This is a genomic window from Streptomyces sp. CB02261, assembly GCF_001905665.1.
Lineage (GTDB): Bacteria > Actinomycetota > Actinomycetes > Streptomycetales > Streptomycetaceae > Streptomyces.
Genome location: NZ_LIVX01000001.1, coordinates 682329 through 1143701, shown reverse-complemented (window position 1 = coordinate 1143701; position 461373 = coordinate 682329). Strand labels below are relative to the sequence as shown.

Sequence of the window (461373 nt, the reverse complement as noted above, 5' to 3'; positions counted from 1 at the left end):
ACCGTCTACGCGGGCATCAAGGCCGTCCCGTCCGAGGTCCTGGAGGCCGCCGCCCTCGACGGCGCCTCGCAGTGGCGGATCTGGCGCTCCGTCACGGCCCCGATGCTCCGGCCGATCCTGGTCGTCGTCACGATCCAGTCGATCATCTGGGACTTCAAGGTCTTCACCCAGATCTACGTGATGACGAACGGCGGCGGCATCGCCGGCCAGAACCTCGTCCTCAACGTGTACGCCTACCAGAAGGCCTTCGCCTCGTCCGAGTACAGCCTCGGCTCGGCGATCGGCGTCGTCATGCTGCTGATCCTGCTGGCCGTGACGCTGGTCTACCTGCGCCTGCTGCGACGCCAGGGAGAAGAACTGTGACCACCTTCCGCATCAGGCGGCCCGGACGCCTCGCCGCCGAGGCCGTCACCCTGCTCGTCGCCGCCGCCGTCGCCTTCCCGCTGTACTGGATGGTCCTCTCGGCCTTCAAACCGGCCGGCGAGATCCAGTCCACGAACCCGCGGCCGTGGACCCTGTCCCCGTCCCTCGACTCCTTCCGGCGCGTCTTCGAACAGCAGGAGTTCGGCCGCTACTTCCTCAACTCGCTGATCGTCGCCGGCACGGTCGTCCTCGCCTCCGCCCTCATCGCCTTCCTCGCGGCGACGGCGGTCACCCGCTTCCGCTTCCGGTTCCGCACCACGCTGCTCATCATGTTCCTGGTGGCCCAGATGGTGCCGGTCGAGGCCCTCACCATCCCGCTCTTCTTCCTCATGCGGGACTTCGGCCAGCTCAACACCCTCGGCTCGCTGATCCTGCCGCACATCGCCTTCTCGCTGCCGTTCGCCATCTGGATGCTGCGCGGCTTCGTCAAGGCGGTCCCGGAGGCGCTGGAGGAGCAGGCCCAGATCGACGGCGCGAGCCGCACCCGGTTCCTGTGGCAGATCCTCTTCCCGCTGGTCTTCCCCGGCCTGGTCGCGACGAGCGTCTTCTCGTTCATCTCCACCTGGAACGACTTCCTCTTCGCGAAGTCGTTCCTCATCAGCGACACCTCGCAGTCGACCCTCCCCATGGCCCTGCTCGTCTTCTTCAAGCCCGACGAGAACGACTGGGGAGGAATCATGGCCGGTTCGACCGTGATGACGGTCCCGGTGCTCGTCTTCTTCGTACTCGTACAGCGCCGCCTCGTCTCCGGACTGGGCGGGGCGGTGAAGGACTGACGCGATGACCCTCCCCCTGGACCTGATCCCCGCGCCCCTGTCGGCCGAGCACCGGGGGAGCGCCCCCGGGCACGTGTCCCTCGACGGACGGACCACCCTCGACGCCGGACCCGGCACCGGGACCACCGCCCGCTGGCTCCGCACCACCCTCGGCGCCGCCACCGGACTGCCGCTCGCCGACGGCCCGGGGCCGCACGCGATCCGGCTGCGGATCGACGCCGAGGTGGAGCGGGAGCACGGCCCCGAGGGCTACCGCCTCTCCACCGGGACCGACGGCGCGGCCGTCGTCATCGAGGGCGGCGGCCCCGCAGGCGTGTTCTGGGGCGCCCAGACCCTCCGTCAGCTGCTCGGCCCCGAGGCGTACCGCAGGGCGCCCGTGACCGACCGGGGCCCGGGCCTGCCCCTGGTGACCCTCTCCGACCGGCCCCGGTTCGGCTGGCGCGGCCTCCTCCTCGACGTCTCCCGGCACTTCCTGCCCAAGGACGACGTCCTGCGGTACCTGGACCTCCTCGCCGCCCACAAGCTGAACGTCCTCCACCTCCACCTCACCGACGACCAGGGCTGGCGCATCGAGATCGAGCGCCACCCGAAGCTCACCGAGGTCGGCTCCTGGCGCGCCCGCAGCAAGTGGGGCCACCGGGCCTCGCCCCTCTGGGACGACACCCCGCACGGCGGGTTCTACACCCGGGACGACATCCGCGAGATCGTCGCGTACGCGGCCGAGCGGCACATCACCGTCGTCCCCGAGATCGACCTCCCCGGCCACTCGCAGGCCGCGATCGCCGCGTACCCCGAACTCGGCAACACCGACGTCGTCGACACCACCGCCCTCACCGTCTGGGACACCTGGGGCGTCAACCCGAACGTCCTCGCCCCCACCGAGACCGTCCTGCGCTTCTACGAGGGCGTTCTCGAGGAGGTCCTCGACCTCTTCCCGTCCCCCTTCGTCCACATCGGCGGCGACGAGTGCCCCAAGGACCAGTGGAAGGCCTCCCCGGCCGCGCAGGCCCGCATCCGGGAACTCGGGCTCTCCGGCGAGGACGAGCTCCAGTCCTGGTTCATCCGCCACTTCGACCGCTGGCTCACCGCCCGGGGCCGGCGCCTCATCGGCTGGGACGAGATCCTGGAGGGCGGCCTCGCCGAGGGCGCGGCCGTCTCCTCCTGGCGGGGGTACGCGGGCGGGATCGCCGCTGCCGAGGCCGGACACGACGTCGTCATGTGCCCCGAGCAGCAGGTGTACCTGGACCACCGTCAGGCACCCGGCGAGGACGAGCCGATGCCCATCGGATACGTCCGCACCCTGGAGGACGTCTACCGTTTCGAGCCCGTCCCGCCGGGGCTCGCCCCGGAGGCCGCCGCCCACATCCTGGGCACCCAGGCCAACGTCTGGACCGAGGTGATGGAGAACCGCGCCCGGATCGACTACCAGGTCTTCCCGCGCCTCGCCGCCTTCGCCGAGGTCGCCTGGTCCGCGCTGCCCGCGCCCGGAACACGCGACTACCCCGGCTTCGAGCGCCGCATGGACACCCACTACCGGCGCCTCGACGCCCTCGGCGTCGACTACCGGCCGCCCGCCGGACCCCACCCCCGGCAGCGGCGCCCCGGGGTCCTCGGCCGCCCCCTGGAGGGGACGCCCCCGATCGTGTGAGAGACCCGACGGCCCCCTGTCACCCAAGAGCGGCGAAACGGAAGTTACCGTCGCTCCTCGGGGCGTCCCGGACGGAACAGTCCTTCGCGGACCCTCGCGCCGGACCGCTCGGAAGATGTGCCAGAGTTGCCACGTCCGGCCTGTGAGCACGTACGGTACGCCCACACACAGGCGCGACCGCCGGGCACAGTCGGGGACCACCGGGACACCGGGAAGGGGCAGCGGGTTGACCACGCACGCACCACAGACGGCGCAGTCCGTGACGCTGCCCGCCTCGCTCGACGAGGCCGTGGCGGCGCTCACGGCCATGCCGGCAGCCGTCCCCGTCGCCGGCGGCACCGACCTCATGGCCGCCGTCAACAAGGGCCAGCTCCGCCCCGCCGGACTCGTCGGCCTCAGCCGCATCAACGAGATCCGCGGCTGGCAGTACCAGGACGGACACGCCCTCCTCGGCGCCGGCCTCACCCACGCCCGGATGGGCCGCCCCGACTTCGCCGCCCTCATCCCGGCCCTCGCCGCCGCCTCCCGCGCCGCGGGACCACCGCAGATCCGCAACGCCGGCACCCTCGGCGGCAACGTCGTCACCGCCGCGCCCACCGGCGACTCGCTGCCCGTCCTCGCCGCCCTCGAAGCCGACCTGGTCGTCCTCGGGCCGCTCGGCAGCCGCGAGATCCCCGTCTCCCACCTGCTCGCCGGCCGCGACCTGCTGGCCCCCGGCGAGCTCGTCGCCTTCGTCCGCGTCCCGCTGCTCCACGCCCCCCAGGTCTTCCTCAAGGCCACCGGCCGCACCGGGCCCGCCCGCGCCACCGCCTCCGTCGCCGTCGTGCTCGACCCGGCCCGGCGCGGGGTGCGCTGCGCGGTCGGCGCCGTCGCCCCGATGCCGCTGCGCCCGCTGGAGGCGGAGCGCTGGATCGCCTCGCTCGTGGACTGGGACAACGACCGGGGCCTCGCCCCCGAGGCGCTCGCGGCGTTCGGCGAGTACGTCGCCGCCGCCTGCATCCCTGACCCGCAGGGCGACGCCGTGTTGCCCCCTGCCGTACTGCACCTGCGGCGCACCGTCGCCGCGCTCGCCCGACGGGCACTGGGGAGGGCACTGTCATGAGCAGCAACGAACAACACGAGAGCCAGGGCGGGAGCCCGGGCGGCTGGGAGCCGATCCCGCAGAGCGAGGGGTACGACGGGGACGCGACCGCGTTCGTCCAGCTGCCGCCGGACTTCATGCTGGACGGCGTCCCGCTGGAGGCCCCCGGCCACGGCTACGTACCGCCGATGATCACCCCGCTCCAGCCGCTCACCCCGACGGCGGCCACGGACCCGGCGGCGACGGGCACCTGGTCGGTGCACCTGCCGGCGCAGGCGGAGCGGACGCAGTACTTCGACGGGAACGAGTACGCGGAGCAGGACCCGGCGCGCCACTTCCCGCAGCAGGGCGCCGAGTACGGGGAGCAGCCCGAGCATTTCGGACAGGGCGGGCACTTCGGTCAGGGTGGGCAGGCCGGACAGGCCGAGCACTTCGGCCGGGCCGACCGGGCCGAGTACTTCGGCCAGGACCCGCAGGCCGGGCCCGGCGCGCACGCCGAATACGGCGAGCAGGGGCCCCGGGCCGCGCACGCCGAATACGGCGAGCAGGACCCGCACGCGACCGCCGAGTGGCGCTTCACGGAGGCGCCCCCCGTCGGCCCCGGTCCCGGCGGCACGGGCCAGTGGGAGATCCCCCTCGAACCCCTCGCACCCGACACGGCCGAGCCGGGGGAGCCGGGCGACGGGGGCGAGTTCGCCGCCACGGCCGTCAGGCCGTACGCCGAGGCGCCGGCGACCCTGCCGGGCGGCGCGCCCGCGCCGTGGGCGCTTCCGGAGGAGCCGGCGGCGGAGGCCGCCGACGAGAGCGAGGGCGCGAGCCCGGAGACCGCGACGGACGCGCCGGAGGAGCCGGTGGCGGACGTCGCGGCCGAGCCGGCCGGCGACGAGACGGGCACGCCCGACGCGGAGGCCGCCGCCCCCGCGAGCGACCCCGCCCAGATGCCCGACGCCGTCCCCGCGAGCGGACCCGCCCCGGCCGCCGACGCTTCCGACGCCGTGCCCGCCCCCGCGAGCGCCCACGCCTCCACCGACAGCGACGAGCACCCCCACACCTCGTACACGCTCCGGGTCAACGGCGCCGACCGTCCCGTCACCGACTCCTGGATCGGCGAGTCCCTGCTGTACGTCCTGCGGGAGCGCCTCGGTCTCGCCGGGGCCAAGGACGGCTGCTCGCAGGGCGAGTGCGGCGCGTGCAACGTGCAGGTCGACGGCCGGCTCGTCGCCTCCTGCCTCGTCCCCGCGGCGACCGCCGCCGGGAGCGAGGTGCGGACGGTCGAGGGCCTCGCGGTCGACGGCGAGCCGTCCGACGTGCAGCGGGCCATGGCCAAGTGCGGCACCGTCCAGTGCGGCTTCTGCATCCCCGGCATGTGCATGACCGTGCACGACCTGCTCGAGGGCAACCACGCGCCCACGGAACTAGAGACCCGCCAGGCGCTGGCCGGCAACCTGTGCCGGTGCTCCGGCTACCGGGGCGTGCTCGAAGCCGTGCGGGACGTCGTCGCCGAGCGCGAGGCGAGCGCGGCGGCCACCGCGGCCGACGGCGCCGACGAACCCCGTGTCCCGCACCAGATCCCGCACCCGCACGACGGAGGCATGGCGTGAGCAGCGACGCGACCACCGCCGTTCCCACGGCTCCGGACATCCCCGCGCCCCTGGGCCAGGAACCGGCCGCGCACGGCCTCGGCACCTCCCTCCCGCAGGCCGAGTCACGGGCGAAGACCGAGGGCACCTTCCCGTACGCCTCCGACCTCTGGGCCGAGGGGCTGCTCTGGGCCGCCATCCTGCGGTCCCCGCACCCGCACGCCCGCATCGTGTCCGTGGACACCACCGCCGCGGCGGCCATGCCGGGCGTACGGGCCGTGGTCACGGCCGCCGACGTGCCGGGCGCGGCGACGTACGGCCGCCGGGTCGCGGACCGGCCCGTCTTCGCCTCGGACCTGGTCCGGCACCACGGCGAGGCGCTCGCCGCGGTCGCCGCCGACCACCCCGACACGGCGCGGCTCGCCGCCGCGGCGATCACCGTCGAGTACGAGCTGCTCGACCCGGTGACCGACCCGGAGAAGGCGTTCGCGGCCGAGGCGCTGCACCCCGACGGCAATCTGATCCGGCACATCCCGCTGCGCTTCGGCGACCCGGACGTGACGGGCGAGGTCGTGGTCGAGGGCCTGTACCGGATCGGGCGCCAGGACCCGGCGCCGATCGGGGCCGAGGCCGGACTCGCCGTACCGCGCCCGGACGGCGGGGTCGAGCTCTACACCGCGTCCACGGACCCCCACACCGACCGGGACCTGGCGGCCGCCTGCTTCGGCCTCCCGCCCGAGCAGGTCAAGCTGGTCGTCACCGGTGTCCCCGGCGCCACGGGCGACCGCGAGGACCCGGGGTTCCAGATCCCGCTGGGCCTCCTCGCGCTGCGTACCGGCTGCCCGGTCAAGCTCACCGCTACGCGCGAGGAGTCCTTCCTCGGGCACGCCCACCGCCACCCCACCCTGCTGCGCTACCGGCACCACGCGGACGCGGAGGGACGGCTGGTGAAGGTGGAGGCGCAGATCCTGCTCGACGCGGGCGCGTACGCCGACTCCTCGTCCGAGTCCCTCGCGGCGGCCGTGGCCTTCGCCTGCGGCCCGTACGTCGTCCCGCACGCCTTCGTCGAGGGCTGGGCGGTCCGCACGAACAACCCGCCGTCCGGCCACGTGCGGGGCGAGGGCGCGATGCAGGTGTGCGCCGCGTACGAGGCGCAGATGGACAAGCTGGCGGCGAAGCTGGGCGTGGACCCGGCCGAGCTGCGCATGCGGAACGTCATGGCGACCGGCGACATCCTGCCCACCGGCCAGACGGTGACCTGCCCGGCCCCCGTGGCCGAACTGCTCGCGGCCGTACGTGACTTCCCCCTCCCCGCCCTCCCCAAGGACACCCCGGAGGGCGACTGGCTGCTGCCCGGCGGTCCCGAGGGCGCGGGGGAACCCGGCGCGGTACGGCGGGGCGTGGGCTACGCGCTGGGCATGGTGCACATGCTGGGCGCGGAGGGCACCGACGAGGTCTCGACGGCGACGGTACGGGTCCAGGACGGGGTGGCGACCGTCATCTGCTCGGCGGTGGACACCGGTTCGGGCTTCTCGACGCTCGCCCGCCAGATCGTCCAGGACACGCTCGGCATCGACGAGGTGCACGTCGCCCCCGTCGACACCGACCAGCCGCCGGCCGGGCCGGCCGCCCACGGCCGCCACACCTGGGTCTCGGGCGGAGCGGTGGAGCGGGCCGCGAAGATGGTCCGCACGCAGCTTCTCCAGCCGCTGGCCCACCAGTTCGGCATGTCGACGGAGCTCCTCCAGATCACCGACGGAAAGATCACCTCGTACGACGGGGTGCTCTCGACGACGGTCACCGAGGCGATGGACGGCAAGGAACTCTGGGCCACCGCCCAGTGCCGCCCCCACCCCACGGAGCCCCTCGACGACTCCGGGCAGGGCGACGCGTTCGTCGGCCTGGCGTTCTGCGCGATCCGCGCGGTGGTCGACGTGGACATCGAACTCGGCGCCGTACGCGTCGTGGAGATGGCCGTGGCCCAGGACGTCGGCCGCGTCCTCAACCCGGCCCAGCTGGCCACCCGTATCGAGGCGGGCGTCACCCAGGGCGTCGGCGCGGCCCTCACGGAGAACCTCCGCACCGCCCGCGGCCTGGTCCGGCACCCCGACTTCACGGGCTACGCACTCCCGACATCCCTGGATGCCCCGGACATTCGCATCGTGAAACTGGTGGAGGAGCGCGACGTGGTCGCCCCCTTCGGCGCCAAGGCGGCGAGCGCGGTCCCGGTCGTGACGTCACCCGCCGCGGTGGCCTCAGCGGTGCGCGCGGCCACCGGCCGCCCGGTCAACCGCCTCCCGATCCGGCCGCAGGCGGCGGTGGCCGTGCCCAATTCGTGACCATGTGATGTCCGTTGCTTGTGCAACTGAGAGATGCGCACTGTCGTCGTTCCCAACTACAGTGAACTTCTAGACTTGGTAGACGCGGCACGGTTGTTCACACGGGGGAGGATTCGCGGGCATGGAAGCCTATGTGGGTGGGATGGCGTCCGGGATGCGGGCGCAGGCCGTGAAGTACAGCGCCGACTCCATGGAGACGTTCCGCAAGGGCGTCGAAGGGCTCATCGAGCAGCTCCAGGGCTCCGCCGCCGGACCCGGGAAGCTGAAGGCCGACCCGGTGACCCGCACCCAGTTCGGCGGCGGCGGCGCCGCCTGGGGCGAGGCCCAGGGCGCCTACGCGGCGTACGACGGGACCCTCTCGCGCCTGGTGGAACTCTCCGGCCTCCTCAGTGACTGCCTGGAGGGCCTGGGGATCGCGGTCGTCGCCTCGAAGAACGGCTTCGAGGAGATGGACGACGACATCAAGCGCAAGATGATCCAGATCCACCAGCGGACCTTCGAGGCCAAGGAGAAGGCGGAGAAGGAAGCGGGCCACGGAGCGCCGGCGAGCGAGGGCGGCGAGGCCACCGAGGGTGGCGGCGTCTACAAGTAGGCGGGCGCGGACGGAATGTCGGGGACACGGGGAAGAGGCGAGAGATGAGGCCTGCAGAGGGCGGCGGTGGCGGCGGAACCAACTTCCGCGCCATGTCCCATCAGCAGATGTTGGCGTGGCTGGACGAGGCCAGTAGTTACTACGTGGGCGATGCGGCGGCCCGGCTCAACTCGGTCTCGTCGCAGCTGGAGAAGATCGCCGCCGAGCTGAAGTCCAGCATGGAGCGCATGGACTGGGAGGGCGAGGCCGAGAAGGCCTTCGTTGAGTGGGCCACCAACGTGGCCAATTCGACGAAGGGTCTTGCGGACTACAGCAAGGCCGGGGCCAAGTGGATGGCGGAGAACTCCGCCGCCATCGCCTCGGCGCAGAGCGCCATGCCCCGGTACGCCTCCCACGAGTCCGCCAAGGAGAACCTCGAGGCGGCGCTGAAGTACCGCAACGATCCCGACTCCCGGACGATCGCCTCCAACGCCCGGTCCCAGATGGCGGCGAGCGAGGAGCTCGCGGCCATCGAGGCCAAGGAAGCCGCCAACAAGGAGGCGGCGGCGAGGGAGATGGACCGCCTCTCGGACGCGTACAAGTGGTCGTCCCTCCACATGGGCAACAACGTCCCCCCGACGTTCCCGCCGCCGCCGGGGGCCTTCGTGCCGCCGGACACCGGCCGTGGCCGTCAGGGTGAGACCGAGCGCTCCACGTACCCGACGAGCGACAGCCGTACCTCGGGCTCGGACGGCACCACGGGCACGGACACCGCCAGGACCCAGCCGGACACGCGGTCCAGGCCCGACACGACGACCCCGCCGTCGACGGACGACCCGAAGGGACCGACGCACGTCGTACGCCCCGAGGTCCGCCCGGACGTACGGCCCGACGTCCCCGTGGACCTCGGCATCGACAGCGTCGACACCCTGCCGCCGACCACGACCGGCCCGACGACGCAGACCCCCGGCGGTCCGCCGGCCGTCACCAGGCCGGACGGCGGCACGCCGCCGTTCGTGACCACCGGCGTGCCCCCGCTGACCGTGAAGGGCGGCGGCCAGGGACCCCTCGGTCCCACCTCGCCGATCACCGGCGGCACCGGCAACGCGCGGGGCCCGGTCACCGGCGGTCCGCGCGGCCTTCACGGCCCCGGCCCGCTCGGCGGCACTCGCGAGGGCGTCAGCGGCGGCCGTGCCGTACCCAGCACCACGGGCAGGCCCGCGACCGGCATCCCGCGCGGCACCGTCATCGGCACCGAGCAGAGCGGCCGCGGATCGGCCATGGGACGCGGCATGGGCGGCGCCATGGGCGGTCCGATGGGCGGCGGCATGGGCGCCGGCCAGAACGGCATCAGCGGCGGCCGGCGCCTCGCCGGTGAGACAGGCGGAGTCGTCGGCGGCAAGGCGCAGCGCCCCGGTGCCACCGGCGCCGCGGCCGGCGCGCGGCCCTTCACGCCCGGCGGCTCCGGCCTCGTGCGCGGCGGTTCCACGCCGGCCGGTCGCGAGCGCGAGGAGCAGAACGGAGAGCGTCCCGACTACCTGGTCGAGGACGAGGAGACCTGGCAGCAGGGCAGCCGCCGCGCGGCGCCGCCCGTCATCGACTGATCAGCGCGAGGAAGCAGATGTCTACCAGCAGTACGCGACGGAGTCGTGCCCGAGTCACCGCCTCGGCCGCCTTGGGGATGCTGCTGGTGGGCATCGCTTCCGTCCCCGCCCACGCGGCGGGCGTCAGAGACCGGCAGTGGCACCTCGACGCCATGGGCGCCGAGGAGATCTGGCAGCTCAGCACCGGCAAGGGCGTCACGGTCGCGGTGATCGACAGCGGCGTGGAGGACACCCACCCCGACCTCCGGGGACAGGTCCTGGACGGAAAGGACCTGGCGCCCGAGGCGGAAGGCGACGAGCACACCGACGTCGAGGGCCACGGCACGGGCATGGCGGGCGTCATCGCCGGCACGGGCAAGGCCAACGGAGGCGCGGGCGCGTTCGGTCTCGCCCCCGGGGTGAAGATCCTCCCCGTCCGGCTTCCGGCCCCGGACCAGGACCGCAGCATGGCCGACGCGGACAAGCAGTTCAACAAGCTGGCCCCCGAGGCCATCCGCTTCGCGGTCGACGCCGGCGCCAAGGTCATCAACATCTCGCAGGGCGCCAGGTCGGGTTCCCAGGAGCTCACGGACGCCGTGAAGTACGCCCTCGACAAGGGCGCCCTCGTCTTCGCCTCCGTCGGCAACACCGGCGACAAGAGCAACATCGTGGAGTACCCGGGGGCGACTCCCGGCGTCGTCGGTGTCGGTGCCTCCGACGACAAGGGGAAGCGCATCCCGATGTCCCAGCACGGCGACCAGGTCGACATCGTGGCCCCGGGCAAGGACATCGTCGCCGCCTGCGACGACGGCGGAGTCTGCAAGTCCACCGGTACCAGTGACGCCACCGCCCTCGCCTCGGCCGCCGCCGCGCTCCTCTGGTCGAAGCACCCCGACTGGACCAACAACCAGGTCCTGAAGGTCATGCTCAACACCGTCGCCAAGCCCGTCGGCGGCGACAAGCGCAGCGACTTCGTCGGGTACGGCGCCATCCGACCGCTCCGTACGCTGAAGACGCCCGGTGACCCCGGTCCGGCCGACGTCCGGCCCATCGACGACCTCACCGAGCCCGCGACCGCCACACCTTCCGGCCCCGCCAGCGCGCCCCCGACCGACCCGGGGCCGGTGGAGCCCTCCTCCGCCGCGCCCGGGTCCGTCGCGAGCGAGGAGGGCGGGAACACCGGCCTCTGGATCGGGCTCGGCATCGGTGCGGCCGTGCTGATCGCCGCCGGTGTCGCCGTACCCGTACTCCGTTCACGACGGGGCTGAATCCGAGCCCCGCTGCCGGTCGGCGATCAAGGCCGCGATGGACCGGGCGAACAACGCCGCCGACGTGGCATCTCGTGCGCTGCGCGGGCTCGTCGGCACGGACAAGAACAACTTCTCCGCCACGGGCTACGACTCCCTCGCGGCCGCCTCGGTGGGACGGCATGCCGCCCATCGCGTGCCAGGCCCGGTCGGCGGCCCTCGCCAACGCGGCGGCCGGCCATGTCGCCACCGAGTTGGGGTGTACCGACACGCGGCTGGTCGAGGGAGTGCCGACCGCGGTGCGGCCGTGAGCGGGGGCAACGCCCGCTCACTCGCCTGATCACCGGCCGTAGACCGGCATGGCGTAGATCCGGCCGCCGCGGGCGATGAAGACGCGGTTGCCGTCGCTCGCCAGCTGATAGGCGCCCTCGCGTTGCATCTTCGCGACGAAGAGCTTCTCGTGGGTGGTCTTGTGGAGGACCTGGACCACGCTGTTGTCGGGCGAGTGGAACCAGACCGTCGAGCCCGCCACGACTGGGGGGTTGAGGGTGCCGGTGCCCGCGCCCAGGCCGTCCAGGGCGTCGTACCAGTCCGAGACGGGGTGGCGGATGTTCAGCATGGTGCTGTAGCGGTAGACGCTGTAGCCGCGGCTGGCCATGACGTAGTCGCCGTCCGCGGCCGGGGTGCCCCAGCCGTATGTGTCAGTGAGGGGCTCTTCCTCCCAGAGGAAGTCGCCGCGGTCGAGTCGGCGGGCCATGAGCGTGGGGCCGACGAGGTAGGCGATGTTGTCGCCGAGCACCGGGGGCCGGCCGTCGGTGCTCTGGTTCTTGACCTCCCAGTCCGTCTCGCCCGTCTCGGTGTAGAGCGCGGCGACGTAGCCGTCCCTGCCGTGGATCACGAGCCGCTTCCTGCCCACGGCGGCCTTCGCGGGGCCGTTGTGGGAGCGGGGGGACGTCATCGGGCGCGTCCAGGTGGTGGCGAGGGTCCAGGCGTTGATCGCGCGGAGCTCGTTGTCCTTCGACACCAGGTAGACGTGGGTGTCGTCGGCGGCGAGGAGGTCGTCGACGTCGTTCTGGGTCTGCCAGACGGGTTTTCCGGTGGAGGCGACGAAGGCATGCGCGACGCCGTTCCTGTCGACGCCCACGACGAGCCGGTCGGCGACGGAGACGTAACCGGCGTCGGCGTCGATCTCCTTCGCCCGCCACCGCTCCTTGCCGTCCTTGACGGAGAGCGCGAGCAGGCCGCCCGTCCTCGCCTGCACGACCACCACGTCTCTCACCGGCAGGGGGAGTTGTCCGCCTGCCGCCGTGACGTCCTGAGGCCCCCACAGGGGCGTGGGGGTCTCGCCGTACGGGTTGTCGATGATCGAGATGAACGCCGCCTCGGGGGTCGGCACGGCGGGCGGCACGTCGGCGGTCGGTGACTTCGCCTCACCGCGGTTCAGCCACCAGGCGCCCGCCCCGCCTCCGGCGCCCAGGACCGCCACGCCCACGGCCGCGGCGGTGAGGAAGCGGCGCCGGGTCGGCTTTCCGTCGGGTACGGCGGTCTCCTCGGGGGCCGCCAGGCGCTTCGTCGCGGTCTCGCGCCGCTTGATGTCGTCGGCCAGCGGGCCCTTGCGCCAGGCCCGGTCGGCGCCCTTCGGCGGGGCGAACGCCTGCGCCACCTGCGGCGGCGCCGGGCGGTGGCCCGGGTCCTTCGCCAGGCACGGGCCGATCAGTTCCTGGAGCTCAGGCGGCACCAGGCTCAGGTCCGGGGCGCCGTGGACGACCTCGTACTGCACCGCCGCCACATGGGCCGCGTCGAAGGTGCGCCGGCCGCTCGCCGCGTACGCGAGGACCGCGCCGAGGGAGAAGACGTCGGAAGCCGGGCCGACGCGCTGCCCGAGGACCTGCTCGGGTGCCCCGTAACCCGGGGTGACCGGGATCTGGCCCGTCGTCGTCAGGGTGAGCCCGTGCTCGGGCCGGGCGATGCCGAAGTCGATGATCCGCGGGCCGGTGGAGGTGAGCACGATGTTCGCGGGCTTGAGGTCACGGTGGACGAGCCCAGCCGCGTGGATGTCGTGCAGCGTGCGGGCGAGCTGGGCGGCGAGGGCGCGGACGGTCGGCACGTCCATCGGCCCGTACGCGCGGACCGCCTCGTCGAGCGTCGGACCGGCGAGGAACTCGGCGGCGATCCACGGCCGTCCGCCTTCGGTCTGCGCGGCGAGGACGCGGGCCACGCCACGGCTCGTGACGGCGCGAGCCATGTCGGCCTCGCGCACGAAGCGCTGTGCGAGGTGCTGATCGTGGGCGAGCTCGGGACGGAGGACCTTGACGGCGGCAGGGGCTCCCTGGGCGTCCCTGCCGACGTACACCTTGCCCATGCCGCCCTCGCCGAGGACGCCGAGGAGACGGTACGGGCCGAGCCTGAGCGGGTCGCCGGTGGCGAGGGGCTGCGTGGTCACGAGGGGTGCTTTCCGGTTCGGTGGAGGTGAGGGGCGAGAGGGGTGCTCAGACGAAGGGGATGGCCACGACGGACGACTCGCCGGCTCCGATGACGCGGGCGCGCTCCCTGTCGACGACGTACCGCGTCGCGTCCGTCTGGAAGACCCAGGCCGAGCGGCGGGTCGACAGGTCGACCGCGCTCAGACCGCCGCGTACGGGCGCGTACGCGTACTTCGTGCCGATCACCGGCTTGACCAGGGCGAGCGGCGCCAGGGGACGTGTGCCGGCCGTCTCGGCCCAGCGCTCGATGCCGGCGGTGGCGGCGACGGCCACGAGCCCCCGGCCGCTCACGTTCGTGTAGACGAGGTCCCCGGAGACGGCGGGTACTCCGTAGGCGTAGGGGTCCTTACCGCTCCCGTACTCCCAGGCGACCGCTCCGTCCGTCAGGCTGACCGCCCGGAGGCGGTCGCCGCCCGTGTAGACGTGCCGGTCGTCGATGGTGAGGTGCCCGGGGATGAACCCGGCGGACTTCTCCAGCGGCAGCCGCCGCTTCCACAGCTGCCGCCCCGTACGCACGTCCCTGGCCTGGAGCAGGAAGGTGTCCAGGTCGCCGCTGTTCTTGCCCAGGATGAGCCGGTCCCCGACGACCTGGGCGAGCCACGGCCGGACGCCGTCCCACTCGTATGGCTGCCGCCACGCCTCCTTGCCCGTCCGCAGGTCGACGGTCAGCAGGTGCCAGCCGATGTCGTCCAGGTCCGGGTCGAGCTCCCTCTTGCCCAGGCGCGAGGCGGTGAAGAGGAGCCCGCCGGCCGCGGTGAGCATCTCCGTGGTCGTCCCGTCGATGCCCTTCAGCTCGATGGTCCGGGCGGCCTCCTTCCCGGTGCGCGGCGCCAGCGTACGGATCTTGAGGGCGCCCGGACCCTCGAACGGGCCGTCGGACAGGTAGTAGTTCGTGCCGTCGGTGGTGATCTGGTGGGGTTCCATGACCGCGGACTCGGACCAGAGTTCGCCGCCGGTCTTCGTGTCGACGGCGCGGAACGAGACGGTCTCGGCGAAGCCCACGACGTCGGCACCGGCGAGCAGCGGGGTGGTCCGCTGCTCGCGGTCGAGGGTCTCGCCCTGCCACAGCGCTGCGGGCGCGCCGTCGGTGGTGGTCGGGGCCGGGATGGCGGTGGGACCGGCGGACACGGGCGAGCCGCCGCCGCCCTCGGGGGTGGTGCGGGAGGCGAGCCACGCCCACACCCCCGCCCCCGCCCCCGCGACGCCGAGGAGTGACCCTCCGCCCAGGGTGAGGGCCCGGCGGCGGGACAGCGGTGTGTCCGGGGTGGTCTCCGCGAGGGACGCGCCCGCCGGGGCCGGGAGGCGGTGGGGGGAGTGGAGCCAGACGTCCGTCGCGCGGCGGGCGATGTCGGTGAGGAGGAGGGGCGGGAGGTGGTCCGCGAACTCGCCGTGGCCGTCGTGGAGGTGGTCGGTCAGGGTGGCGGTGGTGGGGCGGGCGGCCGGGTCCTTGGCGAGGCAGGCCGTCAGCAGCGGCAGCAGTGCCTCCGGTACGCCGGTGAGGTCCGGCTCCGCGTAGCGGACGCGGTAGAGGAGGTCGGCGGGGGAGCCCGTACCGAAGGGGCCGCGGCCCGTGGCGGCGAAGACGAGGACACCGGCCAGGGCGAACACGTCGCCCGCGGGCGGGTGTTCCTGGCCGCTCGCCTGTTCCGGCGACATGAAGGCGGGCGTGCCCGCCGCCGCTCCCGTACGGGTCAGGTGCTCGTCGCCGGCCGCGCGGGCGATGCCGAAGTCGATGATCTTCGGGCCGTACGCGGTGACGAGGACGTTCGACGGCTTGAGGTCGCGGTGCACCACGTCCGAGGAGTGCAGCTGGGCGAGGGCCCCGGCGAGCGCGGCGCCGAGCGCGCGGACGGTGGGTTCGGGGAGCGGGCCGCCGAGGGCGACGGCGTCGTCGAGCGGCGGGCCGAGGACGTACTCGGTGGCCAGCCACGGCGTCTCGGCCAGTGGGTCGGCGTCGACGACGGCCGCGCCGTGGCGTGCGCCGATGATCCGCGCGGCGTCGGTCTCCAGCCGGAAACGGGCCCGGAACGCCGGGTCGGTGGCGAGCCGCGCGTGCACGGTCTTCAGGGCGACGGTACGGCCGCCGGGGGTGCGCGCCAGATACACCGTGCCCATGCCGCCGGAACCGAGGCGGGCGAGGAGACGGTACGAGGCGACGGTGGCGGGGTCGTCGTGGGTCAGGGGCGACAGCATGAGGTCAGGTCCGTCAGATCAGGGGGGAGGGGGTGCGGGCGCGGGGCTTCTCAGGCCGCCGCAGGTGCCGGGAGTTCGGCGGCGAGGAGTTCCGAGGACTGGCGGGCGAGCGCGGCGACCACCCGGCCCGGCAGCCAGCCGGGGGCGAGCAGGGAGCCGGCCGAGGTCAGCACCGTCTCGTGCCCGGTCGCCGGCGCCAGCGCGGTCATCAGGGCGGCCGCCGTGGGCCGGTCGGCCGGGTCGCGGGCCAGACAGGCGGCGATCGCCGGCCGCAGGGCGGGCGGGATCTCGTCCCGCTCGGGGACGGTGTGACCGGTGGCGGCGTACGCGAGGACGGCACCGAGCCCGAAGACGTCACCCGGCGGTCGGGGGCGGCCCCCGGCGGCCTGCTCGGGGGCGAGCGCCCCCGGGTCGAGGCCGGGCAGGCCGGTGCGCGGCTCGCCGTCGGCCGAGGCGGCCCGTACCGCGCCGTAGCAGGTCAGCCGGGGTCCGTCGGCGGTGAGCAGGACGGCGGCCGGGGAGACGCCGGCGTGCGTGAGGCCCTGGCCGTGCGCGGCGGACAGCGCCTCGGCGAGGGTGACGCCGACGGCCCGGACGGTCGCCTCGGGCAGCGGACCGCTGTGGACGGCGAGGGCCACGGGCAGGGGGAGGGCCGGGAGGTACGGGGTGGCGCACCAGGGCGGCTCGCCCGGGCCGGCCACGCCCGTCACCGGGGCGATCCACGGGCCGAGGAGGTACCGGGCGGCCTCGGCCTCGGCGGCGAACCGGGCGGGGTCGGTGCCCGGCAGCGGGGCGCTGAGCAGCACGGTCTGCGCGCCGTCCTCGGTGCGGGCCACGAACCGGCGGCAGGGCGTGACGGCTTGGGGCGGGTCGAGCCGGGTGATCAACCGGAACGGGCCGATCCGCCGCGCGGACTCCTGCCGGGGACGCGGGGGTTCCTGAGGGGAGCGTCCGGACTCGTGTCGGGGAAGCGGGGGTTCCTGAGGGGGACGACCGGACTCCTGTCGGGGCCGCGGGGCTTCCTGCGCGGGAGGTCCGGACTCCTGTCGTGCGCGCGCCTGTTCCACCGGTCCTGTCCCCCGTCGTCCGTGCGCCCCGTGGTGACGGGGGCGGGCCGAGCCTACCGAGGGACGGCCCGGAGGCCGTCCCCGGGAGGGGCGCGGGGACGGCTGCCGCCGTGCGGGAGTCCGGGAAAGTCCGGGCTGTCCGGGTTGCGAAGGTGAAGTCGGGGTGCGGCGGGCGTGAAGATCCGGAAGGTGATGACGATTCCCCGTAGGCGTGGCTCGCACGCCTGCCCTTGGGGCTACCATCGCCATGTTTCCGTGGGCACGGAACTTGCTGAGGCGAAGCCGGAACCATCACCGTCACGGGGGAGAGCATGTCGTTCGATCAGGAGTGGGCCTCGGCCCGGTCCGCGTCCGGGTCCGGGTCCGCGGACGCCGTGAGCATGAGGCTCAACCAGCTCGCTCCCGAGCCCGGCGGCGGGGGCGGCGGGAACGCCGACCTCAGCGTCGACCAGGACAAGCTCGGAGCCATCGGCAGCGCCGCCTACGCGCTGCACGGCCGGCTGGTCAAGGACGGGAACCACGCGCGGACGAGCACCACGGAAGCGGCGTCGGGCATGTCCAGCCACGGCTTCCTCACCGGTTCCGCGATGTCGACCGTGCAGGAGACGTGGAGCTCGCAGCTGAACACGCTGCTCGACGCCTGCGCCAACATCTCCAACCACCTCGACTACAGCGCGGCCTCGCACGCCAAGGAAGAGGCGGACATCAAGGCGGCCTTCTCGGCCTCCAAGATCAACGAGTACCTCAAGTAGGCGGGGGACCTGCTGTGCTGACCTTTGACAACGTGTACCAGGCGCCGCTCGACCGGATGAAGGCCTCGGCCGACGACTGGTCGGCGATGAAGGGCAAGCTGGAGAAGCTCGCCGACGACGCCCGTACGACGATGGCGGCGAAGGCCAAGGACGACTACTGGCGCGGGGTGAACGCCGAGGTCACCAAGCCGTTCGTGGACAAGACCGCGAAGGAGTTCGACGACGCCGCCAAGGCGGCCGACGGCATCCACAAGGTGCTTGAGGACGGCTACAACGCCTTCAAGAGGGCGAAGGACGACCTCAAGAAGATCGTCGAGACGGAGGCCCCCGCGAAGGGCTTCCGGGTGAAGCCCGACGGCACGGTGGAGGCGGTCGAGCCGCTCTCCCGGACCAAGGACCAGGGGATGCGCCACGACCCCGACTTCCAGGACATGGTCCGCAAGGAGCGCGCCGACATCGAGGCGATGCAGCGGCGGATCGACGCGATCGTCGAGACCTGCGACGACGCCGACGTGTCCTGCTCGAACGCGCTCAAGGCCAACATCACCGGCGACAAGCACAACTTCAGTGCCCCGAAGTACACCAGCCTCGACGCCGAGGAGGCGCAGCGCGCCGTCGACCTGGCGAAGCGGGGCCGGGACATCTCCCACGAGGAGCTGATGCGCCTCAACGAGCTGCTGAAGGACAACAGCGGCTCGAAGGAGTTCTCCCGGACCTTCTACGACGGCATGGGCCCGAAGGGCGCGCTGGAGTTCTTCGGCCAGCTGTCCACGGACACGTACGACTACTCCAAGGTCGACAAGGAGCGCCTCGCCGACGTCCAGGACCTCCAGCGGAACCTGGGCATGAACCTGGCGACGGCCACGCAGGGCGGCGACGCGTGGACCGACAAGTGGTCGACGGAGATGCGCAAGCTGGGCACGGAGCGGATCCCGCTCGTGAAGTACGACAACAACCCGGCGTTCGGCTACCAGTTGCTCGGCGGCATCATGCGCTACGGCGACTACGACAAGAAGTTCCTGGTCCCGATCGCGGAGCACGTCACCCAGCTCCACGCCAAGGACCCGTACATGTTCGCCGACAGCAAGCCGATGGGCGGCGGCTGGCTGAAGAACCAGTACAACCCGTCGGGCGTCAACGGCTCCGGCTTCGACCCGATGGTCTCGATGCTGGAGGCGCTGGGGCACAGCCCGGAGGCGTCGAAGGAGTTCTTCTCGAAGGATCCGACGTCCTACAACAAGGACGGCAGCGTCGGGGGCTCGATCGACCTGGACCCGAAGAAGGACGGGAACCAGAACGACGGCTACCTGAAGTACTTCCAGAACAAGGAGTACGAGTTCTTCCCCGACGTCGAGGGCCACAACCCGGACGACTGGAAGAAGACCGCGGAGTACATGCCGGACGCCCTCGGCCACGCCCTGGAGGCGGCGACCACGGGCCACGGCTGGGACGACCCCAACCCGCAGCTGCACCGCGACGAGAAGTCCGCCGAGATCATGAAGCAGGTCATGGAGTCCTACGGCTCCAACTCCGAACTGCGCGAGCAGCACAAGCCGTTGATGGACAGCCTGGGCAAGATGGGCGCCGCCTACATCGATGACATCAACTACTCGATGATGAACTTCGGCGGCACGGGCGACGCGTACAACCGGGACGAGCTCTTCGGGAACAGCAGCGACGGAAGCAAGCGGACCGACTTCGGGTTCACGTCCACGCTGGACTTCGTGAAGGCCGTCGCCGGGGACGAGGGCGCGTACAAGAGCCTGTCCGCGGCTCAGCAGGTCTTCGAGGCGAGTGGGATCAAGGCGCTGGAGGGGGACCGGGACGACGCGATGGCGTTCGCCAAGAACGGCTCCCTCGTCCACGGCGTTCTCGACGAGTCGCGCATCACCCAGATCGGCGAGGACTTCAAGGACGACGAGGACAAGAAGAACCTCGCGATGGAGCAGCAGGCCGAGTGGCGGAAGTCCGCGGTGAGCGGCGGTGTCGCCGCGGTCGTGGGCGTGGGTTCGGCCGTGGTCCTGGGCCCCGCCGCGGGCGTCGTGGCGGCCACCGTCGTACCGATCATCATGGAGAGCGCCGGCTCGGCCGTCAGCACCTCGTACGCGTCCGACACCCTCGGCTACCTCAAGGACAACGAGTACAAGAACGACAACGAGGCACGGACGTCGATCGAGGAAGTGCGGGAGGCAGGGCGCGGCAGCGCCATGAACCCGCTGGTGAACTACGCGAACTCCGCCGGCCTGACGGAGGCCGAGCGGCGCCAGCTCCTCGACGACGCGCGGGGCGCCTACATGGACGGGGAACAGCTCGTCAGCGGCACCGAACAGAAAGTCAGGTGATCATGCCGGTCATCAGGAGGTGGGCGGGCAGGTCCGCCGTCGCGCTCGCCGTCGCCCTCTCGGCGACGGCCTGCGGCGGCGGTGGCGGGGATGCCCCGGAGCCGAAGGGGACGGACGCCGTGTCGGCGGCCGCGCTCAAGACCTGCCAGGAGCTGTTCGGCGAGAATGCCGTCGCCGCGGTGAAGGCCGACCTCGGTGGCGAGTTCCGTGCGTTCGGCCTCGCGCTCCCCGACATGAAGAGCCGCATGCTCGCGGAGGCGCAGGCCTGGACCGCCGCGAAGGACGACCTCCGGCGCGTCACCTACCGCCCGTGTGAGCTGGAGGGCAAGGCCGACGGGTCCGCCAGGCGGGTGTCCGCCGCCGTCTCCTGGTCCATGTACGACATCGCGTACGTGAGCGCCGGGCAGGGCAGGCTCCGCTGGCGGACGGTCGCCGACGGCGTGTACGTGGCCTCCCGGCCCGACATCGTCGGCACCCCGCTCGTCATGCCGTGCACGGTCGCGGGAACGGCGGCGGGCCAGGGCGAGGAGCTGCCGCTCCAGGTCTCCGTCCTGGACAAGGACCGGGGCGGCGACCGGGCGGTCTCGACGGAGCAGCTGCTCAAGTCTCTCGCGGAGAGCACACGCGAGCTCCTCGGCTGCGAGGAGAAGACAGCCGTTCCCGACGACCTGCTGCAATGAAGGTGCCGGCCCGCATCACGGGCCGGCACTCAGGGAAGCGGGCGGGTTCGACCGCCGCGCCCGTCAGTCCTCGGCCGTCGCGGCGGACGGGGACACGAGCGGGACCGCCATACGGGTGCGCGCGCAGGCGGCGGCACACCCGTCAGGCGGTGGTGCAGGTCCCGTGGACAGGACCGCTTGGAGACCGTGGCGGGATTCGAACCCACGTAACTCGCTTTGCAGGCGAGCCCCTCAACCACTCGGGCACACGGTCGTGTGTGGTGCGACGAGTACGACGTTAGGGCGGGGCCGGGAGGGGCTCAAGGGCTTCGGGGGCCGTGCCATGCGACTGCCATGGTGGCGATACACCCCGTTCACAGTCGTACGTCGAAGGGCTGACCGGGATCGGGACTCCTGACAGGGGTCATACGAAACTTCACCTCTTACTCTGGGGGGATGAGCGCCCTCGAACCCCGCGACGCCGACGTCGCCGACAGCCCCGGACCCCGTGCCGACGACGACACCAAGGGGTCCGTTCTCGACCCGGCCCACCGGGCGCTCAGCATCGGCATCGTCTCCGTCGTCCTGCTCATCGCCTTCGAGGCGACCGCCGTCGGCACGGCCATGCCCGTCGCCGCCCGCGAGCTGAACGGCGTGTCCCTCTACGCCTTCGCCTTCTCCGCGTACTTCACCACCAGCCTCTTCGGCATGGTCCTCGCCGGACAGTGGTCCGACCGGCGCGGGCCGCTCGCCCCCCTGACCGCCGGCATCAGCGCCTTCGCCGCGGGACTGCTGCTCTCCGGGACCGCCGGCGCCATGTGGCTGTTCATCCTCGGCCGGGCCGTCCAGGGCCTCGGCGGCGGCCTCGTCATCGTCGCGCTGTACGTGATCGTCGGCCGCGCCTACGCGGAGCACCTCAGGCCCGCGATCATGGCCGCGTTCGCCGCGAGCTGGGTCGTCCCCTCCGTGGTCGGGCCCCTCGCCTCCGGCACGGTCACCGAGCACCTCGGCTGGCGCTGGGTCTTCCTCGGCATCCCCGTCCTCGTCGTCTTCCCGCTGGCCCTCGCCCTCCCCGCGATACGCCGCACCGCCTCCGGCCCCGCCGACCCGGACGCGCCCGTCGCCGCCTGGGACCGGCGCCGGATCCGGCTGGCGCTCGGCATCTCGGCCGGCGCGGCGCTGCTCCAGTACGGCGGTCAGGAACTGCGCTGGTTCTCCCTGCTCCCGGCCGCCGTGGGCCTCGCGCTCCTCGTGCCCACCGTCCGCGGCCTGCTGCCGCGCGGCACCTGGGTGGCGGCCCGCGGCCTGCCCTCCGTCGTCCTGCTGCGCGGCATCGCCGCCGGCGCCTTCATCGCGGCCGAGTCCTTCGTCCCGCTGATGCTGGTCACCCAGCGGGGCCTGAGCCCCACCCTGGCCGGTCTCTCGCTGGCCCTGGGCGGCCTCACCTGGGCGCTCGGCTCGTACGTCCAGGCGCGGCCGTGGACGGAGCCGTACCGGGAGCGGCTCGTCGTCCTCGGCATGGTCCTGGTGGCGCTCGCGATCGCGGCGGCGCCGAGCGTGCTGATCACGGCGGTGCCGGTCTGGGTGGTCGCGGCGGCCTGGGGCGTCGGCTGCCTCGGCATGGGAGCGGTGATCTCCTCGACGAGCGTGCTCCTCATGAAGCTCTCCGCGCCCGAGGAGGTGGGTGCGAACTCGGCCGCCCTGCAGATCTCCGACGGCCTCTCCAACGTCCTCCTCCTCGCCGCGGGCGGCGCGGCCTTCGCGGCCCTCGGCGGCGGCGCGGTCGGCCACGCGGTCACCTCCCACGCGTCCACGGGCTCCCACCCGGCGGCCTTCGCGGCGGTCTTCCTGCCGATGGCGGGGGTGGCGGCGGTGGGGGCGTGGGTGGCGACCCGGCTGGGGGCGGAGCGGGGCGGTGATGGGGTGATACCAGAATGACCCCACGATGGTACCGTTCTGGTATGGCTATGAACCTGCGTCTCCGCGACGACCAGACCGAGGCCCTCAAGCAGCGCGCCGAGCAGGAGGGCACCAGCATGCACGCCATACTGCTCCGCGCCGTCGACGACTACCTGGCGCGTACGGCTCAGGAGGCCATCGTGCGCAAGACGGCCATGGAGCAGGCGAGCAAGTGGCACGAGCTGATGGAGCGGCTCAAGTGACCTGTGTCTACCTCTCGGCCGAGGACGTCCTGATCATCGCCGAGCACGCGGTCGACGACCAGAAGATCGTCGTCCGCGACGCGGGACTGCTCGACTCGGCCGTGCACCGTCCCTCGGCCGCGATGTTCGGGGAGGAGGCCTACCCCGACGTGGTCGCGAAGGCCGCCGCGCTGTTGCATTCCCTCGCGATCAACCGCCCCTTCGTCGACGGGAACAAGCGCACGGCGTGGCTGTCCTGCGTCACCTTCCTCGCCATGAACGGAGTCCAGCCGCGACCGGACATCGACGCCGCGGAACGCCTGGTCATCGACGTGGCGACGGGGGAGACCGACGAGGTCGAGGTGATCGCGCGGAGGCTCCGCGAGCTGATCCCGGCCGACGCGGGGTGAGTTTCCCGCCGACGTGAGGTGGATCGCAACCGGGCCGACCCCGACCCGTTTCGTACGAGGTTCCGGCCGGGCCGCCGGTAAGGTGGCCCGGTTGTCATATCTGGACGAGCGTCGAACCCGGAGATCGTGACTACTACCACCACCTCCTCCCATCACCTCTCTCCCGCCTTCCCCGGCCGGGCCCCCTGGGGTACCGCGGGCAAGCTGCGCGCCTGGCAGCAGGGCGCCATGGAGAAGTACATCCAGGAGCAGCCCCGTGACTTCCTCGCCGTCGCCACCCCCGGCGCCGGCAAGACCACCTTCGCGCTGACCCTCGCCTCGTGGCTGCTGCACCACCACGTCGTGCAGCAGATCACCGTCATCGCGCCGACCGAGCACCTCAAGAAGCAGTGGGCCGCCGCCGCCGCGCGGATAGGCATCAAGCTGGACCCGGAGTACAGCGCCGGGCCGCTCAGCAAGGAGTACGACGGCGTCGCCCTCACCTACGCGGGTGTCGGCGTCCGGCCCATGCTCCACCGCAACCGCTGCGAGCAGCGCAAGACCCTCGTCATCCTCGACGAGATCCACCACGCCGGAGACTCCAAGTCCTGGGGCGAGGCCTGCCTGGAAGCCTTCGAGCCCGCCACGCGGCGGCTCGCGCTCACCGGCACCCCGTTCCGCTCCGACACCAACCCCATCCCCTTCGTCACGTACGAGGAGGGCAACGACGGGATCCGGCGGTCCTCCGCCGACTACACCTACGGCTACGGGAACGCCCTCGGCGACGGCGTCGTCCGGCCCGTCATCTTCCTCTCCTACAGCGGCAACATGCGCTGGCGCACCAAGGCCGGCGACGAGATCGCCGCCCGTCTCGGCGAGCCGATGACCAAGGACGCGGTCTCGCAGGCCTGGCGCACCGCGCTCGACGCCAAGGGCGACTGGATGCCGAACGTCCTGCGCGCCGCCGACCAGCGGCTGACCGAGGTCCGCAAGTCCATCCCGGACGCCGGCGGCCTCGTCATCGCCTCCGACCAGGACTCGGCCCGCTCGTACGCCAAGCTGATCCGCGAGATCACCGGCACCAGGCCCACCGTCGTCCTCTCCGACGACACGGGCGCCTCGAACCGCATCGACGAGTTCAGCGAAAGCACCGACCGCTGGATGGTCGCCGTCCGCATGGTGTCCGAGGGCGTCGACGTGCCCCGCCTCTCCGTCGGCGTGTACGCGACGACGATCTCGACACCGCTCTTCTTCGCGCAGGCCGTCGGCCGTTTCGTACGTTCGCGCAGGCGCGGCGAGACCGCCTCCGTGTTCCTTCCCACGATTCCCAGCCTCCTCGGTTTCGCCAACGAGATGGAGGTCGAGCGGGACCACGTCCTCGACAAGCCCAAGAAGGCGGGCGAGGAGGATCCGTACGCCGAGTCCGAGAAGGAGATGGCGGAGGCGGAGAAGCAGCAGGACGAGGACACCGGCGAGCAGGACATGCTGCCCTTCGAGGCCCTGGAGTCCGACGCCGTCTTCGACCGCGTGCTGTACAACAGCGCCGAGTTCGGCATGCAGGCCCACCCCGGCAGCGCCGAGGAACAGGACTACCTCGGCATCCCCGGCCTCCTCGAACCCGACCAGGTGCAGCTCCTGCTGCAGAAACGTCAGGCCCGGCAGATCGCGCACAGCCGCAAGAAGCCGGACGACGAGGCGGACCTGTTGGAGCTTCCCGCCGAGCGGCGGCCGGTCGTTTCCCACAAGGAACTGCTCGAACTGCGCAAGCAGCTCAACACGATGGTCGGCGCGTACGTCCACCAGACCGGCAAGCCCCACGGCGTGATCCACACCGAGCTGCGGCGGGTGTGCGGCGGGCCGCCGAGCGCGGAGGCGACCGCCGGCCAGATCCGTGAGCGGATCAAGAAGGTGCAGGAGTGGGCCACCCGGATGCGGTGACCGCCCGAGGCATGGCCGAGGCCCGTACGACGTCGTTCGTACGGGCCTCAGCCGTCCCGCCGCGCGGCAGCACCCGCGGGCCGGGACAGGGCACCGGGGGACCGGCCCCCACGGCCGGCCCCCGGGCACCTCCCACGGTACGGGCACGACAAAGGCGATCTTGTCCGCCGAAGTCCCGCACGTGACCGACGAAGGTCCCGAACCGTCTCTATCCGGTCGCCGACGCCCGGATTCTGGACGAGGTCTTCCGCTGAGCGGAGCGGGTCGCTACTGTCCCGGCTCAAAGCATTCGCCCCGTGGCAGCGCCGCCGCGGAGCGCAGCCGGTGTACCCCTTCCTGCCGGCGGCCTCTGACGTGCGTCGCCGACGGGACCGGCGTCGTAACCCCGTGGGAGCCCGCCACCACTCACTCCGAAGGAGAGGGCGTCGTGACCGCGGAGACCTCCCAGACGCTCGACCGGGGACTCAGAGTCCTCAAGCTGCTCGCCGACACCGACCACGGCCTGACGGTCACCGAGTTGTCCAACAAACTCGGTGTCAACCGGACCGTGGTCTACCGTCTGCTCGCCACCCTGGAACAGCACGCCCTCGTCCGCCGCGACCTCGGCGGACGCGCGCGCGTCGGCCTCGGTGTGCTGCGGCTCGGCCGCCAGGTCCACCCCCTGGTACGCGAGGCCGCGCTGCCCGCGCTGCGCTCGCTCGCCGAGGACATCGGCGCGACGGCCCACCTGACGCTGGTCGACGGGGCGGAGGCGCTCGCGGTCGCGGTCGTCGAACCGACCTGGACCGACTACCACGTCGCCTACCGGGCCGGCTTCCGGCACCCGCTCGACCGGGGCGCGGCCGGCCGCGCGATCCTCGCCGCCCGGCAGGGCGGTCTGATCGAACCGGGCTTCACCCTCACCCACGGCGAACTGGAGGCCGGCGCGAGCGGCGCCGCCGCGCCGCTCGTCGGCGTGACCGGCGTCGAGGGCAGCGTCGGCGTCGTGATGCTGGCGGACGCGGTGCCGGAACGGGTGGGGCCTAGGGTGGTCGACGCGGCGAGGGAGGTCGCCGACGCCCTGCGCTAGAGCACGCGGCGACCAGGTCCACCCGTTGTGGGCAACTGTTCCTCCCCCCGGACTCCGTCCGGGGGGACCCCCAGGGCGGAACGGGTGGGCACAACGGGTGGTGCGGCGCCGTCGCTGGGCCTGCCCGCAACGGTGGGTGCGGGTTGCGCCCGCGGGTTTCGGGAGGCGGGGTGCCCGCGGGGGCGGGCGGCGCTCGCGTCCCAGTAGATTGGGGGCGTGCTCTCCAGTCTCTCCCGGTCCCGCGCGCTCGCTCTCTGCGCCCTGCCCGTCGCCGCGCTCTTCGCCGTCGTCGGGCTCGCGCCGCTGCCGTACGCGATCGCCCAGCCCGGCACCACCGCCGATGTGCTCGGCAAGGTCTCGGGGCGTGAGGTCATCACCATCACCGGCGCCCCCGTCCGCGCCACCGAGGGCCAGCTGCGGATGACGACCATCGTCGCGACCGGTCCGTCCACGGACGTGGACCTCGCGGACGTGGCCGACGCCTGGTTCCGGACCGACCGGGCCGTGCTCCCGCACGACTCCGTCTACCCCTCGGGGAAGTCCGACGCCGAGATCGAGAAGCACAACCTCGGGCAGATGAAGGAGTCGCAGGACGCGGCCTCCCTCGCCGCCCTCGGGTACCTGAAGAAGGACCCCGAGAAGGTCAAGGTGACCCTGCACCTCGCTGACATCGGCGGGCCCAGCGCCGGGCTGCTCTTCTCCCTCGGGATCGTCGACAAGCTCGACGGCAACGGTGACGGCGGGGACCTCACGGGCGGCCGGATCGTCGCCGGTACGGGCACGATCGACCCGGACGGCTCCGTCGGCGCGGTCGGCGGGGTCTCCCTCAAGACGCAGGCCGCCGCCCGGGACGGGGCCTCCGTCTTCCTCGTACCGAAGGCCGAGTGCTCCGAGGCCGAGTCCGAACTGCCGAAGGGCCTGCGACTGGTCCCGGTCTCCGCGCTCAGCGACGCGGTGGCGTCCCTCAGGGCTTTGGGGCAGGGCCAGGAGTCGAAGGTTCCGACCTGCTGACGCCGCCGCTCCCCGGCGCCTCCGTCCCCGTCTCCGCACCCGCCTCCGCGTCCGGTGCCTCGTCCATGCCCCGCCACGCCGGGAACACCAGCGGCGCGAGCGTGGCGAGGAGGTAGAGCCCCCCGGTCCACAGGAGCGTCGCCGTCAGCCCGGCCCGCTCGACCAGCAGCCCCTCCGCCAGACCGCCCAGGGGAGTCGTGAGCAGCACCCCGGCCGTGCTCGCGCCCATGACCCGGCTGCGCAGACCGTCCGGCACCTGCTCGTACAGGACCGTGGTCAGGATCGGGTTGAGGACGCCGACGCCGAACCCGGCCGCCGCCGCCGTCACGAGCAGGGGCGCGGTGGTGTCCGTGAGCGCGGCCACCACGTACAGCGGGGCGCCGCCGACGAGGAAGCCCGCCGCGAACACGGCCCGCCGCCCGAAGCGCTCCCCGACCGACCCGTACAGCAGCGCCCCGACGAGGGCGCAGCCGCCGAAGACCGAGACGACCAGGCCCTGCGCGGCCGGGCCGCCGAGCTTCTCCTGGGCGTGGACGGGGAGCAGGACGGCGCTCCAGCTCTGGTTCAGGCCGTTGGTCACCATCACCATGACGGTGATCCCCAGCAGCAGCCGGGCGCGGAACAGGAAGGCGTACCCCTCGCGCAGATCGGCCCGGTAGCGGGCGGGGGAGAGGCGGGGGCCGCCGCGTACCGGCTCGGCCGCGCGCACCCCCCGCAGGCCCACCCCGACGAGCAGCGCGGAGAGCCCGAAGGTGGCCGCGTCGAGGAGCAGGACCGTGTCGGCGCCCATGAAGGCGACGAGCAGCCCCGCCGTCGCCGCGCCCGCCATCCGTGCGCCGCGCGCCCCGGCGTCGTACAGGCTGGCCGCCCGGGGCAGTGAGGTCCCCGCGCGCTCGGCCAGGTCGGGGACGAGGACGTGCCGGGCCATCTGCCCGGGCGCGTGGCACAGGCCGGTGAGTGCCATCAGGGCGCACAGCATCCAGAACTCCAGGACGCCGGCGCGGTGCAGCAGCGGGACGGCGGCGAGGGCGAGCGCGCAGACCAGGTCGGAGACGATGCTGACCCGGCGCCGGCCGAGCCGGTCGATGACGGGGCCGCCGGCGATCGCGGAGACGAGGACGGGCAGGGTGGCGCAGAAGGCGACGAGTCCGGCCTTGCCGGGGCTTCCGGTGGTGTCGAGCGCGAACCAGGGGACGCCGATGAGGGTGAGCGAATTGCCGGTGATCGAGACGGTGTTGGCGGCGAGGACGGTGGTCAGTGGCCGTTTGTCTCCCCCCGGAGCGGTCATGCGGCCAGGGTGACCGGGCGGCGGTCCGCGGGGGTGGCGAGGCGCAGACCCAACTCGACCAGCCGCCAGCCGATTTGGACCCGCAGCGGCGGCGCGGGGGTGCGGGGGAGGTCCACGGACCGGTCGGCGGCGCGGTGGAGTTCGGCGGCGGTCAGGGCGTGCAGCTGGTGATGGATGTCGGCGTGCATGGTGCGGCTTCCTTCCGGTGGGTGACGAAGGCCGGGCCGGGGTGCGGGGCGCTCAGTCCTCGTGCTGGGGGAACGCGTGCAGGTGCATCCGTACGCGGGCGGCGCCGGGCGCTTCGGGGTCGGCGGTGTCGCGGTACTCGTCGATCAGGGTGTGGATCTTCAGGTTGAGTTCGCGCAGCCGCTCGGGCGGCAGGGTCAGCGTGAAGTCGCTGAAGTCCGACGCGCCGTACCAGGCCTCGTCCCAGGTGTGCCGGGTGGCGACCCAGGTGGACATCTCCTGGGTGTGGATGGTCGCGATCTCGTGCATGAGGAGGTCGAGCGCGCCCCGGACCTCGGGGTCCGGGTTCCGGTGGAGGGTCTCGTCGAAGTTCGTGCCCTGGTGGGCGGCCTTCCACCACCGCTCGCGCCCCTTGCCGCGGGTCGGGTCGTCGGTGACGAACCCGTGGGCCGCGAGCTGGCGGAGGTGGTAGCTGGTGGCGCCGCTGGACTCGCCGAGCCGTTCGGCGAGTCGGGAGGCGGTGGCGGGTCCGTGGCGGCGCAGGGCGCGCAGCAGCTGGATCCGCAGGGGGTGGGCGAGCCCGCGCAGGGAGCGCGGGTCGAGGGTGCGGCTCGGCAGGGGCGCGTCGGGCTGCTCGTCAGGCTCTGGCATGACCTCAGCCTAGAGTTGCAAAGGAGTCCTTGCAAGGGTTTCTTTGCAACCACTCCTTTGGATTCGCTCACCGGAACCCACTCCTCAGCCGGCGTCCTCCGCCGCCTGCTCCACCAGCGGGATGATCCGCAGCGGCACCGGGTTCTCCATCACGATCGCCGTCGACGCCCGCACGATCCCCTCGAAGGCCACCACCTTGTCGATCACCCGCTGGAGGTCGGCGTTCGAGCGGGCCACCAGCCGGCACAGCATGTCGCCGTGGCCCGTCGTCGTGTGCAGCTCAAGGACCTCAGGCACCGTCGCCAGATGCCCCCGCACGTCCGCGCCCTGCCCCTGCTTGATCTCCAGCGTCGCGAACGCCGTCACCGGATAGCCGAGCGCCGCCGGGTCCACCTGCGGCCCGAAGCCCCGGATCACCCCGCTCGCCTGGAGCCGGTCAAGCCGCGCCTGCACGGTCCCGCGCGCCACGCCGAGCCGGCGCGAGGCCTCCAGGACCCCGATGCGCGGTTCGCGTGCCAGCAGGACGATCAGCCGGCCGTCCAAATGATCGATCGCCACGAACGCCTCCCGATGGTCACCATGTACAAGTAGCCCGCTGATGCTGCCGGAACGCTGTACACATTGACCAGTCCCTCAGCGAACTATTGCGCACCTTGCGAGACGGCGCGACGCTGCTCCCATGACTGAGACCATCGATCACACCCCTTCCACGGCGCGGCAGGCCGATCCCTTCCCCGTGAAGGGCATGGACGCGGTCGTCTTCGCCGTCGGCAACGCCAAGCAGGCCGCGCACTACTACTCCACGGCCTTCGGCATGAAGCTCGTCGCCTACTCCGGACCGGAGAACGGCAGCCGCGAGACCGCCAGCTACGTCCTCACCAACGGCTCCGCCCGTTTCGTGTTCACCTCCGTCATCAAGGTCTCCACCGACCGGGGCCGCTTCCTCGCCGACCACGTCGCCGAGCACGGTGACGGCGTCGTCGACCTGGCGATCGAGGTGCCGGACGCGCGCGCCGCGTACGCCTACGCCGTCGAGCACGGCGCCACCGGCCTCGACGAGCCGTACGAGGTCAAGGACGAGCACGGGACCGTCGTCCTCGCCGCCATCGCGACGTACGGCAAGACCCGCCACACCCTCGTCGAGCGCTCCGGCTACACCGGCCCCTACCTGCCGGGCTTCGTCTCCGCGAACCCGATCGTCGAGCCGCCGGCCAAGCGCACCTTCCAGGCCATCGACCACTGCGTCGGCAACGTCGAGCTCGGCCGGATGAACGACTGGGTCGGCTTCTACAACAAGGTCATGGGCTTCACGAACATGAAGGAGTTCGTGGGCGACGACATCGCGACCGAGTACTCGGCGCTCATGTCGAAGGTCGTCGCGGACGGCACCCTCAAGGTGAAGTTCCCGATCAACGAGCCGGCGATCGCGAAGAAGAAGTCGCAGATCGACGAGTACCTGGAGTTCTACGGCGGCGCCGGCGTCCAGCACATCGCCCTCGCCACCAACGACATCGTCGCCACCGTGCGCTCCATGCGTGCGGCGGGCGTCCAGTTCCTCGACACCCCCGACTCGTACTACGACACCCTCGGCGAGTGGGCCGGCGAGACCCGGGTGCCCGTCGAGACCCTGCGCGAGCTGAAGATCCTCGTCGACCGCGACGAGGACGGCTATCTGCTGCAGATCTTCACCAAGCCGGTCCAGGACCGTCCGACCGTCTTCTTCGAGATGATCGAGCGCCACGGCTCGATGGGCTTCGGCAAGGGCAACTTCAAGGCCCTGTTCGAGGCGATCGAGCGCGAGCAGGAGAAGCGCGGCAACCTGTAGTCGACCTGCGGCCGCCGACACCGAGGGGCCCGGAGCACCGCTCCGGGCCCCTTCGCCGTGCCCGCAGCACCCCTCCGGGCCCCTTCGCCGTGCCCGCAGCACCCCTCCGGGCCCCTCGCCCTGCCCGCGACCCGGGCGGGCCCAGCGGGCTCAGGACGGCCGTGTCCCCGCCGGAGGCCGCGGGCTCGGCGCTTCCGGCCGCAGCTCCTCCGGGAGTTCGTCCGGCGGCTCGCCCAGCGTCGTCACCGCGTCCTGCGCCCTCGGGGCGTGGAGCGGCGAGAAGTACGGGTTGATCCGCAGCGCCTCCGCCAGGTGGCGGCGCGCCGGGCCCTGCTCGCCGAGCGCCCGCTCGATCTCACCCCGGTGGTACGTGAACATCGCGCTCCGCAGCCCCTCGTCCGTGGCCCGCTTCGCGAACTCCAGCGCCTCCTTCGGCTTCCCCGACCGGTACAGCGCCCAGCCCAGCGCGTCCGCGACCCGCACCGACCGGTGCCCGCGCGCCCACTCCGCCCGCATCCGGGCCACCGCCGCCGCCGGGGCGCCGTGGTCCGCGTCGAGCAGCGCCAGGGCCACCTCGCCCCGGGCCCAGGTGCCGCCCCGCAGCCGCTCGTACAGGGCCCGCGCGTCGCCGTCCAGGCCCATCGACTCGTACAGCTCACCGGCCTCCAGGAGGTACTCCGGCAGCGGCAGCCTGGCCAGCGCGGCCCGCCAGTCGCGGAGGGCGTCCTCGGGGCGGCCGAGCGCCGCGAGCGCCCGCGCCCGGCCCGCGAGCGAGGGCCCGTGGTCCGATACGAGCGTCAGCGCCGCCCCGTACCGCGCCAGCGCCTCGTCCGGCTCGCCCCGCTCCCACGCCAGGTCCCCGAGGCGTGCGAAGGAGGCCGCCTTGTCCGCGCCCGTCCGCGCGAGCGCCACCGCGTCGAGGGCCGCCGCGTCGGCGTCCTCGCGCCAGCCCCGGTCGCGGTAGGCCCCCGCCGCCCGGCCGCGCACCACCGCGCCCGAGTGGAGCTTCTCCAGCGTCTCCATCGCCTTGCGCGCCGCCTCGTACTCACCGAGGCCGCTGTACGCGTCCATCAGGACCGGGTACACGGTCCAGCGCCGCGGGTCCGCCTTCCGTACCCGCTCGCCCCACTCCTTCGCCGTCTTCCAGTCGCCGCGCGCCCCCGCGAGCGCCCCCAGGCCCAGCTGCGCGGTCAGATTGCCGCGCGCGGCGGGCCGTTCGGCGAGCGAGCGGCGCAGGGCCCGCTCGGCCCGCGGATAGTCCTGTACGTCCCCGAGCCGCGTGCCCCGCTCCGTGTACGCCGCCCCGAGCTCCGCCCAGGACGCGTCGTCGCCCGGATGCCGGCGCAGCCACTTCTCCCGGTCGGTGATCAGCGCGACCAGGTCCGGCAGCGCGGCCTGCGCGCCCGCGTGGGCCGCGATCGTCGCCCGCTCCGCCGGACCGGGCGGGGACGGCGGGCCCTCGCCGACGAGCTGGGGCACGTACAGCAGCGCCGTCGCCGCGAGCACCGCGCCCACTCCGGCCGCCAGGACCGTCCTCGACACGTTCTGCGTCTTCATGGCGCTCACTGTGCGCCCGCGCGCACCTGTACGAAGAGCACACGAAGCACCCGCCCCGGCGGGTTCACACCGATGGCCCCCGGGTGCCAGGCTGGACGCATGGACGATCTTCTGACGCGGCTGCGCGCCGGGCTCCCCGCCGAGGCGCTGCTCACCGACCCGGACGTGACCGCCTCCTACGCGAACGACATGGCGAGCTTCTGCACGGCCGGCGCCCCCGCGGTCGTCGTGCTGCCCCGCACCGTCGAACAGGTCCAGCACGTCATGCGGACCGCCACCGAACTCCGCGTCCCCGTCGTCCCCCAGGGGGCCCGCACCGGCCTCTCCGGCGGCGCCAACGCCTCCGAGGGCTGCATCGTGCTCTCCCTCGTCAAGATGGACCGGATCCTGGAGATCAGCCCGGTCGACCGGATCGCCGTCGTCGAACCGGGCGTCGTCAACGCCGTCCTCTCACGGGCCGTCGCCGAGCACGGCCTGTACTACCCGCCGGACCCGTCCAGCTGGGAGATGTGCACCATCGGCGGGAACATCGGCACGGCCTCCGGCGGCCTGTGCTGTGTGAAGTACGGGGTGACCGCCGAGTACGTCCTCGGTCTCGACGTCGTCCTCGCCGACGGCCGTCTCCTGACCACCGGCCGCCGCACCGCCAAGGGCGTCGCCGGCTATGACCTGACCCGGCTCTTCGTCGGCTCGGAGGGCAGTCTCGGCATCGTCGTGAAGGCGGTGCTCGCGCTCAGGCCGCAGCCCCCGGCGCAGCTCGCGCTCGCCGCCGAGTTCCCCTCGGCCGCGGCCGCCTGCGCGGCCGTCTGCGCGATCATGGAGGCCGGCCACACGCCGTCGCTGCTCGAACTCATGGACCGCACCACCGTCCAGGCGGTCAACCAGCTGGCGCGCATGGGTCTGCCCGACTCCACCGAGGCGCTGCTCCTGTGCGCCTTCGACACCCCGGACCCGGCCGCCGACCTGGCCGCCGTCGGGGAGCTGTGCGCGGCGGCGGGCGCCACCGAGGTGGTCCCGGCCGCGGACGCCGCCGAGTCCGAACTCCTCCTCCAGGCACGCCGGCTCTCCCTCACCGCCCTGGAGACCATCAGGTCCGCGACGATGATCGACGACGTGTGCGTGCCGCGGACGCGGCTCGCCGAGATGCTCGACGGCACGGCGGCCGTGGCGGAGAAGTACGACCTCACCATCGGCGTCTGCGCGCACGCCGGGGACGGCAACACCCACCCCGTCGTCTGCTTCGACCACACCGACGAGGACGAGTCGCGGCGCGCGCGGGAGTCCTTCGACGAGATCATGGCGCTCGGGCTCGCGCTCGGCGGCACGATCACCGGCGAGCACGGCGTCGGCGTCCTCAAGAAGGAGTGGCTGGCACGGGAGCTGGGGCCGGTCGGCCTCGAACTCCAGCGCGGGATCAAGGCCACGTTCGACCCGCTGGGGCTGCTCAACCCCGGAAAGCTCTTCTGACGGAACCGGTTCGGGGATCACAGCTCGCCGTCCCGCGTCTCGTCCGACGGCCAGGGGTCGCGCAGCCACAGCTCGTCGGTGAGCACGGTGGTCGCGAGGAGTTCGGCCAGTCCGTCGTCGATGCCGAGCCGCTCGGACTCGGTGCCCGGCGGCACCGCGTGCAGGGTCCGCTCCAGCCAGGCGGACACCTGCATGGACGGGGCTTCGAGCAGGGCGTCGCCGTCGGGGGAGGAGAGGGCCATCAGGACGACGCCGCGGCCGTCGACCTTGGTGGGCCAGATGCGCACGTCGCCGTGTCCGCAGGCCCGGAAGACGCCCTCGACGAGCAGTTCGCGCGCGAACGTCCAGTTGACGGGGTGGTCCGTGCCGATGTGGAAGGTGATGTGGACGGCGTACGGGTCGTCGGTGCGGTAGGCGAGCCGGGCGGGGACGGGGACCGCGCGCTCGGGCGAGAGCACCAGCTTCAGTTCCAGCTCGCGCTCGACCGTGGTGTCGTCGGTGTTCTGCATGGCGGTACTTCCTCTCGCGGACCGGCCCCGGGCGGGCCTTCACCGGGAGAGAGCGCGGTACCCGCCTCGTATGACGCGACTTCGGGAGGTTTTTTCCGCGGGAAGGTCCCGCCCGCCGGAAGGCACCGGCCCGAACATCACCATGAGTGATCGATTCCGGTATGTGTCGTGCGAAGGCGGTGCTTTCTCGCGGGCTCCTTCTCCCCCCGTGGCCGTTCTTCGTTACTGTCCTCCTTGGGCGCGGCACGCCCGGCACGCGGCCGCGCGGATCAAAGGCGTTGTGACTGAACGGAGTCGGGGCAGTGGCTACTCCTCCTGGAGGCGGCGAAGAGGTACCGCAGGCGGGGTACTACCCGGACCCGTCCATTCCCGGGTACATCCGGTACTGGAACGGGGGCGCCTGGGTTCCCGGCACGAGCCGGCCCGCTCCCTCGGAGGGCGAGGTTCCGCCGCATCCGCCCGCCTCGGCGGCCCCGGCCGGACCGATCCTGGCCTCGGGCGCGGCACCCGCGCCGGTCCGGACCCGGCCCGCCCCCACCCGACCGGAGCCCGAGCCCGTACGGGAGGCCCGGCCCGAGCCCGTACGCGACGCCCGACCCGAGCGGTCGTACTCCGCGCCCGCGCACGTGCCCGCCCAGACGTCCGCGCCCGTCCCGGCCCCGGCGCCCGCCCAGGCCGCCGCACCCGCCCCCGTACCGGCGGTGGAGGAGACCGGGCCCGTCTTCTTCGACGAGGAACCGGCCGCGCAGGAGCCCGCCTCCGCGTGGCAGGCGGACACCTCGCGCCAGACCGGCTTCGGCGGCGACCTGGACCAGAAGGTCTCCTGGGGGGCGCCCCGGACCCCCGATCCGCGGACCCCGGCGGACTGGCCCGTCGCCGGTGCGAGTGAACCCGCCGAGGCGCCGGCGCCCGAGCGGCCGGCCGACTCCCGGACGGCCGGGGGAGCCGCGCGACTCGGCGGGATGCCGGTCACGCCGGTGCCCACCCCCGCCCCGGCGCCGGAGCCCCGCCCCCAGCCGCAGCCGAACCCGCGGCCCCGCCCCCAGCCCCGGCCGGCCCCCGAAGCCGCGGCGACGGCCCCGGCCCCCGCGCCCACCCCCGTACGGCAGCAGCCCACGCCCGCACAGCACGCGCCCACCCCCGCGCAGCACACGAGCGCCCCCGCTCCCGCCACGCCCTCCTGGGCGCAGCAGCCCCAGCAGGCAGGTCCGGTCCAGCAGCCGGTCCAGCCGCAGGAGCAGCAGCCCGTCGTGCCCTGGAAGCCACCCGTCGACGACCTGTTCGTGCAGGCGGCCCGTGCGCAGGCCTCGGCGCGTCCCGCCGGGCTCGGCAGACGGCTCCTCGCCCGGCTGATCGACACGGTGGTCCTGGGCGCGCTCGTCGGCGGCGCGTCCTTCCCCTTCGTGACCGCCGCGCTCGACCACATCGACGGCAAGATCGAGGCGGCGAGGCAGTCCGGCGTCACGGTCCAGGTGTGGCTGCTCGACGGGACGACCTCCGTCCAGTTCGGCATCGCGCTGGCCTCGCTCTTCGTCCTCGGTGTCCTGTACGAGGCGCTGCCCACCGCCCGGTGGGGCCGCACGCTCGGCAAGAAGCTGTGCGGGATCGAGGTGCGGGACATCGAGGCGCACCAGCCGCCGCGGTTCGGGGCGGCCCTGCGCCGCTGGCTCGTCTACAGCGTCCTGGGCCTCCTGGTCATCGGCGTGTTCAACGTCCTGTGGTGCCTGTTCGACCGGCCCTGGCGGCAGTGCTGGCACGACAAGGCGGCCCGCACCTTCGTGGCGCGCTGATCCGGCGGGATCGCCCGGGTCCCCCGAACGGGCGGTGATTCCTTGCGGGGGCGCCGCGCCCGGGATGCACTGCCCCCATGAGCACCGACCAGCCGCCGTCCGGCCAGCCGCCCGAGGAGGACCCGTTCCTCAAGAGGCCCCAGGAGCCCCCGCCGCCCTCCGGCGGCCAGCCGCCACCCCCTCCCGGCGGTGACCGTCCGCCCCCGGGAGGTCCCCCGCCGGGGAGCCCCTACGGCCCCTCGGGCGGTGACCCGTACGGCCCGTCGGGCGGCGACCCGTACGGGTCCTCGGGTGGTTCCCCGTACGGCGGCGGCGGTGGCATGCCCCCGCCCCCATACGGCGGCGGCGGGTACGGCGCCGGCTACGGCGGGACGGATCCGCTCTCCGGGATGCCGCCGCTCGCCGAGTCCGGCCGCCGCATCTTCGCCCGGATCGTCGACTGGCTGATCGTCGCGATCCCGCTGGCGATCATCGGCATCCCGTTCGACATCTACTCGCGGGCGACCGATGACGGCACTGACTGGGGCGACACGGTCAACAGCCTGAACGGCGGCAGCCAGCTGGTCTTCCAGCTCCTCACGATCGTCGCGTACGTCGCCTACGACACGGTGCTGACGGCCAAGAACGGGCAGACCCTCGGCAAGAAGCTGATGAAACTGCGGGTCGCGATGCTCAACGACGGCTCGACGCCCCCGATGAGCCAGTCGCTGCTGCGCGCCGTGGTGCTGTGGCTGCCCACGCTGATCTGCTGCGCCTGTCTGTGGCCACTGCTGATCCTCATCCTGATCCTGGTCGACAAGCCCTACAAGCAGGGTCTGCACGACAAGGCGGCGAAGACGGTGGTGGTCTCCGTGGCCCGCTGAGCGGGAACGGACGAAGGATCAGGTCACGAACCGGTCCGGGTATCGGCCCCCGCGCCCACGCGCGCGGCCGGTATCCGGACCTCGTCGTTCCCCGGAGTCGCGGGAACCCTCTCCGAGGCCTTGACGCGTGTCGTCCGCACCGGCATCGTCACCGTCACGAGCAGCCCGAGCAGCAGGCCGGCGAGGCTGATCACCGTGATGCCCAGCGCGGTCGTGGTACGGGAGAGCAGCAGGAGGGCGACGGTCGCGAGCACGACGGTGGCCGAACCGTAGGCGAGCTGCGCGGCGTTCGGACGCTGCATGACGGATACCGTCCCTCCGGACATCGGGTCGACTCTACGACGCTCGATGCCCGGGGCGGATGCCGGGTAAGCGTGACCTTACCCACGGTGCCGTTGCACGGGGGGCGCACGGAGGCACGAAAGTCCCAACTTTCCATGGCTGTGCGCCGTTCGTCTGTCCGATAATCGGAATTCTGCTCCCACATAGTGCAGTTGGTATGTGCAAGTCAAGATCTGTCTTTTCTCGTCTCCCTCCGGTCGAATGTCGTCACTTGTGACGCGCGACCCCGCCGGACGGACACCCCACCTTCGGTCCGAGAGCGCGGGCGCCGGGGAGGACTACATCAAGTGACCAACAGACGACGGGCGATCAGAACGTCCGCAGTCGTCGTGGCGCTCGCGGCTACCGCCGCCACCGCCTCGACCTTCACCACCGCCTGGGCCGACAATCACGGCAGCGTGACGCCGGCCGACGTCCGTCACGACCCGGCGCCCGGCGCCGGCGACGGCCACGGCCACGGCCATGGCGTCGACAAGGCGGCCGTCGACCACGACCTCGAGGGGCCGTTCAGCAAGCAGCAGGAGCAGCAGCGCAAGGCTGCCCTGGAGCAGGTGCTGAGCGGGGAGGCCAAGGTCGAGAGCCGCGGCGGCTCGCAGGTCGTCAAGCTCGACAGCAAGAAGTACGTCGAGCTGGGCCGCGAGAAGACCGACAAGATCTTCACGATCCTCGTCGAGTTCGGCGACAAGGTGGACACCACCACCCTGGTGAACCGGGCCGACGACGACACGGACGAGCTGAAGCCGAAGTTCGGCGGCACGCCCGGCCCGCTGCACAACCAGATAGCCGAGCCGGACCGCAAGAACGACAACTCCACGGCCTGGCAGGCGGACTACAACCAGCAGCACTTCCAGGACCTGTACTTCGGCACCGGCAAGGACGCCAAGGGACAGCCCAAGGAGTCGCTGAAGACCTACTACGAGAAGACCTCGTCCGGCCGTTACTCGGTCGAGGGCGGCGTCTCCGACTGGGTCAAGGTCGAGTACAACGAGGCCCGTTACGGCTCGAACTACTGCGGCAACAGCAACTGCGCCAACGTCTGGGACGCGGTCCGCGACGGCGTCACCGCCTTCGTCGCCGACCAGAAGGCCAAGGGCCGCACCGACGCCCAGATCAAGGCCGACATGGCCCAGTACGACCTCTGGGACCGGTACGACTTCGACGCCGACGGCAACTTCAACGAGCCCGACGGCTACATCGACCACTTCCAGATCGTCCACGCGGGCGAGGACGAGTCGGCGGGCGGCGGCGCCCAGGGCGGCGACGCCCTGTGGGCCCACCGCTGGTACGCGTACGGCACCAACGCCGGCAAGACCGGCCCGGCCAACAACAAGGCCGGCGGCACGCAGATCGGCGACTCCGGCATCTGGGTCGGCGACTACACGATGCAGCCCGAGAACGGCGGCCTCGGCGTCTTCGCGCACGAGTACGGCCACGACCTCGGCCTGCCCGACCTGTACGACACCTCCGGCCTGCCCGGCGCCGAGAACTCGACCGGCTACTGGTCGCTCATGTCCTCCGGCTCCTGGCTCGGCCGCGGCAAGGACGCCATCGGCGACCTGCCCGGCGACATGAACGCCTGGGACAAGCTGCAGCTCGGCTGGCTGAACTACACCAAGGTGGCGAACGAGGCCCGTGCGTGGAACTCCACGCACAAGCTGGGTGTGGCCGCGTACAACACCAAGAACCCGCAGGCACTCGTCGTCGAGCTGCCGAAGAAGGCCGTCACCACCGACGTCGTCGCCCCCGCCGAGGGTGCGTCGCAGTGGTGGAGCAACATGGGTGACGACCTCAAGAACACCCTGACCCGCTCCGTCGACCTGACGGGCAAGACGTCCGCCTCCCTGGAGCTCCAGGGCTGGTACGACATCGAGCTCGACTACGACTACCTCTACGCCGAGGTGTCGACCGACGGTGGCGCCAACTGGACGGCCCTCGACGGCACCGCCGACGGCAAGGCCATCCCGCGTGACGCGAGCGGCGCCCCGGCGCTGACGGACGTCTCCGGCACGCACAAGAAGCTCGTCTACGGCCTCGACGCCTACGCGGGCAAGAAGTTCGACCTCCGGTTCCGTTACCAGACGGACGGCGGCGCGGGCGGCAAGGGCTTCACGGCCGACGCCATCACCGTGACCGCCGACGGCGCCACCGTCTTCTCCGACGGCGCCGAGAACGGTGACAACGGCTGGGTCGCCAAGGGCTTCTCGCGGGTCGGCAAGGGCTTCACCAAGGAGTACGACCAGTACTACATCGCGGAGAACCGCCAGTACGTCTCGTACGACGCCACCCTCAAGGTCGGCCCGTACAACTTCGGGTTCACCGGTGACAAGTCGAGCTGGGTCGAGCACTACCCGTACCAGAACGGCCTGCTCATCTGGAAGTGGGACCTCTCCCAGAAGGACAACAACACCGCGGTCCACCCGGGCCAGGGTCTGATCCTTCCGGTCGACTCCCACCCGACCCCGCTGAAGTGGAAGGACGGCACCCTGATGCGCAACCGCGTCCAGGCGTACGACTCCACCTTCGGCACCTACCGCACCGACGCCCTCCAGCTCCACAAGGCGGACGTCGCGACGTGGGTGAACTCCCAGAAGGGCAACCCGGTCTTCGACGACCGCAAGGGCACCTACTGGTTCCAGGAGACCGCCCGCGCCGGTGTCAAGGTAACTGACACCAACACCAAGATCGAGGTCGTCAAGGAGCCGCTCAACGGCCAGACGATCACGGTCCGCGTGGGTCCCTCCACCAAGTAATCGGTAAAACCGCAGGTCAAAGCATGATCGGCCGTCGCCCCACTAGCGGGCGGCGGCCGATCGTGTTTAGGTGCGTCTGACGCTTTTCTTATTGACAGTCGATCCACGGGGGAGTGGTTACGCATGCCCAACGGAGGGTTCTGCAAGTTGCCCGGAGGCAGCGTGGTCGTCGCGATAGGGCTGCCCAGCCCGGCCCGCGACGGCGTCACCGTCCGCTTCCTGGTGCACGCCGCGAACCGCGCCCGCGCCCTCACCCGGCTGCGCAACCTGGGGCTGCGGGCGGTCTACCTCCGCGGCAACACCGAGCCCCCCACCCCGGACGAGGTCACGGCCGTCCTGCACCACCCGGACGGCCTGCTGTGGAGATCCACCCCCGGCGCCGCCCAGGAGCTCTGGCACCCCGTACGGTCCCTCCCCAGGGAACCCGTGGCCTAGAGCGCCCGGCGCGGCACGGCCGGGGTCAGACCACCACCGGCTTGCCGGTGAGCTCCACGCCCGCCGTCCGCAGCTCCTCCAGCGCCCGGTCCGTCGTCTTCTTCGCGACGCCCGCCGTCAGGTCGAGCAGCACATGGGTCCGGAAGCCCTCCCGGGCCGCGTCCAGGGCCGTGGCCCGGACGCAGTGGTCGGTGGCGATGCCCACCACGTCGACCTCGGTGACGTCCCGCTCCCGCAGCCACTCCGCGAGCGTCAGCCCGTTCTCGTCGCGCCCCTCGAAGCCGCTGTACGCCGCGTCGTAGGCGCCCTTGTCGAAGACGGCGTCGATCGCCCCGCTGGCGACGGCCGGCGCGAAGTTCGGGTGGAAGCCCACCCCCTCCGTACCGGCCACGCAGTGCACCGGCCAGGACGTGACGTAGTCCGGCGCCTCGCCGGCCGGGGCGAAGTGGGCGCCCGGATCGACGTGGTGGTCGCGGGTGGCGACCACGTGCCGGTAGGAGGTGCCCGCCGTCTGGCCGACCAGGTCGGTGATGGCGGCGGCGACGTCCGCGCCGCCGGTCACCGCGAGGCTGCCGCCCTCACAGAAGTCGTTCTGCACGTCCACAACGATCAATGCGCGGTGCATGGCGGGTTTCCTTAACGCGTCGGGGAGGGGTGGGGTCGAGCCTAGAGACTTCCCCCTCCCACCGGGAGGGGGCGTCCCGATCCTCCGTTCGGGGCTTCTACACGTATTCCGTCGGCAGCACCGGCTCGCCCCGGGAGAGCTGCACCGCCGACATCGGCAGCCCGTCGCGGGCCGCGATGTGCCGGGACCTGGCGGCCTCCAGCGGCTCCCTGGCCACCACGTCGCCGCCCTTCACGAGCTCGACCAGCAGCTGCCGGTCGGCGAGCTCCGGCGGTACGGGCCCGGTGCCCACGACCTCCGCCTCGGCGATCCCGTACGCGTCGGGCCGGCGCGCCGCCCACTTGCGCCCGCCGACCGAGGCCTTCCCGCCCAGGGACTTCTTGGCGACCGGGACGAGGGGCGCCTTGAGGTCGGCCGAGGCCGCCCGCGCCACCAGCTTGTAGACCATGGAGCAGGTCGGGTGGCCGCTGCCGGTGACCAGCTGCGTCCCCACCCCGTACGCGTCGACCGGGGCCGCCGCGAGCGAGGCGATGGCGTACTCGTCGAGGTCCGAGGTGACGACGATCTTCGTGTCCCGCGCGCCCAGCTCGTCGAGCTGCGCCCGCACCCGGTGGGCGACGAGCAGCAGGTCGCCCGAGTCGATCCGGACGGCCCCGAGCTCGGGCCCGGCCACCTCCACGGCGGTACGGACGGCCTCGGCGACGTCGTAGGTGTCGACGAGCAGGGTCGTACCGCGCCCGAGGCTGTCGACCTGCGCCCGGAAGGCGTCCCGCTCGCTGTCGTGGAGCAGGGTGAAGGCGTGGGCGGAGGTGCCGACGGTCGGGATGCCGTAGCGGAAGCCCGCCGCGAGGTCCGAGGTCGAGTCGAAGCCGCCGACGTACGCGGCGCGGGAGGCGGCGACCGCCGCCAGCTCGTGGGTGCGCCGGGCGCCCATCTCGATCAGGCGGCGCCCGCCGGCGGCGGCGGACATGCGGGAGGCGGCGGCGGCGATGGCGGAGTCGTGGTTGAGGATCGAGAGGATCACGGTCTCCAGGAGCACGCACTCGGCGAAGGAGCCCTCGACGCGCAGCAGGGGGGAGCCGGGGAAGTACACCTCGCCCTCGGGGTAGCCCCAGATGTCGCCGGAGAAGCGGTAGCCGGCCAGCCAGGCGAGGGTCGGCTCGTCGACGATGCCGTGCTCCCGCAGGAAGCCCAGGACGGCGGGGTCGAAGCGGAAGTTCTCGACGGCGTCCAGGACCCGGCCGACGCCCGCGAGGACGCCGTAGCGCCGCCCCTCGGGCAGCCGCCGGGTGAAGACCTCGAAGACGGAGCGCCGGTCGGCGGTGCCGCCCCTGAGGGCCGCCTGGAGCATGGTCAGCTCGTACTGGTCGGTGAAGAGCGCGGTCGACGGCACGTCCACCGGGAGCCCAAGGTCCGCAGCGTTCATGTCAGCGATGCTAGCGCAGAAATCGTCAGAGTGACGATTTCTAGGCCATGCGTGTGGGGAAGCCCCGACCCGTTTGTGCGACGGGCCCCCCGGGGTGGCAGCATGGGGTGAGTGAGCGTCGCGCCTATTGAGATCGAACGTACGGAATCGGCCGAGGAGGTCTCCGCCGTCGTCGAGCCGGACGTGCCATGGGTGACCCTCGTGCACAACGACCCGGTCAACCTGATGAGCTACGTGACCTACGTCTTCCAGTCGTACTTCGGTTACTCCAAGGACAAGGCGCACAAGCTGATGCTCGACGTGCACCACAAGGGCCGCGCGGTGGTCTCCAGCGGCACCCGCGAGGAGATGGAGCGCGACGTGCAGGCGATGCACGGCTACGGCCTCTGGGCGACGCTCTCCCAGGACCGCTTCTGATGGCCGGCCACTTCGAGACCCTGCCCGGCGGCGGCGCCGCCGTCGCCCTCGACGACGTCGAGATCTCCATCCTCCGCTCCCTCGCCGTCCAGCTCATGGAGCTGATCGGACCGGGCGACGAGCCCGCCAAGGACGAGGACCCGCTCGCCGCGCTCTTCGCCGAGGGCCCGAGCAAGCCGCCGTCCGACCCCGCGCTCAGGCGCCTCTTCCCCGACGCGTACGGCGACGACAGCGAGGAGCTGCGCGCGGCCGCCTCCGACTTCCGCCGCTACACCGAGAACGACCTGCGGGCCCGCAAGCGCGAGGACGCCCTCGTCGTGGTGCGCGCCCTCGACGCCCTCTCGGCCGACGCCGCCGGCGAGGGCGGCGCGGTCCTGAAGCTGAGCGCGGAGGAGGCGCGCGCCTGGCTCGGCGCGCTCAACGACCTCCGGCTGACCATCGGGACCCGCCTGGAGGTCACCGACGACGAGGAGAGCGAGCAGCTGTACCGGCTGCCGGACTCCGACCCGCGCAAGCCGATGGTGATGGCGTACCTCTGGCTGGGAGCGCTCCAGGAGTCCCTCATCGAGACCCTGATGTCCTGACCCGAGGCCGCCGGCACCTGAGCGACATCCGAGCGGCATCGAATGTTCGCTCAGCGGACGCTCAAATCCGGATAACGAATGCGTTATCAGAGCGTCCGCTTTGCCGTCTTGCGTGCCTTTCGCCCGCCGTTCTCTGTGGCGTGCGCCACACGCAACTCCCTCGATCACGTCCCACGCCGTGATAAATCTTCACGACCGCTCGGGGACGCCACCCCTGTTCCCGAGGGCGCTCCGACCGGCTGACCGCCGGTGGCACTCCATCCACATCCGGGGGGATCAGGATCTGGTCCGCGGCAGACGCACACGCAGTCGCGCGGATCAGCATGGAGAAAGGCGCACCACCATGACCTCTGTGCAGGTCGACAAGCAGCACGACGGCACCGACGGGGCCGTGGACGGCGGCGAGGGCTACCAGCGAGGCCTCGGCGCCCGGCAGATCCAGATGATCGCGATCGGCGGTGCCATCGGCACCGGCCTGTTCCTCGGCGCCGGCAAGGCCATCGCCAAGGCGGGCCCCAGCCTGATCCTCGCGTACGCCATCGCGGGCCTGGTCATCTTCTTCATCATGCGGGCCCTGGGCGAGCTGCTCATGTACCGCCCCGTGTCCGGCTCCTTCGCGGAGTACGCACGCGAGTTCGTCGGCCCGTTCTGGGGCTTCGTGACCGGCTGGACGTACTGGCTCTTCTGGGTCGTCACCGGCATCACCGAGGTCACCGCGGCGGCCACCTACATGACGTACTGGTGGAACATCCCGCAGTGGATCTCCGCACTCGTCTTCACGGTCATCCTCTACGGCGCGAACCTCATCTCCGTGAAGCTCTTCGGTGAGCTGGAGTTCTGGTTCTCCATGGTCAAGGTCACCGCCATCATCGGCATGATCCTGATCTGCGCCGGCATCCTCACCATCGGCTTCTCCGACGCCGGCGACACCGCCACCGTCGCGCACCTGTGGAACCAGGGCGGCTTCTTCCCGAACGGCATCGGCAGCACGCTGATGACCCTGCAGATCGTGATGTTCGCCTTCCTCGCCGTCGAGCTCGTCGGCGTCACCGCGGGCGAGTCCAAGGACCCGAAGACCGTCCTGCCCAAGGCCATCAACACCGTGCCGTGGCGCATCGCCGTCTTCTACGTCGGCGCGCTGATCATGATCCTGTCGGTCGTCCCGTGGACCGAGTTCCAGCCGGGCGTCTCCCCGTTCGTCGCCGCCTTCCAGAAGATGGGCCTCGGCGTCGGCGCCGCCATCGTCAACTTCGTGGTGCTGACCGCGGCCCTGTCCTCCTGCAACTCGGGCATGTACTCCACCGGCCGCATGCTGCGCGACCTCGCGCTCAACGGCCAGGGCCCGAAGGTCTTCACCCGCCTCACCAAGAGCGGCACCCCGCTGCTCGGCCTGACCTTCTCGGCCTCGCTCATGCTCGTCGGCGTCTGGATCAACTACGTCGCCCCCGGCAAGGCCTTCGAGTACGTCGTCTCCTTCGCCACCATCTCCGGCATGTGGGCCTGGATCATGATCCTGGTCAGCCAGATCCGCTACCGCGCCAAGGCGAACCGCGGCGAGCTCCCCGAGTCCACCTTCAAGGCCCCGGGAGCCCCCTACACCAGCTGGTTCGCGCTCCTCTTCATCGGCATGGTCATCGTGATGATGGGCATCGACGAGGGCGCCCGCGTCTCGCTCTACTGCGCGCCGGTCTGGGGCCTCGTCCTGGGCGTCTCCTACCTGGTCCTGAAGTCCCGCAACCCCGAGGGCGCCGCCTTCGTCAAGCGCGGCTGACCTCGCACGTCTCGGCATCCGGGCCGTTCCGTACCACTCCTCGGTACGGGGCGGCCCGTCTGCTTATCCTGTCGGCATGCTGACCATCACCCGGGCCCTGTACGACCAGATCGTGGAACACTCCCGCGCGGACCACCCCGACGAGGCCTGCGGCGTCGTCGCGGGACCGGCCGGCACCGGACGCCCCGAGCGGTTCATCCCCATGCTGAACGCCGCCCGCTCGCCCACGTTCTACGAGTTCGACTCCGCGGACCTCCTCAAGCTCTACCGAGAGATGGACGACCGGGACGAGGAGCCGGTCATCGTCTACCACTCCCACACCGCGACCGAGGCCTACCCGTCCCGCACGGACATCTCGTACGCCAACGAGCCCCACGCCCACTACGTCCTCGTCTCCACCGCCGACAGCGACGGCGCGGGCCCCTTCCAGTTCCGCTCCTTCACCATCGTCGAGGGCGTCGTGACGGAAGAGGACGTCAAGGTCGTCGAGGCGTACGACGCCTGAGACACTGACCGGGACCAACGGGCGGCAGGACCCAGGAAGCCGGTGAGAATCCGGCACGGTCCCGCCACTGTGACCAGCGCCCCCGGGCGCTGGGAGCCAGGAACTGACCTGCCGCCTCTCACCACCGACTGGGGACGTGGAAATCCCCGGAGGAGGCATTCCGTCATGACCTGGCCCCGCCGTACCCTGCTGCCCGCCGCCGCCCTCGTCTCCCTGCTCGCCGGCTGCGCGGCCCCCGCGGAACAGGCACCCGCGGCGAAGGCCGCACCGGGATTCCCGTACACCGTCACCAACTGCGGTGTGAAGACGACGTACCAGGCCCCGCCGAAGCGCGCCGTCACCATGAACCAGCACGTCACCGAGATCATGCTCGCCCTCGGCCTGGAGAAGTCGCTCGTCGGCACCGCCTACCTCGACGACGCGATCCTCCCCGCCTACAAGAAGGCGTACGACACCGTCCCGGTCCTCGCGAAGGAGTACCCCTCCAAGGAGGCCCTGCTCGCCGCGAACCCCGACTTCGTGTACGGCGGTTACACCTCCGCCTTCACCGCGAAGGACGGCCGCGGCCGCGACGACCTCCGGCGCGCCGGCATCGACACCCGCCTCAACACCGAGTACTGCCCGACCGGTTCGCCCTCCGTCGACGACCTCTACCGCGAGGTCACCGAGATCGGCCGGACCTTCGGCGTCCCCGACCGGGCCGCCACCTGGACCGAGGCGGCGCGCGGAACCGTCGCCGCCACCGAGAAGCGCCTGAAGGGCGTCGAGCCCGTCTCCGTCTTCGTCTACGACAGCGGCGACAAGACCGCCTTCACCGCGGGCGGCAAGGGCATCGGCAACGAGCTCATCACCCGCGCCGGCGGCCACAACGTCTTCGCCGACCTCGACAAGCCCTTCGGCGACGCCACCTGGGAACAGGTCGTCGCCCGGAAGCCCGAGGTCGTCGTCATCTACGACTACGGCTCCACCACCGTCGAACAGAAGAAGCGGCGGCTCCTCGACGACCCCGCCCTCAAGGACGTCCCCGCGATCAGGAACCGCAGGTTCGCCGTCCTGCCCCTCTCCGACACCGTCCTCGGCGTCCGCGTCCCCGCGGCCGTCGACAAGCTGGCCGCCCAGCTCCACCCCGCCACCCGCTGACCCGGCCCGATGAAGACCGCACCCCGCCCGGCCCGGACCCCCGTCCGGGCCGCCCCGGCCCCCGCGCGCCGCGTCCGGTACGCCCTCGTCGTCACCGGACTCCTCACCGCCCTGGCCCTCGCCGCCCTCGCCGCGCTCGCCCTCGGCTCCGTCCGCGTCCCGCCCGGCCAGGTGCTCGACGCCCTCACCGGCCGGTCCGGCCCCTCCCCGTACCGGACGATCGTCCTCGACGTCCGGCTGCCCCGGGTCCTGCTCGGCGTGATCGTCGGCGCCGGACTCGCCGTCGTCGGCGCCGTCCTCCAGGCCCTCGTCCGCAACCGGCTCGCCGACCCCTTCCTCCTCGGGATCTCCTCCGGCGCATCCGCCGGAGCCGTCCTCGTCCTCGTCGCCGGCGGCGGCGCCGGACTCCTCGGCGGCGTCACCACCACCATCGCCCTGCCCGCGGGCGCCTTCGCCGGCGCCCTCCTCGCCCTCGTCCTCGTCTACGGGCTCGCGCGCCGCGGCGGCACCATGACCGGCCCCCGGCTCGTCCTCGCCGGGGTCGCCGTCTCCTACATCCTCTCCGCCCTCGCCACCCTCCTCCTGGTCGTCGCCGGACGGCCCGAACAGTTCCAGGAAGCCCTGTTCTGGTCCCTCGGCGGCCTCGGCAGCGCCCGCTGGGACACCCTCGCCCTGCCCGCCGCCGTCCTCGCCCTCGGCACCGGCGCCCTCCTCACCCTCGCCCGCCCCCTCGACCTCCTCCTCGCCGGAGAAGAGGGCGCGGTCGTCCTCGGCCTGGACACCGCACGCTTCCGCGCCGCCGTCTTCGTCCTCGCCTCCCTCGTCACCGCCGTCATGGTCGCGGCCAGCGGAGCCGTCGGCTTCGTCGGCCTCATGGCCCCCCACGCCGCCCGGCTCGCCGTCGGCGCCCCGCACCGCCGGCTCCTCCCGGTCGCCGCGCTCGGCGGAGCGCTCGCCCTGGTCCTCGCCGACCTCGCCGCCCGGACCGTCGCCGCACCCCAGGACATCCCCGTCGGCGTCCTGACCGCCCTCACCGGCGGCCCGTTCTTCCTCTGGCTGCTGCGCCGGCGCCCCGAAGGAGCAGCCCTGTGACCGAACTGCGCCTGCGCGGACTCTCGTACGAGGACCGCCTCCACGACGTCGACCTCACCGTCCGCCCCGGCGAGACCGTCGGCCTCATCGGCCCCAACGGCAGCGGCAAGACCACCCTCCTGCGCTGCGTCTACGGCACCCTCGCCCCCACCGCAGGACACGCCACCCTCGACGGCGACGACCTCCACACCCTCGGCCCCAAGGCCCGCGCCCGCCGAGTCGCGACCGTCCCCCAGGACAGCGCCCTGGAGTTCGACCTCACCGTCCGCGAACTCGTCACCCTCGGCCGGTCCCCGCACAAACGGTTCTGGGAGGGCGACACGGGCGCCGACCGGGAACGCGCCGAGGCCGCCCTCGCCCGCGTCGGCCTCACGGACCTCGCCGACCGCCCGTACCCCACCCTCTCCGGCGGCGAACGCCAACGCGCCCTCGTCGCCCGCGCCCTCGTCCAGGACCCGGCGCTCCTCGTCCTCGACGAACCCACCAACCACCTGGACATCCGCCACCAACTGGACGTCCTCGCCCTCGTCCGCACCCTCGGCACCACCAACCTGCTCGCCCTGCACGACCTCAGCCTCGCGGGGGCGTACTGTGACCGTCTCTACGTCCTGGAACGCGGCCGCGTCGTCACCGGCGGAACCCCCGCCGAGGTCCTCACCCCCGCCCTCCTCGCCGCCGTCTACGGGGTGGACGCCGAGGTCATCCCCCATCCCAGGACCGGCAGCCCGACCGTCGTCTACCTGCACGGTCCGGCAGGCGGGCACGAACCATCCATCATGTGAGATCACATTCCGGAACCCGGACCGGGAATCGATACGATGAGCCCATGGTTTCCCACGACGTGAGCGAAGAGACTCCGAGCACAGTCATGCTCGTAGGCCGCCTGCACGTCGACCTGTGCCGCCTCGCCAGCGCGATCTGTCCGACCCGCGCCGCGCTCTGAGCGACCGGCCGAGCGCACCTTCGTACGACCCCCCTCCGCGCGGGGGCCCCAGCAGCGCGCCCACCACGTCACTTCCGACAGGAGCCCACGCCATGGCCATCGAGGTCCGCATCCCGACCATCCTCCGCACCTACACCGACGGCGAGAAGGCCGTCGAAGGCAGCGGCGCGACCCTCGCCGAGCTCTTCGCCGACCTGGAGTCCCGCCACACCGGGATCGAGGCCCGCATCGTCGACGGCGGCAAGCTCCGCCGCTTCGTCAACGTCTACCTCAACGACGAGGACGTCCGCTTCCTCGACGGCATCGACACCAAGCTCACCGACGGCGACAACGTCACGATCCTGCCGGCCGTCGCCGGTGGCATGGTCTGATCCACATGCGCTACGACTCCTCGCTGGCCGCCGTCGGCAACACGCCGCTGGTCCGCCTCCCCCGGCTCTCGCCCTCGGACGACGTCCGCATCTGGGCGAAGCTGGAGGACCGCAACCCGACCGGCTCGGTCAAGGACCGCCCCGCGCTCCACATGATCGAGCAGGCCGAGAAGGACGGCCGCCTCACCCCCGGCTGCACCATCCTGGAGCCGACCAGCGGCAACACCGGCATCTCCCTCGCCATGGCCGCCAAGCTGAAGGGCTACCGCATCGTCTGCGTCATGCCCGAGAACACCAGCGAGGAGCGCCGTCAGCTGCTCGCCATGTGGGGCGCGGAGATCATCTCGTCCCCCGCGGCGGGCGGATCCAACACGGCCGTGCGCGTCGCCAAGGAACTTGCCGCCGACAACCCGTCCTGGGTGATGCTCTACCAGTACGGGAACCCGCACAACGCCGGCGCCCACTACGCCACCACCGGCCCCGAGATCCTCGCCGACCTCCCCTCCATCACCCACTTCGTCGCCGGCCTCGGCACGACGGGCACGCTGATGGGCGTCGGCCGCTACCTGCGCGAGCAGAAGCCCGACGTCAAGATCGTCGCCGCCGAGCCGCGCTACGACGACCTCGTCTACGGCCTGCGGAACCTGGACGAGGGCTTCGTACCCGAGCTGTACGACGCCTCCGTCCTCACCACCCGCTTCTCCGTCGGCTCCGCCGACGCGGTCACCCGCACCCGCGAACTCCTCCAGCAGGAGGGCATCTTCGCGGGCGTCTCCACGGGCGCCGCGCTGCACGCCGCCATCGGCGTCGGCACCAAGGCGGTCAAGGCCGGCGAGAGCGCCGACATCGCGTTCGTCGTCGCCGACGGCGGCTGGAAGTACCTGTCGACCGGCCTCTACACCGCGAAGACGACAGAGGAAGCGATCGAAGCGGTCCAGGGCCAGCTCTGGGCGTAGCCCCCTGCCCCCGCTCGCGCGGGCGCCGCGGGCGCCGCGCACCCGCTGCGGGCGCCCCCGGGCGCCGCGTACCCGCCGGCCCCCGCCCCCGTGCGGGCGGCCCCGGGCGCCGCGTACCCGCTAGCGCGCCAGATGGCGGACCTGGTCCCACACCACCGGGTCCGCCGTCCCCGCCCTCCGCCGGAAGTCCGCCACCGGCACCTCCCGCAGCTCGTCCGTCTCCAGGAAGCTCGGCCGGCCCTGCGCGTCACCCACCGCCCCCGGCGGCAGCGCGATGACCCCCGGCCGCTCGTCGTGGTACTTACTGGTGATCTTGGCGACGAGCGCGCTGTCCCCGCGGAGCGACAGCACCAGACACGGCCGGTCCTTCGAACCGGGACCGTCCTCGAACGGCACGTCCGCCCACCAGATCTCCGCCGGCCTCGGCACCCGGCCCGGCCGCGCCGGAGCCTTCCGCGGCCCCGTGGGCCGACCGGGCGGCCGGGTCCGCTCCGGAGCCCTACCCCGCCCCGACGGAGGGCGCGGCGAACGCCTCCACCCGTCGGCGAGCGCCACGACCAGCGCGATCACCACGACCGCGACCAGCGCGGGCCACCACGACGTGTCCATACCCCAAGACGGTACCGGCGCACCGCTCACTCCGCCGCAGCGGCCCGCCATCCATCCGAACCGGTGACAGAGCCCGTGAGTTCGCCCACAACGGGCCACCACGAAGGAGCGGCACGCCCGGGCGCGCCTTACGCTCGACAGACCGCACAGCCCCCTCCTCAGCGCGCTTTCCGTATCCGTCCACGGAGGTCCCCGCTCCATGAAGCTCACCGTCGTCGGCTGCTCCGGGTCGTTCCCGTCCGCGGATTCGGCCTGTTCGAGCTACCTCGTCGAGGCCGACGGCTTCCGGCTGCTCCTCGACATGGGCAACGGCGCCCTGGGCGAGCTGCAGCGACACATCGGTCTGTACGACCTCGACGCGATCTTCCTCAGCCATCTGCACGCGGATCACTGCATCGACATGTGCGGGTACTTCGTCGCCCGCTACTACCGGCACGAGGGCGGCCGCTGCGACGCGCTGCCCGTCTACGCCCCGGAGGGCGCCGAGCAGCGCCTGACCACGGCGTACGCGGACACGCCGTCCCCCACCTCGATGAGCGAGGTCTTCGACTTCCGCACCCTAAAGTCGGGCGCCTTCGAGATCGGCCCGTTCTCCGTCCGTACGGAGAAGGTGTGCCATCCCGTCGAGGCGTACGGCATCCGGATCGAGCACGGGGGCCGTTCGCTCACGTACTCCGGTGACACCGGTGTCTGCGAGTCGCTCCACGACCTGGCCCGGGGCACCGACCTCTTCCTCTGCGAGGCCTCCTTCACCCACGGCAAGGAGGACATCCCGGCGCTCCACCTGAACGGCCGGGAGGCGGGGGCGGAGGCGGCCCGGTCGTCGGTGGGCCGGCTGGTCCTCACCCACATCCCGCCGTGGACCGACGGCGAGCGGAACCTGGCGGACGCGCGCGCGGTCTTCGACGGGCCGTCGGAGCTGGCGAGACCGGGCGCGGTGTACGAGGTCTGAACGACGGGAGGGCCCCGGAACCGTACGGTTCCGGGGCCCTCCCGCGCTGGGGGCGGGGCTCACGCCTTGGTGAGGTCCTCGACCTCCTCGTCGGGCTCGCGGCCCGGCGTCATGATGTCGAACTTGGTGATCGCGAAGCGGAACACCGCGTAGTAGACGACCGCGAAGACCAGGCCTATCGGGATGATCAGCCACGGCTTGGTGGCGTACGTCCAGTTCAGGAAGTAGTCCAGTGCACCGGCCGAGAAGGTGAAGCCGTGGTGCACGCCGAGGGCCGAGGTGATGACCATCGAGGCCGCGGTGAGCACCGCGTGGATCACGTACAGGAGCGGCGCCAGGAACATGAAGGCGAACTCGATGGGCTCGGTGATGCCCGTGACGAACGAGGTCAGGGCGAGCGAGAACATCATGCCGCCGACGACCTTGCGGCGCTCGGGACGGGCGGCGTGGGTGATGGCCAGGGCGACGGCCGGGAGGGCGAACATCATGATCGGGAAGAAGCCCGACATGAACTGGCCGGCGGACGGGTCACCGTGGAAGAAGCGCGGCAGGTCGCCGTGCCAGACGGCGCCGGTGGAGTCGGTGAAGCTGCCGATCTCCTGCCAGGCGACGGTGTTCACGAACTGGTGCATGCCGACCGGGAGCAGTCCGCGGTTGATGGCGCCGAAGATGCCGGAGCCGACGGCGCCGAGGCTGGTCATCCAGTTGCCGAAGTCGGTGATGACGTTGCCGACGGGCTCCCAGAGGAGGCCGAAGAGGACGCCCATCACGGTGCCGACGAAGGCCATGAGGATCGGGACGAGACGGCGGCCGTTGAAGAAGCCGAGCCAGTCGACCAGCTTGGTGCGGTGGTACCGCTGCCAGACGACGGCGCCGAGCAGGCCCATGATGATGCCGCCGAAGACCTTGGGGTCGTTGTACGTCGCGGCGACGTCGACACCCTTGTTCGCGGTCGTGTTGACGACGGCCTCGGTGACCGGGAACGCCTTGAGGACGCTCGAGTAGACGAGGAAGCCGACGAGGGCGGCGAGGGCGGTGGAGCCGTCGGCCTTCTTGGCGAAGCCGATGGCGATGCCGACGCAGAACAGCAGCGGCATGTTGGCGAAGACCGCGTCGCCGGCGGAGGCGAAGACGGTGGCGACCTTGTCCCAGCCGAGACCCTCGGCGCCGAAGACGTCGGGCTGGCCGAGACGGAGCAAGATACCCGCGGCCGGCAGCACGGCGATCGGCAGCTGCAGGCTGCGACCGACCTTCTGCAGGCCCTGGAACAGGCCGGATCCGCGCTTCTTCGCGGGAGCGGCGGCCTGGGCGGTGGCCGTACTCATCAACTTCCTCCAGTAAGGCAAGGCGCCGCCTGGGGACAGGTGTCACGGGGGGACGGCGGCGTCTCGTGGAACGCGGTGGTCTGGACCGCGTGGTCTACACCATTGAGTGGTGTAGACCAGTTTTAGCACGTGAGACTTAGATAAGGAACCTACGAATTCTCTGTGCTCGGCCATGGCCGGAAAGTGACGACGAAGGGCCCCCGGACGGTGAGGTCCAGGGGCCCTTGGGGTCCTGCGATCGGGACGAAAGCCCCGAAGCGGTCAGGTCACTTGATGTTGTCCCGCTCCATCTCCTCCTCGACCTCCTCCGGCTCGCGGCCGGGGGTCGGAAGGTCGAACTTGGTGATCGCGAACCGGAAGATCGCGTAGTACACGACCGCGAACCCGAGACCGATCGGAATGATCAGCCACGGCTTCGTCGCCAGGTTCCAGTTGATCACGTAGTCGATCAGACCGGCCGAGAAGCTGAAACCGTCCTTCACCCCGAGCGCCCAGGTCACCGCCATCGAGACACCCGTCAGCACCGCGTGGATCGCGTACAGCGCCGGCGCGATGAAGAGGAACGAGTACTCCAGCGGCTCGGTGATACCGGTGACGAACGAGGTCAGGGCCACGGAGAGCATCAGACCGCCGACCTCCTTGCGCCGGTGCGGCTTCGCGCAGTGGGTGATCGCGAGCGCCGCCGCGGGCAGCGCGAACATCATGATCGGGAAGAAGCCCGTCAGGAACTGCCCGGCCTCCGGGTCGCCCGCCAGGAACATCGGGATGTCGCCGTTGACCACCGCGCCGTCCGGCTTCTCGTACGAACCGAACTGGAACCAGATCGGCACGTTCAGGAACTGGTGCAGGCCGATGACCAGCAGCGCGCGGTTCGCGACGCCGAAGATGCCCGAACCCCAGGCGCCCAGACCGACCAGCCAGTCGCTGAAACTCTCCAGGGCGTCGCCGATCGGCGGCCAGACCCACAGGCAGAGCGCGGCGAACGCGATCGCCACGAACGTCATGATGATCGGGACGAGACGGCGGCCGTTGAAGAACCCCAGCCAGTCCACGAGCTTCGTCCGGTGATACCGCTGCCAGAACCAGGCCGTGAGCAGACCGATGACGATGCCGCCGAAGACACCCGGGTTCTGGTACGTGTACCCGCTGAACGCCTGCTCGGGCGCGAGGCAGCCGCCCATGATGTCCGCCGTTCCGGGCGGACAGTCCTCGGGGAACTGACGCAGCACGTTGTAGTAGACGAGGAAGCCCACCGTGGCGGCCAGGGCCGTCGAGCCGTCCGCCTTCTTCGCCATACCGATCGCGACACCGATGCAGAACAGCAGGGGCAGTCCGAGGTTGCCGTCGAGCAGCGCGCCACCGGCGCCCTTCATCACCTTCGCGACGTTGTCCCAGCCGAGCCCCTCAGGGCCGAAGACGTCGTCCTGCCCCAGCCGGTTGATGATGCCCGCGGCCGGGAGGACGGCGATCGGGAGCTGAAGGCTGCGGCCCATCTTCTGCAGACCCTGGAAGAGGCCGCTGCCCCAGGACTTCTTCCTCGGCGCGGCCGCGGCGTTGTCCGTACTCATCGGCGTCCTCCCTGCCCGGAACAAGCCGGGTCCGCGTCTCGTTGCAGACTGGTGTAGACCAGTTGCGGTAGGCTCCCGGAGCCCACTGAGGACAGGCCGCCGGTGATCGTCATCCTTCGACAGAACGGCGGCACTCGCTCGCGAAGTTGGGCCAACCGTGGGTTACCGTGACAAAGCGGACCGCAGGTGCGCCGAGATTCGCGTCCACCGCGAACGGAACGGACAGGGAGAGACACATGGCCAGCAAGGCTGAGAAGATCGTCGCCGGGCTCGGCGGCATCGACAACATCGAAGAGGTCGAAGGCTGCATCACCCGCCTCCGCACCGAGGTCGTGGACCCCGGACTGGTCGACGAAGCCGCGCTCAAGGCCGCCGGCGCCCACGGCGTCGTGAAGATGGGCACCGCGATCCAGGTCGTCATCGGCACCGACGCCGACCCCATCGCCGCCGACATCGAAGACATGATGTGAGCAGCTGACCCAGGTCGGCACCTCACCTCGACAAGGGCCCGTTCCGGCAGGGGAACGGGCCCTCCGTCATGTCCCGCTACGCTCGACCCATGTCTCGTATCGACGGCCGTACCCCCGAACAGCTCCGCCCCGTCACCATCGACCGCGGATGGAGCAAGCACGCCGAGGGCTCCGTCCTCATCTCCTTCGGCGACACCAAGGTCTTCTGCACCGCCTCCGTCACCGAGGGCGTCCCCCGCTGGCGCAAGGGCAGCGGAGAAGGCTGGGTCACCGGCGAGTACTCCATGCTGCCCCGCGCCACCAACACGCGCGGCGACCGCGAGTCCGTCCGCGGCAAGATCGGCGGCCGCACCCACGAGATCTCCCGCCTCATCGGCCGCTCACTGCGCGCCGTCATCGACTACAAGGCCCTCGGCGAGAACACCATCGTCCTCGACTGCGACGTCCTCCAGGCCGACGGCGGCACCCGCACCGCCGCCATCACCGGCGCGTACGTCGCCCTCGCCGACGCCGTCGCCTGGGCCCAGGGCAAGAAGCTCGTCAAGGCCGGCCGCAAGCCCCTCACCGGCACCGTCGCCGCCGTCTCCGTCGGCATCGTCGACGGCGTCCCCCTCCTCGACCTCTGCTACGAGGAGGACGTCCGCGCCGACACCGACATGAACGTCGTCTGCACCGGCGACGGCCGCTTCGTCGAGGTCCAGGGCACCGCCGAAGCCGAACCCTTCGACCGCAAGGAACTCAACGCCCTCCTCGACCTCGCGTCCGGCGGCTGCGCCGACCTCGCCGAGATCCAGCGCAAGGCCCTCGAAGGAACGCTCTAGAGCACACCCGGGCCACCACGGGGTTGCGCCACCCCGGCGCAACCCCGTACCCCCGGAATGCGTCCTGTCGGACACACGGGCGCACGGATACGATCCGTGCGCCCGCACGATCGTCATGCACAGGGGGAGGACCCGCTTTGAAGCGCCGTCTCGCACTCGCGGTGGCCACGGCCGCCGCACTCACGACCGTCCTGAGCGGCTGTGGGGCGCTCGACACCGCCATGGACTGCGTCAAGACCGCCGACGCGATAGCCACGTCCGTCCAGAAGCTGGAACAGGCCGTCTCCAACGCCTCGAACGACCCGACGCAGATCGAGGAATCCCTCAACTCCATCTCCACGGAGCTCGGCAACCTCAAGAACACCACCGACAACGCCGACCTCGCGAAGGCCGTCGACGACCTCACCAAGGGCGTCGAGACCGTCCGCACCGCGGTCAAGGAAGGCGACGCGACCCCGGACATCCAGCCGATCACGGACGCGGCCGGCGAGGTGGCGAAGGTCTGCACGCCGGGATAATCGGTCCCATGACCCGTCTGATCCTCGCCACCCGCAACGCGGGCAAGATCACCGAACTCCACGCGATCCTCGCCGACGCAGGTCTCGACCTGGAACTCGTCGGCGCGGACGCGTACCCGGAGATCCCCGACGTCAAGGAAACCGGCGTCACCTTCGCCGAGAACGCCCTCCTCAAGGCCCACGCCCTGGCCCAGGCCACCGGCCTGCCGGCCGTCGCCGACGACTCCGGCCTCTGCGTCGACGTCCTGAACGGCGCCCCCGGCATCTTCTCCGCCCGCTGGTCCGGCACCCACGGCGACGACCGCGCCAACCTGGACCTCCTCCTCGCCCAGCTCTCCGACATCGGAGACGAACACCGCGCCGCCCACTTCGCCTGCGCGGCCGCGCTGGCCCTCCCCGACGGCACGGAACGCGTGGTCGAAGGCCAGATGCGGGGCACCCTCCGCCACACCCCCACGGGCACGAACGGCTTCGGCTACGACCCGATCCTCCAGCCCGAGGGCCACGACGTGACCTGCGCGGAACTGACCCCGGCGCAGAAGAACGCGATCAGCCACCGAGGCAAGGCGTTCAGGGCACTGGTGCCGGTGGTGCGGGAGCTGCTGGGCTGAGGGCCCGCATGGCAACGGCCTGCGCATCGATCCTTCGATACGCAGGCCGTTCGTGTGCGGCGGAAGGGATTCGAACCCTCAAGCCCGATCAAGGGCCACAGATCCTAAGTCTGCTGCGTCGCCGTTGCGCCACCGCCGCTTGCCGCCTGCAATGGTACCGGGGCTGGTCGGGCGCCTCGCCCTCCCCTGCACCATGTACGGGTGACGGCATGGCAGTTAGGGCACAGCAACCGCAGGTTCTCGCCGCGATTGTCCCGCCAGTCCCCGTTGATGTGGTCGATCTCCAACGTCAACGGCTTGCCCAGCCACTCGGGTCCCGTTCCACACCGTGTGCACTGCTCGGGTACACCGACCTCGTGCAGCGCGCGGCGCAGTCGCTTGGTGGTGGTCCGGTGTTCGTTGTCATGCCTCACCAGGACCTCATCAGGGCGTTTGGCCGTCGCGCTCGGTTTGCCTCGTTGATGGGCCTGCCCCAAGAAATGCGCGATCGACAGCCCGTCGTCGGTGATCCACTGCCGCAGGTTGGCGCGCTGCGCGCCGTTGTCCGGGCGGTCCAGGCGGCGAAGGGTCTCCCTGAGTGACTGTGACGCGGCGACCGCCTCCCGCAACTCTGACGCCTTCGGACGGCAGCGTCTTCCGGACGGTGGGAAGTGCGAGACATCGATACCGAAGTGAGCGAACCGCCTCATGAGGTATCGGGGAAGTGCGCTGTACGGCTCGGCGCCCAGGTATTTCACGACTTCCTTGATGTCTGAGCAGCGTACGGCGGCTTCGGCCAGCCGCTCACGCGTGTATCCCATGCCGAGGGTCATGCCGACCGCCTCTTGGCGCGGCCTCGGTACGTGTCCGTCGCGGAGTGGCAGTTGGGACAGAGCAACCGCAGGTTTTCGATCCGGTTGTTCCGCCAGTTGCCGTCGATGTGGTCGACCTCCAACGGGAGGGGCGCGTCCAGCCACACGCCCTCGTTCCCGCACTCTGCGCACCGGTTCTCGACGCTGACCTCCAGCATGGCGTGCTTGAGGCGATCACTTCGCCCGCGTCGGGCATGAGGCGACTCATTCTCGACCAGCACTTCCGCAGGTGTTCGCCGCCGCTGGTTGAACCGCATGTTCTCTGTCCGGACCGAGGGTGTGAAGTGTGAGGTGTCGATGCCGTAGGCCTTGACGCGTCGGCTGATGTGGGCATGCTGTCCGCCCACGACCTCCACGCCCAGCCGGCGCAACACGTCGTACATGCTCGTGGACGCCCTCACCGTCTCCTCCAGGACCTCCCGGGTCCACCGCACCCCCTCCCGCTCGAAGTGCGACGTGTCCACCCCCAGCTTCCGCATCCGGTCGCGCACGTACCGGCGGGACCCGCTTCTCGGGTTCACTCCCAGCCGCTCCAGCGCCTCCGTCAGCGTCCGCGCCCCTCGCGCCGCCACTTCGAGCCGTTCCCTCGTGTACACGCTCGTCCCCATGGGACCCCCTCCGACCCGGCCACCCGTTCGTGGCCTCGTACGGGCTAACGAGCCGGATATCGGACGGTCACGTCATATCGCGTACGGATATCGCGACCGGCCGGGAGCGCGGAACGGCCCGCGCCGGTGGTGTCCGGGGCGGGCCGTTCAGGGGGGGCGAGGGGTCAGAACTTCGGTTCCGGGGCCTGGGCCATCACCAGTTCCGCCGCTTCCTCCGGGGTCTCCACCGACGGGGGTGAGCCCTCCAGGGGCTGCTGGGCCGTCTCCTTCATGCAGGCCACGGCGATCACGCCGACGAGCGCCGCGCCCATCGCGTAGTACGCCGGCATCAGGTTGCTGCCGGTCCAGCCGATCAGGGCCGTGATGACCAGCGGAGTCGTACCGCCGAACAGCGACGTCGACACGTTGTAGCCCACCGACAGCGAGCCGTACCGCACGTCCGTCGGGAAGAGCGCCGGGAGCGCCGCCGACATCGTGCCCAGCATGCAGACCAGCGACAGGCCGAGCATCAGCATGCCGGCCGTGATCGCCGGCACGCCGCCCTGGCCGATCAGCAGGAACGCGGGCAGCGACAGGAAGAGGAAGCCCAGCATGCCCGCCATCAGGACCGGCTTGCGTCCGAAGCGGTCGTTCAGACGGCCGACCTGAGTGATGATCAGCATCAGCAGGACCATCACGAGCAGCAGGATCAGCAGTCCGTGGGTCTCGCTGTAGCCGAGCTCGTCGGAGAGGTACGTCGGCATGTACGACAGGACCATGTAGTCGGTGATGTTGTACGCGCCGACCAGCGCGACGCACAGGATCAGTGCCGGCCACTGCTGCCGGAAGATCTTCGCCAGGTCGCCCTTGGTCGTGGCCTCCACCGGGTCCGCCGCGTCGAAGACGTTCGTCACGTCGGACTCCAGCTTCTGGAAGGCCGGTGTCTCGTCTAGCCGCAGCCGCAGGTAGAGGCCGACCAGGCCCAGCGGGCCGGCGACCAGGAACGGCACGCGCCAGCCCCACGCCTCCATCGTGTCGGAGCCGAGCCAGGTGGTGAGCGCCGTCACCAGGCCCGCCGCGCCGACGTAGCCGGCGAGCGTGCCGAACTCCAGGAAGCTGCCGAAGTAGCCGCGGCGGCGGTCGGGCGCGTACTCGGCGATGAAGGTCGAGGCGCCGCCGTACTCGCCTCCGGTGGAGAAGCCCTGGAGCATCCGGAAGAGGATCAGGAGGACCGGTGCCCAGAAGCCGATGGAGGCGTACGACGGGATCAGGCCGATCGCGAAGGTGCCGACCGCCATGAGGATCATGGTGAGCGCGAGGACCTTCTTTCGGCCCAGCCGGTCACCCATCGGGCCGAACACCATGCCGCCGAGCGGGCGGATCAGGAAGGCCACCGCGAACGTCGCGAACGACGACAGGAGCTGGACCGTGTCGTTGCCGGACGGGAAGAAGACGTGGCCGAGGGTGACGGCCAGGTAGGCGTAGATGCCGAAGTCGAACCACTCCATGGCGTTGCCCAGGGAGGCTGCCCGGACGGCACGCTTCACGGCCGCCTCGTCCGTCACCGTGATGTCGGTGCGTCGCAGCTTGGGCTGCCGGCGCCGGGTGACGGCCCTGAACAGGCGCGGATGGCGTCTGCGGGCTTGGGGATCGGCCGCGGGATCGCGGTCTGTGGCCGGCATGACCGTACGTCCTCTCTGGGGGAGACACTCCAAGGAGGGCTTCTGTACGGTCATGCCGTTCACAAACGGAACGCGTCCCTGATTGGGACGTGCGTCACGTCAGGAGGGGTCTCAGGACCCGATGGACAGGTCCTTGATGATCTTGGCGACGTGGCCGGTGGCCTTCACGTTGTAGAAGGCGTGCTCCACCTTGCCCTCCTCGTCGACGACGACGGTCGACCGGATCACGCCCGTCACCGTCTTGCCGTACAGCTTCTTCTCGCCGAAGGCGCCGTACGCCTCCAGGGTCGTCTTCTCCGGGTCGCCGACCAGGGTGACCTTCAGGTTCTCCTTCTCGCGGAACTTCGCCAGCTTCTCCGGCTTGTCGGGGGAGACGCCGATGACGTCGTATCCCGCGGCGGCCAGCACGTCCAGGTTGTCCGTGAAGTCGCACGCCTGCTTGGTGCAGCCGGGGGTGAGGGCGGCCGGGTAGAAGTAGACGATGACCTTGCGGCCCTTGTGGTCCGCGAGGGAGACCTCGTTGCCGTCCGCGTCGGGAAGGGTGAAGGCGGGGGCGGTGTCGCCGGGCTGCAGTCGCTCGCTCATGGCTCTCCTCGGGATGGTTCGCGTACGCGAGGAGAGCCTAATGGGGGGAGACTGAGGGGGGTCGGGGACGGCCCATCGGTGGCGAAGCTGACAGACTGTCCGTCAACGACCGGAATACGACTACGGAGGCAGCGCGGTGTCGGAGTCCAGGACCCCTGCGCAGATCGAGGCGGACATCGTCCGCCGGCGCGAGCAGCTCGCCGTCACTCTCGACGAGATCGGCATTCGGATGCACCCGAAGACGATCATCGGGGACGCTAAGGCCAAGGTCGCCTCGACGGTCGACCAGACCGCCGGGCGGGCCTTCGTCGCCGTCAACCGGACGGTCTCGGATGTGAAGGCACGTTTCACCCATGAGGACGGAGCGCCCCGCCTGGAGCGTGTGGTGCCGGTGGCGCTGGTGGCCGTGGCGGTCATCGGGCTGGTCGCCTTCTCCTCCCGCAAGGGCAGGCGATGAGCGGGGGTGCCCCCTCCGCGCCCCGGGTGTCACGGCGGGGCAGGTAGGTTCACCCCGTGAGCGAGAACACGCACGACAAGCTGCCCATCCGGATGCTTCACGACCGGGTCCTGGTCCGCACCGACTCCCCGGAGGGGGAGCGGCGTTCCGGCGGCGGCATCCTGATTCCGGCGACGGCCGCGGTCGGCCGTCGTCTCGCCTGGGCCGAGGTGGTCGCGGTCGGTCAGAACGTCCGTACCGTCGAGATCGGTGACCGGGTGCTGTACGACCCGGAGGACCGGGCCGAGGTGGAGGTGCGGGGTGTCGCGTACGTCCTGATGCGGGAGCGCGATCTGCACGCGGTGGCCGCGGACCGGTTCCAGGGCGCGACGGACTCGACCGGCCTGTACCTGTAGGGACCAGTGGGACACCCCCTGGGCCCCGGTGAGCAGTGTCACCGGGGCCTTCGTGTGTCCTTTGCTAGCCTGGAGACACCCCGACGAGACGCGCCGTACCGGGTTCTGCGACAAGACGACGCACTCCTGTTGTTCCGTCTCGCGGAGGTGTCGTCGTCATGGCCTGGGTTCTTCTCGTCGTCGCGGGTCTGCTGGAAGTCGGCTGGTCGATCGGGATGAAGTACACCGACGGCTTCACCCGCCTGTGGCCGAGTGTGTTCACGGGCGCCGGGATCGTCGCCTCGATGCTGCTGCTGTCGCATGCCGCCAAGACGCTGCCGATCGGTACGGCGTACGGGGTGTGGGTCGGGATCGGTGCGGCCGGTGCGGCGGTGCTCGGCATGGTGGTGCTGGGTGAGCCGGCGACCGCCGCCCGGATCTTCTTCGTGTGTCTGCTGCTGGTCGCCGTGGTCGGTCTGAAGGCGACCTCGGGTCACTGACGGGTGCCGGGCCGGGGGTCGTCGGCACCGGGGTCGGTACGGAGGTCGTCGATCCGGGGGACGTCGATCCGGGAGTTGGTACGAGGGTCGTCGGTACGAGGGTCGTCCGTACGTGGGTCGTCCGTACGGGCGTCGTCGGTACGAGGGGGCCGGGGGCTGCGGGAGACCGTGGCGTCCGGCCCCGCCTCGCCCGTCAGGGGCGGCTCCGCGAACCCGGCCGACCGCCCCGCGCCCTCCGGGTCTCCACCGTCCCGCGCGCCCTCCGCCCCTTCCCCTTCCTCCAGGCCGTCCGGCATCGGCGGCGGCTCCTCCGTGCCGGGCATCAGCCGGAGGTCGAAGTCCTGCGGCGGGGTGGAGGCCAGTGCCTCCCGGGTGAACTGGCCCCAGATCTCGGCGGGCGCCCCGCCCCCGTTGATCCGGGGCAGGCCCAGCGCCCCGTACAGCGGCATCTGGCGGCCCGATTCGGGGTCCTGGCCCATCAGGGCGACGACGGTCGCGAGTTCCGGGGTGTAGCCGGCGAACCAGGCGGCCTTGTCGTCCTCGGCCGTGCCGGTCTTGCCCGCCGCGGGGCGGCCGGCGGTCTGCGCGGCCGTGCCCGTGCCCGTCTCGACGACGCTCCGCAGGATCGACGTGGTCGTGTCGGCGGCCTCCCGGCTCACCGCCTGCTGGGCGGGCGCGTCCGGCGGGGTCAGCTCGTGGCCGTCCCGGGTGATCCGTTCGACCAGGGTGTAGGCGCCGTGCCGGCCGTGTGCGGCCAGGGTGGCGTATGCCGTCGCCATGTCGAGGACGCTGGCCGTGGCGGGGCCGAGTGCGATGGAGGGGGAGGCGGTGAGGTCGGGGGTGGAGCCGGGCAGGCCGAGGGCGACGGCGGTCCGGCGTACGTGGCCGGGGCCGACGTCGACGGCCATCTGGGCGTACACGGCGTTCACCGACAGGTCGGTGGCGGTGCCGACGGGGATCTCGCCGTAGCTCTCGTCGTCCTCGTTGGCGGGGTCGTACGGGCCGCCGTTCCAGCCTTCGACCGGGCGCCGGTTGGTGCCGTCGTAGAGGGTGTGCGGGGTGATCGGTTCGCCGTACTGGGTCTGCGCCCCGCTCTGTACGGCGGCGGTGAAGACGAAGGGCTTGAAGGTGGAGCCGACCTGGTAGTCGCGGCGGGTGGCGTTGTTGACGTACTGCCGGGTGTAGTCGACGCCGCCGTACATGGCGAGGACCTCGCCGGTCGCGGGGTCGACGGCCGCGGCTCCGACCCGAACGTACCGGTCGGCGGGGGCGCTCGCCGGGTCGAGCCGGGAGGCGACGCGGTCCTCGACGGCCTGGACGAGCGCGTCCTGCTTGGCGGGTTCCAGGGTGGTGGTGATGCGGAAGCCGCCGCCGGCGAGGGTCTTCTCGTCGACGATCCCGCGGTCCGTGAGGTACTGCTCGACGGCCTGCACGAGGTAGCCGCGCTGCCCGGAGAGGCCGGTGGCGGGGCGGGCGGTCTGCGGGACGGGGAAGCGGGCGGCGGCGCGGTCGGCGGGGGTCAGCCAGCCCTCGGTGACCATGCCGTCGAGGACGTAGTCCCAGCGGGCGACGGCCTTGGCGTGGTTCTCGGGGTGGGTGGTGACGTCGTAGGCGCTGGGGGCCTTGAGGAGGGAGGCGAGGTACGCGCCTTCGGCGGTGTCGAGGTCTTCGACGTCCTTGCCGTAGTAGGCGCGGGCGGCGGCCTGGACGCCGTAGGCGTTCCGTCCGAAGTAGCTGGTGTTCAGGTAGCCCTGGAGGATCTCCTCCTTGCTCTTCTCGCGGCCGAGTCTGATCGCGATGAAGAACTCCTTCGCCTTGCGGGTGAGGGTCTGTTCCTGGCCCAGGTAGTAGTTCTTGACGTACTGCTGGGTGATGGTGGAGCCGGACTGGCGGCCCTTGCCGGTGACGGTGTTCCAGGCGGCGCGGAGCATCGCCTTGGGGTCGACGGCGCGGGAGGTGTGGAAGTCGCGGTCCTCGGCGGCGAGGACGGCCTGGCGGACGGGGAGCGGGACGCGGTCGAGCCGTACGTTCTCGCGGTTGACCTCGCCGTCGCGGGCGAGGGGGCTGCCGTCGCGGTAGAGGTAGACGTTGGACTGGGCGACGGCGGCGGCGTTGGCGGGCGGGATCTCCACGAGGAGGTAGCCGGCGACGAGGGCGCCGACGAGCAGCAGGGTGCCGAGCAGGAGGAGCCCCACGAGGGCGCGCAGGACGCGGCGGGGGCGGGAGCGTCTGGGGCGGCGGGGCGGGGGTGTCCGTGCGGGGAGGGTGGGGTCCCTCGGCTCCCAGCCGCCCTCCGGGGCCGGGTGGGATGGCCGGGGGGCGTCGGATTCACTCATGCCGGAGGAAAGGGACATGACACCAGATACTGCACCGAACGAGAGGAAAGTGCCGAAAGCGACCCGGATCTGACGTGAAATCCGGTCGCGGAGGCCTGCCGCCGACCACTAGGGTCGTGCGCTTCGCTGCCATTCGTGCCGGAAAGGGAACCTCATGCTGCGGCTGTACGCGATGGTGGCCGCGAGCGGGTTCCGGCGCCACGCCACCTACCGGGTGGCGACGGCGGCGGGGGTCTTCACCAACAGCGTCTTCGGCTTCATCCTGTCGTACACCTACATCGCCCTCTGGGACGAACGGCCGCAGCTCGGCGGCTACTCGATGGACGACGCCCTCGCCTACGTGTGGATCGGACAGGCGCTCCTCACCGTCTGCGGGCTGATGGGCGGCGGCTTCGAGGAAGAGCTGATGGAGCGGATCAGGACCGGCGACATCGCCGTCGACCTCTACCGCCCGGCCGACCTCCAGGCCTGGTGGTTCTCGGCCAACGCCGGCCGCTGCGCCTTCCAGCTGCTCGGCCGTGGCGCCGTCCCGATGGCGGTCGGCGCGCTCGCCTTCCGGTTCACCCTGCCGTCGGGACCGGGCGCCTGGCTCGCCTTCCTGGTGGCCGTCGCCCTGGGCTCGACCGTGAGCTTCGCGATCTGGTACCTGGCGGCGATGAGCGCGTTCTGGCTGCTCGACGGCCAGGGCGTGGTGCAGGTGGTCTGGCTGGGAGGCCTGTTCTTCTCGGGGATGCTGCTCCCGCTGAACGTGTTCCCCGGCGCGCTGGGCGAGGTCGCGCGGATGCTGCCCTGGGCGTCCCTGCTCCAGGTGCCGGCGGACGTGTACCTCGGGAAGTACGAGGGGGGCGCGGAGCTGGCGGGCGCGTACGCCTTCCAGGGCTGCTGGGCCCTCGTGCTGCTCGGCGCGGGGCGGCTGGTGCAGGCGGCGGCGACACGGAAGGTGGTGGTGCAGGGTGGCTGAGACGGCCGGCGGCGACCTGGCCCAGGAGCCCTCGCGTACGGGCCGGGAGTCCCCGCGTACGGGCCGGGGGTCCCCGCGTACGGGCCGGGGCTCCCCGCGTACGGTCCGGGAGTCCTGGCGTACGTCCCGGGGGAGGTCGGCGGACTCCTGGCGGACGTACCGGCTGGTGGCGGGCATGTGGATCCGGTCCACGATGGCGTACCGCGCGTCCTTCGCGCTGACGCTCGTGACCAGCTTCTGCGTCACCTTCTTCGACTTCGTCGTCATCCTCCTGATGTTCGGCCAGGTGGAGGGCCTCGGCGGCTTCGGCTTCGCGGAGGTCGCCCTCCTGTACGGGACGACGGGCACGTCGTTCGGGATCGCGGACCTGACGATGGGCTCGCTGCAGCGGATGGGGAGGCGGGTCAGGGACGGCTCGCTCGACGTGTTCCTGATGCGCCCGGCGCCGCTCCTCGCCCAGGTGGCGGCGGACAAGTTCGCGTTGCGGCGGTTCGGCCGGATCGCACAGGGCCTGTTCGTCCTGATCTGGGGCCTGGTCCTGCTCGACGTGACCTGGACGCCGGCGAAGGCGGTGCTGCTGCCCGTGTCGGTGGTCTGCGGGGCGGTGATCTTCTCCGCGCTGATGGTCCTCGGCGCGTCGGTGCAGTTCTGGATGCAGGACGCGGCGGAGGTCACGAACTCCTTCACGTACGGCGGGAACACCCTCCTCGGCTACCCGCCGACGATCTTCGCCCAGGAGCTGGTGAGGGGTGTCGTCTACGTGGTCCCGCTGGCGTTCGTGAACTGGCTGCCCGCCCTGTACGTGCTCGGCCGGCCGGCCCCGGCGGGCGTACCGGAGTGGACGGCGTTCGCCTCGCCGCTGGTGGCGGCGGCCTGTTGCGGGGTGGCGGGGATCGCGTGGCGGGCGGGGATCCGCTCCTACCGGTCGACAGGAAGCTGAACAAGGCCGAAGAGGGGCTGTGCAGGCCCAGGCCCAGGCAAGGAAGGGAGTCGAAGCACGGTGCCGTTCATCGAACTGGACTCACTGGAGAAGACCTTCACGGTCCGCCGGAAGGCGGGCCTGCTCCGCCGCGAGAGGAAGGAGGTCCGGGCGGTCGACGGCATCAGCTTCGGCGTCGAGCGGGGCGAGATGGTCGGCTACATCGGCCCGAACGGCGCCGGGAAGTCGACCACGATCAAGATGCTGACGGGCATCCTCACCCCCAGCGGCGGCCGGCTGCGGGTCGCGGGCATCGACCCGGCGCGCGAACGGACCCGGCTGGCCCAGCGGATAGGGGTGGTCTTCGGGCAGCGGACGACGCTCTGGTGGGACCTGCCGCTGAAGGACTCGTACCGGCTGATGCACCGCATGTACCGCATCCCCGACGCCCGCTACCGGGAGAACCTCGACCGCTGCGTCGAGCTCCTGGAGCTCGGCGACCTCCTCGACGTCCCCGTCCGGCAGCTCTCCCTGGGCCAGCGGATGCGCGGCGACGTGGCCGCCGCCCTCCTCCACGACCCGGAGGTGCTGTACCTGGACGAGCCGACGATCGGCCTGGACGTCGTCTCTAAGGGAAGGGTCCGGGAGTTCCTCCGCGACCTCAACACCACCCGAGGCACCACGGTCCTGCTCACCACCCACGACCTCACCGACATCGAGCAGCTCTGCTCGCGGGTCATGGTCATCGACCACGGGCGGCTGATGTACGACGGGGAGCTGGCCGGCCTGCACGCCGTCGGCGAGAGCGAACGGCTCCTGGTCGTGGACCTGGAACGCGAACTGCCCCCGATCGACGTGCCGGGAGCCCGTTTCGTACGGGCGGAAGGCCCTCGCCAGTGGCTCGCCTTCCCGGCCACGGCCTCGGCGGCGCCACTGGTGGCGGCGGTGGCTTCGGGGTACCCGCTCCTCGACCTCTCGGTGCGGGAGCCGGACATCGAGGCGGTGATCGCGAAGATGTACGGGGGAACTCGGGACGAGCGCCGGGAGTCCCTGAGGTAGGAGGTCGACTGATGGTGAGTTTCTCGTACACGGCGGCGGACGAGGAGAAGAGCAGAGGCGTCCGGCGCATGAAGACGCTGGCGACGTCCCTGCTGGCGGCGGTCGCCGTGATCTACGCCCTGGCCACCTGGGCGGAGAACGCGGGGTGGGGCGCCTGGACGGGCTATGTCGCGGCGGCGGCCGAGGCCGGGATGGTCGGCGCGCTCGCGGACTGGTTCGCGGTCACCGCCCTCTTCCGGCACCCGCTGGGCGTACCGATCCCGCACACGGCGATCATCCCGAAGAAGAAGGACCAGCTGGGGGCCTCGCTGGGCCTGTTCGTCGGCGAGAACTTCCTCTCCGCGGACGTCGTACGGGGCAGGCTGCACGCCTTCGGCATCGGCGGCCGCCTCGGCGCCTGGCTCTCGGACCCCGCGCACGCGGACCGGGTCACGGCGGAGGCGTCGACGGCGCTCCGGGGCGCGCTGACGGTCCTGCGCGACGCGGACGTCCAGGCGGTCGTCGGGGAGGCGATCACCCGGCGGGCCGAGGCGGTGGAGATCGGGCCGGGCCTCGGCAAGACCCTGGAGAAGATCGTCACCGACGGCGCCCACCGCCGCGCCGTCGACCTGGTGTGCACCCGGGCCCACGACTGGCTGGTGACGCACGGGGAGTCGGTGATGGACGCGGTGCAGGGCGGGGCGCCCGGCTGGACACCCCGCTTCGTGGACCGGCGCATCGGCGAGCGCGTCTACAAGGAACTCCTCCGCTTCGTGACCGAGATGCGGGACATGCCGGGCCACCCGGCGCGGGGGGCGATCGACCGCTTCCTCGCCGACTTCGCGGCGGACCTACAGGCCGACACGGACACCCGCGCGCGCGTGGAGCGGCTCAAGTCGGAGCTCCTCGCCCGCCCGGAGATCCAGGACATCATCGCCTCGGCGTGGTCCTCGGTCCGCGCGCTGATCATCGCGGCGGCGGAGGACGACCGCAGCCAGCTCCGCCTCCGCGCCCGCGCCTCCCTGCTCTCCCTGGGCAACCGCCTGTCGACGGACACCCGACTCCAGGAGAAGGTCGAGGGCTGGGCGGAGGACGCGGCGGCGTACGTGGTCACGACGTACCGCAACGAGATCACGTCCCTGATCACCGACACGGTGGCAAGCTGGGACGCCACCCAGACCTCGAAGAAGATCGAGGCGAACATCGGCCGCGACCTCCAGTTCATCCGCATCAACGGCACGGTGGTGGGAGCACTGGCGGGCCTGTTGATCTACACGGTGAGCCACGGGGTGGGCGGCTGAGGGTCGGGGGCTGGGTTGGGGCTTCTCGCTACTTCTGGCGGGTGACGGCCCAGGAGGCGGCGGCGACGGTCCCGGCGACGGAGAACACGGCGGGCCAGGCGCCGATCTTCTTGGCGAGGGGATGGGAACCGGCGAACGCGGCGACGTAGGCGGCACCGAGCCCGGCGGCCACCTTGGCCCCACCCGCCTGCTGCCACTCCCGCACGGCGACGGCCCCGGCCCCGGCGAGCACGACGCCACCGAGGGGCCGCTTCTTGGTCCACCGGGCGACGGCGTACCCACCGACGAGCCCGACGGCGGCGACGGCGGGGGAGGGGATGCGGGGCATGGCGGGGGCCTTCCTGTCGAACGGGTCGTCGTCCCCCGAGCCTACGAGGGCGCGGGAACGCGTGAGACACAGGCCGAGCAGAGGGTCTCGTCGGCGAGGGGCCGGAAGAGCATGGGCTGGATGTGATCGCCGGAGCACTCGCGGGTGCCTTGGAGCCGCGCGGAGAGCGTGGGCGGGGGCGAGGGCTCGGCCTTGAGGGGTGCGACGTCACGCAGCAGGTAGCGGACGAGGCCGCCGGGCCGGTGGACGGAGGTCCCGGGACCGGGCAGGCCACGGAGGATGTGTTCGTGGACGTCGGTGGGGGTGTGTCCGGCGTCGAGCCAGCGGGCGGCGAGGCGGGTGAGTTCTTCGCGCATGGCGGGCGGGATGTGCCGGAGGGCGGGAGAGAGCAGGGGGAGGGCGCCGACGAGGGCGCGGGCGTCGTCGAGGTGAGGGCTCTCGGCGGTGTCCGTCCGGGCGGGAAGGTTGGAGGTGTCTTCCTTCGGGTCTTTCTTTGGATGACGGTCGGCCGGCGGGGTGGTCGGCTGACCGGCGGCCGGTTTCCGGGGACTCGGTGCGACCTGCGGGGATACGCGGTTGGTACAGGTGGGGGCGGGTGTCCGAGAGAGAAGCTTGATGGCCTCGTCGGAGGTCAACGGGGTGCTGGAGACGAGCTGTTGGGTCATCCAGTGTCCCCCGGGGCCCTGGACCCGGCGCTCGTGCACGAACCCCTCCTCCATGAGCTGTCGCTTGGCGCGGGTGAAGGCGCATGACCCGATCCGGGCACGTTCGGCAGTTCGGGAGAGGGGTTCGCGGGCGCCCTGGGGGAGGGAGAGCTGCCAGGTCAGAAGCCGGACGGCGTTGGCGCTGAGCCGGGGGTGCCGAATGATCTCGTGCGAGAACTGGCTGTAGGCACGGGAGGGCGCGTTAAAGTGCCGGTAGATCACGGTGGAGTCCTGTTCCATCTGTGGTTCAGGCCCTCGCGATGGTTGGCGCCATCGACGGGGGCCGTTTTGCGCGACCGTACGTCACTAAGTGCGTCCAAATAGGCACATGGGGTGAAGATCGCCCGTGTGGGTGACGAGGGGCGGCCGGGGGCGGGGGCCTACGCGGCCATGTCCAGTGCGGTGCCGGTCGGTTCACGTCCCGTACGGCGGCGGTGTCCTCGCGGGCCTCAGCGCTCGGAGGCGTCGCGCCAGTAGTCCTCGAGCATCTCGCCCGGCCACGTCGGCTGAGTGACGGGCCCCCGGGGGAGCATTTCGCGGAACACCGCGACCAGATCGACGACCTGAGTGCCTTCATCCGCGTCGAGGTCCGTGACGTGCAGGTCGCGTCCGTCGACCTTGATGAGTCGCGGGAAGGAGGTAGCCAGCCGGGCCGGGCGCCGATGGTTGTGGTGCACGAAGGTGCCGGTCGCCGGCCACGCGGGGTTGTCGCGAGGACTGCGCGCGTGCAGCGCGACATCGTCCGGGGAACCGAGGTTGAAGAACCACGTCACCTGGAGGTGCGAGAACTCCTCGATCCCCTGCAGGGTCTCCACGGGAAACTCCGGCCGCAGCCGAATGATCGACTCCACACCACCCTTGAAGTCGTCGAGCCGCCCCACGTGCCCCCCGACCACATCGGCAATAACCGGCACCTCAATGATCTGCGCAGCCATGGACATCTCAGCGCCCTGCAGGGAAAGGCTTGAGCTGGTCGACGGAGATCCCGTGAACAAACTCCTGCCAAGCAGCGGATCTCAGGGCGAGCGTTGGCCCCTCGGGACGCTTGGAGTCCCGCACGAGCGTGCCCGTGTTTGTGTGGGCACACTCCACACACTCGGTCGCATTGGCGCCGCTGTACGACGACTTGAACCAAACCCGAGTCGGTTCTGAAGGCTGCGGAGAGGACACCTAGAGCTCCTTGCGGATGCGATGGATCAGAGAGAACGAAGCTTCCATGTCCAACGCTTGTGCCCGCAGGTACTCGAACGCAAGTCTGTAGCGATCCAGTTCGTCGGCTGTCTCCATGAACAGCGAGCCGGTGTGCAGATCGACGTAGACGACATCGAGGGCAGGCTCGGCAGCTCCGAGGATGACGAAGCTTCCCAGTGCCGCAGCATGCGCGCCCTTGGAGAAGGGCAGTACTTGCAGTGTGATCTGCGTGGCTTCGTTCGCTTCGAGCAAGCGGTCGAGCTGTGCCCGCATCACCTCTGGAGAGCCGACGACCCTACGCAGGACGGACTCGTCCAGGATGGCCCAGAGGTGGGGCGGCTTGGGCCGGCTCAGGATCTCCTGCCGCTTCATGCGGATGTCGACCAGCCGATCGATTTCCCGTTGGTCTAGGCGGAGCTCGTTCGCCTGTTGCAGGGCGGTGCTGTAGTCCCGTGTCTGGAGCAGGCCGGGGATGTAGACGCAACAGAAGTGATCTTCGCGGACAGCCTCGTCTTCCAGGGTGAGAAGCAAGTTCATGCTCTCCGGGATCGAGTCGGCGATGGTGCTCCACCAGCCCTGCTGCTTGGCATCCTTGGCCAAGGCAACCACTGCTGCCCGCTCTGCGTCGCCCGCACCGTACTCGCGGCACAAGGCATCGACGATGGGCCATTTCACGGGGCCGGACTGGGTTTCGTAACGGCTCACCGTCGCCTTGGAGACGCCGACGCGGCGTCCGGCTTCCTCCAAGGTCATGCCGGACCGCGCCCGCAGTTTGCGCATGGTCGATCCGAGTTGGCGACGGCGAGTCGTCGTCCTTGATGGCAAGGCGGCTGCCCTTCGTAGCTGTTCATTGCCCATCTCCGAGCCCAAACAGGCTATGTGGCGGGGGTGTTGGTATCGCTCGATTCACCCGATCGAGTCTCATGAGAAGTTACACAGCGAGAAGTCTCACTGACATACTCACTCCGGTGGGGGTCACACAGCGTCGCCGCATGAGCGCGGTGGGTTCGTTGCGGGGTGGCCAGAGAGGGGAGTCTCGCTATGGCATTCAGGGGAGATGACGCCAGCGCGCTGCGCTGTGTCCTGCCGTTCGAAGCGGTGCCCGGTGAATTCAGACTGCTGCGCAGCGCTGTCCGCTCGACGCTGGGACAGTGGGGCGTGCCGGGCGCGGCGGATGAGGTCGAACTGGTGGTGACGGAGCTCGCGACGAACGTCATGAAGCACGTCGGCGAAGGCGCTGCGGCGACCCTGGTACTCGAACCGCGTGGAAGTCGCCTGCGGGTCGAGCTGCATGACAAGAGCCCGGTGATGCCGAAGCAGGTCGGCGTAGCCGACTGCCGGCAGGAGTGCGGCCGAGGGTTGCATCTCGTGGCGTCGATGTCAGTCGACTGGGGCACGTTGCTCACGGGGACGGGTAAGACTGTCTGGTGTGAGGTGACGGTGGTCGCTGACGCCGTGTACGCCCGAGCTCAGCGCGCGTACACGCTTCTCGGCAGCTACCGAGAGCTTCTCGGAGTGAGGGTGCCGCGTCAGGTCTCGCGCTCCAGAGTGAACCAGGAGGCGGCTGTCACGCTGATCGCCGACCTGCTCGTCTGGCTCACCCTGCAGGGCAGTGATCCCGACGAGGCGCTCTACCGAGCGCAGCAGCTCTACGAGGCCGGCGAAGCTGCGTGACGGGCGACAGCGCGGATTTTCTCCCGGAGGTCGTCGGGTGTGCGCCAGGCTTCCCCCATGTAGTTCCTGTGGCACATGCGATGACAGTTCGCACACAGCAGCGCGAGGTCTTCCAGTCGGGTCTCGCTGGGGCCGGCGACGTGAAGGGGTGTGATGTGGTGCACCTCGATGTAGTCGGCGCCGAGCGGTCCGTAGGTGGCGCCGAAGTCGAACGCGCACGCCTCGCACCGAATGGGCTCGTTCAACCTCCGGACCTGCTGGATCTTCCGGTTGCGGAGTCCACGGTCGCGCTCACGGTGAAGGGCCAGGCGAACGAGCAGACGTCCCTCGCGGGCGCTCGACTCCCCGTCCTCATCCACCTCATCTGGCTGGACGGGGGCGTCGTACAGCTCGCCGCTGGCGATTCCTGCGCGCAGAGCGTATGCGGCAGCCAGCATCCCCTTCGGGTCTGCCAGGAAGTCGGCGACGACGTTCTGCGTGGGGCGTCCCCCCTTGGTCGCGCCTCCCGCGTGGTCGGGGTGGGCGGTGGCTATGTCGGTGGTTTTCCGGCTGACGCTGTTCCGCGACCGGAACCGGGAGTCGACAGCGGCGTTCCCGTGCAAGGGGAGGGATCGGAGGAGGTCAGAGAGCTCCTGGACGCGCACGTCGTTCTGTCGCAACTCGCGCCAGTCGTTCTCCATGACGAGCGCGCATGCAAGCAGCAGTTCGTCCCTAGCCCACGAGATTTGCGCCATGCCGCTGATCGTACAAGTGTTCCCTGTTGGTGTGGAGTGGCTGAGGAGGCTTCGGGATGACGCACACTGGGTGGGCGCTGTCAGTGCGGCCTGTCACTCTCTGTGATGACTGGCGAACGAAGCGCCAGCGAGGTACGCGGTCCAAGGAGGGTGCATGACCAGCACTGAGGCGGAGTTCACTTCAATCGAGATCTGTGCTGGAGCCGGCGGGCAAGCCATTGGGCTGCATGCCGCCGGGTTCAGGCACCTTGCGCTCGTGGAGATCGACAAGCACGCGGCGGCGACGTTGCGGCGGAATATCGAAACGCGAGCGGACTGGGCCTGGGAGAAGCAGCACTGTGACCTCGAGCACGGGGATGTGAAGGACTTCAAGCCGTTGGTGGAGGTGAAGAGGGACGGCAGGCTCATCGAGCCTGAGGAACTGGACCTTCTGGCCGGCGGTGTGCCGTGCCCGCCCTTCTCTCATGCGGGAAAGCAGCTCGGCCGGTCGGACGAGCGCGATCTCTTTCCGGAGATGCTCCGTCTCGTCACGGACCTGAGGCCCCGTGCGGTCATGATCGAGAACGTGCGCGGGATCCTGGATCCGAAGTTCACCGACTACCGGGACTTCATCGAGGCCAGGCTGCAAGGCGGCTCGTATCGCGCGGAGGACGGCTCCACCGTTCACGACGATGGACTCGGCTACGTCGTGTGTCACTGGGGGCTTCTGGAGGCCAGCAACTTCGGCGTTCCGCAGCTTCGGCCGCGGGCGATTCTCGTCGCCATTCGCGAGGACGTCCTCGAGAGTGTCAAGGGGGACGTGAAGTACGAGTGGCCGGCGCCGACGCACGAGGATGCGGTGAGTGTCGTGGCAGCGCTTGATGAGACGATGCGCGCGCGGTACGAGGCGTACTACGACGGACCGCGTGACGGAGAGGCGAGGGCTGCCTACGAGCGGTGGTACATGAAGGCCACAAAGCGCCACGAGGAGCTGCTGGCCAAGAACAGCGCCGGCATCGCACCCACCCTCGTGGGCGGCTCGAAGAAGCACGGCGGGGCTGACCTGGGCCCGAGCCGGGCCAAGGCTGCCTGGAGGCAGCTAGGTGTCTCGGGTCTTGGCGTGGCCAACGACATCGAGATGTGCGAGAAGAAGGGGTCTGAGGATCGCGACCTCTTCGGCCCCGAGGGGCCGATGCTGACCGTCGAACAGGCGGCCATCATCCAGGGCTTCCCGAAGGACTGGATCTTCGACGGCGGCAAGACTGCGCAGTACCGGCAGGTGGGCAATGCCTTCCCGCCGCCGGTGGCCGAGGCTGTGGGAAGGTCGATCATGGATGTCCTGAAGGCCGCCCGTGAGCGGGACGCTCAGGAATCCTGACCGCCAGCTCCTGTGTCACTCACCGTGCCCTTGCCCCGTGCAAGGGCACGGTGCTTTTCGACCTCAGCTGCAATGCGTACAACGCATCCCTCCGGGGCTTCGTGTTCCCAGAACCTGAGGACAGTCCAGCCTGCTTCTTCCAAGCGCTGATCTGTATCCCGGTCGCGAGCCATGTTCCGAGCAACTTTGTCTGACCAGTAACCGGGGTTGGTTTTGGGTGCCACATAGTGGTCGGGGCAGCCGTGCCAGTAGCAGCCATCGATGAAGACGGCGATCTTCGCGGGTCGGAAGACAATGTCGGCGGTCCTCCGCAGCTCAGGAAGAGGCTTGGCCGCCACGCGGTAGCGCAGCCCCTGAGCATGGAGCAGCCGGCGCACCAGCTGTTCCGGCTTGGTGTCACGGCTGCGGATCGCCTGCATATTGCGGCGCCGCGCCTCGGAGGAGGCCCACGAGCCTTCTGGCGGCAGCCATTCTGTGCCCTGAATGTCTTCGGTCATGCACTCAAACCCTCCGGCTACCAGCCTGCCAGAGTTCCCGCTAGCTGCTCGTACGGTAGAACCCTGCCTTGCTCGACACACTCCTGCCAGTCATCCTTCTGCTGGCTGTTTCCCACCGCATCTACTGCTTTCGCCAGGGATTCGAAGGCGATGTGGTAAACCGCGTCTACCTCTCCAGTTCCCCGAGCGATTGCCGCGATGCGGCTGGGCATGGGCTCTGCCGTCACTGCCACGAGGTGGGGGAGGCGTCCGCGCCTGTGGCGGATCATCTGCAGAAATTCATGCCGGATGTTTTGGACGCGGTCAGATCGGATGGTCCACTTGCAAGAGACCGCCGCGTGAAGGAATGGCTGAGTGGCTCCCAGCTGAGGCGAGTCGTCCATGCCGACGGTCACATCCGGCCGGATGATGTAGTCGCGTCCCAACTCGGTCCGCAGCTCGGGGTATTTCGTAAGCAGCCGAGAAATCTTGGCGAGATGCGTGTACTGACTGAACGCGCTGACAACCTTTTTGTGGTCGACTTGCCATTTGCGTTCGTCGTTCAGCTGGATAAGTGTCTCTGCGAGATCGAGGTGCACGGCTACTTCGAGGGCCGGACCGGGGTCTGCCTGCTTCGGTGCGGGAAATGTGCGAGGGATCTGCAGGTCCTCAAGTATGGCCGCGGCTAGACCTTTCGAGGTCTCGCTACTTGTATCGGCACTGTTGGGGACAAGGACCTTGGAGTTCTTTGGCAGCTTCCAGTTGAGCAGTTGGGCGGCGAAGGGTGCACTCATCAGTGGGCCTACTTGCTGTGAGAGGGAAGGGACGGCCCAGGTGCCGGAAGGTCCTCGGGCGAGGCGCATGCCCACAGTCGACCGTCAAGCATGACGCTGTGGCGGTCAGTCGGTGCCGTCACCTCGACGACACGTGAGCTCACGAACTCGCCCTCTTGGGGGACGGGTATCCCGAGTGCCGAGGCGATGCTGCGATGGCTTTCGTAGTCCCCCATGATGAGGATGCCCTCGTGGCGCAACGCCGAGCGCGAGCCGCCGTTCCCGCGGACTCGCTTCATGTAGTCCTTCTGCTGTGCGACAGTACGGACCACGTTCCGGCCGATGCGCCGGTGCTGGACGCGCCGAAACAGTTCGTTGAGCCGTGCCTGCCCTGACTTGTGAGCAAAGACAGCATTGCGATCCAGGTCAGACATGTGCAGCAGCACATTCTCCGGCAGTTCGGCATCCCGCCACAGCCAGGCAATCTTGTTGCGATGCTCAGCCTTGACGGTCAACTTCAGGTCGCGGTTGTTTCCGCGGTTGAGCCATTCGTCCTTGACTCGGAAGAGGCCAGCGCTCCACTGACTCTTCTTGTCGTCTGCCCACACCAGAAGACAGAGATGCCCCCGCGCTTCCGGAGGGATCATCCAACCGCCGAACTGCTGGGAGTACTTGCAGTCCACGTCGATGTCAGCTATCCGGTAGTCCATGTGGATGCCGTCATCGAACTTGAACTCGCGCTGGAGCTTGATCTCCACCAGCGTGCCGGCGTGAGTCTTCTCCGTCTTGTAGAGCGACTGCCAGTCGTAGCGCCCTGTGTCTTCGCCGTTGAGGAGCTGGTCGATCGTGTCCCGGAGGGTACGGGCGAAGCGCTGCTCGGCAAGGGGAATCTCCCGCAAGTGCATCCATACGGCACCGAGCTCAGGATCTTCCTGAAGTAGTGCCTGGGTTTGGATATTGAGAGCGGCAGAAACGTCCAGGGGTAGCAAGCGACGAGTCCTGTCTGTGAACGCGGTGTGACGAACGGCAGAGTGGCTGGGCGCGCTGCTGAGTGTCATGGCGGCGAACCGCACTATGTCAGCTCTGCCCGGGACCGCACTCGGACTACGGAAGATCTGAGCCGTGGCACTCCCCATACGTCCGCCCCGACCCGCACCAGCAGGAAGACGAGCGCGCCGGCGGCCACCCCGTCGCCCTGCCCCGGGCCGCCAGGGTCGTCGCGTACTGGGGGAGGAGGTCCGCGTTCGACGGGTGGGTGGACTCCGAGGCGGCGAAGGCTTCGTAGGAGGGGACCGTGGCGCGGACGATGCCCAGGTTGGGGGTGCCGGCCTGGGAGAGTTCGCGGAGGGAGGCCTCGATGTCCGTCAGGTGCGCCCGGTACGTGGGGTACTCCGCTTCCAGCTCCGGGTACGCGGCCAGCAGCTCGTCCAGTTCCGGTTCCGGCCAGTGGAGGACCGCCACCGGGAACGGGCGGGAGAGCGCCGTGCGGTACGTGCCCAGTTCCGAGCGGAGCCGGTCGATCTCCGCCTGGAGCTCCACCGGGTCCTCCGAGCCGAGGGACCACAGGCGCTTCGGGTCGTGCAGCTCGTCCAGCGGGACCACACCGGTGTGCAGGCGGTCCGCCCGTACGTCCCAGTCGTCGTGCGGCAGCGCCAGCATCCTGCGGACCCGGTGCCGGGTGATCAGCAGCGACTGGGTCGCGTGCGGCAGCTCCGGCGCGGCGCCAAGCAGGGTCGCCGCCTCCGTCAGCGTCGACTCCGCCGCCTCCAGCTCGTCGTGGGCCTCCAGCGTCTCCGCCGCGATCTCCCACGGCGCCGCCTCCGACGGCCGTGCGCTCCTGAGCCCGTCGATGATCGCCCGCGCCTCGGCCTCGTGGCCGTACTCCCACAGGTTCGCCGCCTTCAGCGCCCTGATCAGGTGCGGGTTCGCCGGCTCGGGGGACAGCAGGGAGTCGTAGAGGGCCGCCGCGGCGGGGCGGTCGCCCGCCAGTTCCAGGTGGGCCGCGGCCTGGAGGAGCAGGGGCTCCCGGTCCTCCGGGTACTGCGCGGCGGTGCGCAGCAGGCGCTCGGCTTCGGCGGTGTGGGCGGCAGGCGTGTCGGGGCGCATGCGCTCCACCGTACTGCTGTACATGCCTGGAGAGTTGGCGCCCCAGCCCTTATCGTGCCCCGCGTGCGGGCCAGGGTGGGGCAGCGGATACCGGTCGTCGTCCAGTCGCGAAGGCGGCGCCGTCCGGGCGTCCGGCTGCTCTGGGTGGGCGCCGAGACCGTCGTCACCTGTGGCGTCGTCCTGCTGCTCCTCGTCGTCCACCAGTTCTGGTGGACCAACCAGCAGGCCCGCGCCGAGGCCCGTCAACAGGTCCACGCGCTCGAACGGGAGTGGGGGATCTCTCCCTCCGTTCCCGCGCCTCTTCCTGTGCCTGTGGCCGAGACGACCTCTGTTCCCCCGGCCCCTGTTCCTTCCGGGGAACCCGCCTCCGGCGTCGACCGTCCCCTTCCCACCCGGACCGCCCCCCGCCCGACGGCCCCCGCCCCCTCCGCCGCCTTCGCCGTCCTCCGTATCCCCCGGATCGGCCTCACCGCGCCCGTCGCCCGCGGTGTCTCCAGGCGTTCCGTCCTCGACAAGGGGTACGTCGGGCACTACCCCGGCACCGCCGCCCCCGGCCGGACCGGGAACTTCGCCCTCGCCGGGCACCGGAACACCCACGGCGAGCCCTTCCGGTACCTCGACCGGCTTGCCGAGGGCGACGAGATCTCCGTGCGGACCCGGGACGCCACGTACACCTATCGCGTCGACCGGATCCTCTCCCGTACCGCTCCCCGGGACGTCGGGGTCATCCGGCCCGTGCCCCGCTCGCTCGTCAAGCCCTCGTACGGGTACGACGCTCCCGGCGCCTACCTCACCCTCACCACCTGCACCCCCGAGTTCAGCAGCGCCTACCGGCTCGTCGTCTGGGCGAAGCTCGTCCCGGGCCGGTGACCTCGCCCCAGTACGAGGGTGAGCGCGGCGCCGAGCAGCGCCAGGCCCGCCGAGGCGAGGACCGCCGTGTCGGGGCCCGCCGTCACCAGGGCCAGCGTCAGGGCCACGCCCGCCGAGGAGCCGATGTAGCGCGCGGTGTTGTTGGCGCCGGAGCCCATCGCCGCCCGCTCCGGGGGTACGGAGTCGACCGCGAGCCGGGGCAGCGCCGCGTTCAGGAGGCCGCTGCCCGCGCCCGCCACCAGCAGGCCCGGGACCAGGCGCGGCCAGGTGCCCGCCGGGCCCTGGAGCGTGCCGAGCAGGGCGAGGACCCCCGCCGCCGAGAGCAGGAACCCCAGGGCCAGTTGGTACGGGGCCGAGAGCCGGGCCGGCAGGCGGCGCGCCTGGAGGGCCACCACGAACGACGTGCCCGACCAGAGCACGAACAGCCACGCCGCCCCCAGCGGTGACATCCCCGACCCGCCCTGGACCAGCGCGGGCACCACGCTGAACAGGCCGATCACCGCCAGGCCCGTGAACAGCGCCCCCAGCGTCGACGCCAGGAACGCGGGCCGCCGCAGCAGCGCCAGATCCACCATGGGCGCCCGGCTCCGGCGCTCCACCGCCACGAAGAGCGCCGTCAGGGCGACGGACGCCAGCAGCGGGAGGCCCACCTGGGGGCGCAGCCAGCCGTCCCGGCCGAGGGTCAGGGCCGTGAGCAGCGCCGCCAGTGCCAGACCGAGGGACAGCGCTCCCGCGATGTCGGGCCGCGGCCTCGATCCCCCTGCCCGGGGCGGGGTGCGGCCGGCGCCCGGTTCCCGCGCCGTTGCCTTTCGCGCCGTGTCGCGGGCTTCCGGTGCCGGTCCCCGCGCCGCTTCCTCCCGCGCCTTGTCGCGGGCTTCCGGTGCCGGTCCCCGCGCCAGGTCGCCGGTGCCTGATTCCGGCCCTCGCGCCGGGGTGCCGGCCCCCGCCTCCGGCCCCCGCGCCGCTGTCTCCCGCCTGGGGTCGCCGACGCCTGATTCCGGTCCCCGCGCCGTGGCGACCGCCCCCGCCTCCGGCCCCCGCGCCCCCGTCTCACCCGGCAGGGTCCGCGCGCCCACCGCCGCCGTCACCAGTGCCGCCGCCCCGAGGACCCCGTACGCGAGCCGCCAGTCCGTCAGGCTCAGGGCGCCCGCGAGCAGGGGGCCGAGGGCGATGCCGCCGCTGACGGAGGCGCCCCAGATCCCGGTGGCCCGGATCCGGTCCCTGCCCGCCGGGTACGCGTGGGCCAGCAGGCCCAGGCTGCCCGCGAGGACCGCCGCGCTCGCCGCGCCCTGGGCGACCCGGGCCAGGGTGAAGACGAGTGTGGAGCCCGCGAGGGCGCCGAGGGCGGTGGTGACCCCGAGGGCGAGGGTGCCGAGCAGGAAGACGCGGCGGCGCCCGTGCGCGTCGGCGAGGCTGCCGGCCACCAGGAGGAGGACGGCGAGGCCGAGCGGGGTGCCGTTGAGGATCCAGGCCTGGGCGGAGGCCGGGGTCGCGAAGGCGGTGGCGATGTCGGGGAGGGTGACCATCGGCGCCGTGTAGTTCATCAGCGCCACGGCCGTGGCCGAGGCGGTGACGGCGAGGGCGGCCCCGGGACGGGAGGAGAGGGCGGAGGTCGAGGGAGGAGCGGTGGACGTGGACGAGGACACGGCGGGCAGCCTCCACCTGTCGGTTCGGTCAATGAACTCAAAAACGGTGGGGTCACGGTAGCAGGTTGGTTCAGTAAATGAACCTTGGCCGTTACGATGGTTCCCATGGCTCTCGGCAAGGACTACGCCCACCAGCAGTGCACCATCGCCCGTGCCCTCGAAGTCATCGGTGAGCGCTGGACCCTCCTGCTCGTCCGCGACGCCTTCTACGGCGTCCGCCGCTACAACGACTTCCTCGCGCACCTCGGCGCCCCCCGGGCCGTCCTCGCCACCCGCCTCCAGGCCCTCGTCGAGGCGGACGTCCTCGAACGGCGGCGCTACCAGGAGTCGCCCCCGCGCGACGAGTACGTGCTCACCGCCCGCGGCCTCGCGCTCTGGCCCGTCCTGCTCTCGCTCGGTGCCTGGGGCCGGACCGAGGACCCGGCGGCCGCACCGGTACGCCACTTCCACCACGCCGACTGCGGCACCGAGATCGGCGCGTACGGCACCTGCCCGGCCTGCCGCGTCCCCGTCCCGCCCGCCGACGTCGAGATGCGCCCCGGCGCCGGACTCGACCCGGACCCCGGCGATCCGGTCGGCCGCGCGCTGCTCGAACCCCGCCGCCTCCTCGAACCCCTCCGACTTCCCTCGCGCGACGGGAACTCCTGAGGGCCGCCGCGCGTCCTCCCGGTGAGACATCGAAGGACGGGATGTCGAAAGACGAGATGTCCACAGACACAGGGGCGGCCGTGAGGCCGCCCGGCGCACGCGGTGAGGAGGTGGCGGCATGACGGTCAGGGCCCTGGTCCTGCGGCTCGTCGCCCCGCTGTTCTTCCTGCTCGCCCTCGCCGACCTGCTCCTCTCCGACAGCGGTGGCGTCTCCGCCGCCGTCGCCCTCGCGGCGACCACCGTCGTCTGCGCCCTCTTCGGAGCCCGTACGGCCCCGGCGGTGCCGCCCACCGCCGTCCGCACGGCCATCCGTGACCGGGAGCGGCGCACCGCCTTCCTGCCCCAGCGCGATCCCGACGCCGCAGGCCGGCGCAGACCCCGCGCTCCCGGCCGTCTCCTCCCGACGGCCGCGTAGGAGCCCCCGCACACCACACCGGACAAGCCTTCACGCGGATCCGTCATGCCGAGAACCGACATCTCCCCGGCACGACGAGACCCCACGGAGGGCTCCCCATGTCCGTCTTCGCTTCCCTGGTCGAGCGGCTCGCCGACCTGCTCCAGCCGCTCTTCGCCACCACCGCCACGGCCGCCGCCATCGTCCTCTTCACCCTGCTCGTCCGGCTCGCGATCCACCCGCTGTCCCGGGCCTCGGCCCGCGGCCAGAAGGCCCGCACCCGGCTCGCGCCGCAGCTCGCCGAGCTCCGCAAGAAGCACGCCAAGAACCCCGAGCGGCTCGCGAAGGCGATCACCGAACTGCACGCGCGGGAGAAGGTCTCGCCCTTCGCCGGCATCCTGCCCGCACTGCTCCAGGCACCCGCGTTCCTGCTGATGTACCACCTGTTCGCCGGGGACCGGATGGCCGGGCACACCCTCTTCGCCGCCCCGCTCGGCGACCGCTGGGCCGACGCCCTCGGCGACGGCGGCGTCCTCGGCGCGGCCGGGGCGGTCTACCTCGTCCTCTTCGCGCTCGTCGCCGCCGTGGCCACCTTCACCTACCGGCGTACGAAGCGGCAGCTCGCCGCCCAGCCCCTCGACCTGGGACAGCCCACTCCCGGCGCCGGCACCATCGCCAAGATCATGCCGCTGCTCTCCTTCGGCACCCTGATCACGGTCGCCGTCGTCCCGCTCGCCGCCGCCCTCTACGTGGTCACCAGCACCACCTGGGCCGCCGCCGAGCGCGCCTTCCTCTTCCGCGAGGAAGCGGCCCCCCAGGCCCTTGCTACTCGTGCGTAAGGGTCCACTGCGTGAACGGGGTCTTGCAGAGTGACCCGTTGTCTTGGAGGATCGACCAATCCTCCGATGGCCGCACTCCATCGGCCGGGGTACCTCAGGGCCCTCCCCGGGCCCGCCTCGACCACAGGGAGAAGTCCATGAAGCTGCTGCGTGTCGGCCCGCCCGGAGCCGAGCGTCCCGCCCTGCTCGACCAGGACGGGACGCTCCGCGACCTGTCCGCCCTCGTCGACGACATCGACGGCAGTCTGCTCGCCGACGCCTCCGCCCTCGACCGGATCCGGGCCGCCGCCGGTGCCGGTGTGCTGCCCGCGCTCGACGCGACCGGGCTGCGCGTCGGCCCGCCCGTCGCCCGGATCGGCAAGGTCGTGTGCATCGGGCTCAACTACCACGGCCACGCCGCCGAGACCGGTCAGACCGCCCCGGCCGAGCCCGTCGTCTTCCTCAAGGCCGCCGACACCGTCGTCGGCCCGGACGACACCGTCCTCGTACCGCGCGGCTCGGTGAAGACCGACTGGGAGGTGGAGCTCGCCATCGTGATCGGGCGCACCGCCCGCTACCTGGAGACCGACGAGCAGGCCCTCGCGCACGTCGCCGGGTACGCCGTCGCCCACGACGTCTCCGAGCGCGAGTTCCAGATCGAGCGCGGCGGCACCTGGGACAAGGGCAAGAACTGCGAGACCTTCAACCCGCTCGGCCCCTGGCTGGTCACCGCCGACGAGGTGCCCGACCCGCAGGCCCTCGGCCTCAGGCTCTGGGTCAACGGCGAGCTCAAGCAGGACGGCCACACCTCCGACCAGATCTTCCCGGTCGCGGAGGTCGTCCGGTACGTCAGCCGGTTCATGACCCTCTACCCAGGCGACGTCATCAACACCGGCACCCCGGCCGGCGTCGCCATGGGACAGCCGGACCCCAAGCCGTACCTGCGGCCCGGTGACGTCGTCGAGCTGGAGGTCGACGGTCTCGGCCGGCAGCGGCAGGAGCTGAAGAGCGCCTAGCCGGACTGCCTGGTCGTACCGCCTGGTCGTACCGCTCGGGCGTAACGTCAGGGGCGACCTGGTCGTCACGCTCGGGCGTGAGCGTCAGGGGCGCCACCGCCGCCGGTCTCCTCCGGCGGCGGCGCGCCCGTGGCCTCAGCCCGAGGCGGCGGTGTGGGAGCCGAGCAGTCGTTCCAGCGCCTCGACGACCAGCGCGTGGTCCTCGGCCTGCGGCAGGCCCGAGACCGTGACCGAGCCGATCACGCCCACGCCCTCGACGGCCACCGGGAACGACCCGCCATGGGCGGCGTACCGGTCGGGGTCGAGCCGCGAGGAGGCCTCGAACGTCGTCCCCTTGGCGCGGAACCGGGCACCCACCAGGAACGAGCTCGACCCGTACCGCTCGACGACCCGTCGCTTGCGGTCGATCCAGGCGTCGTTGTCGGCGCTGGAGCCGGGCAGCGCGCAGTGGAACAGCTGCTGCGGACCGCGCCGGATGTCGATCGCCACCGGCGCCTCGCGCTCGCGGGCCATGCCGACGAGCAGGGTGCCGAGCGTCCAGGCGTCCTCGTACGTGAACCGGGGGAGGACCAACCGGGCCTCCTGGGCCTCCAGGACCTCGACCTCGTCCCCGTTCGTACGCCGGTCCTCGTCCGGACGCTGATCCTCGTTCGTACGCCGGTCCTCGCTCATGCGCCGATCCTCACCGTGACGCCCTCGCGGGCGGACCGCTTCGCCGCCTCCAGGACGTCGAGCGCGTCGGCCGCCTCGTACGCCGTGACCGGGTTCTCACCCGTGCCGCGCAGGGCGGCGGCCACGGCCGCGTAGTACGCCGGGTAGTCGCCCGGAAGCGACTCGATCGGGGTGCCGCCGCCGGTCAGCGGTGACTCGCCGGAGCCGAGCCGGCCCCACAGGGCCTCCGGCTCCGTGCCCCACACCGTGCCGCCCGGCACGGGCCGCAGCCCCTCGCGCAGGGCCGCCTCCTGCGGGTCGAGACCGTACTTCACGAAGCCCGCGCGCTGCCCGAGCACCCGGAAGCGGGGGCCGAGCTGGGCGGTGGTGGCGCTCACGTACAGATGGGAGCGGACGCCGTTCGCGTGGGTGAGCGCGAGGAACGTGTCGTCGTCGGCCTCGGCGCCCGGCCTACGGACGTCCGACTCGGCGTACACCGAGACCACAGGCCCGAAGAGGACGAGGGCCTGGTCGACGACGTGGCTGCCGAGGTCGTACAGCAGCCCGCCGATCTCCGCGGCCGCGCCGGACTCGCGCCAGCCGCCCTTCGGACGCGGGCGCCACCGCTCGAAGCGGGACTCGAAGCGCTGGACCTCGCCGAGCGCGTCCTCGGCGAGCAGATGGCGCAGGGTGAGGAAGTCGTTGTCCCAGCGGCGGTTCTGGAAGACCGAGAGCAGCAGGCCCCGTTCCTCGGCGAGGGCGCCGAGCTCGCGGGCCTCGGCGGCGGTCCCGGCCAGCGGCTTGTCGACGACGACCGGGAGGCCGGCCCGCAGGGCGGCGGTGGCCAGCGCGACGTGCGTCTTGTTGGGGGACGCGACGACGATCAGGTCCAGCTCGCCGGCGCCTCCCTCCCACAGCTCCTCGGGGGTGGCGGCGACCCGGACGCCGGGATGGGCGGCGCGGGCCTCGGCGGCCCGCTCGGGGTTGCCGGTGGTGACGGCGGCGAGGACCAGGTCCTCGGAGGCGGCGATCAGCGGGGCGTGGAAGACGGAGCCCGCGAGGCCGTAGCCGACGAGTCCGACGCGGAGGGGGGTGCGGGGGGCGGTGCCAGTCGAGTCCGTGCCAGTCATACGGCCACTTAAGCAACGGTGTTGCCAAAGTGCAAGCGACCGCGACAATGGGCAGGTGAAGACGGACCTGGGTGGAGTGAACGTACCGGTGCTGCGCCACCACAACGCGGCCCTCGTGCTCGACCTGCTGCGCGCGGCGGGGGAGCCGGGGATCAGCCGTCTCGAGCTGGCCGAGCGGACCGGGCTGACCCCGCAGGCCGTCAGCAAGATCACCGCCAGGCTCCGGGCCGAGGGCCTCGCGGTGGAGGCCGGCCACCGCGCGTCGACCGGCGGCAAGCCCCGGACGGTCCTGCGGCTCGTCGCCTCCGCGGGGTACGCCGTCGGCGTCCACCTCGACCGCGACGAGCTCACCACCGTCCTCACCGACCTCGCGGGCACGGTCGTGACCCGGCGCCGCCGGCCCCTGGACCTGGGGGCGGGGGCGGGGCCGGTCCTGGACGCGGTGACGGGGGAGGTGGAGGCGCTGACGGCGGACGGCCCCGACGTGATCGGCGTCGGGGTCGCCATGCCCGGGCCGCTGGACCACCGCGCGGGGGTGCCGGGCCGGGTGACGGGGTTCCCCGAGTGGGACGGTCATCCCGTACGCGAGGAGCTGTCCCGGCGGCTCGGGCTGCCCGTCGTGCTCGACAAGGACACCAACGCCGCCGCCCTCGGCCTCGCCCTCCGGCCCGGCGCTCCCGGCTCCTTCGCCTACGTCCACCTCGGTACGGGACTGGGCGCCGGCCTGGTCCTCGGCGGGGCGCCGCTGCGCGGGGACAGGACGGGAGCGGGCGAACTCGGCCACCAGACCGTGCAGCTCGACGGGCCCCCGTGCGGTTGCGGCGGGCGCGGCTGCCTGGAGGTCCTGTGCCTGGCGGCGGTCGAGCGGGGCGAACGGGCCGAGGCGGCGCGCATCCTCGGTGCCGGCGCCGCCAATCTCGTACGGCTCCTCGACATCGACCAGGTCCTCCTGGGCGGGCGGGTGGTGCTCGCGGCGCCGGGGGTGTTCGTGGACGGGGTGCGGGAGGTCCTGGCGGGGCTTGGCCTGACGACCCCGGTGAGCGTCGAGACGGAGGCGGGGGCGGAGTCAGAGGAGGAAGCGGAGGGCGGGGATGCGGTGGCCGAGGGGGCCGCCTGGCTCATCCTCGCTCCGATCTTCGGAAAATAGGCTGATCGGGCGGATCCGGCGGGCCGTCCGGGGGCGCGGGCGGTGTCGCTGCCCCGGCCCGCCCGTTCCGGCGTGGCAGGGTCGCGGCCGACCCGTACGCCCGCGAGCAGCAAAGGCCCCGTCCCATGGCATCCGCCCCTCTGCGGCCGCGTAGCGCCCGCGCCCTGACGACGGCGGCCGCGATGGCCGCCACCGCCACGGCCCAGCTGACCCTGTCCCCTCCGGTCCTGGCGGCGGAGGCGTCCCCGCCCCGCCCCCCGGCGGCCGAAGCCCCGGGAGCCCCGGCGGCGGCCCCCGCCGCGCCCCCACCCGCAGAGGCCGCACCGCCGCCGCACCGGGCTCACGCAGCCGTGGCACCCCCGGCCTCGGCCTCCGCCCGGCCGTCGGTCCAGCCGGCGGCCGAAGGACCATCGGCCCCGGCCCCCGCCTCCACCCGCCCTCCGGTCCTGGCCCCGGCGGCCGGCGACCCGTTCGCCCCGCCGCCCGTCTTCGGCGCCGCGCCGCCCCGGCCCTCGCGCCCCGCGGCCCCGACCCCCGCCCTCGCGCCCCGCGCCCCCGCGCCCGATCCCCCCGCCCCCGTCTGCGGGGCGGACTCCGGTGGGGGGTTCCCGCTCGACACCGAGCTGCGCGGCGGCCCCGCCGACTATCCCGCCGGCGGGCCCCCGCAGGAGTGGCGGCTCGACCTCACCAACACCACCGCCGCGCCCTGCTCAGGCGTCCACCCCGTGCTCGTCCTCACCGACCGGGAGCGGGCGCTGCGGCCCGAGCAGATCCGGTTCGAGTTCTACGACGCCGGGGCCGAGCGCTGGCGGCCCGTGGCCTTCGAGGCGACCGAGGAGGCGGAGAACGTGGGCGCGTTCACCGGATTCGGCGGCTTCGCGGTCCCCCCGGGCAAGACCCTCACCGTGCCCGTGCGGCTGGCGTTCGACGCCGGGACCGCCCCCGACGAGGTCGTGGTCAACGCCGCCGTCGTGCAGCGCCGTGGCACCGACGGCGACTGGGTCGGCGAGTCCGGCGACTACCGCCTCACCGTCGGTCCGGCCGCCCCCGACGAGCCCGCCGCCGAACCCACCGCGCCCGGCACCCCCGACCCCTCGCGGCCGCCCGGGACCGCGACGCGCCCGCCGGACCCCACCGCCGCCCCGACGGCCCCGGGCGTCAGTCCGCCGGACCTGGAACTCGCCCAGACCGGACGGGAGGAAGCGGAGGCGTACGCGCGATCCATCGCCCCGCTGGCCGCCGGACTCGTCCTGCTCGGCGCGTTCCTCGTCCGGTTCCGCCGCCACCGCCAACGGCACCGCTGAGGTGGTCGCCGCCCTGGGCCGGTGCGCCGCCACGGCCACCGGCACCGCTGAGGTGGGCCGCCCTGGGCCGGTCCCGCCAACGCCACCGCTGAAGCGATCGCCGCTTCTGGACCGGCCCGCCACCACCCGTGAAGCGACCCCCCTCGGGCAGCTCCGCCGCCCCCGCCGGCGCCCCGTCGCCCGCCCCCGCCCCCCGCACCGCCGAGCCACCCCCCGTACACCCTCTCGTTCATCCCCGTCTGCGACCATCCCCCGGTGAACTACCAGAGCACACCCGGCGCCCCCGTCCGTTCCGGCATCCCGGAGCACGGCCGCGTGCCCAAGTACTACGCCGTCAAGGCGAAACTCTCCCTTCTCGTCGACGAGTTGGGAGAGGGCGGGCTGCTGCCCACCGAGCGGGACCTCGCCGTCCGGTACGAGGTGTCCCGCGAGACCGTCCGGCAGGCCCTGCGCGAGCTGCTCCTGGAGGGGCGGCTGCGCCGGCAGGGCCGGGGCACGGTCGTCGCGGGCCCCAAGCTCGAACAGCCGCTCTCGCTCGCGAGCTACACGGAGGGCGTGCGCCGCCAGGGCCGCCGCCCCGGCCGCAGCCTCATCTCGCTCGACCGTTTCCCCTGCCCGGCGGCGCTCGCCCCCGAGGTCGGCGCCGAACAGGGCGAGCCCGTCTGGCACATGGAGCGGGTGCTGCTCGCCGACGACGAGCGGGTCGGCCTGGAGAGCACGTACGTCTCCGAGGCCCGCGTCCCGCACCTGGACACCGAGTTCGACCCGGACTCGTCCTTCTACGGCTACCTCCACGACCGACTCGGCATCACGTTCGGCGCCGCCGACGAGCGCATCGAGACGGTGCTCGCGACCCCGCGCGAGGCCCTGCTGATCGGCACCCCGCCCGCGCTCCCGATGCTGCTGCTGCACCGTGTCTCCCGGGACACCGGGGGCCGGCCGCTGGAGCGGGTCCGCACCCTCTACCGGGGTGACCGCTTCAGCTTCACCGCCCACCTGGGGGAGCAGAGTTGACGAACGACGGGCCACCCCCGGGCTCCTAAGATTACGTAACGGTAACGGGTCTGGTCCAAGCTTGTCGGTTTGTTTACCGTCCCGTCGCCCACCCGCCCCCTCCGGGTCACCGCCCGCCGCGAACGTCGACGGCATGAAGGTGATCGTCGTAGGAGCCGGCGTGGTGGGAACCATGCACGCCTGGCACGCAGTGGAACGCGGCCATGAGGTCGTACACATCGAGCGGGAGGCCGAGGCGCGAGGAGCCTCCCTCCGGAACTTCGGCCAGATCTGGGTCAGCGGACGGGCGGGCGGGGAAGAGCTCGACACCGCCCTGCGCGCCCGGGAACTCTGGGAGGGCATCGGGGCCCGCGTCCCCGGCCTCGGCTTCCGGGCCAACGGCTCCCTCACCCCCGTGCGGAACGAGCTGGAGCTGGCCGTCGCCGAGGCCGCCCTGGCCCGGCCCGACGCCGCCGCCCGCGGCTACAAGCTGCTGACGGCCGGCGAGGCCCTCGCCGTCAACCCCGCCCTGCGCGGCGCGTTCGAGAACGGCGTGGCGCAGGCCGCGCTCTGGTGCGAGCGGGACGCGGCCGTCGAGCCGCGCCTGGCGCAGCTCGCCCTCCGCGAGGCCCTCCTCGCCACCGGGAAGTACACCTTCCTGCCGAACCGCGAGGTGCGGGACGTCGTCGGCGAGAACGCCGTCCGCGACGACCGGGGCGACGTCCACACCGGCGACGCCGTCGTCCTGTGCACCGGCGCCTGGCTCTCCGGCCTCGTCCGCGAGGTCGCCGGCGAGATACCCGTCCGCCGCGTCCGCCTCCAGATGATGCAGACCGAGCCCCTCGGCGAGCCGCTCACCACCTCCGTCGCCGACGCGGACTCCTTCCGCTACTACCCGGCCTACGCCTCCGAGGCCCTCGACGCGCTCCAGGCCGCGCAGCCGCAGGACCCCACCGCCGCCGCCCACAAGATGCAGCTGCTCATGGTGCAGCGCCTCGACGGCGGACTGACCATCGGCGACACCCACGAGTACGAGCACCCCTTCGCCTTCGACACCCTCGAAGACCCCTACGAGCACCTCACCCGGGTCGTCGAGTCCTTCCTCGGCCGCCCGCTGCCGAAGATCCGTCGCCGCTGGGCCGGGGTGTACGCGCAGTGCGTCGACACCAGCCGGGTCGTGCACCGCCAGCGGGTCCGTGACGGCGTGTGGCTGGTGACCGGGCCCGGCGGCCGGGGCATGACCTGCTCGCCCGCCATCGCCGAGACGACCGCGAACGAACTGGGCTGGTGAACCACATGACCTCCGCGAACTCCCCGCAGAAGCACACGCACGACCTCGTCGTCCTCGACATGGCCGGCACCACCGTCGCCGACGACGGTCTCGTCGAGCAGGCCTTCACCGTCGCCGCCGAGCGCCTCGGCGAAGACCCCGCCGCGATGATCGGCCACGTCCGCGCCACCATGGGCGAGTCCAAGATCTCCGTCTTCCGCCACCTCCTCGGCGGCGACGAGGCCCGGGCCCAGAAGGCCAACCTCCTCTTCGAGGACGCCTACGGCGAACTCGTCTCCGACGGCCGCATCGCCCCCATCCCGGGCGCCGCCGAGACCGTCGCCACGCTCAAGGAGCAGGGCAGGACCGTCGTCCTCACCACCGGCTTCGCCCGGGTCACCCAGGACGCCATCCTCGAAGCCCTCGGCTGGCGCGACCTGGTCGGCCTCACCCTCTGCCCGGCCGACGCCGGCGGCCGGGGCCGCCCGTACCCGGACATGGTCCTCGCGGCCTTCCTGCGCACCGGGGCCGTCGACGACGTCCGCCGGATCGCGGTCGCCGGTGACACCTCGTACGACATGCTCAGCGGTGTCCGCTCCGGCGCCGGGATCGTGGCGGGCGTCCTCACCGGCGCCCACGGCGAGACCGCGCTCAGGGAGCACGGCGCCCACCACGTCCTCGCCTCCATCGCCGAACTCCCCGCGATCCTCCAGGAGTGCGAGGCATGACCAGCGGCATCCGCTTCGACGCCGTGTCCGTCGCGTACGGCGGCACCACCGTCCTCGACCGGCTCGACCTGACCGTCGAGCCCGGAGAGGTCATGGCCCTCCTCGGGCCCTCGGGCTCCGGCAAGACGACCGCGCTGCGGGCCGTCGCCGGATTCGTGCGGCCGGCCTCAGGGCGGGTGCTCATCGGTGACCGCGACGTCACCGGCCTCCCCCCGCACCAGCGGGGGATCGGCATGGTCGTCCAGCAGTACGCCCTCTTCCCGCACCTGCGGGTCGAGGCCAACGTCGCCTTCGGCCTGAAGGCGCAGAAGGCGCCGAAGAGCGAGATACCCGGCCGGGTCGCCGAGGCCCTGGAGATGACCGGCATGGCGGCCTACGCCCACCGGTACCCCCGGGAGCTCTCCGGCGGCCAGCAGCAGCGCGTCGCCATCGCGCGGGCGCTCGCCATCCGGCCCAAGGTGCTCCTCCTCGACGAGCCGCTCTCCGCGCTCGACGCCCAGCTGCGCTCCGGCATGCTGGCCGAACTGGCCCGCCTCCACCGCGAGCTGCCGGACGTGTCGATCCTGTACGTCACCCACGACCAGGTCGAGGCGCTGACCCTGGCGGACCGGATCGCCGTCATGGACAAGGCCCGGCTCCAGGACTGCGGCACCCCGCAGGACCTGTACCGCAGGCCGCGTACGGAGTTCACGGCGTCGTTCGTCGGCAACGCCAACCTGCTGCCGGTGACCGTCGGCACGGGCGGCGTCGCCTTCGAGGGGACCGAGCTGAAGGTCGCCACCGAGGACGTCGTCCCCGGAGCGGCCGCGACCCTCTGCGTCCGGCCGCACCTGGTCGGGCTCGGCGACGGGCCGAACGCGCTGCGGGGCCGTATCAGCGAGGTCCAGTGGCGGGGCTCCACCCACCGGCTGTACGTCGAGGTCGGCGGCCACCGGGTGAAGGCCGACGTCCGCGAGCTGCGGGAGACGCCGCTGCTCGGGACCGAGGTGACGCTGCACTTCGCGCCGGACGACGCCGTACTGCTCGCCGCGGGGGTGACCGATGGCTAGTCGAGCTCCGGGCCTCGTCGAGAAGCACCCCGCACCGGACGTCCTGCCCGCCGGCACCACCCCGGAGGAACGGACGCCCACCACGGACGCGCGGCGCGCGGTCCCCACCTGGGTCTGGGCGCTGCCGCCCGTCGCCGTCCTCGCCGCGGTCTTCCTCTACCCCCTCGCCCTCGTCGTCCAGGAGTCCCTGGCACCCGGCGCGTACGCCGACGTCCTCGCCTCCACGTCCTTCCGCGAGGCCCTCGTCACCACCGTGTGGCTCGCCGTCGGCTCCACGGTCGGCTGTCTCGTCCTCGGCTTCGTGCTCGCGGTCGTGATCGCGTTCGTACCGTTCCCCGGCGGGAAGGCGGTGTCGAAGTTCATCGACGTCTTCCTCTCCTTCCCGTCCTTCCTGATCACGCTCGCCCTGCTCTTCCTCTACGGCACGGTCGGCATGGCCAACGGCGTCTGGACGGACGTCACCGGAGACCCCTCGGGCCCCTTCCAGTTCCTCACCACGCCCTGGGGCGTCCTCCTCGCCGAGATCACGTACTTCACGCCGTTCGTGATGCGGCCCCTGCTCGCCGCGTTCTCGCAGATGGAGACGGCGCAGCTGGAGGTGGCCTCCTCGCTCGGTGCCCGGCCGCTGCGGATCGTGCGGCAGGTGATCCTGCCCGAGGCGCTGCCCGCGCTCGCCGCCGGCGGCAGCCTCGTCCTCGTGATGTGCCTCAACGAGTTCGGGATCGTCCTCTTCACCGGCGCCAAGGGCGTCACGACCCTCCCGATGCTCGTCTACGGCAAGGCGATCCTCGAATCCGACTACGCCGCCGCCTGTGTCGTCGCCGTCGTCAACGTCGCCCTCTCCGTGGGTCTGTACGTCCTCTACCGGGGGGTGAGCCGCCGTGCTGGTGCATAGCCGTACGGGCAGGTGGACGGTGTGGGCCGGGTTCGCGGTCCTGTTCGTGCCGCTCTTCGCCCTGCCGCTCCTCGTCATCGTCGCGGCCTCGTTCTCCACCCACTGGTCCGGCGCCTTCCCGTCCGGGCCGACCACCGCGCACTACACGGCGGCCGTGCGCGGTGAGTCCCTGCAGGCGCTGACGACCAGCCTGGTCACCGCCGTCACCGCGAGCCTCATCGCGCTGACCGTCGGCACCTGGGCGGCGCTCGCCGCGTCGGCCCTGGGGAAGCGGGGCAAGCGGGTCCTGGACGCCCTGTTCATGCTGCCGGTCGCCGTGCCGTCCGTGGTCGTCGGCCTCGCCGTCCTCGTCGCGTTCTCGCAGCCGCCGGTGCTCCTCAACGGCACCCGCTGGATCGTGATCCTCGCGCACACCGTCCTCGTCACGGCCTTCGCCCACCAGTCGGTCTCGGCCGCCATCGTGCGGCTCGACCCGATGTACGAGCAGGCGGCGGCCAGCCTCGGCGCCCGCCCCTCGTACGTCCTGCTCCGGGTGAAGCTGCCGCTCCTGCTGCCGTCCCTGAACGCGGCCGCCGGACTCTGCTTCGCCCTCTCCATGGGCGAGCTGAGCGCCACGATGATGCTCTATCCGCCGGACTGGCTTCCGCTGCCGGTCCTCATCTTCACCGCCACCGACCGCGGATCCCTCTTCACCGGCTCGGCGCTCGCCGTGATCCTCATGGCCGCGACCCTGCTGGCCCTGCTCGCCGTCTCCCGGATCCGCACCCGCGCCTCCTTCCGCTAGCCCTTCCCGTCACAGCCCTCACGCGTCACCCGTCCTAGGAGAGAACGACGTTATGCGCACGTACGCCCAGCCGATCGCCGCCGTCACCGGCGCGCTCGCCCTCGCCGCCACCCTCACCGCCTGCGGCGGTTCCGCCGCCTCGGCCGACGAGAAGATCGTCACCGTCTACAGCGCCGACGGCCTCAAGGGCGAAGCCGGAGACGGCTGGTACGACAAGGTCTTCGCCGACTTCGAGAAGAAGACCGGCATCAAGGTCAAGTACGTCGAGGGCGGCTCCGGGGAGATGGTGCAGCGCGCCCTCCGCGAGAAGAGCAACACCCAGGCCGACGTGATCGTGACCCTGCCGCCCTTCATCCAGCAGGCGGACTCCAAGGGCCTGCTCCAGGCGTACGAGCCCCAGGGCGCCGACCAGGTCGACGGCGGCGACAAGTCCGGCGACGGCAAGTGGACCTCCGTCGTCAACAACTACTTCGGCTTCATCCACAACAAGAAGGAGCTTCCCCAGGCCCCGAAGAGCTGGGAGGAGCTGCTCGACGGGAAGTTCAAGAACAAGCTCCAGTACTCCACCCCGGGCGTCGCGGGCGACGGCACCGCCGTCCTCATCAAGGCGATGCACGACTTCGGCGGCAAGGAGCCGGCGATGGAGTACCTGAAGAAGCTCCAGGCCAACAACGTCGGCCCGTCGTCCTCCACCTCCAAGCTCGCCCCCAAGGTCGACAAGGGCGAACTCCTCGTCGCCAACGGCGACGTGCAGATGAACTTCGCCCAGTCCAAGTCCATGCCGAACCTCGGCATCTGGTTCCCGGCCAAGGGCGCCGGCAAGCCGACCACCTTCGCCCTGCCGTACGCGGCCGGTCTGGTGAACAAGGCGCCGCACACCGAGAACGGCAAGAAGCTCCTCGACTTCATGCTGAGCGTGGAGGCGCAGCGCGAGGTCAGCGCGATCGGCGGCGGCTTCCCGGCCCGCAAGGACGTCAAGACGACCGACGCCAACGCCATCGCGCTCGCCAAGCTGATCGAGGGCGTCGAGGTCTTCGAGCCGGACTGGGCCGACATCGACAAGAACCTCACGACGTACGTGGACGCCTGGAAGGCCGCCACCGGCAGCTGACCGCAGCCGACAGGTAGCCGCGCGTCGGCCAAGAGTTCACCGCACGGCCCTGGAATGCCTCCGCGTATCGCGGAAGGATAACGGGTACGGACCAACGCCCCTGAGAGATCAGGGGCGTTGGCATGCCCCGCCCCCCTTCCACGGAGGACTCCGACATGCCGATCACCGGTATCTCCCGCCGCACCGTGCTCGCCGCCGCCGGCGCCGGCGCGGCCGTCGCCGCCACCGGACTCGCCACCGCCCCCGCCGCCCACGCGGCTCGCCGACGCTCCCCGGCGGCACCAGCAAGGACAAGGTGCTCGTCGTCGGCATGGACGGCCTCCGGTACGACCGGATCGACGCGGCCCAGGCCCCGCACCTCAAGTCCCTGATGGCGAACGGAACCTTCGGCCGCTCCCTGCTCTACGCCAACCCGATGGCCGCGACCTCCAGCGGCCCCGGCTGGTCCACGATCTCCACCGGCGTCTGGCCCGACAAGCACGGCGTCAAGGACAACAGCTTCACCGGCAAGAACTACGGCCGGTACCCCGGCTTCCTCGCCCGGCTGCACCAGATCCGGCCCGAGCTGTCCCTCTTCGCCGCCGTCGACTGGCCCGAGCTCGACACCCACGGCACCGTCACCTCCGGCGCCGACGCCAAGATCGTCTACAACAACGACTACGCCGTCAACGACCTCGTGATCACGAACATCACCGAGGACATCCTGCGCAACCAGAACCCCGACGTCCTCTTCGTCTACTTCGGCGAGACCGACGCGGTCGGCCACAGCTACGGCGCCGCGAGCCAGCGCTACCTCGACGCCATCGACGTCCAGGACGGCTACCTCGGACGCCTGCTCACCGCGATCAAGGCCCGCCCCGCCTACGCCACCGAGCGCTGGACGGTCATCGTCACCACCGACCACGGCCACACCGACGGCGGCGGCCACGGCGGCTCCGCCATCGAGGAGCGGCGCACCTTCGTCCTCGCCCAGGGCCCCGGCATCGCCGCCGGCCTGCGCCCCATCGACACCCGGCTCGTGGACGTCGCCGCCACCGTCTTCCACCAGCTCGGCATCACCCCCGACCCGGCCTGGGGCCTCGACGGAAAGCCGATCCAGCAGCGCTCCACCGACCCCTTCGACAGCCTCTACGGGTCGCTGACCGGCCGCGTCGACGAGACCGGCATCCCCGTCGGCGTCCTGGGCTTCACCCACACGGCGCCCAGCGGCTGGTCCGTCATCAACAACGCCATGGGCACCGGCGGCATGACCGAGTGGCGCGGCTGGTCCTTCGCCACCGACGAGTTCTGGTCCCGGTCGCAGCGCGACCAGTCCCGCGAACTCAACGTGCGGGCCCGGGGCGTCTTCGCCGTCGCCGACTCCGACGAGTGGGCCGACAAGACCTTCTCCGGCACGTACGACTCGACGCTGGTCACCCCCGCGTACGGCGTGTCCGGCGCGAGCCGGGTCACCCTGGACTTCACGACCTTCTACCGCCAGGAGGGAGCCCAGGTCGCCCAGGTCCTGGCGAGCTTCAACGGCGGCACGCCGACCCTGGTCAAGAGCTACACGGCCGACGTGATCTCCCAGCCGCAGTCCCTGTCGGTCGCCGTCCCCGCCGGCGCCTCCAGCGTGAGCTTCCGTTTCCGCTACACCGGTGCCAACAACTGGTACTGGACCGTCGACGGGGTCAAGGTCACCGCATCCTGAACGACAGGGTCAGGATCCGGACATCCTGACTAGGCTTGGGGGCGTCGCCACAGCGCTGTCGCGGCGCCCCCAGCACACCGCACGTTTGTACGGCAGGAGTCCCGCACCCATGGCAGAGCGCAAGCCGATCGAATCCTGGCTGACCGACATGGACGGCGTCCTCATCCACGAGGGCGTCCCGATCCCCGGTGCCGACGCGTTCATCAAGAAGCTGCGGGAGACCGGGAAGCCGTTCCTGGTCCTCACGAACAACTCGATCTACACGGCCCGCGACCTGCACGCCCGCCTCGCCCGGATGGGCCTCGAAGTCCCCGTCGAGAACATCTGGACCTCGGCCCTCGCCACCGCCAAGTTCCTCGACGACCAGCGCCCCGGCGGCACCGCGTACGTCATCGGCGAGGCCGGCCTCACCACGGCGCTGCACGACATCGGCTACGTCCTCACCGACCACGACCCGGACTACGTGGTCCTCGGCGAGACCCGCACGTACTCCTTCGAGGCGATGACCAAGGCCGTGCGCCTCATCAACGCCGGGGCCCGCTTCATCTGCACCAACCCGGACGAGACCGGCCCCTCCCTCGAAGGCCCGCTGCCGGCCACCGGTTCCGTCGCCGCGCTCATCACGAAGGCCACCGGCAAGGAGCCGTACTTCGCGGGCAAGCCGAACCCGCTGATGATGCGCACCGGCCTCAACGCGATCGGCGCCCACTCCGAGTCCAGCGCCATGATCGGGGACCGGATGGACACCGACATCCTGGCGGGTCTGGAGGCGGGCATGCAGACCTTCCTGGTGCTGACCGGCCTGACGACACAGGCGGAGATCGACCGCTTCCCGTTCCGCCCGTCGAAGATCGTCCCGTCGATCGCGGACATCGTCGACCGCGTGTAGGACCCCGCGGGCCGTCCTCTGCGGATGCGGACCGAGCCGATCCGGGTGACCCTTCCAGTACCAGGAGGTCACGATGCGTTCAGGTTCCACTGCTCTCCGTGCCGCAGGGGCGGCTCTGGTGCTCGTACTGGCACCCTCGGCCGGCGGCGCGTACGCCCACGACGGGGTGAAGGTCACCGTCACCCCGTCCACCGCCTCGCCCGGCGCCGACATCGACGTCCGCGTCCAGGGCTGCAAGGGCACGACCGGTGCCGCGAAGTCCCAGGCGTTCGTCGCCGACGCGGAACTCACCGGCCGTGACGGCGGCGGCGCCCCGCTCTTCGGCGACACCACCATCAGGTCCGGTCTGGAGAACGGCACGTACAAGGTCAGCGTGACCTGCGACGGCCACGACCACCCGGACGTCGGCACCGTCAAGGTCACGCACCAGAAGCCGACCCACAAGCCCACCCACCGGCCCACCCACGAGCCCACTCACCGGCCCACCCACAGGCCGACCCACGAGCCGACGTACCGGCCCACCCACGAGCCGACGTACCGGCCGACCCACCACGCGAGCCCGGTCGCCCCGGTCCGCGCGGGCGGCGGCGGCGCCGTCGCGTTCGCCGCGCCGGCCGCCCCCGGTGTCGCCCAGACCACCAGCGAGAGCGGTCTCGGCACCCCGTACACCCTGCTCGGCCTCGGCATGGCCGCCGTCGCCGCCGTGGCGGTCGCCTTCCGCAGCTCCCGCCGCCGCACGACCGGCTCCGGTACGGACACGGGCGCGGAGTGACCGTGTCGTCCGGATCCCGCCCGGCGGGCACCGGGCGACTCGTCACCGGCGTGGCCTGGGCCATGCTGCTGCTCGGCCTCTGGCTCTGGGGGCGTGAGGCCACCGAGGCACCCGGGGCCGGCTCGGGGCCGACCACCGGCGACATCGCCGCCGTCGGCCGCCCGCTCGGCACGAGACTTCCGCCGGCCCACGACCCGCTCGCACCCGTCGCGCCACGCCGGGTCGAGGTCCCCTCCCTCGGCATCGACGCGCCGGTCGTCGCGCGCGGCCTGGACGCCGACGGCGCGATCGACCCCCCGCCCTACGAGCTGCCGCACACGGTCGGCTGGTTCGGCGCGGGCACCCGGCCGGGCGCGGCCGGCCCGGCCCTCCTCGTCGGCCACGTCGACACCGACACCCGCCCGGCCGTCTTCTACGGCCTGAGCGCGGCCCGCCCCGGCGCCGAGGTCCGCGTCACCCGAACGGACGGATCCGTCGCCCGTTTCACCGTCGACGACGTACAGGTCCACCCCCGGGACCACTTCGACGCCCGCGAGGTCTACGGCGCCCGCGTCCCCCACCGCGCCGAACTCCGCCTGATCACCTGCGGCGGAACCTTCGACCGCGCGACGGGCACGTACTCGGCGAACGTGGTCGTGTCGGCGTACCTGACGGGCACGGACCCGGGCCCGAGGGGCGCCTGAGGGGTACCTGGCGGGGCACAGACCCGGGCCCGAGGGGGTGTGGGGCGCCGGTGCCCCCGGGTCCCTGCGGCGTCCATGGACCTGGCCGCGGTCGGCGGGGCGCGTCCCGGGCCGCCGCCGACCGGGCCGGTCCTCGACCGCGGGGCTCACGGACGCGGGAGGGGTCCGGTGCCGCCACGGGAGGTCGGGGGTCGGCCGACACTGTAGGGGCCGCGCCTCGCCAGGCCCAGAGGGTCGCCGTGTCACGATGGTCACCCATCGCTCCGCACGTGCCCGAGGGGCCCGCATGTCCACGCGTACACCCGCGTGCCGAGCCGGGTTCGCCCTCCCGGCCGTCGCGTTCCTTCTCCTCCTCACCGGCTGCACGGGCCCCGCCGCGCGGGACGCTTCCGGCGGCCGCGACCCGAGCGCCGCCGCCCAGCGGCAGGGCGCCGCCCCCTCGGCCGCCGCCGCCCCGGCCGCGCCGCGCCCCGCCGCCCTCGGCCCGGAGGCCGTCCCCTACTGGGTGAACCCCGACGGCAAGGCCGCCCTCGCGGTGGCCGGGCACCTCGCCGCGGGCCGGACCGCCGAGGCCGCGCTGCTGCGGAGGATCTCCACCCGGCCGCAGGCCGAGTGGATCGGTCCCGACCGCTCCGAGGACGCGATCCGGACGCTCACCGGGGCCGCCACCCGCGCCGGCCGCGAGGCGCTGCTCGTGCTGTACGCCATCCCTGACCGCGACTGCGGCCAGCACTCGGCTGGCGGCGCCACGGACGCCGCCGCCTACCGCGACTGGGTGGACGGCGTGGCCCGTGGCATCGGCCCCCGCCGCGCCACCGTCGTCCTGGAGCCGGACGCCGTGATGCACGTCGTCGACGGCTGTACGGACAGCGGGGGAAGGCTCCGCGGCGAGCGGTTCGAGCTGCTCCGCGATGCCGTCCGGCGCCTGAAGCTCCAGCCCGCCACCACCGTCTACCTGGACGCGGGCAACGCGGGCTGGGGCGCACCGGCGGACCTGCGGCTCCCGCTCCAGGAGGCGGGCATCGCGGAGGCCGACGGCTTCGCGGTCAACGTCTCGAACTTCCGGACGACCGAGGAGAGCACCGCGTACGGCAGACAGCTCTCGGCTCTGGTGGGCGGCAAGCCCTTCGTGATCGACACCAGCCGGAACGGAAACGGGCCCGACACCCAGGGCGACCCGGCGGAGAGCTGGTGCAACCCGCCGGGCCGCGCGCTCGGCGCGCCGCCGACCCGGAGCACCGGGGACCCGCTGGTGGCGGCGCACCTGTGGATCAAGCGGCCGGGCGAGTCGGACGGCCCGTGCCGGGGCGGCCCGAAGGCGGGGGAGTGGTTCGACGCGTACGCCCAGGAACTCGCCCAGAACGCACGATAGTTCGAGCGGAACGGCCGGATAACGACCAAGCCCCCCTCACCATCGGTGAGGGGGGCTTGACTCTGCGTGCGCCGCCAGGGACTCGAACCCCGGACCCGCTGATTAAGAGTCAGCTGCTCTAACCAACTGAGCTAGCGGCGCCTGCTGACAGAGAGAACTCTACCTGACGTGCGGGCGTGCTCCTGACCAATTTCGATCGCCACCGGCCTGTCGGATGGTCGTATAGGACCTTCGATCCGTCAAAATGCGATATGTCCAGACAGTTGAGACACTGACGCCCCAAACCAGGGTGAAAAGATCTTGACGAGTGTGGAGGGGAATCGCATGAGCGTGCCGGTCTTCGAGGAGTTCGAACCCGCGGCCGACTGCGGCTGCCCGGGGTGCGCCCGGCAGCGGCGTGACCTCGCGCTTCGCCTGCCCGTCCGGGCGGGCGGACATCCCGCGGCCCACGGAGCACGGCGCGCCCTGGTCCTGGCCACGGCGGCGGGCGTGGTCCTCGGCGGCGGCGGGACCACCGCGGCGACGGCCCTCCCGCCACCTCCGGGCCCGTTCACCCCGGCGGACCCGGCGGACGAGTCCGAGTGGGCCGCGACCCACCCCGGGCCCGACACGCCGCAGGGCGGACGGGAGCCCCTGCACGGCGCGCCGGGCCCCGGCTCCCATCCCTCCCCGGACGCGACGCCGACGACCGGTCAGATCGTGACCGGCACCCTGCGGAAGACGACCCGGACCGAGATCATCAACCGCGCCAAGCTGTGGGTCACCGCCCAGGTCCCGTACTCCATGGAGAAGTACTGGTCGGACGGCTACCGGCAGGACTGCTCCGGCTACATCTCCATGGCCTGGAACCTACGCACCAACGAGTGGACCGGCAGCCTCGACCGCTTCGCCGACCGGATCGACCGCACCGAGCTGAAGCCCGGCGACATCCTGCTCTTCCACAACCCGGCCGACCCGACGCGCGGCTCGCACGTCACGATCTTCGGCGGCTGGACCGACTACACCCACACCGCCTACACGGCGTACGAGCAGACCAAGCCGCGCACGCGGAAACGGGCCACGCCGATGGCGTACTGGGAGAACGCCGACCGGTACGTGGCCTACCGCTACAAGGGCGTGGTCACCGGCTCCGCCACGGTCGGGACCGGCGGGGGAGCGACGCCCACGCCGGCGCCGTACCCCGGCGCGGCGATGTTCGGCACCGGCGCCGACAACGCGTACGTCACCCAGCTCGGACGGCTCCTCGTGGACCGCGGCGGCAAGCGGTACTACAGCAAGGGCCCCGGTCCGAAGTGGGGCGAGGCGGACCGGCGCGCGACCCGGGCGTTCCAGCAGGCGCAGGGCTGGAAGGGCAGCGGGGCGGACGGCCTGCCGGGGCCGGCGACGTGGAAGCTGCTCGTGACCGGCGGGGGCAGGAGCATCGGCGGTTCGAGTGGTTCGGGTGGCTCAGGCGCACATGCGACGGACTTTCCCGGGCGTGGCTCCTTCCGTCCGGGCCAATCCAACGCATATGTGGAGAAGCTGGGCAAACAACTGGTGAAGCGGGGCTTCGGCAAGCACTACCTGTCGGGACCCGGTCCGCGCTGGACGGAGGCGGACCGCCGCAACGTCGAGGCGTTCCAGCGGGCACAGGGCTGGCGCGGCGCAGCGGCCGACGGCTACCCGGGCCCGGAGACCTGGCGGCGCTTGTTCCGATGACCCCGAGAGCATGAGGTGGACCCCGAATGACGGCATCGACCCCGAACCCCGCGGACTCCGGCGCGGCGGCCTCCCGAGACGCGGCCCGCACGGCGAGACGCCTGACGGACGGCAAACTCCCCCGTACGACCCCATCCCACGCCTCACCCCCGGGCACCCCGCCGCCCCACCAGAACGAACCGGCGGCTGCGACGGTGCCCCCGGGCGGGGCCGGTGCGGTGGCTCCTGCCGTGGGGGCGGAGGCGGGGGGCGCGGTGGCCGTGGCGGTGAGCGCGCCGGCGACCCCGGCCGCGGGTCCCGCCGGGGGCGGGCTGACGTCGCCGGTCGGTGTCGGTGCTGTCGAGGACGTGGCGGGCGTCGGCGTGTCGGCTCCCGCTCCGGGCGGCACGGGCGGAACCGGGGTGTCCACGCCGGGCGAGAACCCCGGGACCTCGCCGAACGCGGAGTCCACGCCCGCATGGCCGGGGGAGCCCGTGCCACCGGTGACGGGCCCGAGCGCTGAGGGAGGCCCCACCGTCTCCGCCGCTCCGGGGGAGTCCGTGCTGCCGGTGACGGCTGCGAGCGGTGCCGGAGTGGCGCCCACCGTCTCCGCCGGGCCGGGGGAGTCGGTGCTGCCGGTGACGGGCCCGGCCGCTGGCGGGGGCGCGCCCGCCGTCGCACCCAGGTTGGGAACGTTCGTGCCGCTGGTGACGGGCCCGGGCGTCGAGGGAGGCGCGGCCGTCTCCGCCGCTCCGGGGGAGTCCGTGCTGCCGGTGACGGCTGCGAGCGGTGCCGGAGTGGCGCCCACCGTCTCCGCCGGGCCGGGAGAGTCGGTGTCGCCGGTGACGGGCCCGGGCGCTGGCAGGAGCGTGCCCGCCGTCGCCCCCAGGTTGGGGAAGTCCGTGCCGCCGGTGACGAGTCCGAGCGGTGACGGAGGCGCGGCCGTCCTCCCCCCCTCCGGCGGTACGCCGTCGGCCCACTCGGCAAGGTCTGAGGGGGTGGTGTCGTCCGGCCCGGCAGGTCGTTCCGGTACACCGCCGACCCACCAGGCCGGGGCCACATCCCCTTCCCCTTCCGCGTCCGCCGGCACCGCCACGCGGACTCACGCGGCTGACTCCGCCCCCGGCGCGTCGTCGGCCCGTCCCGCCGGGGCGACCGGCGTGTCGGCCGCCGACCCGGAGGGCACTTCGGACAACTCAGCGGCCCGCCCGGCCCCCGGCGCGTCGTCGGCTCGCCTGGCCGCCGTGTCCGGTGTGTCGGCGATCATCCCGGCGGGGACCGCAGGGGGTACGGAGGCCGGCCCGGCAGGGGCCTCCGGAATGTCGGCCGTTCCGCCTCCCGTGGTCTCGGGCGGCAGGCACGCCCGCCCGGCCGACCACGCGTCCGGGGCCCCACACGCGGACCCGGACAAGACGGGCTCCGCGGCGCCCGGCGGCGGCGCACGACCCGCCCCCTCCACGAAGACGCCCCGCGCCACCGTGAACACGGGCGGTCCGGCGCCGGTCACCGCGGCGGCGGTCGCCGACCCGCAGGCGCCCCCGGCCCCCGGAGCCGAGCAGGGCGCCCCCGAGCCCGTCGCCGACGTGGCGCGGATGGTGCGCCGGAAGAACGTGATCGGGGCCGAGACCACGGGCTCCATCCCCGTACATCTGCTGTTCCGGGACGAGCCGGGCGACGCCCGGCCGTCGGCGGGGCGGGACGACGACGGGGGCCCCGACACCGTCGCCATGGCCGCGCCGGTCCTGGCGGTGAAGGGGCGCGGATCCGCCGTCCCCGTCCTGTCGAAGGCCGGGGCGACCGAGACCAGGTCCCGCCGTCCCAAGACCGCTCCCGAGGAGCAGTCCCCATCGCGGACCGACGGCGGGCCGAAGGCGCGGTCCACGTCACAGCCCGAGGCGCGGCAGGCGTCACGGTCGAAGGCGCAGCCCGGTGCGCAGTCGCCCGCGCACGCCAAGCCCCGCACCTCCGCCTCCCGGCCCGCTCCCACCGCCGACCCCGCTCTCAGCGAACGGGCGGCGCAGGTGCTCCCCGGGTGGGTCGGGGTGGTCGGCGGGGCCCTGGCGCTCGCGTGGTGCGCGGTGGTCGTGTGGTGGGTCGGTGCGGTGCCCGCAGAGGCGGCGCGGATGCTGCGGCTGCCGGAACGCCCGTACCACGGCATCCATCTCGGCCAGTGGGCGCTCCTCGCGCTCGGTGTCGTGCTGGTCCTGTTCACGCTCGGCGGGCTCGGCCGGGGCCGGGTCGGCTACGCCTGGGTGCTGACCCTGTTCGGCGACTACCGCGGCACGGTCCGCCGTACCGGTCTGGTCTGGGTCAGCCCGCTCCTGCTGCGCCGCCGGGTCGACGTACGGCTCCGGCACTGGCGCAGCGAGCCGCTGTCGGCCGTGGACGCGAAGGGTACGGCGCTCGACGTCACCGTCCTCGTGGTGTGGCGGGTCCGGGACACGGTCCAGGCGGCGCTCGGCGTGGACGGGCACGAGGAGTACCTGCGCGAGCAGGTGGAGGCGGCGATGGCGCGGGTGCTGTCGCAGCTTCCGGCGGACGCCTTCCACGAGGACGCCCCGACGCTCCGGGACGCGGAGGCGGTCGGCGAGGCGCTGACGGGGATGCTGTCGGCGGAGTGCGCCCCGGTCGGGTTGGACGTGTTCTCGGCGCAGCCGACGCGGATCGAGTACGCGCCGGAGGTGGCGGCGGCGATGCGGCGGCGCCGGATCGCGGCGATCGACGCGAAGCACCGGGACAGCGTGCTGACCTCGGTGGTGGACGCGGTGGACGACGTGGTCCACCGGCTGACCAGTCGTGGTCTGGTGGAACTGGACGACTACGAGCGCAAGTCGCTGGTCAAGGACCTGACGGTGGCGTTCTACACGGGTCGGACGGGTCCGGTAGAGGGGGCGTGAAGGGATGGACATGTTCAACTTCCGTCCATACCTTGGTACTTGGTCCAGACCAAAATGACAGACCCGCAAGACCCGCACGCGTGCGCGCACGGCCCACCGGAACTCCCCCACGTTCTCCTGGAGCGACAGCATGCGCAAAAAGTCAGTCGGGGCGGCGGTGGTGGCGCTCGGCGTCGCCGGCGCCACCCTCTTCGCCACCGGTAGCGCCGGAAGCCACGGCTACACCGACTCGCCGATCAGCCGCCAGAAGCTCTGCGCCAACGGCACCGTGACCAACTGCGGCTCCATACAGTGGGAGCCGCAGTCGGTCGAGGGCCTCAAGGGCTTCCCCGCCGCCGGCCCCGCCGACGGCCAGATCTGTTCCGCCGGGCTCACGCAGTTCGCCCAGCTCGACGACCCCCGGGGCGGCACGTGGCCCGCCACGAAGCTCACCGCGGGGCAGAGCTACAGCTTCCGCTGGCAGTTCACGGCCCGGCACCGCACCACCGACTTCAAGTACTACATCACCAAGAACGGCTGGAACCCGAGTCAGAAGCTGACCCGGGCCGCGCTCGACCCCCAGCCGTTCCTCACCGTCCCCTACAACAGTCAGCAGCCGCCGGCGACCCTCTCGCACTCCGGGACCGTCCCGGCGGGCAAGACGGGCCGTCACCTGATCCTGGCGGTGTGGACGGTCGCGGACACCGCGAACGCCTTCTACGCCTGCTCGGACGTCACCTTCTGACCCGGACCCGCTCCGGCTCGGCGCGGCGGCCCTCGCGGGGGCCGCCGTCGCCGGGACCCACCCCGCCCGGCCTACCGTGCTCCCATGGACCCCCGTACCCCCTGGCCCGCGCTCGCCCGGCCCCGGTTCCTCCGTAGTTCCTGGCCCTGGCGCGTCGTCGGGTACCTCGGGACCGGGGCGGTCCTCGGGGGCGTCGTCTGTCTCGTGTTCCTCGTGCTCGGCGCCTTCTCGCTGGTGCTCATCGGGCTGCCGCTGCTCCTGCTCTCCGGCCCCGCCGTCGGTGGCGTCGAGCGGTGGCGGCTCCGGCTCGTCGACCGGGACCCCGCCCCCGACCCGCACCGCGTCCCCGCCGCGCCCGGCCTCGTCGCCTGGCTGCGGCTGCGGGCGGGGGAGCAGGCGACCTGGCGGGAGCTCGGGTACGCCCTGCTGTTCGCCACCGTCCTGTGGCCGCTCGACCTCCTCGCGCTCGCCGTCGGCGTCGGCCTGCCCCTGACGCTGCTCGGCACCCCGCTCCAGCTCGCGGTGGACGGCCAGGAGACGAAGGTCGTCAAGGCGTACCTGGTCACCTCCTACCCCGAGGCCTTCGCCGCCGCGCTCCTCGGCGCCCTCCTCCTCGTCGCGCTCGCCTACCCCGTCGCCGCCGTCGCCGGTGCCCGCGCCGCGCTCGCCCGGGCCCTGCTCGCCCCGCGCGACGCGGAGGCGCGGGCGATCGGGGAGGTCATCGCCTCCCGGGCCCGCCTGGTCGACGCCTTCGAGGCCGAGCGGCGCCGCATCGAGCGCGATCTGCACGACGGCGCCCAGCAGCGCCTGGTCGCCCTCACCATGACCCTCGGCCTGGCCCGGCTCGACGTGCCGCCGGGCCCGCTCGCCGACCAGCTGGCGAAGGCCCACGCGGAGGCCGGTCAGGTCCTGACCGAGCTGCGGGAGCTGATCCACGGCATCCACCCCCAGGTCCTCGCGGAGCGCGGGGTACTTCGCCGTCTGCGAGGCGCTCGCCAACATCGGCAGGCACAGCGGCGCGACCCGGGCCCGGCTCACCGCCCGGTACGCCGACGGCGTCCTGCGCCTGGACGTCGAGGACGACGGGCGGGGCGGCGCGGACCCGGCCGGCGGCAGCGGACTGACGGGACTGGCCGACCGCATCGCCGTCCTCGATGGCACACTGACGATCATGAGCCCGAAGGGCGGGCCGACCCTCCTGCGAGTGGAGATCCCGTGTCCCGCACCGACCGAAGGCTCCGTGTCGTCCTCGCCGAGGACAGCGTCCTCCTCCGGGAGGGGCTGATCGGACTCCTGGCCCGTTTCGGGCACGAGGTCGTCGCCGCCGTCGGTGACGCCGACGCCCTGCGCGAGGCGGTCGCCGCCCACGACCCGGACGTCGTCGTGACCGACGTACGGATGCCGCCCGGCTTCCAGGACGAGGGGCTGCGCGCCGCGGTCGCGCTCCGCGCCGAGCGGCCCGCGCTGCCGGTCCTCGTCCTCAGCCAGTACGTGCAGCGCAGCTACGCCGCCGACCTCCTCGACGCGGGCGACGGCACCGGCGTCGGCTATCTGCTGAAGGACCGGGTCGGGCAGGTGGAGGAGTTCCTGGACGCGCTCACCCGGGTCGCGGACGGCGGCACGGTCGTCGACCCGGAGGTCGTACGGCAGCTGCTGCGGCGGCACCGCGATCCGCTGGAGGCGCTCACGCCCCGCGAGCGTGAGGTCCTCGGCCTCGTCGCGGAGGGGCGTTCGAACGGGGCGATCGCCCGCCGCCTGGTCGTGACCGAGGCGGCCGTGGGCAAGCACATCGGCAACATCCTGGCGAAGCTGGACCTGCCCCCGGCCGAGGACACCCACCGCCGGGTCCTCGCCGTCCTCACGTACCTCAGGGCGTGAGCGGCCCGGAGCACGAAGAAGCCCCCCGCTCGCGCGAGGGGCTTCTTCCGTCTGTGCGCCGCCAGGGACTCGAACCCCGGACCCGCTGATTAAGAGTCAGCTGCTCTAACCAACTGAGCTAGCGGCGCCTGCTGACAGAGAAAATACTACCTGGTCCCGCGGGGTGCTTCTGACCACCCCGTGGGACCAGGCGCGTCCTCGGCCTCAGATCGCCAGCGACAGCACCACGGGTGCGGCCCTGCGGTTCAGCGTGTCGGCCGCCGAGCGCAGCCGGTGGGCGTGCTCGATGGGCAGGGAGAGCGCCAGGCAGCCCACGGCGGAGCCCGCCGTGAGCGGGACGGCGGCGCAGACCGTGCCCACCGCGTACTCCTGGAGGTCGAGCACGGGGACGGTCGGCGGCTGGCTGTCGAGCTTCGAGAAGAGGATCCGCTCGCTGGTGATCGTCCGGGAGGTCAGCCGGGCGATCTTGTGCCGCGAGAGGTGGTCCCGCCGCCCGTTCTGGTCGAGCTGGGTGAGCAGGCACTTGCCGACCGCGCTGGCGTGCGCGGCCGAGCGGAAGTCCACCCACTCGTTGACCGCGGGTGTGTGCGGGCTGTCAGCGAACTGGGTGATCTTCACCTCGCCGTCGATGTACCGGCTGATGTAGACCGCGGCGCCGACGGAGTCGCGCAGCTCGGTCAGGGTCTCCTGGAGCTTGGCTTCCAGGGCTTCGCGGCGGGTCAAGCCGGAGCCGAGGAGGACGAGGGAGTCCCCGATCACGTACGCGCCGTCGGCGACCTGCTCGACGTACCCCTCACGGCGGAGCATGAGGAGCAGCGAGGAGAGGTGGGCGACGGGCAGGCCGGTCTCGCGCGCGATCTGGACGTCTGTCACTCCGCCACCGTGCCGCGAGACCGTCTCGAGGACGCGCAGGGCGTATTGCACCGAGTGGAACGGCGCGGTGGGCTCGGGCTTCAGCGCCACGGTTTCCCCCTACCAGGTTGTGACCGCAAGCTTTCGTACCACGATAACCGCCAAGCCCCGTTTGCGGGGCGGCTGTTGGCGAGAATGATGCGGAGCATCCGGGCCCTGTGCTGGGGCGCACCACCCTGGCATATGCCTAGGTCATGAGTGTGCCGGAGAGCCTGAGGTCAGGGCCGTGCGCGAGGGTGTTCGCGCAGGCGTTCGGCTTATGGAGAACGGAAGATTTTCTGGGCGGAAGCGGAGCCGGTGGCGGTCCTTCCGGTGGCCGAGAACCGCCGGTGAGCGCCGAGAGCCGCGCAGATGAGCGCCGAGAGCCGCCGACGGGCCGTCGAGAGCCGCCGGGAGCCCCGGGCGGAATAAGCGGAGACACCCTCCTGTTATCGCCCTGACGAAGTGCCCGCACGTGTGCCGAGGAGGGTCCCCAAGGTGACCGACGCTATTCGAGGAGAGGCGCGAGGGTCCGCGCCCGTACCGCTGTCCGTACTGGACCTGGTGACCGTCGGCAGCGGCAGGACCGCGACCCAGGCGCTGGCCACCAGCGTCGAGATCAGCCGGCTCGCCGAGCGGCGCGGCTTCCACCGGCACTGGGTGGCCGAGCACCACTCCATGCCCGGCGTCGCCTCCTCCTCCCCGGCGGTCATCCTCGCCCACCTCGCCGCCCACACCCGGCGCATCCGCCTCGGCTCGGGTGGCGTCATGCTGCCCAACCACGCCCCGCTCGTCGTCGCCGAGCAGTTCGGCACCCTGGAGGCCCTCGCGCCGGGCCGGATCGACCTCGGCCTCGGGCGCGCCCCCGGCACGGACGGGGCCACGGCCGCCGCCCTGCGCCGCACGAACACGCTGAACGAGGGCGCCGACGATTTCCCCGAGCAGCTCTCCGAGCTGACCCGGTTCCTGGACGACGACTTCCCGGACGGGCACCCGTACGCCCGGATCCACGCCGTGCCCGGACCGGTGCAGGGCCCGAAGGGGCGCCCGCCGGTCTGGCTGCTCGGCTCCTCCGGCTTCAGCGCCCGCCTGGCCGGCCTGCTCGGACTGCCGTTCGCCTTCGCCCATCACTTCTCGGCCAGGAACACGATCCCGGCGCTCGACCTCTACCGGGACTCCTTCCGGCCGTCGGCCGCCCTGGACGCCCCGTACGCGATGATCGGCGTCTCGGCGCTGGCCGCGGACGACCCGGGGGAGGCCCGCCGGCAGGTGCTGACGGGCGCGCTGTCGATGCTGCGGCTGCGCACCGGCCGGCCCGGCCTCATCCCGACGCCCGAGGAGGCGGAGGCGTACGGATTCAGCGCCGCCGAGCGGGAGTTCGTGGACGGCTGGCTCGCGAACGTCGTGTACGGCTCCGCCGACGAGGTCCGCACGGGTCTGGACGACCTGCGGAAGCGGACGGGCGCGGACGAGCTGATGATCACGGCGAACGCGCACGGCGGGGAGGCGCGGCTGCGGAGCTACGAACTGATCGCCGACGCGTACGACCTCCCGGAGCTGCCGGAGGCGTGACACGTTCCGGGCCGGGGGCGGCCGGGTAAAAACCCTGGTTCCGGCGGCCGGTTGGTTCCTTCCCGAACGGGCCCCGCGGCACCCCTAAGTGAACCTTAAACCGCTCGTCACCGATGGTGGCGGGCGGTTCCGTTTTGTGCTGCGCGCCTCTGACGAGGCCTTTTTCCCGTCAATTGGTCTAGTCCTCAATCTGGTTCAGACCATTGACGCACTGTTCACGTGCCGGTTATCACTGCTCCAGCTCCTGTACGGCACCACCCCCGCACTCCCCCCGATGGAGGCCGCACGTGCACCCCCGTAAGCCCTTGACCGCCGCGCTCCTGAGCTCGGCCCTCGTCGCCGGCGCCCTCGCGGCGACCGTCGGCCTCGGCTCCGCCCAGGCGGCCGACACGTCCTCCGCCGCCTCCGCGGGCAACGTGCGCATCGCGTACTACGACCAGTGGAGCGTCTACGGCAACGCGTTCTACCCCAAGCACCTCGACACCCGGGGCATCGCGAGCCAGCTGGACGTCATCAACTACTCGTTCGGCAACATCCACCCCACCAACCTCACCTGTTTCATGGCCAACAAGGCCGCGGGTGACGACAACAACCCCAACGCGGGTGACGGTGCGGGCGACTCGTACGCCGACTACCAGAAGTCCTTCAGCGCGGCGGACAGCGTCGACGGCGTCGCCGACACGTGGAACCAGCCGATCGTGGGCGTCTTCAACCAGTTCAAGGAGCTGAAGGCGAAGTACCCCCACCTGAAGATCAACATCTCGCTCGGCGGCTGGACCTACTCCAAGTACTTCCACGACGCGGCCAAGACGGACGCGAGCCGCAAGAAGCTCGTCTCCTCCTGCATCGACCAGTACCTCAAGGGCAACCTGCCCGTCGAGGGCGGCTTCGGCGGCGCGGGCACCGCGGCCGGCATCTTCGACGGCATCGACATCGACTGGGAGTACCCCGGCTCCTCCGGCGGCCACCTGGGCAACCACTACGGCCCCGAGGACAAGCAGAACTTCACCCTGCTCCTCGCCGAGTTCCGCAAGCAGCTCGACGCCTACGGCGCGGCCAACGGCGGCAAGAAGTACCTGCTGACCTCCGCCCTCCCGGCCGGCCAGGACAAGATCAAGTACATCGAGACCGACAAGATCGGCCAGTACTTGGACTACGCCAACATCATGACGTACGACATGCACGGCGCCTGGGACGGCGACGGGCCGACGTACCACCAGTCCCCGCTCTACTCCGGCGCGAACGACCCGACCGACGTCATCGCGCCGGGCACCGAGAAGTACAGCATCGACGCCGCCATCGACTCCTGGATCGACGGCAACCCTGCCTACGGCATCGCGGGCGGCTTCCCGGCGAACAAGCTGACGCTGGGCTACGAGTTCTACTACCGCGGCTGGAAGGGCGTGCCCGCCGGCACCACCAACGGCCTCGCGCAGACCGCCACCGGTGGATCGAACGCCCGCCCGCTCTCCCAGCAGGCCGGCATCGCCCACTACAAGGAGCTCGGCGGCATCGTCGACAACGCGGCGACGACCTTCTGGGACGACCAGGCCAAGTCCTCGTACTTCTACAAGGACGGCGAGTTCTTCACCGGCCTGAACCAGAAGTCCATCCAGGAGCGCGTGAACTACGGCAAGCAGCGCGGCCTGGCCGGCGCGATGATGTACTCGCTCCTCGGCCTGGACAACAACGCCACCCTGCTGAAGCAGATCAACACCGCGCTCGGCGGCACCACCGCCCCGCCGACCACGACCCCGCCGACCACGCCCCCGACCACCCCGCCCACCACGCCTCCGACGACGCCGCCCACCACGGGCTGCGGCTCGGTCCCGGCGTACGTGGCCGGCACGGTCTACAACGCGGGCAACGAGGTCTCCCACAACGGCCGCAAGTACAGGGCCCAGTGGTGGACCCAGAACGAGACCCCCGGCACCACCGGTGAGTGGGGCGTCTGGAAGGACCTCGGCGCCTGCTGAGTGCCTGACCCGCGGAACCGCCCATGAACCGCCGCCCCCGCCCGGGATGTCCCTCCGGCCGGGGGCGGCTCCATGTCCGTCACCCCCCGGGGGCCACCGCCCGGAGGGTCACACCCGCAGGGGCTCCGCGCCGATCAGCTCGGCGATACGGTCCGGGGCCACCGCCCGCGAGTACAGCCAGCCCTGCCCCGTGTCGCAGCCGATCCGACGCAGCCGGCTCGCCTGCCCCGAGGTCTCGACGCACTCGGCGGTGACCGTGAGCCCCAGCCGGTGCGCGAGGTGGACCAGCGCCTCCACGATCAGTTCGTCCGCCGGGTTGGCGTGCTCCTCGTCCTGGAAGCCGCGCACGAAGGAGCCGTCCAGCTTGAGCACCGAGACCGGCAGCCGGCTCAGATAGGCGAGGTTCGAGTAACCGGTGCCGAAGTCGTCGATCGCGATCCGCACGCCCATGTCGCTCAGCGCCTGGAGCGCCTGGAGCGGCCGGCCCGCCGAGCCCATCACGGCGGACTCCGTCAGTTCCAGCTGGAGCAGATGCGGCGCGAGGCCGGTCTCCGCGAGGATGCCGGCCACGTCCGCGACCAGGTCGGAGTCCCAGACCTGACGGACCGCCACGTTGACGCTCACGAAGATCGGGCGCTCGCGCGGATGGTCCTTCTGCCACTGCCGGGCCTGCAGACAGGCCGTCCGCAGCACCCACCGGCCCAGCTCCACGATGGAGCCGTCCTCCTCGGCGATCCCGATGAACCGATTCGGCGCCAGGGGACCGAACTGCGGGTGGTTCCAGCGCACCAGCGCCTCCACCCCGCGCACCGCCCCGTCCGCCAGGTCCACGAGCGGCTGGTACTCCAGACCGAACTCCCCGCGCTCCACGGCGGGCCGCAGCGTGGAGGAGAGCGCCTGCCGGGTCATCCGGTGCGCGTTGCGCTCGGGGTCGAAGAGGGTCCAGCGGGCCTTGCCGTCCGCCTTCGCCCAGTACAGCGTGGTGTCCGCGGCCTGCATCAGGGAGGTCGCGGTCGTCCCGTGCCCCGAGCGCTCGACGACGCCGATCGAGGCGGAGACCGCGAGCCGCTGACCGGCCAGGTCGAAGGGGTGCTGGAGCGCGTCGAGCACCGAGCTCGCCAGGTCCGCGAGCTGCTCCGTGCCGGTGGAGTCCTCGACCAGGATCGCGAACTCGTCCCCGCCGAGCCGCGCCACCAGATGGCCGCCGCTGCGGGTGTAGCCGTCGCTGTCCGCGCACTCCGTCAGCCGGCCGGCGACGGCGGCGAGGAGCCGGTCGCCGACGCGGTGGCCCAAGGTGTCGTTGACGGCCTTGAACCCGTCGAGGTCGAGGTAGCAGAGGCCGATCCGCCCTGTTCTGCCATACCCGTAGGACTCGTACGAAGAGCTGATCGCGTCCCTCGCGGCCGCCTCCCCGGCGGCCCGGGTCTCCCCGGCATGCTGTCCTGCGGCCTCGGTCTCCCCCGCGTCCTCGGCGTCCTGGGCCGAGGACTCCAGGGCGGCGGCGAGACGCTCGAAGAACAGCGCGCGGTTGGGCAGACGGGTGACGGGGTCGTGCATCTGGAGGTGGCGGAGGCGCGCCTGGAGCTCGCGGCGGTCGCTGATGTCCGCGATCGACAGCAGCACCCGCCGGCTGTCGGGCACGGGTGCGACGGTGACCTCCGCCCACAGCGAGCGCCCGTCCGGGTGCTTGAGGCGGCGCGTGCAGCGGAAGCGGGAGCGGCGGCCGCGCAGCACCTCGCGGTACGCGTGCCAGGTGCGCCCGTCGGACGCGAGGTCGACGAGATCGGAGGCGGCCTGCTCCCGGAGCGCCTCGGCCTCGGTGCCGAGGAGGGTGCAGAAGGAGTCGTTGGCCGCGACGACGACGCCGTCCTGGTCGACGACGGCCATGGCGAGCTGCGCGACACGGAAGGCGGCGCGGTAGTCGCGGAGTTCGGCGGCCCGGCGCTCGGCCGAACGCTCGGGGTGACGCTCCGTGAGTGCGGTGTCCGCCGCGTGCTTCTCCGGCGGCTCTGGGTGCACCGGTCCTTCGGGGATTCCGCTCACCGCTCGCTCCCGTAGTGCAGTCGGGCCGGTCACATGGGACGGGACGGTCGGCCGAGGAAGAGTGAGCCGATCATAGAGCCAGCGCGGGGGAACGTTCCAGCTCCAGAGCCCCTCCAGGGGGCGTGCGACGCTGTGAGGCTGACCACCGCGACCCCCTGCACGATCGTTTCTTTTCGGGTCTGACATGGGTCGATGGCGACGTGACCGAATGTGACTTTCCGTGAGCTGAACCACGTTCGTGTCGCGTCGACACCATGGCACACCCTCACCCGACCGGGGCAGTGGAAACGTGCGAAACACCGCAAATCATCACAAGGTGGGTGGGGTGTCCCGCATTCGCGATCCGGAGGTCCACGTGAGGGGTCAGCAGCCACCCGGGGGAGTGGAACGCTCACGGCTGCGTGCCGGAGCGGCGGCGTTCACCTCGCTCGTCGCCCTGGCCGCCACCGGGCTCGTCGCGGGCCCCGCCGTCGGAGCGTCCTCGGCGGGCCCCTGCGCGCTGCCCCGCACCTCGGCCCATCACTCGCTCGGCCTCGACACCTGGAACAGGTCGTACCCGCGCCCCGACCAGGCCCTCGACGCGGTCATGATCTTCCTGTCCTTCCCGGACTCCGAGCCGCTCACGACGCCGGCGGACCTCGCCGCCGACCACTTCCCCGCCACCAGCGAGTACTTCTCGCGCGCCTCCTACGGGCGCTTCACCCTGCGGCCGCACCCCCAGCCCGGCTGGACCCCCATGCCGAAGGAGTCGGGGGAGTACGACATACGACGCGACTGGGACGCCGGGCAGCGCGCCGCCTACCTCCGCGACGCGATCGCCGCCGCCGACGCGAGCGTCGACTTCTCCCGGTACGACATCGTCTACCTGGTCGCCGACCCGGACGCGCCCGGCGTGGACTCCGACGCGACCAAGGTGGTCAACCTCGAACGGCCGCTGGAGGTCGACGGCACCGAGATCCAGCGGGTCGTGACCGTCTTCGAACGGCACCCGCCCGACCGCAACGTGCTCGCCCACGAGACCGGCCACGTCTTCGACCTGCCCGACCTCTACCACCGCCCGGTGGACGGCAAGGGCGACTGGGACACCCACGTGGGTGACTGGGACGTCATGGGCAGCCAGTTCGGGCTCTCCCCGGACCTCTTCGGCTGGCACAAGTGGAAGCTGGGCTGGCTCTCCGCCGCCCAGGTGGCCTGCGTCCAGGGCGCCGACCCCCGGATGATCACCCTGGAGCCGACCGACGCCCCGCGGCCGCCCGGCGGCACCCTCGGCACCCGGCTCGCGGTGGTCCGCACCGGACCCGACAGCGTCCTCGCGGTCGAGGCCCGGACCCACGCCGGGAACAACGCCGACACCTGCACCGAGGGCGTGCTCGTCTACCGGGTGCGGGGCACCGCCGCCTCCGGCGACGGCCCGGTCGAGGTCGTCGACGCGCACCCGCGCACCGAGGCCTGCTGGGAGCGCTCGGTCTACCCGCCGCTCGCGGACGCCCCGCTGGCGGAGGGCGAGACCCTGACCGTGCCGGGGACCGGGGTCCGGGTCGAGGTCATGGACCGGACGGAGGCGGACGGCTGGACGGTCAGGGTCACCCCGCCCGCCGCCGACTGACCGGAGAGGCGCACCGGCGTCGGAACACTCGGAACACTGGAAACACGAAGAAGCCCCCCGCTTCCGCGAGGGGCTTCTTCCGTCTGTGCGCCGCCAGGGACTCGAACCCCGGACCCGCTGATTAAGAGTCAGCTGCTCTAACCAACTGAGCTAGCGGCGCCTGCTGACGTCGTAGACATTAGCACCCGGATCGGCGGGAGGAAAAATCGATACCCGCACGTCGGCGGCGGAGGCCGCCCGGACGGCCCGTACGCAGGCCCAGAGCACGACCTCGGGCCCCGGAAGCCAGGGGTGCCGGGTGTCGGGGGCCACCAGCCAGCGGGGGCCGGCCGTCCCGGAGGGCGCGAGCGGCGGCACGGTCACCGCGTCCCCGACCCCGTGACAGAGCGGCCGGGGGACCGCCTCGCCCCACTCCTCCCAGTCGAGGAGGGCCGGCAGCCGCTGGGCCGTGCCCGGCGCGGCGAAGAGCATCATCCGGCCCCGGTGCACGGCGACGGGTCCCGACCCCGGGCCCTCCGTCCACAGGCGGTCGAGCATCCGCCGTCCGAAGACCGGGTCCACGTTGACGACGTCGAAGACCGTGCCGCACGGCAGCACCGCGGGCGAGGCCGGCCGGGCCTCCCAGCGGGTGAGCGCGGTCCCGCGGCCACCGGCGGCCGAGGCGAGCCACGCGGCTCCGTCGGCGGTCACCCGGGCGGTCTGGTGCCGTCCCTCGTCGCCCTCCCGGAGGAACCGGAAGATGTCGTGCGGGGTCTCGTCGCGCAGCCACGTCGTCATGACTCCAGATGTACCGGGCGTGACGTGACGGTCGCCGAGAGTTCACGGAATCCCGGACAGGAGGGGCGGGCGAGGAGTATCGTGCGGCCCGCATATGCCAGACGGCTCATCGAGCGGGCACGAAACCCCCACGGGCCCTCAGGCCGACGGGCCTCCCGGGCCCGACCGGCGCCACGGACCTCCCGGCGCGACCGGACCCCGGGCCGACCGGCGCGACCGGACCCCCGACCGACGCCTCGGGCCCCCCGGCGCGACCGGCCTCCCGTCGCGACCGGACCCCGGGCCGACCGGCGCGACCGGACCCCCGACCGACGCCTCGGGCCCCCCGGCGCGACCGGCCTCTCGGGCCGACCGACGGGCCTCCCGGCGCGACCGGCCTCCCGGGCCGACCGACGGGCCTACCAGCGCGACCGGCCTCCCGACCCCACCGGCCCCCGGCCCCCCCCTGCCTACTCCTCCGTCGTGCGGCCGTTCGTGCGGATCAGGTCGCGGCCGAACTCGATCATCTTCCGGGCGTAGTCCTCGGTCCACTGCGCCCGCTCGGCGACGTCCGCGGCCGTCAGCCGGTCGAAGCGGCGCGGATCCGCGAGCTGCGCCGCCGCGATGGCCTGGAACTCGGTCGCCCGGTCCGTCGCCGCGCGGAACGCGAGCGTCAGCTCCGTCGCGCGGGACAGCAGCTCCCGGGGGTCCTCCATCGACTCCAGGTCGAAGAAGTGCTCCGGGTCGGCGGTCGCCTCGGCAGGCTCGAAGATCAGCGGAGCCGGCCTGAGCCGCCGCTGTCCGCCTCGTTCCGCGGGTTCCGCCATCGTCCGTCTCCTCCTCGCACAGGCACGGCCCGGAGACCCGGGCCGACTGCCTCCATTGTCCCGCGCCCCGCAAGAGCGCGTACGGTCCCCCGCGCGCCCCGGCCCGCCGGCCGCGGTCACGGGGTCCAGGACACCCGGTGTTCCTCCAGGTGGGAGAGGACCGCGTGGTTGGCCTCCCAGCCGTCCGGGAACGACACCGCGACACCCAGCTGGACCGGCTCCGTTGACGGATGCTCGTCGAGGAGCTCCGCCACCCCCGCGCGGCAGACGACCACGCACGCGTGCCGGTGCCGGGACGCGAGGACGCACAGCCGGCCCGTCTCCAGATGGAACGCCGTCGCGTCCGGCCGCCCCGACAGCGGGTGGAGGACGACCGTCACGTCGTACTCACGCCCCTGCAGCCGGTTCGCGGTGTCCACCGTCACGCCCGCCACGCCGAGCTCCGCGAGCGCCGCCCGGACCGCGGCCGCCTGGTCCCGGTGCGCGGTGCCCACCGCCACCCGGTCCGGGGTGAGGGGCACGGGCGCCTCCGAGCGCTCGGAGACCGCCGCCCCGCCCCGGTCCAGGAGCCGGCGCACCACCAGGGCCACCGCCCGCACGGCCTCGGGGTCGGTGCGCGGGGTGTGCCGGGCCGGCAGTTCGAGCAGGCCCCAGCCCGACTCCGCCGCCTCGTCGAGGACCCGGTCCGGACCCGAGCCGTCCGACGGCACCCCGAAGGACAGCTTCCGGTCCCCGTGCCCGGTGCCGCTGCGGAACGGCGTGAACGGGTAGAAGGCGTCCGACACCAGCGGCGCCGCCGACGCGGGCAGCCGCCAGGACACCGGCAGCCGGTGCTGCGGCAGCTCCGGGTTGTGCGCGAGCAGGGTGGAGACCGCGCTCGCCGACGGGTCGTAGGTGAGCCCGGCCCACTGCTCCGCGCCCACCACCGAGAAGGGGTCCAGCTGCCCGGGGTCGCCCACGAACAGCGCCCGCTCGAAGAGCCCCGCCACGGCGAGCAGCGCGTCCGAGCGCATCTGGTACGCCTCGTCGACGATCGCGTGCGCCCAGGGCTCGACGTTCTTCACGTGCCCCCACTTGGCGGCCGTGGAGATCACCACCGGCAGCCCGGCCAGCTCACCCGCCTTCGCCGACTTCCGTACGTGATCCAGGTCGTCGAGCGCCTTGTCGTACGGATCGGAGTCGTTCGAGTGCAGCCGGCCCACCGCGAGCTCCGGCTCCTTCTCGGCGAGCCGCAGCACCAGGTCGTCCACCTGCGCGTTCGTCTGGGCCACCACCATCAGGGGGCGGCCGGCGGCGGCCAGTTCGAGAGCGGCCCGCACCACGAGCGTCGACTTCCCCGCACCCGGCGGGGAGTCCACGACGACACCGCGCGCGGTGCCGTGCAGGGTGTCCGCCAGGATGGCGGCCGTCGCCCGCCCGGCCTCGGCGGAAGGATCGAACACGGTCACAGCACGTCCTCGGGGGTCACGGCGTCGGGCAGTTCCACGGCGTCCGTCCGGGGAGGACCGCCGTGGGTCCAGGGCGTCTCCTCCGGGTCCGGCAGCTGCGGCCCGACCCGCTGGTCGTGCTCGAACAGCGTCCAGGCGATCCGCTCGCCCTTCTCCGGCACCGAACCCTCCGCGGGCTCCTTCGACCGGCCCATACGGTCCAGGACCCGCAGGAGCAGCGAGCCGTCCTCCTCGTACCGCACGAACTCCGCCGTCTGCGGCTTCCCGTCGAGCGAGCGGTACACCCGCGTCCGCTCGCCCAGGTGCGGCCGGTCGTCCGTGCGGACCGTGAGCAGCGGGCGCGGCGCGGGCCGCTTCGACTCCGTCCACGCCATCGTCACCTCGGCCACCTCGGCGGTGAACGCCTCACCCGCCAGCCTCCGTCCGGCGAGCACCAGCGGATCGTCGAGGGCCTCCTGCGCCTCCAGCTGGCCCTGCGCCTGCTCGCGGGCAGCGAGCTTCCGGGCCGCCGTCACCGCGTCGTCGCGGCGCGGCTGCGGCGGCTCGCCGGCCGTGACCCGGTCCCGGTGACCGGTGAAGGACCAGCGGTCCCGGGTCCAGCGGTCCTCGACCCTGGCTCCCTCGGGCAGCTCCCGCAGCAGGTCGACCGCGCGCCAGACCGCGTCCCAGGTCGGCTTCAGCTGGGAGCCGACCAGCAGGCGCAGCTCCCGCTCGGCCGCGTGCAGCTCACCGAGGCCCGAGTCGGCGCTCTCGCCGTCCTCGGCCGCGCCGAGCGCCTGCCGGGCCCGGTCGTACCGCTCGATCGCCGGCGCGAGCAGCCGGTTGTCGAAGGCCGGGTCGGTGGCGGGACCGGCCGGCGGACAGAGCAGCTGCCCCCGCTCGTCCCGGCCCGTCTCGGCCCGCAGCGCCCCCTCCGCGCCCGTCTCCCCGTCGCGGGGGTCGATCCAGGCGAGCAGCGCGCCCAGGTGCTGGTCCTCCAGGGAGGACTGGCCGGTCGCCCAGTGCCGGTTGAGCAGATCGGTCGCCGCGAGCAGCAGCGAGGAGCCGGGCACCCGGGCCCGGTCGCCGAAGTGCGTCAGCCAGCGCCCCAGCAGCGGCACGCGCGGCGGCGCGGGGAACGGCGTCTCGGGGTCCTGCTCGGCCGTCCGCCGGAACCGCGTCGACCGCCCGAGGAGCCGTACGTACTCGACGCCGGCCCGGCTCGGCACGATCAGCTGCGGGGCGTCCGCGCAGAGCTCGACCTCGACCTTCACCTTCTTGCCGGTCTCCGGGTCGACCTCGCTCTTCTCCGCCGCCTCGACGGTCTCCGCGAACGAGTCGACGTACGGCAGGACCTCCTCCGCCAGGTCGGCGAGGAACGCGAACCGCAGGTCCCGGTCCCGGGGCTGGGTCACCACCAGGAGCCGGGGCTCCTCGCGGTCGGTGCCGACCAGGGCGCCCAGCGGGGCGCCCGCCTCACCGGCCGTCGTCAGCGGCACCAGGACGAGCGGCCGCTCGGAGAGCCGCCGGTGCCGGACGGTCGCCAGCGGCTGCGCCCGGCCCGACTCGACCGCCTCCATCCGGGCCAGCGTGGAGATCAGCGACATTCCGCGGTCCCCCGCCCCGAGGACGCGCCGCAGGCCGCGAGGGCCTCCTCGCGCAGCGCCCGCGCCCGGCGCAGCGCCGCCACCGCCGGGTCCCGCGGGTCGCCCTCCTCGCCGCGCGAGGCCGCGAGGACCGCGCCGATCGTCGGCAGGCCGCCCAGCTCGCCCCGTACGGAACGGCCCAGGGTCTCCACCGCCCCCGCGTCACGGGACCGGGACCGGCAGTGGAAGGCCAGCTCGCAGGCGGCCAGGCACTCCGGCGCGTACTGATGGGGGACGGACTCGACGGCCACCGCGAGCTCCGCCGCCGAGCGCTCCGCCACGTCGAAGCTCGTGCCCTCCGGCAGGGCGTCCGCGATCTCGTCGATCCGGGTCAGCCGGGCGAGCTGGCGCCGGGTCACCGACCGCTGCTTGCGCACGTCGACGACCGACGCCGTCGGCACGTTCGAGAAGTCCTTCGGGCAGACCAGCAGCACCGACTGCGCGACCCGCGCGCCCTCCGTCAGCGCCGCGACCCGTTCGAGCGCCAGCACGTACACCGCGGCCTGGCGGGCCGCCGCGCCCACCTTCGACGCGTCGGCCGCGCCGTCCACCATCGGGAACGACTTGATCTCGACGACCGTCCAGCCGCCGTCGGGACGGACCACCACCGCGTCCGGCTCCAGATACACGGGCGAGCCCGCCACGTCGAGGGCGAGCAGCGGATGGTCGAGCAGCGTCCACGTCCCGGCCCCGGTCGCCTCCCGCAGCGCGAGCGCCGTGCGCGCCACCCGGCCCTGCGGCCCGGCCGCCGCGAGATCCGGCACGGACACCGTGCCCGGCTCCTCGACCCCGATCAGGCGCAGCAGCTCACGGCCGCCGTCCGCCTTGACCTTCGCCTCGAAGGAGTTGCCCCGCACGATCGCGAACTGGGACTGGCCGAACGGGGCCGGTGAGCCGAGCTTCGCGGCCAGCGCCGACTTGTCGACCCCGGCGCCGTCGAGGAGGGCCCGCCGCCGGCAGCCGGGGTTGGCGGCGAGCGCAGCGAGCGCCCGCGCGTCCAGCGGACGCGGCACGGTGGCCGGTCCGCGCAGCTCAGCGAGCCGCTGTCGACGTGTCGTCGGCGGTGTGGGAGACAGACCGCTGTCCAGGGATGCGCTCACCCGTGGAAGTCTCGCATCCGCCACTGACAACCGGAGGCGCTTCCGCCGTTCCGCGCAGCCGGCCGGCGAGCCGCAGGGCGTGCGGGGTCAGCAGCAGACCGGCGCCCATCACCGCCGCACCGGCGACCGCGTCGAGCAGATAGTGGTTGGCGGTCCCCATCACGACGACCGTGGTGAGCAGCGGATAGGCCACCCCGAGGGCCTTCGCCGCGGGCGTCCCCCCGTACCGCCACAGCAGCACCCCGCACCACAGCGCCCAGCCGACGTGGAGGCTGGGCATGGCCGCGTACTGGTTGGTCAGACCGCCGAGGCCGCGGGGCGCGCTGGCCTCGCCGCCCCACCAGCCGTACGCGCTGAAGTACGCCATCGTGTCGGTGAAGCCGTGCCCGGGGTCGAGCAGCCGGGGCGGGCAGGTGGGCAGCAGGGTGAAGCCGGCGAGGCCGAGGAGGGTGGACAGCATCAGCCAGGTGCGGGCCGCCCGGTACCGCGCGGGCCTGCGACGGAAGAGCCACACCAGGATCGCGGGGGTGACCAGGTAGTGCAGGGAGGCGTACGCGAAGTCCGCCGGGATCCCGAGCGCGGGCACGTCCGTGAACAGCCGGTTCAGCGGACGCTCGGCGTCGATCCCGAAGGTCTCCTCCAGACGCAGGATCGCGAGCCCGTGGCCGACGGCCGAGGCCTCGTCGCCCCGCACGAGCAACCGCCCGCCCGTGTACGCGGCGTACACGACGCCGATCAGCGACAGCTCTGCCCACCAGCGTGGTCTGCGCATCGAAAGGTCCCCCCGACGGTGATCGCCCCGGGGAGGGGGACGCCGCGCGTCGCGAGGGGGTTGCCCGGACGTCACCCCGAATCCATGTGGGCGATGATGGGAGAGGCACGTCCGCACCGTGAAACCCCTGGAGCGTCCTTCCCATGGCACCGCGCATCCTGCTCGCCCGGCACGGCCAGACCGAGTGGTCTCTTCTCGGCCGGCACACCGGCAGGACCGACATCCCGTTGCTCGACGAGGGACGCCGCGGCGCGAAGCTGCTCGGTGAGCGCCTGCACCGCGGCCCCTGGCAGGGACTGCCCGGCGTGGAGGTGCGCACCAGCCCCCTGGTCCGCGCGAGCGAGACCTGCGAGCTCGCCGGCTTCGGCGACCGGGCCGAGCCCTGGGACGCGCTGATGGAGTGGGACTACGGGGCGTACGAGGGGATGACCCCGCCCGAGATCCAGGCCGTCCAGCCCGGCTGGTTCATCTGGCGCGACGGCGTGCCGGACGGGGAGACCCTGGCACAGCTGTCGGACCGCGCCGACGAGATCGTGCGCTGGGCCCGCTCGGCCGACCGTGACGTGCTGGTCTTCGCCCACGGGCACATCCTGCGCTCGATCGCCGCCCGCTGGCTCGGCGAGGACGTCTCCTTCGCCGCCCGCATCCGCCTCGACCCGACGAGCCTCTCCGTCCTCGGCTGGGCGTACGGCGACCCGGCGCTCGAACGCTGGAACGACACCGGCCACCTGGAGCAGTAGCCGCCCCACCGGGCCACGCGCGCGGGGCTCTCGCCGGAGGACGTACGCGCGCGGGGGAGCGGGTGCGCCCGGGTGTCAGTACGCCGCCAGGACCCTGCGGGTCTCGGTGAGCATCCCGCGGATCCGCGCCGAGGCGATGCCGTCGTCCAGGGACTCCACCACCCGCTTCGCCTCGGCCGCCGCCTCGTCCGGGCGGCCGGCGTGCGCCAGGTCCCTGGCGAGGTGGGCGCGGTAGAGCGCCAGGTTCCGGGCGAAGTGCGGGTTCTGCAGGACCGCGGCCCGGTGGGCGTGCCGGGCGGCCCGGCCCCAGTCCCCGAGCGCCGACCAGCACTGGGCTTCGAGGGCCTCCCGCTCCGGCTCCCCGAAGAACGACATCCACTCGGGGTCGCCGTCCGCCGGGCCCCGGTCGAAGAAGCCGTGGGCGCGGCCGAGTGCCTGCTCGCAGGCGGACCGGTCGCCGAGCCCCGCCCAGGCGCCCGCCTCCCGCAGCGACAGCAGCGAGAGCAGCCGGGCCGAGTCGAGCGGCTGCGCGGCCCGCAGCCCGGCCTGCGCCGCCCGCACCGCCTCGCGGTACCGGCCGGTGTCCCGGGCCAGGAACGAGGTGTTGCAGAAGGCGTGCGCCTCCAGAGCCGCGTCCCCCGACACACGCGCGGTGGCGAGGGCCTCTGCGTAGTGCGAGCGCGCGTCCTCGTGCCGCCCGGAGTCGTGGGCCAGCCAGCCGACGGAGAGGGACAGTTCACCCGCGCCCGCGTGCAACCGGTCCTCGGTGGAACGGCGGGTCATGGTGCCGGTGTCGAGCAGCGCGTACGCGGCCCGGAGCGGCTGGGCGGCGACCTTGTACAGCCCGTCGGCGCCGTGCCGGTCGTCGAGCAGACGGATCTGCCGCACCGCGTCCTCGACGGCCCGCACCTCGGCCTCTCCGACGCGGTGGCCGCCGCGGGGGGTGGGGATCACGACGGCGGGGCCGCCGAGTCCCAGCGAGGCGGCCGCCAGGGTGGCGGAGCCGCTCGTCATGAATGCGCGACGCAGCACGTCGCTCTCCTCATCGTTCCGGGTGGTGAAGGCGGCGGGAGCCGCTGCCCCGGCCGGTACGGCCTGCCGCCGGCCGCGCACCGTCTCCCGCGCGGAGAACCCCAGGTCGGCGAGGCCGAGTCCGGGGAACATGTGCAGGAAGACCCGCTCGTACGCGTAGTTGGGGCAGCGGATCTCGCCCGCCTCCACGCGCCCGATGTAGCGGGCGTCGCACGCGACCTGTTCGCCGATCTCCCGCGCCGCCCGGCGGACCGCCGCGGCGAACTCCGCCGGCGACTGCTGTCCGCGGAGCCGGCGGAAGGTGAGATTGGGAACTGCCCGTGACGTCGCCATGGCCGAGCCCTCTCCTGTGCTGCCGGGTGTTCCGGCGGCAAGAACGTACCTGCTGTGACCGGATGCCTACACAGAGTTTGGCTACAAATCGGATATCTCGCCTGCGATCTGCCATGAACTGCCATCCTTTGCGGCGGCATGCCGCCGTAGCCGTTGACGCGCACGGGCGTTGAACCGTAAGGGAGAGACGGAACGTGTCTCCTCTGGAGCGAGGAGGGGTCCCCATGTCGGAGATCGGTTCGCAGTCGGCCACGTGGCACGCACCCGCCCCGGACGCCGACGGGCCCAGGGCCGACGCCGGAGCCTGGGACCTGGTGACGGTCCCCGCCCGGCAGGGCCTGGAGGCCGTGGACATCCTGCGGCGCGGCGCCGTCCCCGCCGTCGGCCCCGTCGTCCACGACGGCGCCTGCGACACCCTGGGGTTCCTGGTACCGCCGGGCACGGCCGCCGCCTGGGACATGCCGGGCAGCGCCTGTACGCGGACCTCGGGTCGAGGCCTCCGTCTCCCCGAACTGCCGGAGCTGCCCGAGCCGACGGGCGACGCGCCCCGCCCGGCCGGCTGGCTGCTGCCGCCGGGGGACACCGACCCCGTCACCGACCCCGTCGTGCTCCGGGAGGCGCTCGGCGAGGCTGCCCGCCTCATCGAAGCGGCCGACGGCTGCCACTGAGCCGACAGGCCCCGCCACCGGCCCGTCGCGCCGGGCCCTCACGGCTGCCCGGATAATGGAGACCGTGGCAAGGAACAAGCAGCGCGACCGGGCGGCCGCCGCCTCCGTCGTCGAGACCGTCGACGGCGGGCTCGCCGAACTCATACCCGACCGGGAACGCCCCCGCGCCTGGACGCTGCTCATCGACGGCGCCCCGCAGTCCCACGTGGACCTCGACGACCCCGCCCACCTCTCCTTCGAGTACCAGCGGCGCCTCGGCCACATCGCGGACCTCGCCGCCCCGCCGAACCGGCCGCTCCAGGTCGTCCACCTCGGCGGCGGCGCCTTCACCCTCGCCCGGTACGTCGCCGCGACCCGCCCCCGCTCCACCCAGCAGATCGTCGAGCTCGACGCACCCCTCGTCCAGCTCGTCCGCAGGGAACTGCCGCTCGACGGCGCGGCCCGCGTCCGGGTCCGCTCCACCGACGCCCGCGCCGGTCTCGCCAAGGTCCAGGACGGCTGGGCCGACCTGGTCATCGCGGACGTGTTCAGCGGAGCCCGTACCCCGGCCCATCTGACCAGCACCGAGTTCCTCGCCGAGGTGCGGCGGGTGCTGCGGCCCGGCGGCTTCTACGCGGCGAACCTGGCCGACGGCCCGCCGCTGACCCACCTGCGCGGCCAGATCGCCACGGCCGCCACCGTCTTCCCGGAGCTGGCGCTGGCCGCCGACCCGACGGTGCTGCGCGGCCGCCGCTTCGGCAACGCGGTGCTGCTCGCCTCGGACCGCGAGCTGCCGGTTGCCGAGCTGACCCGCCGGGTCGCCACCGACCCCCACCCGGGCCGGGTCGAACACGGGCGCGCCCTGGCCGACTTCGCCGGGGGAGCGGCGCCGGTCACCGACGCGAGCGCCAAGCCCTCACCCGTACCGCCCGCGTCCGCCTTCCGCTGAGCGCCGCCCGGCGGACCGGGGCGCGCCTCAGGTGGCGCGGTCGTCGATCTCCACGCGGGGCGCCGTGTCGTGCCAGAGGCAGAAGACGGACAGCTCGCGGCCGTCCTCGGTGAAGGTGACCCGGATCCAGGTCGGCTGCTTCCACACCTGCATCTGCCAGCCCGGCGCCGGGGTCGCCGAGACCAGTTCGGCCGAGGTCGCCCCCAGGTCGAAGGCAACCCGGCCGCCGTCCACCGTGTAGCTCTTCACGTTCGAAGCGGTGTCGGGCGGGCTGGTGGCCGGGGGCGCCTGTGTCGTGGGCCGCGCCGTCCGGGAGGGGGTGGCCGTGGGCGTGGCCGGGGTCGTGCGGCCGCCGCTCGGCGTGGGCTTCGTCGTCGCGGGCGCGGCGGGCCCGGTGGTGGCGGGCCGCCGGGTCGAGGAGGTCAGCGGCTCGCTGCCGGCCGGGGCCGGATCGTCGGCGCTGCCGGCCGGGAGGGGCAGCGCGCGCGGGGGGTCGTACACCGTGCCGGACAGCACCGTGTGCACTCCCCACCAGGACAGCGTGACCGCCGCGCCGGTGGCGAGCGACCAGGCCAGGGCGTGAACGAGTCCTCTTCGCATCGGGGCCATACTGCACCACACCGCGCGGACCCCCGCCGGAGGGTGGCCCTCCCCCTCGGCCTCACCCGAATGGCGTACGGTGCGGCCCATGGCAAGTGTGCTCGTGGTCGAGGACGACCAGTTCGTGCGCTCCGCCCTCATCCGGCAGCTGACCGAGGCCTCCCACACCGTACGGAGCGTCGGCACGGCCCTGGAGGCGCTGCGCGAGGTCGCCCATTTCCGTTTCGACGTGGTCGTCCTGGACCTCGGACTGCCCGATCTGGACGGGTCCGAGGCGCTCAAGATGCTGCGCGGGATCACCGACGTACCGGTGATCATCGCGACCGCCCGGGACGACGAGGCGGAGATCGTACGGCTCCTCCACGCCGGGGCCGACGACTACCTCGTGAAGCCCTTCTCGGTCGACCACCTCTCCGCCCGCATGGCCGCCGTCCTGCGCCGGGCGCGGGCCGGGGCGGGCGAGGCGCCGCCGTCCCGGGCGGTCCGCGTCGGCGGGCTCACCGTCGACCCGCTGCGCCGTCAGGCCGAACTCGACGGCACACCGCTCGACCTGACCCGGCGCGAGTTCGACCTGCTCGCCTTCCTCGCCGGGCGGCCCGGCGTCGTCGTCCCGCGCAAGGAACTGCTCGCCGAGGTGTGGCAGCAGTCGTACGGGGACGACCAGACCATCGACGTCCATCTGTCCTGGCTGCGGCGGAAACTGGGCGAGACGGCCGCCCGGCCCCGCTACCTCCACACCCTGCGCGGGGTCGGCGTGAAGCTGGAGCCGCCCCGGGAGCCGGACCAGGCGCCGGGCGCGCCCTCGGAGCCGCGGCCGTGAGATGGGCGCTCGTCAAGGTGTCGCTGGCCGTCACCGCCATGGTCGTCGTCGCCTTCGCCGTACCCCTCGGGCTCGTCGTCAAGGAGATGGCCCGCGACCGGGCCTTCTCCAACGCGGAACGGCGGGCCGCGGGGCTCGCGCCCGTCCTCGCCATCACCACCGACCGCGGCGAACTCGACAAGGCCGTCGCCACCACCGAGGACGGCGCCGCCGGCCGGCTCGCCGTCCACGTACCCGCCGGCGAACCCGGTTCCACCGCCCTGGAGATCGGCACCCGCAGGGCCGGCGAGGAGGACCTCGCGACCACCCGCAGGCTGGGCCGGGCCTCCATCGCCGAGGTCCCGGGCGGTTTTGCGCTGCTCCAGCCCACCGCCCTCAGCAGCGGCAAGGTCGCCGTCGTCGAACTCTTCGTCCCCGAGGGCGAGGTGTCCAACGGGGTCGCCACCGCCTGGCTGGTCCTCGCCGGCGTCGGCATCGCCCTGATCGTCGGCTCCGTCGCCGTCGCCGACCGGCTCGGCGTCCGGATGGTCCAGCCCGCCCAGCGCCTCGCGGGCGCCGCCCACGACCTCGGCGAGGGCAGGCTCGGCGCCCGGGTCCCCGAGGAGGGGCCGCCCGAACTCAAGTCGGCCGCCGTCGCGTTCAACTCCATGGCCGACCAGGTCGTGCAACTCCTCGCCAACGAGCGGGAGCTGGCCGCCGACCTCTCGCACCGGCTCCGCACCCCGCTCACCGTGCTCCGGCTCAACGCGGCCTCGCTGGGCTCGGGCCCGGCCGCCGACCAGACCCGGGCGGCCGTCGAACAGCTGGAACGCGAGGTCGACATCATCATCCGCACGGCCCGCGACGCGAAGCCGCAGACCCAGGCGACCGGGCCCGGCGCGGGCTGTGACGCCGCCGAAGTGGTGCGCGAGCGGATGGAGTTCTGGTCGGCGCTGGCCGAGGACGAGGACCGCCGGGTACGGGTCGCGGGCGTCGAGCGCCCCGTCCGCATCCCGGTCGCCCGCCCCGAACTCGTCGCCGCGCTCGACGCCCTGCTCGGCAACGTCTTCCGGCACACCCCCGAGGGCACCGCCTTCTCGATCGACCTCCACAACGGCGACGACGCCGTCATCGTCCTGGTCTCCGACGCGGGCCCCGGCATCGCCGACCCCGCCGCCGCGCTGGCCCGGGGCAACAGCGGCGCCAGGGACGGCTCCACGGGCCTCGGCCTCGACATCGTGCGCCGGATGGCGGAGGCCACCGGCGGCGACGTCCGCATCGGACACTCGGTCCTCGGCGGTACGGAGGTCCGCGTCTGGATCGGGCTCGACGGGCGCCGCTCGGGCGGCACGGCCGGACGCCCCGGCCGCCGCTCCACCCGCCGCCGCCGCGGCGGCACGGGCAGCCGCAGGGCCGCCGACGCGTGAGCCGTGCGGGGAGCCGTGCGGGGAGCCGCAGAGCCTCCGACGCCTGAGCCGTGCGGGCAGCCGGAGGCGGCCCAGGGGGCCGTCTTCCGGGCCCAACCTTTCCTGGTTCCGATGCCTTCCTTAAGCGGGTCCTAAGAATCCCCGTCCCCGCCCCCGGACGCCCTTTTGTCCCGTTCCCGGTCGCTAGCGTGCTGCCGCACCCCCTCCCCACCCCCCAGGACAGAGGCAGGCACGCGATGGGCACCAGTTCGCACCGGCGCAGGACGAGCACCAGGACCAAGGCCGTCGGAGCCGTCGTCGCCGCGGCGGTCGTCGGCGGCACGGTCCTCGCGCTCACCGGTACGGCCCAGGCCGCCGCCGTCGGCGCCGCGTACACCCGTACCAGCGGCTGGACCGGTGGCTACACCGGCCAGTACGTCGTCACCAACGAGACCTCGACCGTCCAGTCCGACTGGACCCTGGAGTTCGACCTCCCGGCCGGGACGACCATCGGGTCCCTCTGGAACGGCGAGCACACCGTCTCCGGACGGCACGTCACCGTGAAGCCCGCCGACTGGAACCGGCAGCTGGCCCCGGGCGGGTCCGTCACCGTCGGCTTCGTCACCTCGGTCGCCGGAGAGGCCGGCGACCCGGCCGCCTGCCTCATCAACAAGGCGCCCTGCTCCGCCGGCGGGACCGCCCCCACCCCCAGCGGCCGTCCCACCGACCCGCCCACCGCGACCGCCTCCCCCACGACGACCGCCCGCCCGAGCGCGACCGTCACGCCCGCCCCCACCGCCACGGCCACCACCAGCCCCAGGCCGACCGCCACCGCGACGACCGCGCCCACCCCCACCCCCACGCCCACCGCCACCGCGACCGGCGCCCCCGCCACGGCCGCGAAGTACGCCCCCTACGTCGACACCTCGCTCTACCCGGCGTACGACCTGCTCGCGACCGCCGACGCCACCGGCGTGAAGGAGTTCAACCTCGCCTTCATCACCTCCGGCGGCTCCTGCGCCCCGCTGTGGGGCGGGGTCACCGACCTCGCGAACGACATGGTCGCCGCCCAGATCGGCGCCCTCCGCGCCAAGGGCGGTGACGTCCGTGTCTCCTTCGGCGGCGCCGCCGGCCACGAACTGGCCCTGAACTGCCCGTCGTCCTCGGCGCTGGCCGCCGCGTACGGCAAGGTCATCGACCACTACCGGCTGACCAAGGTCGACTTCGACGTCGAGGGCGCGGCCCTGCCGGACACGGCCGCCAACACCCGCCGCTCGCAGGCGATCGCCCAGCTCCAGAAGTCCCACCCGGGCCTGAACGTCTCCTTCACCCTGCCCGTCATGCCCGAGGGCCTCACCCAGCCCGGCGTCGACCTGCTCGCCGACGCGAAGAGGAACGGCGTCCGCGTCGACGCCGTCAACATCATGGCGATGGACTACGGGCCGGCGTACAGCGCCGACATGGGCACGTACGCCGTCCAGGCCGCGACCGCGACCCAGGCGCAGATCAAGGGCGTCCTCGGGCTCTCCGACGCGGCCGCCTGGAAGGCCGTCGCCGTCACCCCGATGATCGGCGTCAACGACGTCGTGAGCGAGATCTTCACCGTCGAGGACGCCACCCAGCTCGTCGACTTCGCGCGGTCCAAGGGCATCGGCTGGCTGTCGATGTGGTCCTCGACCCGTGACAAGCAGTGCGCGGCCGGCGCCGTGCATTACGCCGACGCCACCTGCTCCTCGATCCTCCAGCAGCCGCTGGCCTTCACCAAGGCCTTCGCCGCCTACAAGTAGACCTTCCCGCCCCCCCACACCGCGCGCCCCGGCCGGATCCACCCCACCTCCGGCCGGGGCGCGCACCCCTGCGCCGAAGAGCCCCGCGGGGCTCAGCCCTTCACCGCCCCCCGCATCACCCCGCCCACGATGTGCCGCCCGAACAGCGCCAGCACCACGAGCAGCGGCAGCGTCCCCAGCAGCGCCCCCGCCATCACCACCGACGTGTCGGGCACATGACCCCGCCCCAGCCCGGTCAGCGCCACCTGCACCGTCGGGTTCCCGGTCTGCGTCAGCACGAGCACCGGCCAGAAGAAGTCGTTCCAGGCCGCCACGAACGACAGCATCCCCAGCACCGCCATCGCCGGGCGCGCCGCGGGGAACACCAGGTGCCACACCACCCGCAGCGTCCCCGCCCCGTCGACCCGCGCCGCCTCCAGCAGCTCCGACGGCAGCGCCCGCAGGAGGTGCTGGCGCATGAAGAAGACCCCGAAGGCCGAGACGAGCGAGGGCAGGACCACCGCCTGCAGCTCGTCCGTCCAGCGCAGCCGCGCGATCAGCAGGTAGAGCGGGACTACCCCCAGCTGAGGCGGGATCAGCAGGGTCGCGCCCACGAGCAGCAGCAGCGCGCCCCGGAACCGGAACCGCAGCCGGGCGAACGCGAAACCGGCGAGCGTCGAGAACAGGACCGTGCCCGCCGCGACCGCGCCCGCGACGAGCGTGGTGTTGGCCAGCGCCTCGCCGAGCCCGCCCTCGGTCCAGGCGATCCCCAGGTTCCGCGGCAGGTTCCGCCCGAACCGGAACGGCGGCGGCGCCGACGCGAGGCGCGTACTGGTCCGCGAGGCCGCCACCGCCGTCCACACCAGCGGGAAGAGGGAGACCACCGTGAAGAGACCGAGGAGCGTGTACGTGCCCCAGCCCGCCCGAACCGTCCGCATCAGGCGCCCCTCCCGCGCAGCACCGGCCGCAGCAGCCGGGCCGCTCCGAACAGCACCACCAGGATCAGCAGCATCGCCCAGGCGATGGCCGCCGCCCGCCCGAGGTGCAGGTTCACCCACCCCTGCTCGTACAGGTAGAGCCCCAGCGTCTGGTACTGGTGGTCCGCACCGCCCGAGGCGCCCGCCCCGGTGTTGAACAGCAGCGGCTCGCCGAACAGCTGGGTCGCGCCGATCGTCGACACGAGCACCGTGAACAGCAGCGCGGGCCGCAGCCCCGGCAGCGTCACGTGCAGGAACTGCCGCCACCGCGAGGCCCCGTCGAGCGCCGCCGCCTCGTACAGCTCGCGCGGCACGGTCTGCATCGCCGCAAGGTAGATGAGCGCGTTGTAGCCGGTCCAGCGCCAGATCACGATCGACGAGACGGCCGCCTTCGAGGCCCACGGGCCGTTCTGCCAGTCCACCGGGGCGATCCCGACGAGCCCGAGCGCCCAGTTGACCATCCCCTGGTCCCGGCCGAAGAGCAGCGCGAACACGAGCGTCGCCGCCGCCACCGAGGTCGCGTACGGGGCGAGCGCCACCACCCGGAAGGCAAGGCGTCCGCGCAGCCGTACGTCCAGCAGGTGTGCCACGCCGAGGGCGAGCAGCAGCTGCGGAACGGTCGCGAGGACACCGATGACGACGGTGTTGGACAGGGCGTTCCAGAAGTACTCGTCGTGCAGCAGCCGGGCGTAGTTGTGGAGCCCGACCCACTCACGGGCCTCCGGCGCGGTCAGCTCCACCCGGAACAGCGAGGTCCAGGCGGTGGCGGCCAGCGGGAACAGCCCGAACGCCCCGAAGAGCAGGAAGAACGGGGCGACGAGCAGGTACGGCGCGGAGCGCGACCGCAGTCGCCCCGCCCGCTCCCGACCCCCGGGCTCCGGCGCCCGCCCCGGCGTACTCGACGGCGCGGCCGGCGGGGGGACGGGCGAACCGGCGGGCGGCAGGAACGGATCCACGGGGTCCCTCGTCTCGGTCACGCGTCCTCATCGGTCCAGCGCGTTGTCGATCGCCTTCATCGCCGCCCGCCAGGCCGAGTCGGGCGACCGCCCGGTCTGGTCGACCTGGAGCATCCCGGTGTCCGACAGGATCTGGTTGACGAGCCCGTCCTTCGGGCCGACCGGGGCCAGCGGCACTCCCCGCGCGGCCGCCGCGTAGAGCGCGCCGATCGGCGCGTCCCCGAAGGAGGGGTGCCGCGCGTCCGCGACCTCCGGCAGCCGGTACGCGGCGGAGGCGCTCGGGAAGGTGCCGCGCCGGGCGAACAGCCGGGCCTGCTGCTCGGGCGCGGTCAGCCAGGCCGCGAGCCGGGCGGCCTCGGCCCGCTGCCGTCCGGCGGAGGGCACGACGAGGAAGGAGCCGCCCCAGTTGCCGGGCCGGGGCGCCACCGTCACGTCCCACCGCCCGCGCGCGGCCGGTCCCGACTTGTCCTCGATGTAGGCGAGCATCCAGGCGGGGCAGGCGATCGTGGCGAAGTCCCCGCGCGCGAACGCCTGGTCCCAGTCGGGCGTGAACTGCTGGAGCCGGGCGGTCAGTCCCTGCCGGGCGAAGTCCGCGGCCAGGTCCCAGGCGGCCCGTACGTAGGGATTGGTCGCCACCACCAGGTCGCCGCGCGCGTCGTAGTAGCGCAGCGGTGCGCCGGAGACGGCCGCGGCGAGCACCCCGGAGGCGGAGTCGGTGAACGCCACGCCCTCGGGCGCCCGTGCGGCGAAGCGCCGCCCGACCTCCTCGTACCGCCGCCAGTCCCCGGCCCACAGCCGCCCGACGGTCCCGCGGTCGGTGGGCAGTCCGGCCGCCGCGAAGTGGTCCTTGCGGTAGCAGAGGGCCAGCGGGCCGATGTCCGTGCCGAGCCCGAGGGTGCGGCCGTCGGCGGTGGTGGCCTGCGCCCACTTCCACGGCAGGAAGGCCTTCTCGTCGACGCCGGGCGCGGAGCCGAGGTCGACGAGCCGCCCGGCCTGGGTGTCGACGACCTCGGCGATGTTGCCGACCTCGACCGCCTGGACGTCGGCGAGGCCGGAGCCTGCGGTGAGATGGGTGAGCAGCTGCGGGTAGTAGACGTCGTTGCGGGAGAGCGAGGTCTGCCGGATCGAGACGTCCGGACGGAGCCGCATGTACGTGTCGTAGAGCCCCGCCTCCTGGTAGCCGAACTCCCCGAAGACGCCGACGGTGAGGGTGATGGGCCGTCCGGCGCCGTCGACCCGGTCGCGGGCGGGCACGGGGGACGGTTCCGGAGGGTCGGTGGCGCACCCGGCGGACAGCGCGGCACCCAGGAGGAGGACGAGGGCGAGGGCGGCGGCGGGGGCGGGTACGAGGGGGCCGCGTCCGGCGGCGCCTGGCCGCGTCCTCCTCCACCACATGATCCCGACCGTAGTGCGCGGGGCCTCAGGGGGCGGGGAGCCCACGGCGGCGCCACCCGTACGGCGGAGCGCCGTCGAACGTCTTCGACGGTTCCCGCACCTTGACCGTGTTCTGACAGCCCACCAATAGTGGGAGCGCTCCCATCCCCTTCGTCGACAGGACCCCCATGCGCAGAACCCGACACCTCCTGGCGGGGCTCGCCCTGACCGCCGGACTCCTCGCAGGAGCGGCGCCGGCCACCGCCGCCGACCCCGCGCCCACGGCGGCGGCCCCCGCGTACACCTGGAAGAACGTCCGGATCGACGGCGGCGGCTTCGTCCCCGGCATCGTCTTCAACCGGAGCGAGAAGGACCTCGTCTACGCCCGCACCGACATCGGCGGCGCCTACCGCTGGAACCAGGCCACCACCTCCTGGACCCCGCTCCTCGACCACATCGGCTGGGACGACTGGGGCCACACCGGAGTCGTCGGTCTCGCCACCGACTCTGTCGACCCCGACCGCGTGTACGCCGCCGTCGGCACCTACACCAACGACTGGGACCCCGGCAACGGCGCCGTCCTGCGCTCCGCCGACCGGGGCGCCACCTGGCAGCGCGCCGACCTCCCCTTCAAGCTCGGCGGCAACATGCCGGGCCGCGGCATGGGCGAACGCCTCGCGATCGACCCGCACCGCAACAACGTCCTCTACCTCGGCACCCCCAGCGGCAACGGCCTCTGGCGCTCCACGGACTCCGGCGCCACCTGGGCGAAGGTCACCTCCTTCACCAACCCCGGCAACTACCAGCAGGACCCCACCGACACCAGCGGCTACAACTCCGACGAGCAGGGCATCGTCTGGGTCACCTTCGACGAGTCCACCGGCACCCCGGGCAGCGCCACGCGCACGATCTACGTCGGCGTCGGGGACAAGGAGAACGCCGTCTACCGCTCCACCGACGCGGGCGCCACCTGGACCCGGCTGGCCGGCCAGCCCACGGGACACCTCGCCCACAAGGGCGTCCTCGACGCGGAGAACGGCTACCTCTACCTCGCGTACAGCGACACGGCCGGCCCGTACGACGGCGGCAAGGGCAAGGTCTGGCGGTACGCCACCGCCACCGGCGCCTGGACGGACATCAGCCCCGTCGCCGAGGCCGACACCTACCACGGCTTCAGCGGTCTCACCGTCGACCGGCAGAACCCCGGCACGGTCATGGTCTCCGGCTACAGCTCCTGGTACCCCGACACGCAGATCTTCCGCTCCACCGACAGCGGCGCCCACTGGACCAGGGCCTGGGACTACACCTCGTACCCGAACCGGTCCGACCGCTACACCATGGACGTCTCCTCCGCGCCCTGGCTGACCTGGGGCGCCAGCCCCGCCCCGCCCGAGCAGACCCCCAAGCTCGGCTGGATGACCGAGGCCCTGGAGATCGACCCCTTCGACTCGGACCGCATGATGTACGGCACCGGCGCCACGATCTACGGCACCACCGAACTCACCCGCTGGGACACCGGGACGAAGTTCACCATCCGGCCGATGGTCCAGGGCCTTGAGGAGACCGCCGTCCTCGACCTGGCCTCGCCGCCCTCCGGGGCCCCGCTGATCAGCGCCCTCGGCGACATCGGCGGCTTCCGGCACACGGACCTCACCAAGGTCCCCTCGATGATGTTCACCGGCCCCAACTTCACCTCCACCACCAGCGTCGACTTCGCCGAGACCAAGCCCGACACCGTCGTCCGGGCCGGGCACCTCGACGGCGGGCCCCGCGTCGCCTTCTCCACCGACAACGGCGCCACCTGGCGCCCCGGCCAGGAACCCCAGGGCGTCACCGGCGGCGGCACGGTCGCCGCGTCGGCGGACGGCACCCGCTTCGTCTGGAGCCCCGACGGCACCGGCGTCCACACCGGCACCGGCGGCGCGTGGACCGCGTCCACCGGCATCCCGGCCGGCGCGCCCGTCGAGTCCGACCGCGTCGACCCGCTCACCTTCTACGGCTTCTCCGCCGGCACCTTCCACGCCAGCACGGACGGCGGCCTGACCTTCACCGCCAAGGCCACCGGCCTCCCCGCCAAGGGCAACGTCCGCTTCAAGGCCGTCCCCGGCCGCAAGGGCGACATCTGGCTCGCGGGCGGCGCCCCCGACGCCGCCTACGGCCTCTGGCACTCCACCGACGGCGGCGCCACCTTCACCCGGACGGCCGGGGTCGAGCAGGCCGACACGATCGGCTTCGGCAAGGCCGCGCCCGGAGCCACGTACCCCACCCTCTACACGAGCGCGAAGATCGGCGGCGTACGCGGCATCTTCCGCTCCACCGACGCGGGCGCGAGCTGGGTCCGGATCAACGACGACGCCCACCGGTGGGGCTGGACCGGCGGCGCGATCACCGGCGACCCCCGGGTCTACGGCCGGGTGTACGTCTCCACCAACGGCCGGGGCATCATCTACGGCGACACGGCCGGCACCGGCGGCGGCGACGGGGGCGGCACCGACCCGGGAACCCCGGCCGGCGCCTGCAAGGTCGTCTACAAGGTGACCAACCAGTGGCAGGGCGGCTTCCAGGCCGACGTCACCCTGAGCAACACCTCCACCACCGCCTGGACCGGCTGGAAGCTAGGCTGGGACTACCCCGCCGGGCAGCGGATCGGCCAGATGTGGAACGCCACGCCGGCGCAGACCGGTACCGCCGTCACCGCCGGGAACGCGGGCTGGAACGGCGCCGTCGCCCCGGGAGGCTCCACCACCTTCGGCTTCACCGGCAGCTGGACCGGCACCAACCCCGTACCGGCCGCCTTCACCCTGGGAGGTACGCCGTGCTCCGTCGGCTGATCGCCGCGGCGGCGCTCCTGGCCGCCGCCCTGACCGCCGCCCCCGCGGCCGCCGCCGGCGGCCCGCTGCGGGACCTCGCCGAGGCCCGGGGCATCTACCTCGGCACCGCCGTCACCGGCGACAGGCTCACCGGAGGGTACGCGGACGTCGCCGCGGACCAGTTCGGCTCCCTCACCCCCGGCAACGAGATGAAGTGGGACGCTGTCGAGCCCACCCGCGGCAGCCACGACTGGAGCCGCGCGGACCGCGTCGTCGCCTTCGCCGAGGCCCACGGCCAGCGGGTCCGCGGCCACACCCTCGTCTGGCACAACCAGCTCCCCGGCTGGCTCACCGGCGGGACCTGGACAGCCGACCAGCTCCGCACCCTCATGACCGACCACGTCACCGCCGAGGCCGGCCGTTACAAGGGCCGCGTCGACCACTGGGACGTCGTCAACGAACCCCTCGCCGAGGACGGCACCCTGCGCCGATCGGTCTTCGGCGCCACCCTGGGCGAGTCGTACATCGCCGACGCCTTCCGCGCCGCCCGCGCCGCCGACCCGACCGCGAAGCTCTATCTGAACGACTACTCCATCGAGGCCGTCGGCGCGAAGAGCGACGGCATGTACGACCTGGTGAAGCGGCTCCTCGCGCAGGGCGTCCCGGTCGACGGCGTCGGCTTCCAGGCGCACCTGATCCTCGGCCAGGTCCCCGCCTCCCTGGAGGCCAACCTGCGCCGCTTCGCCGACCTCGGCGTGGACGTGGCGATCACCGAACTCGACGTCCGGATGACCCTGCCCGCGACGGCCGAGAAGCTCGACCGGCAGAAGGCCGACTACGCCTCCGTCGTCCGCGCCTGCCTGGCCGTCACCCGCTGCGCGGGCGTCACCGTCTGGGGCTTCACGGACTCCGACTCCTGGATCCCGGACTTCTTCCCCGGCCAGGGCGCGGCGACCCTCTACGACGAGGACCTCTACCCGAAGCCGGCCTACGACGGGATCGCCGGGGCGCTCGCCCCGGTGACCCCGCCCGCCCCCGGTGTGTGCTCCGTCACGTACGCCGTCACCCAGCAGTGGGCGGGCGGCTACACGGCCCAGGCCACCCTCCGGAACACCGGGACGGCTCCGCTGGACGGCTGGACCGTCCGCTGGACCCAACCCGCCGGGCAGCGCGTCACCCAGGCCTGGAACACGGCGTTGACCCAGTCGGGAACGGAGGTGACGGCCTCCCACCTCCCGTACAACGCGACGCTGCCACCGGGCGGCTCGGCCGCCTTCGGCCTCAACGGCACCTGGTCGGGCACCAACCCGCCGCCGACGTCCCTCATCTGCACGTCGGGAACGTAGAAACGACTCAGGCCCCGGTTCCTCGGAACCGGGGCCTGAGTCTTCAGGGTGAGTAACGGGACTTGAACCCGCGACATCCTGGACCACAACCAGGTGCTCTGCCAGCTGAGCTATACCCACCATGTCCGGCGGTGTTCCCGAAGGTTTCCCTGACCGGCCGAGAAGAAGTCTACAGGGTCCTGGAGGGTGCTCGCGCCCGGGTTTTCCCGAGGGGGTCTTCGAGGGCGCGAGCGGGCCCTAGGCGGAGGGGATCACTCCGCCGGTACGACGTGGCGGGCCGCGATCTCCTTCGCGGTCTCCGAGTCCGGTCCGGGCTGCGGCACGAAGACCGCCTCCCGGTAGTAGCGCAGTTCCGCGATGGACTCACGGATGTCGGCGAGCGCCCGGTGGTTGCCGTTCTTCTCCGGACTGTTGAAGTACGCCCTCGGGTACCAGCGGCGGGCCAGCTCCTTGACCGAGGAGACATCGACGATCCGGTAGTGCAGGTGGCTCTCCAGGGCAGGCATGTCCCGGGCGAGGAAGCCGCGGTCCGTGGAGACCGAGTTCCCGCACAGGGGCGCCTTGCCGGGTTCCTTGACGTGCTCGCGGATGTACGCGAGGACCTGGGCCTCGGCGTCGGCCAGCGTGGTGCCGCCGGGCAACGCGTCGAGCAGTCCCGAGGCCGTGTGCATCTGGCGCACGATCTCCGGCATGGTCTCCAGGGCCGCGTCCGGCGGGCGGATCACGATGTCCACCCCGTCGCCGAGCACGTTCAGTTCCGAGTCGGTGACCAGTGCGGCCACCTCGATGAGTGCGTCGTCCGTCAGCGAGAGCCCGGTCATCTCGCAGTCGATCCACACCATGCGATCGTTCATGCGCCCTACCTTAGGGGGTGTCCCGACGATCGGGCCGGGCCCGCGACGCCCGGCACCGCGCCACCGCGCCGAAACGCGCCGACGGGCGCCCGGGAGAGGTTCTCCCCGGACGCCCGTCGGTCCTGCGGTGCGCCGCTCGTGGCCGCGCGGGTCGGTGCTACGGCGCGCTGCGCTGGCCCGGCAGCGACGCCCGTCCGGGCGCGAAGACGTCGGACTGCGGCTTGCCCGGCTCCAGCGGCGACCCGGGGCGCCGGACGCCCACCGCGACCTGGGCGGGCACGACGGCGTCGAGCACCGCCGTACCGGCCTCGCCCTGCGGCCGCCGCGCGCGGTACGCCGCCCGGTAGGCCGCCGGCGAGGAGCCGAGCTGCCGCCGGAAGTGGCCGCGCAGCGCCACCGGCGAGCGGAAGCCGCACCGGCCCGCGACCTCGTCGACCGAGTAGTCGGAGGTCTCGAGCAGCCGCTGCGCCTGGAGCACCCGCTGGGTGATCAGCCACTGGAGGGGGGCCGAACCGGTCAGAGAGCGGAACCGGCGGTCGAAGGTCCGCCGTGACATGTACGCACGGGCCGCCAGGGTCTCCACGTCGAACTGCTCGTGGAGGTGCTCCAGCGCCCAGGCGACGACCTCGGCCAGCGGGTCGGCGCCGATCTCCTCAGGTAAAGACCTGTCGAGGTAGCGCTCCTGACCGCCGCTGCGCCGCGGCGGGACGACCAGCCGGCGCGCCAGGGCGCCCGCGGCCTCCGTGCCGTGGTCGGTCCGCACGATGTGCAGACACAGATCGATTCCGGCCGCGGTGCCGGCGGAGGTCAGCACGTCCCCGTCGTCGACGAAGAGCTCCCGGGGGTCCACATGGACCGACGGGTAGCGCTTGGCGAGCGTCGGCGCGTACATCCAGTGCGTCGTCGCCGGCCGCCCGTCGAGCAGACCGGCCGCGGCGAGGACGAAGGCGCCGGTGCACAGACCGACGATCCTCGCGCCCTCCTCGTGAGCGCGGCGCAGCGCCTCCAGCGCCTCCGGCGGCGGCGGCGAGGTGATCGACCGCCAGGCCGGGACGACGACGGTGCCCGCGCGGCTGATGGCCTCCAGGCCGTACGGTGCCGTCAGTTCGAGACCACCGGTGGTCCGCAGCGGGCCGTCCTCGCCCGCGCAGACGAGCAGCCGGTAGCGGGGCACACCGGCGTCCTGCCGGTCGATGCCGAACACGGAGAGCGGGATGGAGCTCTCGAAGATGGGGCCGCCACTGAACAGCAGCACCGCGACGACTTCGCGACGGCGGCGCCCGGTCAGTTTCCGTGCGGCCTCCGGCGCGGTGGAGTCCTGGCTCATGACGCTAAGCCCCCCTCGGTGTTCGCGTCTCCCTGGTCGTGTCGCTCCTGCACGTTTCCCCTCGGTTTTGCACGAGACCCCAGTCTTCGGTACCCATGATCGAATCTACTGCGTCCCATGGCGCCGGCGTGACAAGTTCTCCATCCGGTGGATTGTCGACAAGGCCACTTGGCGTGAAGCGATCGATCGCGAAGCCTGCCGTCCGGCGGCGGCCCGGGACGGGGGCGGGGTGGCGAACGCCCCCGTACGCGGGGGGTGCGGGCCCGTGGAGCGGGGCATTCTCGGGTGTCGGCGCCGGGGTTGGGCAATCGTTACGCCAAGGACTCGCCGAGGGATGGAAGTTGGCTGAAAACATATGGGTTCGGCTGTACGAACCTGTCAACTCGAAGGGGGGCGGGCACGTCCGGGGCCCCGATTCAGGCCGGTTTTGTCCTAGGTGGTCCGGCGTGATCGGCGGGGGGCGCCCCCCTCAGCCGCGTCGCCTGCCGCGGCCGCTCTCGCCGCGCAGTCCGCGCTCCGAGCGGCGCAGCAGCACCCGGCAGGCGGCCGTCACCGAGACGAGGCCGAGCGCGGTGCCGGCGGCCCCGCCGAGGGACGTGCCGTAGGCGACGAGCACCACCGGGACCAGGACGCAGCAGAAGACCGCCCAGCGGACGACGTCACCCGCCTGGTCCGCCGCCCCCGCCCCCGGCGTCGCCCCCGCCGCCCTTCCCGGGTCCTGGTGCGCCGCGGCGGGCGGGGAGAGGACGGGGGCCCTGCGGCGGCCGCGCGGGGCGGCGAGCACGGACGCGGGCGGGGTGGAGGTCTGGCCGGCGGCGGTCGATGGTGCGGGCACGGGCGGTCTCCCTGCGACGGTGGGCTGGACCTGTGGGCAACGAGGAACGGAACGCTCCGGTCACTCTCGGCGACGTCCGTTTGGCCCCCGTACGGACGCCTGTAGGGCACAACCGGCATTGCCAGATCCCGAGCCGCTCGTGCATGCTCCCTGGAACGCCGTGCGCGAGCGGCGGGCACGCCGGGAGCGGTACGGCGGGCCCTGGGCAGGAGAGGAGTGTCGCCGTACCCTTGGGGGTATGGGCTTGGGAAGATGATTCCCGGACACACAGCTCCTCCGCCACCCTTGTTCCGTCTGCCTCCTTTCCCCGTCCCTTCCCACGAGGACCCTCTTCGCCGAGACACCGATGGCCGGTCACGAATTCTCCGAACCCGCGGACCGCAAGCGCGTCGCCGACTCCACGGTCGACCCCCTGGCGGTAGAACAGCCACGTCATGCCTGCGACCCGGCCTTCCGGCACGGGGTGGTCGTCGGCTTCGACGGCTCCACGTCCAGTGAGCGCGCCCTCGCGTACGCCATCGGCATGGCCCGGCGCTCGGGCTCGGGCCTGATCATCGTGCACGTGGCCAACCGGCTGCCCACCACGGTGTGGGCCGGCTGCGAGCCCCCCGTCTTCGTCGACGTGCCCGACCACCGCACCGAGGTCCTCGGCCTCGAGCTGGCCTGCGCCGAACACCTCTCCGAGGTGCCCTGGATCCTCGTCGAGCGCGGCGGGGACATCTGCCACGAGCTGGAGGAGGTCGGCCGCGAGTACTCGGCCGACGCGATCGTGGTCGGCTCCACGCACGGGATCGTCGGACGGATCTTCGGCTCGGTGGCCGGGCGGCTCGCGCGGCGCGCGCAGCGGCCCGTGATCGTCATCCCGTAGGGAGTCCCGCGCTGCGGGTCCGATCCCCAACTGCCTTCATCCGGACATAAATTCAGCCTTCCTCAGGTGAATTGTGCGCTTGTGAAGGGTAGATAAGGGTCACCGGATCACAGCAGCTCACGCAGCTCGACTGCACTCCTGAAGGGAGCCCGCCGTGGACAACGACGTCGCCGCGGGAAACAGCACCTCCACTCTCGGCCACCTCGCGCTCGGACTGACCCTGTTGGCCTTCGGCCTGGGCGGTACGGGTGTCATCGACAACGTCGCGGCAGCGGATGCCGCGGGCCTCGCCACCTGGGTCGGCGGGGTGGCGCTCTTCCTCGTCGGCATGCTCGCCCTGCGCGCGGGCGACAAGGGCGAGGGCACGGCGTTCGCGGCGCTGGGCGCCTTCTGGTTCACCTGGGGGACCGCGGCGGGCGGCGGCGCCTCGGCCGACGCCGTCGGTGTCTTCATGCTCCTGTGGGCGCTCCTCGCCCTCACCCTGACGGTGGCGGCCTCGGGCAGCGGGGTCTTCGGGCAGGGCGTGTACGGGCTGCTGTTCGTCGCGCTCCTGCTGCTCGGCATAGGCGCGCTCGTCGACAACGGGGGCCTCGGCAAGGCGGGCGGCTGGGTCGCGGCCGTCGCGGGCCTCGTCGCCTGGTACGGGGCCACGGCCGCGGTGGCGGGCTGGCCGACCGCCTTCCGCCGCACGGCGGGCACGAGCGCCCCGGCCGCGGGGTAGGCACGGAGAAGTGAAATCGGTCCCTGTCGCACCTGGGTGTGCGACAGGGACCGATTTCGTGTCCGGTCGTCCGCCGGGGGACAGGCCCGGCGGCGCGGCTCGGGGGGACAGGCCCCGAGGCGCTGCTACTCGACCGTGACGGACTTGGCCAGGTTGCGCGGCTTGTCGATGTCGCGGCCCATGGCAAGCGCCGTGTGGTAGGCGAGGAGCTGGAGCGGGATGCCCATCAGGATCGGGTCCAGCTCGTCCTCGTTCTTCGGCACGATGATGGTGTGGTCGGCCTTGGCCTGCGGCTGGTGCGCGACCGCGAGGATGCGGCCGCTGCGGGCCTTGATCTCCTCCAGGGCGGCGCGGTTCTTCTCCAGCAGGTCGTCGTCGGGGACGATCGCGACCGTCGGCAGGGCCGGCTCGATGAGGGCGAGCGGGCCGTGCTTCAGCTCGGAGGCCGGGTACGCCTCGGCGTGGATGTAGGAGATCTCCTTGAGCTTCAGGGAGGCCTCAAGGGCGACGGGGTAGCCCCGGACACGGCCGATGAACATCATCGACTGGGCACCCGCGTACGCCTCGGCGATCTTCTTGATCTCGTCCTCGGTGCGGAGGATCTCGCTGATCTGCTCGGGCAGCTTGCGCAGGCCCTCGATGATCCGCTTGCCGTCGGTGACGGACAGGTCGCGGATGCGGCCGAGGTGCAGGGCGAGCAGCGCGAACGCGGTGACCGTGTTGGTGAAGCACTTGGTGGAGACGACGCAGACCTCGGGGCCGGCGTGGACGTAGATGCCGCCGTCGGCCTCGCGGGCGATGGCGGAGCCGACCACGTTGACCACGCCGAGGACGCGGGCGCCCTTGCGCTTGAGCTCCTGGACGGCGGCGAGCACGTCGTAGGTCTCACCGGACTGGGAGACGGCGATGTACAGGGTGTCGGGGTCCACGACCGGGTTGCGGTAGCGGAACTCCGAGGCCGGCTCGGCGTCGGCGGGGATGCGGGCCATCGACTCGATGAGCCCGGCGCCGATGAGGCCGGCGTGGTACGAGGTGCCGCAGCCGAGGATCTTGATGCGGCGGATGGTGCGGGCCTCGCGCGGGTCCAGGTTCAGGCCGCCGAGGTGCACGGTGGAGAAGCGGTCGTCGATCCGGCCGCGCAGCACGCGGTCGACCGCGTCGGGCTGCTCGCAGATCTCCTTGTGCATGAAGGTGTCGTGGCCGCCCATGTCGAAGGAGGCGGCCTCCCACTCGACGGTCTCCGGGGTGGGCGTGGTGGTGGCGCCGGAGATCGTGTACGTGCGGAAGTCGTCGGCCTTGAGGGTGGCCATCTCGCCGTCGTCGAGGGTGACGACCTGGCGGGTGTGGGCGATCAGGGCGGCGACGTCGGAGGCGACGAGCATCTCCTTCTCGCCGATGCCGAGGATGACCGGGGAGCCGTTGCGGGCCACGACGATGCGGTCGTTGAAGTCCGCGTGCATCACGGCGATGCCGTAGGTGCCCTCGATGACCTTGAGCGCCTCGCGGACCTTCTCCTCCAGCGTCACGGCCTGGGAGCGGGCGATGAGGTGGGTGATGACCTCGGTGTCCGTCTCGGAGGCGAAGACGACGCCGTCGGCCTCCAGCTTGGCGCGGAGCTCCTGGGCGTTGTCGACGATGCCGTTGTGGACGACGGCGACCTTGTTCTCGGGGTCCAGGTGCGGGTGCGAGTTGACGTCGCTCGGCGCGCCGTGGGTGGCCCAGCGGGTGTGGGCGATGCCGGTGGTGCCGGTGAAGCGCTTGGGGACGCGGGCCTCCAGGTCACGGACCCGGCCCTTGGCCTTGACCATCTTCAGGCCGGAGGCCTTCGGGCTGGTGACGACCATGCCGGCGGAGTCGTAACCCCGGTACTCCAGGCGCGCCAGGCCTTCGAGCAGCAGGGGGGCGACGTCGCGCTTTCCGATGTAACCGACAATTCCGCACATAAAGGTGAAACCCCTCCAGGTCTGTGATGGTGCTTCTCAGCCGTAGACGATGCGGCGCAGTTGCCGGAGCGACAGCTCCGGCGGCGCCACCGCCCGGTGCGGCAGCTCCGCCGCGATCCGTTCGAAGATCTCGGTGTTCACCGCTCCGCCGGACTGCAGTTCGCGATGGCGGCGGCGGACGAACTCCTCGGTCGTCTCGTCGAAGTACGCCAGCACGTCGAGCACCACCCGGGCGGCCTCACCGCGCTGGAGCGCGGTGCTGCGGACCAGATGGTCGACGAGGTCGTCATGCGACGGGCGGCGTTCGAGCACCCGTGAATATTGGGGGGTGCGGACCGTCTTTCGCAAGAATCCTGCCCGATATCGGGCAGGGGGTCCATGATCACCGCAGAAAGCGGGGTCTTGGTCCAGACCTTGACGCGCGGGGGAGTCGATGACGCGCACGGACGGTGTTCAGCGGATATACGTATCGACAGGACGACGGACGTGTTGATCAACCGAAGGGGACCATGCCTGTGAGACAGAACCTACGGATTCATCGCCTCATCGGATCCCTGCTCCTGGTCGCTGCCGCCGGAGTCGCCTGCGGCGAGTCCGCCGCCGACACCGGCCGCGGCGACGGAAAGCGCGCCGCCGCCGAACCCGAGGTCCGCCCCCTCGGCCGCATCGTGCCCGTACCCGCCTCCGTCACCCCCGGCGGCGAGCCCTACGCCCTCACCGCCACCACCCGCATCGGCGTGGACGGCACCTCGGGCGACACCAAGGCCATCGGCCGCTACCTCGCGGGCCTCCTCCGCCCCGCCACCGGCTTCCCGCTGCCCGTCGTCGACGACGCCGCGGCCGTCGGCGGCATCCGCCTCCGGCTCAGCCCCGGCGACACCGCGCTCGGCGAGGAGGGCTACCGGCTCCGCTCCGCGCCCGACGGCCTCACCCTCACCGCCCGCGAGCCCGCCGGCCTCTTCCGCGGCGTCCAGACGCTGCGCCAGCAGCTGCCCTCCGCCGTCGAGCGGGACTCCGTCCAGCCGGGCCCCTGGAAGATCGCGGGCGGCACGATCACCGACACCCCGCGCTACGCCTACCGGGGCGCCATGCTCGACGTCGCCCGCCACTTCTTCACCGTCGACGAGGTGAAGCGGTACATCGACCAGCTCGCCCTCTACAAGATCAACACCCTGCACCTCCACCTCACCGACGACCAGGGCTGGCGCATCGCCGTCGACTCCTGGCCCCGGCTCACCGGCCACGGCGGCTCCACCGAGGTCGGCGGGGGCCCCGGCGGCTACTACACGAAGGAGGAGTACCAGGAGATCGTCCGGTACGCCGCCTCCCGCTACCAGGAGGTGATCCCCGAGATCGACATGCCCGGCCACACCTTCGCGGCCCTCGCCTCCTACGCCGAACTCAACTGCGACGGCATCGCGCCGCCCCTCTACACCGGCATCAAGGTCGGCCTCAGCTCCCTGTGCGTGCCCAAGGAGATCACGTACGACTTCGTCGACGACGTCATCCGGGAGATCGCCGCCCTCACCCCCGGCCGCTACCTCCACATCGGCGGCGACGAGGCCCACTCCACCCCCCACGCCGACTACGTCGCCTTCATGGACCGGGTGCAGCCGGTCGTCGCGAAGTACGGCAAGAAGGTCGTCGGCTGGCACCAGCTGACGAGCACCACCCCCGCCGAGGGCGCCCTCGTCCAGTACTGGGGCCTCGACCGCACCCCCGCCGCCGAGAAGGAACGGGTCGCCGCGGCCGCGCGCAACGGCACCGGCCTGATCCTCTCGCCCGCCGACCGCACGTACCTCGACATGAAGTACACCAAGGACACCCCGCTCGGCCTCGCCTGGGCCGGGCACGTCGAGGTCCGCGAGTCCTACGACTGGAATCCGGCCACCTACCTGCCCGGAGTCCCGGAGGGCGCCGTCCTGGGCGTCGAGGCGCCGCTGTGGACGGAGACCCTGGCCACCACGGCCGACCTCGACGTCATGGCCTTCCCGCGCCTCCCGGGCGTGGCCGAACTGGGCTGGTCCCCGGCGGAGACCCACGACTGGGACACGTACAGGACCCGCCTCGCGGAACAGGCCCCGCGCTTCGACGCGATGGGCATCACCTACTACCGGTCACCGCAGGTGCCCTGGCCGGGGGAGTAGGACCCCGGGCGCAGATGTGAGCCCCGCCGGAGGACCGTACTCCGGCGGGGCTCACATCGGTTCGGGGGAAGGTCAGGCGAAGCGGGCGATCGGGTTCACCAGGTCGCCGACCAGCTGCAGGGCCGCCGACGGGTCGGACAGGTCGACCATCTGCCTGTTGTTGCGGAGCTGGAGGCGGTTGAGGGCCGACAGGGCGAAGGTCTCCGCGAACATGTCGTACCGGGCGAAGCGGTCCGCCAGCTCAGGCTTCGACGCCTCGTAGCCCCGGACGCACTCCGCCACCGTCCGCCAGAAGTCGTCCTCGTCGAGGACGCCCTCCGCCGCGAGCGTCGCCGCCAGGAAGCGGAAGAAGCAGTCGAAGACGTCCGTGAAGACCGAGAGGAGCTTCATCTCCTCCGGGATCTCCGCACGGACCCGCTCCACCGCCGGCGGCAGGACCGCCGTCGGGTCCATGACGACGATCTCCTCGGCGATGTCCTTGAAGATCGCCCGCGCCACCGCGCCCCGCTCGTCGAGGACCAGGATCACGTTCTCGCCGTGCGGCATGAACGCCAGGTCGTACGCGTAGAAGCTGTGCAGGACCGGCAGGAGGTAGGCGTCCAGGTAGCGGCGCAGCCACGCCGTCGGCTCAAGGCCCGACTCCTTGATCAGCGCGCCCGCGAACGACGCGCCCGCGTGGTCCACGTGGAGGAGCGAGGCCATCGTCGCCAGGCGCTCGCCCTCGGCGAGGGTCGGCACCGGCGACTCGCGCCAGAGCGCGGCCAGCATCTTGCGGTAGGGCGAGTAGCGGTCGGTCGCGGCCTCGTACTCCAGGTGCCGGTAGCCGACGGCCGCCCGCTCACGGATGATCGAGAACCGGGCCGACCGGAAGGTCGCGTCCGACTCGATCAGGGTGTGCAGCCAGTCGTTGATGGCCGGCGTGGCCTCCATGTACGCGGCCGACAGACCCCGCATGAAGCCCATGTTCAGGACCGAGAGGGCCGTCTTCACATAGTGCTTGGCCGGGTCCGAGGTGTTGAAGAACGTACGGATCGACTGCTGCGCCAGATACGTGTCGTCGCCCTCGCCCAGGTACACCAGGCGCTGCTGCGCGACCTCGGCGGCGAAGGTGACCGACAGCTTGTTCCACCACTGCCAGGGGTGCACCGGCATCAGCAGGTAGTCGGCGAGGTCCAGGCCCCGCGCGGCGAGGACCGCGGCGAAGCCGTCCACCGTCGCGTCGCCCAGCTCGGCACGGACGAACGTGTCGTACTCGATGTCGGCGCCCGCCGTGAACGTGGTGCGGTCGCGGTGGGCCGCCAGCCAGATCAGGTGGATGTCGCTCGCGGCCTCGGGGGCGTACGCGCGGAACTCGTCGACGCCGAAGCCGAGCCGCCCGTTGTTGGCGACGAAGCAGGGGTGGCCCTCGGTCATCCCGGTCTCGATCGCCTGGAAGCCGGCGTGGGCCAGCTCGGCGGAGGTCACCCGCGGTTTGGTCGACTTGTAGGCCGTGCCGGCGAGGGTGGAGGAGATCTCCTCCAGGTACACCGGCAGGACCTCGTCACTGAGACCGAGGGAGCCGCGCAGCTCCGTGATGAACTGGAGCGCGTCGAGCGGGAGCTGCTCGTCCCCGCGGTGGCGGCTGATCGACTCGGCGTAGACCTGCCAGTGGTCCAGGGCGAACCGGTCCGCGGTGAAGCGGTACTCGGTCGTGCCGTCGTCGGCGAGGACCGCGTAGCGGCTCTCGCCCAGCTCGCGGGGGTCGAGGAGCCGCTCGTGGGCGAACTCGGCGAGACCCTTGCGGATCAGGGCGCGGTTGGCTTCGGCCCAGCGCTCGGGGGTGAGGTGGGCGACGGGGTCGGTGGCGCTCATACGGCGGCTCCCACGGCGGCCTCGAACTGGGCACGGGTGCAGAAGCTCAGCAGGGCCTTCTTCTCCGGCTTCTGGATCTCGCGCTCGGGCACGAAGCCGACGGCCTCGTTGAGCGCGTGGACGGCCTTGTTGGACACGTCGGGCTCGACGACCACCCGCACGGTGGCAGGGTCGGCGAACAGCTCGGCCATCACGGCGGTGATCACGGTCCGGGTGAAACCGTGCACGGGGGTGTCGGTGGGCGCGACGAGGAAGTGCATGCCGACGTCACCGGGCTGCGGCTCGTACAGGCCGACCAGCTCCAGCTCCGCGGGGTCGTACCGCTCCATCAGGAAGGACGGCACGCCGTCCACCAGGCCGATGAAGGCGTCGTGGTGCGGGTGGGCGGTGATGGCCGTGTACTCGCGCTCGACGTCCTGGAGCGTCGCGCCCTGCATCATCCAGAAAGCGGCTTTGGGGTGGGTGACCCAGGGATGGATCAGCCGGGCGTCCTTCGAGGGGTCGAAGGGACGTATCGATACGGTCATGCCGCGAACTCCTGGAAAGCGATGGTCTTCTCGACGGGGTAGTAGTCGTATCCCAGCATCGCCCCGATGATGTACGCGTTGCGGTACGCCCCCATGCCGAGGTCGGGCGAGGTGATCGAGTGGGTGTGCACGCCGGCGTTCTGCAGGAACACCCCGCGGCCGGTGGTGTCGATCGCGTAGTTGCGGGCCACGTCGAAGCGGCCCTGGCCGTCCCAGTTGAGGCGGTCGCGGACCGGCTCCAGGAACGCGGGGACGGCGTACTTGTACCCGGTGGCGAGGATCAGGCCCTCGGTGTCCAGGGTGAAGTCCTTCTCCTGCTCCTCCTGGCGGAAGCCGAGGGTGTACGTGCCGCTGGTGTCGTCGTACGCGGCGGTGTGGAGCGCGGAGTTGGTGAGGAGCCGGGTGGGCACGGGGCCGTTCAGGTTCTTCTGGTAGAGCAGGTCGAAGATGGCGTCGATCAGCTCGCCGTCGATGCCCTTGAAGAGGCCCTTCTGCTGGGTCTCCAGGCGGTAGCGGGTCTGCTCGGGCAGCGCGTGGAAGTAGTCCACGTACTCCGGGGAGGTCATCTCCAGGGTGAGCTTGGTGTACTCCAGCGGGAAGAAGCGCGGGGAGCGGGTCACCCAGTTGAGCCGGTAGCCGTGGACGTCGATCTCGCTGAGGAGGTCGTAGTAGATCTCGGCGGCGCTCTGGCCGCTGCCGATCAGGGTGATGGACCGCTTCTTCTGCAGTTCGGCCTTGTTCGGGAGGTAGCGCGAGTTGTGGATCAGGTCGCCGCCGAGGCCCTGGCAGCTCTCGGGGACGTACGCCGGGGTGCCGGTGCCGAGGACGAGCCGACGCGAGCGGAACGTTTCTCCGGCCTCGGTGGACACCTCGTACACCTCGGCGGCCTCGTCGAAGGTCACGGACGCGACGGTGGTGGAGAAGCGGACCGAGGAGAGCTTCCCGGCGGCCCAGCGGCAGTAGTCGTTGTACTCCGTCCGCAGCGGGTAGAAGTTCTCCCGGATGTAGAACGAGTACAGCCGGCCCTTCTCCTTCAGGTAGTTCAGGAAGGAGTACGGGGAGGTCGGGTCGGCCATGGTGACCAGGTCCGACATGAACGGCGTCTGGAGGTGGGCGCCTTCGAGGAACATCCCCGAGTGCCACTCGAAGTCCGGCTTCGACTCGAGGAAGAGGCCGTTCAGCTCGTCGATCGGCTCGGTCAGGCAGGCGAGCCCGAGGTTGAACGGACCGAGCCCGATGCCGATGAAGTCGTGGATCCCAGAGGTCTCGGGGGTCTCAGGCGTGGACAAGGTTCTCTCCCAGGTACTGCTCGGCGTGGCCGGCGATCAGATCGAGGACGGCGGCGATGTCGGCCGTGGTCGTCTCGGGGTTGAGCAAGGTGAACTTGAGGTACTGGCGGCCGTCGACCTTGGTGCCGGCGACGACCGCCTCGCCCGAGGCGAACAGGGCCTTGCGGGCGTGCAGGTTGGCCCGGTCGATGTCCTCGGGGGAGGTGACGGCCTCGGGGATGTAGCGGTAGACGAGGGTGGAGAGCTGCGGCTCGACCACGACGTCGTAGCGCGGGTCGGCGGCGAGCAGCGCGAAGCCCTCGGCGGCCAGGTCGCAGACCTCGTCGAAGAGCTGCCCGACACCGTCGGCGCCCATCACGCGCAGGGTCATCCAGAGCTTCAGCGCGTCGAAGCGGCGGGTGGTCTGGAGCGACTTGTCGACCTGGTTGGGTATCTGCTCGGCGACCGTGCGGAGCGGGTTCAGGTAGTCGGCGTGGTAGGTCGCGTGGCGCAGGGTGGCGCCGTCGCGGACCAGGATCGCCGAGGAGCTGACCGGCTGGAAGAAGGACTTGTGGAAGTCGACGGTGACCGAGTCGGCCCGCTCGATGCCGTCCAGGAGGTGGCGGCGGGTCGGTGAGGCGAGCAGTCCGCAGCCGTAGGCGGCGTCGACGTGCATCCAGGCGCCGTACTCGTCGGCCAGGGCGGCGATCTCGGGCAGCGGGTCGATGGAGCCGAAGTCGGTGGTGCCGGCGGTGGCGACGATCGCCATCGGGACGAGGCCCTCGGCGCGGCAGGCCGCGAGCTCGGCGGCGAGGACGACGGACTGCATCCGCTTGTTCCGGTCGACCGGGATCGAGACGACGGCGTCGTTCCCGAGGCCGAGCAGCGTGGCCGACTTCTGGACGCTGAAGTGGCTGCACTCGGAGGAGAAGATCCGGAGCCTGGACAGGTCGTCCGTCTTGGCCTCCTCGCGGGCGAGGAGCAGGGCCTGGAGGTTGGACTGCGTACCGCCGCTGGTGAACACGCCGTCGGCGGCCGGGCCGAGGCCGATGCGGCCGGTGGTCCAGTCGATGAGCTTGCGCTCGATCAGGGTGCCGCCCGCGCTCTGGTCCCAGGTGTCGAGCGAGGAGTTGACCGCCGAGAGGACGGCCTCGCCGAGGACGGCGGGGATGACCACCGGGCAGTTGAGGTGGCCCAGGTAGCGGGGGTGGTGGAAGTAGACGGCGTCGCGGAGGTAGACGCTCTCCAGCTCGTCCAGGGCGGCGGTGGAGTCGCCGAGCGGCCGGTCGAGGTCGACGGCGTCGATGACGGGGCCGAGCTCGGCGGGCGTCACACCGGTGAACGGGGTACGCGTCGAGGCGAGTTTGGCCGCCACGCGCTCGACTCCTTCGGTGACGGAGCGGCGGTAGCTCTCCGCCGTGGCGTCATTGAGCAGGTGCGAGCGCATGTGGGGGGCCTCCGGACAGCAGAGAGGGGCGAGGGGGCGATGCGTTGTTAGGTTAGCCTAACCTAACAACGCATCGCAACGTCCCCTCGCCCCCTCAGGTCGCAGTGGGTGAACGGAAGTTGAACGCGAGGGCGGAGGTGACGGAGCGCGGGAGCGCCTACGCGTCTTCCTGCGTCTCGTCCGGGACCTCGCGCAGCGCGTCCTCGGACAGCCCCTTGCGCCAGTAGCCGACGAACGTCACCCGGCGGCGGTCGAGCCCGAGGTCACGGACGAAGTGCCGGCGCAGCGCCTTCACCGACCCGGACTCGCCCGCGATCCAGACGTACGGCGCCTCGCCGGGCAGTTCGGTGCCGCGCACCGCGTCCACGGCGGACGGCGCCCCCTCCTCCTGTACGAGCCAGGTGACGGTCGCGTCGGCCTGGGTCGACAGCTCCATGCGGTCGCCGGAGTACGGGACTTCGAGGAACACCTGGGCGCGGGTCTCCGCCGGCAGCCACTCCAGGATCGCGGAGGCGGCCGGCAGGGCCGTCTCGTCCGCCCAGATCAGGACGGAGTCGGCGTCCTCGGGCAGCTGGAAACGGACGCCGGTGTTCTCGGCGATCGCGGGGCCGAGCACGACCACCCGGTCACCCGGCTGGGCCTGGGCGGCCCAACGGCAGGCGGGGCCGCCGTCCTCGTGGAGCGCGAAGTCGATGTCGACCTCGTTCACCGGCTCCGTGCGCTGCTCGCGGACGGTGTACGAGCGCATGACGGCCCGCTCGTCGTCGGGCATCGCGCGCCAGGCGCCCAGGATCGCGTACATGTCCGGGTCGTCCAGCGGGGGCAGGACGGGCGCGTCCTGGCCGGGGTGCGGCAGGAAGAGGGAGAGCGACTGGTCGCGGCCGCCGGCGGCGAAGCCCTTCAGGTCGTCCCCGGTGAAGGTGACCCGGACCAGGGACGGGCCGAGCCGCCGGGTCCGGTCGACCTGGAGGCGGAAGAACTGGAAGGGGGCGGTCTCGGCGTGCGTCATGGGGCAGGACACCTTTGCGGTACGGGCGAGGGTCGCTCCGAGGGGAGTCGAAGGTAGGTTAGCCTAACCTCATGACGGAGGGTAAGGGCAGGGGCCGGACAGGACCGGGCCCGCCGCCCCCGGAGGGGACGACGGGCTCCGTGTACGGCGGACGTCCTCAGGCCTGGAGGCCCAACTCCCTCGCGATCAGCATCCGCTGGACCTCGCTCGTGCCCTCGCCGATCTCCAGGATCTTCGAGTCGCGCCACATCCGGGCCACCGGGTACTCGTTCATGAAGCCGTAGCCGCCGTGGATCTGGGTCGCCTCACGGGCGTTGTCCACGGCCACCGTGGAGGAGTACAGCTTCGCGATCGCCGCCTCCTTCTTGAACGGCTCGCCGAGGACGAGCCGCGAGGCCGCGTCCCGCCAGCCGATCCGCGCCATGTGGGCCCGCGTCTCCATGTCGGCGATCTTGAACTGGATGGCCTGGTTGTCACCGATCGGCCGTCCGAAGGCGTGACGTTCCTTCGCGTACTTCACCGACTCGTCGACACAACCCTGCGCGAGGCCCGTGGCGAGCGCCGCGATGGCGACCCGGCCCTCGTCCAGGATCCGCAGGAACTGCGCGTAACCACGACCCTCCTGGCCCAGCAGGTTCCCCACCGGGACCCGGACGTCGTCGAAGGACAGCTCACGGGTGTCCGAGGCGTTCCAGCCGACCTTCGAGTACGGGGCGGCGACCGTGAACCCGGGGGTGCCGGACGGCACGATGATGGAGGAGATCAGCGGACGCCCGTCGAGCTTGCGGCCGGTGACCGCCGTGACCGTCACCAGACCCGTGATGTCCGTACCGGAGTTGGTGATGAAGCACTTCGAACCGTTGATGACCCAGTGGTCGCCGTCGCGGACGGCGGTCGTACGGGTGCCGCCCGCGTCCGAGCCGGCGCCCGGCTCCGTCAGGCCGAACGCGCCGAGCATCTCGCCGGCGGTCAGCTTCGGCAGCCACTCCCGCTTCTGCTCCTCGGTACCGAAGAGGAACACCGGCATCGCGCCGAGCGAGACACCCGCCTCCAGGGTGATGGCGACGGAGGAGTCGACCCGGGCCAGCTCCTCCAGCGCGATGCCCAGCGCCAGGTAGTCGCCGCCCATGCCGCCGTACTCCTCGGGGAACGGCAGCCCGAACAGGCCCATGCGGCCCATCTCGCGGACGATCTCGTACGGGAACTCGTGCCGCTCGTAGAAGTCGCCGATCTTCGGCGCCACGACGTCGTGCGCGAACGCCTCGACGGTACGGCGGAGTTCCTGGTGCTCTGCGGAGAGCCGGTGGTCGAGGGACATGGGTTTCGTCACTCCTTGTGGGAGAGGGCGCGGACGGTACGGGAAGGGCTGGGCCGGCCCAGCTGTTCGGCCATCCACACGCTTGTGGCGGTGAGGGCGGCCAGATCGACGCCGGTCTCGATGCCGAGACCGTCGAGCATCCACACGAGGTCCTCGGTGGCGAGATTTCCGGTCGCGCTCTTCGCGTACGGGCAGCCGCCGAGGCCGCCCGCGGAGGCGTCGACGGTGGTCACCCCGTGGCGCAGGGCGGCCAGGGTGTTGGAGAGGGCCTGGCCGTAGGTGTCGTGGAAGTGCACGGCGATACGGGAGGTGGGGACACCGGCCTCATCGAGCGCGGTGAGCAGCCGGGTGACGTGCCCCGGGGTCGCGACCCCGATGGTGTCCCCGAGGCTCAGCTCGTCGCACCCCATGTCGGCCAGCGCCCTGGTGACCCGGACGACCTGCTCGACCGGGACGGGACCCTCCCAGGGGTCGCCGAAGCACATCGACAGATAGCCGCGGACCCGGAGGCCCGCCTCTATGGCGCGGGTGACCGTCGGCGCGAACAGCGCGAGGGCCTCGTCGACGGTCCGGTTGAGGTTGGCCTTCGCGAAGGACTCGGTGGCGGAGGCGAACACGGCGACCTCACGGACGCCGAGGGCCAGCGCCCGGTCCAGACCGCGCTCGTTCGGCACGAGGGCCGGGAGGCGCACGGGCAGGTCGCGGACGAGCGGGAACAGCTCCTCCGCGTCCGCCAGCTGGGGCACCCACTTCGGGTGCACGAAGCTGGTCGCCTCGACGGTGGAGAGCCCGGCGGCGGCGAGCCGCCGGATGAACTCCGCCTTGACGACGGTCGGGACGGCCACCTTCTCGTTCTGCAGCCCGTCCCGGGCGCCGACCTCATGGATCCGGACCCGGGCGGGCAGCCCGGGATCGGTCACGGTCATGGGCAGGCCGGTGCTCATGCGCCCTCCTCTGCGGCCTCACGGGGGGCCACCACGGCCAGGATCTGGTCCATGGCGACGGTCGTGCCGGGCGTGACGTCCAGCTCGGTGACGGTGCCGGCGTGCGGGGCGGAGATGACGTGCTCCATCTTCATCGCCTCGACGACCAGCAGACTCTGCCCGGCCTCCACCTCGTCCCCGACCGCCACCTTCACGACGGTCACGGTCCCGGGCATCGGCGCGGCGAGCGTGTCGGCCCCACCGTGCCGTGCGCCGGAGAGCGCGGCCTCCACCGGGTCGTGGTCGAGGACGTGCCAGGAGTCGCCGTCACGGCCCAGCCAGGCGCCGCTGCGGTGGAACTGATGGGTGATCCCCTCCACGGTGACCGTCACCGTCGCGTCCGTGACCCGGGCGCCGTCCGGCGCCTCGACCAGGACCGGCTCGTGTCCCGGGATCCGGAGGGGGAACGGCAGCGGAGCCGGACGGCCGCCCAGACGCCAGCCGGTCGGCGCCGAGAACGGGTCGGCCCAGCCGTCCCGCGTCACCGGGGCCAGCCCCGCGAGCCGTACGGCGGCGGCCGCCGCGTACACCTCCTCCGGGACGTCCTGCGGGACCAGGCCCTCCACGTCCCGCTCCACCAGGCCCGTGTCCAGGGCGCCGGAGACGACGTCCGGGTGGGCCAGCAGCCGGCGCAGGAAGCCCGCGTTCGTCGGGACGCCCAGGGTGACCGTGTCGGCGAGGGCGGCGCGCAGCTTGCGAAGGGCCGTGGGGCGGTCCTTCGCGTGGACGATCACCTTCGCGAGCATCGGGTCGTAGAGGCTGCCGACCTCCGTGCCCTCGCTCAGGCCCGAGTCCGTACGGACCCCGTCCCCCTCCGGCTCCCGCAGCGCCAGGACCGTACCGCCCGACGGCAGGAAGCCCCGGGAGGGGTCCTCCGCGCACAGCCGGGCCTCGATCGCCCAGCCGTCCAGACGGATGTCGTCCTGCGCGAAGGGCAGCGGCTCGCCCGCCGCCACCCGCAGCTGCCACTCCACCAGGTCGACACCGGTGATCAGCTCCGTCACCGGGTGCTCGACCTGGAGACGGGTGTTCATCTCCATGAAGTAGTACGAGGCGGGGTCGCCGCCCGGCACGATGAACTCGACCGTGCCCGCGCCCACATAGCCGCAGGACCGCGCCGCCTCGACCGCAGCCGCGCCCATCGCCGCCCGGATCTCCGGGGTGAGCAGGACGCTGGGTGCCTCCTCGATGATCTTCTGGTGGCGTCGCTGGAGCGAGCACTCCCGCTCACCCAGGTGGATCACGTTCCCGTGGGAGTCCGCCAGGACCTGGATCTCGATGTGCCGGGGGCGGTCGATCCACCGCTCCACGAGCAGCGTGTCGTCACCGAAGGAGGAGCGGGCCTCACGGCGGGCCGCCGCGATCTCCTCGTCCAGGACCGCCAGGTCCCGGACGAGCCGCATGCCCTTGCCGCCGCCACCGGCGCTCGGCTTCAGCAGCACGGGCGCGCCCAGCTCGCGGGCCGCCTCGGCCAGTTCGGGATCGGCCGCGCCCGGCACGACCGGCACGCCCGCCGCCTTGACCGTCTCCTTCGCCCTGATCTTGTCGCCCATGAGGGAGATCGCGGAGGCCGGAGGGCCGATGAAGACCAGGCCGGCATCCGCGCAGGCCTGGGCGAAGCCGGCGTTCTCCGCGAGGAACCCGTACCCGGGGTGGACGGCCTGCGCGCCGGTGCGCCGGGCGGCGTCGAGCAGCGCCGGGACGGACAGGTACGACTCGGCGGCCGGCGGCGGGCCGATCCGTACCGCCGTGTCCGCCTCCCGCACGTGCCGGGCGTCGGCGTCCGCGTCGCTGTACACGGCCACCGAGCGCACGCCCATCGCCCGCAGCGTGCGGATGACACGGACGGCGATCTCACCCCGGTTGGCCACGAGGACGGTGTCGAACATGCTCTGCATCTCCTGGGGGCCCCTCACATCCGGAAGACGCCGAACTGGGGGTCACCCAGGGGCGCGTTGGCACAGGCGGTCAGGGCGAGGCCGAGGACCTGCCGGGTCTCCAGCGGGTCGATGACGCCGTCGTCCCAGAGCCGGGCGGTCGCGTAGTAGGCGTTGCCCTGGCTCTCGTACTGCTCGCGGATCGGGGCCTTGAAGGCCTCCTCCTCGTCCGCGCTCCACCCGTCGCCGAGCTGGTCGCGCTTGACGGTCGCGAGGACCGAAGCGGCCTGCTCGCCGCCCATGACCGAGATCTTGGCGTTGGGCCACATCCACAGGAAGCGCGGCGAGTACGCCCGGCCGCACATCGAGTAGTTGCCCGCGCCGTACGAGCCGCCGACGACGACCGTCAGCTTCGGCACCCGGGTGGTGGCCACGGCCGTCACCATCTTGGCGCCGTGCTTGGCGATACCGCCGTGCTCGTACGCCTTGCCGACCATGAAGCCGGTGATGTTCTGCAGGAAGACCAGCGGGATCCCGCGCTGGTCGCACAGCTCGATGAAGTGCGCGCCCTTCTGGGCCGACTCCGCGAACAGGATGCCGTTGTTGGCGACGATCCCCACCGGGTGCCCGTGGATCCGGGCGAAACCGGTGATCAGCGTCTGCCCGTACTCGGACTTGAACTCCTGGAAACGGGAGCCGTCCACGACCCGGGCGATCACCTCGCGCACGTCGTACGGGGTGCGGGAGTCCACCGGCACCGCCCCGTACAGCCCGTACGGGTCGACCTTCGGCTCCTCGACCGGCTCCACCGACCACGGCAGCGGGCCGCGCTCCGGGAGCGTGGCGACGATGTTCCGCACGATCCGCAGGGCGTGGGCGTCGTCCTCGGCCAGATGGTCGGTGACGCCCGAGATCCGGGAGTGGACCTCGCCGCCGCCCAGCTCCTCGGCCGTGACGACCTCGCCGGTCGCCGCCTTCACCAGCGGCGGACCGCCCAGGAAGATCGTGCCCTGGTTCCGTACGATCACGGCCTCGTCGCTCATCGCCGGGACGTACGCGCCGCCGGCCGTGCACGAGCCGAGGACCGCCGCGATCTGCGGGATGCCCGCGCCGGACATCCGGGCCTGGTTGTAGAAGATCCGGCCGAAGTGCTCGCGGTCCGGGAAGACCTCGTCCTGCATCGGAAGGAAGGCACCGCCCGAGTCGACCAGGTAGAGGCAGGGGAGACGATTCTCCAGCGCCACCTCCTGGGCCCGCAGGTGCTTCTTCACCGTCATCGGGTAGTACGTGCCGCCCTTGACGGTCGCGTCGTTCGCCACGATCACGCACTCGCGTCCGCTGACCCGGCCGATACCGGCGATGACCCCGGCCGCCGGGGCCTGGTCCCCGTACATGCCGTGCGCCGCGAGCGGGGCCAGCTCCAGGAAGGGCGAACCCGGGTCGAGAAGGGTGTCCACCCGGTCCCGGGGCAGCAGCTTGCCACGCGCGGTGTGCCGGGCCCGGGACTTCTCACCCCCGCCCAGCGCGGCCGCCGCGAGCTTGGCGCGCAGGGTCGCGGCCAGCTCGTGGTGCGCCGCCTCGTTCGCCTGCCAGGCCGCCGAGGCGGGATCCGCCGCACTCGTCAGCACAGGTGCCTGCTGCATCCCTCGAGCTCCCTTGCTCGGTTAATGAGCGTTAACGTATGACGCTCAGGTTAACGACCGCTAACCGGGTTGTCTAGAATCGAATCCATGACCACGAGCCCGACCCCGACCGCCACCGGCAGGACCGCTGCCACCACCCGGCGCGAGCAGATCCTCAAGGAGGCCGCGCGCCTCTTCGCCGAGCGCGGTTTCCACGGCGTGGGAGTCGACGAGATAGGGGCCGCCGTCGGCATCAGCGGCCCCGGCCTCTACCGCCACTTCCCCGGCAAGGACGCGATGCTCGCCGAGCTCCTCGTCGGCATCAGCGAGCGGCTCCTCGACGGCGGCCGGCTGCGGGCCGGCGCGACCACCGGCGACCCGGAGGCCCTGCTCGGCTCCCTCATCGACGGGCACATCGACTTCGCCCTCGACGACCGGCCGCTCATCACCCTTCACGACCGCGAGCTCGACCGGCTCAAGGACGAGGACCGCAAGCGGGTACGGCAGCTCCAGCGCCAGTACGTCGAACTGTGGGTCTCGGTGGTGCGCGAGCTCTACCCGGACGCCGACGAGTCGGAATCGCGGACCGCCGTCCACGCCGTCTTCGGGCTCCTCAACTCGACCCCGCACCTCGCCGCCCTCGGCCGGGGCCCCATGGAGGAACTCCTGAGGCGCCTGGCCCACGGGGCGTTCGGGGCGCTCGCGGCCTAGGAGGCGGGCCTAGGGGGCGGGCCTCTCGTGGGTGCGGGCCGCGGCGCGCGGGGCCTCACAGCCCGACATCGGCCGCCACGCCGGCTTCGTCGTCGCTCTCCGCTTCCCCGATCGTCGTCTCGATGAAGTGCCGGATCTGGTTCTCCACGGCGTTCTGCAGATAGGTGAACTCGGACTCCGTGATCGTCCCGCGAGACGCGTCCATGATCTGCCGGTGCAGGGGTTGCAACCCGTGCGGGCTCCTGATGCCGATCTCGTAGCTGATCCAGTCCGCCATCAGCGGCGCGCCGCCCAGGATGTCGAGCGCGTCGGGGTCCCCCTGCTCCGGCGCGTCCCGCATGATCGCCCGGGTGCGCAGTTCGATGCCGAAGCCCTCGAGGCTCAACTGGCGGACGTAGCGGCGCAGTCCGATCTCCATCGCCAGCTGCTCCGTGTTCACGGCATTGGTGCCGATGACGAGGTTCTCCGGGATGTTCGGCCCGCTGTCGCCGTCGCCGATCAGATGGCACCACTCGTACTTGGCCAGCACGCCGGGCCGTCCCCCCATGGAGCCCGCGGCGTCGACCCAGTCGTGCGCCTGCGTCCCGGCCATGGCCTGGGCGGTGCTCCGCCTTCCCGTGCGCCGGTCGTCGAGGGGCGGCCTCGATATGCCGACCTGCTCGCGTGCGGACCCGACCAGGCCGGCCATGGCGTAGTTCTGATCGAACGCGGACGGGGCCAGGAACCGGCGCTCGTCGTCCAGGAAGCGGTCGTCGGCCCGCTCCTCCTCGACGTGGAAGACGAAGGGCTCCGTGTCGCTCGTGGGAAGCGGGACGAAGCCCGTGGCGTGCGGTTCGAGCTGGTCTCTCCGGTCCAGTCCGTAGATCTCCGCGGCGTCGCGGGCCGCCTGAGCGGAAGGCCAGGGGAAGGCGGGATTGAGGGACCAGCGGTGGTCGAACATGTACGTCCGCCCCTGTGACCCCCTTCCGTTCGACCTCGGGGTCTGCGAGACGACGCGGAAGAGCAGCTGTGGATTGACGTACGTGGGGGACTGCGCGTCGTTGATCAGCTGGATCTTGTAGTTGAAGTACACCGAGTGGAACTGGGCGATGTGGCTGGTCTGCAGAGGGCCGTTGCGGGTGCCCGTGCGGGGCGGGACCCAGCCCGCCTCGCGGTACACGGTGATCGTTCCGGTGGTGTCGACGGCCCCGGGATGAGCGGCGGCCTCAGGCATGGACCGCTGGGCACCCTCGCACTCGGCGGGGACGACGAGTTCTCTTAGCTCCTCCAAGGCCGCCGCCTGCGCCTGGCGTGCCTGTTCCTCGGCCCGTGGCCGGCTCGTCTGGGTGGGGGTCCAGTTCAGGTCGAACGAGCCGAGGGAGGCGAAGGAGGACCCCTGGGAGGCCTGGCTGCTGAAGCTGTCCGTCTGACTCGGCGCGCCGCCGACGGTGGACTGGCTCCCCATGGAGACGTCCCCGTCGTCGTCGACACGGTTGCCGAAGCCGCCGTTCCACAGGCGCTGGACGGCACCGTCGGCGGCCGTGGCGGGGCCGGTCGTGGCGGCGGGGCCGGGTGCGGCGCGGTCGGACGCGGTCCGGTCCGGTGCGGCGCGGTCCGGTGCCGGTGCGGGGGACCGCATGACCCGCACCGCGTTGGCCTCCGCCTCGCGCTCGAACCGGTCGGAGGGATCGCTCACCCTCAGGCCCGAGCCGTCATCGGTCCCCGCGACGGGCCCCTGCCGCTGCTGGATGACGTGCGTCAACTCATGGGCGAGGGTGTGCGCGTCGCCACCGCCGTCCCCGATGACGACATGGGCGCCCGACGTGTAGGCGCGCGCTCCCACCTCCGCCGCGGAGGCCCGAGCGGCACCGTCGTCATGGACGCGGACGTCGGAGAAGTCCGCACCGAGGCGCGCCTCCATGTCCGCGCGCGTGGCGTCGTCGAGGGGGCGACCCGGGGTGCGCAGCACGTCGTGGACCGTGGAGCGCTGCACCGAGGGCTGTCCCGGCCCATGGCCGCACCCCGCCCCGTGGCGGTGCTCGTCCGTCCCTTCGTCCGGTCGCGGTCCCCCCGCCCAGGGATGCCCGGCCCGGCGGAGCATCTGGACGACCGCGGCGTTTCCGGCGAGGCCCTGGAGCGCGCGGAGGTCCGCGAGCCCCGTCCGCGCCGCGGCCTCCGGCGTACGCTCCGGCGTGCGGCCGCCGCCGCTCCTGGTCGGCTCGGGGTTCTCGTTGCTGCGCAAGGAAGCCTCTTTCGGCGCGGAGTTACGGGCTTCCTCTGGATACGCGGAGGGGGCGTGCGAAGCCAGGCGCCGAGGGGCAGACCCTTCTGTCCGTACGGGCAGACCGGATTTCCCGACCGTGTCGGAGGACGCGCGGGTCCACGGTGCGGAACCGGTTGCCCTCCGCACCCGGGGCTCGGACAGAATGAGACCCATGCCGATACTCAGCCGCGCCGCCCTTGTCGAGCACCTCGTCCGCACCCGGATCGCGGGAGACGTCGCCACCCCGCGCGACAACAACCTCTCCCACTACCGCAAGCTCGCCAACGGCGACCGGCACTACTGGCTCGGCCTCGAGCTCGGCGACCGCTGGACCGACGAGCAGGACGTGCTCGCCGTGATGGCCGAGCGCTGCGGCGTCATCGACGACCCGGCCCACCGCGCCGGCCAGGACACCATCGACCCCGAGCTCACCGTCGACGGCCTCGACCGGATGGCCGCCCGCCTCCGCAAGGCCGCCGCCGCCAAGGAGCGGGTCCTCTTCGCCACCGGCCACCCCGGCGCGCTGATCGACGTCCACAGCCGGGTCGCGGCGGCGCTGCGCGCCCAGGGCTGCGACATCGTCCGCATCCCCGGTGGGCTCGTCGCCGACGAGGGGTACGTCGTGCAGTTCGCCGACGTCGCCGTCTTCGAGCGCGGCGCCAGCCTCTGGCACACCCACTCCCCGGAACCGATGAACGCGATCCTCGACGGGCTCGGGGAGGACGGGCGGCCGGACCTGGTGATCGCGGACCACGGGTGGGCCGGGCGGGCGGGGCAGCGGGGGATCGACTCCGTCGGCTACGCGGACTGCAACGACCCGGCGCTCTTCATCGGAGAGGCGGAGGGCACGATGCAGGTGACGATCCCCCTGGACGACCACGTCCTGGACCCCCGCTTCTACGAACCCCTGACGGCCTACACCTTGAACGCGGCGGGCTTGTAGCGAAGCCGGAGGCGGGCCGGGGCCCGCACCCCCGGGGCCTGCGGCCGCCCGCCCCGGGCCCGTGTGGGCATTCGTCCCTCCCCCAGACTCCGTCCGGGGGGACCCCCAGGGCGGGACGGGTGGGCACCTCATCGGCCCGGGGTCGGGTCCAGGTAGACGCGGTGGATCGACGGGAAGCGGTCGTGGAGGCGCGTCTCCGCCAGGTCGCACGCCCGCTCCACCTCCCCCGCCGACGAGACGTCCCGGAAGTCGACCTTCGCCGCGACCAGCACCTCCCCCGGCCCCTGGATCAGCGTCGTCAGGTCGAGCACGTCGACGACGTGCGGGACGGACAGCAGCTCCGCGCGGACCGCGTCCCGCATCTCCCGCGGCAGCGGTCGGCCGATGAGGAGTTCGGCGTTGGACCGGCCGAGCACCCAGGCCACGTACACGAGCAGCACGCCGATGAGGATCGACGCGACACCGTCCCAGACGCTCGATCCGGTGATCTGGCCGCCGAGGAGCCCGCCCGCCGCGAGCATGAGTCCGGCGAGGGCGGCGGAGTCCTCCATGACGACCGCCTTGACGGTGGTGTCGGCGGTGAGCCGCATGTAGCGGGCGAAGGGCGCCCGGGTCCGCTCCGCCTCGGCCTTGACCTGCCGCACCCCGGTCCGCAGCGAGAAGCCCTCCAGGACGAAGGCGACGGCGAGGACCACGTACGAGATCAGCGGGTCCCCGAGCTCCTCGCCGTGGGCGAGGGTGTGGATGCCGTCGTAGACGGAGAAGACCGCGCCGCCGACGAAGGTGGCGACGGCCGCCAGCATCGCCCAGACGTACAGTTCGGCGGCGTGCCCGACCGGATGGTCCTCGTCGGCCGGCTTCTCGCTCCGCTTGAGCGCGGTGAGCAGCATGACCTCGGTGACCGTGTCGGCGAGCGAGTGCGCCGCCTCCGACAGCATCGCGCTCGATCCGCTGACGACGCCCGCGACGGCCTTGGCGGCGGCGATCCCGAGGTTCGCCACCGCCGCCACGATCACGGTGACGGTGCTCTCCCCGTTCCCCGCATCCTTCGCGTCCTCTGCGTCCTCTGCGTCCATGACATCGGACGGTATGTCCGGTCAGGAACGGGGGACGCGAACGACACCCTCCTGGATGACGGAGATCGCGAGCTTCCCGTCCCGCGTCCAGATCCTGGCCTGGCCCAGGCCGCGCCCGGCGGACGCGGACGGCGACTCCTGGTCGTACAGGAGCCATTCGTCGGCCCGGAACGGCCGGTGGAACCACATCGCGTGGTCCAGCGAGGCCCCGACCACGTCCCCGAGGGCCCAGCCGCCCCGTCCGTGGGCGAGCAGGACGGAGTCGAGCAGCGTCATGTCGGAGACGTACGTCGCCAGGCAGACGTGCAGCAGGTGGTCGTCGGCCAGCTTGCCGTTCGTACGGAACCACACCTGCGAGCGCGGCTCGCGCCGCTCACCGACGGAGCCCCAGGGCGGGGTGTCGGCGTACCGCAGGTCCACCGCGGCGCGCGCCTCGACGAGCCGGCTCGCGATCTCCTCCGGCAGGTGCCGGGGGAGCATCTCGGCAGCCGTCGGCAGCGATTCCGGGTCGGGCGCGTCCGGCATGCCGGCCTGGTGGTCGAGCCCCTCCTCGTACGCCTGGAAGGAGGCGGAGAGGTGGAAGATCGGCTGCCCGTGCTGGACGGCGACGACCCGGCGGGTGGTGAAGGAGCGCCCGTCGCGGATCCGGTCGACCGTGTAGACGATCGGCGCGCCGGGGTCGCCGGGGCGCAGGAAGTACGCGTGGAGCGAGTGCGCGAGACGGTCCTCGGGCACGGTCCGGCCCGCCGCCACCAGCGCCTGGGCGGCCACCTGGCCGCCGAAGACGCGGGGGACGAGCGCGGAGCGGGACTCTCCCCGGAAGATGTCCCGCTCGATCCGCTCCAGGTCGAGCAGATCGAGCAGGGCGTCAAGGGGGTCGTGCGGTTCGGGCACCTGGACTACAGGCCCATCGACTTGGCGATGATCGACTTCATGATCTCGCTGGTGCCGCCGTAGATGCGGTTGACGCGGTTGTCGGCGTACAGGCGGGCGATCGGGTACTCGTTCATGTAGCCGTAGCCGCCGTGCAGCTGGAGGCAGCGGTCGATGACGCGGTGCGCGACCTCGGTGCAGAACAGCTTGGCGCTGGCGGCCTCGGCGGGGCTGAGCTCACCCGCGTCCAGGGCCTCCAGGGCGCGGTCGGCGACGGCCTCGGCGGCGTCGACCTCGGCCTGGCACGCGGCCAGCTCGAACTTGGTGTTCTGGAAGTGGGCGACCGGCTTGCCGAAGACGGTGCGGTCGGTCACGTACTGCTGGGCGAACCGGACGGCGGCCTTGGCCTGCGCGTAGGCGCCGAAGGCGATGCCCCAGCGCTCGGAGGCCAGGTTGTGGCCGAGGTAGTAGAAGCCCTTGCCCTCCTCGCCGAGGAGGTCCTCGACGGGCACCTTGACGTCGACGAAGGCCAGCTCGGCCGTGTCGGAGGTGCGCAGGCCCAGCTTGTCCAGCTTGCGGCCGATGGAGTAGCCCTCGGACTTGGTGTCGACGGCGAAGAGGGAGATGCCGAAGCGGCGGTCGTCCTCCGACGGGGCGGAGGTGCGGGCGCAGACGATCACGCGGTCGGCGTGGACGCCACCGGTGATGAAGGTCTTGGAGCCGTTGAGGACGTAGTGGGTGCCGTCCTCGGAGAGCTTGGCGGTGGTCTTCATGCCCGCGACGTCGGAGCCGGTGCCCGGCTCGGTCATCGCGAGGGCCCACATCTCCTCACCGGTGACGAACTTCGGCAGGTAGCGCTTCTTCTGGTCGCCGGTGGCGAGCATCTTGATGTACGGCAGGGCGAGCAGGACGTGGACGCCGGAGCCGCCGAACTGGACGCCCGCGCGGGAGGTCTCCTCGTAGAGGACGGCCTCGAACTTGTGGGTGTCCAGGCCCGCGCCGCCGAACTCCTCGGGCACGTTGATGCCGAAGACGCCCAGCTCGCCGAGCTTGCCGTAGAACTCGCGCGGCGCCTGGCCGGCGGCGAACCAGTCGTCGTAGACGGGGACGACCTCGGCCTGGATGAAGGCCCGGATGGTCTCCCGGAACGCCTCGTGGTCCTCGTCGAATACGGTACGGCGCACGGTGCGACTCCTCCGGTGTGCTTGCCCAGTTGTCTAAGCGCTTGCTCAGTCTGTCGTCAACGAAGTTACCCATCGGTCACCCGCCCTGTCCAGACTTCTCGCCTGTGATCCAGGCCCGCCCCACGGAGTCGTACCCGTACACGGGCCGTCCCTTCGCCCCGCTCGTCCGGAAGGGCAGGCCGTCCTCGTCCCCGATCCGGACCGTGCCCCGGCGCCCCTCCGAGCTCCACTCCAGCTCCAGGTACCAGCGGCAGTCGCACCCCGCCGCCCCCGCGAAGACCAGCAGCTCCTCCGGCTCGGCGGCGCTGACCGCGTACGGGAAGGAGACCGCCGGGAGCGTCCGGCCCTCCTGCCCGGAGGCGTCGTACCCGTCCAGCGCCCGCGCCACCGGCCGCGGCCGGTCCAGGTCCACCTCGAAACGGCGCGGGGTCACCGCCCCGCCGCACCCGTCGTCCATCCGGTACGCCGCCCACGGCAGCGGCGCGCCCCGCTCCACCACCCGCACGTGCAGCGCCTGGAGCACCACCGCCGCCGCGCTCTTCCCCTGCACCGACACCCGCACCAGCGTCTCCCCGCCGTCCACGGCCCCCTGCGCCGCCGCCCAGCTCCGCGCGTCGGCCGACTCCGGCGGGGGAGGGGGCGTCCGCTCCACGAGGTAGGTGTGCCCGCACCCGTTCTTCCAGAGGTGCGAGGCGACCGTCCACGTCAGCGGCGCCGGTGGCTCGGCGGCCGGCTCCCGGGTCTTCCCGGGCAGGAGTACGGCTCCGAGCGTTACCGTCCCCACGACCGCCAGCGCCCCGGCGACCACGCCCAGCCACCCCCACCGGCGCCTCCGCCGCCGGGGCGGGAGGCCCGGCACGCCCGCGCGCACGGGTTCCAGCTCGGGCTCGGACACGGGCTCCGGAGCCGGCTCGGGCTCAGGCGCCGGCTCGGGCTGCGGGGCCGGCTCCGGCGCCGGTTCCGGGCCTGACCCGGGCTCCGTGCCGGGCTCCTTGTCCTGCTTCGGCACCGGAGGGCGACGGGTGCGATCCGCGCGGCTCCAGGCCACCTCCAGGGCGCGCCGCTCCTCCTCGTCCGCCCCGCACAGCAGGGCGAGGCGGTCGACCACGGCGAACTCCTCCGGGACGGTCGCGCCGGAGCAGTAGCGGTGGAGGGTGGACGCGCTGACGCTCAGGCGCCGGCCCAGCGCCTCGTAACTGCGCCCGTCCCGCGCCTTCAGCCCGCGCACGAGCCGCGCGAACTCCTCGACGGCGGCGTCCTTCGGCATTCCATCCCCCTCGACCCTGCGTCCCACCCTTCACGTCCTTGCACGTCAGCGGGGGTGGAATGGTTCCGGGACGGATGGTGGGCGCGTCACCGTTGCGGGCGGCGGGCGCCGGACCGACGCTGGTGGAGCACTGACCGAACGACCCGACGGGGGATCCACCACCATGAACAAGCTCCGTACCGCACTCGCCACCGCCGCCGCTGCCGCCCTGGGCCTCGCGGCCCTCGCCACGGCCCCGGCGCAGGCCGCCGCCCAGCCCGCCTTCCTCGCCGCCTCCCAGATGCCGCCGTCCTCGACGCCGTGGACCGCCACCCAGGTCTTCAGCGGCGTCCCGGAGAACGGCGGCGTCCTCTGCGCCCCGTACAAGATCCCGGCGCAGAACACCCGCTACCGCGAGTTCAGCACCGAGCTCGACACCAACGGCGTCCAGGTCACCACCGTCGCCCGCACCGAGGCCGACGCCGTGAAGCTGGTCGACACCCTCCGCAAGGCCCTCGCCGGCTGCGGCCCCCTGCTTGAGCGGCAGAACCCCGGCCTCGACGCCGTCAGCGCGTACCACGGCAAGCTCGCCGTCGAGGAGGGCGCCTGGGTCTACAGCCTGGACACCGCCGACCCGCAGATCGGCATCACCGACATCCACCTCTTCTCCGTCGGCCGCGACGGCCGCACCGTCACCCTCGTCCGCTGGGGTCAGATGGGCGACTTCGAGGACGCCCCGCTGACCGCCTTCCGCACCACGACGAAGACCGCCGTCAACAAGCTCTACTGACCCAGCTGACCCACTGACCCACCCGCTGATCCACGGCCTCACCCGAGCGCGAACCACAGCTCCATCCGGACGTCCGGATCGTCCAGGTCCCGGTCCAGGAGCGCCGCGCAGCGGGCGATGCGCTGGCGGACGGTGTTGCGGTGGATGTCCAGCGCGACGGCCGTACGGTCCCAGCTGCCGTGCAGGGAGAGCCAGGTGCGCAGGGTCTCCCTGAGCGGTTCCGGCAGCGGGCCGAGGAGGGTCCGGGTGTAGGCCGCGGCCTCGGCGGGGTCCACCAGGGCCGCGAAACCGCCGGGGCGGTGCCGTACGAGAGGGGCGCGGGTCGCCTGCGCCCGGCGCAGGGCCCGCGCCGCCTGGGCGTCGGCGGCCGCGAGACCGTCCGGCTCGGCGACCGCGCTCACCCCGAGCGTCCAGCCCTCCTGCACGGCGACGGATGCGGAGGCGGGAAGCAGGAGCCGTACGACCCCGGCGCCGCCGCTTCCCGTCCCCGCGTCCACCAGCGCCGTCCCCAGCGCCGCCGCCAGGGACGCCGACGCGAACGGGGTGCCGTCGCCGCCCGAGGCGTGCACCACCGTCCACGGGCCCGGGCCCAGCGCGCCCGCGACCTCCGCCGGGCGCGCGCCGAGGAGCAGCCGGACCAGGGCCCCGTCCCGTACCGTCACGTCCGCGCCCCGGTGCGGGGCCGTCAGCAGGGACAGCAGCACCACGGCGACGCCCGCGATCGTGTGGTCGCCCGGTTCGCGCCGCTCCGTCGCCACCCCGAGCGTCAGCCCCTCCCCGCCCCCGAGGGCGTACGCGGCGAGCCGCAGCCCGCCGCCGTCCCCGCTCGCCGACGCGGGCCCGCCCGGGCGCGGCCCGAGCACCCCCGCCAGCTCCCGCAGCGCCCCCGCCGCCTCCGCGGGCACCTCCCGCCCCGCCGCCACCGACTCCGTGCCGTCCGGGCCGAAGAGCACCGCCCGCCCCCCGAGCCGCGAGGCGAGCGCTCCGAGCACCGCCGGCACCGGGGCCGGCCGGGCCGCCGCCGTCGCCAGGGACTGCTGCGCCTCCGTCACCCGGCGCAGTTCGTGCAGCCTGGCCTCCGCCATCAGCCGCCACAGCGCCCGCGCGACCGCCGTGAACGGCGTCCTCGGCGGCACCTCGACCAGCGGCAGACCCTGACGGGCGCAGGCCTCGACGAGCCCCTCCGGGACCGTGTCGTACACCGGCGTCACCCCGAAGGCGAGTGCCGCCGCCCCCGCCTCCACCACCCGCCCCACGTACCGCGCCGGGTCGGTGAGCTGCACCCCCGCCGTCATGAGCAGCTCACCGCCGAGGAGGTACGGATAGGGGTCGGCCATCTCCGAGGTGTGCACCCAGTGCAGCGGAACGTCCTCCGGGCCCGAGAGCAGCCGGAGGCCGAGGTCCCGGCGGGCGAGCAGCGCGGCCAGCGGCACGGGCGGAGCCGGGGGAGTGGAGAGGGCCTCGGAGCGGGACGGCGATGTCATGGATCCTTCGTACAGCATCGGCTCGTACAGTGGAGGAAACCTACACTTCTGTGCCGCTTCCCGGCCGCTTACCGTCGAGGCATCCCGCGGGCCGGAGCCCCACCCCCGCCACACCCCAGGAGGACCCCGACCATGAGCAGCAGCGACCAGAACACCCCGCGCGGCCCGATCGACTCGTCCCGCATCCCGCGGTACGCCGGTCCCGCGACGTTCGCCCGGCTGCCGCGGCTCGACGAGGTCGGCACCGCCGACGTCGCCGTGGTCGGCGTCCCCTTCGACAGCGGCGTCTCCTACCGCCCCGGCGCCCGCTTCGGCGGCAACGCCATCCGCGAGGCGTCCCGCCTCCTGCGCCCCTACAACCCGGCCCAGGACGCCTCCCCGTTCGCCCTCGCCCAGGTCGCGGACGCCGGTGACATCGCCGCCAACCCGTTCAACATCAACGAGGCCGTCGAGACGATCGAGGCCGCCGCGGACGACCTCCTCGGCACCGGCGCCCGCATGATGACCCTCGGCGGCGACCACACCATCGCGCTGCCGCTGCTCCGCTCCGTCGCCAAGAAGCACGGCCCCGTCGCCCTGCTCCACTTCGACGCGCACCTCGACACCTGGGACACGTACTTCGGCGCCGAGTACACCCACGGCACCCCGTTCCGCCGGGCCGTCGAGGAGGGCATCCTCGACACCGAGGCGCTCTCCCACGTCGGCACCCGCGGCCCGCTCTACGGCAAGCAGGACCTCACCGACGACGAGAAGATGGGCTTCGGCATCGTCACCTCGGCCGACATCTACCGCCGCGGCGCCGACGAGGTCGCCGACCAGCTCCGCCAGCGCATCGGGAACCGGCCGCTGTACATCTCCATCGACATCGACTGCCTCGACCCGGCCCACGCCCCCGGCACCGGCACCCCCGAGGCGGGCGGCATGACCTCCCGCGAGCTCCTGGAGATCCTCCGCGGCCTGTCCTCCTGCAACCTGGTGTCGGCGGACGTCGTCGAGGTCGCCCCCGCCTACGACCACGCGGAGATCACCGCCGTCGCCGCCTCGCACACGGCGTACGAACTGACGACGATCATGTCCCGGCAGATCGCGGCGAGCCGCGCCGACGGCGCGAAGTAGCCTCGGGGCGGCAGCGCGCCGAGGCGCGTGGTGGGGTGCGGCCCGGTGGTCGAGTCGCCCCCACCGGGCCGCCTGCCCGCGACGTGACCGCCGTACCTCGAAGGGACGCCCTCTCATGACCCACGACCACGACCTGGTCCTGCGCCCGACCGCGGCGCAGACCGCCGCCGCCCTGAACCCGCCCGCCGGGCGCAACGGCGGCGACCTGGTCATCGAGACCCTCGCCGGACTCGGCGCCACCACCGTCTTCGGCCTCCCCGGCCAGCACGCCCTCGGCATGTTCGACGCGCTGCGGCGGTCCTCCCTCCGGTACGTCGGCCTCCGCGTCGAGAACAACGCGGGCTTCGCCGCCGACGCGTACGGCCGGATCACCGGCGAGGCCGCCCCGCTGCTGCTCTCCACGGGACCCGGCGCCCTCATGTCGCTCGCCGCGCTCCAGGAGGCAGCCGCCGCCTCCGCGCCCGTCGTCGCCATCGGCAGCCAGATCCCGGCGGCAGGCCTCGGCGGCGGGCGGCACGGCTACCTCCACGAGCTGCGCGACCAGCAGGCGTCCTTCCGCGACATCGTGAAGTCCGTCCACACGGCCCGTACGCAGTCGCAGATCCCCTCCGCCGTCGCGGCGGCCTGGGAGTCGGCGCTCACCGCCCCCCACGGGCCGGTCTGGGTCGAGGTCCCGCAGGACGTGCTCCTCGCGGAGACGACCCTGCCCGTGGTCACCGCGATGGACGCGACGCCCGAGGAGGCCGTGCCCAGGCCCGAGCTGACGGCGCTCGCGGCCCACCTCCTCGCGACCGCCGAACGCCCCGCGATCATCGCGGGCGGCGGAGTCGTACGGTCCGACGCCTCCCGCAAGCTCCTCGCGCTCGCCGAACTGATCGACGCGCCCGTCGTCACCACCTTCGGCGGCAAGGGCGCCTTCCCCTGGCAGCACCCGCTGTCGCTCCAGTCCTGGCTGGAGGACCGGCACACCACCGACTTCCTGGAGGACGCCGACGTCCTCCTCGTCGTCGGCTCCGGGCTCGGCGAGCTGTCCTCGAACTACCACACGTTCGCCCCGCGCGGCCGGGTGATCCAGATCGAGGCCGACGCCGGGAAGCTGGAGTCCAACCATCCGGCGCTCGGCATCCACGCCGACGCCCGCCTCGCCCTCCAGGCGCTCCTGGAGACGGCCTCCGAGCGGCGGGACCCGACCGCCCCCGCGCGGGTCGCGGCCGTCCTCGCCAAGGTCCGGGACCGCATCGCCGCCCAGGACCTGGACCTGGAGCAGCGGATCGTCGCGGCCGTACGGGAGGCCCTCCCGGACCGGGCCCCGAGCTTCTGGGACATGACGATCCTGGCGTACTGGGCGTGGTCGGCCTTCGACGCCCGGCACCCGAACACCATGCACTCCGCCCAGGGCGCCGGCGGCCTCGGCTACGCCTTCCCCGCCGCCCTCGGCGCGGCCGTCGCGGACCCCGGCCAGCCGGTCCTGGCGGTCTCCGGCGACGGCGGCGCGATGTACTCGATCGCGGAGCTGGCGACGGCGAAGCAGTACGGCCTCGACGTGACCTGGCTGATCGTCGACGACGGCGGCTACGGCATCCTGCGCGAGTACATGACGGACGCCTTCGGCGAGGCCACCGGCACCGAACTCACCCGCCCGGACTTCGTCGCCCTGGCGGAGTCCTTCGGCGTGCCCGCCACCCTGACCAGCCCCGAATCCCTGACGGCGGACCTCGCGAAGGCCCTCGCCACCCCGGGCCCCGCGGTCGTGGTCCTCCCGGCCCTCCTGCGCATGTTCGAACCGACGCACCTCTGAGCCGAAGCGCCCGCACCCGCCGCCCCCGCACACGCCGGGGGCGGCGGACTACGGCGCCGTCAGTCGACGAGCCCCTCCCACTGCTTCCGGTACTCGGCGAGCTGCGCCTCGTATCCCTGCCGGAACGCCGCCGTCCCGACATCCCCGAGCCCGTCCCTGCGCATGCGTTCCGGCAGGATCAGCTTCGCGATGTCGGCGAAGAGCACCGCGGCGGCCTCGGCACGGAGCCCGCCCTTCTCGCGGGCCAGGAACACCTGGTGCCCCGCCCCCCGCAGCAGAGCCCATGCGATGTTCCGCGGATTGTCGGCCTTCCGCCCCACCTCCCCCTCCGACAGCGGCACGATCCTCCCGGTCTCCGCGAGCGTCTTCAGCGCCCACAACGCCGCGTGCAGCCGCCCCCACGCGTACGGCCTCCCGTCCTCGACCCGCGCCACGGACCACCCCTTCCCCTCCGGTTCCGCTCCCACGACCGCCCCTGGACGGTCACCGACTCCCTACCCACGGCGGCCTCACCCCTACGAGTGGACCGAGGTTCGGCGGCCCTCCCGGGCCGCTCCGGCTCAACCCCTCCCGGCCCGGCGCGGTCCTCTTCCCCGGGGGCCCGCACGGGCCGTGGTGAGGGGGAGTGCGATGAGCCGGGTCCGCAGGGTCGCGAAGGGCATCGGGGAGTTCCTGACCGAGACGGTGGGGGAGGCGGCGAGTGAGCTGGTCCTGACCGTGCTCGCCTGCGCACTGCTCGGGGGTCTCGTCCTCCTCGCGTATCTGAGCTGGTCCTCCAGCCCCCGCCTCACCCTCGCGGGCGCCGGACTGCTGAGCGCGGTCCTCGCCCACGGGGCGTGGGTGAGGTTCCGGGGCCCGGACCGGTCCCGGCGCGGGCGGCGGTTCACCGCGGTGACGGGCGGCGCCTTCTCCGTCGCCGCCGCGACCGCCGCCTTCCTCCTCGTCTACGCAACGGAATGCGACTGCCTGTGAGGAGGTCCTAGGACCTCGGTCCCGTCTTTGTTGCGGCGGGATGAAATCGCACGTCGGCCGCGTTGGGCCTTCCGGTAGAGCAGGACGGACGGGAGGCCATTCGTGGCGGCGGTGGGGCAGAAACAGGCGTCGGACGGGCAGGCGGCGGCCGACGGGCAGCAGGGCTGGGCCCGGAGGCTCAGCGGCTACGCCTGGCGGTACAAGGCGAACGTGATCCTCGCGCTCGGGTCCTCCCTGGTCGGCATGGGCGTCCTCGCCCTCGTGCCGCTCGTCACCAAGGTGATCATCGACGACGTCATCGGGACGAAGACCCGCGACCTCGGCGTCTGGACCGGCCTCCTCATCGGCGCCGCCGTCCTCGTCTACGTCCTCACCTACGTCCGCCGCTACTACGGCGGCCGCCTCGCCCTCGACGTCCAGCACGACCTGCGCACCGACATGTTCGCCACCATCACCCGGCTCGACGGGCGGCGGCAGGACGAGCTGTCCACCGGGCAGGTCGTCGGGCGGGCCACCAGCGACCTCCAGCTGATCCAGGGCCTGCTCTTCATGCTCCCGATGACCATCGGGAACGTGCTGCTCTTCCTCATCTCCCTCGCCGTCATGGCCTGGCTCTCGATCCCGCTGACCCTCGTCGCCCTCGCCGTCGCCCCCGCCCTCTGGTTCATCGCCAAGCGCAGCCGCACCCGCCTCCACCCCGCCACCTGGCACGCCCAGCAGCAGGCCGCCGTCGTCGCCGGGGTCGTCGACGGGGCCGTGACCGGCGTCCGGGTCGTCAAGGGCTTCGGCCAGGAGGACCAGGAGACCGGCAAGATCCGCGAGGCCGGGCGGAAGCTGTTCGCCGGCCGGCTGCGGACGATCCGCCTGAACTCGAAGTACACCCCCGCCCTCCAGGCCGTCCCCGCCCTCGGCCAGGTCGCCGTCCTCGCCCTCGGCGGCTGGCTCGCCTACCGCGGCGAGATCACCCTCGGCACCTTCGTCGCCTTCTCCGCCTACCTGGCCTCCCTCGTCGGCCCGGTCCGCATGCTCGCCATGGTCCTCACCGTCGGCCAGCAGGCCCGGGCCGGCGTCGACCGGGTCCTCGACCTCATCGACACCGAGCCGGTCATCCAGGACGGCACGAAGGAACTCCCGGCCGACGCCCCCGCCACCGTCGAGTTCGACGACGTGTCCTTCGCGTACGACGAAGGGCGCCCCGTCCTCGACGGCTTCTCCCTGGAGATCCGCCCCGGCGAGACCGTCGCCGTCGTCGGCGCCTCCGGCTCCGGCAAGTCCACCGTCTCCCTCCTCCTGCCCCGCTTCTACGACGTCTCCCACGGCGCCGTCCTCGTCGGCGGCCACGACGTCCGCGAACTCACCCTCGACTCCCTGCGCGCCGCCGTCGGCCTCGTCCCCGAGGACTCCTTCCTCTTCTCCGACACCGTCCGCGCCAACATCGCGTACGGCCTGCCGGAGGCCACCCAGGAGCAGATCGAGACCGCCGCCCGCGCCGCGCAGGCCGACCGGTTCATCGCCGAGCTGCCCGACGGCTACGACACCAAGGTCGGCGAGCACGGCCTGACCCTCTCCGGCGGCCAGCGCCAGCGCGTCGCCCTCGCCCGCGCGATCCTCACCGACCCCCGGCTCCTCCTCCTCGACGACGCCACGTCCGCCGTCGACGCCAAGGTCGAGCACGAGATCCACGAGGCCCTGAAGTCGGTGATGGCGGGCCGTACGACCCTGCTCATCGCCCACCGCCGCTCCACCCTCAACCTCGCCGACCGCATCGCCGTCCTGGACGACGGCCGGCTCGCCGACATCGGCACCCACGCGGAGCTGGAGGAGCGCTCCCCGCTCTTCCGCCGCCTCCTCACCGACCCCGAGGAACTGGGCGCCGTCTCGCCCGGCCACGTCACCCCGCCCGAGGTCCCCGAGGACCGCACCCTGCGGGCCGAGCTGGACGCGGAGTTCGACGCCGAGCGGGGCATCACCCCCGCCCTGTGGGTACGGGACGAGACCGCCGGCCGGGAGAGCCCCGCGCCCGGCGCCACCCCCGAGCTGCTCGCCGCCGTCGAGGCCCTCCCGCCGGCCGTCGACACCCCCGACATCGACGAGGCCCGCGCCGTGGCGCCCGAGGACACCTACGGGCTGCGCCGGCTGCTCCGCGGCTTCGGCGTCCCGCTCCTCATCAGCCTCGGCCTGGTCGCCCTGGACGCCGGCATGGGCCTGCTGCTCCCCGTCCTGATCCGGCACGGCATCGACGAGGGCGTGAACCGGCTCGCGATCGGCGCCGTCTGGGCGGCCTCCCTGCTCGCCCTGGTCACCGTGCTCGTGCAGTGGGTGGCGCAGACCGCCGAGACCCGGATGACCGGCCGTACCGGCGAGCGGGTCCTCTACGCGCTGCGCCTCAAGATCTTCGCCCAGCTCCAGCGGCTCGGCCTCGACTACTACGAGCGCGAGCTCACCGGCCGGATCATGACCCGGATGACGACGGACGTGGACGCCCTGTCCACCTTCCTGCAGACGGGCCTGGTCACCGCCTTCGTCTCCGTCGTGACCTTCTTCGGGATCATGGTCGCGCTGCTGGTCCTCGACCTCCAGCTCGCCCTGGTCGTCTTCGCGACCCTGCCGGTCCTCGCCGTCGCCACGTACTTCTTCCGCCGCTCCAGCGTGAAGGCGTACGAGCTGGCGCGCGAGCGGATCAGCGTCGTCAACGGCGACCTCCAGGAGTCGGTCTCCGGTCTGCGGATCGTGCAGGCGTTCCGCCGCGAGCGGTCGGGCGCGGCCCGGTTCGCCGAGCGCAGCGACTCCTACCGGCAGGCGCGCGTCCGGGGCCAGTGGCTGATCTCGATCTACTTCCCGTTCGTGACGCTGCTGTCCTCGGCCGCGGCCGCCGCCGTCCTGATCGTCGGCGCCAACCGGATCGAGGCGGGCACGCTCACCACCGGCGCGCTCGTCGCCTACCTCCTCTACATCGACCTGTTCTTCGCCCCCGTGCAGCAGCTCTCGCAGGTCTTCGACGGCTACCAGCAGGCCGCCGTCTCGCTGAAGCGGATGCAGGAACTCCTCCAGGAGCCGACGTCGACGGCCGCCGCCGACGCGCCCCTCGACGTCCTCTCGCTGCGCGGCGAGATCGCCTTCGAGGACGTCTCCTTCGCGTACGGGGGAGAGGACGGCACCGACAAGGAGGAGACCGCCCTCACCGGCATCGACCTGCGCATCCCGGCCGGGCAGACCGTCGCCTTCGTCGGCGAGACCGGCGCGGGCAAGTCCACCCTGGTCAAGCTGGTCGCCCGCTTCTACGACCCGACGGGCGGCCGGGTCACGGCCGACGGCACCGACCTGCGGGACCTCGACCTCACCGCGTACCGGCACCGGCTCGGCGTCGTCCCGCAGGAGGCGTACCTCTTCGCGGGGACGGTCCGGGACGCCATCGCGTACGGGCGTCCCGAGGCGACCGACGCCGAGGTGGAGGCGGCGGCCCGCGCGGTCGGCGCCCACGAGATGATCGCGACCCTGGACGGCGGCTACCTGCACGAGGTCGCCGAGCGGGGCCGGAACCTCTCCGCCGGGCAGCGCCAGCTCATCGCCCTCGCCCGGGCCGAGCTCGTCGACCCGGACGTGCTGCTCCTCGACGAGGCCACGGCGGCGCTCGACCTGGCGACGGAAGCCCAGGTCAACCTGGCCACCGACCGTCTCGCCGGCCGCCGTACGACCCTGGTCGTCGCCCACCGGCTGACCACGGCGGCCCGCGCCGACCGGGTGATCGTCATGGACCACGGCCGGGTGGCGGAGGACGGCACCCACGAGGAACTCCTCGCCCTGGGCGGCCGGTACGCCTCGCTCTGGAGCACCTTCATCGGGGAGGCGGAACCGGAGCGCGTCTGAGGCGCGACCGGGGGCGAGCACGCCGGAGGCAACCGTTCCGGAGGTGGACGCGTCGTACGCCCGTACGTCGACCCACCCGGGAGGGGACCCGCATGCCCACGGAGACGATGCCCGCACGACGTGCCCACCGGCTGCTCGTCCGTGTCCTCGCGCCGTTCCTCGGCGCCCTCGCCCTGCTCCTCGTCCCCGGCGCCGGCCCCGGTGTGACGCCCGCCGACGCCGCCTCCGTCTGCCACGGCCGGCCCACCAGGACCATCGTCTTCGCCACCGGCGAGCTGCGCCTCTACAAGACCCGCCACTACGCCTGCGCCGTCACCGTCGCCAAGCGGCCCGGCGTCCGCCGGCCGATGAGCGTCTCGCTCCAGCCACGCGGCGCACGCCCCGCCGTTCGCGCCGGACGCCTCGACCGGCAGGCCGGACCCGTCACCGTCCACGCCCTCAACCGCTGCGTCCGCGCGGCCGGTTCGGTGGCCGGCCGGGGGGCGTCCACGGGCTGGATCCTGTGCTGATGTACAGGAAAGTCCAAGGGTAAGGACCAACTGGTACTGGCGGTACACACGTTGCCCCGCTAGGTTCGCGACACCGTTGTGAACCAAGGGGAGGACGAATGCGCAAGTCGCTCAGATGGCTGCTGTCGCTTTCGGTGCTCATAGGCACCGTCGGCTCCACAGGCGTGGCTACCGCCGCGGACACGGAGACCGACAGCACGTCCGTCGCCGACTCGCAGAGCACGGACATCAAGGACCGCATCCTGGCGATCCCCGGGATGAGTCTGATCGAGGAGAAGCCGTACGCCGGCTACCGCTTCCTCGTCCTGAACTACGAGCAGCCGATCGACCACCGACGCCCGTGGGCGGGCACGTTCCAGCAGCGGATCTCCGTCCTCCACAAGGACACGGACCGCCCCACCGTCTTCCGCACCAGCGGCTACGGCCTGAGCACCACCCCGAGCCGGGCCGAGCCGACGCGCATCGTCGACGGCAACCAGATCTCCATGGAGTACCGGTTCTTCACGCCCTCCCGGCCGCAGCCCGCCGACTGGTCCAAGCTGGACATCTGGCAGGCGGCCAGCGACCAGCACCGGATCTTCACCGCCCTGAAGAAGATCTACGGCAAGAAGTGGCTGTCCACCGGCGGCTCGAAGGGCGGCATGACCGCCACCTACTACGAGCGCTTCTACCCGCGTGACATGGACGGCGTCGTCGCCTACGTCGCCCCGAACGACGTGGTGAACAACGAGGACTCGGCGTACGACCGGTTCTTCGCCAACGTCGGCACCAAGGAGTGCCGCGACCGCCTCAACGGCATGCAGCGCGAGGCCCTCGTCCGCCGCGAGCCGCTGCAGAAGAAGTACAAGGAGTGGGCCGAGACCGAGGGCGCCACGTTCAACACCGTCGGCACGCTCGACAAGGCCTACGAGGCCGTCGTCCTCGACTTCGTGTGGGGCTTCTGGCAGTACTACGGCGAGGACGTCTGCGACCAGATCCCGGACGCGAAGACCGCGAGCGACGACACCGTCTACGAGACGATCGACGCCTACTCCGGCTGGTCCGCCTACACCGACCAGGGCCTGGAGTACTACACGCCGTACTACTACCAGGCGGCGACCCAGCTCGGCTCGCCCACCATCAAGCAGCCGCACCTCGCGGGTCTCAGCCGCTACGGCTACCAGCCGGCCCGCAACTTCGTGCCGAGTTCGATCCCGATGAAGTTCCAGCCGCAGGTCATGCGGGACGTCGACAACTGGGTCCGCAGGAACGCGAACCAGATGCTCTTCGTCTACGGCGGCAACGACCCGTGGGGCGCCGAGCCGTTCCACCTCGGCAAGGGCGCGCGCGACAGCTACGTCTACACCGCGCCGGGCGCGAACCACGGCGCGAACGTCGCCGGGCTCGTCGACGCCGAGCGGGAGAACGCCACCGCCCGCATCCTGGCCTGGGCCGGCGTCCCCGCCCCGGCCGTCCAGGCGGCGCAGCCGCTGGCCCGCTTCGACGCCCGCCTCGACAAGGCGGTCGACGAGGACGTGACGCGTGAGCACGGCCTGCGGCCGTGACGCACGGCTGATCAGTCGCTGAAGGTGGGGTGCGTCCGGCGGCGCACCCCACTGTCGTGTCAGCGGTACGGGGATGGGGCGCGCCCGGCGGCGCACCCCGCCGTCGTGTCAGCGGTACGACGACGGGGTGCGTCCAGCGGGGCACCCCGCCGTCGTGTCAGCTGTACGGGGGACGGGCGCGCCCGGCGGCCGCACCCCGTCGCCGGCTCACCGGTACGACAGGCCGTGGCCGACCGGATAGAGCACCTTCGCCGGGTCGTCCGCGCTCTGCACGGGCACCGGCAGGCGGCCCTGCGGCCTGGCCCGGCCCGCCAGGACCCGTACCGCGGCGCGGAGTTCGACATCGGTCCAGGAGTAGGCGGCGAGCGTCGCCCGCTGACCGCCGAGCCGGGCCACGTCGTACGGGTTGCGGATCGCGATCGTCACGACGGGCACCCCGGTCGCGACGAGCCGCGCCACGAGGGTGCGCTGCGGGCTGGTCGCGGTGACGTTGTACGTGCCGACGACGACCACGTCCTTGCCGGCCGCGGCTGCCACCGCCTCCTCGATCTTCGCGGCCGTCGGGGTGATCCCGGTCGAGAGCGCGGTCGCGGTGAACCCCAGCTCCCTCAGCTCCGCCGCCAGGGTGGTGGTGGGCGGCCCCGTGGTCCCGGACGGCGAGGCGGGGTCGGCGCCGACGACGAGGACCGAGCGGTGCGAGGCCGGGCTCAGGGGCAGGAACTCGCCCTCGTTGAGGAGCAGGGTCGTGGTGCTCTCGGCGATCCGGTCGGCCTGTGCGAGGTGGGTGGCGGCGCCCACCACCCGTTCGACACCGGCCCGTGACACGTACGCGTTCCGGAACAGCCCGAGCTTCGACTTCAGCCGCAGGATCCGCAGGATCGATTCGTCGAGGCGTTCCTCCGTCAGCTCGCCGTCCCTGACCGCCTTCAGGACCGCGTTCCACGCCACGTCCAGCTTCGGCGGGTTGAGCAGCTGGTCGACGCCGGCCTTCAGCGCGAGCACCGGGACGCGGTCGTCCCCGTACTTGGTGCGCACCCCCTCCATGGCCAGCGAGTCGGTGACCACCACCCCGTCGTAGCCGAGCTGTTCGCGCAGGACGCCGGTGAGGATGGGCCGGGAGAGGGTCGCCGGGTCCTCGCTGGGGTCGAGCGCCGGGACCACGATGTGCGCGGTCATGATCGAGTCGATCCCGGCGGCGATGGCGGACCGGAACGGCGGGGCGTCCAGCTCCGCCCACTGCGCCCGGGTGTGGGTGATCGTCGGCAGCCCGTAGTGGCTGTCGACGGCGGTGTCGCCGTGCCCCGGGAAGTGCTTGGAGGTGGCCGCGACCCCGGCCCGCTGATACCCCTTCACCTGGGCGGCGACCAGGCCGGCGACCGCCGTCGGGTCGGAGCCGAAGGACCGGACGCCGATCACCGGGTTGGCCGGGTTGACGTTGACGTCCGCGACCGGGGCGTAGTTCTGCCGGATGCCGACGGCCGCGAGCTCGGTGCCCGCGATCTGCGCCGCCCTCCGAGCGTCGGCGTGCGAGCCGCCCGCGCCGAGGGCCATCGCGCCGGGCACCAGGGTGGCGGGCTCGCCGACCCGGCACACGATGCCGTGCTCCTGGTCGGTGGAGATGAGCACCGGGACGGGGGTGGGCTGCGCGAGCGCCGCCTGCTGGATGCCGTTGGAGAGCTCGGCGATCTGCTGCGGGTCGCGGGTGTTGTGGGCCCAGGTGAAGTAGATGACCCCGCCCACGTGGTAGCGCTCGACCAGTTCGGCGGCCGTGCGGACGCCGATCTCCTGGAGGTTGGCGTCGATGTCGGCCTGGTCCGGGGCGGTCGCGGAGTGGCCGTACACCCGCATCACGAAGAGCTGGCCGACCTTCTCCTCCAGGGACATGCGGTCGATGATCCGGCGGAGTCTGCGGTCCTGGTCGGCGTGGGCGGGCGTGCTCACTCCGGTGACGGCGGCCGCGGCGGCTGCGGCGGTCACCGTGAGGAGGGTGCGTCGGGAGGGGACGGGGGCGCGGTGGTGCACTGATGCTCCTTCCGGCCGTGCGAGGTCGGGGATTCCGCGGAAGCCTCCCGGTGAAGGAAACTTCCAAGGAGTCACGGATAGCCCGAAAGTAACTGCCAGGTCAAGGACCCGCGCACGAATCGCCCACGGCGGCGATCCCGGGCCGGAGTCCCTGGAGCGTACGGACCGGGCCCCGGATCGCCGTGCGCCGCGCCGCCCCCGTCCGCCACATGGCGCCGGTCGGGGCGGGCCGGGACGCCTCACCCGGGGGCGGCAGGGCGGCGCGGGTACGTGGCCGTCGCGCCGCCCCCGGGCGGGCAGGGCGGGAGCCCCGCGGCGGGGCGGGTACGTGGCGGTGTCGCCGTCGGGCACGTGACGCCCGGGTGGCGGTCGGAATCCCCTCGGTCCACCCGAGGCCGTGGCTGTCGTCGTCGCCCGGCAGCAGCGGCACCCGGGCGGCGCGCCGGGACCCCTCGGCGGGCCGGGCTCGTAGCCGCGCCGCCGTGCCGCATCGCCGTGCCGCCCCCGCCGCCCCGGCGGGTGCCGGGAATTCCCCGGTGGCCCAGAGCCCGTCGCCGTATCGTCGTCCGGTCCCGTCCGCGAGGAAAGGCCCGCATGACCTTCGAGCACGTCACTGTCGACACGCCCGAGCCCGCCCCCGGCGCGGTCCTCCTCGCCGGTATCCCCGGCAGCGGCAAGTCGACCGTCTCGGCGGCCCTCGCCGCCCGCTTCGCCCGCTCGGCGCACATCGAGGTCGACCACCTCCAGGAGCTGATCGTCCAGGGCTGCCGCCGGCCCACCCCGGACGGCGACCCGGAGGCGGACCGTCAGATCCTGCTGCGCGCCCGCAACGCCTGCCTTCTCGCGGACAGCTTCACCACGGCCGGCTTCCTCCCGGTGCTCGACGACGTGGTCGTACGCCGCTCCCACCTCGACTTCTACCGGGCCCATCTGACGGCCGGTCCGCTCCACGTGGTGATCCTGGCTCCCGGCCCGGACAAGGCCTGGGAACGCAACAACGCCCGCCACAAACGCCTCACGACGAACTGGGCGTTCCTGGACGAGGCGATGCGCGCCGAACTGTCCGGCGAGGGCGTCTGGATCGACAACGCGGACCACACGGTGGAGGAGACGGTGGAAGCGGTGCTGTCGGCGACGGGCCTGCGGGCGGACGGGTAGCGGGCGCGGTCGCGGCCCGGGCCCGCAGGCGTCCGGGGGCGTCAGAGTCCCAGGTCCGCAGGCGCCCGGGGGTGCCAACGCCCCGGGTCCGCAGGCGCCCGGGGGCGCCAAAGCCCCGCGCCCGCAGGCGCCCGGGAGCCAAAGCCCCGGGCCCGCAGGCGTCCGGGGGCGTCAAGGCGCCGAATCCACAGGCCGAGGGCGGCCGCAGGACGCGGTCGACGCCCTCGCCGCCGTAAGCCCGCCGGTCCGCCCGTCCGTCCGCCGGTCCGCCGGTCCGCCCGCCCAGGCCCCCCTACCCCCGTGGCCGCCCCGTCGACCCCCGTACCACCAGCTCGCCCGGGACCGTTTCCACGCCGCCCGCCAGGGGTTCCTCCGTGCCCATCGCCAGGCGGCCCGCGCGGATCCCCGCCTCGTGGAGCGGGAGGCGGACGGTCGTCAGGGCCGGGACCGCGTCCACCGAGAACGGCAGGTCGTCGAAGCCCGCCACGGACACGTCGCCGGGGATGTCCAGGCCCCGTTCCCGCAGGGCCGCGCAGACGCCGAGGGCCACCGTGTCGTTGGCGGCGACGACCGCCGTCAGGTCCGGGTCACGGGCGAGGAGCTCGGCCGTGGCCGTGTAGCCGGCCTCCCGGTCGTACGCCCCGTGGACCGTCGGCCCCTCCGCGACCCCCGCCTCCGCGAGCGCCGCCCGGTGGCCTTCGAGCCGGTGCCGGGTCGTGGTCCGGTCGGCGGGCCCGGCCGCGTAACCGATGCGCCGGTGGCCGAGCCCGAGCAGGTGCTCGGTGAGGCGCTGCGCGCCGGTCCTGTTGTCGAAGGCGAGCGCGGCCGCGTTCGCGTCGCCCGGCACCGGCGGGCGCCCGCACAGCACGACCCGGGTCCCCGCCTCCGCCAGCTTGGCGAGCTTGCCGGCCGTCGCCGCCAGGTGCCCGGGGTCCTCCAGGGAGCCGCCCATGAGGATGACGGCCGCGGCCCGCTGCCGCTGGAGCAGGGTGAGGTAGGTCAGTTCGCGGGCGGGGGAGCCGCCGGTGTTGCAGACGACGGCGAGCTTCTCACCCCCGCCGCGCCCCGACGCGCCCTCCCCGATCGCGCTCTGCGCCGCGCTCGCCATGATCCCGAAGAAGGGGTCGGCGATGTCGTTGACGAGGACGCCGACCAGGTCGGAGGTGGCGGCGGCGAGGGAGCTCGCGGGGCCGTTGAGGACGTAGTCCAGTTCGTCCACCGCCCGCAGCACGCGCTCGCGGGTGGACTCGGCGACCGGGTAGTTGCCGTTGAGAACGCGGGACACGGTCGCGGGGGAGACCCGTGCGCGGGCGGCCACGTCCGCCAGGGTGACGGTCATCGTTTGTGCGTACCTCCGAGGCCCTTGTCGACGGCGATGTCGGCAGGCTAGCGTCATCCTCGATAGAAAGCGCTTTCTTCTGAAGGTGCGGCGCAACCGGGAGAGGAACCTCTTGTGACACGCAGGACAGTCCGCATCGCCATGAACGGCGTCACGGGACGCATGGGATACCGCCAGCACCTCGTCCGCTCGATCCTCGCCCTGCGCGAACAGGGAGGCCTCGACCTCGGCAACGGCGAGACCCTCTGGCCCGAGCCCGTCCTCGTCGGCCGCCGCGAGCACGCCCTGCGCGCGCTCGCCGAGCGTCACGGCCTCACCGAGTGGTCCACCGATCTCGACGCCGTCCTCGCCGACGACAGCATCGACATCTACTTCGACGCCCAGGTCACCTCCGCCCGCGTCGAGGCGCTCACCAAGGCCATCGACGCCGGGAAGCACATCTACACCGAGAAGCCCACCGCCGCCGACCTCGCCGGCGCCCTCGACCTCGCCCGGCGCGCCTCCGAGAAGGGCATCAAGCACGGCGTCGTCCAGGACAAGCTGTTCCTGCCGGGCCTGCTCAAGCTCAAGCGGCTCATCGACGGCGGCTTCTTCGGCGAGATCCTCTCCGTCCGGGGCGAGTTCGGCTACTGGGTCTTCGAGGGCGACTGGCAGGACGCCCAGCGCCCCAGCTGGAACTACCGCTCGGAGGACGGCGGCGGCATCGTCGTCGACATGTTCCCGCACTGGGAGTACGTGCTCCACGAGCTGTTCGGCCGGGTCACCTCCGTCACGGCCCAGGTCGCCACCCACGTCCCGCGCCGCTGGGACGAGCAGGGCAAGCCGTACGAGGCCACCGCCGACGACGCGGCGTACGGCATCTTCCAGCTGGAGGGCGGCGCCATCGCCCAGATCAACTCCTCCTGGACGGTCCGCGTCAACCGCGACGAACTCGTCGAGTTCCAGGTCGACGGCACCCACGGCTCCGCCGTCGCCGGACTGCGCGGCTGCCGCGTCCAGCACCGCTCGGCCACCCCGAAGCCCGTCTGGAACCCGGACATCCCGGCCACCGAGTCCTTCCGCGACCAGTGGCAGGAGGTCCCCGACAACGCCGCCTTCGACAACGGCTTCAAGGCCCAGTGGGAGCTGTTCCTGCGGCACGTCACCCTCGGCGAGCCGTACCAGTGGGACCTCCTCGCCGGCGCCCGCGGCGTCCAGCTCGCCGAGCTCGGCCTGAGGTCCGCCGCCGAGGGCCGCCGCCTCGACGTCCCGGAGGTGAGCCTGTGATCCGCCTGCCCGCACCCGACGGCGGCACGAGAAAGTACACGCCGCGCACCGAGCCCCTCGCCGTCTCCGGCGGCGGCGCCCTCGTCTCCCGTACGGTCTTCTCCGCCGCCCACGTCGTCGCCGACCCGTACGCCGACACCACCCCCGACTCCCCGGCGGCCGTCGACTGGGACGCCACCCTCGCCTTCCGCCGCCACCTCTGGTCCCAGGGCCTCGGCGTCGCGGAGGCCATGGACACCGCCCAGCGCGGGATGGGCCTCGACTGGTCCGGCGCGGCCGAGCTGATCCGGCGCAGCGCGGCGGAGGCCGAGGCGGTCGGCGGCCTGATCGCCTGCGGCGTCGGCACCGACCAGCTCACCGGCCCCACCGACCTGGCAGGCGTCCGCAAGGCGTACGAGGAGCAGCTCGCGCTCGTCGAGGAGACCGGCTCCCAGGCCATCCTGATGGCCTCCCGCGCCCTCGCCGCCACCGCGACCGGCCCCGAGGACTACCTCGACCTGTACGGCCACCTCCTGCGCCAGGCGAGCGAACCGGTCATCCTGCACTGGCTCGGCCCGATGTTCGACCCGGCGCTCGCCGGCTACTGGGGTTCGGCCGACCTCGACACCGCCACCGAGACCTTCCTCGACGTCATCGCCGCGCACCCCGACAAGGTCGACGGCATCAAGGTGTCCCTCCTCGACGCCGGGCGCGAGGTCGCGCTGCGCCGCCGCCTCCCGGAGGGCGTCCGCTGCTACACCGGCGACGACTTCCACTACCCGGAGCTGATCGCGGGCGACGACCAGGGCTTCAGCCACGCCCTGCTCGGCATCTTCGACCCGCTGGCTCCGCTGGCGGCGGACGCCGTCAGGACCCTGGACACGGGAGACGTCGAGGGCTTCCGCGCGACCCTCGACCCGACGGTCGCCCTCTCCCGGCACCTGTTCCGGACGCCGACCCGCTTCTACAAGACGGGCGTCGTCCTCCTCGCCTGGCTGGCCGGTCACCAGGACCACTTCACGATGGTCGGCGGACTCCAGTCCGCCCGCTCGCTCCCGCACCTCGCGCGCGCCTACGAACTCGCCGACGGCCTCGGCCTGTTCCCCGACCCGGCGCTCGCGGAGGCCCGCATGCGATCCCTGCTCACGGTGTACGGAGTACCGCAGTGAACCTCGACCGCTTCGGCGTCAACCAGATGACGGTCAAGCAGCTGCCGCTGCCCGACCTCGTCGCCCAGTGCGTCCGCCTCGGCATCCCCGGCGTGGGACTGTGGCGCGCGCCCGTCCAGGAGTACGGGGTCGAGGCCGCCGCGGCCCTGGTCCGGGACGCCGGGCTGGCCGTCACCACCCTCTGCCGGGGCGGCTTCTTCACCTCGGACGGGTGGGAGGAGGACAACCGCGCGGCGATCGACGAGGCGGTGACGCTCGGCACCGACACCCTCGTCCTGGTCTCCGGCGGCCTCACCCCCGCCTGTCCCGACCTCCCCTCGGCCAGGGCCCGGATCGCGGAGGCGATCGGCGAACTGGCCCCGTACGCGGGGGAGCGCGGTGTCCGCCTCGCCATCGAGCCGCTCCACCCGATGTACGCCTCCGACCGGTGCGCGGTCTCCACCCTCGACCAGGCCCTGGACATCGCGGAGCGCTTCCCCGCCTCCCAGGTGGGCGTCACCGTCGACACGTACCACCTGTGGTGGGACGACCGGGCCCCGGCGGCGGTGGAGCGGGCGGGCGCGACCGGCCGCATTCACTCCTTCCAGCTCGCCGACTGGACCACCCCGCTGCCGGCCGGGGTCCTCCACGGCCGGGGGCAGCTGGGCGACGGGGTGATCGACCTCCGCGCCTGGGCCGACCTCGTCGAGAAGGCGGGGTACGCGGGCCCGGTCGAGGTGGAGCTCTTCAACGACGACCTGTGGGCCAGGGACGGCGTCGAGGTCCTGGAGGAGACGCTGGACCGCTTCCTGGCCGTCTGAGCCCGCGGGGCGACGCCCCCAGGAACGCCGCCCGAGCCCGTGCGCCCGGCGGCGCCCACGAGCCCGAAGGGGTGCGGCCCTTCGCCCGCCGGGGCCGAGGAGGGGTGGGGTTGTGCGGCCCCACCCGCCTCGGGCCCGGCATTGCGTCGCGAGGGTCCGGCGCCGACGAGCGCGTCACATGAAGCCCGTGCCACCTTCCGTAGAATCGGCCGCCCGGGTCGGCAGGTCGTCTCCTGCCCTGGTTCCGCCCTCAGGACCGAGCGAACGGACACGACTCCATGTACGTCAACAGGATCCATATCGAGAACATCAAGTCGTTCCACGGTCCTCGCACGGTCGACCTGGCGCTGACCCGGCCCGACGGCAGCCACGCGGGCTGGACGGTGCTCGCGGGCCGTAACGGTTCGGGCAAGACGACCCTGCTGCGTGCCCTGGCTCTGGCGCTGAGCGGGCCGGTAGCAGCGCGTGGGCTCGTCCAGGGCTTCGAGAACTGGATCGCGCGGGGGGCGGAGCTCGGCAGCGCCGAGGCCGAGATCGTGAGGGACGAGAAGTTCGACAAGTTCAGTACCGGGGGGAGGACCGTCAACCAGTTCTGGACGGGACTTCGGTGGACCGCGCCTGGGGAAGCGAGCGGCAGTCGCCGGGCCGCGCAGCCGGCGCTGGAGGAGGTTCGGTACCCGAAGGCGCGGGCGACCAGTGCCACTCCTGCCCGCCGCGGCCCGTGGGCCGACAACCCCGCGGGCTGGTTCTGCGCCGCGTACGGGCCGTTCCGGCGCATGGCAGGCGGCTCCGGAGACGTGCAGCGACTGATGCTGGCCTCCGGCCCGGTCGCCCGTCAGGCCAGCCTGTTCCACGAGGACGCCTCGCTCGCCGAGGGCGTCGCCTGGCTGATCGAGCAGCACCTTCGTGCGCTGGAGGGGAAGGAGGGCGCCGAAGCCCTGAAGGGGGCAGCCCTGTCCATCCTGGGTGACGGGCTTCTGCCGGATGGATACCGCGTGGACGACGTGGACTCCGAGGGGCTCTGGGTCACCCGCGACGGACAGCGCTTCCCCTTGCGTGAGATGAGCGACGGCTTCCGTACGGTCGCCTCCTTCGTCGTCGACCTGCTCAAGCAGATCCACGACGCGTTCGGTGACGCGGCGTTCCCGGGAGACGGCGAGGGCCTCCGGGTGATCAGCGTCCCCGGAGTCGTGATCATCGACGAGATCGACGCGCACCTCCACATCACCTGGCAGCGGCGCATCGGACCGTGGTTGACCTCGCGCTTCCCCCGTATCCAGTTCATCGTCACCACGCACAGCCCGTACATCTGTCAGGCGGCCGATCCGGGAGGCCTGATCCGTCTCCCCGGAGTCGACGAGGAGGCGGCACCTGAAGTGGTGACGGAGGACCTGTACGAGCGGGTGGTCTTCGGCAGCGGGGACGACGCGGTGCTCTCCGACCTGTTCGGTCTGGACACCCCGTACTCCGCAAGGGCCGAGCGACTCCGGGCCGAGTTCGTGGAGCTTGAGGCGAGCGTCTACGACGGTGACACGTCTGCGGAGACCCTGGGCCGTTACAAGGAGCTGAAGAGCCGGCTCACGAGTTCGCCGACGGCTCGCCTCGACGAGATGTCCGCGCATCTCCAGCGGCTCTCCGACGAGATCGCGGAGGGCGACGCCGAATGATCCGGCTTCGGCGTGTCGCGCTGCCGCAGGGTACGGCGACGCGGCTGGGGGAGTACACCGAGAAGATCGCGGAACAGACCACGGAGAAGGCCCGGAAGGCGACGGCGAAGGACCTCTGGGCCGCCCGGCGAGGCGTACGTCCCAGCCTCGTCGCCGCACTCACGGAGATGGCGCCAGGCCACGCGCGTTGCATGTACTGCGGTGACAGCCAGGGAACGGACATCGACCACTTCGACCCGAAGAGCCGTACTCCGCTTCGTACCTTCGACTGGCTCAATCACCTGCTGGCCTGCTCGTACTGCAACAGCAACCAGAAGCGGAGCCGGTTCCCGACCGACGGCGACGGCGTCCCTCTCCTGGTCGACCCGACCCTGCGGGATCCGCTGGACCATCTGCGGCTGGTGCTGCCGATCGGGGAGTACAGGGCGAGGACGCCACAAGGTGAGGCGTGCATCGACGTGTTCGGACTGAACAGCAGGGCGGTCCTGGTCAAGGGGCGGGTGGACGCCTACGCGACGGCGCGGCACTCCCTGGAACTATGGCGCATCGCCACGGACAAGGGGCAGTGCGACAAGGCGAAGGAGATCGTCCGCGTCTCCTGGAACCGCCCACTCGTCGACGTGCTCGTCGCGATGTTCCACCAGTCCGAGCACGCCGCAGCGGAGGCGCTCTTCGCGGGAGAGGACGAGGTACTGGCACTCCTGCGTGACCCGCAGCTGCGAGAGGGGTTCCTGCCTCGGGCGTGACTCCACGACGGCGGCTGCGCTGTCCGAGGTCTCCCCGAGGTCGTGGTGTGGTCGAGCGAGTCCGGGACTACCGGGTGCTTGTCCAGTCGGCGCTGACCTGGTCGGCGACGGAGAACTCGGTCTCGCAGTCCGGGCAGGTCGCGCTCCCGAAAACGAAGGTCAGCTGGTGTGCGACGTCCTGTTGGCCGTCGGTGAGCGCGATGTGGTGGAGACGTCGACCGAGGCCTTCCAGATCTTCGGGAGTCGTCGGTCGAAGCGGCCGGGCATCGATGTCGCCGTCCGACAATGCGTAGTCCTCGGCGGTGCAGAAGAACCCGCGTTCACCGAGGACGATGAACAGGTCGGTCTCGCACCCGGGACAGGAGACCTCGTACTCCTCGTTCCCGAGGCCCCAGGCCAGGTTCTCGCTCCACCCCACGATGCCCTCGAAGCCGAGCACGGACTCCAGGAGATCGATGTACTCGGTGCGGTGGGTCGCGCTCCGGAGATGACGGTTCACCGATGCCAGCAGGGTCGCGATCTCCGCCGAGTGCTCTGTCCGGACATCACCGGCTCCATGCGCCTGCTCGGCGCCGGCCATGATGGCGCCCGCCAGGTTCAGGGCGTTCACGGCTTGGCCTCGGTCTTCGTCGTCAGCCATGCCGGCGAGCCAGGGCAGCGCCGCGAAGCTGGCCGAGTACACGCTGCCTTGGTGGCAGAGCGCGGACCACAGGTCGTTCCAGAGCCCCGGCTCGGACTCGGACGCGATGCGTGCCAGCAGGGCGGGTATGTCTTCGGCAGAGCCGTAGGCGTGGCTGAGTCGCGGCCAATCTGTCATACCCGGGATCCCATCACACCTGTGGCTGCGAGAAACCGCGAGATGGCCGCTCTGTCGGTGGCGGGCGATAGCCTCCCAGGCATCGGAGACCTAGAAAGCCAGGTGGGGCATGCCCGGTAGGGGAGTCGAGTCGCAGCAAGGCAGCCGCCAGGGTGTTTGTGAAGTGACCGGGGTCCTGGAGCGGATCACCTACGCCAACGAGGAGAGCGGGTACACGGTCGCGCGGGTCGACACCGGGCGTGGGGCCGGGGACCTGCTCACCGTGGTCGGCTCGCTGCTCGGCGCGCAGCCGGGGGAGTCGCTGCGGATGGAGGGCCGTTGGGGCTCCCACCCGCAGTACGGCAAGCAGTTCACCGTCGACAACTACACGACCGTCCTGCCCGCCACCATCCAGGGCATCCGGCGCTATCTCGGCTCCGGGCTCGTCAAGGGCATCGGCCCCGTCTTCGCCGACCGCATCACCACGCACTTCGGTCTCGACACCCTGGACGTCCTCGACGAGTCCCCCGCGCGTCTGATCGAGGTGCCCGGCCTCGGCCCCAAGCGCGTCAAGAACATCATGGCGGCCTGGGAGGAGCAGAAGGCGATCAAGGAGGTGATGGTCTTCCTCCAGGAGGTCGGCGTCTCCACCTCCATCGCGGTCCGGATCTACAAGAAGTACGGGGACGCCTCGATCTCCGTCGTACGGAACCAGCCCTACCGGCTCGCCGCCGACGTCTGGGGCATCGGCTTCCTCACCGCCGACCGCATCGCGCAGGCCGTGGGCATACCGCACGACAGCCCGGACCGGGTGAAGGCGGGCCTGCAGTACGCGCTGTCGCAGTCGAGCGACCAGGGCCACTGCTTCCTGCCCGAGGAGCGGCTGATCGCGGACGCGGTGAAGCTCCTCCAGGTGGACACGGGGCTCGTCATCGAGTGCCTGGCCGAGCTCGCCGAGGACCCCGAGGGGGTCGTACGGGAGGTGGTGCCCGGCCCCGAGGGGACGCCCGTCACCGCGGTGTACCTGATCCCCTTCCACCGGGCCGAGCTGTCGCTCGCGGGTCAGCTCCGCCGGCTGCTCGGCGCCGACGAGGACCGGATGCCCGCCTTCCGGGACGTGGCGTGGGACAAGGCCCTCGCCTGGCTCGCGGACCGGACCGGGGCCTCGCTCGCGCCCGAGCAGGAGGAGGCCGTGCGGCTCGCCCTCACCCGCAAGGTCGCCGTGCTCACCGGCGGCCCCGGCTGCGGCAAGTCGTTCACGGTCCGCTCCATCGTGGAGCTGGCCCGCGCCAAGAAGGCGCGGGTCGTCCTCGCCGCCCCCACCGGACGGGCCGCGAAGCGGCTCGCCGAGCTGACGGGCGCCGAGGCCTCCACGGTCCACCGGCTCCTGGAGCTCAAGCCCGGCGGCGACGCGGCCTACGACCGGGACCGGCCGCTCGACGCCGATCTGGTGGTGGTCGACGAGGCCTCCATGCTCGACCTGCTCCTCGCGAACAAGCTGGTGAAGGCGGTGGCACCGGGCGCCCATCTGCTGCTCGTGGGCGACGTCGACCAGCTTCCGTCGGTGGGCGCGGGCGAGGTCCTCGGTGATCTGCTCGCGCCGGGCAGCCCCGTGCCGGCGGTCCGTCTCACCCGGATCTTCCGGCAGGCCCAGGAGTCCGGCGTCGTCGTCAACGCCCACCGGATCAACTCCGGCACGCCGCCGAGGACCGAGGGGCTGCCGGACTTCTTCCTCTTCGCGGAGGAGGAGACCGAGGACGCGGCCCGGGTCGCCGTGGACGTCGCGGCCCACCGGATCCCGGCCAGGTTCGGGCTCGACCCGCGCCGGGACGTCCAGGTCCTCGCCCCGATGCACCGGGGCCCGGCGGGCGCCGGCTCGCTCAACGGACTGCTCCAGCAGGCCATCACCCCCGCCCGCCCGGATCTGCCGGAGAAGCGGTTCGGCGGCCGGGTCTTCCGGGTCGGCGACAAGGTCACCCAGATCCGCAACAACTACGAGAAGGGGGCCAACGGCGTCTTCAACGGCACGGTCGGCGTCGTCACGGCCCTGGACCCCGTCGAGCAGCGGCTGACGGTGCGGACGGACGAGGACGAGGAGGTGCCGTACGACTTCGACGAGCTGGACGAGCTGGCCCACGCGTACGCGGTCACCATCCACCGCTCGCAGGGCAGCGAGTATCCGGCGGTGGTGATCCCGGTCACGATGAGCGCGTGGATGATGCTCCAGCGGAACCTGCTCTACACCGCCGTGACCCGCGCCCGGAAGCTCGTCGTCCTGGTCGGCTCCCGCCGGGCCATCGCCCAGGCGGTCCGGACGGTCTCCGCGGGCCGGCGCTTTACCGCACTGGCCTTCCGCCTCACAGGTCGCACCCTCGTGTGAAAGATCACGGAGGACTACCGGAACCGGGGCGAAGGGGGCAGGATATGAAGGTTGGCGGCACTGAGTGCCGCCGATTGGCCCAATGGTCGACCCCGAGTGCACTCTCCTGAGCCAAATGGGGGATGGTAGAGACAGTCAGGGCACCTCGAAGAAGAGGCACTACGTCGGTGAGGGATGACGTGAGCGACAACTCTGTAGTACTGCGGTACGCGGACGGTGAATACACCTACCCGGTGGTCGAGAGCACCGTCGGCGACAAGGGCTTCGACATCGGGAAACTCCGAGCCCAGACCGGTCTGGTCACCCTGGACAGCGGATACGGCAACACCGCCGCCTACAAATCCGCGATCACCTATCTCGATGGTGAGCAGGGGATCCTGCGGTACCGCGGCTACCCCATCGAGCAGCTGGCGGAGCGCTCCACCTTCCTTGAGGTGGCGTACCTGCTGATCAACGGTGAGCTGCCCAAGGTCGACGAGCTCGCGACCTTCAGGAACGAGATCACGCAGCACACGCTGGTCCACGAGGACGTCAAGAACTTCTTCCGCGGCTTCCCGCGGGACGCCCACCCGATGGCGATGCTGTCCTCGGTGGTCTCGGCGCTGTCCACGTTCTACCAGGACAGCCACAACCCGTTCGACGAGGAGCAGCGTCACCTCTCCACGATCCGGCTGCTCGCGAAGCTGCCGACGATCGCGGCGTACGCGTACAAGAAGTCGATCGGCCACCCGTTCGTCTACCCGCGCAACGACCTCGGGTACGTCGAGAACTTCCTGCGCATGACCTTCTCGGTCCCGGCGCAGGAGTACGACCTGGACCCGGTCGTCGTGAACGCGCTCGACAAGCTGCTGATCCTGCACGCGGACCACGAGCAGAACTGCTCGACCTCCACCGTGCGTCTGGTCGGCTCCTCGCAGGCGAACATGTTCGCCTCGATCTCCGCCGGCATCTCGGCCCTGTGGGGCCCGCTGCACGGTGGCGCCAACCAGTCGGTCCTGGAGATGCTGGAAGGCATCAAGGCCAACGGCGGCGATGTCGACTCCTTCATCCGCAAGGTGAAGAACAAGGAGGACGGCGTCCGCCTGATGGGCTTCGGCCACCGGGTGTACAAGTCCTTCGACCCGCGCGCCAAGATCATCAAGGCGGCGGCGCACGATGTCCTGTCGGCCCTCGGCAAGTCCGACGAGCTGCTCGACATCGCGCTGAAGCTGGAGGAGCACGCGCTCTCCGACGAGTACTTCGTCTCGCGGAACCTGTACCCGAACGTGGACTTCTACACGGGTCTGATCTACCGCGCGATGGGCTTCCCGACCGAGATGTTCACCGTGCTCTTCGCGCTCGGCCGCCTTCCCGGCTGGATCGCCCAGTGGCACGAGATGATCAAGGAGCCGGGTTCCCGCATCGGCCGCCCGCGCCAGATCTACACGGGCGAGGTCCTCCGCGACTTCGTCCCGGTCGAGTCCCGCTAGTCGCGTCACCCCGACACGGCGAGAAGTGCCCCGGAGGCGAACCGAGCCTTCGGAGAAAAGCGAGAAGCGCCCCTCTCACCGATCCCCCCACGGGTCGGCGAGCGGGGCGCTTCCCATATCCCGGTGCGGATTCCCCCCACGGGATCCTGGCCGGGCGTCTGCCGGGCGTCAGCAGTAGCTGCGCGGGTCGGGCGCGACGCGGTCTGCCGGGGTACGTACGTACGGGAGGGCCGCTCAAAGCTCCCCGGTGCACGTGCCCCGGCCAACGCTTGCCAATGGGACGTCCCCCAAGACCTCCCAATGAACGTCCCCCAAGACGTTCTCGGCATCGCCCACTTAGACTCGCGAACAGCCCAGATGGTTACCCCCCAATATCTGTGATCTAGGTCTCCTTGTGAAGGTCCTGTGCGTCACGTGTGGGTGAATTCACGTGAAGCTTCGGAGCCGCAGGCTGTTGGATACGACGAACACGGACGAAAGGGCCATGGCCAGGCCCGCGATCATCGGGTCGAGCAGCCCGGCCGCCGCGAGCGGCAGCGCGGCGAGGTTGTAGCCGAAGGCCCACCCCAGGTTTCCCCTGATCGTCGCCAGCGTCCGCCGGGAGAGCCGGATGGCGTCCGCGGCGACCCGCAGGTCGCCCCGGACCAGGGTCAGATCGCTCGCCTCGATGGCCGCGTCGGTGCCCGTCCCCATCGCCAGGCCGAGATCCGCGGTGGCGAGCGCGGCGGCGTCGTTCACCCCGTCGCCCACCATGGCGACGGTCCGGCCCTCCGCCTGGAGCCGCCGGACCACCTCGGCCTTCTCCTCGGGCAGCACCTCCGCGATCACCTCGTCGATGCCGACCTCGGCGGCCACCGCCTCCGCCACCGCCCGGTGGTCCCCGGTGAGCAGCACGGGGTGCAGCCCCAGACCGCGCAGCAGGGCGACCGCCTCGGCGCTGGTGTCCTTGACGGTGTCGGCGACGGTGAGGGTGCCCCGGGCGACCCCGTCCCAGGCGACGTGGACGGCGCCGGGCTCGGGGGCGCCCGTGGGCAGTTCGACGCCCTCCGCGGTGAGCAGGGCGGCGCGGCCGACGAGGACCAGGTGGCCGTCGACCGAGCCGCGTACGCCGAGCCCGGGGACGTTCTCGAAGGTCTTCGGTACGGGCAGCTCCCCGCAGCGCTCGACGGCGCCGGCCGCGACCGCGCGGGCCACCGGGTGCTCGGAGGCGTGTTCGAGGGCTCCGGCGAGCCGCAGCAGCCGGAGCTCGTCGGTGCCGTCGGTCCCGTACCTCCCGCCGTACACGTGGACGCCGACCAGCCGCATGCGGCCGGTGGTGACCGTCCCCGTCTTGTCCAGGACGACCGTGTCGACGCGGCGGGTGGACTCCAGGACCTCGGGGCCCTTGATGAGGATGCCGAGCTGCGCGCCGCGGCCGGTGCCGACCATGAGGGCGGTCGGGGTGGCGAGCCCGAGGGCGCAGGGGCAGGCGATGATCAGGACGGCGACGGCGGCGGTGAACGAGGCGGTCGGGTCGTCGGTGACGAGCAGCCAGGTGACGAGCGTGCCGAGCGCGATCAGGAGCACCACGGGGACGAACACGGCGGAGATCCGGTCGGCGAGCCGCTGCACCTGGGCCTTGCCGTTCTGGGCGTCCTCGACGAGCTGTGCCATCCGGGCGAGCCGGGTGTCGGCGCCGACCCGGGTGGCCCGGACGACCAGCCGGCCGGAGACGTTGACGCAGCCGCCGGTGACGGCGCTGCCCTCGGTGACGTCGAGGGGCAGGGACTCGCCGGTGAGGAGGGAGGTGTCGACCGCCGACGCGCCCTCGGTGACGGTGCCGTCGGTGGCGATCTTCTCCCCGGGGCGTACGGCGAAGAGGTCGCCGGCCCGCAGGGCGGTGACCGGGATCCGTGCCTCCGTGCCGTCCCGCAGGACGGCCACGTCCTTGGCGCCGAGCTCCATGAGGGCCCGGAGCGCCGCGCCCGCCTTCCGCTTGGCGCGGGCCTCCAGGTAGCGGCCGAGCAGGAGGAAGGTGACGACCCCGGCCGCGACCTCCAGGTAGATCGTGGCGGCGCCGTCGGTCCGGTCCACGGTCAGGTCGAAGCCGTGCCGCATGCCGGGCATGCCGGCGTCGCCGAGGAAGAGCGCCCAGAGCGACCAGCCGAAGGCGGCGAGGGTGCCGACCGAGACGAGGGTGTCCATGGTGGCGGCGCCGTGCCGGAGGTTGGTCCAGGCGGCCCGGTGGAAGGGCAGCCCGCCCCAGACGACGGCGGGGGCGGCGAGCGTGAGGGAGAGCCACTGCCAGTTGTCGAACTGGAGCGCCGGGACCATGGCGAGCAGGACGACGGGCGCGGCGAGGAGGGCGGTGACGGTGAGCCGCTGCCGGAGGGCGGCGAGCTCGGGGTCCGCGCCGTCCGCCGCCGTCCCAGGCTCGGGGAACGACGGGGGCTCGGGCGGCGGGGGTTCCTCGGCGGTGTAGCCGGTCCTGACGACGGTGGCGATCAGCTCGTCGACGCCGACGTGCGGCGGGTGTTCGACCCGCGCCTTCTCCGTGGCGTAGTTGACGGTCGCCGTCACCCCGTCCACGCGGTTGAGCTTCTTCTCGACGCGGGCCGCGCAGGAGGCGCAGGTCATGCCGCCGATCGTCAGCTCGGTGACGGTCGTGTCCGTGACGGTGGTCTCCGTGACGGTCGGGGTGGAGGTCATGTGCGGTTCCAAAAGGGGAGCGGGGCCGTACCGGTAACGGTACGGCCCCGCGGAGGTGCGACGGCGAGCGGTCAGACCAGCTCGTACCCGGCCTCGTCGACGGCGGCGCGCACGGCCTCCTCGTCGAGCGGGGCGGCGGAGACGACGGTCACCTGACCGGTGGCGGCGACGGCCGTGACCGAGGTGACGCCGGGCAGTTCGGAGATCTCACCGGAGACGGCGCCCTCGCAGTGCCCACAGGTCATGCCCTTGACCTGGTAGACGGCGGTGAGTTCGGTCTTCGTCTCTGCGGACATGGCGTGCTCCTCGTGGATGTCAGGGCCGTACATCGCCGATTTTACCCCTAGGGGGTATGAATCCCGTCAGGTGCCGGGCGTGGCGCGCGCGTGACGCCCGCACCCGTCGTACCGGCGACGCGCCGGGCGGGTCGGGGCCGCGTCAGCGGGCCGGCGTCGGGGTGGCGCTCGGCGCCGCGGTGAACGCCCCCTCGGTCACCGGGGTCAGATAGCGCAGCAGGACGGTCTTGAGCTCGACGATCGTCGCGTCCCGCTCGGGACCCTCGGGTGCGGCGAGCACGAGGCTCAGGCCGCCCTTGAAGGTCGCGAAGGTCATGCCGGCGACGCGGGCGCGGTCCGCGGCGGGCAGACCGGGGGCGTAGTGGGCGATGACCTCCTGCACCCGGGTGAGCAGGGAGACGTGCAGGGCGTCGTGCTCCTCGGCGATCCGGCCGGGGACCTCGGAGCCGTGCATGAGGGCGAGGAAGGCCGGGTTCTGGCAGTTGAACTCGATCATCGGGTCGACGACGGCGTCGAGCAGCGCGGGGAGCGGCAGGGAGAGGTTCTCCGGGGTGAAGGCCTGGCCGTGGGCCTCCCGCATCTCGTGCAGGAGGCGCTCGCCGAGCTCGATCGCGATGGCTTCCTTGTTCGGGAAGTACTGGTAGAGCGTGCCGGGCGAGACATGGGCCTCGCGCGCGATCGCGTTGGTGCTCGCCGCCGTGTAGCCGTTCGCGCAGAAGACGTTCGCGGCCGCCTGGAGCAGCTGCGCGATGCGGCGCTCGCCGCGCGCCTGGCGGCGGCGCGGCTTCGGTTCTCCGGACGTGTCTCCGGACATCGCTCCGGACACGGCTCCGGGCAGGTCGTCGGGCGCGTCTTCGGACATGACTGTCCCCAGCTTTCTCAACACGTTTGACAAACACGAGAGGTCGCTCGCATTCTTGAGAAACGCGAGTGATCACTCGTGTTTGCCAGTCTATGGCAACGGGTGACCCATGTGACCTGCCGGGAAGCGCGCACACGGGTCAGGTGAAGGGGACACCTCGTCATGGCCGAAGTCAAGAAATCACCGCCCGGCGGGGACCCGCACGGGGGAGGCTCCCGCGGCGCCGGAGGGTGGACGCGGTTCGTGACCGCCCGCCCGCGCCTCACGCTTCTCGTGGCCCTCGTCCTCACCGCCCTCGCCGTCCTGGCGGGCGGCGGGGTCGCCGACCGGATGGGCAGCGGCGGCTGGGAGGACCCGGCCGCCGAGTCCACGTACGCGACGGAGGCCCTGGAGCGCCGCTTCCCCGGCTCCCAGCCCAACCTGCTCCTGCTCGTGGACGCCGGACCGGCCGGCGTCGACGCCCCGGCGGCCGCCGCCGAGGCCCGGAGGCTCGCCGAGCGCCTCGACGCCGAGCCCGGCGTCGACGGCGTCGGCTCCTACTGGTCCACCGGCTCGCCCGCGCTCCGCTCCGAGGACGGCAGGAAGGCCGTGATCGCCGCCCGGATCGCCGGCGAGGAGAACGACGCCGCCGCCGTCCTCGACCGGATCGCCCCCGAGTACCGGGGCGCGCACGGCACCGTCGACGTCTCCCTCGGCGGCTCCCTCGCCGTCCGCCACGAGATGCAGGTGACCATCCAGGAGGATCTCCTGCGGGCCGAGCTGATCGCCCTGCCCCTCACGCTCGTCCTGCTCGTCATGGTCTTCGGCAGCGCGGTGGCCGCCCTGCTGCCCCTCGGCGTCGGAATCGTCGCCATCCTCGGCACCAACGCGGTCCTGCGCGGCATCACCGAGTTCACGGACGTCTCCGTCTTCGCGCAGAACCTGACGACCGCCCTCGGACTCGGACTCGCCATCGACTACGCCCTGTTCGTCGTCCGCCGCTACCGCGAGGAGCTCGCCACCGGCACCGACGCGTACACCGCCGTGCGCACCACCCTGCGCACCGCCGGGCGGACCGTGCTCTTCTCGGCCCTCACCGTCGCCGTCTCGCTCGCCGCGATGCTCGTCTTCCCGCAATACTTCCTGCGCTCCTTCGCGTACGCCGGGATCGCCGTGGTCCTGCTCGCCGCGACCGCCGCGCTCACCCTGCTCCCGGCGGCCCTCGTCCTGCTCGGCGACCGGGTCGACGCGCTGGACCTGCGGCGCCTCCTCCTCCGCCGCCGCGCACCCCGGAAGGCCGCCGTGGACGGCGGCGAAGGCGCCGGCTGGGCGCGGGGCGCCGCGCTCGTGATGCGCAGGGCGCCGGTCTTCGCCGTCCTCACCACCGCCGGCCTCGTCCTCCTCGGACTGCCCTTCCTCGACGTGCGGCTCGGCACCGCCGACGACCGCCAGCTCCCCGTCACCGCCTCCTCCCGGGTCGTCCAGGACCAGTTGCGGGACGGCTTCCCCGGAAACCCGGGCGGCGGCATCACCGTCCTCGCCGAGGGCCCGGCCACCCCCGCGCAGTACGCGGACTACCGCGAGCGGATCACCACCCTCGACGGCGTCGTGCGCGCCGACGGACCGGTGACCGGCGCCGGCGGCCACGCCTACTTCACCGTCACCCCCGAAGGGGAGGCCGTCGGTGCGGAGGCACAGCGGGCCGTGGCCGAACTGCGCGCCGCACCGGCTCCGTTCGAGACCTCCGTCACCGGGCAGGCCGCCGTCCTCGTCGACTCCAAGGACGCCCTCGCCGAGCGGATGCCGTGGGCGGCGGCGATCATCGTCGTCGTCACACTGCTCCTGGTGTTCCTGCTCACCGGCAGCGTCCTCATACCCGTCCAGGCCGTCGTGCTCAACGCCCTCAGCCTCACCGCGATGTTCGGGGCGGTCGTCTGGGTCTTCCAGGACGGGCACCTCTCCGGCCTCCTCGGCTTCACCCCCACCGGTGACATCGAGACCACCCTGCCCGTGCTCATGTTCTGCGTGGCCTTCGGACTCTCCATGGACTACGGCGTGTTCCTGCTCTCCCGCATCAAGGAGGAATACGACGCCACCGGCGACCACGAGCACTCCGTCCGCTTCGGGCTGCGCCACACCGGCGGCCTCATCACCGCCGCCGCCGTGATCCTCGCCGTCGTCATGGTCGCCATCGGAACCTCCCGCGTCACCAACACCAAGATGCTCGGCCTCGGCGTCGCCCTCGCCGTCCTCATGGACGCCATGGTGGTCCGCAGCCTCCTCGTCCCCTCCGTGATGAAGCTGACCGGCCGCCTCACCTGGTGGGCCCCCGGCCCGCTGAGGCGCTTCCACGACCGCTTCGGCATCAGCGAGTCGGACGCGTACAACCCTTCGCCGCCACCGCGTGTCGAAGAGGTGTCCGACAAGCAGAGGGAGATGTCTTCCCTCCGCCCATGAGATGAAGCTGTAGGGGATTTCGTGACCCGTATGCGTACGACCCTGGTGGTGGCGACCGCCCTGATCGCCGGCATCGCACCGGCAGTGCTCGGGGGAGCGGGGGCCGTCGCCGCCCCGGCCCCGGGCATGGCGGCCCAGACCGCCGCCGGCGGGGCGGTCGTCCAGGAGGGCGGCCGGCCGACCTTCCACGTCGGAAGCGGGGTCCCGGCGAAGAGCAGGTTCAAGGTCTACCTGCCGGCAGGAGAGACCGGGCCGGTGAAGGCGCGGATCGTCCTCCCGTTCGAGAACCCGCCCATGGACAGCGGCCCGGACACCATTCCCGGACACCTCACGTCGACGGTGTCCGTGAACGGCGCCGCGCCGGTGAAGGTCGACTGGGAGCTGCCGACCCACCCGGGCGTCACCGACCTCTCCTTCGTGCTCGACCTCCCGGCCGTCGAGGCGGCCGCCACGCTCACGTTCGACGTCACGTTCGCCGTGGACGACTGGCTCGCCCGCTCCATCCAGCCCGCCATCGACGGCCGCTTCGAGGTCACGAACACCACCGGCACCAAGGTGGCGGTCGGCACCGCCGGGTTCGTCATCGACCTCGGCACCCCGAGCCGGGACCTCCGCGGCGCCTTCCACGCGCGGGACAGGAGCGGTGTGCTCTGGCGGTTCGAGTCCCTCGGCGAGGCCGACAGCAGACTGGCGCCGCGCACCCGCATCGGCGCCGGCTGGGACGCGTACACGCTGCTCACCCAGCTCACGCCCACCTACGCGAACGGCAAGGGCAACCTCCTCGCCCGCGACAAGGCCGGTGTCCTCTGGTTCCACGAGGGCTCGGGGGACCCCGCGAAGCCGTTCAAGCCGCGCGTCCGCATCAGCGCCGGGTGGAACGCCTACACCGCGATCACCGGCTACGGGGAGGGCATGCTCGCCCGGGACAAGGACGGCGTCCTCTGGAACTTCGAGTACAAGGACAGCTGGCTGACGCCCACGTTCCTGCCGCGCGCCCGGGTCGGCGCCGGCTGGAACACCTACACGGCGTGGACGGGCGAGCGGGACGGCGTACTGACCCGTGACGCGAGCGGCGTGCTGTGGAAGCACACCGTCGACAGCAACGGCACTCCGGCGAAGCCCTTCCGGCCGCGTGCCCGGGTCGGCGGCGGCTGGAACGTCTACAACACGATCGTGAGCACCCCCGACCTCGGCCGCTGGACGGAGTCGGACGTCGTCGCGCTGGACCGGGACGGCCGGATCTGGGCTTACGACACCATCTACTCCGCGGCGGCCGAAGGCGGGATCCCCGGGCCGATCCGCAGGAACATCGGCTGGGGCTTCACCATCTACAACACGGTGGTCTGACACGCGTCTGACGGGCCCTGAGGGGGCTGCCACGCAACGCACCCGTGCGTTCCCGGTCGCGGCGACGGCACTGCTCGCCGCTCTGTTCCCCCTGGCCGCCGGAGGGGCGCCGGCTCTCGCCGCGCCCCTCACGGCGCCGCCCGCCGGGCCGGCGCCGGTGGCAACGCCCGGGACGGTGGTCCAGCGATACGACACGCTCGTCCGACCGGCCCCGCCCACCGCGCAGTAGCCCCACGACATGGCGCCGGCCCCGGAGTATCTCCGGGGCCGGCGCCATGTCGTGGGCGCGAGGGGGGTCAGTCGCGGCGGCCCCGGTTGCCGGGGCGGGCGGCGACCCAGGCGCGGATCGTGTCCACGTACCAGTAGGGCTTGCCCGACTCCACGTGGTCGGGAGCCGGCAGCAGCCCGTGCTTCCGGTAGGAGCGGACCGTGTCGGGCTGCACCCTGATGTGTGCCGCGATGTCCTTGTACGACCAGAGCCTCTTGTCCGTCATGCCTGGTACCTCCCTGCTCGCCGCGCAGCGGCGGCGGGGGTGCCGTTCGGGGGCGCTGCGGGCGGGCGTTGGCGATCACTGAGCCTGTGCCCCCTGCAACGACCCCTCCAGACGGGAGGAGAGCGCCTGTCGAGCGCCTGTGACGGAACACCCGCGTAACGAAGACACGCGTGACGGCCAAGAGACACGCGTGACAGAAGTGACGCATCGGAACAGCGGTGTGTCCGCGTGCCTCACCCCTGCTCAGCGAGGTATGCGCCCGTCACACACCGCAGGAGCGCAGAAAACGCCGGGTGCGCAGCGCGATCGGGTACGGGACGTCCGGCTCGCACGGATACATGTCCTGCTCGACGATCGCGAACAGGTCCACACCCAGGGCCCCCGCGGCGGCGAGGACGGGCTCCAGCGCCGGCACCCCCGACGGCGGCTCGCACATCACACCCCGCGCCACCGCCGGTCCGAACGGCACGCCCTCGGCCACCACACCGGCCAGGACCGCCGGGTCGACCTGCTTGAGATGGAGGTAGCCGATCCGCTCGCCGTACGTCTCGATCAGCTTGACGCTGTCCCCGCCCGCGTACGCGTAGTGCCCGGTGTCCAGGCAGAGCGAGACCGCGTCCGGGTCGGTGGCGTCGAGGAACCGCGTGACGCTGACCTCGCCGTCCAGATGGGTGTCGGCGTGCGGATGGACGACGATCCGCAGCCCGTACCGCTCCCGCACCTCCCGGCCGAGACGCTCGGTCAGCCGCGTCAGGTCCCGCCACTGGCCCGGGGTGAGCTCCCGGTCCTCCAGGACCTCGCCCGTGCGGTCGTCCCGCCAGAACGCCGGGATGACCACCAGGTGGTCCGCGCCCATCGCCTGTGCCAGGGCCGCGTTCTCGGCGACGTGCGCCCACGTGCGGTCCCAGACGTCGGGGCCGCGGTGGAGACCGGTGAAGACCGTGCCCGCCGAGACCCGCAGGCCGCGCCGGGAGGTCTCCTCCGTGAGGACGCCCGGATCGGTCGGCAGATAGCCGTACGGACCGAGCTCGATCCACTCGTAGCCCGCGCCGGACACCTCGTCGAGGAAGCGCTGCCAGGGCACCTGCCGGGGATCGTCGGGGAACCACACCCCCCAGGAGTCCGGGGCGGAGCCGACCCGGATGCGGGACGGCGAGGGGGACGAGGGCGAGGACGGCTGCGGTGACGGCTTCGTCATGCCTGCCACCATCGCCGGGGCCCGAGAGCAGCGTCAAGCATGCCGCCCCGTCCCGGTCGTCCGAATGTCCGGACATATCGTTGACACGCCTCCGGGCGGACGACTAGACCTGGGTGCGGAAGCCGGACGCGAGAGGTGGCGCGTGGAGACCGAGCCGTACGACCTGATCACCATGGGGCGCCTCGGCGTGGACCTGTACCCGCTCCAGACCGGGGTCGGGCTCGACCGGGTGGAGAGCTTCGGCAGGTTCCTCGGCGGTTCCGCGGCCAACGTGGCCGTCGCCGCCGCCCGGCTCGGCCGCCGCACCGCCCTCGTCTCCCGCACCGGCGCCGACCCCTTCGGCACGTATCTGCGCCGCGAGCTCAAGGGCTTCGGGGTGGACGACCGGTGGGTGACCGACGTCGAGGAGTACCAGACGCCCGTCACCTTCTGCGCCCTCTTCCCGCCCGACGACTTCCCGCTCACCTTCTACCGGCGGCCCAAGGCACCCGACCTGGAGATCCACCCGCACGAGCTCGACCTCGACGCGATCCGCGCCGCCCGCGTCTTCTGGGCGACCGGCACCGGTCTGAGCGCCGAACCGAGCCGCACCGCGACCCTGGAGGCGCTGCGGGCCCGGTCCGGCCGCGAGGTGACGGTCCTCGACCTGGACTGGCGGCCGATGTTCTGGACGGACCCGGCGGCGGCACGCCCGTACTACCGCGAGGCCCTGCGGCACGCGACCGTCGCCGTCGGCAACCTCGACGAGTGCGAGGTGGCGACGGGGGAGCGCGAGCCGTACGCGGCCGCCCGCGCCCTGCTGGCCTCCGACGGCGGGCAGGGCCTCCGGCTCGCCGTGGTCAAGCAGGGCCCCGCGGGCGTCCTGGCGCTGGCCGCCGACGGCACCTGCGCCGAGGTGCCGCCGCTGCCGGTGGACGTCGTCAACGGGCTCGGCGCGGGCGACGCGTTCGGCGGGGCGCTCGTCGACGGGCTGCTCGCCGGCCGGGACCTGGAGGAGGTCCTGCGCCGCGCCAACGCCGCCGGAGCGATTGTCGCGGGCCGACTCGCCTGCTCCTCCGCCATGCCGTACGCCGTCGAGATCGCCGAGGCCCTCGCCACGGGCACGGGGACCCTGCCGGAGGCCGGTGCTCACCGCGGTGACACGCCGGGCTCCGGCACCGCGCCGGGCTCCGGCGGGACCCCGCCGGAGATCGGGTAGGGATGCGGCATGAGCCCTGACCGTTCCCCGTCGCTCCACCTGCCCGCCGGGACCGCCGCCCGAGGCCCGTACACCGTCGACATCGACCCCGAGCGGGCCGGATGGACGTACTGCTCCCTGCGGGTCCTCACCCTCGGACCGGGGGAGATCCACTCCTTCGGGAGCGGGGATTCCGAATGGGTCGTGCTTCCCCTCTCCGGTGCCTGTAGCGTGCGCGTCGACGGCGAGATCATCGAACTCCTGGGCCGCGTCGACGTGTTCGCGGGAGTGAGCGACTTCGCCTACGTACCCCGCGACGCCCACGCCCAGATCGCCTCCGGTGCGGGAGGCCGCTTCGCTTTGGCAGGAGCGAAGTGCGAGCGACGACTCCCCGCCCGCTACGGCCCCGCGCCGGAGGTTCCCGTCGAGACCCGGGGCAGCGGCAACCGCGCCCGCCAGGTGCGGAACTTCGCCGCGGCGGACGCCTTCGACTGCGACCGGCTCATCGCCGTCGAGGTCGTCACGCCCGGCGGCAACTGGTCCTCCTACCCGCCGCACAAGCACGACGAGCACCGGCCCGGAGCCGAGTCCGTCCTGGAGGAGATCTACTACTACGGAATCGAGGGCCCGAACGGCCTCGCCTACCAGCGCGTCTCGCCCTCCCGGCCCGGCGGCGCCGAACTCCTCGCCGAGGTGCGGGACGGCGACGCGGTCCTCGTGCCCGACGGCTGGCACGGCCCCTCGATCGCCCAGCCGGGTCACGCCCTCCACTATCTGAACGTCATGGCGGGCCCCGGCCCCGACCGTGAGTGGAAGATCTGCTTCCACCCGGACCACACGGAGGGATACGCATGAGCATCCGGCTCACCGTCGCCCAGGCGCTCATCCGCTTCCTCGCCGTCCAGTACACCGAACGCGACGGAGACCGGCACCGGCTGATCGCCGCCACCTGGGGCATCTTCGGCCACGGGAACGTCGCCGGGATCGGGCAGGCGCTCCTCGAAGAGCCCCGCATGCCCTTCCACCAGGGCCGGAACGAGCAGGCCATGGTCCACGCCGCCGTCGGCTACGCCCGCCAGCGGGGCCGGCTCTCCGCGCACGCCGTCACCACCTCCATCGGCCCCGGCGCCACCAACCTCGTCACCGGCGCCGCCCTCGCCTCCGTCAACCACCTCCCGGTCCTGCTGCTCCCCGGCGACACCTTCGCGGGCCGCCCCGCCGACCCCGTGCTCCAGCAGCTCCAGGTCCCGTACGCGGGCGACGTGTCGGTCAACGACTGCCTCCGCCCCGTCTCGCGCTACTTCGACCGGATCACCCGGCCCGATGCCCTGGTCCCGGCCGCCCTCGAAGCCGCGCGGGTCCTCGCCGACCCCGCCGCGACCGGCGCCGTCACCCTCGCGCTGCCGCAGGACGTCCAGGCGGAGGCGTACGACTGGCCCGAGGAGTTCCTCGCCGAGCGGACCTGGCGGATCCGCCGCCCCCGCCCCGACGCGGCCGAACTCGACGCGGCGGCGCAGGCCGTGCGGAGCGCCGTACGCCCCCTGATCGTCGCCGGCGGCGGCGTGAGGTACAGCGGAGCCGAGGACGCCCTGCGGACCTTCGCCGAGCGGACCGGCATCCCCGTCGCCACCACCCAGGCCGGCAAGGGCGTCCTGCCGTACGACCACCCCTGCGAGACCGGGGGCATCGGCCACACCGGCAGCTCCACCGCGAACGCCCTGGCCCGCACCAGCGATCTGGTCATCGGCGTCGGCACCCGCTACACCGACTTCACCACCGCCTCCGGCACCCTCTTCCCCGAGGGCGCCCGCTTCCTCAACCTCAACATCACCGGCTTCGACGCCCACAAGCAGGGCGCGCTGCCGCTCGTCGCCGACGCCCGCGAGGGCCTGACCGCCCTCGCCGAGGCCCTCGGGGACCACCGGCAGCAGATGGTCCAGTGGATCTTCGCCAAGCAGGAGTGGGAGCAGCGGGTCGACGCCGCCTACGCCGTCCCCGACGAGGACGCCCGCCCCACCCAGGCCCAGGTCCTCGGCGTACTCGACACTCTGGTCGACGGCAGCGACATCCTGGTCAACGCCGCCGGCTCGCTCCCCGGCGACCTCCACAAGCTGTGGCGGACCCGCTCGCCGGACCAGTACCACGTCGAGTACGGCTACTCCTGCATGGGCTACGAGATCCCGGCGGCCGTCGGCGTCCTCCTCGCCGCGCCCGACCGGCCCGTCTGGGCCCTCGTCGGCGACGGTACGTACCTGATGAACCCCACCGAAATCGTCACCGCCGTGCAGGAACGCCTGCCCCTGCGGCTGGTCGTTCTCCAGAACCACGGCTACGCCTCCATCGGCGGCCTCTCGGAGGCGGTCGGCGCCGAGAGGTACGGCACCGACTACCGCCACCGGGACCCGGACGGAGGCTTCACCGGGCCCCCGCTCCCCGTCGACCTCGGCGCGAACGCCGCCTCCCTCGGCATGCGGGTGCTCCGTCCCCGCACCGTACGTGACCTGCGGGAAGCCCTCGCGGACGCCCGGGGCGCGACGGTTCCCACATGTGTCTACGTCGAGACCGAAACGCCCGACACAGTGTCGGGCCCGCCCCCGGCCCAGGCGTGGTGGGATGTGCCCGTGGCCGAGACGTCGACCCGCCCGTCGGCGGTCGAGGCCCGCGAGGAGTACGACCGGCACGTCACCGCCCGACGCCGCCATCTCTGAAGGAGTAACTCGTCATGACGAAGACCGTCCACCACTGGATCGGTGGCAAGACCGTCGAGGGCACGTCGGGCAACTGGGGCCCGGTCACCGACCCGGCCACCGGCGCCGTCACCACCCGGGTCGCGCTCGCCTCCGTCGACGAGGTCGACGCCGCCGTCGCCGCGGCGAAGGACGCCTTCGCCACCTGGGGCACCTCCTCGCTCGCCCAGCGCACCACGATCCTGTTCAAGTTCCGCGCCCTCCTCGACGCCAACCGCGACGCCATCGCCGAGCTGATCGTCGCCGAGCACGGCAAGGTCCACTCCGACGCGCTCGGCGAGGTCGCCCGCGGCCTGGAGATCGTCGACCTGGCCTGCGGCATCACCACCCAGCTCAAGGGCGAGCTGTCCACCCAGGTGTCCAACCGCGTGGACGTGGCCTCGATCCGCCAGCCCGTCGGCGTCGTCGCCGGCATCACGCCCTTCAACTTCCCGGCCATGGTGCCGATGTGGATGTTCCCGATCGCCATCGCGACCGGCAACACCTTCATCCTCAAGCCCAGCGAGAAGGACCCGTCGCCGTCCCTGAAGATCGCCGAGCTGCTGGCCGAGGCGGGCCTCCCGGACGGTGTCTTCAACGTCCTGCACGGCGACAAGGTGGCCGTCGACCGCCTCCTGGAGCACCCGGACGTCACCGCGATCTCCTTCGTCGGCTCGACCCCGATCGCCCGGTACATCCACACCACCGCCTCCGCCAACGGCAAGCGCGTCCAGGCCCTGGGCGGCGCGAAGAACCACATGCTGGTCCTCCCGGACGCCGACCTCGACGCGGCGGCCGACGCGGCCGTCTCCGCCGCGTACGGCTCCGCCGGCGAGCGCTGCATGGCCATCTCGGCGGTCGTCGCCGTCGGCGCCATCGGCGACGAGCTGGTGCAGAAGATCCGCGAGCGCGCCGAGAAGATCAAGATCGGTCCCGGCACCGACCCCACCTCCGAGATGGGCCCCCTCATCACGGCCGTCCACCGCGACAAGGTCGCCTCCTACGTCCACGGCGCGGCGGACGAGGGCTGCGAGGTCGTCCTCGACGGCACCGGATACACCGTCGAGGGCTACGAGGACGGCCACTGGATCGGCCTCTCCCTCCTGGACCACGTGCCGACCACGGCCAAGGCGTACCAGGACGAGATCTTCGGCCCCGTGCTCTGCGTGCTGCGCGCCGAGACGTACGAGGAGGGCCTCGCCCTCATCAACGCCTCGCCGTTCGGCAACGGCACCGCGATCTTCACCCGCGACGGCGGCGCGGCCCGCCGCTTCCAGCTGGAGGTCGAGGCCGGCATGGTCGGCGTGAACGTGCCGATCCCGGTGCCCGTCGGCTACCACTCCTTCGGCGGCTGGAAGGACTCGCTCTTCGGCGACCACCACATCTACGGCAACGACGGCGTGCACTTCTACACCCGCGGCAAGGTCGTCACGACCCGCTGGCCGGACCCGTCCGAGGCCCCGGCCGGCGTCGACCTGGGCTTCCCGCGCAACCACTGACCCACGCGGTCGCACCCGCCGACGCACGAAGGACCGACACGGGCCCCCGGAGCACGCGCCACGCGCTCCGGGGGCCTGTGCGGCGATCGGCCCGCGGATACCGCGCCCGTGGTACGGCCGCCGGCCGCCGTACGACTCCAGGAGGGCGGACACCTCCGCCCCCGGACAGCCGTGTCGCACGCCCGGCCCGCTTAGGCTCGACACCATGCGACTCCGAATTCCCCGGTGGGCCGCGGTCACCGCCGTCCTCGCCGTCCTCGCGGGTGCCGGCACCCTGACCGCCGTCGCCTCGGACGATCCGCCGCCCGTGCACCGGGCGGACCGGATGCTCGACCTCGACGGGGTACGGCTCGACACCTCGTACTTCACCGGCGACGGCGACGGGCGGCGGCCCGCCGTCCTCCTCGGTCACGGCTTCGGCGGCTCCAAGGACGACGTCCGCGCCCAGGCCGAACAGCTCGCCCGTGACGGGTACGCCGTCCTCACCTGGTCCGCCCGCGGCTTCGGCGCCTCCACCGGGCAGATCGGCCTCAACGACCCCGACCACGAGGTCAAGGACGCCCGGAAGCTGATCGACTGGCTCGCCGCCCGGCCCGAGGTCCTCCTCGACAAGCAGGGCGATCCGCGCGTCGGCGTCACCGGCGCCTCCTACGGCGGCGCGATCTCCCTGCTCGCCGCCGGACACGACCCGCGAGTCGACGCCATCGCCCCCCAGATCACCTACTGGAACCTCGCCGACGCGCTGTTCCCCCAGGGTGTCTTCAAGAAGCTGTGGGCCGGCATCTTCTTCTCGGCGGGAGCCCAGCCGGGCGCCGTCACCGGCCGGCCCGCGACCGACGGGGACGCCGTCACCGGGACCGGTACGGGCGCCGGGAGGACCGCGGGACGGGCCTCCGGGGAGACCGCCGCCGGGAAGGCCCCGGCCTGCGGGCGCTTCACCCCCGAACTCTGCGCCCTCTACCAGCGCGTCGCCGTCTCCGGGAAGCCCGACCCGGCCGCCCGCGCCCTCCTCGAAGCCCGCAGCCCCTCCGCCGTCGCCGCCCGCGTCAAGGTGCCGGCGCTCCTCGTCCAGGGCCAGTCCGACTCGCTCTTCACCCTGGCCCAGTCCGACGCCATGGCCCGGGCCCTCACCGCCAACGGCGCCCCCGTCTCTGTCGACTGGATCTCCGGCGGCCACGACGGCGGCGACCGCGAGACCGAACGGGTCGAGCGGCGCGTCAGCACCTGGTTCGACCGCTGGCTGAAGCGCGACACCTCCGTCGACACCGGCCCCGCGTTCCGCGTCAGCCGCACCGGCGGCGTCGACTCCACCGACGGCCGGGCGACCCTGCGGGCCGCGACCGCCGACCGCTACCCGGGACTCACCGCCGGCACCACGACCGTCCCCCTCACCGGACGCCCCCGGACCTTCACCAACCCCGCCGGCGCCTCCCCGCCCGCCCTCTCGGCCGTCCCCGGCCTCGGCGGCGGAGTCGCCGGGCTCTCCTCGCTCGGCGTCGGGATCTCCCTCGACTTCCCCGGCCAGCACGCCCGCTTCGACGCGAAGCCGCAGACCGCACCGCTCCGGATCACCGGCACCCCGACCGTCCGCGTCAAGGTCACCTCGACCGCCGCCGACGGCTCCGCGGTCCTCTTCGCCAAGGTGTACGACGTCGGGCCCGACGGCCGGCAGCAGGTCCTTCCCGCCCAGCTCGTCACCCCCGTCCGTGTGGAGGGCGCCGCGGCGGGCAAGAGCGTCACGCTCACCCTGCCGGCGATCGACCACGAGGTGGAGGCCGGGCACCGGCTGCGGCTCGTCGTCGCCGCCACCGACCTCGGCTACGCCTCCCCGGCCGTCCCCGCCGACTACACCGTCGCCGTCGAGGGCCCGCTCACCGTGCCGACCGCGCCGGGCGTCGACACCCAGGCCGCCGCCCTGCCCTGGTGGGTCTGGGGCCTGCCGCTCCTCGGCCTCGCCGTCGCCGTCGCGCTGCTGTTCGCGGCCCGGCGCCGTACCGCCGCCCCCGCGCCCGACGCCGGACTGGCCGCCGTACCGCTCCAGATCACCGGTCTCTCCAAGAAGTACAAGGGCGGCGACCGGTACAGCGTCAAGGACGTGACCTTCCGCGTCGAACAGGGCCAGGTCCTCGGTCTCCTCGGACCCAACGGCGCCGGGAAGACCACCACCCTGCGCATGCTGATGGGCCTGATCACCCCCGACGAGGGCGAGATCCGGGTCTTCGGCCAGGCCGTCCGACCCGGCGCCCCGGTCCTCTCCCGGGTCGGCGCCTTCGTCGAGGGCGCCGGCTTCCTGCCCCACCTCAACGGCCGGGAGAACCTCGACCTGTACTGGAAGGCCACCGGCCGCCCCGCCGAGGACGCCCATGTCGAGGAGGCCCTGCGGATCGCTAACCTGGGCGGCGCCCTCGAACGCGCGGTGCGCACCTACTCGCAGGGCATGCGGCAGCGCCTCGCCCTCGCCCAGGCCATGCTCGGCCTGCCCGACCTGCTGATCCTGGACGAGCCCACCAACGGGCTCGACCCGCCGCAGATCCGCGAGATGCGGGAGGTGATGATCCGCTACGCGGCCGGCGGCCGTACCGTCATCGTCTCCAGCCACCTCCTCGCGGAGGTCGAACAGTCCTGCACCCATCTCGTCGTCATGGACCGGGGACAGCTCGTGCAGGCGGGACCCGTCGCCGAGATCACCGGCTCCGGCGACACCCTGCTCGTGACGCTGGCCGGGGAGATCGACGACGCGCTCGTCGAGAAGGCCGGCGCCCTGCCCGGCGTCGGCTCGGCCACCCGCACCGAAGGCGGCCTCCTGGTCCGGCTCGACGGCACCGACGCCACCACCCTCATCGGCGAACTCGTGCGCCTGGACGTGCCGCTGACCGGCGTCGGACCGCACCGGCGCCTCGAAGACGCGTTCCTGACCCTGATCGGAGGAGGAGCCGCATGAGCCGGCTGCTCGACACCCCCACGGCCCCCGCGGACTCCGCCCCCGGCTACCGCGCGGGCCGCACCCTGCCGCTGCGGGTCGAGGCCCTCCGCCAGTGGAAGCGGCGCCGCACCCTGATCATGGCCGGCATCCTGGTCGCCCTGCCGTTCATCCTGGTCATCGCCTTCGCGATCGGCGGCGAGGACGGGGACCGCAACGGCCGCATCACCCTCATGGACACGGCGACCGCGTCGGGCGCCAACTTCGCGGCGACCTGCCTGTTCGTCTCGGCCGGGTTCCTCCTCGTCATCCCGGTGGCGCTCTTCTGCGGGGACACCGTCGCCTCCGAGGCGAGCTGGTCCTCGCTGCGCTACCTCCTGGCCGCGCCCGTTCCCCGGTCCCGGCTCCTCGCCTCCAAGCTGACGGTCGCCCTCGGCTACAGCGCGGCCGCGATGCTCCTCCTTCCGCTCGTGGCCCTGGCCGTGGGCACGGTCGCCTACGGCTGGGGTCCGCTCCAGCTGCCGACCGGCGGCGCGGTACCGGCGGGGGACGCGGTGCTGCGCATCGGCGTCGCCGTCGCGTTCGTCTTCGCCTCCCAGCTCGTCACGGCGGGTCTGGCGTTCTGGCTGTCCACCCGCACCGACGCCCCGCTCGGCGCGGTCGGCGGGGCCGTCGGCCTGACGATCGTCGGCAACGTCCTGGACGCCGTCACGGCCCTCGGCGACTGGCGCGAGTTCCTGCCCGCGCACTGGCAGTTCGCCTGGATCGACGCGCTCCAGCCCCAGCTGGAGTGGGGCGGCATGGTGAAGGGAACCGCGATCTCCCTGACGTACGCCCTCGTCCTCTTCGCGCTCGCCTTCCGGGGCTTCGCCCGCAAGGACATCGTGTCGTAGGACCCGAACGTCGTCGCCCCTGAGCAGGGCCTCACGGTCTTCTCACAGCCACCCCCTTCGAGCCGCTTCCGCCCCCGCGCGGAAGCGGCTCGTCGTGCCGAGGGCCGCCATCAGCTCGCCCACCCGGCGGCTGTACGTACGGGCGGACATCCCGAGCCGGGCCGCCGCCGTCTCGTCCGTGAGCCCCGCCACGAGGGCGTCGAGCACCGGGCGCAGCTGCGGCGGCAGATCGGACGGCGGCGCGGGGGGCGGCGCGGGGGGCGGCGGCGCGTACGACAGCTCCTCGGCCGTCTCCCAACAGGCGTGATGGGCCCGGGCGAGGGCCTGCACCACCACCGGGTCCCGGATCAGCAGCAGCCCGTTGTACAGCAGCTCCAGATCGAGCGGGACCGCCGCCACCGTGCGGTCGACGACGATCATCTTGAAGGGGATGGACTCGGCCAGGCGGGCCCGGCCGGGGAGCGCGAGGCCGCCCTCGATCCGGCTCCGGGCGTGCCGCGGGACGATCCGTCTGACCTCCGTGGCCCGCTCCGCCGCGGCCCGCATGCACGCGCCCGCCAGTTCGAGGAACGGCCCGGGGATCGCGCAGCCCGCCGAGGCGACCGGATCGTCGAAGGTCAGCAGCTCGTACCGGGTGGAGGCGGCCAGCCCGGCGAGCGCCGCGCTGATGCGCCGCGCGCCCCGGACCGGGCGCCCCGCGGGCCGCTGTCCCTCGGTCACGGCCCGGTTCATCGCCGAACGGGCGAGCACCACGGAGCCCGCGCTCTCTGCCACCGCTGACCACCCCCGCCGATCGATGTCCACTCCATGTACGCATGTGACTGCACACGGTGACAACCCCTGTTGAGAAGGATGGCGAATCCATGCCACCCGGTAGCGGCCCCGTTCGTCGTTGCCGCATCGAGACCGATCCGCAACTCCTCCGACTGGTCCGCGCGCGCCTCTCGTTCGTCACATTCACAAGTGCCTTACCACGAGGGGGAGATGACATGGATCGACATGACGGGCGGCCGTCGGGTCGCCGCGCGGACCGGTTCCCGGCCGTGATCGCGGTGCTGCTCGCGACCGGACTCGCCGTCGGCGGCTGCGGCGCGGGTGGCGACGGAACCACCGCCGACCGGTCGGCCCGCGAGAGGGGCGGGGCGGCCTCCGCGGTCCCCGACGCCCGCGGCGGCGCACGCCCCGACACCTCCGCCGAGGGCGGGAAGGAGAGCGCGGGGCGCCCCCGGCAGCCCGCCCCCGACTACCTGTCCACCTTCGCCCTGGACGTGGACACCGCCTCGTACGGCTACGCCCGCCGGACCCTCGGCGAGGGGAGGCTGCCCGACCCGGCGACCGTGCGCCCCGAGGAGTTCGTCAACAGCTTCCGCCCCGACTACCCGCGCCCCGCGGACGACGGCTTCAGCGTGACGCTCGACGGCGCCCGCGCCGGGAGCGACGGCTGGTCCCTGGTACGGGTCGGGCTCGCCACCCGGGGCACCGACCGGGCCGCCGAACGCCCGCCCGCCGCCCTCACGTTCGTCGTCGACATCTCCGGCTCGATGGCGGAGCCGGGGCGGCTCGACCTCGTCAAGGAGTCCCTCGGCCTGCTCGCGGACCAGTTGCGCGACGACGACTCGATCGCCCTCGTCACCTTCAGCGACGAGGCCGAGACCCGACTGCCCATGACCCGCGTGGGGGAGGCCCGCGGCCGGATCCGCGAGGTCGTCGACTCGCTCGCCACGACCTCGTCCACCAATGTCGAGGCGGGCGTGCGCACCGGATACGACGTGGCCGTCGAGGGCCACCGGAAGGGCGCCACCAACCGGGTCGTGCTGCTCTCCGACGCGCTCGCCAACACCGGCTCCACCGAGGCCGCGACGATCCTCGAACGCATCGAGGAGGAGCGCAGGGAGTACGGGATCACCCTCTTCGGCGTCGGTGTGGGCAGCGAGTTCGGCGACGCGTTCCTGGAGCAGCTCGCCGACCGGGGCGACGGCCAGACGACGTACGTCTCCACCTCCGCCCAGGCCCGCAAGGTCTTCGTCGACCAACTGCCCGCCCACGTCGAACTGCGCGCCCGCGACGCCAAGGCGCAGGTCTCCTTCGACCGGCGCACGGTCGAGACGTTCCGGCTGATCGGCTACGAGAACCGGGAGGTCGCCGACGAGGACTTCCGGAACGACCGCGTCGACGGCGGCGAGGTCGGGGCCGGCCACACGGTCACCGCCCTGTACGCGGTGAGGACGCGGCCCGGCGCGTCCGGCCCGGTCGCCACGGCCACCGTCCGCTGGCTGGACCCCGTCGGCCGGGCACCGCGTGAGCGGTCCGGCACCGTCGCCACCGGCGGGCTCGCCGCCGACGTCTGGGACGGCGGGCACGACAGTCTGCAGCTGACCGCGATCGCCGCCTACTTCGCGGACGCCCTGCGCGGTGGCGGGCTGCCCGGGGCACCGGGGCTCCCGGCGCTCGCCGAGCGCGCCGACGCGATCGCCGGCCGATCGGGTTCGGCGGTGGTCCGGGAGCTGGCCGAGGCCGTACGGCAGGCCGACGGGCTGCTCGGGCAGCGGGGTGATCAGCCCGGTGAAGGGCCGTCGCACGAGGGGGAGTTGAGGTCGGGCGACCCGTACAGCTGACGCGCACGGCGGGCAGCGGGCAAGAATGGCCCCATGGCCTCCCTGCTGCTCGCCCTCGCCGTCGGATGCACCGGCCTCTACGCCGGCTTCATGCTGATCTTCCAGACCGGGATCATGCCCGCGCTCGCCCGTCTGACGGACGCCGAGTTCGTCACGGCGATGCGCCGGATCAACGAGTGCGTGCCGAGGGGCGTCTTCCTCACCGTCTTCCTCGGGGTCCTCGCCTTTCCCGTCGCCGCGTACCTCGTGCCCGTCGACGGGCGCACGGACACCCAGGCGTGGCTGGTGCTGGCGGGGCTCGTGGCCGCGGCGCTCAACCACGCCGTCACCGTCGGCGGCAACGTCCCGCTCAACAACGCGCTCGCCGCCTCCGAGGCCCCGGGCGACGACCCCGCGGCGGTCCGCGCCGCCTTCGAGAAGCGCTGGAACGGTTTCCACCGTGTCCGTACGGCTCTCGTCACCCTCGCGTTCGGCCTGCTGACGGCCGCGGCCGTGCTCTAGGGGGTGTCTGAGGCGATCTCGCCGACCGAGCCGCCCGCCCCCTCCGACGTCCGGCCCCTTCCGACGGCCGACGCTCACCCCCTAGCGGCCCCACCGCTTACCGACCCCCACCCGCCGTGACCCCGGCCGCTCCCGGAACCGTACCGAGCGGCCGGATTCTGGCGTGAACTCGCGCGTGTCGGCCTCCCCGGGATCCGCAAGAGCCCTGCGAAAGCGTACCTCCGAGTCCGGAAACAGTCTTCCGGGGTGCGGTGGTCTGCGCCAGTGACGAAAACGAGGCGCCTCAATACCCCCATAAAGGGGGTGAATCACCCCGATATCCCGGGTTGGGTTTCCGTACCATCCGGTTTCTTATTGACATGCCTACGGGGGTCTTTTCTAATCAACGAGAGTCATCCCGCGCGCAGACACCGCACAGGCACTGAGGGGGCAAGGTGGACGTCCGGATCCTGGGGGGACTGTCGGTACGTGAGCACGGGGTGTCGATCACCCCGACGGCAGCCGCACCCCGGCAGCTCCTCGCCCTGCTCACGGCCAGCGCCGACCAGGTCGTCCCCGTCACGGTGCTGACCGAGGAGCTGTGGCCGTCCGGCGCGCCCCGCGGCGCCCGCGCCGAGCTCCAGTCCCACATAGCGGAGTTGCGCAGCCTCATCGCGGGCGCGCTGCGGCGCGGCGCCGCGCCGGACGAGCCCGGACCCGGCTGGTCCGAGCGGCGCACCGCCGACGCCATCCTCGTCTCCCAGCCGGGCGGCTACCGCCTCGACACCGGCGGCGGCGTCCACGACGTCTGGCAGTTCGAGCGCGCGGCCGGCGCCGGCTACCGCGCCATGGAAGCGGGCGACCTCCCGCGCGCCGCGCTCCGCCTCGGCGAGGCACTGGCCCTCTGGCGCGGCGAACCCTACGCGGGCGTCGCCGCGGGACCCCGCCTCCGCAGGGAGATCGAGCGCCTCGAAGCCTCCCGGCTGAGCGTCCTCGACCAGTGGGTGGAAGCGCAGTTGGGTCTCGGACGGCACGCCGAGCTGCTCGCCGAACTCTCCGGGCTCGTCGCCCGCTACCGCACCAACGAGCCGCTCCACGCCCACTACATGGTCGCCCTGCTGCGCTCCGGACAGCCCGACGAGGCCCTCACCGTGTACGAGCGACTGCGCCTGGCCCTCAAGGGGGAGAGCGGCATGGAACCCTCCGCCCGGCTCCGCCGCCTCCAGAGCTCGGTCCTCACCGTGCGGAACTCGGCCGTCCGCCCCGTGTACGCTCCCCGTATCCCCGCCCAGTACAGCCCGGCACGCGCCCGGCTCGTCACGGCGGGCTCCGTCGGCTGACCACCGGCGCGGCCCGGGGCGCGGGGCGCCACCGGGAATGAAGTGCGGCAACTCACCGTTGACCGACTCCCGAAGCCGAATTAGTTTCGGCGAGCAGTACGGGTTTCCGCCCAGGTGCCCGATTTCGCTCGACCACGGGGGACGGGACCATGACCTTGCACGGCGCCGACGGAGCCGGTGGTGCCGACGCGCTGCTCACGGTCCTCGAACTGCTCGCGGAGCAGGCCCCGCCCGCCCGCTTCGACGCCCTCCTCGACGAGGCACGTCGCTCCGGGCTCGCCGGTGAGGAACTCCACCGCCTCGAACGGGCCGTGGAACTGGCCGGCGGCGTCCGCCGGGACCGCGTCGACGAAGCGCGCCGCGAGGCCGGACTCGCCGCCCTCACCGACACCGCCCGCGACCTGACCTCCGCCTACGACCTCGACAGCGTCCTGCGCGTCATCACCCGCCGCGCCCGCCGGCTGCTCGACCTCGACCTGGCGTACGTGACCCTGCGCGGCCCGCACGGAGCCTGCTACGTCCACACGACCGAGGGCTCCCGCGGCGGCCGCACCGAGGGACCCCGGCTCGCCCCCGGCCTGAGGATCGCCGAGGGGTACGGGCTCGGCGGCGCCGTCCAGCACCACGGCGAACCCGTCTGGACCGCCGACTACCTCGCCGACGAGCGCTTCGCCCCCTCCGGCTCCCTCGACGCCGGCGTCCACGCCCCCGCCTTCGACGAAGCCGCCGAAGCGGCCCTGCGCGCCGAGGACCTGCACGCCATCATGGCCGCGCCGCTCCGCAGCGGCGACACCGTGATCGGCGCCCTCCACGGAGCCGACCGCCGCGTCCGCCACCACACCTCCGAGGAGATCGGGCTCCTCGCCGCGCTCGCCGACCTCGCCGCCCTCGCCGTCGAGAAGACCGGCCTGCTCGACCGCACCCGGGCCGAGGTCACCGAACTGGAGCGGGACAGCTCCCGCGTCCGTACCAGCCTCACCCGCATGCGGCACGTCAGCGAGGCCCACGGCCGCATCATGAACCTCGTCCTCGCGGGCGGCGACCTCTGCAACGTCGCCAAGGCCGCCGCCGACGCCCTCGACGCGACCGTCATGATCCGCGACCAGGGCGGCCGCTGCCTCGCCACCGCCGGCGACATCCCCGGCCTCGACGAGGAGGCCGTCGCCAAGGCCTCGCTCGACGCGCACGCCCGCCGCCGCCCCGTCCTCGCCGCCGACGACACCTGGGTCGCGCCCGTCATCGCCGGCTCCGAGGACCTCGGCGGCCTCGTCATCCGCGCCGCCGGCGGACTCACCGGCGAGGACGAGCGGCTCCTCGAACTCGCCGCCCAGTCCGTCGCCTTCCTCCTCCTCATGCGGCGCTCCACCGCCGTCGCCGAAGGACCCGTCCGCGACGAACTCCTCGACGACCTCATCGCCGACCCGCCGCACGCGCCGCAGCAGATCGCCCAGCGCGCCCGCCGTCTCGGCGTCGACCTGCGCAAACCGCACGTCCTCGTACTCGCCCGGCCCGAGGGCGGCGAGCAGGGCAGGGCCGTCGTCTGGGCGTCCTCCTACGCCTACCGCCTCTCCGGCCTCAAGACCGTGCAGGGCGGCTGCATCGTGCTGCTGCTCCCGGGGATCGACGCCTCCGCCGCCGCCAAGGCCGTCGCCGCGGAACTGTCCCCGCTGCTCGGGCACCCCGTCTCGGTCGCCGCCGCCGGCCCCGGCTGGAGCCCCGACGGCGTCGCGCGCATGCACCAGGAGGCCGGCCGCTGCCTGGACGCGATGAGCGCGCTCGGCGGCACCGGCTCGGCGGCTTCCGTGCAGGACCTGGGGTTCCTGGGGCTGCTGCTCTCCGACGACAACGACGTCGAGGGCTTCGTGGAGGCCGCGATCGGACCCGTGCTCGACTACGACGCCGAGCGGTTCACCGACCTCACCCACACCCTGGAGGCGTACTTCGCGTCCGGAGGCAGCCCGACGAACGCGGCCGAGGCGCTGCACGTCCACCCCAACACGGTCTCCCGCCGGCTCGAACGGATCAGCGAACTCCTCGGCCCCGAGTGGCAGAAGCCGGGCCAGGTCCTTGAGGTCCAGCTGGCCCTGCGCCTCCAGCGCACCCGCGAGGTCCTGGCCCGGGGCCGCGCCACGACGGACCCGGCCCGCCAGCCGGGCCCGCCGGAGCGCGGCGGCAACTGACGGACGCCGCGCACACGCGGCGCGCCCGGTGCACCGGTCGGCTCGGTTCCGGTCGGCCCGGATCCGGTCGGCCCACCGCCGGCCGACCGTCCGTCAGGCCTTCACCAGCCGTCCGTCTCCGTCAGCCCACCGCCGCGCGGGTCGCTCAGCTCGCCGCGCGCCGGGCCGCCACCGGCCGACCGTTCCTCAGCTCGCCGCGCGCCGGGCCGCCGTGCGCGCCGGGCCGTAGCGGGAGTCGTAGGCCGCCTCCCAGTCGGTGGCGGCCATGACCGTCGCCGCGTGGGCCGCCGACGCGAGCGTGATGTGACGGTGCCAGCCGCGGAACGAGCGGCCCACGAAGTCCCGCAGCCCCGCCCCCTCCCCGACCTCCACGAAGTCCCGCTCCACCCGGCGGGCCAGCTTCGTCAGCCGCAGCAGGGAACCGACCGGCGACCCGGTCAGATCGCTGATCCACACCCGGGCCGGGGCCCGCCGGGGATCGTCCCACTCCCCGAGCAGCACGAGCGGACGCATCCGCTCCCCGCCCGGCGTGGGCAGCGCCACGCGGACGGCCGTGGCGAGCGACGTGCGCGAGGTCCGCGTGCCGGCCACGGTGTCCACCCAGCTCACCGGCCTGCGCAGCCCCTTGAGCGACTCCAGGATCTGTACGGCGGTCAGCGGGCCCGCCCCGAAGCCGGGCAACGACCGGTCGGCGATCGCGAGCCGGGAGCCCGGACCGATCCGGGCCACGACCGGCACCCCCGCCCCGGCGAGCCGGGTGAGGGCCGCCCGCCCCGCGCCGCCCCGGATGTCGAGCAGCACCGGCTTGCGGGTGACGTCGGACCAGCGGGCGGTGTCGAGCGCCGCCGCGACCGCGCACTCCTCCAGCGTCTCCTCGCCGGCCTCCTGCGGAACCTCCGCGCGGTCACGCCGGGTCCGGTCGTTCACCCAGGGATCCGGCAGGAACAGACGCCAGTTCACGGGCACGCTCAGCTCGTCGCTCGCGAACCACACCCCGAACGCCTGCTGGCCGTGGAAGACCTGACCGCGCTCCGGATCGAAACGCCGGTCCACGCCCACCGAGTGCTCCCCGGCCTTCGGGATCGGCATCGGGCGCACCACCCAGGCCTGCGGGCAGCTGTTCCGCTCCAGGAACCGGGCGAGCGCCGCCCGCATGGGCTGCCAGTCCCAGGTCGAACTGGACACGAAGTGGTGCAGGCTCTGCTCGGCCGCGGGCCCCCCTATCTGGGCGGCGATGTTACGGATGGACTTGCGGCCCTGCGCGGTCAGCAGCCCGTGCAGGTACTGCTCGGCCTTCAGCCGCTGGTCGCGCCGCGGGAAACCGGAGAACAGCGCGCCACACAGCTCGGCGTAGACGTCCTCGCGCGAGCCGGCCGCGCCGACGGAACTGACGACGCCCAGGGGAACGGCCGGAGAAACGGCCCCGGCGACGGTCCTGCGCTTGATTGCGACGGATGTACTCACGACACTCCTGCCCGAAGGTTGCGCAGCTCCCTCCCGCTGCCCCACCACCGTCGCCCGACCCCGCCCTCCGGGACGAGGTGTACCCGGCACCCGAATCGGCCGCCGGATGGTGGCCGGACCACCTCCCCCCGCGTCGTCGCAGGTCGCAGCCGTCTCCACCGCCCCCGAGCGGACCCCGTCACGACCCTCCCGCGGGCCTCCCGGACACCCCGCGGGGCGGATCCGAGGGATCTGACAGACTCACCGGCCCGGCTTTGACCCGTCGCAGGGCGTGGCCGGACCATCGCAGAGCGAGGCCACGGGCCGACCCCCGGTTAATGCCCCAGGCCGGGGACCGTGCCCGTGCGCCTCGCCTTGAAGCGCTCTCGCGTCGCCCGACCGGGGTGGCGCGCCCCGGGGCGGCGAACCGCGTGTGCGCCTCGCCTTGAGCAGGCCCGTGCGCCCGTCCTCGTACCCTGGGCGCATGGGCCTGCGCGCGGAACTGCCGGTCGTCGGGGCCGTCGCCGCCGGCGGCGCCCTCGGCGCGACCGCCCGCTACGGCGCGGCGCTGCTCTGGCCGACCCCCGAAGGCGCCTTCCCCTGGACCACGTTCACGGTGAACGCGAGCGGCTGCGCGCTGCTCGGCATCCTGATGGTCCTCCTCACGGAGCCCCCCGCCGCCCCGCACCCGCTGCTGCGCCCCTTCCTCGGCCCTGGATTCTGCGGCGGGTTCACCACCTTCTCGACGTACAGCCTCGACACGGAACGACTGCTGGGCGCGGGCGACCCGGCGCGCGGCCTGCTGTACCTCGGCGCGACCCCGGTCGCCGCGCTCGTCGCCGTAGGGGCCGGGATCACCGCGGCCAGGGCCGTACGCGGACGGGCGGCCGCCGCGTGAACTGGCTGCTCGTCGTCGCGGGAGCCGCCGTCGGCGCGCCCCTGCGGTACCTCACGGACCGGGCGATGAAGGCCCGGTTCGGACCCGGCTTCCCCTGGGGGACGTTCACGGTGAACGTCGTCGGCTCGTTCGCCCTCGGACTGCTGGCCGGGGTCGCCTCCGCGCAGGCGTACCTGCTGCTCGGCACGGGTCTGTGCGGGGCGCTGACGACGTACTCGACCTTCTCGTACGAGACGTACGCGCTGTACGAGGGCGGGGCGAAGGGGTACGCGGCGCTGAACGTGGCCGGGAGCCTGGCCGCCGGCCTCGGAGCCGTATGGCTGGGAGTGGGCGCGGCCACGCTCGGGTGACCCGGGCCGCGTGGGCCACCGGTCGCGCGGTCCCGGCCTCCTGCGACGGCGTAGAGGAAGCGTCAAGACGGACACGCGGCGCGTCAGAGGCACGTCAACGGCGGCGGTGTCCGCCCCGAACAGGGGTTTCCTCGTCTCGTCCGGGAATTCGACTTCCTTCTTCCTGCATCCGGGAGCTCACGATGGCCGACGTGGCCTTCGTCGTCACCACGGTCGCGGTCTTCGCGCTGGTGGCCTTCATCGCCAAGGGGGTGGCCAAGCTGTGAGCGCCGAGAACATCGTCGGTCTCCTCGTGGCCGCCGCCCTCGTCGGCTATCTCGTCCTCGCCCTCGTCAAGCCCGAGAGGTTCTGAGGCCGCCCCATGACTCCCGTCCTCGCCGGCGCCCTCCAGCTCCTCGCGCTGGTCGTCGCGCTCGGCCTCTCGTACCGCCCGCTCGGTGACCACATGGCCCGGGTCTACTCCTCCGACCGGCACCTCCGCGTGGAGCGGTGGATCTACCGGGGCATCGGCGCCGACCCGACGGTGGAGATGCGCTGGCCCGCCTATGTGCGCGCGGTCCTCGCCTTCTCCGCCGTGGGCGTCCTCCTCCTCTACCTCCTCCAGCGGGCGCAGGGCGTGCTGCCCGGCTCGCTCGGCTTCGTGTCGATCGACCCCGACCAGGCGTTCAACACCGCCGCCTCCTTCGTGGCCAACACCAACTGGCAGTCGTACTCCGGCGAACAGGCCATGGGCCACGTCGTGCAGACGGGCGGCCTCGCGGTGCAGAACTTCGTCTCGGCGGCGGTCGGCATCGCGGTCGCGGTGGCACTGGTCCGCGGCTTCGCCCGGTCCCGTACGGGCGAACTGGGCAACTTCTGGGCCGACCTGGTCCGCGGGGTCGTACGGATCCTGCTGCCGATCTCCGTCGTGGGCGCGCTCGTGCTCGTCGCCTGCGGCGTCATCCAGAACTTCGCCGGGATCCACGAGGTCGGCCTCTTCACGGGCGGTACGCAGCAGTGGAACGGCGGCGCGGTCGCCTCGCAGGAGGTCATCAAGGAACTGGGCACGAACGGCGGCGGTTACTTCAACGCCAACTCCGCCCACCCCTTCGAGAACCCCGGCGGCCTGTCGAACCTCTTCGAGATCTATCTGATCCTGCTCATCCCCTTCGCGCTGACACGGACCTTCGGCCGGATGGTCGGCAGCGTCAGGCAGGGGTACGCGGTCCTCGGCGCGATGGCGGCCATCTGGCTCGGCTTCACCGCGCTGATGACGTGGACCGAGTTCGCGCACCACGGCCCCGCCTTCGAGCTCGCGGGCGGCGCCATGGAGGGCAAGGAGACCCGGTTCGGGATCGCCGGCTCGTCGCTCTTCGCGGTGGCGACCACGCTCACCTCCACCGGCGCCGTGAACTCCTTCCACTCCTCGTACACCGGCTTCGGCGGCGGCATCACCCTGCTCGGCATGCAGCTGGGCGAGATCGCGCCCGGCGGCGTCGGCTCCGGCCTCTACGGCATGCTGATCATGGCGGTCATCGCGGTGTTCCTCGCCGGACTGATGGTCGGCCGGACGCCCGAGTACCTGGGCAGGAAGATCGGCGTCCGCGAGATCAAGTACGCCGCCTGCTACATCCTCGTCACCCCGGCCCTCGTCCTCGGCCTCACCGGCGTCGCCATGGCCCTCGACGGCCCGGCGCGGTCGATGACGAACACCGGCGCGCACGGCTTCTCCGAGATCCTCTACGCCTACACCTCGGCCGCCAACAACAACGGCTCCGCGTTCGCCGGCCTCGGCGCCGACACCCCCTGGTTCAACACGACCCTCGGCATCGCGATGCTGCTCGGCCGGTTCCTGCCCATGGTGTTCGTCCTCGCGCTCGCCGGCTCGCTGGCCGCGCAGACGCCCGTCCCCGAGACGGCGGGCACCCTGCGGACCGAGAAGCCGCTGTTCACCGGCCTCCTCGTCGGCACGATCCTCATCGTCGCCGGCCTCACCTACTTCCCCGCCCTCGCGCTGGGACCGCTCGCCGAAGGGCTCGCAGCATGAGCACCACCACTCCCACCCGGCCCCCGAGGACCGAGGCACCCGCCGGCCGCCCGGCCGGGCCCGGCCGCGTCGGCGGCGGACTGTTCGACCCGAAGCAGCTGGTGACGTCCTTCCCCGTCGCGCTCAGGAAGCTCGACCCCCGCGTCATGGCCTCGTCCCCCGTCATGTTCGTGGTGCTCGTCGGCTCGCTGCTCACCACCGTGCTCGCCGTCATGGACCCGGGGAACTGGTTCGGCTGGGCGATCACCGCCTGGCTCTGGCTCACCACGATCTTCGCCAACCTGGCGGAGGCGGTGGCCGAGGGCCGGGGCAAGGCGCAGGCCGACACCCTGCGCAGGGCCAGGACGGACACGGTCGCACGCAGGCTCACCGACACGGGCGAGGAACCCGTGCCCGGCACCGGACTGCGCGTCGGAGACCTCGTCGTCTGCGAGGCGGGCGACGTCATCCCCGGCGACGGAGACGTCGTCGAGGGAGTGGCCTCCGTCGACGAGTCCGCGATCACGGGCGAGTCGGCCCCGGTGATCCGCGAGTCCGGCGGCGACCGGTGCGCGGTGACGGGCGGCACCAAGGTCCTCTCGGACCGGATCGTCGTGAAGATCACGACCAAGCCCGGCGAGACCTTCATCGACCGGATGATCGGCCTCGTGGAAGGCGCCGCACGGCAGAAGACCCCCAACGAGATCGCGCTCGACATCCTGCTCGCCTCCCTCACGATCGTCTTCCTGCTGGCCGTCGTCACCCTCAAGCCCTTCGCGATCTACGCGGGCGCCGACGGGCAGACGTCCCTGATCGTCCTGACGGCCCTGCTGGTGTGCCTGATCCCGACGACGATCGGCGCGCTGCTCTCCGCGATCGGCATCGCCGGCATGGACCGGCTCGTCCAGCGCAACGTCCTCGCGACCTCGGGGCGCGCGGTCGAGGCCGCGGGCGACGTGTCGACGCTGCTCCTCGACAAGACCGGCACGATCACGCTCGGCAACCGGCGGGCGGCCGCGTTCGTGCCGGTGCGGGGCGCCACCGAGGCCGAACTCGCCGACGCGGCCCAGCTGTCGTCACTGGCCGACGAGACGCCCGAGGGGCGCTCGATCGTGACCCTCGCGAGGGAGAGGTACGGCCTCCGGGAACGCGACCCGGGCGAACTGGCCCACGCCACCTGGACCGCGTTCACCGCCCGGACCCGTATGTCGGGCGTGGACGTGGACGGCCGCAGGATACGCAAGGGCGCGACCGGTTCGGTCGTGGCGTGGGTGGAGGAGCGGGGCGGCAGCGTCCCCGAGGACTCGCGGGCACTGACCGACCGGATCTCCGCCGCCGGCGGCACGCCCCTCCTCGTCGCCCTGGAGGACGACAGGGGCGCCCGGGTCCTCGGGGCCGTCCACCTCAAGGACGTCGTCAAGGACGGCATGCGGGAACGGTTCGACGAACTGCGGCGCATGGGCATCCGTACGGTCATGATCACGGGCGACAACCCGCTCACCGCCAAGGCCATCGCCGAGGAGGCGGGCGTCGACGACTTCCTCGCCGAGGCCACGCCCGAGGACAAGATGGCGCTGATCAAGCGCGAGCAGGCGGGCGGGAAGCTCGTCGCCATGACCGGCGACGGCACCAACGACGCCCCGGCGCTCGCCCAGGCGGACGTCGGCGTGGCCATGAACACGGGCACGTCGGCCGCGAAGGAGGCCGGCAACATGGTCGACCTCGACTCCGACCCGACCAAGCTCATCGAGATCGTCGAGATCGGCAAGCAACTCCTCATCACCCGGGGCGCGCTGACGACCTTCTCCATCGCCAACGACGTCGCGAAGTACTTCGCGATCATCCCCGCGATGTTCGCGGTCGCCTACCCGTCGCTCGACCGGCTCAACATCATGGGCCTGGCCTCACCCGAGTCCGCGATCCTCTCGGCCGTCGTCTTCAACGCCCTGGTCATCGTCGCCCTCGTCCCGCTCGCCCTGAAGGGCGTGCGCTACCGGCCGAGCAGCGCGGACTCACTCCTCCGCCGCAACCTCGGGATCTACGGACTCGGCGGCCTGATCGCCCCGTTCGCCGGCATCAAGACCATCGACCTGCTCCTCTCCCTCGTCCCCGGGCTGAGCTGAACCGGAAAGCGTGCTGACCGACCATGACGAACAACTCCGTGGCAACCACCGGGCGGGTGCTCTGGGCGGGACTCCGCGCCCTCCTCGTCCTGACCGTCATCACCGGCGTCCTCTACCCGCTCGCCGTCACCGCCGTCGCCCAGGTCGCCTTCCCCGGCAAGGCCGACGGATCCGAGATCGAGGACGCGAGCGGCAGGGTCGTCGGCTCCGCCCTCATCGGCCAGACCTATCTGACCGACGGCAAGCCCGACCCGCGCTGGTTCCAGCCGCGCCCGTCCGACGGCCTCGGTACCAACAGCGTCAACACCCGCTACGCGCTGCTCCTCTCCGGCGCCACCAACCTCTCCGGCGACAACGCCCGGCTCATCCGATCGGTCAAGGACGCCAAGGCGGCCGTGATCCGGGACAACTCGGTCCCCGGCCACCCGGTGCGGCCCTCCGACGTCCCGCCGGACGCCGTCACCTCCTCCGGCTCCGGCCTGGACCCGCACATCTCCCCGGCGTACGCGAAGCTCCAGGTCCACCGGGTCGCGGCCAGGAACCACCTCCCCGTCGACCGGGTCGCCCGACTCGTCGCCGACCACACCGACGGGCGTGTCCTCGGCTTCATCGGCGAACCCCGGGTCAACGTCCTCCGGTTGAACATCGCGCTGCGGGAACTGGTGGCGGACCGGACGGCGACCTCCGGCTGAGGGAGGTGCCTCCGCACCTCAGCCCCCGGGCGCTCAGAGGGTCGGCAGGATCCGGGTCTCGACCGCGGGGAGGCCCTTGACCCACCAGTGGTCGTAACGGCGGTACACCCACGGGTCCCGGTCGGCCAGGAAGGCGCCGAGCGCCACGGCCTCCGCCGCGAGGCCCTCCCAGACGCCGGCGGGCAGCGGACGGAAGGCCGAGGCCTCGACGCCGCCGTCCACCGGCCGCCAGACCCCGGCCACGTACCCGTCGACGAGGAGGGTCGGCAGCGTGTCGCCGTTCACGCGGATCACCTGCTTGCGGTACGCCGCCGGGAGGACGCGGCCCCGGTCCGCGTAGGCCAGCAGGACGCTGTCCCACATGGCCATGAGACGGGGCGGCGCGTGGACGTCCTCGCCGGGCAGGACCGCGCCGGGCACGTCGTACAGCACCGTCCCCTCGGGCCCCTCCAGCTGGACGAGCCGGCCGTCGAGCGCCCGTACCGCCTCGCGGACCTTGCCCCTCGGCGCCATCGTGAACTGCGCCATGTCGGGGACGGACGCGGGCCCGAAGCCCTCCAGGTACCGCCGGATCAGGGCGGCGAGCCCCGCCGTCGCGGCCTCCGGCTCGGCCAGGACCGGCAGCGTGCTCGCCGTCACGAACGCCTGCGCCGTGCCGAACGACCACGGCGGCCCCGTCGGCACGTGCCAGAGCGGCGCGTACTGGCGGATCATCCGCCACACCACCGCCTCCACCGGCCCGCCCCGCGCCTCCTCGATACGCGACCGCAGTGCGGCGCCGGTCCGTGCCTCGGCCGCATACGCCAGCAGGTCGGGCAGCAGCGCGTCGGCGTCGGCGGCCGTGAACCCCGCTGCCCTGTACCGCGGGTCGTGGAGCCGGGAGCCGCGCAACGTCGGCTCCATCGCCTCCCGGAACGCCCGGTAGTCCTCGGCGTGCACCAGGTGCAGGGTCAGCCGCATCAGGGTCGACCGGACCAACGCGAAGCCGCCGACGGCCTCGTCGAGCCGAGCCGGGTCGAAGTCCGCGATCCGGTTCCACAGGGCGACGTAGGGCGAACCCGGGTGCTGCGCCTGCAGCGCCACCACCCGCCGTACCGCCTCCTCGACGCCGACCGGGGCCCGGTCGAGAAGCAACTGCCGTGCGAGGGTGGAGCGGTTGAGGGCGCGCGCGGTGATCACCATGGCGCGATTGTCCTCCTGCTGCCATGGCGACGCACCGTAGGGTCATGGCCATGGATGCCATGCCGACCCGCACGTCCTCACGAGGCCCGGACGAGGAGGAGCGGGAGTCGGTGGCGGCGCCCGGGGTGCCCGCGCCGCGCGCGGGAGGCGATCCGCACGGGAGGCGATCCGCACGGACGCGGGGGCGACCTGCCGCTGAGGCGGGGGACGCGTGCGCCGACGGACCGGCCCGGGGGGGCGCGGGGGGCTCGCTGGGGGGTTCGGGGGCTCGGAGGGCTTACCGGGGGACTCGCGGTGGGGGGCTCACCGGGGGACCACCTGGGGGACGTCCCCCTCAAGCGGCCCGCAGCTCCCGCGCCGCGTCCTTCGACAGGCTGACGCGCACGAGGGCGGCGGCCAGGCGGGCCAGGTCCTCGGGCGGTACGTGCCGGGCGAGGCCGGCCGGGGTGTGGGGGAGGCCGAGGCGCTCGGCGGTGGCCAGGGACCGCTCGTCGAAGAACGGGCGCAGTTCCGGCCAGACGGCCTGGACCTCCCGGCAGAAGATGCCGGCGCCCACCGGCCCGATCCTCGGCACCTCGCGCAGCAGCCGGAGCAGCTCCTGCGTGTCACCGGCCGCCTCGTCGCGGAGCCGCCGCAGATCACCGTCGTACCGGTCGAGGACCAGCGCCGCTCCCTCGCCGAGCGCGGTCGCCGTGCTCTCGTCGTACCGGACGTAGTGGGCCCGCCCGAAGGCGTCCACGCGGGCCTGCCACGCGGAGTCCGCCATGGCCCGGGGCGTCCGCAGCCCGATCGCGAAGAGTTCGCGGGCGGCGGCGGTGGCGATGTCGGCCTTGATGCGGATGGAGCACAGGACGGTGAGCACCAGGAGCTGGTACAGCGGGGCGGGGGTGTCCCGCAGGGTGATCCCGGCCTCGTCGGCGTACGTCCGCCCGTGCTCGCGGAGAAGTTGCTCGATGGTCTCGGCGCTGTTCACGGAACGCTCCTTCGCCGTCGCGCGGGGCCGATGGGAGCCCGTCACGTTCTCCGGGGCGGCTACCCCGACGGGGACCGGTCATCCACGCGTGACGTCGAGCCAGGGGCCCGGGGGCGCGGTCAGGCCGTCCGCCGGGCGTCGATCTCGGCGACGAGGCCCTCGATGAGGGTCCTGATCTCGTCGCGGATCGGACGGACGGCCTCGACGCCCTGGCCGGCCGGGTCCTCCAGGGCCCAGTCGAGGTACTTCTTGCCGGGGAAGACCGGGCAGGCGTCGCCGCAGCCCATGGTGATGACGTAGTCGGACGCCTGGACGGCCTCGGTGGTGAGCACCTTGGGCCGCTGGTCGGCGATGTCGATGCCGATCTCCGCCATGGCCCGGACGGCGGAGGGGTTGACCTGGTCGCCCGGGACCGAGCCGGCGGAGCGGACCTCGACGCGGTCGCCGGCGAGGTGCCGCAGGAAGCCGGCGGCCATCTGGGAGCGGCCGGCGTTGTGCACGCAGACGAAGAGCACGGAGGCGAGCGGAGCGTTCATCGGGTCTTCCCCACCAGGTCAGCACAGGCTGGTATCAGCCTCGGATGATGTGACAGTATCAGTCCATGATGACGTCAGTCGACACTGAACTGATCCGGGTGCTGGGCGACCCCCTGCGGCTTCGGATCGTGACCCTGCTCGCCCGCGAGACGCTGTGCACGACCCACCTGGTGGAGGAGACGGGCGCCAAGCAGACGAACCTCTCCAACCACCTGCGCGTGCTGCGCGAGGCCGGTGTCGTGGAGACCGAGCCGTGCGGTCGCTTCACGTACTACCGGCTGCGCCCGGACGTCATCGAGCAGCTCGCCGGCCAGTTCGCCGACCTCGCCGCCTCCGCCCGCGCCACCGCGGAGACGAACGGCAAGCGGTCCTGCCCGTAGCGGCGCGCCCACCGTCGTGGCGAACGCCGAACGGTGGACCCGTACCGCACCATCGTGGCCCGTACCCGGTCCGCACCATCGTGGCGAACGTCAACCGGCCGCGCGCCCGCACACCCCGCCCCATCCCTCCGAGGAGAACCGTTGTCCGTCACCGAGCCCGTCGGCATCGCCCCCGTGGCGGAGTCCGTCACCGCCGCCTGCGAGCCCCGGCCCGCCCCGGGCGCGGCCCCGCCGCGTGCGCCGCTGCGGGCCCGCGCCGCAGCCGAACTCGTCGGCACGGCCGCGCTGGTGGCGATCGTCGTCGGCTCCGGCATCCAGGCCACGCGGCTCACGCAGGACGTGGGGCTCCAGCTCCTCGCGAACTCCACCGCCACCGTCCTCGGGCTCGGCGTGCTGATCGCCCTCCTCGGCCCCGTCTCGGGTGCCCACTTCAACCCGGCCGTCACGCTCGCCGAGTGGTGGACCGCCCGCCGCGGCGGCGCGGGGGCCGACGCGCGGGAACTGGCCGTGTACGTGCCGGCGCAGGTCGCCGGGGCCATCGCGGGCGCGATCCTGGCGGACGCGATGTTCGGGGAGCCGCTGGTGCGCTGGTCCACCCACGACCGCTCGGCGGGAAACCTCCTCCTCGGCGAGGTCGTCGCCACCGCCGGCCTGATCCTGCTGATCTTCGGTCTGGCCCGCACGGACCGCCTGCGGTTCGCGCCCGTCGCCGTCGCCTCGTACATCGGGGCCGCGTACTGGTTCACCTCCTCCACCTCGTTCGCCAACCCGGCCGTGACCGTCGGCCGCGCGTTCACCGACACCTTCGCGGGCATCGCCCCCGCCTCCGTCCCGGCCTTCGTCGGGATGCAGCTGGTCGGTGCGGTGGTGGGTCTGGCCCTGGTGGCGGTCATCTTCGTCCGGCCCAGGGCGCGCGTGTGACGCGGCGGACGGACGTGGTGGTGATCGGCGGCGGCCAGTCCGGCCTCGCCGCCGGCTACCACCTGCGCCGTCTGGGCCTGGACTTCGTGATCCTCGACGCCGGGCCGTCCCCGGGCGGCGCGTGGCTCCGGGCCTGGGACTCGCTCCGGCTGTTCTCCCCGGCCGCGTACTCCTCCCTGCCCGGGCGGCTCATGCCGCCGCAGCCGGGGGAGACGTACCCGGGGGCCGCGCACGTGGTCGCGTACCTGAGCGCGTACGAGGAGCGGTACGACCTCCCCGTGCACCGCCCGGTACGGGTTTCGGGCGTCCACCACGACGGCGCGCTCCTGCGCGTGGAGACCGACGCCGGCACGTGGCTCGCCCGCGCGGTCATCAGCGCGACCGGCACGTGGTCGCGGCCCTTCGTCCCGGCGGTACCGGGCCGGGACGAGTTCGGCGGCACGCAACTCCACACGGTGGGGTACGAGAACGCGGCGGCGTTCGCCGGCAAGCGCGTAATGGTCGTCGGCGGCGGAAACTCCGGCGCGCAGATCGCCGCCGACCTCGCGACAGCAGGCAGCGGGCCGGCCGGGCGTCCGTGGCTCGACGGCATCGACGCGGACGGACGGCCCGCAGACCTCGCGACGGCCGACTGCGGGTCGGCCGGGCGCCGCTCGCTCCACCCCGCCGACGCGGACCGACGGCCCGCCAAGTTCGCGACGGCAGACAGCGGGTCGGCCGGGCGTCCGTGGTTCCACTCCGTCGACGCGGACGGACGGCCCGCAGACATCGCGACGGCAGACAGCGAGTCCGACGGGCGCCAATCGACCCACCCCGTCGACGCGGACCGATCGTCCGCCGCGCTCGCGTACGGCGTCGAGCTGACCTGGGTCACCCTCCGCGAACCCCGCTACCTCCCCGACGACATCGACGGCCGCGCCCTCTTCGACCACGCCACCGCTCGCCGCCGGGCCCTCGACGAGGGCCGGGCGGACACCGGAGGCGTCGCGTCGCTGGGCGACATCGTGGCCGTGCCGCCCGTACGGGCGGCACGTGACGCGGGACTCCTCAAGGCCCGGCCCATGTTCGCCCGGCTGACCAGGACCGGCGTGGAATGGGCCGACGGCACGCGGGCGGACGCCGACGTGATCATCTGGTGCACGGGCTTCCGCCCCGCCCTGGCCCACCTCGCGCCGCTCGGCCTGCGAGACCGTCGAGGCCATATCGCCACGACGGGGACGCAGGCCCTCGGCGAGCCGCGCGTCCATCTCCTCGGCTACGGCGACTGGACCGGCCCGGCCTCGGCGACCCTGATCGGCGTGGGGCGCCCGGCCCGCGAGGCGGCGAGGTCGATCGCCCGCCTGCTGGACTGAGCGCGAGGAAAGGCGCTCCTCACACCTCGTCGACGTGGGTGCCGCCGGGGGCGGCCGGTCTGCTGGTGCTGAGCCAGGGGCGGTCGGGTTCCGCGACGGAGTCGGTGGTGTCGACGGTGAGGTGGAGCCGCGTGCCGCCCTCGGGGACGGGGTAACTGCGCTGTTCCGTCCCGGCGAAGGCGCGGCGGACCACCTCGGCGACGGCGCGGGCGGCCTCGGGCGTGGCGGCGACGATACGGACCTCGGCGTATCCGGCCGAGGGCAGGGCCGCGGTGTCGGTGGGGTGCAAGGGGCGTGGTCCCTTCAGGGGCGAGCGAGAGACCGGCGGGTGGGTTGTCCCGGGTGTCGGGTGCCCCACCCGCGGCCTTCGGTCGGAGATGTGGTCAGAGGTGGTCAGGGCCAGGTGCCCGTGCGCCGCTTCGGGGAGGCCCGGGTCGGCGTGGGGTGGCCGGGCGGCCGGGTGAGGGCCGGGAAGGCGTCGCTGAAGTGGTGGGCGGCGATGCGCGCGTGGTGCTGGGCGTTGAGCCGGTGGATCAGGAGCATGCCGAACGCGATGAGCAGGACGCCCGCCACGAGGGCGAGGAGGGTCTCCATGTCGTCACCTCCGCGGGTTCCCGCGCAGCGGGATCATCCGCGCTCCGACGACCGGGTGCGGCGAGGGCGGCGGGGTGGACCCGCCGTCCGTCTCCCAGGTGTCCTCGCGGCCACGGGCGTCCCGCGCACGGGGGCCGGCAGAAGCCTCGTCGGACATCAGGACACCGGCGGTGCGGACACCGCCGGGGAGGGCGGCGGCGGCCATCAGCCGTGCCGCGGCGCCGGGTTCGGTACCGGGGGGAACCACCAGGAGGTCGCAGCGCCCGACGGCGTAGCAGAGCAGGATGACCTTGTCGGGATCCTGTTCGGTGAACCAGCCCACGTGCACGGTGTGCCCGGGGACGGCGACCTTGTGCGGGACGACGGGCCAACTGCCGGGATTCACGGTGGCGCGCGTGACGCGCCCCCAGCGCTCGGCCAGCGCGTCGACCAGGGAAGGGAGCTCGGCGGCGAGGTCACGCGAACGAGGCCACCAGGCGCCGTCCAACAGACCTGCGCGTGTGGTCTCGGGTGTCAGCGCCAGACGCGCCGAAAGCGGAGGTGCGAGGGTGGCGGTCATGATCGCGGACCCGTCTCCGGGCCGCCCTGCAGGACGGCCCAGTGTCTTGATCGCCGGAAACGACGTCCGCGTGGGAGCGGGTGTTCGAGTTACTCCCGGTATCTCCACCCTACTCCTCCCCCCGGGCGGATGCGGCGCCGCCGACCGCAGGAACACGACGAGATTCGGGGGCCCGGATCCCCTGTCCACGCCCCGTGCTTGAATCGGCGCATGATCGAGTGGCGACTGCCCTGGTACGCGCGGGGGCCGTACGACGAGGTCCCGCCCGCACTCGAACGGGTGCTGCGCCGCCCGTCCCACGACGAGAGGGCGTGGCAGGAGCTTTGGCAGCTCCTGGCCACCGAGGGGACCTCCGTCTCGGCGGCGAGCTTCGCCGCGCTCCCGTATCTGCGGGACATCGTCCGTGCCGGTGAGACGGCGGCGGTGGACCGGGCGCTGGAGCTGGCCGGGGCGATCGTGACGGGAGTCCACCCCAGGACCACGGCGCCGACGACCTCATCAGGACCCTGGCGCCGGTGATCGCCGAACTGCGGCAGATGGCCGCCCGGCGCCTCACCGACTCGAACCTCCTGCCGGCTACCGCGATGGCCCTCTTCCGGGCCCAGCTCGCCTTCGCCGGCGCGACCGTCTGGAGCCTGGCGGAGTACGACTTCGACGACGGCTTCTACCGGGTCGAGTGCCCTCACTGCCACATCGGCGTCACCGTCGCGATCGGCATCTACGGCCGCTACTCGGCGCAACGTGACTGGGATCGGGGAGACATCCACCGCCGCCCCCTCACCCAAGCCGACCCCGGCAACCTCGACGGCCTGGCCGCGTGGATGCACACAATGGCCCGTCACCTCGGCCTCACCCCGCTGGCAGAGGGCCTCACCTGGCTGTTCGGCCGCGCCGAATGCCCGGCGTGCGCGAGCAGTTTCGTCATAGGCGACCAGTACGCGACCGAGAACGAACCCCACCACTCCTCCGACGGCCCCATCCCGCCCGGCGGGTGGTGACGAGCCGCACCGCGAGTTCCTCGCCACGGAGCACATCCGGAAAAGATCCACCAAAGGTCACCTCTGGCCCTTTTCAACCACATTTCGAGCCACCCTGCGCGCCCTCCCGGGCACCCCCGCCCCGGGTCCCGGGCGCCCCTGTCCCCCGTCCGAACATCACCCCGAACAGCAAAAAGACCCTCCCGAAGGAGGGTCTGGCGCGGAGCGCCCCCGGCAGGACTCGAACCTGCGGCCAAGTGCTTAGAAGGCACCTGCTCTATCCACTGAGCTACGGGGGCCGGGTGGTGGCCGTGTGGCCAGGAGCCCCTTGTGGGTGGGGTGTGGCCTGCCGGGACAAGGATAGGGCTCCGATCGCCTTGGCCCGGTTGCTTCACCTGCGTGGCACGATGTGGAGGTTCGGTGAAGCGGTCCGATAATCGCAGGCAGGTGCGATTTGCGCAGCGCTTTTTGCACCGCTCGCGGCGGGTGTTGTGCACTCGTTATGCCTGAGGTTCCGGTCACCGCCCCTCTCTTCGGCGCGCAGGGCACTAATAGGCTTCAAAAACACTCATAAATTGGGCATTCTTCGCATGTGGTGACCTTGGACGAACGGCCTCAGCTGATCGACGCACTCTCCGCCCTGCGCGACCGTGTCGCCGCCGTGCGTCTCCCCCTGCCCCTCCCCGACACGCCACGCGCCCGGCAGACCCGGGCCGAGTTGCTCGCTCAGCTCGACGACTACCTGGTGCCGCGCCTGAAGGATCCCGACGCCCCGCTCCTCGCCGTCGTCGGCGGCTCCACCGGTGCCGGCAAGTCCACGCTCGTCAACTCCCTTGTCGGCCGCCGCGTCAGCGAGTCCGGCGTGCTCCGACCCACCACCCGCACCCCCGTGCTCGTGTGCCACCCCGAGGACCACCACTGGTTCGCCGGAATGCGCGTCCTCCCGCAGCTCACCCGCGTCTGGCTGCCCCAGGCCGACGAGGACCACCCCCCGGAGGAACCCCCCGAGAACGCCCTGCGCGTCGAGACCGCCTCCTCCGTGCCGCGGGGGCTCGCCCTCCTCGACGCTCCCGACATCGACTCCCTCGTCGTCGAGAACCGGCTCCTCGCCGCCGAGTTGATCTGCGCCGCCGACATCTGGGTCATGGTCACCACCGCCTCCCGCTACGCCGACGCCGTGCCCTGGCACCTGCTCCGTACCGCCAAGGAGTACGACGCCACCCTCGTCACCGTCCTCGACCGCGTCCCTCACCAGGTCATCGGCGAGGTCTCCCGGCAGTACTCGGCCCTGCTCGACAAGGCCGGCCTCGGCGACGTGCCCCGCTTCACCATCCCCGAGCTGCCCGAGTCCGCCGCCGGCGGCAGCGGACTGCTGCCCGACAGCGCCGTCGCCCCCCTCCGCGGCTGGCTCGCCCACTGCGCCCAGGACCCGGCCGCCCGGCAGCAGGCCGCCACCCGGACCGCCACCGGCGTCATCGACTCCCTCGACGCCCGGCTCCCCGAGCTGGCCGGCGCCGTCGCCGCGCAGTACGCCGCCGCCGTCCGCCTCGGCGGCGCCGTCGAAGCCGCCTACGGCGAGCAGGCCAAGCGGGTCCGCACCCTGCTGGGACGCGGCGCCGTCCTCGCCGGCGACGCCCGCACCCGCTGGCGCGGCTACCCCCGCGACAGCACCGCCGACGAACTCCTCGACGCCCTCGCCGAGTCCCTCGCCGCCCTCCTCCACTGCGCGGTCTCCGCCGCCGAGGAGAGCGTCCACGACGCCTGGCGCCGCGAACCCGCCTCCGGCGCCCTGGACCCCGTCCGGGCCGGCGGCGACCGCGAGGCGGGGGAGCGGGTCGGCGTCGAGGTACGGCGCTGGCGCCGCGTTCTCGAAGAACTCGCAGAGGAAGAGGTACGCGGCGTGGAGCGCCCCTCCACCTCCCGTACGGCCGCCCCCGAGGCCGACACCGTCGCCGCCCTCCTCGCCGCCGCCCTCCTCGGCGGCCGGCGCACCCGGCCCGCCGGCGAACGCCTCGCCGAGCTCCTCGGCGCCCAGGCCGCCCTCCGCCTACGCGACAAGGGCGGCGAACTCGTCCTCACGTACGTCGACCGCGTCCTGCACGCCGAACGCGACCGGCTCCTCGCGCCCCTCGCAGCGCTCGACGTGACCCCCGAGCCGCAGGCAGAGCTGATCGCCGCGCTCTCCGTACTGCAGAAGGAGAAGTGACCTGGTGGATGTGGACGCGGATGTCGATGCCGATGTCGACGCTGATGCTGATGCCCACGTGGATGTGGATGTGAACGTGGATGCCAAGGGGGGCGCGGACGCGGGTTCTACTCGCCGCCGGGGTCCCGACCGACGCGGCTCCGGCCGCGAACCCGGCTCCGGCCGTGATGCAGGCTTCGACGGTGAACCCCGCGCCGACGGTGGACCCCGCGCCGGCCGTGAACCCCGCGCCGGCCGTGAACCCCGCGCTGACCGTGGACCCGGCTCCGACCGTGGACCCGCCCGGGACCCCGGGCGCGCGTACGGCCCCGGTCCAGGCCCCGACCCCGGCCGCGCGCAGAGCCGCGCCCCCGCCCCCGACCCCGGCCACGCCCACAACGGTGACGGTCCCCACGACCGCCGCCGCTGGGACGACGGACTGATCGCCCGGCGTGCCGGTGAGCGCGCCGCCGCCGCTGCCGCCGACGCGCAGCCGGGGGGCCCGGAAGAGGAGGACGACGCGCTGCCGGCCCTCGGCGGGGCCTACGGCGGCCACCTCCGTATGCGCCTCGACGCCCTTCACGAACTCGTCGGGCTCTCCCGTACGCGGGTCGAGAGCGAGGCGCTCGCCGAGGCCGGACGGGTGCTCGACGAGGCCGCCGCCCGGCAGCGCCTCTCCTCCCGGCACACCGTGATCGCGATCGCCGGCGCCACCGGCAGCGGCAAGTCGACCCTCTTCAACGCCCTCGCCGGCGTCCCCGTCTCGGAGACCGGCCTGCGCCGCCCCACCACCTCCGCCCCCATCGCCCTCTGCTGGTCCGACGGCGCCGCCGGGCTGCTCGACCGGCTCGCCGTCCCCAGCCGGCTCCGCCGCCGGCCCCTCGCGGGCGGTGCCGCCGACACCGAACTCCAGGGGCTCGTCCTCATCGACCTGCCCGACCACGACTCGGCGCTCACCGCCCACCGCGACCAGGTCGACCGGGTCCTCGGCCTCGTCGACGCCGTCATCTGGGTCGTCGACCCCGAGAAGTACGCGGACGCCGCCCTCCACGAGCGCTACCTCCGGCCGCTCGCCGGGCACGCCGAGGTCACCTTCGTCGTCCTCAACCAGATCGACCGGCTCGGTACGGAGGCCGCCGACCTCGTCCTCGACGACCTGCGCCGCCTCCTCGACGAGGACGGCGTGGCGCTCGGCGAGCACGGCGAACCCGGCGCCACCGTCCTCGCCGTCTCCGCGGCGACGGGCGACGGCGTACCCGAACTCCGCGAGCTCGTCGCCCGTTTCGTCCAGGAACGCTCCGCTCCCGAACGCCGACTCGCCGCCGACGTCGACGCCGCCGCCACCCGGCTGCGCCCGGCCTACCTGGCCGACGGGCGGGCCGGGCTCGACGAGCGGGCCCGCGACGCCTTCACGGACCGGCTCGCGGCCGCCGTCGGCGCCCAGGCCGCCGGCGAGGCCGCCGAACGGGTCTGGCGCCGGGGCGCCATCCGCGCCTGCGGCACCCCCTGGCTACGGCTCTACCGCTGGTACGAGCGGCTGCGCGCCCACGGTTCCACCGACCCGCGCCTGTCCTCCCCGGTCGAGCAGGAACTGACGGCACGCCAGCGCGTGGAGCAGGCGGTACGGATCGTCGCCGACGAGGCCTCGCGCGGGCTCCCCACGCCCTGGGCGCAGGCCGTGCGCGAGGCGGCGGCCCGCGGGGCGGACGGGCTGCCCGAGGCCCTGGACGAACTGACGGTCACCATCGGCGACCCGGCGGCCCGCCCGCCCCGGCCCGCCTGGTGGCCCGCGGCCGTCCTCGCCCAGATCGTGATGACACTCCTGCAGGTCTTCGGCGCGGTATGGCTGGTCGGTCAGATCGTCGGCGTCGTGGAACCCGGGCTGCTCCCGCCGGTCCTCGTGATGCTCGGCGGCATCGTCGGCGGACCGCTCGTCGAATGGGCCTGTGAGGGCGCGGTGAAGGGACCCGCCAAGCGGTACGGGGAGGAGGCCGAGCGTCGTCTGCGCGAGGCGGCGGCGGCCTGCGGCCGGGCCCGGGTGCTCGACCCGGTGGCGGCGGAGCTGATGCGCTACCGGGAGGTGCGCGAGAAGTACGCGACGGTCGTGGGCAGCCGTTCCTCGGCCCGGATCGTCGGCGGCGGCCGCCTGGGCATGAACCGGATGGGCGCGACACGGGCGGGCGTACGGGGGAGGTAGCGCGCGCCGGGACGACCGGGGCCCCGGCGGGGCGCCCGCCCCTTGCCGGGCTTCTGCCCCTTCCCCGGGCTCCCGCCCTTCCCCGGGCTCCCGCCCTTCCCCGGGCTCCCGCCCTTCCCCGGGCTCCCGCCCTTCCCCGGGCTCCCGCCCTTGCCGGGCGCCCAGCCCTCCCCCCCGGCTCCCGCCCCCACATCGATCCCCCTCCCGAGTGAGGCAGTTGTCCCCATCCCGCCCGTTGTCCACAGCCCCGGGCGAGAACGCCCCGTCTGTCCCAGCATGGTGGCGACCGGGAGAGAACGCAGAGACAGAGATGGGGGCGGGACATGAACGACACGACCGTGACGCTCGTCGGCAATGTGGCGACGGCGGTGGAGTACCGGGACACGGTGGCCGGCGGGGTCGCCAGGTTCCGGTTCGCGGTGACGGCGCGCCGCTGGGACCGGGAGCGGGGGCTCTGGTCCGACGGGAACACCAGCTTCTACACGGTGTCGGCCTGGCGGTCGCTCGGGGCCAATCTCGCGGCCTCGGTGTCCGTCGGTGAACCGCTCGTCGTGCACGGCCGCCTGAGGGTGCGTGAGGACGAGCGCGACGGACAGCGCAAGACCTTCGTGGACGTGGACGCGCTGGCCGTGGGACATGATCTGACGCGGGGCACGGCGGCCTTCCGACGTGCGGCGCGTACGGAGGCCAGGCCGCGGCCGGAGGAAGCGGAGGGGCTTGTTCCGGCGCCGGAACGGGATCCTTGGACGGAGGTCGCGGCGGACGTGCTCGCGGAGTCGGTCGCGGCGACGGAGGCCTCGGCGGCCGAGGAAACGCGGCTGGTGACTGTCCCCTGACCATGTGTCATGGCGATTTGTCGACCAACTCGCTTGGGTGATAACGATTCCGAGACGGAATGGTTATCTGAACGTATGGCCGGGCACCGGGGGGTTCCGCATCCCTAGGATTCCCGGGTACTCATGTGGCACATGAGCCCATCGGGTCTGTAAATCTGCTGGCGTGCGCTCCCCCCACGCGAAAGTGACTGTGTTCGCGGAGCGGCTCGCCCGGAGGGGAATGCAATGTTTTCAGTTCGTGGGCGCGGCGCTGCCCGCCTTGCCGCTGCGACCCTGGTCTCCGGCCTCGTCGCGGTCGGTTCGATCGCGACCGCCGGTCCGGCGCTCGCCGATGACGGTGCGTCGGGCAGTGGCGGTGTCATGGCCAAGCTCGGCGGCATGACCGACGACGCCGGTGCCGTCGAGATCACCGAGAAGAACGGCGACAAGTGGCCGGTCGACGGTGGTCTGTTCAAGATGGAGGTCGAGGGCGGGGGCACCCTCTTCACCTACTGCATCGACCTCCGCACGGGGGCGAAGGAAGACTTCGACTACAAGGAAGTCGGCTGGGACGAATCCTCCCTGCACGACAACGAGAACGCGGGCAAGATCCTCTGGATCCTGGAGAACGCCTACCCGAAGCTCTCCGCGGAGGCCCTCGGCGGCAAGGTCGGCGTCGACCTCTCCAAGCAGGAGGCCGCGGCCGGCACCCAGGCCGCCATCTGGACCCTCTCCGACGACGTCACCGCGACGCCGAAGGAAGAGGACGCCAAGAAGCTCACCGACTACCTGCTCGAGAAGGCCGTCCAGCTCGACGAGCCGACCGCCTCCTTGAGCGTCTCCCCGGCGACCGTCGCGGGTAAGGCCGGAAGCAAGCTCGGCCCGATCACCGTCGACACCAACGCCGCGACCGCCAAGGTCTCGATCGCCCCGGGCGCCCCCGCGGGCGTCGCCGTCGTCGACAAGGACGGCAAGCCCGTCGCCGAGGTCGCGAAGGGCAAGACCGAGGTCTTCTTCGACGTTCCCGCCGGCACCGCCGACGGCAGCGCCGAGCTGACCGCCGAGGCCACCACCAAGGTCTCCCTGGGCCGCGCCTTCGTCTCCGTCGACGGCCCGTCCCAGACCCTGATCCTGGCCGGCTCCAGCGAGTCCACGGTCACCGGCAAGGCGTCCGCGACCTGGGCGAAGGCGGGTGCGGTCCCGGCCGTCACCGTCGCCAAGGACTGCGCCAAGGGCGGCCTGGAGGTCATCGCCTCCAACAAGGGCGACGAGGCCTGGACCTTCGACCTGAAGGGCACCTCGCACACCATCGCCCCGGGTGAGACCAAGACCATCGCGGTCCCGCTCGCCGAGGACGAGGCGTACAAGTTCACCATCACCGGCCCGAACGGCTTCGAGGAGACCGTCGAGGGCGTCCTGGACTGCGAGACGGCCACCCCCGGCCCGAAGCCGTCCGAGACGACTCCCACCACGGAGCCCTCGACCGAGCCCACCCCGTCGACCTCTCCGTCGACCTCCACCGGCACCACCGGTGACACCGCGGGCGGCACGACCGGCACCACCACCGGTGGCGGCGACCTCGCCGAGACCGGCAGCTCCAACGCCACCCCGATGATCGCGGGCATCGCCGCCGCGCTCGTCCTGGTCGGCGGCGGCGCGGTGTTCTTCCTCCGCAAGAAGAAGACCGCCGGCCACTGAGCCAGACCCCCGGTGCCGGCCCCGCCGGCACCGGGACGGCACCTGAGGTCGCAGGGTGATCCGCGTCACACCGGACCCGCCCCGTGACCCCCGCACGACCCCGGACCGCATCCGCGCCCGGGGCCGTCGCACGTCCGGGCCCCGATCCGTCCCCGTTCCGTCCCGTACCGCCCGGTACGGGACGATCCCCCTACCGCCCGGTACGGCCCCGCCCGAACCCCCTCCGAGCCCCCGCCGCCGCCTCACCGGTTTCCGCCCGGGGGTGGCGGTCAGGCAAGATGGGGTGTATCTGCCCACTCACTCTTTGCCGGACGGTTTCTCTTGGCTGAGTACATCTACACGATGCGCAAGGCGCGCAAGGCGCACGGCGACAAGGTCATCCTCGATGACGTGACGCTGAGCTTCCTGCCGGGCGCGAAGATCGGTGTGGTCGGCCCGAACGGTGCCGGTAAGTCCACCGTTCTGAAGATCATGGCGGGCCTCGAGCAGCCGTCCAACGGTGACGCGTTCCTGTCGCCCGGCTACACCGTCGGCATGCTCCTCCAGGAGCCGCCGCTCGACGAGTCGAAGACCGTCCTGGAGAACGTGCAGGACGGCGCCGCCGAGACCATGGGGAAGCTCAAGCGCTTCAACGAGGTCGCGGAGCTCATGGCGACCGACTACTCCGACGCGCTGATGGACGAGATGGGCAAGCTCCAGGAGGACCTGGACCACGCCAACGCCTGGGACCTCGACGCGCAGCTCGAGCAGGCCATGGACGCCCTGGGCTGCCCGCCCGGCGACTGGCCCGTCACCAACCTCTCCGGTGGCGAGAAGCGCCGTGTCGCGCTCTGCAAGCTCCTCCTCGAGGCGCCCGACCTGCTCCTCCTCGACGAGCCCACCAACCACCTGGACGCCGAGTCCGTGCAGTGGCTGGAGCAGCACCTCGCCAAGTACCCCGGCACCGTCGTCGCCGTCACCCACGACCGGTACTTCCTCGACAACGTCGCCGAGTGGATCCTGGAGCTCGACCGCGGCCGCGCCCACCCCTACGAGGGAAACTACTCCACCTACCTGGAGAACAAGGCGACCCGCCTCAAGGTCGAGGGCCAGAAGGACGCCAAGCGCGCCAAGCGTCTGAAGGAAGAGCTGGAGTGGGTGCGGTCGAACGCCAAGGGGCGTCAGGCCAAGTCCAAGGCCCGTCTCGCCCGCTACGAGGAGATGGCGGCCGAGGCCGACAAGATGCGGAAGCTGGACTTCGAGGAGATCCAGATCCCGCCGGGCCCGCGTCTGGGCTCCATCGTCGTCGAGGTCGAGAACCTCTCGAAGGCCTTCGGCGAGAAGGTCCTCATCGACGACCTGTCCTTCACCCTGCCCCGTAACGGCATCGTCGGCGTCATCGGCCCGAACGGCGCCGGCAAGACCACGCTCTTCAAGATGATCCAGGGTCTGGAGACCCCGGACTCCGGCTCCATCAAGGTCGGCGAGACCGTCAAGATCTCGTACGTCGACCAGAGCCGCGCCAACATCGACCCGAAGAAGACCCTCTGGGCCGTCGTCTCCGACGAGCTGGACTACATCAACGTCGGGCAGGTCGAGATGCCCTCCCGCGCGTACGTGTCCGCCTTCGGCTTCAAGGGCCCGGACCAGCAGAAGCCCGCCGGTGTCCTCTCCGGTGGTGAGCGCAACCGCCTCAACCTCGCGCTCACCCTCAAGCAGGGCGGCAACCTGCTGCTCCTCGACGAGCCCACCAACGACCTCGACGTCGAGACCCTGTCCTCGCTGGAGAACGCGCTCCTGGAGTTCCCGGGTGCGGCCGTGGTCGTCTCCCACGACCGCTGGTTCCTGGACCGGGTCGCGACGCACATCCTCGCGTACGAGGGCGAGTCGAAGTGGTACTGGTTCGAGGGCAACTTCGAGTCGTACGAGAAGAACAAGGTCGAGCGCCTCGGTGCGGACGCGGCCCGTCCGCACCGCGCCACGTACAAGAAGCTGACCCGAGGCTGAGGTCAGTGACGAGGCACATCTACAGCTGTCCCCTCCGCTGGTCGGACATGGACGCCTTCGGGCACGTCAACAACGTCGTCTTCCTGCGGTACCTGGAAGAGGCGCGGATCGACTTCATGTTCCGGCTGGCGCCGGGGGACGGTTCCCCCTCGTTCTCCGGCGGGTCCGTCGTGGCCCGGCACGAGATCGACTACGTGCGGCCGCTGGTCCACCGGCACACGCCGGTGACCGTCGAGTCCTGGGTGACGAAGATTGGCGCGGCGTCGCTGACGATCGCGTACGAGATCAAGGACCCCGACGTCACGTACGTACGGGCGTCCACGGTCGTCGTGCCCTTCGACCTGGAGGCGCAGCGGCCCCGGCGCATCACCGCCGAGGAGCGCAGCTTCCTGGAGGAGTACGTCGACGACGGGATGACGTCCGCCGCATGACCGTGCTCGCTCCGCTGCACTTCGACGACGCCAGGGAGGCGGCGGCCCTCGCCGCCTTCCTGGGCCGGCTCGTCCACTACGACCGGGCCGCCGCCGTCCGCCTCCAGGCCGCCGGCGGGGCGCTGGCCGTCTTCGGCCGCCCGGCGTCCTTCGACGTGCTCGCGATCCGTACGGCCCGTCTCGTCGACGCGGTGGATCTCGACGTCACCGTCTCCGCCGGGGAACTCCTCGAAGGCATCGAGGAGTCGGCCGGCAAGGCGGTCGTCCCGGCGTCCGTGACCGGGCCGTCCTGGGCGGGCGTCCTGCCGCCCCGCACCGGCTGGGCGCCGGTCGCCGGGCTGCCGGGCGCCGCCGAGATGCGGGGCGCGGTGGCCGCCGCCGTCGCCGAGTTCCGCGCGCGGGACGAGGAGCTGCCCGAGGAGCGGCGTACCAGGGCCGAGCGCGACCGCATCGGCCAGGACATCTGGTCCCGCACCCTCGGACCCACCGGGCTTCCGCTCCGGGCCGTGCACGCCGCCCAGTCGCTGGGCTTCCTGCCGCCCACGCGGGAGGAGGCGCCGGTCGCGCTGTTCGCCTCCGGTCCCTGGCTCCGGCTCCGCACCCCGTACGGCTCGATCGCCCTGCGCACCGCACCGATGTCCCTGGCCGTCACACCCCGCTGACCTCGCGGCGGGCGCCCTTCGTCGAGAGGCCCGCTGACCGGCGCGGCGGGGGCCCTTCGTCGAGAGGCCCGTCGGCCTCGCGGCGGGCGCCCTTCGTCGAGAGGCCCGCTGACGGGCGCGGCGGGCACCCCTCGCCGAGACGCCCGTCGGGCGCCGCGGGTCGGAAGGCCCCAAAGGCCCCCCTCAGCCCTCCGCGTCGTCCGGCCACACCCCGATGTGGTCCTGCTCCAGTTCGAGCGCCACCCGGTGCTCCATCCCGAGGGCCTGCGTGTACTCCGCCGGCAGCTGGAGCCGGCCCGCGCGGTCGAGCATCGCGTATTCGCGGGCCACCAGCGACTCCTGGCCCAGTTCGTCGACCTCCGTGCGGCGCAGGACCTCCGAGGAGGTGCGGCCGTCGCGGATGGCCACCGTCCGGCGCACCTCGGAGGCGACCGCCTGGTCGTGGGTGACGATCACGATCGTCGTGCCCAGCTCGTCGTTGGCGCGGCGGAAGGCCGCGAAGACCTGTTCGCCGGTGGCCGAGTCCAGCTCGCCCGTCGGCTCGTCGGCGAGGAGCACGGACGGGTTGTTCGCGAGGGCGACCGCGATCGCCACCCGCTGCTGCTGGCCGCCGGAAAGCTGGTGCGGGCGCCGGTCCCGGGCCTCCGCGATGCCCAGCATCGCGAGGAGTTCCTCGGCCCGCCGCGCCTTCTGCCGGGACCTGCCCCGCAACTGCATCGGCAGCGCCACGTTCTGGGCGGCCGTCAGGTACGGCAGGAGGTTGCGGGCGGTCTGCTGCCAGACGAAGCCGACCACCTCGCGGCGGTACCGCAACCGCGCCTTGCCGTCCATCGCGAGCAGATCGCACCCGGCGACCCGGGCCGCGCCGGCGGTCGGGACGTCCAGGCCCGCCAGGATGTTCATGAGCGTCGACTTGCCGGATCCGGAGGCGCCGACCAGAGCCATCAGCTCGCCCTCCTTGACGAGCAGGTCGAGCCCCTGGAGGGCCTGCACCTCCACCCCGTCCGTGGTGAAGATCCGGACCAGCCGGTCGCAGGCGATGAGCGCGTCATGACCGTACGAGGGCCGGTCGCGCCGCGCGGTCACCCGCCGCTCCAGCTCCTCCAGGCTGGTGGGGTCGGAGGAGGACCCCACCGGGCCGCCCCGCGTCTCGGTGCCGGTCTTCGTCATCGTGCGTCTCCCGCCCTGAGTTCCTTGATCGAGCCCTTCCGCCCCGCCCACCAGGCCTGTCCGGCCGTCGCCGCCGCCGTGAGGAGGACGACCGCCAGCGCCGGCACCACCAGCGACCACGGGTCCGCCCGCAGCGGCGCGCTGTCCAGCGGGGCGAACCCCGGAGTCGTCGCCAGCGCGAGCCGGAACAGGTCGATGCCCGGCGCCAGCAGCGGCACCGTCGCCCAGCCGACGAGCGTCCCGCCGAGCGCCGCGAGCACCGCCTGCGGCACCGCTTCGAGGCCGAGCAGGCGCCGTCCCTGCCTCCGGGTCAGTCCCATCGTCCGCAGCCGCGCGAGGAGCGTCGTCCGCTCCGGCGCGCTCTGCATCAGGGACAGCAGCACGGCCACCACGGCGAACCCGCCGCCCACACCGATCGCGCCCAGGTAGATCCGCTCGGCCCCCGACTGCAGCGGCGAGTCCACATAGCCGGCCCGGGCCTCGGCGCGCATCGACACCCGGAGGGCGTCGGACCTCGCCTTCACGGCGGCCCGCAGCGCGGCGCCGTCCTCCGGGCCTGTGACGAGCAGGGCCGTGGGGGTCCGACGGGTGAGGTCGGCGGCGTTGACCAGGAGGAAGTCGGCGCCGGGGAGGGCCGGGGTGGCCGACCGCACGGCGACCACCCTCACCCGGAACACGCCGGCCGCGGACACGATCTCCTGCGGCGCCGGACCCAGCCGCTCGGCGACCGACGGCGAGGCGATCGCGGGCAGCACCCGCTCGGTGTCCGCCACGGCGTCCTCGCCGCCCCTCCCCGTCGACGCGAGCAGTCCCGCCGGGAAGGGGCCGAACCCCGTGCGCTTCGCGTGCCGGGTGTACGAGCCGGGCTCGACGCCCACCAGGGTGCCGCTCATCGGCTGGGCGGAGGGCCCCTGCCGGGACGGCAGGGACACCCCGTACTCGATCTGCAGCGGAGCCACGTCCCGCACCCCGGCCGTGCCGCGCACCGCGGCGGTGAGACCGGCCGGCAGCGGGGTCCACTCCACCGAGCCGTCGATCCGGGCGTCCGCGCCGGTCGCCAGGAGCGCGGCCCGGTCGCGGGCGTCGGCGACGCCGGCCAGGACCGAGCCGCCGAACGCCGCCGTCGTCAGGGCGAGCACGAGCGCGAGCAGGGGCAGCGTGCCCGCCGACGACGCGCGCCCGGCGCGCGCCAGGGCCAGGGGGCCGACCGCCCCGCGCAGCCGGCGGGCCGGCCGGCCGAGCCAGCGCAGCGGCAGCGGATAGATCCGTACGAGGAGCGAGGCGGCGATCAGGCCGACGAGCACCGGCGCGGCGCTCACCAGGTGGTCCCCGGAGTCGGCGGTGCCGCGCAGCCGCAGCGAGGCGACGGCGCCCACGGCGAGGACGAGCACGGTGAGTTCGGCGACCGTACGGCGCCGGGAGGGGCGCGCGGTGAGCAGGTCGTCGCGCCCGCCGTGGAGGCGCGGGCGCCGGTGCAGGACGACCGCCCGCAGCGGCAGGACGAGCAGGGCGAGCAGGGCGACGGCCGAGGCGGCGAGCAGGGAGGGGCCGAGGGGGATCGCGCCGGACCCGCCGTCGGGGGCGCGTACTGTCACCACCGCGAGGACCAGGGCGAGTGCCGCCGCCGGTACGCACACGGCGGAGGTCTCGCCGAGCAGGCGCAGGCCGATGCCGGTGAGCGAGGCGCCACGGGAGCGGAGCAGCGCCAGTTCGCCGTCGCGGCGGGCGGCGAAGAGCCCGCCGGTCATGGCGAGGACGACCGCCGCGACCGCGCCGATACCGAAGACGGCCACGGCGACGACCGGGCCGATCGCCTCGCGCATCGACCCGTACGCGTCGACGATCGTGTCGAGTTCGGTGGTCAGGGCCCCGGTGGGACCCACGGTCTTGCGCATCCTGAGCAGGTCGGGGCCGCCGGTCGCCGAGTCGAGCGCGGCGGCGAGCCGGCCGGTGTCCCGGCCGGTGAGGTGGTCGACCGTGGGCATGAAGCGGAAGAAGACCTCGGGGTCGCCCATGGTGGACAGCACGGCCGCCGCGGACGCGGGGGAGAGGAGCAGCGCCCCCTGCCAGTAGTGCTTCACCTCTCCGCCGGCGACCAGCGGGGCGAGCGCGGGGGTGCGGAGGAGCGGCTCCACCGCCCAGTACGCCGACTCGGGGTCCTGGGGCTCCACGATGCCGGTGACCGTCACGGCGAGCGGCTCCACGCTGGTCTTGCTCGGCACGTGGACGACGGAGCCCGGCTTCAGGCGCAGGGCCGCGGCGGTCCTCGCGGTGACCACCGCCTCCGGCGCGCGGGCCGTGCCCGCGGCGAGCCGGCCCTTCCGCAGCGTCGCGTGCCCGGTGAGGCCGGACGGGGAGGAGAGGACGAACTCGGGGGACTTGCCGTCGGGGCGGGGCAGCCAGGGGTCGAGCCCCTCGACCCGCTTGACCGTGCGGACGCCGTGGACGGCCTGCCCCGGGTCGGTCCGGATCGGCTCGGGGAACAGGGCGCCCACCGTGTCGCTCTGCCCCTGGAGCACGGCGGGCGCCAGGCCCGAACCGGGCGCGTCCACGGGGAGCGGGGCGGTGAGTTCGAGGACGGTGGTGCGGGGTGCGGCGGTCCGGATGTCGTGGCGCAGGCCCTCGGTCTCGTACGCGTCCGTCGCCCGCGGCAGCGCGGCCGCGAGGTAGGCGGTGACGAGGACGAGGAGGGCGAGGGAGGCCGCGGCCCAGGGCGCGGTCCGCAGCCGGGTCCGCACCCAGGGCGCCACGGCGCGGGCGGGCTTCTCGGACCGGGACCGGGGCATGTCGGGAGCCTTCCTGCGTACGGCGGGCATGTCGGTACGGTCGCGGTCCCTATCGCGGTCCCGGTCCCGGTCGCCGTCGCTGTCGTGGTGCGGGGCGGTCGGTGCCATCAGTTCTCCCCCTGGTGGCGCAGGGTCACGACCGGGTCCGTGGGACGCAGGGCGATCACGGCGACCATGGCGAGCGGCAGCGCGGCCACGCCGGCGAGGAGCAGAGCCACGTGGCCGAGGGGCAGTTCGACCAGGACCGGGGGGACGGGCCGGGCGGCCTGGCCGGTCAGGACGACCAGCGGGACGACGGCCCGGGCCAGGACGGCGCCGAGACCGATGCCGACGAGCAGGCCGATGCCGATGAGCAGGCCCTGTTCGGCGGCGATCAGCCGGGCGAGGCGGCGGCGTGGCGCGCCGAGCGCCCGCAGCACCCCGAACTCGGCGGATCGTTCCCGCATCGCGCCGGCGGAGCCGACCGCGAAGCCGACGGCGGCCAGAGCTGCCGCCGCGGCGGCGACCGCCATCAGGGCGGCGTTGGGGCCCGCGCCGAGCGGGTCGCCGAGCAGTTCGGCGGCGATCTCGTCGCGGACGAGGACCTGGGCGGGGTCCGCGTCGGGCCGGGCGCGCAGGGCCGTGGCGACCTCGTCGGCCGCGCCGGGGGCGACGGTCAGCCACCATTCGGTGGGCGGCACCGTGGAGGCCTCGCCGGTGGACAGGTACCGGTTGACGGCCGCCAGGTCGAGGAGGACCGTTCCGCCGTCCTCGGGGGCGGCGACGGTGAGGGCGGAGGCCGTCCGGGCGCCCGGGCCGGTGGTGGGCAGCTCGTCGACGACGTGGACGACGGTGACGGGGACGCTCCGGCCGCCGATCGAGACCTCGATCTCGTCGCCCGGCCCGGCTCCGGTCGCCGTCATGAAGGCTCCGGTGGCCACGGCGGACAGCCGGTCGGGTGCCTTCGGTCCGGGGGCGGCCATCCGCAGCGTGAACTCCTCGGACGCCCAGTCGGCTTTGCCGGGGGGCGCGCCCGTGACGGCGGCCGAGACCGTGAACGGGGCGGGCCGGCCGCCGGGGCCGGGGTTGCCGGGGACGCCGGACGTGGGGCTGCCGCTCGTGGTGTCGCCCTCACTCTGCTCGTACAGGTGCGTCCAGGCGGCGAGGACCTCCCCGGGCCCGTGGACCCGCTCGCCGCCGTCCGCGCGGACGACGCCGAACCGCTCGGCGCGGAGGGTCTGCGTGCTCTTCGCGCCGTCGTCGATCCGGCCGGTGACCTCCAGACCGGTGAGGGTGAGCAGGCCGCCGGAGCCGCGGCGCGCGTCGCCGCCCGGCACGGCGGTCAGGGCGACGAGGTCGACCGTCAGCCGGTGGGTCCGGCCGTCGGAGGGCAGCGGTCCCATGGCCTGCCGGTACGGGACGCCGTTCGGGTCCTCCAGGACGGCCGTGACCCGGACGGTGTCCGTCGGGCCGGTGAGCCGCAGGTCGGCGGTGACCGCCCGGGTGCCGGCGGGCAGCGGGAGACCGGGGCGGGTCACCGCCGGGGGAGCGAGCGGGGAGAGGAGGGAGCGGACGGGCACGTCGGCGAGGTCCGGGCGCATCAGCAGGCCGGCGGCGGCGTTGCGGGTGTCGACGGCCAGGACGGTCGCGTTCCGGCCGGCCACGTCCATGGTGGTGCGGTGGACCGGGGCCACCGCGCGGACACCGGGCACGGCGCCCAACTGCTCGGTCCGTGTGGGCTCACCGGGGCCCGCGCCGAGGACACGGACGGCCGCGCCGACACGGAAGTCCGCCTGGTCGCGCTGCGAACGCTCCCACGACCCGCTCTGCCCGATGGCCAGCATGCCCATCGCCACCGCGAGGACGAGGAGCAGGACGGGGCCCGCGCCGCGCAGCGGCCTGCGGCTGAACTGCCAGCCGGCCAGCGCCGCGGAGAGACCGCGCCCGCCCGCCGCGCGCCGCTCGGCCAGCTTGGCGGCGGGCGGCAGCAGACGCAGGGTCAGGACGGTGCCGGCGAGCAGCGCGAGGGCCGGGGCGGCGACGAGCACCGGGTCGACGGAGCCGCCGCCGGGTCCCTCCGCGCCGAGGGTGCCGCCCGCCGCGGCGGGGCGCTGCAGCTGCCAGTACGCGATGGCGGCCACCGCGAGCAGGCCGAGGTCCGCCCCGGCCCGTACGGGACCGGGCAGGGATGCCGAGCGTGCCTTGCGCAGCGGGACGACGGAGCCGTCGCCGGCGGCGAGCGCGGGGGCGACGACGGCCGCCGCGCAGCACAGGGCGACGGCGGCGGCGACCAGCCACACCTGGAGCGAGGGCGTCGAGTCGAGCTGGACGCCGAGGGAGGAGAGCGCGGACCGCTCCGCGAACAGCCGGGTCAGCGGTCCCGTGAGGAGCGGGGCGGCGAGCGCCGCGGGCAGCGCGAGCAGCAGCGCCTCGACGGCCGCGAGGCCCGCGATCCGGCGCCGCGAACCGCCGCGGGCCCGTAGCAGCGCGGTCTCCCCCGAGCGCTCGGTGCTGAGCAGCCGGGCGACGAGCAGCAGCGCGTACGCGGCGAGGAGCACCAGCTGGACGGCGACGATCAGCAGGGTGGAGCGGGAGACGAGCAGGGACCGCTGGGTCTGCTCCAGGACGGACGGCAGCGCGGTGGACGCGGAGATCGTCGTGCCGAACCGGTCGGAGGCCTCGGCCAGCGCCTTCGGGCCGTCGGTCGCCGAGGCGCGCAGGGCGTCGATGCGGTCGGTGGTGACGCCGGTGAAGTCGGCGGAGCCGAGCCAGGACAGGTCGCCGGAGCTCAGCGCCCCGGAGCCGAGGACCGCCGGGTCGACGAGCAGCGGCCCGTACGTCGTGAAGGCGACCGTCCGCACCCCGCGCCCTCCGGCCGGGTCCAGCTGCCAGTACGGGTCACCGGTGTCGACGGGCCGGTAGACGCCGGTGATCCGGGTCTTCACCCGCCGGCCGTCGAGGCGGTCGCCGAGGTCGAGTACGGTCCCGGGACCGACCCGCAGCCGCCGGGCCGCCTCCTCGGGCAGCGCCGTCTCGACCACGCCGGCCGCCCTGGCGGGGGTCGGCCAGGCGCCGCGGACGAGGGAGAGCTTCGAGCGGTCGAGCGCGGCGAAGTGGGTGAGATCGGGGTCGCCCTTGCGGGCGGTGGAGTCCTGGAGACTCCGGGGCAGTGCGTACGGCCCGGAGCGTTCGAGCCGTCGTACGGTCACGGGCAGTCCGTCGAAGGTCCGCCGCAGGCCCTCCCGGACGGCCTCCTCGGCGCTCGCCCGCTTCGCGGGAGGCACCTGCCCGCTCACGAGCAGCGAGGCCGCGGCCGCGGACCTGCCCCGGAGGCCGGCCTGGAGCGCGGCGTCGCCGATGGCCCCGGAGAACGAGGCGAGGGTGGCGAGCACCGAGGTGGTCAGGAGCACGGCGAGCAGCGCCGCGGCCAGCAGCAGCCGGTGTGCCCTGACACGCAGGAATACGAACCCCGTCACCCATCCCCCTGGCCACCCTGATCACGGTGCGCCCGTCGAACACGGTCGAACGCTGCCGAGACTTCCCCCGGATGCTTTCAGAGGGAATGTGCCGCTGGTAACCGCTTGCGGTCCGACCTTGATGCGATCGTGACCGTTATCCGGCGTTCGGTCTCCGGAATGTGTTCGTCCGTGCGCGGTCGGGGACGGGACCGGGCGGTACGGGGAGTGAGGGGTGGTCAGCCGGCCGTGTTCACCATCGAGCCCGCCGCGTACGTCATGTACCGCCACAGCTCCCGCTCGTGCTCCGGGGCCAGGCCGAGGTCGTCCACGGCCGCGCGCATGTGACGGAGCCAGGCGTCGTGAGCGGCCTGGTCCACGGTGAACGGGGCGTGGCGCATCCGGAGCCGGGGGTGGCCGCGGTGGTCGCTGTAGGTGCGGGGGCCGCCCCAGTACTGCATCAGGAAGAGGGTGAGGCGCTCCTCCGCCGGGCCGAGGTCCTCCTCGGGGTACATCGGACGCAGCAGCGGGTCCCCCGCGACGCCCTCGTAGAAACGGCGGACCAGACGACGGAAGGTCTCCTCGCCGCCGACCTGCTCGTAGAAGGTCTGCTCCTGCACAGTTTCCCCGGGAATCTCGTTCACCATCCCATCGTCTCAGATGCCCCGCCCTAGGACTTGAGGTCCAGGACCGCTGGCCGGGGACCCCCGGCGGCGGCAGAGTGGAGGCATGGAGGAGCGGCGGGACGAGTTCGCCGAGGCGGGCGCGCGGGCACGGCGGGCCCTCGTGCGGGAGGTCGAGGCGGACGGGGCGCTGACCGACCCCGCCTGGCGGGCCGCCTTCACCGACGTCCCGCGCCACCTCTTCGTCCCGTACTACTACGTCCCCGGGACCGGCGGCTACGAGCGGCTCTGGTCCGGCGACCCCGATCCCGGGCGGCGGGACCAATGGCTCCGGGGGGCCTACGAGGACATGGCGATCGCCACCCGGGTACGGGACGGGGAACTGCTCTCGTCCGCCAGCCAGCCCTCCCTGATGGCGCTGATGCTCCACGCCCTCGACGTGCGCGACGGGCACGACGTCCTGGAGATCGGCGCCGGGACCGGCTACCACGCGGCTCTGCTCTGCCATCGGCTCGGCGCGGAGCACGTCACCACCGTCGACCTGGACGAGGAGATCACCGAGTCCGCCCGGACCCATCTGGCCGCCGCCGGATACCGCCCGGCGGTGGTCGCCGCCGACGGCGCCCGCGGGTGCCCCGAACGCGCCCCCTACGACCGGATCGTCGCGACCTGCGCGGTGCCCTCGGTCCCGTACCCCTGGCTCGCGCAGTGCCGGCCCGGCGCCCTCGTCCTCACACCGCTCTCCACCGGGCTGCTCCTGCTGCGGGTGCGCGACCCGGCGCACGCCGAGGGACGGTTCCTCGCGACCTCCGCGTACTTCGTGGTGCTCCGGGGCGCCGCGGGCCGCGTCCCGCGTCCCGACCCGGCCGGGGACGAGGGCTTCGGCTTCCTGTGGGGTCTGGTCGGCGGGACCCTCGACCGGCGCGAGGCGCTCTCGCTCTGGCTGCGCGAGCGGCGGCCGGAGCGGGAGCGCTTCGGGGTGACGGTCAGCGGCGACCGGCAGTGGGCCTGGCTGGACGACCCCGGAGGGCCGTACGCCTGGCCCCTGCCGGACGCGTGAACGCGCGGGTCAGCCCAGGCGGATCGTGATCGTCGTCCAGGCGCCGACGTGCACCCGGTCACCGTCCTGGAGCTGGACGGGGACGTAGGGCTGGATCGGCTCCTCGCCGCCGTTGACCGTGGTGCCGTTGGTGGAGTTCTGGTCCACGACCGCCCACGAGCCGTCCGGCTGCTGCACGAGCACGGCGTGCTGGTGCGAGACGCCCGGGTCCTCCGGCGGCACCGAAAGGTCGATGTCGGGGGACTCGCCGGTGGAGTGCCGGCGGCGGCCGATGGAGATCTGGTTGCCCTGGAGCGGCAGGTGCTTCGCCGGCGAGTACGCGGGCAGGTTCAGGCCCGTCGCCTCGGGACCGCTGCGCTGCATCATCGCCATGAAGTAGTCGCGGTCCGGGGCGATGACCGCCGTCCAGGACAGCGGCTGCCGCGGCGGCTGGAACTGCTGCGGGGGCTGCTGCTGACCCTGGTGCTGATTCTGGTGCTGACTCTGGTGCTGCGTGGGCCCCTGGTGCTGCGGGGGCCCCTGGTGCTGCGGCGGGCCCTGGGGGGCCTGGTGCTGCGGAGGCGCCTGGTGCTGCGGAGGTCCCTGCGGCGCCTGATGCTGCGGGGGCGGCGGCGGAGCCTGGTGCTGCGGGGGCCCCTGGTGCTGCGGGGGCTGGTGCTGCGGGGGGGCCTGCGGGGGCCGGTGCTGCGACGGCGGGGACAGGACCCAGTCGTCGTCCGCGCGCGGCTGCGGCGGCGCGGGCGGCGCCGGTGCCTGGGCGGGAGCCTGGAGGTACGCGGGCGGCGCCGGCGGCTGCTGGGCCGGGGGGCGCTGCGGCGGGGCCTGGTGGTGCGTGGGATCGCCGCCGAGCGGCTCGGCCGGACGGTTCACCTGCGAGGGCCGCGACCCCTGGTAGCCGAACGGGTCCTGCGGCGGTTGCTGCTGCGGCGGCGGGGGCGGCGAGGACTGGAAGCCCGGCGGCAGGTTCAGACCGGGCGGAGGGCCGGGCTGCTGCGGCGGCGCGGAAGGCGCGTTCTGCGGGGACAGCGGCGTGTAGGAGGTAGCCGTGTTCGTGAGGAAGTTCCAGCGGCACTCCTCGCAGAACGGCGCCATGTACTCGCGCGGGGTACGGCACTGCGGGCAGAGCTCCGCCTGGGCCGTCGCGTTCGGGTCGCCACCGGGACCGAAGCCGCCGGGAGCGGCCGGAGCACCGGGACCACCGGGGCCGGGGTATCCGTACGCGGGGGGCGGCGGCGGGGGAGGCGGCGGTACGGCACCCGTCGGCGCACCCGCCCCGGCCATGCGATGGCCGCAGACCTCGCACCAGTCGTCGGAGACCGACTGGTGTCCGTTCGGGCAGGTCGGCATGTCGGTGCTTCCCCCTCTCGTCGTCCGGCCCGGTGGCCGGGCTACCTCTTGACGCGAACGGTCTTGGTGGAGCGCGTCTCGAGTGTCATCTCGTCCGCATCCGCGACCTTCGCCTTCAAACGCACAGTACCGGTCGCCGCGTCGACGACGTCGACCACCTTCGAAAGCAGTTTCGCCGTATCCGCGTTCCCGGAGGCCGCCGCGAGCTGCACGGCACGGCCGAGTTTCGCCGTCGCGCCGTCGTGATCGCCCGATTTGCGGGCATCGAGGCCCTGTTGGATGACGTCCGCCAGCTCGGCCTGGCCCGTGTAGTGCGCGACCTGCGGGTTGATCGACGTCGACATCGCCAGGTCGTCCGTCCACACCGCCCGTACCAGTCCTTGAGACAGCGGGCGGGGATCGCCGCCCGCCGGGTCCGGGGCGATCAGGGAGACCCGGGCGGCGAGCATCTCCTGACCGATCGCGGCCCGCGGGACCCGCACGCTGACGTGGTAGTCGCGGGACTCGTCGCCCCACGAGCCCGTCGGGTAGTCCCCTGCGCGCGGTCCGGCCTCGGTACGCCGCCCGGTGAGATCCTCGACCGTCGGCGCCACCTGCTTCACGAAGGCGATCTCCACCCCGACCGGCGTCCACAGCCGCAGCGCGACGTCCGCGACGCCCTTGCCCATCGCCTGCTCCATCATCGCCGTGAAGTCGGCGGCGAGGGCGGACGGGTCGGCGACGATGTCGGCGGTGCCGAGGAGCGCCGAGGCGATCCCGGTGACCTCCTTGACCTCCCAGTCGGTGCCCACCCCGCGCGCGTCGCAGGTGAAGCGGCCCGCGCAGGCGTCGAGCGAAGCCCGCAGCTCCTCCGGCGTCTCGTGCTCGTTGCGGCCGTCGGTGAGCAGGATGCCGTGCCGGATGGTGAGCTCGGAGGAGGAGAGCAGCCGGTCCGCGAGCCGCAGCCAGGTGCCGATGGCCGTGCCGCCGCCCGCGCTCAGCCGGCGCAGCGCCTCCTTGGCCTCGGCCCGGGTGCGGGCGTCGGCCACGGCGAGGCCGCCGTTCCCCGGATAGACCTCCTTCGCCACGTGCGTGCCCGCGACGACGGCGAAGGACGTGCCGTCGCGCAGGGTGTCGACGGCGGCGGCGGTCGCCTCCCGGGCGCCCCGCATCTTGGTGGCGGGATAGTCCATCGAGCCGGAGCAGTCGACCATGATGACGACACCGGCGGCCCCGGCGCCCGCCGGGTCGGACAGCCGATGTCCGCCGGTCCCGCCCCCGGTCGACGTGACCGTGACGATCGCGCTGACGTCGCGGCCGCCCTCGGGCAGGAACTCGTTCTGGTAGACGTCCACCGAGAACCGGGGCGCGGTCGGCTTGGAGAAGTTCGCCATCTGTTACTGCTCCTCGGACAACAAGGCTGAAGGGACGGGGATCGGCGACCGCTCAGGCGGATCCTGCCCCGGGGGGAGAGACGGTGAACGGCACGAGGGCGACCGTGATGTTGTCGTGGCCTCCGCCGTCGAGGGCGTGGCCGACCAGCACCTGGGCGCTGTGCAGCGGGCGGTCGGCCGCGTCGGCCGGGACGACCCGGGCCATGTCGTCGGCGCCCTCCGCGTAGTTCCACAGGCCGTCCGTGCAGACCACCACCACGCCGGACCGGTCCGGTTTGAACGCGGCGGTGTGCGGCTCCAGTTCGTACGAGTCGGCGCCGAGCCAGCCGGTGATCGCGTGGGCGCGCTCGTCCGCGTACGCCTCGGCCTCGTTCATCAGGCCCGCCGCGACCATCTGGGCGGCCCAGGAGTCGTCCTCGGTCAGCCGGGCGGGCGGGGTGGCGCGGTCGTCCGGCACCCAGTAGGCGCGGCTGTCACCGACCCAGCCCACGACGAGCAGGCCGTCGGCGACGACGGAGCCCACGATGGTGCAGGCCGGGGCGTTGCGGTGGCGGTGCGGGTCGTGCTCGGCCCCGTCCTGACCCGGTTCCTCCGCGAGGGAGTTGACGGCCTCGGCGGCGGCCACGATCGCCTCGTGCATCGCCTGCTGCGGGTGGGTGCCCCGGGGCAGGGCCGCGAGCAGCGAGGCGCCGGCGGCCTCGGCGGCGGCGGCGGAGGCCTCGTCGGGCCGGGTCGCCGAGGAGACGCCGTCGCAGACGATGGCGACGGTGGCGGGGGAGCCGTCGGGCAGCGTGGCCGCGGACACGCAGAACGCGTCCTCGTTGCGGTGGTGGCGCAGACCCCGGTCGCTGACGGCGGCGACACCGGCGAGCTCCCGCTCCATGTGGTCGCGCTCACGGGGTTGGGCGTGCCCGCAGTTCTCGCAGTAGCCGTCGGTGTCCACCCGCCCGGCCCGGCAGGCCACGCACACGGCGGCGGCGGGCGCGGGGGCGTGGGCCGGCACGGCGGGGGCGGGCGCCGGAGCGACGGGGGCGTGGGCGGGGACGGCGGGGGCGTGGGCGGGGAGCGGGGGAGCCGCCGGGGCCGGGGCCGGGGCATGGGCAGGGGGTGCGGGGACCGCGGCGGGAGCGGCGGGTGCCGGGGCCGGGGCGGCCCGTACAGCCGTACGCGGGTCGGGCGCGGCCAGCTCGAAGTCCCCGCTGCCCGTCGTGGTGTTCCCGCCGGGCGGCACCGGGCCGTCCGTGCGGACCGGCATCGTCGGCAGGTCGCGGCCGCCGGAGTCGGTGCCCGGCAGGTCGCCGGGGTGCTGGGTCATGGTGGACAGCGAACCGGGCTCCCGCGGCGGGGCGTCCGGCCAGTCCACGGGGGTGACGATCGCCACGGTCGGGCGGTCCGGCTCCACCCCGGCGGCCGGCACGGCCATCAGGTCGTGACCACACGCCCCGCAGAACCGGTCACCCGACTCCAGCGGCTCCGCGCAGTCGGGGCAGACCGCGAGTCCGTGCGACGGCTTCGGCTTCTGGGACATCCTCACACCCACGTCCGGGGGCGGAAACGGTTGGCCCGCTCCACCAGTTCGATCCTCTCCTCGCCCCGCTGGGCGAGCCGGGCCAGCACCCGGTACGAGCGTTCGAGGCCGAAGCGCAGTCCGCGCTCGTCCAGTTCACTTCCGAGCAGCAGCGCGCCGCCGCCCGGTTCCGCACCGGGACTACCGGAGAGTACCCAGTCCAGGGCGGCTCCGAGGACCTCCGTCGACAACTGCTCGCGGCGCACCGGGTCCAGCCCGAAGCCCTGGAGCGCGGAGACCTGCGCCGCGGCCGCCGTCAGATCGGCGCCGATCGGCTCCCACGCGGGCCGCCGCCGCAGCCGCGCCCGCACGGTCGCGACGCGGGCCGCCGTGTAGTGGATCGAGGCCTCCGGTACGGATTCCAGGGTGGCGACGGCTCCGGTGCGGTCGCCCGCCGCGAGCTGCACCCGGGCCAGGCCGAAGGCGGCGCTGACGAAGCTGGGGTCCGTGGCCCACACCAGGCGGTAGTACTCGGCGGCGTTGTCCAGCTGGCCCAGCACCTCGGCGCAGATCCCGAGGGCCAGCTTCGGCGCCGGCTCGCCGGGGAAGGCGTCGTAGATCGCGTCGAAGGCGAGCGCCGCGTGCTCGTGGTCTCCGGTCACCAGGGAGGTGACGCCCCGGTACCAGACGACCCGCCAGTCGTCCGGGTCCCGCTCCTCGATCCCGGCGAGGGTCCGTCCGGCGGCGGGCAGGTCGCCCAGCTCCAGTTGGGCCCGCAGGGTGCGCAGCCACAGCTCGGCGGAGGCCACGGGCGCGGCGTGGAGCGCTCCGAGCAGCTCGCCGGGCGCGGCGGCGGCCAGACCGGCGAGGAAGCCGGCGTTGGGGTCGCCGGGGTCGACGCGCGGCACGGGCAGCGCGAGCGCGGTGGCGGGCGGGTCGAGCGGCGCGAGCAACTCCCCGAGCCCCGGCCCACCGGCCGGCCCACCACCGGCCCCGGAGACCCCGGGGACACCCGCACCGGCACCGGGTGAACCCGCACCGGGTCCAGCCCCCGGGACTCCCGCACCGGCGACACCCCCCGGCACCGGCTGCCTCTTGCGTCCCCCGCGGGCCCCGAGCAGTGACACGTCCTCCGTCAGCTCGGCGAAGAGCGTGGTGTCCGTGACGCGGACCTCCGTGCCGAACAGCGTCGAGAGCGCGGGACGCGGCCGCCCCGACTGGAGCGCCACCACCTCGCGCAGGACCCCCGTCAGCTGCTCCGCCATCTCCTGCGCGGAGGCGAACCGGCGTGCGGGATCGGGGTCGGTGGCGCGGACCAGGAAACGGTAGAACGACTCGTACGTCCGGAAGACCGCGATGTGGTCCGGTTCGGGCAGCGAGTCCACGAAGACGTTCGTGTAGCCCTGGAAGTCGAAGGTCATCACGGCGAGCGTGCGCGCCACTGTGTACAGGTCGCTCGCCACCGAGGGGCCGACCTCGGCCACCTCCGGCGCCTGGTAGCCGACCGTGCCGTAGATCGCGGACTCGTCGTCGTCCATCCGGCGGACCGCGCCCATGTCGATCAGCTTGAGCTGGTCCTCGGTCTGGATGGCGTTGTCGACCTTGAAGTCGCAGTACAGCAGGTTGCGGCTGTGCAGGTGGCCGAGCGCCTCCAGGGCCTCGATCCCGTACGCGCAGGCCTGCTCGACCGGCAGCGGATCGCGCCGGCCGTCCGGGGTCCGCCGGTCGTTGGCGATCTCCTTGAGCGACTTGCCGCCGACGTACTCCATGACGATGTAGCCGTCCAGGGAGCCGGTGCGCTGGTCGAGGTGCTCGACGAAGTTGTAGATGCGGACGATGTTGGAGTGCTCGATCTCGGCGAGGAAGCGGCGCTCGGAGATCGCCGCGGCCATCGCGTCCTGGTCACCGGTGTCGAGGAGGCCCTTGAGGACGACCCAGCGGTCCGAGACGGCCCGGTCGACGGCGAGGTAGACCCAGCCGAGGCCACCGTGCGCGAGACAGCCCGCCACCTCGTACTGGCCGTGCACGATGTCCCCGCCGCGCAGCTTCGGCACGAAGGAGTACGGGTGCCCGCACTTGGTGCAGAAGCCCTCCGTACGCCCCGGCCGGTCACCCCGCGAACGCCCCACCGGGGCCCCGCAGTCGGAGCGGGAGCAGAATCGCTTCCGCTCGGGGACCTCGGGGTTCTCCATCACCGCGCCCCGCGGGTCCGGCCGCGGCACCTCGGGGATCGACACCAGACCCGCGCCCAGCCGGTTCCTGGCCGACTGGCTCGTCGAGGAGCCCGAGCTGCGCACCGACACCGAACGGGACGTGGAGGAGCCGGAGAGCGAACGCGAGAGCCGCCCGGAGACCGAACGCCGGGAGGTCGAGGAGCGCGAGGAGGCCCGCGACGACGCCCGGGAACCGCTCCGCGAGGAGCCCGAGTCCGGACCGCCGATCCCCGTACCGGTACCCCTGCCGGGCACGGCCACCCCGGTCGGCGTCGACCCGATGAGCCCGCCGGGCGCCACCACCGGGGCGAGGCCGCAGGTGTCGCAGTACAGCTCGCCGCCTCCCATGTCCTCGTACGAACCCTCGCACGAAGGACGCTGACAGCTCCCCACGCCCGTCTCCCCGCTCACCACTGTCGTCCTCCCGCGTCTCTCGGGCCGGACAGTACGTCCGCCGCCGCCTGCTGGTAGCGCAGCACGGCCTGTTCCGCGACCCGCAGATCGCAAGGCGCGCTCCACAGCATCCGGCGGGCCGCGTCGTACCGCTCCACGAGCAGCGGGTCCTCCGCCGCGCCCAGCCGTGCCACCTTCGCCTTGTACGCGTCCAGCCGGCCGCGCAGTTCGGCCCGGACCGCGAGCGGCGCCGTCACGGCGGTCAGCGACTCCCGGGCCCGGAGCAGTTCGTCCTCGGCCTCCCGCTCCAGGGACTCCAGGAGCGGGGAGAGCCGGTGCCACTGGGCGTGCCTGCGGTACTCCGCGGCGGTGGCGAGCCGCTCCTGGAGCACGATCGGCGGCCCGCTGACGGCCGGCACCTCGGAGGCGGCGATCTTCGCGAGGACCTCGCCCCGCGCGGCCCGCGCCTCGGCGAGCGTGCGGTCCGCCCGCGACAGCACGTCACGCAGCCGGAGCAGCCGGTCCTCGGAGTCCTGCCGGACCGCGAGCACCGCCTCGATCTCCCGCCGGACGTCCTCCAGGGCCAGGGCCGCCCTGTCGTACCGCTCGGTGTCCGGCCGGCCGCCGCCGGGCGCCGAACTGCCCGCCGCCGGACGCCAGAACGCCAGCGGATCGGTCACCACCTGGGACCGCAGCCGGGTCAACTCGGCCGTGATGTCCTCCAGGTCGTCGCCGGCCGGGTGCTCCCCCGGCCGCACGCCGACCGAGTGGGCGAGCGAGCGGGTACGGCGCAGCTCGGCGGCGAGGAGGTCTATCCGGGCGGGCAGCGCCGACCAGACGGCGTCGGCGGTCACCACCAGGTCCAGCGAGGACGCGTACAGCTCGTTCATCCGCCGGACGAGGCCCTCCAGGCTGAACCGCTCGGAGAGCAGCCCCTGTTCGCCCGCGCCGCCCGCGACGAGCACGCTCTCGCCGCGCAGCCGCTCGGTCAGCTCCACGAGCTCGTCACGGCCGGGCCAGCGCCGCCGGGCCCGCACCTCGCGGGCGTCCCGCAGGGCGCTCGTGTACACGTCGAAGCAGGTCCAGAGCAGGGTGATCGTCCGCTCGGCCGCCGCCCAGCGGTCCCGGGTCGTCCCGGTCAGCTCGGCTCCTTCGAGCAGTCTGCGGCCCGCGTGGTCCTGGAGCGCGAAGAGCGAGTCCTCGATCGCCTTGTGCTCGGCGCCGAGCCGCGCCAGCGCACGGTCCACCTCGTCCCGGTCCATCACCGGCCCAGGGGGTCCCGTGACGCCCATCGATCACCTCTTCCTCTCCGTGTACCGGGCTGTCGTTCGGGGCGGGGCTACTTGTAGAGGGGCGCGGGCGGGCCGGGTATGCCGGGGAGGTCCTTCTCCAGCCAGTCCTTGTACGCCTTCTGCCAGGGGCCCTGCCGGTAGTTCACGAGGACCTGGTTGACCCGGCGGACCAGGTCGTCGTTGCCGAGCTTGGCGGCCACCCCGTAGAACTCGGTGGTGAACGGGCGGCCCTTGAGCTCGACCGCGGGGTCCTGGGCGGCCTGTCCGGCCGCGAGGGCGTTGTCGGTGACGACGGCGTCGACCTCGCCCAGCTGGAGCCGGGCCAGGCAGTCCAGCTGGTTGGGGACGGTCAGCAGGTCCTTGTCGTCCTTGGTGCCGTCGCCCTCGTCCTTGAAGAGCGCGCCGAAGGAGTTCGCCTCCAGGGCCTCGTAGGCGGTGGAGCCCTCAGCGGTGCAGATCCGCTTGCCGCGCAGCGAGGAGTCGTAGCCGGTGATGTCCTTGGCGAGCTTGGGCGCCAGCACCTGCTGCCCGGCCTGGAAGTAGGCGGTGGAGAAGGCGACCTGCTGGATCCGCTTGCAGTTGATCGTCATCGTGCGCACGACGAGGTCGACCTTGCCGCTGTCCAGGGCGGCGATCCGCTGGTTCGTCGGGATGGCGCGGAAGATGACGGCCTTCTCGTCGCCCAGGATGTCCCGGGCGATGGCCCGGGCCAGGTCGATGTCGAAGCCCTCCAGGGTGCCCTTCTCCGGGTTCCGGTAGCCCCAGCGGTAGCTGGACTGGTCGACGCCCACGACGAGCTTCCCGCGGGCCTTGACGGCCTGGATCGACGGACCGTCCGCCGTCGAGGGCCGCAGGGACGCCTCCGGGTTCTCACAGGTGTCCGCCGCGACCTGGACGCCCGTGCCGACACCGGGCCCGGGGCCGTACGTGCCGGGGGCGGCCGCCGCGTCACCGCCGTGGTGGGTCAGGGGAAGAAGGGTGAGCGAGGCGGTGAGCCCGCAGGCCACGGCCATGGCGGCCACCCCGCCCCAGCCCCGGAACCGCTCCGCCGTCCGCCGCGCCAGCGGGTACGTGCCGCTCGGCATCCCGCCCCCTCTCACCGGTACTCCGCCAGTCTGCGGTTGATGCCGAGCACGGCGCCCGCCGCCCCCAGGATCCCGAGGGCCGCCGCGCCCAGGGGCAGTGCCGTCAGCGCGTCCCTGGCGTCCCCGGCGGCGCGGGTGAACTCAACCTGCTCGTGCGCCAGGGCCCGCTCCAGGGCCGCGTCGACCTGGTCGAAGGCCTGCCCCGTCGACTGCTCGGAGCCGACGATCCGGCCCAGCGCGCCGTCGAAGTCACCGGCCTCGTCCTTCGCGCGGGCGTCCTTGTGGCGCTGCTGCCACTCGCCCGTGCGGGATGCGGCCTCGTCGACCGGGGTCCGGCCGGCGTCGTCGTCGGCCCGCTCGCGCGCCGTGGCGAGCGCGTCCGTCAGGGCGTCCATGCTCGCCGTGTACTCGGCCTCGTATCTGTCGTTCCTGCCGTCCTCGGTGAGGACGGCGCCACGGGCGACGAGGGTCAGGTTCTCGTTGGCGCGGGCCGTGAGCGAGCTGATCCGGGCGGTGTTGAGGACCTGCAGCGAGTCCTGCCCGTGCGCCCGCGCGCTGTCGAGCCCGCTGCGCGCCACCATGTGCGAGGCGAGGAGCCAGAGCACGACGACCACCGTGGCGGCGGTGGCGGCGAGCAGTCCGTGGTTGAAGACCCGGTGCGTCCTGGCGTAGTTGCGGCGCTGGGCCCAGACGAGGACGGCGAGGGTGAGCACGCCGAGGCCGAGGGAGACGAACGGCCAGGTGCGGGCCGACGCGTCGTCCTCCTGGAGCCGTACCGTCTCCGCCGCGTACAGCCGCTCGGCGGCGGGCAGCAGCGTGCTGGTCATCTGCTGGTTGGCGTACCGCAGATAGGCGCCGCCGAGCGGGAGCCCCTGCCGGTTGGCGGCCCGGGCGCGCTCGATCAGGCCCGTGTAGCGGGGGAGCTGCTGGTTGAGGGTGGCGATCTCGCGGGCCGACTCGCTCGAACCGCCGGTGCTGGCGGCGGCCTTGACGAGGAGCCGGGCGGCTGTGGCGATGTCCCGGTCGTACCGCGCGCGTGAGTCGGCGGGCTCCAGGGTGCCGGCGAGGAAGCCGCTGGCGGCGGTGGTGTCGGCGTCGGCGAGGGAGCGGTAGATCGCGGCGGCGTCGGCGGACAGCGGCTGGCTGCGGCTGACGACGTCGTCGGCGGCGGTGGCCCGGTCGTCGACCTGGAAGGCGGTGACGGCTCCGAACGCGACGACGAGCAGGGCGAGGACGGCGCCGAGGATCTGGAGCCGGCCGGGCTCCGTCGTCGCGGCCACCCGCAGTCGCTCCCGCCCCACGGCCAGCGCCCCGCGAACCGCGGGCGGGGCGGCGCCGAGCGCGGGCGACGGCTGCGCGGGCACGCCGGGCGGGCGTGCGGGCGCGGGTGCCGTGCCCCGCGCCGCCGAGGCGGCTGGCGCGTTCGGCGGGTGTGTCACTGGACCTCCCCCTCGGTCGCTGACGTCGGCCCGTCCGGCCGGTCCTCCGGTTGCCACCGGCCGCCGGTGGACGACCACCCGGCCAGCAGTATGGCCGCAGAGGGCCGTCCGCACACCGGTATTGACGCGATCTTGTTCTTATCCTGCCGTATGCCTCCGGCACATCCGCAGGCGAACCCCCTCACGACCCCCTCAAGACCACTCCACCTTGAATACGTCGCCCGGCCGTGATCGGTTCCGTACCCGGCATCGCTCGAACAGGTGAACACGCCTGCGGGGCGCCCCTCCCAGGAGGAGGAACGCCCCGCAGGCCCACCGCGCTCAGGCCCCGTAGTGCTCCCGCAGCCGGGCCGCCGCCTCCGGTCCCGCCGCCGTCTCGTCCAGGGCGAGCAGCCCCGCCCCGAGGACCGGCGGCGCCGTCACGAAGCCGACGACGGCCTTCGGCGCCCGCTCGGCGAGGAGTTCGAGGATCCGCTCCTCCAACTGCGGGTGGCGGGCGGCGAGCACGCTGCCGCCCAGCATCACCGGAGCCTCCTCGTCCAGCAGACCGAGCCGCCCGAGGGCGACCGCCGACAGGGCCACGACCTCCTCGGCGAGCCGGTGCACCAGCGACAGCGCGACCGGGTCCCCGGCCGCGCTCACCCGGAACAGCACGGGCGTCAGCTCGTGCCGCCGCGCGAACGGCACCCGGCCCAGGTGCAGCGCCTCGATCAGCGCGTACATCGTCTCCAGACCGAAGTGCGCCGGCAGGGCCCGCGCCAGCTCGGTCGGCTCACCGCGCCCGTCCTCGGCGCGCGCGGCGAACCAGATCGCCTCCTCGGCCAGGCCGCTGCCGCCGCCCCAGTCCCCGGAGATCTTCCCGATCGCGGGGAAGCGAGCGGTCCGCCCGTCCGGGGTCATCCCGACGCAGTTGATCCCGGCCCCGCACACCACCGCCACCCCGCGCGGCTCGTCGAGCCCGGCCCGCAGGATCGCGAAGGTGTCGTTGTGCACCCGCACCGACCGGCTCCAGCCCCGGCCCAGGATCTCGGCCCGGAGCGCGGTCTCCTCGACGGGCAGGTCGGCGTTGGCGAGACAGGCCGACACATGGGCGAAGCCGGTCGCGGCACCGGCCTCGGCGCCCGCACGGCCGATGATCTCCGCCAGCGTGTCGACCGCCGCCGCCACCCCCACGACGGGCGGCTGGAACCCGCCGCCGCGGGCCGCGCCGAGGACGGTGCCGTCCGCGCCGAGGACCGCGACGTCGGTCTTGCTGTTGCCGGCGTCGATGGCCAGCACGGTTCCGGTCAGGCCCACGCGAGGTGCTCCCGGTTGTGCGCGATCAGCCGGTCCGTGAGCCCGTCGGCGTACGCGTACTGTCCCACCAGTGGATGCGCGAGGAGCGCCTTGAACACCCGGTCGCGGCCGCCGCGCAGCGCCGCCTCCAGGGCCAGGTCCTCGTAGGCCGTGACGTTCGCGATCAGGCCGGCGTACAGCTGGTCCACCGGCGCCACCGGCAGCGGCGAGGCACCCTGGGGGCCCACCGCGGCCTGCGTCTCGATCACGGCGTCGTCCGGCAGGAACGGCAGCGTCCCGCGGTTGTACGTGTTCACCACCTGGTGCGGCGAACCGGCGCCGCCGAGCAGGGACGCGGCCAGGTCCACGGCCGCCTCCGAGTAGAAGGCGCCGCCGCGCCTGCCGAGCAGCGCCGGCTTCTCGTCCAGGGCCGGGTCCCCGTACATCTCCAGGAGTTCCTTCTCCATCGCGGCGACCTCGGCGGCCCGCGACGGCTTGGTGCCGAGTTCCCGCACCACCTCGTCGTGCGCGTAGAAGTACCGCAGGTAGTACGAGGGCACGACGCCGAGCCGGTCCAGGACCGGGCGCGGCAGCCGCAGGTCGTCCGCGATCACGTCGCCGTGTCCGGCGAGCAGTCGCGGCAGGACGTCCTCGCCCTCGGGGCCCCCGATCCGTACCGCCGTCTCCCAGGTCAGGTGGTTGAGCCCGACGTGGTCCAGGTGGACCTCGGCCGGGGTCACGTCGAGGAGCGCCGCGAACTTGCGCTGGAAGCCGATGGCCACGTTGCACAGGCCGACGGCCTTGTGCCCGGCCTGGAGCAGCGCGCGCGTGACGATGCCGACGGGGTTGGTGAAGTCGATGATCCAGGCGTCCGGGTTGGCGCGCCGGACCCGTTCCGCGATGTCGAGGACCACGGGGACCGTGCGGAGCGCCTTGGCGAGGCCGCCGGCGCCGGTGGTCTCCTGGCCGACGCAGCCGCACTCCAGCGGCCAGGTCTCGTCCTGCAGGCGGGCGGCCTGGCCGCCGATCCGCAGCTGGAGCAGGACGGCGTCGGCCCCGTCGACGCCGGCGTCCAGGTCGGTGGTGGTGACGATCTTCCCCGCGTGGTCCTGCTTGGCGAAGATCCGCCGGGCGAGCCCCCCGACCAGTTCGAGGCGCTCGGCGGCCGGGTCGACGAGGACGAGTTCGGTGATGGGCAGGGTGTCGCGCAGGCGCGCGAATCCGTCGATCAGTTCGGGGGTGTAGGTGGAACCGCCCCCCACGACAGTGAGCTTCATGTGTGCGTCAGCCCTTCACTCCGGTCAGTGTGACTCCCTCGACGAACGCCTTCTGGGCGAAGAAGAAGACGAGGATCACGGGGGCCATGACCAGCACGGTCGCGGCCATGGTCAGGTTCCAGTCGGTGTGGTGCGCGCCCTTGAAGGACTCCAGGCCGTAACTGAGCGTCCAGGCGCCCGGGTTCTCCGAGGCGTAGATCTGCGGCCCGAAGTAGTCGTTCCAGCAGTAGAAGAACTGGAACAGGGCGACGGCGGCGATGCCGGGCTTCGCCATCGGGAGCACGACCCGTACCAGGGTGCGGAACTCGCCGCACCCGTCGATCCTCGCGGCCTCGACGTACTCGTTCGGGATGGTCAGCAGGAACTGGCGCAGCAGGAAGACGGCGAAGGCGTCGCCGAAGGCCATCGGGACGATGAGCGGCCACAGGGTGCCGGAGAGGTCCATCTGCTTGGCCCAGAACAGGTACATCGGGATGATCACGACCTGCGGCGGCAGCATCATCATCGAGATGACGAGCAGCAGCGACAGATGCCGGCCGCGGAAGCGGAACTTGGCGAGCGCGTACGCCACGGGTATCGAGGACACCACGACGAGGACGGTGCCGAGTCCGGCGTACAGCAGGGAGTTCCTCCACCAGGTGAGGAAGCCCTCGGTCCGGAAGACCTTGACGTAGTTGTCCCAGTGCCAGGAGTTCGGCGTCAGGTCCCGGGTGAGCGCCTGGTCGTCGCTCATCAGGGAGGTGAGGAGGACGAAGACGAACGGGAGGACGAAGAACAGGGCCGCGGCGACGCCGAGCGAGTGCACGGCGATCCAGTGCAGGAGCGCCTTGCGGCGGGCCCGCCTGAGGGCCGGGCTCGCCTCGGGACGGGCGGGAGCGGTTGCGGTCGTCATGTGTCAGTCACCCGAGCCGATCAGGCCGCCGCGCCGGCGCATGAGGAGCGCGGTGAAGGCCATGGAGAAGGCGAAGAGCACCAGCGCCACGACGCAGGCAGCGCCGTAGTTGAACTGGCTGAAGCCGAGGCTGTAGACCAGCTGCGGGAGGGTCAGTGTGGAGTCGTCCGGGTGGCCGGGGACGAAGGTGACGCCGGAGCCGCCCAGCACCCCCGAGGCGACCTTCGAGGCCACGATCGGCTGGGTGTAGTACTGCATCGCGCCGATGATCCCGGTGACGACCGCGAAGAGCACGATCGGCGAGATGTTCGGCAGCGTGATGTAGCGGAACCGCTGCCACGGGGAGGCGCCGTCCAGCTCGGCGGCCTCGTACTGCTCCTTCGGTACGTCGAGCAGCGCGGCCATGAAGATGACCATGAGGTCGCCGACGCCCCACACGGCGAGGACGGTCAGGGCCGGCTTGGCCCAGTCGGCGTCGTTGAACCAGGAGGGGGCGGGGATGCCGACCGCCTCCAGGAGCGAGTTGACCGGTCCGGTGCCGGGGTTGAGCAGGAAGACGAAGGCGAGCGTGGCCGCCACAGGCGGGGCCAGGTACGGCAGGTAGAAGAGGGTGCGGAAGATTCCGGCGCCCGTCTTGATCCTGATGATCAGCATGCCGACGCCGAGGCCGAAGACGACCCGGCAGGAGACCATCACGACGGCCAGCCAGAGGGTGTTCTGCATCGCCGGCCAGAACTTCGGCAGGTCGGCGAAGACGTACGTCCAGTTCTCCACGCCCCGCCAGGTCGGCGGGTTGAGGCCGTCGTACCGCATGAACGAGAAGTACAGGGTGGAGAGGAGCGGATAGGCGAAGAAGACGCCGAATCCGATCAGCCAGGGCGACATGAACGCCAGGGTGCGGAGCGCGTCGCGTCGGCGCTTCGACCGGAGCGTGTTCCGTCCTCCGGGGGAGGGGGCGGCCGGGGCGGCCGCCTCCTTCGCGGGCAGGGTGTCCGTGCTCATGGGCGGGTTCCGGCCGTCACTTCGTCGCGGCGATGTCGCGGTCGATCTGCGCCGCGGTGTCCGCGAGGCCCTTCTTCAGGTCCGTGACCTGGCCCTTCTCGTACTTGTGGGCGAAGGCGGAGAGGGTCTCCTGGTAGCTGGCGCCGTTCACGGCGCCGTCCATGGTGGTGGACCCGGGGTGCTGGGCGATGTCCAGGAAGGTCTTGAAGCGCGCGTCGAACCTCAGGTTCGGGGACTTCAGCGCCTCCAGGGTGGAGGGGACGTTGCCGATGCTGTTGGCGAAGCCGACCACGGCCTCGGTGTCCGTGGTCATGTACTTGATCAGTTGCCAGGCCGCGTTCTGCTTCTTGCTCTGCGGCGCGATGCCCATGATCGTGCCGGAGAGGTAGCCCTTGCCGTACTCGGCGATCTCGTCGTCGGCGACGGGCATCGGCGCGACGCCGACGTCGAAGGTCACGCCGGCCTTCTTGACGAAGTTCAGCCGCCACTCGCCGTCCAGCTGCATGGCGACCTGGCCGGTGTGGAAGGGGTGCTTGGCGCCCCACTCGTCACCGAAGGTGGTGCGGTACCTGTCGAGCTTCCGGAACCCGCCCAGGGCGTCCACCAGGGACTTCTGGTACGTCATCATCTCGGCGAACGCCGGGTCCTTCGCGACGGTCGACCTGCCCTCGGCGTCGAAGTAGCCGTTGTGCTTCCACTGCGACATGTAGTGCTCGACGACGGTCTCGTAACCGAGGTAGTTCGGCATGAAGCCGAGCCGCTCGTAGGACTCGCCCTTGGTCTTGGTGAGCTTCTTGGCGACCTCGGTGAACTGGGACCAGGTCTTCGGCGGGGCCTCGGGGTCGAGGCCGGCCGCCTTGAACGCGTCCTTGTTGTAGAAGAGGCCGTACGCGTCGGAGAGCAGCGGCAGCGAGCAGCGCCTGCCCTCGAACTGCGTGTACTTCTGGAGGACCTTCGGGAAGATCTTGTCCAGGTCCAGCTTGTCCTTCTCGATGAACGGCTGGAGGTCCGCGAGCGCACCCGAGGAGCAGAACTTGCCGACGTTGGAGGTGGTGAAGGAGGAGACGACGTCCGGGCCCTTCGAACCGCCCGCGCGCAGCGCCTGGCCCAGCTTGTCGTCGTTGATGCCGCCGACGAGCTTCACCTTGATGTTCGGGTGGGCCTTCTCGAAGCGCGCGACGTTGTCCGTGATCGCCTTCACCTCGGCGGGGTCCGACCAGCCGTGCCAGAAGGTGATGGTGGTCTCGGCCTTGGGGTCGTCGGAGGTCGCGTCGTTCGCGGAGCCGGTACAGGCGGTGGCGAGGAGGGCGATCGAGGCGGTGGCGGCGAGCGCGACGACCGCTCTGCGGGGGCGTACGGGCATGACGGTGTCTCCCTGTGGCGAAGGGCTGGTGGAGGGCTGGCGTGCTCGGTCGGACGGGCGGTCGGTCAGCGCGAGGTGTCGAAGACCTCGTCGCGGGTGGTGGCGAGGGCGGTTTCGAGGGCGCCGCGCAGGACGGGCCGGGCGGGTACGGCGCTGAGGACGAGCCGGGGCCGGGAGGCGGCGAGGTCGGCGAGTTCGGACTGCACGCGGGCGCGCAGGGGTTCTCCGCCGGCGACGAGGACGTCACCGGACAGCACGATCAGCTCGGGGTCGAGGACGGCGACGATCGAGGCGAGGCCGGTGGCGACCCGCTCGGCGTACCGGTCGAGCAGCTCCGCGTACCGGGGGTCCTCGCCGTGCGCCGTGGCGGCGTGGCCGAGCAGGGAGGACGCGACCGGGACGTACGGCTGTTCGGGCGTGTCGATCCCGACGGCGCGGGCGATCCGGGGGACGGCCTGGACGCCCGCGAGCTCCTGGTAGCCGCCGGAGTTGGCCTTGGTGACCTGCCGGACGAGCGGGGTGCCGGGCACGGGCAGGAAGCCGACCTCGCCGGCGCCGCCGGTGAAGCCGCGGTGGAGTCGCCCGCCGAGGACGAGGGCGGCGCCGAGGCCCTCCTGGTTCCACAGCAGGGCGAAGTCGTCGTGGCCGCGGGCGGCGCCCACGCGCTGTTCGGCGACGGCGACGAGGTTGACGTCGTTCTCGTACTCGAACGGCATGGGCAGGACGGCGGCCAGCTCCTCCAGGAGGGTGGGGGAGTGCCAGCCGGGCAGGTGGGAGGCGTACCGCAGGCGCCCGGTGGCCGGGTCGAAGGCGCCGGGGGTGCCGATGACCAGGCGCCGGACCTCCGCGCGGGTGATCCCGGCCGCCTCCGCGGCCCCGTCGAGGGCGTCGGTGACCTGGCGGACGACCCCGGAGGAGGAGCGGCCGGGGGTGCGGAGCTCGTACTCGCCGACGATCGTGCCGGTGATGTCGGCGACGGCGGCGCGGATGCGCTGCTGGTTGACGTCGAGGCCGGCGGCGTACGCGGCGCGCGCGTTCACCGCGTAGAGCTGGGCGTTGGGCCCGGGCCGGCCCTCGGTGGTGCCGGTGGCGACGACGAGCCCGGCGGCTTCGAGGCGGGCGAGCAGCTGGGACGCGGTCGGCTTGGACAGGCCGGTGAGCTTGCCGATCCGGGTGCGGGAGAGGGGGCCGTGCTCCAGGAGCAGGTCCAGGGCGGCCCGGTCGTTCATGGCGCGCAGGACACGCGGGGTGCCCGGGGTTCCCGGGGTCGTACCGGCCATGACGGTCACACCTGCCTTCGCACCACACTGTTAGGAAAGTTTCCTATTCGGTTGGGAGGAAGGTAGGACGACGGTCGCCGTGCGTCAATACCCGGGAACGCGAGACGCCCCCGAAGGCAACCGAAGCGTTACCCGCGGGGGCGTCCCTCAGCCCGTACGCGCTACTTGTTGAGATCCGACCTCGGCAGCGGGGTGGCCGCCGCCGACTGCGGCGAGGTCGCCGAGGCGAACGCCGAGGGGGCCGCCATGCCCGCGGTCGGATCGGCGGCCGCCTCCTCGGCCTGCGCCGGAAGACCGCCCACGATACGGATGCCCGCCTCGTCCAGGCCCCTCTTGATCCGCCAGCGCAGCTCGCGCTCCACACCGAGGGCCTTGCCCGGCATCGTCTTCGCCGAGACCCGGACGGTCATCGAGTCGAGGAGCACCTCGTTCAGACCGAGCACCTCCACCGGACCCCACAGGCGCTCGTTCCACGGCTCTTCCTTCGCCATGGCCTCCGCCGCCTCGATGATCACGGAGCGCACCTTGTCCAGGTCCTCCGTCGGCCGGACCGTCACGTCGACGCCCGCCGTCGCCCAGCCCTGGCTGAGGTTCCCGATCCGCTTGATCTCGCCGTTGCGCACGTACCAGATCTCGCCGTCCACACCGCGCAGCTTGGTCACCCGCAGGCCCACCTCGACGACCTCGCCGGAGGCCACACCCGCGTCGACCGAGTCACCGACCCCGTACTGGTCCTCCAGGATCATGAAGACACCCGACAGGAAGTCCGTCACGAGGTTCCGGGCGCCGAAACCGATCGCCACACCGGCGACACCCGCCGAGGCGAGCAGCGGTGCCAGATCGATCTTGAACGCGCCGAGGATCATCAGTCCGGCCGTGCCCAGGATCAGGAAGGACGCCACCGACCGCAGGACCGAACCGATCGCCTCCGAGCGCTGACGCCGCCGCTCGGTGTTGACCAGGAGACCGCCGAGGGCCGTGCCCTCCACGGCCTGCGCCGAGCGGTTCATCCGCTCGATCAGCTTCGTCAGTGCGCGGCGGACGGCCATCCGGAGCAGCAGCGCGACGACCAGGATCAGCAGGATCCGCAAGCCGGTGTTCAGCCAGGTGGACCAGTTCTGCTCCACCCAGCTCGCGGCGTTCGTCGCCTTCTCCGCCGCCTCGTCCAGGGTCACCGGCATCGGCTCGGGTTCGGTGGCAGCCGCCAGGGCGGACCAGGACACGGAAGACCTCCAGGCATCGCGTACGCAGGCCATCCACAGTAACGGGACCCGGGGCATGGTCCTGTTGTCCTGTTCGAGGGAGAGACGGACCTCACCCGGGCAGAGAGAAGGGGACAGACATGCCGATGTGGTCGAGAACACCCCCGGCCCGTCACCCCGATATCGATACGTGGTGGCGTTCCGACCAGGCATGAGGAGAGACTGAGAGCAGTTCGTCCCGGCGCGAGCCACGCGCCGCCGGCGTCATAGGAGGCATCCGTGCCGCATGTCCTGGTCCTCAACGCGTCGTACGAGCCGCTCGGCGTCGTACCGCTCCGCCGCGCACTCGTCCTCGTACTGGAGAACAAGGCTCTCTGCCTCGAGGAATCCGGCGCCTTCCTGCACAGCGAGACCCAAGTCGTCCCCGCGCCCAGCGTGGTGCGACTGAAGCGCTTCGTGCGGGTCCCCTACCGGGGGCCCGTTCCCTTGACCCGCAGAGCCCTCTTCGCCCGTGACGGCGGGCGGTGCATGTACTGCGGGGCCGTCGCGACCAGCGTCGACCACGTCATCCCCCGCAGCCGCGGGGGCACGCACGCCTGGGACAACGTGGTGGCGGCCTGCCGCCGCTGCAACCACGTCAAGGCCGACCGGCACCTGCGCGAGATCGGCTGGCGGCTGCGCCACCAACCCGCGCCGCCGACCGGCCTCGCCTGGCGGATCATCGGGACCGGACACCGGGACCCCCGCTGGCTGCCGTACCTCCAGCCGTACGGCGCCGAGGACGTGATGGCCCGGATCGACTCCGTCGCCGACGCCCCCGTGAGGGCGCTGACGACGGGTTGAGCCGGGCCTTTCGCGTACGGAGGCGGGCGGAGTCGGGCGGAGGCGGGCTTCCCCCCCCGCCCGTCCCGGACGCGGACGCGGACGCGGTACGGCTCGGGAGCGGCGCGCCCCTCAGGGGGCGGGCCGCTCCTCCGGCGTGTCCGCGGGCGCGGTCTCCGCGTCCCCGGGCCTGTCCGGGGCCACCGGCGTCTCCGCGGGCGGGGTCTTCGGCGTGTCCGCGGGCGGCGTCCCCTCGGCCGGAGCCGGCTTCCCGACGGGGCCGGCCGGCTTCTCGGGCGGGGCCACGGCGTAGGTCTCCACCGACCAGAGCGAGTAGCCGTACCGGGTCGCCCGCGTCTCACCCTGCACCCGCAGGAAGCGCGTGTCCGCCGCGTCCATCCGGACCGACTCCCGGCCGCCCCGGCCGGCCGCGACCGTCGCCGCCGTACGCCAGACCCGCCCGTCGGCCGAGACCTGGACCCGGTACCGCGAGGCGTACGCGTCCTGCCAGTGCAGCACCACCTGCCCTATCCGGGCCGGCGCGGGCAGCTCCAGCTGCCACCAGGCGCCGTCCTCCGCCGGGGAGGACCAGCGGGTCGCCGGATCGCCGTCCACGGCCGAGGACGCCGGGAAGTCCGCCGTCTCGTCGCCCGACGAGGAGGCCGTCGCCGTCCGCGCCAGGTCCGGGCCCGCCGTACGGGGGAAGGCTCGCACGGTCAGGACCCGCTCCTCGCCCGCGAACGACACCGGAACGCGGTACGCGCCCGCGGGCGCGTCCGGAGCCACCGACACCTCCAGCGGGACGGTCGTCCGCGCGCCGCGCTCCACCGCCGCCTGCTTCGGCAGCCGGACCGTGATCCCCTTCGGGGCCTTCGCCGCCAGCGGCCCGCGCACCTCACCGGCGCGGCGGCCCGACAGCTCCACGTCCACCCGCTGGGCCGGACCGCCGATCTCCGCGTCCGTCTCCGTCCGGGCCAGGTCGAGGCCCGCCCGCGGGCCGTCCGCGAACCACGGCACCAGGGAGCGCACCTCGGGAGCCGGCCCCTCGCCGCTCCACACCACCCGCAGCGCCTCGGCCTTGAGGCCCTTGAGCTCGGCCTGCGTCCAGCCGGAGGCCGACAGCGGGCCGAGCGGCCGCCAGCCCTCGCCGGAGACGTACGCCTCCACGCGCGCGTCCGTCCTCCCGGCGGCCGCCGTGGCCGGTTCGGTCATCACCGTCAGCGCCTCCACGGGCCGGGCCCGGTCGAGCCGCACGGTGTACGAGCCGGGGGCCCGGTCGGGGGCGGCCGCCGGGGTCCGGTCGGCGCCGGTCCAGGCCGCCGCCCGGTCCACCGCGCGCGTGAGGAACGGGTCGAGCACCCCTGCCCCGACCGTCACCCGGCTCGCCTCCAACTCCTTCCGCAGCCCTTCGAGGCGCAGCTGCGCCCGCCAGGCCGCCGCACCGTCGCCCGCCGTCTGGGCCGTCAGCATGTCGACGGCCGTCTCGCCCGCCAGGCCGTACCGGGAGAGCTGGTCAAGCCAGGGGCCGGTCTCGTCGTCGAAGGTGCCGTCGGCGGTCTCCGTCAGCCGTCCGGGGGCCTCGCGCATCACCGTGAACGCGGCCCGCAGCCGCTCCGCCGCCCGCCTCCCGACCGCGGCGTCACCCCCGCGGGAGGCCCAGAACGCCGTCAGGAGCGGCTTCAGATAGGCCGATTCGGCCGCCGGGTCGAGGACGGAGGAGGCGCCGTTCCCGGCGAGGGCCCGCAGCGCCTCGCGGGCGGCCGGCTCGGGGCCGGCCAGGTCGTCGACGGCCGCCCGCCAGGACTCCTGGGGCCGGTAGCCGCGCGGGTTCCAGGCGTAGTCGGCGGCGGTGAACAGCGGGATGCGGGAGGCCGCGGGCTGCTCCATGGCATGGGCGAGGAAGGCGGCGGACCCGGCGGCCACGCCCGGGTCCCGGCCCGTGGCGGGGCCGAGGAACAGCCGGTCCTGCGCGTAGTCGTTGACCGGGTAGTTGTCCATGGTGACCAGCGGGTGGCGCAGGGCGCCGCGCGCCCCGGCCAGTTCGCCGCCGGTGATCGTGCGCGGCACGACGCCGACGCCCGTCCACGCCACCCGCACGTCCGCGTCGAGCGCCTCGGCGAGCTTCGTGCGGTACGCGGTCGTGCCGTCCTGGTAGTACTCCGTCGGCATCACGGTCAGCGGCTCGGCGTCCGGGTGCCGTTCGGCGAGGTGGCGGGCGACCGCGTTCGCCACGCGCGCGTGGGCGGCGGCCGCGGCCTCGGGGCCGCGGCCGAAGGTGTCGGCGTCCCGGTCGCAGTGCCACTCGTCGTACGAGGCGTCCTGGAACTGGAGCTGGAAGGCGCGCACCCCGAGCTCCCGCATGGCGTCGAGCTTCCCCGTCAGGGCCTTCAGGTCGGCGGCCGACGACAGGCACATGGACTGGGCGGGCGCCACCGCCCAGCCGAGCGTCACGTGCCGGGCGCGGGCCCGCTCGGCGAGCGCGCGGAACTCGTCCTGCTGCGCGGCCGGGTAGGGCTCGCGCCACTGCACCCCGCGGTACGGGTCGTCGCCGGGCGCGTACAGATAGCGGTTCTGCTTGGTCCGGCCGAGGAAGTCGAGCTGGGCGAGCCGCTGCTCGGTGGTCCAGGGGCGGCCGTAGAAGCCCTCGGTGATCCCGCGCTCGGCCGTGCCGGGCCAGTCGCGCACGACGACCCCGGGGACCTGCCGTCCGGTGCCGAGGAGCTGACGCAGCGTCTGCACGGCGTGGAACAGGCCGTCCTCGCCCACCCCGTCGAGGACGACCGTGTCCCGGCCCTGGAGGCGGCCCGTGGCGAGCCGGTAGCCGCCGCGCGGCAGGTCGAGCCGGTCGGGCACGCGCAGGGCGGTCAGCGCCGCCTCGGCGGCCTCGCCCGAGTGGCCCGACGCCCGGACGACGGGCCCGCGGCCCGGGAGTCCGGTGTGGACGGTCCGGACCCCGGCGGCCCGCAGCAGCTCGCGCAGCGCGGCGAGGGCGTACGGATCGGCGTCGTCGTCCGTGACGAGCGTCACCTCGTCCCCGAGGCGCACGGCGGGCCCGGCGGCGGTCAGGGACTGCGGCCGGGGCCAGACGGCGGGGAACGCGCCGGCCGCCGGCTCGGCCGACGACGCGGTCGGCGCCGGCGGAGCCACGGGGACGAGGGGTGCCGCCGGGGCGCGGAGGGCCGCCGGGGCCAGAGGGGCCAGTGGGGTGAGGGGTGCCGTCGGGGCCAGGGGCGCCTTCGGGGTCGCCTGGGCCGAGCCCGGCACCACGCCGCCGAGGAGGCCGCCGATGACGGCGGCGGCCACGGCCGTCGCGGTGCGCTTCCTGCGCCCGAGGTGCACGGGGTCTCCCTTCGGCAGGGCCGGCCGCTCCGCCGGTTTGGTCACGAGTCGGTCACGAGCCCACCACCCGTCGTACTGAGGTGTCAATGTGCGTGGCCGATGTGTCGCCTTTGCCCGGCGAGCCGTCGGCGAGGTGACGTCACTTCGTCGTTTCCCGCCGGTAAAACGAGGTGCGGTGGGTAGGGCTCAGTCGTTACCCCTGGTCCACCTGTCGAGACGAAACCGGGAGACCCCCGTGACCCCCACCGCCCCCCACCTCGGACGGATACGGCTGCCGGAGCAGCCGGCCCCCGCCGGCGAACCGCTCACCAGCGAACCGCCCCTCCCCGACGCCGCCCCCCTCACCAGCGAACCGCCCCTGACCGAGGCGGCCCCCCTCACCAGCGAACCCACCGCCCCCGGCAGCGCGGGCGGCACGGAGTCCCCCGGAGTGTGAAGTGACCCTGGCCCGTCTCGCCGCCCTTCACGGCGTCGCCACCGCGTACAGCCCCTCCGAAGGCGTCACCGTGTCCGTGCCGGACACGACCGTGGTGGCCGTCCTCGGCGCCCTCGGCGTCGACGCGTCCACGCCGGAAGCGGTCACCGCCGCTCTCGACGCGGCGGACCGGGCCGAAAGGGAGCGCCTGCTGCCCCCGACGCTGGTCCTGCGGCGGGGCGGGGAGCCCGCGCGCCCGCCCGGCTGCCTGCCGCCCGGCACCCGGCTCCGGGTCACCACCGAGGACGGCGCCGTCGTCACCGGCGAGGACTGGGAGCGGCTGCCCCTCGGCGTCCACACGGTCGAGGCGCAGGCCCCCGACGGGCGCGAGGCCACCTGCACCCTGATCGTGAGCCCCGCGCGCGTGCCCGGACCCGGGCGCCGCGCGTACGGCCTCCTCGTCCAGCTCTACTCGCTGCTCTCCCACCGCTCCTGGGGCATGGGCGACCTCGGGGACCTGCGGGAGCTCGTCACCTGGGCGGGCCGCACCCACGGCGCCGGCTTCGTCCAGGTCAACCCGCTCCACGCGGGCGTGCCCGGCGCGCCCAGCGACCCGTCCCCCTACCGCCCCTCCTCGCGCCGCTTCCCGGACCCCGTCCATCTGCGGATCGAGGAGATCCCCGAGTACGCCCTGGTCGGCCCCGAGCGCCGGGAGGAGCTCGACCGGATCCTCGCCGAGGCGGCCGAACTGCGGGAACGGGTCCTCGGCAAGGGCGCGACGATCGACCGGGACGCGGTCTGGGAGCTCAAGCGGCGGGCCCTGGAGGTCGTCGTCGAGAGCGTGGAGCTCGGTCCCGGGCGGCGCGCCGACTTCCACGACTTCCTCGCCGCGCGGGGCCGCGCCCTGGAGGACCACGCCACCTATCAGGCCCTCGCCGAGCGGCACGGCCACCACTGGCGCGACTGGCCCGAGGAACTGCGCGATCCGCGCGCGGCCGAGGGCGCCGTGTGCGAGGACCCCGCCCTCGCCGCCCGGGTCGACTTCCACTGCCGGCTCGCCTGGCTGACGGACCGGCAGCTGGCCGCCGCCGCCGCGGCCGCCCGCGAGGCCGGGATGGAGGTCGGGATCGTCCACGACCTGGCCGTCGGCGTCCACCCCGAGGGCTCGGACACCTGGGCCCAGCAGGAGGCCTTCGCGGCCGGCATGTCGGTCGGCGCGCCGCCCGACGCCTTCAACTCCCGCGGCCAGGACTGGGGCCTGCCCCCATGGCGCCCCGACGCCCTGGCCGCCGCGGGCTACGCCCCGTACCGGGGGCTCCTCCAGGAACTCCTGCGCCACGCGGGCGCGCTGCGCATCGACCATGTGATGGGCCTGTTCCGGCTCTGGTGGGTGCCGGAGGGCCGCGAGCCCACCGAGGGCACGTACGTCCGGTACGACGCCGAGGCGATGCTCGCCGTCCTCGTCCTCGAAGCGCATCGCGCGGGGGCCCTCGTGATCGGCGAGGACCTCGGCACGGTCGAGCCGGGCGTACGGGAGGACCTGGCCCGGAGCGGCGTGTTCGGCACCTCCGTGCTCTGGTTCGAGCGGGACTGGGCGGGCACCGGCCGCCCGCTGCCCCAGGACGCGTGGCGCGCCGAAAGCGTGGCCACGGCCACCACCCACGACCTCCCGCCGACGGCCGCCCGGCTCTCCGGCGACCACGTCACGCTCCGCCACCGCCTCGGTCTGCTCGGCGGCGACCTGGAGCGCGAGCGGGCGACGGACCGGGCCGACACCGCGGAGTGGCTGGGTTGGTTCCAGCGGCTGGGGCTGCTCCCCGAGGGCCCGGGGGACGAGGAGGCCGAGATCAGGGCGGTCCACCGGTTCCTGCTCGGCACGCCGGCCCGCATGGTGGGGGTGTGGCTGCCGGACGCGGTGGGGGACCGCAGACCGCAGAACCTGCCGGGGACCTGGGACGAGTACCCCAACTGGCGGCTGCCGCTCGCGGGGCCGGACGGGCAGCCGCTCACCCTGGAGCAGCTGGCCGCCTCGCCCCGGGCGCACGCCCTGCTGCGCGAGCTGCACGCCCGTACGGCGGCCCCGGACGTCCCGGCGGCCGTCCCCGACGCCCGTACGGCACCCCCGGCCGCGCGGCCCGTTTAGGAGTTCGCTACGTTTGCACCGTGGACAAGAAGAACGCTCTGCGCGCCGGCTCGCTCGCGGCCGGTACGACGCTGATGATGCTGCTCATGTCGTCCCCCGCGCTCGCGCTCACCCGCGACGACGGCGACGACCCGGCCCCCAAGCTGGAGGTCATCGAGACCCTCGGTCTGTTCGTGGCCGCCCCGCTGGTGCTGTTCCTGGTGATCTGCGGCCTCGTGATGGTGCTCGACAAGTCCAAGAAGGCCTGACCGCCTCCTCGTCCGCTCCGCGAGGGCGCCGCACGGTACGACGTACCGTGCGGCGCCCTCGCGTGCGTGCGTGACCCTTCCGCGCGGTGGTGCGTCACACGGCGGTGCTCGCGAGCAGCTTGCGCAGCAGCCCGGCCAGCTGCTCCGCCTCCTCGTCGGTGAGCGCGCCCTCCAGGGCCGCCCGCTGCTCCGCGAGGCCGGCCCCGACGGCCTGGTCCACCAGCTCCTTGCCGCGCTCGCTGAGGGTGACCCGCAGTCCGCGCCGGTCGTTCGGGTCGGGGCTGCGGGTGAGCAGCCCGGCCTTCTCCAGCTTGTCGAGCCGGCCGGTCATCCCCCCGGTGGTGATCATCAGCGTGGCGGTCAGCTCGCGCGGTGAGAGCGTGTACGGCTCCCCGGACCGCCGCAGCGTCGCGAGCACGTCGAACTCCCCGAGTGCCATGCCGTAGGGCGCGTACGCCTTGTCCACCTTGCCGCGCATGGCGGCGGCCAGCCGGTAGATCCGCCCGAAGACCGCCATGGGGACGGTGTCCAGGTCGGGGCGGACGGCCGCCCACTGGTCGGTGATGGCGTCGACGGCGTCGTGGGCGGGGCTCTGCGTGTCCATGGACCCAGTCTTCCCTTCCTTCTTCCTCGATCGCAACTAAGTCACTTGCAAGCAAGTAGCTTAGTGGTAAGTTAATTACCGCCAAGCCAGTCACGTCCGGTCCGGCATCCGCATCGAGGGGGAAAACCGTCATGTCCCGCAAGGCAGCCGTCGTCGCGCTCACCGCCCTCGCCCCGATCTCCTGGGGCTCCACCTTCTTCGTCACCACGGAGTTCCTGCCGCCCGACCGGCCGCTCTTCACCGGCCTCATGCGCGCCCTGCCCGCCGGACTCCTGCTCCTGACGCTCACCCGCACGCTCCCGAAGGGCGCCTGGTGGTGGAAGTCCGCAGTCCTCGGGGCGCTCAACATCGGCGCCTTCTTCCCGCTGCTCTTCCTCGCCGCCTACCGCCTCCCCGGCGGTGTCGCCGCCGTCGTCGGCTCCGTCGGCCCGCTCTTCGTCGTCGGCCTCGCCACCCTCCTCCTGGGGGAGAGGCCCACCGTGAAGTCCCTGGTCGCCGCCGTCGCCGCCGCCTTCGGCGTCAGCCTCGTGGTCCTCAAGGCGGGGGCCGCCCTCGACCTCGTGGGCGTCGCCGCCGGACTGCTCTCGGCCCTCTCGATGTCGGCCGGCGTCGTCCTCACCAAGCGCTGGGGCCGCCCCGAAGGCGTCGGAGCCCTCGCGCTCACCGGCTGGCAGCTCACCGCGGGCGGGCTGATCATCCTGCCGGTCGCCTTCCTGATCGAGGGCGCCCCGCCCGCCCTCACCGGCACCCACCTGGCCGGCTACGCCTACCTCGCCTTCGGCAACACCGCGGTCTCCTACTTCCTCTGGTTCCGCGGCATCGAGCGGCTCAGCGCCTCCTCGGTCACCCTCCTCGGCCCGCTCTCGCCGATCACCGCCGCGATCATCGGCTGGGCGGCGCTCGGCCAGGCGCTCGGCCCGGTGCAGGTGCTCGGCATGGCGATCGCCTTCGGCGCCACCCTGGCCGGCCAGACGGGATCCCGTACCCCGAAGGAGGTCACTCGGGTGTCCCGCGCATCGTTCAGCACAGCTGAACAGAACCGTCAGGAAGTTTCGATGGACCTGGAGGTTTCTGGGGTGCGACGGTAGGCGGCATGAACCTGACCACCGCCCGTCACCCGACCACCTCCACCCCCGGCCCCCCTCCCGCCCCCACCGAGAAGCCGGCGCCCGCGAGAAAGCGGGGCGCCGGTCTCGGCGTGCTCCTCGCCCTGCTCGCCACCGTCGTCTGGTCCGGCAGCTTCGTCGCCACCCGCGCCATGGCCGACAGCGTCCCGCCCGTCCAGGCCGTGTTCTGGCGCTGGATCATCGCGCTGCTCGCCGTCGCGCCGTTCGCCGCCCGCCCGTTCCTGCGGCAGTGGCGGACGATCCGCCGCCACCTCGGCTTCGTCGCCCTCGCCTCGCTGTTCGGCGTCGCCCTCTACAACACCCTCGTGCACCAGGCCGGGCTGACCACCTCCGCCTCCAACATGGGCATGATCATGGCCGCCGCCCCGGTGCTCATGGCCCTCTACGCCCGGCTCGGCGGCGAACGCCTCGGCGCCCGGCGCGTCCTCGGCATGCTGACCGCCGCCCTGGGCGTGCTCCTCCTCGTCGGCAAGGGCACGCTCGCCGTGGACCTCTCCGCCGGCGACCTGTGGATGTTCGCCGCGGCCCTCTCCTTCGCCTCGTACAGCGCCCTGCTCAAGCGCAAGCCCGCCGAGATCGACGCACTCGCCTTCCTCCTCACCACCTTCCTGCTCGGCGCGCTGATGCTCGCCCCCCTGTACGCCGTCTCCCTCGCCGTCCAGGGCGGGTTCACCGTCGGTACCGGGACCGTCGGCCCCCTGCTGTACGTCGGGGTCCTCTCCTCCGCCGTCGCCTTCCTCGCCTGGAACAAGGCGATCGCCCTCGTCGGCGCGGCCCGCGCCGGCGTCGTCTACTACCTCCAGCCCGTCTGCGTCGCCCTCCTCTCGTACGCGCTGCTCGGCGAACGGCTCGGTGTCCTCGGGATCGCGTGCATGGCGCTCATCCTCGGCGGGGTGGCGCTGGCCTCCGCCACCGGGAAGCGGAAGGCCGGATAGGTTGCGCCCCATGACCGAGTGGGACATCAAGAAGCTCCAGATCCTCCGCACCCTCCGCGACCGCGGCACCGTCACCGCGACCGCGGAGGCGCTGCTCATGACCCCCTCGGCCGTGTCGCAGCAACTCACCAACCTCGCGAAACAGCTCGGTGTACGGCTCCTGGAGGCCCAGGGCCGCCGGGTCAGGCTCACCGACGCCGCCCATCTGGTGCTGCGGCACGCGGAGGTGGTCTTCGCCCAGCTGGAGCGGGCCGACGCCGAGCTCGACGGCTATCTGCGGGGCGAGGCGGGACAGGTGCGGGTGGCGGCGTTCTCCACGTCGGTGCCCGCGCTTCTCGTTCCCGCCGTACGCCAGTTGCGGACCGCCCACCCCGGGCTCGACGTCCGGATCCGGGAGGCCGAGGCGGCCGAGGCGTACGAACTGCTCTCGGCCGGCGACGTCGACCTGGCGCTCTCGCTCGCCGCCCACGCCCCCTCCGCGCGCGACCCCAAGTTCAGCCGGCTGCCCCTGCTCGCCGATCCGCTCGACGTCGCGCTGCCCGCGGACCACCCCCGCGCCGACGCCCCCGGCCTGCGGCTCGCGGACCTCGCGGCCGAACCGTGGATCTTCGGCGGCTCGGGACCCTGGTCCGAGATCACCACGGCCGCCTGCGAGGCCGCCGGCTTCGTCCCCGAGCAGGCCCACAGCGCCTCGGGCTGGACCGCGATCCTCGCCATGGTCGAGGCCGGGATGGGCATCGCCCTCGTCCCCCGGATGGCCTCGGCCGAGCGCAGGGGCGGCGCCGGTGTCGTCATGCGCGTCCTCGCCGCCGACCAGCCGCGCCGCCATGTCGTCGCGGCGGTACGGCGCGGGGCGGAGGAGGGCCCGGCGGTGGCGCGGGTGCTCGCGGCGCTGAGGCAGGCCGCCGCCGCCCGCGAGACCGTTCAGCAGAACTGAAAAGGACCGTCGAAAACATTCGATGGACCGGTGGTTGGCGGGGGAGGAGAGTCGGAGGCATGAGCAGCCCCGACGCGACCCAGGACCCGCACGCCAACGACGCCGCCCCCTACTCCGGCGGCGACCCGTACGCCGACTACCGCGGCGGTGACTTCCCCTTCAGCGAACTGGTCGACCTCGCCGACCGCCGGCTCGGCGCCGGTGTCGTCGCCGCGAACGACGAGTTCTTCGCGGAGCGCGAGAACCTCCTCGTCCGCGAGCGGGCCGTCTTCGACCCCGAGCACTTCGGCCACAAGGGCAAGATCATGGACGGCTGGGAGACCCGCCGCCGCCGTGGCACCGACGCCGCGCACGTCTTCCCCGCCCCCGAGGAGCACGACTGGGCGATCGTCCGGCTCGGCGCCCCCGGCGTGATCCGCGGGATCGTCGTCGACACCGCCCACTTCCGCGGCAACTACCCGCAGCGCGTGAGCGTCCAGGCCACCTCCGTCGACGGCTCGCCCGGCCCCGAGGAGCTGCTGGACGCCCCCTGGGAGGAGCTGGTGCCGCCGACGCCCGTCCGCGGTCACGCCGCCAACGGCTTCACGATCGGCGCCGAACGCCGCTGGACCCACGTCCGGGTCTGCCAGCACCCCGACGGAGGCATCGCCCGCCTCCGCGTCCACGGCGAGGTCGTGCCCGACCCCGAGTGGCTGGAGCTGCTCGGCACCCTCGACCTGATCTCCGTACTCAACGGAGGCTCGTACGAGGACGCCTCGGACCGGTTCTACTCCTCGCCGACCCAGATCATCCTGCCCGGCACCTCCCGCAAGATGGACGACGGCTGGGAGAACCGCCGCCGCCGGGTGCGCGGCACCAACGACTGGGTGCGGTTCCGGCTCGCCGCGCAGGGCGCCGTCCGCGCCGTCGAGATCGACACCGCCTACCTCAAGGGCAACTCGGCCGGCTGGATCGCCCTCCAGGGCCGCAACGGCGACACGGGCGAGTGGTTCGAGATCATCCCCAGGACCAGGCTCCAGCCCGACACCCTCCACCGCTTCAAGCTCCCCGCCCGGGCCGTCGTCACCCACGTCCGCCTCGACGCCTTCCCCGACGGCGGCGTCGCCCGGATGCGGCTGCACGGCACCCTGACGGAGCGGGGCGCGGCCGATCTGCGCGCCCGGTTCACGGCGCTCGGCGGCTGACACCGCGGCAGAGGCCTCCGCCCGGCGGCGCGGCAGCGCGCCGACGCGCCCGCCCGCCGGGCGGACCTCGGACACGGAGAAGGGGCGCCCCACGGGGGAGGCGCCCCTTCTCCGTACCTGATCAGCGGGGTCAGACCGCCGCGGCCGCGTCCGCCGCCCGGGCCCTGAGCGCGCGCTCCACGCCCGCGCGGCACTCCGTCACCAGACGGCGCAGCGCCGGGGCCGGGTCGTGCTCGGCGATCCACGCGTCCGTCGCGTCGAGGGTCTCCTGCGAGACCTGGAGCGTCGGGTAGAGACCGACCACGATCTGCTGGATCATCTCGTGGCTGCGGGTCTCCGAGACGTTCTTGATCGACGCGAAGTACTTCGCCGTGTACGGGGCGAGCAGCTCGCGCTGGTCGGACTGCACGAAGCCGCCGATGACGGCCTCCTGCACCGCGTTCGCCAGCTTGTCGTCCTCGACGACCGAGGCCCAGGCCTCCGCCTTCGCCGCCTCCGACGGACGGGCCGCGCGCGCGGTCGCCGCGTGCCGCTCGCCCGCCGCCGTACGGTCGCGCTCCAGCTCGCCGGCGATCTCCGGCTCGTCGTAGACACCGGTCGCCGCGAGCCGCTGGACGAAGGCCCAGCGCAGCTCGGTGTCGACGGCCAGGCCCTCGATCGTCTCCCGGCCCTCCAGGAGCGCGGCGAGCAGGTCGAGCTGCTGCGGGGTGCGGGCGGTCGCGGCGAAGGCACGCGCCCAGGCCAGCTGGTGGTCGCTGCCCGGCTCGGCCGACTGGAGGTGGGCGAGCGTGGCCTCGGTCCAGCGGGTCAGCCCGGCCTCGCGCCACTCCGGCGCCGCGTACAGGTCGATGGCCGCCTTGACCTGGCCCTGGAGCGACTGGACCACGCCGATGTCGGACTCCTTGGCGACACCGGAGAGCACGAGCTCCAGGTAGTCGCGGGTGGCCAGCTCGCCGTCGCGGGTCATGTCCCAGGCCGAGGCCCAGCACAGGGCGCGCGGCAGCGACTCGGCGAAGTCACCGAGGTGCGCCGTGACGTTCTGCAGGGACACCTCGTCGAGGCGGACCTTGGCGTACGACAGGTCGTCGTCGTTGAGGAGGACGACCGCCGGACGGGCCTTGCCCTCCAGCGCCGGCACCGGGGTCAGCTCGGCGGCCGCGATGTCGAGTTCGAGGCGCTCGGTGCGGACCAGCTTGCCGGCCTCGTCCAGGTCGTAGAAGCCGATCGCGATGCGGTGCGGACGGAGGACCGCTTCGCCCTTGGCGCCGGCGGGCAGCGCGGGGGCCTCCTGCCGGACGGCGAAGGAGGTGATGGCACCGCTCTCGTCGGTCTCGATCTCCGGGCGGAGGATGTTGATGCCGGCCGTCTCCAGCCACGCCTTCGACCAGGTCTTGAGGTCGCGTCCCGAGGTCTCCTCCAGGGCGCCGAGCAGGTCGGAGAGGCGGGTGTTGCCGAAGGCGTGCGCCTGGAAGTAGGCCTGCACGCCCTTGAAGAACTCGTCCTGGCCGACGTAGGCGACGAGCTGCTTCAGGACGCTCGCGCCCTTGGCGTACGTGATCCCGTCGAAGTTGACGAGCACGTCCTCCAGGTCGTTGATCTCGGCCATGATCGGGTGCGTCGACGGCAGCTGGTCCTGGCGGTAGGCCCAGGTCTTCTCCGCGTTGGCGAAGGTCGTCCAGGCGCCCGGCCAACGGGTGCCGGTCACGGAGGCCTGGCAGGCGACCGAGGTGTAGGTGGCGAACGACTCGTTCAGCCACAGGTCGTTCCACCACTCCATGGTGACGAGGTCGCCGAACCACATGTGGGCGAGCTCGTGCAGGATGGTCTCGGCGCGCCGCTCGTACGCCGCGTCCGTCACCTTCGAGCGGAAGACGTACTGGTCGCGGATGGTGACCGCGCCGGCGTTCTCCATCGCGCCCGCGTTGAACTCCGGCACGAAGAGCTGGTCGTACTTCGCGAACGGGTAGTCGTACGCGAACTTCTCCTGGAACCAGTCGAAGCCCTGGCGCGTGACGTCGAAGATGTGGTCGGCGTCGAGGAACTCGGCGAGCGACGGCCGGCAGTAAATGCCCAGCGGGACGGTCTGGCCGTCCTTCTCGTACGTCGAGTGCACCGAGTGGTACGGGCCGACGATCAGCGCGGTGATGTACGTGGAGATGCGGGGCGTGGGCTCGAAGACCCAGATGTCGTCCTTGGGCTCCGGGGTGGGGCTGTTGGAGATGACCTTCCAGCCCGCGGGCGCCTTCACGGTGAACTGGAAGGTCGCCTTCAGGTCGGGCTGCTCGAACGAGGCGAAGACGCGGCGCGCGTCCGGGACCTCGAACTGCGTGTACAGATAGGCCTGGTCGTCGACCGGGTCGACGAAGCGGTGCAGGCCCTCACCGGTGTTGGTGTACGCGCAGTCGGCGACGACCTTGAGCTCGTTGCGGCCCTGGACGAGATGGGCCAGTGCGATCCGCGCGTCGCGGAAGACGGCGGCGACGTCCAGCGAGTGCCCGTTCAGGACGACCTCGTGGACCGCGGGGGCGACGAGGTCGATGAAGGTCGAGGCGTTGGCCTCGGCGGAATCGAAGCGGACGGTGGTGACGGACCGGTAGGTGCCGCCCTCCTGCGCACCGGAGAGGTCGAGTTCGACCTCGTACGCGTCCACGGTCAGCAGCGCCGCCCGCTGCTGAGCCTCTTCACGGGTCAGGTTCGTGCCAGGCACCCGGTCAACTCCTCGGTTTCGTGACGTTTGGCCCATCCTTCCACGGGCCGCCTCAGTGGCGCACGGCACATTTCCCAGGCGCGTCCCCATGCCGGAGGGGCGGCACCCGTGACGGGTGCCGCCCCTCCGGAGGGTCGTACGGACCGGCCGGTGTCAGCCCTTGAGCTCGGCCGCGACCAGCTCCGCGATCTGCACGGCGTTCAGGGCCGCGCCCTTGCGCAGGTTGTCGTTGGAGAGGAAGAGGGCGAGGCCGTTGTCGACGGTCTCGTCCACGCGGATGCGGCCGACGTACGAGGCGTCCTTGCCGGCCGCCTGGAGCGGGGTCGGGATCTCGGACAGCACCACGCCCTCGGCGTCCTGGAGCAGCTCGTAGGCGCGCTCGACGCTGATCGGACGCTCGAAGCGGACGTTGACCTGGAGGGAGTGGCCGGAGAAGACCGGGACGCGCACACAGGTGCCGGAGACCTTGAGCTCGGGGATCTCCAGGATCTTGCGGGACTCGTTGCGGAGCTTCTGCTCCTCGTCGGTCTCGAAGGAGCCGTCGTCGACGATCGAGCCGGCCAGCGGGACCACGTTGAAGGCGATCGGGCGCTTGTAGACGGCGGGCTCGGGGAACTCGACGGCCTCGCCGTCGAACGCCAGCTGGTCGGCGGTCTCGGCCACGGCGCACGCCTGCGTGCGCAGCTCCGCGACACCGGCCACGCCCGAGCCGGAGACGGCCTGGTAGGTGGTGGCGATCAGCGCGGTGAGGCCGGCCTCCTGGTGGAGCGGCTTGAGGACCGGCATGGCGGCCATCGTGGTGCAGTTCGGGTTGGCGATGATGCCCTTGGGGCGGTCCTTGATCGCGTGCGGGTTGACCTCGGAGACGACCAGCGGGACCTCGGGGTCACGGCGCCAGGCGGAGGAGTTGTCGATCACGACGGCGCCCTGGGAGGCGACCTTCTCGGCGAGGGCCTTGGAGGTGGCGCCGCCGGCGGAGAAGAGGACGATGTCGAGGCCGGTGTAGTCGGCGGTGGAGGCGTCCTCGACCGTGACGCCGTCCACGACGGTGCGGGCGGAGCGGGCGGAGGCGAAGAGCCGCAGCTCGTCGACCGGGAACTCGCGCTCGGTCAGGATCTTCCGCATGACTGTGCCGACCTGACCGGTGGCTCCGACGATTCCGACCTTCACGGGGACTCCTCCGTACGTATGTGCAGGGTGCTGCCGGTCCATGATGCGTGTGTCCCGGGGCGCCTTGTCCAATCCATTGTCCACAGGTCGGGACGAGTACGGAGGGTGTCGGGACGGTGTCGGGAAGGCCCCTAGGGTCAGCTCTCCTTCGTACGGGCGTAGTGCCGGGAGGCCTTGGCCCGGTTGCCGCAGGCCGCCATCGAGCACCAGCGGCGGGTGCCGTTCCGCGAGGTGTCGAAGAAGTGCAGGATGCACGCCTCGTGGGCGCAGGCCCGGATGCGGTCGGGCGCCGTGCGGAGGAGGTCGAGGTAGTCGCGGGCGGCGGTCCAGCCGGGGCCGCGGGCCGGGTCGGCGAACTCGACCCGCTCGCCGGGTCCCTCGCCGGTGAGCGTGGCCCGGATGCGCCCGTGGTCGAGGACGGCGTCGACGTGGGCGGTCGCGGCGGGGTCGCCGGGGCGGTCGACGAGCGCGGCGAGCGCGTCCCGGGCGGCGAGGGTGTGACGGAGGGTGGCGGCGTCGGCGGGGAAGCGCCGGCCGAGGCCGTTGGACCCGAGCCAGACGGCGAGCCCCTCGACCCCGGTGAGCAGGTCCTGGCGGACGCCCTCCTCGTTCCAGCGGGTGTTGAGGAGGTCGAGGGAGACGGGTTCGCCGGTGAGCGGCCGGGGGTCGATGGCGGTCATGGCGGAACCCTCCTCCGTGGGCTAACCCCTCAAGAGTACGTGAGCGGTTGACGCCCCTCTGGGCTAACCACTAAAGTCCGATTGAAAGGTTAGCCTGCGGGGTGGGTGCCTGCCGAACCCCCCCGTGCACAGGCCGGCCGCCCCACGCCACCGCACTCCGATGAGGCCTGTCATGGACCCGTACAGCTCCGGTTCCCTCGCCCTCCAGGACCGCTCCGGCGTCCGCGACCCCGCCGCCCCCACGGGCCGCTCCCGCATGCCCGGCATCAGCGTGGTCACCGCCGCCTTCCTGGAGGCCCAGCCGATGCTGGTGATCGGCGCGGCGGACAGCGCGGGCCGGGTCTGGTCGAGCCTCCTCACCGGCCCGCCCGGCTTCGTCCGGGCCACCGGCCCGGCCACCGTCTCCGTCGCCGGCGGCATCCCCGCCCACGATCCGCTCGCCGGTGCGGTCACCCCCGGCGGCACCCCCGTCGGCACGCTCGCCCTCGACCCCCGCACGCGCCGCCGCCTGCGGCTCAACGGCGTCGCGGCGCCCAGCGCGCGCGGCTTCACGATCGCGGCCGAGCAGGTCTTCTCCAACTGCCCGAAGTACCTCCAGAAGCGGGAGTGGTACGGCTCCGATCCCGCCCGCCCCGAGGCCGGTGCCGCCCGGCACGGCGAGGCGCTCGGCCCCGACCAGGTGCGCCGCGTCCGCACCGCCGACACCTTCTTCGTCGCCACCGTCGCTCCCGACGGCGCCGACGTCAGCCATCGCGGCGGCACCCCCGGCTTCGTCCGGGTCGACTCCCCGCGGGAGCTCAGCTGGCGCGACTACCCGGGCAACGCGATGTTCCTGACCCTGGGGAACCTGGAGGCGGACGGCCGCGCGGGTCTGCTCTTCCCCGACTGGGAGACCGGCACGACCCTCCAGCTGAGCGGCCTCGCCCACACCGAGTACGGCCCCGAGGGACGCGTCACCCGCTTCCGCGTCGAGCGCACGGTCGAGATCCCGGCCGCCTCCCCCCTGCGCTGGTCGCCCCCCGAGTACTCCCCGTCCAACCCGGCCCCGGCCTGACCGCCGCCCGCCCGCACCCCCACCCGTACGCGCCCGGCCCCGACCCGCCCGCGCCCCACCCGCACGCGCCCCACCCGCACGCGCCCGGGCCCGCCCGCCGACACCCCGAGGACCGCCCGTGACCACCCCGTCCGACGTGACCACCCCGGCGCCGACAGCCGCCCCCGCACCCGGGCCGACAGCCGCCGATCACGCCCCGACACCTGCAGCCCCGGCCCCGACCGCAGCCCCCGTGCCCACCCGGGCCGCACCCGCGGACTCACGCCCCGGTCCACCCCCGCGGCCCCGCCCCCGGGTCCTGCTCGCCTCCACCGCGGGCAGCGTCGCCGCCCTCGTCCTCCTGGTCGCCGTCGGCACCGGGCTCGACCAGCCCCTGCTCATCCCGCCGCTCGCGGCGAGCATGGCCCTCGTGGCGGGCGCCCCCGACCTCCCGCTGTCCCAGCCGCGCTCGGTCGTCGGCGGCCAGCTGCTCTCCGCCCTGACCGGCTTCGCCGTCCTGGCCGTGGCGGGCCCCGGGCTCTGGGGCGCCGCCGTCGCGGGCGGCCTCGCCCTCGGCGTGATGATGCTGGCCCGCACCCCGCACTCGCCCGCCGCGGCCACCGCCGTGATCGTCGCGCTCCAGTCCCCGCCGCTCTGGTCGTTTCTCGGCCTTCTCGCCCTCGCCTCCCTCCTCCTGGTCGTCGTCGGCCTCGGATCCGCCCGCGCCACGGGCCGGACGTATCCCGTGTACTGGTTCTAACCTCGCCTCATGAAGCAGGAGTTGAGGGTGGCGGCCTACGCCGTGTGCGTACGGGACGGGGAGGTGCTGCTCGCCCGCTGGGTCGCGAGCGACGGCACCAGGCGGTGGACCCTGCCCGGCGGCGGCATGGACCACGGCGAGGAGCCCGTGCGGACCGTGGTCCGCGAGGTGGAGGAGGAGACCGGCTACCTCACCGAGCCCACCGCCCTCCTCGGGATCGACTCCATCCGGCGCGGATGGCTGCGCCGTCTGGCGGGCCCCGGGGACTTCCAGGGCCTGCGGATCATCTACGAGGCCCAGGTCACCGGCGGTGCGCTGCGCAACGAGACCGGCGGCTCCACGGACCTGGCGGCCTGGCATCCGCTCGACACCGTCCCCGGTCTGCCCCGGGTCGAACTCGTCGACATCGGCCTCGACCTGTGGCGCGAACGGCCCCCGGTCGGACGCTCCCGGCTCGCCGATCCGTCGAACGGCTGACCCCTCCCCGAAACGGCCGAAAGGCGCTCAACCGTCGCCACCCCGCTCAACCCTCCCCGCACGACCCGTGGTCCTCCCCGCCGACCGCAGCACACACGGCAGAACCTCAGGGGAGCCCGCATGTCAGCCGTACGCACGACCCGCACCGTCCTCGCCGCCGCCCTGGTCGCGGGGCTCACCGCCACGGCGCTCGCCACCCCCGCCCTCGCGGCACCCGCACCGGCGAAGACGGACCACGCGGCCACCCAGCAGGCGCTCCAGGCCGCCGTCGACGCCGGCGTGCCCGGTGTCGTCGCCGGAGCCCGCGACGGCCACGACCGCTGGACCGGCACCGCCGGCGAGCGCGGGGGCGACGACCGCTTCCGGGTCGGCTCCATCACCAAGACCTTCGCCGCCACCGTCCTCCTCCAGCTCCAGGCCGAGGGCCGGCTCGACCTCGACGACCGGGTCGAGAAGCATCTGCCCGGCGTCGTCCGGGGCAACGGCCACGACGGCCGGAAGATCACCGTCCGCCAGCTGCTCAACCACACCAGCGGGATCTACAGCTACACCGAGGACCCTGACTTCCAGGAGCGGGTGTTCGGTCCCGGCTTCCTGGAGCACCGCTACGACACCTGGAGCCCCCGCCAGCTCGTCGGCGTCGCCATGGCGCACCAGCCGGAGTTCGACCCCGGCGACGGCTGGAAGTACTCCAACACCAACTACGTCCTCGCCGGCATGGTCATCGAGAAGATCACCGGACGCCCGTACGGCAAGGCCGTCGAGAACCGGATCATCAAGCCGCTGAAGCTGCGCGCCACCAGCGTCCCCGGCACCAGGGTGACCATGCCCCAGCCCAGCAGCCGGGCGTACTCCACGCTCTCGCCGACCCCGGGCGCCCCCGTCCACGACGTCACCGAGCTCAACCCCTCCCTCGCCCTGGCGGCGGGCGAGATGATCTCCGACTCGGACGACCTCCAGACCTTCTACCGCGCCCTCCTGAAGGGCCGGCTGCTCCCGAAGGCAGGGATGCGCGAGTTGACCACCACGGTGGCGGTCGACCCCGGGTTCCCCCAGTTCCGTTACGGCCTCGGGATCTCGTGGCAGAAGCTGAGCTGCGGCACGGAGATCTGGGGCCACGGCGGCGGCATCCACGGCTCGGTCTCGGAGGCGTACACCACCCGCGACGGGCGGCACTCCCTCGCCGCCAACTTCAACGCGGACTGGACGGGTGACACCCAGTCGGTCGTCGAGGCCGAGTTCTGCGGCACGGCCCCGAAGGACGCCGAGTCCAAGGGCCTCGACGCGAAGGCGCTGACCGGCCTCGTCCCGAGGAACTGACCCCTGGCCTCGGGCCCCTCACCGGGGCAGGACGACGACGTACGCGGCGGGCTTCCGGTCGGACGAGGCCATCAGGGCCGTCCGCACCACGGTGGCCTGCTGGTCCATCGCCTCGCGCAGCTTGCGCGGGGTGAGGTGGACCACCGTGATGCCGAGCCGCTCCAGGTGCTCCCGCTTGCGGGTGTACTCGGACCAGAGCGCGTCGTCGTCCTGCCGCGGGGCCCGGGTGTCGAGCTCGACGGCGACGGCCTGGTCGGGCCAGTAGGCGTCCACCCCGCCCAGGTGCGGGCCGCCCGGCAGCCGCAGGTCCACGTTCCACAGCGGGTCCGGCAGGGCGAAGTCCCGCACCATCTCGTACAGGCGCTCCTCGGAGAGCGACCGTCCCTCCGCGAGCAGCGCGTCCACCGCGTCCACCACGTGCGGGCGGCCGAGCAGCCGGGCGCGGCTCAACTCGCGTACCAAACCGCCCGGTTCGCAGTGGCCGCCGCGCACCGCCTCGGTGAGCAGCCCGCGTACGGTCTCCGCGTCCGAGAGGCCCGACACCGCGTCGGCGACGGCGCGGGCGACGGGGGCGACGGGCACCCCGGTCAGCTCCACCGGCTCCGGGGACTCGGCGGCGCGCAGCACCCGCACCCAGCCGGTGGAGCGCAGCCGCCGGGTGCGGGGGACCAGGACGTCGATCCGCTCCAGGGCGGTGAGCGGGGGAGCGGAGGAGAAGCGGTGCAGGGTCAGCGCGGCGAGCCCGGTGATCATCGCGTCGGGGCCCTGCTGGGGGACGGCGCCGGTCCTGCGGGCGTAGAGGAGCGCGGCGCGGAGCCGGTCCTCGCTGGTGGGCGGGCCGGGCTGGAGCAGGAAGACACCGGGCAGCAGCTGCTGCCAGCCGCCGGGCCGGCAGCGCGCGGCGACCTCACCGGCGGGAAGGCCCAGGGCCCTCAACTGGTCCGCCGACGCGAGGCGTTCGGGGCGGCCGGTGCGGGAGGCGAGGGGGAGGGGGCGGGGGGTGATGGGGGTGTTGTGGTTCATGTCGGGGGTCTTCCGCTTCCGAAGGCTCCCCTAACCCCTGTTACACGCTCGTCGACAATCAGGGACAAGTCTGCCCTAAAGTACGCGCGTTCGAGTGCCGATGAGGGGCGCGCCGGGCACACGCACCGGTGGGGGCCGTGCGCCGGGCGCACGACCCCCACCGGTGGAGAGCGCTAGGCCGCCAGGCGGTCGCAGGCCTGCGCGCGCAGCGCCCGCGCCAGGTCGTCCCGCGCCTCCAGGACCAGCCGGCGCAGCGCCGGCGCCGCCGAGGCGTGGGCCGACAGCCAGGTGTCCGTCGCGGTGAGCGTCGCCTCGTCGTCCTGGAGCCCCGGGAACAGGCCCCGGACCACGTGGATGCCGATCTGGATGGACCGCTCGGCCCACACCCGCTCGATCGCCGCGAAGTACCGCTCCGCGTACGGGGCGATCAGCTCACGCTGCGAGGGCTGGACGAAGCCCGCGATCGTCGCCTCCACCAGCGCGTTCGACAGGGTGTCCGACTCGACGACCTGCGCCCACGCCTGCGCCTTCACGGCGGCCGAGGGCCGCGAGGCGAGCAGCCGGACCTGGTGGCGCTTGCCCGTCGCCGTGTCGTCCCGGGCCAGTTCCGCACCGATCCGGGCCTCGTCCGCCCGGCCGTGTGCCGCGAGCGGGGAGAGCAGCGCCCAGCGCAGCTCCTGGTCGACGTCGAGCCCGTCGATCTTCGCCGTACCGTCGAGCAGCCCCTCCAGGAGCTGGAAGTCGGCCTCGGTCGAGGCCGTCGCCGCGAGGAAGCGCCCCCAGGTCAGCTGGTGCTCGCTGCCCGGCTCGGCCACCCGCAGCTCACGCAGCCCGCCCTCGGCGAGCAGCCGCCCGCCTTCCTCGCGCCACTCGGGGGCCGCGTACAGGGTGACGGCCGACCTCGTCCAGGCGTGCACCATCTGGAGGACGCCGATGTCGGTCTCGCGGCCCGCGAAGGCGAGCGCCACGGCGACGAAGTCCCGGGCCGGCATCAGCCCGTCGCGGGTCAGGTTCCACAGCGCCGACCAGCACAGGGCGCGGGCCAGGGGGTCGGTGATGTCACCGAGGTGCGCCCGCAGGGTGGCGAGGGAGGCCTCGTCGAAGCGGATCTTGCAGTAGGTGAGGTCGTCGTCGTTGACGAGGACGAGGTCGGGCCGCTCCTCGCCCGTCAGGTCGGTGACGACGGTCCGCGCGCCGGTGATGTCGGCCTCGGCCCGCGCGTACCGGACGAGCTCCCCGCCGGAGACGCGGTAGAGGCCGACGGCGGCCCGGTGCGGCCGCAGCGCGTCCCCCTCCTGGACGACGGCGAGCTCGGTGATCCGGCCCTCCGCGTCATGGGTGACGACGGGCGTCAGGGTGTTCACGCCCGAGGTCTGGAGCCAGGACTTCGCCCAGGCCCTCATGTCGCGTCCCGAGGTCTCCTCCAGGATCGTGAGGAGGTCGTCGAGCCGCGTGTTCCCGTAGGCGTGGCGCTTGAAGTAGCGGCGCGCGCCCTCCATGAACGCGTCCCGGCCCGCGTACGCGACGAGCTGCTTGAGCACCGCCGCGCCCTTGGCGTACGTGATGCCGTCGAAGTTGAGCTTGGCGTCCTCCAGGTCACGGATGTCGGCCGTGATCGGGTGCGTGGACGGCAGCTGGTCGGCGCGGTACGCCCAGGCCTTGCGGTTGTTGGCGAAGGTCACCCAGCTGTTGGTGAAGCGGGTCGCCTCGGCGTTCGCGAAGGAGCCCATGAAGTCGGCGAAGGACTCCTTCAGCCACAGGTCGTCCCACCACACCATGGTGACGAGGTCGCCGAACCACATGTGCGCCATCTCGTGCAGGATGACGTTGGCCCGGCTCTCGTACGCGGCCTGCGTCACCTTGCCCCGGTAGACGTACTCCTCGCGGAAGGTCACCATGCCCGGGTTCTCCATCGCGCCGAGGTTGTACTCGGGGACGAAGGCCTGGTCGTACTTCCCGAAGGGGTACGGGTAGTCGAAGTTGTCGTGGAAGAAGTCGAGGCCCTGCTTGGTGATCAGGAAGACGTCGTCCGCGTCGAAGTGCTTCGCGAGCCCCTTGCGGCACATCGCGCCGAGCGGGATCACCAGGTCGCCGCGCGTGTAGGTGTCGGTGACGTAGTGGTACGGACCCGCGACGACGCACGTGATGTACGTGGAGATCGGCGCCGTCTCCGCGAACCGCCACACACCCTCGGCGTCCTGCTCGCCCGCGCCGTTCGACCAGACCGTCCAGCCCTCGGGCGCGGTCACCGTGAAGCGGTACGGGGCCTTGAGGTCGGGCTGCTCGAAGTTGGCGTACACCCGGCGGGCGTCGGCCGGCTCGTACTGCGTGTAGAGGTAGACCTCGCCGTCCTCGGGGTCGACGAAGCGGTGCAGGCCCTCGCCGGTCCGGCTGTAGGCGCACCGCGCGTCCACCACGAGCGTGTTCTCGTCGGCGAGGCCGTCGAGCGTGATCCGCGAGCCGTCGAAGACGACCGCCGGGTCCAGGGAGCGCCCGTTGAGGGTGACCGCGTCCACGGCCGGGGCGATCAGGTCGACGAACGTGCTCGTGCCCTCGCCGGTGCGGCGGAAGCGGATCGTCGTCTCCGAACGGAACGTGCGCACCGCCTCGGTCGAGTCGCCGACCGCCGACCGCAGGTCGAGGACGACCTCGTACCCGTCGACGGACAGCAGGGCCGCCCGCTCCTGGGCCTCGTCGCGGGACAGATTCTCACCGGGCACGGTCACTCCTTTGTGGCGCGTTCGAAACAGCCCCGATCCTCCCACGAGGGCTCGGAGCACCCGGTTTCCCCCTCCAGTCGGAGTCCACCGGCGTTCGAAGGAGATGGCCCGGGTGGCCGTGCGCCCGGACGACAGCGGGTCCCAGAACTGCGCGGCGCCGACACCTCCCGGGGCGCGTACGCCGATGCCGGTGATCACCACGCGCCGGGTCATCGGCCGACCTCGCGGTTCACACAAGCTCGGCGGGGCCCCATGACCCGGTCTCCGTCCGTACCAGACATCCCAGTCCCTGTTTTTCGCCGGATCAGAAACACTGGCGTGGACCACACTTTGTGCCCGCCCTCGAGCAAGGCTCGAACTCGGGTGGGGGGAGGCTCCGGCGGGTTGGAGGGCGCAGGGAAGAACCCCCGCGACCCAGGTGGTCACGGGGGTTCTTCGTCATTCCGCCTGCCGCGCGAAGGGTGAGAAGACGATCACGAGCAGGACGACGGGGGGCCCTCTGCGGGCGCCGGTCAGAAGGAGATCAGCGGCACCGAGGCCTTGGCGGCGTGGTAGCGCTTGTTCACGTCCTGCCAGTTGACGACCTGCCACATGGCGTCGATGAAGTCGACCTTCTGGTTCTTGTACTGGAGGTAGAAGGCGTGCTCCCAGGCGTCGAAGACCAGGATCGGGACCGAGCCCTGGCCGACGTTGCCCTGGTGGTCGTAGACCTGCTCGACGATGAGCCGGCCGCTGACCGGCTCGTAGGCGAGGACGCCCCAGCCGGAGCCCTGGGTGGTCGCGGAGGCCTTGGTCAGCTGGGCCTTGAACGCGGCGAAGGAGCCGAACGACTCGGTGATCGCGTCCGCGAGGTCGCCGACGCCGTCGGCGGCCAGCGGCTCGCCCCCGCCGCCGCCCTTGGGGCTTGCCATGTTGTTCCAGTAGATGGAGTGGAGGATGTGGCCGGAGAGATGGAAGGCCAGGTTCTTCTGCAGGCCGTTGATCGCGCCCCACTGGTCCTTGGCGCGGGCCTCCTCCAGCTGCTCCAGGGTGTCGTTGGCTCCCTTGACGTACGCCGCGTGGTGCTTGTCGTGGTGCAGCTCGATGATCTGCGGATTGATCACCGGCTCCAGCGCCGCGTAGTCGTACGGCAGCTCCGGAAGTGTGTAGATCGCCATGCCCGGCTCCTTCGACTGCTGCTTATTGCAACCTATATGCAAGTGCAGGCTAACAGTAGGTACGGGTCTCAGGTGATCATCCCTTCGTCCTAGGTCCCGCGTCCCGCCCCGCCCCTGCTCGGACGGCCGGAACCCCCGGACCGAGCGACGGTCCGGGGGTTCCGGGGGGTGCGTGAGGGAGCGGAGGGGGCGTCAGGACGCGCGGGCCGCCGCCTTCTGCCGTACGAAGCCGATGACGGCGAGGACCAGCGTCAGGGCGCCGGTCCCGTACAGCTGCGTCCGCGTGCCCTCCTCACGGGCCATCAGGACGAAGATCGCCGCCATGCCGGCGAGCGCCACCCAGGTCAGCACCGGGAAGGCCCACATCCGCACGACGAGCTTCTCGGGTGCCTCGCGCTCGGTGCGGCGGCGCAGGATCAGCTGGGAGGCGGCGATGAAGAACCAGACGACCAGGATGATGGCGCCGATCGTGTTGAGCAGCCAGACGAAGATGTCGTCGGGGCGCCAGTAGCTGAGCAGCACACAGCCGAAGCCGAAGACGGAGGAGACGAGGACCGCCGGCCGGGGGACCCCGCCGAAGGTGCGGCCGAGCGCCTTCGGGCCCTGCCCGCGGGCGACGAGCGAACCGGCCATCCGGGAGGCGCCGTAGATGTTGGCGTTCATCGCCGAGAGCAGGGCGACGAGCACGACCACGTTCATGATCTGACCGGCCGCCGGGATGCCCAGGTGGTCGAGGGTGGCGACGTACGGGCCCTTCTCGACGACCGTCTTGTCGTCCCACGGCACGAGGGTGACGATGACCGCCATCGAGCCGATGTAGAAGAGCGCGATCCGCCACATCGCCGTCCGCACGGCCTTGGCGACGCCCTGCACCGGGTGCTCCGACTCGGCGGCGGCGATGGTGACCGTCTCCAGACCGCCGTACGCGAAGACGGAGGCGAGCAGACCCACGATCAGGCCCTCGGAGCCGTTCGGGAAGAAGCCGCCGTCACCGGTGAGGTTCGCCGTGCCGGGGGAGTCCGTGCCCGGCAGGACACCGGCGATGGCGAGCACGCCGATCCCGAGGAAGAGGACGATCGCACCGACCTTCAGCGCGGCGAACCAGAACTCGAACTCGCCGAAGTTCTTCACGGCCGCCAGGTTGGTGGCACAGAAGACCAGCATGAAGAGCGCGACCCAGGCCCACTCGGGGCTGTCCGGGAACCAGCCCGTCATGATCTTCGCCGCGCCGATACCCTCCAGGCCGACGGCGACGCAGAGCAGGAACCAGAAGGCCCAGCCGGCGGTGAAGCCGGCCCAGGGGCCGAGGGCCCGCTCGGCGTGGACGGAGAAGGAGCCCGAGGCCGGGTTCGCGGCGGACATCTCGCCGAGCATCCGCATCACCAGCATCACGAGGATGCCGGAGAGGGCGTAGGCGATCACGATCGACGGTCCCGCGACGGCGATGCCGGCACCGGAACCGACGAAGAGTCCGGCGCCGATGACACCACCGAGGGCGATCATCGAGAGATGGCGCTGCTTGAGGCCGTGCGAGAGGCCGTTCGAGGAGGTCGCCGCGTCGTCCTTGCGGTCGACGGGCTCGGGCGCGGTGGTCCGGGACATGGGCCGCCCTGTTCATTGGCTGAGACGGGGAACGGCCACAGTCTGGGTCGGCACACCGTTCACAGGGAACGGATGTCCGCTATACGGGCACCACCTTCACACAAGGTGAAGAACTACCTCCGCTTCGTGCGCAATTCTCGCACCCCGGCCACCAGGAGCACCGCCCCCGTCGCCGCAGCCGACCACAACACCTGCGGGCGCGCCGCCTCGTCGGCCAGCATCAGGACCAGCACCGCCGCCATCGCGGCGAGCGCCACCCAGGTCAGCCACGGGAAGCCCCACATCCGCAGCGTCAGCGTCTCCGGCGCCTCCCGCTCGATCCGGCGCCGCAGCCGCAGCTGCGAGACCGCGATCAGCGCCCACACGAAGAGCAGGACCGCCCCGACCGCGTTGAGCATGTAGAGGAAGACGGAGTCCGGCCACTTCAGATTGAGGAGTACGGAGACGAAGCCGAAGGCCACCGAGGCGAGGACCGCCCGGCGCGGCACCCCTCCGCCCGACACCCGGAGCAGTCCCTTCGGCGCCTCCCCGCGCTCCGCGAGCGAGAACACCATCCGGGAGGAGCCGTACAGGTTCGCGTTGAGCGCCGACAGCAGCGCCACGAACACCACCACGTTCATGATCTGGCCCGCCCCGGGCACCCCGATCGCGTCCAGGACCGCCACGTACGGCGACTCGCCCGGCTTCATCGACGTCCACGGCAGGAGCGTCACGATGACCAGCATCGAGCCCACGTAGAAGAGGAGGATCCGCCACACCGCGCTGCGCACCGCCCGCGCCACGTTCCTGGCCGGGTCGTCCGACTCGGCCGCCGCGATCGTGACGACCTCCAGACCGCCGAAGGCGAAGACCACGGCGAGGACGCCCGAGACCACCCCCGCCCAGCCGTTCGGCAGGAACCCGCCCTGCCCGGTCAGGTTCGCCAGGCCCACCGGATCGGTCTCCGGGAGCCAGCCGGCGATCGCCAGCACCCCGAGCACCAGGAACAGCACGATCGCGCCGACCTTGAGCGCCGCGAACCAGAACTCGAACTCGCCGAAGTTCTTCACCGCCGCGAGGTTGGCGACGGTGAACACGACCATGAAGACCAGCACCCAGCCCCACTGCGGGACCCCCGGCACCCAGCCGTGCGCGATGCGCGCCGCGCCCGTCGCCTCCACGGCGAGGACGACCACGAGCAGGAACCAGTACAGCCACCCCACCGAGAAGCCCGCCCACCGGCCGAGCGCGCGTTCGGCGTGGACCGAGAAGGCCCCCGACGCCGGCATCGCCGCCGACATCTCGCCCAGCATCCGCATGACCAGCATCGCGAGCGCGCCGGCGAGCAGGTACGAGACCACGATCCCGGGCCCGGCGACGGCGATGCCGGCCCCCGAGCCGACGAAGAGTCCGGCGCCGATCACCCCGCCGAGCCCCAGCATCGTCAGATGACGCTGCTTCAGACCGTGGGAGAGGGGCTCCGGTTCGGTGACCAGAGGGGACGGCGGGGCGTCGCGCATGGTGGGGGACTCGCGCTCTCGGGGAATAGGCACTTTATGGAGACTCCACAGTCTCTCTGTTGACCTCCCTCTGACGCAAAAGGGGCGTCTGCTGCAGAGATCCCAGTGACAAGGGTCACGTGGCGCCCCGCAGAAAAACCATCCTTTGTCAGAACCTGATGAAGCGGCTGGCATGCGCTTTGTCGGCCGCTGACGGTGAGCGAGCGTTCACTCCTGGCATACCGTCAACCTGTCCCACCCACCCTCACCCTCGCGGAGTACCGATGAGCACCGCCGCCGCCCCCGCCCGTACCCTCCGTGCGGGCACCGTCCTCGCCGACCTGCTCCCGTCGAGCCGCACCCGCGACATCGCGCTCGTCGTCGGCGGCGCCGCCCTCACCGGCCTCGCCGCGCAGCTCTCCGTCCCGGTCCCCGGCTCCCCGGTCCCCGTCTCCGGCCAGACCTTCGCCGCCCTGCTCGTCGGCACCGCCCTCGGCGCCCGCCGCGGCTTCCTCGCCCTCGCGCTGTACGCGGTGGCCGGCATGGCGGGCGTGCCGTGGTTCGCGCAGGCCACCTCCGGCTACGGCATGCCCTCCTTCGGGTACATCCTCGGCATGCTCCTCGCCGCCACCGTCGTCGGCGCCCTCGCCCGCCGCGGCGCCGACCGCTCGGTGCTCCGCACGGCCGGCGCGATGGCCCTCGGCTCCGCGATCATCTACGCGGTCGGCGTGCCCTACCTGGCGCTCGCCACCGGCATGACCCTCGGCCAGGCCGTCGCCGCCGGTCTCACCCCGTTCCTCATCGGCGACGCCCTCAAGGCCGCCCTGGCGATGGGCGCCCTCCCGGCCGCCTGGAAGCTGCTCGGCCGCAAGGGCTGAGCCCCGCGCACCCATGAGGAGGGCCCGCCGTTCCCCGAGGAACGGCGGGCCCTCCCGCGTCGGGACCTCGGGCGCTACAGGCGCTCGGAGGCCTTCGCGAACCGCTCCTTGACCAGCGCGATCACGATGACGAGCGCGGCCACCAGGAGCGAGAGCACGACCTGCTCGCGGGCGCTGCCGCCGTCGTACAGCATGTAGCCCAGGACGAAGACGATCATGGCGATCGTGGCCCAGGTCAGGTACGGGAAGAGCCACATCTTCACGACCAGCTTCTCCGGCGTCTCGCGCAGGATGATGCCGCGCATCTTCAGCTGGGTCACACAGATGACCAGCCAGACGAAGAGCGCGACCGCGCCGGAGGAGTTGAGCAGGAAGGCGAAGACGGTGTCCGGCCACTTGTAGTTGAAGAACACCGCGGCGAAGCCGAAGACGACCGAGCCGAGGATCGCCGCCGTCGGCACGCCCCGCTTGTTGACCTTGGCGAAGGACTTCGGCGCGTCACCGCGCCGGCCGAGCGAGAAGGCCATGCGGGAGGCCGTGTAGAGGCCGGAGTTCAGGCAGGACAGCACGGCCGTGAGGACGATCACGTTCATGACCTGGCCGGCGTGCGGGATGCCGATGGAGTCGAGGGCGGCGACGTACGAGCCCTTGTCGACGATCGACTTGTCGTTCCACGGCAGCAGGGTGAGGACGACGAAGATCGAGCCCAGGTAGAAGACGCCGATCCGCCAGATCACGCTGTTGGTGGCCTTGGTGACCGCCTTCTGCGGGTCCTCGGACTCACCGGCGGCCAGGGTGACGATCTCGCTGCCCATGAAGGAGAAGACGACCATCAGCACACCGGTCAGGATCGCTCCCGCGCCCATCGGGAAGAAGCCCCCGGCGTCGGTGAGGTGTGCGAAGCCCGCGCCCGGGTTGTCGGAGCCCGGCAGCACGCCGAAGACCGCGAGCAGGCCGATGACCACGAAGGCGGCGATGGCCACCACCTTGATGCCGGCGAACCAGAACTCGAACTCGCCGTACGAGGAGACCGAGGCCAGGTTGGTGGCGGTGAGCACGACCATGACGATGAGCGCCCAGGCCCACTGCGGGACGGCCGGGATCCAGCTCTCCAGGATGACCGCGCCGGCGGTCGCCTCGACGGCGAGGACGACGACCCAGAAGAACCAGTAGAGCCAGCCGATGCTGAATCCGGCCCAGCGGCCGAGCGCCTGGTCGGCGTAGGCGGAGAAGGAGCCGGACGAGGGCCGGGCGGCGGCCATCTCGCCGAGCATCCGCATCACGAAGACGACCATGGTGCCGACGAGTGCGTACGAGAGCAGGATCGCGGGGCCGGCCGCGGCGATGCCGGAGCCGGAGCCGACGAACAGACCGGCGCCGATGACACCGCCGATGGCGATCATCGACAGGTGGCGGTTCTTGAGTCCGGCCTTGAGACCGTCGGAGGAGTGCGACGTACCGGGGGTACCGGTCGCCTCGCCGTCCTTCGTCAGGGTCGGTTGCGTGTTCATGAACGCTTCCTCGTGTGTGGGGGGTGCTCGGGTCGCGAGCCAGAGCATTGAACCCCGTGAACAGGGATGATCGGAAGACCTCATTCCGGATCGTTGTACGAGCGACCTCGCGAGAGTCGAAGGTCCGTACCAGGCCGGGTGAAGGTCCTGACCCCGCTGCCTGCTACCCGGGCCCGGACATGCCACACTCGGCACCATGCGCGTCTACATCGGTTCCGACCACGCCGGCTACGAACTCAAGAACCACCTCGTCGAGTGGCTCACCGCACACGGCCACGAGCCGGTCGACTGCGGTCCCCACATCTACGACGCCCTGGACGACTACCCGCCGTTCTGCCTGCGTGCCGCCGAGAAGACGGCCGCGGACGCGGACAGCCTGGGCATCGTCATCGGCGGCTCCGGCAACGGTGAGCAGATCGCCGCGAACAAGGTGAAGGGGGTGCGCGCCGCCCTCGCCTGGAGCGAGCAGACCGCCGCCCTCGGCCGCGAGCACAACAACGCCAACGTGATCTCCGTCGGCGGCCGGATGCACACCCGGGAAGAGGCGACCAAGTTCGTCGAGATCTTCCTCAACACCCCGTACTCCGGTGACGAGCGTCACACCCGCCGGATCGACATGCTCACCGCGTACGAGACCACCGGCGAGCTCCCCCCGATCCCGGCCCACCACCCGCAGGAGCCGACCGCCTGATGCCCGAGGGGCACACGATCCACCGACTGGCCGCCGACCACCGGGAACGGTTCGGCGGCCGGTCCGTGCGGGTGACCAGCCCGCAGGGCAGGTTCGCGGACTCGGCGGCGCTGCTCGACGGCGCCGTCCTCGAGACCACCGAGGCCCACGGCAAGCACCTCTTCCTCGCCTTCGAGGACAGGGAGTGGATCCACATCCACCTGGGCCTCTTCGGCAAGGTGACCTTCGGCGACACCACCGGCGCGCCCACCCCGCCGCCGACCGACACCGTCCGGCTGCGGATCGCCCACGCCGACGCGTACGTCGACCTCCGCGGCCCCACCACCTGCGCCCTGATCACGGACGCCGAGAAGCGGGCGATACACGACCGCCTCGGCCCGGACCCGCTGCGCGAGGGCGACGACCCCGCCAAGGCCTGGCGCCGGATCTCGACGTCCCGGACGACCATCGCCGCCCTGCTCATGGACCAGAAGGTCATCGCCGGCGTCGGCAACGTCTACCGCGCCGAGGTCCTCTTCCGGCACGGCATCGACCCGTACCGCGCCGGCCGGGACCTCACGGCGGCGGAGTGGGACGCGATCTGGACCGACCTGACGCTGCTGATGCGCGAGGGCGTACGGCTCAACCGCATCGACACGGTCCGCCCCGAGCACACCCCCGAGGCCATGGGCCGCCCGCCGCGCGTCGACGACCACGGCGGCGAGGTGTACGTCTACCGCCGGGCGACGATGCCCTGCCACCTCTGCGCGACGGAGATCCGCACCGCGGACCTCGCCTCCCGCAACCTCTTCTGGTGCCCCACCTGCCAGGCCCCCTAGGGACCCCCGCTCAGAACCCGTGCGGCAGCCACGGCGCCACCGGCGACCCGAAGGCCACGGACGCCTCCACCAGCGCCCCCTCGCGCAGCTCCCGCACCCGCCCGGCCGCGGCCAGCGACACCAGCGAGGTCCCGCCCAGATACGCCGAGCCCAACTCCCGCACGGACAGCGACAGATCCGCTGGCTCGGACGTCCGCGCGCACGCGGCGCCCTTCCGGTCCCCGGTCAGCCGCCAACGCCCCTCGTTCCACGGGCAGAACGCGTCCTCGACCTCCAGCACCACGTCCACCGGCGCCTGATACGTCCGCGCCTCCAGCGCCGCGCCGACCTCCACCAGACGCGCGTGCAGCGAGTCCCGCAGGGTCGGGGCGCAGCGCCGCACGTCGCTCACCAGGTGCTGCCAGCCGTCGTCGACCGGCCGGCTCCGGAGCTGTACCTCCGAGGCCAGGTCCACCGAGCAGAGGAAGCGCCACAGCGCCGCCTCCGCCACCGGATCGAGCCCCATCAGCTGGTGCACGACCACCTTCCCCTCGGCCCCCGTGTACGACCAGTCCGGCTTGACCGCGTAGTGCGCGTACCCCACGACCTCCCCGTCCCGCTCCGCGAGCACGCACAGCCGGGGCGAAGCGCCCTCCCGGTCGCCCTCGGGGTCGATCAGCGGCAGCCGCTCCCACCCCGGCCGCCGGGCCGTCATCCCCGGCCGCGCCGGCACGAGACGCGCGTACACGGCCTCGCACACCGCGGAGGACTCCGCGAGGTCGGCCTGCCGCAGCACCACCCCGTCCGTGCCCTCCGGCACCGAGAGCCGCACCCTCGTCGTGTCGATCACCGCCCGCGCCGCGTACGCCGCGACCCCGTACCCGAACCGCCCGTAGATCTCCGGCTCCGAGGCCGTGAGCACCGCGAGCGGCTCGCCCGCCGCCCGCAGGTCGTCCAGCTGCCGCCGCATCATCGAGGTCAGGATCCCGCGCCGCCGGTGCGTGCCGGCCACGCTCACCATCGTCACCCCGCCCGCCGGGACCGACGCGCCCCCCGGCACCGTGAGCCGGAACGTGAAGGCCCCCGCCGTCCCCACACACAGGTCGCCGTCCCACGCCCCCATGAAACGGTCGAACTCGGTCAGGTCACGCCACAGCTGTCGCTCCTCCGGCGACTCCGCGACACCTCCGAACGCAAGCTCCAACACCCCGTACCAGCGGTCCCATTCGGACGGGTCGAGAACCCGCAGTTCAGTCGTCATATGCCATCGATATCAGCGGCGCCCGTCCGGGGCGACCCGATTTCGCGCACAATGTCACCGGGGTACCCCTGCGCGATGCCGGACGGGATGGATAGGGTCCAGGCCAATGGGACACCGCGCCGGAGTGAACACGACCGCGGCCCGGTTGCGCAGGCGCGCCCGCCGGGCCCGCACCGCGCTGCGCAGGTCCGGCGTCGACTACTTCCGCGGGGACGGCTCCGACTGGCTCGCGTTCGCCGGGCTCTTCCTGATGATCCCGGCCATCGCCTGCGGCACGCTCCTCGACCCGGTCTGGTGCGCACCCGCCGCGCTCGTCCTGCCCATCGTCGCCGGCGGCCTGCTGCTGCGCCCTGCCAGCCTGCTCGGCCTGTACGCGGCGGCGGCCGGCGCCCTCATCGTCGAGTCCGTCGTCCTCGGCCCGTACACCCAGGGACCCGCCCGGGTCACCCCCGGCACCGTCCTCGTCGTCGCCGCCTGCGGCCTCTTCGGGCTGCTCATCGCCCAGTTCCGGGCCCGGGTCGGCGTGCCCTGGCGGCGCGGCGGCACCATGCTCTTCGACCTGCGCGAACGCATCCGCGTCCAGAGCGCCCTGCCCCGCCTCCCGCAGGGCTGGCACCGCGAGATGGCGCTGCGCCCGGCCGGCGGCCAGTCCTTCTCCGGCGACTTCGTCGTCGCCGCCCGCACCCACGGCGGCCGCACCCTGGAGGTCGTCCTCACCGACGTCTCCGGCAAGGGCATGGACGCCGCCTCCCGCTCGCTGCTGCTCTCCGGCGCCTTCGGCGGACTGCTCGGCTCGCTCCCGCCGCACGGCTTCCTGCCCGCGGCCAACGGCTATCTGCTGCGGCAGAACTGGGACGAGGGCTTCGCCACCTCCATCCATCTCGTCCTCGACCTGGAGTCGGGGGACTACGAGCTGTTCTCCGCCGGCCACCTCCCCGCCCTGCAACTCCACGCGGGCAGCGGCCGCTGGGAGGAGAAGGCCGCCGACGGACCCCTCCTCGGTGTCTACGACGGCGCCGAGTTCCACCCGGTCAAGGGCTCGCTGCGCCCCGGCGACGTCCTGATGCTCTTCACCGACGGCCTGGTCGAGGCCGCGGACCGGGACATCGCCGAGGGCATCGACCGGCTCACGGGCGAGGCCGACCGCTGCGTCGCCGAGGGCTTCGAGGGCGTCGCCTGGCACCTGATCGAAGCCGTCGCCAAGGACGTCAACGACGACCGGGCCCTCCTCCTCATCTCCCGCCCCGCCTGACGGGCCCGCGCCGTTCGTCCAGGATTCGCCGTGACCTCCTGCTGAGACGATTCGTCACCGGGCAGCGAGGGCAGGGGGGTTGGTGGCACGATGGAGACAGCGGGGGGTGTTCCGGGACTCGGGCTCCCTGGTGGGCAAGGCGGGACCGACCGAGGGTGTGATCAGTTGTGGCCATTTCACTGTCTGTGGTGTTGCTGTTGGCAATCATCCTGGTGGTGTTGATCCGCGGGGGGAACCTCAAGGGCGGCCCGGCCGTGGTCGCGGTGCTCTTCGGCTTCTTCCTCGCCTCCACCGGCATGGCCGACGACATCCAGCGCTTCCTGGACTCGATAACGCAGACGGTCGCCTCCATCAAGTTCTGAGAACTCCGCGGGGGACTTCCGGCGGGAACGACCACGGCCCGGTCGCGAGAGGCGAACCGGGCCGTGGGCCTGTTGGAGCGGGCGACGGGAATCGAACCCGCGTAGCTAGTTTGGAAGACTAGTGCTCTACCATTGAGCTACGCCCGCACAGCATCGCGCCGCAGGTCACGAGGACCGCGGCACGAAGAGCATGGTAGCGGTTCGGAGGCGGTTCGCGCACACCTGGAAAAGAGGGGGCGCCGGACAGTCTCCGTCCATGTACCCTACGTGTCGCACCGACGGGGTGTGGCGCAGCTTGGTAGCGCGTCCGCTTTGGGAGCGGAAGGCCGTGGGTTCAAATCCCGCCACCCCGACCATGACGATCACGCGCACAGCTCGCGCGCTCTTGATCACGTTGTGGGCGTCATCCCGCTTGCGGTTACTATGCAAGCTGCGTGCCCGTGTGTCTTTCTGACCGGGCCGACCCGCCGGAACCGCCACACGCGGCGCCGGTGGATTCCAGGAATCAGCCACAAGGAGACCGAACCGTGAAGAGCGCCGTGGAGACCCTGAACCCGACCCGGGTTCGGCTCACTGTCGAGGTGCCCTTCGAGGAGCTCAAGGACAGCCTCGACGCGGCGTACAAGAAGATCAACCAGCAGGTCACGGTCAAGGGCTTCCGTAAGGGCAAGATCCCTGCTCGCGTGATCGACCAGCGGTTCGGCCGCGGCGCCGTGCTGGAGGAGGCCGTCAACGACGCGCTCCCGAAGTTCTACACCGAGGCCGTGAACGAGGCCGAGGTCAACCCGCTGGGCCAGCCCGAGGTCGACATCACCGAGCTGAAGGACGGCGAGCTGCTGGCCTTCACCGCCGAGGTCGACATCCGCCCGACGATCGAGATCCCGGACTACTCCGGCATCGAGGTCACCGTCGACGCGGTCGAGGTCACCGACGAGGACGTCGAGAAGTCCGTGGAGCAGCTCCGCGAGCGCTTCGCCTCGACCTCCCCGGTCGAGCGCGCCGCCCAGGACGGCGACGTCGTCACCATCGACCTCGAGGCCAAGGTCGACGGCGAGGTCCTCCCCGACGGTGTCGCCGACGGTGTCTCGTACACCATCGGCTCCGGCGAGCTGCTCGACGGCATCGACGAGGCCGTCAAGGGCCTGGAGGCCGGTGGCGAGGCCACCTTCACCTCGCAGCTCAAGGGCGGCACCGCCGAGGGCAAGGACGCCGAGGTCACCGTCAAGGTCACCACCGTCGCCGCCCGTGAGCTCCCCGAGCTGGACGACGACTTCGCGCAGCTGGCGTCGGAGTTCGACACCCTCGACGAGCTCAAGGCCGACAGCCGCAAGCGCCTCGAGAACATGAAGCAGTTCGACCAGGCCACCCAGGCCCAGGAGCGCGTCCTCGACGAGCTCCTCAAGCTGGTCGAGGTCCCGATGCCCGAGAAGCTTCTCGAGGACGAGATCAACACCCGCAAGCACAACCTGGAGCACCACCAGCTCGGCCAGATGGGCCTCGACCTCGCGAAGTACCTGGAGATCCAGGGCAAGACCGAGGAGGAGTTCCTGGCCGAGACCAAGGAGCAGGCCGAGAAGGGCATCAAGACGCAGTTCATCCTCGATGAGCTCGTCAACAAGGAGAAGCTCGACGTCTCCCGCGAGGAGCTCACCGAGCACCTGTTCCGCCGTGCCGCCTCCTCCGGCATGAGCCCCGACCAGTTCGCCCAGGCCGTGGCCGAGGGTGGCCAGGTGCCGATGCTCGTCGGCGAGGTCGCCCGCGGCAAGGCCCTCGCGGTCGTCGTCGAGGCAGCCAAGGTCGTCGACACCAACGGTGAGGTCGTCGACCTCTCCGACGACGAGGACGAGGTCGAGACCGCCGCCGAGGCCGTCGAGGCCGCCGCCGGCGAGGCCGAGGTCTCCGAGGACAAGTAAGGGGCCCCCGCCCCGCGCGGACCCTGTTCCACGGGCCCGTACGCACTCCTGTGCGTACGGGCCCGTGGACGTACGCGGACCCCGCCCGGGGCCCCCAACTACCTTGCGCTCCCAGCGAACAGTTCGGGAACCGGGATGGCGTTGTCCCACCTGCGCGTTAGGGTCCATGAATACGAGGGCAGTGCCCTCGGAACGAGACGCTGAGACGGCCCACGGCCGTCGGAGACGAGCAGGTGGATACGTGACGAATCTGAAGCCTTACGCCGCGGGTGAGCCGTCCATCGGTGGCGGCCTCGGCGACCATGTCTACAACCGGCTGCTCGGCGAGCGCATCATCTTCCTCGGCCAGCAGGTCGACGACGACATCGCCAACAAGATCACCGCGCAGATGCTCCTCCTGGCCGCCGAGCCGGACAAGGACATCTTCCTGTACATCAACAGCCCCGGTGGCTCCGTGACGGCCGGCATGGCCGTCTACGACACCATGCAGTACATCCCCAACGACGTCGTGACCATCGGTATGGGCATGGCGGCCTCGATGGGCCAGTTCCTGCTCACCGGCGGCACCCCCGGCAAGCGCTTCGCCCTGCCGAACACCGACATCCTGATGCACCAGGGCTCCGCCGGCATCGGCGGCACCGCCTCCGACATCAAGATCCAGGCCGAGTACCTTCTCCGCACGAAGAAGCGCATGGCCGAGATCACCGCGCACCACTCCGGCCAGACCGTCGAGGCGATCATCCGCGACGGCGACCGCGACCGCTGGTTCACCGCGGAGGAGGCCAAGAACTACGGCCTCATCGACGACATCATCACGCACGCCGCGGGTGTTCCCGGCGGCGGCGGCACGGGCGCCTGAGCCCCGGCAGTCCGCTCAAGAGCCCCAGCCCAGCGAACGCCACCAGGACGGTGAACACCCAGATGCAGAACAACCTCTCCGCGAGCGGCCTCCACACCGGCGCGCCGATGGACAACCGCTACGTCGTGCCGCGCTTCGTCGAGCGCACCTCGCAGGGCATCCGCGAGTACGACCCCTACGCCAAGCTCTTCGAGGAGCGCGTGATCTTCCTCGGCGTGCAGATCGACGACGCCTCCGCCAACGACGTCATGGCGCAGCTGCTGTGCCTGGAGTCGATGGACCCGGACCGCGACATCTCGATCTACATCAACAGCCCCGGTGGCTCGTTCACCGCGCTGACCGCGATCTACGACACGATGCAGTTCGTGAAGCCGGACATCCAGACGGTCTGCATGGGCCAGGCGGCCTCCGCCGCGGCCGTGCTGCTCGCCGCCGGTACGCCCGGCAAGCGGATGGCCCTGCCGAACGCCCGCGTGCTGATCCACCAGCCGTCCGGCGGCACCGGCCGTGAGCAGCTCTCCGACCTGGAGATCGCGGCCCGCGAGATCCTGCGCATGCGCAGCCAGCTGGAGGAGATGCTGGCCAAGCACTCCTCGACCCCGATCGAGAAGATCCGCGACGACATCGAGCGCGACAAGATCCTCACGGCCGAGGACGCCCTGGCGTACGGCCTCGTGGACCAGATCGTCTCGACCCGTAAGAGCACGTCCGCCGCGGCACACTGACGCCCGACCTTCCCCTGGCACGGAGCATGTGGCCGAATCGCGACCATGTGAACCGTGCCAAGGGGGGCCCGAACGGGGGGCCCGGCAAGGTACCGTCGAATATGAGGCACCAGGAGTGCTGAACCAAGCACTCCCAGGCGAAGGGGAAGCACCTCGTGGCACGCATCGGTGATGGCGGCGACCTGCTCAAGTGCTCGTTCTGCGGAAAGAGCCAGAAGCAGGTGAAGAAGCTCATCGCGGGACCCGGTGTGTACATCTGCGACGAGTGCATCGACCTCTGCAACGAGATCATCGAGGAGGAACTCGCGGAGACGAGCGAGGTGCGCTGGGAGGAACTCCCGAAGCCCCGCGAGATCTACGAGTTCCTCGAGGGCTACGTCGTCGGGCAGGAACCCGCGAAGAAGGCCCTCTCGGTCGCGGTGTACAACCACTACAAGCGCGTCCAGGCCGGCGAGAACGGCGGCGCGCAGGGCAGGGACGACGCCATCGAACTGGCGAAGTCCAACATCCTGCTCCTCGGTCCCACGGGCTCCGGGAAGACGCTGCTCGCGCAGACCCTGGCCCGCATGCTCAACGTCCCGTTCGCCATCGCCGACGCGACGGCACTGACGGAGGCCGGCTACGTCGGCGAGGACGTCGAGAACATCCTGCTGAAGCTGATCCAGGCGGCCGACTACGACGTCAAGAAGGCCGAGACCGGGATCATCTACATCGACGAGATCGACAAGGTCGCCCGTAAGAGCGAAAACCCGTCGATCACGCGCGACGTGTCCGGCGAGGGCGTGCAGCAGGCCCTCCTGAAGATCCTGGAAGGGACGACGGCCTCGGTCCCGCCGCAGGGCGGACGGAAGCACCCCCACCAGGAGTTCATCCAGATCGACACGACGAACGTGCTCTTCATCGTGGGCGGCGCCTTCGCCGGCCTGGAGAAGATCATCGAGTCGCGTGCGGGCGCCAAGGGCATCGGCTTCGGGGCGACCATCCGCTCCAAGCGCGAGATCGAGGCGAGCGACCAGTTCCAGGAGGTCATGCCGGAGGACCTGGTGAAGTTCGGGATGATCCCCGAGTTCATCGGCCGTCTCCCGGTCCTCACCTCCGTGCACAACCTGGACCGCGAGGCGCTCCTCCAGATCCTGGTCGAGCCGCGGAACGCGCTGGTGAAGCAGTACCAGCGCCTCTTCGAACTCGACGGCGTGGAGCTGGACTTCGACCGCCCGGCCCTGGAGGCCATCGCCGACCAGGCCATCCTCCGCGGCACCGGCGCGCGCGGCCTGCGCGCCATCATGGAGGAGGTCCTCCAGTCGGTGATGTACGAGGTCCCGTCCCGCAAGGACGTGGCCCGGGTCGTCATCACGGCGGACGTCGTCCGCAACAACGTGAACCCGACGCTGGTCCCGCGGATCGTGAAGAACGACGGCAGGCACGAGAAGTCGGCCTGACGTCCGGACGTTCCATGAGTGAGGGGTCCCGCCCGAAGGCGGGACCCCTCACTCATGTCCGGTCGCGGGCTCAGAGCTTGACGCGGACTTCCTTGCGGAGCTTGGCCGTGAGGGCGGCGGCGTCCTCGGCGGAGCCGGCGTTGCCCGAGAGCAGGGCGGCCGCGTCGGTCGGGACCACGAAGCCCACCGTGCTGTGGTCGGCCCACACGCACATCGTCACGGTGAAGGCCGGCACGCCGGTGGAGGCGTTCGCCTTGCCCTGGGCCTGCTGGCACTTGAGGACCGCGCCGTCGAGCTCGGCCGGCGTGTACGCCTGCGGGCTGCCGATCAGCTGCGGCGCGTCCGCCTTGCCCGCTTCCTTGTCGGCCTCGGCCTTGGCGCTGGCGAAGATGTCGTCGACGACCTGCTCCGGGTCGTCGATCTCGCCGTAGAGGCCGTTGAAGGAGACGTACTTGCCCGCGAGGGGGTTGGCCGGGTTCTTCACCTCGTAGGAGGCGCGGACCTGCTGGGCGTTCTTGACGCCCTTCTGCTGGGCCTCCTTGAGGGACTCGTCGCCGCTCGCCTTGCCGCTGCCGGCGCCCTTCTTGTACTCCGTGAGCACCGTCTCCGGGGTGATCAGCTTGTGCGGACCGTCGTTCGCGACCGAGGAACCGGCGCCGCCACCGAACACGAAGTACGCGCCCACGCCGAGCGCCGCGACGACCGCGACCGCGCCGATGATCCAGCCGGCCTTGGACTTCTTCGGGGCCGGCGGGTGCGGTACGTAGCCGCCGGGGCCCTGGGGGGCGCCGTACGGGGGCTGCTGGCCGTAGGGACCGGGCTGCTGGGGGTAGCCGTACGGAGGCTGCTGCGGCGGGACGCCCTGCGGGGCCTGCTGGGGGTACCCGTAGCCCGGCTGCGGCGCCTGCGGCTGGCCGTAAGGGCCCGGCTGCTGCGGCTGCTGGCCGTACGGGCCCGGCTGGCCGTAGGGGCCGGGCTGCTGGGGCGGCTGGCCGCCGTACGGGCCGGGCTGGTTGTAGCTCATCGACAGGTTCCCCTCACAGGATGTTTATGCCTCCCGAACATCCTGGCGGAACCGCTGACCGGGAAGTGCGGCGGGGGCCACACCGTTACCGAACCAAAGCGTTTCAGGACGAGGCTGGGACACCCCTAAACTGGCCCCGTGACCGAGAACACTCAGCAGCAGACAGCGCCCATCACCGAACTGCCGACCCAGTACGCGCCGGCCGAGGTAGAGGGGCCGCTGTACGAGCGCTGGGTAGAGCGCGGGTACTTCGAGGCGGACGCGAAGAGCGAGAAGCCGCCGTACACGATCGTCATCCCGCCGCCGAACGTCACCGGCTCGCTCCACCTGGGCCACGCCTTCGAGCACACCCTGATCGACGCCCTCACCCGCCGCAAGCGCATGCAGGGCTTCGAGACGCTGTGGCAGCCGGGCATGGACCACGCCGGCATCGCCACCCAGAACGTCGTCGAGCGCGAGCTCGCCAAGGAGGGCAAGTCCCGCCACGACCTGGGCCGCGAGGCGTTCGTCGAGCGCGTCTGGCAGTGGAAGGCCGAGTCGGGTGGTCAGATCTCCGGCCAGATGAAGCGCCTGGGCGACGGCGTCGCCTGGTCCCGTGAGCGCTTCACCATGGACGAGGGCCTGTCCCAGTCCGTCCAGACCATCTTCAAGAAGCTCTACGACGACGAGCTGATCTACCGCGCCGAGCGCATCATCAACTGGTGCCCGCGCTGTCTGACGGCCATCTCGGACATCGAGGTCGAGTACCAGGACGACGACGGCGAGCTCGTCTCCATCCGCTACGGCGAGGGTGACGACTCCCTGGTCGTCGCCACCACCCGCGCCGAGACGATGCTCGGTGACACGGCCGTCGCCGTCCACCCCGACGACGAGCGGTACAAGCACCTGGTCGGCAAGCAGATCAAGCTGCCGCTGACCGACCGTACGATCCCGGTCGTCGCCGACACCCACGTCGACCCCGAGTTCGGCACCGGCGCCGTCAAGGTGACCCCGGCCCACGACCCCAACGACTTCGAGATCGGCCAGCGCCACGACCTGCCGAACCTCGCCGTCATGGACGAGCGCGCGGTCATCACCGTCCACGGCCCCTTCCAGGGCCTGGACCGCCTGGAGGCCCGTTCCGCCATCGTCGCCGCCCTGCGCGCCGAGGGCCGGATCGTCGCCGAGAAGCGCCCGTACGTCCACTCCGTCGGCCACTGCTCGCGCTGCAAGACCACCATCGAGCCGCGTCTGTCGATGCAGTGGTGGGTCAAGGTCGGGCCGCTCGCGAAGGCCGCGGGCGACGCCGTCCGCGACGGCAAGGTCAAGATCCACCCGCAGGAGATGGAGAAGCGGTACTTCGACTGGGTCGACAACCTGCACGACTGGTGCATCTCGCGCCAGCTGTGGTGGGGCCACCGCATCCCGGTCTGGTACGGCCCGAACGGTGAAGTGGTCTGCGTCGGACCGGACGAGCAGCCGCCGACGGGCGAGGGCTGGCACCAGGACACGGACGTCCTGGACACCTGGTTTTCCTCCGGCCTGTGGCCGTTCTCCACGCTCGGCTGGCCCGAACGGACCGAGAGCCTCGAGAAGTTCTACCCGAACTCGGTCCTGGTCACCGGCTACGACATCCTCTTCTTCTGGGTCGCCCGGATGATGATGTTCGGTCTGTACGCGATGGACGGCACCCCGCCGTTCCACACCATCGCCCTGCACGGCATGGTCCGTGACCAGAACGGCAAGAAGATGTCGAAGTCCTTCGGCAACGTGGTCAACCCGCTGGACTGGATGGACGAGTACGGCTCCGACGCCGTCCGCTTCACCCTGGCCAACGGCGCCAACCCGGGCGTCGACGTCCCGATCGGCGAGGACTGGGTCAAGGCCTCCCGGAACTTCGCCAACAAGATCTGGAACGCCACGCGCTTCGCGCTGATGAACGGCGCGACGGTCGAGGGCCCGCTGCCGGACGCCTCCGAGATGTCGGCGACGGACCGCTGGATCCTGTCCCGGCTCAACAAGACGGTCGCCGAGGTCGACGCCTACTACGAGGACTACCAGTTCGCGAAGCTCGCCGACGCCCTCTACCACTTCGCGTGGGACGAGGTCTTCGACTGGTACGTCGAGCTGTCGAAGACCACCTTCTTCGCGGGCGGAGAGCAGGCCAAGGTCTCCGGCCGGGTCCTCGGCGAGGTCCTGGACGTGATGCTGCGGCTGCTGCACCCGATCGTCCCGTTCGTCACCGAGACGCTGTGGACCACCCTGACCGGCGGCGAGTCCGTCGTCATCGCGGACTGGCCCACCGACTCGGGCTTCCGCGACGAGGCCGCCGAGAAGGAGATCGAGCTGGTCCAGCGGGTCGTCACCGAGGTCCGCCGGTTCCGGTCGGACCAGGGCCTCCAGCCCGGCCAGAAGGTCCCCGCACGTCTGGACGTCACCGGCACCGAGCTCGCCCCGCACGAGGCCGCCATCCGCCAGCTGCTGCGCCTCCAGCCGGAGGGCGAGGGCTTCTCCGCCACCGCCTCCCTGCCGGTCGCCGGCGCCACCGTCGCGCTCGACCTGTCGGGCACGATCGACGTGGAGGCCGAGCGCAAGCGTCTGACGAAGGACCTCGCGGCCGCCGAGAAGGAGAAGGCCCAGGCGCACGGGAAGCTCGGCAACGAGGCCTTCCTCGCCAAGGCCCCGGACAACGTGGTCGAGAAGATCCGGACCCGCCTCGCCAAGGCGGACGAGGACATCGCCCGCATCGAGGCCCAGCTGGCGACCCTGCCGCAGGCCTGATCCGTACGGCGGAAGGGCCCGGAACCGATCCCCGGTTCCGGGCCCTTCCCCTGTGCCCGGACCCCCGGGGGACGAAGTGCCCGATGTCACAACAGACGGGACTTCAGGTCCTCGGCGTCGGGACGAAAGACCTTGGATGATGGAAGGCATGCCCCGCCTCCCCACCGTCCCCGCGCTGCGCCGTCGCGTGGACCGGTGGGCCAGCACCCCCCGCGCCCTCGACGTCGTCGCCGCGCTCAGCGCCTTCGGCCTCATGTGCCTGGACGTGCCCGGACTCGCCCGCGCCGACAACTCCCTGACCGGCGTCACCGCCACCCTGGTCCTCGCCGCCGGCGCGGCCACCCTGGTGCTCCGCCGCCGGCTGCCGTGGCTCCCGTACCTGGTGGCGCTCGGGCTCCTCGGCTGGCTGCACGAGCTGACCATGGTCCAGTTCGCGCTCTACTCCATCGGCCGGTACCGGGGGCGCCGCGCCGCGATCGTCGCGACCCTGCTCTACGTCGCCGTGGTTTACGCGCTCTTCCACACGCCCGGCTGGCCCGCCCGGCACGGCGACACCCTGAGCGACTTCCTGAGCCTGGTCGTCCCGATCGGCGTCCTCGCTGCGGGCGTCGGCGTCGCCGCGTACCGACAGGACCTCGTCCGCGCCCTGGAGGTCCAGCGGCGCGAGGCGGCCGCCCGGCAGGCCGTCCAGGAGGAGCGGATCTCCGTCGGCCGGGACGTCCACGACCTGGTCGGCCGCGAGCTCACCGTCCTCGCGGTACGGGCGGAGGTCCTCGCCGTACGGGCCAGGGGAGAAGGGCACCACAAGGACTTCGAGGAGCTCGCGGACACCGCCCGGCGCGCCCACCTCATGCTCAACGAGACGATCGTGCGCCGCGCCGACCGGGAGGGCGCGGGCACCCCCGGCCTCGAAGGACTCGCCGCCCTCGCGGGGGAGAGCGAGCGGATGGGCAGCCCGGTGGAACTGGCGGTCGCCCAGGAGGCCAAGGCGCTGTCACCGCTCCGGCAGGCGGCCGTCCACCGGGTCGTCCAGGAGTGCCTGACGAACGCGGCCAAGCACGCGCCCGGCCTGCCCGTGACGGTCGCGATCACCGTGGAGGGCCCCGACCTCCGGATCTCGGTGCGCAACCCGCTGCCCAGGACCCCGCCGGACCCGGCCCCGGTGTCGACCGGCACCGGCCTGTTCTCCATGGGGGAGCGGGTCACCAGCATGGGCGGCACGCTCACGGCGCGCCGGGAGGACGGCGGCTACGTGGTCACGGCGCTCCTCCCGACGGGCCTGGACCGCTGATCCGACGCGGCTCGCCCACCGGCCCGACCCGCCTCGCCGCCGCCGTGTCGGTACCCGTCCGTAGACTGGCCTCGTGAGTGAGCCCCGCGACCCGTCCGACACGCCCGACGCCTTCGACGACATCGTCGAATCCGAAACCACCCGCGACCCCGACCTGGCGGTGATCGAGGCCGGCAGCCGCACCCTGCGCACCCAGGCCGGACCGCCGCAGGGCGACCCCGTGCCGAGCCGCCCGGAGGACCCGGAGCTGGACAAGGCGCTGCGCGAGGTCGAGACCGAGCTGTCCACCCGCTGGGGCGAGACCAAGCTGGAGCCCTCGGTCACCCGGATCGCGGCCCTGATGGACGTGCTCGGCGAGCCGCAGCGCGCGTACCCCTCGATCCACATCACCGGCACCAACGGCAAGACGTCGACGGCCCGCATGATCGAGGCGCTGCTCGGCGCCTTCGAGCTGCGCACCGGGCGGTACACCTCGCCGCACGTGCAGACCATCACCGAGCGGATCAGCCTGGACGGCGCCCCGATCTCCGCCGAGCGGTTCATCGAGACGTACCAGGACGTCAAGCCGTACGTGGAGCTGGTCGACGACCGCGAGGAGTACCGGCTCTCCTTCTTCGAGGTCCTCACCGGAATGGCGTACGCGGCCTTCGCGGACGCCCCGGTCGACGTGGCCGTCGTCGAGGTCGGCATGGGCGGCACCTGGGACGCGACGAACGTCATCGACGCCTCCGTCGCCGTCGTCACCCCGATCGACCTGGACCACACCGACCGGCTCGGCGGGACGACCGCCGAGATCGCCGGCGAGAAGTCCGGGATCATCAAGCAGGGCGCGACCGTGATCCTGGCCCAGCAGCCGGTGGACGCGGCGCAGGTCCTGCTGAAGAAGGCCGTCGAGGCGGACGCCACCGTCGCCCGCGAGGGCATGGAGTTCGGCATCGTCTCCCGCGAGGTCGCGGTCGGCGGCCAGCTCCTCACCCTGCGCGGCCTCGGCGGCGAGTACGACAACGTCTTCCTGCCGCTGCACGGCGCCTACCAGGCGCACAACGCGGCGGTGGCCCTCGCGGCGGTCGAGGCCTTCTTCGGGATCGGCGCCGACCACGCCAGGACCCTGGACCTGGACACGGTCCGCACGGCGTTCGCCCAGGTGGCCTCCCCGGGCCGGCTGGAGATCGTCCGCTCCTCGCCGACGGTGCTCCTGGACGCCGCGCACAACCCGCACGGCGCGCGGGCGACGGCGGAGGGCGTCAGCGAGGCCTTCGGCTTCTCGCGGCTCATCGGCGTGGTCTCCACGAGCGGTGACAAGGACGCCAGGGGGCTCCTGGAGGCCTTCGAGCCGATCTTCGCGGAGGTCGTCGTCACCGCGAACTCCAACCCGCGGGCCACGGACGTGGACGCGCTGGCCGCGATCGCGGTCGAGGTCTTCGGCGAGGACCGGGTCGTGGTCGAGCCACGGCTGCCGGACGCCATCGAGGCGGCCATCACCCTCGCGGAGGAAGAGGCCGAGTACGGCGGCGCGGGCGTCCTGGTGACCGGTTCGATCTTCACGGTCGGCGACGCCCGGCTGCTGCTGCGAAGGGGCTGAATCGGATGCGCACGCTCTGTTCGTCGACGCTCATCGGCGAGTTCTTCGTGATCGGCTTCGCCGGGCTCGTCGCCATGAAGGACGACAGCCTCGCGATGTCCACCGTGTGGTGGGTCTGCGGGGTCGCGATGGTCTTCTCGGTGCTGCTGTGCGGGATGGTCACCCGCCCCGGCGGGGTGCAGCTCGGCTGGGCCCTGCAGATCGGCCTGGTCCTCAGCGGCTTCTTCGTCCCGACCATGTTCTTCCTCGGCGCGGTCTTCGCCGGTCTGTGGTGGGCCTCGGTGCACTACGGGCGGCGCATCGACGAGATCAAGGCGCGCTGGGCCGAGCAGCAGACCGCCGGGGCTTCGGCAGGGCCTGACGCTGCGTGATCGTGGGCCGTGCGGGGCCTGTAGCCTCGGAGTCCCGCACACCGCTTTTCCGAAGGAGTTCCCCCGTGAGCCAGCGCACGCTCGTCCTGCTCAAGCCCGACGCCGTCCGCCGTGGCCTGGTCGGCGAGATCATCGGCCGCATCGAGCGCAAGGCCGGCTGGAGCCTGGCGGCCCTGGAGCTGCGTGAGCTGGACCAGGAGACCCTGGAGCAGCACTACGGCGAGCACAAGGGCAAGCCGTTCTACGAGCCGCTGATGGGCTTCATGTCCTCCGGTCCCGTCGTCGCGCTCGTCGTCGAGGGCGAGCGGGTCATCGAGGGTGTACGCCAGTTGGCCGGTCCGACCGACCCGATCGCCGCGGCCCCCGGGTCCATTCGGGGTGATTTCGGCACGATCGTCCGGGAGAACCTGATCCACGCCTCCGACTCGGAGGAGTCCGCCGCCCGCGAGCTGAAGATCTTCTTCCCCGGTCTTGCCTGACCGGTGCTGACCGGGCGTCAGCCGAACGCAGGACCCTGTGGGGCGACCGAAGGAATTTCGGTCGCCCCCAGGCATATGAACGCCGATCGCGGGAACGGATCGCCGCGTCCTGCCGTCACCTGTACAGAGGTGGACCACCGCGCGGTATCCGGGCGGGCGGCACTACGATGGAAAACTCCACGCCGCACCACCCTCAGCCATGGGAATCAAGGGGAACTCTATGTCGTTCATCGGCCGTGACATGGCTGTCGACCTCGGGACCGCCAACACGCTGGTGTACGTGAGGGGTCGAGGCATCGTTCTGAACGAGCCGTCCGTCGTCGCCATCAACACCAACACCGGCGGCATCCTCGCGGTCGGCGCGGAGGCGAAGAAGATGATCGGCCGGACCCCCGGCAACATCGTCGCCGTCCGGCCACTGAAGGACGGCGTCATCGCCGACTTCGAGATCACCGAGCGGATGCTCCGCTACTTCATCCTGAAGATCCACAAGCGTCGCTACCTGGCCCGCCCGCGCGTCGTCGTCTGCGTGCCCTCCGGCATCACCGGCGTCGAGCGCCGCGCCGTCATCGAGGCCTCCACGCAGGCCGGCGCCCGCCAGGTGCACATCATCGAGGAGCCCATGGCGGCGGCCATCGGCTCGGGCCTCCCCGTCCACGAGGCCACCGGCAACATGGTCGTCGACATCGGCGGCGGCACCACCGAGGTCGCGGTCATCTCCCTCGGAGGAATCGTCACGGCACAGTCGATCCGGGTCGCCGGCGACGAGTTGGACAACGCGATCATCCAGCACATCAAGAAGGAGTACTCGCTCCTCCTCGGTGAGCGCACCGCCGAGCAGATCAAGATCACCATCGGCTCCGCGTACGACCTCGACAAGGACGAGCACACCGAGATCCGGGGCCGCGACCTCGTCTCGGGTCTCCCCAAGACCGTGGTCATCTCCGCCGCCGAGGTCCGCAAGGCCATCGAGGAGCCGGTCAACGCCATCGTCGACGCGGTGAAGACGACCCTCGACAAGTGCCCGCCGGAGCTCTCCGGTGACGTCATGGACCGCGGCATCGTTCTCACGGGTGGCGGCGCCCTGCTGCGCGGCCTCGACGAGCGTCTCCGCCGGGAGACCGGCATGCCGATCCACATCGCGGAGGACCCGCTGGACTCGGTGGCGCTCGGCTCCGGCAAGTGCGTCGAGGAGTTCGAGGCCCTCCAGCAGGTCCTGGACGCCCAGCCGCGCCGCTAGCACCACCGCACCACCGCACAGCCGAGAACCGAACCACGAGGAAAGGCACGGCCGCCGCACGTGAGGGACACACGAGAGAGCCGGCTGCTCCTGGTGCTGCTGATCGCCATCGCGTTCGCACTGATCACGGTGGACATCCGCGGCGGCCAGGAGTCACCCGTCGACGGTGCCCGGCAGGCCGCCGCGGCGGTCTTCGGCCCGGTCGAGAACGGTGTGGCGGCCGCCGTCGACCCCGTCGGCAACGCCATAGGGGCGGTCCGGGACTCCGGCGAGCGGCACACCCGGATCGCCGCCCTGGAGAAGGAGAACGCCGAACTCAAGGCCGAGCTCGGCAGCGACGACCGCAACCGCAACCGGCTGCGCGAGCTCGACTCCATGCTCAGGACCGCCGGCGCCGGACAGTACGGGATCAAGGGCGCCCAGGTCATCGCCATAGGAGCGGCCCAGGGCTTCTCCTGGACGGTCACCATCGACATCGGCGCGCGCGACGGCGTCCAGCGGGACATGACCGTCCTCAACGGCGCCGGGCTCGTCGGCCGCGTCACCACCGTCGGCCCGTCGACGGCCACGGTCCTCCTCGCCAACGACCCCGACTTCACCGTCGGCACCCGGATGGAGAAGACCGACGAACTCGGCTTCGCCACCGGCCAGGGCGACCAGCCGCTGCTCGTCCAGCTCCTCAACGGCAAGGCCAAGGTGAAGGCCGGCGACCGGCTCGTCACCTTCGGCTCCAGCGGCGACAAGCCCTTCGTGCCCGGCGTGCCGGTCGGCGAGATCGTCCGCGTCGACCCGGCGGGCGGCGGCCTCACCCGTAACGTCTACGTCCGCCCGTACGTCGGCTTCACCAAGCTCGACATCGTCGGCGTCGTCGTCCAGGCCCCCCGCTCCGACCCGCGCGACATGGTCCTGCCGCAGAAGCCCAAGCCGGCGCCGACCGTCACGGTCACGGTCACACCACCGCCACCGGACGGACAGCAGCCGAACGCCGAGCAGCAGAACCAGGGTCAGAAGCCGGACCAGGGACAGAACCAGCAGGACCAGGGCCAGGACCAGGGGGACGCGACACCGTGAAGTTCAACCGCATCCTCCTCTCCGCGACGCTGATCGTGGTCGCCCTCGTCGTCCAGGTCTCCGTCCTCGCCCGGCTCCAGCTCCCCGGCGCCGTCCCCGACCTGGTCCTGCTCACCGTCGTCGGCCTCGCCCTCGTCTACGGACATGTCAGCGGCGCGCTCATCGGCTTCACCGCCGGCCTCCTCGCCGACCTGGCCCCGCCCGCCGACCACGCCGCCGGCCGCTACGCCCTCGTGCTCTGCGTCGTCGGCTACCTCGTCGGCCTGGCCCGCCCGGAGAACGGCCGGCTGACCTCCGCGTCCGGCCCCATGGCCGTCGTCGTCGCGGCGGCCGTCGGCTCCACCCTCCTGTACGCGGGCGTCGGCGCCCTCGTCGGCGACACCGCGGCCCGCCACGTCGGCCTGGGCTTCCTGCTGTTCACGGCGGCCGTGTACGACCTGCTCCTCGCGCCGTTCACGGTGCCGCTCATCATGGCGCTGGCCCGCCGCGCGGAGAACGACCCGCTCGCCGACGCCGGGGGCGGCGGCGGCACCGACGTCGCCTCCGGCTGGCTCTCCTCCGGCACCGGCCTGAGGATCGGCACCCAGCGCGGCGGCCTGCGCGTCAAGGCCGCCCGGAACCGCGCCTCACGGGCCGGACGCATCAAGGGAGTCAAGCGACTGTGACCGAGGGGGCACCGGCGGTATGAGCAACATCCCCGAGACTGGGCGGACCCCCCGGGTCCAGATCCGGCTCGTCGTCATCCAGATCCTCGTCTTCTCCCTGCTGCTGACCCTGGGGGGCCGGCTCTGGTACCTCCAGATCCGCAACGGCAAGGAGTACACGGACGAGGCGAAGAACAACCACGTCCAGCAGGTCGTCCAGCCCGCCGTGCGCGGCGCCATCCTGGACGCCCGCGGCGTGCCGCTCGCCGACAACGAGACCCGGCTCGTGGTCTCCGCGTCCCGCACCGAGCTGATGAAGATGAAGGACCGGGGCAAGACCGTCCTGACCCGGCTCGCCGGCGTCCTGGAGATGAAGCCCGAAGACGTCATCAACAAGATCCGGCTCTGCGACTCCAAGACCCCGAAGCCCTGCTGGAACGGTTCGCCCTACCAGCCGATCCCGGTCACCGACGAGGCCACCACCCAGCAGGCCCTGACCATCCGTGAGAGCTCCGAGGACTTCCCCGGCATCACCGCGGAGCCCACCGCCGTCCGCCGCTACCCCGCGCCCGCCAAGGCCCGCACCTCGCAGGTGCTCGGCTACCTCTCGCCCGTCACCGACGGGGAGATCGAGAAGGCCAAGGACACCGACTCGCCGTTCCTCCGCTCCGACCAGGTCGGCCGCTCCGGCATCGAGCGGACGTACGACAAGGAACTGCGCGGCAAGGCGGGCGTCACCCGCTACGAGGTCGACAACCTCGGCCGCGTCATGGGCCAGACGAAGTCCGACCCGGGAGTGGCCGGCTCGACCCTCGTCACCAGCATCGACGCCCGGGTCCAGGCCGTCGCCGAGTACGAGCTGAACGCGGCGATGAAGGTCGTCCGGGGCGAGACCGACAAGATCACCGGCCGCAAGTACGAGGCCGACGCCGGCGCCGTCGTCGTCATGGAGACCAAGACCGGCCGTGTCGTCGCGATGGCCTCCCAGCCCGACTACGACCCCAACGCCTGGGTCGGCGGCATCTCCGCCAAGGACTACGCCGCGATGACCAGCAAGGGGTCCAACTACCCGCTGCTCAACCGCGCCATCCAGGGCCAGGCCCCGGCCGGCTCCATCTTCAAGGTCGTGTCGGCGAGCGCCGCCGTCCGCGCGGGCTACGACTTCGACGACAAGTACAACTGCAGCAGCTCCTACAGCCTCGGCAGCCGCAGCTTCGCCAACTTCGAGTCCCAGGGGCACGGCCCCATCACCCTCGGCGAGGCCCTCAAGTTCTCCTGCAACACCGTCTTCTACGCCCTCGGCCACAAGGAGTGGCAGCGCGACGGCGGGATCAAGCCCCACAAGGACGCCCACGACTGGTTCTACACGACCGCCCGCGACTTCGGACTCGGCTCCGAGACCGGCATCGACCTGCCCAACGAGGTCACCGGCCGGATCCCCGACCGCAAGTGGAAGCAGAACTTCTGGGAGGCCAACAAGGACTCCTGGTGCAAGCAGGGCAAGAAGGGCGGCACGTACGTCGAGCAGATCGCCTACGAGAGCTGCCTCGAAGGCAACCAGCTGAAGGCGTACGACAGCATCAACTTCGCCATCGGCCAGGGTGACGTCCTCGTCACGCCCATCCAGATGGCCACCGCCTACGCCGCCATCAGCAACGGCGGCACCCTCTTCAACCCCACCGTCGGCAAGGCCGTGATCAGCCCGGACGGCAAGTCCATCCGTGAGATCAAGCCCACGGCCCACGGCAGGCTCCCGGTCGGCGCCCAGACGATCAGCGACCTCGACAAGGGCCTGCGCTCCGTCGTCGAACCCGGCGGCACCGCCGCCTGGCGCTTCGGCGGCTGGCCCCAGGACAAGATCCCGATGCGGGCCAAGACCGGCACCGCACAGGTGTACGGCAAGCAGACCACCTCGTGGCTGGCGACCTACACCGACGACTTCACCATCGTCATGACGATCTCCCAGGGCGGCACCGGCTCCGGCGCCTCCGGCCCCGCCGTGCGCAACATCTACGACGCCCTCTACGGCCTCGACGACTCCGGCGCCCAGGACCTCAAGCGGGCCCTGCTGCCGAAGCCGCAGACGACCCTGCCCAAGGTCAACGCCGACGGCACCATCGACGCCCCCGAGATCAAGCCGTACGACCCGAAGTCGCAGCTGGTGGACCCGGCCGAGAACGGGGGAGCGGCGCCGCTCGCCGGCCCGCCTCCCCACCTGAGGGACTGACACGATGACGACCCGCACGAGCTTCTCCGTCTCCCGGTACGCCCCCGACCGCGGACCCGTCGCACGGCTCACCGCCCGGGACTCCGTGCTGCGCCGGCTCGACTGGCCGATGCTCCTCTCGGCGCTCACGCTCTCCCTGCTCGGCGCCCTGCTCGTCTGGTCCGCCACCCGGGGCCGCACCGAGCTCAACCAGGGCGACCCGTACTACTTCCTCTTCCGCCACCTGCTCAACACCGGCATCGGCCTCGTCCTGATGATCGGCACGATCTGGCTCGGCCACCGCACCCTGCGCGGCGCGGTCCCCGTGCTCTACGGCCTCTCGATCGTGCTGATCCTCGCCGTCCTCACCCCGCTCGGCGCCACCATCAACGGCGCCCACGCGTGGATCGTGATCGGCGGCGGCTTCTCCCTCCAGCCCAGCGAGTTCGTGAAGATCACGATCATCCTGGTCATGGCGGTGCTGCTCGCCTCCAAGGTCGACGCCGGCGACCAGATCCACCCCGACCACGGCACCGTCGCCAAGGCCCTCGTCCTGGCCGCGCTGCCCATGGGCATCGTCATGCTGATGCCCGACCTCGGCTCGGTCATGGTCATGGGCGTCATCGTGCTCGGCGTGCTGCTCGCCTCCGGCGCGTCCAACCGCTGGGTCCTCGGCCTGATCGGCGCGGGCATCGGCGGCGCCGTCCTCGTCACCGCGCTCGGCATGCTCGACGAGTACCAGATCAACCGCTTCGCCGCCTTCGCCAACCCCGAGCTCGACCCGGCGGGCGTCGGCTACAACACCAACCAGGCACGCATCGCGATCGGCTCCGGCGGCCTCTACGGCGCGGGCCTGTTCAAGGGCCACCAGACCACCGGCCAGTTCGTCCCCGAGCAGCAGACCGACTTCATCTTCACCGTCGCGGGCGAGGAGCTCGGCTTCGTCGGCGCCGGCTTCATCCTCGTCCTCCTCGGCGTCGTCCTCTGGCGCGCCTGCCGCATCGCCCGCGAGACCACCGAGCTCTACGGCACGATCGTCGCGGCCGGCATCATCGCCTGGTTCGCCTTCCAGTCCTTCGAGAACATCGGCATGACCCTCGGCATCATGCCGGTCGCGGGCCTGCCGCTGCCGTTCGTCTCCTACGGCGGCTCGTCGATGTTCGCGGTCTGGGTGGCGATCGGACTGCTCCAGTCGATCAGGGTGCAGCGCCCCATGACGGCGTGACGGCGGCTAGATTCGAGGTATGGCCGAGACGAAGCGCGAGATCGAGCGGAAGTACGAAGCCACCGGAGAGACTCCGGTACCGGACCTGACACGGGTCTCCGGAGTCTCCGCGGTCGTGGACCGGGGCGTCATGGAACTCGACGCCGTCTACTACGACACCCCCGACCTCAGACTGGCCGCCGACGCGCTCACCCTGCGCCGCCGCACCGGAGGCGACGACGCCGGCTGGCACGTCAAGTTCCCCGTCACCTCCGGGATCCGCGACGAGGTCAGGGCGCCGCTGGCCGACACCCTCCCGGGTGAGCTGGCGGAGCTGCTGCGGTCCAGGGTCCGCGGCGACGAGGTGGTCCCCGTCGTCCGGCTCCGCTCCGCGCGGGACGTCCGCCACCTCGTCACCGAGGACGGCACCCTCCTCGCCGAACTGTCCGTCGACACCGTCCACGCCGAACGGCTGCCGGGGGGCGCGGAGGCCACCTGGACCGAGATCGAGGTGGAACTCGCCGACGACACCGACCCGGCCGTCCTCGACGCCGTCGAGAAGCGGCTCCGGAAAGCCGGCATCCGCCCCTCCGCCTCCGCCTCCAAACTGGCCAGGGCACTCACCGAGACCGGCCCGGGCCCCCGGCCGGCGGCCACCCCCGGCACGCCCGGCACCGCCGGAGCCGCCGTCCTCGCCTACGTCCGCGAACAGACCGACGCGATCGTCACCTACGACCCGGCCGTGCGGCGCGACCTCCCCGACGCCGTGCACCAACTGCGGGTCGCCTGCCGCCGGATGCGCAGCGCCTTCAAGACGTACCGGCGCGTCCTCGACCGGAATGTCACCGACGCGCTCGGCGAGGAACTGAAATGGCTCGCCGGAGAGCTCGGCGTCGCCCGCGACCAGGAAGTCCTCGACAAGCGGCTCCGCGCCCACGTCACGGAGCTGCCCGACACCCTCGTCCTCGGCCCCGTCAAGGCCCGGCTGCGCCACCGGGACGCCGCCCGCGGCGGCCACGCCCGGCGACAGGCGCTCGCCGCCCTCGACTCCCCCCGGTACCTCGCCCTCCTCGACGGCCTCCACGCGCTCCTCGCCGACCCGCCCCTGCGCAAGGCCGCCGGGCGGGACGCGGGGAAGGTCCTCGCCCGCGCCGTCCGCAAGGACCACGAACGGCTCGCCGGCCGGGTCGAGCACTCCCTCTCCCTCGCCCCCGGGCACGACCGCGACCTCGCCCTCCACGAGGCCCGCAAGGCCGCCAAGCGCGCCCGGTACGCGTCCGACGCGGCCCGCCCCACCCTCGGCAAGCCCGCCAAGCGCCTGTCGAAACGCGTGAAGGGAGTCCAGTCCGTCCTTGGTGAACACCAGGACGCCGTCGTCGCCCGCGCCGCTCTGCGCGAGCTCGGTCTCCAGTCCCACGGCTTCGGCGAATCGGCCTTCACCTGGGGACTTCTCTACGGACGCGAGGAGGCCGCCGCCGCGGCGGCCGAGCGGGAACTCCCCGAGGTCTGGGCCCGCGCCTCGGCCCCGAAGCTCACGGCGGCTCTGACCCGCTGAGCACCGGGGTACGCTTGAGAGTCGCCCCCCTGCCAGCTCACGAAGGTTCGAGATGTCTGCTGCCGAGTCTGTCTTCCCGCAGCTCGAAGCTCTGCTCCCGCACGTGCAGAAGCCGATTCAGTACGTCGGTGGAGAGCTGAACTCCACGGTCAAGCCGTGGGAGTCCGCCGACGTCCGCTGGGCGCTGATGTACCCGGACGCGTACGAGGTCGGCCTGCCCAACCAGGGCGTCATGATCCTGTACGAGGTGCTGAACGAACGGGAGGGTGTCCTCGCCGAGCGCACCTACAGCGTCTGGCCGGACCTCGAGGAGCTGATGCGGGAGCACAAGGTCCCCCAGTTCACCGTGGACAGCCACCGGCCCGTCGGCGCCTTCGACGTCTTCGGCCTGAGCTTCTCCACCGAGCTCGGCTACACCAACATGCTCACCGCCCTGGACCTCGCCGGCATCCCCCTGGAGTCGAAGGACCGGACCGTCGACCACCCCATCGTGCTCGCGGGCGGCCACGCCGCCTTCAACCCCGAGCCGATCGCGGACTTCATCGACGCGGCGATCATCGGCGACGGCGAGCAGGCCGTCCTCGACATGACCGAGATCATCCGCGCCTGGAAGGCCGAGGGCAGGCCGGGCGGCCGCGAGGAGGTCCTCTTCCGCCTCGCGAAGACCGGCTCGGTCTACATCCCGCGTTTCTACGACGTCGAGTACCTGCCGGACGGCCGCATCGGCCGTGTCGTGCCCAACAGGTCCGGCGTGCCGTGGCGGGTCTCCAAGCACACCGTCATGGACCTCGACGAGTGGCCGTACCCCAAGCAGCCCCTCGTGCCGCTCGCGGAGACCGTCCACGAGCGCATGTCCGTCGAGATCTTCCGCGGCTGCACCCGCGGCTGCCGTTTCTGCCAGGCCGGCATGATCACGCGCCCCGTGCGGGAGCGAAGCATCACCGGCATCGGCGAGATGGTCGAGAAGGGTCTCAAGGCCACGGGCTTCGAGGAGGTCGGCCTCCTCTCGCTGTCCTCCGCGGACCACTCCGAGATCGGTGAGATCGCGAAGGGCCTCGCGGACCGCTACACGGAGGACAAGGTCGGTCTGTCCCTGCCCTCCACCCGCGTCGACGCCTTCAACGTGGACCTGGCCAACGAGCTGACCAGGAACGGACGCCGTTCCGGCCTCACCTTCGCCCCCGAGGGCGGCTCCGAGCGCATGCGCAAGGTCATCAACAAGATGGTCTCGGAGGAGGACCTCATCCGGACCGTCTCCACCGCGTACGGCAACGGCTGGCGCCAGGTGAAGCTGTACTTCATGTGCGGCCTGCCGACGGAGACCGACGAGGACGTCCTCCAGATCGCCGACATGGCGATGAACGTGATCGCCGAGGGCCGCAAGGTCTCCGGCCAGAACGACATCCGCTGCACCGTCTCCATCGGCGGCTTCGTCCCGAAACCGCACACCCCCTTCCAGTGGGCCCCGCAGCTCTCCGCCGAGGAGACCGACGAGCGCCTGCGGAAGCTCCGCGACAAGATCCGCGGCGACAAGAAGTACGGCCGCTCCATCGGCTTCCGCTACCACGACGGCAAGCCCGGCATCGTGGAGGGCCTCCTCTCCCGCGGCGACCGCCGCCTCGGCGCGGTCATCCGCGCGGTGTACGAGGACGGCGGCCGGTTCGACGGCTGGCGCGAGCACTTCTCGTACGACCGCTGGATGGCCTGCGCCGAGAAGACGCTGCCGTCCGTGGGCGTCGACGTCGCCTGGTACACGACCCGCGAGCGCACCTACGAGGAGGTCCTGCCCTGGGACCACCTGGACTCCGGTCTCGACAAGGACTGGCTCTGGGAGGACTGGCAGGACGCCCTTGACGAGACCGAGGTCGAGGACTGCCGCTGGACCCCGTGCTTCGACTGCGGCGTCTGCCCGCAGATGGACACCCACATCCAGATCGGTCCGACGGGCAAGAAGCTGCTGCCGCTCTCGGTCGTGAAGTAAGCCGATCGGGCAGCACTCGGGAGACGGCCCGGCGCGGGGTGAACCCTGCGCCGGGCCGTTGCGTCATTTCCGGCATGAGCATGGAGAACCCGCCGCCGCCGGCACTGATCCGCATCCCGGTCCGGATCGTCGTGCTCCTCGTCGTCCTGCCGATCCGCATGGCCTGGGACGCCCTCACGGCCGCGGCGCGCCTCCTCGACCGCAGCCTCCTCCGCCCGGCGGGCCGCGGCCTGGCGCGGCTCCTCCACCACACGGTGACCCGGCCGGCCCGCTGGCTGTACCGGTGGGTGCTCGCGCCGGTCGGCCGGGGGATCACGTGGGTGCTCACCGGTACGGGCCGGGGGCTGGCGTGGGTGTTCACGCGGGTGGGCCGCGGTCTCGCGTGGGTGCTCACCGGTACGGGCCGGGGGCTGGCGTGGGTGTTCACGCCGGTGGGCCGCGGTCTCGCCTGGGTGTTCACCGGTGTCGGCCGCGGTCTCGCCTGGGTGTTCACCGGTGTCGGCCGCGGTCTCGCCTGGGTCCTCACCGGTGTCGGTCGCGGCCTGGCCTGGTTCTTCACCGGCCTGGGCCGGGGCCTCGCCGTCACGGGCGGGTGGCTGTGGTCCGGTCTGTCGGTCGCCGGCCCCTGGCTGGGGAAGGCGCTGTTCGTCCGGCCGTGGGTGGGCCTCTGGCGGTTCGTGATCGTGCCGGTCGCGCGGTACGGGATCGCCGTCCCCGCCGGGTGGCTGTACCGCCACGTCCTCGCCCCGCTCGGCACCGTCTCCCTGTTCCTCCTGGAGAAGCTCCTCCTCGTGCCGGTCGCCGCCCTCTTCCGGTACGTCCTCGTCCCGCTGTTCCGGTACGGGGTCGCCCTTCCCGCCGTCTGGCTGACCCGCCGCGTCCTGAACCCGCTCGGCCACGGGATCCGCCGGGTCCTCGTCCAGGCCGGACGGGGTCTCGGCTGGTTCCTCCCCCGGCTCGGCGGTGGCCTCGCGGCCGTGCTGGCGTGGTCCGGCAGGGCGGTGTTCGTGTGGCCGTGGGTGGGGCTCTGGCGTTACGTGATCGTGCCGGTCGCGCGGTACGGCTTCGCCGTCCCCGCCACCTGGCTCTGGAGGCGGGTCCTCGTACCGGTCGCGCGGGAGGTCCGCGACGCCCTCGCCATCTGCTGGCGGGTCGCCGGGTTCCTCTCCAGGGCCCTCGGCCGGGCCCTCAAGTGGGTCGCCTGGAACCTCGTCGGCCGGCCCGTGGCCTGGGCCTGGACGCAGGTCGTCCGGCCGGTCGGGCACTGGGTCCGCCACAGCGTCTGGGCACCGGCCCGCAGGGCCGCCGTCGAAGCCGGGCGGGCGGCCAGGGATGCCCTCGCCACCGCCCGCGCCACCGTGCGGGAGGCCCGCAGGGACGCGTGGCGCGCCCTGGTCGCCGGAGCACGGATGACGGAGCCCGGGGAACCGCAGGTGGCCCGGGCGCGTACTCTGGGTAGTACAACGAACGTCCCCGGCGCGGCGCCCGCCCCCGAGATCTCCCCGCGAAAGTGGGGGTGAACCGGGCGGGACCCCCGGGGCGACCCGGACATCTCGTGGACGGCGCCACCAGCGTCGCCCCGCACCGAGGAGAAGAACCACTGGGCAAGCGACAGCCCGAAGGCCCGCCGCCCGCACCGGCGGTGCAGCGCATCCGACTGCGCTACACCAAGCGCGGCCGCCTCCGGTTCACCAGCCACCGTGACTTCCAGCGCGCCTTCGAGCGCGCCCTGCGCCGTGCCGAGGTGCCCATGGCGTACTCGGCCGGCTTCACCCCGCACCCCAAGGTGTCGTACGCCAACGCCGCCCCGACGGGCACGGGCTCCGAGGCCGAATACCTGGAGATCGCCCTCACCGAGACACGCGACCCGGAGACGCTGCGGGTCCTGCTCGACGAGTCCCTCCCGGCCGGCCTCGACATCACCGACGCCGTCGAGGCCCGGACCTCGGGCCTCGCCGACCGGCTCACCGCCTCCGTGTGGGAGCTGCGACTCGAAGGCGTCGACGTCGAGGACGCGCGGAAGGCCACCGAGGCGTTTCTCGCGGCCGAGACCGTGGAAGTACAGCGCAAGACCAAGAACGGCGTCCGCACCTTCGACGCCCGTTCCGCGGTCACCGAGCTGACGGCGACCCGCCCCCCGGGTGATCCCCAGGGTGATAGGCCGCTGGACAGCGCCTGTGCGATACTGCGGCTGGTTGTTCGGCACGTGACACCTGCCGTGCGACCCGACGACGTCCTGTCCGGTCTCCGAGCTGTGGCCGACCTGGCGCCGCCGGTCCCCGCAGCGGTGACCAGGCTGGCGCAGGGGCTCTTCGACGAGGAGTCCGGCACGGTGACCGACCCGCTCGCGCCCGACCGCGAGGCAGTCACGGCCGCATCAACCACGGCCGCCGCGACCGCCTCTGCGACGGCGCCGGGTGCCGGCATCGCGTAAGGAGCGGTCGTCGTAGCGCAGCCCTGGTACTCGGGAGCCACCTGGGTCGGGCCGCGCACAGACCAGAAGACTTTCGCCAGGCCGTCCGCACAGGGCGTACGGAACCGGCGAGCCAGACATAGAGCTCCCGTGCGGCGCCCGCGCCCCGGACGGCGGCACCGCGCCACAGGCGCGACCGTGCCGCCGGACCGGAACCAGGCGCGGCGCCCGGGAGCGTGACGGGAGAACCCCGCATGCTCGAGTCCAACGAAGACACCACCGCCCCCGGTGACAAGCTGCCGCCGCGCCGCAGGCGCCGCGCCGCTTCCCGCCCCGCCGGTCCGCCGGTGACGGGCGAGGCCACCGGTTCCGCCGAGACCGCGGAGGCCCCGGCCCCCGCCGTGGAGACCGCCCCGGCCCCCGAGGCCGAGGCCGCACCCGCGCCGCGGACCCGCCGCCGGGCCACCCGCAAGGCCACCGCGCCCGCCGCGGAGACCACCGCGCCGGCCGAGACCCCGGAGCCGGTCGTGGAGACCGCCGCCGTGGCCGAGGCCGCGGAGGAGGCCCCCGAGGCCGCTCCCGCCCGTCCGCGCCGCCGCGCCACCCGCAAGGCCACCTCGCCGGTGACCTCTCCGGCCGCCGCCGAGGAGAGCCAGGAGGCCGCGGAGCCCGCGCAGGCCGTGGCCGCCGAGGCCGTCGCGGAGGAGGCCCCCGAGGCCGCGCCGCCGGCCCGCACCCGCCGCCGGGCCACCCGTAAGGCCACCGCCCCGGCCGGCGCGCCCGCCGCCGAGGAGCCCGTGGCCCCGGCCCCCGCCGCCGAGCCGGCCGCCGAGGCCGCCGAGGCCGCGGAGGAGACCGCCGCGCCCGCCCCGCGCACCCGCCGCCGCGCCACCCGCAAGGCCACCTCGCCCGAGGCGACCACCGAGGCCGCTGCCGCCCCTGAGGCCGCCGCCCCCGAGGCCGCCGGCGAGTCGCTCCCCGCGGCCGCCGTCGCGCAGATCGCCGCCGACGAGGCCGAGGTCACCGCCGCCGAGACCGCCGCCACCCGTGGCCGCGGCCGCCGCCGCGCGACCTCCCCGCAGTTCACCGCCGAGCCGGCCCCGGCCCGCGAGCCGCGCCGCGCCGCGCGTCCCTCCGTCGCCGTCTTCCAGGCCCCGGTCTTCACCGAGCCGATGTTCCAGACCCCGGAGACCGCCGCCGCGGCCGCCGCCGCCGTCGTGGCGGAGCCGGAGGACGAGGAGCTGACCGAGGCCGACGAGACGGCCGAGACCGTCGAGGCCGAGGCCGTGGAGGCCCCCGAGCCCGCCGAGCGCGCCGAGACCGGCTCCCGCCGTCGCCGCCGTCGCCGTGGCGAGCCCGTCGCCGTCGAGCCCGTCCCGGCCACCGTCGCCGACGAGCCCGAGGTCGAGGCCGCGGCCGACGAGGCCGAGGAGTCCGACGAGACGGACGAGTACGAGGACCGTCCGTCCCGCCGTCGCCGCCGTGGTGGCCGTCGCCGCCGTCGCGGCGAGCTCACCGAGGTCGAGGAGACCGAGGAGGGCGAGGAGCCGCGCTCCGACGAGTCCGAGGACACCGACGAGACCGAGGAGCACGACGAGGAGCAGGACGAGGCCGAGGCCTTCTCCGGCGGCTCCAGCAGCTCCCGCCGTCGCCGTCGCCGCCGCCGTCGCAGCGGGGACGCCGCCGCCGACGTCGAGGGCGCCGACGAGGAGGGCGTCCGTACGGTCGTCAAGGTCCGCGAGCCCCGCCCGGCCCGCGAGAAGGCCGAGCCCGGCACCGGGGCCGACGAGGTCCAGTCCATCAAGGGCTCGACCCGCCTGGAGGCCAAGAAGCAGCGCCGCCGCGAGGGCCGCGAGCAGGGCCGCCGCCGCGTCCCGATCATCACCGAGGCCGAGTTCCTCGCCCGCCGCGAGGCCGTCGAGCGCGTCATGGTCGTCCGCCAGAACGGCGAGCGCACCCAGATCGGCGTCCTGGAAGACAACGTGCTCGTCGAGCACTACGTCAACAAGGAGCAGGCCACCTCGTACGTCGGCAACGTCTACCTGGGCAAGGTCCAGAACGTGCTGCCGTCCATGGAGGCCGCCTTCGTCGACATCGGCAAGGGCCGCAACGCCGTCCTGTACGCCGGCGAGGTCAACTTCGAGGCCCTCGGCATGGGCAACGGCCCGCGCCGCATCGAGACCGCCCTCAAGTCCGGCCAGTCGGTCCTCGTCCAGGTGACGAAGGACCCCATCGGCCACAAGGGCGCCCGCCTGACCAGCCAGGTCTCGCTGCCCGGCCGCTACCTCGTGTACGTGCCCGAGGGCTCGATGACCGGCATCAGCCGCAAGCTCCCGGACACCGAGCGCGCCCGCCTCAAGACCATCCTCAAGAAGATCGTCCCCGAGGACGCGGGCGTCATCGTGCGCACCGCCGCCGAGGGCGCGAGCGAGGACGAGCTGCGCCGCGACGTCGAGCGACTGCAGGCGCAGTGGGAGGACATCCAGAAGAAGGCCAAGAGCGGCAACGCCCCGACGCTGCTCTACGGCGAGCCGGACATGACCGTCCGGGTCGTCCGCGACATCTTCAACGAGGACTTCTCCAAGGTCATCGTCAGCGGTGACGAAGCGTGGGAGACCATCCACGGGTACGTCCACCACGTCGCCCCGGACCTGACCGACCGCCTGTCCAGGTGGACGAGCGAGGTCGACGTCTTCGCGACGTACCGGATCGACGAGCAGCTCATGAAGGCGCTGGACCGCAAGGTCTGGCTGCCGAGCGGCGGCTCGCTGGTGATCGACAAGACCGAGGCGATGATCGTCGTCGACGTCAACACCGGCAAGTTCACCGGCCAGGGCGGCAACCTCGAGGAGACCGTGACGAGGAACAACCTCGAAGCGGCCGAGGAGATCGTCCGTCAGCTGCGGCTGCGCGACCTCGGCGGCATCGTCGTCATCGACTTCATCGACATGGTCCTGGAGTCCAACCGCGACCTGGTGCTGCGCCGCCTCCTGGAGTGCCTTGGCCGTGACCGGACCAAGCACCAGGTGGCCGAGGTCACCTCGCTGGGTCTGGTCCAGATGACCCGCAAGCGGGTCGGCCAGGGCCTCCTGGAGTCCTTCTCCGAGACCTGCGTCCACTGCAACGGCCGCGGTGTCATCGTGCACATGGAGCAGCCGACCACCGCCGGTGGCGGTGGCGGCGGCAAGCGCTCGAAGAAGCGCGGCCGCGGCGGAGCCGAGCACGTCCACGAGCACGAGCACGAGCACGCCGAGGCCCCCGAGACCGACGTCGAGACCCTGGTCGAGACCGAGGCCGAGGTCGCCGCCGAGCTGGCCGCCCCGGTGGCCCTGCCCGAGCCGATCGCCGCCGACGAGGAGCTGTACGGCTCCGTCGCCGAGGCCGAGGCCGCCGCCACGCGCGGTCGTGGCCGTCGTCGGGCCACCCGTAGGGTGTCCGCGCCGGCCGCCGCCCGGCCGGTCGTGGAGACCGAGTCGGTCGAGTTCGAGGCGAAGCCGCAGCCCGTCGCGGCGCCGGAGCCGGTCGTGGAGCCGGAGCCGGTCGCGGCCGAGGAGCCCGCCGTGGCGCCCGAGCCGGTCGCCGAGCCGGTGGCCGAGGAGACCACGGCCCCGGCCCCGCGCGGCCGTCGCCGTGCCACGCGCCGGGCGACCTCCCCGGTCGTGTCGACCACGGAGCCGGCCGCCGAGCCGACCGTCGTCGTCGAGCCGGTCGTGACCGAGCCGGTCGCCGCCGAGCCGGTCGTCGAGGCCGCGCCGGAGCCGGTCGTGGAGCCGGTCGCCGAGCCCGTCGTCGAGGAGGCCCCCGTGGCCGCCCCGCCGCGTGCCCGCCGCCGGGTGGTCCGCAAGGCCACCGCGCCCGCCGGTTCGCCCTCGGGCGCCGAGGAGGCCGCCGTCGTCGTGGTGACCACGGCTCCGGCCGAGGCCGCCGACGCGCCGACCGAGGCCCAGCCCGCCGACGAGGCCGAGCCCGCCCCCGTCAAGAAGACGGCGGCGCGCAAGACCGCGGCGAAGAAGGCCACGGCCAAGAAGGTCGCCACCAAGAAGACGGCGGCGACCAAGAAGACCGCGGCGAAGAAGACCACCGCCAAGAAGGCCCCGGCGAAGAAGGCGGCGGAGAAGACCGCCGCCCCCGCCCAGGACTGACCGGCGGGTGCGGGCCGCCTCCGTGGGACGGGGGCGGCCCGCACCGCTCGGGCGAATTTGACCCTCCGTGGCAGCCGCCCGTAACCTAGACCGTCGGCGTGTCTATCGGCGCGCCGCGCCTCTGAGCACCTCCCTCCCGCTCGTCGGGAGAGGCCGCTCGTCCGATTCCGGAACGCCGCGGGCCCTCGGGTCCGTGTGAGCGGCTGGCTTCAGAGGTTTCGATCCCGAGTGAGAGAGAGATCCGCGTGTACGCCATCGTGCGCAGCGGTGGTCGCCAGCACAAGGTTGCTGTCGGCGACATCGTTGAGGTTGACAAGATTTCCACTGCCAAGGTTGGCGACACGGTCGAGCTCTCGACCCTGCTCGTTGTCGACGGCGACGCCGTGACCAGCGACCCGTGGGTCCTGGCCGGCATCAAGGTCACGGCCGAGGTCGTGGACCACCACAAGGGCGCCAAGATCGACATCCTGCGCTACAAGAACAAGACCGGCTACCGCCGTCGCCAGGGTCACCGTCAGCAGTACACGGCGATCAAGGTCACCGGTATCCCCGCGGCTGCGAAGTAAGAGGGACTGAGACATGGCACACAAGAAGGGCGCATCGTCCACCCGGAACGGGCGCGACTCCAATGCCCAGCGGCTCGGCGTGAAGCGCTTCGGCGGTCAGGTCGTCAACGCGGGTGAGATCCTGATCCGCCAGCGTGGCACCCACTTCCACCCCGGCGCGGGCGTCGGCCGTGGCGGCGACGACACGCTGTTCGCCCTGCAGGCCGGTTCGGTGCAGTTCGGCACCCACCGTGGCCGCAAGGTCGTGAACATCGTTCCGGTCGCCTGATCGGATCTTTGCGGAGGCGGACCTCACTTCCCGGACGGGAAGCGGGTCCGCCTTTCGCGTGTTACTAGATAGACATTCCACCCAGAAGTAACTGGAGGCACAGAACCATGACCACCTTCGTGGACCGCGTCGAGCTGCATGTCGCCGCGGGTAACGGAGGCCACGGCTGCGCCTCCGTTCACCGGGAGAAGTTCAAGCCGCTCGGCGGACCCGACGGCGGCAACGGCGGCCGTGGCGGCGATGTGACCCTGGTCGTCGACCAGGCCGTCACCACGCTCCTCGAATACCACCACTCGCCCCACCGCAAGGCGACCAACGGGCAGCCCGGCGCCGGTGACAACCGCTCCGGCAAGGACGGCCAGGACCTGGTCCTGACCGTGCCCGACGGCACCGTCGTCCTCGACAAGCAGGGCAACGTCCTCGCCGACCTGGTCGGCCAGGGCACCACCTTCGTCGCGGGCCAGGGCGGCCGCGGCGGCCTCGGCAACGCCGCGCTGTCCTCGGCGCGCCGCAAGGCCCCCGGCTTCGCGCTCCTCGGCGAGCCCGGCGAGGCGCGGGACATCGTCCTGGAGCTGAAGACCGTCGCCGACGTGGCCCTCGTCGGCTACCCGAGCGCCGGCAAGTCCTCGCTCATCTCGGTCCTCTCGGCCGCCAAGCCGAAGATCGCGGACTACCCCTTCACCACCCTCGTGCCCAACCTGGGCGTCGTCACGGCCGGTTCGACCGTGTACACGATCGCCGACGTGCCGGGTCTGATCCCGGGCGCGAGCCAGGGCCGCGGCCTGGGCCTGGAGTTCCTGCGCCACGTCGAGCGCTGCTCGGTCCTGGTGCACGTCCTGGACACCGCGACGCTGGAGTCCGACCGGGACCCGGTCACCGACCTCGACATCATCGAGGAGGAGCTCCGGCAGTACGGCGGCCTGGAGGACCGGCCCCGGATCGTCGTCCTCAACAAGGTCGACATCCCCGACGGCCAGGACCTCGCGGACATGATCCGCCCGGACCTGGAGGAGCGCGGCTACCAGGTGTTCGAGGTCTCCGCCGTGGCCCGGCTCGGCCTCAAGGAGCTCTCCTTCGCCCTCGCCGGCATCGTCTCCGAGGCGCGCGCCGCCAAGCCGCAGGAGGAGGCGACCCGTATCGTCATCCGCCCGAAGGCCGTCGACGACGCGGGCTTCACGGTCACGTACGACGAGGCCGAGGAGGTGTACCGGGTGCGCGGCGAGAAGCCGGAGCGCTGGGTCCGCCAGACCGACTTCAGCAACGACGAGGCCGTGGGCTACCTGGCCGACCGCCTCAACCGCCTCGGCGTCGAGGACCAGCTGATGAAGGCCGGTGCCCGCGCGGGCGACGGCGTCGCGATCGGCTCCGAGGAGAACGCGGTCGTCTTCGACTGGGAGCCCTCGATGATGGCCGGCGCCGAGATGCTCGGCCGCCGTGGCGAGGACCACCGTCTCGAAGCCCCGCGTCCGGCGGCGCAGCGTCGCCGCGACCGCGAGGCGGAGCGGGACGACGCGCAGCGCGAGTTCGACGAGTTCGACCCGTTCTAACAGCGTCGGCCGGCGCTCACGGGCCGTCCCCGGCTTCCCGGGGCGGACGGCGTGGGAACCGGCCGCCGTCGGCGTTCACACGGCCGGGCACCCTCGGGTGCCCGGCCGTCTCCGTGCGCGCTCCGGCCACCCGGAGGCCGTCCGGAGGGCACGTAGGATTCACGGGTGAGTGAGACCCCCCGGCCGCAGGCCCCCGCGCGCGTCAGTGTCGTCGTCATCGCGTACAACGACGCGGCGCACGTCGGCGACGCCGTCCGTTCCGCTCTCGCCCAGGGCGAGGCGGTCGGTGAGGTCGTCGTCGTCGACGACGCCTCCGGGGACACGACCCCCGAGGTGCTCGCCGGATTCGCCGACGAACCACGGGTGCGGCCGGTGATCCGCCGGGAGAACAGCGGCGGCTGCGGCACCCCCCGCAACGACGGCGTCGACGCCGCCGTCCACCCCTACGTCCTGTTCCTCGACAGCGACGACCTGCTGCTGCCCGGGGCCGTCGACGGACTCCTCGCCGTCGCCACCGAGCAGCGGGCCGACGTCGTCGCCGGCGTCTGCGTCCGGCGCGAGCTCCCCGAGGGCCGCGAGACCGTCTGGGCGCCCACGCTGTACGACGTGTCCCAGGGCGCCACGCTTCCCGGCACGGTCCTCGACGGCGTCGAGAAGCACCCGGAGTTCGTCCTCGACACCCTCTCCGTGAACAAGCTGTACCGCCGCGACTTCCTCGACCGGCACGCCATCCGCTTCCCCGACGGCGCCTTCCACTACGAGGACTTCGTCTTCAGCGCCCGGGTGCAGGCGGCCGCCCCCCGGCTCGCCGTCACCGACGTGCCCGTGTACGTGTGGCACGTGCGGCGGCAGGCCGCGACCCTCTCGATCTCGCTGCGCCGCGCCTCCCTGGCCAACTGGGAGCACCGGATCGCCGCCCACGCCGCCGTCGTCGACGTGTTCCGCACGGCGGGCCGGCCCGCGCTCGCCCAGGCCGCGCAGACGAAGTTCCTCGACTACGACCTCCCCATGTACCTGCGCGAGCTGCCGCAGCGCACCGCCGCCTACCGCGCCGACTGGTGGACGGTCACCCGCGCCCACCTGGCTGGCTTCGAGGCCGCCGCGGTCGCCGACGCCCAGGCTCCGTCCCGGTGGCTGCACGCCGCGCTCACCGCGCTCCCCGCCGTGCCCGGGGGAGCGGAGCTGACCCGGTTCGTCGAGCTGGCCGCGCCCCGGCCCCGGCTGGTGCCCCCGTACCCGAGCGCCGAGGACGGCACGCCCGTCCTGGCCGCCGCCCCCGCCGACGTACCCCTGGAGGGTCTCGCCGCGCTCGCGCCGGCCGAGCTGCCCGTCGCCGTGGACGGCTCCGTGACCGTCGGCGCGTCGACCCGGCTGACCCTGACCGTCCACGACCTGTACGGGCGTGTCGCCGCACTCGGCCCCGTCGCCGTACGGGTCGTGTTCACCGAGCGGGTCTCCGCGGACGAGCTGACGGCCGACACGCCGCTGCTCCCCATGGCGGAGGGCTGGACCGCCACCGTGTCACTGCCGACCGCGAAGCTGCTCCGCGCGGGCCGGCTCGCCGCGTGGTCGCTCCGTGCCGAGCTGCGGTACGCGGACGGATCGACCGGGAACGCCGAGGTCAGGGCCCCGCAGGGGTTCGCGGGCCGGCGTGGCATGGTCCTCGGGCGGCTGGGCCGGGTGCTGCTCGTCCAGGTGGTCGCCTCGGCGCGGCGGGGCCTCGTCCTGCGGTTCGCCGGCGGCGCGGTCGGTGCCCGTCAGGTCATGTCGGGCCGCTTCAAGAGGCTCTTTGCGATGCGGTGAACATCACCGAAGGTCCGGGAGAGCAGGTATGGAACAATTCCTCCTGCCGGGTAATCTTTCCGGTCGCCGGGTGGCGCTCCTCGAACATGCGGGCGGCACCCTTCACCACTGAAGGCAGTAGCGCGCCATTGACCATGGCGCAGGCAGCGCCGCGCCTGGCCGGAACGCGTGCCGGATGTTGCCGCACGCACTTGTGAGAGGACTTGGATGCCGACTAGCGACGTCCCTGATGTGAGCGTCGTCGTCATCGTCTACAACGATGAGGAACGGCTCCCGCGAGCGGTTCGGTCACTTCTCGACCAGACCCTGAACAACCTCGAAGTGATCATCGCCGACGACTGTTCGACCGATGGCACCGAGCGCGTCGCGCGTTCTCTGGAGGCCTCCGACCCGCGCGTGCGCTACGTGCGGCTCGAGCAGAACAGTGGTGGCTGCAGCGCGCCCCGCAACCGCGGCATCGCGGTCGCGCGCGCGCCGTACGTCATGTTCCTGGACAGCGACGACGAGCTGCCCCGCCACGCCTGCAAGAGCCTGCTGCTCGTCGCCGAGGAGACCGGCGTCGACTTCGTCACCGGCGAGGTGACCCGCCTCTTCGAGGAGTCGAACACCACCGGCCTCTGGTACCCGCACCTCTTCACCGAGAAGCGGGTCGTGAACGGCATCGCCGAGCGCCCCGAGTACTTCTTCGACCACCTGTCGACGAACAAGCTCTACCGGACCGCCTTCATCCGGGACAACGCCCTCACCTTCCCCGAGGGCATCCACTACGAGGACCAGCTGTTCTCCGCGCAGGCGTTCTCGCTCGCGGAGACCTTCGCCGTCGTCCCGTGGTCGGTCTACACCTGGCGACTGGCGCCCGAGAGCGTCTCCATCTCCTCCAGCCGGCACAAGATCCAGAACGTCGCGGACCGCATCGGCGTGGCCCGGCTCATCGACACCTGGTTCGAGGAGAACGGCCGCGGGGAGCTGCGCGCGGAGAAGGACTACAAGTTCCTCCGCCACGACTTCCGGCTGTACCTGGGCGACCTGCCGTTCCGCGACGCCGACTGGGTCGCCGAGTTCGCCGACGTGGTCAACCCGTACCTGGACGAGATCTCCGACGAGACCTACGCCCGGCTCTCCCGCGAAGAGCGCATCTGCATCCACCTGCTGCGCACCGGCCGCCTCGACGACCTCCAGGTCGCCGCCCGCCAGCTGGGCCGGCCGCAGCTCGCCCCGCGCTTCGTGACGGACGAGGGCGAGGTCACCTACTGGGGCGCCGTCGCCCCCACCGACGACACGAGCCGCAGCGAGCTCGACATCAGCGAGTGGTACATGCGCGAGCAGGTGCTCGCCACCGGCCGCATCCGGCACGAGCTGACCTCCGTCTCGATGCGGGGCCCGGTCCTGCACCTGGAGATCCGCACCTACGACCCGGCCGGTCTGATCACCGAGGGCACCCAGGCCTCGGTGAAGCTCGCCGCGCACAAGACGCCGCTCACGGTGCCCCTGACCCTCCACCCGGAGGGCGAAGGACAGTACGTCTCCAAGGCCGCGCTCGACTTCCGCAAGGTCCCCGTAGGCAAGGTCGGCGTGGCGACCCGCCGCCACCCGGTGGTCTCCCTGGAGCGCGACGGAGCCCGCCGTACGGACATCCTGCTGGCCAAGCACGACCAGCCCGACTTCCGTGCCACCGTCACGTACCACAAGTTCGGCATCCACCACCTCCGCATCAAGGCGGAGCAGAAGGGCGCCGGACGCCTCGAGGTCACCTGGCAGCGCTCCGGTGTCCTGAAGTCCCTCGAACCGCTCGGCCCCTACGCCCGCAAGGCCAAGGGCAAGGTCGGCAAGGTCAGGAAGATCCTCGTCGGCAACGAGGGCAAGGCCACCGCGTACGACGCCGTGTCCAAGCTCCCGCGCAAGCGCAGCCTTGCCGTGTTCGAGGCGCTGGAGGGCCGCGGCTACGCGGACAGCCCGCGCTACATCTACGAGGAGCTCAAGCGCCGGAACCTGCCGATCGACGTCATCTGGTCGTACTCCGGTGACCGCTCGTCCTTCCCCGAGGACGTCACCCTCGTCAGGCGCGGCAGCTTCGCCTACGGACGCGCCCTGGCCCGCGCCACCTACTGGGTCGACTCGCACAACCTGCCGTACCTGTACCCGAAGCCCAAGGGCACCCGGTACCTCCAGACCTGGCACGGCCAGACCTTCAAGGCGATGGGCTTCGACGTGCCCTCGCTGCGGGGCGCGTCGGACATCGAGAAGGGGCGCTTCCGCGCCGCCGTCGGCCGCTGGGACGCGCTCGTCTGCCCGAGCGCCGAGTTCGAGCGCACCTTCGTCCCGGCCTTCGAGGTGTCGGCCGACCTGATCCGCTCCGGCTACCCGCGCAACGACGTGCTGGTGCGCTGGGCCGAGCCCGAGCAGAAGGCCAGGGCCGCCGCCGTCCGCGAGGCCCTGAACATCCCCGCCGACAAGAAGGTGCTGCTCTACGCCCCGACCTTCCGGGACGCGGCCCGCCGCACCGGCCAGTCGGTGCGCGTGGACTTCGAGGCGCTCGCCCCCCACCTCTCCGACGAGTGGATCATCGTCGTGCGGACCCACCCGTACGACCGCTTCAAGATCGCCCCGGAGCTGGGCCACTTCCTGCGCGACGGCTCCTCCTTCGCCGACATCAACGACGTGATGCTGGCCTCGGACGCGGTCCTCACGGACTACTCGTCGCTGATGTTCGACTACGCCAACACCGGCCGCCCGATCGTCCTCTACACGGACGACTACGAGGCGTACAAGGGCGGCGACCGTGGCACGTACTACGACCTCGAGGACATCGCGCCCGGGCCGATGGTGACGACCACCGAGGACCTCGCCGCCGTCGTGCGGGACCTCGAGGGCACCCAGGAGCGCCACGCGCAGCGGTACGCGCGCTTCCAGGAAATGTTCTGCTCGTACGAGACCGGCCACGCCAGCAAGATGGTGGTCGATGCTTTTTTCGAAGGCGGCACCCATGACTGAGGCCTCCCCTGTCCGCAACGTGTTCTTCGTCGGCATCGACGTCGACTCGATGGGTGGATCCCAGCGGGTGCTGCACACCCTCGCCCAGGGCATGGGGGAGCGCGGCCACCGCGTCGAGCTGATCGGCATCCGGCCGAGCCCGGAGCCGTTCCCGTACAACGCCACGCGCGCGTACCGGCACTCGACGCTCTACCCGGCGCCCTCCGAGCCCAAGCCGCCCGTGCGCACGGTCGGCGACCGGATCAGCCTGGCCCGCCGCGCCGACGCGCGACGCGCCCGGGCCGACCGCGACAACGCGCGGGCGGAGTTCGAGCGGAAGCTCGCCGAGGTCGAGAACGGCTACATCGTCTTCGGCTCGCCGTGGGCCGTGGACTGGGTCATGCCGCTGAAGTGGGGTCACCTCAAGGGCATCGGCCAGTACCACGAGTCCTTCGCGCAGGCGAAGCGGAGCGCCAACCTGGGCCTGATCCGGCGTCACTACCCGAGGCTGGAGCAGACCCTGGTGCTCTCCGAGGGCGACGCGGTCGAGTTCGTCAACCAGCGCGTGCCGAACGTGCGGGTCATGCCGAACCCGCTGCCGTTCTACCCGGACGAGCTGGCCCCGCTCGACACCCGCAAGATCGGCGCGGTCGGCCGGCTCGACCCGATCAAGCGGTACGACCGGATGATCGAGGCCTTCGCGCAGGCGCACAAGGGGCGTGACGGCTGGGAGCTGCACCTCTTCGGCGAGGGCCCGCTGGAGGGCGAGCTGCGGATGCGCGCCGAGGACCTGGGCGTCGCCGACCAGGTCGTCTTCCGGGGCACGGCCCAGGACATGGCGGCCGCCTACCGCGAGCTGTCCATCGTCGCGATCAGCAGTGAGCGCGAGGGCCGTCCGATGGCGTTGGCCGAGGCCGCCGCCTGCGGTGTGCCGTGTGTGAGCTTCGACGTCTCGGGCGGTGTCCGGGAGCTCGTCGCCGACGGCGTCTCCGGCACCCTGGTGCCGCCGGCCGACGTGCCGGCGCTCGCCGCGGCGCTCGGTGAGCTGATGGACGACGGCGCGATGCGCCAGAGGTACGGCAGGGCGGGGCGCGAGCACGTCGCGCACCTGGCGCTGCCGCACGTCCTCGACCAGTGGGAGGCGGCGTTCGAGGAGATCGAGCGCTAGACCCCGCGGGAGAACGGCCGTCCGAGCCCCGCCCCGACCACGCGTCAGGGCGGGGCTCGCGCGTGTCCGGGGCCACGGCCCGACCCGCCGGGGGGCTCCGGAGGCTGTGACTACACTGTCGGAATGACCTGGCTCATCACCGGCGGCGCCGGATACATCGGTTCCCACGTCGTCAAAGCAATGACCGAGGGCGGCGAGCGTGTCGTCGTGGTCGACGACCTCAGCACCGGCAACCCGGCGCGCATCCCCACGGGCGTCGTCCTCGAACAGGGCACGGTCCTCGACCGCGAGTTCCTCGACCGCGTGCTCCGCGAGCACGAGGTCAAGGGCATCGTCCACCTGGCCGCGAAGAAGCAGGTCGGCGAGTCGGTCGAGCAGCCGCTGTTCTACTACCGCGAGAACGTGACGGGTCTGCAGACGATCCTCGACGCGGCGGCCTCGGCGGGCGTGAAGAGCTTCCTCTTCTCCTCCTCCGCCTCCGTCTACGGCATGCCCGACGTGGACCTCGTCACCGAGGACACCGAGTGCCTGCCCCTCAGCCCCTACGGCGAGACCAAGCTGGTCGGTGAGTGGATGGCGCGCGCCGTCGGTCAGGCACACGGCCTGTCCACGGCCTGCCTGCGGTACTTCAACGTGGCGGGCGCGGCGGCCCCCGAGCTCGCCGACACCGGTGTCTTCAACCTGGTGCCGATGGTCTTCGAGCGCCTCGACGCCGGCGAGTCCCCGCGCATCTTCGGTGACGACTACCCGACGCCGGACGGCACCTGCATCCGTGACTACATCCACGTCGCCGACATCGCGGACGCGCACCTGGCCGCGGCCCGCGCGCTCGCGGCGGCGGGCGAGGCCGGCGAGACGGCCACGCTGACGCTGAACATCGGGCGCGGCGAGGGCGTGTCGGTGCGCGAGATGGTGGACCTCATCAACGAGATCACCGGTCACAGCGTCGAGCCCCTGGTCACCCCGCGCCGGCCCGGCGACCCGGCCCGTGTGGTGGCTTCGGCGGCGCGCATCCAGTCGGAGCTGGGCTGGAAGGCGCAGCACGACGTCCGCGCCATGATCAGCTCGGCCTGGGAGGGCTGGAGCGCGAACCGCGCGGTGCGCGCGACCGTCTGACACGGACGACGTCCGTAGAGCGGGGTGCCCCGGTTCCGGGGCACCCCGCTCCGGCGTGCCCGGGCTTCTGGCTCCGCGTGCCCGGGGCTTCCCGCATCGGTGTGCCCGGGGGCTTCCCGCGTCGGTGTGCCCGGGGCTTCCGGTATCGGAGTGCCTCGGAGCTTCCTGCCGGGGGCCGGGAGCCCAGGAAGGGCCCTCAGGGGCGGTGGATGCGGTCCACGCGGTAGTACCTGGCCGTGCACTGCGCCGCCCAGTCCCGCGCGTACGAGGACGCGAAGAGCGGTTCGGTGAGGCCGCCGATCAGGAGCGGGCGGTACGTGACGTCCCGCACGCCGGCCGCCGCCTCCTCCCGGATGCGGGCGTTCTGCCGGTCCCAGGCCGCGGCGCGCACCACCGTGCTCGTGCTCAGCGCGTACACCGGCTGCACCAGGGCGACCGCGCTGCCGAGGGCGACCGCGCCGACCGCGACGAGCGCGGCGGCGCGTGCGGCGGGGCGCGTGGGCACCAGGACGCGCCGCCCGAGGGCATGGCCGCCCCAGGCCCCGTACGCGCAGAGGACGAGCAGCAGCGGCAACAGGAAGCTCGTCCAGGTGCGGCCGTACGTCCAGCCGACGGCTCCGTATCCGCCGCGCAGCCCGAAGACGACGGCCAGGCTCGCGAGGGCGATCAGCGGCAGCGGCAGAAGCACCACCACCCGGAACAGCGCCCGTGGGGGGAGCCCGGAGGCGGCCCGGTCGGCGTCTCCCGCCGGGCTCCGGTGGGTGTCCGGGACTCCGTCGCCCCGCCGCGGCCCGGCGGCCAGCGCCAGACCGAGCAGCGCGCCGACGGCGAGTGCCCCCAGGTACGCCCACTGGCCGCCGACCGTCTGCCAGAGGCGCCACCAGTCGTGGAAGGTCTCCCCGATCCGCTCCGCCGTCAGCGGCTCCTGCGGGTGCTGGGCCCGCCGCCAGCGCGCGCCCGGTGAGGTGGAGAGGAGGATGAGACCGACGAGGAGCCCGAGGCAGGCCGCCGCGCACCAGGTGGACACGTACCGGTCGCGCGCCCAGCCGAACCGGGGCAGGCACACGAGGCCCACGGAGACCGCGAAGAGCCCGGCCACCAGCGTGAACGGCTCGCTCAGCATGCCTACCACCACCCCGACCAGGAGCGCCGACACGACCGCCGCGGTCTTGGCCCACCGCACGCCGCCGCGCACGGCCCGCACAGCACCGAGCACGGCCCAGAGGCCGATCGCGCTCGGCAGGGTGTGGGAGATCGTGGCCGGCGCCCAGAGCAGTACCTGGTACGAGCGGGTGCCGGCGAAGAACAGCAGGGCGGAGAGGAGCGCCACCGCGGCCAGGAGCGGGACGACGGGCTCCTCGCCCGCTCGCGTGGCGGGGCGCAGCGCGCGCAGCGCCGCCCGGCCGAGGAGGAACAGCGCGAGGCCGAGCGCGACCACGAGGAAGGCGGGCAGCAGCTTCGGCCCCCGCATGTCGTCGGAGTAGAGCAGGCCGGTCAGGAACGCGTTGGTGACGCGCCCGTTCTGGGTGAGGTAGAAGTCCGCGGTGATGCCCAGGACGCCCATGTCCCGGGCCTTCCAGAGCGCACACCAGTCGTCGGACGTGGGGCGCACGGAGAGGCCGAGGAAGGCGCCGGCCGAGAGCAGCGCCCCGGCGCAGGCGGCGACGGCGAGCGCGACGCCGCGCAACGCCCGGGAGAACCCGCCGCCGTGGGCCGTTCCGGTGTCCTCCCCGCCCTCCGGCCCCCGTACCTCAGCGTGCTCCGAGATGGTCGTCCTGCTCACCGGTGGTCGCTCCTGCTGGCCCGAGGTCGTCCCTATGGGTGACGAATGGGTGAAATGCCACGTATATCAATATCTTCCCCGCATGCTTTGCTGCATGGACGACATGCCGACCAGGGGCGGTCACTCGGGCGACGCCGGGCGGTCACCGCCGCTTCGTACCCTGGCCGCGCTGCTCGAAGGAGAGTCCGGTGGCGGTCCCTCAGGACGTACTCTCGCCCATCCCTCTGGAGTGACCGTTCAATGACCAGGCTTTCCGTCGTCGTCCCCTGTTTCAACGAGGAGGACGTCGTCGAGCGCTTCGATGCGCGAATGCGACAGGTGCTCGACACCCTTCCGGTCGGCTACGAGATCTGTTACGTGGACGACGGCAGCTCCGACGGAACGCTCGGCAAGCTCCGTGAGATCGCCGCCCGGCACCCGCACCAGACCCAGTACGCCTCCTTCAGCCGCAACTTCGGCAAGGAGGCCGCCATGCTCGCCGGCCTGCGCAAATCCACCGGCGACGCCGTCGTGATCATGGACGCCGACCTCCAGCACCCGCCCGAACTCCTCGCGCGCATGCTGGACCTGCACCACCAGGGCCACGACCAGGTCATGGCACGGCGGACCCGCGAAGGGGACAAGAAGCTCCGTTCGGCGCTCAGCCGTATGTACTACCGGGCCGTCAACCGCTGGGTCGACGTGGAACTCACCGACGGCGTCGGTGACTTCCGGCTGCTGTCCCGGCCGGCCGTCGACGCCCTGCTCTCGCTGCCCGAGTACAACCGCTTCTCCAAGGGGCTCTTCTCCTGGATCGGCTTCGACACCGTCACCTTCGACTACCAGAACGCCGCGCGCGAGGGCGGTGAGACGAAGTGGAAGTTCAGCTCGCTGGTCAACTACGGCATGGACGGGCTGATCTCCTTCAACAACCGCCCGCTGCGCATCGCGCTCTGGCTCGGGATGATGCTCACCGGCCTCGCCGCCCTCTACGCCGTCTGGGTGGCCGCGGCCGCCGTCACCCAGGGCGTCACCGCCCCCGGCTACGTCACCCTGGTCGCGATCATCGTGGGCCTCGGCGGTGTGCAGATGGTGATGCTCGGGCTGATCGGCGAGTACATCGGCCGCATCTACTACGAGACCAAGCGCCGGCCGCACTTCCTCGTCAAGGAGACCCACCGCTCCTTCGGCCGCGGAGCGGCCGAACGCGCCGCCGCCGAGCGGATCCGCGTCGCGGCCACCGAGGCGGAGCACTGATGGCGCCGGACCAGGGCGGGCCGGGGGCCACGCCGGCCACGTCCGGCCCGGGCCCGTCGGCGGGCCCGGCGGGTTCGGGGGAGCCGGCCGGTTCGGGCGCGTCGGCGGGATCGGGGCAGGCGACAGGCTCAGGGGCGTCGGCGGGTCCGGGGGAGTCGACAGGCTCAGGGGAGTGGGCAGGCTCGGGTGCGTCGGCCGCGGCCGGTGCGCGGCGCGGGCGGCTCGCCGAGATATTCCGCTTCGCCCTCGTCGGTGGCGTCAACACCGGCACCTTCTTCGGCTGTTACCTGCTGCTTCACCCGTGGATGCCGTACTTCGCCGCGTACTCCCTCGCCTTCCTCCTCAGCATGATCGGCTCCTTCTTCCTCAACACCTACTTCACCTACCGGACCCGTCCGACCTGGAAGAAGTTCGCCCTCTTCCCCCTCACCAACGTCACCAACTACCTGGTGCAGAGCGTCGGTCTGTACGCGCTCGTCACCTGGGCACACATGGACGACAGGATCGCGCCACTCGTCGCGGCCGTGGTCGCCATCCCGTTCACCTACCTGATCTCCCAGCGGATCCTCGTGCCCCGGAACGCCGGACAGGACCCCGCCGCCACCGGTCCAGGAAGCGAAACGGACGAGCGGCAGCCCTCCCGGCTCGCGTAGATTGCCAGGCAGCCGCGGCGGGGAGCACTCGGCGCGGGAGAGCCGAGTAAGGACGACGCAGGTGGCGACACACGTGACGACGCAGGTGACGGGACGGACGGACGTGGCGAGGCAGTACGTGACGGAGGCCCGCAGGATCGTCGTCAAGGTCGGCTCCTCATCGCTCACCACGGCGTCCGGGGGCCTCGACGCCGACCGCGTCGACGCCCTCTGCGACGTGCTCGCCAAGGTCCGCAGCGGCGGCGAGAAGGAGATCGTCCTCGTCTCGTCCGGCGCCATCGCCGCCGGCCTCGCACCCCTCGGCCTCACCCGCCGCCCCAAGGACCTCGCCCGTCAGCAGGCCGCCGCCAGCGTCGGCCAGGGCCTCCTCGTCGCCCGCTACACCGCTTCCTTCGCCCGCTACGGCGTCCGCGTCGGCCAGGTCCTCCTCACCACCGACGACACCAGCCGCCGCGCCCACTACCGCAACGCGTACCGGACCCTCGACCAGCTCCTCGCCATGGGCGCGCTGCCGGTCGTCAACGAGAACGACACCGTCGCCACGGACGAGATCCGCTTCGGCGACAACGACCGGCTCGCCGCCCTCGTCGCCCACCTCGTCCGCGCCGACCTCCTCGTCCTCCTCTCCGACGTCGACGGCCTCTACGACGGCGACCCGGCCAAGCCGGGAACGTCGAGGATCGCCGAGGTCACCGGACCGGAGTCCATCGCCCACGTGGAGATCGGCTCGGCCGGCAAGGCGGGCGTCGGCACCGGCGGCATGGTCACCAAGGTCGAGGCCGCCCGGATCGCCGCCGCCGCGGGCATCCCCGTCGTCCTCACCTCCGCGAGCCGCGCCGCCGACGCCCTGAGCGGCCGTGACACCGGTACGTACTTCCACCGCACCGGGCGCCGCTCCGCCGACCGGCTCCTCTGGCTCGCCCACGCCTCCACCCCCCAGGGTTCCCTGACCCTGGACGACGGTGCCGTACGAGCGGTCGTCGAGGGCAAGAAGTCCCTGCTCGCGGCCGGTGTCGCGGGAGTCGAGGGCGATTTCGTGGCCGGTGACCCGGTCGAGCTCCGCGACACCGAGGGCCGGGCCGTCGCCCGTGGCCTCGTCAACTTCGACGCCAAGGAGATGCCCCGGATGCTCGGGCGCTCCACCCGTGAACTCGCCAAGGACCTCGGGCCCGAGTACGAGCGCGAGGTCGTCCACCGCGACGATCTGGTCGTCATCGGCTGACCCTCGCACCCCTCCCGAAACGGCTGAAAGTGCGGCCATCCGGAAGGGACGTTCCCCAAAACCGCCCCATGTGCCGCCTCGGGCTGGTCAACTTTGTCTCGGGGGTAAGAGCAGGGCGGGGTACAGCACCACACGCATCACACAGGAGGCCGCCGGTGAGACGAGCGCGCCCAGGGGCGCTGCCCCGAGGGACCGCCGAACGCGCCCTGACCAGTGTCGAGGCCGGAGCCGACTTCGACGAGGCACGGGACAGGTCCACGGACAGGAAGACCGAGACCATCACCGAGACACGTGAGGTTCGCGAGGCGCGTGAAGCACGCGCCAGGGAACAGCCCGTGTCCAAACTCTGGCACATCACCCTCAGCGTTTCGGGTGTGGAGTCGCCGCTGAAGGAGGTGCGGCGCGGGCTGGAGCAGCTGGCCCACGACCACCCCTTCCTGCTGACCAGCCGGTACGCCAACGACCACGCCGAGATCCGGTACTGGGAGGAGGCCCGCGACCTGCACGACGCCGCGGCCGTCGCCCTGCGCCTGTGGGGCGAGCACCGGCAGACCGCCAAGCTGCCACCGTGGGAGATCGTCGGCCTTGAGGTCATCGACCGCGAGACCTACCACCAGCGGATCGCGGAGGGCTACGGCCCACCTCCCGCCGCGCCGGTCGGCGTCCACCCGTACTGAGCGGGTCGGCCGATGCGTTCCGCGTCCCGGCTCGGGTCCCGCGCCCCGCGGCTCGACGGGCGTGCGTCTCGCGACCGGGGACGCACGTCTCGGAGTGCGGGATACGTGAGGGATGTCCGCAGGGGTGCCAGTACCCTGCGGGCATGACCTCGCTCACGCCCCTCGACAACCTCTCCCCGGTCACCCGGGCCGCCTACCGGGCCCGTGGCGCCGCCGCCGAAATCGCGCCACTCCCGCGCTCGGCCAAGGACGACGCCCTGCTGGCGATCGCGGACGCCCTCGAAGTCCGCACCGCCGAGATCGTCGAGGCCAACGCCGAGGACATCGCCAAGGCCCGCGAAGCCGGGACCAGCGAGGCGATCATCGACCGGCTCACCCTCACCCCGGAGCGCGTCCGGGCCATCGCCGCCGACGTCCGTGACGTGGCCGCGCTGCCCGACCCCGTCGGCGAGGTCGTCCGCGGCTCCACCCTCCCCAACGGCATCGACCTGCGCCAGGTTCGCGTGCCGCTCGGTGTCGTCGGCATCATCTACGAGGCCCGCCCCAACGTCACCGTCGACGCCGCCGCCCTCTGCCTCAAGTCCGGCAACGCCGTCCTGCTCCGCGGCTCGTCCTCCGCCTACGCCTCCAACACCGCCCTGGTGAAGGTCCTGCGGGACGCCGTCGGCGGCTCCGGCCTGCCCGCCGACGCCATCCAGCTCGTCCCCGGCGAGTCCCGCGACTCGGTCCGCGAGCTGATGCGCGCCCGCGGCCTCGTCGACGTCCTCATCCCGCGCGGCGGCGCCTCCCTGATCCGGACGGTCGTCGAGGAGTCCACCGTCCCCGTCATCGAGACCGGCACCGGAAACTGCCACGTCTACGTCGACGCGCAGACCGACCTCGACATGGCCGTCGAGATCCTGCTCAACTCCAAGGCCCACCGGGTCAGCGTCTGCAACGCGGCCGAGACCCTCCTCGTCCACCAGGACGTCGCCGAGGCCTTCCTTCCCAAGGCCCTCGCCGCCCTCGCCGAGGCCGGCGTCACCGTCCACGCCGACGAGCGGGTCCTCGCCCTCGCGGAGGGCTCCAAGGCCACGGTCGTCCCCGCCACGCCGGAGGACTGGGAGACCGAGTACCTCTCGTACGACATCGCCGCCGCCGTCGTCGAATCCCTCGACAAGGCCGTCGAGCACATCCGCATGTGGTCCTCCGGCCACACCGAGGCGATCGTCACCACCTCGCAGGCCGCGGCCCGCCGCTTCACCCAGCTGGTCGACTCCACCACGGTCGCCGTCAACGCCTCCACCCGGTTCACGGACGGCGGCGAGTTCGGCTTCGGCGCGGAGATCGGCATCTCCACCCAGAAGCTGCACGCCCGGGGCCCCATGGGCCTTCCCGAGCTGACCTCGACCAAGTACATCGTCACCGGTGACGGTCACGTGCGGTAATCCCTCCTTTCGGTACGGGCGGGGAGGGTTCGCACTCTCCCTGCCGAAAACCACCTTCCGGGTCTACTCTGAATCCGTGCCGGACGACGTGGGGGGCAGGCCGTTCCAGGACGGCGGTGACCCTGAGGACTCTGTCGACCGCGGAGGCGCCGACGAGGTCTACGCCGACGTGGTGTTCGACGAGGACTTCGTGCGGGCGGCGACCGTCCACGAGCCCACCGCGGTCGAGCGGCTCCTCGCCGCCGCCCAGGCCCGCGCCGAGGCCGAGGCGGCCCGCGCCCGCGCCGGAGGGGGACCCGCCGACGACGACCCCTACGAGGACCTCCACGACCCCACGGCCCTCACCTACGAGCCCGACGACATCGGCGACGACGCCAGCCCCTACGGCCGCCACGGCGGCCCCCTGCTCCCCTACCGGGGCAGCGCACGCTGGCACCGGCCCGTCGCCTGGCTCCTCGCCCTCCTCATGGGGATCGGCATGGTCGCCCTCGCCTTCAGCGCCGTCTACCGGGGTGCGGCCGCCAACCGCCAGGACCAGATCCCTCCGCCGGCCACGACGGGCGTCGACACGCCCAAGCCGCACCCGGCCCCGCCCGCCGCCCACGCCCCCGCGGCCCGGTCGGCGTCCCCCGGATAGCGCCGACGCCCCCGCCGCCGCGGTCAGCGTCGCCCGGACGGCCTCCGCCGTCCCCCGAACGGCCGAACCGCCCGGATCCTCCTCACTTCCCGCCGTACACGGCCCCGACGGCGGGATTCTTCCGAACTTGGCGTGTACCTGGGCGTTTACCGAAGCCCCCGCGGACCTACCCTGAAGGTATGGCAGGGCGTGGCGACCCGCCTGAGGGGACACCCGACGGGGTCCCCGGCGGTGAGGACGAATACCGATCCGTCGTCTTCGACGAGGCGTTCGTCCGCGCTGCCCATCTCCAGGAGTACTCCGCCCGGGAACGGATGGGCGAACACGCCCTGGCCGTCCGCAGCCGCTCCTCCTCCTGGGAGGGCCGGAGCGGCTCCCGCCAGGCGCTCCTGCTGGTCCTGCTGATCCTCCTCGCCTTCGGCACCGCCATCTACCTGGGCGTCCGCAACCCGTACCTGCCGCCCGCCGACCAGCGGGCCGAGCCCCTGCGGACCACCGTGGTCCCGCTCGCCCCCCAGGGCCCCGTCGTCGGCGGCGTGCCCGACCGGCTCTTCGACCACAGCCCCGCGGCCGAGTACCGCACCGGAGCCGCCGGCATCAACCTGCCGGTCACCGGACGCACCACCCACTTCGCCGAGAGTCAGGTCGTCACCGCCCTCGGCATCGCCAAGGAGTACCTGGTGGCCTCCTCCCTGGAGCCCGGCGTCCTGTCCGGGGCGACCGTCCGCCCCGCGCGGCTGCTGATCGACCCGGACCAGCTGGAACAGTTCGACCGGAGCGTCGAGTCACCGGCCGACGACGGCCGGCACGCCCTCGCCGGCTGGCTCGTCCGCTTCGACCCGCGTCAGGTGGTCCTCGCGGACCCCGCCACCCGCGTCCAGGGCACCCTGCGTTTCGAGGAGACCGGTCCCGACACCCTGGACGTCACGGCGGACCACACGTACACCTACGCCCTCCGCCCGGCCGCCGGGGGCGCGGGGCCGGGCGCGGAGGCGTCCCTCTTCACGGTCCACCGCGAGCTGCACTTCCGCTTCGACCGCGAGGACCTGCGCATGCACCGGGCCGAGCTGGTGACCAGCACCGTCGAGGCGGGCCCGCAGGCATGCGGCGCGGACACGACCGGCGCCCTGAAGCCGCTCCTGGCGGGGGCGCGGACCCCCGAGGCCGGCGGAGGCCCGGCGGTCACCGACCCGTACGCCACGGGTCGGCCCGCCGCGCCCTCGCTGTGCGGAGCGCTGGCGCCGGACGCTCAGCCCTCGCTCTGACCGCCCCCGGAGCCGCTCGCCGGGCCGCTCCCGTCGTCCCCGGTCGTCGGTCCGCCGTCGCCGGGCTGCTTCGGGCCCTGCCCGGCGCCGAACCGGTTGCGCAGCCGCCCGCCCAGGTCGCCCGCCAGGTCACCGGCGCCCCCGGCTATGTCCCCGACCAGCTTCATCAGCGGATCCTTGCTGGTCCGCACCGTGTCGGCGTAGTGCCCCGCCGACTCGCGGAAGGAGTCCGTGACCGAGGTGTCCTTGTCCTCCGAGCGCTTCGGGTAGTGGCCGTCCATGATCCGCTGGAAGTCGCGGCTCTCCGACCACTTCTTCAGCTCCGCCGCCCGGACGGTCGTGAAGGGGTGCGTCCGCGGCAGCACGTTGAGGATCTTCAGGACCGAGTCCCGCAGGTCGCCGGCCTTCTCGTACTCGTCGGCCTGGGCGAGGAACGCGTCCACGTTCATCTCGTGGAGGTGGTTGCCGCCGGCGATCTTCATCAGACCGCGCATCGAGGCCCGCACGTCCTGCCCCACGAGGAGTCCCGCCCGGTCGGCCGAGAGCTCCGACTTCCGGAACCACTCCCGCAGCGCCGTCACGATGGCCATGATCGCCACGTTCCCCAGGGGGATCCAGGCGATCTTGAGCGCCAGGCCGGTGAGGAAGAGCAGCACCGTGCGGTACACGGAGTGCCCGGACAGGGCGTGCCCGACCTCATGGCCGACGACCGCCCGCATCTCCTCCTCGTCGAGCAGCTCCACCAGACCGGTGGTGACGACGATGATCGGCTCGTCGAGGCCGATGCACATGGCGTTGGGCTTCGGGTCCTGCGTCACGTACATCGGCGGGACCTTCTCCAGGTCCAGGATGTAACAGGCGTCCCGCAGCATCTCGTTGAGGTGGTTGAACTGCGCGTCGCTCACCCGGACGGAGTCCGAGAGGAAGAGGAGCCGCAGACTGCGCTCGGGCAGCAGCCCGCTGAGCGCCTTGAAGACCGTGTCGAAGCCGCTGAGCTTGCGCAGCGCCACCAGCGCCGAGCGGTCGGCGGGATGCTCGTAGGCCCGCGAGGAGATGCCGGGGAACCGCTTGCGCTGCCTGCTCGGCACGTTCCCCTGGTCGTTCTCGGTCATGGATGCCCCCTGTTCGTACGAGTCGGTGCTCGTCCCCCTGACGCACCCAGCCTAGGCGTTGGCGCCCTCGTGCGCCGGGGCCTGTGGATAACTCGGGCCGGGCCGTTCAGCGGAGCTCGACACCAACGCCTGAGTCGGCGTGAGCCCGTCCGCACGGCCCGCATACGATGTGCGCGAAGTCTCCGCTCCCATCCCCGATCGATAGGTCTGCCGAAGATGAGCCTCCACAGCACCGCCGCCAACCTGGTCTCCCTCGCCGAGGGCGCCGAGCACGGCGGCAACCACGAAAGCCTCAGCCCCTACCTCACCGGCTTCGGTGCCTTCGGCGCCCTGATGCTGCTGCTGTGGATCACCACCCGCTTCAACCGCGACCGCTGAACCGGCGACCCTGATCAGGCGTCCGCTGCCGTGCCAGTAGGCTCTGCACGCATGGGAGAGCAGGAAATGCCTACTGGCGGGCGCGGGAAGCGCCGACTCGGCGTGATGGGCGGAACCTTCGACCCGATCCACCACGGACACCTGGTGGCGGCCAGCGAGGTCGCCGCCCTGTTCCACCTGGACGAGGTGGTGTTCGTACCGACCGGGCAGCCGTGGCAGAAGAGCGACAAGGCCGTGTCTGCGCCCGAGGACCGCTACCTGATGACGGTCATCGCCACGGCGTCCAACCCGCAGTTCTCGGTCAGCCGCATCGACATCGACCGCGGCGGTGCGACCTACACCATCGACACCCTGCGGGACCTGCGCGCCCTCAACACCGATGCGGACCTCTTCTTCATCACCGGGGCCGACGCGCTGTCACAGATCCTCACCTGGCGCGACGCCGAGGAGCTCTTCTCGCTCGCGCACTTCATCGGCGTCACCCGGCCGGGCCACGACCTCACCGACGACGGACTGCCCAAGGGCGGGGTCTCGTTGGTCGAGGTTCCCGCGCTCGCCATCTCCTCCACCGACTGCCGGGCGCGGGTCGCGCAGGGGGATCCCGTCTGGTACCTGGTCCCTGACGGCGTGGTGCGCTACATCGACAAGCGCCAGTTGTACCGCCGCGCGTGAGCTTCGGGGAGGGCCACCGGTGAACGACCAGCAGCACCCGTACGACCCGTACTATCCGCAGCCGCAGATCATCGGCTACGACGAGTACGGGCAGCCGGTGTACCAGCAGCCCCAGGCGCCTCAGCAGGGGCAGGGGCAGCACTACGACCCGTACGGCGGTCAACAGCAGCAGCCGCAGCAGGGGTACGGCTACGACCCCTACGGCGGGCAGCAGCAGCCGCAACAGCCGCAGCAGGGATCGCCGTACGACCCCTACGGGCAGCAGCAGGGCTACGCCTACCCCTCGTACGACACGGGGCAGCAGTGGGCCGCGCCGGCCGAGCCCGCCCCCGCCCCCGCGACGCAGGCCGCACCCGTCACCCCCGCGGCGCCCGTCGCGGCCCCGGCCGGCGTCCCCGGACAGCGCCCCGCCTCCGAGCGGTCCGCCCCGGCCCGGCAGGCCGGGGGCGACGACGACCGGGACTACCGCACCGAGCAGTTCTCGTTCATCGAGGAGCCGGACGAGGACTCCGAGGACGTCATCGACTGGCTGAAGTTCACCGAGAGCCGTTCCGAGCGCCGCGAGGAGGCCCGGCGGCGCGGCCGCAACCGGGTCGTCGCCCTCGTCGTCGTGCTCGTCCTCGCGGTCGCGGGCGGCGTCGGCTACCTGTGGTCCGCCGGCAAGCTGCCCGGCTCGTCCGAGGCGGAGCAGAAGGGGAACGCAGCGACCGGTCCGCAGAAGCGCGACACGATCGTCGTCCACCTCCACGACCTCAAGAACGGCGGCACCTCCACCGCCCTCCTCGTGAACAACGCGACCACCCGCCAGGGCACCACCGTCCTGCTCCCCAACTCCGTCGTCGTCGCCGACGAGGAGGGCTCCGTGACGACCCTCGGCAAGTCGGTCGAGGACGACGGGGCCGGTGGGACCCGGGAGGCGATCGGCAATCTCCTCGGCACCCGGATCACCGGGACCTGGCGCCTGGACACCCCGTACCTGGAGAACCTCGTCGAGACCGTCAGCGGCATCGAGACGGACACCGACACGGACGTGCCCGGCGCCAAGAAGGGCGCGGACCCGCTGGTCAGGAAGGGCGAGAAGCAGACCCTGAACGGCCGCGCCGCCGTCGCCTACGCCACCTACCGGGCACCCGGCGAGGCCGAGGCCAAGCAGCTCCAGCGGTTCGGCCAGGTCATGTACGGCGTGCTGCGGAAGATCTCCTCCGACCCCGAGGCCGCCACGGTCACCATCCAGACCCTGCAGCAGATCCTCGACCCCTCGCTCCCGGAGAAGGACCTGGCGGCCTCCCTCGCCAGGCTCGCCGAGCACGCCAAGATCGGCGACCACAAGACGGCCCTGCTGCCGGTCGGCGCGGACGGCGCCCTGACCGAGGACGCCGGCGGAAGTGTGGTGAAGGACATCCTCGGCGGCAAGGTCACCGCCCCCGAGGCCGGCGAGGTGACCCGGGTCTCGATCCGGGACGGCTCCGGGAAGGGCGCCACCGAGACAGCCAGGATCGTCCTGATCAACGGCGGCTACGCCTTCGTGGGAGGCGCCGAGGCGCCCACCCGCGAGACGTCGCAGGTCCTGTACGCCGACGACGCCCAGAAGGCGACAGCGGCCGAGGTGGCCAAGACGCTGGGGCTGCCGGCCACCGCGGTCACCAAGGGCGAGCCCTCGAACGCCGCCGCGGTCACCGTCGTCCTGGGCCAGGACTACAAGCCTCAGGGCCCCCGGTAACGGCGCTCCTGAAAACGTTGGCGGGCGCGTCGGCGGTCCGTGAGACCCTGGAGGGGTACTGGACCGCCGACGAAAGCCTGCTTGTGACCGCCACGGATCGTTCCATCGAGCTCGTCAACGCCGCCGCTCAGGCGGCCGCCGACCGGCTCGCGCACGACATCATCGCGTACGACGTCAGCGACGTGCTGTCGATCACCGACGCCTTCCTGCTCGCCTCCGCGCCCAACGACCGCCAGGTCAAGTCGATCGTCGACGAGATCGAGGAGCGCCTGAACAAGGACCTCGGCGCCAAGCCGGTCCGCCGTGAGGGCGACCGCGACGCGCGCTGGATCCTCCTGGACTACGTCGACATCGTCGTCCACGTCCAGCACAGCGAGGAGCGGGTCTTCTACGCCCTGGAGCGGCTGTGGAAGGACTGCCCCGAGCTGCCGCTGCCCGAGGACGCGTCGAAGACGCGCGGCAAGGGTGCCGAGCACGCGGCCCTGACCGGGGTCGACCTCGCCGACCACGCCGCGGGCCTGCCCGACGAGGCGGACGGTGAGCTGAGCTGAGCACCACCAAGGGCGGCAGAGGCCGCCGCATCGTCCTCTGGCGCCACGGCCAGACCTCCTGGAACCTGGAGCGCCGTTTCCAGGGCTCGACCGACATCGAGCTGACGGAGACCGGCGTCGCCCAGGCGCGCCGGGCCGCACGGCTGCTCGCCGCGCTCAAGCCGGACGCCATCGTCGCGTCCGACCTGAAGCGGGCGGCCGCCACCGCCGCCGAGTTGGCCGCGCTCACCGGCCACGCCGTCGCCCACGACTCCGCGCTGCGCGAGACGTACGCGGGGGAGTGGCAGGGCCTGACCCATGACGAGATCGTGGCGCGGTACGGCGAGCAGTACGCCGCCTGGAAGCGCGGCGAGCCCGTGCGCCGGGGCGGCGGCGAGCTGGAGACCGAGGTGGCCGACCGGGCCGCCCCGGTGGTCCTGGAGCACGCCGACAAGCTCCCCGACGACGGCACGCTCGTCGTGGTGAGCCACGGCGGCACGATCCGCACCACCATCGGCCGACTCCTGGACCTGGAGTCCCGCCACTGGGAGAGCCTGGGCGGCCTCACGAACTGCTGCTGGTCCGTCCTCGGCGAGGGCGCCCGTGGCTGGCGTCTGATGGAGCACAACGCGGGCACGCTGCCCGAGCCGGTCCTCGGCGACGACGACTGAGCCCCGCGGCCCGGCCTGCCGGACCCGGATTTCACTTTCCGGCAGGTCACAGGCTAGAGTTCTTCTTGTTCGCAGCGCGGAGCGCGAAGAACACGAGGGGCTATAGCTCAGTTGGTAGAGCGCCTGCATGGCATGCAGGAGGTCAGGAGTTCAATTCTCCTTAGCTCCACAATCACCGGATCCCGTCCCCAGCAGGGGGCGGGATTCGTCGTTCCGTCACCTCGTGCAGGGCCGCGAGCCCCTGACGGCTCTCCTCGTCGCTCGGCGTGTACGTCACGATGCGGCACTCCGGCATCCCGTCCACGGAGAGGGAGACCGGGACCGACCGGACCTCACCCACCCGCTCGTGGCGGAGGGTCCGCACCCGTGTCCCCGGCGGGACCACGTCGCCGCCGCGCCACAACCGGGCGAACTCCGGACTGGCCTCCGCGAGGCGCCGTATGAACTCCTCCCAGGCGGGCTCGCCCCCATGACGTCCGTACGCGCCCCGCAACCGGGCCACCATCAGGGGCAGTTCCCGCTCCCGCTCCATCACCGGGCAGGTGGGGCCGGGCGTGCTCAACAGCGCCCACAGCACGTTGCGTACGCCGAACGGGCCGGTGTCCAGGGCCTGTCCGCCGCGCCCGTCCTGGTCGTGCCGGAAGAAGAGCCGCTCGTACATGGCGTTGGTCGCGAGGACGTCGTACCGCGCGTCGTGGAGCACCGCCGGGTGCGGGTCCAGGGCGTCGAGGACGCCCTGGACCTCCGGGCCGACCCCCGGCACGTCCGCGGCGGACCGCTCCGGGGCGTACGGCACCTCGGCCAAGCGGTAGAGGTGCTCGCGCTCGGACCGGTCGAGCCGCAGTGTGCGGGCGACCGCGTCGAGCACCTGCGCGGAGGCGTTGATCGGACGTCCCTGCTCCAGCCAGGTGTACCAGGTGACGCCGACCCCGGAGAGCCGGGCGACCTCCTCGCGGCGCAGGCCCGGTGTACGGCGGCGGAGCCCCGGCGGCATCCCCACGTCCTCGGGGGTCACCCTGGCCCGGCGGCTGCGCAGGAAGGCGGCGAGCTCCGGCCGTCGCCGCCGCTGTGTCGGTACCGCTGCCACGATCGCCGCACCCCCCCATGGTCGAGTCCCCCGTGCTGTCCCAGTAAAGACCGTGGCACCGACAACCGGACCGGACGGCCGTTCGGCGTCCCGCAGGCCGCGGCGGCGGGACCGCCACGCCGATCACGCTGACCCTCTTGCGGGGCCATGGCAGAATCGGACGGCCGGAGGGGGACGAGGAATCCGGACGGGAGGGTGGCCCAAGTGCTCGGCGACAACTGCGGGGTGTCCTATGGGTGCACGGCCTGCGGCCACAGCTGGAGCTGACTGATGGGTGCACACAGGAGGAAGTGCGACTGGTGCGGCAGCGGTACGCCCATCGTGCGTGACATGGACCCCGTCAACCCAGGGTTCCAGTACTGGTGCGAGGAGTGCGCGCGGGCGCTGATCATAAAAGGCGACCCCATCGAGACGTACCGCGAGCTGGAGGGGGAGCCGATCTACGGCCGGCTCCTCGACGAGCACTGCACCCTCAAGCGGTTCTACTCCTTCGCCACGGCCTGACGCCGCAGCGTCAGCGCGTACCCCACGAGCAGCGCCGTCGTCGTCAGCGGGTAGATCGCGGACAGCAGCATCTGGCCCGCGTTCTGGTCCAGCTCGGGCCGGCCCGGGTCGTGCGGAACCCACCACAGCGCGAACGACGCGAAGACCAGGGCCACCGCGCCCGTCACCGGCCACGCGCGCGTGGCGCGGTCCGCGAGCAGGATCAGCAGCGGCACGCACCAGACCCAGTGGTGGGACCAGGAGATCGGGCTGATCATCAGCGCCGTGAACGCGCAGACGACGACCGCCACGGCCTTGTCGCCCCGCACCGCGGCCCGTACCGCGAGCACCATCGCCGCGCCGCCCAGGAGCGCCGCCGTCACCGCCCACCACAGGCCCGGGTCGTCGGTGTGCATGAGCCGGGCCAGCACGCCCCGGATCGACTGGTTGGCGGTCTCCTCGGCGAAACCGACCCGGCCCGTCTCGAACAGGGTCTCCGTCCAGAAGCGCTTCGAGTCCGCCGGCAGCACGAGCACCACGGCCAGCGTCGTCGCCAGGAACACGCCGGTCGCCGTCACCGCCGTACGCAGCCAGGTGTTCCAGGACCGGTCCCCGCGCCACAGGATCAGCCCCGCGACGAGCAGCAGGACCACGAAGAGACCCGGTGTGAGTTTCACCGCGGTCGCCAGGCCGATGCCGAGGCCCGCCCAGCGGCTGCCACGCGCGCGCGTGAGGTCCCAGAGCACCGCCACCGCTATGAGCAGGTTGATCTGCCCGTACCGCAGGGTCGTCCACACCGGCTCGGACCAGACCACGACCGCGGCGACCCACAGCGTCGTACGCCACAGATCCGTACGGGACAGGGACGGGCGGACCAACTGGAGCGACAGCTGGACCAGGGCGACGACGAGGAGCAGGTTCCCCGCCGTGCTGAGCGTCCGCATCAGCGGCACGCTCACCAGGGTCAGCGGGACGAACAGCAGGGCCGCGAAGGGCGGATACGTCATGCCGAGGTTCGCCGAGGTGGCGCGCATCGCGTACAGGTCACCACCGGCCCTGACCGTCTCGCCCTCGGCCCGGTAGACCATCACGTCGAGCATGTTCACGTGGGCGAGGCGTTGCGCCACCCAGAAGGCCGCGAACGAGAGCAGGCAGACCGCCGCGGCGGTGGCGAGGGGCCACGGCCGGGCGCGGGTTTTCGAGAGCACGGAGACGGACACAGTCGGCGACCCTACCGGGCAGGTCAGGAGGGCTCCGAGAATCGATTTGGAGATCTGCCGGGCGGCCGGTTAATGTTCTGTCTGTCGCCGCGAGGGAAACCGAGACGGAGACGGAAACAAGCAAGGGGCTATAGCTCAGTTGGTAGAGCGCCTGCATGGCATGCAGGAGGTCAGGAGTTCAATTCTCCTTAGCTCCACAGAAAAGAAGGCGGGCCACCCGAATCGGGTGGCGCGCCTTCTTCGTGTGCCCGATCCCTCGCCGCATCGACGGCGCCGCTCCGTGGAACGCCGGTGCGGCCCGCTCGGGCCCTGCGGTACCCTGGCGCCATGCGTGCCGTACGCCTTCTGCTTACCGAGCCGCGCTGATCAGTCCCGACGGATGACAGACATCTGTCGGAGTCGGCGCGGCGTCCCCTCCTGTGCGAGGGGATTTTTCATTTCACGGCAGTCCGTGGCAGTGGGCAGAGACGATCGATGGAGCTTCAAGGACCATGACCGAGATCAATACGGCCGCCGAGACGGCGGCTCCCCATCGCTATACGGCGGCCATGGCCGCCGACATCGAGGCACGCTGGCAGGACTTCTGGGACGCGGAGGGCACCTACGAGGCGCCGAACCCCACCGGCGACCTGGCGGGCGACCCCGCGATCGCCGCCCGGCCCAAGAAGTTCATCATGGACATGTTCCCGTACCCCTCGGGTGCGGGCCTGCACGTCGGCCACCCGCTCGGCTACATCGCCACGGACGTCTTCGCCCGCCACGCGCGCATGACCGGCCACAACGTGCTGCACACCCTGGGCTTCGACGCCTTCGGCCTGCCGGCCGAGCAGTACGCCGTGCAGACGGGCACGCACCCGCGTGTGTCCACCGAGGCCAACATGGAGAACATGAAGGTCCAGCTCCGCCGGCTGGGCCTGGGCCACGACAAGCGCCGGTCGTTCGCCACGATCGACCCGGAGTACTACAAGTGGACCCAGTGGATCTTCCTGCAGATCTTCAACGCCTGGTACGACACCGAGGCCGGCAAGGCCCGTCCGATCGCCGAGCTGATCGCGCAGTTCGAGAACGGCACGCGTGAGGTTCCCGGCACCACGCGCGCGTGGAGCGAGCTGAGCGCCGCCGAGCGCTCCGACGTCCTGGGCGAGTACCGCCTGGCGTACGCCTCCGACGCCCCCGTCAACTGGTGCCCCGGCCTGGGCACCGTTCTGGCCAACGAAGAGGTCACCGCCGACGGACGCTCCGAGCGCGGCAACTTCCCCGTCTTCAAGTCCAAGCTGCGCCAGTGGAACATGCGGATCACCGCCTACGCGGACCGCCTGCTCGACGACCTGGACGCGCTGGACTGGCCCGAGGCCATCAAGCTGCAGCAGCGGAACTGGATCGGCCGCTCCGAGGGCGCCCGCGTCGACTTCCAGGTCGGTGACACCGGTGCGATCACCGTCTTCACCACCCGCCAGGACACCCTGTTCGGCGCCACCTACATGGTGCTGGCCCCCGAGCACGACCTGGTCGAGAAGATCGTCCCGGCCGTCTGGCCCGAGGGCACCCACGACGTGTGGACCGGCGGACACGCCACCCCGGCCGAGGCCGTCGACGCCTACCGCAAGCAGGCCGCCTCCAAGTCCGACGTCGAGCGGCAGGCCGACGCCAAGGAGAAGACCGGCGTCTTCACCGGCGCGTACGCCACCAACCCGGTCAGCGGCGAGCAGGTCCCCGTCTTCATCGCCGACTACGTCCTGATGGGTTACGGCACCGGCGCCATCATGGCCGTCCCGGCGCACGACAGCCGCGACTTCGCCTTCGCGCGCGCCTTCGAGCTGCCGATGCGCTGCGTCGTGGAACCGAGCGACGACCGCGGCACCGACCCGTCCACGTGGGACGACGCCTTCTCCTCGTACGAGGCGAAGCTGGTCAACTCCGCGAACGACGAGATCTCCCTCGACGGCCTGGGCGTCGTCGACGCCAAGGCGAAGATCACCGCCTGGCTGGCCGACCGCGGTATCGGCGAGGGCACCGTCAACTTCCGCCTGCGCGACTGGCTGTTCAGCCGCCAGCGCTACTGGGGCGAGCCCTTCCCGATCGTCTACGACGAGGACGGCGTCGCCCACTCGCTGCCCGAGTCGATGCTGCCGCTGGAACTGCCGGAGGTCGAGGACTACTCGCCGCGCACCTTCGACCCGGAGGACGCGGACACCCAGCCGGAGACCCCGCTGTCCCGCAACGAGGACTGGGTCGACGTCACCCTGGACCTCGGCGACGGCGCCGGCCCGCGCCGCTACCGCCGCGAGACCAACACCATGCCCAACTGGGCCGGTTCCTGCTGGTACGAGCTGCGCTACCTCGACCCGCACAACTCCGAGAAGCTGGTCGACCCGGCCGTCGAGCAGTACTGGATGGGCCCCCGCGAGGGCATGCCGACCGGCGGCGTCGACCTGTACGTCGGCGGCGCCGAGCACGCCGTGCTGCACCTGCTGTACGCGCGCTTCTGGTCCAAGATGCTGTTCGACCTGGGGCACATCTCCTCGGCCGAGCCGTTCCACAAGCTCTACAACCAGGGCATGATCCAGGCCTTCGTCTACCGGGACGCGCGCGGGATCGCCGTGCCCGCGGCCGAGGTCGAGGAGCGGGACGGCGGCTTCTGGTACGAGGGCGAGAAGGTCAGCCGCGTCCTCGGCAAGATGGGCAAGTCCCTGAAGAACGCCGTGACGCCGGACGAGATCTGCGCCGAGTTCGGCGCCGACACGCTGCGCCTGTACGAGATGGCGATGGGCCCGCTGGACGTGTCGCGTCCCTGGGACACGCGCGCGGTGGTCGGCCAGTACCGGCTGCTGCAGCGCCTCTGGCGCAACATCGTCGACGAGTCGACCGGCGAGGTCACCGTGGTCGACACCGAGGCCGACGAGGACACGCTGCGCGCCCTGCACAAGGCGATCGACGGCGTCTCGCAGGACATGGCGGCCATGCGCTTCAACACCGCCATCGCCAAGGTCACCGAGCTGAACAACCACCTGACCAAGTCCGGCGGTGCGCTCTCCCGGTCCGTCGCCGAGCGGCTGGTGCTGCTGGTCGCCCCGCTGGCCCCGCACATCGCCGAGGAGCTGTGGCGCAAGCTGGGCCACACCGACTCGGTCGTCCACCAGGACTTCCCGGTCGCCGACCCGGCGTACGTCGTCGACGAGACCGTGACCTGCGTCGTGCAGATCAAGGGCAAGGTCAAGGCCCGCCTGGAGGTCTCGCCGTCGATCACGGACGCCGACCTCGAGACCCTGGCGCTCGGTGACCCGCACGTGGTCGCCGCGCTGGGCGGCGCGGAGATCCGCAAGGTGATCGTCCGGGCGCCGAAGCTGGTCAACATCGTCGCCGGCTGACGACACATAGGGGTTTCCCCTACGGGCAGGTTGGGGGTTCCGATGGAACCCTCGGCCTGCCCGTTCCGTTTACCTTGGAAGAACCACAACCGTGGGGACTCGACGTACGCCGGAGGGGCACACATGGAAGCCACGATTATCACGATCATGGCGCTGCTCTTCTTGTCCTTCGTGGCGCTCGGGGTCTTCGTCACCGTGAAGGCGGCCAAGGCCGCCAAGCGGGGGGTCGACCGCACCCTGAACCAGGCCCGGCGCACCGTCGAGGACACCACGCTGCGAGCCAAGAGCTTCGGTCAGACCGGGGTCGCCGGCGAGCTGGCCAGACTGCGTCTGTCGCTGCGCACCTCGATGCGGGCCACCCAGGAGGCGCTGCAGGCCGGTGTCGGCGAGGACGCGTCGCTGAAGGAGTCGCTCGACCTGTTCCACCGGCTCAGCGGGCACGGGCTGGAACTGGACGAGGACCTCAAGCGCCTGGAGCGGGAGCCCGACCGGGCGTACGTGTCCGGGCAGCTCCCCGAACTCGCCGCGCGGACCGAGCGGATCACCGGCTCGGCCGACGCGCTGCGCCGCGCCGCCCGGGACAGGGCCCTGAAGTTCGCCGAGGACGACCTGTCGGCGCTCAGTGCCCAGATCGACGTAGAGGCGGGCGCGTTGCGCCACTGGACCGGTCCGGAGACCACGCAGGGGGCGGCCCCGGGGACCGCCTCCGGCGCCGGTGAGGCCTGGGGGCGTCCCGCCGGCCCGGCCGAGCACTCGGACCGGGGAAACCCGGCGGCCGGCGGTGAGCCGTCCGCGATCACGGGGCCCGATCCCCGGCGGACCGCCTACCCCTGGGAGAAGTCGGCCCGCCCGGAGACCACCACCTGACGGGGGGCCGGGCTGCCGAGCGGCGGCCCCGGCGGGTAACCTCCCGCTCATGTCCCGGCATGTCGCGATCGTCACCGATTCCACGGCCTACCTGCCACGCCAGACGAGGGAGCGGCACGCCGTCACCACGGTCCCGCTGACCGTCGTCATCGGCGACCGCGCCCTCGAGGAAGGCACCGAGATCTCGGCCAGGGCCCTCGTCGAGGCCCTCCAGAAGAAGCGGTCCGTCACCACCTCGCGGCCGAGCCCCGAGATCTTCGCCGAGGCCTACCGCGCGGCCGCCGAGGCCGGGGCGCGGGGTGTCGTCTCGCTCCATCTGTCCGCCGAGGTCTCCGGGACCTTCGACGCGGCCGTACTGGCCGCGAAGGACGCCCCCGTGCCCGTACGGGTCGTGGACACCCGCATGGTCGGCATGGCGCTGGGCTTCTGCGTGCTGGCGGCGGCCCAGGTCGCGGAGGCGGGCGGCTCGCTGGACGAGGTGGTCGCCGCCGCCGAGAAGCGTGCGGGGGGAACCTCCGCCTTCTTCTACGTCGACACCCTGGACCACCTGCGCCGCGGCGGGCGCATCGGGGCGGCGCAGGCGCTGCTCGGCTCCGCGTTCGCGGTCAAGCCGCTCCTCGAACTCGACGGCGGGCGCATCGAACTGCGGGAGAAGGTGCGGACCGCCTCGAAGGCCATCGCACGGCTGGAGGAGATCGCCGTCGAGCGCGCCGGTTCCGGCGCCGTCGACATCGCGGTCCACCACCTCTCCGCACCCGAACGGGCCGCGGCCCTCGCCGACCGGCTGCGGGGGCGGGTACCGGGCATGGCGGAACTCCATGTCAGCGAGGTGGGCGCGGTCATCGGCGCGCACACGGGGCCCGGGCTGCTCGCGGTCGTCGTCTCGCCCTGCTGAGCCGGTCCGTCACCCGCGTGAGTGACGGAGTTGTCCACAGGGCGGCCCCCGTCCACGGAACGTGAGTGAGTCCCGCACAGGACCGCGGTGATCCCTACCGTCACCTGCATGACTCTTCGTACACGTATCGCATCGACCGGTTCCGACGTCCTCGGCACGAGGGGCGCCGCGTCCAGCGGGCCCGGCAGGGCGCGGGGTTCCGACGGGCGCCACCGCCACGGCGCGCGTGGCGCGTCCTCCGGGCGGGCCGGGAGGCGGACCCGGGTCAGGAGGGCCGCCCCGCTTCCCGAGGCCGTCGTACGGCGGCGGGGGGACGCCCTGTTCCCGTCGGCGGCCGCCGAGCCGAGGCTGCCCGAACCACCGGAGGGCCGGGACGCGACGGAGGTCCCGGAGGCGCCGGAGCGTGGTTCCCCGGTGGGAACGAGGGGGCGGCTGGCGGCGGCGCTGCGTGAGCGGACCCCGATGTGGGTGCAGACGCGGTGCGGGCTCGAACCGAGGGCGCTGGCCGCGCTGGCGGTGATCCTGATCGTGGCGGCGGGCCTCGCGGGCGGCTACTTCTGGGCGGGGCGGCCTGAGCCGGTGCGCGCGCCCGAACTCGTACGCGCCGTCCCCGTGGCGGCCGCGCCCGCCACACGAGCCGCGCCGGTGCCGGGAGCCGGTGCGGGGTCGGCGTCGGCCGGGGCACGGGTGATCGTCGACGTTGGCGGCAAGGTGCGCAGGCCCGGGGTGCTGACCCTGCCCGCCGGTTCACGGGTGGCGGACGCCCTGCGTGCCGCGGGCGGGGTGAAGCCCGGCGCCGATCTCACGGGGCTCAACCGGGCCCGTGTCCTGTTCGACGGGGAACAGGTTCTCGTCGGCGTGCCGGGGGCGCCGGGCGTGCCGGGCGTGCCGGGCGTGCCGGGCGTGCCGGGCGTGCCGGGCGGCGGCTCCGGTCCCGGCTCCGGTCCTGCGGGCGGACCGGGTGGCGGCGGGCCTGGGGTGCCACTGAGCCTCAACACGGCCACGGTGGAGCAGCTCGACACCCTGCCGGGTGTCGGTCCGGTCCTCGCCCGGCACATCGTCGACCATCGCACGGAGCACGGCGGCTTCCGGTCCGTCGGGGAGCTGCGCGAGGTCAACGGCATCGGCGAGCGCAGGTTCGCCGACCTCGAACCGCTGGTCCGGCCATGAGTCGCGACGAGACGGCGGCCGGGGTGCCGGAGTCCTCGGTGCGCCCGTGGGAGGAGGGGCCCACGGATCTCCGGCTGGTCCCGCTCGCGGTGGCGGCCTGGGTGGCGGCGGCCTGCGCGGTGGGTGTCACGGGTTGGTGGACGGTAGGAGCTGTCGGGGCCTGTCTGGCGGGGGCCGCCGTCCTGCTGACGCCGGCCGCGGCCCGGTGGTTCGGGGGCGTGGGCGTCGTGCGGGGAGTGCCGGGGTGGCGGTTGCGGGCGACGGCCTGCGCGGGCGTGCTGCTGTGCGCGGCGGCGGGGGCGACCTCGGCGGGCCTGCACGCGGCGGACCTCAGGCGGGGCCCCGTGCCGGCCTTGGCGGCGGAGTACGCGCGGGCGCGGTTGGAGGTGACGGTGACGTCCGATCCCCGGCTCACCCTGCCGCGGGTGCGAGGGAGCGAGACGGTACCGGTCTCCGTCGTCCTGGGCGGTGAGGTGACCCGGGTCGAGAGGAGGGACGGCTCGGTCCACCGGACACGGACGCCGGTGCTGCTGATCGTGCCGCCGGGGGAGGGGCGCGAGGCGTGGCTGCGGCTCCTGCCCTCGACCCGGGTGACGGTGGGCGGCCGGCTCGCGCCGCCGTCGCGCCCCGGCGAGCCCTTCGCGGCGGTGCTCAAGGTCGACGGGGCGGGGCCGCCCCGGGTCGTGGGCCCTCCGAACGCCTCGCAGCGGCGGGCGGGGGAGCTCCGGGCCGGGTTGCGGCGGGCGACCGACGGGCTCGCACCGGACGCACGGGCCCTGCTGCCCGGCCTGGTGGTCGGGGACACCTCTCGGATCGGTCCTGAGCTGCGCGACGCGTTCCGGGCCACCGATCTCACCCACCTGCTCGCCGTGTCGGGCAGCAACCTCTCGATCGTGCTGCTTCTGCTCGTCGGCCGGCCGGGGAGGGCCCATCAGGTGGAGCGGGGCGGCCTCGCCCCGCGGCTGGGGCTGTCGCTGCGGGTCACCGCCCTGGCCGGGGGAGCGCTGACGCTCGCCTTCGTGGTGGTGTGCCGGCCCGATCCGAGTGTGCTGAGGGCGGCGGCGTGCGGGCTCGTCGTGCTGCTCGCGATCGGTACCGGCCGCCGGAGATCGCTGATCCCCGCGCTGGCCGCAGCCGTTCTCCTCCTGGTGCTCCACGACCCCTGGCTCGCGCGGAGTTACGGCTTCCTGCTGTCGGTCCTCGCCACCGGGGCCCTGCTCACGGTCGCACCCCGGTGGAGCGAGGCGCTGCGGCGGCGTCGGGTGCCGGGCGGGCTTGCGGAGGCGCTGGCCGCCTCCCTGGCGGCGCAGGCGGTGTGCGCTCCCGTCGTGGTGGTGTTCGCCGCCAGGGTGAGCCTGGTCGCGATCCCGGCGAACCTGTTCGCCGAGCTCGCGGTGGCGCCCGCGACGGTGCTCGGCTTCGCCGCGCTCGTCCTGGCGGCGGTCTGGGCGCCGGCCGCGGAGGCCCTGGCGTGGGTGGCGGGATGGCCGGCCGGGTGGATCGCCCGGGTGGCCCGTACCGGCGCGGCCCTGCCGGGGGCGGAGCTGAACTGGCCCGGCGGATGGTGGGGTGGTCTCGCTCTCGCGCTGCTCACCGCCCTGGTGGTGCTCGCGGTGCGCAAGCTGCCGCACCGGGGGCCGCTCGGCGTGCTCGTCGCCGTGGTGCTCCTGCTCGTGGTGGCGCGGCCGGTGCCGCTCGCCCGGTGGGTGACCGGATGGCCCCCGCCGGACTGGGTGTTCGCGATGTGCCAGGTGGGGCAGGGCGATGCCACGGTGCTCGCGGCGGGCGGGGACGCGGCCGTCGTCGTGGACGCGGGCCCTGATCCCGCGGCGGTGGACCGCTGTCTGCGCGAACTCGGGGTGCGGCGCGTGCCGTTGCTGCTGTTGACCCACTTCCACGCCGACCATGTGGCCGGTCTGCCGGGGGTGTTGCGAGGGCGGTCGGTGGGGGCGATCCAGACGACGGGTCTGGAGGAGCCGCCCGCACAGGCCCGGTTCGTCCGGCGGACGGCGGCGGGCGCGCGAGTGCCGCTGATCCGGGCGGGGCCGGGGGAGCAGCGGAGGGCCGGGGCGCTGGAATGGCGAGTGCTCTGGCCGGTGGCGGAGGCAGGGGAGAGCGCCGCCGGGCCGAACGACGCCAGTGTCACGCTCCTCGCCCGGACCGCCGGCGGGGTGACCCTGCTGCTGCTCGGCGATCTGGAACCACCCGCGCAGCGGGCCTTGTTGCGGGCCCATCCCGATCTCGGGCCGGTCGACGTCCTCAAGGTGGCCCACCACGGATCGGCCCATCAGGACCCGGCGCTGATACGGGCCGTACGGCCGAGGCTCGCACTGGTGTCGACGGGGCGCGACAACCCGTACGGCCACCCCTCTCCCAGGACGGTGGAGTCGTTGCGGGCCGGTGGGGCGCGGGTGCTGCGCACCGACCGGGACGGGGCGATCGCGGTGACGGGGGCGGGGCGCGAGCTGGTGGCCGTACCGGCAGGGGGCTGAGCGGGAGGAGGGGAGCGGGTCGGGGAGGGGACTGGGGTCGGGGAGGGGCATGGGGAGCGAGCGCGGGTGAGCAAGCGGACCGGAGCCCGGCACCGGGATCTCCTTGTAAAGGAGTCTTTCTAAAGATATCTTTTCATCATGCCCGAGCTCAGTGACGCCTCGCCCGAGGGCGAGCAGCCCCGCAGCATCCGTCTCACCGACCCGCGAGCCCTGCGGGCCTACGCCCACCCCCTGCGCATGTCCCTGGTGGGCCTGCTGCGCGGCAACGGGCCCTTCACCGCCACCCGGGCCGCCGAGCTGACCGGCGAGTCCGTGGCCAGCTGCTCCTACCACCTGCGGATACTCGCCAAGTACGGGCTCGTGGAGGAGGCGCCCGGCGGCCGGGGGCGGGAGAAGCCCTGGCGGGCGACCGCCCGCTACACGGAGTGGCCGGAGTACAGCGAGGACGCGACGGTCGCGGAGGCGGCCGACGCGCTGGGCGCCGCCGTCGCCGAGCGGTACTTCGAGCGGGTCACCCGGGCCATGGAGAAGCGGCACCGGCTGCCGAGGGAGTGGCGGGAGGCCGAGGAGTTCGGCGACTTGCTGCTCCACCTCACCCCCGAGGAGCTGACCGGCCTCGGAGAACGGATCGACGAGCTGCTCCGGCCCTACGAGGCGCGCACGTCCGACCCGTCCCTCCGGCCGGAGGGCGCCCGGCCCGTCACCGTCCTGCGGATCGCCTACCTGGACCAGGACGTCCCCGACAGCGAAGAGGAGTAGAGGCGTGGCCCTCGTGGAACGCGTACCGGCGCTGCTGCGCGAGCGGTCCTTCCGGCGCTACTGGACCGGGCAGACCGTCTCCCTCGCCGGGGACCAGATATCGCTGATGGCGATCCCGCTCGCGGCCGTCCTGGTCCTCGGCGCCGACGCCGCCGCGATGGGCTGGCTCAAGGCCGTCGAACTCCTGCCCGCACTCCTGCTCAACCTGCCGCTCGGCGCCTGGGCCGACCGGCAGTCCAGCCGCAGACGAGCCATGATCGTGGCCGACCTCGGGAGGGCCGCGCTGGTCCTGACGCTCCCCGTGGCCTATGCCCTCGACGCGCTGACCCTCACCCAGTTGTACGTGGTGGCCTTCGGGCTCGGCGCGCTCACCGTGCTCTTCGAGGTGTGCAACGCCACCCTCTTCGTGGCGCTCGTACCCTCCGATCGCTACGTGCAGGCCAACGCGCTGGTCAACGGCAGCCGTTCGACGGCCTGGCTGGCGGGGCCCGGGATCGGCGGCCTCCTCGTGCAGTTCCTGACCGCCCCCTTCGCCCTGCTCGCGGACGCCCTCACCTATCTGGTGTCGGCCGGGTACCTGGCCCGGATCAAGCCGGTCGAACCCGCGCCGGCCCCCGTGGCCAAGGGGCACTTCACCGAGGGCATGCGCTGGGTGCTCCGAGACCGCTCCATGCGCGCGCTCTTCGCCGCCTCCGGCACGGTCCAGTTCTTCAACTACATGTTCCACACCCTCTTCGTGCTCTACGTGACCACCGAACTCGGCATCGGCGCGGGCCTGCTCGGGCTGATCCTCGGCGCCGGAGCGGTCGGCGGCCTCCTGGGCGCGCTGTGCAGCGGGGCGGTGGTGCGGCGGATCGGCATCGGGGGCTCGCTCGTCGCCGGCTTCCTCGGGTTCACGCTGCCGCTGCTCCTGATACCCCTCGCCGAGGGGCCGCTCCCGCTCGTGGTGGCCGTGCTGTTCCTGGCGGAGTTCCTGTCCTGCGTGGGCGTGATGATCGTCGACATCGCCGCGGGGTCGTTCCAGATGGCGCTGATACCGGACGCCGTCCGGGCGCGGGTCATGGGCGCGTTCCGGACGCTCAACCACGGCTTCCGTCCGATCGGCGCGCTCGTCGGCGGCCTGCTCGGCACCGCGATCGGACTGCGACCGACCCTGTGGGTCGCCACCGTGGGAGCCGTGTTCGCCGTGCTGTGGGTGCTGCCGTCGCCGCTGCCGCGCATGCGGGAACTGCCCACGCGGGACGGGGAGACGGCGCCGGTCGGATAGTGGCGGGACGCCGACGGCCTTCACGCCTCCACGGCCTCTGCGGACTCCGGGCCGGCGCGCGGGGGCGGTGGCGGTGCTACGGGGCCTCCAGCCAGCCCTCGTACTCGGCGGCCAGCCCGTCGAGCGCCGTGGGGTCCAGGCGGCCCTCCGGGTCCTCGACGACCACCAGCCACTGGGCGTCCTCGGCGTCGTCCTCCCCGGCCAGGGCGTCCCGTACGAGCGTGGGTTCCTCGGCCACGCCGAACCGGTCGGGGAGCTCCCCCGCGACCTCCTCGGCGGCGTCGCGGTCGGGCAGTACCAGTACGTGTCGTTCGCTCACCCCGCCATTCTCGGGCATCGCTGTCGGTGGCCCGTGGGATGCTGGATCGCGATGGCCACCAGAAAGACTTCCCCCGACGACCTCCTCGGCCCCGTGACGCTCGCCGTGGGGCAGGAGGACCTGCTCCTCGACCGCGTCGTCCATGAGGTGGTGGCGGCCGCCCGCGCCGCCGACGCCGACACGGACGTGCGCGACCTCACGCCCGACCAGCTCCAGCCCGGCTCGCTGGCGGAGCTCACCAGCCCCTCGCTCTTCGCCGAGCGCAAGGTGCTGGTCGTGCGGAACGCCCACGACCTCTCCGCCGACACGATCAAGGACGTCAAGGCCTACCTCGGCGACCCGATCGAGGACATCTCCCTCGTCCTGCTCCACGCGGGCGGCGCCAAGGGCAAGGGCCTGCTCGACGCCGCGCGCAAGGCGGGAGCGCGGGAGGTGGCCTGCCCGAAGACCACGAAGCCGGCGGAGCGGCTGACGTTCGTACGGCAGGAGTTCCGCGCCCTCGGCCGCGCGGCCACACCGGAGGCCTGCCAGGCGCTCGTCGACTCGATCGGCAGTGACCTGCGGGAGCTGGCGTCCGCGGTCGCCCAGCTCACGTCCGACGTGGACGGGACGATCGACGAGGCCGTCGTCGGGCGGTACTACACCGGCCGGGCCGAGGCCTCCTCCTTCAACATCGCGGACCGCGCGGTCGAGGGGCGGGCGGCGGAAGCCCTGGAGGCCCTGCGCTGGTCGCTCTCGACCGGGGTCGCGCCGGTGCTCGTCACCAGCGCGCTCGCGCAGGGCGTACGGGCGATCGGCAAGCTGTCGTCGGCGCGGGGCGGCCGGCCCGCCGACCTCGCGCGGGAGCTGGGCATGCCGCCCTGGAAGATCGACCGGGTCCGGCAGCAGATGCGGGGCTGGACCCCGGACGGGGTGTCGGTGGCGCTGCGGGCGATCGCGGACGCGGACGCGGGGGTGAAGGGCGGCGGGGACGACCCGGAGTACGCCCTGGAGAAGGCGGTGGTCGCGGTGGCGCGGGCGGCGAGGATGCGGCGCGGGGATTAGGGCGCTCTCCCGGGCGTGTGCCGCGAGGACGGCCACGCCCGGCCGGGCCGCCCGATTCACGCCCGCCCCGTCATGCCCGCCGGGCCGCCCATGTCCCGCCCGGCCCCCTGCGGGGCCCCCGTCGCGCCCCGCCGGGCCGCTCCCGTCACGCCCGCGCCCGTCCCGTCACGCCCGCCGGGCCGCCCCCGTCACCGAACGCGCCCGAACGCGCCGAAGGCCCCGGCGGCTCCTGGGGAAGGAGGCGACGGGGCCTTCGACGTACAAGCTGGGTGGGCTCGCACCCGCGTGGCGAACGCGTCCGCGTGCGAGTCCTGGGTGGCCGGGCGGGAGCGGGAGAGAGGGCCCGCTGGGTCCCGTACGGCCGGTCACATCAGAGCTCAGCCCTGGAGAGCGGCAACCTTGGTGGCCAGCGCCGACTTCTTGTTGGCGGCGGCGTTCTTGTGGATGACACCCTTCGAGACAGCCTTGTCGAGCGCGCGGGAGGCGGCGCGGGAAGCCACGGTGGCCTTCTCGACGTCACCCGCGGCGACGGCCTCACGGGCCTTGCGGATCGCGGTCTTGAGCGAGGACTTGACGGCCTTGTTGCGCAGGCGCGCCTTCTCGTTCGTCTTGTTCCGCTTGATCTGGGACTTGATGTTCGCCACGAAAAGAGCCTTTACAGGTTCGATGTTCCTTCTGGGGTGTGACTCGCAGCTGAGAGGGCGTACGAGACACAGCTGTCCACACTATCAGCCGCCCTCGTGCCCGCCCAAACCGGGCACAGGGCGACGGGCATGGGACCATGGAGCCTACGTATCGATCCGACATCGCCCCGAGACGAGACCCTGCGTGCCCGCGACTCCTACCAACGTGCCCGAGCCGAGCCGTACCGACCCGGCTCTGATCCGCAACTTCTGCATCATCGCGCACATCGACCACGGCAAGTCCACGCTCGCCGACCGGATGCTCCAGCTGACCGGTGTGGTCGACCAGCGGCAGATGCGTGCCCAGTATCTCGACCGGATGGACATCGAGCGGGAGCGCGGCATCACGATCAAGTCCCAGGCGGTCCGGCTGCCGTGGGCGCCGAACGAGGGGCCGGATCAGGGCAGGACGCACATCCTGAACATGATCGACACTCCGGGGCACGTCGACTTCACGTACGAGGTCTCGCGTTCGCTGGCGGCCTGTGAGGGCACGGTCCTGCTGGTCGACGCGGCGCAGGGCATCGAGGCGCAGACCCTGGCCAACCTCTACCTGGCGATGGAGAACGACCTCACCATCGTTCCCGTGCTGAACAAGATCGACCTGCCGGCCGCCCAGCCGGAGAAGTTCTCCGAGGAGCTCGCCAACCTCATCGGCTGCCAGCCGGAGGACGTGCTCAAGGTCTCCGCGAAGACCGGCGTCGGCGTCGACGCCCTGCTCGACCGGGTCGTCCGGGACGTTCCCGCGCCCGTCGGCGTCGCCGACGCCCCCGCCCGCGCGATGATCTTCGACTCGGTCTACGACTCGTACCGCGGTGTCGTGACCTACGTCCGTGTCGTCGACGGCCAGCTCAACAAGCGCGAGCGCATCAAGATGATGTCGACCGGCGCGACCCACGAGCTCCTGGAGATCGGTGTCTCGTCCCCGGAGATGACGCCGTCCGACGGCCTCGGCGTCGGCGAGGTCGGCTACCTCATCACCGGTGTGAAGGACGTCCGCCAGTCCAAGGTCGGTGACACGATCACCTCCCTGAACAAGGGCGCCACCGAGGCCCTCGGCGGCTACAAGGACCCGAAGCCGATGGTGTTCTCGGGCCTCTACCCGCTGGACGGCTCGGAGTACCCGGACCTCCGCGAGGCCCTCGACAAGCTCCAGCTCAACGACGCCGCGCTGGTGTACGAGCCGGAGACCTCCGCCGCGCTCGGCTTCGGCTTCCGCGTCGGCTTCCTCGGCCTGCTCCACCTGGACGTGATCCGGGAGCGTCTGGAGCGCGAGTTCGGTCTCGACCTGATCGCCACCGCCCCCAACGTGGTCTACCGCGTGGTCATGGAGGACGGCAGCGAGCACACGGTCACCAACCCGAGCGAGTTCCCCGAGGGCAAGATCAACGACGTGTACGAGCCCGTCGTACGCGCCACGATCCTCGCCCCCAGTGAGTTCATCGGCGCGATCATGGAGCTGTGCCAGACCCGTCGCGGCACGCTGATCGGCATGGACTACCTCTCCGAGGACCGGGTCGAGATCCGCTACACCCTGCCCCTCGCGGAGATCGTCTTCGACTTCTTCGACCAGCTGAAGTCCAAGACGCGCGGCTACGCCTCCCTGGACTACGAGCCCACCGGCGAGCAGGCCTCCAGCCTGGTCAAGGTCGACATCCTGCTGCACGGCGACAAGGTCGACGCCTTCTCCGCCGTCACCCATAAGGACGCCGCGTACGCCTACGGTGTGCGGCTCGTCGCGAAGCTGCGCGAGCTCATCCCGCGGCAGGCCTTCGAGGTGCCGATCCAGGCCGCGATCGGCTCCCGGGTCATCGCCCGCGAGACCATCCGCGCCATCCGCAAGGACGTCCTCGCCAAGTGCTACGGCGGTGACATCTCCCGTAAGCGGAAGCTGCTGGAGAAGCAGAAGGAAGGCAAGAAGCGTATGAAGATGGTCGGTTCGGTGGAGGTGCCCCAGGAGGCCTTCATCGCCGTGCTGTCGAGCGACGAGTCCTCCGGCAAGAAGAAGTAGCCCGAGGAGCCTCGGACGGAGCAGGGAGGCGGGACGGGCGGCGAGAGAGCCGGAAGTAGCTGTCCTGTGCAAGGAACGGGCCCACGTGCGGATGCGCGTGGGCCCGTTCGTTATCAAGCGGCGCCCTGTAGGCCCTTACGCGTCGGACCTCGGCGCTTTACTCTGATCCCGGCTCGAAGGTTACTCGCCAGTTAGTTACGAACCACCAGCAGGCACCGCCGCCGCCCGGAGGACGTCGTGAGCGACACACAGACCCAGATCGAGAACCGGCCGCCCTCCGTGGCGACCCTCTTCCTTGAGCGCGTCGAGCGGACCCCGGACGCGGAGGCCTACCGCTACCCGGTGCCCGCCGCCTCCGGCGCCGGCCCCGACGACTGGAAGTCGCTCAGCTGGGGCCAGGCCGCCGAGCGGGTCTACGCGATCGCCGCCGGCCTCGTCGACCTCGGCGTGCGGTCCGAGGAGCGGGTCGCCCTCGCCTCCTCCACCCGCGTCGAGTGGATCCTCGCCGACCTCGGCGTGATGTGCGCGGGCGCCGCGACCACCACGGTCTACCCGCAGACCAACGCCGAGGAATCGGCGTTCATCCTCTCCGACTCCGAGTCGAAGGTCCTCATCGCCGAGGACGCGGCCCAGCTCGCCAAGGCCGTGGAGCGCCGCGCCGACCTGCCGAACCTCCACCACGTGGTCGTCATCGACGCCACGGGCGTGGAGAGCGACGGCGAGTGGGTCCTCTCCCTGGCCGAGCTCGAGGCGCGCGGCCGGGCGTACCTGGAGAAGCACCCCGAGGCCGTCAAGGAGCGGGTCGGCGCGATCACCCCCACCCAGCTCGCGACCCTCATCTACACCTCGGGCACCACGGGCCGGCCCAAGGGCGTCCGTCTCCCGCACGACAACTGGTCGTACATGGCCAAGGCCATCGCCGCCACCGGTCTCGTCACCCAGGACGACGTCCAGTACCTGTGGCTGCCGCTCGCGCACGTCTTCGGCAAGGTCCTCACCTCCGGCCAGATCGAGGTCGGCCACGTCACCGCCGTCGACGGCCGCGTCGACAAGATCATCGAGAACCTGCCGGTCGTGCAACCGACCTACATGGCCGCCGTGCCCCGCATCTTCGAGAAGGTCTACAACGGCGTCGCCGCCAAGGCCCGCGCCGCCGGCGGAGCCAAGTACAAGATCTTCCAGTGGGCGGCCGGCGTCTCCCGCGCGTACGCCAAGGCGAGCCAGGACAACTTCCGCCGCACCGGGACCGCCTCCGTCCCCTTCGGTCTCGGCGCCAAGCACAAGGTCGCCGACGCCCTCGTCTACTCCAAGATCCGTGACGCCTTCGGCGGCAACCTGCGCGCGTGCATCTCGGGATCCGCCGCGCTCGCCCCCGAGATCGGCTACTTTTTCGCCGGCGCGGGCATCCACATCCTGGAGGGGTACGGACTCACCGAGTCCTCCGCCGCCTCCTTCGTCAACCCCGGCGAGGCCTACCGCACCGGCACCGTCGGCAAGCCGCTCCCCGGCACCGAGGTCCGCATCGCCGACGACGGCGAGATCCTGCTGCGCGGCCCCGGCATCATGGAGGGCTACCACGGCCTGCCCGAGAAGACGGCCGAGGTCCTGGAGACCGACGGCTGGTTCCACACCGGTGACATCGGCGAGCTGTCCGCCGACGGCTACCTGCGGATCACCGACCGCAAGAAGGACCTCATCAAGACGTCCGGCGGCAAGTACATCGCGCCGGCCGAGGTCGAGGGCCAGTTCAAGGCCGTCTGCCCGTTCGTCTCCAACATCCTCGTCCACGGCGCCGACCGGAACTTCTGCACTGCGCTGATCGCCCTCGACGAGCCCACCCTCCTCGGCTGGGCCGCCGATCACGACCTCGCGGGGAAGTCGTACGCCGAGGTCGTCGCCGCCCCGCAGACGGTGTCGATGATCCAGGGCTACGTCGACCGCCTGAACGAAGGCCTCCAGCGCTGGCAGACGATCAAGAAGTTCCGCCTGCTGCCCCGGGACCTCGACATCGAGCACGGCGAGCTGACCCCGTCGCTGAAGCTGAAGCGGCCGGTGGTGGAGCGCGAGTACAAGGACCTCATCGAGGAGATGTACGCGGGTTCCCGGGAGTCCTGAGCCACCGCGCACGACCTTTTCCACAGGTCGTCGTCCACAGGGGCGGACGTCCACCTCGGGCAGTACGGGACAATGGGGCTCATGCCTTCCGTACTGCCCGATGGTGAGACCGTGCCCGAGACCGGGGCGCTGCCCGCGCACGCCCTGGAGGGGGCGGCCGAGCGGCCCCTCGGGTTCTACCTGCACGTTCCGTACTGCGCCACGCGCTGCGGCTACTGCGACTTCAACACGTACACGGCGAGCGAGCTGCGCGGCACCGGCGGCGTGCTCGCCTCCCGGGACAACTACGCCGAGCAGGTCACCGAGGAGATCCGGCTCGCCCGCAAGGTGCTCGGCGACGACCCCCGGCCGGTGCGGACCGTCTTCGTCGGCGGCGGCACGCCCACGCTGCTCGCCGCCGGGGACCTCGTACGGATGCTCGCGGCCGTCCGCGAGGAGTTCGGGCTCGCGGACGACGCCGAGGTGACGACCGAGGCGAACCCGGAGTCGGTGGACCCCGCGTACCTGGAGGAGCTGCGGGCCGGCGGCTTCAACCGGATCTCCTTCGGGATGCAGAGCGCCAGACAGCACGTCCTGAAGGTCCTCGACCGGACTCACACGCCCGGCCGCCCGGAGGCCTGCGTCGCCGAGGCGCGGGCCGCCGGATTCGAGCACGTCAACCTGGACCTGATCTACGGCACGCCCGGGGAGTCCGACGACGACTGGCGGGCCTCGCTCGACGCGGCGATCGGCGCCGGGCCGGACCACGTCAGCGCCTACGCCCTGATCGTCGAGGAGGGTACGCAGCTCGCCCGGAGGATCCGGCGCGGCGAGGTGCCGATGACCGACGACGACGTGCACGCCGACCGGTACCTGATCACCGAGGACGTCCTCTCCCAGGCCGGATTCGAGTGGTACGAGGTGTCCAACTGGGCCACCTCGGAGGCCGGGCACTGCCTCCACAACGAGCTGTACTGGCGCGGCGCGGACTGGTGGGGCGCGGGGCCGGGCGCGCACAGCCACGTCGGCGGGGTGCGCTGGTGGAACGTGAAGCACCCGGGCGCGTACGCGGCGGCGCTGGCCGGCGGGAAGTCGCCGGGCGCCGGGCGTGAGCTGCTGTCGGACGAGGACCGGCGGGTGGAGCGGGTGCTGCTCGAACTGCGGCTGCGGGACGGCGTCGAGCTCTCGCTGCTGCGGCCGGCCGGGCTCGCTGCGGCTTCGCGGGCGCTGGCGGACGGGCTGCTGGACGCGGAGCCGTACGCCGAGGGGAGAGCCGTCCTGACCCTGCGGGGCCGTCTGCTCGCCGACGCGGTCGTGCGGGACCTGGTGGACTGAGGTTCAGGCGGGGTGCGGGCACCCCGCCGGAACGGTGGTCCTACGGCGCCGTCACGAAGTCGATCAGTTCCTCCACGCGGCCCAGGAGCGCCGGCTCCAGGTCCTTGTAGCTCGTGACCCTCGACAGGATGTGCTGCCAGGCCGCGCCCGTGTTCTCCGGCCAGCCCAGGGCGCGGCACACGCCCGTCTTCCAGTCCTGGCCGCGCGGGACCGTCGGCCAGGCCGGGATGCCCAGGGACGACGGCTTCACCGCCTCCCAGACGTCGATGTACGGGTGGCCCACCACCAGCACGTCCGGAGAGGTCACCTGGGCGGCGATGCGGGACTCCTTCGAGCCCGGGACCAGGTGGTCCACGAGGACCCCCAGACGCGCGTCCGGCGCCGGGCCGAACTCCGCCACGATCGCCGGCAGGTCGTCGACCCCCTCCAGGTACTCCACCACCACGCCCTCGATCCGCAGGTCGTCGCCCCAGACCCGCTCCACGAGCTCGGCGTCGTGCCGGCCCTCCACGTAGATCCGGCCGGCCCGCGCCACGCGCGCGCGGGCGCCCGGCACCGCGACCGAACCGGATGCCGTACGGGTCGGCCGGGCCGGTCCGCCCGTCACCGGCCGCACCAGCGTCACCACCCGGCCCTCCAGGAGGAAGCCGCGTGGTTCCATCGGGAAGACCCGGTGCTTGCCGAAGCGGTCCTCCAGCGTCACGGTGCCCGCCTCACAGCGGATCACCGCCCCGCAGAAGCCCGTCGCGACCTCCTCGACCACGAGGTCACGGTCGGCCGGGACCTCCGGGACGGGCTTCGGCTTCTTCCAGGACGGCGTCAGGTCCGGGTTGTAGCTGCGCATCCCGGTGACGTTAGGCGACGTGGAAGCGCTGTGCCAGTTCATCGCGTTGTGCCCGCACGAACGTGGCGTCCACCACCGCCCCGTGCCCCGGCACGTACGCCGCGTCCTCGCCGCCGAGCCCCAGCAGCCGGTCCAGGGCGTCCGGCCAGCGGGAGGGGATCGCGTCCGGGCCCGCCTGCGGCTCGCCCGACTCCTCGACCAGGTCCCCGCAGAAGACCACCTCCGGACCGCCCGGCACCAGGAGCACCAGGTCGTGGCCCGTGTGCCCGGGACCGACGTTCGCCAGGAGGACCTGCCGGCCGCCCAGGTCGAGCGTCCACTCGCCGGAGACCACGTGCCGCGGGGCCACCAGCACGTCCACGGCCTCCGCTGCCTCCGCCGCGTCGAGCCCGTGCCGCACCGCGTCGCCGCGCAGCGCCTCCGCGGCCCGGGCCCCGCCGAGCAGCGCGTCGGAGCCGACCGCGCCGAAGACCTCCGCACCCGCGAAGGCCGCGGTGCCCAGCACATGGTCGAAATGGGGGTGGCTCAGTGCGATGTGCGTCACTCTCCGGCCGTTCGTCAGCTCCGCGATCTGGCTCCGCAGCTCGGCGCCCTCCGCGAGCGAGGAGCCCGTGTCGTACAGCAGCACGGCCCTCTCGCCCAGTACCAGTCCCACCGTGGCGTCCCAGCGGGGCAGCCGTCGCCGGCCCACCCCGTCCGCGAGCCGCTCCCATCCGTACGCTTCCCAATCCAGGTCCATACGGCGACGCTAACCGGTGGGGGCGCCGCCTCCTTGCCAGGAGCGACGCCCGCCGCCGTACACTGGCCGGGGGATCGCTGGCACTCGGACAGGGTGAGTGCCAAAAGCGGAGCAACCGGAACGACGTCGACAGCTGGAGGTGCGCCACGATGCTCAGCGAACGCAGGCTCGAGGTCCTGCGCGCCATCGTCCAGGACTACGTCGGGACGGAGGAGCCCGTCGGCTCCAAGGCGCTCACCGAACGCCACAAGCTCGGCGTCTCGCCCGCCACCGTGCGCAACGACATGGCCGTGCTGGAGGAGGAGGGCTTCATCGCCCAGCCTCACACCAGCGCCGGCCGCATCCCGACCGACAAGGGCTACCGGCTCTTCGTCGACCGGCTCGCCGGCGTCAAGCCGCTGTCGACGCCCGAGCGCCGGGCCATCCACAACTTCCTCGACGGCGCGGTGGACCTGGACGACGTCGTCGGCCGCACGGTCCGGCTGCTCGCACAGCTGACCCGTCAGGTCGCCGTCGTCCAGTACCCCTCGCTGACCCGTTCGACCGTCCGGCACGTGGAGCTGCTCTCGCTGGCCCCCGCCCGCCTGATGCTGGTGCTCATCACCGACACCGGCCGCGTCGAGCAGCGGGTCATCGACTGCCCCGCGCCCTTCGGCGAGACCTCCCTCGCCGACCTGCGCGCCCGGCTCAACAGCCGGGTCGTCGGCCGGCGGTTCGCCGACGTGCCGCAGCTGGTGCAGGACCTCCCCGAGTCCTTCGAGGAGGCCGAGGACCGCGCCACGGTCTCGACCGTGCTCGCGACCCTCCTCGAATCCCTGGTCGAGGAGCACGAGGAGCGGCTGATGATCGGCGGCACCGCCAATCTCACCCGCTTCGGACACGACTTCCCCCTGATGATCAGGCCCGTCCTTGAAGCCCTGGAGGAGCAGGTCGTGCTCCTCAAGCTGCTCGGCGAGGCCAAGGAATCGGGCATGACCGTACGCATCGGGCACGAGAACGCCCACGAGGGGCTGAGCTCCACGTCCGTCGTCTCGGTCGGCTACGGTTCGGGCGGCGAGGCAGTCGCCAAACTCGGCGTGGTCGGACCGACCCGCATGGACTACCCCGGAACGATGGGAGCGGTACGCGCAGTGGCACGTTACGTCGGACAGATCCTGGCGGAGTCGTAAGTGGCCACGGACTACTACGCCGTACTCGGCGTGCGCCGCGACGCGTCCCAGGACGAGATCAAGAAGGCGTTCCGGAGGCTCGCCCGCGAGCTGCATCCGGACGTCAATCCCGATCCGAAGACGCAGGAACGCTTCAAGGAGATCAACGCCGCCTACGAGGTCCTCTCGGACCCGCAGAAGAAGCAGGTCTACGACCTCGGCGGTGACCCCCTCTCGGCCTCCGGCGGAGGCGGCGCGGGCGGCTTCGGGGCCGGTGGCTTCGGCAACTTCTCCGACATCATGGACGCCTTCTTCGGTACGGCCTCGCAGCGCGGCCCACGCTCGCGGACCCGCCGCGGCCAGGACGCCATGATCCGTCTGGAGATCGACCTCAACGAGGCGGCCTTCGGCACGACCAAGGACATCCAGGTCGACACGGCGGTCGTCTGCACGACCTGCTCGGGCGAGGGCGCCGCTCCCGGCACGTCCGCGCAGACCTGTGACATGTGCCGCGGCCGTGGCGAGGTCTCCCAGGTCACCCGGTCCTTCCTCGGCCAGGTCATGACCTCCCGGCCCTGCCCGCAGTGTCAGGGCTTCGGCACCGTCGTGCCGACCCCGTGCCCCGAGTGCGCGGGCGACGGGCGCGTGCGCTCGCGCCGGACGCTGACGGTGAAGATCCCGGCCGGTGTCGACAACGGCACCCGGATCCAGCTCGCGGGCGAGGGCGAGGTCGGCCCCGGCGGCGGCCCCGCCGGCGACCTGTACGTCGAGATCCACGAGGTCCCGCACGAGACCTTCCAGCGGCGCGGCGACGACCTGCACTGCACGGTCACCCTGCCGATGACGGCGGCCGCGCTCGGTACCAAGGTGCAGCTGCAGACCCTCGACGGCCTCGAGGAGATCGACGTCCGCCCGGGCACCCAGTCCGGCCAGTCGATCCCGCTGCACGGCCGTGGCGTCACCCACCTCCGCGGCAACGGCCGGGGCGACCTGATCGTGCACGTCGAGGTGCAGACCCCCGGCAAGCTCGACGCGGAGCAGGAGCGGCTCCTGCGCGAACTGGCCAAGCTGCGTGGCGAGGAGCGGCCCACCGGCCAGTTCCAGCCGGGGCAGCAAGGCCTGTTCTCCCGCTTGAAGGACGCGTTCAACGGGCGGACCTGACGTTGCTGGGGGTCCGGGGGTCGGCCCCCCGGGTCAGCACAGTCAGCCGGGGCAGCAGGGGCTGTTCTCCCGCCTGAAGGACGCGTTCAACGGGCGGACCTGACCGGATCGGAAAGGGGCGGCACCCGTGGCTACGGGTGCCGCCCCTTACGTACCTGACGTACGAATTCGGCCCCGAAGCAGGGGCATGGCACGATGCCCATATGTCCACCACCGCACTGAACGATCTGTCTCGGCATCCGATCGTGCAGGCCCCCATGGCGGGTGGCGGCTCCTGTCCCGAGCTGGTCGGAGCGGTCTGCGAGGCGGGCGCGCTCGGCTTCCTGGCCGGCGGATACAAGACGGCCGGCGGCCTGTACCAGGAGATCAAGCAGGTACGCGGGCTCACCGCGCGTCCCTTCGGCGTCAACCTCTTCCTGCCGCAGAGCGGGCCGTCCGCGGACCCCGCCGCCATCGAGGTCTACCGGCACCAGCTCGCCGGCGAGGCCACCTGGTACGGGACGCAGCTCGGCGAGACCGACGTCTGCCGCGACGACGCCTACGACGCCAAACTGGCCATCCTCCTGGAGGACCCGGTCCGCGTCGTCTCCTTCACCTTCGGCTGCCCCGAACCGGAGGCGCTCGCCGCCTTCGCCCGCGCCGGTACGTTCACGATCGTCACCGTCACCTCCGCCGACGAGGCACTCGCCGCCCAGCGGGCCGGTGCCGACGCGATCTGCGTCCAGGGCGTCGAGGCCGGCGGACACCAGGGCACGTACCGCGACGACCCGGCCGACGACGGAGCCCAGGGCACCGGGCTGCTCGCCCTCGTCACCCGGATCCGCGAGAGCGTCGCCCTGCCGATCGTCGCCGCCGGCGGGATCATGCGCGGTGCCCAGATCGCCGCCGTCCTCGCCGCCGGCGCCGAGGCCGCCCAGCTCGGCACCGCCTTCCTCTGCTGCCCCGAGTCCGGCGCCCACCCGCTGCACAAGCGGGCCCTGACCGACCCGCTGTTCACCCGGACCGCCTTCACCCGGGCCTTCTCCGGGCGCCCGGCCCGCGGCCTCGTCAACCGCTTCATGCGCGAACACGGGCCGTACGCCCCCTCCGCCTATCCCGAGATCCACCACCTCACCGCGCCGCTCCGCAAGGCCGCCGCCACCGCCGGCGACGCCCAGGGCATGGCCCTGTGGGCCGGCCAGGGCCACCGGCTCGCCCGTGAACTCCCCGCCGGGCACCTGGTCGAGGTGCTGGCCGCCGAACTCGACACCGCCCTCTCCGACCTCTCCGGGTCCGCCCACAGGAGCGCTTCATGACCGCACCCGTCTTCGTCGTCGACACCGTCCCCGGCACCGGCACCTTCGTCCTCGAAGGCTCCGAGGGGCGGCACGCCGTCTCCGTGAAGCGGCTCCAGGGCGGGGAGGACCTCGTCCTCACCGACGGCCGGGGCCGCTGGGCGGACTGCGTGGTGCTCGCGGCCGAGGGCAAGGACCGGCTGACCGTCCAGGTGTCGGGCGACCACGAGGACGCCGCGGAGGAGCCCCGGATCACCGTGGTCCAGGCGCTGCCCAAGGGCGACCGGGGTGAACTCGCCGTCGAGACCATGACGGAGACCGGGGTGGACGCCGTGGTCCCGTGGGCCGCCTCCCGCTGCATCACCCAGTGGAAGGGCGACCGGGGCCTCAAGGCGCTCGCCAAGTGGCGGTCCACCGCGCGCGAGGCCGGCAAGCAGTCGCGCCGCACCCGGTTCCCCGAGGTGACCGACCTGATGACGACCAAGCAGGTCGCCGCGCTCCTCGCGGACGCCGACTTCGCGGCCGTCCTGCACGAGGACCGCGACCACCCGAGCGGCGCGCTCGCCACCGCGGACCTTCCCGGGAAGGGCTCGATCGTGCTGATCGTCGGCCCCGAGGGCGGGGTCTCGCCGCAGGAGCTCGCCGCGTTCGAGGAGGCCGGGGCGAAGCCGTACCGGCTGGGCCGCAGCGTGCTCCGGACGTCCACCGCCGGGACGGCGGCGACGGCGCTCGTGCTGGGGCGCACGGGGCGCTGGAACTAGCCGGGACCGCCCGCCTTAGGCTGACCGCATGGCCGACGAGTCTCCCCTGATCCGCAGTCTGCGCGCCGCCGTGGCCGCCGCACCCGGTGACGTACCCCTGCGTCTTCACTTCGCCGAACTCCTCCTCTCCGAAGGGCGGAACGACGAGGCCGTGACGGAGGCGGCCGTCGCGCTCCAGCACGCGCCGGGGGACGCGGACGCGCGGGCGCTGATGATGCGGGCGATGGGCGTGCCGCCGGTCGAGCAGTCCACGGGGAAGCCGGTCGACGAGCCGTCCACGGGGAAGCCGGCCGACGAGCAGTCCCTGGGGAAGCCGGTCGACGAGCCCGCCGCCAGGCCCGTCGACCAGCCCGCCGCCGACCGGCCCTCCTTCGACTGGGACGCCGCCGAGCAGCAGGTCCAGGACCTCGTCGGCCCCCGGTTCCTGGAGGATCCGCAGGCCGCCGACGGCGAGGGGGCCGCCGGGGACGCCGCCGCCTGGGACGTCGACGCCCCCGGCGCCGTACGCCTCGCCGACGTCGGCGGCATGGAGGAGGTCAAGGACCGCCTCGAAGCCGCGTTCCTCGCGCCCATGCGCAACCCCGAACTGCGGCGGCTCTACGGCAAGTCGCTCCGTGGCGGCCTGCTCCTCTACGGGCCGCCCGGCTGCGGCAAGACCTTCATCGCGCGGGCCGTCGCCGGCGAACTCGGCGCGAACTTCCTCACCGTCTCGCTCTCCGACGTCCTCGACATGTGGATCGGCGCCTCCGAGAAGAACATCCACGACATCTTCGAGACCGCCCGCCGCCAGGCCCCCTGCGTCGTCTTCCTCGACGAGCTGGACGCCCTCGGGGCCAAGCGCTCCCGCACCCACCACAGCGGCCTGCGCAACGTCGTCAACCAGCTCCTCACCGAGCTCGACGGCATCGCGAGCGGCGCCGGCAACGAGGGCGTCTTCGTGCTCGCCGCCACCAACGTGCCCTGGGACGTGGACATCGCGCTCCGCCGCCCCGGCCGCCTCGACCGCACCCTGCTCGTGCTGCCGCCGGACGCCACCGCCCGCGAGGCGATCCTCCGCTACCACCTGCGCGAGCGCCCCATCGAGGCCGTCGACCTGGGCAAGCTGGTCAAGGCCACCGAGGACTTCTCGGGCGCCGACCTCGCCCACGTCTGCGAGACGGCCGCCGAGGCCGCGCTCCTCGACTCCGCCCGCAGCGGCTCCGTACGCCTGATCACCACCAAGGACCTGCTGGGCGCGGCCAAGCAGATCAAGCCGTCCACGGAGCCGTGGTTCGCCGCCGCCAGGAACGTCGCCATGTTCGCCAACGAGGGCGGCCTGTACGACGACCTCCTCGCCCACCTCAAGCGGAAGCGCAAGCTGTGACCACCCCGACCGCCCTCCTGCGGGCCGAGGCCCTGTACGACACCGGGCGGTACGCACAGGCGGGGGAGCTCGTCGCCCAGCACCTGGCGGCCGAACCGGAGGACGCCGAGGCGCTCGTCCTGCTCGCCCGCTGCCACCACCGCGCCGAGGACCACGCGGCCGCCCTGGACGCCGTGGACCGGGCGCTGAGCGCCCAACCCGAGCTGCTCATGGCCTGGCTGATGCGTGTCCAGATCCTGCTGGGCCTGCGGCGGTTCCCGGACGCCGAGGCCTCCGCCCGGTACGCCGTCCAGCTCGCCCCGCAGTACTGGGGCACCCACTACGCCCTCGGTACGGCGCTGGCCCAGTTCGGGGAGCACGCGCGCACGCCCGCGCGGAGCGTCGAGGCGTACGAGGCGGCCAGGGCCGCCGTCAGCCTCGCCCCCGAGGAGGACGCCGCCCACTTCCTGGTCGGGCTCACCGCGCAGCGCCGGGGCGACCACGCCACCGCGCAGCGCGCGTACGAGACGACGCTGCGGCTCAACCCGCAGAGCAGCGAGGCCCACAACAACCTGTCGCTGCTGCGGCTGCGGCGCCGCTGGTTCCGGCGCGGGGCCTGGACGCAGGCCGCCGAGGGCTTCGTCGCCTCCGCCGCGCTCGACCTCCAGGACCGCAAGGCCCGCTACAACCTGGAGGCCATGGCCTGGAACACCGTCGCCGGGTCCCGCTGGGTGGCCCTCGTCGGTTTCGTCGCCTCCACGTTCGGCTCCGCCCCGGTCCGTACCGGAGCCACCGGGGCGGAGGCGTTCGTCCCCCTCGCGATCGGCGCGGCCGTGTTCCTCGGCGCGTGGGGCGGCTGGGTGCTGTGGATGGGGCGCCGGGTGCCGCCCCGGCTGCGCCGCCCGCTGTTCCTCGTGGCGCGCTCCTGCCGGCCCGTGATCGCGATGGCCACGGCCGTGGGGCTGCTCGGCCTCTACTCGCTGGTGACGATGGCCCTGTGGTCGTTCGACGCGGGCGTGATCGGCGGGCTGGGGACCCCCCTGTTCTGGGCCGTGATCATCACGTACTGGGTGAGCCGCTCCGCCCTGAACCGGCGCGCCCCCAAGGACTGACGGCCCGGACACGGCCTGGGGGCCGGGGATGTCGGAGGCGGCGGATAGCATGCGCGTGGAGTGACCGACGAGGCGAGGAGGCCCAGGGCCATGGCCGGAGAGCCGCAGAGCGACTGCCTGTTCTGCAAGATCGTGGCGGGCGAGGTGCCCGCGACGATCGTGCGCGAGACGGAGACGACCGTCGCGTTCCGCGACATCAACCCGCAGGCGCCCACCCACGTCCTCGTGATCCCCCGCCTCCACTACCCGGACGCCGCGTCGCTCGCCGCCGGCGCCCCGACCGTCGCCGCCGACGTGCTGCGCGAGGCCGGGGAGATCGCCGCCCAGGAGAAGACCGCGGACAGCGGCTACCGCATCGTGCTCAACACGGGCGCGGGCGCCGGCCAGACCGTCTTCCACGCCCACGCGCACGTGCTCGGCGGCCGCGGCCTCAACTGGCCCCCCGGATAACCCGTGTCCGTACGCGAACTGGTCGTCCTCGGGACCGCGAGCCAGGTCCCGACCCGGCACCGCAACCACAACGGCTATCTGCTCCGCTGGGACGGACAGGGCATCCTCTTCGATCCCGGTGAGGGCACCCAGCGCCAGATGCTGCGGGCCGGCGTCGCCGCGCACGACATCCACCGCATCTGCGTGACGCACTTCCACGGCGACCACTCGCTCGGCCTGGCCGGGGTGATCCAGCGGATCAACCTCGACCAGGTCCCGCACCCGGTCACCGCGCACTACCCGGCGAGCGGACAGCACTTCTTCGAGCGCCTGCGGTACGCGACGGCCTACCGCGAGACCGTGCGGCTGACCGAGTCGCCCGTCGCCGCCGACGGGCCGCTCGCCGTCACGGAGGCGTACACCCTCGACGCGTGCCGGCTCTCGCACCCCGTCGAGTCCTACGGCTACCGGCTCACCGAGCCCGACGGGCGCCGCATCCTGCCCGAGAAGCTGGCCGCGCACGGCATCAAGGGCCCCGACGTGGGCCGGATCCAGCGCGACGGCGTCCTGAACGGGGTGAGCCTCGACGAGGTCAGCGAGGTCCGGCGCGGGCAGCGCTTCGCCTTCGTCATGGACACCCGGCTCTGCGACGGCGTGCACGCCCTCGCCGAGGGCACCGACCTGCTCGTCATCGAGTCGACCTTCCTCGACGAGGACGTCCGGCTCGCCACCGACCACGGCCACCTGACGGCCGGACAGGCCGCGTCGGTCGCCCGGGACGCGGGCGTACGGCATCTCGTCCTGACCCACTTCTCGCAGCGCTACTCCGACCCGGCCGAGTTCGAGCGGCAGGCGCGGGCGGCCGGGTTCGACGGCGAACTGAGCATTGCCCAGGACCTCATGAGGGTCCCCGTACCGAAACGAACGTGAACATGCCCGTACCCAAGGCCGAACTGCACCTCCACATCGAAGGCACCCTCGAACCCGAGCTGGCCTTCGCGCTCGCCGCGCGCAACGGCGTCACCCTGCCGTACGCGGACACCGAGGAGCTGCGCCGGGCGTACCGCTTCAGCGACCTCCAGTCCTTCCTCGACCTCTACTACGGCCTGATGGCCGTGCTGCGGACCGCCGACGACTTCACGGAGCTCGCCGACGCCTATCTGGAGCGGGCCGCCGCCCAGGGCGTCCGGCACGCCGAGATCTTCTTCGACCCGCAGGCGCACACCGCCCGCGGGATCGGCATCGGCACCGTGATCGAAGGCCTCGGCGCCTCCCTCGAACGCTCCGAGGAGCGGTACGGGATCTCCACCCGGCTCATCCTGTGCTTCCTGCGCGACGAGTCGGCGGAGTCGGCGCTCGCGACCCTGGAGGCCGCCAAGCCCTACCTGGACCGGATCACCGGGGTCGGCCTGGACTCGGCGGAGGTCGGCCACCCGCCGGCGAAGTTCCGCGAGGTCTACGAGGCCGCCGGGGCGCTCGGACTGCGCAAGGTCGCCCACGCGGGCGAGGAGGGCCCCGCCGCCTACGTGCGGGAGGCCCTCGACGTCCTCGGTGTGGAGCGGATCGACCACGGCCTGCGCTGCATGGAGGACCCGGAGCTCGTCGACCGGCTGGCCCGGGAGCGGGTGCCGTTGACCCTCTGCCCCCTGTCGAACGTACGGCTGCGCGTCATCGACACCCTGGCCGACCACCCGCTGCCCGCGATGATGGCGGCGGGGCTCCTGGTGACCGTGAACTCGGACGACCCGGCGTACTTCGGCGGATACGCGGGGGACAACTTCGACGGGGTGCGGGAGGCGCTCGGGCTGGGACCGGAGCAGCTCCGGGAGCTGGCCCGCAACTCGTTCACGGCGTCCTTCCTGGACGACGACGAGCCCCGCAGGGCGCGGTACCTCGCGGAGGTGGACGCGTACGCCTTCGACGGGGAGCGCGGGTAGCGCCTCCGGGGGGTCGGCCTCTCAGCCCCGGTCGCTCGGCCTCGCCAGCCGGTACGCCGACTTCGCCGGCCGGCGGCGACCCGCCGGGACCCGGATCGGGGCGACCTCCTGCTCCGGAGCGCCCATCTGGGGAACCAGCGGCGGGGTCGCCGCCGCCGTGCCCGCCAGGACCGCCGCCGGCGCGCCGCCCCTGCGGCGGATCGAGCCCGGCACCAGGGGACGGCCGGAGGCGTGGCGGGCCACCGCCGTCATCGGGACCGCGACCAGGAGCAGCAGGGCGCACAGGACGAGGCCCATGCCCGGGTATCCGGCGGCCTCCGACAGCAGGCTGCCGGTCACCGGGCCGCAGGCCACGCCCAGCGAGGACGCCGAGCCGACCAGGACGGCCCACCGGCCGCGCGGGTCGAGCGAGGCGGCCAGGCCCAGGAGGTACGACAGGACGACCGGGTAGACGGCGTTCCACAGGATCTCGCCGGTCGCGAACGAGGCCAGGCCCCCGGCCGCCGAGCTGAGCAGCACGCACCCGGCGATGAGGACGGTGCCCGCCCCGATCGGCACCGCCCGGCCGAGGCGTGAGCCCAGCGCCCCGGCCGCAGTGACCCCGGCGAGCCCGGCACCGAGCGCCGCCGCGAAGACCGCGCCGACGGTGACCTCGGAGAGCCCGGCCTGGGTGAGCCCGATGCGGCCGCTCACGCCCCACAGCGCGTTCTGCGCGAGGGACCAGCACAGGATGCCGGCGGCGAGGACGATCCCGGCCCGGCGGTACGGGAGGGGGCCGGATGCCGTCGCCGTCTCCCGCACCGCACGCGTGGCGCCCGGCAGACGGCCCGTCAGCGGCCACACCAGGACCGCCGCGCAGGCGATGGCGAGCAGCGGCGGCGCGTGCCCGCCGGCCAGGTGAGGAAGGGTCAGGTACAGGGCGCCCGCCGTCGCCGAGACGGTGAGCAGGCCGAGCGTGGAGGCCCGGTGCGGATCCCGCTGGCCGGCGATCCCGGCGGCGGCCACGGCCGTCGCCGTACCCGAGCCGATGCCGCCGAGGACGCAGCCCGCGACCACCAGGGGCACCGCGCCGGTCGCGGCGGCGGAGCCGTATCCGACCGCCATCGCGAGCAGGCCCGCGCGGGCCGTCCGGCGCGGCCCGGTCCGCTCGCCGCGCGCGGCGAGCGTGAAACCGGCGGACGAGGAGCCGAGCAGCAGCACGGAGCCGACCAGACCCGCCTGCGCGGGGGTCAGGGCGAGGCCTGCGGAGAGCCGGCCGACGACGGTGGGCAGCAGGTACGGGGCGAGGTAACCGGCCGTGAAGAGGGCGACGAGGGCGACGAGGGCCCCCGGGACGCGCGGGCGCGACGACATGGGCGTTCCAGGAACTGAACAGGGGGATGAGACGGCACCCGGAGATCCACGGGGTCGCGGCACCATGTGTATCAAGCATCGGAGTGGGCGGAGAAGGCGGTATCCCCCCATTCGGTCTGTGATATGGGTCACGATCGGTTTGGGATGGGTGGGGCGGGGCAACGCGCGAAGGGCGTGTTGCGTCACCCCCGTCTCCCCACCCCCATCGGGCACACTGTCCAGATCAGCACCACGGTGCCGATCCGCCGCACCACGACCGGGGAGTCCGCCGTGACCACAGCAAGGGGAGACCAGCCGCCACACGACGCCGGGGTCGACCCTCTGGTGTGCCTGCGCGAGCCCACCGACCCCGCCTGCGACGTCTTCCTGACCGGCACGGTCTTCCTCGACATCATCTTCACCGGCCTCGACAGCGCGCCCGTCCGCGGCACCGAGTCCTGGGCCCGCGGCATGGGATCGAGCCCCGGCGGCGTCGCCAACATGGCCACCGCCCTCGCCCGCCTCGGCCTGCGCACCTCCCTCGCCGCCGCCTTCGGTGACGACCACTACGGCGAGTACTGCTGGGACGCCCTGGAGCAGGGCGAGGGCATCGACCTCTCCCTCTCCCGCACCGTCCCCGGCTGGCACTCCCCGGTCACCGTCTCCATGGCCTACGAGGGGGAGCGGACCATGGTCTCCCACGGGCACGAGGCCCCACCCGTCGACGCCGTCGGCGCCCCGCCCGCCTACCCGCCGCACGCGCGCGCGGCCGTCGCCTCCCTGGCCCCCGGCCGCGACGAGGAGTGGGTCGCCCGGGCCGCCCGCGGCGGCGCCAAGGTCTTCGCGGACGTCGGCTGGGACGACACCGGCCGCTGGGACCTGGCCGCCCTCGGCGACCTGGAGCACTGCGAGGCCTTCCTGCCCAACGCCGCCGAGGCGATGCGCTACACCCGCACCGACTGCCCCAGGGCCGCCGCCCGCGCCCTCGCCGACAAGGTCCGCTACGCCGTCGTCACGCTCGGTGCCGAGGGCGCCTACGCCGTCGACGGCGCCACCGGCGAGACCGCCGAGGTGCCCGCCATCCAGGTCTCCGCCCTCGACCCGACCGGCGCCGGGGACGTCTTCGTCGCCGGGTTCGTCACCGGCACCCTCGCCGACTGGCCCCTCGCCGACCGGCTCGCCTTCGCCGGCCTCACCGCCGCCCTCTCCGTCCAGGAGTTCGGCGGCTCCCTCTCCGCCCCCACCTGGGACGAGATCGCCGCCTGGTGGCAGCAGGCACAGGGCCACGCCATGCAGGACCCCCAGGCCCTGCGCGCCCGCTACGCCTTCCTGGAGCGGCTCCTGCCGGCCCCCGCCCGCCCCTGGCCGCTGCGCCGGGCCGTGCCCACGATCGGCTTCCGCGCGGCCCATCCGTAAACCGCTACGGGCTTGTCGGTGCCAGGTCGTAGGCTTGGAGCCCAGAGGTTGTCGAGCGGCGAGAACCCTGCAACGGGAGGTATGCGCAGGCCACAGTGCCGGCCCATGACTCAGACACCCACAGCCCATGACGGGGCGCCCCAGGACGGGACGCCCGGACAGGCCCGCGCCCACTTCACCGTTCCCGCCAAGCACCCGATGGTCACCCTGCTCGGCTCGGGTGACGCGCTGCTCCGTGTGATCGAGCGGTCGTTCCCGCAGGCGGACATCCATGTCCGGGGCAACCAGGTCAGCGCGGTCGGCGACGCGGCGGAAGTCGCTCTGATCCAGCGCCTGTTCGACGAGATGATGCTGGTGCTCCGCACCGGACAGCCGATGACGGAGGACGCAGTGGAACGCTCGATCGCCATGCTCAGGGCGAGCGAGAACGGCTCGGAGGGCGGCGAGGAGACCCCCGCCGAGGTCCTCACGCAGAACATCCTGTCCAACCGGGGCCGCACGATCCGCCCCAAGACGCTCAACCAGAAGCGGTACGTCGACGCGATCGACAAGCACACGATCGTCTTCGGCATCGGACCCGCCGGTACGGGCAAGACCTACCTCGCCATGGCCAAGGCGGTCCAGGCCCTGCAGTCCAAGCAGGTCACCCGGATCATCCTGACCCGCCCGGCCGTCGAGGCCGGCGAGCGCCTCGGCTTCCTGCCCGGCACGCTCTACGAGAAGATCGACCCGTATCTGCGCCCGCTCTACGACGCCCTGCACGACATGCTCGACCCCGACTCGATCCCCAAGCTCATGGCGAGCGGGACGATCGAGGTCGCGCCCTTGGCGTACATGCGTGGCAGGACGCTCAACGACGCGTTCATCATCCTCGACGAGGCGCAGAACACGAACCCCGAGCAGATGAAGATGTTCCTCACCCGCCTCGGCTTCGACTCGAAGATCGTCATCACCGGTGACGTCACCCAGGTCGACCTGCCGAACGGGACGAAGAGCGGTCTGCGGCAGGTCCGCGACATCCTGGACGGCGTCCAGGACGTCCACTTCTCGACGCTCACGTCGCAGGATGTCGTCCGGCACAGGCTCGTCGGCCGTATCGTCGACGCGTACGAGCAGTACGACCTCCGCAACGAGAGCCGCGACGACAGCCGTGGCGACCATCGGCGCGGCCGTAACGGGAAGTAGAACGCAGAGCACATGTCGATCGACGTCAACAACGAGTCCGGTACCGAGGTCGACGAGCAGGCGATCCTCGACATCGCCCGCTACGCGCTCGCGCGCATGCGCATCCACCCGCTCTCCGAGCTCTCGGTGATCGTCGTGGACGCGGAGGCGATGGAGCAGCTCCACATCCAGTGGATGGACCTGCCCGGGCCGACGGACGTGATGTCCTTCCCGATGGACGAGCTGCGTCCACCGGCGAAGGACGACGACGAGCCCCCGCAGGGGCTCCTCGGCGACATCGTGCTCTGCCCCGAGGTCGCCACCCAGCAGGGCAAGGACGCGCCGACGGAGCACTCCATGGACGAGGAGCTCCAGCTCCTCACCGTCCACGGCGTGCTGCACCTCCTCGGGTACGACCACGAGGAGCCCGACGAGAAGGCCGAGATGTTCGGCCTCCAGGCGGCGATCGTCGACGGCTGGCGCGAGGAGAAGGGCCTGACCGGCCCGTCTCCCGCGCCGACCGTCTCCTGACCCGATGGACACGTCGCTGATCCTCGGCGCGGTGGCCCTGGTCGTCGTGGCCTGGCTCGCCGCCTGCGCCGAGGCGGGACTCGCCCGTGTCTCCAGCTTCCGCGCCGCCGAGGCCGTGCGGTCCGGCCGCCGCGGGGCGGCCAAGCTGGCCCAGGTCGCCTCCGACCCGACCCGCTATCTCAACGTGGCGCTGCTCGTGCGCGTCGCCTGCGAGATGGCGGCCGGCGTCCTCGTCACGTACGCCTGCCTCGAAGCCTTCCCGGAGACCTGGGAGGCGCTGCTCATCGCCATCGCCGTCATGGTCCTCGTCTCGTACGTGGCCGTCGGCGTCTCCCCGCGGACCATCGGCCGCCAGCACCCGCTGAACACCGCGACGGCCGCCGCGTACGTGCTGCTTCCGCTGGCCCGGATCATGGGGCCGATCCCTCAGCTGCTCATCCTCATCGGCAACGCGCTGACCCCCGGCAAGGGTTTCCGGAAGGGCCCCTTCGCCTCCGAGGCGGAGCTGCGGGCCATGGTGGACCTCGCGGAGCAGGAGTCGCTGATCGAGGACGAGGAGCGCCGGATGGTGCACTCCGTCTTCGAGCTGGGCGACACGCTCGTGCGGGAGGTGATGGTGCCCCGGACCGACCTGATCTGCATCGAGCGGTTCAAGACGATCCGTCAGGCCCTCACGCTCGCGCTGCGTTCCGGTTTCTCCCGGATCCCGGTCACCGGCGAGAACGAGGACGACATCGTCGGCATCGTGTACCTCAAGGACCTGGTCCGCAGGACGCACATCAACCGGGACGCCGAGGGCGACCTGGTGTCCACCGCGATGCGGTCCGCCGCCTTCGTGCCCGACACCAAGAACGCCGGCGACCTGCTGCGCGAGATGCAGCAGGAGCGGAACCACGTCGCCGTCGTCATCGACGAGTACGGCGGCACGGCCGGGATCGTCACCATCGAGGACATCCTGGAGGAGATCGTCGGCGAGATCACCGACGAGTACGACCGCGAGCTGCCGCCGGTGACGGAACTCGGCGAGGACCGTCACCGGGTCACCGCGCGCCTCGACATCGGGGATCTGGGCGAGCTGTACGGCCTGGGCCCCGACGAGTACGACGACGAGGACGTGGAGACCGTCGGCGGGCTGCTCGCGAAGGCCCTGGGCAGGGTGCCGATCGCGGGCGCGAAGGCCGTGGTGAAGCTGCCGGACGGGCGGGCGCTGCGGCTGACGGCCGAGTCCCCGGCCGGCCGGCGGAACAAGATCGTCACCGTTCTCGTGGAGCCGCTGGAGCTGGAGGAGAAGGCGGAATGACCCCCGACGAGCTGCGGGCCTTCTGTCTCGACTTCAACGACGCGACGGAGGAGTTCCCGTTCGGCCCGGAGACCTCGGTCTTCAAGGTCGCCGGGAAGCTGTTCGCGCTGTCGGCGCTCGACGCCGAGCCGCTGAAGGTCAACCTCAAGTGCGACCCGGACGAGGCGGTACGGCTCCGTGAGGAGCACCCGGCGATCGTTCCCGGCTACCACATGAGCAAGCGGCACTGGAACACGGTGACCGTCGGAGAGCTCCCGGACCCGATGGTCCGGGAGCTCGTCGAGGACTCGTACGACCTCGTCGTCGCCGGTCTTCCCAAGGCGGTGCGGCTCCGCCTCGACCGCCCCTGACTCAGGAGCGCCGCCGCAGGCCGAGCCCGACGAGGAGCGCCGTGCCGAGGACGATCGCCGCGTCCAGGGCGAGCACCGTGCGGACACCCCCGAACAGGTCCCCGCCCGTGGTCGCGAGCACCCCGAGCAGCGGGATGCCGACGGTGAGGCCCACCTGCTGGGTGGTGGTGACGAGGCCGGTCGCCAGGCCCTGCTCCTCGTCGGGGACACCGGAGGTGACGGTCAGTCCGTACGAGATGATCGCGCCGAGGTGGCACATGGAGGCCAGCGAGACGAGCACGGCCGCCAGGAGCGCGCCGGACTCCTCGCCCACGCCGAGCAGCCCGGCCGTGAGCAGGCCCTGTCCGGCGAGCGAGCCGACGAGGGTGCGGCGGGCACCGATCCGGCCGATGACCTTCGGGGCGTACAGGCCCGCGAGGACCGACGCCGCACCCTGCACGCCGAAGACGAGGCCGGTCACGAAGGCCGACATTCCCAGGGTCTCCTGGAGGTACAGGGTGAGGACGAAGACGACCGTTGACATCATCGAGAAGGTGACCAGACCGCCCAGGTTGCCGAAGGCGACCGTGCCGCGCCTCAGCATCGGCAGCGAGACCAGCGGCGCCGCGTGCCGGGACTCGACCCGGACGAACACCGCGAGCAACAGGACGCCCGCCACCAGGGTGACCAGGACGTCCGTGCCGCCGAAGCCGCGGTCGGCCGCCGTCGTCAGGGCGTAGATCAGGGCGAGCAGACCACCGGTGACGGTCACCGCGCCGGGCACGTCGAGCCGGGGCCGCGCGGGGACGGCGGCGCCGCCGGTCCCCTCGGACGCGGGGAGCAGGCCCGGGGCGAGCGGCAGCACGACCGCGCTGAAGAGGGCGAGCAGACCCATGGTGGAGCGCCAGCCGAGGGTGTCGGTCATGACACCGCCGAGGATCATGCCGACGGTGAAGCCGAGCGAGAGCAGCGTGCCGGAGATGCCCAGCGCCCGGTCCCGCAGCGGCCCTTCGGGGAACGCGGTGGTCAGCAGGGACATGCCGGTGGGCACGATCGCGGCGGCGCCGACGCCCTGCAGGGCACGTCCGGCGAGGAAGGCGGCCGGGTTCCAGGCGAAGGTGGCGAGCAGCGAGGCCACGCCGAAGAGGGCGAGCCCGGCGAGGAACAGCTTCTTGCGTCCGTAGAGGTCGCCGACGCGGCCGAAGAGGAGCAGGAACCCGCCGGCGGGCAGCGCGAAGGCGGTGACGGCCCACTGGAGGGCGGACCGGCCGAAGCCGAGGTCGGCGCCGAGGACCGGCAGTGCCACGTTCAGTACGGAGAAGTCGAGCGCGACCATGAACTGGGCGGCGCACAGCACGAAGAGGATGAGCCGGGTGCGGCCGGTGAGGGCCGGGGGAGCGGCCGGGGCGGCGGGGTCGGCTGAGGGAGGGGTGAGGGTTGCCATGCCCCCACCCTCGGCGCGCGGGAACAAGGCTGGGGAGCGGGAACTTATCCTGTTGGTCGTACCACCAGGCATCCAGGGGGAGGAAGCACACGTGGCCACCGCTCTCGAGAGCACCACCGCGAAGCAGCACCGACTCGGGGAGCTGCGTGAGTTCCTGATGAGCCGTCGGGCCCGGGTGAGCCCGGCCGAGGCCGGGCTCCCGGACGGTGGCACACGGCGCCGCACGCCGGGGCTGCGCCGGGAGGAGGTCGCGGTCCTCGCGGGCGTCGGGGTCTCCTGGTACCAGTGGCTGGAGCAGGGCCGGGACATCACGGTCTCGCCGCAGGTGCTCGACTCGGTGGCGCGGGTGCTGCGGCTGAGCCCGGCGGAACGGCGCCATCTGTACGTCCTGGCGGCGCTGAACCCGCCGGCCCTGGAGGCGGCTCCGGAGGACCGGGACATGTGCGAGGGGCTGCGGCGCCTCATCGACGCGTGGATGCCGTTCCCGGCGCACATCATGGACGTGTACTGGAACACGGTCCTGTACAACGACGCGGCGGCGATCGTCCTCGGGATGCGGCCGGAGATCTCGCAGAACTGCCTGGTGGACTTCTTCACCGACCCGCTCTACCGCTCGCGGATGGGCCACTGGGAGGAGCTGGCGCCGAAGGTCGTCGCGCAGTTCCGTTCGGCGTGCTCGGAGTGCCCGGACGACGAGGGGTTCCGGGCGGTGGTCGAGGAGGCCAAGGCGCTGAGCCCGGAGTTCGCCGAACTGTGGGAGCGGCGGGACATCCTGCCGGGCGGCCAGAACCGCAAGGAGATGGAGCATCCGCTGGTCGGCACGCTGGTCGTCGAGGCGACCCAGCTGAGGGTCCCGGCCCGGCCGGACCTGGTGATCGTGATGCACACGCCGCTGCCGGAGGCCGACACGGCGGCCAAGTTGGAGTGGCTGGTGTCTCCCGAGGGACGCCGGGGGGCGATGTACCCGGTCGCGGGCTGAACCGGCCGACACCCGTCGGCACCGAGGCCGACACCGGGATGTCAGAGGAGCCGTATATCCTCCGAGCCGCCGGTCCCGCCCCGTGGGCGGACGGCTCTCTGCTCATCTCACACCCTCAAGAGGCTTCCTCACCATGCGTACTCGCTTCAGCCGCGGCCTGGCCGCCGCCCTCGCCGTCTCCGCGCTCTCGCTGACCGCCGCGTGCGGCGGCGGTTCCGACGACAAGGCCGGCAGCGCCGAGAAGGGCACCGAGGCCACCGGGAAGACCTCCGCCCCGCCGGCCGCCACCCCGCTGACCGCCGCTCAGATGAAGGCCGGGGTGCTGGAGCTCAAGGACCTGCCCTCGGGCTGGAAGGCGAGCAAGGCCGAGCCGGACACCACCACCTACAAGGCCGACAACGAGGCCTGCAAGCCGATCGCGACCCTCATGGACGACAAGGTCGCCGGGGCCACCATCGGCGGCTCCGTGGACTTCGAGCGAGGCAACTCCGAGTCGCTGCTCAGCCAGCAGGTCATGACCTTCCCGGGCACCGGCGCCGCCGACTACGCCACCGCCATCGGCACCGCCCTCGGCACCTGCAAGGGGTTCTCCGCCGAGATGGAGGGCATGAAGATGAAGATCACGGTGGAGAAGCTCACCGCCCCGCAGGGCACCGAGCAGGCGCACGCCTTCCGGATCAAGATGAACATCGCGGACCTCGGCATGAACGTCGAGTCCAACATGCTGGTCGCCTCCCAGGGCACCGGCCTGACCCGCTTCGCCCACGTCCCGGCCGACGCCACCGGTCACAAGGACTTCGACGGCTTCGCCAAGCTCGCCGCGGAGAAGTTCGCCAAGGCTGCCCAGGGCTGACCCGACGCCCCGGCCTATGCTCAGGGGCATGACACTCAGCAGCGAGCACGGCGACCTCGGCGCCGAGGACCTCAAGATCATCACCCTGGCGCGCAGCGCCCGCGCCCGAAACGGTGTGCCCGAGGGCGCGGCCGTACGGGACGAGACCGGACGCACCTATGTCGCCGGCACCGTGGAGCTGGAGTCGCTCAAGCTGAGCGCGCTGCGGACCGCGGTCGCGATGGCGGTGGCCAGCGGCGCCCAGTCCCTGGAGGCGGCGGCCGTCGTCTCGAACGCCGGGGCCGCCACGGACGAGGACCGCGCGGCGGTACGGGACCTCGGCGGCCCCGAGACCCCGGTGCTGCTCGCGGGCCCCGACGGGCAGCTGCGGGCGGCCGTCACCGCCGGCTGAGCCGCGCACGCGGGACGAGGGCCCGGCGCCACGGCGCCGGGCCCTCGCGCGTTCGCTGAGGATCACCGCATCTTCTCTTGCCTTCCCCGGTCGTCTGCGTCTCAATGAACTGCGGTTCGCCCGACGGACCGTCAGATCTTCGCGTTCACGCAGTGTCCGCACCCCCTGCGTCCGTCATCGGAAGGGGTACGAACTCGCCATGAGAAGCAGAAGCACCTTGAGGACCGTCGCGGTCCTCGCCGGAGGGCTCGCCGCCACCGGACTCGCCTTCGCACCGACGGCCGCCGCCGTCTCGCCCGGGTCGGCCACGGCGACGTACGACTGCGGCAGTTGGGGCGGCGGCACCGCCACCCTCGCCGCGACCCAGAGCGGCACGGCCGCGACCGTCACCGTCACCTCGGCCGTCACGACGCCGATCGCGGTCGGCGCGGACCAGATCAACGCCACGCTGACGATGGCCAAGGCGGGTGGCGGCACCCGGGTCTTCACCGGCAAGAAGAACCCGCCGCTCGCCGGCGGCGGCTCCGTCGTCATCGGTCCGCTGAGCGGGACCGTGGCCTCGGGCGACAGCCTCAACTCGTACTTCGCGGGTGTCGCCCTCAAGATGGTGATCTTCGGGATCACGGTGAACTGTGACGCGGTGACCTCCCAGTCGCCGGGCCCCTTCGTCTTCAGCTGAGCCCTGTCCCAGCCCTGACCGGTGTCGCCGTCGGCGACACCGGTCCCCGTCGTGACCTGGGGAGATGTCAGCCTGTGGCGATCCTGACACTATCTGATGGGTCATCAGTCGATGTCTCTCGCCTGCATTGACTTCTCTCCGCCCGCAGCCGTCAATGGCGCCCACTCTCATCCCTCAGGAGGGGGCACATCCATGGCACTCACCCGATCCCGGGCGGCGGCCCGAAGACGGCGCTGGACCGCCGTCCTCGGCGCCACCGCCCTCGCGGTCGCCGGCGGCGGCGCGCTCGCCGCCCCGGCCGGCGCGACCAGCACCTCCGCGGAGGTGCAGTTCCCCACGCGCTGCGTCCCGCCCCCGATCGCCGGCATCCCGGCCATCGAGGGCACCACGACCGCCAAGATCTCGGCCGACAAGACCAGCCCCAAGGTCGGCGACACCGTGACCGTCACCTACACGATCACCAAGCCCGCCGCGTCCAACCCCGTCGACCTCGCACTCCCGGCCGACATCATGACGCCCAGCGGCAAGGTCGTCCTCGGCGGCGCCCAGACCGGCGCGATCAGCGTCACGGGCCCCAGGAAGAACCCGCCGGTCCCCGGCAAGGGCTCCTTCCCGGCCTTCTCCATGACCGGCACCTTCAAGGTCACCCAGGCCGGATCGATCACCCTCTCGCCCGGTGACTACAACATCCACACCAGCTACCTCATGGAGCTCGACACCCCCTGTACGGTGCTCAACCCGCCCGCCCCTGTCTCCGAGACGGTCACCGCGAGCCCCGTGACCAGCCCGAACACCCGAGCGCTCCAGCTCGACACCACCTCCGGCGCCCCCGGCGTCCGGGTGACGGTCAGCGGCTCCCGGTTCAGCCCGCTCACCGAGGTCACCGTCGCCGGCCGCGCCGGCGCGGCGGAGACCGCCGACCGGATGACCGTCACCACCGACAGCGAGGGCTCCTTCGCCGCCCGCCTCAAGGTCAACGACAAGGCGACCACCGGCATCGTGGCGTACGAGGGCACGAGCTGGAACGCCGACAAGGGCGCCGGGCCCGCCGCGTACACCGTCGTCGACGACACCCCGCAGCCACCGGACAGCCAGAAGATCACCGCGGCCGTCACGGCGGGCGAACTGTCCATGACCCAGGCCGGGGACGCCGTCCAACTGTCCTCCGTCGACTTCGGCCGGGGCGGCGCCGCCACCGGCGACCTCAACACGGTGACGGTCAAGGACTTCCGCGGCGGCCCCGCGGGCTGGTCCCTCACCGGCAAGGTCACCGACTTCACCGGCCCCGGCGGCTCCATCGGCGCCGGGAACCTCAGCTGGACCCCCTCCTGCACCGCCACCGAGGGCAGCCCCAGCACCTGCGCGGCCGGTTCGTCCGGCCCCGTCGGCAGCGGCGGCGCGACCCTCGCCTCCACCCCGAACGGCGCCCTCACCGGCGGCGAGTTCACCGTCGGCGCCGGGCTCTCCCTCGACGTCCCGGCGTTCACCGCGCCCGGCTCGTACGCGGGCGTCCTGACCCTGACCCTGTCCTGACCACCGGCGGGCCGGGCGCGCACCCGCCCAGCCCGCTCCCATCCGCACCCCGGGGGTCCGCACCCGTGCGCCGTACGCCGTACGTCCTCCTCCTGAGCACCCTCCTCGCCGTCCTGGGCCTCGCACCGGGCGCGCGGGCCGCCGAGAACGGCGAATGGGCCGTCTACCCGGCCGCCGCCCACCTGGGCAGTCGCCCCTACTTCTTCCTCTCCGCCGACCCCGGCACCACCCTCACCGACCGGGTCACCGTCGCCAACAAGACCTCCGCCCCCCTGACCTTCCGGCTCTACGGCGCCGACGCCTACAACACCGACCGGGACGGCGGCTTCGCCGTCCGCACCCAGCACGAGAAGCAGACCGGCGCCGGCGCCTGGATCCGACCCCGACAGACGCGGATCACCGTCCCCGCCCGCTCCGCCGTCACCGTCCCGTACACCCTGACCGTCCCCGCCGACGCCGACCCCGGCGACCACCCCGGCGCTCTCGTCGCCCTCGACGAGCGCGTCAGCCCCGGCGGGAAGGGCGCCGTCGCCGTCGGCGTCCAGCGCGCCGTCGCCGCCCGCCTCTACCTCCGGGTCGGCGGGCCGACCGTCCCCGCCCTCGCCGTCGAGGACGTCACCCTCGACCAGGACCGGCCGCTGATCCCCGGCACCCGCGCGAGCAGCGCCGTCCTCGCGTACACCCTGCACAACCGCGGCAACGTCACGCTCCACCCCAAGGTCGCCCTCCGCGCCGAAGGCCTCTTCGGCCGCACCCTCCTCGCGCGCGACCTCGCGAAGGTGCCGGCCGAGCTGCTGCCCCGCCAGAAGATCCGGCTCACCGAGCGGTGGACCGGCTCCCCTCAGTTCGACCGGGGTGACATCACCCTCACCGCCACCGCCGAGGACGTCCGCGAGACCGGGTCGGTGTCCTTCCTCGCCCTGCCCTGGCTCGCCACCACGGCCCTGCTCGCGGGCGGCGCGGCGGGCGTCCTCGGCCTGCGGATACGGAGGCGCCGGACGACCCGTACGGGACCGGGGGCGCACGCAGGTACGTGAGGCGGGCGCTCATCGGGGACAATGGCCCCCATGAGCGCTCGCAACCAAGAAACCGAAGCCGTCCACCGGGCCGGCTTCGCCTGCTTCGTCGGCCGCCCCAACGCGGGCAAGTCCACCCTCACGAACGCTCTGGTCGGCCAGAAGGTGGCCATCACCTCGAACCGGCCGCAGACCACCCGGCACACCGTCCGGGGCATCGTGCACCGTCCGGAGGCCCAGCTGATCCTGGTGGACACCCCCGGCCTCCACAAGCCGCGCACCCTCCTCGGCGAGCGGCTCAACGACGTCGTGCGCACCACCTGGGCCGAGGTCGACGTCATCGGCTTCTGCCTGCCCGCCGACCAGAAGCTCGGACCCGGCGACAAGTTCATCGCCAAGGAACTCGCCGGGATCAAGAAGACCCCCAAGGTCGCGATCATCACCAAGACCGACCTGGTCGACTCCAAGACGCTCGCCGAACAGCTCATCGCCGTCGACCAGCTCGGCAAGGAGCTGGGCTTCGAGTGGGCGCAGATCGTCCCCGTCTCGGCCGTCGGCAACAAGCAGGTCCAGCTCGTCGCCGACCTCCTCGTCCCGCTGCTCCCCGAGTCCCCGCCGCTCTACCCGGAGGGCGACCTCACGGACGAGCCGGAGCAGGTCATGGTCGCGGAACTGATCCGCGAGGCCGCGCTCGAAGGCGTACGGGACGAGCTGCCGCACTCGATCGCGGTGGTCGTCGAGGAGATGATCCCGCGCGAGAACCGCCCGGCGGACCGACCGCTGCTCGACATCCACGCCAACGTCTACATCGAGCGCCCCAGCCAGAAGGGCATCATCATCGGCCCCAAGGGCAGCCGCCTGAAGGAGGTCGGCATGAAGTCCCGCAAGCACATCGAAGCCCTGCTCGGCACGCCCGTCTTCCTCGACCTCCACGTGAAGGTCGCGAAGGACTGGCAGCGCGACCCCAAGCAGCTGCGGAAGCTGGGCTTCTAGGGAACCCGCCACCGTCCGGCCGGAGGCCGGCGCGGCCGTCCGAAGCCCGTGAGGCCCCCTGGGGCCGTGGGGTGCGAGGTCGGCGGTGGGGAGGGGTCCCCAAGCAGCTGCGGAAGCTGGGCTTCTAGAGACGCGGGCGGGAAGCGGCGCGGACCCTACGCGCCTTCCTTGAGGACCCTCGTGATGAGGGTCCTCTGTTCTTCCGTGAGGCGCGGGTCGTCGCAGTGGACCGTCCGGCCGTCGATGGTGATCTCGTACGAGAAGCCGTCCGGTACGCCCCGGCTCCCCTCGCCGGCGGCCTCGTCGCCGCCGTCGAGGACCGCCTCGGCCAGGGTGTGCCAGTCGCCGGCGTCCGGTCGGCCGGAGGTGTCCACCTCCGCCGACCGCTCGATGCCCGCGAAACCGCCCGTGCGTCGCACTCGAATCCGCATGGGGCCCTGTCTACCAGGGGTTCAGTCGGTGGGCACCCCCACCGCCGCCCAGCCCTTCAGGACGGCCTGGGTCTCCTCCCCCTCGCCGAACCGCGCCCGCGCCGCCGCGACCGTGGCCGCCGCGAACTCGGAGAAGCGGGCGTCCGGGGTGAGCGTGCCGCCGGTCATCACGTCGTACCAGATCCGCCCGGCCCGGTCCCAGGCGTTCCCGCCGAGCTCGGTCGCGACCACGTAGAAGGCGTGGTTGGGGATGCCGGAGTTGATGTGCACGCCGCCGTTGTCGCGGCCGGTGCGGACGTAGTCGTCCATGTGGGCGGGCTGCGGGTCCTTGCCGAGGACGTCGTCGTCGTACGCGGTGCCCGGGGCCTTCATGGAGCGCAGCGCCGTCCCCTCCACGTTCGGGTGGAAGAGGCCCTCGCCGATGAGCCAGTCGGCCTGATCGGCGCTCTGGCCGCGCGCGTACTGCTTCACCAGCGAGCCGAAGACGTCGGACACGGACTCGTTGAGGGCGCCCGACTGGCTGAAGTACTCCAGGTTCGCGGAGTACTGGGTGAAGCCGTGGGCCAGCTCGTGGCCGATGACGTCCACCGGCAGGGTGAAGTCGAGGAAGATCTCGTCGTCGCCGTCCCCGAACACCATCTGCTCGCCGTTCCAGAAGGCGTTGCCGTAGTTCCGGTCGTAGTGGACGGAGGCGTGCAGCGGCAGCCCGGCGCCGTCGATGGAGTCGTGCTCGAAGGCGTTCAGGAAGAGGTCGAAGGTGGCGCCCAGACCCTCGTACGCCCGGTTGACGGTGGCGTCCCCGGTCGCTTCCTCGCCCTCGGCGCGGACCCGCTCGCCCGGCAGGTCCGTCCCGTGCCCGCAGTCGTAGACGGTGCGGTGCGGGCGGCCGGCCTCGGCGGGCGCGAGCGTGGGCGTGGCGCCGGGCAGCGGCAGGACCCGGAACGTACGGGCCGCGGCGTCCGCGATGAGGGTGCGGCGGGCGGCGGCGGCGATGGCCGGGTTCGAGGAGTGCGCCAGGTGCTCCAGGAGGTGCGGGGGGACGATCGAGCAGAAGACAGGCGAGTGCGGAGTCATGCCCGCAATGTGGCACTGCGTGAGCGTGCTGTCACGGCTTGCGACGAGGATTGGCGAAATGGAGTGATGCGTCACTGTTCGGGCTTGACGTCACGGCCGTCCCGCATACTGGAACGGGACATCCGCTCCATCGTCCCTCGGCTAAGCTGCGGCACATCATGCGTTTCGGGCTGCTTCTCCTTAGCTGCCGCGGCGAGGGCCTGTAGTCGTAGGCCGACCCCCTCCCCGCGGGACCTGGTGTTGCGTTCGACAGTCGGCCGTCCTTCTTGACGCTGGACCCGAGGAGCCCAACGCAATGTCTCAGTCCCCCTTCGTCGGTCGCCCCACGCCCGTCACCAACGCGACGCAGCTGCAGAAGCCGTCCGGGATGCCGATCCACAAGTACGGCCGTTACGAGGCCGTCCACATCCCCGACCGCACCTGGCCGGAGCAGCGGATCACCAAGGCCCCCCGCTGGCTGTCCACCGACCTGCGCGACGGCAACCAGGCGCTGATCGACCCGATGTCCCCGGCCCGCAAGCGCGAGATGTTCGACCTGCTCGTCCGCATGGGCTACAAGGAGATCGAGGTCGGCTTCCCCTCCTCCGGCGAGACGGACTTCGCCTTCGTGCGCTCCATCATCGAAGAGGGCGCCATCCCGGACGACGTCACCATCTCCGTACTGACCCAGGCCCGCGAGGACCTGATCGAGCGGACCGTGGAGTCCCTGGTCGGCGCGAAGCGCGCCACCGTCCACCTGTACAACGCGACCGCGCCCACCTTCCGCCGGGTCGTCTTCCGCGGCTCGAAGGAGCAGATCAAGCAGATCGCCGTGGACGGCACCCGCCTGGTCATGGAGTACGCGGAGAAGCTGCTGGACGACCGCACGGTCTTCGGCTACCAGTACAGCCCCGAGATCTTCACCGACACCGAGCTGGACTTCGCCCTGGAGGTCTGCGAGGCGGTCTGCGACGTCTGGCAGCCCGGTCCCGGCCGCGAGATCATCCTCAACCTGCCCGCCACCGTGGAGCGTTCGACGCCGTCCACGCACGCGGACCGGTTCGAGTGGATGTCCCGGAACCTGACCCGGCGCGAGCACATCTGCCTGTCGGTCCACCCGCACAACGACCGCGGTACGGCCGTGGCCGCGGCCGAGCTGGCCGTCATGGCCGGCGCGGACCGCATCGAGGGCTGCCTGTTCGGCCAGGGCGAGCGCACCGGCAACGTCGACCTGGTGACCCTGGGCATGAACCTGTTCAGCCAGGGCGTCGACCCGCAGATCGACTTCTCGCAGATCGACGAGATCCGGCGGACCAGCGAGTACTGCAACCAGATGGAGGTCCACCCGCGCCACCCCTACGCGGGCGACCTGGTCTACACCGCCTTCTCCGGCTCCCACCAGGACGCCATCAAGAAGGGCTTCGACGCCATGGAGGCCGACGCGGCCGCCGCCGGCAAGACCGTCGACGACATCGAGTGGGCGGTGCCGTACCTGCCCATCGACCCGAAGGACGTCGGCCGCTCCTACGAGGCCGTCATCCGGGTCAACTCGCAGTCCGGCAAGGGCGGCATCGCGTACGTCCTGAAGAACGACCACAAGCTGGACCTGCCCCGCCGGATGCAGATCGAGTTCTCGAAGATCATCCAGCAGAAGACGGACACCGAGGGCGGCGAGGTCACGCCGGCCGCGATCTGGGCCGTCTTCCAGGACGAGTACCTGCCCAACCCGGACAACGCCTGGGGACGCATCCAGCTGCGCTCCGGCCAGTCCACCTCGGACACCGACGGCACGGACACCCTGACCGTCGAGGCGGTCGTGGACGGCGCCGACACGGTCCTGACGGGTTCCGGCAACGGTCCGATCTCGGCGTTCTTCGACGCGCTGCAGTCGATCGGCGTGGACGCCCGCCTGCTGGACTACCAGGAGCACACCATGAGCGAGGGCGCCTCCGCGCAGGCCGCCTCGTACATCGAGTGCGCCATCGACGGCCAGGTCCTGTGGGGCATCGGCATCGACGCCAACACGACCCGCGCCTCCCTGAAGGCCGTCATCTCGGCGGTCAACCGCTCCGCGCGCTGACGCACCAGCCCCGCTGCCCCGCACCTCGCCGAGAGCTGCGGGGCAGCGGCGTCTCCCGCCACGGCCCGGATCGCCCTCCCCTCCGCCACCCCGGAGGGTGATCTCGCGGCGACCGGTTCGGCCATCGGGCCCGGCGCGATCGGTGCCGCGGCGGCCGCCGTCCGCGTCGGCGAAGGCTTCCTGGCCTTCGCAAAGCGCCGCCGCCGGGCCTCCTGAGCCGTGACGTGTCTCGGCCATCTCCGGGGCGAAGTCACGACGGGGTGCTGACGCCACATCAAGGATGTGGCTAACATCACGCCAACGCCGGCAGTGCAGCCGGGCCGTTGAGGAGGTGCGTATGCGGTCTGCCCGGAATACACGGGGTGGAAAAGTGGGCGTCTGCGGAATCCGCACCTCCTGGAACACCGTCGGAGACGGAGAGTTCTTCTGCGAGGAGTGCGGCGGCGACCGGAACTACCGGCGGCGCACCGGCCGCCGCAGGTTCGCCGTCCTGGGCGTCCCGGTCCTGCCCCGGGGCTGTACGGGCCCCGTCGTCGAGTGCGCGGCCTGCCACACGCACTTCGGTACGGAGGTGCTCGACCACCCGACGACGAGCCGTTTCTCCGCGATGCTCCGCGACGCCGTCCACACCGTCGCCCTGGCCGTGCTCGCGGCCGGCGGCACGGACTCCCGTGAGGTCGTCGACCGGGCCGTGAGCGCGGTGCGGTCCGCCGGCTTCGCCGAGTGCACGGCCGTCCAGCTCGTCGACCTCGTCGAGGCCCTGGAGGCCGACACCGGACGCTTCATGCCCGAGGTGAACCCCGAAGGGGCGCTCCTCGCGATCGAGCTGCACGAGGCCCTGGAGCCGCTCACCCCGCACCTGGCGGCCGCGGGCCGGGAGTCGATCCTGCTCCAGGCCGCCCGGATCGCCCTCGCCGACGGCGCCTACAGCCCGGCGGAGCGGGAGGTCCTGGGAACCGTGGGGAACGCGCTCGCCCTCGCCCCCGACGACACCGTCCGGCTGCTCGCCTCGGCGCGGACGGTGCCGTAGAGCCGGGTCACGGCACGATGTTCTGGTTGAGCCGGAACACGTTGCCGGGGTCGTACCGGCGCTTCACGTCCCGCAGCCGGTCCCAGTTCTGGCGGTAGTTGACCCGCACCCGGTCCTGGTCGTCGGTGTCCATGAAGTTGACGTACCCGCCCTCCTGGGTGTGCGGGCGCAGGGCCCTGTCGTAGGCGCGCGTCCAGGCGATGTTCCGCTCCGTGTCCGCCGCGTCGGTCCAGGTGCCGCCGAAGGAGTGCGAGAAGCGGGCGTCCCGGTAGGCGAACGCGGTCTCCTGCGGGCCCACCCGGTGGCAGGCCCCGTCGATCGGGAAGATCGCCGTGTCGGACTCCAGGGACGGCATCGTCGCGCCGAACTCCATGTGCGCCGCGATCGCGCCGTCCGAGAGGTCCCGGCTGAAGTTGCCCTTCCAGTAGTGGAAGAGCCCCGGGGGCAGCTGTTCGTCGAAGAACGTGTTGATCGCCGGGTACGGCATCCGCTCCATGAACCGGCCGATCACCGGGCCGAGCCCGTCCAGGAGCGCGAGGACCTTCCCGTCCTCCGCCTCCGGGCCGCTGAAGCAGGTGAACGCGGCGCAGATCGGGCGGCCGTGCCACCGCTCCGGCAGGAACGGTTCCTCGGGGCCGAGCGCCAGGACCAGGATCGAGTTCAGCTCCTCGGGCGCCGCCGAGACCATCTCCTGCCAGGAGCGGGCCACCCCCGCGTCGAGCGGATAGCAGCTCAGACCGCCGAAGACGTCCGCGACCGGATGCAGCCGGAACGCGAGCGAGGTGGCCACCCCGAAGTTGCCGCCGCCGCCCCGCAGCGCCCAGAACAGGTCCGGATGCCGCTCCGCGTCACAGGAGACCAGTGCGCCCTCGGCGGTCACCACGTCGGCCGCGACCAGGTTGTCGCAGCTCAGACCGCAGCGGCGGGAGAGGTGGCCCATGCCGCCGCCGAGCGTCAGACCGCCGACACCGGTCGTGGAGATCACCCCGCCGGTGGTGGCGAGCCCGAACACGTGGGTGGCGTGGTTGAAGTCGCCCCAGGTGGCGCCGCCCTCCGCCCGCGCGACGCGGGCCTCCGGGTCGACCCGGACGCCCCGCATCCGGGACAGGTCGACGACGAGACCGTCGTCCACGGTGCCGAACCCGGCCACGGCATGGGAACCGCCGCGCACGGCCAGCGGCAGGTCGTGCTCCCGGGCGTACAGCACCGCCGCGATCACGTCGGCGGAGTCCACGGCGTGGACCACGACGGCGGGGCGGCGGTCGTGCAGGGCGTTGTAGACCCGGCGGGACACGTCGTACGACGGGTCTCCGGGGGTCACGACGGTGCCGCGCACGGCACCGCGAAGCGTGTCCAGGGGGTGGGTGGGAGTGGTCATGGTTCCGGTGTAGCCCCGGCGGCCCGGCGGGCACATCGCCCGAACCACCCATGGTGGGGCGGGGGGCGCGCATGGGCCGTTCGGACCAGAGCGGTGGACGCCGGGACGCCGGTCAGACCAGGCCGTGCGCGTACGCGGAGGCCGTGGCGGCCGCGCGGGAGCCGACGCCCAGCTTGGCGAAGATGTTGTTCAGATGGCGGGCCACCGTGTGTTCGCTGATCACCAGGGTGCGGGCGATGTCCTTGTTCGTCCCGCCCGTGGCGACGAGCCGCAGCACCTCCGCCTCCCGCGCGGTCAGCCCGCCGGGCAGTCGCCGCGACCCGCTGGAGAGCAGCGCCGCCGCGCGCCGGGCGTCCGGCACCGCCCCGAGGCGCTCGAACACGGCCCGAGCGGTGCCCAGCTCCAGCCGGGCGCCCTCCTGGTCGCCCACCGCGCGGTCGGCCGCCGCGAGCAGCATCCGTACCTGCGCGGCCTCGTACGGCACCCGGAGCTCCAGCCACCCGGCGAGCGCCCGCCGCAGCAGACGCGGCGCGTCATGGCTCCGCTCGGCCAGGGCCACCGCGCCGAGCGCCGTGTCGGCGAGGGCCCGCAGCAGCGGTACGTCCCCGGCCAGGGCGTCCAGCTCGGCGGCCGCGTCCGCCGCCCCCGGTACGTCGCGGACCGCGAGGGCCACCTCGGCGCGGGCGGCGAGCAGGCGGGCCCGGCCCAGGAGGTCGTGCTGCGGGTCGCCGCGACAGGCCAGGGCCAGGTCGATGCCCGCGACCGCCGCGTCGGCCCGGCCCTGTGCGAGGCGCAGCAGGGCGAGGCCCGGCTGCGGGAGCCGGCCGAGTTCGTGCGCGTGCCCGTACGAGACGGCGGCGGCGTCGAGGCGGCCCTGGCGCCGCTGGATGTCTCCGGCGGCGTAGTACGCGGCGGCGGCCGACTCCAGGCAGTCCACCGGCACCTCCCGGCAGGCCTGCCGGGCCTCCGCCTCCGCGAGCGCCCAGACCCCGAGGAGGTCGAGCACCTCGACCCGGTGGGCCCGGCAGACACCCCGGAACGGGTTCTCGCCCGAGGGCACGGCCATGGGGAGCCGCCCGGGCCCGGAGGCCTCGGCGGCGCCTGTCGGCTCCGTACGGGTCCCGGCGGCGCCTCTCGGCTCCGTACGGGTTCCGGCGGTGCCCGCCGGCTCCGTAAGGGCCCCTGCGGCGGCCGTCGGTCCCGTACCGGCCGACGGGCCGTCCACCGTCCGGGTACGGGCCGTCGGGCCGTCCTTCGCCTTCGGGCGCGCGTCGTCCGCCGGCGGGTGGAGCGGCCAGGGCGGGGCGCACCACTCCATCGCCGCGTTCGTCCACTCCACCGCCCGGCCGAAGTCGGCCGCCTCCATGCACTGGGTCAGGGCCAGGCAGTACAGCCAGCCCGTGAACATGCCGCTCAGCTCGCCCGCCGACACCGCGCACATCGCGTCGTCGAGGAGCGCGACGGCCTCGGTCCTGCGGCCGGCCGCGAAGAGGACGCGGGACTCGGCCTGGCGGCTGAGGGCGAGGAGGTCGGGGCTCCCGGAGCCGAGGGCGAGGCCGGTCATCCGGCGGGCCGCGGCCAGGGCGGCCTCGCGGTCGCCGTGCGCCTGGGCCTCCTCGGCGTCGCTCCACGCCAGGAAGCACTGCTCGGGGCAGTCCGGCAGGCCCTCCAGATGGTGCCGGGCCCGGTGGAGCCAGCCGGCGGCCGCCGCGGGGCGCCCGAGGCCCAGGTACTCGTAGTGCAACCACCAGGAGGCGAGCCCCGCGCCCCGGTGGTCACCGGCCGCGAGAAAGGCGGCGTGCGCCCTGAGCCGGGCGGTGACGGACTCGTCGACGTGCCCCGACCACCAGGCGGCGTCGGCGAGGACGGAGAGGTCGTCGGCGGTCAGACCGCGCGAGGGGTGCAGGTCGTGGGCGTGCAGCAGCGCGTACGCCTCGGCCCAGGACTCCCGGCCCGCCGCGTCCCTCGCGCGCTCGACGACGTCGGGGCCGGAGGCCTCGGTGGCACCGAAGGTCCCCGTGGCCCCTGAGGTCCCGGCGGCTCGGGTGGCCTCGGAAGCCCCGGCCGCTCGGGTGGCCTCGGCGGCTCCCGCGGTTCCGGCGGCGGTGGGACGGGGGTGGATCGTGGGTGCGGACATGGCTCTCGCCTCTTCCCGGTCCTCTCAGAGTAGGACCGGGAAGAGGCGGGGGCTCGCCCGCGGGGGTGTCAGTCGATCGCGCCGCTCGCGCGCAGCATGTCCTCGCGCTCGACGATCTTCACGCGCTCGCGGCCCTGCGGCTCGCCGAGCGCCTTCTCTGCGGCGTCCAGGGCGTACCAGCCCTCCCACGTCGTGTACGTGAGGCCCTTGCCCTCCAGGAAGGACACGACCGCGTCCTCCTCCGGGGCGTCGGGCGTCAGCAGGCGCCCGTGGGCGAAGTCCTCCAGGAGGTTCTTCACGGTCTCGTTGGCGTCGCCCTTGGTGTGGCCGATGAGGCCGACGGGGCCGCGCCGGATCCAGCCGGTGACGTAGGTGGAGGCCATGTGCTCGCCGGTCTCCTCGATCACCCGGCCGCCCTCGTCGGGCACGGTGCCGGTCGTGGTGTCCCAGGGGAGCTTGGGCAGCTCGTCGGAGAGGTAGCCGACGGCGCGGTAGACGGCCTGGACGTCCCAGTCCGTGGTCGCGCCGGTGCCCTTGACGTTCCCGGTGCCGTCCAGCTCGGTGCGCTCGGTGCGCAGGCCGACGACCCGGCCGTCCTCGCCGAGGATCTCGACGGGGGACTCGAAGAAGTGCAGGAAGAGCTTGTGCGGGCGGTCGCCGATGTCGCGGATCGCCCAGTTCTCCAGGGTCTTGGCGACCATGTCGGTCTGCTTGTTCTTGCGGCGCTCGGCGATCGAGCCGTCGTCGTAGTCGATGTCCTCGGGGTTGACGATGACCTCGATGGTGGGGGAGTGGTCCAGCTCGCGCAGCTCCATGGGGCTGAACTTGGCCTGGGCCGGGCCGCGGCGTCCGAAGACGTGGATCTCCAGGGCCTTGTTGGCCTTGAGGCCCTCGTAGACGTTCGCCGGGATCTCGGTCGGCAGCAGTTCGTCGCCGGTCTTGGCGAGGATGCGGGCGATGTCGAGGGCCACGTTGCCGACGCCGAGGACGGCGACCTTCTCCGCTTCGAGCGGCCAGGTGCGCGGGACGTCCGGGTGGCCGTCGTACCAGGAGGCGAAGTCGGCGGCGCCGTACGAGCCGTCGAGGTCGACGCCCTTGATGTCCAGCGGGCGGTCGGCCATGGCGCCGGTCGAGAAGACGACCGCGTCGTAGAAGGCGCGCAGGTCGTCGAGGTGCACGTCGGTGCCGTAGTCGATGTTGCCGAACAGGCGGACCTGCGGCTTGTCGAGGACCTGGTGGAGGGCGGTGATGATGCCCTTGATGCGCGGGTGGTCGGGGGCGACGCCGTAGCGGATGAGGCCGAAGGGGGCGGGCATCCGCTCGAAGAGGTCGATGGACACACCCGGCTCGGCGGCGGCCTCGGACTTCAGCAGCGCATCGGCGGCGTAGATTCCGGCGGGGCCGGCGCCGACGATCGCGACCCGGAGGGGGCGGGGCATGACTGGGTTCCCTTCGCAAGCGACGTGGCGGCGAAGCCGCCGACACTTAGGTCACCCTAAATAACGCCGTGCCCGGAGTGGTACCCGCCCCCGGTCTATGGCCTCATAAGGCGGACTTATGAGTTCCATAAGTTGTCCTGTGGCAGCTCACGTCGGTTCGTCGAAGGCGCCGATGAAGACCGCGACCACCGTGGCGACGACCCCGGCGGCGGGCAGCAGACCGAGGCCGAGGACGAGCAGCGCCATGAAGGTCTCCAGGATCCGCCGACCCCGCGGCAGGAGGGGCACCACCCGCCCGGGGTCGCGCGGGTCGTACGCGGCTTCGATGCTCCACGCCTGCACCGAGTGGCGCACGGTACGGACCACACCGCCGGGGTCCGGGTACACGTACTGGCCCCGCTCGCCGCGCAGTCGTACCGCCGGGGTCCGGACGCCGTGCTTCCGCAGATGGTGCTCCTCGAACGGCCCGTACAGCAGCCAGACGCCGAGCGCCAGCACCGGAATCGCGAAGAAGGCGAACATCAGGATCCCCATCACGGCGACCCATGTCCCCGTGACGCCCACCAGCACACACAGGCCGACGGTCACCAGAGCCGCGTAGAGGGCGCCGCGCCTGATCCCGCGCAGCCACCTCCGGTAGCTCGGCTGGTACAGGCGCTCGCCCGTGACGAGGTCCGCGCCCGCGACCGCGGCCGTCCGCTCCGGCAGGGCGCCGTTCACGGCCTCGGCGAAGGCGACGGCGGCGGCCTCGTCCACGTCCCACACCCGGTGCACGTGCACCGTGACCGCGTCGGGTGCGGAGGTCAGCTCGATCGTGACGGTCCGCCCCTCGGTGACGACCCGGGCGACGGCCTCCAGCGGGATGCACGTCTCCTCGTGCGGACGCCGCACGAGCAGCGCCCGGCCCTCGGTCTTCACGACGGTGTCCTTGCCGCCCTGGAGGGCCGGTATCGGTGCGGTGATCGACATGGCCGGATCCTAGGCGAGGGGGACGCCCCCGGTCACCGGGTCGCCGCATTCCCGGAAAGCCGCGGTACTCCTCGCATTTCCGCGTGGCGCGAACACCGTACGCACCCCGGTCGAATTCGCCGCTCGAACAGCCCCGTGTATCCGCCGAACCGGTCCGACGTATCAGCCGAACGCGAACACCCGTGCGTTCCGTTCGTTTTCCCGGCAGGGGATCAACCCGCCCGTGCGGGAACGTACTTGCCCGACCTGCGCATCTGCCGATTCTACGGATCCGGACCCGCCCCGGGGAGGCGAAGCCGGAAATGGATTCAGAAAGGCATACGTTGGTGAAGGAAGACATCATGAAGACGACCACGGGGGAACTCGAAGCCGCATACGAGGCAGTGACGGAATTGCGCGATCCCTTCACGAGGGCGGGAATCACACCCCCCTCGTCCGGGCCCGACGCCGCCACCCTCGCCGGGAACCCTCCGAGGCCGCTCGTCGAACTGGGACGCTGCACGGCGGAAACGGCACGGCTGATCGCCGCCCCACCGCCGGGTGAGGAGAGTGGGCCGTGACACTGCCCATCGGGTCGTACGTCGTGGAGATCCGCACGGGACGGGTCGGAAGAGTGATGGGACACGAGGGGCCGTACATCCAGATCCGCCCGCTCGGCGGCGGACGGGAGTGGGACGTGGAGCCCGACGGCGTCCGCGAGGCGACCACGTCCGAGCGACTGAGCGCCGCCACGGCCCACGTCAACGCCCGGAGCCGGGGCGAGGTGCCCTGAACCTCCTCCCGCACCGGAGCCGGGGCGAAGCGCCCCGAGTCCGGTCGGTGGCCGGCCCGCCCCCGCCGTACGGGAGAATGGGCCCATGAGCCTGTTCCGCGACGACGGCATCGTGCTGCGCACCCAGAAGCTGGGTGAAGCGGACCGCATCATCACCCTCCTCACCCGCGGTCACGGACGCGTACGCGCCGTGGCCCGGGGCGTCCGGCGCACCAAGTCCAAGTTCGGCGCACGGCTCGAACCCTTCTCCCACGTCGACGTCCAGTTCTTCGCCCGGGGGAGCGAACTGATCGGCCGAGGCCTGCCGCTCTGCACCCAGAGCGAGACCATCGCCCCCTACGGCGGCGGGATCGTCACCGACTACGCCCGCTACACCGCCGGCACCGCCATGCTGGAGACGGCCGAGCGCTTCACCGACCACGAGGGCGAGCCCGCCGTCCAGCAGTACCTGCTGCTCGTGGGCGGTCTGCGGACCCTCGCCCGCGGCGAGCACGCCCCCCATCTGATCCTCGACGCCTTCCTCCTCCGCTCCCTCGCGGTGAACGGCTACGCGCCCAGCTTCGACGACTGCGCGAAGTGCGGGATCCACGGGCCCAACCGCTTCTTCTCGGTCGCCGCGGGCGGGGTCATCTGCGGCGACTGCCGGGTCCCCGGAAGCGTCGTACCCTCAGCGGAGGCCATCGGCCTGCTCAGCGCGCTGCTCACCGGCGACTGGGCGACGGCGGACGCGTGCGAGCCGCGTCACGTCAGGGAGGGCAGCGGACTCGTATCCGCCTATCTGCACTGGCACCTGGAGCGCGGCCTGCGCTCGCTGCGGTACGTAGAGAAGAACTAGGAGACACCACGCCATGGCCATCGCACGACTCCTCGGGCGCCAGCGACGGGAGTACACGACCCCCGAGCCCCACCCGTCCGGGGCCCGCCCGCCGAAGCTCCAGCCCGAGTTCGTCCCGGAGCACGTCGCGATCGTCATGGACGGCAACGGCCGCTGGGCCAAGGAGCGCGGCCTGCCCCGCACCGAGGGGCACAAGGTCGGCGCCGAGCAGGTGCTCGACGTGCTCCAGGGCGCGATCGAGATGGGCGTCGGCTCGATCTCGCTGTACGCCTTCTCCACCGAGAACTGGAAGCGCTCGCCCGAGGAGGTGCGCTTCCTGATGAACTTCAACCGCGACTTCATCCGCAAGTCCCGCGACCAGCTCGACGAGCTCGGCGTGCGGGTGCGCTGGGTCGGCCGGATGCCCAAGCTGTGGAAGTCCGTGGCCAAGGAGCTCCAGATCGCGCAGGAGCAGACCAAGGACAACACCAGGCTCACCCTGTACTTCTGCATGAACTACGGCGGCCGCGCGGAACTCACCGACGCGGCGCAGGCCCTGGCGGAGGACGTGAAGGCGGGCCGGCTCGACCCGGCGAAGATCACCGAGAAGACCATCCAGAAGTACCTGTACTACCCGGACATGCCGGACGTGGACCTCTTCCTGCGGCCCAGCGGCGAGCAGCGCACCTCCAACTACCTGATCTGGCAGAGCGCGTACGCCGAGATGGTCTTCCAGGACGTGCTGTGGCCGGACTTCGACCGCCGCGACCTGTGGCGCGCGTGCGTCGAGTACGCCCAGCGCGACCGGCGCTTCGGCGGCGTCGACCCGGCCGACCTGGCCGTCCTCGACAAGGCCTGAGCCGGTGGCCGCGGGGGAGCGGGTGGAGCTCGTCTACTCGGCCGAGTTCGCCGAGGTGAACGAGGCGGTACGGGTGCGGCTGCGGGCCACCGTCTGGTGGCGGCTGCTGCGCTGGGCGGGCCGGGCGGCCGCTGTGCTGGCCCTCATGGCCGCGGGAGTCGTGCTGTTCCTGCCGAAGGACCCGGAACCGGCGACGGCCGTCGGCATGGTCGCCCTCGGTGCGCTGGCCGTGGGCGCGGCCGAGCTGGTGCCCTGGGGGACCGCGTACAGCCTCTTCCGGCTGGTCGGCTCCCAGGGGGAGGCCCGGGCGGTCGTGGACGAGGACGGCGGGCGGTGGACGTCACGGGACACCGACACGACGATCCGCTGGGCGCTGCTGTCCCGGTACACGGAGACGCCCCGGCTCTTCGTCCTGTTCACGGACCGCACGTCCGGCACCGGCCTCGCGTACCTGCCCAAGCGCGGGCTCGCTGCGCCCGGTGACGCGGACCGGCTGCGGGCGATCCTGGACCGGAACACCAGCAGGGTCTGAGACGTACGAGAAGGGCCCGCCGGATTCTCCCGGCGGGCCCTTCTCGTATGTCAGGTCACTTCACGGCGCACTCCGCGCACGTGCCGAAGATCTCGACCGTGTGCGCCACGTTCACGAAGCCGTGCTCCGAGGCGATCGTCTCCGCCCACTGCTCCACCATCGGGCCCTCCACCTCGACGGCCTTGCCGCAGAGGCGGCAGACCAGATGGTGGTGGTGGTCGCCGGTCGAGCAGCGGCGGTACACCGTCTCGCCGTCGCTCGTGCGCAGCGCGTCGACCTCGCCCGCGTCCGCGAGGGACTGGAGCGTGCGGTAGACGGTGGTCAGACCGACCGAGTCGCCGCGGTGCTTCAGCATGTCGTGCAGCTCCTGGGCGCTGCGGAACTCGTCCACCTCGTTCAGCGCCGCCGACACGGCGGCCCGCTGCTTGGTCGAGCGCCCTCGTACGGGGGGTCCTGCCGTCACCACGGGGGCCTCCTTGGATGCTTGTCTGCCCCCGCCATTCTGCCAGTCCCCCGTGTCACTCCGGTCTGACCGGATCAAAGCCTCACGTCGTCCGTGGGTCGCCGGGTCACGGGGACCGGCGCGTCGCAGCTCTCCGCGCCCGCCTCGGCGGCCCGCGCCCGCCGTTTCGCGAGCGGCGTGGCCAGGAGGGTGAGGAGGACGAAGATTCCGATCGCGTACAGCACGATCGTCGCGCCGGGCGGCACGTCCTGGTAGTACGAGGTGACCGTGCCGGCCAGGGTGACCGTGATGCCGGTCGCCACCGCGAGGACGAACGTCGTCCGGAAGGACTTCGACAGCTGCTGGGCCGCGGCCACCGGCACCACCATGAGCGCGCTGACGAGCAGCAGGCCGACGACCCGCATGGCGACCGTGACGGTCACCGCGGCCGTGACGGCGATCAGGAGGTTCAGGGCGCGCACCGGGAGGCCGGTGACCCGGGCGAACTCCTCGTCCTGGCTGACCGCGAAGAGCTGGCGGCGCAGGCCGACCGTGACGAGGACCACGAAGGCGGCGAGGACGCCGATCGCGGTGAGGTCCTCGGCCGAGACCGTGGAGAGCGAGCCGAAGAGGTACGAGCTCAGGTTGGCGTTGGAGCCCGTCGGCGACAGGTTGATCAGCAGGACGCCGCCCGCCATGCCGCCGTAGAAGAGCAGTGCGAGCGCGAGGTCGCCGCGGGTCTTGCCGTACGCCCGGATCAGCTCCATCGCGACCGAGCCGGCGACGGCGACGGCGGTCGCCATCCAGACCGGGCTGGAGTTCAGCAGGAAGCCGAGGCCGACACCGGTCATGGCGACATGGCCGATGCCGTCGCCCATGAGCGCCTGGCGGCGCTGGACGAGGTAGATGCCGACGGCGGGGGCGGTGATGCCGACGAGCACGGCGGCGAGGAGCGCGCGCTGCATGAAGGGGAGCTGGAGGATTTCCATGATCAGGTCAGCAATCCGGTACGGATCGGCTCGTCGGCCGCGTGGGGGTGGACGTGGTCGTGGCCGGGCAGCGCGTGCTGCCCCACGGCCTTCGGCGGCGGGCCGTCGTGGACGACGCAGCCGTCGCGGAGGACGACCGCGCGGTCGATCAGCGGCTCCAGGGGGCCCAGCTCGTGCAGGACGAGGAGGACGGAGGTGCCGGCCGCGACCTGCTCGCGCAGGGTCGACGCCAGGATCTCCTGGCTCGCGAGGTCGACGCCGGCCATCGGCTCGTCCATGATCAGGAGTTCGGGCTCGGAGGCGAGCGCGCGGGCGATCAGGACCCGCTGGTGCTGGCCGCCGGAGAGGGCGGAGACGGAGTCCTTGGCGCGGTCGGAGAGGCCGACGAGGTCGATGGCCCGCTCGACGGCGGCCTTGTCGGCCCTGGTCAGCCAGCCGAACCGGCGGCGGGAGAGCCGGCCGGAGGAGACGACCTCGCGGATGGTGGCGGGGACGCCGCTGGCGGCGGTCGTGCGCTGTGGCACGTAGCCGACCCGGGCCCAGTCGCGGAACCGCTTCCGCTCCGTGCCGAACAGCTCGATCGTGCCGCCGGTCAGCGGCACCTGTCCGATGACGGCGCGGACCGCGGTGGACTTGCCGGAGCCGTTGGCGCCGAGCAGGGCGACGACCTCACCGCGGCGGACGGTGAGGTCGACGCCGCGGAGGACGGGCCGGGCGCCGAGGGCCGCGGTGGCGCCGCGGACGGATATGACGGATTCCGGTTCCGTGTCCGGTTCCAGGGCTGCCATGGCTCGTACCTCCTGCTGTGCGGTGATCACTTGGCGCCGAGGGCCTTCTGCAGCGCGGCGAGGTTGGACCGCATGACCTCGATGTAGTCATCGCCCTTCGAGGTGTCCGTGATTCCCTCGAGGGGGTCGAGCACGTCGGTCCGGAGACCGGTGTCGGAGGCGAGCGTCTTGGCGGTCCTGTCGCTCGCGAGGGTCTCGAAGAAGACGGTGGTGACCTTGTCCTTCTCCGCGATGTCCTGGAGTTCCTTGATCCGGGCGGGGCTCGGCTCGGACTCGGGGTCGACGCCGGAGATGCCCTCCTGGTCCAGGCCGTACCGCTCGGCGAGGTAACCGAAGGCGGAGTGGGTGGTGATGAAGGTCTTCGTCGCGGTGTTCTTCAGACCGGTCTCGAACGCGGTGTCCAGGTCGCCGAGCTTCTTCACCAGGGCGTCGGTGTTCTTCCGGTAGTCGGCGGCGTGCTCCGGGTCGGCCTTCGCCAGGGCGCTGCCGACGCCCTTGGCGACCTCGGCGTACTTCACGGGGTCGAGCCAGATGTGCGGGTCGGCGCCGGCCTCGGAGCCGTGGTCGTGGCCCTCTTCGCCGGCGGCGTGCTCGGCGTGCTCCTCGGCGGACTCGCCTTCGTGGGCCTCGTGGGCCTCGTGGGCCTCGTGGCCTACGTGACCGGCTCCGGTGCCGTGGGCCTCGAGCTTGGTGAGGGTGGCGGCGTCGACGGTGTTCGCGACGCCGGCCTGGGCGATTGCCTTGTCGACGGCGGGCTGGATGCCCTTGAGGTAGAGGACGACGTCGGCCTCGCCGAGCTCGCCGATCTGCCTCGGCTTGAGCTCCAGGTCGTGGGGTTCGACGCCGGGCTTGGTGAGCGTGTCGACGGCCACGTGGCCGCCGCCTATCTGCTCGGCCAGGTACTGCATGGGGTAGAAGGACGCCACCACGTCCAGCTTGCCGCCCTTGCCCCCGTCGGCCGCGTCGGAGCTTCCGGCGCAGGCGGAGAGGGAGACGAGACCGAGCGTGACGGCTCCGGCGAGGGCGGTGCTGGGTATGAGGCGACGTACGTTCATGACACTCATTTTCAACAAAACTGGAAACGATTGTCAATTGTCTTCGCTGTGTCCCCGCCCACGCCGGTCCTCGCGCGGTCCTCGCACCGAACCGATTTGATAAGGGGGGTGAGGGCGCCGGTAACCTGTGGCATTCGCACTTCGTCGTCGTAATGAAGAGAGCACCGTGGCCGCCGACAAGATCGACACCATCGTCAGCCTGAGCAAGCGCCGTGGCTTCGTCTACCCGTGCAGCGAGATCTACGGCGGCCAGCGGGCCGCCTGGGACTACGGACCGCTGGGTGTCGAACTCAAGGAGAACATCAAGCGCCAGTGGTGGCGTTACATGGTCACCGCGCGCGAGGACGTCGTCGGCATCGACTCGTCGGTCATCCTGGCCACCGAGGTCTGGGAGGCCTCCGGTCACGTCGCCACCTTCACCGACCCGCTGACCGAGTGCACCTCCTGCCACAAGCGCTTCCGCGCCGACCACCTGGAGGAGGCGTACGAGGAGAAGCACGGCCGTCTCCCCGAGAACGGCTTCGCCGACCTCAACTGCCCCAACTGTGGCAACAAGGGCACCTTCACCGAGCCCAAGCAGTTCTCCGGCCTGCTCTCCACGCACCTCGGCCCGACCCAGGACACCGGCTCCGTCGCCTACCTGCGTCCCGAGACCGCCCAGGGCATCTTCACCAACTTCGGCCAGGTCCAGCAGACCTCGCGCAAGAAGCCGCCCTTCGGTATCGCGCAGATGGGCAAGTCCTTCCGGAACGAGATCACTCCGGGCAACTTCATCTTCCGCACCCGCGAGTTCGAGCAGATGGAGATGGAGTTCTTCGTCAAGCCGGGCGAGGACGAGCAGTGGCAGGAATACTGGATGGAGCAGCGCTGGAACTGGTACACGGGCCTGGGTCTCCGCGAGGAGAACATGCGCTGGTTCGAGCACCCGCAGGAGAAGCTCTCCCACTACTCGAAGCGCACCGCTGACATCGAGTACCGCTTCTCGTTCGGCGGCAGCGAGTGGGGCGAGCTGGAGGGTGTCGCCAACCGCACCGACTACGACCTCACCGCGCACTCCAAGGCCTCCGGCGCCAACCTGACCTACCTGGACCAGGAGTCCGGCGAGCGCTGGACGCCGTACGTCATCGAGCCCGCCGCCGGTGTCGGCCGCGCGATGCTGGCCTTCCTCCTCGACGCGTACAACGAGGACGAGGCCCCGAACGCCAAGGGCGTCATGGAGAAGCGCACCGTCCTGCGCCTCGACCCGCGCCTGGCCCCGATCAAGGTCGCGGTCCTGCCGCTCTCGCGCAACCCGCAGCTCTCCCCGAAGGCCAAGGGCCTCGCGGCCGACCTGCGCCAGAACTGGAACATCGAGTTCGACGACGCCGGCGCCATCGGCCGCCGCTACCGTCGCCAGGACGAGATCGGTACCCCGTTCTGCGTCACCGTCGACTTCGACACCCTCGACGACAACGCGGTGACCGTGCGCGAGCGCGACACCATGAAGCAGGAGCGCGTCTCGCTCGACCAGATCCAGAGCTACCTGGGCAGCCGGCTGCTGGGCTGCTGATCACGGTCGTACGTACACGGCGAAGCCCCCGGTTCCGGACTCGGAACCGGGGGCTTTCCCGTGGGCAGGCGCGAAGGGGGGCGGGGATCAGGCCCGCAGGCCCCGCAGCAGCAGGTCGAGCACCGCGTCGAACTCGGCCTGGATCGTGGGGCGTCGCCATTCCGGGGCGGCCACCGGGTCGTGGAAGCGGCCGGTCGCGTCGAACAGGGCGCGGGCCGTGGCCGCGGGGTCGGGGGCGCTGAACTCGCCGCTCCGCACGCCCTCCTCGACGATCTCCCTGACCTGTCCGATCAGCACCTCGATGTGCTCCTCGACGACACCGCTGGCCTCGTCGATCAGCACACCGTAGGTGGCGAACAGCTCGGGGTCGTCGCCCGCCTTGTGCCGCTTGGCGTCGAAGAGGGCGGTGAACCAGGCGCGGAGCTTGTCGGCGGCCGGGCGGCCGGAGGCCGCGATGAGCTCGGCGAGCATGACCTCGGCGCGGCTCAGCCACCGCTCGGTCACCGCCTCGCGCAGGGCCGCCTTCGTGCGGAAGTGCCGGTAGACGCTGCCGTGGCTGACGCCGAGGACCCGGGCCACGTCGACGACGGTCGCCTTCGCCGGTCCGTAGCGCCGCAGCACCTCCTCGGTGGCTTCGAGGATGCGCTCGGCGGTCAGGGTCTCGGTGGCGGCCATGGAATGACAGTACCTGTCAGCCGTGGACCTCCGGCGGGAGCGGGTCAGTGCTCGCTGTCCAGGTGGGCCATCTGCGCCGCCGGGTAGCGCTCGCCCGCCGCCGCGCCGGCCGGGACGGCCTCCTCGATCGCGGCGAGGTCGGCGGCGTCGAGGGTGACGTCCAGGGCTCCGAGGGCCTCCGTGAGCCGGTCGCGGCGCCGGGCGCCGACCAGCGGGACGATGTCCGCGCCCTGCCGCTCGGCCTGGGCGAGGACCCAGGCGATGGCGGTCTGCGCGACCGACACGCCCTTGGCCTCCGCGAGCGCCCGCAGCCGGTCCACCAGGTCCAGGTTCCGCTGGAGGTTCTCGCCCTGGAAGCGGGGGCTCATGCCCCGGAAGTCGCCCGGCGCCAGCTCCCGGTCGCGGGTGAAGTGGCCGCTGATGAGGCCGCGCGAGAGCACGCCGTACGCGGTGATGCCTATGCCGAGCTCCCGGGCGGCCGGGAGGATCTTCTCCTCGATGGAGCGGGAGATCAGCGAGTACTCGATCTGGAGGTCCGCGATCGGGGCCACGGCCGCCGCGCGGCGCAGGGTGTCCGCGCCGACCTCGGAGAGCCCGATGTGCCGCACATGGCCCGCCTCGACCAGCTCGGCGATGGCGCCGACGGTCTCCTCGATCGGCACGTCCGGGTCGACGCGGGCGATCCGGTAGATGTCGATGTGGTCGGTGCCTAGGCGCTGGAGCGAGTACGCCGCGAAGTTCTTCACGGCGGCGGGACGTCCGTCGTATCCGGTGAACCCGCCCTCGACCGTGCGCAACGCGCCGAACTTGACGCTGGTCAGCGCCTGCTCGCGGGCCGCGGCGGGAGCGCGGCGGAGCGCCTCGGCGATCAGCAGCTCGTTGTGCCCCATCCCGTAGAAGTCGCCGGTGTCGAGGAGGGTCACGCCCGCGTCCAGGGCGGCGTGGATGGTCGCGATCGACTCGGCGCGGTCGCTCTCGCCGTAGAGCGCGGACATGCCCATGCAGCCGAGGCCGAGGGCGGAGACCTGGGGGCCGGTGGTGCCGAGCGTGCGGGTGGGGACGGGCTGCTGCCTGGTCGTGGTCATGGCTGTCTCCTCGATGGGGGTGGCGGTGGTGCCGCAGAACAACCATGACATGACCGATGACAGATTTCAATATCTGTCATTCGTAAGGGTGAGGGGGAAAAGCAGGTGCTGGGGGGAGGGGCGCCGGGGTAGCGTGCCCCGCATGTATTCGTTCTTCCAGATCTACGAGTGAGCGCCCAGCCCGGCTGATCGAGCTCCACCACCGCCCACCTCACTGACGGGAGAACCCCATGGCCAAGCGCAACAACCTCCTCGGCGTCGGCGGACAGCGCAAGAAGCTGTCCCGCGCCGACCAGCACGGCGCCGTCCAGGGCGGCAGCGCCGCCCGCCGTACGGCCGACGAGAAGAAGCAGGAGCTCCTCCAGAAGATGCGCGAACGCGCCCAGGGAGCTGTGAACACCGAGGCCGGCGAGGCCGGTCAGAAGTAGCTCACCCGCACGCCGAGGGCCCGGGGCGGGCGCCGCCCCGGGCCCTCCGGCGTACGTCGGCCGGTCAGCCCACCGTCCGCGGCAGGCGCAGCGACAGCGCCGCCGTGAACAGGACCATCGCCAGCTGGACCAGGAGCGTCACCGTCAGGGCCGCCCCCGGACCCGCCGCCCCCGATCCCCCCGCGCCCGAGGCGGTCAGGCTCAGGAAGAGCGAGCCGAGGGTCGCGACGCCCAGGGCCAGGGCCGACTGCTGGGCCGTCACCATGACGCCGCTGCCCACCCCGGCCCGCTCCGGCGGCACCTCCGAGAGCACCACGCGGAAGAGCACCGGCAGCTGGAGGCCCTGGCCCAGGCCCGCCACCGCCATGCCGGGGAGCAGGAGCCAGACGGACAGGTCCGGCCAGGCCCGCCAGGCCGTCAGGGCCAGCAGTCCGATGCCGAGGGCCTGGGCCAGGCCGCCCGCCGCCACCACGCGCGCGCCCCAGCGCCGGACGAGGCGGGGACCCGCCAGCGAGGCTCCGAAGAAGGCCACCGCCATCGGGGCGAGCGCCAGGCCCGAGACCACCGCGCTCAGCCCCAGGCCCTGCTGGAGCGCCACCGCGATCACGAACACGAAGCCGCCGAAGCCCATCGCGAGCGGCAGGATCAGGACGAGCCCGCGCCGCAGCGACACCAGGCCGAACAGGCTCGGCGGGACGAGAGGGGTGCGTCCCGCGCGGTCCGCCCGCACCTCCACCCGCCAGAACGCCCACACCGCGCACGGGAACACGGCCAGGGCGACCCAGGCCCACAGCGGCCAGCCGGCCGCCCTGCCCTCCGTCAGCGGGACGAGCAGGACGAGCAGCGCCAGGCCCAGCAGCAGCGTGCCGGGCACGTCGACCGGGGCGGGTCGGTCGGACCGGGTCTCCGGGACGGTACGGAGGGCGAGGATCAGGCCCGCCACCGCCACCGGCACGTTCACCAGGAAGACCGCCCGCCAGCCGGAGCTCGCGAGATCGGCGGTGACGAGCACCCCGCCGAGGATCTGGCCCACCATCATCGAGAGCCCGACGGTCGCCCCGTACAGGCTGAGCGCCCTCGCCCGCCGCGGGCCCGACGTCGAGGCGTGGATGGTGGCGAGGACCTGTGGCAGCATCAGCGCCGCCGCGGCGCCCTGCGCCACCCGGGCGCCGACCAGCGTCCAGGCGTCCGGTGCGAGGCCGCAGGCGAGGGAGGTCAGGCCGAAGGCGGCCATGCCGGCGAGGAAGAGGCGCCGGCGACCGAAGAGGTCGCCGAGCCGTCCGCCGAGGACGAGCAGCACGGCGTACGCCAGGCCGTACCCGGCGACGACCAGTTCGAGCAGGGCCGGGCCCGCGGCGAGGTCGTGGTCGATGGACGGCAGGGCGACGTTGACGACGGAGAAGTCGATCAGCGGCAGCGAGGCGCCGAGAAGGACGGTGAACAGGCCGAGCGGGCCGAGTGCCGGCGCCGCGGCGGCGAGGGCCGGTGCGCCGGCCCGGGGAGAGGCGGAGGTCGAAGTCACGCGTCCGACGATCCGTCGCCGCTCAGCCTGGTACCAGAGCGTCCTTATCCTGGTACCGCCACTACCTGGCACGGGGCGGACCGCCCCGGCACCCTGGGAGCGTGACGACACCGATGACCGTCGGCCCCGAGACGCGGCGGCACGAGCTCGCCACCTTTCTGCGCAGCCGGCGCGAGCGCATCACCCCCGAGCAGGTCGGCCTGCCCCGGGGGCGCCGCCGCCGCACCCCGGGACTGCGCCGCGAGGAGGTCGCCCACCTCTCGGCCGTCGGCGTCACCTGGTACACCTGGCTCGAACAGGCCCGGGACATCCAGGTCTCCGCGCAGGTCCTCGACGCCCTCGCCGACGCGCTGCTCCTCGACCCGACGGAGCGCAGCCACCTCTTCTCCCTCGCGGGGCGGCCCGACCCGCACCCCGGCGCGCCCTGCCCGGCCGTCACCCCGGCCCTGCGGGCGCTCCTGGAGCAGCTGGAGCCCGTCCCCGCCGCCGTCCAGAACAGCCGCTTCGACTTCCTGGCGTACAACCGGACCTTCGGGCACCTCTTCCGCGACCTGGACGCCCTGCCCCGCGAGGACCGCAACTCGCTCTGGCTGGCCTTCACCGACGGCGACTTCCGGGCCGCCGCCACCGATCTGCCGGAGCTCCTGCCCCTCCTCGCCGGGAAGCTCCGCGCCTCCATGGCCGAGCACCTGGCCGAGCCCGCCTGGAAGGCGCTCGTACGGCGGCTCGAAGAGGCCTCGCCGGAGTTCCGCGCGATCTGGGCCCGTCACGACGTGGTCGCCCCGGGCGGTCGCACCAAGGTCGTCCGCAACGCGCGCGTGGGTCTGCTCAGGTTCGAGCACACCAACCTCTGGCTCGGCCCGACCGCCGGGCCTCACCTCGTCACGTACGTCCCCGCCGACGACGAGACCCGGGCCGGCGTCGAACGGCTCCTCGCCGTCGTGGCGCGCGAGCAGGCGGACGGTTCCTCCGCCCTCGTGGCGCGCGAGCAGGTGTCGGACGGCTCCCTCACCCTCGTGGCGCGAGAGCCTGTGGGCCCCGCGGCTGTGAGGTCGGCCATGCGGGGGCCGTACGGCTGACCGGAGGACCCCGGGGTACGGGACAATGGGGCGCATGACCGCGTTCACCCCTCTCGCCATCGGCCCGCACATCGTGCAGCCGCCGGTGGTGCTCGCCCCCATGGCCGGCATCACCAACGCCCCCTTCCGTACCCTCTGCCGCGAGTTCAGCGGCGGCAAGGGGCTGTTCGTGAGCGAGATGATCACGACGCGCGCGCTGGTCGAGCGCAACGAGAAGACGATGCAGCTCATCCGCTTCGACGCGACGGAGCAGCCGCGCTCGATCCAGCTGTACGGGGTGGACCCCGTGACGGTGGGCAAGGCCGTGCGGATGATCGTCGACGAGGACCTGGCCGACCACATCGACCTGAACTTCGGCTGCCCGGTCCCCAAGGTGACGCGGAAGGGCGGCGGCTCGGCCCTGCCCTACAAGCGGCCGCTGCTGCGGGCGATCCTGAACGAGGCCGTGACCGGCGCGGGTGACCTGCCGGTCACGATGAAGATGCGCAAGGGCATCGACGACGACCACATCACCTACCTGGACGCGGGCCGGATCGCGGTGGAGGAGGGCGTCACCGCGATCGCCCTGCACGGCAGGACCGCCGCCCAGCACTACGGGGGCACGGCCGACTGGGACGCGATCGCGCGGCTCAAGGAGCACGTGCCGGAGATCCCGGTGCTCGGCAACGGCGACATCTGGTCGGCCGACGACGCCCTGCGGATGATGCGGGAGACGGGCTGCGACGGTGTGGTCGTCGGGCGCGGCTGCCTGGGCCGGCCGTGGCTGTTCGCGGACCTGGTGGCGGGTTTCGAGGGCACGGGCTCCTACGCGCAGCCGGGGCTGCGGGAGGTCGCGGACGCGATGGTGCGGCACGCGCGGCTGCTCGGTGAGTGGCTGGGCGACGAGGCACGTGGTGTCATCGACTTCCGCAAGCACGTGGCCTGGTACCTGAAGGGCTTCTCGGTGGGTTCCGAGATGCGCAAGAAGCTGGCGATCACCTCGTCCCTGGACGAGCTGCGCGCTCAGTTGAGCGAGCTGGACCTGGACCAGCCGTGGCCGGTGGGCGCGGACGGCCCTCGGGGGCGTACGTCCGGAAACAACCGGGTTGTCCTGCCGGACGGCTGGTTGAAGGACCCCTACGACTGCGCGGGAGTGAGCGAGGACGCCGAGCTGGACACGTCCGGCGGCTGAGATTCGGCCTCTTTCGGGGAGTGATCCTCGCCACCCTTGAGGGGTTGGGTGCTCAGATGAGCATGTTAAGGACGGCTGCACAGCCTGAAAGGGTGGCACTGGGTGCCACCCTTTCTGTGTTCAAGAAGTGAACGCAAGTGCTTGGATGTACGCTCAGGTGAGCGGATTGCCTCTGTTTTGGGTCATGGCGTCTTCGGGCCGTGAAAACGGAAGCTTCCGATCGGTAACTTTCGAAGTGCTGGCGGACGGGTGGTTAAGGCCACGTGACCGCTAGGCGTACCTCCCCAGAAGCCTTCGATCTGGGTATGTTCCTCGCCGTCAGGGCAGCCAACCGAGTCATCGAGGAGTCGGGACCCGTGTCGGAAAACAATGATCAGAAGTTCGTGTACGACTTCACCGAGGGCAACAGGGACCTGAAGGACCTGCTCGGTGGCAAGGGCGCGAACCTGGCCGAGATGACCAACCTCGGTCTGCCGGTCCCCCCCGGGTTCACGATCACCACCGAGGCGTGCAAGGTCTACCTCGAGAGCGGCTCGGAGCCCGCGGCGCTCCGCGACGAGGTGTCCGCCCACCTCGACGCCCTCGAGCGGAAGATGGGCAAGAAGCTCGGCCAGGCCGACGACCCGCTGCTCGTCTCCGTGCGTTCGGGCGCCAAGTTCTCCATGCCGGGCATGATGGACACGGTCCTCAACATCGGTCTCTCGGACGAGTCCGTGGCCGGTCTCGCCCGCCAGGCCGACAACGAGCGCTTCGCGTGGGACTCGTACCGCCGTCTCATCCAGATGTTCGGCAAGACCGTCCTCGGCGTCGACGGCGAGCTCTTCGAGGAGGCCCTCGACGAGGCCAAGACCGCGAAGAAGGTCGCCAGTGACACCGACCTCGACGCCGCCGACCTCAAGAAGGTCGTCAAGCAGTTCAAGAAGATCGTGAAGGCCGAGACCGGCCGCGACTTCCCCCAGGACCCGCGTGAGCAGATGGACCTCGCCATCGAGGCCGTCTTCAACTCCTGGAACACCGACCGCGCGAAGCTGTACCGCCGCCAGGAGCGCATCCCGGGCGACCTCGGCACCGCCGTCAACGTCTGCTCGATGGTCTTCGGCAACCTCGGCCCGGACTCCGGCACCGGCGTCGCCTTCACCCGCGACCCGGCCTCGGGCCACCAGGGCGTCTACGGCGACTACCTGCAGAACGCGCAGGGCGAGGACGTCGTCGCCGGCATCCGCAACACCGTGCCGCTGGCCGACCTCGAGTCCATCGACAAGACGTCGTACGACCAGCTGATGCACATCATGGAGACGCTGGAGACCCACTACAAGGATCTCTGCGACATCGAGTTCACCATCGAGCGCGGCCAGCTCTGGATGCTCCAGACCCGGGTCGGCAAGCGCACCGCCGGTGCCGCCTTCCGCATCGCCACCCAGCTCGTGGACCAGGGCCTGATCGACGAGGCCGAGGCGCTCCAGCGCGTCACCGGCGCGCAGCTCGCCCAGCTGATGTTCCCCAAGTTCGACGAGAACGCGAAGGCCGACCAGATCGGGCGCGGCATCGCCGCCTCCCCGGGCGCCGCCGTCGGCAAGGCCGTCTTCGACTCGTACACCGCCGTCAAGTGGTCCCGGTCCGGCGAGAAGGTCATCCTGATCCGCCGCGAGACCAACCCGGACGACCTGGACGGCATGATCGCCGCCGAGGGCATCCTCACCTCCCGCGGCGGCAAGACCTCGCACGCGGCCGTCGTCGCCCGCGGCATGGGCAAGACCTGTGTCTGCGGCGCCGAGGAGCTCGAGGTCGACACCAAGCGCCGCCGGATGACCACGGCCGACGGCCAGGTCGTCGAGGAGGGCGACGTCGTCTCCATCGACGGCTCCACCGGCAAGGTGTACCTCGGTGAGGTACCCGTCGTACCGTCGCCGGTCGTCGAGTACTTCGAGGGCCGGATGCACGCCGGCGCCGACGACGCCGACGAGCTCGTCGCCGCCGTCCACCGGATCATGGCCTACGCGGACCGCGTCCGCCGGCTCCGCGTCCGCGCCAACGCCGACAACGCCGAGGACGCCAACCGCGCCCGCCGCTTCGGCGCCCAGGGCATCGGCCTCTGCCGCACCGAGCACATGTTCCTCGGCGAGCGCCGCCAGTACGTCGAGCGGCTGATCCTCGCGGACACCGACACCGAGCGCGACGAGGCCCTCGAAGCCCTGCTCCCGCTGCAGAAGTCGGACTTCGTCGAGCTCTTCGAGGCCATGGACGGGCTGCCCGTCACGGTCCGGCTGCTCGACCCGCCGCTGCACGAGTTCCTGCCCGACATCACCGAGCTCTCGGTGCGCGTCGCCCTCGCGGAGTCCCGCAAGGAGCCGCACGAGAACGACCTGCGCCTGCTCCAGGCCGTGCACCGGCTGCACGAGCAGAACCCGATGCTGGGTCTGCGCGGTGTCCGTCTCGGCCTGGTCATCCCCGGCCTGTTCACCATGCAGGTCCGGGCGATCGCCGAGGCCGCGGCGCAGCGGGTCGACGCCAAGGGCGACCCGCGCGTCGAGATCATGATCCCGCTGGTCGGCACCGTCCAGGAGCTGGAGATCGTCCGCGAGGAGGCCGAGCAGGTCATCGCGGAGGTCCAGGCCCGGACCGGTGTGGAGCTCAAGCTCGCGCTCGGCACCATGATCGAGCTGCCGCGCGCCGCCGTGACCGCCGGTCAGATCGCCGAGGCCGCCGAGTTCTTCTCCTTCGGCACCAACGACCTGACGCAGACGGTGTGGGGCTTCTCCCGCGACGACGTGGAGGCCTCGTTCTTCACCGCGTACCTGGAGAAGGGCATCTTCGGCGTCAGCCCCTTCGAGACCATCGACAAGGACGGTGTCGGCGCGCTCGTGCGCAGCGCCGTCCAGGCCGGCCGGGCCACCCGCCCCGACATCAAGCTCGGTGTCTGCGGAGAGCACGGCGGTGACCCGGAGTCGGTGCACTTCTTCCACGAGGTGGGCCTCGACTACGTCTCCTGCTCGCCCTTCCGGATCCCGGTGGCGCGTCTGGAGGCCGGCCGCGCGGCGGCCGAGTCCAAGGGCAGCGACAGCCGCTGACCCCGCTGACCCCCGGTTCAGGAGTGGCGGTCGGGTCCTCCTGAACCGGGGTTCAGGAACGGTCGCCGGATCCTGCTGAACCCCCGTTCAGCAGGGGATTCGCCCGGAACCACCGGGGCCGCCGCCGGTCATCCCTCACCCTCACCGGCGGGCGGCGGCTCCGGAACCAAGAGAGACGGGACGGACACCTTTGTGCGGAGGTGTCCGTCCCGTCGTTTTGATTTTGGTCGGATGTGAGTTCACGTTCAATTGGGCCTGATTGAATTATTGGCCTTTGAACTTTCCGTTTCTTCGGCAAAGAACGGAGCGGGCGCGGCCCCCGGATCCCCACCCGGTGGCCGCGCCCTTTACCGATGCCGGGCAGGTGAGCCGCAACCCTCGCCGACCGCCGCCGGACGGGCAAAGCCCCCCACGGTCTCCACCACGTCACCTCGGTCCTGAAGGTTTCCTGCCCGACCCGCACAGCTTTTCGTTTCGGGCCCGATTGCCGCGATGCTTTTCAACTGTGGCTGAAACACCCTGGTAACGTGCAGTGATGCTGTGCATACTCGTCGTCGGGGGTGGTTGCGAGTGCACAGGTGGGGACGTCATGCTGCGGATTCATTTCACCGGAAACGACCTGGCGGGGGTGCGGACGGCAGCCCGGCCGGACGTTCTGTGGGAAACGATTCTGAGCTTTCACCGTTTAAGGGACCGGCGCGGCTCCGTGGTCTACGGAGAATGGCGCTCCGAAACGAGGATGCGGCTCGGGGGTGAGACCCGGCTGCTCGCCGCGCTCGTCCCAAGCCGCGGCTATTTCCCCGACTTCCTGACGCCCGCGGAGGGCGTCCACGGGCTCGACGAGGGCCTCCAGGCGATCCGTGCGACCGACTCCGGCCGGCTGCGCGCGGAGCTCTCGCTGCTCGCCGCGAACCGGTCCGGCGCCCGGACCGTCCCCCACTCGCTCCGTGCCCTCGCCGACGGCGGCACGGAGCCCTTCGACCGGCTCGTGGGGGCGCTGCGGAGCTACCACCGGGCGGCCGTCGAGCCGTACTGGCCCCACATCCGGGCCCAGGTCGAGGCCGACCGCGCCCGCCGTGGCCGTGCCCTCCTGGACGGCGGCGCGGACGAGCTGCTCGCCTCGCTGCCGCCGATGCTGCGCTGGCGCGCGCCCGTCCTGGAGGCCGACTACCCGGTCGACCGGGACGTCCACCTCGACGGGCGGGGGCTACTGCTCCAGCCCTCGTACTTCTGCCGGGGGACGCCGGTGGTGCTGCGCGATCCCGCGCTGCCGCCGGTCCTGGTCTACCCCGTCACCCACGGGGAGACGCCGACCGTCCGGGCGCCTGGGGGCTCCTCCCTCGCGAAGCTGGTCGGCCAGACCCGCTCGGCGGTCCTGCACGCCATCGGTGACGGCGGTACGACCAGCGAACTGGCCCGCAGGGCCGGGGTGTCGCTCGCCTCGGCCAGTCAGCACGCGGGCGTGCTGCGCGAGGCCGGGCTCATCGCGACCCTGCGCCACGGCAACGCGGTCCTGCACACGCTCACGCCGTTGGGCGCCGCCCTGCTCGGCGGCGCCCAACGGACGGTGGACCTGCGGTGTTACGCGCGGAACGGGCCCGTCACCTCGTAGGTGATGCCGCCCGAGGAGCTGCCGCTCGTGCCCCGCTGGCTGGAGAAGTACAGCCGCTTGCCGTCGGGGGAGAAGGCGGGGCCGGTGATCTCGGAGGAGGACTGGCCGGTGATCCGCAGGAACGGCGCGACGATGTCGTCCGGGGTGATGACGCAGATCTCCATGTTGCCGCCGTCCTCGGCGACGAACAGGTCGCCGGAGGAGGTGCCGGTGACGTTGTCGACGCCGGTGAGCGGGGCGCCGCCGGAGACGAGCGAGTCGTCGTAGGCCAGCTCGTAGGTGCCGGCGGCGAGGTTGACCTGCCAGACGCGGTTGTCGCCCTTGGTGGTGAACCAGACGGTGTCGTTCGCGTAGTAGCAGCCCTCGCCGCCGCTGAAGCGCTTGGCGCCGGAGACCTGGTTGCGGGTGGTGGTGGGGGAGCCGTCCGGGTCCGGCACGTTCTGCCAGGTGAACGTGCCGGAGGTGCCCGTGCCGGCCTTGAAGACCTGGAGGGTGCCGGAGGAGAGGTTGCCCCAGGTGGTCGGCAGGAAGCGGTAGAAGCAGCCGTCCGTCTCGTCCTCGGTCAGGTAGATCGCCTTGCGGACCGGGTCGGCGGCGGCGGCCTCGTGCTTGAACCGGCCCATCGCGTCCCGGCGGTAGCTGGTGCCGCCCCACGGGTTCGACTCGTAGACGTAGCCGAGGGAGACCTCCTCGCAGGAGAGCCAGGTGTTCCACGGGGTGGCGCCGCCCGCGCAGTTCTGCCGGGTGTTGGAGAGGATGCGGTAGGCGCCGGTGATGGTGCCCGCCGCGTCGAACCTCACCGCGCTCGCGCCGCCGCCCGGGTTGATCTCCGAGTTGGACACGTAGATCCAGCCCGTTCCGTCGACGAAGCAGGCGCCGCCGTCGGGGGCGTTGTGCCAGGTGTACGAGGTGCCGGCCACGGTCTGGCCGGACCGGGCGATGATCCGGCTGGTGAACCCGGCGGGCAGCTGGATGCCGTTGGCGTTCGCCGCGCCGAGCGCCCCGTAGGGGCCCGCGCCGGGCTGGGCGGGTGCGGCGAAGGCCGCTCCGTGCCACAGGCTGCCGCCGAAGGCGGCGGCCGACGTGCCGATGACCGCTCCACGCAGGAAACTGCGTCGCTCCACGTCTCACTCCTGAGAAGGGTGGTGAACCGCCCCGCCACGCCGGTCGGCGGCGGGGTCGCGCTTCCGGAACCTAGGAGTACGGCGTTGACTGTGCATCAACAAGCGGTGAAGGGGAAGCGGCGGGCACGGGGCGACCGTCCGTGCCGCCGGGGCGACCGCTGCCTTCGGGCCATGTCGCCACGGGCGGCCTCGGCCGCGAGGACCTTCGACACTTGGGAGAGCGCGGTACCGCGGGGACACTGGAGGCATGCGTGCCACCCGGGACATCCGCGACCGTGACGACCTCGACGTGCTGTTGCGCCGCTTCTACACCGCGGCCTTCGCCGATCCGCTCATCGGGCCCTTCTTCACCGAGATCGCGGGCACCGACCTGGAGGTCCACCTGCCGCGGATCACCGACTTCTGGGAGCGCGCCCTCCTCCGTACCGCCGGCTACGGGCGTGACGCCTTCGCCCCGCACGCCGCACTCCACTCCGCCCGGCCGCTCACCGCCGCCCACTTCGGCCGCTGGGTCCAGCTCTGGCACGCCACCGTCGACGGCCTCCACACCGGGCCCCGGGCCGAGCGGGCCAAGGCACAGGGAGAGCGGATCGCCCTGGCCATGCTCCGGCGGCTCGCCGGGCCCGGGGCGGAGACCGGCGGCGGCAGCGGGGGATTCGTCCCCCTGGCGGCACTGCGGCTGCGCTCGGTGGCCTGAGCGGAGAGAACTTCGAAGAATTCTCGGGAGAGCGATGAGTTCCGGACGGGCCGCCCGTCCTACCTCTTGAACGCGCCGGAACGCACCGAGCGGCCCGGACCGAAGGAAGAGAGAGACCACCATGGCCCCCCAGACGATCTTCGTGAACATGCCCGTCAAGGACCTCGACGCCAGCAAGGCCTTCTTCGAGAAGCTCGGCTACTCGGCCAACCCGCAGTTCAGCGACGAGACCGCCGCGTGTGTCGTCATCAGCGACACGATCTACGCGATGCTCCTCACCGAGGACAAGTTCGCCTCGTTCATGGCGCCCGGCAAGGAGATCGCCGACGCGACCAAGTCCACCGAGGTCCTGCTCACCCTGAGCACCGAGAGCCGCGAGAAGTGCGACGCCCTGGCGGACGCCGCCCTCGCCGCCGGCGCCACCCCGGCGAAGGAGCCGATGGACCTCGGCTTCATGTACGGCCGTTCCTTCACCGACCTGGACGGCCACCACTGGGAGCTGTTCTGGATGGACCCGGCGGCCGCCCAGGGCTGAGCCCCGGTGTCAGGCGGAGACGCCGCCGTCGATCACCAGGTCGGTGCCGACGGCGGAGCCCGCCGCGTCCGACGCGAGGTAGAGCACCGCGGCCGCCACCTCCGCCGCGGACGAGATCCGTCCCAGCGGTGACTGCTCCTTCATCCGCACCTCCCGCTCGGCCTCGGTCTCGCCGGGCAGCAGCGACATCGTGGACTCGGAGGCACCCGGGCTGACCGCGTTGATACGGACCCCGTCGGCGATGTGGTCCAGGGCCGCCGCCCGGGTCATCGCCGAGACGGCCGCCTTGGAGACCTGGTAGCCGAAGACCCCGGGGATCCGGACGTGCGGGCCCAGGTTCGACGCGATGTTCACGATCGCCCCGCCGCCGTGCGCCCGCATGTGCGCGACCTCGGCTTGGAGGGCGTGCAGCACCCCTGTGACGTTGATGTCGAGCAGCGTCCGCCAGTCGTCCAGGGGGAAGTCGGCGGCGCTGTGGCCGCCCCGGAAGACCCCCGCGTTGTTGACGGCCACGTCGAGACCGCCGAAGACCTCGACCGTACGCCGGACCAGCTCCCGGGTGGACCCGGCGTCGGCCACGTCGGCGGTGACGGCGGCGGCGGTGCCCCCGGCGGCCTCGATCAGGGCGACCGTCGCGTCGAGGGGCCCTGCGGTGCGGCCGGCGGCGACGACCTTCGCGCCCTCGGCGGCGAAGGCGAGCGCGATGGCCCGGCCGAGACCGGAACCGGCGCCGGTGACGAGGACGACACGGTCGGTGAAGCGTGCGGACATGAGGTGACTCCCTTGGGAACGGGCTGGTTGGTGAGGGCGGTTGACCGAGGCGGCGGTCACCGGACGCGGATCGTGAAGCCGGCGAGAGCGACGAAGAGGACGGCGGCGGCCGTCAGCGACACCGCGTCGCCGCCCAGGGTGAGCAGCGCGGCGAAGACCACGGTCGGCCCGAGTTCCATCGCCGTGTTCAGGACGCCGCCGGCGAGCCCCGCCCGGTGCGCCGGGACGCCGTCGGTGGCCAGGACGGCGGAGCCCGCGAAGGACAGGGCGCCGCCGGCCGGCAGCAGGAGCAGCCCCGGCAGCAGCCCGTACGTGTACGGGACGGTGGTGTCGAAGCCGGTCGCGGCCAGCAGCCCGAGGCCCGCCGCCGCCGTGCCGAGTCCGGCCGCGGTCACCCGCCCCGGGCCGTACCGCCCGATCAGCGGGCCCGCGAGGCGACCCGAGCCGAGCAGGGCCGCCGCGAAGGGCACGAAGGCGGCGGAGGTGCGCAGTTCGTCCCAGCCGCGCCCCTGCTGGAAGGAGAGGGAGAGCAGGACGAAGACCGTGGCCGTGCCGGCCGCCGTGAGCCCGATCCCCGCGAGGCCGAGGGCCCGGCGGCCGTCGCGCAGGAAGTCCGGGGGGAGCAGCGGGTCGGCGGCCCGCCGCTCCAGGAGGCCGAAGGCGACGAGCAGTGCGAGCCCGGCGAGGAGGGGGAGCAGGACCGGGGCGGAGCCCCAGGGGTGGGCGTCGGTGAGCACGAGCCCGTAGCTGGCGAGCGTGATGCCGGCGGTGGCGAGCAGGGCGCCCGGCAGGTCGACGGACCGGCCACGGCCCGGAGGTGTCGCGGGCAGCAGCCGGGGCGCGAGGAGGAGGGCCGCCAGGGTCACCACGACTGGGACGGCGAAGGTGCCCCGCCAGGAGGTGGCCGCCGCTATCGCCCCGGAGAGCAGGTTCCCGGCGGTCGCGCCGAGCACGGAGAGGCCGCCCCAGGTGGCCATCGTCCTGCCGTACGCGGCCGGTTCGGGGAAGAGGGACCTGAGCACCGCCATCGCGGCCGGGGCGACGAGCGCCGCGCCGACGCCCTGGCCGAACCGGGCGGCGAGCAGTGTCCCGTACCCGGGCGTGAGCGGGGCGAGGGCGGAGGCGGCGCCGAAGACCAGAAGCCCGACGGTGAGGACCCGGCGCCCGCCGTGGCGGTCGGCGAGCCGTCCGCCGAGGAGGAGGAGTCCGGCGAAGCTCAGTCCGTAGGCGGCGCTCAGCAGGATCAACTCGGGTCGTCCGAGCCGGAATTCTGCGCCGATGCGGGGGAGGGGCACGGCCAGGGAGGCGAGGGTGAAGATCAGCGTCATCTGTACGCCACCGAGCAGGACGAAGCCGTACCGGGCCGGCCGGGGGCGGACCGCCGCGGCTGCCGGGGCCCCGCGGGAATCCCGCGCCCGCACCCCTGTCGGGCCCGTCTTCGTGGTTGCCATATCCATCCCCCTGAACTTGACCGTTCGTTCCAATATGAGCCCCGAAGAAAGGGCGCCCCCAGGGGCGCCCATGACGTCAGTCGAGCAGTTCCAGCGCCTGTTCCGCCGCGTCCCGGACCCTGGCCGGGTCGCTCGACGCCTTGCCGACCACGCGGATGCCCTGGAGCAGCACCAGGAGCATCCGGGCCAGCGCCCGCGGATCCCGCCCGGCCGGGAGCTCGCCCCCGGCGCGGGCCCGGGTCAGCGCCGCGTACAGGAGCGTCTCGACCTGCTCCCAGCTGAGCTCGACCCGGCGCGCCACCGCCGGGTCGTGCGGGCCCAGTTCCGCCGCCGAGTTGGTGACGAAGCAGCCGTTCAGGCGCTCCCCCTCGGTCGCCGCCTCGGCGGCGAAGCGGCGGACCAGCGCCCGGACGGCCGGCAGGGCCGGGCCCGGTGCCGACAGCTGCTCGACGAGCTGCGGGTCGCGGGTCTCCAGGTAGCGGTCCATGGCCTTCAGGTACAGCTCGTGCTTGTTCCCGAAGGTCGCGTAGAGGCTGGCCCGGCCGATGCCGAGGTGCTCCACGAGGTCCGACATCGCCGTCGCCTCGTAGCCGCGCGCCCAGAACAGCTCGAGGGCGGCCTGGAGCGCGGCGTCCGGATCGAATTCCTTGGTCCTGGCCACGACAAGACCGTACGATCAACTGGAACGGTCGGTCAAGTCACGCGGTGCGGATGGGGAACACCGCCACCGCGACCTCGTCGTCGTCCAGGCACCGCCCCGTCTCCAGGTCGAAGCGCTGCTTCAGGAGCGGCGAGGCCACGAACGGCCGCCCGTCCGCCGAGCCGACGAGGCCCCGGGACAGCACCTGCGCCCCCGAGAACGGGTCACGGTTGTCGATCGCGTACAGCCGGCCCGCGCGGTCCCGGAAGACCGCCGCCTGCCGGCCGTCCGGCAGCAGCGCCGCCACGCCCCGGCCCGGCGTCAGCCGGGACTCCTCGCAGACCGTCACCCAGGAGCCGGGGGAGGGGGAGATCTCGAGCGTCGTCGTGGTGAGAGAGGTGAGAGTCGTCGTCATCGGGAGGAAGCCCCTTCCAGCGTGCTGTTCGTCCTGCCGAGCGTCAGGACCGTGAGGTCAGGCTTGATCTGGTCGCGCTCCGGGACGAACCGGACCGAGGGGTCCGGAGCGTCCGGCGCGTTCACGAAGGAGACGAACCGCCGCAGCCGCTCCGGGTCGTCGAGCGTCTGCGCCCACTCGTCCTGGTAGTCGGCGACGTGCGCCGCCATCAGCGCCTCCAGCTCGTCGCAGAGCCCGAGCGAGTCGTGCACCACCACGTCCTTGAGGTGGTCGAGACCGCCCTCCAGGCGCTCCAGCCAGGTCGACGTCCGCTCGAGACGGTCCGCCGTCCGGATGTAGAACATCAGGAACCGGTCGATCAGGCGCACCAGTTCGGCGTCCGACAGGTCCTGCGCGAGCAGGTCCGCGTGACGCGGGGTCGCGCCGCCGTTGCCGCCGACGTACAGGTTCCAGCCGTTGGCCGTCGCGATGATGCCGAAGTCCTTCGACTGGGCCTCGGCGCACTCGCGGGCGCAGCCCGAGACCGCCGACTTCAGCTTGTGCGGCGAGCGCAGGCCCCGGTAGCGCAGCTCCAGCTGGATCGCCATCTTCACCGAGTCCTGGACGCCGTAGCGGCACCAGGTCTGCCCGACGCAGGACTTCACCGTGCGCAGCGACTTGCCGTACGCGTGCCCCGACTCGAAGCCCGCGTCCACCAGCCGGGTCCAGATCGCCGGGAGCTGGTCCACCCGGGCGCCGAAGAGGTCGATCCGCTGGCCGCCGGTGATCTTCGTGTAGAGGCCGTAGTCGCGGGCCACCTCGCCGATCACGATCAGCTTGTCCGGGGTGATCTCACCGCCGGGGATGCGCGGCACGACCGAGTAGGAGCCGTTGCGCTGCATGTTGGCGAGGAAGTGGTCGTTGGTGTCCTGGAGGGAGGCCTGCTCGCCGTCGAGGATGTACCCGCCCACGCCGAGTGTCGGGGCGAGCGACGCGATGATCGAGCCGACGGTCGGCTTGCAGACCTCGCATCCCTCGCCGCCCTGCGCCTCCGGCCGCCCGTGCGAGTCGAGCAGCGCCGCGAACGAGGCGATCCGCAGGGTGCGGGCGATCTCGTACAGCTCGCTGCGGGTGTACGAGAAGCAGCCGCAGAGGCCCTTGTCCTTCGCCGCCGGCAGCAGCTTCTCGATGGTCTTCACACAACTGCCGCAGCCCGTACCGGCCTTGGTGCACTTCTTCACCTCGGCCAGCGAGGAGCACTGGCCGATCGCGTGCTTCGTCACGTTGTGGCAGGAGCAGATCACCGCGTCGTCCGGCAGCGCCGAGGGGCCGAGCGACACCGGCGCGCCGGCGCCCGCGGGGAGCACCAGCTGCTCGGCGGAGACGGGCGGCACGGTACCGGTCAGCGGGCGGAGCAGACCGTACTGCTCGGCGTCACCGACGAGGACACCGCCGAGCAGCACCCCGTCACCGGACATCACCAGCTTCTTGTAGACACCCGAGCGGGAGTCCGCGTACACGACGTCGAGGCAGCCCTCGGCGGTGCCGTGCGCGTCACCGAAGGAGGCCACGTCCACGCCGAGCAGCTTCAGCTTCGTCGACATGTCGGCGCCCGTGAAACCGTCGGCGGACTCGCCGGCGATCGCCGCCGCCGCCGTCTGCGCCATCTCGTAGCCCGGTGCCACCAGGCCGTACACCCGGCCGTCGGAGGCCAGCGCGCACTCGCCGATCGCGTACACCGCGGGGTCGGACGTACGGCACAGCTCGTCGACCGCGATGCCGCCGCGCTCCCCGACGGTCAGGCCGCAGTCGCGGGCCAGCTGGTCCCGGGGCCGGACACCGGCCGAGAACACCACCATGTCCGTGGCCAGCTCGGAGCCGTCCGACAGCTTCATGCCGGTGACGGTGCCGTCCGCGGTCACGACCTCCTGCGTGCCCGTCCCGGTGTGGACGGTGAGCCCCATCCGCTCGATCGTGCGGAGCAGCGCGGCGCCGCCGCCCTCGTCGACCTGCACCGGCATCAGACGCGGGGCGAACTCCACGACGTGGGTGTCGAGCCCGAGGCCCTTGAGCGCGCCCGCGGCCTCCAGGCCGAGCAGACCGCCGCCGACGACCGCGCCTGTCGTCGCCGTCTTCGCGTACTCCTCGATCGCGAGCAGGTCCTCGATCGTGCGGTAGACGAAACAGCCGCGGGCGTCCTTGCCGGGCACCGGCGGGACGAACGGGAACGAGCCGGTGGCCAGGACCAGCGAGTCGTACGCGAAGACCTTGCCGGAACGGGCGGTGACCGTACGGGCCTCCCGGTCCACCGACTCCGCCGCGTCACCGACGTACAGCTCGATGCCGTGCTTCTCCATGAAGCCCGCCTCGACCATCGACAGGTCGTCCGGCGTCTTGCCGGAGAAGTACGAGGTCAGCTGCACACGGTCGTAGGCCGGGCGCGGCTCCTCGCAGAGGACGACGATCCTGGCCCGCTCGGTGACCCCACGGTCGGCGAGCGACTCCAGGAACCGCTGGCCGACCATTCCGTGGCCGACCAGGACGATCGTCGGGGTGTGCGCGGTCATGTCAGCGCTCATGTCAGGAGCCTCCGTCGTGGGTGAGCAGGTGCAGCAGGGGGGCCTCCGGGAGGGCTTCGTCGCCCTCCCAGGCCCTGGCGAGCGTGCCGACCGCGGCCAGGTCGCCGAGGAGGACGCCCCCGACGAGCCGGTCCCCGCGGACGACGACCTTCCGGTACGCGCTGCGCGTGGCGTCGGTGAGCTGGACGACGTCGTCGCCCGGCTGGGGGGTGGCCTCGCCGAACGAGGCGAGGTCGAGCGGCTGGGCGCCGCCGAGCGTGAGGCGGGTCAGGGCGCGGGTGCCGGAGTAGCGGGACGACTCCGCCGCGGGCACGTCGCGTACGAGCACCTCCGCCAGGACGTCGGCCTGTTCGAGCGCCGGCCCGGCCAGGCCGTAGACCCTGCCCCGGTGTTCCGCGCAGTCGCCGAGCGCGTGGATGTACGGGTCCGAGGTGCGCAGCTCGTCGTCGACCACGATCCCGGTGCCGACGTCGAGGCCCGCCTCCCGGGCCAGGGCGACACGCGGCCGCACCCCGCAGGCCAGGACGACGACCTGGGCGTCGAGCACGAACCCGTCGGCCAGTTCGACCGCCGTGACCTCCCCGTCCCGCTGCCGCAGACCGCTCACCCGGCACTCCGTGTGCACCTCGACCCCGAGGGCCTCCATGTGCTCGCGGAGCAGCGCCGACGCGTATGTGTCGAGTTGGCGTTCCATCAGGCGCTCGCCCTGCTGGGTGAGGACCACCTCCGCGCCGAGGGCCGCCAGGGCCCGCGCCGCCGAGACGCCGAGGAGCCCGCCGCCGATGACCACCGCCCGCACCCCGGGACGGACCCGGTCGCGCAGGACCAGGCAGTCGTCGAGCGTACGGAAGGCGTGGACGCCCTCCGGCAGCTCCGCCCCGCGCAGTCCGCGCAGCGGCGGCAGCACCGGGTTGGAGCCCGTGGCGAGGACGAGCCGGTCGTAGCCGACCAGCGAGCCGTCCGCGCACTCCACCGTCCGCGCCGCCCGGTCGATCCGCACCGCCCGCACCCCGAGCCGTACCGGCTCCCGGGTCTCGGGCAGGGCGATCACCTCGGGGGCGTACCGCCCGGCGAGGACGTCGGCGAGCAGCACCCTGTTGTAAGGGACGTGCGGCTCCTCGCCGAGGAGGGTGACCGGCAGGCGCTGGGCGAGCCGGGCGCCCGCCGTTCCGCCCCCGACCACCACGATCCGTGTACTCATACCGGGAAGCGTGCGCGGCCGGTGTTACCCAACGGCATCCCGACTGTTTCCCGTACGGAACGCTGATCTCCGCCCCCGGCCCGGGGCGCTGTGAGGCCCGGGGAGGTTTAACCCGCCGTGAGCCTCGGCTCAAGCCCGCCTTAAGGATCCCGGCGGCGGGCCGGAGCTGCGGATTCCCGTATACGGGCGGGCCTAGGGTGCCGGATGTGACCACCGAGGCCAGCCACCCTCTCCACGTACCCCTCCCCGGCCGTCCCGCGCCCGTCCTGCGGGCCCCCGCCCCCGCCCGCCCGGCCCCCGCCCCCGTCCCCGCGCTCCGGCTCCCTCCCGAGCGGCTGCGGACCGGGATCCTCGCCGGCGCGGGAGCCGTCGCCCTGCTCTGGGGCCTCCAGGCCAGGCCCTCCGCCCGGCTCGACGCCGTCTTCGCGTCCGGCGCCCACCTCACCGGCCTCCTCGCCGGGTACGGCGTCCTCGTCCTGCTGCTGCTCATGGCCCGCGTCCCGGCCGTCGAGCACGGCGTCGGCGCCGACCGGCTCGCCCGCTGGCACGCCCTCGGCGGCCGGTACGTCCTCGGCCTGATCGGCGCCCACACGCTCCTCGCCCTCTGCGGTCACGCCGTGCACACCCGTACCGACGTCGTCACCGCCACCGAGGACCTCCTCGGGTACGGGGCGATCGCCGCGGCCACGGCCGGCACCGCGCTCCTCGTCGCCGTCGGCCTCAGCTCCGCCCGCGCCGTTCGGCGCCGGATCCGGCACGAGACCTGGCGGGCGGTCCACCTCGGCGCGCTCCTCGCCGCCGCGCTCGGCTTCGTCCACCAGCTCGCCGGACCCGACCTCGCCGGCAGCCTCCTCACCCGCTGGCTCTGGTCGATGGCCCACGGAACCGTCGCGGTCCTCCTCCTCTGGTACCGGCTCGTCGTCCCCGTCCGCGCCGCCCTCCGCCACGACCTGAGGGTCGTCGAGGTCCGCGACGAGGGCCCCGGCGTCGTCTCCGTCCTCGTCCGCGGCAGGGGCGTGGCCCGGCTGCGCGCCGAACCAGGGCAGTTCTTCCGCTGGCGGTTCCTGCGGCGCGGGCTCTGGGCGACCGCCCTGCCCTTCTCCCTCTCCGCGCCCGTCCGCGACGACACCCTGCGGATCACCGTCAAGGCGCTCGGCGACCACACCCGCCGCATCCGGCGCCTCCGCCCCGGCGTCCGGGTCCTGGCCACGGGCCCGTTCGGCGCGCTCACCGCCCACCGGCGCACCCGCCGCAAGGTCCTGCTGCTCGCGGGAGGCGTCGGCATCACCCCGCTGCGCGCCCTCTTCGAGACGCTGCCCGGCGGGCCGGGCGACGTGACCCTCCTCTACCGCGCGTCCGACGCGGGCGGCCTCGTCCTGCGCGAGGAGCTGGAGAGCATCGCCGGGGAACGGCGGGCCGCCCTCCACTACCTCCTCGGGCCGTCCGACGGCTCCTTCGACCCCCTCGCGCCCCGCGCCCTGCGCGACCTCGTGCCGGACCTCGCCGCCCACGACGTGTACCTGTGCGGCCCGCCCGCGATGGCCCGGACCGCGACCGCCAACCTGATCCGGGCCGGGGTGCCGGCCTCCCGCATCCACAGCGAGGACTTCGACCATGCCTAGACACGGCGCCCCCCGCGTGCCCACGGTCCGGCAGGCCCGCCGGCGCCTCGCCGCCGCGCTCCTCGGCGCCGGCGCGCTCGCCGCGACCCTCCTCACCGCCGCCGTCACCCCGGCCGCGCCACCCGCCCCCGACCGGGCCCCGGGCGCCACAAGCTCAGAACTGGCTCAACGATCAGCAGATTGATGGACGGGGCAACGATCACGTCCCTAGGCTCACGGCCATGCCCGAGATCTCGCTGACCACCCTCGTCCTGCTCTGCCTCGCCGCGCTGGTGGCGGGCTGGATCGACGCCGTGGTCGGCGGCGGCGGACTGCTCCTGCTTCCCGCCCTGCTGCTCGGGCTCCCGAACGTCCACGCCGCGCACATCCTCGGAACCAACAAGGCCGTCGCGATCGTCGGCACCACCGGGGCCGCCGTCACCTACGTCCGCAAGGCGCCCGTCCAGGTCTGGACGGCGGTGCGCATCGGGCTCGCGGCCCTCGCGGGCTCCATGGGCGGTGCCTTCTTCGCGGCCGGGATCAGCAGCGACGTGCTGCGCCCGGTCATCATGGTGGTGCTGCTCGCGGTGGCGGCCTTCGTGATGCTGCGGCCGTCGTTCGGCGCGAAGACCGCGGGGGAGGAGCGGGCGCCGCTGACCCGGGCCCGGATCGTGACCGCGATCGTCGTGGTCGGAGGCGGGATCGGCTTCTACGACGGCCTGTTCGGGCCGGGCACCGGCACCTTCCTGGTCCTCGCCCTGACCGCCGTCCTCCACCTCGACCTGGTGACGGCCTCCGCCACCGCCAAGATCGTCAACGTCTGCACCAACGCGGGCGCGCTCGCCATGTTCGCCTACCAGGGCAGCGTGTACTGGCAGCTCGCGGCCGTCATGGCGGTGTTCAACCTGATCGGCGGGACCGTCGGGGCGCGGATGGCCCTGAGCAAGGGCGCCGAGTTCGTGCGCGGGGTGCTGCTCGTCGTGGTGCTCTCGCTGGTCGCGAAGCTCGCCTTCGACCAGTGGGCCTGAACCGCCGGGGCTACCTCACCCCGATGAGGTGGCCGAAGGCGACCACGTTCCCCCGGTAGCCGTTCTTCTTCGAGAAGCCGCCGCCGCAGGTGATCACCCGGATCTCCGCGCGGTCCGCCTCGTCGTACACCTTCCGGTCCGGGAAGTCCTCGTTCTCGTACACCTCGACCGCGTCGACCGTGAACACGGCGGTCCGGCCGTCCTGCCGGTCCACCTCGATCCGGTGGCCCTTCTTCAGCGCGCCGAGCGTGTAGAAGACGGCGGGCCCCTCGGCGTTGTCGACGTGACCCGCCACGATCGCCGTGCCCTCGGCGCCGGGCGTGGTGCCGCCGCCGTACCAGCCCGCCATGTTCCGGTCCGCGGCCGGCGGTACCTCGAGTGAACCGTCCGCGGCCAGACCGAGCCTCATCATCGGCGTGTCCACATCGGTCTCGGGGATGCGCAGCCGGACCGGGGCCGAGGGCGGCAGGGGATCGGCGGCGGCCTCGGTGTGCACGCTCGGCCCGGCGGCGAAGGCCTGCGCGGCCGACGGCACGGGCGGGGTGACGTGCTCCGAGCCGTTCTGGACGAGCCAGACGCCGACGCAGGCGGCCACGGCTATGCCCCAGCCCTTGCTCCTGTTGCTCACGGGGTTCCCTCGGTCATTTCGTGGCGGGGTGTGGCCCTGCCCCCGCCGGGCCGTGTACGGGCGCGCGGCGGGGGCAGGACAGGCGGTGGTCTCAGTGCCCCTGCGCGCCGCTCGCCCGGCGGCGCAGAAGCCAGACCCCGCCCACGGCAGCCGCGGCCAGCACCGCCACGCCCGCCGTGACCTGGGCGGTGTCGGGGCCGACGCTGCCCCCGACACCGGTCTGGACGTGGCCGCTGGGACGGCGGTGCTTGACCGTCAGGTCGCCCCGAGCCGTCTTGCCGTTGTCGCAGGCCACGCTGATGCCGTACGTGCCGGCCCTGGCGTGCTCCGGCACGGTGAACTGTCCGACCACGACCTCCTTGTGCGTGCTCGAACTGAGGTGGAACTCGCCCGCGCCGAGCGAGTTCGCGTCCCCGACGCCGCGGCCGTGCTTGCCGCAGGCGAGGGTGTTGACGGTGACGGTGGTGCCGGGGGAGGCCTCGGAAGGGTAGACCTCCAGCGACTCGGAGTTCCCGGCGAACGCCGCGGGGGCGGCCAGGGCTCCGATCGCGGCGACCGTCAGCGCGGTACCGGTGAACAGGCGGACAGTGGTGCGCATGGGGGGCCTCCGGGGCGCGCGAGCGGTCATGCGGTGGTCTTCCGGGAGGGACTTCCCGGAACGACCTTCTGTGACCGAGATAAGAGCCGCGGCGCGCCCCGCGCCTCCTGATGAGGCATCAGGATTGGGCCGTCCGATACGGTGTGTCGCCTGGATTCCGAGAGTTTACGCAGGTCAGAGCGGGTGTCGTGGCGTCAGCTGACGCCTCGTGCCGAACGGGTGACGGGTCGCGGGGCCCGGCCTCGGATCCGCCCCGCCCCGGCCCTACCCGATCCCCGTCAGGCCACCGATCGCGGCCAGGGCCCATTCCTGCGCCCCCATCGTCGCGCCGGCCGCGACGCCCGTCGCCACCGGGGCGAGGGCGCCCCTCAGGGTGGTGAGCGACCGCCGTACCCGGCCCTCATCGACGGGCTCCGGCCGGGTGATCTCCGCGAGGACCTCCTCGGCGGCGGTGGCGGTGTCCTCGCGGTCCCGGTCGGGCAGTCCCGCCTCCGGCAGCTGCCGGAGGAGCTCGCGCACCCGCTCGGCGAGCGCCTCGTACCCCGGCGCGACCGGGCCGTCGTTCCGCTGGTTCTGGGTGACCGTCTCGTTGCCCCAGGCGAACTGGGAATGGGAGACGGAGCCGTGGACGACCGGGCCGTCGCCCGGGTGCTGCGCGTTCTGGGGATCACTCATGTTCCGGACCGTCCTGTGTCGTCTGGGTCTGATGGGCGGTGTCGTTGTTCCACGCGAACTGGCTGCCGTGGACCGAGCCGTGGATCACGGGGCCCGCGTAGTTGTTGATGATCGTCGGGGTCTGCTCGACCGTGCGGACGGTCTCCCGTACGACCGGGAGGGACGTGCGCAGCGAGACGAGCTCGACGCGGCCGTTGTGCAGGACGGCACGCCCCCGCGTCCCGTTCACCGCGCAGTCCACCAGGCGGCCTCCGCTCTCGTCGGCGAAGGCGGCGCCCGCGCTCGCGCAGTCGGTGAACTCGCTGTTCCCGACGTCCATGTAGCCGGACCCGCTCGCGGTGAGACCGGTTCCCTCCGAACCGTTCACGGTCAGGTTCCTCGCGTGGAGCTTGCCGCTGCCGAAGGCGACGGCGCCGCCGACGCTCACCGCCGTGACGGTGCTGTCGTGGACGATCAGTCGTGCCTCCTCGCCGACGCCGAAGCCCACCACGCCCCGCTCGGCCGTCACCCCCTTGAGCGTGACCCTGGACCGGCCGAGCGCGGTCACGGCGGTCTCGAAGTCACGGAACACCACGTCGGTGAGGTCGGCCGTCGTGCCGCCGTCCCCCTTGGTGTCGAGGCCCAGCAGGCAGCGGTCCACCCGGACGCCCTCGAACACGCCCGTGCCCCCCTCCAGGACCCGCAGCGCGGAGTTCGTCAGATCCTCGATCCGCACGCGCGTCAGGCGGCCCCTGGCCCCCTCGGTGACGGCGACGCCCACGTTCCCCCCTGCGACGAGGCAGTCGCGCACCTCGGGCGCCCCTCCCGTCGTCGCGAGCACGGCGACGTTGCCCGCGCCGAGGACCCGGCAGTCCTCGAACCGGCCCCTGGCCGAGGTCTGGACGTTGATGCCGGTGTCGTGGCAGTCGGTGAGGACGCAGCCGCGCACCACAGGGTCGGCGCCGCTCGCCGCGGCGATCCCGTGCCGCGCGTCGGTGACCGTCGTGGTGTCGACGGAGCCCCGGGACTGCTCGATGAACATGATCCCCTCCGCGTGGACGGCGGTGATCGTGCAGTCCGCCACGGTGAGCCGGGCCCGGGCGTCCGCCATGAGGGCCGCCTGCCCGGCGTCGGTCAGCTCGCAGCCGACGACCTCCGCCTGCGCGTCGCTGACCCGCACGCCGTGGATCCGGCTGCCCTCGATCCGGCTGCCCCGGACCGAGACACGCGCGCCCTCGGTCACGGCGATCGCGTTGTCCGCCGCGTCGGTGAACCGGCAGCGCTCGACGAGCCCCACGCTTCCGACGAAGAGCGTCCGGCCCTGGGCGACCACGCTGTCCCGCAGGGTGACGGAGGTGCCCGGCGGGGCGTGCACCCCGACGCCGCCGTGCGCCCAGACCTCCGAGTGGTCGAGCGTGAGGGTGCCCGTGTGACAGCCGGCGACGACGGACTCGCGGCCGACCAGGGCGAGGCCGTGGACCGTGACCGATCCGGCCGCCAGCAGGACGGGGCCGCGGGGCAGCCCGACCACGACGGAGCCGGGGCCCTCGGCCGCGACCAGCCGCACGTCCCCCCTGACGTCGAGGAACTCCTCGTACCGCCCGGGAGCGATCTCGATCAGCGCCGCCCTGCCCCGCGCGGCGGCCGCGCGGAGCGCCGACGCGATGTCGGGGTGGGCGCGACGACCGCCGCGCGGCGAGACCACGTACCTCGCGACCATGTCCGACGACTCCCCCCCTTACCGCTTCCGGCCCGTACCGAACCCGGACCGCTCCGGAACCCTTACCGCTCTACAGCCCCTCCCACTCCACCGAGTCGTACGCCGAGTACACCCGTCCCATCAGTTCCTCGTCCACCGCGAACGTCACCCCGTCGATCGCCGTCACGGGCGCGATGGACCGGGAGTTGGTCACCAGGGCGGCCCGGTAGCCGGACAGGTCCGCCAGGGTGACCGGGCGCCGGACCGACTCCAGGCGGGGCTCCAGGAGGGCCATGGTGATCCCCTCCAGGCAGGGCGCGGACGGCCAGACCAGCGAAGTGCCGTCCCAGAAGGCGATGTTGGTGACGGCGCCCTCGGCGATCTCGCCGGACGGGGAGGTCAGCACGGCCTCGTCGTAGCCGGCGCGGACGGCCGCCTCCCGGTGGTAGCTCTGGCCGAAGCCGCCCAGGTGCTTGATGTGCGGCGCGGGGCGCCAGTACCCGACGGACGTCAGCCGCTGCGGGGCGCCGGGGCCGTCCGGGGCCGGCGGGGCGACGGTCACCACGACGCGGACGTCCGGGTACACGTAGACCCGCACCGAGCCGTCCCGCACTCCGGCCGACGCCAGGGCTCCGGCGGCCAGTTCCCGGACCCGGCCGCCGTCCAGTTCCCGGCCGAAGAGCTCGCGGGTGGAGCGGTCGAGCCGGGCGAGGTGCAGATCGAGGCCCTTCACGCGCCCGTCCCGTACCTGCATCGCCGTGAAGTGGCCGAAGCCGGTCATGAGGCCGGCGAGCAACGCCGGGTCGGCGGCCGGGACGCCGTCGATCTCGATGTGCGGGGGCGGACTCGTCATGCCCTCACCGTACGTCCGGGAAGGGGTCCTTGAAGGTCGCCCCGGATCACCGCTTGACCTCAACCAAAGTTGAGGTATCAGGATCATCCGCATGGACCTCACCACTGCCACGCAGACCCGACCCCTCTCCCTCGCCCTCGTCGTCGCCAGCGACCGCGACGGCCGCTTCGCCCCCGTCATCACCGACTGGTTCCGCTCCCGCCTGGCCGGACGCGAGGACTTCACCGTCACCGTCGTCGACCTCGCCGAGGTCGACCTCCCCACCTCCCTCTCCTACCGCCCCTCCCCGGCCGTCCTCGCCGAACTCGCCAAGGTCACACCGGTGCTGGAGGCCGCCGACGCCTTCGTCGTCATCACCCCCGAGTACAACCACTCCTTCCCCGCCTCCCTCAAGAACCTGATCGACCGCCACTACACCGAATGGCAGGCCAAGCCCGTCGGATTCGTCTCCTACGGCGGCATCTCCGGAGGCCTGCGGGCCGTCGAACAACTCCGCCAGGTCTACGCCGAGATGCACGCCGTCACCGTCCGCGAGACCGTCTCCTTCCACCACGCCCACAGCCAGTTCGACGAGAACGGACAGCACAAGGACCCCGCCGGCGCCGACCTCGCGGCCGAGGCGCTCCTCGACCAGCTCGGCTGGTGGGGCCGCGCCCTCAGGGACGCCAAGTCGGTCCACCCGTACGGCAAGTGAGGTCCGCCCCTCATGCTGACGCGTCTTCTCGTCCCCCGCCTCGGGCCCTACCGGGCCCTCCTCGCCCTCCTCGTCGCCCTCCAGCTCGTCCAGACCCTGGCCTCCCTCGCCCTGCCCACGCTCAACGCCGGCGTCATCGACCAGGGCGTCCTGCGCGGTGACACCGGCCGTGTCCTCACCGGCGGCGCCGCGATGACCGGCGTCACCCTCCTCCAGGCGGCGGCCGCGGCCGCCGCCACCTACACCGGCGCCAGGATCGCCATGGGCGTCGCCCGCGACCTGCGCTCCGAGGTCTTCCGCCGGGTCCAGGACTTCTCCGCGCGGGAGCGGGGCCGCTTCGGCGCCGCCTCCCTCATCACCCGTACCACCAACGACGTCCAGCAGGTCCAGACGTTCACCGTCCTCGTCCTGACCATGCTCGTCGCCGCGCCGCTCCTCTGCGTCGGCGGCATCGCCATGGCGCTGCGCCAGGACGTGCCGCTCGCCCTGGTCCTGCTCCTCTTCGTGCCGGTGATGACCGGGGCCGTCGGCACCGTCGTCCTGCGCATGCGCCCCCTGTTCCGCGGCATGCAGGAGCGCGTCGACGGCGCCAACCGCGTGCTGCGCGAGCAGATCACGGGCGTCCGGGTGGTCCGTGCCTTCGTCCGCGACCGGCACGAGCGGGAACGGTTCGCCGCCGCCAACGACGACCTCCTCACCGTGGGCCTCCGGGCCGGCCGGCTCCAGGCGCTCATGTTCCCCACGGTCCTCATCGTCTGGCAGCTGACGACCGTCGCCCTCGTGTACGTCGGCGCCCACCGCATCGAGGCGGGCGCCCTCCAGCCGGGCGGGCTCTTCGCCTTCCTCGGCTATCTCCTCCAGACCTCGATGTCCGTGATGATGGTGCTCTTCCTGCTCATGCACATGCCCCGGGCCGAGGCGGGCGCGGAGCGCATCGGCGAGGTCCTGGCGACCGAGTCGAGCGTGGTGCCGCCGGTGGACCCGGTGCGGACACTGGCCCGGCGCGGGCATCTGGAGGTACGCGCCGCCGAATTCCGTTACCCCGGTGCGGAGGAGTCCGTCCTCAAGGACGTCGGGCTCGTCGCACGGCCCGGTGAGACCACCGCGATCATCGGCTCCACCGGCAGCGGCAAGTCGACCCTCCTGGGACTCGTGCCCCGGCTCTTCGACGCCACCGGCGGCGAGGTCCTCGTGGACGGCGTCGACGTCCGCCGACTCGACCCGGACCTCATGGCGAAGACCGTCGGACTTGTCCCCCAGAAGCCCTACCTCTTCTCCGGGACCGTCGCCACCAACCTCCGCTACGGCAAGCCCGACGCCACCGACGAGGAACTCTGGCACGCCCTGGAGGTCGCCCAGGCCGCCGACTTCGTCCGAGGGCTCGACGACGGCCTCGACGCGCCCGTCACCCAGGGCGGCACCAACTTCTCCGGCGGCCAGCGGCAGCGGCTCGCCATCGCCCGGGTCCTCGTCGCCCGCCCCCGCCTCTACCTCTTCGACGACTCCTTCTCCGCCCTCGACCCCCGCACGGACGCCGCGCTCCGGGCCGCCCTGCGGACCGAGACGGCCGACGCGACCGTCGTCATCGTCGCCCAGCGGGTCTCCACCATCCGGGACGCCGACCGGATCGTCGTCCTCGACCGGGGCCGGAGCGTCGGCGCCGGCACCCACACGTCCCTGATGGAGGACAACGCCACGTACCGGGAGATCGTCCTCTCCCAGCTCACCGAGGAGGAAGCCGCATGACCACGGCCACGGAGAGCCGCACGGACGGCACCGGCGGCACACGCGGCCCGGAGGAACCGCCGACCGGCCCGGTCCGCACCGCCCCCGCCCGCACCCACCCCTCCGCCCAGCAGCGCGGCCCCGGGCTCCCCGCCGCACCCACCCTCGAACGCTCCCTGTCCTTCCGCTCCTCCGGCCTCCGCCTCCTCCGCGCCCTCGCCCCCGACCGGGCCGGTCTGTTCGGCGTCGTCGCCGCCGGCGCCGCGGCCGTCTCCCTCTCCGTCCTCGGCCCGCTCCTCCTCGGCCGCGCCACCGACCTCGTCGTCACCGGCGCCACCGGCCCGGCCGGAGTCGACTTCGCGGCCGTCGGCCGCGTCCTCGCCCTCTCCGTGGTGGTCGTCGCCGGCTCGTCCCTCCTCACCTGGGTCCAGCTCCGGATCGCCACCACCGTCGTCCAGCGGGCCGGACACCGACTGCGGGAGGCGGCCCAGCACAAGCTGGCGAAGCTGCCCCTCGGCTACCTCGACCGGCAGCCGCGCGGCGAGGTCCTCTCCCGCACCACGAACGACATCGACAACATCACCCAGACCCTCCAGCAGGCGTTCAGCCAGATGACGCGCGCCCTGCTCACCCTCGTCGGCGTCCTCGCGATGATGTTCTGGATCTCCCCGCTGCTCGCGCTCGTCGCCCTCACCACCGTGCCCGTCTCGGTCGCCGTCGCCGCCTTCGTCGGGCGGCGCGCCCAGCCGCAGTTCGTGAAGCAGTGGGCGGTCACCGGCCGGCTCGGCAGCCACGTCGAGGAGATGATCACCGGCCACACCGAGGTCGTCGCCTTCGGGCGTCGCGCCGAGGCCGTGCGCCGCTTCGACGAGCTGGGGGAGGAGCTGTACCGGGCGAGCTTCCGCGCCCAGTTCGTGTCCGGGTTCATCCAGCCCGCCCTGACCTTCGTCGGCAACCTCAACTACGTCGTCATCGCCGTGGTCGGCGGGCTCCGCGTGGCGAGCGGCACCCTCTCCGTCGGGGACGTGCAGGCCTTCATCCAGTACTCGTACGACTTCAACGGCCCCATCACCCAGGTCGCCGCCATGGCCAACCTCCTGCAGTCCGGGGTGGCCTCCGCCGAACGGGTCTTCGACCTCCTCGACGCCGAGGAGGAGTCCCCGGAGCCGAGGGAACCGCGGCGCCCGGCCCGGCTCCGCGGCCGCGTCTCCTTCGAGAAGGTCGCCTTCCGCTACGAGGACGGCAAGCCGCTCATCGAGGACCTGTCGCTCACCGTCGAACCGGGCCGGACCGTCGCCATCGTCGGCCCCACCGGCGCGGGCAAGACGACCCTGGTCAACCTGCTCCTGCGGTTCCACGAGGTCACCGGCGGCCGGATCACCCTCGACGGCGTCGACACGGCCGCGATGACCCGGGAGGAACTGCGCTCCGGCACCGGCATGGTCCTCCAGGACACCTGGCTCTTCGGCGGCACCATCGCCGACAACATCGCCTACGGGGTGCCGGGGGAGGTCTCCAGGGAGCGGATCGTGGAGGCCGCGCGGGCCGCGCACGCCGACCGGTTCGTCCGCACCCTGCCCGCCGGGTACGACACCGTCCTCGACGAGGACGGCGGCGGACTCAGCGCCGGGGAGAAGCAGCTGATCACCCTCGCCCGGGCGTTCCTCTCCGACCCGGTGATCCTCGTCCTCGACGAGGCCACCAGCTCCGTCGACACCCGCACCGAACTCCTCGTCCAGCAGGCGATGTCCTCGCTGCGCGCCGGGCGGACCAGCTTCGTCGTCGCCCACCGGCTCTCCACGATCCGGGACGCCGACACCATCCTGGTGATGGAGGGCGGCTCGATCGCCGAACAGGGCACCCACGAGGAACTGCTCGCCGCCGGCGGGGCGTACGCCCGGCTGCACGCCGTCCAGTTCGCCCGTACGGTGGAGACGTGATCGTCACCGTCACCACCACCACCGACGCGCGCGCCAAGGCCGACGCCCTGGCGCGCGGCGCCGTCGAGGCCCGGCTCGCCGCCTGCGCGCAGATCGTCGGGCCCGTCACCTCCGTCTACCACTGGCGGGGCGCGATCGAGACCGCCGAGGAATGGCAGGTGGTGCTCAAGACCACCGAGGCCCGCTACCCGGCCCTGGAGGCGCACCTCCTCGCCGCGCACGACTACGGGACGCCCGAGATCCTCGCCACCCGGGTGGTCCGGGTCAGCGAGGACTACGCCCGCTGGGTCGAGCGGGAGACCGAGGCGGCCGCGGAGATCGAGAGCCCGGCGCCCGACGAGCGGCCGTTCTTCGTGTACGGGACGCTGCGCCCGGGCGCGTACAACCACGACCGGTTCCTCGCCGGGCGGATCGGCACCGAGGCGGACGCCGTGCTGCACGGGGCGGTCCTGTACGACGGGCCCGGCTACCCGTACGTCGTCCCGGCGGACGGGGGCCGGGTGGTCGGCACCCTGCTGACGCCGGCGTCCGGCTCGTACGGCGAGCTGTTCGGCCTGCTCGACCGCCTCGAGCTGCCCGTCGGGTACGAGCGGGTGGCGATGGACGTCGAACGGGTACGGGACGGGGCGCGGGTGTCCGCCTGGGTGTTCCTGGCGGCGCCGGACGCGCCCCTCGGCCCGGTCATCGAGAGCGGCGACTGGTTCAGCCGGCCGTAGCCCCCGCGTCCCCTGCGCGCTCCAGACGCACCGCGCACACCTTGAACTCGGGCATCCGGGAGACCGGGTCGAGCGCCGGGTTCACCAGGGTGTTGGCCCGGCCCTCGCCCGCCCAGTGGAAGGGCATGAAGACGGTGTCCGGCCGGATGGCCGTGGTGATCCGGGCCGGTGCCACGGCCCGCCCGCGCCGCGACACCACCGCGACCCGCTCGCCCTCGGCCACCCCGAGCCGCTCGGCGAGCCGTGGGTGGAGCTCCACGAAGGGGCCGGGCGCCGCCGCGTTCAGCTCGTCCACCCGCCGGGTCTGCGCGCCCGACTGGTACTGGGACACGACCCGGCCGGTGGTGAGGACGACCGGGTACGCGTCGTCCGTCTCCTCGGCCGCCGCCCGGTGCACCACCGGCACGAACCGGGCCCGCCCGTCCGGGGTCGCGAACCGGTCGAGGAACAGCCGGGGCGTCCCGGGGTGCGCGGCGGAGCCCTCCGGGGCCTCGGGGCAGGGCCAGAAGACACCCTGCTCCTCCTCGATCCGCCGGTAGTCGATGCCCGAGTAGTCGGCGGGTCCGCCGGCCGAGGCGCGCCGCAGCTCGTCGAAGACCTCCTCGGGTTCGGCGGGGAAGCCCTTCTCCCAGCCGAGGAGTCCGGCGAGCGCGTGCAGCACCTCCAGGTCGCTGCGTACCCCGGTGGGCGGGGTGAGGGCCCGGCGGCGGAGCAGCACCCTGCCCTCCAGGTTGGTCATGGTGCCGGTCTCCTCCGCCCACTGGGTCACGGGCAGGACGACATCGGCGAGGGCGGCGGTCTCGGAGAGCACGACGTCCGCCACGGCGAGGAAGTCCAGCGACCGCAGCCGCTCCTCGATGTGCGCGGCGCGCGGCGCGGAGACCACCGGGTTGGAGCCCATGAGGAGCAGGGACTTCACGTCGCCGCCGAGCGCGTCGAGGAGTTCGTACGCGCTCCGCCCGGGGCCCGGGAGCGACTCGGGGGGCACGCCCCACACCCCCGCCACGTGGGCGCGGGCGGCCGGGTCGTCGAGCTTGCGGTAGCCGGGCAGCTGGTCGGCCTTCTGGCCGTGCTCACGGCCGCCCTGGCCGTTGCCCTGGCCGGTGAGGCAGCCGTAGCCGCTGAGCGGCCGGCCCGCCCTGCCGGTGGCCAGGCAGAGGTTGATCCAGGCGCCGACGGTGTCGGTGCCCTTGGACTGCTGCTCGGGGCCGCGCGCGGTCAGGACCATGCCGGTGGGCGCGTCGGAGAACATCGCGACGGCGTCCCGGAGCTGCGGCACCGGCACGCCGGTGATCCGCTCGACCTGCTCGGGCCAGTGGGACATGGCGCCGGCCCGCGCGGCCTCCCAGCCGGTGGTCCGCTCGCGGACGAAGTCCTCGTCGACCCGGCCCTCGGCCACGACGAGGTGCAGCATGCCGAGGGCGAGCGCGAGGTCGGTGCCGGGGCGCGGCGCGAGGTGCAGATCGGCCTGTTCGGCGGTCCGGGTGCGGCGCGGGTCGACGACGATCAGCCTGCCGCCGTTCTCCTTCAGCTCGGTGAGGTAGCGGAGGGCGGGCGGCATGGTCTCGGCGAGGTTGGAACCGACGAGGATCACGCACCCCGTCTTCGGGATGTCCTCCAGGGGGAAGGGGAGGCCCCGGTCGAGTCCGAAGGCCCTGCCGTGCGCGGCGGCGGCCGACGACATGCAGAAGCGCCCGTTGTAGTCGATCTGCGAGGTGCCGAGGACCAGCCGGGCGAACTTCCCGAGGGTGTACGCCTTCTCGTTGGTGAGGCCGCCGCCGCCGAAGACCCCCACGGCGTCCGGGCCGTGGTCGGCGCGGGTCCTGCTCAGCCCCTCGGCGACGGCGGAGAGTGCCTCCTCCCAGGTCGCGGGCGCCAGGGCCCCCGTGTCAGGGCATCGGACCAGGGGCTCGGTGAGCCGGACCCGGGAGGAGAGTACGGAGGGGGCGGTGCGGCCCTTGCCGCAGAGCGCGCCCCGGTTGACGGGGAAGTCGGTCCGCTCGACCACCTCGGCGGGCAGCTCCGGGGCGCCGGTGGGGCGGAGCGACATGCCGCACTGCAGGGCGCAGTAGGGGCAGTGGGTGGGAACGGCGGTGACCTCGGACATGCGGCAAGCGTGCGTCAGACGTGTTACGCGGGGCGGCGCCGCGTATTACGGGCGCGGTGCTCTCCGCTCAGCTCACGGCCGGCCGTGAGGTGAGGCCAGCGCCTCGGTGACGCCCTTCTCCTCCGGCCCGAGGAACCGCGGGTCGGGGCGCAGACCGGCGTCGAGGGCGGCCTTGCCCGCCGCGAACAGCTCCCGGGTGGTGCCGTAGTACCAGGTGGCGTCGTGGGGTTCGGGGACCCCGACGCCGTAGGCGTCGAGGCCCGCGCGCCCGCACAGGGCGACGGCCCGTTTGATGTGGAAGTCCTGGGTGACGAGCACGGCCCGGTCGACCCCGAAGACCTTCCGGGCCCGGACGCAGGAGTCCCAGGTGTCGAAGCCCGCGTAGTCGCTGACGATCCGGCCGTCGGGCACCCCGCGCTCGATGAGGTAGGTGCGCATGGCGCTGGGCTCGTCGTATGCGGTCCTGCTGTTGTCGCCGGTGACGAGGAGGACCCGGACCTTGCCCGTCCGGTACAGCTCGGCGGCCGTGTCGAGGCGGTGCGCGAGGTACGGGGTGGGGCGCCCTTGCCACAGCCCGGCGCCGAAGACGACGGCGACGTCCCGGGCGGGCACGTCGGCGGTGGTACGGAGCTTCCCGGCGGCGGCGGTGTGCATCCAGGTGACGGGGGTGAGCGCGAGGACGGCGCCCAGCATCACGGCCTGGACGGTACGTCGGCGGGCCCGGGTGGTGCGGGGGACCAGCCGGTTGAACCGTGCCGGCATGCGGGAACCTCCGTGGTCGGCGGACGGGTGTCGGTGTGTCACCCCGTCCGACGCGCTTCGGCGGGGTTCGGTTCGTCGGCGCCCCGTTCTGTTCCGTACAACACACCGGCCAGGACCATGCCGAGGAGCATGCCGAGCAGTTGGGCGGCGGCGAAGGCGGGTACGGAGGCGGGGGCGATCCCGGTGAAGGAGTCGGAGAAGGCACGGCCGACGGTGGCGGCCGGGTTGGCGAAGGAGCCGGAGGAGGTGAACCAGATCGCGGCGCCGATGTAGCCGGCGACGGCGACCGGGGCGAGGGCGGGGCGGCCGATGTGCCGCAGGCCCTGGACGACGAGGACGAGCCCGGCGGTGGCGACGGCCTCGCCGAGCAGCAGGTGCGGCGCCGCCCGCGACTCGGTGGCCCAGGCGCCGGGTGCCCGCCCGAACATCGCCTCGGCGAGCAGGGCCCCGGCGACGGCCCCGGCGAGCTGGGCGCCGATGTAGGCGAGGGCCTCGGCCGCGCCGCCCGTGGGGCGGCGGGACCACCACTCGGTCAGTGTCACGACGGGGTTGAAGTGGGCCCCGGAGAGCGGCCCGATGAGCGCGATGAGCAGCCCCAGGCCGAGGGCCGACGCGGTGGCGTTGGCGAGCAGCCGGACGCCGATGTCCTGGCTCAGGGAGTCGGCGCGGATGCCGGAGCCGACGATCACGGCGACGAGCGCGCCGGTGCCGATGAACTCGGCGGCGGCGCGACGGGGGAGGGCGGGCGGGGACATTCTCATAACGGAAAAGATATTCCGTTATTCGGAAGGAAAAAAGAGGGGAGGGGAGGTATGTGGTCCCCGTACGCTCCGCGCCATGAAGATCGACGACCTCGACATCCGCCGTGCGGCCGACTCCGACGCCGCCGCGGTGGCCGACGTGTGGCTGCGTTCCTACACGGCGGCCCTTCCGGACGTGCGCCGGGCTCACACCGACGACGAGGTCCGCTCCTGGTTCCGGTACGTCGTCGTCCCCGGCCTGGAGACCTGGGTGGCGACCGCCGGGGGCACGGTCGTCGCCATGATGGTGCTGGACGACGACGAGCTGGACCAGCTGTACGTCGACCCGCCCTGGCGCGGCCACGGCATCGGCGACCGTCTCGTGGAACTGGCCAAGGAGCGCCGCGCGGCCGGACTCTCCCTGTGGACCTTCCAGGTCAACGCCCCGGCACGCCGCTTCTACGAACGCCACGGCTTCGTCGCCACCGACCGGACGGACGGCCACCGCAACGAGGAACACGAACCGGACATCCGCTACACCTGGACCCCTACGCCCTGAGCCGTCCCCCGGTGTACGCGCCCGGCGTCCGCCACCCACCCCACCTGTGCCCGCGCCCCGCAGCCCCCGCGCGACCCCGCCCCGGCGTGGGCCTTCCGCCCGCGTGCGGGCAACCTCCTGCCCACACGGGCGGGGGCGGGGCCGCCTCCCGCGTGCTCACTCCGCCCCCGCGGACCGGGCCGCAACGGCGTGCCGGCCCCCGCTGTGAGGTGACCGCAAAGACCCGTCACCCCGACGAAACGGCCACGCAACGCGCCCCCGGCAGGATCGCCGCATGACGGAGCCGTACAGCACGATCCCCGAACCGCCCGGAACCCGGCCGGGCCACGTGCGTCCGTACGGCCGTCCGCTCCGGAAGCACGAGGAGGAGGTACACCCGCCCATGAACACCCCCGCCCTCGTCACCCCGCCCGCCGCCCCCCGCCCCGGCGCCCCCACCCTCGTCGCCGTCGGCCACGGCAGCCGCGACCCCCGCGCCCGCGCCACCCTGGAGCGGCTGCTCGACCGGGTCCGCGAGCTGCGCCCCGGCCTCGACGCCCGGCTCGCCCACATCGAGCTGAACGCACCGCTCCTCGACGCCACCCTCGCCGGCCTCGCCGCCGAAGGACGGGACGCCGTGCTCGTCCCCCTCCTGTTCGCCCCCGGGTACCACGTCACCCACGACCTGCCCGCAGCCGTCGCCGCCACCCCCCACCTCCGGGCCCGCGTCGCCGAGCCGCTCGGCGCGCACCCGCTCCTCGTCGAGGCCCTCGCCGACCGGCTCGCGCAGGCGGGCTGGACCCCCGAGGACGGGACCTCCCGCGGCGCCGGCGTCGTCCTCGCCTCCGCCGGATCCCGCGACCCCCGCTCGGGCGCCGAGATCCGCCGTATCGCCACGCTCCTCGGCGAGCGGCTCGGCGGCGCCCCCGTCGTCAGCGCCTACACCTCCGCCGCCGCGCCCACCGTCCCCGAGGCCGTCCGCGCCCTCGCCGCCCGCGGCCGCCACCGGGTCGCCGTCGCCTCCTGCTTCACCGCCCCCGGACTCTTCGCCACCCGCGCCGCCGCCGCCGCGCCCTGGATCGCCGCCGACCCGATCGGCGCCCACCCGGCCCTCGCCCGCCTCGTCCTCCACCGCTACGACCGGGCCCTGGCGACGACCACCCGCACGCGGGAACTCGCCGCCGTCTGAGCGCTTCTGTCGGTCCCTCCGGTTACCTTCGGGTCATGGCAGGCAACGAAGACAACGAAGGCAACGACGGCATCGGCGACATCACCGGCACCCCCGGCTACGACTCCGCCGCGACCGATCGCTGGGCCGCCGAGCCCGACAAACGCCCCGGACGCACCGCCTTCCAGCGCGACCGCGCCCGCGTCCTGCACTCCGCCGCGCTCCGCAGGCTCGCCGGCAAGACCCAGGTCGTCACCCCCGGCACCCGCGGCCACGCCTGGGACGCCAGCCCCCGCACCCGGCTCACCCACTCCCTGGAGTGCGCCCAGGTCGGGCGCGAGCTCGGCGCGGCCCTCGGTTGCGACCCCGACCTCGTCGAGGCCGCCTGCCTCTCCCACGACATGGGTCACCCGCCCTTCGGGCACAACGGCGAGCAGGCGCTCAACGACGTCGCCAAGGACTGCGGCGGCTTCGAGGGGAACGCCCAGTCGCTCCGCCTCCTCACCCGCATCGAGCCCAAGCGCTTCGTGAAGGACGCCGAAGGGGACCTCGTCAGCGTCGGACTCAACCTGACCCGGGCGACGCTCGACGCCGCCACCAAGTACCCCTGGGCGCGCGGCGACCACCCCGAGGACCCCGGCTCGTCCAAGTTCGGCGTGTACGAGGACGACCTCCCGGTCTTCGAGTGGATCCGGCAGGGCGCCCCCGCCGACCGCAAGTGCTTCGAGGCCCAGGTCATGGACTGGTCCGACGACGTGGCCTACTCGGTGCACGACTTCGAGGACGGCCTGCACGCCGGCCACATCGACCCGAACATGCTGCTCTCCGAGCCCGAGCGCGCCGACGTCTTCGCGGTCGCCGTCGGCCGCTACGTACCCGAGGACACCGACCCGCAGGAGCTCGCCGACGCCCTCGACCGTCTCGTCGAGCAGGAGTGGTGGCCGCACGGCTACGACGGCTCGGCCGTCGCCCA

397 protein-coding genes, 11 tRNA genes, 4 pseudogenes and 2 riboswitches (2 of these 414 running past the window's edge) are annotated in these 461373 nt (G+C 72.5%); of the genes and pseudogenes, 251 read left to right on the top strand and 161 right to left on the bottom strand.

The features are described 5' to 3' along the window. The 10 genes from AMK29_RS05185 to AMK29_RS37590 form a co-directional block, all read left to right on the top strand. Positions 1 to 363: the 3' end of a carbohydrate ABC transporter permease gene (locus tag AMK29_RS05185; RefSeq protein ID WP_073807996.1), read on the top strand. Its footprint begins 606 nt before the window's first position; only the last 363 of its 969 coding nucleotides appear in the window; its start codon lies beyond the left edge, outside the window; its stop codon occupies positions 361 to 363. Next, positions 360 to 1199 (top strand): carbohydrate ABC transporter permease, encoded by an 840-nt coding sequence (locus AMK29_RS05180; RefSeq protein ID WP_073807993.1) that lies wholly within the window; start codon positions 360 to 362, stop codon positions 1197 to 1199. The genes AMK29_RS05185 and AMK29_RS05180 overlap by 4 nt, the downstream gene beginning before the upstream one ends. Before the next feature lie 4 nt (positions 1200 to 1203). Beyond that, positions 1204 to 2847, top strand: coding sequence for a beta-N-acetylhexosaminidase (locus AMK29_RS05175; RefSeq protein ID WP_073807990.1), 1644 nt, complete (start codon positions 1204 to 1206; stop codon positions 2845 to 2847). A gap of 226 nt (positions 2848 to 3073) precedes the next feature. Then, positions 3074 to 3949, top strand: coding sequence for an FAD binding domain-containing protein (locus tag AMK29_RS05170; RefSeq protein WP_073807987.1), 876 nt, complete (start codon positions 3074 to 3076; stop codon positions 3947 to 3949). After that, the gene (locus AMK29_RS05165) at positions 3946 to 5529 is read left to right on the top strand and encodes a 2Fe-2S iron-sulfur cluster-binding protein (RefSeq protein ID WP_073807984.1); all 1584 of its coding nucleotides are present in this window, start codon (positions 3946 to 3948) and stop codon (positions 5527 to 5529) included. Before AMK29_RS05170 ends, AMK29_RS05165 begins: the two co-directional genes overlap by 4 nt. Then, positions 5526 to 7847 carry a xanthine dehydrogenase family protein molybdopterin-binding subunit gene (locus AMK29_RS05160; RefSeq protein ID WP_073807982.1) on the top strand — a complete coding sequence of 774 codons (2322 nt, stop codon included), beginning with the start codon at positions 5526 to 5528 and terminating at the stop codon, positions 7845 to 7847. Before AMK29_RS05165 ends, AMK29_RS05160 begins: the two co-directional genes overlap by 4 nt. Positions 7848 to 7968: 121 nt before the next feature. Beyond that, positions 7969 to 8439 carry a hypothetical protein gene (locus tag AMK29_RS05155; protein ID WP_073807979.1) on the top strand — a complete coding sequence of 157 codons (471 nt, stop codon included), beginning with the start codon at positions 7969 to 7971 and terminating at the stop codon, positions 8437 to 8439. 92 nt (positions 8440 to 8531) lie between these two features. Continuing rightward, entirely contained in the window at positions 8532 to 10022 is a 1491-nt protein-coding gene (locus AMK29_RS35495; RefSeq protein WP_241845110.1) for a WXG100 family type VII secretion target, read from the top strand. Between the two features lie 77 nt (positions 10023 to 10099). Continuing rightward, positions 10100 to 11269, top strand: a complete 1170-nt coding sequence (gene mycP, locus AMK29_RS05145; protein ID WP_241845157.1) for a type VII secretion-associated serine protease mycosin — start codon at positions 10100 to 10102, stop codon at positions 11267 to 11269. Between the two features lie 161 nt (positions 11270 to 11430). After that, positions 11431 to 11559, top strand: a complete 129-nt coding sequence (locus AMK29_RS37590) for a hypothetical protein (RefSeq protein WP_260461951.1) — start codon at positions 11431 to 11433, stop codon at positions 11557 to 11559. 29 nt (positions 11560 to 11588) lie between these two features. On the opposite strand, the gene AMK29_RS05140 is transcribed toward AMK29_RS37590, so the two are convergent. Genes AMK29_RS05140 through AMK29_RS05130 form a run of 3 tightly spaced genes read right to left on the bottom strand, consistent with a single transcriptional unit; the run spans position 11589 to position 16826 of the window. Further along, on the bottom strand, positions 11589 to 13691 hold the full coding sequence (locus AMK29_RS05140) for a protein kinase domain-containing protein (RefSeq protein ID WP_073807972.1): 2103 nt from the start codon (positions 13689 to 13691) through the stop codon (positions 11589 to 11591). Between the two features lie 46 nt (positions 13692 to 13737). Then, a complete protein-coding gene (locus tag AMK29_RS05135; protein ID WP_073807969.1) occupies positions 13738 to 15924 on the bottom strand; it encodes a protein kinase domain-containing protein in 2187 nt (728 codons plus the stop codon). Positions 15925 to 15974: 50 nt separating this feature from the next. Then, positions 15975 to 16826 carry a serine/threonine protein kinase gene (locus AMK29_RS05130; protein WP_073808321.1) on the bottom strand — a complete coding sequence of 284 codons (852 nt, stop codon included), beginning with the start codon at positions 16824 to 16826 and terminating at the stop codon, positions 15975 to 15977. Positions 16827 to 17302: 476 nt separating this feature from the next. Here AMK29_RS05130 and AMK29_RS05125 point away from each other — a divergent pair, with 476 nt between their 5' ends. From AMK29_RS05125 to AMK29_RS05115, 3 genes are read left to right on the top strand one after another with little or no spacing between them, the layout of a single operon-like run. Further along, positions 17303 to 17743 carry a hypothetical protein gene (locus tag AMK29_RS05125; RefSeq protein ID WP_073807964.1) on the top strand — a complete coding sequence of 147 codons (441 nt, stop codon included), beginning with the start codon at positions 17303 to 17305 and terminating at the stop codon, positions 17741 to 17743. Positions 17744 to 17757: 14 nt separating this feature from the next. Then, positions 17758 to 20085: a DUF6571 family protein gene (locus AMK29_RS05120; RefSeq protein ID WP_073807960.1), complete on the top strand. Its 2328-nt coding sequence runs from the start codon at positions 17758 to 17760 to the stop codon at positions 20083 to 20085. 2 nt (positions 20086 to 20087) lie between these two features. Beyond that, positions 20088 to 20765, top strand: a complete 678-nt coding sequence (locus tag AMK29_RS05115; RefSeq protein WP_073807957.1) for a hypothetical protein — start codon at positions 20088 to 20090, stop codon at positions 20763 to 20765. Between the two features lie 178 nt (positions 20766 to 20943). Here the strand turns inward: AMK29_RS05115 and AMK29_RS05110 are convergent. Then, positions 20944 to 21018: transfer RNA gene (locus AMK29_RS05110), tRNA-Cys, on the bottom strand. Positions 21019 to 21200: 182 nt separating this feature from the next. On the opposite strand from AMK29_RS05110, the gene AMK29_RS05105 reads away from it, so the two are divergent. From AMK29_RS05105 to AMK29_RS05080, 6 genes are all read left to right on the top strand, one after another. Continuing rightward, the gene (locus AMK29_RS05105) at positions 21201 to 22682 is read left to right on the top strand and encodes an MFS transporter (protein ID WP_073807954.1); all 1482 of its coding nucleotides are present in this window, start codon (positions 21201 to 21203) and stop codon (positions 22680 to 22682) included. A 23-nt stretch (positions 22683 to 22705) separates the two neighbouring features. Continuing rightward, positions 22706 to 22906: a ribbon-helix-helix protein, CopG family gene (locus AMK29_RS05100; RefSeq protein ID WP_073807952.1), complete on the top strand. Its 201-nt coding sequence runs from the start codon at positions 22706 to 22708 to the stop codon at positions 22904 to 22906. Further along, positions 22903 to 23295: a type II toxin-antitoxin system death-on-curing family toxin gene (locus AMK29_RS05095; protein WP_073807949.1), complete on the top strand. Its 393-nt coding sequence runs from the start codon at positions 22903 to 22905 to the stop codon at positions 23293 to 23295. Before AMK29_RS05100 ends, AMK29_RS05095 begins: the two co-directional genes overlap by 4 nt. Before the next feature lie 126 nt (positions 23296 to 23421). After that, the gene (locus tag AMK29_RS05090; RefSeq protein ID WP_073807946.1) at positions 23422 to 25212 is read left to right on the top strand and encodes a DEAD/DEAH box helicase; all 1791 of its coding nucleotides are present in this window, start codon (positions 23422 to 23424) and stop codon (positions 25210 to 25212) included. A 427-nt stretch (positions 25213 to 25639) separates the two neighbouring features. Continuing rightward, the gene (locus AMK29_RS05085) at positions 25640 to 26281 is read left to right on the top strand and encodes an IclR family transcriptional regulator (protein ID WP_015033894.1); all 642 of its coding nucleotides are present in this window, start codon (positions 25640 to 25642) and stop codon (positions 26279 to 26281) included. Between the two features lie 216 nt (positions 26282 to 26497). Beyond that, positions 26498 to 27292 (top strand): S16 family serine protease, encoded by a 795-nt coding sequence (locus AMK29_RS05080; RefSeq protein ID WP_073807944.1) that lies wholly within the window; start codon positions 26498 to 26500, stop codon positions 27290 to 27292. Here the strand turns inward: AMK29_RS05080 and AMK29_RS05075 are convergent. The 4 genes from AMK29_RS05075 to AMK29_RS05060 all read right to left on the bottom strand — a co-directional run bounded on the left by AMK29_RS05075 (position 27246) and on the right by AMK29_RS05060 (position 29975). Further along, positions 27246 to 28580, bottom strand: a complete 1335-nt coding sequence (locus tag AMK29_RS05075) for an MFS transporter (protein ID WP_073807941.1) — start codon at positions 28578 to 28580, stop codon at positions 27246 to 27248. The two genes, AMK29_RS05080 and AMK29_RS05075, sit on opposite strands and share 47 nt — an antisense overlap. After that, the gene (locus AMK29_RS05070) at positions 28577 to 28768 is read right to left on the bottom strand and encodes a hypothetical protein (RefSeq protein ID WP_073807938.1); all 192 of its coding nucleotides are present in this window, start codon (positions 28766 to 28768) and stop codon (positions 28577 to 28579) included. The genes AMK29_RS05075 and AMK29_RS05070 overlap by 4 nt, the downstream gene beginning before the upstream one ends. A 52-nt stretch (positions 28769 to 28820) precedes the next feature. After that, positions 28821 to 29417, bottom strand: coding sequence for an ArsR/SmtB family transcription factor (locus tag AMK29_RS05065; RefSeq protein ID WP_073807935.1), 597 nt, complete (start codon positions 29415 to 29417; stop codon positions 28821 to 28823). Positions 29418 to 29501: 84 nt separating this feature from the next. Then, positions 29502 to 29975 (bottom strand): Lrp/AsnC family transcriptional regulator, encoded by a 474-nt coding sequence (locus tag AMK29_RS05060; RefSeq protein WP_073807933.1) that lies wholly within the window; start codon positions 29973 to 29975, stop codon positions 29502 to 29504. A 121-nt stretch (positions 29976 to 30096) separates the two neighbouring features. Between AMK29_RS05060 and hppD the strand changes: the two genes are divergently transcribed. Next, on the top strand, positions 30097 to 31242 hold the full coding sequence (gene hppD, locus AMK29_RS05055; protein WP_073807930.1) for a 4-hydroxyphenylpyruvate dioxygenase: 1146 nt from the start codon (positions 30097 to 30099) through the stop codon (positions 31240 to 31242). Positions 31243 to 31392: 150 nt separating this feature from the next. Here the strand turns inward: hppD and AMK29_RS05050 are convergent, their stop codons facing one another. Then, on the bottom strand, positions 31393 to 32799 hold the full coding sequence (locus AMK29_RS05050) for a tetratricopeptide repeat protein (RefSeq protein ID WP_241845108.1): 1407 nt from the start codon (positions 32797 to 32799) through the stop codon (positions 31393 to 31395). Between the two features lie 99 nt (positions 32800 to 32898). Here AMK29_RS05050 and AMK29_RS05045 point away from each other — a divergent pair, with 99 nt between their 5' ends. Then, the gene (locus AMK29_RS05045) at positions 32899 to 34266 is read left to right on the top strand and encodes an FAD-binding oxidoreductase (RefSeq protein ID WP_073807925.1); all 1368 of its coding nucleotides are present in this window, start codon (positions 32899 to 32901) and stop codon (positions 34264 to 34266) included. A gap of 17 nt (positions 34267 to 34283) precedes the next feature. On the opposite strand, the gene AMK29_RS05040 is transcribed toward AMK29_RS05045, so the two are convergent. Then, complete coding sequence (locus AMK29_RS05040) at positions 34284 to 34775, bottom strand: SsgA family sporulation/cell division regulator (protein WP_073807922.1); 492 nt, start codon at positions 34773 to 34775, stop codon at positions 34284 to 34286. Positions 34776 to 35077: 302 nt separating this feature from the next. Here AMK29_RS05040 and AMK29_RS05035 point away from each other — a divergent pair, with 302 nt between their 5' ends. Next, entirely contained in the window at positions 35078 to 36565 is a 1488-nt protein-coding gene (locus tag AMK29_RS05035) for an RDD family protein (protein ID WP_073807919.1), read from the top strand. 77 nt (positions 36566 to 36642) lie between these two features. Further along, positions 36643 to 37428 (top strand): RDD family protein, encoded by a 786-nt coding sequence (locus tag AMK29_RS05030; protein WP_073807916.1) that lies wholly within the window; start codon positions 36643 to 36645, stop codon positions 37426 to 37428. Between the two features lie 23 nt (positions 37429 to 37451). On the opposite strand, the gene AMK29_RS05025 is transcribed toward AMK29_RS05030, so the two are convergent. Then, complete coding sequence (locus AMK29_RS05025) at positions 37452 to 37730, bottom strand: hypothetical protein (RefSeq protein ID WP_073807914.1); 279 nt, start codon at positions 37728 to 37730, stop codon at positions 37452 to 37454. 327 nt (positions 37731 to 38057) lie between these two features. Here AMK29_RS05025 and AMK29_RS05020 point away from each other — a divergent pair, with 327 nt between their 5' ends. Further along, positions 38058 to 40520 (top strand): immune inhibitor A domain-containing protein, encoded by a 2463-nt coding sequence (locus AMK29_RS05020; RefSeq protein ID WP_073807911.1) that lies wholly within the window; start codon positions 38058 to 38060, stop codon positions 40518 to 40520. Between the two features lie 123 nt (positions 40521 to 40643). Continuing rightward, positions 40644 to 40955, top strand: a complete 312-nt coding sequence (locus AMK29_RS05015) for a hypothetical protein (RefSeq protein WP_073807908.1) — start codon at positions 40644 to 40646, stop codon at positions 40953 to 40955. Between the two features lie 25 nt (positions 40956 to 40980). On the opposite strand, the gene AMK29_RS05010 is transcribed toward AMK29_RS05015, so the two are convergent. Together AMK29_RS05010 and AMK29_RS05005 are read right to left on the bottom strand one after the other, a co-directional pair. Continuing rightward, complete coding sequence (locus tag AMK29_RS05010; RefSeq protein WP_073807906.1) at positions 40981 to 41580, bottom strand: nicotinamidase; 600 nt, start codon at positions 41578 to 41580, stop codon at positions 40981 to 40983. A 97-nt stretch (positions 41581 to 41677) separates the two neighbouring features. After that, a complete protein-coding gene (locus AMK29_RS05005; protein WP_073807904.1) occupies positions 41678 to 43006 on the bottom strand; it encodes a nicotinate phosphoribosyltransferase in 1329 nt (442 codons plus the stop codon). A 111-nt stretch (positions 43007 to 43117) separates the two neighbouring features. Here AMK29_RS05005 and clpS point away from each other — a divergent pair, with 111 nt between their 5' ends. From clpS to AMK29_RS04960, 10 genes are all read left to right on the top strand, one after another. Then, positions 43118 to 43423, top strand: a complete 306-nt coding sequence (gene clpS, locus AMK29_RS05000; RefSeq protein WP_073807902.1) for an ATP-dependent Clp protease adapter ClpS — start codon at positions 43118 to 43120, stop codon at positions 43421 to 43423. After that, positions 43423 to 44007, top strand: coding sequence for a DUF2017 domain-containing protein (locus AMK29_RS04995; RefSeq protein WP_073807900.1), 585 nt, complete (start codon positions 43423 to 43425; stop codon positions 44005 to 44007). The genes clpS and AMK29_RS04995 overlap by 1 nt, the downstream gene beginning before the upstream one ends. 343 nt (positions 44008 to 44350) lie before the next feature. Beyond that, complete coding sequence (locus AMK29_RS04990; protein ID WP_073807898.1) at positions 44351 to 45778, top strand: amino acid permease; 1428 nt, start codon at positions 44351 to 44353, stop codon at positions 45776 to 45778. Positions 45779 to 45854: 76 nt separating this feature from the next. Beyond that, the gene (locus AMK29_RS04985) at positions 45855 to 46283 is read left to right on the top strand and encodes a Mov34/MPN/PAD-1 family protein (protein ID WP_073807896.1); all 429 of its coding nucleotides are present in this window, start codon (positions 45855 to 45857) and stop codon (positions 46281 to 46283) included. Between the two features lie 9 nt (positions 46284 to 46292). Continuing rightward, a riboswitch (cobalamin riboswitch) is annotated at positions 46293 to 46409 on the top strand. A gap of 39 nt (positions 46410 to 46448) precedes the next feature. Next, positions 46449 to 47423, top strand: coding sequence for an ABC transporter substrate-binding protein (locus AMK29_RS04980; RefSeq protein WP_073807894.1), 975 nt, complete (start codon positions 46449 to 46451; stop codon positions 47421 to 47423). Positions 47424 to 47432: 9 nt separating this feature from the next. Beyond that, positions 47433 to 48515: a FecCD family ABC transporter permease gene (locus AMK29_RS04975; protein WP_073807892.1), complete on the top strand. Its 1083-nt coding sequence runs from the start codon at positions 47433 to 47435 to the stop codon at positions 48513 to 48515. Further along, complete coding sequence (locus AMK29_RS04970; RefSeq protein ID WP_073807890.1) at positions 48512 to 49297, top strand: ABC transporter ATP-binding protein; 786 nt, start codon at positions 48512 to 48514, stop codon at positions 49295 to 49297. The genes AMK29_RS04975 and AMK29_RS04970 overlap by 4 nt, the downstream gene beginning before the upstream one ends. 44 nt (positions 49298 to 49341) lie before the next feature. Then, positions 49342 to 49458 (top strand): putative leader peptide, encoded by a 117-nt coding sequence (locus tag AMK29_RS37750; protein ID WP_311775886.1) that lies wholly within the window; start codon positions 49342 to 49344, stop codon positions 49456 to 49458. A 92-nt stretch (positions 49459 to 49550) separates the two neighbouring features. Then, complete coding sequence (locus tag AMK29_RS04965) at positions 49551 to 49829, top strand: MoaD/ThiS family protein (protein WP_073807888.1); 279 nt, start codon at positions 49551 to 49553, stop codon at positions 49827 to 49829. A gap of 5 nt (positions 49830 to 49834) precedes the next feature. Continuing rightward, complete coding sequence (locus AMK29_RS04960; protein ID WP_073807885.1) at positions 49835 to 50785, top strand: PLP-dependent cysteine synthase family protein; 951 nt, start codon at positions 49835 to 49837, stop codon at positions 50783 to 50785. A gap of 120 nt (positions 50786 to 50905) precedes the next feature. Here the strand turns inward: AMK29_RS04960 and AMK29_RS04955 are convergent, their stop codons facing one another. Next, positions 50906 to 51394 carry a type II toxin-antitoxin system PemK/MazF family toxin gene (locus AMK29_RS04955; protein WP_073807883.1) on the bottom strand — a complete coding sequence of 163 codons (489 nt, stop codon included), beginning with the start codon at positions 51392 to 51394 and terminating at the stop codon, positions 50906 to 50908. A gap of 199 nt (positions 51395 to 51593) precedes the next feature. Here AMK29_RS04955 and AMK29_RS04950 point away from each other — a divergent pair, with 199 nt between their 5' ends. Next, a complete protein-coding gene (locus AMK29_RS04950) occupies positions 51594 to 52346 on the top strand; it encodes an MBL fold metallo-hydrolase (RefSeq protein WP_073807881.1) in 753 nt (250 codons plus the stop codon). A 59-nt stretch (positions 52347 to 52405) separates the two neighbouring features. Here the strand turns inward: AMK29_RS04950 and AMK29_RS04945 are convergent, their stop codons facing one another. Both AMK29_RS04945 and AMK29_RS04940 read right to left on the bottom strand, forming a co-directional pair. After that, positions 52406 to 53671, bottom strand: a complete 1266-nt coding sequence (locus AMK29_RS04945) for a PTS transporter subunit EIIC (protein WP_073807879.1) — start codon at positions 53669 to 53671, stop codon at positions 52406 to 52408. Positions 53672 to 53937: 266 nt separating this feature from the next. Further along, positions 53938 to 55239 (bottom strand): PTS transporter subunit EIIC, encoded by a 1302-nt coding sequence (locus AMK29_RS04940; RefSeq protein ID WP_073807877.1) that lies wholly within the window; start codon positions 55237 to 55239, stop codon positions 53938 to 53940. A 236-nt stretch (positions 55240 to 55475) separates the two neighbouring features. On the opposite strand from AMK29_RS04940, the gene AMK29_RS04935 reads away from it, so the two are divergent. From AMK29_RS04935 to rdgB, 4 genes are all read left to right on the top strand, one after another. Continuing rightward, positions 55476 to 55709, top strand: coding sequence for a glucose PTS transporter subunit EIIB (locus AMK29_RS04935; protein WP_073807872.1), 234 nt, complete (start codon positions 55476 to 55478; stop codon positions 55707 to 55709). 89 nt (positions 55710 to 55798) lie between these two features. Next, positions 55799 to 56530, top strand: coding sequence for a ribonuclease PH (gene rph, locus AMK29_RS04930; RefSeq protein WP_073807869.1), 732 nt, complete (start codon positions 55799 to 55801; stop codon positions 56528 to 56530). Between the two features lie 137 nt (positions 56531 to 56667). Further along, positions 56668 to 57048, top strand: a complete 381-nt coding sequence (locus AMK29_RS04925; RefSeq protein ID WP_073807866.1) for a hypothetical protein — start codon at positions 56668 to 56670, stop codon at positions 57046 to 57048. Positions 57049 to 57056: 8 nt separating this feature from the next. After that, positions 57057 to 57659 (top strand): RdgB/HAM1 family non-canonical purine NTP pyrophosphatase, encoded by a 603-nt coding sequence (gene rdgB, locus AMK29_RS04920; protein ID WP_073807863.1) that lies wholly within the window; start codon positions 57057 to 57059, stop codon positions 57657 to 57659. Between the two features lie 55 nt (positions 57660 to 57714). Here rdgB and AMK29_RS04915 read toward each other — a convergent pair. The 5 genes from AMK29_RS04915 to bcp all read right to left on the bottom strand — a co-directional run bounded on the left by AMK29_RS04915 (position 57715) and on the right by bcp (position 61364). Further along, positions 57715 to 57798 (bottom strand) — tRNA-Leu (locus AMK29_RS04915). Further along, positions 57764 to 58471 (bottom strand): HNH endonuclease signature motif containing protein, encoded by a 708-nt coding sequence (locus AMK29_RS04910; protein WP_073807861.1) that lies wholly within the window; start codon positions 58469 to 58471, stop codon positions 57764 to 57766. Before AMK29_RS04910 ends, AMK29_RS04915 begins: the two co-directional genes overlap by 35 nt. Then, positions 58468 to 59118 (bottom strand): HNH endonuclease signature motif containing protein, encoded by a 651-nt coding sequence (locus AMK29_RS04905; RefSeq protein WP_073807858.1) that lies wholly within the window; start codon positions 59116 to 59118, stop codon positions 58468 to 58470. Before AMK29_RS04905 ends, AMK29_RS04910 begins: the two co-directional genes overlap by 4 nt. Before the next feature lie 164 nt (positions 59119 to 59282). Then, positions 59283 to 60779 carry a glycine betaine/L-proline transporter ProP gene (gene proP, locus AMK29_RS04900; RefSeq protein WP_073807856.1) on the bottom strand — a complete coding sequence of 499 codons (1497 nt, stop codon included), beginning with the start codon at positions 60777 to 60779 and terminating at the stop codon, positions 59283 to 59285. Positions 60780 to 60890: 111 nt separating this feature from the next. Continuing rightward, on the bottom strand, positions 60891 to 61364 hold the full coding sequence (gene bcp, locus AMK29_RS04895; RefSeq protein WP_073807853.1) for a thioredoxin-dependent thiol peroxidase: 474 nt from the start codon (positions 61362 to 61364) through the stop codon (positions 60891 to 60893). 136 nt (positions 61365 to 61500) lie between these two features. Here bcp and AMK29_RS04890 point away from each other — a divergent pair, with 136 nt between their 5' ends. The 3 genes from AMK29_RS04890 (at position 61501) to AMK29_RS04880 (ending at position 62695) form a co-directional block, all read left to right on the top strand. Then, the gene (locus tag AMK29_RS04890; protein ID WP_073807851.1) at positions 61501 to 61821 is read left to right on the top strand and encodes a DUF3618 domain-containing protein; all 321 of its coding nucleotides are present in this window, start codon (positions 61501 to 61503) and stop codon (positions 61819 to 61821) included. Positions 61822 to 61877: 56 nt separating this feature from the next. Continuing rightward, positions 61878 to 62216 (top strand): GroES family chaperonin, encoded by a 339-nt coding sequence (locus tag AMK29_RS04885; protein ID WP_073807849.1) that lies wholly within the window; start codon positions 61878 to 61880, stop codon positions 62214 to 62216. A gap of 62 nt (positions 62217 to 62278) precedes the next feature. Beyond that, positions 62279 to 62341, top strand: a riboswitch (guanidine-III (ykkC-III) riboswitch). Between the two features lie 33 nt (positions 62342 to 62374). Further along, on the top strand, positions 62375 to 62695 hold the full coding sequence (locus AMK29_RS04880; protein WP_028811654.1) for a DMT family transporter: 321 nt from the start codon (positions 62375 to 62377) through the stop codon (positions 62693 to 62695). Here AMK29_RS04880 and AMK29_RS04875 read toward each other — a convergent pair. Continuing rightward, the gene (locus AMK29_RS04875) at positions 62689 to 65031 is read right to left on the bottom strand and encodes a transglycosylase domain-containing protein (RefSeq protein WP_241845105.1); all 2343 of its coding nucleotides are present in this window, start codon (positions 65029 to 65031) and stop codon (positions 62689 to 62691) included. The genes AMK29_RS04880 and AMK29_RS04875 overlap by 7 nt on opposite strands. 157 nt (positions 65032 to 65188) lie before the next feature. Between AMK29_RS04875 and AMK29_RS04870 the strand changes: the two genes are divergently transcribed. Genes AMK29_RS04870 through AMK29_RS04855 form a run of 4 tightly spaced genes read left to right on the top strand, consistent with a single transcriptional unit; the run spans position 65189 to position 69250 of the window. Next, a complete protein-coding gene (locus AMK29_RS04870) occupies positions 65189 to 65992 on the top strand; it encodes an ABC transporter permease (RefSeq protein WP_073808319.1) in 804 nt (267 codons plus the stop codon). Beyond that, a complete protein-coding gene (locus AMK29_RS04865) occupies positions 65985 to 66932 on the top strand; it encodes an ABC transporter permease (RefSeq protein ID WP_073807846.1) in 948 nt (315 codons plus the stop codon). Before AMK29_RS04870 ends, AMK29_RS04865 begins: the two co-directional genes overlap by 8 nt. 60 nt (positions 66933 to 66992) lie before the next feature. Beyond that, on the top strand, positions 66993 to 67970 hold the full coding sequence (locus tag AMK29_RS04860) for an ABC transporter ATP-binding protein (RefSeq protein ID WP_073807844.1): 978 nt from the start codon (positions 66993 to 66995) through the stop codon (positions 67968 to 67970). An 11-nt stretch (positions 67971 to 67981) separates the two neighbouring features. Beyond that, complete coding sequence (locus AMK29_RS04855) at positions 67982 to 69250, top strand: DUF445 domain-containing protein (protein ID WP_073807841.1); 1269 nt, start codon at positions 67982 to 67984, stop codon at positions 69248 to 69250. Positions 69251 to 69278: 28 nt separating this feature from the next. Here the strand turns inward: AMK29_RS04855 and AMK29_RS04850 are convergent, their stop codons facing one another. The 5 genes from AMK29_RS04850 to AMK29_RS04830 all read right to left on the bottom strand — a co-directional run bounded on the left by AMK29_RS04850 (position 69279) and on the right by AMK29_RS04830 (position 72298). Then, positions 69279 to 69578 (bottom strand): hypothetical protein, encoded by a 300-nt coding sequence (locus AMK29_RS04850; protein WP_073807838.1) that lies wholly within the window; start codon positions 69576 to 69578, stop codon positions 69279 to 69281. Between the two features lie 41 nt (positions 69579 to 69619). Then, positions 69620 to 70522: a hypothetical protein gene (locus AMK29_RS04845; RefSeq protein WP_241845103.1), complete on the bottom strand. Its 903-nt coding sequence runs from the start codon at positions 70520 to 70522 to the stop codon at positions 69620 to 69622. Between the two features lie 209 nt (positions 70523 to 70731). Next, positions 70732 to 71217 carry a TrmO family methyltransferase domain-containing protein gene (locus AMK29_RS04840; protein WP_073808314.1) on the bottom strand — a complete coding sequence of 162 codons (486 nt, stop codon included), beginning with the start codon at positions 71215 to 71217 and terminating at the stop codon, positions 70732 to 70734. 7 nt (positions 71218 to 71224) lie between these two features. Next, on the bottom strand, positions 71225 to 71452 hold the full coding sequence (locus AMK29_RS04835) for a DUF397 domain-containing protein (protein WP_073807835.1): 228 nt from the start codon (positions 71450 to 71452) through the stop codon (positions 71225 to 71227). After that, positions 71453 to 72298 (bottom strand): helix-turn-helix domain-containing protein, encoded by an 846-nt coding sequence (locus AMK29_RS04830; protein WP_107422516.1) that lies wholly within the window; start codon positions 72296 to 72298, stop codon positions 71453 to 71455. Between the two features lie 216 nt (positions 72299 to 72514). On the opposite strand from AMK29_RS04830, the gene AMK29_RS04825 reads away from it, so the two are divergent. Next, positions 72515 to 73147 carry an ATP-binding protein gene (locus AMK29_RS04825; protein WP_073807829.1) on the top strand — a complete coding sequence of 211 codons (633 nt, stop codon included), beginning with the start codon at positions 72515 to 72517 and terminating at the stop codon, positions 73145 to 73147. Here the strand turns inward: AMK29_RS04825 and AMK29_RS04820 are convergent. Next, complete coding sequence (locus tag AMK29_RS04820; protein WP_073807826.1) at positions 73123 to 73881, bottom strand: HNH endonuclease; 759 nt, start codon at positions 73879 to 73881, stop codon at positions 73123 to 73125. The two genes, AMK29_RS04825 and AMK29_RS04820, sit on opposite strands and share 25 nt — an antisense overlap. A gap of 154 nt (positions 73882 to 74035) precedes the next feature. On the opposite strand from AMK29_RS04820, the gene AMK29_RS04815 reads away from it, so the two are divergent. Then, the gene (locus AMK29_RS04815; RefSeq protein ID WP_073807823.1) at positions 74036 to 75238 is read left to right on the top strand and encodes a DNA cytosine methyltransferase; all 1203 of its coding nucleotides are present in this window, start codon (positions 74036 to 74038) and stop codon (positions 75236 to 75238) included. Here the strand turns inward: AMK29_RS04815 and AMK29_RS04810 are convergent. From AMK29_RS04810 to AMK29_RS04795, 4 genes are all read right to left on the bottom strand, one after another. Next, positions 75226 to 75735, bottom strand: coding sequence for a very short patch repair endonuclease (locus AMK29_RS04810; protein ID WP_073807820.1), 510 nt, complete (start codon positions 75733 to 75735; stop codon positions 75226 to 75228). The two genes, AMK29_RS04815 and AMK29_RS04810, sit on opposite strands and share 13 nt — an antisense overlap. A 17-nt stretch (positions 75736 to 75752) precedes the next feature. After that, complete coding sequence (locus tag AMK29_RS04805) at positions 75753 to 76508, bottom strand: NgoMIV family type II restriction endonuclease (RefSeq protein ID WP_073807817.1); 756 nt, start codon at positions 76506 to 76508, stop codon at positions 75753 to 75755. A gap of 8 nt (positions 76509 to 76516) precedes the next feature. Continuing rightward, the gene (locus AMK29_RS04800; protein WP_073807814.1) at positions 76517 to 77476 is read right to left on the bottom strand and encodes a NaeI family type II restriction endonuclease; all 960 of its coding nucleotides are present in this window, start codon (positions 77474 to 77476) and stop codon (positions 76517 to 76519) included. 115 nt (positions 77477 to 77591) lie between these two features. After that, positions 77592 to 78593 carry an SEC-C domain-containing protein gene (locus tag AMK29_RS04795; protein ID WP_073807812.1) on the bottom strand — a complete coding sequence of 334 codons (1002 nt, stop codon included), beginning with the start codon at positions 78591 to 78593 and terminating at the stop codon, positions 77592 to 77594. A 63-nt stretch (positions 78594 to 78656) separates the two neighbouring features. On the opposite strand from AMK29_RS04795, the gene AMK29_RS04790 reads away from it, so the two are divergent. Beyond that, positions 78657 to 79463, top strand: coding sequence for a class E sortase (locus AMK29_RS04790; RefSeq protein ID WP_143202884.1), 807 nt, complete (start codon positions 78657 to 78659; stop codon positions 79461 to 79463). Here the strand turns inward: AMK29_RS04790 and AMK29_RS34950 are convergent. Next, positions 79421 to 81007: an MFS transporter gene (locus AMK29_RS34950; protein ID WP_241845135.1), complete on the bottom strand. Its 1587-nt coding sequence runs from the start codon at positions 81005 to 81007 to the stop codon at positions 79421 to 79423. The genes AMK29_RS04790 and AMK29_RS34950 overlap by 43 nt on opposite strands. Positions 81008 to 81214: 207 nt before the next feature. Between AMK29_RS34950 and AMK29_RS04780 the strand changes: the two genes are divergently transcribed. The 4 genes from AMK29_RS04780 to AMK29_RS04765 all read left to right on the top strand — a co-directional run bounded on the left by AMK29_RS04780 (position 81215) and on the right by AMK29_RS04765 (position 83985). Next, on the top strand, positions 81215 to 81757 hold the full coding sequence (locus AMK29_RS04780; protein ID WP_079196744.1) for a winged helix-turn-helix transcriptional regulator: 543 nt from the start codon (positions 81215 to 81217) through the stop codon (positions 81755 to 81757). 118 nt (positions 81758 to 81875) lie between these two features. Next, positions 81876 to 82172 carry a DUF6412 domain-containing protein gene (locus tag AMK29_RS04775; RefSeq protein ID WP_073807807.1) on the top strand — a complete coding sequence of 99 codons (297 nt, stop codon included), beginning with the start codon at positions 81876 to 81878 and terminating at the stop codon, positions 82170 to 82172. A gap of 98 nt (positions 82173 to 82270) precedes the next feature. Beyond that, positions 82271 to 82990 (top strand): YidC/Oxa1 family membrane protein insertase, encoded by a 720-nt coding sequence (locus tag AMK29_RS04770; RefSeq protein ID WP_073807805.1) that lies wholly within the window; start codon positions 82271 to 82273, stop codon positions 82988 to 82990. Positions 82991 to 83127: 137 nt separating this feature from the next. After that, positions 83128 to 83985, top strand: coding sequence for a fumarylacetoacetate hydrolase family protein (locus AMK29_RS04765; RefSeq protein ID WP_073807803.1), 858 nt, complete (start codon positions 83128 to 83130; stop codon positions 83983 to 83985). Between the two features lie 135 nt (positions 83986 to 84120). On the opposite strand, the gene AMK29_RS04760 is transcribed toward AMK29_RS04765, so the two are convergent. Both AMK29_RS04760 and AMK29_RS04755 read right to left on the bottom strand, forming a co-directional pair. Beyond that, positions 84121 to 84657: a heme-degrading domain-containing protein gene (locus tag AMK29_RS04760; RefSeq protein WP_241845102.1), complete on the bottom strand. Its 537-nt coding sequence runs from the start codon at positions 84655 to 84657 to the stop codon at positions 84121 to 84123. Beyond that, the gene (locus AMK29_RS04755) at positions 84654 to 85766 is read right to left on the bottom strand and encodes a Gfo/Idh/MocA family protein (protein ID WP_073807801.1); all 1113 of its coding nucleotides are present in this window, start codon (positions 85764 to 85766) and stop codon (positions 84654 to 84656) included. The genes AMK29_RS04760 and AMK29_RS04755 overlap by 4 nt, the downstream gene beginning before the upstream one ends. A 55-nt stretch (positions 85767 to 85821) precedes the next feature. Between AMK29_RS04755 and AMK29_RS04750 the strand changes: the two genes are divergently transcribed. The 14 genes and pseudogenes from AMK29_RS04750 (at position 85822) to AMK29_RS04685 (ending at position 100453) form a co-directional block, all read left to right on the top strand. Further along, positions 85822 to 86913: an ROK family transcriptional regulator gene (locus AMK29_RS04750; protein WP_241845101.1), complete on the top strand. Its 1092-nt coding sequence runs from the start codon at positions 85822 to 85824 to the stop codon at positions 86911 to 86913. Positions 86914 to 87638: 725 nt separating this feature from the next. Beyond that, positions 87639 to 88217, top strand: a complete 579-nt coding sequence (locus AMK29_RS04745) for a hypothetical protein (protein ID WP_241845100.1) — start codon at positions 87639 to 87641, stop codon at positions 88215 to 88217. A 255-nt stretch (positions 88218 to 88472) separates the two neighbouring features. Further along, entirely contained in the window at positions 88473 to 89231 is a 759-nt protein-coding gene (locus AMK29_RS04740) for a GntR family transcriptional regulator (protein ID WP_241845098.1), read from the top strand. A 133-nt stretch (positions 89232 to 89364) separates the two neighbouring features. Further along, entirely contained in the window at positions 89365 to 90501 is a 1137-nt protein-coding gene (locus AMK29_RS04735; protein WP_073807795.1) for a TIGR03364 family FAD-dependent oxidoreductase, read from the top strand. A gap of 5 nt (positions 90502 to 90506) precedes the next feature. Continuing rightward, entirely contained in the window at positions 90507 to 91208 is a 702-nt protein-coding gene (locus AMK29_RS04730) for a phosphonatase-like hydrolase (RefSeq protein ID WP_073808303.1), read from the top strand. Beyond that, complete coding sequence (locus tag AMK29_RS04725) at positions 91205 to 92257, top strand: ABC transporter ATP-binding protein (protein WP_073807793.1); 1053 nt, start codon at positions 91205 to 91207, stop codon at positions 92255 to 92257. The genes AMK29_RS04730 and AMK29_RS04725 overlap by 4 nt, the downstream gene beginning before the upstream one ends. Continuing rightward, a complete protein-coding gene (locus AMK29_RS04720) occupies positions 92250 to 93152 on the top strand; it encodes a 2-aminoethylphosphonate ABC transporter permease subunit (protein WP_241845096.1) in 903 nt (300 codons plus the stop codon). The genes AMK29_RS04725 and AMK29_RS04720 overlap by 8 nt, the downstream gene beginning before the upstream one ends. After that, positions 93139 to 93936: an ABC transporter permease gene (locus AMK29_RS04715; protein WP_073807791.1), complete on the top strand. Its 798-nt coding sequence runs from the start codon at positions 93139 to 93141 to the stop codon at positions 93934 to 93936. The genes AMK29_RS04720 and AMK29_RS04715 overlap by 14 nt, the downstream gene beginning before the upstream one ends. A gap of 52 nt (positions 93937 to 93988) precedes the next feature. Continuing rightward, positions 93989 to 95047: a 2-aminoethylphosphonate ABC transporter substrate-binding protein gene (locus AMK29_RS04710; RefSeq protein WP_073807789.1), complete on the top strand. Its 1059-nt coding sequence runs from the start codon at positions 93989 to 93991 to the stop codon at positions 95045 to 95047. A 155-nt stretch (positions 95048 to 95202) separates the two neighbouring features. Then, positions 95203 to 96737: pseudogene (locus AMK29_RS04705) on the top strand (alkaline phosphatase family protein). Between the two features lie 109 nt (positions 96738 to 96846). Next, positions 96847 to 97626, top strand: coding sequence for an HAD-IIA family hydrolase (locus AMK29_RS04700; protein WP_073807786.1), 780 nt, complete (start codon positions 96847 to 96849; stop codon positions 97624 to 97626). 73 nt (positions 97627 to 97699) lie between these two features. Continuing rightward, positions 97700 to 98398, top strand: coding sequence for a PT domain-containing protein (locus tag AMK29_RS04695; RefSeq protein ID WP_073807784.1), 699 nt, complete (start codon positions 97700 to 97702; stop codon positions 98396 to 98398). A 2-nt stretch (positions 98399 to 98400) separates the two neighbouring features. After that, positions 98401 to 99081 carry a class F sortase gene (locus AMK29_RS04690; RefSeq protein WP_073807782.1) on the top strand — a complete coding sequence of 227 codons (681 nt, stop codon included), beginning with the start codon at positions 98401 to 98403 and terminating at the stop codon, positions 99079 to 99081. Between the two features lie 286 nt (positions 99082 to 99367). Further along, positions 99368 to 100453, top strand: a complete 1086-nt coding sequence (locus AMK29_RS04685; protein ID WP_079196743.1) for a glycoside hydrolase family 6 protein — start codon at positions 99368 to 99370, stop codon at positions 100451 to 100453. Between the two features lie 67 nt (positions 100454 to 100520). On the opposite strand, the gene AMK29_RS04680 is transcribed toward AMK29_RS04685, so the two are convergent. Next, positions 100521 to 100594, bottom strand: a tRNA-Lys gene (locus tag AMK29_RS04680). Positions 100595 to 100777: 183 nt separating this feature from the next. Here AMK29_RS04680 and AMK29_RS04675 point away from each other — a divergent pair. The 5 genes and pseudogenes from AMK29_RS04675 to AMK29_RS04655 all read left to right on the top strand — a co-directional run bounded on the left by AMK29_RS04675 (position 100778) and on the right by AMK29_RS04655 (position 107629). After that, the gene (locus tag AMK29_RS04675; RefSeq protein WP_073807780.1) at positions 100778 to 102151 is read left to right on the top strand and encodes a peptidoglycan-binding protein; all 1374 of its coding nucleotides are present in this window, start codon (positions 100778 to 100780) and stop codon (positions 102149 to 102151) included. Between the two features lie 1298 nt (positions 102152 to 103449). Further along, positions 103450 to 105027: an SPFH domain-containing protein gene (locus tag AMK29_RS34945; protein WP_079196742.1), complete on the top strand. Its 1578-nt coding sequence runs from the start codon at positions 103450 to 103452 to the stop codon at positions 105025 to 105027. A 130-nt stretch (positions 105028 to 105157) separates the two neighbouring features. Then, positions 105158 to 105751, top strand: a complete 594-nt coding sequence (locus AMK29_RS04665; RefSeq protein ID WP_073807778.1) for a lytic polysaccharide monooxygenase auxiliary activity family 9 protein — start codon at positions 105158 to 105160, stop codon at positions 105749 to 105751. An 84-nt stretch (positions 105752 to 105835) separates the two neighbouring features. Beyond that, positions 105836 to 107036 (top strand): annotated as a pseudogene (locus tag AMK29_RS04660) (sensor domain-containing protein). Beyond that, the gene (locus tag AMK29_RS04655) at positions 106967 to 107629 is read left to right on the top strand and encodes a response regulator (protein WP_073807776.1); all 663 of its coding nucleotides are present in this window, start codon (positions 106967 to 106969) and stop codon (positions 107627 to 107629) included. Before AMK29_RS04660 ends, AMK29_RS04655 begins: the two are co-directional and overlap by 70 nt. A 54-nt stretch (positions 107630 to 107683) precedes the next feature. Here AMK29_RS04655 and AMK29_RS04650 read toward each other — a convergent pair. Beyond that, positions 107684 to 107757, bottom strand: a tRNA-Lys gene (locus tag AMK29_RS04650). A gap of 76 nt (positions 107758 to 107833) precedes the next feature. Continuing rightward, a complete protein-coding gene (locus AMK29_RS04645) occupies positions 107834 to 108592 on the bottom strand; it encodes an IclR family transcriptional regulator (protein WP_073807774.1) in 759 nt (252 codons plus the stop codon). 426 nt (positions 108593 to 109018) lie between these two features. Here AMK29_RS04645 and AMK29_RS04640 point away from each other — a divergent pair, with 426 nt between their 5' ends. Together AMK29_RS04640 and AMK29_RS04635 are read left to right on the top strand one after the other, a co-directional pair. Beyond that, entirely contained in the window at positions 109019 to 110092 is a 1074-nt protein-coding gene (locus tag AMK29_RS04640; RefSeq protein ID WP_073807772.1) for an LLM class flavin-dependent oxidoreductase, read from the top strand. Between the two features lie 287 nt (positions 110093 to 110379). Then, positions 110380 to 112068, top strand: a complete 1689-nt coding sequence (locus tag AMK29_RS04635) for a glycosyl hydrolase family 18 protein (protein WP_073807770.1) — start codon at positions 110380 to 110382, stop codon at positions 112066 to 112068. Between the two features lie 108 nt (positions 112069 to 112176). Here the strand turns inward: AMK29_RS04635 and AMK29_RS04630 are convergent, their stop codons facing one another. Then, positions 112177 to 114111 carry a putative bifunctional diguanylate cyclase/phosphodiesterase gene (locus AMK29_RS04630; RefSeq protein WP_073807768.1) on the bottom strand — a complete coding sequence of 645 codons (1935 nt, stop codon included), beginning with the start codon at positions 114109 to 114111 and terminating at the stop codon, positions 112177 to 112179. Positions 114112 to 114436: 325 nt separating this feature from the next. On the opposite strand from AMK29_RS04630, the gene AMK29_RS04625 reads away from it, so the two are divergent. Next, positions 114437 to 115717, top strand: coding sequence for a M6 family metalloprotease domain-containing protein (locus tag AMK29_RS04625; protein WP_443334048.1), 1281 nt, complete (start codon positions 114437 to 114439; stop codon positions 115715 to 115717). A gap of 86 nt (positions 115718 to 115803) precedes the next feature. Here the strand turns inward: AMK29_RS04625 and AMK29_RS04620 are convergent. The 7 genes from AMK29_RS04620 to AMK29_RS04590 all read right to left on the bottom strand — a co-directional run bounded on the left by AMK29_RS04620 (position 115804) and on the right by AMK29_RS04590 (position 122245). Further along, positions 115804 to 115877: transfer RNA gene (locus AMK29_RS04620), tRNA-Lys, on the bottom strand. Further along, positions 115868 to 116494, bottom strand: coding sequence for a hypothetical protein (locus tag AMK29_RS04615; protein ID WP_073807760.1), 627 nt, complete (start codon positions 116492 to 116494; stop codon positions 115868 to 115870). Before AMK29_RS04615 ends, AMK29_RS04620 begins: the two co-directional genes overlap by 10 nt. 449 nt (positions 116495 to 116943) lie before the next feature. Then, positions 116944 to 117300, bottom strand: a complete 357-nt coding sequence (locus AMK29_RS04610) for a hypothetical protein (RefSeq protein ID WP_073807758.1) — start codon at positions 117298 to 117300, stop codon at positions 116944 to 116946. A 116-nt stretch (positions 117301 to 117416) separates the two neighbouring features. Then, on the bottom strand, positions 117417 to 118748 hold the full coding sequence (locus AMK29_RS04605; protein ID WP_073807756.1) for an AAA family ATPase: 1332 nt from the start codon (positions 118746 to 118748) through the stop codon (positions 117417 to 117419). Then, entirely contained in the window at positions 118745 to 120334 is a 1590-nt protein-coding gene (locus tag AMK29_RS04600; protein WP_073807753.1) for a hypothetical protein, read from the bottom strand. Before AMK29_RS04600 ends, AMK29_RS04605 begins: the two co-directional genes overlap by 4 nt. Then, the gene (locus AMK29_RS04595) at positions 120325 to 121473 is read right to left on the bottom strand and encodes a hypothetical protein (protein ID WP_107422514.1); all 1149 of its coding nucleotides are present in this window, start codon (positions 121471 to 121473) and stop codon (positions 120325 to 120327) included. Before AMK29_RS04595 ends, AMK29_RS04600 begins: the two co-directional genes overlap by 10 nt. Continuing rightward, complete coding sequence (locus tag AMK29_RS04590) at positions 121406 to 122245, bottom strand: phosphatase PAP2 family protein (protein ID WP_073808298.1); 840 nt, start codon at positions 122243 to 122245, stop codon at positions 121406 to 121408. The genes AMK29_RS04595 and AMK29_RS04590 overlap by 68 nt, the downstream gene beginning before the upstream one ends. Positions 122246 to 122388: 143 nt before the next feature. Here AMK29_RS04590 and AMK29_RS04585 point away from each other — a divergent pair, with 143 nt between their 5' ends. Then, on the top strand, positions 122389 to 122985 hold the full coding sequence (locus tag AMK29_RS04585; protein WP_073807747.1) for a histidine phosphatase family protein: 597 nt from the start codon (positions 122389 to 122391) through the stop codon (positions 122983 to 122985). Between the two features lie 75 nt (positions 122986 to 123060). On the opposite strand, the gene AMK29_RS04580 is transcribed toward AMK29_RS04585, so the two are convergent. After that, entirely contained in the window at positions 123061 to 124350 is a 1290-nt protein-coding gene (locus AMK29_RS04580) for a tetratricopeptide repeat protein (protein WP_073807745.1), read from the bottom strand. Between the two features lie 224 nt (positions 124351 to 124574). On the opposite strand from AMK29_RS04580, the gene AMK29_RS04575 reads away from it, so the two are divergent. Beyond that, complete coding sequence (locus AMK29_RS04575; protein ID WP_073807742.1) at positions 124575 to 125018, top strand: hypothetical protein; 444 nt, start codon at positions 124575 to 124577, stop codon at positions 125016 to 125018. Positions 125019 to 125082: 64 nt separating this feature from the next. Beyond that, positions 125083 to 125946 (top strand): spermidine synthase, encoded by an 864-nt coding sequence (locus tag AMK29_RS04570; protein WP_443334047.1) that lies wholly within the window; start codon positions 125083 to 125085, stop codon positions 125944 to 125946. Between the two features lie 27 nt (positions 125947 to 125973). Here the strand turns inward: AMK29_RS04570 and AMK29_RS04565 are convergent, their stop codons facing one another. After that, positions 125974 to 126555 (bottom strand): hypothetical protein, encoded by a 582-nt coding sequence (locus tag AMK29_RS04565; protein ID WP_073807736.1) that lies wholly within the window; start codon positions 126553 to 126555, stop codon positions 125974 to 125976. 79 nt (positions 126556 to 126634) lie between these two features. Here AMK29_RS04565 and AMK29_RS04560 point away from each other — a divergent pair, with 79 nt between their 5' ends. The 3 genes from AMK29_RS04560 to AMK29_RS04550 all read left to right on the top strand — a co-directional run bounded on the left by AMK29_RS04560 (position 126635) and on the right by AMK29_RS04550 (position 130538). Continuing rightward, positions 126635 to 127366, top strand: coding sequence for a response regulator transcription factor (locus tag AMK29_RS04560; RefSeq protein ID WP_073807733.1), 732 nt, complete (start codon positions 126635 to 126637; stop codon positions 127364 to 127366). Continuing rightward, on the top strand, positions 127363 to 128772 hold the full coding sequence (locus tag AMK29_RS04555; protein ID WP_073807731.1) for a HAMP domain-containing sensor histidine kinase: 1410 nt from the start codon (positions 127363 to 127365) through the stop codon (positions 128770 to 128772). The genes AMK29_RS04560 and AMK29_RS04555 overlap by 4 nt, the downstream gene beginning before the upstream one ends. Before the next feature lie 236 nt (positions 128773 to 129008). Then, the gene (locus AMK29_RS04550) at positions 129009 to 130538 is read left to right on the top strand and encodes a glycoside hydrolase family 18 protein (protein ID WP_073807729.1); all 1530 of its coding nucleotides are present in this window, start codon (positions 129009 to 129011) and stop codon (positions 130536 to 130538) included. A 92-nt stretch (positions 130539 to 130630) separates the two neighbouring features. Here AMK29_RS04550 and AMK29_RS04545 read toward each other — a convergent pair whose 3' ends face one another. Genes AMK29_RS04545 through AMK29_RS04535 form a run of 3 tightly spaced genes read right to left on the bottom strand, consistent with a single transcriptional unit; the run spans position 130631 to position 133845 of the window. After that, complete coding sequence (locus AMK29_RS04545; protein ID WP_198942172.1) at positions 130631 to 131455, bottom strand: carbohydrate ABC transporter permease; 825 nt, start codon at positions 131453 to 131455, stop codon at positions 130631 to 130633. Beyond that, positions 131455 to 132471, bottom strand: a complete 1017-nt coding sequence (locus AMK29_RS04540; protein ID WP_079196740.1) for a carbohydrate ABC transporter permease — start codon at positions 132469 to 132471, stop codon at positions 131455 to 131457. Before AMK29_RS04540 ends, AMK29_RS04545 begins: the two co-directional genes overlap by 1 nt. 6 nt (positions 132472 to 132477) lie before the next feature. Then, positions 132478 to 133845 carry an ABC transporter substrate-binding protein gene (locus AMK29_RS04535; protein ID WP_079196739.1) on the bottom strand — a complete coding sequence of 456 codons (1368 nt, stop codon included), beginning with the start codon at positions 133843 to 133845 and terminating at the stop codon, positions 132478 to 132480. Between the two features lie 167 nt (positions 133846 to 134012). Here AMK29_RS04535 and AMK29_RS04530 point away from each other — a divergent pair, with 167 nt between their 5' ends. Continuing rightward, positions 134013 to 136655: a cellulose binding domain-containing protein gene (locus AMK29_RS04530; RefSeq protein ID WP_073807727.1), complete on the top strand. Its 2643-nt coding sequence runs from the start codon at positions 134013 to 134015 to the stop codon at positions 136653 to 136655. Continuing rightward, positions 136640 to 137980 (top strand): endo-1,4-beta-xylanase, encoded by a 1341-nt coding sequence (locus tag AMK29_RS04525; protein WP_241845094.1) that lies wholly within the window; start codon positions 136640 to 136642, stop codon positions 137978 to 137980. The genes AMK29_RS04530 and AMK29_RS04525 overlap by 16 nt, the downstream gene beginning before the upstream one ends. 47 nt (positions 137981 to 138027) lie before the next feature. Here AMK29_RS04525 and AMK29_RS04520 read toward each other — a convergent pair. The 4 genes from AMK29_RS04520 to AMK29_RS36640 all read right to left on the bottom strand — a co-directional run bounded on the left by AMK29_RS04520 (position 138028) and on the right by AMK29_RS36640 (position 140996). Then, a tRNA-His gene (locus AMK29_RS04520) sits at positions 138028 to 138100 on the bottom strand. Positions 138101 to 138231: 131 nt separating this feature from the next. After that, positions 138232 to 138834 (bottom strand): oligoribonuclease, encoded by a 603-nt coding sequence (gene orn / locus AMK29_RS04515; protein ID WP_073807725.1) that lies wholly within the window; start codon positions 138832 to 138834, stop codon positions 138232 to 138234. Positions 138835 to 138991: 157 nt separating this feature from the next. Beyond that, a complete protein-coding gene (locus AMK29_RS04510) occupies positions 138992 to 140161 on the bottom strand; it encodes a helix-turn-helix domain-containing protein (protein ID WP_073807723.1) in 1170 nt (389 codons plus the stop codon). A gap of 469 nt (positions 140162 to 140630) precedes the next feature. After that, positions 140631 to 140996, bottom strand: a complete 366-nt coding sequence (locus tag AMK29_RS36640) for a hypothetical protein (protein WP_073807721.1) — start codon at positions 140994 to 140996, stop codon at positions 140631 to 140633. A 346-nt stretch (positions 140997 to 141342) separates the two neighbouring features. Here AMK29_RS36640 and AMK29_RS04500 point away from each other — a divergent pair, with 346 nt between their 5' ends. Next, positions 141343 to 141864, top strand: a complete 522-nt coding sequence (locus tag AMK29_RS04500; protein ID WP_073807719.1) for a universal stress protein — start codon at positions 141343 to 141345, stop codon at positions 141862 to 141864. A gap of 154 nt (positions 141865 to 142018) precedes the next feature. Continuing rightward, positions 142019 to 142585: a GPR1/FUN34/YaaH family transporter gene (locus AMK29_RS04495; protein WP_073807717.1), complete on the top strand. Its 567-nt coding sequence runs from the start codon at positions 142019 to 142021 to the stop codon at positions 142583 to 142585. Positions 142586 to 142710: 125 nt separating this feature from the next. Here the strand turns inward: AMK29_RS04495 and glmS are convergent, their stop codons facing one another. Together glmS and AMK29_RS04485 are read right to left on the bottom strand one after the other, a co-directional pair. After that, a complete protein-coding gene (glmS, locus tag AMK29_RS04490) occupies positions 142711 to 144528 on the bottom strand; it encodes a glutamine--fructose-6-phosphate transaminase (isomerizing) (RefSeq protein WP_073807715.1) in 1818 nt (605 codons plus the stop codon). A 36-nt stretch (positions 144529 to 144564) separates the two neighbouring features. After that, entirely contained in the window at positions 144565 to 144840 is a 276-nt protein-coding gene (locus AMK29_RS04485) for a hypothetical protein (protein WP_073807713.1), read from the bottom strand. 197 nt (positions 144841 to 145037) lie between these two features. Between AMK29_RS04485 and AMK29_RS04480 the strand changes: the two genes are divergently transcribed. Then, complete coding sequence (locus AMK29_RS04480) at positions 145038 to 146675, top strand: beta-N-acetylhexosaminidase (protein WP_073807711.1); 1638 nt, start codon at positions 145038 to 145040, stop codon at positions 146673 to 146675. A gap of 72 nt (positions 146676 to 146747) precedes the next feature. On the opposite strand, the gene AMK29_RS04475 is transcribed toward AMK29_RS04480, so the two are convergent. From AMK29_RS04475 to AMK29_RS04435, 9 genes are all read right to left on the bottom strand, one after another. Further along, on the bottom strand, positions 146748 to 148526 hold the full coding sequence (locus tag AMK29_RS04475) for an IucA/IucC family protein (protein ID WP_073807709.1): 1779 nt from the start codon (positions 148524 to 148526) through the stop codon (positions 146748 to 146750). Beyond that, positions 148523 to 149053: a GNAT family N-acetyltransferase gene (locus tag AMK29_RS04470; protein ID WP_073807707.1), complete on the bottom strand. Its 531-nt coding sequence runs from the start codon at positions 149051 to 149053 to the stop codon at positions 148523 to 148525. Before AMK29_RS04470 ends, AMK29_RS04475 begins: the two co-directional genes overlap by 4 nt. Next, complete coding sequence (locus tag AMK29_RS04465) at positions 149050 to 150342, bottom strand: lysine N(6)-hydroxylase/L-ornithine N(5)-oxygenase family protein (RefSeq protein WP_073807704.1); 1293 nt, start codon at positions 150340 to 150342, stop codon at positions 149050 to 149052. The genes AMK29_RS04470 and AMK29_RS04465 overlap by 4 nt, the downstream gene beginning before the upstream one ends. Beyond that, the gene (locus tag AMK29_RS04460; protein WP_073807702.1) at positions 150329 to 151768 is read right to left on the bottom strand and encodes a pyridoxal phosphate-dependent decarboxylase family protein; all 1440 of its coding nucleotides are present in this window, start codon (positions 151766 to 151768) and stop codon (positions 150329 to 150331) included. Before AMK29_RS04460 ends, AMK29_RS04465 begins: the two co-directional genes overlap by 14 nt. 157 nt (positions 151769 to 151925) lie before the next feature. Further along, a complete protein-coding gene (locus AMK29_RS04455) occupies positions 151926 to 152777 on the bottom strand; it encodes a siderophore-interacting protein (RefSeq protein ID WP_073807696.1) in 852 nt (283 codons plus the stop codon). A 157-nt stretch (positions 152778 to 152934) separates the two neighbouring features. Then, complete coding sequence (locus AMK29_RS04450) at positions 152935 to 154095, bottom strand: acyl-CoA dehydrogenase family protein (protein WP_073807694.1); 1161 nt, start codon at positions 154093 to 154095, stop codon at positions 152935 to 152937. Between the two features lie 8 nt (positions 154096 to 154103). Continuing rightward, on the bottom strand, positions 154104 to 155039 hold the full coding sequence (locus AMK29_RS04445; protein ID WP_073807691.1) for a hydroxymethylglutaryl-CoA lyase: 936 nt from the start codon (positions 155037 to 155039) through the stop codon (positions 154104 to 154106). Next, positions 155036 to 156976 (bottom strand): acetyl/propionyl/methylcrotonyl-CoA carboxylase subunit alpha, encoded by a 1941-nt coding sequence (locus AMK29_RS04440; RefSeq protein WP_073807689.1) that lies wholly within the window; start codon positions 156974 to 156976, stop codon positions 155036 to 155038. Before AMK29_RS04440 ends, AMK29_RS04445 begins: the two co-directional genes overlap by 4 nt. A 14-nt stretch (positions 156977 to 156990) precedes the next feature. Then, the gene (locus AMK29_RS04435) at positions 156991 to 158598 is read right to left on the bottom strand and encodes a carboxyl transferase domain-containing protein (RefSeq protein ID WP_073807686.1); all 1608 of its coding nucleotides are present in this window, start codon (positions 158596 to 158598) and stop codon (positions 156991 to 156993) included. Positions 158599 to 158685: 87 nt separating this feature from the next. Here AMK29_RS04435 and AMK29_RS04430 point away from each other — a divergent pair, with 87 nt between their 5' ends. Beyond that, a complete protein-coding gene (locus AMK29_RS04430) occupies positions 158686 to 159288 on the top strand; it encodes an SACE_7040 family transcriptional regulator (RefSeq protein WP_073807683.1) in 603 nt (200 codons plus the stop codon). Positions 159289 to 159343: 55 nt separating this feature from the next. On the opposite strand, the gene AMK29_RS36930 is transcribed toward AMK29_RS04430, so the two are convergent. After that, positions 159344 to 161509, bottom strand: a complete 2166-nt coding sequence (locus tag AMK29_RS36930; RefSeq protein WP_241845090.1) for an eCIS core domain-containing protein — start codon at positions 161507 to 161509, stop codon at positions 159344 to 159346. A gap of 193 nt (positions 161510 to 161702) precedes the next feature. Between AMK29_RS36930 and AMK29_RS04420 the strand changes: the two genes are divergently transcribed. Further along, complete coding sequence (locus AMK29_RS04420; protein WP_073807681.1) at positions 161703 to 162473, top strand: phosphatase; 771 nt, start codon at positions 161703 to 161705, stop codon at positions 162471 to 162473. A gap of 128 nt (positions 162474 to 162601) precedes the next feature. Here the strand turns inward: AMK29_RS04420 and AMK29_RS04415 are convergent, their stop codons facing one another. The 4 genes from AMK29_RS04415 to AMK29_RS04400 all read right to left on the bottom strand — a co-directional run bounded on the left by AMK29_RS04415 (position 162602) and on the right by AMK29_RS04400 (position 166873). After that, a complete protein-coding gene (locus AMK29_RS04415) occupies positions 162602 to 163549 on the bottom strand; it encodes a cation diffusion facilitator family transporter (protein ID WP_073807678.1) in 948 nt (315 codons plus the stop codon). Positions 163550 to 163570: 21 nt separating this feature from the next. Next, entirely contained in the window at positions 163571 to 164443 is an 873-nt protein-coding gene (gene tesB, locus AMK29_RS04410; protein WP_073807675.1) for an acyl-CoA thioesterase II, read from the bottom strand. 5 nt (positions 164444 to 164448) lie between these two features. Further along, complete coding sequence (locus AMK29_RS04405; protein ID WP_073807672.1) at positions 164449 to 165606, bottom strand: acyl-CoA dehydrogenase family protein; 1158 nt, start codon at positions 165604 to 165606, stop codon at positions 164449 to 164451. 76 nt (positions 165607 to 165682) lie between these two features. Next, positions 165683 to 166873: a helix-turn-helix domain-containing protein gene (locus AMK29_RS04400; RefSeq protein ID WP_073807669.1), complete on the bottom strand. Its 1191-nt coding sequence runs from the start codon at positions 166871 to 166873 to the stop codon at positions 165683 to 165685. Positions 166874 to 167036: 163 nt separating this feature from the next. Between AMK29_RS04400 and AMK29_RS04395 the strand changes: the two genes are divergently transcribed. After that, entirely contained in the window at positions 167037 to 167642 is a 606-nt protein-coding gene (locus AMK29_RS04395; RefSeq protein ID WP_073807666.1) for a hypothetical protein, read from the top strand. A gap of 38 nt (positions 167643 to 167680) precedes the next feature. Here the strand turns inward: AMK29_RS04395 and AMK29_RS04390 are convergent, their stop codons facing one another. After that, complete coding sequence (locus AMK29_RS04390) at positions 167681 to 169126, bottom strand: PucR family transcriptional regulator ligand-binding domain-containing protein (protein ID WP_073808288.1); 1446 nt, start codon at positions 169124 to 169126, stop codon at positions 167681 to 167683. A gap of 132 nt (positions 169127 to 169258) precedes the next feature. Between AMK29_RS04390 and speB the strand changes: the two genes are divergently transcribed. Beyond that, positions 169259 to 170242, top strand: coding sequence for an agmatinase (gene speB, locus AMK29_RS04385; RefSeq protein WP_073807663.1), 984 nt, complete (start codon positions 169259 to 169261; stop codon positions 170240 to 170242). A 115-nt stretch (positions 170243 to 170357) separates the two neighbouring features. After that, entirely contained in the window at positions 170358 to 172040 is a 1683-nt protein-coding gene (locus AMK29_RS04380) for a thiamine pyrophosphate-binding protein (protein ID WP_073807660.1), read from the top strand. 59 nt (positions 172041 to 172099) lie between these two features. Here AMK29_RS04380 and AMK29_RS04375 read toward each other — a convergent pair whose 3' ends face one another. Next, positions 172100 to 172474, bottom strand: a complete 375-nt coding sequence (locus AMK29_RS04375; RefSeq protein ID WP_143202883.1) for a hypothetical protein — start codon at positions 172472 to 172474, stop codon at positions 172100 to 172102. A gap of 196 nt (positions 172475 to 172670) precedes the next feature. On the opposite strand from AMK29_RS04375, the gene AMK29_RS04370 reads away from it, so the two are divergent. From AMK29_RS04370 to AMK29_RS04355, 4 genes are all read left to right on the top strand, one after another. After that, on the top strand, positions 172671 to 173012 hold the full coding sequence (locus AMK29_RS04370; protein ID WP_073807655.1) for a lysine transporter LysE: 342 nt from the start codon (positions 172671 to 172673) through the stop codon (positions 173010 to 173012). 102 nt (positions 173013 to 173114) lie between these two features. Continuing rightward, positions 173115 to 176879, top strand: coding sequence for an ABC transporter ATP-binding protein (locus AMK29_RS04365; protein WP_241845088.1), 3765 nt, complete (start codon positions 173115 to 173117; stop codon positions 176877 to 176879). 92 nt (positions 176880 to 176971) lie between these two features. Then, positions 176972 to 177388, top strand: coding sequence for a hypothetical protein (locus AMK29_RS04360; RefSeq protein WP_079196738.1), 417 nt, complete (start codon positions 176972 to 176974; stop codon positions 177386 to 177388). A gap of 98 nt (positions 177389 to 177486) precedes the next feature. Then, positions 177487 to 178932 carry a S28 family serine protease gene (locus tag AMK29_RS04355; RefSeq protein ID WP_073807652.1) on the top strand — a complete coding sequence of 482 codons (1446 nt, stop codon included), beginning with the start codon at positions 177487 to 177489 and terminating at the stop codon, positions 178930 to 178932. 207 nt (positions 178933 to 179139) lie between these two features. Here AMK29_RS04355 and AMK29_RS04350 read toward each other — a convergent pair whose 3' ends face one another. Further along, a complete protein-coding gene (locus AMK29_RS04350; RefSeq protein ID WP_073807650.1) occupies positions 179140 to 180954 on the bottom strand; it encodes a glycoside hydrolase family 3 protein in 1815 nt (604 codons plus the stop codon). Positions 180955 to 181548: 594 nt separating this feature from the next. On the opposite strand from AMK29_RS04350, the gene AMK29_RS04345 reads away from it, so the two are divergent. Next, on the top strand, positions 181549 to 182112 hold the full coding sequence (locus AMK29_RS04345; RefSeq protein WP_073807647.1) for an AAA family ATPase: 564 nt from the start codon (positions 181549 to 181551) through the stop codon (positions 182110 to 182112). Positions 182113 to 182404: 292 nt separating this feature from the next. On the opposite strand, the gene AMK29_RS04340 is transcribed toward AMK29_RS04345, so the two are convergent. Then, positions 182405 to 183451 (bottom strand): LacI family DNA-binding transcriptional regulator, encoded by a 1047-nt coding sequence (locus AMK29_RS04340; RefSeq protein ID WP_073807644.1) that lies wholly within the window; start codon positions 183449 to 183451, stop codon positions 182405 to 182407. A gap of 114 nt (positions 183452 to 183565) precedes the next feature. Between AMK29_RS04340 and AMK29_RS04335 the strand changes: the two genes are divergently transcribed. From AMK29_RS04335 to AMK29_RS04310, 5 genes are all read left to right on the top strand, one after another. Further along, on the top strand, positions 183566 to 184717 hold the full coding sequence (locus AMK29_RS04335; RefSeq protein WP_073807640.1) for a Gfo/Idh/MocA family protein: 1152 nt from the start codon (positions 183566 to 183568) through the stop codon (positions 184715 to 184717). Continuing rightward, a complete protein-coding gene (locus AMK29_RS04330; protein ID WP_073807637.1) occupies positions 184714 to 185865 on the top strand; it encodes a dihydrodipicolinate synthase family protein in 1152 nt (383 codons plus the stop codon). The genes AMK29_RS04335 and AMK29_RS04330 overlap by 4 nt, the downstream gene beginning before the upstream one ends. 26 nt (positions 185866 to 185891) lie before the next feature. After that, positions 185892 to 186665: a sugar phosphate isomerase/epimerase family protein gene (locus AMK29_RS04325; RefSeq protein WP_073808279.1), complete on the top strand. Its 774-nt coding sequence runs from the start codon at positions 185892 to 185894 to the stop codon at positions 186663 to 186665. Positions 186666 to 186943: 278 nt separating this feature from the next. Further along, on the top strand, positions 186944 to 188332 hold the full coding sequence (locus AMK29_RS04315; protein WP_079196737.1) for an AAA family ATPase: 1389 nt from the start codon (positions 186944 to 186946) through the stop codon (positions 188330 to 188332). After that, positions 188329 to 189078 carry an HNH endonuclease gene (locus AMK29_RS04310; RefSeq protein ID WP_073807635.1) on the top strand — a complete coding sequence of 250 codons (750 nt, stop codon included), beginning with the start codon at positions 188329 to 188331 and terminating at the stop codon, positions 189076 to 189078. Before AMK29_RS04315 ends, AMK29_RS04310 begins: the two co-directional genes overlap by 4 nt. 67 nt (positions 189079 to 189145) lie before the next feature. On the opposite strand, the gene AMK29_RS04305 is transcribed toward AMK29_RS04310, so the two are convergent. Further along, complete coding sequence (locus AMK29_RS04305) at positions 189146 to 189895, bottom strand: hypothetical protein (protein WP_073807632.1); 750 nt, start codon at positions 189893 to 189895, stop codon at positions 189146 to 189148. A 109-nt stretch (positions 189896 to 190004) separates the two neighbouring features. Between AMK29_RS04305 and recD2 the strand changes: the two genes are divergently transcribed. Beyond that, entirely contained in the window at positions 190005 to 192254 is a 2250-nt protein-coding gene (gene recD2, locus AMK29_RS04300; RefSeq protein ID WP_073807630.1) for an SF1B family DNA helicase RecD2, read from the top strand. A gap of 179 nt (positions 192255 to 192433) precedes the next feature. Further along, the gene (locus tag AMK29_RS04295; protein WP_073807627.1) at positions 192434 to 193723 is read left to right on the top strand and encodes a citrate synthase; all 1290 of its coding nucleotides are present in this window, start codon (positions 192434 to 192436) and stop codon (positions 193721 to 193723) included. Between the two features lie 426 nt (positions 193724 to 194149). Here the strand turns inward: AMK29_RS04295 and AMK29_RS04290 are convergent, their stop codons facing one another. From AMK29_RS04290 to AMK29_RS04280, 3 genes are all read right to left on the bottom strand, one after another. After that, positions 194150 to 196411 (bottom strand): heavy metal translocating P-type ATPase, encoded by a 2262-nt coding sequence (locus AMK29_RS04290; RefSeq protein ID WP_073807624.1) that lies wholly within the window; start codon positions 196409 to 196411, stop codon positions 194150 to 194152. 71 nt (positions 196412 to 196482) lie between these two features. Further along, complete coding sequence (locus AMK29_RS04285) at positions 196483 to 196707, bottom strand: heavy-metal-associated domain-containing protein (protein WP_073808276.1); 225 nt, start codon at positions 196705 to 196707, stop codon at positions 196483 to 196485. Positions 196708 to 196849: 142 nt separating this feature from the next. Further along, the gene (locus AMK29_RS04280) at positions 196850 to 197569 is read right to left on the bottom strand and encodes a TetR/AcrR family transcriptional regulator (RefSeq protein ID WP_073807621.1); all 720 of its coding nucleotides are present in this window, start codon (positions 197567 to 197569) and stop codon (positions 196850 to 196852) included. Between the two features lie 162 nt (positions 197570 to 197731). Here AMK29_RS04280 and AMK29_RS04275 point away from each other — a divergent pair, with 162 nt between their 5' ends. Further along, positions 197732 to 200005, top strand: a complete 2274-nt coding sequence (locus AMK29_RS04275) for an MMPL family transporter (RefSeq protein ID WP_073807618.1) — start codon at positions 197732 to 197734, stop codon at positions 200003 to 200005. A 30-nt stretch (positions 200006 to 200035) separates the two neighbouring features. Further along, positions 200036 to 201352, top strand: coding sequence for a hypothetical protein (locus AMK29_RS36925; RefSeq protein ID WP_073807615.1), 1317 nt, complete (start codon positions 200036 to 200038; stop codon positions 201350 to 201352). A 296-nt stretch (positions 201353 to 201648) separates the two neighbouring features. On the opposite strand, the gene AMK29_RS04265 is transcribed toward AMK29_RS36925, so the two are convergent. Both AMK29_RS04265 and AMK29_RS04260 read right to left on the bottom strand, forming a co-directional pair. Further along, positions 201649 to 201846, bottom strand: coding sequence for a helix-turn-helix transcriptional regulator (locus AMK29_RS04265; RefSeq protein WP_073807613.1), 198 nt, complete (start codon positions 201844 to 201846; stop codon positions 201649 to 201651). Between the two features lie 262 nt (positions 201847 to 202108). Further along, complete coding sequence (locus AMK29_RS04260) at positions 202109 to 203044, bottom strand: sugar phosphate isomerase/epimerase family protein (RefSeq protein WP_073807610.1); 936 nt, start codon at positions 203042 to 203044, stop codon at positions 202109 to 202111. A gap of 172 nt (positions 203045 to 203216) precedes the next feature. On the opposite strand from AMK29_RS04260, the gene iolC reads away from it, so the two are divergent. The 6 genes from iolC to AMK29_RS04230 all read left to right on the top strand — a co-directional run bounded on the left by iolC (position 203217) and on the right by AMK29_RS04230 (position 212259). Then, positions 203217 to 204242, top strand: a complete 1026-nt coding sequence (gene iolC, locus AMK29_RS04255) for a 5-dehydro-2-deoxygluconokinase (RefSeq protein ID WP_073808273.1) — start codon at positions 203217 to 203219, stop codon at positions 204240 to 204242. A gap of 9 nt (positions 204243 to 204251) precedes the next feature. Beyond that, a complete protein-coding gene (iolB, locus tag AMK29_RS04250) occupies positions 204252 to 205076 on the top strand; it encodes a 5-deoxy-glucuronate isomerase (RefSeq protein WP_073807608.1) in 825 nt (274 codons plus the stop codon). Further along, positions 205073 to 206929, top strand: a complete 1857-nt coding sequence (gene iolD, locus AMK29_RS04245) for a 3D-(3,5/4)-trihydroxycyclohexane-1,2-dione acylhydrolase (decyclizing) (RefSeq protein ID WP_073807604.1) — start codon at positions 205073 to 205075, stop codon at positions 206927 to 206929. Before iolB ends, iolD begins: the two co-directional genes overlap by 4 nt. Before the next feature lie 14 nt (positions 206930 to 206943). Further along, positions 206944 to 208446, top strand: a complete 1503-nt coding sequence (gene mmsA / locus AMK29_RS04240) for a CoA-acylating methylmalonate-semialdehyde dehydrogenase (RefSeq protein ID WP_073807600.1) — start codon at positions 206944 to 206946, stop codon at positions 208444 to 208446. Positions 208447 to 208651: 205 nt separating this feature from the next. Continuing rightward, entirely contained in the window at positions 208652 to 211387 is a 2736-nt protein-coding gene (locus AMK29_RS04235) for a CocE/NonD family hydrolase (protein WP_073807597.1), read from the top strand. Beyond that, positions 211384 to 212259: an ABC transporter permease gene (locus AMK29_RS04230; RefSeq protein WP_073807594.1), complete on the top strand. Its 876-nt coding sequence runs from the start codon at positions 211384 to 211386 to the stop codon at positions 212257 to 212259. The genes AMK29_RS04235 and AMK29_RS04230 overlap by 4 nt, the downstream gene beginning before the upstream one ends. Before the next feature lie 42 nt (positions 212260 to 212301). On the opposite strand, the gene AMK29_RS04225 is transcribed toward AMK29_RS04230, so the two are convergent. Next, positions 212302 to 213033 (bottom strand): helix-turn-helix transcriptional regulator, encoded by a 732-nt coding sequence (locus tag AMK29_RS04225; RefSeq protein ID WP_073807591.1) that lies wholly within the window; start codon positions 213031 to 213033, stop codon positions 212302 to 212304. 215 nt (positions 213034 to 213248) lie between these two features. Here AMK29_RS04225 and AMK29_RS04220 point away from each other — a divergent pair, with 215 nt between their 5' ends. The 4 genes from AMK29_RS04220 to AMK29_RS04205 all read left to right on the top strand — a co-directional run bounded on the left by AMK29_RS04220 (position 213249) and on the right by AMK29_RS04205 (position 218874). Next, complete coding sequence (locus AMK29_RS04220; protein WP_073807588.1) at positions 213249 to 214874, top strand: vWA domain-containing protein; 1626 nt, start codon at positions 213249 to 213251, stop codon at positions 214872 to 214874. 33 nt (positions 214875 to 214907) lie between these two features. Continuing rightward, positions 214908 to 215375 carry an anthrone oxygenase family protein gene (locus tag AMK29_RS04215; RefSeq protein ID WP_073807585.1) on the top strand — a complete coding sequence of 156 codons (468 nt, stop codon included), beginning with the start codon at positions 214908 to 214910 and terminating at the stop codon, positions 215373 to 215375. A 434-nt stretch (positions 215376 to 215809) separates the two neighbouring features. Beyond that, positions 215810 to 216694 (top strand): AfsR/SARP family transcriptional regulator, encoded by an 885-nt coding sequence (locus AMK29_RS04210; RefSeq protein WP_073807582.1) that lies wholly within the window; start codon positions 215810 to 215812, stop codon positions 216692 to 216694. A 149-nt stretch (positions 216695 to 216843) separates the two neighbouring features. Further along, positions 216844 to 218874: a helix-turn-helix domain-containing protein gene (locus tag AMK29_RS04205; protein WP_073807580.1), complete on the top strand. Its 2031-nt coding sequence runs from the start codon at positions 216844 to 216846 to the stop codon at positions 218872 to 218874. 186 nt (positions 218875 to 219060) lie between these two features. Here AMK29_RS04205 and AMK29_RS04200 read toward each other — a convergent pair whose 3' ends face one another. Further along, positions 219061 to 220338: an IS701 family transposase gene (locus tag AMK29_RS04200; protein WP_073807577.1), complete on the bottom strand. Its 1278-nt coding sequence runs from the start codon at positions 220336 to 220338 to the stop codon at positions 219061 to 219063. 463 nt (positions 220339 to 220801) lie between these two features. Here AMK29_RS04200 and AMK29_RS04195 point away from each other — a divergent pair, with 463 nt between their 5' ends. The 6 genes from AMK29_RS04195 (at position 220802) to AMK29_RS04165 (ending at position 226385) form a co-directional block, all read left to right on the top strand. Then, on the top strand, positions 220802 to 221215 hold the full coding sequence (locus tag AMK29_RS04195) for a fluoride efflux transporter FluC (RefSeq protein WP_073807574.1): 414 nt from the start codon (positions 220802 to 220804) through the stop codon (positions 221213 to 221215). Then, positions 221212 to 221565, top strand: coding sequence for a fluoride efflux transporter CrcB (gene crcB, locus AMK29_RS04190; RefSeq protein ID WP_073807572.1), 354 nt, complete (start codon positions 221212 to 221214; stop codon positions 221563 to 221565). Before AMK29_RS04195 ends, crcB begins: the two co-directional genes overlap by 4 nt. Before the next feature lie 262 nt (positions 221566 to 221827). Continuing rightward, positions 221828 to 221917, top strand: a complete 90-nt coding sequence (gene kdpF / locus AMK29_RS04180; protein WP_037631082.1) for a K(+)-transporting ATPase subunit F — start codon at positions 221828 to 221830, stop codon at positions 221915 to 221917. A gap of 9 nt (positions 221918 to 221926) precedes the next feature. Further along, on the top strand, positions 221927 to 223591 hold the full coding sequence (gene kdpA / locus AMK29_RS04175) for a potassium-transporting ATPase subunit KdpA (RefSeq protein ID WP_073807566.1): 1665 nt from the start codon (positions 221927 to 221929) through the stop codon (positions 223589 to 223591). Continuing rightward, positions 223588 to 225693, top strand: a complete 2106-nt coding sequence (gene kdpB, locus AMK29_RS04170; protein ID WP_073807563.1) for a potassium-transporting ATPase subunit KdpB — start codon at positions 223588 to 223590, stop codon at positions 225691 to 225693. The genes kdpA and kdpB overlap by 4 nt, the downstream gene beginning before the upstream one ends. A 23-nt stretch (positions 225694 to 225716) precedes the next feature. Continuing rightward, the gene (locus AMK29_RS04165) at positions 225717 to 226385 is read left to right on the top strand and encodes a potassium-transporting ATPase subunit C (RefSeq protein WP_073807560.1); all 669 of its coding nucleotides are present in this window, start codon (positions 225717 to 225719) and stop codon (positions 226383 to 226385) included. A 33-nt stretch (positions 226386 to 226418) separates the two neighbouring features. On the opposite strand, the gene AMK29_RS04160 is transcribed toward AMK29_RS04165, so the two are convergent. The 3 genes from AMK29_RS04160 to AMK29_RS04150 all read right to left on the bottom strand — a co-directional run bounded on the left by AMK29_RS04160 (position 226419) and on the right by AMK29_RS04150 (position 229076). Further along, entirely contained in the window at positions 226419 to 227567 is a 1149-nt protein-coding gene (locus AMK29_RS04160) for a winged helix DNA-binding domain-containing protein (RefSeq protein WP_073807557.1), read from the bottom strand. Between the two features lie 334 nt (positions 227568 to 227901). Further along, a complete protein-coding gene (locus tag AMK29_RS04155) occupies positions 227902 to 228540 on the bottom strand; it encodes an endonuclease (RefSeq protein WP_073807554.1) in 639 nt (212 codons plus the stop codon). A gap of 119 nt (positions 228541 to 228659) precedes the next feature. After that, positions 228660 to 229076: an arsenate reductase ArsC gene (locus AMK29_RS04150; RefSeq protein WP_073807551.1), complete on the bottom strand. Its 417-nt coding sequence runs from the start codon at positions 229074 to 229076 to the stop codon at positions 228660 to 228662. 65 nt (positions 229077 to 229141) lie between these two features. On the opposite strand from AMK29_RS04150, the gene AMK29_RS04145 reads away from it, so the two are divergent. The 3 genes from AMK29_RS04145 (at position 229142) to AMK29_RS34920 (ending at position 231729) form a co-directional block, all read left to right on the top strand. After that, entirely contained in the window at positions 229142 to 229456 is a 315-nt protein-coding gene (locus AMK29_RS04145) for an ArsR/SmtB family transcription factor (protein WP_073807549.1), read from the top strand. Between the two features lie 141 nt (positions 229457 to 229597). Then, positions 229598 to 230377 (top strand): aquaporin, encoded by a 780-nt coding sequence (locus AMK29_RS04140; RefSeq protein WP_073807546.1) that lies wholly within the window; start codon positions 229598 to 229600, stop codon positions 230375 to 230377. Next, positions 230374 to 231729, top strand: coding sequence for an FAD-dependent oxidoreductase (locus tag AMK29_RS34920; RefSeq protein WP_079196735.1), 1356 nt, complete (start codon positions 230374 to 230376; stop codon positions 231727 to 231729). Before AMK29_RS04140 ends, AMK29_RS34920 begins: the two co-directional genes overlap by 4 nt. Positions 231730 to 231748: 19 nt before the next feature. Here AMK29_RS34920 and AMK29_RS04125 read toward each other — a convergent pair whose 3' ends face one another. The 3 genes from AMK29_RS04125 to AMK29_RS04115 form a co-directional block, all read right to left on the bottom strand. Continuing rightward, positions 231749 to 232018: a hypothetical protein gene (locus AMK29_RS04125; RefSeq protein WP_073807543.1), complete on the bottom strand. Its 270-nt coding sequence runs from the start codon at positions 232016 to 232018 to the stop codon at positions 231749 to 231751. Positions 232019 to 232122: 104 nt separating this feature from the next. Continuing rightward, positions 232123 to 232323 (bottom strand): hypothetical protein, encoded by a 201-nt coding sequence (locus tag AMK29_RS04120; RefSeq protein ID WP_073807540.1) that lies wholly within the window; start codon positions 232321 to 232323, stop codon positions 232123 to 232125. Between the two features lie 4 nt (positions 232324 to 232327). Next, the gene (locus AMK29_RS04115) at positions 232328 to 232882 is read right to left on the bottom strand and encodes a DUF5994 family protein (RefSeq protein ID WP_073807537.1); all 555 of its coding nucleotides are present in this window, start codon (positions 232880 to 232882) and stop codon (positions 232328 to 232330) included. A gap of 210 nt (positions 232883 to 233092) precedes the next feature. Between AMK29_RS04115 and AMK29_RS04110 the strand changes: the two genes are divergently transcribed. After that, positions 233093 to 233401 carry a hypothetical protein gene (locus AMK29_RS04110; protein ID WP_073807534.1) on the top strand — a complete coding sequence of 103 codons (309 nt, stop codon included), beginning with the start codon at positions 233093 to 233095 and terminating at the stop codon, positions 233399 to 233401. Continuing rightward, complete coding sequence (locus AMK29_RS04105; protein ID WP_073807531.1) at positions 233398 to 233880, top strand: hypothetical protein; 483 nt, start codon at positions 233398 to 233400, stop codon at positions 233878 to 233880. The genes AMK29_RS04110 and AMK29_RS04105 overlap by 4 nt, the downstream gene beginning before the upstream one ends. 205 nt (positions 233881 to 234085) lie before the next feature. On the opposite strand, the gene AMK29_RS04100 is transcribed toward AMK29_RS04105, so the two are convergent. Continuing rightward, positions 234086 to 234158 (bottom strand) — tRNA-Arg (locus AMK29_RS04100). Between the two features lie 293 nt (positions 234159 to 234451). Here AMK29_RS04100 and AMK29_RS04095 point away from each other — a divergent pair. From AMK29_RS04095 to AMK29_RS04065, 7 genes are all read left to right on the top strand, one after another. Beyond that, entirely contained in the window at positions 234452 to 236065 is a 1614-nt protein-coding gene (locus AMK29_RS04095) for a dynamin family protein (RefSeq protein WP_443334046.1), read from the top strand. Positions 236066 to 236606: 541 nt separating this feature from the next. Beyond that, on the top strand, positions 236607 to 238241 hold the full coding sequence (locus tag AMK29_RS04090; RefSeq protein WP_079196759.1) for a GTPase: 1635 nt from the start codon (positions 236607 to 236609) through the stop codon (positions 238239 to 238241). Positions 238242 to 238564: 323 nt separating this feature from the next. Then, entirely contained in the window at positions 238565 to 239077 is a 513-nt protein-coding gene (locus AMK29_RS04085) for a single-stranded DNA-binding protein (RefSeq protein ID WP_073807525.1), read from the top strand. Between the two features lie 225 nt (positions 239078 to 239302). After that, a complete protein-coding gene (locus tag AMK29_RS04080) occupies positions 239303 to 240754 on the top strand; it encodes an LAETG motif-containing sortase-dependent surface protein (RefSeq protein WP_073807522.1) in 1452 nt (483 codons plus the stop codon). A gap of 321 nt (positions 240755 to 241075) precedes the next feature. Next, on the top strand, positions 241076 to 242740 hold the full coding sequence (ettA, locus tag AMK29_RS04075; RefSeq protein WP_073807519.1) for an energy-dependent translational throttle protein EttA: 1665 nt from the start codon (positions 241076 to 241078) through the stop codon (positions 242738 to 242740). Positions 242741 to 242745: 5 nt separating this feature from the next. After that, on the top strand, positions 242746 to 243171 hold the full coding sequence (locus AMK29_RS04070) for an acyl-CoA thioesterase (protein ID WP_073807515.1): 426 nt from the start codon (positions 242746 to 242748) through the stop codon (positions 243169 to 243171). Beyond that, positions 243168 to 243833: a hypothetical protein gene (locus AMK29_RS04065; protein ID WP_073807512.1), complete on the top strand. Its 666-nt coding sequence runs from the start codon at positions 243168 to 243170 to the stop codon at positions 243831 to 243833. Before AMK29_RS04070 ends, AMK29_RS04065 begins: the two co-directional genes overlap by 4 nt. A gap of 183 nt (positions 243834 to 244016) precedes the next feature. Here the strand turns inward: AMK29_RS04065 and AMK29_RS04060 are convergent, their stop codons facing one another. The 4 genes from AMK29_RS04060 to AMK29_RS04045 all read right to left on the bottom strand — a co-directional run bounded on the left by AMK29_RS04060 (position 244017) and on the right by AMK29_RS04045 (position 251867). After that, positions 244017 to 245003 carry an ABC transporter ATP-binding protein gene (locus AMK29_RS04060; RefSeq protein ID WP_073807509.1) on the bottom strand — a complete coding sequence of 329 codons (987 nt, stop codon included), beginning with the start codon at positions 245001 to 245003 and terminating at the stop codon, positions 244017 to 244019. Continuing rightward, entirely contained in the window at positions 245000 to 247789 is a 2790-nt protein-coding gene (locus tag AMK29_RS04055; RefSeq protein ID WP_073808271.1) for an FtsX-like permease family protein, read from the bottom strand. Before AMK29_RS04055 ends, AMK29_RS04060 begins: the two co-directional genes overlap by 4 nt. Before the next feature lie 107 nt (positions 247790 to 247896). After that, positions 247897 to 251244, bottom strand: a complete 3348-nt coding sequence (locus AMK29_RS04050; RefSeq protein ID WP_073807507.1) for an ABC transporter permease — start codon at positions 251242 to 251244, stop codon at positions 247897 to 247899. 218 nt (positions 251245 to 251462) lie between these two features. Next, on the bottom strand, positions 251463 to 251867 hold the full coding sequence (locus AMK29_RS04045; RefSeq protein ID WP_073808268.1) for a globin: 405 nt from the start codon (positions 251865 to 251867) through the stop codon (positions 251463 to 251465). A gap of 85 nt (positions 251868 to 251952) precedes the next feature. Between AMK29_RS04045 and AMK29_RS04040 the strand changes: the two genes are divergently transcribed. Then, on the top strand, positions 251953 to 252906 hold the full coding sequence (locus tag AMK29_RS04040) for a methyltransferase domain-containing protein (protein WP_073807505.1): 954 nt from the start codon (positions 251953 to 251955) through the stop codon (positions 252904 to 252906). A 9-nt stretch (positions 252907 to 252915) separates the two neighbouring features. Here the strand turns inward: AMK29_RS04040 and AMK29_RS04035 are convergent, their stop codons facing one another. The 14 genes from AMK29_RS04035 to AMK29_RS03970 form a co-directional block, all read right to left on the bottom strand. Further along, a complete protein-coding gene (locus tag AMK29_RS04035) occupies positions 252916 to 254253 on the bottom strand; it encodes an FHA domain-containing protein (protein WP_073807501.1) in 1338 nt (445 codons plus the stop codon). Between the two features lie 41 nt (positions 254254 to 254294). Further along, positions 254295 to 255626: a vWA domain-containing protein gene (locus AMK29_RS04030; RefSeq protein WP_073807498.1), complete on the bottom strand. Its 1332-nt coding sequence runs from the start codon at positions 255624 to 255626 to the stop codon at positions 254295 to 254297. Positions 255627 to 255678: 52 nt separating this feature from the next. Further along, positions 255679 to 257154 carry a PP2C family serine/threonine-protein phosphatase gene (locus tag AMK29_RS04025; RefSeq protein ID WP_107422509.1) on the bottom strand — a complete coding sequence of 492 codons (1476 nt, stop codon included), beginning with the start codon at positions 257152 to 257154 and terminating at the stop codon, positions 255679 to 255681. Between the two features lie 2 nt (positions 257155 to 257156). Further along, the gene (locus tag AMK29_RS04020) at positions 257157 to 259694 is read right to left on the bottom strand and encodes a serine/threonine-protein kinase (RefSeq protein ID WP_073807493.1); all 2538 of its coding nucleotides are present in this window, start codon (positions 259692 to 259694) and stop codon (positions 257157 to 257159) included. Between the two features lie 59 nt (positions 259695 to 259753). Further along, positions 259754 to 261031 carry a hypothetical protein gene (locus AMK29_RS04015; protein ID WP_073807490.1) on the bottom strand — a complete coding sequence of 426 codons (1278 nt, stop codon included), beginning with the start codon at positions 261029 to 261031 and terminating at the stop codon, positions 259754 to 259756. Positions 261032 to 261078: 47 nt separating this feature from the next. Next, a complete protein-coding gene (locus AMK29_RS04010) occupies positions 261079 to 262116 on the bottom strand; it encodes a glutamate ABC transporter substrate-binding protein (protein ID WP_073807487.1) in 1038 nt (345 codons plus the stop codon). Positions 262117 to 262127: 11 nt separating this feature from the next. Further along, positions 262128 to 263555: a hypothetical protein gene (locus tag AMK29_RS04005; protein WP_073807484.1), complete on the bottom strand. Its 1428-nt coding sequence runs from the start codon at positions 263553 to 263555 to the stop codon at positions 262128 to 262130. 321 nt (positions 263556 to 263876) lie between these two features. Then, positions 263877 to 264851 carry an N-acetylglucosamine kinase gene (locus AMK29_RS04000; RefSeq protein ID WP_073807481.1) on the bottom strand — a complete coding sequence of 325 codons (975 nt, stop codon included), beginning with the start codon at positions 264849 to 264851 and terminating at the stop codon, positions 263877 to 263879. Next, positions 264842 to 266107 (bottom strand): 6-phospho-beta-glucosidase, encoded by a 1266-nt coding sequence (locus AMK29_RS03995; RefSeq protein WP_073807478.1) that lies wholly within the window; start codon positions 266105 to 266107, stop codon positions 264842 to 264844. Before AMK29_RS03995 ends, AMK29_RS04000 begins: the two co-directional genes overlap by 10 nt. A gap of 7 nt (positions 266108 to 266114) precedes the next feature. Further along, the gene (locus AMK29_RS03990; protein WP_073807475.1) at positions 266115 to 266999 is read right to left on the bottom strand and encodes a carbohydrate ABC transporter permease; all 885 of its coding nucleotides are present in this window, start codon (positions 266997 to 266999) and stop codon (positions 266115 to 266117) included. A gap of 3 nt (positions 267000 to 267002) precedes the next feature. After that, positions 267003 to 268001: a carbohydrate ABC transporter permease gene (locus tag AMK29_RS03985; RefSeq protein ID WP_073807472.1), complete on the bottom strand. Its 999-nt coding sequence runs from the start codon at positions 267999 to 268001 to the stop codon at positions 267003 to 267005. A gap of 16 nt (positions 268002 to 268017) precedes the next feature. Next, entirely contained in the window at positions 268018 to 269364 is a 1347-nt protein-coding gene (locus AMK29_RS03980) for an ABC transporter substrate-binding protein (RefSeq protein ID WP_073807470.1), read from the bottom strand. Between the two features lie 65 nt (positions 269365 to 269429). Beyond that, positions 269430 to 270644: an ROK family transcriptional regulator gene (locus AMK29_RS03975; protein ID WP_073808266.1), complete on the bottom strand. Its 1215-nt coding sequence runs from the start codon at positions 270642 to 270644 to the stop codon at positions 269430 to 269432. 161 nt (positions 270645 to 270805) lie between these two features. Further along, a complete protein-coding gene (locus AMK29_RS03970; protein ID WP_107422524.1) occupies positions 270806 to 271825 on the bottom strand; it encodes a mechanosensitive ion channel family protein in 1020 nt (339 codons plus the stop codon). 300 nt (positions 271826 to 272125) lie between these two features. Here AMK29_RS03970 and AMK29_RS03965 point away from each other — a divergent pair, with 300 nt between their 5' ends. Next, on the top strand, positions 272126 to 272689 hold the full coding sequence (locus AMK29_RS03965) for an HNH endonuclease (RefSeq protein WP_073807464.1): 564 nt from the start codon (positions 272126 to 272128) through the stop codon (positions 272687 to 272689). A gap of 111 nt (positions 272690 to 272800) precedes the next feature. Here AMK29_RS03965 and AMK29_RS03960 read toward each other — a convergent pair whose 3' ends face one another. Further along, positions 272801 to 276007: a beta-N-acetylglucosaminidase domain-containing protein gene (locus AMK29_RS03960; RefSeq protein ID WP_073807461.1), complete on the bottom strand. Its 3207-nt coding sequence runs from the start codon at positions 276005 to 276007 to the stop codon at positions 272801 to 272803. Positions 276008 to 276206: 199 nt separating this feature from the next. Between AMK29_RS03960 and AMK29_RS03955 the strand changes: the two genes are divergently transcribed. Genes AMK29_RS03955 through AMK29_RS03945 form a run of 3 tightly spaced genes read left to right on the top strand, consistent with a single transcriptional unit; the run spans position 276207 to position 278813 of the window. After that, positions 276207 to 276443 (top strand): hypothetical protein, encoded by a 237-nt coding sequence (locus AMK29_RS03955; protein ID WP_382618192.1) that lies wholly within the window; start codon positions 276207 to 276209, stop codon positions 276441 to 276443. A gap of 1 nt (position 276444) precedes the next feature. Further along, positions 276445 to 278565, top strand: a complete 2121-nt coding sequence (malQ, locus tag AMK29_RS03950) for a 4-alpha-glucanotransferase (RefSeq protein WP_073807456.1) — start codon at positions 276445 to 276447, stop codon at positions 278563 to 278565. Between the two features lie 20 nt (positions 278566 to 278585). Beyond that, the gene (locus tag AMK29_RS03945; RefSeq protein ID WP_073807454.1) at positions 278586 to 278813 is read left to right on the top strand and encodes a hypothetical protein; all 228 of its coding nucleotides are present in this window, start codon (positions 278586 to 278588) and stop codon (positions 278811 to 278813) included. A 94-nt stretch (positions 278814 to 278907) separates the two neighbouring features. On the opposite strand, the gene AMK29_RS03940 is transcribed toward AMK29_RS03945, so the two are convergent. Continuing rightward, positions 278908 to 279417: a MarR family winged helix-turn-helix transcriptional regulator gene (locus AMK29_RS03940; RefSeq protein WP_073807451.1), complete on the bottom strand. Its 510-nt coding sequence runs from the start codon at positions 279415 to 279417 to the stop codon at positions 278908 to 278910. A gap of 131 nt (positions 279418 to 279548) precedes the next feature. Between AMK29_RS03940 and AMK29_RS03935 the strand changes: the two genes are divergently transcribed. Genes AMK29_RS03935 through alc form a run of 4 tightly spaced genes read left to right on the top strand, consistent with a single transcriptional unit; the run spans position 279549 to position 283600 of the window. Further along, positions 279549 to 280505 (top strand): EamA family transporter, encoded by a 957-nt coding sequence (locus tag AMK29_RS03935; RefSeq protein ID WP_073807449.1) that lies wholly within the window; start codon positions 279549 to 279551, stop codon positions 280503 to 280505. Positions 280506 to 280510: 5 nt separating this feature from the next. Then, positions 280511 to 281479, top strand: a complete 969-nt coding sequence (locus AMK29_RS03930; protein ID WP_073807447.1) for a DMT family transporter — start codon at positions 280511 to 280513, stop codon at positions 281477 to 281479. Positions 281480 to 281489: 10 nt separating this feature from the next. Then, on the top strand, positions 281490 to 282416 hold the full coding sequence (locus AMK29_RS03925; protein WP_073807445.1) for a LysR family transcriptional regulator: 927 nt from the start codon (positions 281490 to 281492) through the stop codon (positions 282414 to 282416). 59 nt (positions 282417 to 282475) lie between these two features. After that, positions 282476 to 283600, top strand: coding sequence for an allantoicase (gene alc / locus AMK29_RS03920; protein WP_073807443.1), 1125 nt, complete (start codon positions 282476 to 282478; stop codon positions 283598 to 283600). Positions 283601 to 283730: 130 nt separating this feature from the next. Here alc and pepN (AMK29_RS03915) read toward each other — a convergent pair whose 3' ends face one another. From pepN (AMK29_RS03915) to AMK29_RS03905, 3 genes are all read right to left on the bottom strand, one after another. Then, positions 283731 to 286307, bottom strand: a complete 2577-nt coding sequence (gene pepN / locus AMK29_RS03915; protein WP_073807441.1) for an aminopeptidase N — start codon at positions 286305 to 286307, stop codon at positions 283731 to 283733. Positions 286308 to 286460: 153 nt separating this feature from the next. Further along, a complete protein-coding gene (locus AMK29_RS03910; protein ID WP_073807439.1) occupies positions 286461 to 287477 on the bottom strand; it encodes an aspartate-semialdehyde dehydrogenase in 1017 nt (338 codons plus the stop codon). Positions 287478 to 287614: 137 nt separating this feature from the next. Further along, the gene (locus AMK29_RS03905) at positions 287615 to 288157 is read right to left on the bottom strand and encodes a CGNR zinc finger domain-containing protein (protein WP_073807437.1); all 543 of its coding nucleotides are present in this window, start codon (positions 288155 to 288157) and stop codon (positions 287615 to 287617) included. A gap of 172 nt (positions 288158 to 288329) precedes the next feature. Between AMK29_RS03905 and AMK29_RS03900 the strand changes: the two genes are divergently transcribed. The 4 genes from AMK29_RS03900 to AMK29_RS03885 all read left to right on the top strand — a co-directional run bounded on the left by AMK29_RS03900 (position 288330) and on the right by AMK29_RS03885 (position 291747). Beyond that, positions 288330 to 289211, top strand: a complete 882-nt coding sequence (locus AMK29_RS03900) for a pyridoxamine 5'-phosphate oxidase family protein (RefSeq protein WP_073807435.1) — start codon at positions 288330 to 288332, stop codon at positions 289209 to 289211. Positions 289212 to 289443: 232 nt separating this feature from the next. Beyond that, positions 289444 to 289950, top strand: coding sequence for an HPP family protein (locus AMK29_RS03895; RefSeq protein WP_073807433.1), 507 nt, complete (start codon positions 289444 to 289446; stop codon positions 289948 to 289950). A 9-nt stretch (positions 289951 to 289959) separates the two neighbouring features. Further along, on the top strand, positions 289960 to 290427 hold the full coding sequence (locus AMK29_RS03890; RefSeq protein WP_073807431.1) for an NUDIX hydrolase: 468 nt from the start codon (positions 289960 to 289962) through the stop codon (positions 290425 to 290427). Positions 290428 to 290547: 120 nt separating this feature from the next. Further along, positions 290548 to 291747, top strand: a complete 1200-nt coding sequence (locus tag AMK29_RS03885) for a serine hydrolase domain-containing protein (RefSeq protein WP_073807429.1) — start codon at positions 290548 to 290550, stop codon at positions 291745 to 291747. 18 nt (positions 291748 to 291765) lie between these two features. Here the strand turns inward: AMK29_RS03885 and AMK29_RS03880 are convergent, their stop codons facing one another. From AMK29_RS03880 to AMK29_RS03855, 6 genes and pseudogenes are all read right to left on the bottom strand, one after another. Further along, the gene (locus AMK29_RS03880) at positions 291766 to 292770 is read right to left on the bottom strand and encodes a hypothetical protein (protein ID WP_073807427.1); all 1005 of its coding nucleotides are present in this window, start codon (positions 292768 to 292770) and stop codon (positions 291766 to 291768) included. A 173-nt stretch (positions 292771 to 292943) separates the two neighbouring features. Further along, entirely contained in the window at positions 292944 to 295490 is a 2547-nt protein-coding gene (pepN, locus tag AMK29_RS03875; protein ID WP_241845083.1) for an aminopeptidase N, read from the bottom strand. An 84-nt stretch (positions 295491 to 295574) separates the two neighbouring features. Continuing rightward, positions 295575 to 295703: pseudogene (locus AMK29_RS37870) on the bottom strand (beta-ketoacyl synthase N-terminal-like domain-containing protein); the annotation flags it as partial. A 299-nt stretch (positions 295704 to 296002) separates the two neighbouring features. Continuing rightward, positions 296003 to 296647, bottom strand: coding sequence for a superoxide dismutase (locus AMK29_RS03865; protein WP_073807425.1), 645 nt, complete (start codon positions 296645 to 296647; stop codon positions 296003 to 296005). 192 nt (positions 296648 to 296839) lie between these two features. After that, positions 296840 to 298249 carry an amino acid permease gene (locus tag AMK29_RS03860; protein WP_073807423.1) on the bottom strand — a complete coding sequence of 470 codons (1410 nt, stop codon included), beginning with the start codon at positions 298247 to 298249 and terminating at the stop codon, positions 296840 to 296842. A gap of 113 nt (positions 298250 to 298362) precedes the next feature. Beyond that, positions 298363 to 299748, bottom strand: a complete 1386-nt coding sequence (locus tag AMK29_RS03855) for an amino acid permease (RefSeq protein ID WP_073807420.1) — start codon at positions 299746 to 299748, stop codon at positions 298363 to 298365. 263 nt (positions 299749 to 300011) lie between these two features. Here AMK29_RS03855 and AMK29_RS03850 point away from each other — a divergent pair, with 263 nt between their 5' ends. Next, positions 300012 to 300605 (top strand): biotin transporter BioY, encoded by a 594-nt coding sequence (locus AMK29_RS03850; protein WP_073807415.1) that lies wholly within the window; start codon positions 300012 to 300014, stop codon positions 300603 to 300605. A 74-nt stretch (positions 300606 to 300679) separates the two neighbouring features. Here AMK29_RS03850 and AMK29_RS03845 read toward each other — a convergent pair whose 3' ends face one another. Then, positions 300680 to 302116, bottom strand: a complete 1437-nt coding sequence (locus AMK29_RS03845) for an amino acid permease (protein WP_073807412.1) — start codon at positions 302114 to 302116, stop codon at positions 300680 to 300682. A 196-nt stretch (positions 302117 to 302312) separates the two neighbouring features. Here AMK29_RS03845 and AMK29_RS03840 point away from each other — a divergent pair, with 196 nt between their 5' ends. Next, on the top strand, positions 302313 to 302807 hold the full coding sequence (locus tag AMK29_RS03840) for a ribose-5-phosphate isomerase (protein ID WP_073807410.1): 495 nt from the start codon (positions 302313 to 302315) through the stop codon (positions 302805 to 302807). Next, positions 302807 to 303625: an Fpg/Nei family DNA glycosylase gene (locus AMK29_RS03835; protein WP_073807408.1), complete on the top strand. Its 819-nt coding sequence runs from the start codon at positions 302807 to 302809 to the stop codon at positions 303623 to 303625. Before AMK29_RS03840 ends, AMK29_RS03835 begins: the two co-directional genes overlap by 1 nt. 10 nt (positions 303626 to 303635) lie before the next feature. On the opposite strand, the gene AMK29_RS03830 is transcribed toward AMK29_RS03835, so the two are convergent. Next, positions 303636 to 304865 carry a GNAT family N-acetyltransferase gene (locus AMK29_RS03830; protein ID WP_073807403.1) on the bottom strand — a complete coding sequence of 410 codons (1230 nt, stop codon included), beginning with the start codon at positions 304863 to 304865 and terminating at the stop codon, positions 303636 to 303638. Positions 304866 to 304971: 106 nt separating this feature from the next. Between AMK29_RS03830 and AMK29_RS03825 the strand changes: the two genes are divergently transcribed. Next, complete coding sequence (locus AMK29_RS03825) at positions 304972 to 306117, top strand: PP2C family protein-serine/threonine phosphatase (RefSeq protein ID WP_073807400.1); 1146 nt, start codon at positions 304972 to 304974, stop codon at positions 306115 to 306117. 167 nt (positions 306118 to 306284) lie between these two features. Beyond that, entirely contained in the window at positions 306285 to 306479 is a 195-nt protein-coding gene (locus AMK29_RS03820) for a hypothetical protein (RefSeq protein WP_015033610.1), read from the top strand. Between the two features lie 73 nt (positions 306480 to 306552). Here the strand turns inward: AMK29_RS03820 and AMK29_RS03815 are convergent. Beyond that, positions 306553 to 306626: transfer RNA gene (locus AMK29_RS03815), tRNA-Gly, on the bottom strand. A gap of 132 nt (positions 306627 to 306758) precedes the next feature. Here AMK29_RS03815 and AMK29_RS03810 point away from each other — a divergent pair. From AMK29_RS03810 to clpX, 5 genes are all read left to right on the top strand, one after another. Then, positions 306759 to 306835: transfer RNA gene (locus tag AMK29_RS03810), tRNA-Pro, on the top strand. Between the two features lie 171 nt (positions 306836 to 307006). Then, positions 307007 to 308392, top strand: coding sequence for a trigger factor (gene tig / locus AMK29_RS03805; RefSeq protein WP_073807398.1), 1386 nt, complete (start codon positions 307007 to 307009; stop codon positions 308390 to 308392). 241 nt (positions 308393 to 308633) lie between these two features. After that, complete coding sequence (locus tag AMK29_RS03800) at positions 308634 to 309251, top strand: ATP-dependent Clp protease proteolytic subunit (RefSeq protein WP_073807395.1); 618 nt, start codon at positions 308634 to 308636, stop codon at positions 309249 to 309251. 62 nt (positions 309252 to 309313) lie between these two features. After that, positions 309314 to 309976, top strand: coding sequence for an ATP-dependent Clp protease proteolytic subunit (locus AMK29_RS03795; protein WP_073808261.1), 663 nt, complete (start codon positions 309314 to 309316; stop codon positions 309974 to 309976). Positions 309977 to 310131: 155 nt separating this feature from the next. Continuing rightward, complete coding sequence (clpX, locus tag AMK29_RS03790; RefSeq protein ID WP_015033605.1) at positions 310132 to 311415, top strand: ATP-dependent Clp protease ATP-binding subunit ClpX; 1284 nt, start codon at positions 310132 to 310134, stop codon at positions 311413 to 311415. Positions 311416 to 311485: 70 nt separating this feature from the next. Here the strand turns inward: clpX and AMK29_RS03785 are convergent, their stop codons facing one another. Beyond that, positions 311486 to 312439 carry a hypothetical protein gene (locus AMK29_RS03785; RefSeq protein WP_073807392.1) on the bottom strand — a complete coding sequence of 318 codons (954 nt, stop codon included), beginning with the start codon at positions 312437 to 312439 and terminating at the stop codon, positions 311486 to 311488. 138 nt (positions 312440 to 312577) lie between these two features. On the opposite strand from AMK29_RS03785, the gene AMK29_RS03780 reads away from it, so the two are divergent. The 22 genes from AMK29_RS03780 to galE all read left to right on the top strand — a co-directional run bounded on the left by AMK29_RS03780 (position 312578) and on the right by galE (position 344816). Further along, complete coding sequence (locus AMK29_RS03780) at positions 312578 to 315199, top strand: valine--tRNA ligase (protein WP_073807390.1); 2622 nt, start codon at positions 312578 to 312580, stop codon at positions 315197 to 315199. 148 nt (positions 315200 to 315347) lie between these two features. Beyond that, positions 315348 to 316490 (top strand): sensor histidine kinase, encoded by a 1143-nt coding sequence (locus AMK29_RS03775; protein ID WP_073808258.1) that lies wholly within the window; start codon positions 315348 to 315350, stop codon positions 316488 to 316490. A 73-nt stretch (positions 316491 to 316563) separates the two neighbouring features. Beyond that, positions 316564 to 318072: a bifunctional tetrahydrofolate synthase/dihydrofolate synthase gene (folC, locus tag AMK29_RS03770; protein ID WP_073807387.1), complete on the top strand. Its 1509-nt coding sequence runs from the start codon at positions 316564 to 316566 to the stop codon at positions 318070 to 318072. A gap of 5 nt (positions 318073 to 318077) precedes the next feature. Next, positions 318078 to 318443 (top strand): DUF4233 domain-containing protein, encoded by a 366-nt coding sequence (locus tag AMK29_RS03765; protein ID WP_073807384.1) that lies wholly within the window; start codon positions 318078 to 318080, stop codon positions 318441 to 318443. 65 nt (positions 318444 to 318508) lie between these two features. After that, positions 318509 to 318922: a nucleoside-diphosphate kinase gene (gene ndk, locus AMK29_RS03760; protein WP_073807381.1), complete on the top strand. Its 414-nt coding sequence runs from the start codon at positions 318509 to 318511 to the stop codon at positions 318920 to 318922. A 220-nt stretch (positions 318923 to 319142) separates the two neighbouring features. Then, entirely contained in the window at positions 319143 to 320162 is a 1020-nt protein-coding gene (locus AMK29_RS03755; RefSeq protein ID WP_017239313.1) for a rod shape-determining protein, read from the top strand. A 60-nt stretch (positions 320163 to 320222) separates the two neighbouring features. After that, positions 320223 to 321233 (top strand): rod shape-determining protein MreC, encoded by a 1011-nt coding sequence (mreC, locus tag AMK29_RS03750; protein WP_073807378.1) that lies wholly within the window; start codon positions 320223 to 320225, stop codon positions 321231 to 321233. Further along, positions 321230 to 321898, top strand: a complete 669-nt coding sequence (gene mreD / locus AMK29_RS03745) for a rod shape-determining protein MreD (protein WP_073807376.1) — start codon at positions 321230 to 321232, stop codon at positions 321896 to 321898. Before mreC ends, mreD begins: the two co-directional genes overlap by 4 nt. A gap of 19 nt (positions 321899 to 321917) precedes the next feature. Beyond that, positions 321918 to 324104, top strand: coding sequence for a penicillin-binding protein 2 (mrdA, locus tag AMK29_RS03740; RefSeq protein ID WP_073807373.1), 2187 nt, complete (start codon positions 321918 to 321920; stop codon positions 324102 to 324104). A gap of 4 nt (positions 324105 to 324108) precedes the next feature. Beyond that, positions 324109 to 325308, top strand: coding sequence for a rod shape-determining protein RodA (gene rodA, locus AMK29_RS03735; RefSeq protein WP_073807370.1), 1200 nt, complete (start codon positions 324109 to 324111; stop codon positions 325306 to 325308). Between the two features lie 19 nt (positions 325309 to 325327). Next, positions 325328 to 326842, top strand: coding sequence for a CYTH and CHAD domain-containing protein (locus tag AMK29_RS03730; protein ID WP_073807367.1), 1515 nt, complete (start codon positions 325328 to 325330; stop codon positions 326840 to 326842). A gap of 52 nt (positions 326843 to 326894) precedes the next feature. Continuing rightward, positions 326895 to 328823 (top strand): TIGR03960 family B12-binding radical SAM protein, encoded by a 1929-nt coding sequence (locus AMK29_RS03725; RefSeq protein ID WP_073807364.1) that lies wholly within the window; start codon positions 326895 to 326897, stop codon positions 328821 to 328823. A gap of 74 nt (positions 328824 to 328897) precedes the next feature. After that, positions 328898 to 330343, top strand: a complete 1446-nt coding sequence (locus AMK29_RS03720) for a hypothetical protein (protein ID WP_143202882.1) — start codon at positions 328898 to 328900, stop codon at positions 330341 to 330343. 122 nt (positions 330344 to 330465) lie between these two features. Further along, positions 330466 to 331257 (top strand): TIGR03936 family radical SAM-associated protein, encoded by a 792-nt coding sequence (locus tag AMK29_RS03715; RefSeq protein ID WP_073807359.1) that lies wholly within the window; start codon positions 330466 to 330468, stop codon positions 331255 to 331257. A gap of 233 nt (positions 331258 to 331490) precedes the next feature. After that, positions 331491 to 335378: an Rne/Rng family ribonuclease gene (locus tag AMK29_RS03710; RefSeq protein WP_073807356.1), complete on the top strand. Its 3888-nt coding sequence runs from the start codon at positions 331491 to 331493 to the stop codon at positions 335376 to 335378. 245 nt (positions 335379 to 335623) lie between these two features. After that, complete coding sequence (gene rplU, locus AMK29_RS03705) at positions 335624 to 335944, top strand: 50S ribosomal protein L21 (RefSeq protein WP_015033583.1); 321 nt, start codon at positions 335624 to 335626, stop codon at positions 335942 to 335944. A gap of 13 nt (positions 335945 to 335957) precedes the next feature. Further along, positions 335958 to 336212: a 50S ribosomal protein L27 gene (gene rpmA, locus AMK29_RS03700; protein WP_073807354.1), complete on the top strand. Its 255-nt coding sequence runs from the start codon at positions 335958 to 335960 to the stop codon at positions 336210 to 336212. 107 nt (positions 336213 to 336319) lie between these two features. Beyond that, positions 336320 to 337759, top strand: coding sequence for a GTPase ObgE (obgE, locus tag AMK29_RS03695; protein ID WP_073807351.1), 1440 nt, complete (start codon positions 336320 to 336322; stop codon positions 337757 to 337759). A gap of 165 nt (positions 337760 to 337924) precedes the next feature. Continuing rightward, the gene (locus AMK29_RS03690; protein ID WP_073807348.1) at positions 337925 to 339562 is read left to right on the top strand and encodes a glycosyltransferase; all 1638 of its coding nucleotides are present in this window, start codon (positions 337925 to 337927) and stop codon (positions 339560 to 339562) included. Positions 339563 to 339769: 207 nt separating this feature from the next. After that, a complete protein-coding gene (locus AMK29_RS03685) occupies positions 339770 to 342553 on the top strand; it encodes a bifunctional glycosyltransferase/CDP-glycerol:glycerophosphate glycerophosphotransferase (RefSeq protein WP_073807345.1) in 2784 nt (927 codons plus the stop codon). Then, a complete protein-coding gene (locus AMK29_RS03680; RefSeq protein WP_073807342.1) occupies positions 342546 to 343700 on the top strand; it encodes a glycosyltransferase in 1155 nt (384 codons plus the stop codon). Before AMK29_RS03685 ends, AMK29_RS03680 begins: the two co-directional genes overlap by 8 nt. A gap of 123 nt (positions 343701 to 343823) precedes the next feature. After that, the gene (gene galE, locus AMK29_RS03675; RefSeq protein WP_073807339.1) at positions 343824 to 344816 is read left to right on the top strand and encodes a UDP-glucose 4-epimerase GalE; all 993 of its coding nucleotides are present in this window, start codon (positions 343824 to 343826) and stop codon (positions 344814 to 344816) included. Positions 344817 to 345012: 196 nt separating this feature from the next. Here galE and AMK29_RS03670 read toward each other — a convergent pair whose 3' ends face one another. Beyond that, positions 345013 to 346599, bottom strand: coding sequence for a DUF6056 family protein (locus tag AMK29_RS03670; protein ID WP_073807336.1), 1587 nt, complete (start codon positions 346597 to 346599; stop codon positions 345013 to 345015). A 240-nt stretch (positions 346600 to 346839) separates the two neighbouring features. On the opposite strand from AMK29_RS03670, the gene AMK29_RS03665 reads away from it, so the two are divergent. The 7 genes from AMK29_RS03665 to AMK29_RS03635 all read left to right on the top strand — a co-directional run bounded on the left by AMK29_RS03665 (position 346840) and on the right by AMK29_RS03635 (position 353716). Beyond that, positions 346840 to 347835: a glycosyltransferase family 2 protein gene (locus tag AMK29_RS03665; protein WP_073807333.1), complete on the top strand. Its 996-nt coding sequence runs from the start codon at positions 346840 to 346842 to the stop codon at positions 347833 to 347835. Further along, entirely contained in the window at positions 347835 to 348488 is a 654-nt protein-coding gene (locus AMK29_RS37865; RefSeq protein WP_382618173.1) for a GtrA family protein, read from the top strand. Before AMK29_RS03665 ends, AMK29_RS37865 begins: the two co-directional genes overlap by 1 nt. Before the next feature lie 118 nt (positions 348489 to 348606). Continuing rightward, positions 348607 to 349710: a glutamate 5-kinase gene (gene proB, locus AMK29_RS03655; protein WP_073808253.1), complete on the top strand. Its 1104-nt coding sequence runs from the start codon at positions 348607 to 348609 to the stop codon at positions 349708 to 349710. A 155-nt stretch (positions 349711 to 349865) separates the two neighbouring features. Continuing rightward, positions 349866 to 350387: a hypothetical protein gene (locus AMK29_RS03650; protein WP_073807330.1), complete on the top strand. Its 522-nt coding sequence runs from the start codon at positions 349866 to 349868 to the stop codon at positions 350385 to 350387. Between the two features lie 143 nt (positions 350388 to 350530). Continuing rightward, positions 350531 to 351814: a glutamate-5-semialdehyde dehydrogenase gene (locus AMK29_RS03645; RefSeq protein WP_073807327.1), complete on the top strand. Its 1284-nt coding sequence runs from the start codon at positions 350531 to 350533 to the stop codon at positions 351812 to 351814. Between the two features lie 76 nt (positions 351815 to 351890). Then, complete coding sequence (locus AMK29_RS03640; RefSeq protein ID WP_073807325.1) at positions 351891 to 352451, top strand: SCO2584 family spore wall biosynthesis protein; 561 nt, start codon at positions 351891 to 351893, stop codon at positions 352449 to 352451. Between the two features lie 179 nt (positions 352452 to 352630). Beyond that, positions 352631 to 353716, top strand: a complete 1086-nt coding sequence (locus AMK29_RS03635; RefSeq protein WP_073807322.1) for an SCO2583 family membrane protein — start codon at positions 352631 to 352633, stop codon at positions 353714 to 353716. On the opposite strand, the gene AMK29_RS03630 is transcribed toward AMK29_RS03635, so the two are convergent. Further along, complete coding sequence (locus AMK29_RS03630; RefSeq protein ID WP_073807320.1) at positions 353701 to 354828, bottom strand: M48 family metallopeptidase; 1128 nt, start codon at positions 354826 to 354828, stop codon at positions 353701 to 353703. The genes AMK29_RS03635 and AMK29_RS03630 overlap by 16 nt on opposite strands. Positions 354829 to 355044: 216 nt before the next feature. On the opposite strand from AMK29_RS03630, the gene AMK29_RS36635 reads away from it, so the two are divergent. The 6 genes from AMK29_RS36635 (at position 355045) to AMK29_RS03605 (ending at position 358968) form a co-directional block, all read left to right on the top strand. Next, on the top strand, positions 355045 to 355206 hold the full coding sequence (locus AMK29_RS36635) for a hypothetical protein (RefSeq protein ID WP_030550482.1): 162 nt from the start codon (positions 355045 to 355047) through the stop codon (positions 355204 to 355206). A gap of 51 nt (positions 355207 to 355257) precedes the next feature. After that, positions 355258 to 355878, top strand: coding sequence for a nicotinate-nucleotide adenylyltransferase (gene nadD, locus AMK29_RS03625; protein WP_073807318.1), 621 nt, complete (start codon positions 355258 to 355260; stop codon positions 355876 to 355878). 19 nt (positions 355879 to 355897) lie between these two features. Beyond that, positions 355898 to 357598, top strand: a complete 1701-nt coding sequence (locus AMK29_RS03620; protein WP_073807315.1) for an LCP family protein — start codon at positions 355898 to 355900, stop codon at positions 357596 to 357598. Between the two features lie 83 nt (positions 357599 to 357681). Continuing rightward, the gene (rsfS, locus tag AMK29_RS03615) at positions 357682 to 358149 is read left to right on the top strand and encodes a ribosome silencing factor (protein WP_073808250.1); all 468 of its coding nucleotides are present in this window, start codon (positions 357682 to 357684) and stop codon (positions 358147 to 358149) included. Next, the gene (locus AMK29_RS03610) at positions 358146 to 358799 is read left to right on the top strand and encodes a histidine phosphatase family protein (protein ID WP_073807312.1); all 654 of its coding nucleotides are present in this window, start codon (positions 358146 to 358148) and stop codon (positions 358797 to 358799) included. Before rsfS ends, AMK29_RS03610 begins: the two co-directional genes overlap by 4 nt. A 96-nt stretch (positions 358800 to 358895) precedes the next feature. Then, positions 358896 to 358968, top strand: a tRNA-Ala gene (locus tag AMK29_RS03605). A 3-nt stretch (positions 358969 to 358971) separates the two neighbouring features. Here AMK29_RS03605 and AMK29_RS03600 read toward each other — a convergent pair. Then, positions 358972 to 359889: a helix-turn-helix transcriptional regulator gene (locus AMK29_RS03600; protein WP_073807309.1), complete on the bottom strand. Its 918-nt coding sequence runs from the start codon at positions 359887 to 359889 to the stop codon at positions 358972 to 358974. 267 nt (positions 359890 to 360156) lie between these two features. Between AMK29_RS03600 and AMK29_RS03595 the strand changes: the two genes are divergently transcribed. Beyond that, positions 360157 to 360390 (top strand): hypothetical protein, encoded by a 234-nt coding sequence (locus AMK29_RS03595; RefSeq protein ID WP_015033559.1) that lies wholly within the window; start codon positions 360157 to 360159, stop codon positions 360388 to 360390. Here AMK29_RS03595 and AMK29_RS03590 read toward each other — a convergent pair. After that, positions 360369 to 361589, bottom strand: coding sequence for a glycosyltransferase 87 family protein (locus tag AMK29_RS03590; RefSeq protein WP_073807306.1), 1221 nt, complete (start codon positions 361587 to 361589; stop codon positions 360369 to 360371). The two genes, AMK29_RS03595 and AMK29_RS03590, sit on opposite strands and share 22 nt — an antisense overlap. Positions 361590 to 361713: 124 nt before the next feature. Here AMK29_RS03590 and AMK29_RS03585 point away from each other — a divergent pair. The 8 genes from AMK29_RS03585 (at position 361714) to AMK29_RS03550 (ending at position 372407) form a co-directional block, all read left to right on the top strand. Continuing rightward, positions 361714 to 361786 (top strand) — tRNA-Ala (locus AMK29_RS03585). 294 nt (positions 361787 to 362080) lie between these two features. Continuing rightward, positions 362081 to 364957, top strand: coding sequence for a leucine--tRNA ligase (gene leuS / locus AMK29_RS03580; RefSeq protein ID WP_073807302.1), 2877 nt, complete (start codon positions 362081 to 362083; stop codon positions 364955 to 364957). Between the two features lie 123 nt (positions 364958 to 365080). Beyond that, entirely contained in the window at positions 365081 to 365824 is a 744-nt protein-coding gene (locus tag AMK29_RS03575) for a hypothetical protein (RefSeq protein WP_073807299.1), read from the top strand. Between the two features lie 49 nt (positions 365825 to 365873). Further along, entirely contained in the window at positions 365874 to 366719 is an 846-nt protein-coding gene (locus AMK29_RS03570; protein WP_073807296.1) for a DegV family protein, read from the top strand. A 108-nt stretch (positions 366720 to 366827) separates the two neighbouring features. After that, positions 366828 to 367889 (top strand): ComEA family DNA-binding protein, encoded by a 1062-nt coding sequence (locus tag AMK29_RS03565; RefSeq protein ID WP_073807293.1) that lies wholly within the window; start codon positions 366828 to 366830, stop codon positions 367887 to 367889. Further along, complete coding sequence (locus tag AMK29_RS03560; protein WP_073807290.1) at positions 367886 to 370381, top strand: ComEC/Rec2 family competence protein; 2496 nt, start codon at positions 367886 to 367888, stop codon at positions 370379 to 370381. The genes AMK29_RS03565 and AMK29_RS03560 overlap by 4 nt, the downstream gene beginning before the upstream one ends. A 138-nt stretch (positions 370382 to 370519) precedes the next feature. After that, entirely contained in the window at positions 370520 to 371140 is a 621-nt protein-coding gene (locus AMK29_RS03555) for a winged helix-turn-helix domain-containing protein (protein ID WP_073807287.1), read from the top strand. A gap of 4 nt (positions 371141 to 371144) precedes the next feature. Continuing rightward, a complete protein-coding gene (locus AMK29_RS03550) occupies positions 371145 to 372407 on the top strand; it encodes an MFS transporter (RefSeq protein ID WP_073807284.1) in 1263 nt (420 codons plus the stop codon). A gap of 76 nt (positions 372408 to 372483) precedes the next feature. Here AMK29_RS03550 and AMK29_RS03545 read toward each other — a convergent pair whose 3' ends face one another. Continuing rightward, the gene (locus AMK29_RS03545; RefSeq protein ID WP_284712430.1) at positions 372484 to 372744 is read right to left on the bottom strand and encodes a hypothetical protein; all 261 of its coding nucleotides are present in this window, start codon (positions 372742 to 372744) and stop codon (positions 372484 to 372486) included. A 33-nt stretch (positions 372745 to 372777) separates the two neighbouring features. On the opposite strand from AMK29_RS03545, the gene holA reads away from it, so the two are divergent. Continuing rightward, positions 372778 to 373770 (top strand): DNA polymerase III subunit delta, encoded by a 993-nt coding sequence (gene holA / locus AMK29_RS03540; protein WP_073807278.1) that lies wholly within the window; start codon positions 372778 to 372780, stop codon positions 373768 to 373770. Positions 373771 to 374147: 377 nt separating this feature from the next. Here holA and rpsT read toward each other — a convergent pair whose 3' ends face one another. Beyond that, positions 374148 to 374414 (bottom strand): 30S ribosomal protein S20, encoded by a 267-nt coding sequence (rpsT, locus tag AMK29_RS03535; protein WP_030317512.1) that lies wholly within the window; start codon positions 374412 to 374414, stop codon positions 374148 to 374150. A gap of 184 nt (positions 374415 to 374598) precedes the next feature. Between rpsT and lepA the strand changes: the two genes are divergently transcribed. The 3 genes from lepA to hemW all read left to right on the top strand — a co-directional run bounded on the left by lepA (position 374599) and on the right by hemW (position 379893). After that, entirely contained in the window at positions 374599 to 376464 is a 1866-nt protein-coding gene (lepA, locus tag AMK29_RS03530) for a translation elongation factor 4 (protein ID WP_073807275.1), read from the top strand. A gap of 237 nt (positions 376465 to 376701) precedes the next feature. Beyond that, the gene (locus AMK29_RS03525; RefSeq protein WP_073807272.1) at positions 376702 to 378579 is read left to right on the top strand and encodes an AMP-dependent synthetase/ligase; all 1878 of its coding nucleotides are present in this window, start codon (positions 376702 to 376704) and stop codon (positions 378577 to 378579) included. 72 nt (positions 378580 to 378651) lie between these two features. Next, complete coding sequence (gene hemW, locus AMK29_RS03520; RefSeq protein WP_073807269.1) at positions 378652 to 379893, top strand: radical SAM family heme chaperone HemW; 1242 nt, start codon at positions 378652 to 378654, stop codon at positions 379891 to 379893. 40 nt (positions 379894 to 379933) lie between these two features. Here hemW and AMK29_RS03515 read toward each other — a convergent pair whose 3' ends face one another. Next, positions 379934 to 380737: a DUF3097 domain-containing protein gene (locus AMK29_RS03515; protein WP_073807266.1), complete on the bottom strand. Its 804-nt coding sequence runs from the start codon at positions 380735 to 380737 to the stop codon at positions 379934 to 379936. A 10-nt stretch (positions 380738 to 380747) separates the two neighbouring features. Continuing rightward, positions 380748 to 381476 (bottom strand): MBL fold metallo-hydrolase, encoded by a 729-nt coding sequence (locus AMK29_RS03510; protein WP_073807263.1) that lies wholly within the window; start codon positions 381474 to 381476, stop codon positions 380748 to 380750. Positions 381477 to 381625: 149 nt separating this feature from the next. On the opposite strand from AMK29_RS03510, the gene hrcA reads away from it, so the two are divergent. From hrcA to AMK29_RS03465, 9 genes are all read left to right on the top strand, one after another. After that, positions 381626 to 382645, top strand: a complete 1020-nt coding sequence (gene hrcA, locus AMK29_RS03505) for a heat-inducible transcriptional repressor HrcA (protein WP_073807260.1) — start codon at positions 381626 to 381628, stop codon at positions 382643 to 382645. Further along, a complete protein-coding gene (dnaJ, locus tag AMK29_RS03500; RefSeq protein ID WP_073807257.1) occupies positions 382646 to 383785 on the top strand; it encodes a molecular chaperone DnaJ in 1140 nt (379 codons plus the stop codon). It begins immediately after the preceding gene. Positions 383786 to 383988: 203 nt separating this feature from the next. Beyond that, positions 383989 to 385080 (top strand): nitronate monooxygenase, encoded by a 1092-nt coding sequence (locus tag AMK29_RS03495; protein ID WP_073807254.1) that lies wholly within the window; start codon positions 383989 to 383991, stop codon positions 385078 to 385080. Next, positions 385077 to 385820 (top strand): 16S rRNA (uracil(1498)-N(3))-methyltransferase, encoded by a 744-nt coding sequence (locus AMK29_RS03490; RefSeq protein ID WP_073807251.1) that lies wholly within the window; start codon positions 385077 to 385079, stop codon positions 385818 to 385820. Before AMK29_RS03495 ends, AMK29_RS03490 begins: the two co-directional genes overlap by 4 nt. Positions 385821 to 385848: 28 nt before the next feature. Further along, a complete protein-coding gene (locus tag AMK29_RS03485; protein WP_073807249.1) occupies positions 385849 to 387183 on the top strand; it encodes an ATP-binding protein in 1335 nt (444 codons plus the stop codon). Further along, positions 387180 to 388274 (top strand): tetratricopeptide repeat protein, encoded by a 1095-nt coding sequence (locus tag AMK29_RS03480; RefSeq protein WP_073807246.1) that lies wholly within the window; start codon positions 387180 to 387182, stop codon positions 388272 to 388274. Before AMK29_RS03485 ends, AMK29_RS03480 begins: the two co-directional genes overlap by 4 nt. A gap of 90 nt (positions 388275 to 388364) precedes the next feature. Further along, the gene (locus AMK29_RS03475) at positions 388365 to 388724 is read left to right on the top strand and encodes a histidine triad nucleotide-binding protein (RefSeq protein WP_073807243.1); all 360 of its coding nucleotides are present in this window, start codon (positions 388365 to 388367) and stop codon (positions 388722 to 388724) included. 3 nt (positions 388725 to 388727) lie between these two features. Beyond that, a complete protein-coding gene (locus AMK29_RS03470; protein ID WP_073807240.1) occupies positions 388728 to 389633 on the top strand; it encodes a ribonuclease Z in 906 nt (301 codons plus the stop codon). A gap of 2 nt (positions 389634 to 389635) precedes the next feature. After that, positions 389636 to 390640 carry an adenosine deaminase gene (locus tag AMK29_RS03465; protein WP_073807238.1) on the top strand — a complete coding sequence of 335 codons (1005 nt, stop codon included), beginning with the start codon at positions 389636 to 389638 and terminating at the stop codon, positions 390638 to 390640. A 21-nt stretch (positions 390641 to 390661) separates the two neighbouring features. Here AMK29_RS03465 and AMK29_RS03460 read toward each other — a convergent pair whose 3' ends face one another. Further along, entirely contained in the window at positions 390662 to 391993 is a 1332-nt protein-coding gene (locus tag AMK29_RS03460; RefSeq protein WP_073807235.1) for an MFS transporter, read from the bottom strand. 270 nt (positions 391994 to 392263) lie between these two features. Here AMK29_RS03460 and AMK29_RS03455 point away from each other — a divergent pair, with 270 nt between their 5' ends. The 5 genes from AMK29_RS03455 (at position 392264) to AMK29_RS03435 (ending at position 396733) form a co-directional block, all read left to right on the top strand. Then, on the top strand, positions 392264 to 393388 hold the full coding sequence (locus AMK29_RS03455; protein WP_073808247.1) for a carbohydrate kinase family protein: 1125 nt from the start codon (positions 392264 to 392266) through the stop codon (positions 393386 to 393388). A 105-nt stretch (positions 393389 to 393493) separates the two neighbouring features. Beyond that, the gene (locus AMK29_RS03450) at positions 393494 to 394573 is read left to right on the top strand and encodes a PhoH family protein (RefSeq protein WP_073807233.1); all 1080 of its coding nucleotides are present in this window, start codon (positions 393494 to 393496) and stop codon (positions 394571 to 394573) included. A gap of 12 nt (positions 394574 to 394585) precedes the next feature. Beyond that, a complete protein-coding gene (ybeY, locus tag AMK29_RS03445) occupies positions 394586 to 395083 on the top strand; it encodes an rRNA maturation RNase YbeY (RefSeq protein WP_073807230.1) in 498 nt (165 codons plus the stop codon). Between the two features lie 4 nt (positions 395084 to 395087). Next, on the top strand, positions 395088 to 396383 hold the full coding sequence (locus tag AMK29_RS03440) for a hemolysin family protein (protein ID WP_073807228.1): 1296 nt from the start codon (positions 395088 to 395090) through the stop codon (positions 396381 to 396383). Next, entirely contained in the window at positions 396380 to 396733 is a 354-nt protein-coding gene (locus AMK29_RS03435; protein WP_073807226.1) for an MmcQ/YjbR family DNA-binding protein, read from the top strand. The genes AMK29_RS03440 and AMK29_RS03435 overlap by 4 nt, the downstream gene beginning before the upstream one ends. A 1-nt stretch (position 396734) precedes the next feature. Here AMK29_RS03435 and AMK29_RS03430 read toward each other — a convergent pair whose 3' ends face one another. Then, the gene (locus AMK29_RS03430) at positions 396735 to 398156 is read right to left on the bottom strand and encodes an MFS transporter (protein ID WP_073807223.1); all 1422 of its coding nucleotides are present in this window, start codon (positions 398154 to 398156) and stop codon (positions 396735 to 396737) included. A gap of 157 nt (positions 398157 to 398313) precedes the next feature. Here AMK29_RS03430 and AMK29_RS03425 point away from each other — a divergent pair, with 157 nt between their 5' ends. From AMK29_RS03425 to era, 7 genes are all read left to right on the top strand, one after another. Further along, positions 398314 to 399135, top strand: a complete 822-nt coding sequence (locus AMK29_RS03425) for a helix-turn-helix transcriptional regulator (protein WP_284711941.1) — start codon at positions 398314 to 398316, stop codon at positions 399133 to 399135. Between the two features lie 133 nt (positions 399136 to 399268). Then, the gene (locus AMK29_RS03420) at positions 399269 to 399988 is read left to right on the top strand and encodes a hypothetical protein (RefSeq protein WP_073807219.1); all 720 of its coding nucleotides are present in this window, start codon (positions 399269 to 399271) and stop codon (positions 399986 to 399988) included. A 28-nt stretch (positions 399989 to 400016) separates the two neighbouring features. Further along, positions 400017 to 400379 carry a cytidine deaminase gene (locus AMK29_RS03415; RefSeq protein ID WP_073808244.1) on the top strand — a complete coding sequence of 121 codons (363 nt, stop codon included), beginning with the start codon at positions 400017 to 400019 and terminating at the stop codon, positions 400377 to 400379. A gap of 199 nt (positions 400380 to 400578) precedes the next feature. Further along, entirely contained in the window at positions 400579 to 401058 is a 480-nt protein-coding gene (locus AMK29_RS03410) for a hypothetical protein (RefSeq protein ID WP_073807217.1), read from the top strand. Between the two features lie 192 nt (positions 401059 to 401250). Continuing rightward, positions 401251 to 402591 carry a beta-xylosidase gene (locus AMK29_RS03405; RefSeq protein WP_073807215.1) on the top strand — a complete coding sequence of 447 codons (1341 nt, stop codon included), beginning with the start codon at positions 401251 to 401253 and terminating at the stop codon, positions 402589 to 402591. Between the two features lie 65 nt (positions 402592 to 402656). Beyond that, entirely contained in the window at positions 402657 to 403628 is a 972-nt protein-coding gene (locus tag AMK29_RS03400; protein WP_073807212.1) for a WxL protein peptidoglycan domain-containing protein, read from the top strand. 21 nt (positions 403629 to 403649) lie between these two features. Then, positions 403650 to 404600 (top strand): GTPase Era, encoded by a 951-nt coding sequence (gene era, locus AMK29_RS03395; RefSeq protein WP_374420164.1) that lies wholly within the window; start codon positions 403650 to 403652, stop codon positions 404598 to 404600. A gap of 155 nt (positions 404601 to 404755) precedes the next feature. Here the strand turns inward: era and AMK29_RS03390 are convergent, their stop codons facing one another. Then, entirely contained in the window at positions 404756 to 405031 is a 276-nt protein-coding gene (locus tag AMK29_RS03390) for a protealysin inhibitor emfourin (RefSeq protein ID WP_073807210.1), read from the bottom strand. 21 nt (positions 405032 to 405052) lie between these two features. Then, the gene (locus AMK29_RS03385; RefSeq protein ID WP_073807206.1) at positions 405053 to 406105 is read right to left on the bottom strand and encodes a M4 family metallopeptidase; all 1053 of its coding nucleotides are present in this window, start codon (positions 406103 to 406105) and stop codon (positions 405053 to 405055) included. 295 nt (positions 406106 to 406400) lie between these two features. On the opposite strand from AMK29_RS03385, the gene leuA reads away from it, so the two are divergent. After that, a complete protein-coding gene (gene leuA, locus AMK29_RS03380; RefSeq protein ID WP_073807202.1) occupies positions 406401 to 408164 on the top strand; it encodes a 2-isopropylmalate synthase in 1764 nt (587 codons plus the stop codon). A 337-nt stretch (positions 408165 to 408501) separates the two neighbouring features. Further along, entirely contained in the window at positions 408502 to 409194 is a 693-nt protein-coding gene (locus AMK29_RS03375) for a TerB family tellurite resistance protein (RefSeq protein WP_073807199.1), read from the top strand. A gap of 7 nt (positions 409195 to 409201) precedes the next feature. On the opposite strand, the gene AMK29_RS03370 is transcribed toward AMK29_RS03375, so the two are convergent. The 4 genes from AMK29_RS03370 to AMK29_RS36295 all read right to left on the bottom strand — a co-directional run bounded on the left by AMK29_RS03370 (position 409202) and on the right by AMK29_RS36295 (position 415117). Continuing rightward, complete coding sequence (locus AMK29_RS03370; protein WP_073807197.1) at positions 409202 to 410572, bottom strand: FAD-binding oxidoreductase; 1371 nt, start codon at positions 410570 to 410572, stop codon at positions 409202 to 409204. Between the two features lie 112 nt (positions 410573 to 410684). Beyond that, positions 410685 to 412709 (bottom strand): LuxR family transcriptional regulator, encoded by a 2025-nt coding sequence (locus tag AMK29_RS03365; RefSeq protein WP_079196732.1) that lies wholly within the window; start codon positions 412707 to 412709, stop codon positions 410685 to 410687. A 68-nt stretch (positions 412710 to 412777) separates the two neighbouring features. Beyond that, positions 412778 to 414148, bottom strand: a complete 1371-nt coding sequence (locus AMK29_RS03360) for an FAD-dependent oxidoreductase (RefSeq protein WP_073807194.1) — start codon at positions 414146 to 414148, stop codon at positions 412778 to 412780. Positions 414149 to 414295: 147 nt separating this feature from the next. Further along, the gene (locus AMK29_RS36295; RefSeq protein ID WP_073807192.1) at positions 414296 to 415117 is read right to left on the bottom strand and encodes a hypothetical protein; all 822 of its coding nucleotides are present in this window, start codon (positions 415115 to 415117) and stop codon (positions 414296 to 414298) included. 556 nt (positions 415118 to 415673) lie between these two features. Here AMK29_RS36295 and AMK29_RS03345 point away from each other — a divergent pair. From AMK29_RS03345 to AMK29_RS03330, 4 genes are all read left to right on the top strand, one after another. Beyond that, positions 415674 to 415889 (top strand): hypothetical protein, encoded by a 216-nt coding sequence (locus tag AMK29_RS03345; protein WP_073807187.1) that lies wholly within the window; start codon positions 415674 to 415676, stop codon positions 415887 to 415889. 85 nt (positions 415890 to 415974) lie between these two features. Then, positions 415975 to 416724, top strand: a complete 750-nt coding sequence (recO, locus tag AMK29_RS03340) for a DNA repair protein RecO (RefSeq protein ID WP_073807184.1) — start codon at positions 415975 to 415977, stop codon at positions 416722 to 416724. Positions 416725 to 416737: 13 nt separating this feature from the next. Beyond that, positions 416738 to 417562 (top strand): isoprenyl transferase, encoded by an 825-nt coding sequence (locus AMK29_RS03335; RefSeq protein ID WP_073807181.1) that lies wholly within the window; start codon positions 416738 to 416740, stop codon positions 417560 to 417562. Positions 417563 to 417566: 4 nt separating this feature from the next. Further along, a complete protein-coding gene (locus AMK29_RS03330; protein WP_073807179.1) occupies positions 417567 to 418094 on the top strand; it encodes a YcxB family protein in 528 nt (175 codons plus the stop codon). A 55-nt stretch (positions 418095 to 418149) separates the two neighbouring features. On the opposite strand, the gene AMK29_RS03325 is transcribed toward AMK29_RS03330, so the two are convergent. The 4 genes from AMK29_RS03325 to AMK29_RS03310 form a co-directional block, all read right to left on the bottom strand. Next, positions 418150 to 418560 (bottom strand): Fur family transcriptional regulator, encoded by a 411-nt coding sequence (locus AMK29_RS03325; RefSeq protein ID WP_073807176.1) that lies wholly within the window; start codon positions 418558 to 418560, stop codon positions 418150 to 418152. Positions 418561 to 418631: 71 nt separating this feature from the next. Beyond that, positions 418632 to 419525, bottom strand: a complete 894-nt coding sequence (locus AMK29_RS03320; RefSeq protein WP_073807173.1) for a metal ABC transporter permease — start codon at positions 419523 to 419525, stop codon at positions 418632 to 418634. A gap of 2 nt (positions 419526 to 419527) precedes the next feature. Continuing rightward, positions 419528 to 420313, bottom strand: a complete 786-nt coding sequence (locus AMK29_RS03315) for a metal ABC transporter ATP-binding protein (protein ID WP_073807171.1) — start codon at positions 420311 to 420313, stop codon at positions 419528 to 419530. Positions 420314 to 420339: 26 nt separating this feature from the next. Beyond that, positions 420340 to 421368, bottom strand: coding sequence for a metal ABC transporter substrate-binding protein (locus AMK29_RS03310; protein WP_073807168.1), 1029 nt, complete (start codon positions 421366 to 421368; stop codon positions 420340 to 420342). A gap of 166 nt (positions 421369 to 421534) precedes the next feature. On the opposite strand from AMK29_RS03310, the gene AMK29_RS03305 reads away from it, so the two are divergent. Further along, positions 421535 to 422917: a glycine--tRNA ligase gene (locus AMK29_RS03305; protein WP_073807165.1), complete on the top strand. Its 1383-nt coding sequence runs from the start codon at positions 421535 to 421537 to the stop codon at positions 422915 to 422917. An 87-nt stretch (positions 422918 to 423004) separates the two neighbouring features. Here AMK29_RS03305 and AMK29_RS03300 read toward each other — a convergent pair whose 3' ends face one another. Together AMK29_RS03300 and AMK29_RS03295 are read right to left on the bottom strand one after the other, a co-directional pair. Beyond that, positions 423005 to 423592, bottom strand: a complete 588-nt coding sequence (locus tag AMK29_RS03300; RefSeq protein ID WP_073807162.1) for a TetR family transcriptional regulator — start codon at positions 423590 to 423592, stop codon at positions 423005 to 423007. A gap of 44 nt (positions 423593 to 423636) precedes the next feature. Beyond that, on the bottom strand, positions 423637 to 424677 hold the full coding sequence (locus AMK29_RS03295) for an aldo/keto reductase (protein ID WP_073807159.1): 1041 nt from the start codon (positions 424675 to 424677) through the stop codon (positions 423637 to 423639). A 230-nt stretch (positions 424678 to 424907) separates the two neighbouring features. Here AMK29_RS03295 and AMK29_RS03285 point away from each other — a divergent pair, with 230 nt between their 5' ends. Next, entirely contained in the window at positions 424908 to 425105 is a 198-nt protein-coding gene (locus tag AMK29_RS03285; protein WP_073807154.1) for a DUF6243 family protein, read from the top strand. Between the two features lie 64 nt (positions 425106 to 425169). Here AMK29_RS03285 and AMK29_RS03280 read toward each other — a convergent pair whose 3' ends face one another. Continuing rightward, positions 425170 to 426627, bottom strand: a complete 1458-nt coding sequence (locus AMK29_RS03280; protein WP_073807152.1) for an MFS transporter — start codon at positions 426625 to 426627, stop codon at positions 425170 to 425172. Positions 426628 to 426740: 113 nt separating this feature from the next. Between AMK29_RS03280 and AMK29_RS03275 the strand changes: the two genes are divergently transcribed. The 4 genes from AMK29_RS03275 (at position 426741) to AMK29_RS03260 (ending at position 433557) form a co-directional block, all read left to right on the top strand. Continuing rightward, positions 426741 to 427706: an MmyB family transcriptional regulator gene (locus AMK29_RS03275; protein ID WP_079196730.1), complete on the top strand. Its 966-nt coding sequence runs from the start codon at positions 426741 to 426743 to the stop codon at positions 427704 to 427706. 34 nt (positions 427707 to 427740) lie between these two features. Further along, entirely contained in the window at positions 427741 to 428877 is a 1137-nt protein-coding gene (dusB, locus tag AMK29_RS03270; protein ID WP_073807149.1) for a tRNA dihydrouridine synthase DusB, read from the top strand. Between the two features lie 356 nt (positions 428878 to 429233). Further along, complete coding sequence (ppdK, locus tag AMK29_RS03265; RefSeq protein WP_073807146.1) at positions 429234 to 431945, top strand: pyruvate, phosphate dikinase; 2712 nt, start codon at positions 429234 to 429236, stop codon at positions 431943 to 431945. 589 nt (positions 431946 to 432534) lie between these two features. Next, positions 432535 to 433557: an ArsR/SmtB family transcription factor gene (locus tag AMK29_RS03260; RefSeq protein WP_079196729.1), complete on the top strand. Its 1023-nt coding sequence runs from the start codon at positions 432535 to 432537 to the stop codon at positions 433555 to 433557. Here AMK29_RS03260 and AMK29_RS03255 read toward each other — a convergent pair. Further along, the gene (locus AMK29_RS03255; protein WP_073807143.1) at positions 433527 to 434681 is read right to left on the bottom strand and encodes an alkaline phosphatase PhoX; all 1155 of its coding nucleotides are present in this window, start codon (positions 434679 to 434681) and stop codon (positions 433527 to 433529) included. The genes AMK29_RS03260 and AMK29_RS03255 overlap by 31 nt on opposite strands. A 247-nt stretch (positions 434682 to 434928) precedes the next feature. Here AMK29_RS03255 and AMK29_RS03250 point away from each other — a divergent pair, with 247 nt between their 5' ends. Both AMK29_RS03250 and AMK29_RS03245 read left to right on the top strand, forming a co-directional pair. Then, positions 434929 to 435378, top strand: a complete 450-nt coding sequence (locus tag AMK29_RS03250; RefSeq protein ID WP_073807140.1) for a group III truncated hemoglobin — start codon at positions 434929 to 434931, stop codon at positions 435376 to 435378. Positions 435379 to 435499: 121 nt separating this feature from the next. Further along, a complete protein-coding gene (locus tag AMK29_RS03245) occupies positions 435500 to 435913 on the top strand; it encodes a VOC family protein (protein WP_073807137.1) in 414 nt (137 codons plus the stop codon). A 9-nt stretch (positions 435914 to 435922) separates the two neighbouring features. Here the strand turns inward: AMK29_RS03245 and AMK29_RS03240 are convergent, their stop codons facing one another. From AMK29_RS03240 to AMK29_RS03215, 6 genes are all read right to left on the bottom strand, one after another. Beyond that, positions 435923 to 436684 carry an SDR family NAD(P)-dependent oxidoreductase gene (locus tag AMK29_RS03240; protein WP_073807134.1) on the bottom strand — a complete coding sequence of 254 codons (762 nt, stop codon included), beginning with the start codon at positions 436682 to 436684 and terminating at the stop codon, positions 435923 to 435925. Between the two features lie 56 nt (positions 436685 to 436740). Then, the gene (locus tag AMK29_RS03235) at positions 436741 to 438135 is read right to left on the bottom strand and encodes an MFS transporter (RefSeq protein ID WP_079196728.1); all 1395 of its coding nucleotides are present in this window, start codon (positions 438133 to 438135) and stop codon (positions 436741 to 436743) included. 76 nt (positions 438136 to 438211) lie between these two features. Further along, positions 438212 to 438796: a TetR/AcrR family transcriptional regulator gene (locus AMK29_RS03230; protein WP_073807128.1), complete on the bottom strand. Its 585-nt coding sequence runs from the start codon at positions 438794 to 438796 to the stop codon at positions 438212 to 438214. Between the two features lie 37 nt (positions 438797 to 438833). Further along, the gene (nirD, locus tag AMK29_RS03225) at positions 438834 to 439190 is read right to left on the bottom strand and encodes a nitrite reductase small subunit NirD (protein WP_073807125.1); all 357 of its coding nucleotides are present in this window, start codon (positions 439188 to 439190) and stop codon (positions 438834 to 438836) included. After that, positions 439187 to 441748 carry a nitrite reductase large subunit NirB gene (gene nirB, locus AMK29_RS03220; protein WP_398852634.1) on the bottom strand — a complete coding sequence of 854 codons (2562 nt, stop codon included), beginning with the start codon at positions 441746 to 441748 and terminating at the stop codon, positions 439187 to 439189. The genes nirD and nirB overlap by 4 nt, the downstream gene beginning before the upstream one ends. A 1-nt stretch (position 441749) precedes the next feature. Next, the gene (locus tag AMK29_RS03215; RefSeq protein ID WP_073807119.1) at positions 441750 to 442949 is read right to left on the bottom strand and encodes an NAD(P)/FAD-dependent oxidoreductase; all 1200 of its coding nucleotides are present in this window, start codon (positions 442947 to 442949) and stop codon (positions 441750 to 441752) included. Between the two features lie 206 nt (positions 442950 to 443155). Here AMK29_RS03215 and AMK29_RS03210 point away from each other — a divergent pair, with 206 nt between their 5' ends. Genes AMK29_RS03210 through AMK29_RS03205 form a run of 3 tightly spaced genes read left to right on the top strand, consistent with a single transcriptional unit; the run spans position 443156 to position 445578 of the window. After that, a complete protein-coding gene (locus AMK29_RS03210) occupies positions 443156 to 444571 on the top strand; it encodes a ferredoxin reductase family protein (RefSeq protein ID WP_241845081.1) in 1416 nt (471 codons plus the stop codon). Further along, on the top strand, positions 444564 to 444755 hold the full coding sequence (locus AMK29_RS36115) for a hypothetical protein (RefSeq protein ID WP_143202881.1): 192 nt from the start codon (positions 444564 to 444566) through the stop codon (positions 444753 to 444755). Before AMK29_RS03210 ends, AMK29_RS36115 begins: the two co-directional genes overlap by 8 nt. 37 nt (positions 444756 to 444792) lie before the next feature. Continuing rightward, the gene (locus tag AMK29_RS03205) at positions 444793 to 445578 is read left to right on the top strand and encodes a sulfite exporter TauE/SafE family protein (RefSeq protein WP_073807116.1); all 786 of its coding nucleotides are present in this window, start codon (positions 444793 to 444795) and stop codon (positions 445576 to 445578) included. A gap of 10 nt (positions 445579 to 445588) precedes the next feature. Here AMK29_RS03205 and AMK29_RS03200 read toward each other — a convergent pair whose 3' ends face one another. From AMK29_RS03200 to AMK29_RS03180, 5 genes are all read right to left on the bottom strand, one after another. Beyond that, positions 445589 to 446206, bottom strand: a complete 618-nt coding sequence (locus tag AMK29_RS03200; protein ID WP_073807114.1) for a class F sortase — start codon at positions 446204 to 446206, stop codon at positions 445589 to 445591. A 91-nt stretch (positions 446207 to 446297) separates the two neighbouring features. Beyond that, on the bottom strand, positions 446298 to 446804 hold the full coding sequence (locus AMK29_RS03195; RefSeq protein WP_073807112.1) for a hypothetical protein: 507 nt from the start codon (positions 446802 to 446804) through the stop codon (positions 446298 to 446300). A gap of 264 nt (positions 446805 to 447068) precedes the next feature. Then, positions 447069 to 447479 (bottom strand): hypothetical protein, encoded by a 411-nt coding sequence (locus tag AMK29_RS03190; RefSeq protein WP_073807109.1) that lies wholly within the window; start codon positions 447477 to 447479, stop codon positions 447069 to 447071. Next, entirely contained in the window at positions 447472 to 449178 is a 1707-nt protein-coding gene (locus AMK29_RS03185) for a right-handed parallel beta-helix repeat-containing protein (protein ID WP_073807104.1), read from the bottom strand. The genes AMK29_RS03190 and AMK29_RS03185 overlap by 8 nt, the downstream gene beginning before the upstream one ends. A gap of 70 nt (positions 449179 to 449248) precedes the next feature. Next, the gene (locus AMK29_RS03180; RefSeq protein ID WP_079196727.1) at positions 449249 to 450010 is read right to left on the bottom strand and encodes an aminotransferase class IV; all 762 of its coding nucleotides are present in this window, start codon (positions 450008 to 450010) and stop codon (positions 449249 to 449251) included. A gap of 91 nt (positions 450011 to 450101) precedes the next feature. Here AMK29_RS03180 and AMK29_RS03175 point away from each other — a divergent pair, with 91 nt between their 5' ends. From AMK29_RS03175 to AMK29_RS37740, 5 genes and pseudogenes are all read left to right on the top strand, one after another. Continuing rightward, entirely contained in the window at positions 450102 to 450704 is a 603-nt protein-coding gene (locus tag AMK29_RS03175; protein ID WP_073807101.1) for an NADPH-dependent FMN reductase, read from the top strand. A 12-nt stretch (positions 450705 to 450716) separates the two neighbouring features. Further along, complete coding sequence (locus AMK29_RS03170; RefSeq protein ID WP_073807098.1) at positions 450717 to 452450, top strand: ABC transporter ATP-binding protein; 1734 nt, start codon at positions 450717 to 450719, stop codon at positions 452448 to 452450. Next, complete coding sequence (locus AMK29_RS03165) at positions 452447 to 454369, top strand: ABC transporter ATP-binding protein (RefSeq protein WP_073807096.1); 1923 nt, start codon at positions 452447 to 452449, stop codon at positions 454367 to 454369. Before AMK29_RS03170 ends, AMK29_RS03165 begins: the two co-directional genes overlap by 4 nt. Then, positions 454366 to 454683, top strand: a pseudogene (cutA, locus tag AMK29_RS37745) (divalent-cation tolerance protein CutA); the annotation flags it as partial. The gene AMK29_RS03165 and the pseudogene cutA, both read left to right, overlap by 4 nt. A gap of 39 nt (positions 454684 to 454722) precedes the next feature. After that, positions 454723 to 455085, top strand: coding sequence for a gamma-glutamylcyclotransferase family protein (locus tag AMK29_RS37740; RefSeq protein ID WP_241845125.1), 363 nt, complete (start codon positions 454723 to 454725; stop codon positions 455083 to 455085). On the opposite strand, the gene AMK29_RS03155 is transcribed toward AMK29_RS37740, so the two are convergent. From AMK29_RS03155 to AMK29_RS03145, 3 genes are all read right to left on the bottom strand, one after another. Then, positions 455072 to 457192 (bottom strand): molybdopterin oxidoreductase family protein, encoded by a 2121-nt coding sequence (locus AMK29_RS03155; protein WP_073807092.1) that lies wholly within the window; start codon positions 457190 to 457192, stop codon positions 455072 to 455074. The genes AMK29_RS37740 and AMK29_RS03155 overlap by 14 nt on opposite strands. A gap of 72 nt (positions 457193 to 457264) precedes the next feature. After that, positions 457265 to 457954 carry a SanA/YdcF family protein gene (locus tag AMK29_RS03150; RefSeq protein ID WP_073807090.1) on the bottom strand — a complete coding sequence of 230 codons (690 nt, stop codon included), beginning with the start codon at positions 457952 to 457954 and terminating at the stop codon, positions 457265 to 457267. Positions 457955 to 457992: 38 nt separating this feature from the next. Then, complete coding sequence (locus tag AMK29_RS03145; protein WP_073807088.1) at positions 457993 to 458715, bottom strand: aquaporin; 723 nt, start codon at positions 458713 to 458715, stop codon at positions 457993 to 457995. Between the two features lie 76 nt (positions 458716 to 458791). On the opposite strand from AMK29_RS03145, the gene AMK29_RS03140 reads away from it, so the two are divergent. The 3 genes from AMK29_RS03140 to AMK29_RS03130 form a co-directional block, all read left to right on the top strand. Next, complete coding sequence (locus tag AMK29_RS03140) at positions 458792 to 459253, top strand: GNAT family N-acetyltransferase (RefSeq protein WP_073807086.1); 462 nt, start codon at positions 458792 to 458794, stop codon at positions 459251 to 459253. A 382-nt stretch (positions 459254 to 459635) separates the two neighbouring features. Next, positions 459636 to 460421, top strand: coding sequence for a sirohydrochlorin chelatase (locus AMK29_RS03135; protein ID WP_073808236.1), 786 nt, complete (start codon positions 459636 to 459638; stop codon positions 460419 to 460421). 35 nt (positions 460422 to 460456) lie between these two features. Beyond that, a protein-coding gene (locus tag AMK29_RS03130; protein ID WP_241845079.1) for a deoxyguanosinetriphosphate triphosphohydrolase crosses the window boundary here: on the top strand, positions 460457 to 461373 show its 5' portion. Its footprint extends 412 nt past the window's final position; only the first 917 of its 1329 coding nucleotides appear in the window; it begins with the start codon at positions 460457 to 460459; its stop codon lies beyond the right edge, outside the window.

Excerpts from the sequence above, each read along its gene's own strand:
- AMK29_RS05175 (WP_073807990.1), top strand. The coding sequence starts at position 1,204 with ATGACCCTCCCCCTGGACCTGATCCCCGCGCCCCTGTCGGCCGAGCAC.
- AMK29_RS05165 (WP_073807984.1), top strand. The coding sequence starts at position 3,946 with ATGAGCAGCAACGAACAACACGAGAGCCAGGGCGGGAGCCCGGGCGGC.
- AMK29_RS05155 (WP_073807979.1), top strand. The coding sequence starts at position 7,969 with ATGGAAGCCTATGTGGGTGGGATGGCGTCCGGGATGCGGGCGCAGGCC.
- AMK29_RS35495 (WP_241845110.1), top strand. The coding sequence starts at position 8,532 with ATGTCCCATCAGCAGATGTTGGCGTGGCTGGACGAGGCCAGTAGTTAC.
- mycP (WP_241845157.1), top strand. The coding sequence starts at position 10,100 with ATGCTGCTGGTGGGCATCGCTTCCGTCCCCGCCCACGCGGCGGGCGTC.
- AMK29_RS37590 (WP_260461951.1), top strand. The coding sequence starts at position 11,431 with ATGCCGCCCATCGCGTGCCAGGCCCGGTCGGCGGCCCTCGCCAACGCG.
- AMK29_RS05135 (WP_073807969.1), bottom strand. The coding sequence starts at position 15,924 with ATGCTGTCGCCCCTGACCCACGACGACCCCGCCACCGTCGCCTCGTAC.
- AMK29_RS05125 (WP_073807964.1), top strand. The coding sequence starts at position 17,303 with ATGTCGTTCGATCAGGAGTGGGCCTCGGCCCGGTCCGCGTCCGGGTCC.
- AMK29_RS05115 (WP_073807957.1), top strand. The coding sequence starts at position 20,088 with ATGCCGGTCATCAGGAGGTGGGCGGGCAGGTCCGCCGTCGCGCTCGCC.
- AMK29_RS05105 (WP_073807954.1), top strand. The coding sequence starts at position 21,201 with ATGAGCGCCCTCGAACCCCGCGACGCCGACGTCGCCGACAGCCCCGGA.
- AMK29_RS05100 (WP_073807952.1), top strand. The coding sequence starts at position 22,706 with ATGGCTATGAACCTGCGTCTCCGCGACGACCAGACCGAGGCCCTCAAG.
- AMK29_RS05075 (WP_073807941.1), bottom strand. The coding sequence starts at position 28,580 with ATGACCGCTCCGGGGGGAGACAAACGGCCACTGACCACCGTCCTCGCC.
- AMK29_RS05070 (WP_073807938.1), bottom strand. The coding sequence starts at position 28,768 with ATGCACGCCGACATCCATCACCAGCTGCACGCCCTGACCGCCGCCGAA.
- AMK29_RS05065 (WP_073807935.1), bottom strand. The coding sequence starts at position 29,417 with ATGCCAGAGCCTGACGAGCAGCCCGACGCGCCCCTGCCGAGCCGCACC.
- hppD (WP_073807930.1), top strand. The coding sequence starts at position 30,097 with ATGACTGAGACCATCGATCACACCCCTTCCACGGCGCGGCAGGCCGAT.
- AMK29_RS05050 (WP_241845108.1), bottom strand. The coding sequence starts at position 32,799 with ATGAAGACGCAGAACGTGTCGAGGACGGTCCTGGCGGCCGGAGTGGGC.
- AMK29_RS05045 (WP_073807925.1), top strand. The coding sequence starts at position 32,899 with ATGGACGATCTTCTGACGCGGCTGCGCGCCGGGCTCCCCGCCGAGGCG.
- AMK29_RS05040 (WP_073807922.1), bottom strand. The coding sequence starts at position 34,775 with ATGCAGAACACCGACGACACCACGGTCGAGCGCGAGCTGGAACTGAAG.
- AMK29_RS05030 (WP_073807916.1), top strand. The coding sequence starts at position 36,643 with ATGAGCACCGACCAGCCGCCGTCCGGCCAGCCGCCCGAGGAGGACCCG.
- AMK29_RS05025 (WP_073807914.1), bottom strand. The coding sequence starts at position 37,730 with ATGCAGCGTCCGAACGCCGCGCAGCTCGCCTACGGTTCGGCCACCGTC.
- AMK29_RS05015 (WP_073807908.1), top strand. The coding sequence starts at position 40,644 with ATGCCCAACGGAGGGTTCTGCAAGTTGCCCGGAGGCAGCGTGGTCGTC.
- AMK29_RS05010 (WP_073807906.1), bottom strand. The coding sequence starts at position 41,580 with ATGCACCGCGCATTGATCGTTGTGGACGTGCAGAACGACTTCTGTGAG.
- AMK29_RS05005 (WP_073807904.1), bottom strand. The coding sequence starts at position 43,006 with ATGAACGCTGCGGACCTTGGGCTCCCGGTGGACGTGCCGTCGACCGCG.
- AMK29_RS04995 (WP_073807900.1), top strand. The coding sequence starts at position 43,423 with ATGGCCGGCCACTTCGAGACCCTGCCCGGCGGCGGCGCCGCCGTCGCC.
- AMK29_RS04990 (WP_073807898.1), top strand. The coding sequence starts at position 44,351 with ATGACCTCTGTGCAGGTCGACAAGCAGCACGACGGCACCGACGGGGCC.
- AMK29_RS04985 (WP_073807896.1), top strand. The coding sequence starts at position 45,855 with ATGCTGACCATCACCCGGGCCCTGTACGACCAGATCGTGGAACACTCC.
- AMK29_RS04980 (WP_073807894.1), top strand. The coding sequence starts at position 46,449 with ATGACCTGGCCCCGCCGTACCCTGCTGCCCGCCGCCGCCCTCGTCTCC.
- AMK29_RS04975 (WP_073807892.1), top strand. The coding sequence starts at position 47,433 with ATGAAGACCGCACCCCGCCCGGCCCGGACCCCCGTCCGGGCCGCCCCG.
- AMK29_RS37750 (WP_311775886.1), top strand. The coding sequence starts at position 49,342 with ATGGTTTCCCACGACGTGAGCGAAGAGACTCCGAGCACAGTCATGCTC.
- AMK29_RS04965 (WP_073807888.1), top strand. The coding sequence starts at position 49,551 with ATGGCCATCGAGGTCCGCATCCCGACCATCCTCCGCACCTACACCGAC.
- AMK29_RS04960 (WP_073807885.1), top strand. The coding sequence starts at position 49,835 with ATGCGCTACGACTCCTCGCTGGCCGCCGTCGGCAACACGCCGCTGGTC.
- AMK29_RS04955 (WP_073807883.1), bottom strand. The coding sequence starts at position 51,394 with ATGGACACGTCGTGGTGGCCCGCGCTGGTCGCGGTCGTGGTGATCGCG.
- AMK29_RS04950 (WP_073807881.1), top strand. The coding sequence starts at position 51,594 with ATGAAGCTCACCGTCGTCGGCTGCTCCGGGTCGTTCCCGTCCGCGGAT.
- AMK29_RS04945 (WP_073807879.1), bottom strand. The coding sequence starts at position 53,671 with ATGAGTACGGCCACCGCCCAGGCCGCCGCTCCCGCGAAGAAGCGCGGA.
- AMK29_RS04940 (WP_073807877.1), bottom strand. The coding sequence starts at position 55,239 with ATGAGTACGGACAACGCCGCGGCCGCGCCGAGGAAGAAGTCCTGGGGC.
- AMK29_RS04935 (WP_073807872.1), top strand. The coding sequence starts at position 55,476 with ATGGCCAGCAAGGCTGAGAAGATCGTCGCCGGGCTCGGCGGCATCGAC.
- rph (WP_073807869.1), top strand. The coding sequence starts at position 55,799 with ATGTCTCGTATCGACGGCCGTACCCCCGAACAGCTCCGCCCCGTCACC.
- rdgB (WP_073807863.1), top strand. The coding sequence starts at position 57,057 with ATGACCCGTCTGATCCTCGCCACCCGCAACGCGGGCAAGATCACCGAA.
- AMK29_RS04910 (WP_073807861.1), bottom strand. The coding sequence starts at position 58,471 with ATGACCCTCGGCATGGGATACACGCGTGAGCGGCTGGCCGAAGCCGCC.
- AMK29_RS04905 (WP_073807858.1), bottom strand. The coding sequence starts at position 59,118 with ATGGGGACGAGCGTGTACACGAGGGAACGGCTCGAAGTGGCGGCGCGA.
- proP (WP_073807856.1), bottom strand. The coding sequence starts at position 60,779 with ATGCCGGCCACAGACCGCGATCCCGCGGCCGATCCCCAAGCCCGCAGA.
- bcp (WP_073807853.1), bottom strand. The coding sequence starts at position 61,364 with ATGAGCGAGCGACTGCAGCCCGGCGACACCGCCCCCGCCTTCACCCTT.
- AMK29_RS04880 (WP_028811654.1), top strand. The coding sequence starts at position 62,375 with ATGGCCTGGGTTCTTCTCGTCGTCGCGGGTCTGCTGGAAGTCGGCTGG.
- AMK29_RS04875 (WP_241845105.1), bottom strand. The coding sequence starts at position 65,031 with ATGAGTGAATCCGACGCCCCCCGGCCATCCCACCCGGCCCCGGAGGGC.
- AMK29_RS04855 (WP_073807841.1), top strand. The coding sequence starts at position 67,982 with ATGGTGAGTTTCTCGTACACGGCGGCGGACGAGGAGAAGAGCAGAGGC.
- AMK29_RS04850 (WP_073807838.1), bottom strand. The coding sequence starts at position 69,578 with ATGCCCCGCATCCCCTCCCCCGCCGTCGCCGCCGTCGGGCTCGTCGGT.
- AMK29_RS04845 (WP_241845103.1), bottom strand. The coding sequence starts at position 70,522 with ATGGAACAGGACTCCACCGTGATCTACCGGCACTTTAACGCGCCCTCC.
- AMK29_RS04840 (WP_073808314.1), bottom strand. The coding sequence starts at position 71,217 with ATGGCTGCGCAGATCATTGAGGTGCCGGTTATTGCCGATGTGGTCGGG.
- AMK29_RS04825 (WP_073807829.1), top strand. The coding sequence starts at position 72,515 with ATGGCATTCAGGGGAGATGACGCCAGCGCGCTGCGCTGTGTCCTGCCG.
- AMK29_RS04820 (WP_073807826.1), bottom strand. The coding sequence starts at position 73,881 with ATGGCGCAAATCTCGTGGGCTAGGGACGAACTGCTGCTTGCATGCGCG.
- AMK29_RS04815 (WP_073807823.1), top strand. The coding sequence starts at position 74,036 with ATGACCAGCACTGAGGCGGAGTTCACTTCAATCGAGATCTGTGCTGGA.
- AMK29_RS04810 (WP_073807820.1), bottom strand. The coding sequence starts at position 75,735 with ATGACCGAAGACATTCAGGGCACAGAATGGCTGCCGCCAGAAGGCTCG.
- AMK29_RS04805 (WP_073807817.1), bottom strand. The coding sequence starts at position 76,508 with ATGAGTGCACCCTTCGCCGCCCAACTGCTCAACTGGAAGCTGCCAAAG.
- AMK29_RS04795 (WP_073807812.1), bottom strand. The coding sequence starts at position 78,593 with ATGCGCCCCGACACGCCTGCCGCCCACACCGCCGAAGCCGAGCGCCTG.
- AMK29_RS34950 (WP_241845135.1), bottom strand. The coding sequence starts at position 81,007 with ATGAACTACACGGCGCCGATGGTCACCCTCCCCGACATCGCCACCGCC.
- AMK29_RS04780 (WP_079196744.1), top strand. The coding sequence starts at position 81,215 with ATGGCTCTCGGCAAGGACTACGCCCACCAGCAGTGCACCATCGCCCGT.
- AMK29_RS04775 (WP_073807807.1), top strand. The coding sequence starts at position 81,876 with ATGACGGTCAGGGCCCTGGTCCTGCGGCTCGTCGCCCCGCTGTTCTTC.
- AMK29_RS04770 (WP_073807805.1), top strand. The coding sequence starts at position 82,271 with ATGTCCGTCTTCGCTTCCCTGGTCGAGCGGCTCGCCGACCTGCTCCAG.
- AMK29_RS04765 (WP_073807803.1), top strand. The coding sequence starts at position 83,128 with ATGAAGCTGCTGCGTGTCGGCCCGCCCGGAGCCGAGCGTCCCGCCCTG.
- AMK29_RS04760 (WP_241845102.1), bottom strand. The coding sequence starts at position 84,657 with ATGAGCGAGGACCGGCGTACGAACGAGGATCAGCGTCCGGACGAGGAC.
- AMK29_RS04755 (WP_073807801.1), bottom strand. The coding sequence starts at position 85,766 with ATGACTGGCACGGACTCGACTGGCACCGCCCCCCGCACCCCCCTCCGC.
- AMK29_RS04735 (WP_073807795.1), top strand. The coding sequence starts at position 89,365 with ATGAAGGTGATCGTCGTAGGAGCCGGCGTGGTGGGAACCATGCACGCC.
- AMK29_RS04730 (WP_073808303.1), top strand. The coding sequence starts at position 90,507 with ATGACCTCCGCGAACTCCCCGCAGAAGCACACGCACGACCTCGTCGTC.
- AMK29_RS04725 (WP_073807793.1), top strand. The coding sequence starts at position 91,205 with ATGACCAGCGGCATCCGCTTCGACGCCGTGTCCGTCGCGTACGGCGGC.
- AMK29_RS04720 (WP_241845096.1), top strand. The coding sequence starts at position 92,250 with ATGGCTAGTCGAGCTCCGGGCCTCGTCGAGAAGCACCCCGCACCGGAC.
- AMK29_RS04710 (WP_073807789.1), top strand. The coding sequence starts at position 93,989 with ATGCGCACGTACGCCCAGCCGATCGCCGCCGTCACCGGCGCGCTCGCC.
- AMK29_RS04700 (WP_073807786.1), top strand. The coding sequence starts at position 96,847 with ATGGCAGAGCGCAAGCCGATCGAATCCTGGCTGACCGACATGGACGGC.
- AMK29_RS04695 (WP_073807784.1), top strand. The coding sequence starts at position 97,700 with ATGCGTTCAGGTTCCACTGCTCTCCGTGCCGCAGGGGCGGCTCTGGTG.
- AMK29_RS04685 (WP_079196743.1), top strand. The coding sequence starts at position 99,368 with ATGTCCACGCGTACACCCGCGTGCCGAGCCGGGTTCGCCCTCCCGGCC.
- AMK29_RS04675 (WP_073807780.1), top strand. The coding sequence starts at position 100,778 with ATGAGCGTGCCGGTCTTCGAGGAGTTCGAACCCGCGGCCGACTGCGGC.
- AMK29_RS34945 (WP_079196742.1), top strand. The coding sequence starts at position 103,450 with ATGTCGGCCGTTCCGCCTCCCGTGGTCTCGGGCGGCAGGCACGCCCGC.
- AMK29_RS04665 (WP_073807778.1), top strand. The coding sequence starts at position 105,158 with ATGCGCAAAAAGTCAGTCGGGGCGGCGGTGGTGGCGCTCGGCGTCGCC.
- AMK29_RS04615 (WP_073807760.1), bottom strand. The coding sequence starts at position 116,494 with ATGACGACGTGGCTGCGCGACGAGACCCCGCACGACATCTTCCGGTTC.
- AMK29_RS04610 (WP_073807758.1), bottom strand. The coding sequence starts at position 117,300 with ATGGCGGAACCCGCGGAACGAGGCGGACAGCGGCGGCTCAGGCCGGCT.
- AMK29_RS04600 (WP_073807753.1), bottom strand. The coding sequence starts at position 120,334 with ATGTCGCTGATCTCCACGCTGGCCCGGATGGAGGCGGTCGAGTCGGGC.
- AMK29_RS04590 (WP_073808298.1), bottom strand. The coding sequence starts at position 122,245 with ATGCGCAGACCACGCTGGTGGGCAGAGCTGTCGCTGATCGGCGTCGTG.
- AMK29_RS04585 (WP_073807747.1), top strand. The coding sequence starts at position 122,389 with ATGGCACCGCGCATCCTGCTCGCCCGGCACGGCCAGACCGAGTGGTCT.
- AMK29_RS04580 (WP_073807745.1), bottom strand. The coding sequence starts at position 124,350 with ATGGCGACGTCACGGGCAGTTCCCAATCTCACCTTCCGCCGGCTCCGC.
- AMK29_RS04575 (WP_073807742.1), top strand. The coding sequence starts at position 124,575 with ATGTCGGAGATCGGTTCGCAGTCGGCCACGTGGCACGCACCCGCCCCG.
- AMK29_RS04565 (WP_073807736.1), bottom strand. The coding sequence starts at position 126,555 with ATGGCCCCGATGCGAAGAGGACTCGTTCACGCCCTGGCCTGGTCGCTC.
- AMK29_RS04560 (WP_073807733.1), top strand. The coding sequence starts at position 126,635 with ATGGCAAGTGTGCTCGTGGTCGAGGACGACCAGTTCGTGCGCTCCGCC.
- AMK29_RS04550 (WP_073807729.1), top strand. The coding sequence starts at position 129,009 with ATGGGCACCAGTTCGCACCGGCGCAGGACGAGCACCAGGACCAAGGCC.
- AMK29_RS04545 (WP_198942172.1), bottom strand. The coding sequence starts at position 131,455 with ATGCGGACGGTTCGGGCGGGCTGGGGCACGTACACGCTCCTCGGTCTC.
- AMK29_RS04535 (WP_079196739.1), bottom strand. The coding sequence starts at position 133,845 with ATGTGGTGGAGGAGGACGCGGCCAGGCGCCGCCGGACGCGGCCCCCTC.
- AMK29_RS04530 (WP_073807727.1), top strand. The coding sequence starts at position 134,013 with ATGCGCAGAACCCGACACCTCCTGGCGGGGCTCGCCCTGACCGCCGGA.
- orn (WP_073807725.1), bottom strand. The coding sequence starts at position 138,834 with ATGAACGATCGCATGGTGTGGATCGACTGCGAGATGACCGGGCTCTCG.
- AMK29_RS04510 (WP_073807723.1), bottom strand. The coding sequence starts at position 140,161 with ATGAGCCAGGACTCCACCGCGCCGGAGGCCGCACGGAAACTGACCGGG.
- AMK29_RS04500 (WP_073807719.1), top strand. The coding sequence starts at position 141,343 with ATGGCCGGTCACGAATTCTCCGAACCCGCGGACCGCAAGCGCGTCGCC.
- glmS (WP_073807715.1), bottom strand. The coding sequence starts at position 144,528 with ATGTGCGGAATTGTCGGTTACATCGGAAAGCGCGACGTCGCCCCCCTG.
- AMK29_RS04480 (WP_073807711.1), top strand. The coding sequence starts at position 145,038 with ATGCCTGTGAGACAGAACCTACGGATTCATCGCCTCATCGGATCCCTG.
- AMK29_RS04475 (WP_073807709.1), bottom strand. The coding sequence starts at position 148,526 with ATGAGCGCCACCGACCCCGTCGCCCACCTCACCCCCGAGCGCTGGGCC.
- AMK29_RS04470 (WP_073807707.1), bottom strand. The coding sequence starts at position 149,053 with ATGACCGTATCGATACGTCCCTTCGACCCCTCGAAGGACGCCCGGCTG.
- AMK29_RS04460 (WP_073807702.1), bottom strand. The coding sequence starts at position 151,768 with ATGCGCTCGCACCTGCTCAATGACGCCACGGCGGAGAGCTACCGCCGC.
- AMK29_RS04455 (WP_073807696.1), bottom strand. The coding sequence starts at position 152,777 with ATGACGCACGCCGAGACCGCCCCCTTCCAGTTCTTCCGCCTCCAGGTC.
- AMK29_RS04450 (WP_073807694.1), bottom strand. The coding sequence starts at position 154,095 with ATGTCCCTCGACCACCGGCTCTCCGCAGAGCACCAGGAACTCCGCCGT.
- AMK29_RS04445 (WP_073807691.1), bottom strand. The coding sequence starts at position 155,039 with ATGAGCACCGGCCTGCCCATGACCGTGACCGATCCCGGGCTGCCCGCC.
- AMK29_RS04440 (WP_073807689.1), bottom strand. The coding sequence starts at position 156,976 with ATGCAGAGCATGTTCGACACCGTCCTCGTGGCCAACCGGGGTGAGATC.
- AMK29_RS04435 (WP_073807686.1), bottom strand. The coding sequence starts at position 158,598 with ATGCAGCAGGCACCTGTGCTGACGAGTGCGGCGGATCCCGCCTCGGCG.
- AMK29_RS04430 (WP_073807683.1), top strand. The coding sequence starts at position 158,686 with ATGACCACGAGCCCGACCCCGACCGCCACCGGCAGGACCGCTGCCACC.
- AMK29_RS04420 (WP_073807681.1), top strand. The coding sequence starts at position 161,703 with ATGCCGATACTCAGCCGCGCCGCCCTTGTCGAGCACCTCGTCCGCACC.
- AMK29_RS04415 (WP_073807678.1), bottom strand. The coding sequence starts at position 163,549 with ATGGACGCAGAGGACGCAGAGGACGCGAAGGATGCGGGGAACGGGGAG.
- AMK29_RS04400 (WP_073807669.1), bottom strand. The coding sequence starts at position 166,873 with ATGCCGAAGGACGCCGCCGTCGAGGAGTTCGCGCGGCTCGTGCGCGGG.
- AMK29_RS04395 (WP_073807666.1), top strand. The coding sequence starts at position 167,037 with ATGAACAAGCTCCGTACCGCACTCGCCACCGCCGCCGCTGCCGCCCTG.
- AMK29_RS04390 (WP_073808288.1), bottom strand. The coding sequence starts at position 169,126 with ATGACATCGCCGTCCCGCTCCGAGGCCCTCTCCACTCCCCCGGCTCCG.
- speB (WP_073807663.1), top strand. The coding sequence starts at position 169,259 with ATGAGCAGCAGCGACCAGAACACCCCGCGCGGCCCGATCGACTCGTCC.
- AMK29_RS04380 (WP_073807660.1), top strand. The coding sequence starts at position 170,358 with ATGACCCACGACCACGACCTGGTCCTGCGCCCGACCGCGGCGCAGACC.
- AMK29_RS04370 (WP_073807655.1), top strand. The coding sequence starts at position 172,671 with ATGAGCCGGGTCCGCAGGGTCGCGAAGGGCATCGGGGAGTTCCTGACC.
- AMK29_RS04360 (WP_079196738.1), top strand. The coding sequence starts at position 176,972 with ATGCCCACGGAGACGATGCCCGCACGACGTGCCCACCGGCTGCTCGTC.
- AMK29_RS04355 (WP_073807652.1), top strand. The coding sequence starts at position 177,487 with ATGCGCAAGTCGCTCAGATGGCTGCTGTCGCTTTCGGTGCTCATAGGC.
- AMK29_RS04345 (WP_073807647.1), top strand. The coding sequence starts at position 181,549 with ATGACCTTCGAGCACGTCACTGTCGACACGCCCGAGCCCGCCCCCGGC.
- AMK29_RS04340 (WP_073807644.1), bottom strand. The coding sequence starts at position 183,451 with ATGACCGTCACCCTGGCGGACGTGGCCGCCCGCGCACGGGTCTCCCCC.
- AMK29_RS04325 (WP_073808279.1), top strand. The coding sequence starts at position 185,892 with ATGACGGTCAAGCAGCTGCCGCTGCCCGACCTCGTCGCCCAGTGCGTC.
- AMK29_RS04315 (WP_079196737.1), top strand. The coding sequence starts at position 186,944 with ATGTACGTCAACAGGATCCATATCGAGAACATCAAGTCGTTCCACGGT.
- AMK29_RS04310 (WP_073807635.1), top strand. The coding sequence starts at position 188,329 with ATGATCCGGCTTCGGCGTGTCGCGCTGCCGCAGGGTACGGCGACGCGG.
- AMK29_RS04305 (WP_073807632.1), bottom strand. The coding sequence starts at position 189,895 with ATGACAGATTGGCCGCGACTCAGCCACGCCTACGGCTCTGCCGAAGAC.
- recD2 (WP_073807630.1), top strand. The coding sequence starts at position 190,005 with ATGCCCGGTAGGGGAGTCGAGTCGCAGCAAGGCAGCCGCCAGGGTGTT.
- AMK29_RS04290 (WP_073807624.1), bottom strand. The coding sequence starts at position 196,411 with ATGACCTCCACCCCGACCGTCACGGAGACCACCGTCACGGACACGACC.
- AMK29_RS04285 (WP_073808276.1), bottom strand. The coding sequence starts at position 196,707 with ATGTCCGCAGAGACGAAGACCGAACTCACCGCCGTCTACCAGGTCAAG.
- AMK29_RS04280 (WP_073807621.1), bottom strand. The coding sequence starts at position 197,569 with ATGTCCGAAGACGCGCCCGACGACCTGCCCGGAGCCGTGTCCGGAGCG.
- AMK29_RS04275 (WP_073807618.1), top strand. The coding sequence starts at position 197,732 with ATGGCCGAAGTCAAGAAATCACCGCCCGGCGGGGACCCGCACGGGGGA.
- AMK29_RS36925 (WP_073807615.1), top strand. The coding sequence starts at position 200,036 with ATGCGTACGACCCTGGTGGTGGCGACCGCCCTGATCGCCGGCATCGCA.
- AMK29_RS04265 (WP_073807613.1), bottom strand. The coding sequence starts at position 201,846 with ATGACGGACAAGAGGCTCTGGTCGTACAAGGACATCGCGGCACACATC.
- AMK29_RS04260 (WP_073807610.1), bottom strand. The coding sequence starts at position 203,044 with ATGACGAAGCCGTCACCGCAGCCGTCCTCGCCCTCGTCCCCCTCGCCG.
- iolC (WP_073808273.1), top strand. The coding sequence starts at position 203,217 with ATGGGGCGCCTCGGCGTGGACCTGTACCCGCTCCAGACCGGGGTCGGG.
- iolB (WP_073807608.1), top strand. The coding sequence starts at position 204,252 with ATGAGCCCTGACCGTTCCCCGTCGCTCCACCTGCCCGCCGGGACCGCC.
- iolD (WP_073807604.1), top strand. The coding sequence starts at position 205,073 with ATGAGCATCCGGCTCACCGTCGCCCAGGCGCTCATCCGCTTCCTCGCC.
- mmsA (WP_073807600.1), top strand. The coding sequence starts at position 206,944 with ATGACGAAGACCGTCCACCACTGGATCGGTGGCAAGACCGTCGAGGGC.
- AMK29_RS04235 (WP_073807597.1), top strand. The coding sequence starts at position 208,652 with ATGCGACTCCGAATTCCCCGGTGGGCCGCGGTCACCGCCGTCCTCGCC.
- AMK29_RS04230 (WP_073807594.1), top strand. The coding sequence starts at position 211,384 with ATGAGCCGGCTGCTCGACACCCCCACGGCCCCCGCGGACTCCGCCCCC.
- AMK29_RS04220 (WP_073807588.1), top strand. The coding sequence starts at position 213,249 with ATGGATCGACATGACGGGCGGCCGTCGGGTCGCCGCGCGGACCGGTTC.
- AMK29_RS04215 (WP_073807585.1), top strand. The coding sequence starts at position 214,908 with ATGGCCTCCCTGCTGCTCGCCCTCGCCGTCGGATGCACCGGCCTCTAC.
- AMK29_RS04205 (WP_073807580.1), top strand. The coding sequence starts at position 216,844 with ATGACCTTGCACGGCGCCGACGGAGCCGGTGGTGCCGACGCGCTGCTC.
- AMK29_RS04195 (WP_073807574.1), top strand. The coding sequence starts at position 220,802 with ATGGGCCTGCGCGCGGAACTGCCGGTCGTCGGGGCCGTCGCCGCCGGC.
- kdpA (WP_073807566.1), top strand. The coding sequence starts at position 221,927 with ATGACTCCCGTCCTCGCCGGCGCCCTCCAGCTCCTCGCGCTGGTCGTC.
- kdpB (WP_073807563.1), top strand. The coding sequence starts at position 223,588 with ATGAGCACCACCACTCCCACCCGGCCCCCGAGGACCGAGGCACCCGCC.
- AMK29_RS04165 (WP_073807560.1), top strand. The coding sequence starts at position 225,717 with ATGACGAACAACTCCGTGGCAACCACCGGGCGGGTGCTCTGGGCGGGA.
- AMK29_RS04160 (WP_073807557.1), bottom strand. The coding sequence starts at position 227,567 with ATGGTGATCACCGCGCGCGCCCTCAACCGCTCCACCCTCGCACGGCAG.
- AMK29_RS04150 (WP_073807551.1), bottom strand. The coding sequence starts at position 229,076 with ATGAACGCTCCGCTCGCCTCCGTGCTCTTCGTCTGCGTGCACAACGCC.
- AMK29_RS04145 (WP_073807549.1), top strand. The coding sequence starts at position 229,142 with ATGATGACGTCAGTCGACACTGAACTGATCCGGGTGCTGGGCGACCCC.
- AMK29_RS04120 (WP_073807540.1), bottom strand. The coding sequence starts at position 232,323 with ATGGAGACCCTCCTCGCCCTCGTGGCGGGCGTCCTGCTCATCGCGTTC.
- AMK29_RS04115 (WP_073807537.1), bottom strand. The coding sequence starts at position 232,882 with ATGACCGCCACCCTCGCACCTCCGCTTTCGGCGCGTCTGGCGCTGACA.
- AMK29_RS04110 (WP_073807534.1), top strand. The coding sequence starts at position 233,093 with ATGATCGAGTGGCGACTGCCCTGGTACGCGCGGGGGCCGTACGACGAG.
- AMK29_RS04090 (WP_079196759.1), top strand. The coding sequence starts at position 236,607 with ATGCGCCTCGACGCCCTTCACGAACTCGTCGGGCTCTCCCGTACGCGG.
- AMK29_RS04085 (WP_073807525.1), top strand. The coding sequence starts at position 238,565 with ATGAACGACACGACCGTGACGCTCGTCGGCAATGTGGCGACGGCGGTG.
- AMK29_RS04080 (WP_073807522.1), top strand. The coding sequence starts at position 239,303 with ATGTTTTCAGTTCGTGGGCGCGGCGCTGCCCGCCTTGCCGCTGCGACC.
- AMK29_RS04065 (WP_073807512.1), top strand. The coding sequence starts at position 243,168 with ATGACCGTGCTCGCTCCGCTGCACTTCGACGACGCCAGGGAGGCGGCG.
- AMK29_RS04060 (WP_073807509.1), bottom strand. The coding sequence starts at position 245,003 with ATGACGAAGACCGGCACCGAGACGCGGGGCGGCCCGGTGGGGTCCTCC.
- AMK29_RS04055 (WP_073808271.1), bottom strand. The coding sequence starts at position 247,789 with ATGCCCCGGTCCCGGTCCGAGAAGCCCGCCCGCGCCGTGGCGCCCTGG.
- AMK29_RS04040 (WP_073807505.1), top strand. The coding sequence starts at position 251,953 with ATGGAGGAGCGGCGGGACGAGTTCGCCGAGGCGGGCGCGCGGGCACGG.
- AMK29_RS04035 (WP_073807501.1), bottom strand. The coding sequence starts at position 254,253 with ATGCCGACCTGCCCGAACGGACACCAGTCGGTCTCCGACGACTGGTGC.
- AMK29_RS04030 (WP_073807498.1), bottom strand. The coding sequence starts at position 255,626 with ATGGCGAACTTCTCCAAGCCGACCGCGCCCCGGTTCTCGGTGGACGTC.
- AMK29_RS04025 (WP_107422509.1), bottom strand. The coding sequence starts at position 257,154 with ATGTCCCAGAAGCCGAAGCCGTCGCACGGACTCGCGGTCTGCCCCGAC.
- AMK29_RS04020 (WP_073807493.1), bottom strand. The coding sequence starts at position 259,694 with ATGGGAGGCGGCGAGCTGTACTGCGACACCTGCGGCCTCGCCCCGGTG.
- AMK29_RS04015 (WP_073807490.1), bottom strand. The coding sequence starts at position 261,031 with ATGGGCGTCACGGGACCCCCTGGGCCGGTGATGGACCGGGACGAGGTG.
- AMK29_RS04010 (WP_073807487.1), bottom strand. The coding sequence starts at position 262,116 with ATGCCGAGCGGCACGTACCCGCTGGCGCGGCGGACGGCGGAGCGGTTC.
- AMK29_RS03995 (WP_073807478.1), bottom strand. The coding sequence starts at position 266,107 with ATGAAGCTCACTGTCGTGGGGGGCGGTTCCACCTACACCCCCGAACTG.
- AMK29_RS03990 (WP_073807475.1), bottom strand. The coding sequence starts at position 266,999 with ATGACGACCGCAACCGCTCCCGCCCGTCCCGAGGCGAGCCCGGCCCTC.
- AMK29_RS03985 (WP_073807472.1), bottom strand. The coding sequence starts at position 268,001 with ATGAGCACGGACACCCTGCCCGCGAAGGAGGCGGCCGCCCCGGCCGCC.
- AMK29_RS03980 (WP_073807470.1), bottom strand. The coding sequence starts at position 269,364 with ATGCCCGTACGCCCCCGCAGAGCGGTCGTCGCGCTCGCCGCCACCGCC.
- AMK29_RS03975 (WP_073808266.1), bottom strand. The coding sequence starts at position 270,644 with ATGGCCGGTACGACCCCGGGAACCCCGGGCACCCCGCGTGTCCTGCGC.
- AMK29_RS03970 (WP_107422524.1), bottom strand. The coding sequence starts at position 271,825 with ATGCCGGTGACCCTGGACGAGGCGGCGGAGAAGGCGACGAACGCCGCG.
- AMK29_RS03940 (WP_073807451.1), bottom strand. The coding sequence starts at position 279,417 with ATGGACACGCAGAGCCCCGCCCACGACGCCGTCGACGCCATCACCGAC.
- AMK29_RS03935 (WP_073807449.1), top strand. The coding sequence starts at position 279,549 with ATGTCCCGCAAGGCAGCCGTCGTCGCGCTCACCGCCCTCGCCCCGATC.
- AMK29_RS03930 (WP_073807447.1), top strand. The coding sequence starts at position 280,511 with ATGAACCTGACCACCGCCCGTCACCCGACCACCTCCACCCCCGGCCCC.
- AMK29_RS03925 (WP_073807445.1), top strand. The coding sequence starts at position 281,490 with ATGACCGAGTGGGACATCAAGAAGCTCCAGATCCTCCGCACCCTCCGC.
- alc (WP_073807443.1), top strand. The coding sequence starts at position 282,476 with ATGAGCAGCCCCGACGCGACCCAGGACCCGCACGCCAACGACGCCGCC.
- AMK29_RS03905 (WP_073807437.1), bottom strand. The coding sequence starts at position 288,157 with ATGACCGCCATCGACCCCCGGCCGCTCACCGGCGAACCCGTCTCCCTC.
- AMK29_RS03900 (WP_073807435.1), top strand. The coding sequence starts at position 288,330 with ATGGACCCGTACAGCTCCGGTTCCCTCGCCCTCCAGGACCGCTCCGGC.
- AMK29_RS03890 (WP_073807431.1), top strand. The coding sequence starts at position 289,960 with ATGAAGCAGGAGTTGAGGGTGGCGGCCTACGCCGTGTGCGTACGGGAC.
- AMK29_RS03885 (WP_073807429.1), top strand. The coding sequence starts at position 290,548 with ATGTCAGCCGTACGCACGACCCGCACCGTCCTCGCCGCCGCCCTGGTC.
- AMK29_RS03880 (WP_073807427.1), bottom strand. The coding sequence starts at position 292,770 with ATGAACCACAACACCCCCATCACCCCCCGCCCCCTCCCCCTCGCCTCC.
- AMK29_RS03865 (WP_073807425.1), bottom strand. The coding sequence starts at position 296,647 with ATGGCGATCTACACACTTCCGGAGCTGCCGTACGACTACGCGGCGCTG.
- AMK29_RS03860 (WP_073807423.1), bottom strand. The coding sequence starts at position 298,249 with ATGTCCCGGACCACCGCGCCCGAGCCCGTCGACCGCAAGGACGACGCG.
- AMK29_RS03855 (WP_073807420.1), bottom strand. The coding sequence starts at position 299,748 with ATGCGCGACGCCCCGCCGTCCCCTCTGGTCACCGAACCGGAGCCCCTC.
- AMK29_RS03850 (WP_073807415.1), top strand. The coding sequence starts at position 300,012 with ATGAGCACCGCCGCCGCCCCCGCCCGTACCCTCCGTGCGGGCACCGTC.
- AMK29_RS03845 (WP_073807412.1), bottom strand. The coding sequence starts at position 302,116 with ATGAACACGCAACCGACCCTGACGAAGGACGGCGAGGCGACCGGTACC.
- AMK29_RS03840 (WP_073807410.1), top strand. The coding sequence starts at position 302,313 with ATGCGCGTCTACATCGGTTCCGACCACGCCGGCTACGAACTCAAGAAC.
- AMK29_RS03835 (WP_073807408.1), top strand. The coding sequence starts at position 302,807 with ATGCCCGAGGGGCACACGATCCACCGACTGGCCGCCGACCACCGGGAA.
- AMK29_RS03830 (WP_073807403.1), bottom strand. The coding sequence starts at position 304,865 with ATGACGACTGAACTGCGGGTTCTCGACCCGTCCGAATGGGACCGCTGG.
- AMK29_RS03825 (WP_073807400.1), top strand. The coding sequence starts at position 304,972 with ATGGGACACCGCGCCGGAGTGAACACGACCGCGGCCCGGTTGCGCAGG.
- AMK29_RS03795 (WP_073808261.1), top strand. The coding sequence starts at position 309,314 with ATGCAGAACAACCTCTCCGCGAGCGGCCTCCACACCGGCGCGCCGATG.
- AMK29_RS03785 (WP_073807392.1), bottom strand. The coding sequence starts at position 312,439 with ATGAGCTACAACCAGCCCGGCCCGTACGGCGGCCAGCCGCCCCAGCAG.
- AMK29_RS03775 (WP_073808258.1), top strand. The coding sequence starts at position 315,348 with ATGCCCCGCCTCCCCACCGTCCCCGCGCTGCGCCGTCGCGTGGACCGG.
- AMK29_RS03765 (WP_073807384.1), top strand. The coding sequence starts at position 318,078 with ATGCGCACGCTCTGTTCGTCGACGCTCATCGGCGAGTTCTTCGTGATC.
- AMK29_RS03755 (WP_017239313.1), top strand. The coding sequence starts at position 319,143 with ATGTCGTTCATCGGCCGTGACATGGCTGTCGACCTCGGGACCGCCAAC.
- mrdA (WP_073807373.1), top strand. The coding sequence starts at position 321,918 with ATGAGCAACATCCCCGAGACTGGGCGGACCCCCCGGGTCCAGATCCGG.
- rodA (WP_073807370.1), top strand. The coding sequence starts at position 324,109 with ATGACGACCCGCACGAGCTTCTCCGTCTCCCGGTACGCCCCCGACCGC.
- AMK29_RS03730 (WP_073807367.1), top strand. The coding sequence starts at position 325,328 with ATGGCCGAGACGAAGCGCGAGATCGAGCGGAAGTACGAAGCCACCGGA.
- AMK29_RS03725 (WP_073807364.1), top strand. The coding sequence starts at position 326,895 with ATGTCTGCTGCCGAGTCTGTCTTCCCGCAGCTCGAAGCTCTGCTCCCG.
- AMK29_RS03720 (WP_143202882.1), top strand. The coding sequence starts at position 328,898 with ATGAGCATGGAGAACCCGCCGCCGCCGGCACTGATCCGCATCCCGGTC.
- AMK29_RS03710 (WP_073807356.1), top strand. The coding sequence starts at position 331,491 with ATGCTCGAGTCCAACGAAGACACCACCGCCCCCGGTGACAAGCTGCCG.
- rpmA (WP_073807354.1), top strand. The coding sequence starts at position 335,958 with ATGGCACACAAGAAGGGCGCATCGTCCACCCGGAACGGGCGCGACTCC.
- obgE (WP_073807351.1), top strand. The coding sequence starts at position 336,320 with ATGACCACCTTCGTGGACCGCGTCGAGCTGCATGTCGCCGCGGGTAAC.
- AMK29_RS03685 (WP_073807345.1), top strand. The coding sequence starts at position 339,770 with ATGCCGACTAGCGACGTCCCTGATGTGAGCGTCGTCGTCATCGTCTAC.
- AMK29_RS03680 (WP_073807342.1), top strand. The coding sequence starts at position 342,546 with ATGACTGAGGCCTCCCCTGTCCGCAACGTGTTCTTCGTCGGCATCGAC.
- galE (WP_073807339.1), top strand. The coding sequence starts at position 343,824 with ATGACCTGGCTCATCACCGGCGGCGCCGGATACATCGGTTCCCACGTC.
- AMK29_RS03665 (WP_073807333.1), top strand. The coding sequence starts at position 346,840 with ATGACCAGGCTTTCCGTCGTCGTCCCCTGTTTCAACGAGGAGGACGTC.
- AMK29_RS37865 (WP_382618173.1), top strand. The coding sequence starts at position 347,835 with ATGGCGCCGGACCAGGGCGGGCCGGGGGCCACGCCGGCCACGTCCGGC.
- AMK29_RS03645 (WP_073807327.1), top strand. The coding sequence starts at position 350,531 with ATGACCTCGCTCACGCCCCTCGACAACCTCTCCCCGGTCACCCGGGCC.
- AMK29_RS03635 (WP_073807322.1), top strand. The coding sequence starts at position 352,631 with ATGGCAGGGCGTGGCGACCCGCCTGAGGGGACACCCGACGGGGTCCCC.
- AMK29_RS03630 (WP_073807320.1), bottom strand. The coding sequence starts at position 354,828 with ATGACCGAGAACGACCAGGGGAACGTGCCGAGCAGGCAGCGCAAGCGG.
- AMK29_RS36635 (WP_030550482.1), top strand. The coding sequence starts at position 355,045 with ATGAGCCTCCACAGCACCGCCGCCAACCTGGTCTCCCTCGCCGAGGGC.
- nadD (WP_073807318.1), top strand. The coding sequence starts at position 355,258 with ATGGGAGAGCAGGAAATGCCTACTGGCGGGCGCGGGAAGCGCCGACTC.
- AMK29_RS03595 (WP_015033559.1), top strand. The coding sequence starts at position 360,157 with ATGGGTGCACACAGGAGGAAGTGCGACTGGTGCGGCAGCGGTACGCCC.
- leuS (WP_073807302.1), top strand. The coding sequence starts at position 362,081 with ATGACCGAGATCAATACGGCCGCCGAGACGGCGGCTCCCCATCGCTAT.
- AMK29_RS03575 (WP_073807299.1), top strand. The coding sequence starts at position 365,081 with ATGGAAGCCACGATTATCACGATCATGGCGCTGCTCTTCTTGTCCTTC.
- AMK29_RS03570 (WP_073807296.1), top strand. The coding sequence starts at position 365,874 with ATGTCCCGGCATGTCGCGATCGTCACCGATTCCACGGCCTACCTGCCA.
- AMK29_RS03565 (WP_073807293.1), top strand. The coding sequence starts at position 366,828 with ATGACTCTTCGTACACGTATCGCATCGACCGGTTCCGACGTCCTCGGC.
- AMK29_RS03560 (WP_073807290.1), top strand. The coding sequence starts at position 367,886 with ATGAGTCGCGACGAGACGGCGGCCGGGGTGCCGGAGTCCTCGGTGCGC.
- AMK29_RS03555 (WP_073807287.1), top strand. The coding sequence starts at position 370,520 with ATGCCCGAGCTCAGTGACGCCTCGCCCGAGGGCGAGCAGCCCCGCAGC.
- AMK29_RS03545 (WP_284712430.1), bottom strand. The coding sequence starts at position 372,744 with ATGCCCGAGAATGGCGGGGTGAGCGAACGACACGTACTGGTACTGCCC.
- holA (WP_073807278.1), top strand. The coding sequence starts at position 372,778 with ATGGCCACCAGAAAGACTTCCCCCGACGACCTCCTCGGCCCCGTGACG.
- hemW (WP_073807269.1), top strand. The coding sequence starts at position 378,652 with ATGGGGCTCATGCCTTCCGTACTGCCCGATGGTGAGACCGTGCCCGAG.
- AMK29_RS03515 (WP_073807266.1), bottom strand. The coding sequence starts at position 380,737 with ATGCGCAGCTACAACCCGGACCTGACGCCGTCCTGGAAGAAGCCGAAG.
- AMK29_RS03510 (WP_073807263.1), bottom strand. The coding sequence starts at position 381,476 with ATGGACCTGGATTGGGAAGCGTACGGATGGGAGCGGCTCGCGGACGGG.
- hrcA (WP_073807260.1), top strand. The coding sequence starts at position 381,626 with ATGCTCAGCGAACGCAGGCTCGAGGTCCTGCGCGCCATCGTCCAGGAC.
- AMK29_RS03495 (WP_073807254.1), top strand. The coding sequence starts at position 383,989 with ATGTCCACCACCGCACTGAACGATCTGTCTCGGCATCCGATCGTGCAG.
- AMK29_RS03490 (WP_073807251.1), top strand. The coding sequence starts at position 385,077 with ATGACCGCACCCGTCTTCGTCGTCGACACCGTCCCCGGCACCGGCACC.
- AMK29_RS03485 (WP_073807249.1), top strand. The coding sequence starts at position 385,849 with ATGGCCGACGAGTCTCCCCTGATCCGCAGTCTGCGCGCCGCCGTGGCC.
- AMK29_RS03475 (WP_073807243.1), top strand. The coding sequence starts at position 388,365 with ATGGCCGGAGAGCCGCAGAGCGACTGCCTGTTCTGCAAGATCGTGGCG.
- AMK29_RS03465 (WP_073807238.1), top strand. The coding sequence starts at position 389,636 with ATGCCCGTACCCAAGGCCGAACTGCACCTCCACATCGAAGGCACCCTC.
- AMK29_RS03460 (WP_073807235.1), bottom strand. The coding sequence starts at position 391,993 with ATGTCGTCGCGCCCGCGCGTCCCGGGGGCCCTCGTCGCCCTCGTCGCC.
- AMK29_RS03450 (WP_073807233.1), top strand. The coding sequence starts at position 393,494 with ATGACTCAGACACCCACAGCCCATGACGGGGCGCCCCAGGACGGGACG.
- ybeY (WP_073807230.1), top strand. The coding sequence starts at position 394,586 with ATGTCGATCGACGTCAACAACGAGTCCGGTACCGAGGTCGACGAGCAG.
- AMK29_RS03440 (WP_073807228.1), top strand. The coding sequence starts at position 395,088 with ATGGACACGTCGCTGATCCTCGGCGCGGTGGCCCTGGTCGTCGTGGCC.
- AMK29_RS03435 (WP_073807226.1), top strand. The coding sequence starts at position 396,380 with ATGACCCCCGACGAGCTGCGGGCCTTCTGTCTCGACTTCAACGACGCG.
- AMK29_RS03430 (WP_073807223.1), bottom strand. The coding sequence starts at position 398,156 with ATGGCAACCCTCACCCCTCCCTCAGCCGACCCCGCCGCCCCGGCCGCT.
- AMK29_RS03425 (WP_284711941.1), top strand. The coding sequence starts at position 398,314 with ATGAGCCGTCGGGCCCGGGTGAGCCCGGCCGAGGCCGGGCTCCCGGAC.
- AMK29_RS03420 (WP_073807219.1), top strand. The coding sequence starts at position 399,269 with ATGCGTACTCGCTTCAGCCGCGGCCTGGCCGCCGCCCTCGCCGTCTCC.
- AMK29_RS03415 (WP_073808244.1), top strand. The coding sequence starts at position 400,017 with ATGACACTCAGCAGCGAGCACGGCGACCTCGGCGCCGAGGACCTCAAG.
- AMK29_RS03410 (WP_073807217.1), top strand. The coding sequence starts at position 400,579 with ATGAGAAGCAGAAGCACCTTGAGGACCGTCGCGGTCCTCGCCGGAGGG.
- AMK29_RS03405 (WP_073807215.1), top strand. The coding sequence starts at position 401,251 with ATGGCACTCACCCGATCCCGGGCGGCGGCCCGAAGACGGCGCTGGACC.
- era (WP_374420164.1), top strand. The coding sequence starts at position 403,650 with ATGGCCCCCATGAGCGCTCGCAACCAAGAAACCGAAGCCGTCCACCGG.
- AMK29_RS03390 (WP_073807210.1), bottom strand. The coding sequence starts at position 405,031 with ATGCGGATTCGAGTGCGACGCACGGGCGGTTTCGCGGGCATCGAGCGG.
- AMK29_RS03385 (WP_073807206.1), bottom strand. The coding sequence starts at position 406,105 with ATGACTCCGCACTCGCCTGTCTTCTGCTCGATCGTCCCCCCGCACCTC.
- leuA (WP_073807202.1), top strand. The coding sequence starts at position 406,401 with ATGTCTCAGTCCCCCTTCGTCGGTCGCCCCACGCCCGTCACCAACGCG.
- AMK29_RS03375 (WP_073807199.1), top strand. The coding sequence starts at position 408,502 with ATGCGGTCTGCCCGGAATACACGGGGTGGAAAAGTGGGCGTCTGCGGA.
- AMK29_RS03370 (WP_073807197.1), bottom strand. The coding sequence starts at position 410,572 with ATGACCACTCCCACCCACCCCCTGGACACGCTTCGCGGTGCCGTGCGC.
- AMK29_RS03365 (WP_079196732.1), bottom strand. The coding sequence starts at position 412,709 with ATGTCCGCACCCACGATCCACCCCCGTCCCACCGCCGCCGGAACCGCG.
- AMK29_RS03360 (WP_073807194.1), bottom strand. The coding sequence starts at position 414,148 with ATGCCCCGCCCCCTCCGGGTCGCGATCGTCGGCGCCGGCCCCGCCGGA.
- AMK29_RS36295 (WP_073807192.1), bottom strand. The coding sequence starts at position 415,117 with ATGTCGATCACCGCACCGATACCGGCCCTCCAGGGCGGCAAGGACACC.
- recO (WP_073807184.1), top strand. The coding sequence starts at position 415,975 with ATGAGCCTGTTCCGCGACGACGGCATCGTGCTGCGCACCCAGAAGCTG.
- AMK29_RS03335 (WP_073807181.1), top strand. The coding sequence starts at position 416,738 with ATGGCCATCGCACGACTCCTCGGGCGCCAGCGACGGGAGTACACGACC.
- AMK29_RS03320 (WP_073807173.1), bottom strand. The coding sequence starts at position 419,525 with ATGGAAATCCTCCAGCTCCCCTTCATGCAGCGCGCGCTCCTCGCCGCC.
- AMK29_RS03315 (WP_073807171.1), bottom strand. The coding sequence starts at position 420,313 with ATGGCAGCCCTGGAACCGGACACGGAACCGGAATCCGTCATATCCGTC.
- AMK29_RS03310 (WP_073807168.1), bottom strand. The coding sequence starts at position 421,368 with ATGAACGTACGTCGCCTCATACCCAGCACCGCCCTCGCCGGAGCCGTC.
- AMK29_RS03300 (WP_073807162.1), bottom strand. The coding sequence starts at position 423,592 with ATGGCCGCCACCGAGACCCTGACCGCCGAGCGCATCCTCGAAGCCACC.
- AMK29_RS03295 (WP_073807159.1), bottom strand. The coding sequence starts at position 424,677 with ATGACCACGACCAGGCAGCAGCCCGTCCCCACCCGCACGCTCGGCACC.
- AMK29_RS03285 (WP_073807154.1), top strand. The coding sequence starts at position 424,908 with ATGGCCAAGCGCAACAACCTCCTCGGCGTCGGCGGACAGCGCAAGAAG.
- AMK29_RS03275 (WP_079196730.1), top strand. The coding sequence starts at position 426,741 with ATGACCGTCGGCCCCGAGACGCGGCGGCACGAGCTCGCCACCTTTCTG.
- dusB (WP_073807149.1), top strand. The coding sequence starts at position 427,741 with ATGACCGCGTTCACCCCTCTCGCCATCGGCCCGCACATCGTGCAGCCG.
- AMK29_RS03260 (WP_079196729.1), top strand. The coding sequence starts at position 432,535 with ATGCTGCGGATTCATTTCACCGGAAACGACCTGGCGGGGGTGCGGACG.
- AMK29_RS03250 (WP_073807140.1), top strand. The coding sequence starts at position 434,929 with ATGCGTGCCACCCGGGACATCCGCGACCGTGACGACCTCGACGTGCTG.
- AMK29_RS03245 (WP_073807137.1), top strand. The coding sequence starts at position 435,500 with ATGGCCCCCCAGACGATCTTCGTGAACATGCCCGTCAAGGACCTCGAC.
- AMK29_RS03240 (WP_073807134.1), bottom strand. The coding sequence starts at position 436,684 with ATGTCCGCACGCTTCACCGACCGTGTCGTCCTCGTCACCGGCGCCGGT.
- AMK29_RS03235 (WP_079196728.1), bottom strand. The coding sequence starts at position 438,135 with ATGGCAACCACGAAGACGGGCCCGACAGGGGTGCGGGCGCGGGATTCC.
- nirD (WP_073807125.1), bottom strand. The coding sequence starts at position 439,190 with ATGACGACGACTCTCACCTCTCTCACCACGACGACGCTCGAGATCTCC.
- nirB (WP_398852634.1), bottom strand. The coding sequence starts at position 441,748 with ATGAGCGCTGACATGACCGCGCACACCCCGACGATCGTCCTGGTCGGC.
- AMK29_RS03215 (WP_073807119.1), bottom strand. The coding sequence starts at position 442,949 with ATGAGTACACGGATCGTGGTGGTCGGGGGCGGAACGGCGGGCGCCCGG.
- AMK29_RS36115 (WP_143202881.1), top strand. The coding sequence starts at position 444,564 with ATGCCTAGACACGGCGCCCCCCGCGTGCCCACGGTCCGGCAGGCCCGC.
- AMK29_RS03205 (WP_073807116.1), top strand. The coding sequence starts at position 444,793 with ATGCCCGAGATCTCGCTGACCACCCTCGTCCTGCTCTGCCTCGCCGCG.
- AMK29_RS03195 (WP_073807112.1), bottom strand. The coding sequence starts at position 446,804 with ATGCGCACCACTGTCCGCCTGTTCACCGGTACCGCGCTGACGGTCGCC.
- AMK29_RS03190 (WP_073807109.1), bottom strand. The coding sequence starts at position 447,479 with ATGAGTGATCCCCAGAACGCGCAGCACCCGGGCGACGGCCCGGTCGTC.
- AMK29_RS03185 (WP_073807104.1), bottom strand. The coding sequence starts at position 449,178 with ATGGTCGCGAGGTACGTGGTCTCGCCGCGCGGCGGTCGTCGCGCCCAC.
- AMK29_RS03180 (WP_079196727.1), bottom strand. The coding sequence starts at position 450,010 with ATGACGAGTCCGCCCCCGCACATCGAGATCGACGGCGTCCCGGCCGCC.
- AMK29_RS03175 (WP_073807101.1), top strand. The coding sequence starts at position 450,102 with ATGGACCTCACCACTGCCACGCAGACCCGACCCCTCTCCCTCGCCCTC.
- AMK29_RS03170 (WP_073807098.1), top strand. The coding sequence starts at position 450,717 with ATGCTGACGCGTCTTCTCGTCCCCCGCCTCGGGCCCTACCGGGCCCTC.
- AMK29_RS03165 (WP_073807096.1), top strand. The coding sequence starts at position 452,447 with ATGACCACGGCCACGGAGAGCCGCACGGACGGCACCGGCGGCACACGC.
- AMK29_RS03155 (WP_073807092.1), bottom strand. The coding sequence starts at position 457,192 with ATGTCCGAGGTCACCGCCGTTCCCACCCACTGCCCCTACTGCGCCCTG.
- AMK29_RS03150 (WP_073807090.1), bottom strand. The coding sequence starts at position 457,954 with ATGCCGGCACGGTTCAACCGGCTGGTCCCCCGCACCACCCGGGCCCGC.
- AMK29_RS03145 (WP_073807088.1), bottom strand. The coding sequence starts at position 458,715 with ATGAGAATGTCCCCGCCCGCCCTCCCCCGTCGCGCCGCCGCCGAGTTC.
- AMK29_RS03140 (WP_073807086.1), top strand. The coding sequence starts at position 458,792 with ATGAAGATCGACGACCTCGACATCCGCCGTGCGGCCGACTCCGACGCC.
- AMK29_RS03135 (WP_073808236.1), top strand. The coding sequence starts at position 459,636 with ATGAACACCCCCGCCCTCGTCACCCCGCCCGCCGCCCCCCGCCCCGGC.